Source organism: Planococcus liqunii (assembly GCF_030413595.1).
GTDB lineage: Bacteria > Bacillota > Bacilli > Bacillales_A > Planococcaceae > Planococcus > Planococcus liqunii.
The window spans coordinates 3,398,926-3,860,298 of record NZ_CP129238.1 but is presented as its reverse complement, the minus strand read 5'-3'; the positions used below and the strand labels follow the sequence as shown (position 1 = coordinate 3,860,298).

The 461,373-nt window shown below is 47.7% G+C and carries 454 protein-coding genes, 1 tRNA gene, 4 pseudogenes, 8 riboswitches and 1 other annotated feature (2 of these 468 cut by a window edge); of the genes and pseudogenes, 312 read left to right on the top strand and 147 right to left on the bottom strand.

What is annotated here, in order from left to right; genetic code table 11:
* The 13 genes from dctP to QWY22_RS19010 form a co-directional block, all read left to right on the top strand.
* Positions 1-839, top strand: the 3' portion of a protein-coding gene (gene dctP, locus QWY22_RS19070; protein WP_300982357.1) for a C4-dicarboxylate transporter DctP. 460 nt of this gene lie to the left of the window's left edge; only the last 839 of its 1,299 coding nucleotides appear in the window; its start codon lies off the left edge, out of view; it ends in the stop codon at positions 837-839.
* Between the two features lie 297 nt (positions 840-1,136).
* A complete protein-coding gene (locus QWY22_RS19065) occupies positions 1,137-1,478 on the top strand; it encodes a zinc ribbon domain-containing protein YjdM (protein ID WP_300982356.1) in 342 nt (113 codons plus the stop codon).
* Between the two features lie 163 nt (positions 1,479-1,641).
* Positions 1,642-4,794, top strand: a complete 3,153-nt coding sequence (locus QWY22_RS19060; protein ID WP_300982355.1) for a DEAD/DEAH box helicase — start codon at positions 1,642-1,644, stop codon at positions 4,792-4,794.
* An 11-nt stretch (positions 4,795-4,805) separates the two neighbouring features.
* Complete coding sequence (locus QWY22_RS19055; protein WP_036811047.1) at positions 4,806-5,420, top strand: NUDIX hydrolase; 615 nt, start codon at positions 4,806-4,808, stop codon at positions 5,418-5,420.
* A 240-nt stretch (positions 5,421-5,660) separates the two neighbouring features.
* Positions 5,661-6,110, top strand: coding sequence for a hypothetical protein (locus tag QWY22_RS19050; RefSeq protein ID WP_300982354.1), 450 nt, complete (start codon positions 5,661-5,663; stop codon positions 6,108-6,110).
* 369 nt (positions 6,111-6,479) lie between these two features.
* Positions 6,480-8,354, top strand: a complete 1,875-nt coding sequence (gene asnB, locus QWY22_RS19045) for an asparagine synthase (glutamine-hydrolyzing) (RefSeq protein ID WP_300982353.1) — start codon at positions 6,480-6,482, stop codon at positions 8,352-8,354.
* A gap of 68 nt (positions 8,355-8,422) precedes the next feature.
* Entirely contained in the window at positions 8,423-8,890 is a 468-nt protein-coding gene (locus QWY22_RS19040; RefSeq protein ID WP_300982352.1) for a hypothetical protein, read from the top strand.
* 207 nt (positions 8,891-9,097) lie between these two features.
* Positions 9,098-10,087 carry a C39 family peptidase gene (locus QWY22_RS19035; protein ID WP_300982351.1) on the top strand — a complete coding sequence of 330 codons (990 nt, stop codon included), beginning with the start codon at positions 9,098-9,100 and terminating at the stop codon, positions 10,085-10,087.
* Positions 10,088-10,319: 232 nt separating this feature from the next.
* Positions 10,320-11,393: a branched-chain amino acid aminotransferase gene (locus QWY22_RS19030; RefSeq protein ID WP_300984438.1), complete on the top strand. Its 1,074-nt coding sequence runs from the start codon at positions 10,320-10,322 to the stop codon at positions 11,391-11,393.
* A gap of 119 nt (positions 11,394-11,512) precedes the next feature.
* Positions 11,513-12,397, top strand: a complete 885-nt coding sequence (locus QWY22_RS19025; protein ID WP_300982350.1) for a proline iminopeptidase-family hydrolase — start codon at positions 11,513-11,515, stop codon at positions 12,395-12,397.
* Between the two features lie 228 nt (positions 12,398-12,625).
* A complete protein-coding gene (locus QWY22_RS19020; RefSeq protein ID WP_300982349.1) occupies positions 12,626-13,858 on the top strand; it encodes a multidrug effflux MFS transporter in 1,233 nt (410 codons plus the stop codon).
* A gap of 415 nt (positions 13,859-14,273) precedes the next feature.
* On the top strand, positions 14,274-14,624 hold the full coding sequence (locus QWY22_RS19015; RefSeq protein WP_300982348.1) for a PadR family transcriptional regulator: 351 nt from the start codon (positions 14,274-14,276) through the stop codon (positions 14,622-14,624).
* Positions 14,611-15,612 (top strand): HAAS signaling domain-containing protein, encoded by a 1,002-nt coding sequence (locus QWY22_RS19010; protein ID WP_300982347.1) that lies wholly within the window; start codon positions 14,611-14,613, stop codon positions 15,610-15,612. The genes QWY22_RS19015 and QWY22_RS19010 overlap by 14 nt, the downstream gene beginning before the upstream one ends.
* 51 nt (positions 15,613-15,663) lie before the next feature.
* Here the strand turns inward: QWY22_RS19010 and QWY22_RS19005 are convergent, their stop codons facing one another.
* Positions 15,664-16,734, bottom strand: coding sequence for a winged helix DNA-binding domain-containing protein (locus tag QWY22_RS19005; RefSeq protein ID WP_300982346.1), 1,071 nt, complete (start codon positions 16,732-16,734; stop codon positions 15,664-15,666).
* A 166-nt stretch (positions 16,735-16,900) separates the two neighbouring features.
* On the opposite strand from QWY22_RS19005, the gene QWY22_RS19000 reads away from it, so the two are divergent.
* From QWY22_RS19000 to QWY22_RS18990, 3 genes are all read left to right on the top strand, one after another.
* Positions 16,901-17,767, top strand: coding sequence for an amidase (locus QWY22_RS19000; protein ID WP_300982345.1), 867 nt, complete (start codon positions 16,901-16,903; stop codon positions 17,765-17,767).
* Positions 17,768-18,126: 359 nt separating this feature from the next.
* On the top strand, positions 18,127-19,260 hold the full coding sequence (gene proB, locus QWY22_RS18995) for a glutamate 5-kinase (RefSeq protein ID WP_300982344.1): 1,134 nt from the start codon (positions 18,127-18,129) through the stop codon (positions 19,258-19,260).
* A complete protein-coding gene (locus tag QWY22_RS18990) occupies positions 19,253-20,521 on the top strand; it encodes a glutamate-5-semialdehyde dehydrogenase (RefSeq protein WP_300982343.1) in 1,269 nt (422 codons plus the stop codon). The genes proB and QWY22_RS18990 overlap by 8 nt, the downstream gene beginning before the upstream one ends.
* 51 nt (positions 20,522-20,572) lie before the next feature.
* Here the strand turns inward: QWY22_RS18990 and QWY22_RS18985 are convergent, their stop codons facing one another.
* The 6 genes from QWY22_RS18985 to mtnW form a co-directional block, all read right to left on the bottom strand.
* Entirely contained in the window at positions 20,573-20,986 is a 414-nt protein-coding gene (locus tag QWY22_RS18985; RefSeq protein WP_300982342.1) for a DUF4395 domain-containing protein, read from the bottom strand.
* A gap of 122 nt (positions 20,987-21,108) precedes the next feature.
* Positions 21,109-21,285 (bottom strand): hypothetical protein, encoded by a 177-nt coding sequence (locus QWY22_RS18980; RefSeq protein WP_300982341.1) that lies wholly within the window; start codon positions 21,283-21,285, stop codon positions 21,109-21,111.
* 108 nt (positions 21,286-21,393) lie between these two features.
* Positions 21,394-21,930 carry a 1,2-dihydroxy-3-keto-5-methylthiopentene dioxygenase gene (locus QWY22_RS18975; protein WP_300982340.1) on the bottom strand — a complete coding sequence of 179 codons (537 nt, stop codon included), beginning with the start codon at positions 21,928-21,930 and terminating at the stop codon, positions 21,394-21,396.
* Positions 21,931-21,957: 27 nt separating this feature from the next.
* On the bottom strand, positions 21,958-22,575 hold the full coding sequence (locus tag QWY22_RS18970) for a methylthioribulose 1-phosphate dehydratase (protein ID WP_300982339.1): 618 nt from the start codon (positions 22,573-22,575) through the stop codon (positions 21,958-21,960).
* On the bottom strand, positions 22,572-23,240 hold the full coding sequence (locus QWY22_RS18965; protein WP_300982338.1) for a 2-hydroxy-3-keto-5-methylthiopentenyl-1-phosphate phosphatase: 669 nt from the start codon (positions 23,238-23,240) through the stop codon (positions 22,572-22,574). Before QWY22_RS18965 ends, QWY22_RS18970 begins: the two co-directional genes overlap by 4 nt.
* A 2-nt stretch (positions 23,241-23,242) precedes the next feature.
* Positions 23,243-24,457, bottom strand: a complete 1,215-nt coding sequence (mtnW, locus tag QWY22_RS18960; protein ID WP_300982337.1) for a 2,3-diketo-5-methylthiopentyl-1-phosphate enolase — start codon at positions 24,455-24,457, stop codon at positions 23,243-23,245.
* A gap of 73 nt (positions 24,458-24,530) precedes the next feature.
* Positions 24,531-24,640, bottom strand: a riboswitch (SAM riboswitch).
* A 168-nt stretch (positions 24,641-24,808) separates the two neighbouring features.
* A riboswitch (SAM riboswitch) is annotated at positions 24,809-24,964 on the top strand.
* 74 nt (positions 24,965-25,038) lie between these two features.
* On the opposite strand from mtnW, the gene mtnK reads away from it, so the two are divergent.
* The 5 genes from mtnK (at position 25,039) to QWY22_RS18935 (ending at position 31,128) form a co-directional block, all read left to right on the top strand.
* Positions 25,039-26,229 carry an S-methyl-5-thioribose kinase gene (gene mtnK, locus QWY22_RS18955; protein ID WP_300982336.1) on the top strand — a complete coding sequence of 397 codons (1,191 nt, stop codon included), beginning with the start codon at positions 25,039-25,041 and terminating at the stop codon, positions 26,227-26,229.
* Positions 26,226-27,287 (top strand): S-methyl-5-thioribose-1-phosphate isomerase, encoded by a 1,062-nt coding sequence (gene mtnA / locus QWY22_RS18950; protein ID WP_300982335.1) that lies wholly within the window; start codon positions 26,226-26,228, stop codon positions 27,285-27,287. The genes mtnK and mtnA overlap by 4 nt, the downstream gene beginning before the upstream one ends.
* Positions 27,284-28,366: a sugar ABC transporter substrate-binding protein gene (locus QWY22_RS18945; RefSeq protein ID WP_300982334.1), complete on the top strand. Its 1,083-nt coding sequence runs from the start codon at positions 27,284-27,286 to the stop codon at positions 28,364-28,366. The genes mtnA and QWY22_RS18945 overlap by 4 nt, the downstream gene beginning before the upstream one ends.
* Positions 28,367-28,634: 268 nt before the next feature.
* On the top strand, positions 28,635-30,167 hold the full coding sequence (locus QWY22_RS18940; RefSeq protein ID WP_436836791.1) for a sugar ABC transporter ATP-binding protein: 1,533 nt from the start codon (positions 28,635-28,637) through the stop codon (positions 30,165-30,167).
* Positions 30,091-31,128 carry an ABC transporter permease gene (locus QWY22_RS18935; RefSeq protein WP_300982332.1) on the top strand — a complete coding sequence of 346 codons (1,038 nt, stop codon included), beginning with the start codon at positions 30,091-30,093 and terminating at the stop codon, positions 31,126-31,128. Before QWY22_RS18940 ends, QWY22_RS18935 begins: the two co-directional genes overlap by 77 nt.
* A 38-nt stretch (positions 31,129-31,166) precedes the next feature.
* Here the strand turns inward: QWY22_RS18935 and QWY22_RS18930 are convergent, their stop codons facing one another.
* Positions 31,167-31,703: a dihydrofolate reductase family protein gene (locus QWY22_RS18930; protein WP_074509011.1), complete on the bottom strand. Its 537-nt coding sequence runs from the start codon at positions 31,701-31,703 to the stop codon at positions 31,167-31,169.
* A gap of 244 nt (positions 31,704-31,947) precedes the next feature.
* On the opposite strand from QWY22_RS18930, the gene QWY22_RS18925 reads away from it, so the two are divergent.
* The 3 genes from QWY22_RS18925 to QWY22_RS18915 all read left to right on the top strand — a co-directional run bounded on the left by QWY22_RS18925 (position 31,948) and on the right by QWY22_RS18915 (position 34,029).
* On the top strand, positions 31,948-32,955 hold the full coding sequence (locus QWY22_RS18925; protein ID WP_300982331.1) for an EAL domain-containing protein: 1,008 nt from the start codon (positions 31,948-31,950) through the stop codon (positions 32,953-32,955).
* A gap of 135 nt (positions 32,956-33,090) precedes the next feature.
* Positions 33,091-33,417 carry a potassium channel family protein gene (locus QWY22_RS18920; protein ID WP_300982330.1) on the top strand — a complete coding sequence of 109 codons (327 nt, stop codon included), beginning with the start codon at positions 33,091-33,093 and terminating at the stop codon, positions 33,415-33,417.
* An 18-nt stretch (positions 33,418-33,435) separates the two neighbouring features.
* Entirely contained in the window at positions 33,436-34,029 is a 594-nt protein-coding gene (locus tag QWY22_RS18915; protein ID WP_300982329.1) for a flavin reductase family protein, read from the top strand.
* A gap of 45 nt (positions 34,030-34,074) precedes the next feature.
* On the opposite strand, the gene QWY22_RS18910 is transcribed toward QWY22_RS18915, so the two are convergent.
* The 4 genes from QWY22_RS18910 to QWY22_RS18895 all read right to left on the bottom strand — a co-directional run bounded on the left by QWY22_RS18910 (position 34,075) and on the right by QWY22_RS18895 (position 37,859).
* Complete coding sequence (locus tag QWY22_RS18910; RefSeq protein ID WP_300982328.1) at positions 34,075-35,082, bottom strand: FecCD family ABC transporter permease; 1,008 nt, start codon at positions 35,080-35,082, stop codon at positions 34,075-34,077.
* Positions 35,079-36,077 carry a FecCD family ABC transporter permease gene (locus tag QWY22_RS18905; RefSeq protein WP_300982327.1) on the bottom strand — a complete coding sequence of 333 codons (999 nt, stop codon included), beginning with the start codon at positions 36,075-36,077 and terminating at the stop codon, positions 35,079-35,081. The genes QWY22_RS18910 and QWY22_RS18905 overlap by 4 nt, the downstream gene beginning before the upstream one ends.
* Before the next feature lie 66 nt (positions 36,078-36,143).
* The gene (locus QWY22_RS18900; protein ID WP_300982326.1) at positions 36,144-37,064 is read right to left on the bottom strand and encodes an iron-hydroxamate ABC transporter substrate-binding protein; all 921 of its coding nucleotides are present in this window, start codon (positions 37,062-37,064) and stop codon (positions 36,144-36,146) included.
* A 3-nt stretch (positions 37,065-37,067) separates the two neighbouring features.
* Positions 37,068-37,859, bottom strand: a complete 792-nt coding sequence (locus QWY22_RS18895) for an ABC transporter ATP-binding protein (protein ID WP_036811144.1) — start codon at positions 37,857-37,859, stop codon at positions 37,068-37,070.
* Between the two features lie 203 nt (positions 37,860-38,062).
* Between QWY22_RS18895 and QWY22_RS18890 the strand changes: the two genes are divergently transcribed.
* Together QWY22_RS18890 and QWY22_RS18885 are read left to right on the top strand one after the other, a co-directional pair.
* Complete coding sequence (locus tag QWY22_RS18890; RefSeq protein ID WP_300982325.1) at positions 38,063-39,112, top strand: NAD(P)/FAD-dependent oxidoreductase; 1,050 nt, start codon at positions 38,063-38,065, stop codon at positions 39,110-39,112.
* Positions 39,113-39,192: 80 nt separating this feature from the next.
* Positions 39,193-39,609, top strand: coding sequence for a cupin domain-containing protein (locus QWY22_RS18885; protein WP_036811150.1), 417 nt, complete (start codon positions 39,193-39,195; stop codon positions 39,607-39,609).
* Positions 39,610-39,658: 49 nt separating this feature from the next.
* Here QWY22_RS18885 and QWY22_RS18880 read toward each other — a convergent pair whose 3' ends face one another.
* The 5 genes from QWY22_RS18880 to QWY22_RS18860 form a co-directional block, all read right to left on the bottom strand.
* On the bottom strand, positions 39,659-40,855 hold the full coding sequence (locus tag QWY22_RS18880; RefSeq protein ID WP_300984437.1) for an MFS transporter: 1,197 nt from the start codon (positions 40,853-40,855) through the stop codon (positions 39,659-39,661).
* A 118-nt stretch (positions 40,856-40,973) separates the two neighbouring features.
* Entirely contained in the window at positions 40,974-42,173 is a 1,200-nt protein-coding gene (locus QWY22_RS18875) for an MFS transporter (RefSeq protein ID WP_300982324.1), read from the bottom strand.
* On the bottom strand, positions 42,170-42,571 hold the full coding sequence (locus tag QWY22_RS18870; RefSeq protein WP_300982323.1) for a MarR family winged helix-turn-helix transcriptional regulator: 402 nt from the start codon (positions 42,569-42,571) through the stop codon (positions 42,170-42,172). Before QWY22_RS18870 ends, QWY22_RS18875 begins: the two co-directional genes overlap by 4 nt.
* A gap of 182 nt (positions 42,572-42,753) precedes the next feature.
* Positions 42,754-43,596 carry a glyoxal/methylglyoxal reductase gene (pgoN, locus tag QWY22_RS18865; protein WP_300984436.1) on the bottom strand — a complete coding sequence of 281 codons (843 nt, stop codon included), beginning with the start codon at positions 43,594-43,596 and terminating at the stop codon, positions 42,754-42,756.
* Between the two features lie 66 nt (positions 43,597-43,662).
* Positions 43,663-44,889, bottom strand: coding sequence for an MFS transporter (locus QWY22_RS18860; RefSeq protein WP_300982322.1), 1,227 nt, complete (start codon positions 44,887-44,889; stop codon positions 43,663-43,665).
* A gap of 159 nt (positions 44,890-45,048) precedes the next feature.
* On the opposite strand from QWY22_RS18860, the gene QWY22_RS18855 reads away from it, so the two are divergent.
* The 3 genes from QWY22_RS18855 (at position 45,049) to QWY22_RS18845 (ending at position 46,952) form a co-directional block, all read left to right on the top strand.
* The gene (locus QWY22_RS18855; protein WP_300982321.1) at positions 45,049-45,411 is read left to right on the top strand and encodes a winged helix-turn-helix transcriptional regulator; all 363 of its coding nucleotides are present in this window, start codon (positions 45,049-45,051) and stop codon (positions 45,409-45,411) included.
* A 144-nt stretch (positions 45,412-45,555) separates the two neighbouring features.
* Positions 45,556-46,368, top strand: a complete 813-nt coding sequence (locus QWY22_RS18850) for a PP2C family serine/threonine-protein phosphatase (RefSeq protein ID WP_300982320.1) — start codon at positions 45,556-45,558, stop codon at positions 46,366-46,368.
* Between the two features lie 14 nt (positions 46,369-46,382).
* The gene (locus tag QWY22_RS18845; protein WP_300982319.1) at positions 46,383-46,952 is read left to right on the top strand and encodes a GNAT family N-acetyltransferase; all 570 of its coding nucleotides are present in this window, start codon (positions 46,383-46,385) and stop codon (positions 46,950-46,952) included.
* A 51-nt stretch (positions 46,953-47,003) separates the two neighbouring features.
* On the opposite strand, the gene bcaP is transcribed toward QWY22_RS18845, so the two are convergent.
* Positions 47,004-48,410 carry a branched-chain amino acid transporter BcaP gene (gene bcaP, locus QWY22_RS18840; protein ID WP_300982318.1) on the bottom strand — a complete coding sequence of 469 codons (1,407 nt, stop codon included), beginning with the start codon at positions 48,408-48,410 and terminating at the stop codon, positions 47,004-47,006.
* Positions 48,411-48,960: 550 nt separating this feature from the next.
* Here bcaP and QWY22_RS18835 point away from each other — a divergent pair.
* Positions 48,961-49,194 (top strand): hypothetical protein, encoded by a 234-nt coding sequence (locus QWY22_RS18835; RefSeq protein ID WP_300982317.1) that lies wholly within the window; start codon positions 48,961-48,963, stop codon positions 49,192-49,194.
* A gap of 91 nt (positions 49,195-49,285) precedes the next feature.
* Here QWY22_RS18835 and QWY22_RS18830 read toward each other — a convergent pair whose 3' ends face one another.
* The gene (locus QWY22_RS18830; RefSeq protein WP_300982316.1) at positions 49,286-50,125 is read right to left on the bottom strand and encodes an aldo/keto reductase; all 840 of its coding nucleotides are present in this window, start codon (positions 50,123-50,125) and stop codon (positions 49,286-49,288) included.
* 170 nt (positions 50,126-50,295) lie between these two features.
* Between QWY22_RS18830 and QWY22_RS18825 the strand changes: the two genes are divergently transcribed.
* Positions 50,296-51,156, top strand: coding sequence for an AraC family transcriptional regulator (locus QWY22_RS18825; RefSeq protein WP_300982315.1), 861 nt, complete (start codon positions 50,296-50,298; stop codon positions 51,154-51,156).
* 163 nt (positions 51,157-51,319) lie between these two features.
* Complete coding sequence (gntK, locus tag QWY22_RS18820; protein WP_300982314.1) at positions 51,320-52,864, top strand: gluconokinase; 1,545 nt, start codon at positions 51,320-51,322, stop codon at positions 52,862-52,864.
* A 190-nt stretch (positions 52,865-53,054) separates the two neighbouring features.
* Here gntK and QWY22_RS18815 read toward each other — a convergent pair whose 3' ends face one another.
* A complete protein-coding gene (locus QWY22_RS18815; RefSeq protein ID WP_300982313.1) occupies positions 53,055-53,597 on the bottom strand; it encodes an RDD family protein in 543 nt (180 codons plus the stop codon).
* Positions 53,598-53,742: 145 nt separating this feature from the next.
* Between QWY22_RS18815 and QWY22_RS18810 the strand changes: the two genes are divergently transcribed.
* From QWY22_RS18810 to QWY22_RS18795, 4 genes are all read left to right on the top strand, one after another.
* On the top strand, positions 53,743-55,401 hold the full coding sequence (locus QWY22_RS18810) for an FAD-binding dehydrogenase (protein ID WP_300982312.1): 1,659 nt from the start codon (positions 53,743-53,745) through the stop codon (positions 55,399-55,401).
* On the top strand, positions 55,401-55,718 hold the full coding sequence (locus tag QWY22_RS18805) for a hypothetical protein (RefSeq protein WP_300982311.1): 318 nt from the start codon (positions 55,401-55,403) through the stop codon (positions 55,716-55,718). The genes QWY22_RS18810 and QWY22_RS18805 overlap by 1 nt, the downstream gene beginning before the upstream one ends.
* Positions 55,719-55,746: 28 nt before the next feature.
* Positions 55,747-56,145, top strand: a complete 399-nt coding sequence (locus tag QWY22_RS18800; protein ID WP_300984435.1) for a GNAT family N-acetyltransferase — start codon at positions 55,747-55,749, stop codon at positions 56,143-56,145.
* A 151-nt stretch (positions 56,146-56,296) separates the two neighbouring features.
* A complete protein-coding gene (locus QWY22_RS18795) occupies positions 56,297-57,208 on the top strand; it encodes a DMT family transporter (RefSeq protein WP_300982310.1) in 912 nt (303 codons plus the stop codon).
* A 106-nt stretch (positions 57,209-57,314) separates the two neighbouring features.
* Here the strand turns inward: QWY22_RS18795 and QWY22_RS18790 are convergent, their stop codons facing one another.
* Positions 57,315-58,784: a PH domain-containing protein gene (locus tag QWY22_RS18790; RefSeq protein ID WP_300982309.1), complete on the bottom strand. Its 1,470-nt coding sequence runs from the start codon at positions 58,782-58,784 to the stop codon at positions 57,315-57,317.
* Positions 58,781-59,296, bottom strand: a complete 516-nt coding sequence (locus QWY22_RS18785) for a PH domain-containing protein (protein ID WP_300982308.1) — start codon at positions 59,294-59,296, stop codon at positions 58,781-58,783. The genes QWY22_RS18790 and QWY22_RS18785 overlap by 4 nt, the downstream gene beginning before the upstream one ends.
* An 84-nt stretch (positions 59,297-59,380) precedes the next feature.
* Between QWY22_RS18785 and QWY22_RS18780 the strand changes: the two genes are divergently transcribed.
* From QWY22_RS18780 to QWY22_RS18730, 11 genes and pseudogenes are all read left to right on the top strand, one after another.
* Positions 59,381-59,920: a GNAT family N-acetyltransferase gene (locus QWY22_RS18780; RefSeq protein ID WP_300982307.1), complete on the top strand. Its 540-nt coding sequence runs from the start codon at positions 59,381-59,383 to the stop codon at positions 59,918-59,920.
* 109 nt (positions 59,921-60,029) lie between these two features.
* The gene (locus tag QWY22_RS18775) at positions 60,030-60,659 is read left to right on the top strand and encodes a nitroreductase family protein (RefSeq protein ID WP_036811191.1); all 630 of its coding nucleotides are present in this window, start codon (positions 60,030-60,032) and stop codon (positions 60,657-60,659) included.
* Between the two features lie 118 nt (positions 60,660-60,777).
* The gene (locus QWY22_RS18770) at positions 60,778-61,320 is read left to right on the top strand and encodes a GNAT family N-acetyltransferase (RefSeq protein ID WP_300982306.1); all 543 of its coding nucleotides are present in this window, start codon (positions 60,778-60,780) and stop codon (positions 61,318-61,320) included.
* Between the two features lies 1 nt (position 61,321).
* On the top strand, positions 61,322-62,020 hold the full coding sequence (locus QWY22_RS18765) for a Type 1 glutamine amidotransferase-like domain-containing protein (RefSeq protein ID WP_300982305.1): 699 nt from the start codon (positions 61,322-61,324) through the stop codon (positions 62,018-62,020).
* An 18-nt stretch (positions 62,021-62,038) separates the two neighbouring features.
* The gene (locus tag QWY22_RS18760) at positions 62,039-62,167 is read left to right on the top strand and encodes a hypothetical protein (RefSeq protein WP_300982304.1); all 129 of its coding nucleotides are present in this window, start codon (positions 62,039-62,041) and stop codon (positions 62,165-62,167) included.
* Positions 62,161-62,715, top strand: a pseudogene (locus QWY22_RS18755) (nucleotidyltransferase family protein); the annotation flags it as partial. The gene QWY22_RS18760 and the pseudogene QWY22_RS18755, both read left to right, overlap by 7 nt.
* Positions 62,707-63,318, top strand: coding sequence for a GNAT family N-acetyltransferase (locus tag QWY22_RS18750; protein WP_300984434.1), 612 nt, complete (start codon positions 62,707-62,709; stop codon positions 63,316-63,318). The pseudogene QWY22_RS18755 and the gene QWY22_RS18750, both read left to right, overlap by 9 nt.
* Positions 63,296-63,922 (top strand): class I SAM-dependent methyltransferase, encoded by a 627-nt coding sequence (locus tag QWY22_RS18745; RefSeq protein ID WP_300982303.1) that lies wholly within the window; start codon positions 63,296-63,298, stop codon positions 63,920-63,922. Before QWY22_RS18750 ends, QWY22_RS18745 begins: the two co-directional genes overlap by 23 nt.
* 20 nt (positions 63,923-63,942) lie before the next feature.
* Positions 63,943-64,404, top strand: coding sequence for a nucleoside deaminase (locus QWY22_RS18740; protein WP_300982302.1), 462 nt, complete (start codon positions 63,943-63,945; stop codon positions 64,402-64,404).
* 173 nt (positions 64,405-64,577) lie between these two features.
* Positions 64,578-65,654, top strand: a complete 1,077-nt coding sequence (locus QWY22_RS18735) for an SDR family oxidoreductase (protein ID WP_300982301.1) — start codon at positions 64,578-64,580, stop codon at positions 65,652-65,654.
* A gap of 207 nt (positions 65,655-65,861) precedes the next feature.
* Complete coding sequence (locus QWY22_RS18730) at positions 65,862-66,560, top strand: Na-translocating system protein MpsC family protein (protein WP_300982300.1); 699 nt, start codon at positions 65,862-65,864, stop codon at positions 66,558-66,560.
* An 81-nt stretch (positions 66,561-66,641) separates the two neighbouring features.
* Here QWY22_RS18730 and QWY22_RS18725 read toward each other — a convergent pair whose 3' ends face one another.
* A complete protein-coding gene (locus QWY22_RS18725) occupies positions 66,642-66,836 on the bottom strand; it encodes a hypothetical protein (protein ID WP_300982299.1) in 195 nt (64 codons plus the stop codon).
* 476 nt (positions 66,837-67,312) lie between these two features.
* On the opposite strand from QWY22_RS18725, the gene panB reads away from it, so the two are divergent.
* Positions 67,313-68,146 (top strand): 3-methyl-2-oxobutanoate hydroxymethyltransferase, encoded by an 834-nt coding sequence (gene panB / locus QWY22_RS18720; protein ID WP_300982298.1) that lies wholly within the window; start codon positions 67,313-67,315, stop codon positions 68,144-68,146.
* Positions 68,147-68,301: 155 nt separating this feature from the next.
* Here the strand turns inward: panB and QWY22_RS18715 are convergent, their stop codons facing one another.
* Positions 68,302-69,621, bottom strand: a complete 1,320-nt coding sequence (locus tag QWY22_RS18715) for a murein hydrolase activator EnvC family protein (protein ID WP_300982297.1) — start codon at positions 69,619-69,621, stop codon at positions 68,302-68,304.
* A 263-nt stretch (positions 69,622-69,884) separates the two neighbouring features.
* Entirely contained in the window at positions 69,885-70,343 is a 459-nt protein-coding gene (locus QWY22_RS18710) for a universal stress protein (RefSeq protein WP_300982296.1), read from the bottom strand.
* Positions 70,344-70,536: 193 nt separating this feature from the next.
* On the opposite strand from QWY22_RS18710, the gene QWY22_RS18705 reads away from it, so the two are divergent.
* The 12 genes from QWY22_RS18705 (at position 70,537) to QWY22_RS18650 (ending at position 78,066) form a co-directional block, all read left to right on the top strand.
* On the top strand, positions 70,537-71,238 hold the full coding sequence (locus QWY22_RS18705) for a Crp/Fnr family transcriptional regulator (protein WP_300982295.1): 702 nt from the start codon (positions 70,537-70,539) through the stop codon (positions 71,236-71,238).
* Positions 71,239-71,492: 254 nt separating this feature from the next.
* On the top strand, positions 71,493-71,615 hold the full coding sequence (locus tag QWY22_RS18700; protein WP_300982294.1) for a cytochrome C oxidase subunit II: 123 nt from the start codon (positions 71,493-71,495) through the stop codon (positions 71,613-71,615).
* Positions 71,616-71,658: 43 nt separating this feature from the next.
* A complete protein-coding gene (locus QWY22_RS18695; protein ID WP_300982293.1) occupies positions 71,659-72,126 on the top strand; it encodes a cytochrome c oxidase subunit II in 468 nt (155 codons plus the stop codon).
* A gap of 1 nt (position 72,127) precedes the next feature.
* Positions 72,128-73,780 (top strand): b(o/a)3-type cytochrome-c oxidase subunit 1, encoded by a 1,653-nt coding sequence (locus QWY22_RS18690; RefSeq protein WP_300982292.1) that lies wholly within the window; start codon positions 72,128-72,130, stop codon positions 73,778-73,780.
* Positions 73,781-74,009: 229 nt separating this feature from the next.
* Positions 74,010-74,561, top strand: a complete 552-nt coding sequence (locus tag QWY22_RS18685; protein ID WP_300982291.1) for a methyltransferase family protein — start codon at positions 74,010-74,012, stop codon at positions 74,559-74,561.
* 107 nt (positions 74,562-74,668) lie between these two features.
* Positions 74,669-75,154 (top strand): GNAT family N-acetyltransferase, encoded by a 486-nt coding sequence (locus QWY22_RS18680; protein WP_436836767.1) that lies wholly within the window; start codon positions 74,669-74,671, stop codon positions 75,152-75,154.
* 56 nt (positions 75,155-75,210) lie between these two features.
* On the top strand, positions 75,211-75,666 hold the full coding sequence (locus tag QWY22_RS18675) for a DinB family protein (RefSeq protein ID WP_300984432.1): 456 nt from the start codon (positions 75,211-75,213) through the stop codon (positions 75,664-75,666).
* 5 nt (positions 75,667-75,671) lie between these two features.
* Positions 75,672-76,241, top strand: a complete 570-nt coding sequence (locus QWY22_RS18670) for a GNAT family N-acetyltransferase (protein ID WP_300982290.1) — start codon at positions 75,672-75,674, stop codon at positions 76,239-76,241.
* A 105-nt stretch (positions 76,242-76,346) separates the two neighbouring features.
* Positions 76,347-76,538 carry a DUF3934 domain-containing protein gene (locus QWY22_RS19615; RefSeq protein ID WP_053166660.1) on the top strand — a complete coding sequence of 64 codons (192 nt, stop codon included), beginning with the start codon at positions 76,347-76,349 and terminating at the stop codon, positions 76,536-76,538.
* Positions 76,539-76,677: 139 nt separating this feature from the next.
* Complete coding sequence (locus tag QWY22_RS18660) at positions 76,678-77,097, top strand: organic hydroperoxide resistance protein (protein ID WP_300982289.1); 420 nt, start codon at positions 76,678-76,680, stop codon at positions 77,095-77,097.
* A 22-nt stretch (positions 77,098-77,119) separates the two neighbouring features.
* Positions 77,120-77,557, top strand: coding sequence for a MarR family winged helix-turn-helix transcriptional regulator (locus QWY22_RS18655; RefSeq protein ID WP_300982288.1), 438 nt, complete (start codon positions 77,120-77,122; stop codon positions 77,555-77,557).
* Positions 77,558-77,589: 32 nt separating this feature from the next.
* Positions 77,590-78,066 (top strand): glutathione peroxidase, encoded by a 477-nt coding sequence (locus tag QWY22_RS18650; protein ID WP_300982287.1) that lies wholly within the window; start codon positions 77,590-77,592, stop codon positions 78,064-78,066.
* 51 nt (positions 78,067-78,117) lie between these two features.
* On the opposite strand, the gene QWY22_RS18645 is transcribed toward QWY22_RS18650, so the two are convergent.
* Positions 78,118-78,993, bottom strand: coding sequence for an alpha/beta fold hydrolase (locus QWY22_RS18645; protein ID WP_300982286.1), 876 nt, complete (start codon positions 78,991-78,993; stop codon positions 78,118-78,120).
* A gap of 192 nt (positions 78,994-79,185) precedes the next feature.
* Here QWY22_RS18645 and QWY22_RS18640 point away from each other — a divergent pair, with 192 nt between their 5' ends.
* The 3 genes from QWY22_RS18640 to QWY22_RS18630 are packed head-to-tail and all read left to right on the top strand — an operon-like array spanning position 79,186 to position 82,006.
* A complete protein-coding gene (locus QWY22_RS18640) occupies positions 79,186-79,926 on the top strand; it encodes a class I SAM-dependent methyltransferase (protein WP_300982285.1) in 741 nt (246 codons plus the stop codon).
* A gap of 36 nt (positions 79,927-79,962) precedes the next feature.
* The gene (locus QWY22_RS18635; RefSeq protein ID WP_300982284.1) at positions 79,963-81,114 is read left to right on the top strand and encodes a GNAT family N-acetyltransferase; all 1,152 of its coding nucleotides are present in this window, start codon (positions 79,963-79,965) and stop codon (positions 81,112-81,114) included.
* Entirely contained in the window at positions 81,101-82,006 is a 906-nt protein-coding gene (locus QWY22_RS18630) for a nucleotidyltransferase domain-containing protein (protein WP_300982283.1), read from the top strand. The genes QWY22_RS18635 and QWY22_RS18630 overlap by 14 nt, the downstream gene beginning before the upstream one ends.
* Here QWY22_RS18630 and QWY22_RS18625 read toward each other — a convergent pair.
* Complete coding sequence (locus tag QWY22_RS18625) at positions 81,969-83,273, bottom strand: MFS transporter (RefSeq protein WP_300982282.1); 1,305 nt, start codon at positions 83,271-83,273, stop codon at positions 81,969-81,971. The two genes, QWY22_RS18630 and QWY22_RS18625, sit on opposite strands and share 38 nt — an antisense overlap.
* Positions 83,274-83,657: 384 nt before the next feature.
* Between QWY22_RS18625 and QWY22_RS18620 the strand changes: the two genes are divergently transcribed.
* From QWY22_RS18620 to QWY22_RS18585, 8 genes are all read left to right on the top strand, one after another.
* Positions 83,658-84,482: an undecaprenyl-diphosphate phosphatase gene (locus tag QWY22_RS18620; protein WP_300982281.1), complete on the top strand. Its 825-nt coding sequence runs from the start codon at positions 83,658-83,660 to the stop codon at positions 84,480-84,482.
* A 141-nt stretch (positions 84,483-84,623) separates the two neighbouring features.
* A protein-coding gene (locus QWY22_RS18615) for an IS3 family transposase (protein ID WP_300982280.1) occupies positions 84,624-85,789 on the top strand; the annotation gives its coding sequence in 2 pieces (ribosomal slippage) (positions 84,624-84,900 and positions 84,900-85,789; 1,167 coding nt in all).
* A gap of 300 nt (positions 85,790-86,089) precedes the next feature.
* Positions 86,090-87,361, top strand: a complete 1,272-nt coding sequence (locus tag QWY22_RS18610; protein WP_300982279.1) for an Nramp family divalent metal transporter — start codon at positions 86,090-86,092, stop codon at positions 87,359-87,361.
* Positions 87,362-87,524: 163 nt separating this feature from the next.
* Positions 87,525-87,702, top strand: a riboswitch (cobalamin riboswitch).
* Between the two features lie 156 nt (positions 87,703-87,858).
* A complete protein-coding gene (locus QWY22_RS18605) occupies positions 87,859-88,344 on the top strand; it encodes an acyl-CoA thioesterase (RefSeq protein ID WP_074508965.1) in 486 nt (161 codons plus the stop codon).
* A gap of 1 nt (position 88,345) precedes the next feature.
* Positions 88,346-90,628, top strand: coding sequence for a ribonucleoside-diphosphate reductase subunit alpha (locus QWY22_RS18600; protein WP_074508964.1), 2,283 nt, complete (start codon positions 88,346-88,348; stop codon positions 90,626-90,628).
* A gap of 12 nt (positions 90,629-90,640) precedes the next feature.
* Complete coding sequence (locus QWY22_RS18595; protein WP_300982278.1) at positions 90,641-91,687, top strand: ribonucleotide-diphosphate reductase subunit beta; 1,047 nt, start codon at positions 90,641-90,643, stop codon at positions 91,685-91,687.
* Positions 91,668-92,156 (top strand): flavodoxin domain-containing protein, encoded by a 489-nt coding sequence (locus tag QWY22_RS18590; protein ID WP_300982277.1) that lies wholly within the window; start codon positions 91,668-91,670, stop codon positions 92,154-92,156. The genes QWY22_RS18595 and QWY22_RS18590 overlap by 20 nt, the downstream gene beginning before the upstream one ends.
* Positions 92,157-92,186: 30 nt before the next feature.
* The gene (locus tag QWY22_RS18585; protein WP_300982276.1) at positions 92,187-92,453 is read left to right on the top strand and encodes a hypothetical protein; all 267 of its coding nucleotides are present in this window, start codon (positions 92,187-92,189) and stop codon (positions 92,451-92,453) included.
* 185 nt (positions 92,454-92,638) lie between these two features.
* Here QWY22_RS18585 and QWY22_RS18580 read toward each other — a convergent pair whose 3' ends face one another.
* The 7 genes from QWY22_RS18580 to QWY22_RS18550 form a co-directional block, all read right to left on the bottom strand.
* The gene (locus tag QWY22_RS18580; protein WP_300982275.1) at positions 92,639-93,832 is read right to left on the bottom strand and encodes a thiolase family protein; all 1,194 of its coding nucleotides are present in this window, start codon (positions 93,830-93,832) and stop codon (positions 92,639-92,641) included.
* On the bottom strand, positions 93,829-94,968 hold the full coding sequence (locus tag QWY22_RS18575; RefSeq protein WP_300982274.1) for a muconate cycloisomerase family protein: 1,140 nt from the start codon (positions 94,966-94,968) through the stop codon (positions 93,829-93,831). Before QWY22_RS18575 ends, QWY22_RS18580 begins: the two co-directional genes overlap by 4 nt.
* Positions 94,969-94,992: 24 nt before the next feature.
* Complete coding sequence (locus tag QWY22_RS18570; protein WP_300982273.1) at positions 94,993-95,634, bottom strand: 3-oxoacid CoA-transferase subunit B; 642 nt, start codon at positions 95,632-95,634, stop codon at positions 94,993-94,995.
* The gene (locus QWY22_RS18565) at positions 95,631-96,317 is read right to left on the bottom strand and encodes a CoA transferase subunit A (protein WP_074508958.1); all 687 of its coding nucleotides are present in this window, start codon (positions 96,315-96,317) and stop codon (positions 95,631-95,633) included. Before QWY22_RS18565 ends, QWY22_RS18570 begins: the two co-directional genes overlap by 4 nt.
* A 20-nt stretch (positions 96,318-96,337) precedes the next feature.
* Positions 96,338-97,057 (bottom strand): carboxymuconolactone decarboxylase family protein, encoded by a 720-nt coding sequence (locus QWY22_RS18560; protein WP_300982272.1) that lies wholly within the window; start codon positions 97,055-97,057, stop codon positions 96,338-96,340.
* Positions 97,058-97,125: 68 nt separating this feature from the next.
* Positions 97,126-97,959, bottom strand: a complete 834-nt coding sequence (locus QWY22_RS18555; RefSeq protein WP_300982271.1) for an alpha/beta fold hydrolase — start codon at positions 97,957-97,959, stop codon at positions 97,126-97,128.
* Positions 97,960-98,037: 78 nt separating this feature from the next.
* Positions 98,038-98,805, bottom strand: a complete 768-nt coding sequence (locus QWY22_RS18550) for a dioxygenase family protein (RefSeq protein ID WP_300982270.1) — start codon at positions 98,803-98,805, stop codon at positions 98,038-98,040.
* A 200-nt stretch (positions 98,806-99,005) separates the two neighbouring features.
* On the opposite strand from QWY22_RS18550, the gene QWY22_RS18545 reads away from it, so the two are divergent.
* The 24 genes from QWY22_RS18545 (at position 99,006) to QWY22_RS18430 (ending at position 123,119) form a co-directional block, all read left to right on the top strand.
* Complete coding sequence (locus QWY22_RS18545; protein WP_300982269.1) at positions 99,006-99,812, top strand: IclR family transcriptional regulator; 807 nt, start codon at positions 99,006-99,008, stop codon at positions 99,810-99,812.
* A gap of 234 nt (positions 99,813-100,046) precedes the next feature.
* Positions 100,047-100,652, top strand: a complete 606-nt coding sequence (locus QWY22_RS18540) for an anthranilate synthase component II (RefSeq protein WP_300982268.1) — start codon at positions 100,047-100,049, stop codon at positions 100,650-100,652.
* Positions 100,649-102,382, top strand: a complete 1,734-nt coding sequence (pabB, locus tag QWY22_RS18535; RefSeq protein ID WP_300982267.1) for an aminodeoxychorismate synthase component I — start codon at positions 100,649-100,651, stop codon at positions 102,380-102,382. The genes QWY22_RS18540 and pabB overlap by 4 nt, the downstream gene beginning before the upstream one ends.
* Before the next feature lie 595 nt (positions 102,383-102,977).
* Entirely contained in the window at positions 102,978-103,394 is a 417-nt protein-coding gene (locus QWY22_RS18530; RefSeq protein WP_300982266.1) for a hypothetical protein, read from the top strand.
* A 53-nt stretch (positions 103,395-103,447) separates the two neighbouring features.
* Positions 103,448-103,810: a GNAT family N-acetyltransferase gene (locus tag QWY22_RS18525; RefSeq protein ID WP_300982265.1), complete on the top strand. Its 363-nt coding sequence runs from the start codon at positions 103,448-103,450 to the stop codon at positions 103,808-103,810.
* Positions 103,811-103,952: 142 nt separating this feature from the next.
* Positions 103,953-104,696: an SDR family NAD(P)-dependent oxidoreductase gene (locus tag QWY22_RS18520; protein WP_300982264.1), complete on the top strand. Its 744-nt coding sequence runs from the start codon at positions 103,953-103,955 to the stop codon at positions 104,694-104,696.
* 184 nt (positions 104,697-104,880) lie between these two features.
* Positions 104,881-105,696 (top strand): SDR family NAD(P)-dependent oxidoreductase, encoded by an 816-nt coding sequence (locus QWY22_RS18515; protein ID WP_300982263.1) that lies wholly within the window; start codon positions 104,881-104,883, stop codon positions 105,694-105,696.
* 10 nt (positions 105,697-105,706) lie between these two features.
* Positions 105,707-106,753, top strand: a complete 1,047-nt coding sequence (locus QWY22_RS18510; protein ID WP_300982262.1) for a ketopantoate reductase family protein — start codon at positions 105,707-105,709, stop codon at positions 106,751-106,753.
* A gap of 17 nt (positions 106,754-106,770) precedes the next feature.
* Positions 106,771-107,430 (top strand): GntR family transcriptional regulator, encoded by a 660-nt coding sequence (locus QWY22_RS18505; protein WP_300982261.1) that lies wholly within the window; start codon positions 106,771-106,773, stop codon positions 107,428-107,430.
* 16 nt (positions 107,431-107,446) lie between these two features.
* Entirely contained in the window at positions 107,447-108,463 is a 1,017-nt protein-coding gene (locus QWY22_RS18500) for an ABC transporter ATP-binding protein (protein WP_300982260.1), read from the top strand.
* The gene (locus QWY22_RS18495) at positions 108,417-109,373 is read left to right on the top strand and encodes an ABC transporter ATP-binding protein (RefSeq protein WP_300982259.1); all 957 of its coding nucleotides are present in this window, start codon (positions 108,417-108,419) and stop codon (positions 109,371-109,373) included. The genes QWY22_RS18500 and QWY22_RS18495 overlap by 47 nt, the downstream gene beginning before the upstream one ends.
* Before the next feature lie 31 nt (positions 109,374-109,404).
* A complete protein-coding gene (locus tag QWY22_RS18490; protein WP_053166550.1) occupies positions 109,405-110,418 on the top strand; it encodes an ABC transporter permease in 1,014 nt (337 codons plus the stop codon).
* A gap of 16 nt (positions 110,419-110,434) precedes the next feature.
* Complete coding sequence (nikC, locus tag QWY22_RS18485; protein ID WP_235525020.1) at positions 110,435-111,250, top strand: nickel transporter permease; 816 nt, start codon at positions 110,435-110,437, stop codon at positions 111,248-111,250.
* A 95-nt stretch (positions 111,251-111,345) separates the two neighbouring features.
* On the top strand, positions 111,346-112,974 hold the full coding sequence (locus QWY22_RS18480) for an ABC transporter substrate-binding protein (protein WP_300982258.1): 1,629 nt from the start codon (positions 111,346-111,348) through the stop codon (positions 112,972-112,974).
* Between the two features lie 100 nt (positions 112,975-113,074).
* Positions 113,075-114,025: a M14 family metallopeptidase gene (locus tag QWY22_RS18475; protein ID WP_300982257.1), complete on the top strand. Its 951-nt coding sequence runs from the start codon at positions 113,075-113,077 to the stop codon at positions 114,023-114,025.
* Between the two features lie 3 nt (positions 114,026-114,028).
* The gene (locus QWY22_RS18470; RefSeq protein ID WP_300982256.1) at positions 114,029-115,411 is read left to right on the top strand and encodes an amidase; all 1,383 of its coding nucleotides are present in this window, start codon (positions 114,029-114,031) and stop codon (positions 115,409-115,411) included.
* A gap of 14 nt (positions 115,412-115,425) precedes the next feature.
* Complete coding sequence (locus QWY22_RS18465) at positions 115,426-116,556, top strand: M20 family metallopeptidase (RefSeq protein WP_300982255.1); 1,131 nt, start codon at positions 115,426-115,428, stop codon at positions 116,554-116,556.
* Positions 116,557-116,573: 17 nt separating this feature from the next.
* Entirely contained in the window at positions 116,574-117,308 is a 735-nt protein-coding gene (locus QWY22_RS18460) for a creatininase family protein (protein ID WP_300982254.1), read from the top strand.
* On the top strand, positions 117,305-118,573 hold the full coding sequence (locus tag QWY22_RS18455) for a hypothetical protein (protein WP_300982253.1): 1,269 nt from the start codon (positions 117,305-117,307) through the stop codon (positions 118,571-118,573). Before QWY22_RS18460 ends, QWY22_RS18455 begins: the two co-directional genes overlap by 4 nt.
* Before the next feature lie 43 nt (positions 118,574-118,616).
* The gene (locus tag QWY22_RS18450) at positions 118,617-120,350 is read left to right on the top strand and encodes a M28 family peptidase (RefSeq protein WP_300982252.1); all 1,734 of its coding nucleotides are present in this window, start codon (positions 118,617-118,619) and stop codon (positions 120,348-120,350) included.
* Positions 120,351-120,362: 12 nt separating this feature from the next.
* Positions 120,363-121,100, top strand: coding sequence for an SDR family oxidoreductase (locus tag QWY22_RS18445; RefSeq protein ID WP_300982251.1), 738 nt, complete (start codon positions 120,363-120,365; stop codon positions 121,098-121,100).
* A gap of 134 nt (positions 121,101-121,234) precedes the next feature.
* The gene (locus QWY22_RS18440) at positions 121,235-121,933 is read left to right on the top strand and encodes an aspartate/glutamate racemase family protein (protein ID WP_300982250.1); all 699 of its coding nucleotides are present in this window, start codon (positions 121,235-121,237) and stop codon (positions 121,931-121,933) included.
* A gap of 101 nt (positions 121,934-122,034) precedes the next feature.
* Entirely contained in the window at positions 122,035-122,706 is a 672-nt protein-coding gene (locus tag QWY22_RS18435) for a hypothetical protein (RefSeq protein ID WP_300982249.1), read from the top strand.
* A gap of 209 nt (positions 122,707-122,915) precedes the next feature.
* On the top strand, positions 122,916-123,119 hold the full coding sequence (locus QWY22_RS18430) for a thioredoxin family protein (RefSeq protein WP_051413909.1): 204 nt from the start codon (positions 122,916-122,918) through the stop codon (positions 123,117-123,119).
* 46 nt (positions 123,120-123,165) lie between these two features.
* Here the strand turns inward: QWY22_RS18430 and QWY22_RS18425 are convergent, their stop codons facing one another.
* The 7 genes from QWY22_RS18425 to QWY22_RS18395 form a co-directional block, all read right to left on the bottom strand.
* The gene (locus tag QWY22_RS18425; protein ID WP_300982248.1) at positions 123,166-123,777 is read right to left on the bottom strand and encodes a polysaccharide deacetylase family protein; all 612 of its coding nucleotides are present in this window, start codon (positions 123,775-123,777) and stop codon (positions 123,166-123,168) included.
* Between the two features lie 42 nt (positions 123,778-123,819).
* Positions 123,820-124,590: a phosphonate ABC transporter ATP-binding protein gene (gene phnC, locus QWY22_RS18420; protein WP_300982247.1), complete on the bottom strand. Its 771-nt coding sequence runs from the start codon at positions 124,588-124,590 to the stop codon at positions 123,820-123,822.
* A 14-nt stretch (positions 124,591-124,604) separates the two neighbouring features.
* Positions 124,605-125,360: a phosphonate ABC transporter, permease protein PhnE gene (gene phnE, locus QWY22_RS18415; RefSeq protein ID WP_300982246.1), complete on the bottom strand. Its 756-nt coding sequence runs from the start codon at positions 125,358-125,360 to the stop codon at positions 124,605-124,607.
* Positions 125,361-125,372: 12 nt separating this feature from the next.
* A complete protein-coding gene (gene phnD / locus QWY22_RS18410) occupies positions 125,373-126,278 on the bottom strand; it encodes a phosphate/phosphite/phosphonate ABC transporter substrate-binding protein (RefSeq protein WP_300982245.1) in 906 nt (301 codons plus the stop codon).
* 496 nt (positions 126,279-126,774) lie between these two features.
* The gene (gene selD / locus QWY22_RS18405; protein ID WP_300982244.1) at positions 126,775-127,824 is read right to left on the bottom strand and encodes a selenide, water dikinase SelD; all 1,050 of its coding nucleotides are present in this window, start codon (positions 127,822-127,824) and stop codon (positions 126,775-126,777) included.
* 58 nt (positions 127,825-127,882) lie between these two features.
* The gene (locus QWY22_RS18400; RefSeq protein ID WP_300982243.1) at positions 127,883-128,878 is read right to left on the bottom strand and encodes a glycosyltransferase family 4 protein; all 996 of its coding nucleotides are present in this window, start codon (positions 128,876-128,878) and stop codon (positions 127,883-127,885) included.
* Positions 128,879-129,062: 184 nt separating this feature from the next.
* A tRNA-Sec gene (locus QWY22_RS18395) sits at positions 129,063-129,159 on the bottom strand.
* A 168-nt stretch (positions 129,160-129,327) separates the two neighbouring features.
* On the opposite strand from QWY22_RS18395, the gene selB reads away from it, so the two are divergent.
* The 3 genes and pseudogenes from selB to selA all read left to right on the top strand — a co-directional run bounded on the left by selB (position 129,328) and on the right by selA (position 132,990).
* Entirely contained in the window at positions 129,328-131,241 is a 1,914-nt protein-coding gene (selB, locus tag QWY22_RS18390) for a selenocysteine-specific translation elongation factor (protein WP_300982242.1), read from the top strand.
* A gap of 81 nt (positions 131,242-131,322) precedes the next feature.
* Positions 131,323-131,505 (top strand): annotated as a pseudogene (locus QWY22_RS19610) (Rdx family protein); the annotation flags it as partial.
* Between the two features lie 60 nt (positions 131,506-131,565).
* Positions 131,566-132,990, top strand: coding sequence for an L-seryl-tRNA(Sec) selenium transferase (selA, locus tag QWY22_RS18385; RefSeq protein ID WP_300982241.1), 1,425 nt, complete (start codon positions 131,566-131,568; stop codon positions 132,988-132,990).
* A gap of 217 nt (positions 132,991-133,207) precedes the next feature.
* On the opposite strand, the gene QWY22_RS18380 is transcribed toward selA, so the two are convergent.
* Positions 133,208-133,657 (bottom strand): NUDIX hydrolase, encoded by a 450-nt coding sequence (locus QWY22_RS18380; RefSeq protein WP_300982240.1) that lies wholly within the window; start codon positions 133,655-133,657, stop codon positions 133,208-133,210.
* A gap of 456 nt (positions 133,658-134,113) precedes the next feature.
* On the opposite strand from QWY22_RS18380, the gene QWY22_RS18375 reads away from it, so the two are divergent.
* Positions 134,114-134,770 (top strand): potassium channel family protein, encoded by a 657-nt coding sequence (locus tag QWY22_RS18375; protein WP_300982239.1) that lies wholly within the window; start codon positions 134,114-134,116, stop codon positions 134,768-134,770.
* A 49-nt stretch (positions 134,771-134,819) separates the two neighbouring features.
* On the opposite strand, the gene QWY22_RS18370 is transcribed toward QWY22_RS18375, so the two are convergent.
* Entirely contained in the window at positions 134,820-135,215 is a 396-nt protein-coding gene (locus tag QWY22_RS18370) for an SRPBCC family protein (RefSeq protein WP_300982238.1), read from the bottom strand.
* 164 nt (positions 135,216-135,379) lie between these two features.
* Between QWY22_RS18370 and QWY22_RS18365 the strand changes: the two genes are divergently transcribed.
* The 4 genes from QWY22_RS18365 (at position 135,380) to QWY22_RS18350 (ending at position 139,449) form a co-directional block, all read left to right on the top strand.
* Positions 135,380-136,519, top strand: coding sequence for a glycerate kinase (locus tag QWY22_RS18365; RefSeq protein ID WP_300982237.1), 1,140 nt, complete (start codon positions 135,380-135,382; stop codon positions 136,517-136,519).
* Positions 136,520-136,727: 208 nt separating this feature from the next.
* Positions 136,728-137,387 carry a GntR family transcriptional regulator gene (locus QWY22_RS18360; RefSeq protein WP_300982236.1) on the top strand — a complete coding sequence of 220 codons (660 nt, stop codon included), beginning with the start codon at positions 136,728-136,730 and terminating at the stop codon, positions 137,385-137,387.
* Positions 137,384-138,733: an MmgE/PrpD family protein gene (locus tag QWY22_RS18355; protein ID WP_300982235.1), complete on the top strand. Its 1,350-nt coding sequence runs from the start codon at positions 137,384-137,386 to the stop codon at positions 138,731-138,733. Before QWY22_RS18360 ends, QWY22_RS18355 begins: the two co-directional genes overlap by 4 nt.
* Before the next feature lie 155 nt (positions 138,734-138,888).
* Complete coding sequence (locus QWY22_RS18350) at positions 138,889-139,449, top strand: maltose acetyltransferase domain-containing protein (RefSeq protein ID WP_300982234.1); 561 nt, start codon at positions 138,889-138,891, stop codon at positions 139,447-139,449.
* 53 nt (positions 139,450-139,502) lie between these two features.
* Here QWY22_RS18350 and QWY22_RS18345 read toward each other — a convergent pair whose 3' ends face one another.
* The gene (locus tag QWY22_RS18345) at positions 139,503-140,051 is read right to left on the bottom strand and encodes a GNAT family N-acetyltransferase (RefSeq protein ID WP_300984431.1); all 549 of its coding nucleotides are present in this window, start codon (positions 140,049-140,051) and stop codon (positions 139,503-139,505) included.
* Positions 140,052-140,351: 300 nt separating this feature from the next.
* Positions 140,352-140,458, top strand: a riboswitch (SAM riboswitch).
* A gap of 120 nt (positions 140,459-140,578) precedes the next feature.
* Here QWY22_RS18345 and QWY22_RS18340 point away from each other — a divergent pair.
* Both QWY22_RS18340 and QWY22_RS18335 read left to right on the top strand, forming a co-directional pair.
* Positions 140,579-141,970, top strand: a complete 1,392-nt coding sequence (locus tag QWY22_RS18340) for an LLM class flavin-dependent oxidoreductase (RefSeq protein ID WP_300982233.1) — start codon at positions 140,579-140,581, stop codon at positions 141,968-141,970.
* 115 nt (positions 141,971-142,085) lie between these two features.
* On the top strand, positions 142,086-143,591 hold the full coding sequence (locus tag QWY22_RS18335; RefSeq protein ID WP_300982232.1) for a sodium:solute symporter family transporter: 1,506 nt from the start codon (positions 142,086-142,088) through the stop codon (positions 143,589-143,591).
* A gap of 46 nt (positions 143,592-143,637) precedes the next feature.
* Here QWY22_RS18335 and QWY22_RS18330 read toward each other — a convergent pair whose 3' ends face one another.
* On the bottom strand, positions 143,638-143,997 hold the full coding sequence (locus tag QWY22_RS18330) for a hypothetical protein (RefSeq protein WP_051413912.1): 360 nt from the start codon (positions 143,995-143,997) through the stop codon (positions 143,638-143,640).
* Between the two features lie 172 nt (positions 143,998-144,169).
* On the opposite strand from QWY22_RS18330, the gene QWY22_RS18325 reads away from it, so the two are divergent.
* Together QWY22_RS18325 and QWY22_RS18320 are read left to right on the top strand one after the other, a co-directional pair.
* Positions 144,170-144,406: a hypothetical protein gene (locus QWY22_RS18325; RefSeq protein WP_036811412.1), complete on the top strand. Its 237-nt coding sequence runs from the start codon at positions 144,170-144,172 to the stop codon at positions 144,404-144,406.
* A 140-nt stretch (positions 144,407-144,546) separates the two neighbouring features.
* Positions 144,547-145,908, top strand: a complete 1,362-nt coding sequence (locus QWY22_RS18320) for a copper amine oxidase (RefSeq protein WP_300982231.1) — start codon at positions 144,547-144,549, stop codon at positions 145,906-145,908.
* A gap of 238 nt (positions 145,909-146,146) precedes the next feature.
* Here QWY22_RS18320 and QWY22_RS18315 read toward each other — a convergent pair whose 3' ends face one another.
* Positions 146,147-147,802 (bottom strand): alkaline phosphatase, encoded by a 1,656-nt coding sequence (locus QWY22_RS18315; protein ID WP_300982230.1) that lies wholly within the window; start codon positions 147,800-147,802, stop codon positions 146,147-146,149.
* Positions 147,803-148,055: 253 nt separating this feature from the next.
* Here QWY22_RS18315 and QWY22_RS18310 point away from each other — a divergent pair, with 253 nt between their 5' ends.
* Both QWY22_RS18310 and QWY22_RS18305 read left to right on the top strand, forming a co-directional pair.
* Positions 148,056-148,223: a hypothetical protein gene (locus tag QWY22_RS18310; protein WP_300982229.1), complete on the top strand. Its 168-nt coding sequence runs from the start codon at positions 148,056-148,058 to the stop codon at positions 148,221-148,223.
* A gap of 15 nt (positions 148,224-148,238) precedes the next feature.
* Positions 148,239-148,571: pseudogene (locus QWY22_RS18305) on the top strand (hypothetical protein); the annotation flags it as partial.
* A gap of 126 nt (positions 148,572-148,697) precedes the next feature.
* On the opposite strand, the gene QWY22_RS18300 reads toward QWY22_RS18305, so the two are convergent.
* The 3 genes from QWY22_RS18300 to QWY22_RS18290 form a co-directional block, all read right to left on the bottom strand.
* Positions 148,698-149,867: a MalY/PatB family protein gene (locus tag QWY22_RS18300; RefSeq protein WP_300982228.1), complete on the bottom strand. Its 1,170-nt coding sequence runs from the start codon at positions 149,865-149,867 to the stop codon at positions 148,698-148,700.
* Between the two features lie 271 nt (positions 149,868-150,138).
* Positions 150,139-151,098, bottom strand: a complete 960-nt coding sequence (locus QWY22_RS18295; RefSeq protein ID WP_300982227.1) for a class F sortase — start codon at positions 151,096-151,098, stop codon at positions 150,139-150,141.
* A 54-nt stretch (positions 151,099-151,152) separates the two neighbouring features.
* Positions 151,153-152,484 carry a hypothetical protein gene (locus QWY22_RS18290; RefSeq protein WP_300982226.1) on the bottom strand — a complete coding sequence of 444 codons (1,332 nt, stop codon included), beginning with the start codon at positions 152,482-152,484 and terminating at the stop codon, positions 151,153-151,155.
* 161 nt (positions 152,485-152,645) lie between these two features.
* Between QWY22_RS18290 and QWY22_RS18285 the strand changes: the two genes are divergently transcribed.
* Positions 152,646-153,131, top strand: a complete 486-nt coding sequence (locus tag QWY22_RS18285; protein ID WP_300982225.1) for a hypothetical protein — start codon at positions 152,646-152,648, stop codon at positions 153,129-153,131.
* Between the two features lie 121 nt (positions 153,132-153,252).
* Here the strand turns inward: QWY22_RS18285 and QWY22_RS18280 are convergent, their stop codons facing one another.
* Entirely contained in the window at positions 153,253-154,080 is an 828-nt protein-coding gene (locus tag QWY22_RS18280; RefSeq protein ID WP_300982224.1) for an alpha/beta fold hydrolase, read from the bottom strand.
* Positions 154,081-154,402: 322 nt separating this feature from the next.
* Between QWY22_RS18280 and QWY22_RS18275 the strand changes: the two genes are divergently transcribed.
* From QWY22_RS18275 to QWY22_RS18260, 4 genes are all read left to right on the top strand, one after another.
* On the top strand, positions 154,403-154,975 hold the full coding sequence (locus QWY22_RS18275) for an RNA polymerase sigma factor (RefSeq protein WP_300982223.1): 573 nt from the start codon (positions 154,403-154,405) through the stop codon (positions 154,973-154,975).
* Positions 154,962-155,684 carry an anti-sigma factor gene (locus tag QWY22_RS18270; RefSeq protein ID WP_300982222.1) on the top strand — a complete coding sequence of 241 codons (723 nt, stop codon included), beginning with the start codon at positions 154,962-154,964 and terminating at the stop codon, positions 155,682-155,684. Before QWY22_RS18275 ends, QWY22_RS18270 begins: the two co-directional genes overlap by 14 nt.
* A gap of 163 nt (positions 155,685-155,847) precedes the next feature.
* A complete protein-coding gene (locus QWY22_RS18265; protein ID WP_300982221.1) occupies positions 155,848-157,101 on the top strand; it encodes an MFS transporter in 1,254 nt (417 codons plus the stop codon).
* Positions 157,102-157,505: 404 nt separating this feature from the next.
* Positions 157,506-158,474, top strand: a complete 969-nt coding sequence (locus tag QWY22_RS18260) for an aldo/keto reductase (RefSeq protein ID WP_300982220.1) — start codon at positions 157,506-157,508, stop codon at positions 158,472-158,474.
* 87 nt (positions 158,475-158,561) lie between these two features.
* Here the strand turns inward: QWY22_RS18260 and QWY22_RS18255 are convergent, their stop codons facing one another.
* Both QWY22_RS18255 and fdhF read right to left on the bottom strand, forming a co-directional pair.
* Positions 158,562-159,044 (bottom strand): helical membrane plugin domain-containing protein, encoded by a 483-nt coding sequence (locus tag QWY22_RS18255; protein ID WP_300982219.1) that lies wholly within the window; start codon positions 159,042-159,044, stop codon positions 158,562-158,564.
* 6 nt (positions 159,045-159,050) lie between these two features.
* Positions 159,051-161,987 (bottom strand): formate dehydrogenase subunit alpha, encoded by a 2,937-nt coding sequence (fdhF, locus tag QWY22_RS18250; RefSeq protein ID WP_300982218.1) that lies wholly within the window; start codon positions 161,985-161,987, stop codon positions 159,051-159,053.
* 174 nt (positions 161,988-162,161) lie between these two features.
* Here fdhF and fdhD point away from each other — a divergent pair, with 174 nt between their 5' ends.
* The 7 genes from fdhD (at position 162,162) to QWY22_RS18215 (ending at position 170,250) form a co-directional block, all read left to right on the top strand.
* Positions 162,162-162,968 carry a formate dehydrogenase accessory sulfurtransferase FdhD gene (gene fdhD, locus QWY22_RS18245; protein ID WP_300982217.1) on the top strand — a complete coding sequence of 269 codons (807 nt, stop codon included), beginning with the start codon at positions 162,162-162,164 and terminating at the stop codon, positions 162,966-162,968.
* 167 nt (positions 162,969-163,135) lie between these two features.
* Positions 163,136-164,338, top strand: a complete 1,203-nt coding sequence (locus QWY22_RS18240) for a CaiB/BaiF CoA transferase family protein (RefSeq protein ID WP_300982216.1) — start codon at positions 163,136-163,138, stop codon at positions 164,336-164,338.
* A gap of 12 nt (positions 164,339-164,350) precedes the next feature.
* Positions 164,351-165,199 carry an HpcH/HpaI aldolase/citrate lyase family protein gene (locus QWY22_RS18235; protein WP_300982215.1) on the top strand — a complete coding sequence of 283 codons (849 nt, stop codon included), beginning with the start codon at positions 164,351-164,353 and terminating at the stop codon, positions 165,197-165,199.
* 119 nt (positions 165,200-165,318) lie between these two features.
* Positions 165,319-167,649 carry an RNA polymerase recycling motor HelD gene (helD, locus tag QWY22_RS18230; protein WP_300982214.1) on the top strand — a complete coding sequence of 777 codons (2,331 nt, stop codon included), beginning with the start codon at positions 165,319-165,321 and terminating at the stop codon, positions 167,647-167,649.
* A gap of 298 nt (positions 167,650-167,947) precedes the next feature.
* The gene (locus tag QWY22_RS18225) at positions 167,948-168,505 is read left to right on the top strand and encodes a helix-turn-helix domain-containing protein (protein ID WP_300982213.1); all 558 of its coding nucleotides are present in this window, start codon (positions 167,948-167,950) and stop codon (positions 168,503-168,505) included.
* Between the two features lie 48 nt (positions 168,506-168,553).
* The gene (locus QWY22_RS18220) at positions 168,554-169,264 is read left to right on the top strand and encodes an NAD(P)H-dependent oxidoreductase (protein WP_300982212.1); all 711 of its coding nucleotides are present in this window, start codon (positions 168,554-168,556) and stop codon (positions 169,262-169,264) included.
* A gap of 80 nt (positions 169,265-169,344) precedes the next feature.
* Positions 169,345-170,250, top strand: coding sequence for a DMT family transporter (locus QWY22_RS18215; protein ID WP_300982211.1), 906 nt, complete (start codon positions 169,345-169,347; stop codon positions 170,248-170,250).
* Positions 170,251-170,664: 414 nt separating this feature from the next.
* Here QWY22_RS18215 and QWY22_RS18210 read toward each other — a convergent pair whose 3' ends face one another.
* The 3 genes and pseudogenes from QWY22_RS18210 to QWY22_RS18200 all read right to left on the bottom strand — a co-directional run bounded on the left by QWY22_RS18210 (position 170,665) and on the right by QWY22_RS18200 (position 172,922).
* A complete protein-coding gene (locus QWY22_RS18210; RefSeq protein ID WP_300982210.1) occupies positions 170,665-171,408 on the bottom strand; it encodes an SDR family oxidoreductase in 744 nt (247 codons plus the stop codon).
* Between the two features lie 71 nt (positions 171,409-171,479).
* A pseudogene (locus tag QWY22_RS18205) lies at positions 171,480-171,614 on the bottom strand (NADPH dehydrogenase); the annotation flags it as partial.
* 399 nt (positions 171,615-172,013) lie between these two features.
* Positions 172,014-172,922, bottom strand: a complete 909-nt coding sequence (locus tag QWY22_RS18200; protein ID WP_300982209.1) for a helix-turn-helix transcriptional regulator — start codon at positions 172,920-172,922, stop codon at positions 172,014-172,016.
* Positions 172,923-173,000: 78 nt separating this feature from the next.
* Between QWY22_RS18200 and QWY22_RS18195 the strand changes: the two genes are divergently transcribed.
* Both QWY22_RS18195 and QWY22_RS18190 read left to right on the top strand, forming a co-directional pair.
* Positions 173,001-173,456, top strand: coding sequence for a VOC family protein (locus QWY22_RS18195; protein WP_300982208.1), 456 nt, complete (start codon positions 173,001-173,003; stop codon positions 173,454-173,456).
* Between the two features lie 536 nt (positions 173,457-173,992).
* Complete coding sequence (locus QWY22_RS18190) at positions 173,993-174,757, top strand: sporulation protein (RefSeq protein ID WP_300982207.1); 765 nt, start codon at positions 173,993-173,995, stop codon at positions 174,755-174,757.
* A 295-nt stretch (positions 174,758-175,052) separates the two neighbouring features.
* Here QWY22_RS18190 and QWY22_RS18185 read toward each other — a convergent pair whose 3' ends face one another.
* Positions 175,053-175,472: an Lrp/AsnC family transcriptional regulator gene (locus QWY22_RS18185; RefSeq protein ID WP_300982206.1), complete on the bottom strand. Its 420-nt coding sequence runs from the start codon at positions 175,470-175,472 to the stop codon at positions 175,053-175,055.
* Positions 175,473-175,613: 141 nt separating this feature from the next.
* Between QWY22_RS18185 and QWY22_RS18180 the strand changes: the two genes are divergently transcribed.
* The gene (locus QWY22_RS18180; RefSeq protein ID WP_300982205.1) at positions 175,614-175,808 is read left to right on the top strand and encodes a DUF1272 domain-containing protein; all 195 of its coding nucleotides are present in this window, start codon (positions 175,614-175,616) and stop codon (positions 175,806-175,808) included.
* 452 nt (positions 175,809-176,260) lie between these two features.
* Positions 176,261-176,520 (top strand) — a binding site (T-box leader).
* A 60-nt stretch (positions 176,521-176,580) separates the two neighbouring features.
* Positions 176,581-177,804: an MFS transporter gene (locus QWY22_RS18175; protein ID WP_300982204.1), complete on the top strand. Its 1,224-nt coding sequence runs from the start codon at positions 176,581-176,583 to the stop codon at positions 177,802-177,804.
* A 330-nt stretch (positions 177,805-178,134) separates the two neighbouring features.
* Here the strand turns inward: QWY22_RS18175 and QWY22_RS18170 are convergent, their stop codons facing one another.
* Positions 178,135-178,377 carry a hypothetical protein gene (locus QWY22_RS18170; RefSeq protein WP_300982203.1) on the bottom strand — a complete coding sequence of 81 codons (243 nt, stop codon included), beginning with the start codon at positions 178,375-178,377 and terminating at the stop codon, positions 178,135-178,137.
* 102 nt (positions 178,378-178,479) lie between these two features.
* Entirely contained in the window at positions 178,480-178,722 is a 243-nt protein-coding gene (locus tag QWY22_RS18165) for a hypothetical protein (RefSeq protein ID WP_300982202.1), read from the bottom strand.
* A gap of 1,271 nt (positions 178,723-179,993) precedes the next feature.
* Between QWY22_RS18165 and QWY22_RS18160 the strand changes: the two genes are divergently transcribed.
* From QWY22_RS18160 to yyaC (QWY22_RS18145), 4 genes are all read left to right on the top strand, one after another.
* Positions 179,994-180,929: a LytTR family DNA-binding domain-containing protein gene (locus tag QWY22_RS18160; RefSeq protein ID WP_300982201.1), complete on the top strand. Its 936-nt coding sequence runs from the start codon at positions 179,994-179,996 to the stop codon at positions 180,927-180,929.
* Between the two features lie 137 nt (positions 180,930-181,066).
* A complete protein-coding gene (locus tag QWY22_RS18155) occupies positions 181,067-181,912 on the top strand; it encodes an ABC transporter ATP-binding protein (protein WP_300982200.1) in 846 nt (281 codons plus the stop codon).
* The gene (locus QWY22_RS18150; RefSeq protein WP_300982199.1) at positions 181,909-182,619 is read left to right on the top strand and encodes an ABC transporter permease; all 711 of its coding nucleotides are present in this window, start codon (positions 181,909-181,911) and stop codon (positions 182,617-182,619) included. The genes QWY22_RS18155 and QWY22_RS18150 overlap by 4 nt, the downstream gene beginning before the upstream one ends.
* Positions 182,620-183,245: 626 nt before the next feature.
* A complete protein-coding gene (gene yyaC, locus QWY22_RS18145; RefSeq protein ID WP_300982198.1) occupies positions 183,246-183,809 on the top strand; it encodes a spore protease YyaC in 564 nt (187 codons plus the stop codon).
* A gap of 44 nt (positions 183,810-183,853) precedes the next feature.
* Here yyaC (QWY22_RS18145) and QWY22_RS18140 read toward each other — a convergent pair whose 3' ends face one another.
* Positions 183,854-184,141 carry a hypothetical protein gene (locus tag QWY22_RS18140; protein WP_300982197.1) on the bottom strand — a complete coding sequence of 96 codons (288 nt, stop codon included), beginning with the start codon at positions 184,139-184,141 and terminating at the stop codon, positions 183,854-183,856.
* Positions 184,142-184,211: 70 nt separating this feature from the next.
* Between QWY22_RS18140 and QWY22_RS18135 the strand changes: the two genes are divergently transcribed.
* From QWY22_RS18135 to QWY22_RS18120, 4 genes are all read left to right on the top strand, one after another.
* Positions 184,212-185,816: an ATP-binding protein gene (locus QWY22_RS18135; RefSeq protein ID WP_300982196.1), complete on the top strand. Its 1,605-nt coding sequence runs from the start codon at positions 184,212-184,214 to the stop codon at positions 185,814-185,816.
* 13 nt (positions 185,817-185,829) lie between these two features.
* The gene (locus QWY22_RS18130; protein WP_300982195.1) at positions 185,830-186,504 is read left to right on the top strand and encodes a response regulator; all 675 of its coding nucleotides are present in this window, start codon (positions 185,830-185,832) and stop codon (positions 186,502-186,504) included.
* Positions 186,505-186,545: 41 nt separating this feature from the next.
* Positions 186,546-187,505 (top strand): tripartite tricarboxylate transporter substrate binding protein, encoded by a 960-nt coding sequence (locus tag QWY22_RS18125; protein WP_300982194.1) that lies wholly within the window; start codon positions 186,546-186,548, stop codon positions 187,503-187,505.
* Positions 187,506-187,972: 467 nt separating this feature from the next.
* Positions 187,973-189,280 (top strand): CitMHS family transporter, encoded by a 1,308-nt coding sequence (locus QWY22_RS18120; protein WP_300982193.1) that lies wholly within the window; start codon positions 187,973-187,975, stop codon positions 189,278-189,280.
* Between the two features lie 417 nt (positions 189,281-189,697).
* Here QWY22_RS18120 and QWY22_RS18115 read toward each other — a convergent pair whose 3' ends face one another.
* A complete protein-coding gene (locus tag QWY22_RS18115) occupies positions 189,698-190,108 on the bottom strand; it encodes an Lrp/AsnC family transcriptional regulator (RefSeq protein WP_300984430.1) in 411 nt (136 codons plus the stop codon).
* A gap of 117 nt (positions 190,109-190,225) precedes the next feature.
* On the opposite strand from QWY22_RS18115, the gene QWY22_RS18110 reads away from it, so the two are divergent.
* From QWY22_RS18110 to QWY22_RS18050, 12 genes are all read left to right on the top strand, one after another.
* Entirely contained in the window at positions 190,226-190,987 is a 762-nt protein-coding gene (locus QWY22_RS18110) for an MBL fold metallo-hydrolase (RefSeq protein WP_300982192.1), read from the top strand.
* A gap of 261 nt (positions 190,988-191,248) precedes the next feature.
* Complete coding sequence (locus tag QWY22_RS18105; protein WP_300982191.1) at positions 191,249-191,755, top strand: DinB family protein; 507 nt, start codon at positions 191,249-191,251, stop codon at positions 191,753-191,755.
* Between the two features lie 73 nt (positions 191,756-191,828).
* Entirely contained in the window at positions 191,829-192,203 is a 375-nt protein-coding gene (locus QWY22_RS18100) for a YciI family protein (protein ID WP_300982190.1), read from the top strand.
* A 157-nt stretch (positions 192,204-192,360) separates the two neighbouring features.
* On the top strand, positions 192,361-192,552 hold the full coding sequence (locus tag QWY22_RS18095) for a hypothetical protein (RefSeq protein ID WP_036811521.1): 192 nt from the start codon (positions 192,361-192,363) through the stop codon (positions 192,550-192,552).
* A 176-nt stretch (positions 192,553-192,728) separates the two neighbouring features.
* Positions 192,729-194,330 carry a sensor domain-containing diguanylate cyclase gene (locus tag QWY22_RS18090; protein WP_300982189.1) on the top strand — a complete coding sequence of 534 codons (1,602 nt, stop codon included), beginning with the start codon at positions 192,729-192,731 and terminating at the stop codon, positions 194,328-194,330.
* Positions 194,331-194,579: 249 nt separating this feature from the next.
* The gene (locus QWY22_RS18085) at positions 194,580-195,083 is read left to right on the top strand and encodes a site-2 protease family protein (protein WP_300984429.1); all 504 of its coding nucleotides are present in this window, start codon (positions 194,580-194,582) and stop codon (positions 195,081-195,083) included.
* Positions 195,084-195,144: 61 nt separating this feature from the next.
* Positions 195,145-195,450 carry a hypothetical protein gene (locus QWY22_RS18080; RefSeq protein ID WP_300982188.1) on the top strand — a complete coding sequence of 102 codons (306 nt, stop codon included), beginning with the start codon at positions 195,145-195,147 and terminating at the stop codon, positions 195,448-195,450.
* Positions 195,451-195,560: 110 nt separating this feature from the next.
* Positions 195,561-196,016 carry a DUF7878 domain-containing protein gene (locus tag QWY22_RS18075; protein WP_300982187.1) on the top strand — a complete coding sequence of 152 codons (456 nt, stop codon included), beginning with the start codon at positions 195,561-195,563 and terminating at the stop codon, positions 196,014-196,016.
* Between the two features lie 208 nt (positions 196,017-196,224).
* Positions 196,225-196,617 carry a hypothetical protein gene (locus QWY22_RS18070; protein WP_300982186.1) on the top strand — a complete coding sequence of 131 codons (393 nt, stop codon included), beginning with the start codon at positions 196,225-196,227 and terminating at the stop codon, positions 196,615-196,617.
* Between the two features lie 134 nt (positions 196,618-196,751).
* Positions 196,752-196,997 carry a DUF1871 family protein gene (locus QWY22_RS18065; RefSeq protein ID WP_300982185.1) on the top strand — a complete coding sequence of 82 codons (246 nt, stop codon included), beginning with the start codon at positions 196,752-196,754 and terminating at the stop codon, positions 196,995-196,997.
* Positions 196,998-197,287: 290 nt separating this feature from the next.
* Complete coding sequence (locus tag QWY22_RS18060) at positions 197,288-197,770, top strand: hypothetical protein (protein WP_300982184.1); 483 nt, start codon at positions 197,288-197,290, stop codon at positions 197,768-197,770.
* Positions 197,771-198,037: 267 nt separating this feature from the next.
* Positions 198,038-198,379 (top strand): hypothetical protein, encoded by a 342-nt coding sequence (locus QWY22_RS18050; RefSeq protein ID WP_300982183.1) that lies wholly within the window; start codon positions 198,038-198,040, stop codon positions 198,377-198,379.
* Positions 198,380-198,432: 53 nt separating this feature from the next.
* On the opposite strand, the gene QWY22_RS18045 is transcribed toward QWY22_RS18050, so the two are convergent.
* Positions 198,433-198,789 carry a hypothetical protein gene (locus QWY22_RS18045; protein WP_300982182.1) on the bottom strand — a complete coding sequence of 119 codons (357 nt, stop codon included), beginning with the start codon at positions 198,787-198,789 and terminating at the stop codon, positions 198,433-198,435.
* 158 nt (positions 198,790-198,947) lie between these two features.
* On the bottom strand, positions 198,948-199,163 hold the full coding sequence (locus tag QWY22_RS18040; protein ID WP_300982181.1) for a hypothetical protein: 216 nt from the start codon (positions 199,161-199,163) through the stop codon (positions 198,948-198,950).
* 221 nt (positions 199,164-199,384) lie between these two features.
* Between QWY22_RS18040 and QWY22_RS18035 the strand changes: the two genes are divergently transcribed.
* Positions 199,385-199,930 carry a dihydrofolate reductase family protein gene (locus QWY22_RS18035; RefSeq protein WP_300982180.1) on the top strand — a complete coding sequence of 182 codons (546 nt, stop codon included), beginning with the start codon at positions 199,385-199,387 and terminating at the stop codon, positions 199,928-199,930.
* A 44-nt stretch (positions 199,931-199,974) separates the two neighbouring features.
* Here the strand turns inward: QWY22_RS18035 and QWY22_RS18030 are convergent, their stop codons facing one another.
* Positions 199,975-200,226, bottom strand: coding sequence for a hypothetical protein (locus QWY22_RS18030; RefSeq protein WP_176294206.1), 252 nt, complete (start codon positions 200,224-200,226; stop codon positions 199,975-199,977).
* 344 nt (positions 200,227-200,570) lie between these two features.
* Here QWY22_RS18030 and QWY22_RS18025 point away from each other — a divergent pair, with 344 nt between their 5' ends.
* Together QWY22_RS18025 and QWY22_RS18020 are read left to right on the top strand one after the other, a co-directional pair.
* Positions 200,571-201,605, top strand: coding sequence for a GNAT family N-acetyltransferase (locus QWY22_RS18025; RefSeq protein WP_300982179.1), 1,035 nt, complete (start codon positions 200,571-200,573; stop codon positions 201,603-201,605).
* A 281-nt stretch (positions 201,606-201,886) separates the two neighbouring features.
* Positions 201,887-202,459 (top strand): MEDS domain-containing protein, encoded by a 573-nt coding sequence (locus tag QWY22_RS18020; RefSeq protein ID WP_300982178.1) that lies wholly within the window; start codon positions 201,887-201,889, stop codon positions 202,457-202,459.
* A gap of 110 nt (positions 202,460-202,569) precedes the next feature.
* Here QWY22_RS18020 and QWY22_RS18015 read toward each other — a convergent pair whose 3' ends face one another.
* The gene (locus QWY22_RS18015) at positions 202,570-203,826 is read right to left on the bottom strand and encodes a helix-turn-helix domain-containing protein (protein ID WP_300982177.1); all 1,257 of its coding nucleotides are present in this window, start codon (positions 203,824-203,826) and stop codon (positions 202,570-202,572) included.
* A gap of 208 nt (positions 203,827-204,034) precedes the next feature.
* On the opposite strand from QWY22_RS18015, the gene QWY22_RS18010 reads away from it, so the two are divergent.
* The 7 genes from QWY22_RS18010 to QWY22_RS17980 all read left to right on the top strand — a co-directional run bounded on the left by QWY22_RS18010 (position 204,035) and on the right by QWY22_RS17980 (position 212,154).
* Positions 204,035-204,244, top strand: a complete 210-nt coding sequence (locus tag QWY22_RS18010; protein ID WP_300982176.1) for a mersacidin family lantibiotic — start codon at positions 204,035-204,037, stop codon at positions 204,242-204,244.
* A gap of 33 nt (positions 204,245-204,277) precedes the next feature.
* Positions 204,278-204,493, top strand: coding sequence for a mersacidin family lantibiotic (locus QWY22_RS18005; protein ID WP_300982175.1), 216 nt, complete (start codon positions 204,278-204,280; stop codon positions 204,491-204,493).
* Between the two features lie 117 nt (positions 204,494-204,610).
* Positions 204,611-207,760, top strand: coding sequence for a type 2 lanthipeptide synthetase LanM family protein (locus QWY22_RS18000; RefSeq protein WP_300982174.1), 3,150 nt, complete (start codon positions 204,611-204,613; stop codon positions 207,758-207,760).
* 274 nt (positions 207,761-208,034) lie between these two features.
* Entirely contained in the window at positions 208,035-208,316 is a 282-nt protein-coding gene (locus tag QWY22_RS17995) for a response regulator transcription factor (protein WP_300982173.1), read from the top strand.
* Between the two features lie 15 nt (positions 208,317-208,331).
* Positions 208,332-210,503, top strand: a complete 2,172-nt coding sequence (locus QWY22_RS17990) for a peptidase domain-containing ABC transporter (RefSeq protein WP_300982172.1) — start codon at positions 208,332-208,334, stop codon at positions 210,501-210,503.
* Entirely contained in the window at positions 210,487-211,938 is a 1,452-nt protein-coding gene (locus QWY22_RS17985) for a S8 family serine peptidase (RefSeq protein WP_300982171.1), read from the top strand. The genes QWY22_RS17990 and QWY22_RS17985 overlap by 17 nt, the downstream gene beginning before the upstream one ends.
* A gap of 27 nt (positions 211,939-211,965) precedes the next feature.
* Positions 211,966-212,154, top strand: coding sequence for a hypothetical protein (locus QWY22_RS17980; RefSeq protein ID WP_300982170.1), 189 nt, complete (start codon positions 211,966-211,968; stop codon positions 212,152-212,154).
* 54 nt (positions 212,155-212,208) lie between these two features.
* On the opposite strand, the gene QWY22_RS17975 is transcribed toward QWY22_RS17980, so the two are convergent.
* A complete protein-coding gene (locus QWY22_RS17975; RefSeq protein WP_300982169.1) occupies positions 212,209-212,370 on the bottom strand; it encodes a hypothetical protein in 162 nt (53 codons plus the stop codon).
* 186 nt (positions 212,371-212,556) lie between these two features.
* Between QWY22_RS17975 and QWY22_RS17970 the strand changes: the two genes are divergently transcribed.
* The 3 genes from QWY22_RS17970 to QWY22_RS17960 all read left to right on the top strand — a co-directional run bounded on the left by QWY22_RS17970 (position 212,557) and on the right by QWY22_RS17960 (position 215,182).
* Complete coding sequence (locus QWY22_RS17970) at positions 212,557-212,979, top strand: hypothetical protein (RefSeq protein ID WP_300982168.1); 423 nt, start codon at positions 212,557-212,559, stop codon at positions 212,977-212,979.
* A 107-nt stretch (positions 212,980-213,086) separates the two neighbouring features.
* Entirely contained in the window at positions 213,087-213,971 is an 885-nt protein-coding gene (locus QWY22_RS17965) for an ABC transporter ATP-binding protein (protein ID WP_300982167.1), read from the top strand.
* A gap of 2 nt (positions 213,972-213,973) precedes the next feature.
* Entirely contained in the window at positions 213,974-215,182 is a 1,209-nt protein-coding gene (locus tag QWY22_RS17960) for an ABC transporter permease (RefSeq protein ID WP_300982166.1), read from the top strand.
* A gap of 62 nt (positions 215,183-215,244) precedes the next feature.
* On the opposite strand, the gene QWY22_RS17955 is transcribed toward QWY22_RS17960, so the two are convergent.
* From QWY22_RS17955 to QWY22_RS17935, 5 genes are read right to left on the bottom strand one after another with little or no spacing between them, the layout of a single operon-like run.
* Positions 215,245-216,027, bottom strand: a complete 783-nt coding sequence (locus QWY22_RS17955; protein WP_300982165.1) for an FAD synthetase family protein — start codon at positions 216,025-216,027, stop codon at positions 215,245-215,247.
* Positions 216,028-216,048: 21 nt separating this feature from the next.
* Positions 216,049-217,056 (bottom strand): 4-hydroxy-2-oxovalerate aldolase, encoded by a 1,008-nt coding sequence (gene dmpG / locus QWY22_RS17950; protein WP_300982164.1) that lies wholly within the window; start codon positions 217,054-217,056, stop codon positions 216,049-216,051.
* Positions 217,057-217,068: 12 nt separating this feature from the next.
* On the bottom strand, positions 217,069-217,950 hold the full coding sequence (locus QWY22_RS17945) for an acetaldehyde dehydrogenase (acetylating) (RefSeq protein WP_300982163.1): 882 nt from the start codon (positions 217,948-217,950) through the stop codon (positions 217,069-217,071).
* Positions 217,947-218,738, bottom strand: coding sequence for a 2-keto-4-pentenoate hydratase (locus tag QWY22_RS17940; protein WP_300982162.1), 792 nt, complete (start codon positions 218,736-218,738; stop codon positions 217,947-217,949). The genes QWY22_RS17945 and QWY22_RS17940 overlap by 4 nt, the downstream gene beginning before the upstream one ends.
* Before the next feature lie 12 nt (positions 218,739-218,750).
* Positions 218,751-219,224: a flavin reductase family protein gene (locus QWY22_RS17935; RefSeq protein WP_300982161.1), complete on the bottom strand. Its 474-nt coding sequence runs from the start codon at positions 219,222-219,224 to the stop codon at positions 218,751-218,753.
* A gap of 418 nt (positions 219,225-219,642) precedes the next feature.
* Here QWY22_RS17935 and QWY22_RS17930 point away from each other — a divergent pair, with 418 nt between their 5' ends.
* The 5 genes from QWY22_RS17930 to QWY22_RS17910 all read left to right on the top strand — a co-directional run bounded on the left by QWY22_RS17930 (position 219,643) and on the right by QWY22_RS17910 (position 225,410).
* Positions 219,643-221,463, top strand: a complete 1,821-nt coding sequence (locus QWY22_RS17930; protein ID WP_300982160.1) for a XylR N-terminal domain-containing protein — start codon at positions 219,643-219,645, stop codon at positions 221,461-221,463.
* Between the two features lie 374 nt (positions 221,464-221,837).
* On the top strand, positions 221,838-223,046 hold the full coding sequence (locus QWY22_RS17925; protein ID WP_300982159.1) for an acyl-CoA dehydrogenase family protein: 1,209 nt from the start codon (positions 221,838-221,840) through the stop codon (positions 223,044-223,046).
* 23 nt (positions 223,047-223,069) lie between these two features.
* On the top strand, positions 223,070-224,047 hold the full coding sequence (locus QWY22_RS17920) for a catechol 2,3-dioxygenase (protein WP_074508892.1): 978 nt from the start codon (positions 223,070-223,072) through the stop codon (positions 224,045-224,047).
* A gap of 98 nt (positions 224,048-224,145) precedes the next feature.
* Positions 224,146-224,973 carry an alpha/beta fold hydrolase gene (locus QWY22_RS17915; protein ID WP_074508891.1) on the top strand — a complete coding sequence of 276 codons (828 nt, stop codon included), beginning with the start codon at positions 224,146-224,148 and terminating at the stop codon, positions 224,971-224,973.
* A 140-nt stretch (positions 224,974-225,113) separates the two neighbouring features.
* On the top strand, positions 225,114-225,410 hold the full coding sequence (locus QWY22_RS17910) for an antibiotic biosynthesis monooxygenase family protein (protein WP_300982158.1): 297 nt from the start codon (positions 225,114-225,116) through the stop codon (positions 225,408-225,410).
* A 69-nt stretch (positions 225,411-225,479) separates the two neighbouring features.
* Here the strand turns inward: QWY22_RS17910 and QWY22_RS17905 are convergent, their stop codons facing one another.
* Positions 225,480-225,986 (bottom strand): DUF6241 domain-containing protein, encoded by a 507-nt coding sequence (locus QWY22_RS17905; RefSeq protein ID WP_300982157.1) that lies wholly within the window; start codon positions 225,984-225,986, stop codon positions 225,480-225,482.
* A 348-nt stretch (positions 225,987-226,334) separates the two neighbouring features.
* On the opposite strand from QWY22_RS17905, the gene QWY22_RS17900 reads away from it, so the two are divergent.
* A complete protein-coding gene (locus QWY22_RS17900; protein WP_300982156.1) occupies positions 226,335-227,021 on the top strand; it encodes a FusB/FusC family EF-G-binding protein in 687 nt (228 codons plus the stop codon).
* A gap of 75 nt (positions 227,022-227,096) precedes the next feature.
* On the opposite strand, the gene QWY22_RS17895 is transcribed toward QWY22_RS17900, so the two are convergent.
* Positions 227,097-227,807: a FadR/GntR family transcriptional regulator gene (locus tag QWY22_RS17895; protein WP_051413921.1), complete on the bottom strand. Its 711-nt coding sequence runs from the start codon at positions 227,805-227,807 to the stop codon at positions 227,097-227,099.
* Between the two features lie 201 nt (positions 227,808-228,008).
* Between QWY22_RS17895 and QWY22_RS17890 the strand changes: the two genes are divergently transcribed.
* From QWY22_RS17890 to QWY22_RS17860, 7 genes are all read left to right on the top strand, one after another.
* Complete coding sequence (locus QWY22_RS17890) at positions 228,009-229,157, top strand: M24 family metallopeptidase (protein WP_300982155.1); 1,149 nt, start codon at positions 228,009-228,011, stop codon at positions 229,155-229,157.
* A gap of 13 nt (positions 229,158-229,170) precedes the next feature.
* Positions 229,171-231,294: a hydantoinase/oxoprolinase family protein gene (locus QWY22_RS17885; protein WP_300982154.1), complete on the top strand. Its 2,124-nt coding sequence runs from the start codon at positions 229,171-229,173 to the stop codon at positions 231,292-231,294.
* Positions 231,279-233,012: a hydantoinase B/oxoprolinase family protein gene (locus tag QWY22_RS17880; protein ID WP_036811604.1), complete on the top strand. Its 1,734-nt coding sequence runs from the start codon at positions 231,279-231,281 to the stop codon at positions 233,010-233,012. Before QWY22_RS17885 ends, QWY22_RS17880 begins: the two co-directional genes overlap by 16 nt.
* A gap of 97 nt (positions 233,013-233,109) precedes the next feature.
* The gene (locus QWY22_RS17875) at positions 233,110-234,129 is read left to right on the top strand and encodes a sugar ABC transporter substrate-binding protein (RefSeq protein WP_300982153.1); all 1,020 of its coding nucleotides are present in this window, start codon (positions 233,110-233,112) and stop codon (positions 234,127-234,129) included.
* Between the two features lie 21 nt (positions 234,130-234,150).
* Positions 234,151-235,635 (top strand): sugar ABC transporter ATP-binding protein, encoded by a 1,485-nt coding sequence (locus QWY22_RS17870; protein ID WP_300982152.1) that lies wholly within the window; start codon positions 234,151-234,153, stop codon positions 235,633-235,635.
* A gap of 13 nt (positions 235,636-235,648) precedes the next feature.
* A complete protein-coding gene (locus tag QWY22_RS17865; protein ID WP_051413923.1) occupies positions 235,649-236,641 on the top strand; it encodes an ABC transporter permease in 993 nt (330 codons plus the stop codon).
* 149 nt (positions 236,642-236,790) lie between these two features.
* The gene (locus tag QWY22_RS17860) at positions 236,791-237,594 is read left to right on the top strand and encodes a putative protein N(5)-glutamine methyltransferase (protein ID WP_300982151.1); all 804 of its coding nucleotides are present in this window, start codon (positions 236,791-236,793) and stop codon (positions 237,592-237,594) included.
* Between the two features lie 160 nt (positions 237,595-237,754).
* Here the strand turns inward: QWY22_RS17860 and QWY22_RS17855 are convergent, their stop codons facing one another.
* Positions 237,755-238,882 (bottom strand): 2-methylaconitate cis-trans isomerase PrpF family protein, encoded by a 1,128-nt coding sequence (locus QWY22_RS17855; RefSeq protein ID WP_300982150.1) that lies wholly within the window; start codon positions 238,880-238,882, stop codon positions 237,755-237,757.
* Between the two features lie 131 nt (positions 238,883-239,013).
* On the opposite strand from QWY22_RS17855, the gene QWY22_RS17850 reads away from it, so the two are divergent.
* Positions 239,014-239,877, top strand: a complete 864-nt coding sequence (locus QWY22_RS17850) for a LysR family transcriptional regulator (protein ID WP_300982149.1) — start codon at positions 239,014-239,016, stop codon at positions 239,875-239,877.
* Between the two features lie 188 nt (positions 239,878-240,065).
* Positions 240,066-241,373, top strand: coding sequence for a CitMHS family transporter (locus QWY22_RS17845; RefSeq protein WP_300984428.1), 1,308 nt, complete (start codon positions 240,066-240,068; stop codon positions 241,371-241,373).
* Between the two features lie 39 nt (positions 241,374-241,412).
* On the opposite strand, the gene yyaC (QWY22_RS17840) is transcribed toward QWY22_RS17845, so the two are convergent.
* Complete coding sequence (yyaC, locus tag QWY22_RS17840) at positions 241,413-242,003, bottom strand: spore protease YyaC (RefSeq protein WP_300982148.1); 591 nt, start codon at positions 242,001-242,003, stop codon at positions 241,413-241,415.
* 252 nt (positions 242,004-242,255) lie between these two features.
* Here yyaC (QWY22_RS17840) and tcuA point away from each other — a divergent pair, with 252 nt between their 5' ends.
* Entirely contained in the window at positions 242,256-243,752 is a 1,497-nt protein-coding gene (gene tcuA / locus QWY22_RS17835; RefSeq protein WP_300982147.1) for an FAD-dependent tricarballylate dehydrogenase TcuA, read from the top strand.
* 66 nt (positions 243,753-243,818) lie between these two features.
* Here tcuA and QWY22_RS17830 read toward each other — a convergent pair whose 3' ends face one another.
* Positions 243,819-244,715: a LysR family transcriptional regulator gene (locus QWY22_RS17830; protein WP_300982146.1), complete on the bottom strand. Its 897-nt coding sequence runs from the start codon at positions 244,713-244,715 to the stop codon at positions 243,819-243,821.
* An 85-nt stretch (positions 244,716-244,800) separates the two neighbouring features.
* On the opposite strand from QWY22_RS17830, the gene QWY22_RS19605 reads away from it, so the two are divergent.
* From QWY22_RS19605 to QWY22_RS17790, 8 genes are all read left to right on the top strand, one after another.
* Positions 244,801-245,415, top strand: coding sequence for an HU family DNA-binding protein (locus QWY22_RS19605; protein ID WP_407072336.1), 615 nt, complete (start codon positions 244,801-244,803; stop codon positions 245,413-245,415).
* Positions 245,416-245,729: 314 nt separating this feature from the next.
* Positions 245,730-246,236, top strand: coding sequence for a MarR family winged helix-turn-helix transcriptional regulator (locus QWY22_RS17820; RefSeq protein WP_300982145.1), 507 nt, complete (start codon positions 245,730-245,732; stop codon positions 246,234-246,236).
* Positions 246,172-247,716 carry an ABC transporter substrate-binding protein gene (locus QWY22_RS17815; protein WP_300982144.1) on the top strand — a complete coding sequence of 515 codons (1,545 nt, stop codon included), beginning with the start codon at positions 246,172-246,174 and terminating at the stop codon, positions 247,714-247,716. Before QWY22_RS17820 ends, QWY22_RS17815 begins: the two co-directional genes overlap by 65 nt.
* 83 nt (positions 247,717-247,799) lie before the next feature.
* Positions 247,800-248,717 (top strand): ABC transporter permease, encoded by a 918-nt coding sequence (locus QWY22_RS17810; protein WP_300982143.1) that lies wholly within the window; start codon positions 247,800-247,802, stop codon positions 248,715-248,717.
* 9 nt (positions 248,718-248,726) lie between these two features.
* Positions 248,727-249,635 (top strand): ABC transporter permease, encoded by a 909-nt coding sequence (locus QWY22_RS17805; protein WP_300984427.1) that lies wholly within the window; start codon positions 248,727-248,729, stop codon positions 249,633-249,635.
* Positions 249,636-249,650: 15 nt separating this feature from the next.
* The gene (locus QWY22_RS17800; protein ID WP_300982142.1) at positions 249,651-250,637 is read left to right on the top strand and encodes an ABC transporter ATP-binding protein; all 987 of its coding nucleotides are present in this window, start codon (positions 249,651-249,653) and stop codon (positions 250,635-250,637) included.
* Entirely contained in the window at positions 250,638-251,651 is a 1,014-nt protein-coding gene (locus QWY22_RS17795) for an ABC transporter ATP-binding protein (protein WP_300982141.1), read from the top strand. It begins immediately after the preceding gene.
* A complete protein-coding gene (locus tag QWY22_RS17790; protein WP_300982140.1) occupies positions 251,626-252,804 on the top strand; it encodes a M24 family metallopeptidase in 1,179 nt (392 codons plus the stop codon). Before QWY22_RS17795 ends, QWY22_RS17790 begins: the two co-directional genes overlap by 26 nt.
* Positions 252,805-252,867: 63 nt before the next feature.
* Here the strand turns inward: QWY22_RS17790 and QWY22_RS17785 are convergent, their stop codons facing one another.
* The gene (locus QWY22_RS17785; protein ID WP_300982139.1) at positions 252,868-253,305 is read right to left on the bottom strand and encodes a hypothetical protein; all 438 of its coding nucleotides are present in this window, start codon (positions 253,303-253,305) and stop codon (positions 252,868-252,870) included.
* A 167-nt stretch (positions 253,306-253,472) separates the two neighbouring features.
* On the opposite strand from QWY22_RS17785, the gene QWY22_RS17780 reads away from it, so the two are divergent.
* The 8 genes from QWY22_RS17780 (at position 253,473) to QWY22_RS17745 (ending at position 266,776) form a co-directional block, all read left to right on the top strand.
* On the top strand, positions 253,473-253,877 hold the full coding sequence (locus tag QWY22_RS17780) for a (deoxy)nucleoside triphosphate pyrophosphohydrolase (RefSeq protein ID WP_300982138.1): 405 nt from the start codon (positions 253,473-253,475) through the stop codon (positions 253,875-253,877).
* Positions 253,878-253,901: 24 nt separating this feature from the next.
* Entirely contained in the window at positions 253,902-256,793 is a 2,892-nt protein-coding gene (locus QWY22_RS17775) for a DEAD/DEAH box helicase (RefSeq protein ID WP_300982137.1), read from the top strand.
* Positions 256,794-256,820: 27 nt separating this feature from the next.
* On the top strand, positions 256,821-257,147 hold the full coding sequence (locus tag QWY22_RS17770; protein ID WP_300982136.1) for a nucleoside triphosphate pyrophosphohydrolase: 327 nt from the start codon (positions 256,821-256,823) through the stop codon (positions 257,145-257,147).
* A complete protein-coding gene (locus tag QWY22_RS17765) occupies positions 257,140-259,569 on the top strand; it encodes a DEAD/DEAH box helicase family protein (protein WP_300982135.1) in 2,430 nt (809 codons plus the stop codon). Before QWY22_RS17770 ends, QWY22_RS17765 begins: the two co-directional genes overlap by 8 nt.
* A 213-nt stretch (positions 259,570-259,782) precedes the next feature.
* Positions 259,783-259,884, top strand: a riboswitch (purine riboswitch).
* 220 nt (positions 259,885-260,104) lie between these two features.
* Positions 260,105-261,040, top strand: coding sequence for a nucleoside hydrolase (locus tag QWY22_RS17760; protein WP_300982134.1), 936 nt, complete (start codon positions 260,105-260,107; stop codon positions 261,038-261,040).
* Positions 261,041-261,090: 50 nt separating this feature from the next.
* Complete coding sequence (locus QWY22_RS17755) at positions 261,091-262,356, top strand: nucleoside permease (RefSeq protein ID WP_300982133.1); 1,266 nt, start codon at positions 261,091-261,093, stop codon at positions 262,354-262,356.
* A 263-nt stretch (positions 262,357-262,619) separates the two neighbouring features.
* Complete coding sequence (locus QWY22_RS17750; protein ID WP_300982132.1) at positions 262,620-263,570, top strand: ribose-phosphate diphosphokinase; 951 nt, start codon at positions 262,620-262,622, stop codon at positions 263,568-263,570.
* Between the two features lie 341 nt (positions 263,571-263,911).
* Positions 263,912-266,776 (top strand): ATP-binding response regulator, encoded by a 2,865-nt coding sequence (locus QWY22_RS17745; protein ID WP_300982131.1) that lies wholly within the window; start codon positions 263,912-263,914, stop codon positions 266,774-266,776.
* 67 nt (positions 266,777-266,843) lie between these two features.
* Here QWY22_RS17745 and QWY22_RS17740 read toward each other — a convergent pair whose 3' ends face one another.
* The 7 genes from QWY22_RS17740 to zwf all read right to left on the bottom strand — a co-directional run bounded on the left by QWY22_RS17740 (position 266,844) and on the right by zwf (position 276,301).
* Positions 266,844-267,200, bottom strand: coding sequence for a response regulator transcription factor (locus QWY22_RS17740; RefSeq protein ID WP_300982130.1), 357 nt, complete (start codon positions 267,198-267,200; stop codon positions 266,844-266,846).
* 18 nt (positions 267,201-267,218) lie between these two features.
* Positions 267,219-268,616 carry a glycosyltransferase family 2 protein gene (locus QWY22_RS17735; RefSeq protein WP_300982129.1) on the bottom strand — a complete coding sequence of 466 codons (1,398 nt, stop codon included), beginning with the start codon at positions 268,614-268,616 and terminating at the stop codon, positions 267,219-267,221.
* A complete protein-coding gene (locus QWY22_RS17730; protein WP_300982128.1) occupies positions 268,616-269,668 on the bottom strand; it encodes a HEAT repeat domain-containing protein in 1,053 nt (350 codons plus the stop codon). The genes QWY22_RS17735 and QWY22_RS17730 overlap by 1 nt, the downstream gene beginning before the upstream one ends.
* Positions 269,665-271,269, bottom strand: coding sequence for a GGDEF domain-containing response regulator (locus QWY22_RS17725; protein WP_300982127.1), 1,605 nt, complete (start codon positions 271,267-271,269; stop codon positions 269,665-269,667). Before QWY22_RS17725 ends, QWY22_RS17730 begins: the two co-directional genes overlap by 4 nt.
* 744 nt (positions 271,270-272,013) lie before the next feature.
* Positions 272,014-272,895 carry an amidase gene (locus QWY22_RS17720; RefSeq protein WP_300982126.1) on the bottom strand — a complete coding sequence of 294 codons (882 nt, stop codon included), beginning with the start codon at positions 272,893-272,895 and terminating at the stop codon, positions 272,014-272,016.
* A 44-nt stretch (positions 272,896-272,939) separates the two neighbouring features.
* Positions 272,940-273,030: riboswitch (cyclic di-GMP riboswitch) on the bottom strand.
* Between the two features lie 272 nt (positions 273,031-273,302).
* Complete coding sequence (gene gnd / locus QWY22_RS17715; protein WP_300982125.1) at positions 273,303-274,715, bottom strand: NADP-dependent phosphogluconate dehydrogenase; 1,413 nt, start codon at positions 274,713-274,715, stop codon at positions 273,303-273,305.
* A gap of 68 nt (positions 274,716-274,783) precedes the next feature.
* Entirely contained in the window at positions 274,784-276,301 is a 1,518-nt protein-coding gene (zwf, locus tag QWY22_RS17710; RefSeq protein ID WP_367281286.1) for a glucose-6-phosphate dehydrogenase, read from the bottom strand.
* A gap of 208 nt (positions 276,302-276,509) precedes the next feature.
* Here zwf and QWY22_RS17705 point away from each other — a divergent pair, with 208 nt between their 5' ends.
* A complete protein-coding gene (locus QWY22_RS17705) occupies positions 276,510-277,127 on the top strand; it encodes a cyclase family protein (protein WP_300982124.1) in 618 nt (205 codons plus the stop codon).
* A 213-nt stretch (positions 277,128-277,340) separates the two neighbouring features.
* Here the strand turns inward: QWY22_RS17705 and QWY22_RS17700 are convergent, their stop codons facing one another.
* The 5 genes from QWY22_RS17700 to QWY22_RS17680 form a co-directional block, all read right to left on the bottom strand.
* Complete coding sequence (locus QWY22_RS17700; protein WP_300984425.1) at positions 277,341-277,697, bottom strand: DUF2178 domain-containing protein; 357 nt, start codon at positions 277,695-277,697, stop codon at positions 277,341-277,343.
* Positions 277,681-277,920, bottom strand: a complete 240-nt coding sequence (locus QWY22_RS17695) for a helix-turn-helix transcriptional regulator (RefSeq protein ID WP_300982123.1) — start codon at positions 277,918-277,920, stop codon at positions 277,681-277,683. Before QWY22_RS17695 ends, QWY22_RS17700 begins: the two co-directional genes overlap by 17 nt.
* Positions 277,921-278,111: 191 nt before the next feature.
* Entirely contained in the window at positions 278,112-278,885 is a 774-nt protein-coding gene (locus QWY22_RS17690) for an SDR family NAD(P)-dependent oxidoreductase (RefSeq protein ID WP_300982122.1), read from the bottom strand.
* A gap of 171 nt (positions 278,886-279,056) precedes the next feature.
* Complete coding sequence (locus QWY22_RS17685; protein ID WP_300982121.1) at positions 279,057-279,671, bottom strand: hypothetical protein; 615 nt, start codon at positions 279,669-279,671, stop codon at positions 279,057-279,059.
* A 411-nt stretch (positions 279,672-280,082) separates the two neighbouring features.
* Positions 280,083-280,982, bottom strand: a complete 900-nt coding sequence (locus QWY22_RS17680; RefSeq protein WP_300982120.1) for a PucR family transcriptional regulator — start codon at positions 280,980-280,982, stop codon at positions 280,083-280,085.
* A gap of 246 nt (positions 280,983-281,228) precedes the next feature.
* Between QWY22_RS17680 and QWY22_RS17675 the strand changes: the two genes are divergently transcribed.
* The 7 genes from QWY22_RS17675 to QWY22_RS17645 all read left to right on the top strand — a co-directional run bounded on the left by QWY22_RS17675 (position 281,229) and on the right by QWY22_RS17645 (position 287,854).
* Positions 281,229-282,275 carry an SIS domain-containing protein gene (locus QWY22_RS17675; RefSeq protein WP_300982119.1) on the top strand — a complete coding sequence of 349 codons (1,047 nt, stop codon included), beginning with the start codon at positions 281,229-281,231 and terminating at the stop codon, positions 282,273-282,275.
* Positions 282,276-282,309: 34 nt separating this feature from the next.
* Positions 282,310-283,581 (top strand): ABC transporter substrate-binding protein, encoded by a 1,272-nt coding sequence (locus QWY22_RS17670; RefSeq protein ID WP_300982118.1) that lies wholly within the window; start codon positions 282,310-282,312, stop codon positions 283,579-283,581.
* A 78-nt stretch (positions 283,582-283,659) separates the two neighbouring features.
* On the top strand, positions 283,660-284,541 hold the full coding sequence (locus QWY22_RS17665; protein WP_036812063.1) for a carbohydrate ABC transporter permease: 882 nt from the start codon (positions 283,660-283,662) through the stop codon (positions 284,539-284,541).
* Position 284,542: 1 nt separating this feature from the next.
* Positions 284,543-285,469 (top strand): carbohydrate ABC transporter permease, encoded by a 927-nt coding sequence (locus tag QWY22_RS17660; protein WP_246316555.1) that lies wholly within the window; start codon positions 284,543-284,545, stop codon positions 285,467-285,469.
* 15 nt (positions 285,470-285,484) lie between these two features.
* A complete protein-coding gene (locus QWY22_RS17655) occupies positions 285,485-286,300 on the top strand; it encodes a PfkB family carbohydrate kinase (RefSeq protein ID WP_300982117.1) in 816 nt (271 codons plus the stop codon).
* 81 nt (positions 286,301-286,381) lie between these two features.
* Positions 286,382-287,122, top strand: coding sequence for a GntR family transcriptional regulator (locus tag QWY22_RS17650; RefSeq protein WP_300984424.1), 741 nt, complete (start codon positions 286,382-286,384; stop codon positions 287,120-287,122).
* A gap of 60 nt (positions 287,123-287,182) precedes the next feature.
* Positions 287,183-287,854 (top strand): HAD family hydrolase, encoded by a 672-nt coding sequence (locus tag QWY22_RS17645; RefSeq protein WP_300982116.1) that lies wholly within the window; start codon positions 287,183-287,185, stop codon positions 287,852-287,854.
* A gap of 197 nt (positions 287,855-288,051) precedes the next feature.
* Here the strand turns inward: QWY22_RS17645 and QWY22_RS17640 are convergent, their stop codons facing one another.
* Complete coding sequence (locus QWY22_RS17640; RefSeq protein WP_300982115.1) at positions 288,052-288,636, bottom strand: TetR/AcrR family transcriptional regulator; 585 nt, start codon at positions 288,634-288,636, stop codon at positions 288,052-288,054.
* A gap of 151 nt (positions 288,637-288,787) precedes the next feature.
* On the opposite strand from QWY22_RS17640, the gene QWY22_RS17635 reads away from it, so the two are divergent.
* Both QWY22_RS17635 and QWY22_RS17630 read left to right on the top strand, forming a co-directional pair.
* Positions 288,788-289,522, top strand: coding sequence for a glucose 1-dehydrogenase (locus tag QWY22_RS17635; RefSeq protein ID WP_300982114.1), 735 nt, complete (start codon positions 288,788-288,790; stop codon positions 289,520-289,522).
* Positions 289,523-289,758: 236 nt separating this feature from the next.
* The gene (locus tag QWY22_RS17630; protein WP_300982113.1) at positions 289,759-290,010 is read left to right on the top strand and encodes a YbyB family protein; all 252 of its coding nucleotides are present in this window, start codon (positions 289,759-289,761) and stop codon (positions 290,008-290,010) included.
* A gap of 186 nt (positions 290,011-290,196) precedes the next feature.
* Here QWY22_RS17630 and rpoN read toward each other — a convergent pair whose 3' ends face one another.
* The 4 genes from rpoN to QWY22_RS17610 form a co-directional block, all read right to left on the bottom strand.
* Positions 290,197-291,492 carry an RNA polymerase factor sigma-54 gene (gene rpoN, locus QWY22_RS17625; protein ID WP_300982112.1) on the bottom strand — a complete coding sequence of 432 codons (1,296 nt, stop codon included), beginning with the start codon at positions 291,490-291,492 and terminating at the stop codon, positions 290,197-290,199.
* Between the two features lie 165 nt (positions 291,493-291,657).
* Positions 291,658-293,022, bottom strand: coding sequence for a branched-chain amino acid transport system II carrier protein (gene brnQ / locus QWY22_RS17620; protein WP_300982111.1), 1,365 nt, complete (start codon positions 293,020-293,022; stop codon positions 291,658-291,660).
* Positions 293,023-293,061: 39 nt separating this feature from the next.
* A complete protein-coding gene (locus QWY22_RS17615; RefSeq protein ID WP_300982110.1) occupies positions 293,062-294,045 on the bottom strand; it encodes a proline dehydrogenase family protein in 984 nt (327 codons plus the stop codon).
* Positions 294,046-294,061: 16 nt separating this feature from the next.
* A complete protein-coding gene (locus QWY22_RS17610; RefSeq protein ID WP_300982109.1) occupies positions 294,062-295,045 on the bottom strand; it encodes a proline racemase family protein in 984 nt (327 codons plus the stop codon).
* 186 nt (positions 295,046-295,231) lie between these two features.
* Here QWY22_RS17610 and QWY22_RS17605 point away from each other — a divergent pair, with 186 nt between their 5' ends.
* Both QWY22_RS17605 and QWY22_RS17600 read left to right on the top strand, forming a co-directional pair.
* Entirely contained in the window at positions 295,232-296,599 is a 1,368-nt protein-coding gene (locus QWY22_RS17605; RefSeq protein ID WP_051413930.1) for a sigma-54 interaction domain-containing protein, read from the top strand.
* Between the two features lie 292 nt (positions 296,600-296,891).
* The gene (locus QWY22_RS17600) at positions 296,892-297,650 is read left to right on the top strand and encodes a TerC family protein (RefSeq protein ID WP_300982108.1); all 759 of its coding nucleotides are present in this window, start codon (positions 296,892-296,894) and stop codon (positions 297,648-297,650) included.
* Between the two features lie 78 nt (positions 297,651-297,728).
* On the opposite strand, the gene QWY22_RS17595 is transcribed toward QWY22_RS17600, so the two are convergent.
* Entirely contained in the window at positions 297,729-297,884 is a 156-nt protein-coding gene (locus QWY22_RS17595) for a hypothetical protein (protein WP_300982107.1), read from the bottom strand.
* A 197-nt stretch (positions 297,885-298,081) separates the two neighbouring features.
* Between QWY22_RS17595 and QWY22_RS17590 the strand changes: the two genes are divergently transcribed.
* From QWY22_RS17590 to QWY22_RS17580, 3 genes are all read left to right on the top strand, one after another.
* Positions 298,082-298,408, top strand: a complete 327-nt coding sequence (locus QWY22_RS17590; RefSeq protein WP_300982106.1) for a YnfA family protein — start codon at positions 298,082-298,084, stop codon at positions 298,406-298,408.
* Positions 298,409-298,503: 95 nt separating this feature from the next.
* Positions 298,504-298,944, top strand: coding sequence for a DUF4357 domain-containing protein (locus QWY22_RS17585; protein ID WP_300982105.1), 441 nt, complete (start codon positions 298,504-298,506; stop codon positions 298,942-298,944).
* A gap of 254 nt (positions 298,945-299,198) precedes the next feature.
* The gene (locus tag QWY22_RS17580) at positions 299,199-300,341 is read left to right on the top strand and encodes an amidohydrolase (RefSeq protein ID WP_300984423.1); all 1,143 of its coding nucleotides are present in this window, start codon (positions 299,199-299,201) and stop codon (positions 300,339-300,341) included.
* A 57-nt stretch (positions 300,342-300,398) separates the two neighbouring features.
* On the opposite strand, the gene QWY22_RS17575 is transcribed toward QWY22_RS17580, so the two are convergent.
* On the bottom strand, positions 300,399-302,615 hold the full coding sequence (locus QWY22_RS17575) for an MMPL family transporter (RefSeq protein ID WP_300982104.1): 2,217 nt from the start codon (positions 302,613-302,615) through the stop codon (positions 300,399-300,401).
* A gap of 254 nt (positions 302,616-302,869) precedes the next feature.
* Between QWY22_RS17575 and QWY22_RS17570 the strand changes: the two genes are divergently transcribed.
* Positions 302,870-303,292, top strand: a complete 423-nt coding sequence (locus tag QWY22_RS17570; RefSeq protein WP_300982103.1) for a YybH family protein — start codon at positions 302,870-302,872, stop codon at positions 303,290-303,292.
* Between the two features lie 89 nt (positions 303,293-303,381).
* On the opposite strand, the gene QWY22_RS17565 is transcribed toward QWY22_RS17570, so the two are convergent.
* Positions 303,382-304,227, bottom strand: coding sequence for a metallophosphoesterase family protein (locus tag QWY22_RS17565; RefSeq protein WP_300982102.1), 846 nt, complete (start codon positions 304,225-304,227; stop codon positions 303,382-303,384).
* Between the two features lie 231 nt (positions 304,228-304,458).
* On the opposite strand from QWY22_RS17565, the gene QWY22_RS17560 reads away from it, so the two are divergent.
* On the top strand, positions 304,459-304,815 hold the full coding sequence (locus QWY22_RS17560; protein WP_300982101.1) for a DUF4181 domain-containing protein: 357 nt from the start codon (positions 304,459-304,461) through the stop codon (positions 304,813-304,815).
* A gap of 110 nt (positions 304,816-304,925) precedes the next feature.
* The gene (locus QWY22_RS17555) at positions 304,926-305,603 is read left to right on the top strand and encodes a serine/threonine-protein kinase (protein ID WP_300982100.1); all 678 of its coding nucleotides are present in this window, start codon (positions 304,926-304,928) and stop codon (positions 305,601-305,603) included.
* A gap of 71 nt (positions 305,604-305,674) precedes the next feature.
* On the opposite strand, the gene QWY22_RS17550 is transcribed toward QWY22_RS17555, so the two are convergent.
* The gene (locus QWY22_RS17550) at positions 305,675-308,095 is read right to left on the bottom strand and encodes a putative bifunctional diguanylate cyclase/phosphodiesterase (RefSeq protein WP_300982099.1); all 2,421 of its coding nucleotides are present in this window, start codon (positions 308,093-308,095) and stop codon (positions 305,675-305,677) included.
* 329 nt (positions 308,096-308,424) lie between these two features.
* Here QWY22_RS17550 and QWY22_RS17545 point away from each other — a divergent pair, with 329 nt between their 5' ends.
* Complete coding sequence (locus QWY22_RS17545; RefSeq protein ID WP_300982098.1) at positions 308,425-309,483, top strand: LLM class flavin-dependent oxidoreductase; 1,059 nt, start codon at positions 308,425-308,427, stop codon at positions 309,481-309,483.
* A 68-nt stretch (positions 309,484-309,551) separates the two neighbouring features.
* Here the strand turns inward: QWY22_RS17545 and QWY22_RS17540 are convergent, their stop codons facing one another.
* Positions 309,552-310,835 carry an ATP-binding protein gene (locus QWY22_RS17540; protein WP_300982097.1) on the bottom strand — a complete coding sequence of 428 codons (1,284 nt, stop codon included), beginning with the start codon at positions 310,833-310,835 and terminating at the stop codon, positions 309,552-309,554.
* A 246-nt stretch (positions 310,836-311,081) separates the two neighbouring features.
* Positions 311,082-311,948: an alpha/beta fold hydrolase gene (locus QWY22_RS17535; protein ID WP_300982096.1), complete on the bottom strand. Its 867-nt coding sequence runs from the start codon at positions 311,946-311,948 to the stop codon at positions 311,082-311,084.
* Between the two features lie 138 nt (positions 311,949-312,086).
* Between QWY22_RS17535 and QWY22_RS17530 the strand changes: the two genes are divergently transcribed.
* Positions 312,087-312,809: a class I SAM-dependent methyltransferase gene (locus QWY22_RS17530; RefSeq protein WP_300982095.1), complete on the top strand. Its 723-nt coding sequence runs from the start codon at positions 312,087-312,089 to the stop codon at positions 312,807-312,809.
* Positions 312,810-312,852: 43 nt separating this feature from the next.
* Here the strand turns inward: QWY22_RS17530 and QWY22_RS17525 are convergent, their stop codons facing one another.
* Positions 312,853-313,812 carry a YsnF/AvaK domain-containing protein gene (locus QWY22_RS17525; RefSeq protein ID WP_300982094.1) on the bottom strand — a complete coding sequence of 320 codons (960 nt, stop codon included), beginning with the start codon at positions 313,810-313,812 and terminating at the stop codon, positions 312,853-312,855.
* 349 nt (positions 313,813-314,161) lie between these two features.
* On the opposite strand from QWY22_RS17525, the gene QWY22_RS17520 reads away from it, so the two are divergent.
* The 10 genes from QWY22_RS17520 (at position 314,162) to QWY22_RS17475 (ending at position 322,152) form a co-directional block, all read left to right on the top strand.
* Positions 314,162-314,353, top strand: a complete 192-nt coding sequence (locus QWY22_RS17520) for a hypothetical protein (protein ID WP_036811823.1) — start codon at positions 314,162-314,164, stop codon at positions 314,351-314,353.
* 171 nt (positions 314,354-314,524) lie between these two features.
* Positions 314,525-315,439 carry an SDR family NAD(P)-dependent oxidoreductase gene (locus tag QWY22_RS17515; RefSeq protein ID WP_300982093.1) on the top strand — a complete coding sequence of 305 codons (915 nt, stop codon included), beginning with the start codon at positions 314,525-314,527 and terminating at the stop codon, positions 315,437-315,439.
* A gap of 35 nt (positions 315,440-315,474) precedes the next feature.
* Positions 315,475-316,389, top strand: coding sequence for an SDR family NAD(P)-dependent oxidoreductase (locus tag QWY22_RS17510; RefSeq protein ID WP_300982092.1), 915 nt, complete (start codon positions 315,475-315,477; stop codon positions 316,387-316,389).
* Between the two features lie 23 nt (positions 316,390-316,412).
* A complete protein-coding gene (locus QWY22_RS17505) occupies positions 316,413-317,321 on the top strand; it encodes an SDR family NAD(P)-dependent oxidoreductase (RefSeq protein ID WP_300982091.1) in 909 nt (302 codons plus the stop codon).
* A 174-nt stretch (positions 317,322-317,495) separates the two neighbouring features.
* Entirely contained in the window at positions 317,496-318,602 is a 1,107-nt protein-coding gene (locus QWY22_RS17500; protein ID WP_300982090.1) for a GTP-binding protein, read from the top strand.
* 39 nt (positions 318,603-318,641) lie between these two features.
* The gene (gene rpmG / locus QWY22_RS17495; protein WP_300982089.1) at positions 318,642-318,791 is read left to right on the top strand and encodes a 50S ribosomal protein L33; all 150 of its coding nucleotides are present in this window, start codon (positions 318,642-318,644) and stop codon (positions 318,789-318,791) included.
* Positions 318,792-318,834: 43 nt separating this feature from the next.
* Entirely contained in the window at positions 318,835-319,104 is a 270-nt protein-coding gene (gene rpsN, locus QWY22_RS17490) for a 30S ribosomal protein S14 (RefSeq protein WP_300982088.1), read from the top strand.
* A gap of 269 nt (positions 319,105-319,373) precedes the next feature.
* On the top strand, positions 319,374-320,174 hold the full coding sequence (locus tag QWY22_RS17485; RefSeq protein WP_300984422.1) for an alpha/beta fold hydrolase: 801 nt from the start codon (positions 319,374-319,376) through the stop codon (positions 320,172-320,174).
* 15 nt (positions 320,175-320,189) lie between these two features.
* Positions 320,190-321,131 (top strand): GGDEF domain-containing protein, encoded by a 942-nt coding sequence (locus QWY22_RS17480; RefSeq protein WP_300982087.1) that lies wholly within the window; start codon positions 320,190-320,192, stop codon positions 321,129-321,131.
* 178 nt (positions 321,132-321,309) lie between these two features.
* Positions 321,310-322,152 carry an STAS domain-containing protein gene (locus QWY22_RS17475; protein ID WP_300982086.1) on the top strand — a complete coding sequence of 281 codons (843 nt, stop codon included), beginning with the start codon at positions 321,310-321,312 and terminating at the stop codon, positions 322,150-322,152.
* A gap of 64 nt (positions 322,153-322,216) precedes the next feature.
* On the opposite strand, the gene dapA is transcribed toward QWY22_RS17475, so the two are convergent.
* Positions 322,217-323,098 carry a 4-hydroxy-tetrahydrodipicolinate synthase gene (gene dapA, locus QWY22_RS17470; RefSeq protein ID WP_300982085.1) on the bottom strand — a complete coding sequence of 294 codons (882 nt, stop codon included), beginning with the start codon at positions 323,096-323,098 and terminating at the stop codon, positions 322,217-322,219.
* A gap of 124 nt (positions 323,099-323,222) precedes the next feature.
* A riboswitch (Lysine riboswitch) is annotated at positions 323,223-323,402 on the bottom strand.
* A gap of 108 nt (positions 323,403-323,510) precedes the next feature.
* Here dapA and QWY22_RS17465 point away from each other — a divergent pair.
* The 8 genes from QWY22_RS17465 (at position 323,511) to QWY22_RS17430 (ending at position 331,222) form a co-directional block, all read left to right on the top strand.
* Positions 323,511-324,113: a class I SAM-dependent methyltransferase gene (locus QWY22_RS17465; protein ID WP_300982084.1), complete on the top strand. Its 603-nt coding sequence runs from the start codon at positions 323,511-323,513 to the stop codon at positions 324,111-324,113.
* 69 nt (positions 324,114-324,182) lie between these two features.
* A complete protein-coding gene (gene ypfJ, locus QWY22_RS17460) occupies positions 324,183-325,031 on the top strand; it encodes a KPN_02809 family neutral zinc metallopeptidase (RefSeq protein ID WP_300982083.1) in 849 nt (282 codons plus the stop codon).
* Positions 325,032-325,164: 133 nt separating this feature from the next.
* Positions 325,165-326,331: a TraB/GumN family protein gene (locus tag QWY22_RS17455; protein WP_300982082.1), complete on the top strand. Its 1,167-nt coding sequence runs from the start codon at positions 325,165-325,167 to the stop codon at positions 326,329-326,331.
* A gap of 95 nt (positions 326,332-326,426) precedes the next feature.
* A complete protein-coding gene (locus QWY22_RS17450) occupies positions 326,427-326,699 on the top strand; it encodes a hypothetical protein (protein WP_300982081.1) in 273 nt (90 codons plus the stop codon).
* A 192-nt stretch (positions 326,700-326,891) separates the two neighbouring features.
* Positions 326,892-328,307 carry an MDR family MFS transporter gene (locus QWY22_RS17445; RefSeq protein ID WP_300982080.1) on the top strand — a complete coding sequence of 472 codons (1,416 nt, stop codon included), beginning with the start codon at positions 326,892-326,894 and terminating at the stop codon, positions 328,305-328,307.
* A 190-nt stretch (positions 328,308-328,497) separates the two neighbouring features.
* The gene (locus tag QWY22_RS17440; protein WP_300982079.1) at positions 328,498-329,712 is read left to right on the top strand and encodes a NupC/NupG family nucleoside CNT transporter; all 1,215 of its coding nucleotides are present in this window, start codon (positions 328,498-328,500) and stop codon (positions 329,710-329,712) included.
* Positions 329,713-330,038: 326 nt separating this feature from the next.
* Complete coding sequence (locus QWY22_RS17435) at positions 330,039-330,341, top strand: transposase (RefSeq protein WP_300982078.1); 303 nt, start codon at positions 330,039-330,041, stop codon at positions 330,339-330,341.
* Complete coding sequence (locus QWY22_RS17430) at positions 330,338-331,222, top strand: IS3 family transposase (RefSeq protein WP_300982077.1); 885 nt, start codon at positions 330,338-330,340, stop codon at positions 331,220-331,222. The genes QWY22_RS17435 and QWY22_RS17430 overlap by 4 nt, the downstream gene beginning before the upstream one ends.
* 211 nt (positions 331,223-331,433) lie before the next feature.
* On the opposite strand, the gene QWY22_RS17425 is transcribed toward QWY22_RS17430, so the two are convergent.
* Positions 331,434-332,387: a nuclease-related domain-containing protein gene (locus QWY22_RS17425; RefSeq protein WP_300982076.1), complete on the bottom strand. Its 954-nt coding sequence runs from the start codon at positions 332,385-332,387 to the stop codon at positions 331,434-331,436.
* A gap of 246 nt (positions 332,388-332,633) precedes the next feature.
* On the opposite strand from QWY22_RS17425, the gene QWY22_RS17420 reads away from it, so the two are divergent.
* Together QWY22_RS17420 and QWY22_RS17415 are read left to right on the top strand one after the other, a co-directional pair.
* Entirely contained in the window at positions 332,634-333,932 is a 1,299-nt protein-coding gene (locus tag QWY22_RS17420; RefSeq protein WP_300982075.1) for an NCS2 family permease, read from the top strand.
* A 121-nt stretch (positions 333,933-334,053) separates the two neighbouring features.
* A complete protein-coding gene (locus QWY22_RS17415) occupies positions 334,054-334,239 on the top strand; it encodes a hypothetical protein (RefSeq protein WP_036805430.1) in 186 nt (61 codons plus the stop codon).
* Between the two features lie 50 nt (positions 334,240-334,289).
* On the opposite strand, the gene QWY22_RS17410 is transcribed toward QWY22_RS17415, so the two are convergent.
* The 4 genes from QWY22_RS17410 to QWY22_RS17395 all read right to left on the bottom strand — a co-directional run bounded on the left by QWY22_RS17410 (position 334,290) and on the right by QWY22_RS17395 (position 339,251).
* Positions 334,290-335,198 carry a MerR family transcriptional regulator gene (locus QWY22_RS17410; protein ID WP_300982074.1) on the bottom strand — a complete coding sequence of 303 codons (909 nt, stop codon included), beginning with the start codon at positions 335,196-335,198 and terminating at the stop codon, positions 334,290-334,292.
* A 139-nt stretch (positions 335,199-335,337) separates the two neighbouring features.
* On the bottom strand, positions 335,338-336,537 hold the full coding sequence (locus QWY22_RS17405) for an MFS transporter (protein ID WP_300982073.1): 1,200 nt from the start codon (positions 336,535-336,537) through the stop codon (positions 335,338-335,340).
* A 176-nt stretch (positions 336,538-336,713) separates the two neighbouring features.
* Positions 336,714-337,946, bottom strand: coding sequence for an MFS transporter (locus QWY22_RS17400; protein ID WP_300982072.1), 1,233 nt, complete (start codon positions 337,944-337,946; stop codon positions 336,714-336,716).
* 69 nt (positions 337,947-338,015) lie between these two features.
* Positions 338,016-339,251: an MFS transporter gene (locus QWY22_RS17395; protein ID WP_300982071.1), complete on the bottom strand. Its 1,236-nt coding sequence runs from the start codon at positions 339,249-339,251 to the stop codon at positions 338,016-338,018.
* Positions 339,252-339,657: 406 nt separating this feature from the next.
* Between QWY22_RS17395 and scpC (QWY22_RS17390) the strand changes: the two genes are divergently transcribed.
* The 3 genes from scpC (QWY22_RS17390) (at position 339,658) to scpC (QWY22_RS17380) (ending at position 343,673) form a co-directional block, all read left to right on the top strand.
* Entirely contained in the window at positions 339,658-341,151 is a 1,494-nt protein-coding gene (scpC, locus tag QWY22_RS17390) for a succinyl-CoA:acetate CoA-transferase ScpC (RefSeq protein ID WP_300982070.1), read from the top strand.
* Positions 341,152-341,271: 120 nt separating this feature from the next.
* Positions 341,272-341,916: a LytTR family DNA-binding domain-containing protein gene (locus QWY22_RS17385; RefSeq protein WP_300982069.1), complete on the top strand. Its 645-nt coding sequence runs from the start codon at positions 341,272-341,274 to the stop codon at positions 341,914-341,916.
* A gap of 242 nt (positions 341,917-342,158) precedes the next feature.
* The gene (gene scpC, locus QWY22_RS17380; protein WP_300982068.1) at positions 342,159-343,673 is read left to right on the top strand and encodes a succinyl-CoA:acetate CoA-transferase ScpC; all 1,515 of its coding nucleotides are present in this window, start codon (positions 342,159-342,161) and stop codon (positions 343,671-343,673) included.
* Positions 343,674-343,867: 194 nt separating this feature from the next.
* Here the strand turns inward: scpC (QWY22_RS17380) and QWY22_RS17375 are convergent, their stop codons facing one another.
* Entirely contained in the window at positions 343,868-344,338 is a 471-nt protein-coding gene (locus QWY22_RS17375) for a VOC family protein (protein ID WP_300982067.1), read from the bottom strand.
* Between the two features lie 158 nt (positions 344,339-344,496).
* Here QWY22_RS17375 and rlmN point away from each other — a divergent pair, with 158 nt between their 5' ends.
* Complete coding sequence (gene rlmN / locus QWY22_RS17370) at positions 344,497-345,567, top strand: dual-specificity RNA methyltransferase RlmN (protein WP_036805390.1); 1,071 nt, start codon at positions 344,497-344,499, stop codon at positions 345,565-345,567.
* A gap of 196 nt (positions 345,568-345,763) precedes the next feature.
* Here rlmN and QWY22_RS17365 read toward each other — a convergent pair whose 3' ends face one another.
* From QWY22_RS17365 to QWY22_RS17355, 3 genes are read right to left on the bottom strand one after another with little or no spacing between them, the layout of a single operon-like run.
* A complete protein-coding gene (locus tag QWY22_RS17365; protein ID WP_300982066.1) occupies positions 345,764-346,690 on the bottom strand; it encodes a carbohydrate ABC transporter permease in 927 nt (308 codons plus the stop codon).
* Complete coding sequence (locus QWY22_RS17360; RefSeq protein ID WP_224074640.1) at positions 346,691-347,602, bottom strand: carbohydrate ABC transporter permease; 912 nt, start codon at positions 347,600-347,602, stop codon at positions 346,691-346,693.
* 15 nt (positions 347,603-347,617) lie between these two features.
* Positions 347,618-348,940 carry an ABC transporter substrate-binding protein gene (locus QWY22_RS17355; protein ID WP_300982065.1) on the bottom strand — a complete coding sequence of 441 codons (1,323 nt, stop codon included), beginning with the start codon at positions 348,938-348,940 and terminating at the stop codon, positions 347,618-347,620.
* 338 nt (positions 348,941-349,278) lie between these two features.
* Here QWY22_RS17355 and QWY22_RS17350 point away from each other — a divergent pair, with 338 nt between their 5' ends.
* The 7 genes from QWY22_RS17350 to QWY22_RS17320 all read left to right on the top strand — a co-directional run bounded on the left by QWY22_RS17350 (position 349,279) and on the right by QWY22_RS17320 (position 355,046).
* Positions 349,279-350,409, top strand: a complete 1,131-nt coding sequence (locus QWY22_RS17350) for an ABC transporter ATP-binding protein (protein ID WP_300982064.1) — start codon at positions 349,279-349,281, stop codon at positions 350,407-350,409.
* Between the two features lie 34 nt (positions 350,410-350,443).
* Positions 350,444-350,547, top strand: a riboswitch (TPP riboswitch).
* A 131-nt stretch (positions 350,548-350,678) separates the two neighbouring features.
* On the top strand, positions 350,679-351,362 hold the full coding sequence (gene tenA / locus QWY22_RS17345; RefSeq protein WP_300982063.1) for a thiaminase II: 684 nt from the start codon (positions 350,679-350,681) through the stop codon (positions 351,360-351,362).
* A 1-nt stretch (position 351,363) separates the two neighbouring features.
* A complete protein-coding gene (thiM, locus tag QWY22_RS17340; protein ID WP_300982062.1) occupies positions 351,364-352,155 on the top strand; it encodes a hydroxyethylthiazole kinase in 792 nt (263 codons plus the stop codon).
* Positions 352,152-352,991, top strand: coding sequence for a bifunctional hydroxymethylpyrimidine kinase/phosphomethylpyrimidine kinase (gene thiD, locus QWY22_RS17335; RefSeq protein ID WP_300982061.1), 840 nt, complete (start codon positions 352,152-352,154; stop codon positions 352,989-352,991). The genes thiM and thiD overlap by 4 nt, the downstream gene beginning before the upstream one ends.
* On the top strand, positions 352,957-353,628 hold the full coding sequence (thiE, locus tag QWY22_RS17330) for a thiamine phosphate synthase (protein WP_436836766.1): 672 nt from the start codon (positions 352,957-352,959) through the stop codon (positions 353,626-353,628). The genes thiD and thiE overlap by 35 nt, the downstream gene beginning before the upstream one ends.
* Positions 353,625-354,113: an energy coupling factor transporter S component ThiW gene (gene thiW, locus QWY22_RS17325; RefSeq protein ID WP_300982059.1), complete on the top strand. Its 489-nt coding sequence runs from the start codon at positions 353,625-353,627 to the stop codon at positions 354,111-354,113. The genes thiE and thiW overlap by 4 nt, the downstream gene beginning before the upstream one ends.
* Positions 354,114-354,203: 90 nt before the next feature.
* On the top strand, positions 354,204-355,046 hold the full coding sequence (locus tag QWY22_RS17320; RefSeq protein ID WP_300982058.1) for a YkuS family protein: 843 nt from the start codon (positions 354,204-354,206) through the stop codon (positions 355,044-355,046).
* Between the two features lie 130 nt (positions 355,047-355,176).
* Here QWY22_RS17320 and QWY22_RS17315 read toward each other — a convergent pair whose 3' ends face one another.
* Both QWY22_RS17315 and QWY22_RS17310 read right to left on the bottom strand, forming a co-directional pair.
* Positions 355,177-356,142: a nuclease-related domain-containing protein gene (locus QWY22_RS17315; protein ID WP_300982057.1), complete on the bottom strand. Its 966-nt coding sequence runs from the start codon at positions 356,140-356,142 to the stop codon at positions 355,177-355,179.
* A 260-nt stretch (positions 356,143-356,402) separates the two neighbouring features.
* On the bottom strand, positions 356,403-357,680 hold the full coding sequence (locus tag QWY22_RS17310; protein ID WP_300982056.1) for an MFS transporter: 1,278 nt from the start codon (positions 357,678-357,680) through the stop codon (positions 356,403-356,405).
* 208 nt (positions 357,681-357,888) lie between these two features.
* On the opposite strand from QWY22_RS17310, the gene QWY22_RS17305 reads away from it, so the two are divergent.
* Complete coding sequence (locus QWY22_RS17305; protein WP_300982055.1) at positions 357,889-358,644, top strand: exodeoxyribonuclease III; 756 nt, start codon at positions 357,889-357,891, stop codon at positions 358,642-358,644.
* A 36-nt stretch (positions 358,645-358,680) separates the two neighbouring features.
* On the opposite strand, the gene QWY22_RS17300 is transcribed toward QWY22_RS17305, so the two are convergent.
* Both QWY22_RS17300 and QWY22_RS17295 read right to left on the bottom strand, forming a co-directional pair.
* A complete protein-coding gene (locus tag QWY22_RS17300) occupies positions 358,681-359,391 on the bottom strand; it encodes an alanyl-tRNA editing protein (RefSeq protein ID WP_300982054.1) in 711 nt (236 codons plus the stop codon).
* Positions 359,392-359,529: 138 nt separating this feature from the next.
* Positions 359,530-360,717: a CDP-glycerol glycerophosphotransferase family protein gene (locus QWY22_RS17295; protein ID WP_300982053.1), complete on the bottom strand. Its 1,188-nt coding sequence runs from the start codon at positions 360,715-360,717 to the stop codon at positions 359,530-359,532.
* 175 nt (positions 360,718-360,892) lie between these two features.
* Here QWY22_RS17295 and QWY22_RS17290 point away from each other — a divergent pair, with 175 nt between their 5' ends.
* Positions 360,893-362,506, top strand: a complete 1,614-nt coding sequence (locus QWY22_RS17290) for a catalase (RefSeq protein WP_300982052.1) — start codon at positions 360,893-360,895, stop codon at positions 362,504-362,506.
* A 141-nt stretch (positions 362,507-362,647) separates the two neighbouring features.
* On the opposite strand, the gene QWY22_RS17285 is transcribed toward QWY22_RS17290, so the two are convergent.
* The 10 genes from QWY22_RS17285 to QWY22_RS17240 form a co-directional block, all read right to left on the bottom strand.
* Complete coding sequence (locus QWY22_RS17285; RefSeq protein ID WP_300982051.1) at positions 362,648-363,349, bottom strand: P-II family nitrogen regulator; 702 nt, start codon at positions 363,347-363,349, stop codon at positions 362,648-362,650.
* Positions 363,333-364,076, bottom strand: a complete 744-nt coding sequence (locus QWY22_RS17280) for a DUF1538 domain-containing protein (RefSeq protein WP_300982050.1) — start codon at positions 364,074-364,076, stop codon at positions 363,333-363,335. Before QWY22_RS17280 ends, QWY22_RS17285 begins: the two co-directional genes overlap by 17 nt.
* Positions 364,073-364,768, bottom strand: a complete 696-nt coding sequence (locus QWY22_RS17275; RefSeq protein ID WP_300982049.1) for a DUF1538 domain-containing protein — start codon at positions 364,766-364,768, stop codon at positions 364,073-364,075. The genes QWY22_RS17280 and QWY22_RS17275 overlap by 4 nt, the downstream gene beginning before the upstream one ends.
* A gap of 99 nt (positions 364,769-364,867) precedes the next feature.
* On the bottom strand, positions 364,868-365,233 hold the full coding sequence (locus QWY22_RS17270; protein ID WP_074508794.1) for a Na+/H+ antiporter subunit G: 366 nt from the start codon (positions 365,231-365,233) through the stop codon (positions 364,868-364,870).
* Positions 365,211-365,495, bottom strand: a complete 285-nt coding sequence (locus QWY22_RS17265; protein WP_036805308.1) for a Na(+)/H(+) antiporter subunit F1 — start codon at positions 365,493-365,495, stop codon at positions 365,211-365,213. Before QWY22_RS17265 ends, QWY22_RS17270 begins: the two co-directional genes overlap by 23 nt.
* A complete protein-coding gene (locus tag QWY22_RS17260) occupies positions 365,492-365,977 on the bottom strand; it encodes a Na+/H+ antiporter subunit E (protein ID WP_036805335.1) in 486 nt (161 codons plus the stop codon). Before QWY22_RS17260 ends, QWY22_RS17265 begins: the two co-directional genes overlap by 4 nt.
* A gap of 49 nt (positions 365,978-366,026) precedes the next feature.
* On the bottom strand, positions 366,027-367,514 hold the full coding sequence (locus QWY22_RS17255) for a Na+/H+ antiporter subunit D (protein ID WP_300982048.1): 1,488 nt from the start codon (positions 367,512-367,514) through the stop codon (positions 366,027-366,029).
* Positions 367,507-367,845 (bottom strand): Na(+)/H(+) antiporter subunit C, encoded by a 339-nt coding sequence (locus QWY22_RS17250; RefSeq protein WP_300982047.1) that lies wholly within the window; start codon positions 367,843-367,845, stop codon positions 367,507-367,509. The genes QWY22_RS17255 and QWY22_RS17250 overlap by 8 nt, the downstream gene beginning before the upstream one ends.
* 3 nt (positions 367,846-367,848) lie before the next feature.
* Positions 367,849-368,271, bottom strand: a complete 423-nt coding sequence (locus QWY22_RS17245) for a Na(+)/H(+) antiporter subunit B (RefSeq protein WP_036805300.1) — start codon at positions 368,269-368,271, stop codon at positions 367,849-367,851.
* Positions 368,261-370,660: a Na+/H+ antiporter subunit A gene (locus QWY22_RS17240; RefSeq protein WP_300982046.1), complete on the bottom strand. Its 2,400-nt coding sequence runs from the start codon at positions 370,658-370,660 to the stop codon at positions 368,261-368,263. The genes QWY22_RS17245 and QWY22_RS17240 overlap by 11 nt, the downstream gene beginning before the upstream one ends.
* A 311-nt stretch (positions 370,661-370,971) precedes the next feature.
* Between QWY22_RS17240 and QWY22_RS17235 the strand changes: the two genes are divergently transcribed.
* Together QWY22_RS17235 and QWY22_RS17230 are read left to right on the top strand one after the other, a co-directional pair.
* Positions 370,972-371,661 carry a universal stress protein gene (locus QWY22_RS17235; protein ID WP_300982045.1) on the top strand — a complete coding sequence of 230 codons (690 nt, stop codon included), beginning with the start codon at positions 370,972-370,974 and terminating at the stop codon, positions 371,659-371,661.
* Positions 371,662-371,734: 73 nt separating this feature from the next.
* Positions 371,735-372,376, top strand: a complete 642-nt coding sequence (locus QWY22_RS17230; RefSeq protein WP_300982044.1) for a pentapeptide repeat-containing protein — start codon at positions 371,735-371,737, stop codon at positions 372,374-372,376.
* Between the two features lie 141 nt (positions 372,377-372,517).
* Here the strand turns inward: QWY22_RS17230 and QWY22_RS17225 are convergent, their stop codons facing one another.
* Positions 372,518-374,014, bottom strand: a complete 1,497-nt coding sequence (locus QWY22_RS17225; protein WP_300982043.1) for a peptide MFS transporter — start codon at positions 374,012-374,014, stop codon at positions 372,518-372,520.
* A 405-nt stretch (positions 374,015-374,419) separates the two neighbouring features.
* On the opposite strand from QWY22_RS17225, the gene QWY22_RS17220 reads away from it, so the two are divergent.
* The 16 genes from QWY22_RS17220 (at position 374,420) to QWY22_RS17145 (ending at position 397,528) form a co-directional block, all read left to right on the top strand.
* Entirely contained in the window at positions 374,420-374,776 is a 357-nt protein-coding gene (locus QWY22_RS17220) for a helix-turn-helix domain-containing protein (protein WP_036805279.1), read from the top strand.
* Between the two features lie 439 nt (positions 374,777-375,215).
* Positions 375,216-376,001: an SDR family oxidoreductase gene (locus tag QWY22_RS17215; RefSeq protein ID WP_300982042.1), complete on the top strand. Its 786-nt coding sequence runs from the start codon at positions 375,216-375,218 to the stop codon at positions 375,999-376,001.
* A 13-nt stretch (positions 376,002-376,014) separates the two neighbouring features.
* Positions 376,015-376,512 carry a DUF4334 domain-containing protein gene (locus QWY22_RS17210; protein ID WP_300982041.1) on the top strand — a complete coding sequence of 166 codons (498 nt, stop codon included), beginning with the start codon at positions 376,015-376,017 and terminating at the stop codon, positions 376,510-376,512.
* A gap of 113 nt (positions 376,513-376,625) precedes the next feature.
* A complete protein-coding gene (recQ, locus tag QWY22_RS17205) occupies positions 376,626-378,398 on the top strand; it encodes a DNA helicase RecQ (protein WP_300982040.1) in 1,773 nt (590 codons plus the stop codon).
* A gap of 250 nt (positions 378,399-378,648) precedes the next feature.
* Positions 378,649-383,241 (top strand): glutamate synthase large subunit, encoded by a 4,593-nt coding sequence (gene gltB, locus QWY22_RS17200; protein ID WP_300982039.1) that lies wholly within the window; start codon positions 378,649-378,651, stop codon positions 383,239-383,241.
* Between the two features lie 69 nt (positions 383,242-383,310).
* Positions 383,311-384,798, top strand: a complete 1,488-nt coding sequence (locus tag QWY22_RS17195) for a glutamate synthase subunit beta (RefSeq protein ID WP_300982038.1) — start codon at positions 383,311-383,313, stop codon at positions 384,796-384,798.
* Positions 384,799-385,043: 245 nt separating this feature from the next.
* Positions 385,044-385,478 (top strand): hypothetical protein, encoded by a 435-nt coding sequence (locus QWY22_RS17190; protein ID WP_300982037.1) that lies wholly within the window; start codon positions 385,044-385,046, stop codon positions 385,476-385,478.
* Between the two features lie 87 nt (positions 385,479-385,565).
* A complete protein-coding gene (locus QWY22_RS17185; protein ID WP_300982036.1) occupies positions 385,566-386,471 on the top strand; it encodes an HD-GYP domain-containing protein in 906 nt (301 codons plus the stop codon).
* Positions 386,472-386,603: 132 nt separating this feature from the next.
* Positions 386,604-387,233 (top strand): hypothetical protein, encoded by a 630-nt coding sequence (locus tag QWY22_RS17180; protein ID WP_300982035.1) that lies wholly within the window; start codon positions 386,604-386,606, stop codon positions 387,231-387,233.
* A gap of 112 nt (positions 387,234-387,345) precedes the next feature.
* The gene (locus QWY22_RS17175; RefSeq protein WP_300982034.1) at positions 387,346-388,803 is read left to right on the top strand and encodes a circularly permuted type 2 ATP-grasp protein; all 1,458 of its coding nucleotides are present in this window, start codon (positions 387,346-387,348) and stop codon (positions 388,801-388,803) included.
* Positions 388,803-390,683, top strand: coding sequence for an alpha-E domain-containing protein (locus QWY22_RS17170; protein WP_300982033.1), 1,881 nt, complete (start codon positions 388,803-388,805; stop codon positions 390,681-390,683). Before QWY22_RS17175 ends, QWY22_RS17170 begins: the two co-directional genes overlap by 1 nt.
* 318 nt (positions 390,684-391,001) lie before the next feature.
* Positions 391,002-392,447, top strand: a complete 1,446-nt coding sequence (locus QWY22_RS17165; RefSeq protein ID WP_300982032.1) for a DEAD/DEAH box helicase — start codon at positions 391,002-391,004, stop codon at positions 392,445-392,447.
* A gap of 270 nt (positions 392,448-392,717) precedes the next feature.
* Positions 392,718-393,287 (top strand): 3D domain-containing protein, encoded by a 570-nt coding sequence (locus QWY22_RS17160; protein WP_036805237.1) that lies wholly within the window; start codon positions 392,718-392,720, stop codon positions 393,285-393,287.
* 427 nt (positions 393,288-393,714) lie between these two features.
* The gene (locus QWY22_RS17155; RefSeq protein WP_300982031.1) at positions 393,715-395,241 is read left to right on the top strand and encodes a phytoene desaturase family protein; all 1,527 of its coding nucleotides are present in this window, start codon (positions 393,715-393,717) and stop codon (positions 395,239-395,241) included.
* Complete coding sequence (locus tag QWY22_RS17150) at positions 395,238-396,698, top strand: phytoene desaturase family protein (RefSeq protein ID WP_300982030.1); 1,461 nt, start codon at positions 395,238-395,240, stop codon at positions 396,696-396,698. Before QWY22_RS17155 ends, QWY22_RS17150 begins: the two co-directional genes overlap by 4 nt.
* Complete coding sequence (locus QWY22_RS17145; protein WP_300982029.1) at positions 396,695-397,528, top strand: phytoene/squalene synthase family protein; 834 nt, start codon at positions 396,695-396,697, stop codon at positions 397,526-397,528. Before QWY22_RS17150 ends, QWY22_RS17145 begins: the two co-directional genes overlap by 4 nt.
* Before the next feature lie 88 nt (positions 397,529-397,616).
* Here QWY22_RS17145 and QWY22_RS17140 read toward each other — a convergent pair whose 3' ends face one another.
* Genes QWY22_RS17140 through QWY22_RS17125 form a run of 4 tightly spaced genes read right to left on the bottom strand, consistent with a single transcriptional unit; the run spans position 397,617 to position 401,617 of the window.
* Entirely contained in the window at positions 397,617-399,095 is a 1,479-nt protein-coding gene (locus tag QWY22_RS17140; RefSeq protein WP_300982028.1) for a phytoene desaturase family protein, read from the bottom strand.
* Positions 399,092-400,192, bottom strand: a complete 1,101-nt coding sequence (locus QWY22_RS17135; protein WP_300982027.1) for a glycosyltransferase family 2 protein — start codon at positions 400,190-400,192, stop codon at positions 399,092-399,094. The genes QWY22_RS17140 and QWY22_RS17135 overlap by 4 nt, the downstream gene beginning before the upstream one ends.
* 1 nt (position 400,193) lies before the next feature.
* The gene (locus QWY22_RS17130; protein ID WP_300982026.1) at positions 400,194-400,868 is read right to left on the bottom strand and encodes a lysophospholipid acyltransferase family protein; all 675 of its coding nucleotides are present in this window, start codon (positions 400,866-400,868) and stop codon (positions 400,194-400,196) included.
* The gene (locus QWY22_RS17125; RefSeq protein ID WP_300982025.1) at positions 400,865-401,617 is read right to left on the bottom strand and encodes a carotenoid biosynthesis protein; all 753 of its coding nucleotides are present in this window, start codon (positions 401,615-401,617) and stop codon (positions 400,865-400,867) included. Before QWY22_RS17125 ends, QWY22_RS17130 begins: the two co-directional genes overlap by 4 nt.
* Positions 401,618-402,087: 470 nt before the next feature.
* Between QWY22_RS17125 and QWY22_RS17120 the strand changes: the two genes are divergently transcribed.
* From QWY22_RS17120 to QWY22_RS17105, 4 genes are all read left to right on the top strand, one after another.
* Positions 402,088-402,930: a MurR/RpiR family transcriptional regulator gene (locus QWY22_RS17120; RefSeq protein ID WP_300982024.1), complete on the top strand. Its 843-nt coding sequence runs from the start codon at positions 402,088-402,090 to the stop codon at positions 402,928-402,930.
* A 66-nt stretch (positions 402,931-402,996) separates the two neighbouring features.
* A complete protein-coding gene (locus QWY22_RS17115; RefSeq protein WP_300982023.1) occupies positions 402,997-403,833 on the top strand; it encodes a transporter substrate-binding domain-containing protein in 837 nt (278 codons plus the stop codon).
* 20 nt (positions 403,834-403,853) lie between these two features.
* Positions 403,854-404,519 carry an amino acid ABC transporter permease gene (locus tag QWY22_RS17110; protein ID WP_036805157.1) on the top strand — a complete coding sequence of 222 codons (666 nt, stop codon included), beginning with the start codon at positions 403,854-403,856 and terminating at the stop codon, positions 404,517-404,519.
* Between the two features lie 13 nt (positions 404,520-404,532).
* Positions 404,533-405,255, top strand: coding sequence for an amino acid ABC transporter ATP-binding protein (locus QWY22_RS17105; RefSeq protein WP_036805155.1), 723 nt, complete (start codon positions 404,533-404,535; stop codon positions 405,253-405,255).
* 115 nt (positions 405,256-405,370) lie between these two features.
* On the opposite strand, the gene QWY22_RS17100 is transcribed toward QWY22_RS17105, so the two are convergent.
* Complete coding sequence (locus QWY22_RS17100) at positions 405,371-405,784, bottom strand: hypothetical protein (RefSeq protein ID WP_300982022.1); 414 nt, start codon at positions 405,782-405,784, stop codon at positions 405,371-405,373.
* 176 nt (positions 405,785-405,960) lie between these two features.
* On the opposite strand from QWY22_RS17100, the gene QWY22_RS17095 reads away from it, so the two are divergent.
* A complete protein-coding gene (locus tag QWY22_RS17095) occupies positions 405,961-406,260 on the top strand; it encodes a cupin domain-containing protein (RefSeq protein WP_300982021.1) in 300 nt (99 codons plus the stop codon).
* 132 nt (positions 406,261-406,392) lie between these two features.
* On the opposite strand, the gene QWY22_RS17090 is transcribed toward QWY22_RS17095, so the two are convergent.
* The gene (locus QWY22_RS17090) at positions 406,393-407,109 is read right to left on the bottom strand and encodes a DUF6904 family protein (protein ID WP_300982020.1); all 717 of its coding nucleotides are present in this window, start codon (positions 407,107-407,109) and stop codon (positions 406,393-406,395) included.
* A gap of 11 nt (positions 407,110-407,120) precedes the next feature.
* Positions 407,121-407,828 carry a 23S rRNA pseudouridine(2604) synthase RluF gene (gene rluF / locus QWY22_RS17085; protein ID WP_300982019.1) on the bottom strand — a complete coding sequence of 236 codons (708 nt, stop codon included), beginning with the start codon at positions 407,826-407,828 and terminating at the stop codon, positions 407,121-407,123.
* A 230-nt stretch (positions 407,829-408,058) separates the two neighbouring features.
* Between rluF and adh the strand changes: the two genes are divergently transcribed.
* From adh to QWY22_RS17065, 4 genes are all read left to right on the top strand, one after another.
* Positions 408,059-409,582: an aldehyde dehydrogenase gene (adh, locus tag QWY22_RS17080; RefSeq protein ID WP_300982018.1), complete on the top strand. Its 1,524-nt coding sequence runs from the start codon at positions 408,059-408,061 to the stop codon at positions 409,580-409,582.
* 99 nt (positions 409,583-409,681) lie between these two features.
* Positions 409,682-410,044 carry a DUF779 domain-containing protein gene (locus tag QWY22_RS17075; RefSeq protein ID WP_224074697.1) on the top strand — a complete coding sequence of 121 codons (363 nt, stop codon included), beginning with the start codon at positions 409,682-409,684 and terminating at the stop codon, positions 410,042-410,044.
* Positions 410,045-410,772: 728 nt separating this feature from the next.
* Positions 410,773-410,967, top strand: a complete 195-nt coding sequence (locus QWY22_RS17070) for a hypothetical protein (RefSeq protein ID WP_224074868.1) — start codon at positions 410,773-410,775, stop codon at positions 410,965-410,967.
* A complete protein-coding gene (locus QWY22_RS17065) occupies positions 410,960-411,547 on the top strand; it encodes a Fic/DOC family protein (protein ID WP_300982017.1) in 588 nt (195 codons plus the stop codon). Before QWY22_RS17070 ends, QWY22_RS17065 begins: the two co-directional genes overlap by 8 nt.
* Positions 411,548-411,583: 36 nt before the next feature.
* On the opposite strand, the gene QWY22_RS17060 is transcribed toward QWY22_RS17065, so the two are convergent.
* Entirely contained in the window at positions 411,584-412,396 is an 813-nt protein-coding gene (locus QWY22_RS17060; protein ID WP_300982016.1) for an AAC(3) family N-acetyltransferase, read from the bottom strand.
* A 91-nt stretch (positions 412,397-412,487) separates the two neighbouring features.
* On the opposite strand from QWY22_RS17060, the gene QWY22_RS17055 reads away from it, so the two are divergent.
* Positions 412,488-412,970, top strand: a complete 483-nt coding sequence (locus tag QWY22_RS17055) for an acyl-CoA thioesterase (protein ID WP_300982015.1) — start codon at positions 412,488-412,490, stop codon at positions 412,968-412,970.
* A 195-nt stretch (positions 412,971-413,165) separates the two neighbouring features.
* On the top strand, positions 413,166-413,369 hold the full coding sequence (locus QWY22_RS17050) for a hypothetical protein (RefSeq protein ID WP_300982014.1): 204 nt from the start codon (positions 413,166-413,168) through the stop codon (positions 413,367-413,369).
* Positions 413,370-413,418: 49 nt separating this feature from the next.
* Here the strand turns inward: QWY22_RS17050 and QWY22_RS17045 are convergent, their stop codons facing one another.
* From QWY22_RS17045 to QWY22_RS17035, 3 genes are read right to left on the bottom strand one after another with little or no spacing between them, the layout of a single operon-like run.
* Positions 413,419-414,438 carry an SEC-C metal-binding domain-containing protein gene (locus QWY22_RS17045; protein ID WP_300982013.1) on the bottom strand — a complete coding sequence of 340 codons (1,020 nt, stop codon included), beginning with the start codon at positions 414,436-414,438 and terminating at the stop codon, positions 413,419-413,421.
* Positions 414,439-414,487: 49 nt separating this feature from the next.
* Positions 414,488-415,012 carry a GNAT family N-acetyltransferase gene (locus QWY22_RS17040; protein WP_300982012.1) on the bottom strand — a complete coding sequence of 175 codons (525 nt, stop codon included), beginning with the start codon at positions 415,010-415,012 and terminating at the stop codon, positions 414,488-414,490.
* Positions 415,013-415,023: 11 nt separating this feature from the next.
* A complete protein-coding gene (locus tag QWY22_RS17035) occupies positions 415,024-415,926 on the bottom strand; it encodes an acetamidase/formamidase family protein (protein WP_300982011.1) in 903 nt (300 codons plus the stop codon).
* A 131-nt stretch (positions 415,927-416,057) separates the two neighbouring features.
* On the opposite strand from QWY22_RS17035, the gene lepB reads away from it, so the two are divergent.
* Both lepB and QWY22_RS17025 read left to right on the top strand, forming a co-directional pair.
* Positions 416,058-416,591 carry a signal peptidase I gene (gene lepB / locus QWY22_RS17030; protein ID WP_300982010.1) on the top strand — a complete coding sequence of 178 codons (534 nt, stop codon included), beginning with the start codon at positions 416,058-416,060 and terminating at the stop codon, positions 416,589-416,591.
* A 291-nt stretch (positions 416,592-416,882) separates the two neighbouring features.
* Positions 416,883-419,252, top strand: a complete 2,370-nt coding sequence (locus QWY22_RS17025; RefSeq protein WP_300982009.1) for a purple acid phosphatase family protein — start codon at positions 416,883-416,885, stop codon at positions 419,250-419,252.
* Between the two features lie 114 nt (positions 419,253-419,366).
* Here QWY22_RS17025 and QWY22_RS17020 read toward each other — a convergent pair whose 3' ends face one another.
* A complete protein-coding gene (locus QWY22_RS17020; protein WP_300982008.1) occupies positions 419,367-420,530 on the bottom strand; it encodes a pyridoxal phosphate-dependent aminotransferase in 1,164 nt (387 codons plus the stop codon).
* An 87-nt stretch (positions 420,531-420,617) separates the two neighbouring features.
* Between QWY22_RS17020 and QWY22_RS17015 the strand changes: the two genes are divergently transcribed.
* Positions 420,618-421,418 carry a carbon-nitrogen family hydrolase gene (locus QWY22_RS17015; RefSeq protein ID WP_300982007.1) on the top strand — a complete coding sequence of 267 codons (801 nt, stop codon included), beginning with the start codon at positions 420,618-420,620 and terminating at the stop codon, positions 421,416-421,418.
* Positions 421,419-421,471: 53 nt separating this feature from the next.
* Here the strand turns inward: QWY22_RS17015 and QWY22_RS17010 are convergent, their stop codons facing one another.
* Entirely contained in the window at positions 421,472-422,035 is a 564-nt protein-coding gene (locus QWY22_RS17010) for a GNAT family N-acetyltransferase (protein ID WP_300982006.1), read from the bottom strand.
* Positions 422,036-422,184: 149 nt separating this feature from the next.
* Here QWY22_RS17010 and QWY22_RS17005 point away from each other — a divergent pair, with 149 nt between their 5' ends.
* The 3 genes from QWY22_RS17005 (at position 422,185) to QWY22_RS16995 (ending at position 425,389) form a co-directional block, all read left to right on the top strand.
* The gene (locus tag QWY22_RS17005; protein WP_300982005.1) at positions 422,185-423,123 is read left to right on the top strand and encodes a carbohydrate kinase family protein; all 939 of its coding nucleotides are present in this window, start codon (positions 422,185-422,187) and stop codon (positions 423,121-423,123) included.
* A gap of 30 nt (positions 423,124-423,153) precedes the next feature.
* Positions 423,154-423,603 (top strand): OsmC family protein, encoded by a 450-nt coding sequence (locus tag QWY22_RS17000; RefSeq protein ID WP_300982004.1) that lies wholly within the window; start codon positions 423,154-423,156, stop codon positions 423,601-423,603.
* A gap of 403 nt (positions 423,604-424,006) precedes the next feature.
* Positions 424,007-425,389, top strand: coding sequence for a M20/M25/M40 family metallo-hydrolase (locus tag QWY22_RS16995; RefSeq protein WP_407072335.1), 1,383 nt, complete (start codon positions 424,007-424,009; stop codon positions 425,387-425,389).
* 38 nt (positions 425,390-425,427) lie between these two features.
* Here QWY22_RS16995 and QWY22_RS16990 read toward each other — a convergent pair whose 3' ends face one another.
* A complete protein-coding gene (locus QWY22_RS16990; protein WP_407072334.1) occupies positions 425,428-426,114 on the bottom strand; it encodes an oxidoreductase in 687 nt (228 codons plus the stop codon).
* Between the two features lie 218 nt (positions 426,115-426,332).
* Between QWY22_RS16990 and QWY22_RS16985 the strand changes: the two genes are divergently transcribed.
* The 7 genes from QWY22_RS16985 to QWY22_RS16955 all read left to right on the top strand — a co-directional run bounded on the left by QWY22_RS16985 (position 426,333) and on the right by QWY22_RS16955 (position 432,393).
* On the top strand, positions 426,333-427,013 hold the full coding sequence (locus tag QWY22_RS16985; protein ID WP_300982001.1) for a hypothetical protein: 681 nt from the start codon (positions 426,333-426,335) through the stop codon (positions 427,011-427,013).
* Between the two features lie 91 nt (positions 427,014-427,104).
* Positions 427,105-429,213, top strand: coding sequence for a type IA DNA topoisomerase (locus QWY22_RS16980; protein ID WP_300982000.1), 2,109 nt, complete (start codon positions 427,105-427,107; stop codon positions 429,211-429,213).
* 79 nt (positions 429,214-429,292) lie between these two features.
* On the top strand, positions 429,293-429,499 hold the full coding sequence (locus QWY22_RS16975; protein WP_300981999.1) for a heavy-metal-associated domain-containing protein: 207 nt from the start codon (positions 429,293-429,295) through the stop codon (positions 429,497-429,499).
* Positions 429,500-429,769: 270 nt separating this feature from the next.
* Positions 429,770-429,964, top strand: coding sequence for a hypothetical protein (locus QWY22_RS16970; RefSeq protein WP_300981998.1), 195 nt, complete (start codon positions 429,770-429,772; stop codon positions 429,962-429,964).
* A gap of 236 nt (positions 429,965-430,200) precedes the next feature.
* Positions 430,201-430,887, top strand: coding sequence for a Na-translocating system protein MpsC family protein (locus QWY22_RS16965; RefSeq protein ID WP_300981997.1), 687 nt, complete (start codon positions 430,201-430,203; stop codon positions 430,885-430,887).
* Positions 430,888-431,109: 222 nt separating this feature from the next.
* Positions 431,110-431,610: a DUF2243 domain-containing protein gene (locus QWY22_RS16960; protein ID WP_300981996.1), complete on the top strand. Its 501-nt coding sequence runs from the start codon at positions 431,110-431,112 to the stop codon at positions 431,608-431,610.
* Positions 431,611-432,393 (top strand): cytochrome c oxidase assembly protein, encoded by a 783-nt coding sequence (locus QWY22_RS16955; protein ID WP_300981995.1) that lies wholly within the window; start codon positions 431,611-431,613, stop codon positions 432,391-432,393.
* Positions 432,394-432,432: 39 nt separating this feature from the next.
* Here the strand turns inward: QWY22_RS16955 and QWY22_RS16950 are convergent, their stop codons facing one another.
* Entirely contained in the window at positions 432,433-433,014 is a 582-nt protein-coding gene (locus QWY22_RS16950; protein WP_300981994.1) for a protein-L-isoaspartate(D-aspartate) O-methyltransferase, read from the bottom strand.
* A gap of 151 nt (positions 433,015-433,165) precedes the next feature.
* Between QWY22_RS16950 and msrA the strand changes: the two genes are divergently transcribed.
* From msrA to QWY22_RS16890, 12 genes are all read left to right on the top strand, one after another.
* Positions 433,166-433,843: a peptide-methionine (S)-S-oxide reductase MsrA gene (msrA, locus tag QWY22_RS16945; RefSeq protein WP_300981993.1), complete on the top strand. Its 678-nt coding sequence runs from the start codon at positions 433,166-433,168 to the stop codon at positions 433,841-433,843.
* A 111-nt stretch (positions 433,844-433,954) separates the two neighbouring features.
* Positions 433,955-434,650 carry an MgtC/SapB family protein gene (locus QWY22_RS16940; protein WP_300981992.1) on the top strand — a complete coding sequence of 232 codons (696 nt, stop codon included), beginning with the start codon at positions 433,955-433,957 and terminating at the stop codon, positions 434,648-434,650.
* A gap of 133 nt (positions 434,651-434,783) precedes the next feature.
* Complete coding sequence (locus QWY22_RS16935; protein WP_300981991.1) at positions 434,784-435,173, top strand: GntR family transcriptional regulator; 390 nt, start codon at positions 434,784-434,786, stop codon at positions 435,171-435,173.
* Positions 435,170-436,264 carry a DUF1648 domain-containing protein gene (locus QWY22_RS16930; protein ID WP_300981990.1) on the top strand — a complete coding sequence of 365 codons (1,095 nt, stop codon included), beginning with the start codon at positions 435,170-435,172 and terminating at the stop codon, positions 436,262-436,264. The genes QWY22_RS16935 and QWY22_RS16930 overlap by 4 nt, the downstream gene beginning before the upstream one ends.
* A 19-nt stretch (positions 436,265-436,283) precedes the next feature.
* Positions 436,284-436,478 carry a PLD nuclease N-terminal domain-containing protein gene (locus tag QWY22_RS16925; RefSeq protein ID WP_300981989.1) on the top strand — a complete coding sequence of 65 codons (195 nt, stop codon included), beginning with the start codon at positions 436,284-436,286 and terminating at the stop codon, positions 436,476-436,478.
* On the top strand, positions 436,475-437,356 hold the full coding sequence (locus tag QWY22_RS16920; protein WP_300981988.1) for an ABC transporter ATP-binding protein: 882 nt from the start codon (positions 436,475-436,477) through the stop codon (positions 437,354-437,356). The genes QWY22_RS16925 and QWY22_RS16920 overlap by 4 nt, the downstream gene beginning before the upstream one ends.
* Positions 437,353-438,138 carry an ABC transporter permease gene (locus QWY22_RS16915; RefSeq protein WP_300981987.1) on the top strand — a complete coding sequence of 262 codons (786 nt, stop codon included), beginning with the start codon at positions 437,353-437,355 and terminating at the stop codon, positions 438,136-438,138. Before QWY22_RS16920 ends, QWY22_RS16915 begins: the two co-directional genes overlap by 4 nt.
* A gap of 119 nt (positions 438,139-438,257) precedes the next feature.
* Positions 438,258-438,662 carry a VOC family protein gene (locus QWY22_RS16910; protein WP_300981986.1) on the top strand — a complete coding sequence of 135 codons (405 nt, stop codon included), beginning with the start codon at positions 438,258-438,260 and terminating at the stop codon, positions 438,660-438,662.
* Positions 438,655-439,359 (top strand): CBS domain-containing protein, encoded by a 705-nt coding sequence (locus QWY22_RS16905; RefSeq protein WP_300981985.1) that lies wholly within the window; start codon positions 438,655-438,657, stop codon positions 439,357-439,359. Before QWY22_RS16910 ends, QWY22_RS16905 begins: the two co-directional genes overlap by 8 nt.
* Before the next feature lie 12 nt (positions 439,360-439,371).
* Positions 439,372-440,196, top strand: coding sequence for a metallophosphoesterase (locus QWY22_RS16900; RefSeq protein ID WP_300981984.1), 825 nt, complete (start codon positions 439,372-439,374; stop codon positions 440,194-440,196).
* 10 nt (positions 440,197-440,206) lie between these two features.
* The gene (locus QWY22_RS16895; protein WP_300981983.1) at positions 440,207-440,683 is read left to right on the top strand and encodes an NUDIX hydrolase; all 477 of its coding nucleotides are present in this window, start codon (positions 440,207-440,209) and stop codon (positions 440,681-440,683) included.
* 70 nt (positions 440,684-440,753) lie between these two features.
* The gene (locus tag QWY22_RS16890) at positions 440,754-441,251 is read left to right on the top strand and encodes a GNAT family N-acetyltransferase (protein ID WP_300981982.1); all 498 of its coding nucleotides are present in this window, start codon (positions 440,754-440,756) and stop codon (positions 441,249-441,251) included.
* 63 nt (positions 441,252-441,314) lie between these two features.
* On the opposite strand, the gene QWY22_RS16885 is transcribed toward QWY22_RS16890, so the two are convergent.
* Positions 441,315-441,638 (bottom strand): CHY zinc finger protein, encoded by a 324-nt coding sequence (locus QWY22_RS16885; protein ID WP_300981981.1) that lies wholly within the window; start codon positions 441,636-441,638, stop codon positions 441,315-441,317.
* An 826-nt stretch (positions 441,639-442,464) separates the two neighbouring features.
* Between QWY22_RS16885 and ribE the strand changes: the two genes are divergently transcribed.
* From ribE to QWY22_RS16830, 11 genes are all read left to right on the top strand, one after another.
* Positions 442,465-443,094 carry a riboflavin synthase gene (gene ribE / locus QWY22_RS16880; RefSeq protein ID WP_224074733.1) on the top strand — a complete coding sequence of 210 codons (630 nt, stop codon included), beginning with the start codon at positions 442,465-442,467 and terminating at the stop codon, positions 443,092-443,094.
* Between the two features lie 13 nt (positions 443,095-443,107).
* The gene (locus QWY22_RS16875; RefSeq protein WP_300981980.1) at positions 443,108-444,301 is read left to right on the top strand and encodes a bifunctional 3,4-dihydroxy-2-butanone-4-phosphate synthase/GTP cyclohydrolase II; all 1,194 of its coding nucleotides are present in this window, start codon (positions 443,108-443,110) and stop codon (positions 444,299-444,301) included.
* Positions 444,302-444,315: 14 nt separating this feature from the next.
* Positions 444,316-444,780 carry a 6,7-dimethyl-8-ribityllumazine synthase gene (gene ribH, locus QWY22_RS16870; protein WP_300981979.1) on the top strand — a complete coding sequence of 155 codons (465 nt, stop codon included), beginning with the start codon at positions 444,316-444,318 and terminating at the stop codon, positions 444,778-444,780.
* A gap of 102 nt (positions 444,781-444,882) precedes the next feature.
* Positions 444,883-445,590, top strand: a complete 708-nt coding sequence (locus tag QWY22_RS16865) for a DUF421 domain-containing protein (RefSeq protein WP_300981978.1) — start codon at positions 444,883-444,885, stop codon at positions 445,588-445,590.
* A gap of 11 nt (positions 445,591-445,601) precedes the next feature.
* Positions 445,602-446,132, top strand: coding sequence for a histidine phosphatase family protein (locus QWY22_RS16860; RefSeq protein ID WP_300981977.1), 531 nt, complete (start codon positions 445,602-445,604; stop codon positions 446,130-446,132).
* A 103-nt stretch (positions 446,133-446,235) separates the two neighbouring features.
* The gene (locus QWY22_RS16855) at positions 446,236-448,056 is read left to right on the top strand and encodes an LTA synthase family protein (protein ID WP_300981976.1); all 1,821 of its coding nucleotides are present in this window, start codon (positions 446,236-446,238) and stop codon (positions 448,054-448,056) included.
* 64 nt (positions 448,057-448,120) lie between these two features.
* Entirely contained in the window at positions 448,121-449,134 is a 1,014-nt protein-coding gene (locus QWY22_RS16850) for a GTPase (protein ID WP_300981975.1), read from the top strand.
* A gap of 574 nt (positions 449,135-449,708) precedes the next feature.
* The gene (locus QWY22_RS16845) at positions 449,709-450,389 is read left to right on the top strand and encodes a response regulator transcription factor (RefSeq protein ID WP_300981974.1); all 681 of its coding nucleotides are present in this window, start codon (positions 449,709-449,711) and stop codon (positions 450,387-450,389) included.
* A complete protein-coding gene (locus QWY22_RS16840) occupies positions 450,370-451,797 on the top strand; it encodes an ATP-binding protein (RefSeq protein WP_300981973.1) in 1,428 nt (475 codons plus the stop codon). Before QWY22_RS16845 ends, QWY22_RS16840 begins: the two co-directional genes overlap by 20 nt.
* Positions 451,798-451,939: 142 nt before the next feature.
* Complete coding sequence (locus tag QWY22_RS16835) at positions 451,940-452,803, top strand: peptidylprolyl isomerase (protein ID WP_300981972.1); 864 nt, start codon at positions 451,940-451,942, stop codon at positions 452,801-452,803.
* Between the two features lie 15 nt (positions 452,804-452,818).
* Complete coding sequence (locus QWY22_RS16830) at positions 452,819-454,006, top strand: S1C family serine protease (RefSeq protein ID WP_300981971.1); 1,188 nt, start codon at positions 452,819-452,821, stop codon at positions 454,004-454,006.
* Positions 454,007-454,084: 78 nt separating this feature from the next.
* Here QWY22_RS16830 and QWY22_RS16825 read toward each other — a convergent pair whose 3' ends face one another.
* Both QWY22_RS16825 and QWY22_RS16820 read right to left on the bottom strand, forming a co-directional pair.
* Positions 454,085-454,294, bottom strand: coding sequence for a hypothetical protein (locus QWY22_RS16825; protein ID WP_036804978.1), 210 nt, complete (start codon positions 454,292-454,294; stop codon positions 454,085-454,087).
* Between the two features lie 61 nt (positions 454,295-454,355).
* On the bottom strand, positions 454,356-455,060 hold the full coding sequence (locus QWY22_RS16820; RefSeq protein ID WP_300981970.1) for a type 1 glutamine amidotransferase domain-containing protein: 705 nt from the start codon (positions 455,058-455,060) through the stop codon (positions 454,356-454,358).
* Positions 455,061-455,245: 185 nt separating this feature from the next.
* Here QWY22_RS16820 and QWY22_RS16815 point away from each other — a divergent pair, with 185 nt between their 5' ends.
* The 4 genes from QWY22_RS16815 to QWY22_RS16800 all read left to right on the top strand — a co-directional run bounded on the left by QWY22_RS16815 (position 455,246) and on the right by QWY22_RS16800 (position 457,715).
* Positions 455,246-455,665 carry an organic hydroperoxide resistance protein gene (locus tag QWY22_RS16815; protein ID WP_300981969.1) on the top strand — a complete coding sequence of 140 codons (420 nt, stop codon included), beginning with the start codon at positions 455,246-455,248 and terminating at the stop codon, positions 455,663-455,665.
* Between the two features lie 161 nt (positions 455,666-455,826).
* Entirely contained in the window at positions 455,827-456,117 is a 291-nt protein-coding gene (locus QWY22_RS16810; protein ID WP_300981968.1) for a hypothetical protein, read from the top strand.
* Between the two features lie 24 nt (positions 456,118-456,141).
* A complete protein-coding gene (locus QWY22_RS16805) occupies positions 456,142-456,966 on the top strand; it encodes a manganese catalase (protein ID WP_300981967.1) in 825 nt (274 codons plus the stop codon).
* A gap of 56 nt (positions 456,967-457,022) precedes the next feature.
* Positions 457,023-457,715, top strand: coding sequence for a YqjF family protein (locus QWY22_RS16800; protein WP_300981966.1), 693 nt, complete (start codon positions 457,023-457,025; stop codon positions 457,713-457,715).
* 438 nt (positions 457,716-458,153) lie between these two features.
* On the opposite strand, the gene QWY22_RS16795 is transcribed toward QWY22_RS16800, so the two are convergent.
* From QWY22_RS16795 to QWY22_RS16780, 4 genes are all read right to left on the bottom strand, one after another.
* Positions 458,154-458,549 (bottom strand): DUF2512 family protein, encoded by a 396-nt coding sequence (locus QWY22_RS16795; protein ID WP_300981965.1) that lies wholly within the window; start codon positions 458,547-458,549, stop codon positions 458,154-458,156.
* A gap of 120 nt (positions 458,550-458,669) precedes the next feature.
* Positions 458,670-459,548, bottom strand: a complete 879-nt coding sequence (locus QWY22_RS16790) for an SDR family oxidoreductase (RefSeq protein ID WP_300981964.1) — start codon at positions 459,546-459,548, stop codon at positions 458,670-458,672.
* A 117-nt stretch (positions 459,549-459,665) separates the two neighbouring features.
* Positions 459,666-460,247: a superoxide dismutase family protein gene (locus QWY22_RS16785; protein WP_300981963.1), complete on the bottom strand. Its 582-nt coding sequence runs from the start codon at positions 460,245-460,247 to the stop codon at positions 459,666-459,668.
* Between the two features lie 114 nt (positions 460,248-460,361).
* Positions 460,362-461,373, bottom strand: the final stretch of a protein-coding gene (locus QWY22_RS16780; RefSeq protein ID WP_300981962.1) for a YfhO family protein. 1,577 nt of this gene lie beyond the right edge of the window; only the last 1,012 of its 2,589 coding nucleotides appear in the window; its start codon lies off the right edge, out of view — the gene reads right to left on this strand; the stop codon is at positions 460,362-460,364.

Below are 461,373 nucleotides of genomic sequence, written 5' to 3'. Positions count from 1 at the left end.
TCTTCTCTGTATTATTCGGAGTAGCACTGGCTTCTCTTGGGAAAAAAGGAGAGCCAATCATCGACTTTTTAGACCGGGTTTCCTTGGTATTCTTTAAAATCATCGGCTATGTCATGAAAGCGGCGCCTATCGGAGCGTTTGCAGCAATGGCATATACAATCGGCCATTTCGGTTTAACATCACTAGTGCCGTTGGCCAAATTGATGTTCTCGGTTTACACCACCATGTTCATCTTTATCTTTGTAGTGCTGAACATCATCTGCAAAATGAACGGCTTCAGCCTTTGGAATTACTTGAAATTCATCAAAGACGAAATCCTGATTGTGCTCGGCACAAGTTCTTCCGAATCGGTATTGCCGCGGATGATGGACAAAATGGAGCGCTATGGAGCTTCAAAATCAGTTGTCGGCCTGGTGATTCCGACAGGCTACTCGTTCAATTTGGACGGGACATCGATTTATCTTTCCATGGCTGTTGTGTTCCTGGCGCAAGTATTCGGGGTGGACTTGTCGATTGGCCAGCAAATCACCATCATTTTGGTACTGATGTTGACGTCAAAAGGGGCTGCAGGAGTAACAGGAAGCGGCTTTATCGTCCTCGCTTCGACGCTCGCTGCCCTTCAGGTAATTCCGCTTGAAGGATTGGCCTTGCTGCTGGGCGTCGACCGTTTCATGAGTGAAGGGCGTGCGATTGTCAACTTGATCGGGAACGGAATCGCCACAATCGTTGTCGCGAAAAGCGTAGGCGAGTTTGACGAAACCAAACGCGAAGAAGCCTTCACAGAAATGGTTAAACTGAAAAAACTCGGAAGAGCGCCTATCGCAAATCCGGAGAATTAAATTAAGGATTGAAAGGGGCCGTCCAATAAGCCGAATAATAGACTTATTGGACAGCCCCCTGCTTTAATAAAGGGAGTTGTAATACTATTGCTCCTGTCCCTGTCCCTGTCCCTGCATCGCTACGTTAGCTTCGGGACATGACAAACCGTTGCATCGCTGCGCTAGCTTCCTCGCCAAGGAGTTGTCCCAAGTTACTTTTGGGACAACTCCTTTTTCTATGCGGCAAAATAGACAGGCGTGGTAGGATAGAAGAAACTTCACAATGGATTTAAAGAAAACCGAATGGGGGAAATATAAATGGAAAACTTGCCGAATTGTCCGGTATGCGGATCCGAATATACATACGAAGATGGGAATATGCTGGTGTGCCCGGAATGCGCCAATGAGTGGGTGCTTGGTGCAGAAGCGGAAACGGTAGAAGCCGAAAAAGTCGTGAAAGACGCCAACGGCAATGTGCTGACGGACGGAGACTCCGTGACGGTGATCAAAGATTTAAAAGTAAAGGGCAGCTCATCGGTCTTGAAAATCGGAACGAAAGTGAAAAGCATTCGGCTGGTGGAAGGCGACCACAACATCGACTGTAAAATTGACGGCTTCGGGCCGATGAAACTAAAATCGGAATTTGTGAAAAAAGGATAAATGCGTTTCACATGAAACCTGAAAAAATACATGAAAAGACCAGGGCTTCTGCCTGGTTTTTTTCTGTAAAGAAGACCGTGCTAAAAGGGGAAAACATTGTTTAACTCGAGTGATTTAGCGATAATATGAAGTACCTGATATGGACTGAAGGAAGGCGCAGCTGATGAATGTGGTGCTGAATAACACAAAAATTAAAAATCTGTGCGGCGAGGCTGCCTATAAAAAGGGCAAGTCTTATTTCCTGAGCGGAAAAGTCGAACTGGAACCGCATACTGGGAAAGATTCTATCCAAAAAGCGACGGTGAATGTGGGCAGCGGTTTTCATGTAACGGTGAAACCGGGCTCTGCCGGACAAATCGAAGCTGCTTGCAGCTGTCCGCCTGTCGGTTTTGTAACGACCTACTGCCAGCATATTGCAGCCGTCCTGTTGGCCATCGAAGAAGTTCAGCAAACCCAAAACCCATTGGCAGACCGGATGCGCGGGTTGTTTGGCACTCAGCCACTACAGCCGAGTGGCAAAGGGCTGCATTTTGATAAACGGCAGACCTTGCGGGCAGAGTTTCTTTGCAGACCGGTGAAACTTGGAGAAGCAGGACAGGTTATCGGAATCGAACTTTTTGCCGGCCAGAAATCCTTGGCGAAAATACCGGATCCTTTCGATTTTCTCCGGAACATCGGCAGCCGCCAGCCGTTTGAGTATGCGCCGGGCCGCATTTACAACCCGGAGCGCCATAATTTCAGCCGAGCAACGGATGCTGTGCTGCGTTTGCTGATGAAAAGCCAACTGACAAAACCGGGTGGGCAGGAAACGCTGCTAATTTCAGCGGCTGAATGGGAATTGCTGCTGCCGCTTTTGGAGCAGGCGGAAGAAGTTGTGTTTGAGCAGGGAGAGCGGCTATATGACGGCGTCCGTTATGGTGAATGTTTGCCGCTGTCGTTTGAAGTGGATACAGCTCCTCCCGGTTACCGCCTCTTAATGGAAGGGCTTGAACGGGTCACCGTTTTCAAGTTGTACGGCTGCGCTTTCTCAGAAGGCAAGTGGCTCAAGATGGAAGAGGAAGACTGCAGCCGGCTTTTTGAATTACAGGGACTGGTTGAAGAAACCGGCAAAAACGAGCTGCAAATTCCGACAGCCGGATTGAGCGATTTCATCGAAACGGCCATTCCGGGATTGATGCGGCTTGGCGAGGTGGACATTGCAGAACGGGCATCGAAAGGGCTGAACGAAACGCCCCTGAAAGCAAAGTTGTTTTTGGACCGGGTCAATAACCGGCTGCTGGCAGGCATCGAGTTCCATTACGGCCGCATGTCGATCAATCCATGCGAAGAACTGGAGCAGGGCTATCAGTATTTGCCGGGGGTGAGGCGCCAGCGGGACAAGGAGCAGCGAATCCTGAAGAAAATGCAGGACAGCCAATTTGTGCAGACGCCGGGCGGTTTTTACCTGCAGGATGAAGAAGCCGAGTACGACTTTCTTTACCACACCGTGCCTGTACTGGAAGAGCTGGTCCAGGTCTATGCCACGACTGCCGTAAAACTGCGCGTCCAAAAAGCGGCCGCGGCTCCGAAAATCCGCGTGGAAATCAAAGAGCGCACCGATTGGCTGGCTTTCCGCTTTGACCTGAAAGGAATTCCGGAAAAAGAAATCCAGCAGCTGCTAAAGGCCATTTCCGAGAAGCGGAAATATTACCGCGTTCCGAATGGCACCTTGATGTCCATCGAAACGCCGGAGTTTTGGGCACTCGATCATTTTCTGGAAGACCTCGGGCTATCCGCCGAGGAGCTCGACGAAGAAGAAATCCGGGTGCCGCTGATTCACGGCATGCAATTGGTGGAAGGGCTGGAAGAAGGCGGCCTTGCAGAACCGGGGGAAACTTTCGCAAAACTCATGCTCAGTCTGAACGAACCCGGCCGAATGAATGAAGCTTTGCCGGAATCGCTTGAGCCGGTGCTCCGTGACTATCAGAAAACCGGATTCAATTGGCTCAAGCTCTTGGCCTCGTACCGCTTCGGCGGCATTTTGGCGGACGATATGGGGCTTGGGAAAACGCTGCAGAGCATCGCATTTATCGTATCGGTGCTGCCGGAAATCCGCAAAAAGCGGCAGCCGGTGCTTGTTGTCTGCCCGTCTTCTCTCGTCTACAACTGGTCGAACGAATTGAAAAAGTTCGCGCCTGAACTAAAGGCGAAAATCATTAATGGCAACAAAGCCGTCAGAAGCTCTGCGCTAAAGGAATGGGCGGATGTTGACGTCGTCATCACTTCCTATCCTTCTTTGCGGATGGACAGCGTACTTTACCGCGACAAGCCATTCCATACCGTCTTTTTTGACGAAGCGCAGGCCTTCAAGAATCCCGTCACCCAAACCGCAAAAGCAGCAAAAGCGGTGAAGGCGGATTACCGGTTCGCATTAACGGGAACACCAATAGAGAATTCCCTTGATGAATTATGGTCCATCTTCCAGGTCGTGTTTCCGGACCTGTTGCCGAACCGGCGGTTGTTCAGTGAGTTAAGGCGTGAAAACATCGCCAAACGGGTGCGGCCGTTCATTTTGCGCCGCACGAAAGAAGAGGTCTTGACGGAGCTGCCGGATAAGGTCGAAACAGTTCAATTTTCAGAGCTGCAAGCGGAACAGAAAAAATTGTATGCGGCGTATCTTGCGGAATTGAAGCACGATGCGCTGAAGCATTTGGCAAAAGGCAGTTTCCGCAAAAACCGCATCCGGATTTTGGCCGGGCTGACCCGCCTGCGGCAGATCTGCTGCCACCCGGCATTGTTTGTCGAAGGGTATGCAGGGGGATCGGCTAAGTTCGATCAGCTGATGGAAATCGTGGAAGAATGCCGGCTCTCGGGCCGGCGTGTCCTGATCTTTTCGCAGTTCACGCAAATGCTCGGCATCATCGGGCGCAAACTCAGCCAGCATGGCCTGCCTTATTTTTACCTGGACGGCCAGACGCCTCCGATGGAGCGGGTTGAGCTATGCGATCGCTTCAACGAAGGCGAAGGCAATCTGTTTTTGATTTCCTTGAAAGCAGGCGGAACCGGGTTGAACCTGACAGGAGCCGATACCGTCATTTTGTATGACCTCTGGTGGAATCCGGCTGTTGAGCAGCAGGCGGCGGACCGGGCACATCGAATGGGACAGGAAAACGAAGTGCAGGTCATTCGGATGCTTGCAAAAGGGACCATTGAGGAGAAAATCAGTGAACTCCAACAGAAAAAGAAAAACCTCATTGATGAAGTGATCCAGTCGGGGCAGGAATCATTTGCTGCTTTGACGGAGGAAGACATAAGGGAAATACTGACGATTACATGAGAGGTGATTGGATGGACGCCAGAAAGATAACCGAAAAAATCCAAACCCATAAACCGGAAGTGCTCGGCAGCCGCGATTTTGCGAAGTTTGCCATTCTCTTGCCCTTGATCGAAAAAGGCGGGGAAGTCCATGTGCTGTTTGAAAAACGGGCGGAAACACTCCGGAAACAGCCGGGGGAAGTGTGTTTCCCAGGAGGCAGGATCGACCCGCAGGACCTTTCGCCGAAATCAGCCGCTTTACGCGAAACCGATGAAGAATTGGGAATCAGTGAAGACGAAATTTCGGACTTGTTCCCACTGGATTATATGGTATCGCCGTTCGGCATGATCATTTACGCGTTTGCGGGGTTTATCGACCCGTCGGCCGAGTTCAAGCCGAATCCGGATGAAGTGGGTGAGCTGTTCAGCGTGCCGCTTTCTTTTTTCCTTGAAAATCCGCCGCGGGTTTACCAGATTAATTTCGATGTCCAGCCGGAGGAAAGCTTCCCTTATGATTTGATTGTGGGGGGACGGGATTACAGCTGGCGGACGCGGAATTTGGAGGAATATTTTTATCTCTATGAAGACAAAGTGATCTGGGGGTTGACTGCCCGGATCTTGTCGCATTTTATTGATATCATTAAGTAAAAATGCTTATAAACTAATTGGACGTCCGTAAAGTGCTTTGCACATTTACAGACGCCCTTTTTTGTGTGTTCAGCAGTTTTCAAAAATTTTCCCTGGGATTTATTTTGAAAAAAGCGGATTTAGAGCGGAGTACAGTGCAACAACTCTAAATACCAAACCTTGCAACAATGTAACTTTAATAAAACCTAAACCGATATGAAGCCAACAGTACCGCTGATAGAATGAAGGCAAATAACAGATTTGGGGGATACAGAAATGAAGGGTTTAGAACTAAAAAAAGTATGGGCGGCAATCTTAGGCGCTGTCGTTTTGTCGGTAGGAATTTTCTTTGGGTACGAATACGTTACAGAACCGAAAATTGTAAATGGCGTGGTATCAAAAGACATGGATGAGGAGGGAAATCCAGTTGGGGTAACAACGGTGCTTTCACCGGAGGATACGGTTTATTTCTCCGGGAAGAAAAACCGATTCTGGATTGAAGAAGCAGAGGTCGTCTGGTATAAAGGCGACATCAAAACAGAGAACAGGATGGTTGTTGAGAAAGAAGTTGCCAGCAACAAAGCAGATTATTTTTCATCCGAGTTATCAGTTCCAGAGGAGCTTGAAGAAGGCCGTTACGGGGTTACCATTTATGTAGAGGGCAAAAAAATTATTGAAACAAAAGCCGAGTTTAATATTAAAAATAAATGATTTACGGCTATAGCAGCAGATGCAAAAGAACCTATCCGCATACCCAGGATAGGTTCTTTAACTATGAAATGAATAATAGGCAGAGAGAGCCTGCCAGTAAACTATTTACTTTCTAATTCAACTTAAGCCTCTTATTCACTACAGTAGATATGTATTTTTCCAGTAAGTTACAATATTGTCACATTAAAAGGACTGTTTGTCACATAAATCGAACGACCTAAATCTTTGTACCTATTACGATGTAAAAGCAGGAAACAAAAGGCATCTCATGGGCTCTAAAACTTCTTGGCTGTATTTATCAAACGGATAAAAAGATTTCAAGAGAATCATTATTTATTACAAATTTATTTTATTAAGAGGAGACTATTTATGTGCGGGTTTACAGGATTTATTGGAGAAACAGCTAATACAGAGGCAGTACTGGCGAACATGATGAACCGGATTATACATAGAGGCCCAGACTCATCCGGGGAATTTATTGAAGGCGAAGCGGCACTCGGTTTCCGACGTTTGAGCATCATCGGGTTGGAGACCGGCGGCCAGCCGTTCTACAGCGAGAACAATAATTTGGTCGCCATGGCTAATGGGGAAATCTACAACTTTATCGAACTCCGGAGAGAGTTGAAGTCTAAAGGGCATGTCTTTAACACCGATTCGGACTGTGAAGTGATCTTGCATGGCTACGAAGAATACGGTGAAGCGATTGTTTCAAAACTGCGCGGCATGTTCGCTTTTGTCATTTGGGACCGGAACAACAAGAAACTGGTGGCTGGCCGGGATATGTTCGGCATCAAGCCGCTGTATTACGGGAAAATGAACGACACGTTCTTTTTTGGTTCTGAAATCAAAAGCTTTTTGCCGCATCCGAACTTTCAGAAGGAATTCAATCAAGATGCTTTGCTGCCCTACCTGTCATTCCAGTATTCCGTTTTGGAGGAGACATTCTTTAAAGGAATTTTCAAGCTGCCGGCAGCGCATTATTTGGTCTACGAAAAAGGGGAAGCCAGGCTCCAGAAATATTGGGCACCTGACTTCCAGCCAAAAAATCGCAAGCTGGAACAGCTCGTAAATGAAATTGACGATACCATTCAGGAATCGATCCTGAGTCATCGCATCAGTGATGTGAAAGTCGGATCCTTTTTATCGAGCGGCGTAGATTCCAGTTATGTGGCTTCTGTGTTAAAGCCGGACAAAACCTTTACGGTTGGTTTCAGCGACCAGAACTTCTCGGAAATCGACAACGCAAAAATGCTGTCGGCTGAACTGGAGATCCAAAACAAGCACGCCATCCTGGACCCTGACGCCTGCTTTACACAATTCGAAGCGATCCAGTATCAAATGGATGAACCGCACGCAGATCCATCGATTGTGCCGCTGTACTTCCTCGCTGAATTGGCCAAAAAAGATGTCACCGTCATTTTGTCCGGAGAAGGGGCAGATGAAATGTTCGGCGGCTATGAAGCCTATGATATGACTTCCTTGATGAAAAAATACCGGAAACTTCCGGGCTTTGTCCGAACGCCGGCGGGAAGGCTGGCGTCCAAACTGCCGGACATGCGCGGCAAGCAATTTTTGATGCATGCCGGGCTGCCGGTGGAAGAATGGTTTATCGGACAAGCGAATATCTTCCGGGAAGCAGAAGCCAAATATTTAGTAAAAGAGCCGTACCGTCACGGCCCTTCTGTTCGGGAAATTGTGGCTCCTTATTATGAACAGGTAAAAGACCAAGATGATTTAACGAAAAAGCAGTTCCTGGATATGAATCTGTGGCTGGTTGGCGACATTTTACTGAAAGCCGATAAGATGAGCATGGCGCATTCACTTGAGGTGCGCGTTCCGTTTCTGGACAAAAAAGTGATGGCCATCGCTGAACAAGTTCCGGCAAAATACCGCATCAACAAAACCGAGACCAAACACGCCATGCGCCTTGCAGCACGCAAAGCCCTTCCGGAAGCATCCGCCGCCCGCAAAAAAATCGGCTTTCCCGTCCCGATCCGCAATTGGATCCGTGAAGAACGTTTTTATCGCCAAATCAAAGCGTACTTCACGAATGCCGATGCCGCTTCGTTTTTCAATGTGGAAGAAATCCTGTCTTTATTGAATGAGCATTACGAAGGCAAAGCCAACAACGGCCGTAAAATATGGACGATTTTCACCTTCCTTGTCTGGTACAACCGCTATTTCCACCTCGAAGAGCAAGCTGTTGCTTATGACGAACCGGTTCTGGTCGGGGCAATGAATTAAAAAGAGATTGGCCAGTCATCTTTTCAGATGACTGGTATTTCATTTTAGGTTGAACTTTTCTAAGGGAGTTGAATAGTTATAACAAATACGAGTTACAGGGGGAGTTATATGTGAGCAATTACAATGAAAGCGGCGGATTCACAAATGCTTTTAAGCGAAAATTGATAACTGCTGTTTTTAGCAGTTTATTATTTGCGCTGATTTTTTCCCTGAATGCCGACCTTGAATTTGAAGGGGACGGGTTTGCCAATCTATATTATTTGAACTTGATGTTCGCCGTTACTTATGGCGTGATGACGTCTTTGTTTAGCGATTGGCTCAGCAGAAAGATCTCCAAAAGAACTTTTGCTTATGAAATTGTCTCCCTGTTCTGCCATTGTTTGTTTGGGAGCATATTACTGGTCATGAGTCTGGTTTCTTCAATCTCGTTCTTTCTCATTGACCGCTTATTGGCAAAGGTGAAAATCGGTTGGCCCTCAGTTTTCGCAGCCTTAGCTGCTGTGGTCCTGGTTTTTATATTTATGATAAACAAGTAGCCAAATTAGCTGTAAACGCTCTTAATGACTCACTTTTCATTTGTTTAATGATGTTTTATCAGGAAGTGAAAGCCATCGATTATTCGATGGCTTTTTTCAGTAAAGGTGCAGTCGTTGCCTTATGAGGGGAAACGATCTCCCATATTCAATCCATTCGTTCATTGATATACTAAAATCCAGAAGATAAACGAGAATGTGGGGGCCTTGATGATAAAGATATATGGACTATTTATAGGGACTTTAATTTTGGCTGGTTGTGTTCAGCAGCCAGAGCGGACTAAACCGATAGCGCCTGAAGTCCCGACTGTCGTGGATGAAGAAGTTCAAGAGCTTGAAACAATAGCTTTCAAGGTGAAGCTCACGGAATTTTCAACAGGAAATCCGCTGGCCAATCAAACAGTTGAGCTTCAGTCAGCAAAAGGCGAGCTGTTGGGAACGGGGACGACGAATGCACAAGGGATGGCCAGCTTTGAGGATGTAGCGCTTGGACAGGAAGTGAATGTCCTGCTGGAATCGCCCGTCATGAAAATATCGCGCCCCTTTACTGTCGATAAAGAAAATGATGAACTATTGATTGAGACGTATGCGCAAAATAAAGCTATTTCTGTGCCAATTCTTCTGCAAGAACCGGAGCTTCCCACTGGTTGTGAAATTACGTCATTAACGGCTATGCTGAATTATTACGGAGAGCCGGTGACAAAAGAAGAAATGGCAAAGAAATTTCTTAAAAAAGTTCCGCTGCGGATCGAAGGCGGAAAACTGATAGGGCCAGATCCTCAGGATGCGTTTACAGGGGATCCAACTTCTGCCAAAGGGGTGTATGTCTTTCCTCAAGCAGTCGTGGAGACAGCTGAAAAATATGCAACGTCCGTCAATGAGCAATTTGCGGCTTCTGATTTAAGTGGTTCCAGCAGTCAGGAAATCGAAAAATACATAACAAGTGGTGTACCGGTCCTAATGTGGATCACGAGAGAACTGGAACCACCGGTCACCAATAATGGATGGTGGATTGAAGGGACAATGGAGTATCATAAAACCTTCCAAAATCAACATGCGGTCGTCCTGACGGGTATTGACGAATCTTCAGTAACAATAATGGATCCACTCAAAGGCAAGGTCGTCCATGACAAGAGCGAATTTTTTACTAGCTATGAAAGCTTGGGAAGCTATGCCATGACTTTGTATAAAGAAAGTTAAACGGTTTAAGAAGATACAGAGAAAATGTACGCAAGATAAAAAGAGATGGAAGACTGCAAAAAACACCAGCCAATTGGAACTTAAACACTGTTTATAAAAGGCTGTTGGCAGCAGGTCTTTTCTCTTAATTTTTTCAGTATTTAAAAAAGTGCTTTCGAAAAATTGTATATGAGCGTATAATTATTCACATTACGTGATAAATTGTTCACTTTGGAAGGAGTGCTTCATCTTGTTGACCACCAATGAATTGGAAATCGTACAAAGCACATCAAAGAAAGAGAAACCGTCACAGGACCAAGTGCCTTTCGGAACCCTCTTTACCGATCACATGTTTACGATGGAATACGAAGCGGGCAAAGGCTGGTTTGAACCGAAAATCGTTCCTTATGCGCCAATTACATTAGACCCGGCCGCTATGATTTTCCATTATGGCCAAACGGTTTTTGAAGGCATGAAAGCCTACCGCACCGAAGAGGGGCGCGTCTTATTGTTCCGTCCGGAGAAAAACTTTGAACGCTTGAATTTGTCGAGCGAACGCTTAAGCATACCGCCGATCAATGAAGAAATCGTGCTGGAATATTTGACGAAACTGATTGAACTGGAAAAGGACTGGGTGCCGTCAACAGCCGGCACATCACTTTATATCCGACCGTTCATCATTTCGACAGAAGCGAATTTGGCGGTCGCTCCGTCGAAGACTTATAAATTCATGATTATTATGTCGCCAGTCGGTTCGTATTTCACTGGTGGCTTGAAGCCAGTCACAATCCACGTGGAAGATCAATTCACAAGAGCTGTAAAAGGCGGCACGGGAATGGCGAAGACCGCAGGCAACTATTCATCCGGCTACCAGGCGCAGGCCAATGCGAAAAAGCTCGGCAATGCGGACGTATTGTGGCTGGACGGAGTTGAAAAGAAATACATCGAAGAAGTCGGCAGCATGAACATCTTCTTCAAGATCAATGGCGAAGTGGTCACGCCTGCTCTCAACGGCAGCATCCTGAAAGGGATTACCCGCATGTCGATCATTGAATTACTCGGGACTTGGGGAATTTCAGTTACGGAGAAAAAAATCTCCATCGATGAAATCTACCAGGCATTCCAGGACGGCCTGATTGAGGAAGTGTTCGGCACCGGAACGGCAGCTGTCATTTCACCGGTGGGCGAACTTAACTGGCAAGGCAAGAAAATGATCATCAACAACCATGAAATCGGGGACTTGTCCCAGAAACTATACGATACGATTACGGGCATTCAGACAGGCAAAGTGGAAGATACACTGGGCTGGACAGTAGAAGTGAAATAATTGATAAAATTAAGAGCTGTTCCGCTACATGCGGAGCGGCTCTTTTTCGGAAAATAAAGGAATTCGTTAAGAAGAATGGAATACCTACTAAAACAGTTAAAAAAGAGGGAGGAAAAAGAATGGATAACGTAACGGAAGGGTTCATTCCGGTTAAAGGAGGGAATGTCTGGTACCGGATCACCGGCAATGGCCCCGGCATCCCGCTGCTTCTGTTGCACGGAGGGCCCGGCGGCAAAAGCAATGATAAAGATCCGCTGCGCGGGCTTGGGACAGAGCGCCAGGTCATCCAGTACGACCAATTGGGATGCGGGAACTCAGGCCACCCAGCTGACAAAGAATTATGGACCGTAGAACATTATATAGAAGAGCTCGAGCATGTGGTCGAAGCGCTTGAACTGGAAGAGTTTCATCTTCTCGGCCACTCGTGGGGATCCATGCTTGCAGCTTCCTATCTTTTAAAAAAACCGGCAGGTGTCCGCAGCGTGATTTTTTCAGGGCCGGCATTGAGCGCGCACCGGTGGGTTGCGGATCAGCGCAATTACTTGAAGGAATTGCCCCAGGAGTTGCAGGATACAATTGAACAAAGCGAACAGAACCATACGACAGACTCCGAAGAATACAATCAGGCAATGATGGCTTTCTACAAACGCCATATGTGCCGGCTGGATCCGTGGCCGGACGAAATGAGGAAAGACTTTGGGGCATCAAATGACCAAATTTATCATCATATGTGGGGCGCATCGGAATTTACCGTCACGGGAACATTAAAGGATTTCGATGTAACCGAGCGCCTGCACGAAATTGATATACCGGCTCTTTTCACTTGCGGGCGATACGACGAAGCGACGCCTGAAACCACGGAATATTATGCAAGCCTGGCTCCGGATTCGGAAGTGCATGTGTTTGAAAACAGCTCCCATATGCCAAGCATTGAAGAACCGCAAGCGTATGTCGATGTAATCCGTGAGTGGGTAAACCGGCAGGAGCTGCGGCCTGGAGCTTAACAGCTTCTGCAAAAATCAGCAAAGGTGCTCAGTGTGTCATACTTGCAGGCCGGTAAGACTGCCTCTATACTTAACAAATTATCAAGCGTTTTTCTCTTGTTTTGAGAAAAACGCTTTTTTATATGAAGTATAGTAAGAACCTGAAAAAAGTTAGTTTACCTATCGGACAAAGTTGGTAAAATAGCTTTATGAGGTTTTATAGAAGCAACAGGAAAGGCAGTTGTTTTAATGGAAAATTTAAGTGGGGCAAAACGTGCACGATTTATCATCCTGTTAGGAGCGCTGACATCGCTTATTCCATTCACGATTGACATGTATTTGCCGGCATTCCCGAACATTGCAGAGGTTTTCGATACAAAGGCTTCTTTTGTCCAACTCAGTTTAACGGCCTGCCTCCTTGGGTTGGCAATCGGCCAATTGGTTGCAGGCGCCCTCAGCGATATGCACGGCCGGAGAAAACCGCTGATTCTTTCATTGGTGGTGTACATTGTGGCTTCTGCAGCGTGCATTTTTGCTCCAAATATCTATATATTCATTGCATTGCGCTTTGCACAAGGGTTTGCCGCGGCTGCAGGGCTGGTTATTTCCCGGGCAATAGTCCGAGATGTGAGCGATGGGCCGGAACTGACAAGGCTTTTTGCTTTGCTGATGGTCATAAACAACCTGGTGCCATTGCTCGCTCCTTCGATGGGTGGAGGGATTTTGTTGTTTTCAGATTGGAAAGGCGTCTTTTTTACTTTATCGGTTGTGGGACTTATTCTTCTTTTGATCACAGCGTTCCGTTTGCCCGAAAGTCTGCCGCTTGAAAAAAGGGTGCCAAGCAATTTGGGAGCTACTTTTTCAAGTTTTACTTCGATAGTAAAAGACCGTCAGTTTACCGGTTATGCGCTGGCGCAAGGCCTGCTGATCGGCGGCGTTTTTGCCTATGTATCAGGCACACCGTTTATTTACCAGAATATTTACGGTGTATCGCCGCAGGCCTTCAGCCTTCTTTTTGGGATGAACGGCATCGGCTTGATCATCGGCAGTTATGCAGTCGGCCGGTTTGCGCATATTATCTCTGAGAAAAAGTTTTTGGAAACAGCTTTATACGTGGCAACGATTGCCGGAACGATCCTGCTGGCGGTTGTGCTCGCAGAAGGGCCGCTATGGGCAGTCGTTGTGCCGATTTTCTTCTTTGTGACGTCTATCGGAACCGTGAGCACTTCTTCTTTTTCGCTTGCGATGGAATCGCAAAGCCATGCGGCAGGAAGCGCGTCCGCTTTGCTTGGCCTGCTGCCGTTTGTGTTAGGGGCTTTTGCCGCGCCGCTGGTCGGAGCAGGCGGGGAAGATACAGCCGTTCCAATGGGGCTCACGATTTTCTCGATGTGTTTGCTGGCTTTGCTCGCATATCTGTTTTTCGTCAAACGATATGAAAAACAGAAACAAATGGCCCAAGATGCGGTTAAGCAACGGGCTTAAAATTTAAATACAGCTCTTAAATGATGCACTTTTCTCATCCTGAGAAGATGCTCTTCACCGAAAGGCCTGAACACGGACTATCAAATTTCTATGATCATAGGCTACGGCATTACTTTAGTAGTCCTGCTTTGGTGTACGGTACAGTTCATCAATACAGAACTTGAAAGCGAACGATTCCGAATATACAGTGTAAAAAAATAAGTACTACGACAAAGGGCATGAATCCATATCGATTGGATTCATGCCCTTTGTTGTTGAAAATGGAAATTACCACTTTCAACTGCATTGAATGCAGTAATGTATTATTGAATAATTTTCATATTTATCAGATTTATATTGTTATTGAAAAGCAAATAGTGTATGATACACAGTATAGATAGTGTGCGTCACATAGTATAAGGACGGAGGTGTACAGATGGACGATTCCTTGTTCAACAGCCTGTCCACGGAGCTTCGTAGAGGCACGTTGACCCTGGCAGTACTGAGCCAGCTGCAGAAACCGCAATACGGCTATTCCTTGGTGCAATTGCTGGAACGCAACGGCATTGCGATGGAACAAAGCACGCTGTATCCGTTATTGCGCCGCCTGGAAAAGCAGGAACTTGTCACCAGCAGCTGGGATACGACGGAAAGCCGGCCACGGAAATATTATGTGCTGAGTGAATACGGAAAAGAGATTTTTGGGCAATTAAAAAATGAATGGGAAAAAACGTCGCAGGAACTCTACAATCTGTTAAAAGGAGAGGATCCAGATGAAGTTGATTGACCTGTATATCGGTGAAGTGACGCGCAGGCTGCCTGAAAAGAACCGGCAGGACATCGCGCTCGAACTGCGTTCGGCTATCGAAGACATGCTGCCGGAAGATCCTTCGGAACAGGAGGTGAAGCAAGTACTGGCTGAAATGGGAAATCCGGCTGTTCTGGCAAGCGGTTACCGTGACAAACCGATGCACTTAATAGGCCCGCGTTATTTTGACCTGTATATCAGCCTGTTAAAGCTGATCCTACCCATTGCCATTACAGTGACGCTGGTTGTAGTCATTGTGGTAGCCATTTTTACCAATAGCAGCGAAACGACAATTATGGATGCAACGGTTTCTTTAATTGGTGATGCAATAAGTGCCAGTGTGAATGCGGCCATGCAAGTTTTCTTTTGGTTAACACTTGTCATTGCACTGATTGAGCGGGCAGACCGTTCTTCATCGCAGGCGCCGTTAACGATGAACAGCAAGGAATGGACGCCGGATGATTTAAAAGAAGTGGTCTATATTCCGAAGGAAAAAGCGATTTCCAAATTTGAAATTGCGGGCAGTTTGATCTGGACTGCGATTTGGACCGCAGGCTATTTCAATGCGGACCGGCTGGTGGGCGTTTACCACAATAGAGGGGAAGGCTTGGAATTTATCGCACCGACTTTCAACCAAAATGTCCTGCTGTCATACTGGCCGCTGATCATACTGATGCTTGTCCTGGAAATCGCTTTGGCGGTTTATAAATGGAGGGAAGGCCAGTGGACAAAGCGTGTGGCATTCTTTAATGCGGTCGTCCAAATTGTATCGACAGGGATTATCGCTCTGATTCTCACCAACTCGGAATTGGTCAACCAAGCATTTTTGGATGAAATCGGCACAGTATTCGGCGGAACTTCGGGCTTGAGCTGGATTGCAGGGGCGATTATTTTAACGGTAGCCATTGTTGCGGTTAGTGATGTGTACCAAGGTTTTCGTAAAGCGATGATACGTCCTGCAAAATAAAAACATCTATAAGAAACGGCTGAGCATACTGCTCAGCCGCTTTTTCCTGTTTTATAGGGTAATCGGCATTCCCAGGAAGTTGCCAAGTGCTTCGGCTTCTTTTTGCCAGGAAGCCGGCAAATTGTGTTCTGATGAAAACGGATTGAATTCGAAAGCAATGCTTTTTCGGGCGATTTCTTTTTTCCAAGTACCGGTCACTTGGCCATCTTCAACGATAATCGGAAAGAAAACGCCGTTTTTGCCGGGTACAACCTTGCCGGAATATTCCACAGGCAGCACAGCGCTGCGGTTGGTATAGCCGAGCAAGTATTCATCAAAAGCAGGGAGCAAGTGAAAGGACGAATCGTTCGCAGCCATAAGGGAATCTTTTTCGGAAAACCAGTACTCGATGCCGTTCACTTCTTCTGAATCCAGAAAAGGTTTTGCCAACTCCAAGGCGAGGCGAACGTCTTTCATCGGTAAACCGCACCACCAGGCAAAGTCCCGCAACGCCGCAGGGCCATGGCTCATGAAGTACCGCGTGGCCAGTTCCAGAAGGGCTTCTTCCCGCATCAATTCTTTTGCCTGCGGTGCCCATTCTTCCAGCAGGATATAAGTTTGCTGTTTGGCTTCAACGGGGCCGAGGCAAATCAATCCTTTTTGGGACCAATACCAGAGAATATGATAGCCACGCTGGCCATCCACCCGGATGCCCGAATTCTCCAAGAGATTCATCATATCGGCACGGGATAGCCGGCTGCCTCCACTCAAAGCCTGCTGGAAAATTTTCGCGGACTGCTGCAGGACGGCATCGTCCAGTTCCAGTTGATTCAGGCGGCCTTTGCTTGAGGCCAGCATGCGCGGGGAGGTCAAGCCAAGCAGCCATTTGCTGTCTTCCGGCGCCATAAAATGAAGCGTACCCCGCATCGGCCAGGTGCGGATGATTTTCCCTTCGGCAATGGCCTGTTCCACTTGTGCCTGAGTAGCGGATTCCATCCGTTTTCCGATTGCCCATAAAGCCTGCGGGTAATTTTGGGCTTGCATCGCTCCCATCCATCGGACGACTTGTTCCGGTTTTTTGAACTTTTGTCCTTCAATGTGCTGAGCGGCTAGCCGTTTTTGTGCGATTTCCGAGTGATCCATCCTTCATTCCCCCGCTTTCCTAAAGTAGACACTGGACTTTGCATGGAAAAACTTCAGATTTCTCTTTTGTTGGTTCTATTATAACGGGGATATGTAGAAGGAAAATAGGGAATACGTAATTTAAATGGCAGTAATTAGATGAGTTCAAAATAGAAGTCATGTATTGATGAAGAAATGTTGGATTGGAGCTGTTTTGCTAATGATGATGGTATTTTCAAACGGTTTGTCCGAGAAAGCGGCAACGGAAATCCGGGCAACCTGGTTATGGAATCCGTGGGAGCTTGTCAGTGACGAAGCCGGGACATTGGCTTTTCTTGAAAACAAAAGTGTCAATAAAGTTTATGTACAGGTGGACCGTGATATTCCAGTCAATGTCTACCACGGGTTTATCGAAAAAGCTTCCGCAAAAGGCATAAAGGTGTACGCATTGGAAGGAGCTCCGGGATGGGTAGCCAAAAAAGGGTACGCTAGCCAGGATCAATTGATGGCGTGGCTAAAAACTTATCAAGCAGGTTCAAGCGCCTTGCAGAAGTTTACCGGCATCCATTTAGACGTAGAACCGTATTTATACAGCGGCTGGTCTACGAATCAAAAAGCAACCATACTCGCTTACCAGAACTTGCTGCTGAAAGCGAAAGCCAGCGCAAACAACCTTGCGCTTCCATTGGAGGCGGATATGCCATTCTGGTTCGATGAAGTATCTTATAATAATACGCTGGGCAGAGGATTGCTCGCGGAGTGGGTGATTGCAAATACGAGCAGCGTCACCATCATGGCTTACCGGGACACGGCACCTTTCATCATCGATCTGGTGAAAAACGAAGTGAACTTTGCAGCGAAATACGGCAAAGAAACAATAGTAGGCGTTGAAACAGCACCAACCGACGAAGGCGACGCCATTTCTTTTTTTGAAGAGAGTGAAGCATATATGAACAGCCAGTTGGCTGAAGTCCAAGCCCATTATGCCGGTATACCAGGATACGGCGGCATTGCAATCCATTATGTGGACAGTTGGAAGACGATGGCCCCTTGAGCTGCTAAACGGCAATGAAGCAGGAAAGAAATTAACTCTCTTTTCTGTTTTTTGTATTTTTCTTATAAAATCCGTTATACATTTTTATGCATGGAAAAGAATCTGCTGGACGATTCTTGCATCTTTCAGTTCCCGGTCAAAGAGGTGGCAGATAAGCATTAAGTACTCTTTTCTTCCTTGGTAATAAAGTAACTAAAAAAGAATTTTTTAAATTTCCCTCTCGTAACAATTCTTTCTCTTTGTAAATTATCTATTAATAAATACTGGAATGGGTTGATTAAAAATTCTAAATGTTGCATAATAATTCTATTCATCTTTCGTAAAACAGCTTGGCGATAAAAAACAGGTGGTGACGGTAAGTGAAGAAAAAAAGGATTGTCGTTAAAATCGGAAGCAGTTCTTTGACGAACGTAAACGGAGGATTGTGCCTGGAAAAACTGCAAGAGCATGTAGAAGCGCTCGCGCATTTAAAAGAAGCAGGGCACGAAGTGATTTTAGTTTCTTCAGGAGCAGTAGCAGCAGGTTTCACAGACCTCGGCTACGCCATGCGCCCAGTGAGCATCGTCGGCAAACAGGCTGCGGCATCGGTCGGGCAAGGGCAGCTGCTGCAGGCGTACTCGGAGGAGTTCAAGAAGCATGGTGTGGTGTCAGCGCAATTACTGCTGACCCGCCAAAACTTGCTGGCCAAAGATTTGTACCAGAATGCTGAAGCCACATTGAGCGAATTGCTGAAGCGCAAAGTGCTGCCGATCATCAATGAAAACGATTCAGTTTCTGTCGAGGGACTGACATTCGGCGACAACGATATGCTGTCGGCTTTGGTCAGCGGCCTTGTTCAGGCGCAACTGCTGGTGATTTTAACGGATATCAATGGCATTTACCGGGAAAACCCCCGCAGCAACCCAAATGCCGAAAGGTACGATTTTCTTTCTGAAGTTCCGGATGAACTGATCAAAGCAACTTCAAGTGAAGGATCGGAACTTGGCACCGGCGGCATGAAGTCAAAAGTGGAAGCGGCACAGACTGCGCTGGCATTGGGTGCGCAAGTGTTTATCGGTACCGGAGTAGGAAGCGAAAAACTACTGAAAATTTTGGAAGGCAATGGGGATGGCACATACATCGGCGACGATCCGCAAGCCACTGTGAAAAACTCAAAGCAATGGCTTGCCCTGCATTCCATCCCGCTTGGAAAAATTAAAGTGGATAACGGCGCCGCTCTCGCCATTTCGGAACAGGGAAGAAGCTTGCTTCCGGTCGGCGTGATTGATATTGCCGGCAATTTCACGGCGAATGATGTGGTGGAAGTCGTTGACCCGGCCGGGCAAATTGTCGGGCGCGGGCAAGTGAATTATTCGTCAGAGGAACTATTGGAAATCAAAGGTCTCTGCAGCAAGGAAGCGAACGTCATCACCAAGACAGGCAAACGCCAAGTCGTTATCCATCGCAACCAGTGGTTCAGCCATACCGGAAAGGGGACAATAATACATGAGTGAACTTCTTCAAGTAAATGAAGCGAACGATTTGCTCCAAAAAGCACAACTTGCCAAAACGGCCGCAGCTACCATGGCAAAAACAACGACGGCCGAGAAAAACGAGGCGCTGCAGTTGATTTCTGCCCAATTGCTGGAGGAGCAAGCTTTCATTTTGGCTGAAAACGAAAAGGATGTCGCTGCAGGCAGAGCCGGCGGAATGAGCGAGTCGCTGATCGACCGCTTGAAGCTCGACGCAGGCCGTTTGGACGATATGGCGGAAGCGCTAATTCAGCTAATCGAACTGGATGACCCGGTTGGTGAAGTGCTCGAACAATGGGAACGCCCGAATGGCTTGGCGATGTCAAAAATCCGGGTGCCGCTCGGTGTCATCGGCATGATTTATGAAGCCCGCCCCAATGTCACAGTGGACGCTTCAAGCCTGTGCTTGAAAACCGGCAATGCGGTGGTGCTTCGCGGCAGCTCAACGGCCATCCATTCCAATAAAGCCCTCGTCCAGGTAATTCACCATGCACTCCAAAAAAGCGACTTGCCGGAAGAAGCCGTACAGCTGATTGAAGATACGAGAAGAGAGACGGCGGCACAAATGTTCAAGCTGAACTCGCATCTTGATGTGCTGATTCCGCGAGGCGGCGCCAAACTGATCCAGACCGTTGTGCAGAACGCCAGCGTACCGGTCCTTGAAACAGGAGCCGGAAACTGTCATGTCTATATCGATGAAACGGCTGATGCGGACATGGCGGTCTCAATCGCCTTAAATGCGAAAACTCAGCGTCCGTCTGTCTGCAATTCCTGCGAATCAATTCTTGTTCATCAAGAATGGGCGAAGGATCACTTAGGTAAACTGGTCGAAGCGCTGAAGCAGCACGAGGTACAGATCCACGGCGATGAGGCGGTCCAGCAATACGGCGAAGTGATTCCGGCCGGCGAAGAAGATTGGGGCACTGAATATTTGGGGCTTGAAGTCGCCATCAAAGTGGTGGATTCTGTCGGCGAAGCGATCGCCCACATCAATTTGTACGGCACAAAACATTCGGAAGCGATTGTTTCGGAAACGCTTGAGAGCGTCGACCAGTTCTTCATGGAAGTGGATGCCGCTGCAGTTTACCATAATGCATCGACCCGCTTCACGGACGGCTTTGAATTCGGGTTTGGGGCGGAAATCGGCATCAGTACACAAAAACTTCACGCACGCGGGCCTATGGGCTTGCCGGCGTTGACTTCTACCAAGTACTTGATCCAAGGGAACGGACAAGTGAAATAATAGGAAAAAGGCCGGAGCGCAATAAACGCTCCGGCCTTTTTCTGCAGTTTATTAGCTGACTGCTTTCGTTCTCTTATGTTTCCATATCATATAGCGGTAGCGGATCGTGCAGCCGATGCAATAGCCCATCAGCGCGACGCCGGCCGCTGCCACGACCATCAAGCTGAAAGCGTACGCAATGACCGTGTAGCCAAACGCGAAAGCCAGCAATGACAGCCCCAGGCAGATGGTAGCGATCCACTGGTTGAAAAGCTGCTGGTCGCGGTCTTCCTGGATATAGGCGTTTGCCGGTTTTTTCAAAAATCTCCGGGCCAACAGGATAACGGGATTCTTGCCTGTTGCAAGCGTCCAGATGCCTACTGCAAAAGGCAGGAGCAGAATCGCTTTATGGAAAAGCAGCGCCAGAATGACGCTGGCAACGAGGAACGACTGATTGGTTTGGACAAGCGGTTTTGGAATTGACATGAGAGGCCTCCTTCGATTATTTATAAGCATACCAAGTGAGTTAGTAAGTATAAAGAAGGAGGCTCAATTTTAGTCAACTACTGAAAATCAGGCACCGTTTTAGAACAAAACGGCGCCTGCGCTTATTCTTCTTCATCTTCCTTAGATGAAGATGCCTTGAATGAAGCACCAAGCGATAAGGCTAATGCAATGCCAATCAGGAAAAAGGCGGCGTTTTGCTGGACAATGCCCAGTATGAAGAATGGCATACCGATTGCTATGCCCGTTCCGAAATTCGGTTCAAATGTTTTCTTTGCCATCATCCACTCATCCTTTCTGCTGTGTACTTAATTTACGGAAAGCAAAGGAATAAGTTTCAATTCAAAAAGAAACACCGGCATGGAGCGCCAGCGTCTTTTTTTGCTGATTTAGTTTTGGACGGTTTCTTCTTCCTGGTAGACCGGCACCCATCCTTCAGTTGTGACGAAAATCCGGACTGCCACAACTTTGCGGTCATCTGCCAATGTAAAGTAATGTGTGATGTTTTCAGGCACGGAAATCAGATCGCCAGGAGACAAGTGGACTTCAAAAAAGCGCTCGTCTTTTCCTTGGATGATGAAAACGCCGTGGCCACTGACAATATAGCGCACTTCGTCGTCTGTATGAATGTGCTTGCGCTGGAAGTTTTTTAGCAGTTCATCGAGTTTGGGATTGGAGTCGGACAGCGAGATGATGTCTGCTGCCTGATAGCCGCGGCGTGCAGAAATGTCATCGATTTCCGCTTTGAAAGCAGCCAGGATTTCCTCTTTTTCTTCATCGCTGAGGTCGAATTTCTCGCGCAGGTGCTCCGGCAATTTGTTGATATCCCAATGTTCATAGACGACTTCCTGCTGTTCAAGGAATGCTGCTACTTCGTTTTGTGCTTCAAGTGTTTCGTTTGTGCCTTGGATTTTGATGATTGCCATTATGAATCTTCCTCTCTGATTTAGGTTTTATTGTGATTGTATTTGATATAAAGCCAGCTGGTACTGGAACAGAAATTCACTGGCTTCCAGCAGCTTCTTGGCTTCAAAAGCGTTTTTGCCCCATGCCGTTATGCCGTGGTTCCGGATCAGCACCGCACCACTGTCGCCATGGATGTGCTTCTGGAACTCTTCCGCCAGGTCAGGGATGTGTGCGTGGTTGGGAATGATCGGGATGGTCAGCACCGCATCTTCATCCCATAAGCCGAATGCTTTGATCAGTTCGAGGCCTTGGAATTCGATTTTTCCGCGGTTCCCGTAGATTTCGGAAATGACGTTGTTTGCTACAGTATGGATATGAAGGCTGCAGCCAGCGGCCGTTTTTGTATAGACTTCGCAATGAAGCAGAGTTTCCGCTGACGGCTTCAAATGAGTATCTTCGATGGCCTGGCCGCTGGCATCCACCAGCAGAAAATCTTCCGCTGTGCGTTTCCGCTTGTCTTTGCCGCTGGCGGTCACTAGAAATTCGATTGGAGAGTCCTGTACTTTAATGGCCAGATTGCCGCTCGTTCCCATAAACCAATCGCGGAGCGCCAATTCGTCTTTGACATCTGCGAGTTCCTGCCACCGTTCCTGAAGGGCCGTCATAGCTTCACACCCAAGCGGGCGTTGATGATGGAAGTGACGTCGCGGAAGTTTTCAAACGGTTCATATGCCAAGCCGAGTTCTTCACATTTCTCAATCAGAAAATCGCGGGCAATGACAAGATCCGCCCGTTTCGCCGCTTCAAGATCGGTAATGGAATCACCAATGACAATGCTTTTGGAGCCGCCTTTCAGCAGCTCACGGATGATGGACGGCTTGCAGCAGCCGCAGCCTTGGCTCGTGCAGTCGCCGTCGCAGCCATGTGGGAAATTGATTTGGATCGTTTCACCCGAGAAATCCGCTTCGTTGCAGTAGATGCCGGCAAAAGGGCCGAATGGCTCAAGCAGCGGATGGACAAAGAAGTCGATGCCGCCGCTGACGATATAAAGCGGGATGTCCTGTTCCTTGGCATAAGCTACAAATTCAGCAAAGCCGTCGCGGATTTCCGCCTGGTCCAGCACAAAGCGGATGATGTCGTCTTTTTTCGAAGATGGCAGCAGCGAGAACATGTTCGCCACGCCTTCTTTTATGGACACCTGCTGGGACAGGATATCGTCTTTAATCGGTTCCCAGCCGGGCGGATTGAATTTTTTCATGATGGCGATGATGTTGTCGTTATTGGTGACAGTGCCATCGAAGTCGCAGAATATTACTGGTTTGCTCAACATGCTTACCCCCATATTTCCAATGCTGTTTTTAGTTCCTCATGCTGTTCGGAAGCGTCAGTGAGTGTTGTTTTGTTCAAAACGGCATCGACTGCCTGGCGGAAAGCCCGCCCGCCGCCGGCTGCACCGTTCGGATGGCCATGTACGCCGCCGCCGGCATTGATGATGCTGTCGATGCCGAAATCGTTCATCAATAGCGGCACCAGTCCAGGGTGGATGCCCGCGGAAGGAACCGGGAAAGTCCGCTTTAAAGGACTTTCCTTCACCAATTCCTCGCCGAGTGCCAGCGCCTGCGCTTTTTCCAGTGCAACACTGCCGTATGGTGAGGGGAACAGTGAAAAGTCAGCGCCTGCGTAACGGACCAGTTTGCCGAGGGCAAGGGGAGTCGCCAGACCGTAAAAGCTGGATGAAGTGAATGCGCCGCTGAATGCCGGATGCGCCATGAGCGGCAGCCCGACTTCCGTGTCTTCGGCCAGTTCCTGCAGCACATCGAGCCCGTAAGCATGCACATTGAACAGCAGCGCGTCCGCACCCAATTCGCGTGCTTTTTTCGCTTTGTCCCGTAGAGCGGTAGTGCGTCCCGATAAGTTCATCGCATAAAGCGTCCGGTGTCCGGTTTCTTCAAAAGCTTGCCGCAAGACGTTCTTCCCGGTCGTGATTCGCTGTTCAAAAGGCGTCAGCGGATTATCGAAAAGGATTTCATCGTCTTTCACCAAATCTACACCGCCAAGTGCCTGCTGCTGCAGCTGCGCAGCCAGGAAATCCAGATTGCGGCCGATAACGCCTTTAAAGATGCTCATGACAAGCGGGCGTCCGGTCACTCCGAGCAAAGCCCGGATGCCGTCTATGCCGAATCGCGGTCCCGGGAAATGGGCGAGCAGCTCTTCATCAAAATCGAGGTCGAGCAGCTTTACTTCACCGTCGAGCGATAACTTGCCGAATACAGTCGTTAAAATCGCCGGCAAATCCGCCGAGAAATTGGCGCTTGGATACGAAATCTCCACCACCGCTTTGATTTCATCCGGCTTTAGCGGATGCGGTGAATCTTCGAATTCCGTTACGGAAACGACATTCCCTTTATGCTGCTTCAATTGCTGCTGCTCCAGCAAAGGCAGGTCGGTCCACGAACCGATCGTTAAGCCAAGGGCAATCCCTTCCGCTTTTTTCCCGAACGAACCGGGTTTGCCGTACAACTGATATGTTGCTATTAAATTGCTCACTGCATTCACACTCCTGTTAAAAATCAAAATAAAAAACCTCTTCAAACAAGAAGAGGTTAAGGGGCTTAACAACTTCTTATTTCCCAGCCGCATCGAATGGCTGCAAGAATTAGCACCGTGTCCGTCATTGGACCGGTTGCCGGGCTTCATAGGGCTCGTCCCTCCACCTGCTCTGAATAAGAATGGTATTCAATTGGTTTAGTTTAAAGAAATTAATTCTGATTATTTCATGGCAGAAACTTTCTGTCAATAAATATTTTTAAAATTTTATCTAGTAAAAAAAGTAATTGACACTCAATTCTGAACCGTGATAGGATTCTTTTCAAACAGCATACACATACTTAAACAGTACTCTTATCAAGAGCAGGCAGAGGGATATTGGCCCTATGACGCCCAGCAACCGACCGTAATACCTTCGTGAGAAGGGGCGCTTTTGCGCCGGAATGCAAAATTCCGCAAGGCACGGTGCTAATTCCATCAGAAACTAGCATTTCTGAAAGATAAGAGGCGCGGAATCTGTCGTTCTAAGCCTCTTTCTTTGCGGAAAGAGGCTTTTTATATTGAACCGGAGAGGTAGATGAATGATGACAATTGCAACCAAACAATACGAAGCATTAACAGAAGAAACAGCCATTGCACTGGCTCGCCGCTTATATCCATTCCCTGAAGGCGCGGAACTGGTATGCCGCGAAATCGGCGATGGCAATTTAAATTACGTATTCCAGGTCAAAGATCCGAAAAGCGGAAAGGCTCTGATCATCAAACAAGCACTGCCGTATGCGAAAGTGGTCGGGGAAAGCTGGCCGCTGACCTTGAAGCGTGCAGCGATTGAAGCGAACGCTCTCCAAAAGCACGGCGAATTCGCACCGGGCCTTGTGCCCTCCGTCTATGCAACCGATGAGGAACTGGCGATTACGGTGATGGAAGACCTGTCGCATCTGACGATTGCGCGTGAAGGGTTGATCCAAGGAGAAGCCTACCCGAAACTTTCCGAAGACATTGGCGAATATTTGGCGCGTACGCTGTTCCATACATCCGATTTTGCGCTTCACCCGTTTGAGAAAAAACGTTTGGTGGCCGAGTATTCGAATCCGGAACTGTGCAAAATTACAGAAGACCTGATTTTCACCGACCCGTTCTTCAACAACGACACCAACGACTACGAACCGGAACTGCAGGGAGCGGTAGAAGCGATTTGGAACAATGCTCCATTGAAACTGGAAGCCGCGAAGCTGAAGTTCAGCTTTTTGACGGAAGCGGAAGCGCTGCTGCACGGTGATCTCCATACCGGCAGTATTTTCGCGAGCGAGTCGGAAACCAAAGTCATCGACCCGGAATTCGCGTTTTACGGACCGATCGGTTTTGATGTCGGTTTGTTTCTGGCCAATTTGATTGTCCAGTCAATTACGCGAAGCGGCGAAGAACGGCAAGTCGTTTTAATCCATATTGAAAAGACATGGGACGTTTTCTCTGCCCGTTTCACGCAGCTGTGGGAGCAGGAAGGCATCGAAGCCTTCAAAGAAACGGCCGGCTACAAAGAATTTGTGCTGGAAAAGATTTTTCGCGATACGCTTGGCTTTGCGGGCTGTGAATTGATTCGCCGCACGATTGGCCTTGCGCATGTAAAAGACCTGGACGGCATTGAAGAAGCGGAGCAGCGCATCCGTCTGAAAAAGCAAACTTTGCAAACAGGAGAAGCCTTAATTCTAAAGCGCGCCGAATTGACATCAATCGGCGCGGTAGCCGGACTCCTGGAGGAGCTGCAGCCATGAGTATTCCGTTATCCATTGTCTGGACAGAAGGGCAGCTGGTTATCTTAGACCAGCAGAAACTGCCGCATGAAATCGATTATTTGACGCTTGAAACCATTGAAGATGTTTACGAAGCGATTTTTACGCTGAAAGTGCGCGGTGCGCCGGCCATCGGCATTACCGCTGCCTATGGGCTGGCGGTTGCCGCCCAGCGCCATAGTACGGATACGGCCGAAGCTTTTTTGGAGGCTGTGCAAACAGATGCAGAATATTTGGGCCAGTCGCGGCCGACAGCGGTGAATTTGGTCTGGGCGCTTGAGCGGCTGCTTAAAACCGTTCAAAAAGCCGAAACGGCCGAAGCCGGAAAAGCACTTCTCATCGAAGAAGCCGAGCGCATCCACCAGGAAGACGAGGCATCTTGCCGCCAGATCGGCGAATACGCCTTGTCGCTGTTGGAAGGGCGGGGGCGCGTCATGACCATTTGCAATGCCGGCTCGATTGCCACGGCTAAATACGGAACCGCGCTGGCGCCGTTTCACTTGGGAAGCGAACGCGGCCGAAAGTTTGAAGTATATGCCTGTGAAACCCGGCCGGTCTTCCAAGGTGCGCGGCTGACCGTCTGGGAACTCCAGCAGTCGGGAGTGGACGTCACTCTCATCACCGACAGCATGGCAGCCCATACCATCGGCGCAAAAGACATTCAAGCCATCATCGTCGGGGCAGACCGCATCGCGGCAAACGGTGACACGGCCAATAAAATCGGCACCCTCAATCTCGCGATTCTCGCAGATGCTTACGGGATTCCATTTTATGTGGCAGCCCCTGCCTCAACGTTTGACCTTGCGACCCGAAGCGGGGAAGAAATTCCGATTGAAGAACGGAAAGCGGAAGAAATTACCCATATCGGCCATCAGCCGGTGGCGCCTCTTGGCACAAAAGTCTTCAATCCGGCATTCGATGTGACGCCGGCGCATTTAATTTCCGCCATTATCACAGAAAAAGGGATTATCCAAGGCGATTTTCAGCGGAACATTCCCGAAGTTCTTAATTTATATGCAGGAAAAGGAGACAAATTATGAAAAAACAGTCGCTCTTATTGTTAACGATTTTATTGATCATCAGTGCAGTTCTGGCAGCCTGCCAGCCAAAAGGTGATGGAAGTGCGGAAAAGGCGGCGGACGGCACGAAAGCGGAAGCTTCGGACAATCCGCTGTCCGGCAAAAAAGTGGCGCTTATCATGCAGCAAAACCTCGGAACTTTTTCAGCTCAGTATATTGAAGGGGTCGAAGAACAAGTCGGGAAATTCGGCGGCGAAGTGACCGTTTTCACCTCAGACGGCGACTTGGCAAAAATGGCATCAAATCTGGATGCCGCTATTAACCAGGGCTTTGACGGCATTTTGATTGACCACGGCACAAAAGAAGCGCTGAACCAGGGCGTTGAAAAAGCGGTCGAAAAAGGCATTCCGGTTGTCGCGTTTGACGCCGGAGTTGAGGTGGAAGGCGTTGTTTCTTTGGAACAAGGTGACCAACAGATGGCCGAACTGACATTGGAAAAATTAGCTGAAGACCATAACGGTCAAGCGAATATCGTGAAAATCTGGGTGGCCGGCTTCGCGCCGATGGAACGCCGCCAAATCGCTTACGAGGAATTTTTGAAAACCAATACCGGCATCAAAGAAGTAACGGCTTTTGGTGCGGCCACACAAAATACGGCACTTGATACACAAGCGCAGATGGAAGCGGTATTGAAGCAGTATCCGAACGAAGGCGAAATCACAGCGGTCTGGGCTGCATGGGATGAATTTGCAAAAGGCGCCGTACGAGCCATCGAACAGTCCGGACGCACAGACATCAACGTGTACAGCATCGACATGAGTGATGAAGATTTGCAGATGATCCAAAAAGACGGCAGCCCGTGGGTTGCATCGGCAGCGGTGGATCCGGTTGATATCGGACGCATCCAGGTGCGTTACCTATACCAGCAGATCAACGGCGAAAAACCGGAAGAAAAAGTGGTATTGGAACCAATTTTCGTAGATGCGGAAAAACTGCCGGAAGAAGCGATCACTACCGCTGAGTTGAGCGAGTATATCGAAGGCTGGGGCGCAAGCGAACAAGGGTATACGGATGCGCTCCTTGAGTTAGAGAGTAAATAACAAAGAAAAGGGAGGCAATCCGGCAAAACCTGACGGGCATAAGACGGACCGGCGAAGTGGCACACTTTGCCATGGCCGGTAAGGCAGAAGCGACTCGAAGGGCTAGGTGCTGGAGTCTGGACAACAAGAAAAGCGGAAGCACCTGGTCAGCCCGTTAACTATATAAGCGTGCAGGTGCTAAATAGAAAACCAAGCGGAGCTGTCCTGTACAACGGGGCGGCTCCTTTCCAAGAAAGGGGCAAAGCCGGTGGGGAATTCATTGCTGAAGATGACAGGCATCCGGAAAACCTTTGGCAAAGTGACTGCGTTAGAGCATGCCGAGTTCGGCCTTGAACAAGGGGAAGTGCATGCGCTTCTTGGCGTCAACGGCGCCGGAAAAAGCACATTGATCAAAATCCTGTCTGGGGTTTATGGACAGGATGCAGGAGAAATTGAATTGGACGGCAAAAACATCCTACTGCCGTCGCCAAAAGCGGCGAAACAGCAAGGCATCTACTGTGTGTACCAGGAAGTGGATACGGCGATTGTCCCGGAATTATCGGTAGCTGAAAATATCCTCCTTGATACGTTTACAAAAGGCGGCTTGTTTGTTTCCAAAACAAAGCTGCATGTACAGGCAGAAGCGGCATTAGCTGAATTGCAGTCTGAAGACATTAACGTCAAACAAAAAGCGGCCCACCTGACATTGGCCGAAAAGCAACTGGTGCTGATTGCCCGGGCTCTCGTTCATTCCGCAAAAATCATCATTTTCGACGAGCCAACCGCTCCATTGTCCTTGCGCGAAGCAGACAAGCTGTTTGCCGTCATCCGTAAATTGAGAGCGCAGGGAGTCGGCTGTATCTTCATCTCCCACCGGCTGCCGGAAGTATTCGAGATCAGCGACCGAATCACAGTGATGGCAGAAGGGAAATGGGTCCATACCTTTAAAACAGAGCAGGCAGGACAAGAAGAAATTGTGGAAGCGATGCTTGGCAAAACGCTCAGCGAGGAACTCGTCCACCGCGGCCATGAGATTGGCGGTCCGTTGCTGACTGCAGAAAACCTAAGAGATGGGCAAAAAGTCAACGACGTGTCACTTACAGTAGCGTCCGGTGAAATTGTCGGCGTCGTCGGATTAGTCGGAGCAGGAAAGACAGAATTGGCAAAAGCTTTGTTCGGCGAAACGCTGTTAACATCCGGTACGGTCGAGCTGTCAGGAAAACGGTTGAAGCTCAAGCATCCGGGAGATGCCATCAAAGCGGGAATTGCACTGGTGCCGGAAGAACGGCGGAAAGAAGGGCTGTTTGTCCACGAATCCCTTCAGACAAATGCATCGTTTCCGAATTTGAAAAAATTCTCACCCGGATTTTTTATGAATAAAAAGTCGGAAAAGAGCTTTGCAGAGGAAATCATTCGCCGGCTGCAAATCAAAACGGGCAGCACCAATACACCACTGGTCCATTTAAGCGGCGGCAACCAGCAGAAAGTGGCAATCGGCAAATGGATTTCACTCGATTCGGCCGTCTATCTCTTTGATGAACCGACAAAAGGCGTCGACATCGGCGCCAAAGTGGATATTTTCAAGCTCATTCGGAGCCTGGCGGAAAGCGGCAAAGGCTGTCTTTATTTCTCCAGTGAAATCCATGAAGCCATCGGAATATCGGACAGGATTTTGGTTATGTATAACGGTCAGATCGTGAAGGAATTTTCACGGCAAGAAGCGACCCAGGAAAGGATTTTGTTATATGCAAGCGGTGGAAAAGAAGAGCCTGCCGAAGACCGGCAGCTCAGCAAAAGAGAGAGCCATCCAGTTTCTGTTTAAATACGGGGCAATTGCCTTGCTGGCCTTTATCGTTTTATATTTCAGCACCATTAGCGACGCCTTTTTCACATACGGCAACTTTACGGATATCCTTCGTTCGATTTCCATTGTGACGCTGTTGGCGCTGGGAGTGACATTTACGCTTGTGGTGGACGGTTTTGATCTGTCAGTCGGCTCGACGATGTCGTTGTCGACCGTAGTGACGGCTTCTTTGATGGTTTGGTATGAAATGCCGTTATGGCTAGTGCTGCTGTTGCCGCTTCTTGTCGGTGTCTTGGTCGGGGTGGTCAATAGCTTCCTGATTGTCGTGGTTGGCATTCCGGATCTGCTTGCGACTTTGAGCATGATGTACATCGTAGCCGGCCTGCACCGGACGTATACGGAAGGCTACTCCATCTACAACAATATGCCGCTGACATCCGGCGGCACCGCACCAGGCCAGTTATCGGATGCGTTCCTGTGGATCGGCCAAGGGCAGATGCTCGGCTTGCCGGTGCCGGTATGGATCATGCTAGTGTTGGTGCTTGCGTCCTACATCGTGCTGAACCACACACGCTGGGGACGGATCCTCTACATGACCGGCGGCAACGCCGAAGCGGCCACGTTGTCCGGCGTGAACGTCAAAAAAGTGAAATTCACCGCGTATGTCGTCTCTGGCGTGTTTGCTTCCATGGCAGGGATTTTGTTTACTGCACGCGTCGGATCAGGACAGATTGATGCCGGAGCGCCATTATTGATGGAAGCGGTAGCGGCCGTTTTCGTCGGCTATTCGGTGCTCGGCGCCGGCAAACCGAACGCACTCGGCACATTCTTCGGCGCAGCCGTCATCGGCATCCTGCTGAATGGGCTGACCATCCTCAACCTTCCTTATTACGCGTTTGACATCATCAAAGGCGGCGTCTTGGTAGCGGCTTTGGCCGTTACTTATATTTACGCCAAGAATAAATTCGCGAAAACTTAACTTTCAATGAAAAAAAGGCTCCCGTTAAGGGAGCTTTTTTATGTTTCCGGTGCGTAGCTTGAGATGACGACTCCGGTTTCTGTTACCCAATTGTTGGTCAGCATGAATTTCTTCGAATCCATTCCTTGCTGGAAAAGGCATTTCCCTTCTCCCAGCACCAATGGAAATGTCAGCAAATGCAATTCATCGACTAAATCATGTTCCAGCAATTTCTCGACCAAAGTTCCGCTTCCATAGACCAATAACTTCTGATTGGCTTTCTTCAGCTCCGCAATTTCTTTTCCGGCATTTTCTTTTATAAATGTCGCATTCCATTCGGCTTTTGTTAACGTCGTGGTCGTGACGTATTTCGGCATGGAATTGATCCGGTCGGCAAACCCTTCTTCGTTGTCCCGTTCCGGCCAGCGTGCAGAAAATTCCTCGTAAGTGATGCGCCCAAGCAGCAAGGCATCGCTGGCAGACAGCAAGTCTAATTCAAATTTAGCAATTTCATCGTTCCAATAAGGGGCGGTCCAGGAAGGCATCTCCATAATTCCATCCAGCGTCACATACATCGATACAACAATTTTCCCCATACGAACAGCTCCTTTATTTTCAGCTTGAAGAAATACAGGATAATAAAGAATATATTCTCCATTAACAGGAGAAACCCTTTATTTAAAAGCAGCCCGTTCAGAAAGAAAGAAGATGCGGAAGAGTGCAGTTTTCAATATTTCCCGGGAAATATTGAAAATTTTTAACAGGTGTAAAACTAATTTCCTTTTATATCCTTTCTGGATAAAGTAGAATTTAGTTAACAGGAAAAGGGAGGCCTTCCGTATGCAATGCAATAATTGCTCTGTTTTGGAGCTGGAATTTGAAATTAAAGTAATGGGCAATACCAATATAGAAGCTTTGCCGCAAATCGTTGAACATATGAAACGGCGTGGCATTGCCGTTAAAGCCAAAGAGCAGGGGCTTGTTGTTCCGGAATCCGGCGCAAAAGAGTTCATGGATTTCTGCCATCATTTTATGGAGACGGAACAAGTGCTGTTCCGGATCAACCGCGAACGATGGAAGCCATTCGCCGACATTGAAACGGTGATGGACATGCAATGGATTGATGAAGTAATTCGAAAAGAACTCATCCGATGCCATTACCAGCCGATCGTCGATGCCCATGGAAAAATTTATGCGTATGAAATGCTGGCACGTTTTCAAAACGAAGACGGCTCGGTGATTTATCCGGGGGAGATTTTTCCTGCAGCTAAAAGCCGTGGACGCCTGTATGCCCTGGACCGGGTTTGCCGGATGACGGCTGTCAAATATGCTGTGGCCTTAAAAGAAGCGAAAGCGTTTATCAATTTCATCCCGACGTCGATTTATTCACCGGAATTTTGCCTGCGTTCAACAACCCACCTGGCCAATCAACTGGGCGTGAATCCGGAACAGCTTGTCTTTGAAGTGGTAGAAACCGAAAAAGTGGAAGATTTGGATCATTTGAAAACGATTTTGGCTTATTATAAGGAAAAAGGCTTTGAGTACGCGCTTGACGATGTCGGGGAAGGCTATAGCACCATTGAGATGCTGACCGATTTAAAGCCGAATTACATGAAGCTGGATATGCAATATGTGCAAGGGGTCGCAAATGATGCGGCCAAGCAAAAAGTAGCGCTCCAATTTCTTCGGAAAGCGCTCGACGTCGGTTCTGTGCCTTTGGCTGAAGGAATTGAAGAGCGGACGGATTTCGAATGGCTGAAGCAGCAGGGCTATCAGCTTTTCCAAGGGTATTATTTCGGAAAGCCCTCTCCAACACCGATGGAAGTGGATGTGGCTCTTGCGCTGTAAGGGTTATGGACATCCAAAAGGGAAGCGCGCTTATAAAGCAGCGCTTCTTTTTTGGGCTGAAAAACATATTCTTCTTGAAAACATTTATAATGAAAGACAGAGTACTCCAAGATTAGAGCCAGAGAGGACACATCTATGATTTCATTTATACTCACTTTGCGGCGCATGCTGAAAGCAATGATTCAATTAATCAAAGACAAGGAATTTCAGGTGCTTTTGGTTATCACGCTGACAATTCTGGTGTCGGGAACGATTTTTTACTCAACCGTTGAAGAGTTTTCCGTTATTGATGCGCTATACTTCAGTGCAGCGACCCTGACAACGGTTGGATCTGCTAATTTGGAACCTGCCACTGACTTCGGTAAAGTCTTCACCATTATTTACATGATTTCCGGAATTGGTGTCATGCTGACGATGATTCTTAAATTATCGCGGCAAATCACTTCCAAAGAGAAAAACTAACTTTTAGGAGGAGTTGCCATGCTTTCGATTGACCCGAACCAACAGACAGAACGCGAAAACTACAAATTGCTGGTTGGAACCGTCATTCCGCGCCCGATTGCGTTTGTCACCAGCATGTCCGCAGATGGCCTTGTGAATGCGGCCCCGTTCAGCTACTTCAATATTGTGTCATCCGACCCGCCGCTCTTGTCGATTTCTGTCCAAAGCAGAGCAGGAGTGCTGAAAGACACTGCCCGGAACGCCATTGAAGCCAGAGAGTTTGTGATTCACGTAGTGGATGAATCGAATGTCGCTGAAGTCAATAAAACCGCGGCATCGCTTTCGCCGGAAGAAAGCGAAATCGATTTGACCGGACTGACGCTCATCCCAAGCGAAGTGGTGAAAGTGCCGTCAGTCGAACAGGCGAAAGTGCGATTCGAATGCCAACTGGAGCAGGCAGTGGAACTCGGCGGCACCCGGCTTTTGATCGGCAAAGTTGTCCGTTTCCATATTGACGAATCGATTTACGAAAACGGCCGCATCAATCCGGAAGCCTTAAAGCCGGTCAGCCGCCTGGCAGGCACCAATTACGCCAAACTTGGCGAAATTTTTTCCATGAAACGACCGGATTAAACAAAAAACAGCCATTGAGAACCTAAAAGTTCTCAATGGCTGTTTTTATTTTCTTAGCAACAAGTACATGAAATAAGGCGCGCCGATCAAAGCGGCCATGATGCCGGCCGGGACTCCGCTTGGTTCAAGCAGATTCCGCCCGACGGTATCAGCGAGCAGCAACAGCCAACCGCCGATCAAAACGGCCAGCGGCAGAAACAGCTGATTGCGCGGGCCGACAAGCGTCTTCGCGATATGCGGGGCCATCAAACCGATAAACGCAATGCCGCCGGTCACGGATACCGCAGAAGCGGCAAGTGCGACTGCTGTCAGCAACAGGACGATGCGCTCTTTTTCGAGCGATACCCCGATGCCCACAGCCACCGGTTCGCTGAGATTCAGGATGTTCAGGCGGTTCGCTTTGTATAAAGTGAACGGCAGCAGGACGACGAGCCAAGGCAGCAGCGCCCAAATGAACGGCCAGTCCGTGCCCCAAATATTGCCCGCCAGCCAATTGGCGATAAAATCGACTTTTTCGCGTTCTGCAGAGGAAATCAGGATAATCATAACGCCGGACAACGCCGTCGAAAAGCCAATGCCGACCAATACAAGCCGGACCGGCTGAAGGCCGGCATTTTTATTGTAGGAACAAGCGTAAATCAGCAGCGCGGTCACCAAAGCACCTGCAAAAGCGACAAGCGGCAATAAATAAACGAAAGAGCCGGCTTCAATCGGCATAAACAGGAAAAACACTGCAATGGCGACACCGGCACCTGAATTGATGCCGATAATCCCCGGGTCTGCCAGGTCATTGCGCGTCACGCCCTGAAGGATGGCTCCCGACAAGGCAAGGGCCATTCCGGCGAGCAAAGTAATCACAATGCGCGGCAGCCGGATAGAGAACAAGATGAAATCTTCTTTAAATGTGCCGTTGCCAAAAATAGCGGGCAGCAAGCGGTCATAGGAAAGGGGAGAATAGCCCATTCCCATGCTGAGGATCCCGGTTGCTGCGATCAAAGCAAGAAGAATGCCGAAATAAAGGCGTTGTTTTTTCAGTAAAGTTGGATGGATCATGCGAATGCACGCCCTCCTTTCCGGACAATCAACAAGAAGAACGGCAAGCCGAATAACGCCACAATGGCTGCGACCGGCGTTTCAAACGGTGCATTGATAATCCGTCCAAGCAAGTCTGCGAACAGCATGAAAATAGCGCCGGCAACTGCTGACATCGGAATGATGAAGCGGTAGTCGGTGCCGACAATGGCCCGCACGATATGCGGAATCATCAAGCCGATAAAGGCCAGGTTTCCGGCAAGTGCTACTGCAGCACCCGCAAGAATCGTAATGGCCACAAACAGAACGCCTTTAATGTAAGTGGTCCGCTGGCCAAGTCCGACAGCTGTTTCTTCGCTCAAGCTCAGGATGGTCAGTTGACGTGATAAAAAGAGCGCAATCAAAAGGCCGAGAACGATGAACGGGATCACGATTTGCAGCTGGCCCCAGGACGTGCCGATCAGGCCGCCGGCTGTCCACATCGAGACATCTTTGGAAATCTTGAAGTACAGACCGATGCCTTCTGCCAAAGCGGAAAGAAACGCCGAAACGGCGGCTCCGGCCAATACGATGCGAAAAGGCGAGAATCCGCCCCGCTGCGAGGCGCCAAGCCCGAAAACGATGCCGGCGCCGATTGCCGCACCGATAAAGCAGGCGATGGTAATCCAGAAGTAATTGGCTCCTGGAATAAACGCCAGCGTCACAGCGAGTGCTGCGTTGGCTCCGGACGTTAAACCAAGAAGGGAAGGGTCAGCCAATGGATTGCGTGTCATCCCTTGCATCATCGCGCCGGAAACTGCAAGTGCCGCTCCAACCAAAACAGCGGCAGCTTCCCGAGGCAGGCGGATTTCCCGGATAACGTTGATGTCGTCACTTGTTGCACTTGAAAACAAGGCCAGCCAGACATCTTTTAAACTGATGTCAGCTGCACCGAACACGATGGCTGTTATGAATATAGCTGCAAATAAAGCAAAGCTTATGAGTAATTTCGTCAAAAATGGCATTTTGCCGTACATGAATCATCATCTTTTCTGTAAGAGAATAAAAGAGGGATTCTGGTAAAAGAATCCCTCTTTGCTGTGTTACTTGCCTAAAAAGTTCTCGATAAAGAATTCGAGTTGATATTCCAATGTGAGAGGATCGTTAAAATAAAATTCTTTGGCATTTGCTTCAAACACTTGGCCGTTCTTCACTGCTGGAGTGTTTTTATACAAATCGGTTTCCTGGAATGAATTGTCCTGTTCGCTGTCTTTGCTGAAGATGACATAGTCGCCCATGTACTCAGGCAGCACTTCTTGTGACAAGGCATAGTATCCATCTTTCAATGCCATTTCTTTTACTTTTTCCGGCATCTTCAATTTCATTTCCTGGTAAAGGATTTCGGTTCCGCGCCCCCAATTGTCGCCGAAGACGTAAAGCTGTTTGTCGAAGTTTTCAATGACGGATACGGTTGCGTCTTCGCCGATTTCCGCACGGATATCATCGCCGGCTTGTTGAGCGCGTTTTTGGAAGTCAGTGATCCAGTCTTGAGCTTCTTTTTCTTTGTTCAGCAATTTCCCGATTTCCAGGTGCTGTGTCAGATAGTCCACTTTACCATAAGTGAACGTCACGGTCGGTGCAATTTCCTTTAATTTGTCGATATTTTTGATGGTAGAAAGACCGACGATCAAATCCGGTTCCAATTCGATGATTTTCTCCAAATTGTCTTCTGTCACTTCTTCTACATTCGCTAAATCTTTGTCAAAACGAGGATTGTTTTTTGACCAGGCATCTACGCCCACTAACGGTACATCAAGCGCCATAACGTCCCCTGCATAAGTGGACAGGACGATGACGCGCTGCGGATCAGCAGGGACTTCTACCGGGCCGTTCTCGGATTCGTATGTAATCGTTTCAGACTTGCCTTCTGTGCTTTCAGCTTCTGCTTCGTTCGATTTTTCATTGCCGCAAGCTGCAAGCAGCAAGATCGCTAATAAAAGAAAAGGTACCAAGTATTTTTTCATGGGTCAAACTCCTTTGATTAAGTTATAAGTGATGCACATCGGTTTTTGTGTGCGCGGATCAAGCCCGATTTCGGCGTCAATCCGGAAAACTTTCTTCAATACAGGCTGCGTAATGACTTCTTCGCACGTACCGGCTTTTACGACCTGGCCGTCTTTCATGGCAATGATATGGTCGGCAAAGCGGGCGGCCTGGTTCAAGTCATGGAGCACCATGATAATGGTACGCCCTTGTTCGCGGTTGAGCTTCTCCAGCAATTCCAGGATTTCCAGCTGATGGGCCATGTCCAGGTAAGTGGTCGGCTCATCCAGGAAAATCATTTCCGTATCCTGTGCCAAAGCCATAGCAATCCAGACACGCTGGCGTTGGCCGCCGGACAGTGCATCCACCGGATGGTATTTGAAAAACTGTGTGCCGGTAACATCCAGCGCCCAGTTGATCATGTCGTAATCTTTTTTGGACAGGCGGCCGAAGCCTTTCTGATAAGGAAACCTTCCATAAGAGACGAGCTCTCCGACGGTCAAACCATTGGCGCTTTCCGGCGTCTGGGGCAGAATCGCCATTTTTTTGGCGAGCGCTTTGGTGCTTTCTTTCGCAATATTGCCTCCATCGAGTACAACCGAGCCGGACTGCTGAGAAATGATGCGGGTTATCGCTTTTAGCAGAGTCGACTTGCCGCAGCCGTTCGATCCGATAATGGTAGTGATTTTTTTATCTGGAATTTCAACGCTCAAATCTTTGACGATCAGCCGCTCCCCGTAGCCGACATTCAATTCCTCTGTTAAAAGACGAACCATCCTGCAAAACCTCTCCTTCAACTTCTTGGTGGTGAAAAAACCAAAAGAAGCAAATTTCCTATGTACAAAAAGCTTCCTTTAAGCGTTCAAAACAAATTAATAATAAATTCATTGATAATGATTATCAATTTCAGTACAATCAATACTATAAGTCGTAATTTTTTCAGTGTCAACTGAAAATTGACAAGAGGAGTGGATTATTTATGGGCGAAACAGATATTTTCGACGTCACCATCATCGGCGGAGGGCCAGCCGGACTATACTCAGCTTTTTACAGTGGATTAAGAGAAATGAAAACCAAACTGATTGAGTACCAGCCGCAGCTTGGCGGGAAAATCCATGTCTACCCGGAAAAAATGATTTGGGACGTCGGCGGCCAGATGCCGATCCAAGGCGCCAAGCTCATTGAACAGCTGGTTGCACAAGGGCTGACGTTCAATCCGGAAGTCGTGTTAAATGAAAAAATTGAAGCGATTAACCGGAACGAAGATGGTCTTTTTGAACTGACCGGTTCTTCAGGCGAGCGCCACTTGTCTAAAACGATCATTGTCGCCGTTGGAGGAGGCATCTTAAACCCTCAAAAGCTTGAGATCAAGGGTGCAGAACGTTTTGAAGTATCGAATCTCAACTACACCGTGAAATCACTTGGCCGCTTTAAAGGAAAGACTGTCCTGATTTCGGGCGGAGGCAATTCCGCTGTCGACTGGGCCAATGAACTGGAACCGATTGCGGAAAAAGTCTATGTGACCTACCGGAAGCAGGAGCTTGCCGGACACGAAGCCCAAGTGAAACAGCTGATGAACAGTTCGGCTGAATGCTTATTGAATACCACGATTACGAAATTAATCGCTTCTGACGGCCGCGATGCCATCGAACTCGTTGAACTGACAAATCAGGAAACGGACGGCACTTCGCTGCTGCCGATTGATGAAGTCATCATCAACCACGGCTATGAACGCGATGCCACCTTGCTGGAGCAAAGCGGACTGGATATTGAAATTGCAGACGGCTATTACATCGCCGGCAACGCCAACAGTGAATCTTCCGTTCCAGGTTTGTACGCAGCAGGCGATATCCTGCAGCATCCAGGAAAACTTAATTTGATCGCCGGGACATTCCAGGATGCGGCAAATGCCGTCAACAAAGCGAAGCAGTTTATCCAGCCGGACGCCTATGGAATGGCCATGGTGTCATCGCATAACGAAGTTTTCAAAGAGCGCAACAAAGAACTGGTCAAGCAATTGATCAATTGATCTGAAGGAACCCTTGTTTGAACGGGGACATTCAAAGGTATAGAAGGAATGTCTAGTTAAATTCAAAGGAGGAATTCTGAATGGATTTTAAAGATCACGGAAAAGAACCTTATGTGGTGAACATCGAAGAAGCGACAACGAAAAACGAAAATTTCCGGACGACAATTTGGACCGGTGAAAACTTGCAAGTAACGGTCATGAGCGTCGAACCAGGCGATGACATCGGACTCGAAAAGCATGAAGGCGATCAATTCCTGCGCATCGAAGGCGGCAGCGGGTTCGTCCAGATGGGCGACAGCGAAGACAATTTGACGTTCGAACAGGACGCAAAAGACGACGACGCCATCATGATTCCAGCCGGAAAATACCATAACGTAACCAATAAAGGCGATAAGCCATTGAAAGTCTACTCCATCTACGCGCCGCCTGAACATGAACCCGGCACTGTCCACAAGACAAAAGCCGAAGCGGACGCTGCGGAAGCGGAAGAAGAATAAAAGCATATATGAAAAGGGCATCCCCTGAGGATGCCCTTTTTGTTTGACGTTAAGCCGAAGCAAGCCGGTTGGCCTGGTGTTCTTTTTTGCCGTGCAGAAAATAGTAAAGAACGGAAACTGCAGCGACCACCCCGCCTAAAATGGCATACATGGTGCTGTAGCCGGTCATGGCTATGATAAAGCCAAGAAGATACGGACCAAATCCAAGGCCGGCATCCATGAAAATAAAGAAAGTTGACGTTGCCAGTCCCATTCGGTGCGGCGGCGTCAGTTTGATGGCGACGGCTTGGCTGGTGGACTGCATATTGCCAAATCCCAGGCCGATTAAGAAACCGGAAAGCAAAAATGGTAAAGTCGTTTCTGCGGTGCTTAGCAGCAAAAGCCCCGCCGCGAAAATAAAGAATGCCGGATACATGACGTAATTTGCGCCTTTGGCATCCATAAGCCGGCCGGTGAAGGGCCTTGAGAAAAGAATCGCGATGGAGTAAACGATAAAGAAAAAGCTCGCAGCTGCCACCAGCCCGCGTTCGACGGCATAGAAGCTGATAAACGACAAAACGCCTGCGTAGCAGAAAGCGGCGATGAAGATGACTAACGTAATAGGCACCGCTTTCGGTTCCACGAAATGAGACAGTTTGAAACCTTTAATTTCATCTTTGGCCGGCAGAGCTTCAACGGGCGGCACGGTGACAAGAAAGGAAATGGCCAGGCTGGCTGCACCACAGGCGAGGCACAGCGCAAAGAGCATTTCATAGCTCGAGTGCTGGTTCATGTAAAGGCCAATAAACGGTCCGATGGCTGTCGCCAGCGTGTTGCTAAGGCTGAAATAACCGATTCCTTCGCCTTTTCGTGATGCCGGGATAATCTGCGCGACGATTGTGCCGGCAGCGGTTGCCGCAAACCCGAGCATCATGCCATGCAAAAAGCGGTTGAACATCAGAAACGGAAGCCCGAGCTCCAGAAAATAAAAGAAAGTTGTAAGCGTAAACAGGGCGAGACCAATTACCATCGTCCTTTTGCGTCCAATGCGATCCAGAAATCGTCCGATAATCAGGCGGCCGGCCAATACGCCGATGATGAAAATGCCGGTCACGAGACCGGCTTCGCTAGTGGAAGCTCCATAAGTGTCGCCGGCATAAACCGCGATGGTCACCATCAAAAGGTAAAAAATCAAAACCAGAAAGAAGTTGACAGAAGAGGTAAGGACAAAATCCTTAGTCCATAGCCGGGGATTTGATGAACTCAATTTCAAGCGTCACTCCTTTATCTCTTTTTTTACTAGTTTCCCAGATGAAGGATGGGAAAGCAATTTGTCGGCTACGGGAAACCCAAAAAAGGCATCCATAGAAGGATGCCTTTCAAACCTATGATACCGATGCTGTCTCGTTTGCTGCGTGCTCTTTCTTGCCATGCAGCAAGTAGTACAAGAACGCTGTGGCCAGCGCCGCAATGGCTAAAATCACGTACATATTGCTGTAGCCGGTAATGGGAATGATAAAACCTAAAATATACGGGCCGAATCCGAGGCCGGCGTCCATAAAGATAAAGAATGTTGAAGTGGCAAGCCCCATGCGATGAGGCGGCGTCAGTTTGACGGCCACTGCCTGTGTAGTCGATTGCATATTGCCAAAACCAAGGCCGATCAACGCACCTGACAACAGTAACGTAACGCTATTGTCTGCCGTGCTCAGCAAAAATAGGCCAAGAGCAAAGACAGCAAAAGCCGGATACATGACATAGTTGGCGCCTTTCACGTCCATCAAGCGGCCGGTGAATGGGCGCGAAGCCAAGACGGCTAATGCGTAGACCACGAAGAACATGCTGGCCGTGTCGACCAAGTCGATTTCAATTGCGTAGAAATTGATGAACGACAGCACACTCGCATAACATAAGCTGACCGCTAGTGTAATAAAGGCAATCGGAATCGCTTTCGGTTCAAGGAAATTCGAAACGCTGAAACCTTTTGTTTGTGCGGATGTGGGAGCTGCTTCCAAAGGCGGCACCTGAACAAACAAGGAAACGAGTAAACTGATGGCTCCTAAAGCGAGGCAAAGGCCGAAAATGACTTCAAAGCTGGTGCGCTGGGTCATAAAGAGACCGATAAAAGGGCCGATCGCCGTTGCCATTGTGGCACTCATGCTGAAATAGCCGATGCCTTCCCCCTTTCGGGACATGGGAATGATCTGGGCCACGATGGTACCTGCTGCCGTGCTGGCGATGCCTAAGGTCATGCCGTGCAGCAGGCGGTTGACCATCAAGAAAGGAAGGCCGAGCTGCACGTAATAAAGAAGGGTAGTGACGGTGAACAAAGAGAGGCCGATAAGCAGCGTCCGTTTCCGGCCAATTTTGTCGATGACCCGTCCAATCCCCAAACGGCCGATCAACGTACCGATGATGAAAATCCCGGTAACGAGTCCTGCTTCACTGGTAGTGGCGCTAAATTCCTCAACGGCATATTTGCCGATGGTAACAATTAATAGGTAAAAGATTAAAATAAGAAAAAAATTGATTAAGGATGCTATGATAAAATTCTTTGTCCATAATGGAGGCTTGTTTTGATTCACTTGCCTGACTCCTTACTGATTAGTTGATTGCGTATTGCGTTCATGACTTCGATAGCTTCCAGCTGCTGCTCCTCGGAAATTCCTTCGAGAATATCCTGTTCAAACCGGTCGACCGTCACCCGGACTTCTGCGTATACTTTTTTGCCAAGCTCAGTTAGCTTCATCGGCTTTTCGCGCCGATCTTTTCCAGGGATGTGCTCGATAAAGCTGGATTCCTCCAAGCTTCTAATAATTCGGGTCATCGTCGGTTTTTCGACTCGCTGATACTGGGCAAGCTCGACCAATGTTGCCGATTCATTGTTGGCCAGGTAATACAGAATTGTCCATTCCGCCCGGTACAAGCCATGTTTGCCAAGCTCTATATTGAGATGATGCTCAAAAGGCCGATACAACAGCATAAATTGGTGGAAAAATTGCTGAAATGTTTTAATGGGAAGACCTCCTTTTGAAAATGGTTAGTCTGATTAACTGTTAGTTAAGCTAACTAATGTACAATATCAAATTTCGAGGTATCTGTCTAATCCGTATTCAGGCAAAGAAAAAACAGACAAGCTCTTTTAAAGAGATTGTCTGCTGCTCGTTAAAAATCGAAATTATCCGGGTCGGGCCCTACGCGCTTGTTTTGGTTTAATGTTTCAATGCGGTCCATATCTTCTATCGAAAGTTCGAAATCATAAATAGAAGCATTTTCAATGATCCGCTGTTCATTGGTCGATTTCGGGATGGTCACGACCCCGTTTTGCAGATCCCATCTCAAAATCACTTGGGCAACTGATTTATTGTATTTCTCTGCAATTTCTTTCAGCACGGGCTGATTCAATAATTCACCGGCCATCAATGGCGACCAGGCTTCCAGCTGAATGCCTTGTTCTATGCAAAAAGCCTGAACTTCTTTTTGCGTGAGGTATGGATGGTATTCAACCTGGTTGACCATCGGCTTGATTTCGGCTTCCTGCAGCAGGTCTTTCAAATGATGGACCTGGAAGTTGCTGACGCCGATGGATTTGACGCGTCCGTCTTTGTACAAAGTTTCTAAAGCTTTCCAGGCCTCTTTGTATTTTCCTTCAACCGGCCAGTGGATAAGGTATAAATCCAAGTACTCCAAACCAAGCCGCTGCAAACTTGCTTCATAGGCAGCAATGGTGGGTTCATAGCCTAAATCTGCATTCCAGACTTTTGATGTTATAAATAACTCATCTCTGGAGATGCCGGCTTCTGCCATCCCTTCCCGGATTCCTCGGCCGACGCCTTCTTCATTGCCATAGATGGCAGCCGTATCAATGCTGCGATAACCATTTTTGATGGCGGCTTTGACTGCATTTACGAGCTCAGGTCCTTCAGAAACTCTAAAAACCCCTAATCCGAACCAGGGCATTTCTACACCATTTTGTAATTTAACTGTATCTTGCAAAGTTTTTTCCATCATTGATCATCCTCCTGTGTAATAAAAATATTCCTGTTAGTAAATTCATAACCCAAATCCTATGCCTCAACCTAGCTGGGTATCCTGTACCGGATGCAGCGGCATTTCTTTACTCAGGGACTTGCGTTCGAGCAGACGGCTCCAGCCGGTCAAAATGACAGCGGCAAACACCATCAATCCACCTGCCCAAGCAGTGTGGGTCAGCCCGAAAGACTCTGCAATCAGGCCGCCGAAATAAGCGCCTAATGCAATACCGGCATTAAATGCGGCAATATTGATAGCGGAAGCGACATCGACTGCACTTGGTACAAAACGTTCTGCGAGCATCACTACATATACCTGCAGACCCGGTACGTTCATGAAAGCGAACAAGCCCATCAGAAGAATGGTGATTAGTCCAGCAACTTTGAAAGGAGCGGTAAACGCTAAAACCACTAAGATGACTGCCTGGATCAAAAACATATAAAACAGTGCGTTAATCGGGTTGCGGTTCGATAATTTGCCGCCGATGGTGTTTCCGGCAGCAATGGCAAGGCCATAAACCAGCAGAATCAACGTGACGGTTCCGGATTTGAATCCGGTAACTTCCTGCAGCAAAGGCGATAAATACGTGAAAACCACGAACGTTCCTCCATACCCCAATGCAGTGATGATAAAAACCAGCAGCAATCGGCCGTTTGTAACTAATTTAAGCTGATCGCCAAATGTCGTGCGAGCTCCTTTCGGCAAATCGGATGGAACCAGGATGCTGTTGCCGATCAACGCAATAACCCCGATGATGACAATTGTGAAAAATGCAAAGCGCCATCCGAATAATTGGCCGATAAATGTGCCGAATGGGACACCCGTGACGGTCGCAACCGTTAATCCGGTAAACATGATCGCAATAGCACTTGCTCTTTTATGAGGCGGAACAAGATCTGCGGCAATCGTAGCGCCGATGGCCATAAAAATGCCATGGGCAAGGGCAGAAATGACACGGGCGACCAGCAGCAAGCCAACCGTTCCAGCCAAAGCCGCCATCAAATTCCCGGCGATGAAAACCACCATAATCCAAAGCAATAAAGATTTCCGGGACATATTGGACGTCAGCGAGGTAAGGACCGGTGCTCCGAACATGACGCCCAGTGCATAGATGGATACGGTGAGGCCAGCGGTGGTAACTGAGATATCCAAATCTTCCGCAATCATCGGCAACAGTCCGACGCTGATGAATTCTGTTGTGCCGATGGCAAATGCACTGAGTGCTAAAGCCAAAAGAGCAAAGGAGCTTCTTTTTCTATCTGTAGCCATTTTTTCTCCTCCAAAATAAGAATAATATCGTTGTGTTTCAACCGATAAATGTTAGTATGGGACATACACGAAACAAAGAGAAGTACGCACTTTAAAGTGCTATAGACACCAAAAAGTATCGTAGGAACTTTTTGGTTCCTATGAAAGGAGAAGAAATTAATGAAGCATAAGAAATACAATATTTCCGTAGAAGCGACGCTGGAAGTCATTGGTGGAAAATGGAAATGCGTCATTTTGTGCCACTTGATGCGGGGCAAGAAGCGGACGAGTGAATTGCGCCGCTTAATGCCGGACATTACCCAGAAAATGCTGACGCAGCAATTGCGTGAATTGGAGTCTGATGGCGTCATTAACCGGATTGTCTACAATCAGGTACCGCCAAAAGTGGAGTATGAATTGAGCGAATATGGGGAAAGCCTCGAGAGCATCCTGAATTCGCTTTGCACATGGGGAGACGGCCATATCACAAAAGTCTACGGCAACAAATTCGACATGCTGGAAGAAAGCATTTTAAATGAATAGCAAATTAAAGGAAAAGCGGTTTGCTTCGGCAAGCGGCTTTTTTTTTGCAGAAAAAACTAGGCGTGCATCTGCACGTAGGAAATGTATTCCATTCCTATGCCATTTCCCATATAATGTTAGAAAAATCTAAAGGGGGAAGGGCATTTGGAGAAAACAGCAGAAAGTTTTAGTTGGGTCGGCAGCCGCGACAGTTTTGTCGACCGGCCCCATGTCTTTTCAATGGATCATCTGACGGTCGGGCGCTTCGGCGGCAATTCATCGGCCGGGCAGTACAAGAACGAAGACGGCTGCCTGGTGTGGATAAACTCACAGGCAGATTGGGAATTCGTCCTGCTGCTCGATGCGCACAATACGGCAGAAAGCGCGGAGAAAGTCTTGGAACAAGTGGAAGCCCACAAAGCAGCGCTGGAAACTTTGTTGAATCAGCCGCTTGATCCTGCCTTTTTTCACTCGCTTGAAAAAAAGGTGCTGGCTATGTTTCAAGCTGAAGAATTCCGCAAAGTCTGCCGGAATGTCCAGGGAGAAACGGCTTGTTTGATTGCTGTCCGAAAAGGCAAGTACATTTGGTGGTTTTCGGTCGGGGACTGCCTGTTGTATTTGTTTCATCCGGAATTGGCCGGATTTGGGCAGTATCAGCTGAACCAGCGCCAATTTTACGAATGGATCGGGCAAGTGAACACTTTTGAAGGAGCGGTGCCTTGTTATTCAAGCAGCACCCGGGAATTGCGCCAAGGGGATAATCATTTGTTTCTGACGACCGATGGTTTGGTTGAATGTCCAGGTGAACCGTTTGCGGAACCAAAAGTAATCAGGAGATGCTTTAAGGGCGTTTCAAATGAACAAGGCGTTAGTGCGCTGCTAGCGGAAATTGAGAAAAATGGAGTTCGGGACAGCACAACGATTGTTTCCTGGAAAGTACAAGTCACGGAAAAAGGAAGCCTGGCGAGCAATCAATAAAAGGAGGAAATGAAATGACAGACAGTGAACACATCTACGGCCATTTGCCGGTTATCGAAACAGAGCGTTTACTTCTCAGAAAGCTCACCTTGGCAGATGCCGGAGACATGTTTGAGTATGGATCTGATCCGATGGTTTCCCGTTTCATGCCATGGGAAGTGCATCAGACGCCGGCAGATACAGAGGAACATCTTCGCTTCATCCTGAACGGCTATGAACAGAAAAACAAGCTGACTTGGGCAATCGAATTGAAGAGCGAAAGGAAGATGATCGGCACCATCGATTATGTAAAATGGTTGCCAAAGCACAGCCGGGCGGAAATCGGTTATGCCTTGTCACGCAACTATTGGGGCAATGGGCTTACCCAAGAAGCGGCAAAAGCGCTGATCGCTTTCGGTTTTGAAAAGATGGGGCTGAATAAAGTGGAAGCGCCTATTATTCCGGACAATTTCCAGTCGCAGCGGGTGCTGGAAAAGGTGGGGATGGTGAAAGAAGGAGTCGCGCGCCAGCATTTCCTTATGAAAGGCCGATTTGTTGATTTGGCCATGTATGCCGTGTTAAAGGCGGACTTTATAGCGGAATAAAAAGAGGCCCGCTCAATGAGAGAGGCGGGCTTCTTGCAGGTGTAACCAATTTTAAGGGCGGTCATTTAAATTTGAATGTTTCCGGGAATAGACGAAGTAAATGACCAATCCGATTGCCATCCAAATAACAAATCGAATCATGGTGGCGCTGCCTAACTGGAAAATCAAGAAGCCGCAGAACAAAATGGCCAATGAAGGTATTAGCGGAACGGCCGGGCAGCGGAAAGCTCGCGGCAGGTCCGGTTGTTTTACCCGCAGCACAATAACGGCAACTGATATCAGGATAAATGCCGACAAAGTTCCGATGTTTACAAGTTTCGCAAGTTCATCCAATCGCATCAAACCGCCCAGCAAAGCGGCAACGATGCCAAAAAACCAGGTTGCCAAATAAGGCGTATGGGTTTTCATGCTTACTTTAGAGAAAAATTTAGGCATCAAGCCATCTCTGGACATAGCGAACATAACTCTAGTCTGGCCATAAAGCATAACAAGCATTACAGTCGTCATGCCAAGTATAGCCCCTAGATCAATGATTCCAGCCACCCAATTTTGTCCGGACAATTGAAGAACAAGAGATACAGGATGATCGATAGCCTGTGAGAATTGTGCAAAAGGAACAACTCCGGTCATAATAGCAGATACGATAACGTAAAGAAGCGTACAAATCATAAGCGAGAAGATAATTCCGCGCGGCAGATCCCTTTTCGGATTTCGTGTTTCTTCGGCAGCAGAGGCAACAGCATCAAAGCCGATAAAAGCAAAAAACACTAAGGCGGCGGCTGCAAAGACTCCGTCAAAACCAAACGGTGTAAACGGCTGCCAATTTTCTGGTTTTACGTATACAACAGCTACAGCGATAAAGAGTAAAACTACGGATACTTTGATAATTACCATCACATTATTTACCCGCTTGGATTCTTTGACGCCGATTGAAAGCAATGTAGTAATAAGCATGACGATGATGAAGGCCGGAAGATTAAAGAATGTGGTAGTTCCCTCTACAGCTCCGGGAGCTGCAGTGAGGGCGGCAGGCAAATTAATCCCAAATCCGCCGAGCAGCGATTGGAAATACCCGGACCAGCCTACTGAAACGGCACTCACTGCCAGTAAATACTCAAGTATTAAATCCCACCCGATGATAAAAGCGATAAGCTCTCCAAGCGTCACATATGTGTAAGTATAGACAGAACCTGAAATTGGCACTGTAGATGCAAATTCCGCATAGGACAAAGCGGCAAAAAAACAGGCTAGTCCGGCAATGATAAAAGAAATGGTTAGCGCCGGCCCAGCTGTCAAAGCCCCTGTTCCTGTCAAAACGAATATACCGGTACCAATGATGGCGCCAATTCCCAACATTGTTAAATCAAAAGCTCCTAATTCCTTAGAAAGCCCGCTTCTTTTTTCGGCAGTAATTTTTAATTCCTGAATTGTTGTTTTTCTGAATAAATCATTTGCCATCTTTCTTATTCCCCTTTGAATTTTGTTTTATTTCCGCCGAACATAATCAATACAGACAGCTGGGGTGCTTAGAGAAATAAGATACTCGGAAGGCCATTTGATTAGTAGAATAAGCCGCCTTTATCGCTTTCTTTTTTTTAAGCTGTTTGTATTTTTGATAGCATATAACAGAATGATTTTTTTGTATATAAAATATTTTGATTGTTTAAATCATTTTAAAAAATCAATTTCCGACAGTTGTTGTCTGAATTATGCCTTTTGAACTGACAGCACTTTCCGCTAATTTAGTAGAATTCATTAAAAAATCCCTTAAAAATTGCTGAAGAGCAGTTATATGTTCCTTATTCAGTTCTGCATTTGCCTCCGGCTAAATCTTCAAAGTGAATTCTAAGGAGAAAGCGGAAACTTAAAAATGAATCAATATACCTGATGAAAAGCTGTCCTATAAAGTATAAACCGACAGGATAAGATTACTATAAAAGGGATAAACTACAAGTGAGGGGCGAGTGATACGGAGTGGGTGGAATGGCTGTAGCAGGCAATCGACTATATGAAAGAGCCACTGGCTATCGAGCAAACAGGAAAATGTTTCGGTGTTTCATTTTCAGTGCACGTTGGCGATTTTGGACGATATGGCGGTCGGGGAATATTTGCAGGGAAGGCAACCGGCCAAATGGGCGGCACCATCGATTATGTTAACTGGCTGCCAAAGCGCTTTAAAGCGGACGGTCTTATGGGCGTTATTTTATTTATCGCAATTACTCTACTAATTTCTGTACTGTAGATCAGCTGGAATCTTGCTGTTTACGGGACTTCAGCTGCTTTCCGATTATTTGAATCAGAAAACCGCTGCTTTTGCCGGCAGCGGTTTTCGTTTAGAAATTGAAATTATCCGGATCGGCTCCGCTCCGTTTGTTTTCATTCAACGCGGAAATGCGCTCCATATCCTCTTCCGTGAGTTCGAAATCGAAAATTTGAGAGTTCTGAACGATGCGGAATTCTTTGGCCGATTTAGGAATGGTGACGACGCCGTTTTGCAGGTCCCAGCGAAGGATGACTTGCGCCACGGTTTTTTCAAGCTTCGAAGCAATTTCCACGAGCAGCGGCTCCTCGAGCAGTTTGCCTTGCATGAGCGGGGACCAGGCTTCCAGCTGGATGCTGTGAGATTTGCAGAATTCGTGAAGCTCTTTTTGTGTCAGAAGCGGATGGTATTCGACCTGGTTGACCATCGGTTTAATCTCAGCATCTTTCAGCAGTTCTTCCAAGTGATGGATGTGGAAATTGCTGACGCCGATCGCTTTGACGCGGCCTTCCTTATACAAAGTCTCTAGCGCGCGCCAGCCGTCTTTAAATTTGCCTTCGACCGGCCAATGGATCAAATACAAGTCCAGATAATCCAAACCGGTATTCTTGAGGCTCGTTTGATAAGCGGCAAGCGCTGATTCATAGCCAAGGTCCGAATTCCAGACCTTTGAAGTGATGAACAAATCTTCGCGCGAGAGGCCGGTTGCTTGAAGCCCTTCGCGGATCCCTCGGCCGACTCCTTTTTCATTGCCATACAGGGCAGCGGTATCGAAGCTTCGATAGCCATGGACGATGGCGGTTTTAACCGCATTCGCCACTTCGTCGCCGTCTTCAGCCCCGGATAGCCCCAGACCGAACCAGGGCATTTTCACGCCATTATGCAAAGTGGTGGTGTCTTGCAAGTGTTCCATATCGTTTGACCTCCAATTAAAGTAGTTTTTTGAAAAATCACACATTATGATAAAAGTATGAACGAGGCGGAAGGAATCTGCAACCATTACGCAGGCCTGTCTGAAGTGAGCATTTATTGACAGGAACAAGCTCCTCAGCAGGAATAAAATATAAATAAGGAGTGAGCGATATGGGATGGGTGGAATCGCTGCAGCAGGCAATCGACTATATGGAAGACCATTTAGAGGAGCCGCTGGCTATCGAACAAATCGCAAAGCGGGCAAATGCTTCGGTGTTTCATTTTCAGCGGACATTTGCGATTTTGACCGATATGACGGTCGGGGAATATCTGCGGGGAAGGCGTTTGACCTTGGCGGCCCATGAATTGTCGGCTACGGACAACAAGATCATCGATATCGCCTACAAATATGGCTACGACACTCCGGAAGCGTTCGCCAAGGCTTTTCGGCGGCAGCACGGCATTACGCCAAGCGAAGCCCGAAGAAATCTGGGAGGGCTGAAATCCTATAACCGCCTGGTGATCCAGGTGAAACTGAGAGGAGCAGAACCGATGAAGTACAAAGTCGTGAAAAGAGGCAGCTTTAAAGTGGTGGGCTTCAAGCGGACATTTTCAACTTTGAACGATGAAAACATGCGGGGCATTCCGCAAATGTGGCAGGAAACCAACGCCAGCGGCTTGGATGAAAAGCTGTTTGAACTGAACCGTGGAGAGATTGAAGGAGTGTTGGGTGTCTGCGTTGCAGGAGAAGGCACCCACATGGACTATTGGATTGCAGCTGAGACAGACAGCGCGACAGAAGAATTCGAAGAGATGGAGATTCCGGCATCCAAATGGGGCGTGTTTGAAGTGCATGGCCCGATGCCCGATGCCATGCAGGACGCCTGGAAAAAGATTTTCACCGAATGGTTTCCTTCCAACCCTTACGAACCCGCAGGCACACCGGAGCTGGAGGTGTATCCGCATGAAAATGCGTACCAGCCGGATTCCTATTCGGAAATTTGGATTCCGTTGAAAAACAAAGAAGAGTGAACTGGAAGGAGCGGCTGCCCCATGTGCAGCTGCTTTTTCAATTGCGCCTGAATTGTGTGGATGCCAGGCACTGCGAAGAAAAAGAGGAATCGGCCGTTGGGTGAAGAAAGGTAATGGAACGAATTTAAACTTCATGGAAACATCCAGAGAGGGAGGGAACCGGGTGCCCGAAAAATCCTATTACCTTGGCGTCGACATAGGAACAACTTCAACGAAAGCAGTGCTCTTCGATAGGGGCGGGACAGTAAAAGGAAGCGAAACGGTTTTCTATCCGCTCCATACGCCGAACCAGATTGTGGCCGAACAGGATCCGGAAGAGATTTTCCGTGCAGTCCTTAATTCGGTAAAAGAAGTGATCCGCAAAAGCGGCATTCCTGCGCATGCGTTGAAGCTGGTGGCTTTCAGTGCAGCCATGCACAGTTTGATGGCGGTCGGAAAAGAGGGGAAGCTGTTGACCCAGAGCATCACTTGGGCAGATACCCGCAGTGCCAAGCAGGCAAAAAAGATTAAGGAAGAAAAGGACGGGCATGCCGTCTACCTTCGGACAGGCACACCGATTCATGCCATGTCGCCGCTGTCCAAATTGGTGTGGCTAAAGGAAGAGGAACCGGCTATTTTTGGCCAAGCCGAGAAATTTATCGGCATCAAAGAATTTATTTTCCATAAATTATTCGGAGAATACGTCATCGACCATTCGCTTGCTTCTGCCACCGGATTATTCAATTTGGAGAACGTCGATTGGGATGAAGGCGCTCTTGAAGTTGCCGGAGTGGAAGCCGGCCATTTGTCGCGTCTTGTGCCGACGACATATCAGATGGCAGGAGTAAAGCTGGAATATGCCGCATTCATGGGAATTCGGGAAGATGTGCCATTTGTCGTTGGGGCCAGTGACGGCGTTTTGGCAAACCTGGGCGTAGGGGCAATTGAGCAAGGCGTTATAGCCGTGACGATCGGCACCAGCGGGGCGATCCGCACCGTGTCGCCCAAACCGAAAACCGATCCGAAAGGGCGGACGTTCTGTTATGCTTTGACGGAAAATCACTGGGTCGTCGGCGGGCCGGTCAATAACGGAGGCATCGTCCTGCGCTGGCTGCGGGATGAGTTTGCGTCTTCGGAAGTGGAAACCGCCAAGCGGCTGGGAATCGATTCTTATGACGTATTAACTCAAATCGCTTCCACCGTAAATGCCGGTTCGGACGGGCTGCTGTTTCATCCCTTTTTGACCGGTGAACGGGCGCCGCTGTGGGACGCCAACGCCCGGGGCTCCTTTTTCGGCCTGAGCATCCATCATCAAAAACAGCACATGATCCGTGCCGTGCTGGAAGGCATTGTCTTCAATTTGTATACGGTCCTGCTCGCAGTTGAAGAACTGGCAGGCGAGCCGTTGCGCATCCAGGCGTCTGGCGGATTTGCGCGCTCGGATATGTGGTGTCAGTTGATGGCAGACGTCTTCGATAAACCGGTCACCGTGCCGGAAAACTTCGAGAGTTCTTGCTTGGGGGCGGTCGTGCTCGGCATGTATGCACTGGGTGAAATTGAAGACTTCAGCGTCGTCTCTGACATGATCGGCGAAACTCATACTCATCATCCGGACGCAACGGCAAGCAAAACCTACAGAGAACTGGTGCCGATATATATCCGGTTATCGCGTCTGTTGAAAGAAGAATATGAAAGCATTGCCGAATTTCAACGCAAGCATATGGAATGAAAAAAGAGCGGCCCGGAATGGCGCCAAGACGATTCCTGGCCGCTTTTTATGTTGATATTTGGGGAGATGGGCATAAAGCGGAATAAGTTGGGCGTATTCACCGGAAACTTGGGCGTTAAAAGGCCGGAATTGGGCATAACCACAGGCTAGTTGGGCATAAGCAATAAGAGTCTGGACGCTTCCGCTGTTTTTATTTCCTAGCCGATCGGATGACCGCCGCCCCGGCAATAAGATCGTATAAAGACTGTTTGTGCCGTGTGAACAAAGCCGTCAGGAGATAAGCGAACATCAGGGCATAAATGATTCCTCCAATAACCGAGTAGCGGATCGGCACCGGTGCATCCCCTAAATAGACCAGCCGGTAAACGAGATAATGGGACAGTTCCCAAGGCAGAAATTTCAAGGCCGTCCGAAAAACCGAGCGGAAAGCAGAAAGCGGCTTGCCGTTCTGGTCAACTACCTGGATGCCCATCTTCTTTTTGCCGAAAGACTGTCCGAAAAGCGTTGAATCACTGACAATAAAGTAAAGGGAAACCGGCAAGGTAACCATCAAAAAGCCGGAAAACTGGGCAACTGCTAAAGAGCCGTTGAAGAGTTCTTGTAAGGAAGGGAAGATCAATACGTTAATGACAAGCAACAGAATCAAATAAATAAAAATTAGAATGTAATCAAACAGGAAAGCCTTGAACCGAAGCATAACGGGAGCGGGCTTTTTAGGAGCCTGGCTATTCATACTCTCTGGATTCCCCCCATCTTTAACAGTATTTTGCTTATTCACTTATGTTATCAGAAAATACTAAAAAATAGCTATAATCTCCTAAACGCTTCTGCTACGATGGAAATAGAGAAGAAGACGTGGAAACAAAGGGGATGGCGGAATGAAGTACGATGCAATCGTAATAGGGGCAGGGCTTGCAGGATTAGTGGCCGCGACGGAAATTGCGGACAGCGGAAAGAAAGTGCTGTTGCTCGATCAGGAACCGGAAGCATCGCTCGGCGGGCAGGCGTGGTGGTCATTTGGCGGCTTGTTTTTGGTCGATTCACCGGAACAGCGGCGCCTTGGCATCAAGGATTCCAAAGAGCTGGCCTGGCAGGACTGGCTCGGGGCAGCCGGTTTTGATAGAGAAGAAGATGAAGATTTCTGGGGGAGGAAATGGGCCGAGGCTTATGTCGATTTCGCCTCCGGTGAAAAGCGGGCATGGCTAGCCGATATGGGCGTGAAATTTTTCCCGGTGGTCGGCTGGGCAGAACGCGGCGGCTATCTGGCAGAAGGGCACGGCAACTCGGTTCCCCGCTTTCATATCGTATGGGGAACGGGCCCTGGAATCGTCGAGCCGTTTGAGCGAAAGCTGCGGGAGTACATAAAGGCGGGGGTGGTGGAATACCGCCCCCGCCATCAAGTGGACGGGCTGCTGACAAGCGGCTCTGCTGTAACGGGAGTGTTTGGTTCGTTGCTCGCTCCGAGCGATGCCCAGCGCGGTGAAGCGAGTTCCCGTGGGAAAATCGGAGAATTCTCCCATGAAGCGGCATCGGTCGTTGTCACAAGCGGCGGCATTGGCGGCAACCATGAGCTGATCCGGAAAAACTGGCCGGAAAGGCTGGGAAAAGCGCCGCAAGAAATGCTGTCCGGAGTGCCGGCGCATGTTGACGGCCGGATGCTCGCCATCACGGAAAATACCGGAGGGCGCATCGTTAACCGCGACCGCATGTGGCATTACACGGAAGGCATCAAAAATTGGAATCCGGTCTGGAGCAAACACGGCATCCGAATTTTGCCCGGACCATCGTCAATCTGGCTGGACGCCAGGGGCGACCGATTTCCGGCGCCGAATTTCCCGGGATTTGATACGCTCGGCACATTGGAAGCAATCCAGAAAACGGGCTACAGCTATTCGTGGTTCATTTTGACGCAAAAGATCATCGAGAAAGAATTTGCGCTGTCGGGTTCCGAACAAAACCCGGACCTCACCGGCAAAAGCATTCGGCAGGTGCTGGAGCGGATCCGTCCGGGTGCCACAGCGCCGGTGCAGGCATTTATGGACAAAGGCGAGGACTTTATCATTGCTGATAATGTGGAAGATCTGGTCGGCGGAATGAACCGGCTGACCGGCGAAGCGCTGCTGGACGCCGAACACATCCGCCGCCAGATTACAGCACGCGACCTTCAGCTGACCAATAAATTCGGAAAAGACCTGCAGGTGACTGCACTGCGGGGTGCCCGCAAATACATCGGCGACAAATTGATCCGGGTGGCGAAGCCGCATAAAATTCTGGACCCTGCAAACGGTCCGCTGATTGCCGTGCGGTTGAATATTGTCAGCCGAAAGACGCTCGGCGGTCTGCAGACGGACTTGTCAGCCCGTGTTTTGAACGATGCCGGGCAGCCGATTCCCGGCCTGTATGCGGCGGGGGAAGTAAGCGGGTTTGGCGGCGGAGGCGTCCACGGCTACCGGTCGCTTGAAGGGACATTCCTCGGCGGCTGCCTGTTTTCAGGAAGAGTAGCCGGAAGAGCAGTGGCAGAAAGGAGGCTGGAGTGATGGCAAAGCATGTAAAAGGATTGACTTGGCTTGTCTTATTATTGATGCTTGCCGGTTTGATTTTGATTTTTACGAGTGCCCCTTTCGGTATAGCCAGAGGAAATTCTTGGTTGATGCGGCAGATGGAAGGAAGCGATTCTGAAATTTATTATATGGTCATCGAGACGTACACGGCCAGTTTCATGATGATCGGGGGGATTTTGTTCGGGGCGGGTCTGCTCATAGGCATCCTGACATTTTTTACATCCGTGTTATTCGATGAAGCAGAGGAACCGGCTCAAGCAGAGCTCCGCTTAAAAGAAAGCGAAGATGCTTGATCAAGGAAAGGAAGAGCCCGTCTTGGAAATGAAAAACTCGATCACCATCCGTCCATACGAAGAACGCGATTTCCCGGCAATCCATGAACTGAATAAAGCAGAAGAGTGGAGCAACCTGGTAGAAAAGCAAGAAGACACGAAACAGGCCTGGGGCCATTCCAACGCCGCTTTTATTGCAGAAAAGGATGAAGTGGTGGTGGGCTGCCTGCGCGGCCTGACGGATGGGCATGTCACCTTGTACGTTGCAGAGTTGATTGTGGATGAAAAACTGCGTGGAAACGGTGTAGGCAAAGAACTTCTTGTGTATGCCCACACGCTCTATCCGAAAACCCGTATTGAATTACTGACAAGCAGTACGTCCAGCTCGTATTACGAATTGCAGGGGTATCGTCCTTTTTACGGCTTTAGAAAAAACATTTCTGAATAAACCGTTAGAAGTACCTGCTGCGCGGAAAACATCACAGCGCAGTTGTTTTAAAAAAGTGGACCAGCGAGGGAAGTGCTCTTTTGCCGGTCCGTTTTTATGGAAGAAGAAAGGGGGTATAATGCAAAAAAAAGAGAGACCGGGGGATGCGTACATGAACCATTTCAGATTATACATACTGCTCGTCATGATTATGTTTGCATGGGGAATGAACGTACCGGCCATGAAATACCTGACTTCGCAGATGGGTCCGGTGACAATGACATCGCTGCGGATCTTTTTAGCAGGAGTGACGGTCTTTACCATCCTGGCTGTCTTTAAAATGATCCGCAAACCGGCTAAAGGAGAATGGCCGTTGGTAATGATAGCTGCTGCACTCAACGTGGTGGCTCATCACTACTTGATTTCAATCGGCATTTCATTGACGAGCGGAACAAATTCAGGACTCATTATCGGAACAAGCCCTATCATGACCGCTGTCTTCAGTCTGCTTCTGTTGAAGCTCAGCCCATCGAAATGGCAGTGGCTTGGCTTTGTTCTGGGGTTTGCGGGTGTCACTGCCACGGTGCTGGCCGGAAATGCGGAAACGAGTGCCGGTTCGGCTGGCGATTTATACATATTGCTGGCCATTGTGGCTCAAGTATTAAGCTTCATGGTTATCAGCAAAGCTTCGAAAACTTTGGATCCGCGCCTTTTGACGGCGTATATGTTCGTTTTTGGGTCAATCGGCATTTTCATCATCAGTCTCCTCCAGGAGCCGGGCGAATGGAGGCGTTTTGCCGAGATGGAACCTAAGTTTTGGGCGATTCTTATTGGATCTGGGATTATCGCCACCGCACTCGGCCACATGCTCTACAATCATGCCATTGGCGAAGTGGGGCCTTCCAAAGCAGCTATTTTCATTAATTTGAACACTTTTTTTGCCCTGCTTGGTTCAGCCTGGTTTCTTGGAGAAACCATCACGTATCACCACATGGTTGGTTTTGTCGTCATTGCCTTGGGTGTGCTGTTCGGTTCAGGCACCGCGGAAGAACTATGGCGGATGCGCATTCGATCAGCAAAATGATAAAGGAGTTGTCCCAAAAGTAATTTGGAACAACTCCTTTGCGAGAAGCAAAGGACTGCCCCATAAGTCTATTAGTCGACTTATGAGGCAGTCCCTTTTTTGCGGGTTATTTCACGAAATGTGTACGGTCTTTGAACCAACCATAAAACTTTGCGCCTGTTTCACGTGGAACGTCTTTCAGTTCAGTGGCAAGAAGAGGTTTGCTGCGGTTGTGGAAGTGAAGGCTCGAAACGCCGAACTTCCGCTGCAGCCAACTGTGCGTGACCTGGATTTCCTGTACTTTTACCCGCTTTGTCAATAAGGTATTTGCTGAAAATGCACCTGTCCGAATCTGGATAAACCGTTCCGTTAAACTATAGCGCGTATAGCGGTACTCCAGGAATCGGGCAACGATGAAAATCACTAAAATCGGAGCCGACAGCCAAAGCCATTCTGTTTTAAAAACGGCAAGAGCGACTGTTGCGGCAATCCAGAAATAGTAAGGGCGCAGGAGCCGAAGCCATAAAACGCTTTTTGGCAAGGCTTCCATCGAACCGGCAATCTGATACTGCGGCAGCAGCTCCTCCACAAGGCGATAAGCTTCTTTCACAGGGAGGAACGGGAAAAGGGAATTGATTTCTGCATCATCGTCCCCGACGCTTCCGGCACTAACCAGCTTCACTTCTGCCATTCCGAGAAGGCGTTTCAAAAAAGGCTGTTCAATTTTAATGGCCTGGACTTTGTCTTTTCGGATCGAGAATTGGGTTTCCGTAAAAACGCCTTTGCGGATATAAATCCGTTGCTCATCAGCGGAAATGACGAATTTTCCGTATTTGGAGTACGTGGTGACAAATCCGATGACCGCTGAAAGCAGGAGGGCTGCTGCGAGAACAGGGACAAGCAGCCAAAGCCGGGATGCAAAAAAAGCGAAAACAGACTGGGATGTTTCATCCAGGTTGAAAAAATCATCGAATTGAAAATACAGCGAAAAGAGAATCGGGAAAATAGCGAACATGCTTAAAGACGTAAAGGCGGCCTTCACTAAATCTTTAGTGCCTGCTGTGAAGTGAACCTTGCGTTCAGGAAGCGGTGGCGGGGCAATGGCCTCTTCTTCAGCTACCGAGTTAGGCGGTTCTGCATGCACCCGTTTTGCTTCTTCAACAAGCCCTTTGATCCGGTCGGCTTCCGCATGGGACAATACCGGAAATTTTACAGCGGCATCTTCTCCAGTTGTACCGGTTTCAAGCGTCAGCGACGTCAGTTTTAACATGCGATGCAAAAAGTTGGTGGTCTGCTGGACGTTTTGAATCCGCTTTAGCTCGACATTGCGCTGATTTTTGACGAAAATTCCAAGGTATAACGTAACGGTGGTTTCGGAAATTTCATAGCGGGTGTATACCCAATTCAAAAAAATCTTAATGACGGAAAAAACCAGAAAAGCGATAAACAAGCCTTTCAGCGTCAGGATAAAAGCCGAGTTGCTGCCGGCTTTCAGGATAAATAGATAAAAAATGACGAAAATGCTCCCTTTCACCAAAGAAACGAGTTGAAATAACGGCCAGCTAAAATGGAATTGCTGTTTTTCGGCTTCCATCATGGAGCCACATCCATTTCTTCATCGCTGTCTTTGATTTTTGCCAGAACTCCGATTTGCGCGCGAAGGGCAAGCGCCTGTTCTTTCGGGATGGCCGGAATTTTGTGGGAAGAAGTGACGGTTCCGATTGTCAGGTCATACAAATCGTATTTTCTCAGGAACGGCCCTTGGTTGGTCGTTACGTATTCCACTTTGGCCATAGGGATTAAGGTATGGTGCGTGTTGAATCGCCCGTACTGCAATTGAATATACTCTTCATCGATTTCGTAGCGCCAGGTTTTTTGCAGCCATGCGGGCTCAAACCATACCGAGTAGAAGGAAGAAAGCAAAGAAATTCCGATTGCTCCCCATAAAAGCCAAGTGACCCATTGCCACCAGCCGAAATGATTGCCGGCAAAAAGAAGCACGCAAATTACCAGAAACACGATGGCTTCCATTATGAAGTTGGACAACCGCCAAACACGGACCGCATCAGGGGAAATCCTTCGAGTGGGTTCTTCTATATTTATATACATATCTTTCACCTCCTCTTTTATACGGCAAAGAGCAGGAAAATGTTTCATTTATCTGGAAATAAGTAAAAGAAAGGGAAGTGAAAAATGATGAAGGGTGAAAAAATTTACCTGCGAAAGCTGACAGTGGATGATTTAGAGGATTTAGTGGACATGGAAATACGAAACAAAGAACTGTTTGAGCGGTTTTCCGTCACTCGCCGTCCGGATTTCTATTCAATTGAAGGGCAGGCGCTCCGGCTGCAGATGCAAGAAGCAAGCTGGCAGAACGATGACCAGTACAACTTCGGTGTTTTTTTAAATGAAGGGGATGTGCTGGTGGGTTCGATTAATCTGGTTCAGGTGGTTCGGGGGCCGGTCCAAAGCGCCATTATGGGCTATACCATCGACCAGGACCATAACGGCAAGGGGTATGCGACAGAAGCGGTCCGGCTGCTGGCCGAGTACGGATTCCGCGAACTGGGGCTGCATCGCATTGAAGCGGGAGTCATGCCGCATCACGAGGCATCAATTCGCGTCCTGGAAAAAGCCGGTTTCCATAAAGAAGGCATCGCTAGTAAAAATGTCCAGATCAATGGCGTCTGGCAGGACCACCAAATTCTGGCGATCATCAATCCAGAAGATTAAGGGCAGAGGCTATACTGGGCTGAGCAACTCTTTTGACTCTTTATTTCAGCAGTGGTAAGTTATGCTCAGTGACTTACTAAAAGTAAGCTGAATTTAAGGAGGCAACACCATGACAGTCAATGTAGAATCCCCGGTAGTGAAAGTAATGCAAGAAAGAAAATCAGTGCGGGCATACGATCCGGACTTTAAAATTTCAAAGGAAGAATTGGAAGAAATGCTGGCGCTTGCGTCAACTGCTCCTTCTTCAAGCAACTTGCAGTCTTGGAATTTCATCGTCATCCAGGACCAGGAAGTGAAAAAAGAATTGCGTGCGATTGCCAATAACCAGGCTCAGGTTGAAACATCTTCAGCCATCATCGCCGTTCTTGGCAACATCGATGCGTATAAGAACGTAGAAAAAATCTATACGCAAAATGTGGAAGAAGGCCACATGGATGAGTCCATCAAAGAACGGACCATCGAAAATACGTACAAAGTGTATCCGAATGCTCCAGTGGAAGCGCGGATGAACATCGCCTCATACGACGCCGGTTTGATTTCAATGCAGTTGATGCTGATTGCCAAAGACCGCGGCTATGATACCATTCCAATGGGCGGCTTCGACAAAGCGAAATTTGCGGAGCGCTTTGAGCTGCCGGAACACCTCTTCCCGATCGTATTGATCGCAGTCGGAAAAGCAGCAGCGCCAGCTTTTGGCACATCCCGTTTGCCGCTTGAAGACATTGCACGTTTTATTTAAAGAAACGAAAGGCCCGCTGTGCTTAAAAGCACAGCGGGTCTTTTTTATTTGCCAAAAAACAGGAGAGTCGCAAAGGAATGGCGAAAAAGGGATATACGGAATTGAAGGAGGAGTTGCCATGGAATTTCCGGCGCTTGAAACCGAAAGGCTGGGGCTGGTGCACATCGGCCAGCAATATGCTGATTCTTTTTATCACATCATGTCCCGGGAAGACGTGACCCGCTACTACGGCATGGATCCATTGATCAATGTGCAGGAAGCAGCCGCGGTCATTGAGTCGTTTCAGACGCTCTTTGAAAGCAAACGGGGAATCCGCTGGGGAATCATCTTAAAGGAAAATGGAGAATTCATCGGCACGATCGGTCTGAACAATTTGAATGTGCGGGCCAAAAAATCCGAAATCGGCTATGAACTGCATCCCGATTATTGGCGGAAGGGCTTGATGCAGGAAGCGGTTCAGGCGGTGTTGTTCTATGCATTTGACCACTTGGACTTAGTGCGGATGGGGGCCGTGACGTTTCCGGATAACGGGGCATCGAGCCGGCTTCTGAAAAAGCTTGGGTTCATGGAAGAAGGAAAGCTGCGGAGTTACCTGTACCAGGGAGGCCAATCGCACGATGCCTTGCTGTTTTCCTTATTAAAATCAGATTGGACGAAGTAGGATGAGACAAATTATTGCACTTGGCGGCGGGGGATTTTCAATGGAACCAGACAATCCGCTGCTCGATCGATACATATTGGACCAATCCCAAAAAACTAGTCCGAAAATCTGCTTTGTCCCAACGGCTAGCGGAGATTCCGACACCTATATCGCCAATTTTTATCGCTTTTTTGATGAACAGGATTGCGAGCCGTCCCATTTGTCGCTGTTTAAACCACCCGCTCAAGATCTGGAAGCGTTTGTTTTGGAGAAAGATATTATTTATGTGGGCGGCGGAAATACAAAAAATTTATTGGTGCTCTGGAGAGAGTGGGGATTGGATGCGATTTTGCGGAAAGCCTGGGAGCAGGGAATTGTGCTGGCAGGCATCAGTGCAGGTTCGCTGTGCTGGTTTGAAGACGGAGTGACCGATTCTTACGGGGAACAGTTGGAGCCAATCCAGAGCCTTGGCTTTCTTAAAGGCAGCAACTGTCCGCATTACGACGGAGAAATAGATAGAAGGCCTGTGTACCAACGGCTTATTGCAGCAGAAACTATTAAAGGCGGCATCGCTGCGGATGACGGCGCAGCTCTCCATTACGTAGGCCAAGACCTGCACCGGATTGTCAGTTCGCGGCCGAATGCCCATGCTTACCGTGTGTTCCTCGATGGGCAATTACATGAAGAGGCACTGACGGCAGAATTTTTGGGTCCAAACTAGCATGAGGGAGCGGGGCAGATGATTAAGAACTTACAGACGAGCCATTTGCCGATGCAAAGCCAGCCCTTGAAATTGCCGGATGTATTGCGGACTTTTCTGCTGCAATTTGCTGTCCATAAAAGGAGTAAAAGGAGCGCGTTATGTTAAAAAATAAACAGGATATCGTGTCGGCCATCCAGCAGGATTGCTGGAGGATGGAAATTCTGAAAGCCGTTAAAACACTTGAATTACCGGATTGGTGGGTATGTGCGGGATTTGTGCGCTCCAAAATATGGGACGACCTTCATGGCTACAGCGAACGGACGCCTTTGCCGGACATCGATGTCATTTATTTTGATGAAAACGCTACAGAAGAATCGGAAGAAAAGAAATTTGAACAACAGCTGCGGATACGGATGCCGCATCTCCCGTGGTCGGTCAAAAATCAGGCACGCATGCACCGGATTAATGGCCTTGCCTCTTATCGCTCTTCGGTCGATGCCATTTCAAAATTTCCGGAAACCGCAACGGCTCTGGGTGTGAAACTGGATACAGAAGAAGGGCTCGTGTTAACGGCGCCCTGCGGCGTACAAGATGTTTTGCAAATGACAGTGAAGCCGACACCGCATTTCCAGGCGAACGAGGAATTGGCGGCCATTTACGAAAGCCGTTTGCAGAAAAAAGACTGGAAAGCCAAATGGCCAAAAGTGAAAGTACAGCCTTTAAAGCACCAAGTGCAGGAAAAGGGAGAAAAGCGGGGCAGAAGAATAAAAACAGCAAGACTGGAATTCCGAAAGTACCAGGATGAAGATTTTGATTTTCTCTGCTCCCTTTTAAGCGATCCGGAAGTGGTCCGTTTTATTGGAAACGGACAGACGCGCAGCCGGGAAGGGGCATTGGAGTTTTTGTATTGGATTTATCGTTCATACCGCGAAAACCCCGAACTCGGGCTGCGGCTTTTGGTTCGCTCGGAAGATGATGCACCGATCGGGCATGCGGGACTTGTCAAACAAAACATCGAAGGCAGAGAAGAGCTGGAGATCGGCTATTGGATTGCCAGGGATTACTGGGGGCAAGGCTATGCGACGGAAGCGGCCGCCGCGCTCCGTGATTACGGCATGGAACAGCTTGGCAACAAGCGGGTGATTTCACTGATTCAGCCGGAAAATCTCGGATCCAGAAAAGTGGCCGAACGGACTGGGCTGGCATTGGAAAAAGAAATTCGATTGTCTGGAAAGGACGTCTGCGTATACGCGCTGGAAACAACAACTATAGAAGATACTCAGGAGGAACAGAATGTTAAACAAACAAGGCTTTGATTTATGGGCAAACGATTACGATCAGACTGTGCAAATCAGTGAAGAAAATAACCAGTATCCGTTTGCAGGGTATAAAGAAATCCTCAATACGATTTTTAACGAAGCAATGCAAACAGAATGTTCCCATGTTCTCGACATCGGTTTCGGCACGGGCATACTCGCAAGCAGGCTGTACGGGGAAGGCCACCAGATTGACGGCGTGGATTTTTCCGCTGAGATGATTGCCATTGCCCAAGTAAAAATGCCGAAAGCGAAATTGATTGAAGGGGATATCGCAGAAGGGTTGCCGGCGGAATTGAAAGATGAAACTTACGATTCCATCATCAGCACTTATGCGCTCCATCACTTAACGGATGAAGGAAAAGTGGGCTTTATCCAGGAATTGCTCCCTTCATTGGCGATAGGCGGAAAAATCTACATCGGAGATATCGCTTTTGAAACACGCGGCCAATTGGAGCAGTGCAAAAAAGACAGTGCCGGTTATTGGGACCACGATGAATTTTATTTTGTCTATGAAGAAATCCGTGAAGCATTGAAAGGAATTTGCCGCTGCGAATTCCATCCGGTGTCGCATTGCGGCGGAGTGTTCGTGCTTTCGGTTTAAAAGAAGGAGGGGCTGGAAAGATGGATCAGTTCATGGAACGAGCAGTGGAATTGTCAGTACAGAATGTCCGGGAAGGCGGCCAGCCGTTCGGTGCGGTTTTGGTCAAAGACGGCGCCGTCATAGCGGAAGGCGTCAATGAACTGCATAAAATCCAGGATGTCAGCGGCCATGCAGAAATGCTCGCCATTCGGCGTGCCCAGCAGGAGATGAACGTGGATAACTTGGCTGGAAGCATCATGTATGCGAGCGGAGAGCCGTGCCCGATGTGTTTGAGTGCGATGTATCTGGCTGGAATCGAAACCGCTTATTACTGTGCTTCCCTTGAAGAAGCGGTACAGGCTGGGCTTGGAAAATCCAAGATCATTTATGAAGACCTGCAGAAACCTGCGTCAGAACGCCGTTTGTCAATGGGGCAGATGCCGCTGGCGGAAAACCAGGACAACCCGATTGAACTTTGGGTTCAGCGAACGAATAAGCCATGAAAAGATAGAATTCGGACCGGCTGCACATCCCGAAAGTTAGAGTTGAAAAACTAACTTTCGGGGTGTTTTTTTATGCACTTTACATCTTGCAGCTGCCTAAAAAATGGGGGGATATGGCTTAATGATTGGTTCAGCGGGTAAAAGGGGGTTAAAGATTGAAGGAGGGATATATGATGGATATTAATCAGCCAAACTCCAGCAGCCGGTTTTCGGGAAAGCAAAGCAAACCGTATAAAGGCAAAATCAAGTTAAAGAACTTGAAAGACCAAGTCATAGTCATTACCGGTGCATCGAGCGGCATCGGCTTGGTGACAGCCAGAATGGCTGCGGCAAAAGGGGCGAAAGTCGTAGCGGCTGCCCGCAATGAAGAAGCATTACAGCAACTGGTTGAAGAACTGAAAGAACAGGGGCATGAAGCCGTTTGGGTGAAAGCGGATGTCGGCCGTGAAGAAGATGTGCAGCGAATCGCGGAAACAGCGATCAGCAAATTTGGAACGTTTGATACTTGGGTCAATAATGCGGGGGTTTCGATTTTCGGGAAAGCGATGGAAGTCAGCATCGATGATATGAAGCGGATGTTTGACACGAATTTCTGGAGCCAGGTTTACGGCTCGAGAATTGCCGTCAATCACTTTAAGGAAAGAGGCGTTCCCGGTGCCTTGATCAATGTCGGCAGTGTATTTGGAGACCGGGGAGTGGTAGTGCAGTCGACGTATTCGGCAGCCAAATTTGCGGTGCACGGCTGGACGGAAAACTTGCGCATGGAACTGGAAAAAGAAAAGGCACCAGTGTCCGTCACGCTGATCCACCCGGGAAGAATCGATACGCCTTACAACGAGCATGCCCGCAGCTATTTGGAGAAACAGCCGGCGCATGTCGGAATGATTTATCCTCCTGAAGCTGTAGCAGAAGCAATTCTTTTTACAGCGGAGCATCCAAAACGGGACATGTATGTCGGCTTCCAGGCGAAATGGGGAGCCATTGTTGGCGGTCTGGCGCCGCGCCTGACAGATAAAGCAATGGAGCTCACATTGTTCCGTACGCAGCAATCGGAACGGCCATCCCGGTCGGTGGAAGACAACGCTTTATATGAGGCAGGCTATGGCATGCATGAAAGAGGGACGCATGTGGGCTGGATTCGTTCCGGCAGCTGGTATGTGAAAGCCGCGAAGCACCCGGTCCTTACAGCCGCCGCCATTGCAGGCGTCGGTTCGCTTCTATGGAACGCCGCTGCCAAATCCAAGGACTGATTAAAGAGAACACTGCGACTAAAAAACAATACGAGAAGGAGCACCATCTGCCCGAGTGGATGGTGCTATTTTTATGCATCCGCTTTCCAAGTGGAAGCCGAATCCTGGGAATCAGGAGGGTTTGCAATTTGTTCAGCGGGGAAAACCACTAACAATAAAGGTAACTAAAAGAATTGATGAAATTTAATGAAGGGGGGATGTGGTCTTATGCCTAAGGAAAAAACACTGCAAAGCGAAATCGGAGGCTATCTTTCTACATTGCTGCGCACGCATTTCGGTAAAGGCCCGACATCGACATACGTGACAATTGCCCGGCCATTTATCACCGTCCATCTTCGCGGTTTTTTAGCGCCTACGGAAAGGATTCTCGTGGAACAGCAACAATTTAAACGGGTACTCGAAACACGCGACTTGCTGATGAATGAACTGAAGCAAGAAATCAAACTGAACTTATGGAAAATTGCAGAACTGGATGCCAAAGAAGTCTATGCAGACTGGCATCTGGAACAAAAAACCGGAATGATTATCGTGGTGCTGAACGAAGAAGAGGAGCAGGAAACCTGGCAATGGCCGGAAGATATAAAGGAAGAGGAACTTTATAGACAAGTGAAAATCGGCAGTATAGAAGCGCAAAAAGAACCGGAAGAAACATATATTTATTGGTTGAATGAACGGACAGTCTTAATCCGGCGTTTTGGCATTTTGCTTCAACTTGAAAAAGAACTGATAAAAAACGGTTTTAAAGAACAGCTGAAAATTGCCAAAAGGCCTGTGGAGTATACAATAGTGGCAGAGTCGAATATACAGCAAACCTTAAACCGCAATATCCTCGAAACCTTTGTTGATTGGAACTTTGAAACTGACATTGGTTATATGGTGCTTATCCTGGAAGCGCAAGAAAAATAGCAGGAGGATTTGTTCCGTTAAGTCTGAAAAAGGAGTGCCGAAATCGGCACTCCTTTTTTATGTGATAGCCATCCGGAATCTTTAATCGATCAAAAGGGGAACTTCATGGCAATATGGACACTTTACGTATGAATGAGTGTTTTCAAGATCTTTAATATAATCCTGCGAATCTGTAAATTCAATGGCATCTGAAGGAATACGGTCAACTCCACAATTGTCCAGGGAATAGCGCTGTTCATGAACATGCTTTTTATGGTGGTCAACTACATATTTCATTGAACTCTCCGCCCTTTCTTTGATATAACTACAAAAAAGCCTAAAAGAATCCTGGGACTCTTTTCGGCGTTGTTTACAGCGCTAGTGTCTGCCACATCCAACCAAATGGTGAATTCCTTTATTTTAAACCCGAGCAGCTGCTCGTGATCTTCACTTGCTAAATCAGAAACGCTAATTGTTTTCCGATTGTCTGTACTATACCCGCCTATGTAAAAGGGCTAAACCTTATTGGCCAAAACAGATGGCAAAGGAATTCTGAAGATTGCCACTCCAGTTCGGCTTCTGATATAGTGAGGGTGAGGGCAGTATCCTAAGCGAACTGCACCGGCAAGGCCACACGAAGCAATTGAATAGTTCTGCCTTGATCTGAAAATGACAGGGACGGAGAAACCTACTTGATAAATTTCTGCCCGTCTGTCCAATTCAGGACAGACGGGCTTTTTTAGCCGGTTTTCCTCCCGGAAGGAGAGAAAGAAATGAAGAACACAGCCTCATTCATCAAGATGAAAAAACAAAGTGAAAAGATCGCCATGCTTACTGCCTATGATTATCCCTCCGCCAAATTGGCAGAAGAATCAGGAGTGGATGTCATTCTGGTCGGGGACTCCCTCGGCATGGTCGTGCTGGGGTATGATTCGACAGTAAAAGTGACAGTGGAAGACATGATCCATCACGGAAAAGCGGTGCGGCGGGGAGCGAAAGACACGTTCATCGTGGTCGATATGCCGTTCGGTTCCTATCATGGAAGTTTGGACCGCAGCCTCCAGCAGGCCATGCGGATTTTCCAGGAAACCGGTGCTGATGCCTTAAAACTGGAAGGCGCCGATGAAGTGCTGGAAGTGATTCGTTTGTTGACGCGCACCGGCATTCCGGTAGTGGGCCATCTCGGATTAACGCCGCAGACGGCAGGCGTGCTTGGCGGCTACAAAGTGCAGGGAAAAACTGCGCATGCTGCCCAGAAACTGCTGGAAGATGCCAAGGCGTGCGAAGCTGCCGGCGCTTGTATGCTGGTCCTTGAGTGCATTCCTTATCAATTGGCACGCGAAGTGACCGCGGCCTTGTCGATTCCGGTGATCGGCATTGGGGCAGGGGCGGAAACGGACGGACAAGTATTGGTTTACCACGACACGTTGAAATACGGCTCTCATCATCTGCCGAAGTTTGTGCGTTCATATGCAGAAACGGGTGAAATCATGAAAAATGGGTTGAGCGCTTACGTGGACGAAGTGAAATCCGGCGCTTTTCCGGCAGAAGAACACCGTTTCACAATGAAAGAAGAGGAACTTCAGCAATTGTACGGCGGCAAATAAAAGCTGAAATCGTATTTTGCTTGCTGTGAATCGTATTTCTGAACTAACTGGTCGTATTTTAACCGTTCCGGGTCGTATTTGCTGGAACCTCAACAAATCGATCTCGAAATATCAAAAAGGCTGCCCCAGTGATTGACCGGGGCAGCCTTTTGAATTTATTGAATATAAGGTGCCGGGTTGACTGCGTTTGAACGCGCGCCGTTCCAAGAACCGATATGGATTTCAAAGTGAAGGTGAGGGCCGGTCGAACGGCCTGTGCTTCCAACTTCACCGATTTTCTGGCCTTGTGAAACTGCCTGGCCAACTGATGTTCCGACACGGCTCATATGACCGTAGACAGTGGCATAAGAACGTCCGTTGATGGAATGCGTCAAGATGACAACATTTCCGTATCCGCCCATATAGCCGGCATACGATACGTATCCGCTTGCCGAAGCGCCGATTGGTGTGCCGGTAGGGGCTGCGATATCAAGCCCTAAATGCGATTCAGCTCCTGCGCCAATGTCACGTCCACCGAAGCCCGATGAGTAGCGGCCTGCAGAAGGTTTAATGAATGTAGAACTTCCGGCTTTAGGCATGGAAGCGTGCGAAACAGCTGAAACGGAACTTGAGTTGGCAGCTGCTTTAGCCGCTTGTGCTTTTCTTGCAGCGGCCGCTTCACGCTGGCGCTTCAATTCCGCTTCTCTTGCAATTTTTGCAAGGCGCGCCTGTTCTTTGGCAATCTGGCTTTCCAGTCCTGCACTGATGTTCATTTGTTTCTGATGTTCTTTTTCAAGTGCCGCTTTTTCATTCGCCAAACGGGTCTGTTCCGCGTTCAGTTCCTTTTCAAGCTGAGCCTGTTCTTTTTTCTGGCCGTCAAGCGAGTTTTTCAATCCGACAAGTTCAGCCTTCCGGACTTCCTGCTCTGCCAATTTCTTTTCAACTTGCGCTTTTTGCTCCGCCAGCAGCTTTTTATCTGCGGCTTGTTCGCGCATGATTTCACGATCTGCTTCGATCAAGGTATTAACTGCTGAAAAACGGTCGATAAAATCAATGAAGCTGTTTGCGCCTAGCAAGACATCTATGTAATCCACGGATCCGCCGCTCAATTGGATCGCACGTGCGCGTTCCTGGAGCAAAGCGGTTCTTTCATCAATTTTGCGCTGCAATTCAGCGATCGAGGCCTGCAAAGCGTCAATTTCCGCTTTGGTCTGGTCGATTTGAGCTTGTACATCGTTGATTTTGTTTTGGGTTTCCTGAATTTTGCTGTCCAGCTCGAAAATTTTTCTGGCGATTTCTTCAAGTTTCGAATCGTTTTGAGAAATTTCGTTTGCTTTTTGCTGAATTCCTGAGTTCAATTCGCCTTGCTTCTGCTCGACTTGCTGTTTCTTGTTTTCCAAGTCGCTTAGCTTATCTGCGCTTGCTTCAGGAATTGAAATTGATAAAGCCAATATGGCTGCGATGGCAGCGAGTACCCATTTTGATAATTTGTTCACGTTGCTTTTCCCCTTCCAACTATCTGCGGCGTAAGCCTTTTCTTCCTATAAAATCTTCGAGAAGATGTAATTAAATATTCTGTAAGGACAATGTCCTTAAAAAAACCGACAAAGGTATTGTACCATCATAAAAAACTATTTTTTATTACAGTTTTGTATCAAATAGTTTAAGGGGAGTAATATTGGGTAAAGCGAATAATTAAGCGAAAAAACAGAAAAAAGCCTTTGCTGCATTCAATAGCAAAGGCTTTTGTGAAATAATTTTATGATTGTTCTTCTTTTTCTTCTGTCCGCACAATCAAAACATCGCATTTAGCGGCGCGCACAATGCGTTCGGAGACGCTTCCCATGAAGATGCGTTCAGCGGAGTTGGTGCCGGTGGCTCCACAGATGATCAAATCGATGTTGAATCGGCGAACCAGATCAACAGGGATGAGCGTTTTTGGGGAACCGACTTCAATGACGATATTTACATCAGGCACGCCAGCTGCAACAGCTCTCGCCCGGTAGTCTGTCAGCAATTTTTCTGCATATTTTATAGATTCCTCGACAAATTCACGGCCGTAGGATTCGATGGTTCCAAAAGATTGGTTATCAATGACACTTGTTAAGTATAAGATAGCTTTGTTTCGTGCAGCAATGCCAACGGATTTCTTGAAAGCCAGTTCGGCTTGTTTGGAACCGTCCACCGCCACCAAAATTTGTTTGTATAACATAGTCATAGCAGCTTCCTCCTTCTCTATACTAGTTAATTTCGGTAAGTGGACAAACAGTTCCTTCTTTTCCTGAAATTTTTAAGGGAGATTTGTCCAATTTATGGAGGGAAGAGGAAAATACAACAGCTAACGAAGAGCGGATATGGTACGATATTAATCAATAAAATGCAGAAATCAAAGGCATAATCGAGGTGATTGTATGGTCAAGAAAACACCAGGTGCAGAAATATCTTCGGAGCTGAAAGAATTGCTGTCCATCCGCCATTTGACGAAAGAGTATAAAAAAGGGGCGTATCTGTTTCGGGAGGGCGATTCCGTCAAAGGCGTTTACATCCTCCGCTCCGGAAAAGTGCAGATCGGCAAAGTGACGCCGGAAGGACGGGAATTAACCTTGCGGATTTGCGGGCCGGGCCAATTGGTAGGAGAAGTCACGGTTTTTTCAGAGCATCCGCTTTATATGCTCGATGCCAAGGCGCTAGAAGATGTTAGCTGCATCAAAATCGCCATACAGGACCTGGAAGATGCATTGCTTGAAAATGCGCGGCTGGCTGCCGCTTTTATGAAGTGGATGGGCATTGACCAGCAGAAAACCCAGACAAAATTCCGGGATCTGATGCTTCACGGCAAAAAAGGAGCGCTGTATTCTACACTGATCCGGCTGTGCAATAGCCATGGCGTGGAAAAAGGCGATGCCATCCTGATTGACTTGGTTCTGACCAACCAGGATTTGGCGAATTTCTGCGGCATGACACGGGAAGTGGTGAACCGGATGCTAAGTGACTTGAAAAAAGAAGGGAAACTTTCGGTGGTCGATGGGAAGCTGCTGGTTCGGGATCTCCGCCATTTAAAAGATGAAATCAATTGTGAAAACTGCCCCATTTCGTTGTGCAGGATCGACTGACCAGGCCAAGAAAAAGGCAGTTGGGCGTAAAGCCGGCTAAGAGGGGCATAAAAAAGAAAAGCTGGGCATAATGATCCCGAACTTGGGCATAAAACGAAGAAGTTGACCGAAAAAAAGTCCGGTGCGGCTTCTTTTTTTTGTCTAAAAATTGACAAGAACTATAAAAAATCACACAGGTGTGAGAAAAGTCACACTGCCTTATGTTGGAAAAGATTACTCTGTACTCAAGAGATGAACAATAAGAGGTGAGGGAAATGAGCAAAAAAACCGAGGAACACGAAGTCGACTTAAGAGGGACGCTGATCAGTGTATTTTTTGTCGGGATTGTCATTGTTGCCATGTGGGTGGCTGTGTATTTAATGTATGTCGCAAGATAAGCGGAAGCGCTTAAACCAAGTGGAAAAAAGGGAGTAGATCAAGATGCATCTTCATAAATACGAAAAAATTTGGCTGGCCTTTGGGGTAGCGGCGCTGGTGGTGTTTTTAAGCGTTGTCGGCGTCAGCGCATTTTCACATGACCACACCCCGGCAGGCGGGATGGAAACAATTGATCCCAAGAAAGTGAACGAAACGGCACCCTTTGACAACCCGGGAGTGACGCAGCTTGATGACGATACGTACCAAGTAGCAGTAGTCTCGATGGCGTTTGGCTATAACGCACCGGAGCTGAAAGTGCCGGCCGGAAAAGAAATCATTTTCAAAGTGACCAGTACAGACGTGGTCCACAGTTTTACGATTGACAACACAAAAGTCAATTTGATGGTCGTTCCGGGCCAGATTACAACCAAATCCTACACGTTCGAAAAGCCCGGCAAGTATTTGATTCTTTGCAACGAGTACTGCGGGACGGGCCACCATTTGATGTACAACGAAATAGAGGTGTATTAACATGATTGCTGCAAAAGACCGAAAAATTGCCTTATGGAATATCGGCGTCGCGTACACAGCCTTCTTGATCGGCACGTTATGCGGACTGCTTCAAGTATTTATCCGGAATGACGCTTTGCAGTTGCCTGCATGGCTTGATTATTACCAAATCTTAACCGCTCATGGCGTGCTTCTAGCTCTTATTTATACAGCATTTTTCATTTTCGGATTTTTTGTTACTGGTATGAGCAAAACGCTTGGAACATTCGGCCCGAAAGTCTGGCTGTTTTCCTGGATCGGTTTCTGGGTAACCCTGGCCGGTACGGTACTGGCTACGATTATGATCGTTTCCGGAGAAGCGTCCGTTCTTTATACGTTTTATGCACCGCTGAAAGCAAGCGGCTGGTATTACGTCGGACTGGCGCTTTATGTAATCGGCACATGGATCAGCAGTTTCGCGTTGATTGCCCATTACCTGGTATGGCGCAAAGCGCATAAAGGCGAAATGAGCCCGCTGTTCGCGTTCATGACGATTGCGACGCTTGTGTTGTGGCTGATCGCTTGCCTGGGCGTTGTGGCAACGGTTCTCTTCCAGTACATCCCATGGGCATTCGGCTGGACCGACACCATCAACGTTGAACTGAGCCGCTCCCTGTTCTGGTATTTCGGACACCCGCTCGTGTACTTCTGGCTGTTGCCGGCATACATGGCGTGGTATTTGATCGTACCGAAACTGCTTGGCGTAAAAGTATTCAGTGATTCCTTGGCCCGTTTGTCCTTTGTCTTATTTATTCTGTTCTCGATTCCGGTCGGCTTCCACCATCAATTGACCGAACCCGGCATTTCGAACTTCTGGAAATTCCTGCAGGTTGTGCTGACGTTTATGGTAATCGTCCCGTCGCTTATGACCGCTTTCTCGATGTTCGCCACTTTTGAAACATCAGGGCGTAAAAAAGGCGCGAAAGGCTTGTTCGGCTGGTTTGCCATGCTGCCTTGGAAAGATGTACGCTTTACATCGATTTTCATCGCGATGGCGTTCTTTATTCCCGGCGGCGCCGGCGGCATCATCAATGCCAGTTTCCAATTGAACGAAGTCGTCCACAATACGCTTTGGATCGTCGGGCATTTCCACATCACGGTCGGTACGCCGGTTGCGATGACATTTATGGGCATGACATTCTGGCTGATTCCGTATTTGACCGGCCGCAAGTTCACTAAATCGATGCAGACGCTCGGCTTTGTCCAAATCATCACCTGGTCTATCGGCATGCTCTTGATGTCAACTGCGCAGCACGTACTGGGGCTTCTCGGAGCGCCGCGCCGGACCGCCTATTCTTCTTACAACAACCATCCGGCCGCACTGGAATGGTTTGACGGCATCCTGACCAGCCATGTGACGATGGCAATTGGGGGAAGCATCCTGTTCATATCCGCAATGATGCTGATGTATATCGTGGTCATGACCATGTTCCTATCGCCGAAAGCGGAAAAACCGGAAGACATTGTCGAGTTTCCGCTGGCCGACAGCGACAGAGAAAGCTCGCCGAAGTTTTTGGAGAACTGGAAAATCTGGATCGGCATTGCATTTGCCTTGATTTTAATCGCTTATGCGATTCCGCTTAGCAGCATGATTCAGCACGCACCGCCTGGCTCAGAAGGACTTAAAACTTGGTAGGAGATGATAAACATGTTCACGATGGTCTTATCTTTAATGGTAATCTTCACCGTATTCACAGCCATGCTGGTTGAAGTGTCCACAACAGAAGAGTAGAAACCGACAAGCTTTCTTCCCGCTGCAAACGGGAAGAAAGCTTGTTTTGTTCGGAGTGGTTGGACTGGAAGTTGTATTCTGTTGGAATGTTCTTTATATTTTAAGGAACAGACGAGAAAATGGGGCATGGATGATGACATTGATTGATTGGATTTTTACATTGATTGGAGCAGTTTGGATCGCTGAATTTCTGCTGTTCCGGAACCGCGGAACTGCAAGCGATCCGGTGGAAAGAGGTTCATTTTACCGGATCTTGACGGTTTTGCTGGGAACGATTCTGGCGGCCTTTTTGCTGCAGGAAATGCAGGGCAAAGAGATTGCACAGATTCTCAAGATTGTGGGCACGGTCCTTTTTGCGGCGGGCGTTTTTCTCCGTTTCTGGGGCATCCTGCACTTAAAGGCGCAATTTACGCGCCATGTGACGGTGCGCGAAGGTGATGAAATCGTCAGTACGGGGCCTTACCGGAAACTGCGCCATCCGCTTTATACCGGCCTTTTTTTCATCGCTGTCGGCATGCCGCTTTATTTTACCAGCCCGATTGCGGCGGTTGCAGGCGGAGCATTGATGATATGGGCGCTTTTGAAGCGGATCGACTACGAGGAAAAACTCTTGATCGAGAAATTCGGTGTACAGTATGAAGAGTGGATGAAGGAACGTGCGCGGCTTATTCCGTTTCTTTACTAGAATGCAGGCTGAATATACCCCTTTTTTCGCTTGAACGGCGGAGGAGGGGCTATTTTTTCAAAAAAATTCTTGCTTGTTTAGAAGAATAGGCAAAGGGGCGAAATGAGTTGGCAATAAAGTTGGAGAGAATGCAATTGGAGGATACATACCGGCTTTTTAATATGCAGTACGCGGCTTTTTTGCCATTGCTTGAAAAATACCAGGATTACAATACGAGCCCGGCAAATGAATCAATCGATAAATTTGCTGAACGCCTGATCCGGCCCGACAGCATGTTCTTTAAAATCATCGAAGACGGCCAGCTATGCGGCGCAATACGCGTGCACTGGAAAGAAGAAGGCCGCTTCTGGGTCAGTCCTTTGTTTGTTCATCCCGATTGCCAGGGACGCGGAATCGCCTCAAAAGCAATGGAATTGGCGGAAGAACAGTTTCCGGAAGCTGTGAGCTGGGAGCTTGCGGCGATCCTCGAAGAAGAAGGCAATTGCCGGCTGTACGAAAAAGCCGGCTACGTCCGGACTGGCGAAATGCAGCAATTAAATGATAAGGCGACGCTCGGCTATTTTAAAAAACTGCTGAAGGATGTGGAACGGTGAACTATGCCATCAAGCCGCTTGAAGGGTTTACGGAAAAAATCGGGGAACTGGCTTTTATGCTTGAACACTCACGCAGCATTACACTGAATGACGTAAAAGAACTTCAAACGAGCGAATTGGATTTCATAGAAGAAGCCGGCGGCAATTCAATCGGCGCGCTGCTTGCCCATATCGCGGCCATCGAGAAAGTGCATCAGCTGATTTCATTTGAAGACCGGGACTTTACCGAAGAGGAATGGCAGCAATGGGGAGCGGCGATTGAACTGGGGGACGAGGCGCGTTCAGAATTCCAGGGAAGAACTTTGGCTGATTATTTAACCGGGCTGGAACAGCTCCGGTCCGCAACGCTCGACAAGCTTCGGACAAAAGATGACAGCTGGCTTTACGAAGAGCGCTACTGGCCGAACGGTGTGCCGTACAATAATTACTATCTCTGGTTTCACGTCATGGAGGATGAAATCAATCACCGGGGCCAGATCCGGACTATCAAGCGGCGATTGCGGAAAGGGTGAAGGGTATGGAAAATGAGCTTTCAACACACCGGTTTTACCTAAGGGAGTTCGAAAAAGGGGATTGGCCGGCTGTCCACCGGTACGCTGCACTCGAAGCCGTCAGCCGCTATCAGCCGTGGGGGCCCAATACAGAAGAAGAAAGCCGGAACTATGTCGAGCAATTGCTGGAACAGGCCGCAAAATCCGACAGGGTCCAGTTTGCTTTTGCCTTGGTTTGGAAAGAAAACGGCCAGCTGATCGGTGCTGGGGAACTGTTTCTTCAAGATCGGGCAAACCGTGTCGGAGAAATCGGCTATATCCTTCATCCGGATTACTGGGGGAAAGGAATTGCCACCGAAGTGGCGGAATTGCTGATTAACTTCGGATTCAGCAAACAGGGCCTCCACCGGATTTATGCCACATGTGATCCGGCAAATGCTGGATCTAAAAAAGTACTGCAAAAAGCGGGCATGATATGGGAAGGGACGCTCCGGGAAAATCTGCGCATGAAAGACGGCTGGCGGGATTCGCTGGTTTATGGAGTGCTGGAACAGGAATGGCAAAGCAGGTCGGATTCTTCCTGGCTGAGCGAATAAAACCCACCTCTCTTCCAGCCGGAGAAAAAAGTTCACTCTGACTGCCAGATGTGATAAGCTTTATGTCATCGCGCTATAACAGGGCAACAGTACGGGAGTGATAACATGCCTAAAAAAGATAAAGCAAAAAGCGGAATTGGACAGGGAACCGGCAAAAAAGGCTGGACGCGCTGGCAAACAGGCGCTAAAAAAGCGAAAAATGCCAAACCATATACGAGCAAAAACAAAAAAGCGAACGATCTAAAGAACAAAAACCAGCCGAAGGATGAAGGATCAGGCTGGGTTGACGTGGATTGATGGAAGACAAGCTGCCTGAAGGGGCGGCTTTTTTTGTGCAATAAAATAAAGTAGTAATGCGAGCATATCATTTTACATCGTAGGCGATTCAGTTTAATGTAAATCGTGTACGATACAAATGTATTGGAGGAATTAAACAATGAAAACACTTTATGAAACAACGATCATTAACACTGGCGGCAGACAAGGCGAAGTATATTCTGAAGACAATATCTTCTACATGGACGTAGCAAAACCACAGGCACTGGGCGGCGAAGCGACAACAGCGACCAACCCTGAACAACTATTTGCAGCAGGCTATAGCGCTTGCTTCAACAGTGCATTGGAATTGGTTTTGGAACAGGATAAAGTGAAAGTGGAAAAAAGCGAAGTGAAAGCGACAATTTCTCTTATCGGCGACAAAGAAAATGGCGGCGTTAAATTAGCGGCCAAACTGGAAGTAACAATTACCGGCATTGATGATGAGCTGAAACACAAATACGTGGAAAAAGCGCATAACTACTGCCCGTATTCCAAAGCAGTCAAAGATTCCATTGATGTAGAAATTGTCGTTATCTAAATAGATAATGGATGTGGTTGAAATGAATCAGCTGTCGAAACTGGATCAGCAATTATGTTTTGAAGTTTATAAAGCATCAAGCAATTTCACAAAGATGTATGCACGGGTGCTCGAACCGTTCAATCTGACATTCACACAGTACCTGGTGCTGCTTGTGTTATGGGAAGAAGATCATTTATTGATGAAAGACATCGGAGAAAGGCTTGGACTCGGGACCGGGACGCTGAATCCGATCATCAACCGGATGATGGAACGCGGACGGCTTGTTAAAGAACAGTCGCCTGGCGACAAACGCGCTTTCATCATTTCGCTGACGGAAAAAGCAAAGGGCGAGCATCAGCCGATTGAACAGGCAGTCGCAGAAAAACTCATCGATTGCAATTTTATGGACGTCAACGCCATCACGCTGATGAAAAACTTGAAAGAATTGAACGCTTTTTTCAGCGACATGGATTTGTAGAACGGCAGAGCCAAAAAAAGGAGTGATGTACAATGGGAATCTATGATTTAACCGTAACGGATGCAAACGGAAAAACTTACCCAATGAGCGAATACCAAGGAAAAACGATGCTGATTGTCAACACGGCAACCAAATGCGGACTCAGCGATCAATTCGACAGCCTTGAAAATCTGTACAAAACATATAAAGACCAAGGCCTTGTGGTTCTTGGCTTTCCTTCCGATCAGTTTGCACAGGAACTGGCAAACGCAAAAGAAGCGGAACAGGCATGCCGGATGAGCTACGGCGTGACGTTTCCGATGCATGACATCATTAAAGTCAACGGCAAAGAAGCGCATCCGCTGTTTAAATACTTAACCGACAACACCAAAGGGTTCCTCGGCAGCAGCATCAAATGGAACTTCACAAAATTCCTCGTCGATGGGGAAGGCAACATCATCGGCCGCTATTCGCCAAAGGACAAACCGGAGTCATTCGAAAGCGAAATTCGGAAAGTACTGGCGAAATAACAACACAACAGCCCATCAACGTCCCGGAGCAAGCCATGCTCCGGGGCTTTTTTATGCTTTGGTAGCAGAATGGCATTTTTCATCCAACCAGCTTGAAACTGCATCCGCCGTTTCAACAGGTTTATCCCATTGCAGCATATGGCCGGCATGTTCAATTTTCCGGATGGCTGCATCTTCAATGGCTTCCTGCAGCTGCATAATTCCCAAAGCCCGGGCACCATCCAATTGGGATGGTGAATCCGGATAAACCAGCAACAAGGGGACGTGAATAAAAGGATAAACGTCTGTAAAAGGCTCCCGGAAAAATGCCTGGATGATCGACAGCACAGTGAATTTAGACACCAGCAATTCAAATTCACCTTTTTCATTCTGGCGGAAAATCGTTTTAATGCCGCTTTCTATTCCGCTGTCCCATTCTTTCGTGTACTGCCTGTATTCTTCTATGACAGCTTGCCAATTCTGGAAAGATGCACAGTTGTCCATATAATCTGTCCAGCCGGAAAGGGCATAATCAATTGTCATTTCGGGCTGATTCTGGGGAAACGTAAAGCCGCCATCAAGAAGGACGATTCCGAGCACCCGGTCCGGATAATGCCGGGCAAAATGCAAAGCAAGGTCTGCACCCCAGGAATGCCCCATGACAAAAAACGGTTTCGCTGATAGCTGATCCACAACCTGCTTGAACCGAGCAGCTAAATTTGCAAACGAATACTCTTCTTCCCGGTCAAACGGTGCTGATTCTCCGTGCCCTGGACTGTCCAGTACGAGAAGCTGGTACCGGTCTGCCAACAGCGGAATCAGTTTGCCGAAACTGTAAAAACCGTTGCCTGCCAGCCCGTGAAAACAAACCAGGAGCGGCTTGCTGCCATCACCGTGCTTTTGGTAACTCACTTCTTTCCCTTCAATCTGCAATTTCAAGTTTGCCATATTCTTATCCTCCGTTTACGTAACCGTTTCTTCTTCTTAACTTCGTGCTTTCTGCAGCCATTCCTGCATCAGAAAATAAAAAGGGTTTCGCCTCAAAAAGAAGAAAGGGTAAAGAAGAGTGGAAGTGGGAGAAAGCGGAAAAACATTGAAAAGACTTGATGCGCTCGAGAAAATAAAGGAAGGCGGACTCACATGACGGAACAGGAATTTTACGACAAAGTCGGCAAAACGAACGGCTGGGATTTCAGCTCGGTTCGCTGCATCTCCGAAGGGATGGAATGGGATTTTTACGGAGAAGTGATAAAAAAAGCGAGCCCTTCCCATATCCTCTTGGATATCGGCACGGGCGGGGGCGAAAAAGTGCTGGAGATTGCGGGTTCTTTTTCTTTAATTGTCGGAATCGACAATTCGAAAGAAATGGTCCATACCGCGCGCGCCAATCTGGAAAAGTCTTCGGCAGCGAACGTACGGTTTTTCCAGCTGTCCGCGGAAACACTGGAATTTCCAGAAGGCTTTTTCGACTTGGCATCAAGCCGGCATTGTTCATTTGATGCTTTAGAACTTGCCAAGGTCTTGAAAAAAGGAGGCTATTTTTTGACGCAGCAAGTCAGTGAAGGCGACAAGGTGAATCTGAAGAAGGCATTCGGCCGAGGCCAAGGCTTTGGGGAAAAGGACGGATCCTTGAAAGAAATGTACATAAGAGATTTGAAAGCAGCCGGCTTTTCAAAAGTGGCGGCGTTTGAATACGACGCGGACGAATATTACAAGACGCCGGAAGACTTGATTTTTTTGTTGACCCATACACCGATCATTCCAAATTTCGGCGAGCAGCCGGGTGATTTAGCAGTGATGAATGCATTTATTGAAGAGAACCTGGGGGAACAAGGAATCCGCACCAATTCGAAACGGTTTTTGCTGATTGCGGAACGGTAAATCGAAATTTCCCGGACCAGGGGAAAGGAGCAAGTTATGAAGATAATCAAAAAAGGGCTGCTTCCTTATCGTGCTGTTGAACCGGTGGAAGAAAAAGATACCGGATTGACCGTTATTTTTTATCACGGCTGGGGCACAACCGCTGAAAGCTACTTGGAGTTTGCTGAAGCTTTGGCAGAGGAAGGGTATAGGGTCATTTTGCCTGAACTTATTTACCATGACTCGCGAAATCTACTCGCCAATCCTTTCTATCCGCCAATTTTGCAGGAATTTTTCTGGAAAACTATTTTTACGAGCATGGATGAATTTGACGGATTGCTGGAAGAGCTTAAAATACCTGCGCATCAGTTAATTGTCGCCGGCAGTTCGATGGGCGGTTTTATCGCGGCAGGTATGGGTGCCCGGCAAAAGCAGTTGGCCGGGATTGCGAGCATCAACGGTTCAGGGTCTTTTCTTCTGACGGAACAGCTTTTGAGAACACGGGATCTGCGTCCGATTTTATCGCCTGATGAAAAAATCTTATTGAAACACTACGATCCGGCGAAGTCGGAAAGATTTTCGGGGCCCATGCTGCTGCTTCATGGAAAAGAAGATCCAGTCATTCCGGTCGAAGGGCAGATGGCTTATTATCAGTGCCGAGTTAAAAAGTATGGACCTCAACAGACAAAGATGATTTTGTACGACGGTGTCGGCCATCAGTTTACTGATGAAATGGCCGCTGCTTTTATAGAATGGCTCAAGGGCTTGCAGCAAAGTCCATTAACAGCGAAAGAACTTGTTACCCCTTTTATTTCCCGGGAAATAAAGAGCCTGCTGGGCTATGCTACGTCGCCTGGCCAGGCAGAGGAGGCATATGAGGAATATATGGCGGCCGCCAATCAACGGCTGTACAGATTTGAAATCCGAGAAGATGTTGTCGGATGCATTGGGATTCACTTGGAAGAGGGACAGCTGAAAATCAGACACATTGCCGTAACTCCTGAAGCGAGAGGCCAAGGGATCGGCGGCCGAATGATTGAGTGGATTCAAACAGAACACTCTCCTTGCGTTGTAGTAGCTGAAACGGACCGGGAAGCCGTGGAATTCTACCGGAAAACAGGCTTTACAGCGATCAGCCTTGGAGAGAAGTACCCGGGAGTCGAACGCTTCCGGTGCGAAAGGAAAGAAATACGGTATGAAAAATGTTAATGAACCGCCGAGAATGAATCAGCATGCCAAGTGGCGGCTGGAACTGGCACAGAATTTAAGCGAACAACTGTCGAATTTCAGCGGAGTGCATGCGGTTGCTGTCGGCGGTTCGGTAGCGCGAGGATACGCCGATGCCTATTCGGATTTGGAATTGCTTGTTTACTGGAACCATCAGCCTGATGCCGAAAACAGGCTCGCAGTTTTCAACTGTCTGAATGCAGAGCGCCGGTATCCCCAAATGGATATCGGCTATGACAGCGCCTATCTGATCAACGGCTTTCCCGTCGATGTGTGGCATAGAACCATGGAACAAGAAGAGGCGGCTGCCGATAAGGTGCTGGACCATTTCAGCACTGATCTTGATGCCAGCAATGTGCTGGATACAATGAAGTTCGCCATTCCGTTCTATGGAAGTGACTATTTGCAGCCGATCAAAGAGCGGATCGATGCGTATCCGGACCAATTGACGGTGAAATTTCTGGAGGCCTATTTGCCGCATTTCCATCTCCGGCAGTTATTGTATGCAGCGAGGCGGGACAATCCGACGGCATTCTACAGCATTTTAAACTCCATTCTGGACGGCTTGTTCCTGGTTTTGCTTGCATTGAACCGGTCTTATTTTCCGACTTACAAATGGTTCTACAAACGCCTTGCCGAATTGCCGCTTGTGCCGGAACAAATCGATTTCCGGCTGCGTCAACTATATGTGGAATCACCGCTTTCTGCCGTGAAGCAATTGACAGCGATATTGGAAGAAACGGTAGCCCTCGCAGAGCGCCTATATCCGCAGGTGGATACAGCATTCGTCCGTTATGGACTGGAGCAGCCGATTCCGCAGGCATACAAAAACGCCTTTACTCTTGGAGTAAAGGCGCCGGGTGATTCACGGTAGCTGATTTTTCTTCGTCTGTTTGGAGCTGATGTTGTTTGACGGGAGGATGGGCTGCTAAAGCGGCCAGAATCCCGATTGCCGGAAACAGTAGGATGCCCCACAAAATTTCAGCATAGCCATGGAAATGGTCGAATGCGATGCCGAGCGGCAATGGTCCAAGAGCCGATCCGGTAACAATCATGGCCATCGAAATGCCGCTGATGCTGCCGATATGTTTGCGGCCGAAATAGTTGGGCCAGACCACCGCCATGACGATTCGCTCGAGCCCCATGCTGACGCCCCAAACCACTCCAAACAGGATGGCGGCGGAAAAGCTGGAAGCGGTTTGCAATAAAAGCAACGAAGCGATTTCGCCGGCAAAAACTAGAGCGAGCATGTATTGCACTTTTACTTTCTCAAGAACGATTCCCGCAAGAAATGTCACTGGAAGGCCGATCAATGCGGTTAAGCTCAATACACTGGCAGCCGCTTCACGGGACAGTGATTTCTCTGAGAAAATCGACAGCAAATGGAACGTCAGGCCGGTATTGACGATGCCGGGAATGATGGCACAGACCAGCAGCAGCCAAAACGACCGGGTAGCGGCTGCTTCTTTGACGGTCCAACTGACTTCTTTCATCATGGAAGTGCTGGCGTCTGCTTTGGCGGCACTGCCGTTATCGGGAAGCAAGCCCATGTCTTCAGGGGAGTTTTGGATCAGGAAAAAAGCGAGCGGGGTAAAGCAGACAACGACAATGGCGCCAAGGATCAGCCACGAAGCCCGCCAGCCGAAAGCGTCAATGAGCCAGACATTCATCAGCGGGAAAGCGGCCGAACTGATGAGTCCCCCAATGGCCGCGATGCTGATGGCGCGCCCTCTTTTTTTGATAAACCATTGTGGAATTAAGGAACTTGAAATCAGCCCCATCGAGCCTTGGCCGAGAAGCCGGATAAAAAAGAAACCGATAAACAGCATGACGAGACTGGTGACAAAGCTGTTGAAAAAACAAGCGATTGCCAGGGCAAAAGAGACAATGACGGCCATCTTTCTTGAACCGTTGCGGTCAATGAGCCGCCCGATAAAGAACAGCAGAAAGCCTGCTGCCAAGGTGGCGCTCGAGTAAATAGCTGAAACCGTTGAACGGCTCCAGCCGAATTCGTCTATATAATAATCGATGAAAATCGCATTGGAATATGTTTGTCCGGGGCCAGAGAAAAACTGGGATAAAGCCGCTAAAGCAATAATCACCCAGCCGTAGTGGAAAGAATAACCTGTTTGGTATTTCATCGTGCATCTCCGTTTTTATAAGAATAAAAAAGCTATGTAACTTTTTATCAAATAATTATTTTAAAATCACAATTTAATATCATAGCACGATTTAGATTTAATGAAAGAAGAAAGTATTCGATGAGAAAAAATAAAAGGATTCAGAAAGTTGGTATTTTCATATAACAGTTAACAGACAGCTTTTAAAATCTTTTTAGTCTTTCCTCTTTTTTTAATAGGCTGTGTAAATGGCCGAAAAAAGTGTATGATTAAACTGGTAAAAAATTTAAGGTACTGGGCAAAAAAGTTTGGAAACTTTTTTCATTCAGATTGGTCGTTTCTACTGCTTATTTGGTTTAATTTATAAAGAACAATAATTATTTGAGGTTAAAGGAGAAAAAGAACATGCAGTTATGGGAATTATTTGTAGCAATGGTATTGGGGATTGTTGAAGGCTTGACGGAATTCGCGCCGGTCTCTTCAACAGGCCATATGATCATCGTGGATGACATTTGGCTGAATTCAAAAGAACTTTACACAGAACCGGTCGCGAACACGTTCAAAGTCGTCATTCAGCTGGGGTCCATCCTCGCTGTCGTCATCGTCTTTAAAGACCGATTCAAAGATTTGCTTGGATTGAACAGAAAAGAGACAGCTGGCAAAAAGCAGCGGCTCAGCTTAACAAAAGTAATTGTCGGATTAATCCCGGCCGGAGTTCTCGGCTTGTTGTTCGAAGATTACATAGATGAATATTTGTTTTCTGTGGAAACGGTCATCATCGGCCTGGTGCTTGGCGCGATCCTGATGCTGATTGCCGACTTCGTCACCAAGAAAAAACCGCATATCGACACGGTTGACCAAATGACCTACAAGCAGGCATTCGGAATGGGTCTGTTCCAGTGTCTCGGCCTCTGGCCAGGATTCTCGCGTTCCGGTTCAACAATTGCCGGTGGGGTATTGCTGAGAATGAGCCACCACTCGGCGGCTGACTTCACGTTCATCATGGCGGTGCCGATCATGCTGGGCGCCAGCGGCCTGTCACTGTTGAAAAACTGGGAATACTTCACGATGGATGCCCTTCCGTTCTTTATCGTCGGTTTCATCAGTGCCTTTATCGTGGCGCTCGTCGTCGTCAAGTTCTTCTTGAAATTGATCGATAAAATTAAATTGGTGCCTTTTGCGATTTACCGAATCGTCCTTGCGGCATTGATTTACATCGTTTATCTATAAATGCCGATGCACTAGCCATCTGCTGCTCCGGAACCCCGATTTTCTCCAAGAGAAGTAGACTAACATAATTAAATGGGACAATATAAAACACCTTCGAGATGGTACACTTTTAACAAGTACACAAATCGGAGGTGTTTTTGCATGGGCAAAAACGTATATTCTAGCGAGATTAAATGGGCTGTTGTAAAAGATAAGATGAATGGGGAGTTAACCAACAAGGAGATTATGGAGAAGTATGGGATTAAAAACTATTCCCAAATTAAGACCTGGATGAGATGGTATCGGAATAATGAAATTCATCGTTTTGACCAGCCAATTGGCAAGCAATATAGCTTTGGACACGGACCGGAATTCGCCAGTGAAGTGGAAAAGAAAGATCGCCAAAATGCGCATTTGAAAATGGAGAATGACATCTTAAAAAAGTATTTGGAGATCAAAAAGGAGTTGGAAAACAAGTAGTTCTTCAACTTGTGGAGACCTACCGCAAGAAGTATACCGTCTCGGTGATTCTTTCTGCATTAGGTGTGCCACGTTCCACCTATTACCGGTGGATGGCCGACGGCCCTACCAGTGACATGACACAAGTAGAGAAAGATATTATCGCGATATGTAAGAAAACGAAATACCGCTTTGGCCATCGGAAAATCAAGAAACTACTCCAAAAAGACTACAAGACCACGAGACATCGCAATACCGTTCAGCGCATCATGCAAAAACACAACCTGCAATGCCGGGTGAAGAAGAAACGGAAATGGAAATCACAGGGGGAATCGGTCATTGTGGCACCGAACCGGTTGGAACGGAATTTTACTGCCGCTGCCCCTAACGAGAAATGGGTGACGGATATTACCTATATCCAATACGGAAGTTCGACGCTTTACTTGTCGACAATCATGGACCTATACAACAACGAAATCGTTGCGTACAAGCTCTACGACCATCAGCAGACGCCGCTCGTTATCGATACATTGAAGGAGGCGCTGAAACTGCGGAGCTATCCCGAGGGGATTACCATCCATTCCGATCAAGGCAGCGTCTACACGTCGTCTGCCTATCAGAATTTGATTCAGGAGAAACACGCCGTGAGCAGCATGTCGCGGCGCGGAAACTGTTGGGATAACGCAGTGATTGAATCGTTCCATTCGAATATCAAGTCGGAAGAATTTCAATACGTCAAATTCAATTCGTTGAACAACTTTCAAGTCGTCGAGAAAGTAAACGAATATATGCGCTACTACAACGAAGACCGGATTCTCGAAAAATTAGGCTACCTGGCACCCAAGGAATTTGGGGCGCAAGCAGCCTAATAAAGGTGTTTTATATGTGTCTCAAATCGCTATGTCAGTCTAAAGATCGGGGTTTTTATGTGAAAAATAAAAGAGGAACTAGTTAGCTGTTTTGACTGCTCCATTTAACGGGATACCTTTTTATTGAAAATTCTATCAATTTTAGATTCACTTGTTTTATAATTTATGTAAACAGCAGTTGAAGAAACGAGCAGCAATGAAAAAAGCTTTTAGAAAAATCACTGCACGCATACATCCTGAAGCTCGCCACAAAACGGACCTAGTTTTGGTGCAATAAAAAACGTACAGGGAGGTTATTGCATGTCTACAATTTCTCGCACTGAAAACTCAGTACCTGCTCCGCCAAAGACATTTACAGGGAAAGCCAAATTAGTCGGACCAGGATTTGTAACCGCTGCAACCGGCGTCGGGACCGGCGATTTGATTGCGGCTCTTGTGGCCGGCGCGGCTTTTGGCATGACGCTCGGATGGGCGATTCTGCTCGGGTCGTTGTTCAAGTTTTACTTTACCGAAGGAATGGGGCGATGGCAGCTTGCCACAGGACAGTCGATTTTGGAAGGCTGGCATTCACTCGGAAAATGGGCGACCGGCTATTTCGGCGTCTACTCCATCATTTGGGGATTCAGTTACGGAGCCGCCGCCATGTCGACAAGCGCCATCATGATGGTCACCATGTTCCCGATTATGCCGCTCTGGGCATGGGCGGTGATACACGGATTGGCGGGGCTGGCTTTGGTGATGCTCGGGCATTATCAACTCTTTGAAAAAGTGATGACTTTCATGGTGGGCCTCATGTTTATTACGGTGGTGGGTTCTGCAGTGATCCTTCTGCCGGATATCGGCAACATTGTAAGCGGCTTTGTCCCACGGACCGGCGGAAGTTCGCTGCTGCTGGTTTTAGGCCTGCTCGGCGGTGTGGGAGGAACAATTACGATGGCGTCCTACGGCTACTGGATCCGCGAAAAAAATTGGGAGGGCAAATCCTGGATCCCGATGATGCGCATGGACTCTGCTACGGGCTACATCATTACAGCAATTTTCACCTTATCGCTTTTGGTCGTCGGAGCGGAATTCTTATTCGGCACCGGCATTGAAATCAACGGCGAGGAAGGGCTGGTGTCGCTCTCGAATCTGTACAGCGATGAATTTGGTTCTTTTGCCCGCTGGCTGTTTTTAATCGGCGCCTGGTCAGCCGCTTTTTCTTCGTTATTGGGTGTTTGGAACGGAGTGCCGTATCTGTTTGCGGATTTTGTCCGGATGGTGCGAAAAAAAGGGGCGCATTCCGATAGAAAAGTTTCGAAAAAAGACTTTGCGTACCGTGCGTATCTGCTTTGGCTGACATTCCCGCCCATGCTGCTGCTGTTTTTCGGCCAGCCAGTCCTGCTCGTTATTTTATACGGAGCGCTCGGTGCGCTGTTCATGCCGTTTCTGGCTATCAGCCTAATGCTTTTGCTCAATTCCAAACGGGTGGACCGGGAATTCCGGAACGGATGGATCACAAATACCGTTTTAACTGCATGTGTCGTCGTTTTTGTTTATCTCGGAGCCGTTGAGCTGATGAAATTGCTTTAACGGCCATCAGCAGCTGCACCTTTAGAACGGCGAAGTCCGCAAGCCGATGCTTGCGGGCTTTTGTATTTTTGGACTGCATTCTTGGCTTGTAAAAGAAAAAGATCTGGTTTATAGTTTATAGATACAGTATTTAGTAAATTGTATAAAAAACAACACTATATATAGTAAAACCAATAACAATGGTGCCTGAAAAGGCTTAATAGGGAATCCGCTGAAAACCGGAGCTGTACCCGCAACTGTAAGTGCTGACGAACTATGGCAATCCACTGTCCAACGGACGGGAAGGACATAGTGTAGGAAGACGCACGAGCCAGGAGACCTGCCATCGTTATAAGTTAATGACCTTCTCCGGGAGCTGGGAGGTATAACGAAGGTACTCTGCGCGGTGCAGCGGCTTTTTGCCGGTTTCCGCCTGATTATTTACGTTTATCCGACCCATCCTCTCGCTTGAGAAGATGGGTTTTTTATATGCCCAAATACCGACTGGGGGAATAGCGATGACAGAGCAAATTACAGCAGGCCGTTCGCGGACCATTCAGACCAAATTGGTGCTGCCGCCGGACACGAACCACATGGGGACCATTTTTGGCGGTGCCGTGCTCGCCTATATCGATGAAATCGCCGCCGTTACGGCGATGAAACACAGCGGCAAAGCTGTGGTGACCGCGTCGATCGACACGGTGAACTTTCTGTCGTCCGCACGGGTCGGCAATGTCCTGCTCCTGGAAGGCGTCGTCATATCCACGGGGCGCACATCGATGGAAGTGTACGTGAAAGCGGAATGCCAAAGCATCGAGTCGGGGGAGAAAACCTTGACGACCACCGCCATTTTGACGATGGTCGCCGTCGATGAAGCAGGAAAGCCGACGCCGGTGCCGGGAGTGGTGCCGGAAACAGAACACGAGAAAAAGCTGTTCAAAAGTGCACAGGAGCGCAAGCAGCGCCGCATGAAAATCAACGAATACGCAAAGGAGCTGGTTTAATATGAATACATTTATCTACACAGAAACGGATGCCGTGACAAAAGCAATCCTGCGGGCGAGAGATGTCTACAAACTCGACGCCGCACCGCTGCTCGAAAAAGTAGCAGAACTCGAAACGCAGGCAAAAGGCGAGCAGTCTTTGATTTATGCGCTCAACCGCATTTCCATGGCGGAACCGGATTGGACATTCGTTGCCGCGGAACTTTATTTGAATGATTTGTACAAAGGCGCGGCGAATAGTCGGGGCTACCAGGCAGAATCCAAATACGGCGATTTTTATGAACTGGTGGAAAAACTGAGCAGCATCGGCATCTATTCCGGTGACTTGCTGAAGAGCTATTCAAAAGAGGAAATCGGGGCTCTGGGCAATGAAATCCAGGAAGATCGCGATCTTTTGTTCAATTACATCGGCTTGTTTTTACTGGCAGACCGCTATTTGGCGAAGGATTACGAAGGAAATGTCCACGAATTGCCGCAGGAGCGTTTCCTTGTCATCGCGATGACGCTGATGCAAAACGAACCGAAGGAAAAGCGCATGGACTTGGTGAAGGAAGCTTACTGGGCGATGAGCAATCTGTATATGACCGTGGCAACACCGACGCTGTCGAACGCAGGAAAGAGCTTTGGCCAGCTGTCTTCCTGCTTTATCGATACGGTGGACGATTCGCTTGACGGCATTTACTTGAACAACTGGGACATTGCACGCCTCAGCAAAGACGGCGGCGGCATCGGCGTCTATTACGGCAAAGTGCGCGCTTTGGGATCTGACATCAAAAAATTCAAAGGCAATTCGTCCGGCGTCATTCCGTGGATCCGCCTTGTCAACGACACGGCGGTCAGCGTCGACCAGCTCGGCCAGCGCCAAGGCGCAGTCGCGATTTACCTGGACGTGTTCCATAAAGACATCATGAACGGCTTCCTGGATTTGAAGACGAACAACGGCGACGAGCGCCGGAAAGCACACGACATTTTCACCGGCGTGGCGATTCCAGACCTATTCATGGAAAAGCTGAAGGAAACCGATGAAAACGGCCGCAGCACCGGCGAATGGCATACGTTCTGCCCGCACCAAGTGAAGACCATCATGGGCTGGAAAGACAGTGCGGGAACTGCACTTGGCCTGGAAGACTTTTACGATGAAACGGACGTCAAGCACTTCAAAGAGAAATACGAAGAAGCGGTCAGCAATCCGTTATTGCCGCGGAAAACCTACCGGGCGATGGACATTATGGCGCGCATCATGGTGTCGCAGCTTGAGACCGGCACGCCATATATGTTCTACCGCGACGAAGTCAACCGCCAGAACCCGAACAAGCACTTGCGCGGCAAGGGGCTTACATCGATTTACTGTAGTAATTTGTGTACAGAAATAACCCAAAATATGTCAGCTACAACCATCACAAAAGAATATACGGACGAAGACGGCAACCTTGTGATGATCCGCAAGCCGGGCGATTTTGTCGTCTGCAACTTGTCATCGATCAACTTGCCGCGTGCGGTGAAAGCAGAAGTGCTGGAACGCCTAGTGCCGATTCAGATGCGCATGCTGGATAACGTCATTGATTTGAATACCATTTCCGTCGGTCAGGCCGATGCAACAAATAAGAAATATAGAGCAGTTGGTTTAGGGACTTTCGGATGGCACCATCTTTTGGCGCTTGAAGGCATCCACTGGGAAACCGAGGAAGCCGTGGCGTTTGCTGATAAATTGTACGAAGAAATCGCCTACTATACCATTCTCTCTTCGATGGAACTTGCCAAGGAAAAAGGCGCATACCGCGAATTTGCTGGCTCCGAATGGGAGACCGGCGAGTATTTTGACCGAAAAGGCTATACAAGCGTTCGCTGGAACGAATTGCAAAGCGCCATTACGGAAAACGGCGTCCGCAACGGCTGGATGATGGCGGTGGCACCGAACTCATCGACGGCTAAAATCGGCGGCTCAACGGACGGCATCGACCCGCTCTATGCAGTGGAATTTGCGGAAGAAAAGAAAAACTTCAAATTCAAAGTGACGGCGCCGGATCTTGACCACAACACTTATGATTATTACCGCCGCGCACGCCACGTACTCGACCAAAACTGGAGCATCCGCCAGAACGCGGCCCGCCAGCGCCATATTGACCAGGCCATCAGCTTCAATTTCTATGTGCCGCATACGATCAAAGCGAAAGAATTGCTGGGGCTGCATTTTGAAGCATGGGAACAGGGCTTGAAGACGACGTACTACGTCCGCAGCACATCCCAGGCGGAAATCGAAGAATGCGAAGCATGCCAAAGCTAAGGAGGAACCACTATGTCCATTCACGCACCACTGCAAAAGATCAAGCTGCTCAATCCCGAGCAGCCGAATAAATCCACCGGCATCATCAACGGGGAATCGTCCGGTTTATTAAACTGGAACGATATCGCCTATCCGCAAATGTACGATTTGTACCAAACGCTTTTGTCGAACTTCTGGAAAGCGCAGGAAATCAATATGCAGGACGACATCAAGCAATGGGACCATTTGACGGATGTTGAACGGGACGTATTTCTGCGCATCAACACGCAGCTGGCGTCGCTCGACAGCCTGCAGACGCCGACAATGAGCCAGGCGATGGACTATGTCACCGACTCGAGCTTCAAGGCGATTTTCGCGGTCATTTCCCAACAGGAAGCGGTGCACAACGAGTCGTATTCGTATATCCTAAGTTCACTGGTGTCGATCAGCGAGCAAAATGCGCGCTTCAACCAGGCGAAAAGCGATTCAATCGTAAGAAAGCGCAACGACCTGATCCTGGATGCCTACGAGGCGTTCCGCCAGAACCCAACGCCGCAGACCTTGTTCCGCTTGAGCGTCAATTCGATCAACCTGGAAGGCATTTATTTCTACGCCGGCTTCGCCTTTTTCTATCATTTGGCGCGCCAGCAGAAAATGCTCAAAACGAGTACGATGATCAGCTACATCCAACGCGATGAAATGCAGCATGCGTATTTCATTTCCCAGTTTATCCGCATCATGCTAACGGAAAATCCGGAACTGAATACCGAAGAAAACATCCAATACGTCTATGACGCTGTAGACAAAGCGGTGGAGCTGGAGAAAGAATGGGCGCGTCACATTCTGAAGGACATCCAGGGACTTGATCTGGACGAATTCGAAGGCTATGTCGAATACTTGGCCAACAAACGCCTGCGCCAGCTCGGACTCGACAACCTGTACGCAGAACAAAACAACCCGATGCCGTGGATCCAGGTGTTTGGAGATGACATGATGAATGAAACCAAATCGGACTTTTTCGAGCAGAAATCCCGGACCTATTCGAAAGTGTCGCAGTCGAATGGCTTCGACGAACTATGAACCGCGGATTGCCATCATCTACGCATCTGTCACTGGGAATACGAAAGCGGTGGCGGAGATATTGCAGGAAATCGGCCTTTCCAAGGAGCTGGAAGTGGAGCTTTGGCCAGTAGCGGACTTCCCGCTTGCTGAACTCTCACGTTACGACGCAGTTATGGTCGGCACCTATACATGGGGCAGCGGCGAGATTCCGAAAGAAATGCACGGCTTATTCGAGGCATTCGAGAGGTTGGACCGAACCGGATTGGTGACGGCTGTCTTCGGGACCGGCGACAGCTTTTTCGCCGAATTCTGCGGCGCTGTCGACCGCTTCCGGGATATGCTGTTTGTACAGACGGAACTGGCCGCGACGTTAAAAATTGAGCTGGCGCCTCAAGAGGCAGATATCATACGATGTGAAAAATTGATTGCCAGCTTCACAAAAAGGCTGCCAGCGTTTCCTCGGTATATTGGCGGGTATAATCAGTAGGGGAAAGACCATTACTGAGGAGGAACTTGGATGACGGTAAATAATTGGTGGAAACTCGGTGCAGCTGCCTTTTTATCCTTAAGCATGCTCGCAGCTTGCGGAGGAAACAGCGGCGATTCAGAAAATGAGAATGAATCTGAAGTGAACGAAAACGAGAATGAAGAAAATGAAAACGAGACGAACGAGAACGAAGCCGATGAAAATGAAAATGAGTCAGACGAAAATGAAGCCGATGAAAATGAAAACGAAGCTGACGAAAACGAAAACGACGAGAATGAAGAAGACGAAAATAATTAATTTTTGACGAACAGTAATTTCAAACAGAGCGGCCACGCGCCGCTCTGTTTTTGCATTCCAGGGGATTTATCTGCGATCGAAGAGATTTATCTGCGTTCCGGGGATTTATTTGCGTTCCGACGCATTCACTCCCGCCGCAGCAAAAAAAGGACCCACTGAAAATCAGCGGATCCTGCACTGCACTCTTAAACCCTCAAATTCTCCACAACTGACGCAATCCCCATGCCGCCGGCGATGCACAGCGTGACGACGCCGTACTTCTTGCCGGTGCGCTCGAGTTCATGCACGAGCTTCGTCAACAGGATGGCGCCGGTCGCACCGATTGGGTGGCCCATTGCAATAGCGCCGCCGTTCGGGTTGACCCGGCTGCGGTCAGTACCAAGTTCGTTGATGCAGGCGACTGCCTGGGAAGCGAACGCTTCGTTGAGTTCGATGATGTCGATATCTTCAATCTTCAAGTTTACTTGCTTCAATGCTTTGAACGTCGCGTGCACTGGACCCATGCCCATCACTTCCGGAGAACAGCCGACTGCCGCTTGCGCAATGACGCGCGCTTTCGGCTGAAGTCCGCGTTTCAGCGCTTCGTCTTCCGACATAACGAGCAATGCCGCCGCGCCGTCGTTTCGTCCGCTGGCATTGCCTGCTGTGACGGTGCCGCCTTCTTTAAAGACCGGCTTTAGTGCAGCCAGTTTTTCAAGGGAAGTTTGGCGCGGATGCTCATCCGTTTTAAACTCAATGGAACCTTTGCGTGTTTTTACCGAGTAAGGCGCAATCTGTGAATCAAACAAGCCTTTTTCAATGGCATTTGCTGCCCGTTCCTGGCTCTCCAGCGCAAATTCATCCTGTTCCTCACGCGAAATCTTGTGTTTCTCCGCGACATTTTCCGCCGTGATGCCCATATTCAGCTCGCCGTAGGTTTCCACCGGCTGCGAACCGGGCTGGCTCGCCGTATTTGGGTCTTTCAACAAGACATCGCCGGAACCCGTACCGAAGCGCACCTTGTTGACGTAATAAGGTGCGGTGCTCATCGATTCGGCGCCGCCGGCGATGATGATGTCGCCGAGTCCCATGCCAATCTGCTGCACAGCGGAATTGACGGCCTGCACGCCGGAACCGCATTGACGGTGCAAGGTGTAGCCCGGCACTTCGACAGGAAGCCCGGCGCGCAGCAAAGCAACGCGCGCCAAGTTTGAAACGTCTGCACTTTGCTTTGCCTGTCCCATGATCACTTCTTCGACAGAAGCCGGGTCAAGCCCAGTGCGGCGGAGCAATTCTTCAATGACGTGGGCGCCAAGCAAATCGACGGTTTCATTGCCGATTGTGCCGCCCAGTTTTCCGATGGCGGTTCTGACAGAATCTACAATTACTACATTCTTCAATTCATCATCTCCTGTTTTCCGGAAAATTCCCGTGCGTAATGCTTCACTTTTTCCTTGTCGATTTCCATGCCGAATCCCGGTCCGTCCGGAACAATCACTTCAAAGTTCTCGAACTTGATGTCATTGACCGTGACATTGTCTTTGAACAACAGGGGACCGAAAATTTCGGTGCCGAATTTCATGTCAGAAATTGTTGAATACAACTGAGCGCACGCGGCTGTCCCAAGGCTCGACTCGATCATCGTGCCGCCGTATAGCCCGAGGCCAGACGCTTCAGCGATGCCAACCACTTTTTTTGTCTGAGTCATGCCGCCGTGCTTGCATGGTTTTAGGGCAATGGAGTTGCCGGCGCGATACTTCGCAATCCGGAAAACGTCCTGGATGCTCGTCGCTGCTTCGTCCGCCATGATCGGCACGTTGAATTTGGCAGTGAGGCGGGACATGCCTTCAAAATCCCATGCAGCAAGCGGCTGTTCGACCATCGAAACGCCAGCTGCCTCGAGTGCTGCGATGCAATAATTCGAAGTATCTTCATCCCATGCCTGGTTGACGTCGACTGTCAGGCGCGCCGCATCGCCGAGCACTTCTTTGATGCTGCGGACATGCTCGACGTTCTTGAACGGATCGCCTTTGCCGATTTTCAGCTTGAAGATATTATGGCGCTTTTTCTCCAGCATTTCCTGTGCTTCTTCAATGTCTTTTTCGGTATTGCCGCTAGCGAGCGTCCACGCAATCGGCAGGGATTTGTGGATCTGGCCGCCGAACAATTCGAAAGCGGGGATGTTTTTCGCTTTCGCCGCCAAGTCGATAATGGCATTTTCCACAACGGTTTTGGCGAAGTAATTGCCGCGAACAAGTTTCGCCACATCGTTCATGATGCGGTCAAAATGATTCGGGTCCTGTCCGATGATCAGAGGGGTGATGTACGTGTCGATATTCGCCTTGATGGCTTCCGGCGTTGATTCGCCGTAGGATGCGCCGCCGATTGTCGCGACTTCGGACCAGCCTTCGCGGCCTTCGTCGTCTGTCACACAGCCGACCACAATCGTCTGCACGGTAATGGTGTGCATGGCCAGTTGATGGGGACGGATGGTCGGCAAATCCAATATATAAACTTCAAAAGAACGTATTTTCATGCGAATAAACCCACTTTCTGCATTTTACTCAATAAAAGCTGCTTCCGTTTTTTCACGGACTTCTTCAATCGTTGCTCCCGGCATTAAATCGACCAGTTTTAATTGTCCATCTTCTACATTGAATACTGCCAGTTCTGTAAAAATCATATCCACTTGGCGCGTCGATGTAATGGGGTAGGTGCATTCTTTCAGCAATTTCGAGCTGCCGTCTTTGGAGGTATGGTTCATTGTGACAAAGACTTTTTTAGCGCCGACGAGCAGGTCCATCGCACCGCCGACACCCATGATGTTTTTGCCGGGAACCGCCCAGTTGGCAATGACGCCGGTTTCGTCTACTTGCAGTGCACCGAGTATGGCAACATCGACATGTCCGCCGCGGATCATCGCAAACGAATCCGAGCTGTTGAAGAAAGAGGAACCGATTGCTTCGCCGACCGGCAATTTTCCGGCATTGACCAAGTTCGGATCGATATCCGCTTCCTCGACATCCGTTACACCGAGCAGGCCGTTTTCCGTGTGGAGGTAAATATCATCAGCGGTCATGTATTCCGCCACCAGCGTCGGAATGCCGATTCCAAGGTTGACGGTGCAAGGGCCTTGGAGTTCAAGAGCGACGCGCTTCGCAATCATATGCTGAGTTTCTGCTTTGCTCATCTGGGTTGTCATACGCTCACCACTCCTTCTTTTGTCAGGATTTGCTGGGCTTTCACAATGAAATCCACATAGATGAAAGGCGTCACGATTTCTTCCGGATTCAATTCGCCCGGCTCTACGATTTCATCCACTTCGACAATCACTGTTTTCGCAGCGGTCGCCATCAAGGGGTTGAAGTTTCGTGCCGTCTTGTAATACACAAGATTTCCGAGTGTATCCGCTTTATGGGCGCGGATCAACGCAACGTCTGCACGGATCGCTTTTTCAAGGATGTACTTCACACCGTCGATTTCGCGTTCTTCTTTTCCTTTAGCGAGGTCTGTGCCGACGCCGGTCGTCGTATAATAGCCGCCAATTCCGGCACCGCCTGCCCGCATCGATTCGGCGAGCGTCCCTTGCGGCAGGAGCTCGAGTTCAATTTCGCCCCTTTGGTATTTATCGCCCACATCACGGTTGCTCGTGAAATAAGAGCCGATGCCTTTTTTGATCTTGTTCTGGTTCAACAGGATGCCGAGCCCTTTGCCGGACTCTCCGAGGTTGTTGCTGACAATCGTCAAATCGTTGACGTCTTTTTCCGTCAGTCCATCTATTAGGGTAAGAGGAGCGCCGATCAAGCCAAAGCCGCCGACTAAAACGGTATCCCCTGATTTTACGTAAGATAATGCTTGTTGTATGTCATGCTGTATTTTTGACATGGTGTTCCTCCATTCCGTGCTTATTCCACCGTTTTTAATGAGTCGCTCAATTCAAACCAGGCGGGGATGCCGGCCGTCAGGATGCAAATATAGCCAAGATCCGCCAAATCTGCTTCCGATCCACCGGCTGCGCGCGCTTTTTCCATCCACGGCGCAGCCCCGCTGCCGTCGAGTTCCACGATAAAGTTGCCCGCCATATTCAGATGCTTTAATTTTGAAGAGACTTTGCCGTCTGCCAGAATCAAAGCCGCCAGCTCTTCTTTGTTCCCTTGTTTGATTGCTGAAACCACTTGTTCTAGATAAGCCGTCTCTTCATCTTTCAGCCAGCCAAGCATCGTGCCGAGCAAATCATCAGCCGTTTCAGGAGTGGCTTCCGGAAGAACGACCGGGTTGCCGCTCAATTCGAGTGCATACGGAATCGCTTCAAACGCTCTTTTCAACGCTGCATCGCCTTTGTACAAGTAAGCAGTCAGGAAAAACTCAAGCAGTTCCGCTGCAGAGTAGCCGAAATCGACGGCCCCTTTTGTATGGAACAGCATGCTGCGCGAGTAAAGGCGGGCTGCATTCATGCTGGCAATCAACGCGTCTTTTTCTTTGCGCGACAGCGAACCGTCCTGCATGATTTCGCCGCGGATGCCAGTATATTTATCCAAAACTTCCGGGCTGTAATCGTGCATTTTCTGCACCCATCCCGGAACAACGTCATAAACTTCCTTAAAATATTCCAACGCTTTGCTCATAACTACACTCCTAGAAAAAAATTATTTTAAACTTGCCGGATATGGCGGAGGGGATGTGAAAAAGTAGATTAGATTTTATTCAAGAAAACCTCTATGTCTTTTTGAATATCATCCCGTTGTTCAAAAACCATGGTGTAATGATTGCAGTCTGAAACGACTGTATCGATTTGTTTGATAGCAGCCTGCGTTTCTTTGTAATCGTCGAGATAGAACAGCGGCGGCATGGAGCCGATGTTTCCTTCGGCATACACAAGCAGGGTTGGGCAGTTGATGTCTTTGCCGGTTGCTGCCGGGTCAAATGTATAGAAGCTTTCAAAGTCGGCAACAATCCGGGACTCGTCGGCTTTGTTTTCCCAGTGGCCGCCAGTGGCCCCGACTTCATATTCAGCGGTCTCCTGCAGCACATCTGTCCATTCAATGCCAAGATTTGCATAGATTTTCTTGATTTCTTCTGCATAATGTTCCTTGGAATCGAAATGGCGGCTGATGCGGCCGAGCGACGGCTGGATAATCCCGCGCTGGTGTTCGGTCGTTTTGGCGGCGCCGTCCAGTAAAATCAGTGCCTTCACGGATTTTAAGCGGCTTGCCACAATTGCAGAGATAAATCCGCCCATCGAATAGCCCAGCAAAATCGGATTTTCCAGCTTCAATTCGTCAATCAGACCAAGAATATCTTCCGCGTGTTTGAAGATGGAAGTATCCGGATCGGCTTCCGAACTGTTTCCGCGCCCTCGAAGGTCCACCGCGATAAAGCGGTAATCGCCTTTCAGCTTTTCTGCGTAATAATGCATATTCTTATGGGTGCCAGTCAGTCCGTGGATCGCCACAATCGGACCTTTTCCCCCTGGATAATCCGCTACTTGAATCTCATTTCCATTTACATTCACTTTGTACAATTCCATCAGTTCCACCTCGGTTCAAAGATTGGCCTTAATAAGAAGAAGCTGCCAAGATTTCCTCGACAGCCATAGGATTTTTGCTTATTCGGTTCTCATGACAAAGTTCAAGGATGCTTCTTTATGGTCATCTTTGTCGATCAGCTTCGTCAGCAAAGAAGAGCGGACACCACCGGCTACGTCTGTTTCCAGCCACTGGTCGCCTTCGAAGAATACTTGGGTAATCAATGTTTCATGGCCTTCATGCTCAAATTTGATATGGATATGCGCAGGGCGGTAAGCGTGGTAGCCTGCTGCAAACGTGAACTCGCCAGTCGGTCCTGAAGTCGGGATTTGATAAGGGATCGGGACGATTGAGTGCACTTCAAAATTGCCTTTTTCATCCGTATAGAACTGGCCGCGAAGATTGAAGTCCGGTGCCGTGGAGTCGAAGTTCGAATACAGGCCGTCTGCGTCGTCCTGCCACCACTCCACTTTTGTGTTTTTAAGCGGTCCGTTTACAGAGCTGACATTGCCGGAAAATACGAGTTTGTCGCCCGGTTCGTTTTCGCGCTGCGGGATAACGAATGGCGCTTCTTCGAGCAAAGGCGGATTTTCTACATAATAAGGTCCAAGAAGGGAAGGCTCGGTACCTGGAGAATTTTTATATTTTGCTTCCAAAACATGCGTTTCTACAAATACATCCAAGAACAACGGGATTTCTCCGCTGCGCCCAAGGCGGTCTGCCCATTTTACAAAGTTCGTGTATTCCTCGTGGTTGAATTGCTGCTCGTCCAAGAAGTTTTTCATGTGTTTGACGAAGCCCTCGTAAGCTGATAACACGCGTTCATTTTTTACTACTGTTTCTGTCATCTAAATTCCTCCTCATAAAAATTATGGTCATGCTGAATTTCCTTTGTGAGTCAGTTCATCAAAATGTAAACGCATTCATGTTCTGCTAAAAAAAGAACGGATTGAACAATAGCACTTGCAATGCAAGAATGTTTATTGTACGATAAACGTACAAAGTATCGATTTTCGTACAATATCATCTTACACAGGGGGCAAAGCAAATGTCAACAGAAGAATTAGACAATTTTAAAAAATCGGGTGACTATATCCAGTCACTGGAGCGCGGATTACAGGTCATTCAGGCTTTTTCGCAGCAACACTCGTCCATGACCGTCAGCGATGCTGCCAAAAAAACCGGGCTAAGCAGACCGGCGGCACGGCGCATCCTTTTAACACTTGAAGCGCTCGGTTTTGCCGAATCGAAAAACGGCAGTTATTCCTTAACGGCACGGACTTTATCGTTGGGCTATGCTTACTTATCTTCCAATAACAGCTGGAGCATGGCCCATCCGTTTATGAAGCAATTCGTCGACCAGACGGGGGAATCGTGTTCCATCTCTATATTGGATGGAGCGGATATCCTCTATGTTGCCCGAGTCTCGACAAAACGCATCATGTCGATCAACCTCGGCGTCGGTTCCCGTCTTCCAGCATATGCGACGTCCATGGGGCATGTGCTTCTCGCCAATTTGCCGAAAGCGGAGCTGGAAGCTTACTTGGAAAAGATGAACTTCGAAAAATTTACAGACAAAACCATTACCGACAAAGAAGAGTTTCTTAAAGTATTGGAAGGAGTGCGTGAGAAAAATTGGGGCGGCGTCGATCAGCAGTTCGAAGAAGGTCTGCGTTCCATTGCCGTGCCCATTCGGAATGCCCGCGGCAAAGTCATTGCAGCGATGAATTGTTCCGTACATGCTGGACGCGTCAACAAGGATGTGCTGCGCGAAGAATTCCTGCCGCTGCTCCAAGAAGCTGCCGAACAGATTGGCCAGGCGCTTGCCGCCGCTAATAGCTCATCTTTTGAATAACAAAAAGCCCGGCCATTCCATATGGCTGGGTTTTCTTTGCAGAAGAGGGGAGTTACTTGCTGCAAAGAAAATTCACTTGCGGCAAACGGGACATTACTTGCGACAAATCCATGGGTACTTGCTGCAAATCGGAGTTTACTTGCAGCATCCCTTTTTTCTCTCCGAATTCACACATTGTGAGCACAAAAAAGTATAATGAAACCACCAATAGATTGAATGCAAAGAGGTGCACCCATGATTGTCATCATCGACAACCACGATTCCTTTACTTATAACCTGGTCCATTACCTGGAACAGTTTGACCCGGAAGTGGCCGTTTTTCAAAATAGACAAATTACAGCCGAAGAAGTGAGAAACTTATCGCCGAATTTGATTGTGCTGTCACCGGGTCCAGGGCGGCCGGTCCAGTCGGGGGCGACCAAGGAAATTCTCTGTTCACTTACGGAAGAGTTTCCCATCCTGGGCGTTTGCCTGGGGCATCAGACCATCGTCGAGCATTTCGGAGGGCGCATCATCAAAGGAGCGCAGCCGATGCATGGCAAAGTTTCGCTAATGAACCACGATGGAAAAGGGGTATTTGCAGGGATTGCGTCCCCGGCAAAAGTGACCCGCTACCATTCGCTGATTGCCGATCAAGCGGAGATGCCGCATTGTTTGATCGTTACCGCTGAAACGGAAGACGGCGTCGTGATGGGCGTGCGGCACCGGACGCTGCCGATTACCGGCATTCAGTTTCATCCGGAGTCGATTTTGACGGAAGCGGGATTCCGCATGCTGCAAAACTGCTATGAAGATGCAAAGGCCTGGACGGGCAATCAGAACAGGAAGGTGGCGCAATGACGAACCCTTACCTAATGTTTGAGTTTCAAGGGGCTGACGGCAATATCCAGCCCATCGCATTCCAAAACCCCGCCAAAGTGCTGCAGACCGAGCGTTTGGAAGAAGTGCCGGCCATTATGAAAAGCATCGAAGAGGCAATTCAAGAGGGCTATTACGCGGCCGGTTATGTGTCCTACGAAGCGGCTCCTGCGTTTCAGCCGGAAATGCAGGTCCGTGGAGGCACAGAAATGCCGCTCGTCTGGTTCGGCATTTTTGAGCAGCCGCTTGCACTGGAATCCGCAGCAATAGAAGATTCCTACCAAGTATCAGACTGGAATATGGCGAGTTCAGTGAGCCGCTATAAACAAGGCATTGGAAAAATCAAAGAAGCCATTGAAGAAGGGCATACGTATCAAGTGAATTACACGGAAAGGCTCCATGCAAAGTTCTCAGGAAGCGACCGTTCGTTTTACCATCAGCTGGCCAGAAATCAGCAGGCAGGCTATGGTGCTTATTTGAATCTGGGCAAGTACCGGATTTTGTCAGCATCGCCCGAGCTGTTTTTCCGTGTCGACAACGGCAAATTGACGACGAAGCCGATGAAAGGGACGGCGCCGCGCGGACGCACGACGGCAGAAGACGAAGCAAACGTGGTGCGCCTGATAGCTTCAGAAAAAGAACAGGCCGAGAACTTGATGATCGTTGATTTGCTCCGCAATGACTTGAGCCGCCTGGCGAAACCCGGAACGGTGCATGCCGCAAAACTTTTCGAAGTGGAGACCTATCCGACGGTCCATCAGTTGACATCGACCGTGGAAGCGGAGCTCATAAGCGGTGCGACTGTATACGATTGGTTCAAAGCGCTGTTTCCTTGCGGATCGATCACGGGAGCACCGAAAATCAGCACGATGAAAACAATCGCAGAACTGGAGCAGTCGCCGCGTGAAGTGTATTGCGGCGCAATCGGCTTTATCACGCCGGAAAAAAATGCGGTATTCAATGTGCCGATCCGGACAGTCGTCATCGATGCAGAACGGGAAACGGCACGCTACGGCGTCGGCGGAGGCATTACGTGGGACTCGACTTCAGAAGGCGAATACCAGGAACTGTACACCAAGGCGCAAGTTCTGACAGCAAAGCGTCCGGAATTTGAGCTGCTGGAATCCTTGAAGCTGAAAGATGGAACGTATCCGTTATTGGCTTATCATTTGGAGCGCTTAAGCGATTCGGCCAAATATTTTCATTTCCCGGGAAATAAGGCAGAGGTAGAACAAGCCCTTAAAAGTTTGGCAGAAAAACATCCAGTGGGCCTTTTCAAAGTGCGGCTGCTTTTAGATAAACGTGGAAATGCCATCGCGGAAGCAGTCGAAACCCAGCCAATCGAAGCGCCGGTTGTGTGCAGACTGGCTGATTCTCCGGTAGACAGTGCCAATCCTTTTCTATTCCATAAAACGACTTATAGAAAAGTCTACGACGAGCATAAGAGCAGCGGCGACATTTTTTCGGTATTGTTATGGAATGAAAAAGAGGAACTGACTGAATTTACGATTGGCAATCTGGTCGCTGAAAAAAACGGGAAGTTTTTTACCCCGCCTGTCAGCTGCGGATTATTGCCGGGAACTTTCCGCCAGTACTTGATTGACCGGGGCGAAATTGAAGAAAAAGTGATTTTGAAAAATGAACTGGCGGATGTTGACGCGTTGTGGTTCATCAACAGTGTCAGAGGGTGGCTGAAAGTTTACATCAAGTAAAAATCAGATTCGAATGAGAAATTTGCCTTTGTTAAAATAGGTTTAACAAATTTTAGGGAAGGGTATAAAAAAGTATCCGCAACTTCCAGGTCAAATTTTCAACTTTTTGTTAAAAATTTTTGACAAAAATAGGTCTAAAGATTTTACATTTTGGTGAACGCGTTATAGGATGTAAGTAATCAGAAAACATTAGTGTTTCTGTGCTGACTGAAATTTAAAAACTTTACCTTATTATAAATAACTAAATACTCTGGTTGGATGTTACAGACAATAGAGCTGGAAACAACGCCGAAAAGAATTTCTCCACATTCTTTTCGGCGTTTTTTGTATGTTTGGACCGGAAAAAGGAGCGGAAATGATGAAGTATTTTATTGATCACAACAAAAAAAGTATTCATCAGCAAAAGTTTGCGGGAGATCGTTGCGGCTTTGTGGGAACGCCGATTACGAGCAGGGAATTTACAAATTGCCCAAAGTACGTGGAACGGCTTGTAAAAGAACAGAAGTACAAAAGGTGTGCTCAGTGTGAATCGTTTCAAACGACTTTATCTAGTTGAACTAAAAGAAACGTAAAAATTTATAAGGAGTGGATTACGATGGAACGTTTAGAAGAAGTGGCGGAAAAAGTAGGGATGCTGCTGAAATCGGAAGTCGAGCTGCAGCCGAAAGGGTGTATTGTCAAAAAGAAAAGAACGCTCGAAATTCATGCCAATACTTCTTTTTTCAGCTGTACCTTGGATTTTGATATTTCTTTTGGCCGTTTCAGAGAAGATGGAATGGCACACAACAAAGCGGAAATCTATCTTTTGCCTGAAGAGTTTCCGTGCTTCTTATCCAATTTCAACGCTTATCCAATTCCATTGCCAACGGATTTCAATCAGCGCCTGATTTCGAATCCGAATATTGTTTGTGTGCATTTGGAGTCGAAAGAGCGTCCGGAATACTTTGCCGAGCGGCTGGCAGCAGCACTTGAAGTGCTTGAGGAATTAGATGGCCAGATATACATGAATTAAAAACACCTGCGGACATCAAAACCAACACATTAAAAAGAAGCGAGGACGGGCTTATGTTAGTCAGATATAAGAAATCATGCCAGAAAATTGCGATGGGGTTATTGTCCTTTATGCCGAATGAACGAAACGTGAAAAATCTATGCCAAACCATGAGCCGCTATACAGAAGATCCGGATTGGCAATTGTACTTATTGAAAAATGAAGAAGATTATATCGGACTGGTTGGCGTGGAAGTTGCCGATACGTATTTCACAGTCCACCATATCTCCGTACTTCCTTCTTTCCGGGGCGAAGGGCTAGGACATAAAATGATTGAAAAAATTCAGCTTCTGATGCAGGACCGTGAGATACGGGCAACAGCAGAAACAAAAGATTTCATTGAACACTGTTCAAAAAAAAAGTACGTATTAAACTGATTGCCTGAAATTGCTGAACCAGGAATCCGTTCAAAAGAACAGATTGCCTTTTATATATAAATTTATTGAAATTATTTAAATTTTCAGAAAATAACTGCTATAATTGTATGAGTGAGATTTTCCATACAAGGAGGCAATTCAGATGCAATTGGCAGGGAAAGTGGCAATTGTGACAGGCGGCGCATCCGGAATTGGACTGGCAACTGTAAAAGCATTACTGGACAAAGGAGCACATGTGATCATTGCAGATATTAATACGGAAGGCGGCGAAGCGGCTGCAAAAGAACTTCAAGGCAATGAAGCAGAAGTTGCATTTATTGAATTCGACGCTTCCCGGGAAGAATCCGCAGCAAACCTTGTAGCCGAAACAGTCAAACGGTTTGGACAGCTTAACATCATGGTCAATAATGCAGGAGTCCGGTCAACTGCTGAAACGCACGAGCTTTCCTTTGAAGATTACCGGAAAGTAATTGCGGTCAATCAAGACGGGGTTTTCTTCGGATCAAAACACGCCATTCGTGAAATGCTGAAAACCGGAGGCGGTGCGATTGTCAACACGGCTTCAATATTAGGGACTGTGGGAGAAGCGAATGCTTTTGCGGTTACTGCATCGAAAGGTGCCGTAAATTTGATGACAAAATCGTTGGCGCTCAAATATGCAGACAAGAACATTCGGGTCAATGCGGTAAGCCCTGGCTATATTGAGACAGGAATGTCAAATCGAAATACTTTAAACCCCGAACTTTATGCCAAAGCGGTAGCGAAACATCCGATCGGACGCTTGGGGCAGCCGGAAGAAGTAGCGCATGCGATCATCTTCCTGTGTGAAAATGAGTTTGTGACGGGCAGTACGGTAATGGTCGACGGCGGCTACACTGCCCAATAACCAGTTAATAAAAAATTTAAGGAGCTGTCCACTAAGTCAAATAATAGACTTAGTGGACAACTCCTTTTTTAATACTAAAAGAAGAATCCTGGTAATAAAAATAGAAAACTAAATATTCAAAAAAGTATTGCAATTTAAAAATGATAAGAATATACTAAAAAAAATCGACGGGGGAGGGATTGGATTGGAGCAAAGTGTTAACAGTTTACAGTTAACTTTTGAGGATAAAGTTGCTCTAGTTACTGGTGCAGCTCATGGGATTGGCAAAAGCATCTGCTTGGAACTTGCCGGTCGTGGAGCCCGAGTGATTGCACTGGATATCCTTGAAGAACCTTTAAATGCTGCTAAAAATGAAGTGGAAAAAGGCATAAAGGCATCTGGATCATCCGGAAAAGTGATTACATATCTATGCGATGTCACAAACTCCAATGCAATAGCATCTGTTATCCGCCAGGTCATAAAAAAATTCGGAAAAATAGATATTTTAGTCAATGTGGCTGGAGGTGTAGCAGGTCAAGTGCATCAACCAATTGAAAAAGTAGCGGATGATGATTGGCAAAAAGTCATTGATATTAACCTGAAATCCACTTTTTTCATGGTGCGGGCAGTTGTTCCGCATATGAAGGCAGCAGGATATGGAAGAATCGTCAATATTTCAAGCGGTGCCGGAAGAAGCAGCAGTTTGACCGGCATACAAGCTTATACAAGTGCCAAAGCTGGACAGATTGGCTTTACTAGGCAAATGGCCAGAGAATTGGGGCGATTTGGAATAACCGTCAACAATGTAGCGCCGGGGTTTGTGTTATCGAATCCTGCCACAGAACGGCAGTGGAAAGCGATGTCTGATGAAGAACAAGTAAATCTGATTCAATCCATCTCGGTAAAAAGACTGGGAACACCAGAAGATATTGCGCACCCTGTTCTTTTTTTTGCATCAGATTTTGCCCGTTATGTAAGCGGCCAAGTAATATCAGCAGATGGCGGAATGCAACTTTTTTAGGAGGGGTAAAATGGCAATTACAATAATTGGTGCTGGTGCGATTGGCGGTGTTCTTGGTGCTTACTTGATAAGGGCAGGAGAGACGGTCATTTTTTGTGACATTGCTGAAGATCATGTCAGCAAGATGAATTTACACGGAATCACTATTGAAGGTCCGGATGAAACATTTACGGTTAAGGGAACAGCTTATACTCCAAAACAATTAGTTGAAAGAAACGTACCTCTTGAAACAATATTCCTTTGCGTTAAAGCCCATCATACAGAAAAAGCTCTACTGCCTTTTTTACCTCTTTTAACTCCCGATTCACAAATAATTTCATTGCAAAATGGTCTGTGTGAAAGAAAGATTTCAAAAATGATAGGAGAAGAACGGACAATCGGTTGTTTTGTTAACTTCTCTGCCGATTATCTGGAGCCGGGAAGGATTCTTTACGGAGGGGTGGCCTCTTTGTATTTAGGCGAACTGGATGGCACCATTTCCAGCCGGATCACAGTGTTGAAAGAAAAACTGCAATGTTGGGGCCCTGCTCAAGTGACCGATAATATATGGGGATATTTGTGGGGCAAGATGTCGTATGCAGGCCTATTGTACGCAACCGCTTTAGTAGATGAAACGATGGCGGAAGTGGTCAGAAGGCAAGATTTACGAGGAATGTTGATGGAGTTGTGTTCTGAAATACTGGAAGTGGCAGACAAACTGCATGTTTCTCCTCTTGGTTTTGATGACTGGGAACCGGCACTCGTTTATCCAAGAGAGCAGCGCAATCGAAAGGAATTGGAAGCGCAGCTGGAAAAATTGGCAAAGCGCATGGCGGCCAATAAGAAAACAAAAAGCGGCATTTGGCGTGATTTGGCAGTCCGTAAACGTGAAACGGAAGTTGATGCTCAACTGGGCGATGTACTTGAAATTGGAAAAAACAACGGAGTGGAAATGCCGTTGCTTTCTGCTTTGGTTGATTCAATCAAAGAAATAGAGCAGGGAACCAGAGAAATGAACTGGGACAACCTTTACGAGTTGAAGAAAATTTATGAATCCTTGCCTACTAAAGCAAGTTGAAAATAGGAGTGAAGAAGATGCTGATCCCGGACCAGAGGACCTTATCAGATGATGTTGCAGCAATAATAAGGAAAATGATTTTAAATGGAGATTTCCGTTCAGGAGAACGCATCAATCAGGCGCAATTAGCGGAAAAGCTTAGCATCTCCAGAGGCCCGGTGCGAGAAGCCTTGAAATTGCTTCAGAACGAAGGTTTGATCAAGCATGAAACAAATAAAGGCACTTTTGTTGCAACGTTATCCCAGCAAGATGCATTTGAAATATATACCCTTCGTGCCTTGCTGGAAGGCGAAGCAGCCCAGCTTGCTGTACCTAATTTGAAAGAAAAAGATTTTGCTAAGCTGGAGCGCCTGCTTGAGAAATTCCATCAAATGATGATTGCGAAGGATCTGGAGAAACAGGCACAATGCGACATTTTATTCCACAGTACGATTGTTGGGGCCTCCAGACATAATCGGTTAATCAGCATTCATAAACATCTCGATACACAGGTCGGGGCCATGTTTTTGACCATTGCCAATCAGGTGCCGCTGCGGGTGGAACAAGTTGTCCATAACCATCAAATTTTGCTGGATGCCTTACGGACCAAGGACTGTGAAAAAATTCAACTTGCATTTTCAGACCACTATAAAACAGCATTAAAAGATTTGTCTAAAGTAGCTTCAACCAAAGAGTAAAGGACGGTGGAAACAGATGCTGTTAGAAGTGAACGACTTGTCTTTATCGCTTAAAAGAGCGGGCAAATATTCAAAAATTCTGGACGGAATCTCTTTTCAGGTGGCTCAAGGAGAAACGCTCGGAATTGTAGGTGAATCGGGCTGCGGAAAAAGCATGACGGCGCTATCGCTAATGCAGCTGCTGCCTGATAAAGCAAGACTCGGCGGCAAAGTGGATTTGCAGGGAGAACAAATCACCAGTTTTTCAAAACGCAAATTAGAGAAAATCAGAGGCAATCAAATGTCGATGATTTTTCAGGACCCCTTAACGTCACTTAACCCTCTCCATACCGTTGGAACACAAGTAGAAGAATCCTTGATCCTTCATACGAAAAAAAGCAAACAAGAAAGACGTGATCGTGTCCTTCATTTATTGCGGGCGGTTGGCTTGCCGCGTGCAGGAGAACTGATTGACGAATACCCTCATCAGCTCTCAGGCGGAATGAGGCAGCGCGTCATGATTGCCATTGCCATGGCATGCGAACCGCAGCTGCTGATTTGTGATGAGCCTACTACCGCCTTAGATGTTACCGTCCAGGCGCAAATTTTGGAATTGATGAATGATATCAAACGGCAGACCAAGATGGGCATCATTATGATCACCCATGATATGGGCGTGGTTGCGGAAGTATGCGACCGGGTCATTGTGATGTATGCCGGGAAAATTGTAGAAGAAGCACCGGTCATTGAGCTATTTCAAAATCCTAAACATCCTTATACACAAGGCTTGCTGGATTCGATCCCGAAACTAGGGGAACGCAAAAAGAAATTAGGCTCAATTCCAGGGACGGTTCCAACTCCCGGGAATATGCCGGCAGGCTGCCGATTTGCTGACCGTTGTATTCATGCAATGGATATTTGCAGATCTACGCTCCCTCCAATGATTAACATTCAGGAAAATCACCAGACAGCCTGCTGGCTTTATGATGAAAAGGAGGCGAAAAACGATGGCTCTGCTAGAAGTACAGAACTTGAAACAGCACTTCACAACTAAAAAAGGGTTTCTGGGAGAAAAAACGGTGATCAAAGCAGTAGACGGCGTCAGCCTCTCGATTGAGGAAGGAAAAACCTTAGGAGTTGTAGGAGAATCGGGCTGCGGAAAATCCAGCTTGGGCCGTTCAATCCTTCGCCTGGTAGAGCCTACTGAAGGCAGTGTTAAATTTAATGGCCAGGAAATTGTCGGCATGTCCCCTAGGGGGATGAAGGAATTGAGGAAAGAGATGCAAATTGTTTTTCAAGATCCTTATGCTTCCCTCAATCCTCGCAACACGGTCCGGAAAATATTGGAAGCACCGCTTCTTATTCACGGCACAGGAAATAAAAAAGAACGCCAAGAACGAATTGAGAGTTTGGCCGGAAAAATTGGTTTGCGAAAAGAACAGTTAAACAACTATCCTCATGAATTTTCAGGCGGACAGAGACAGCGTATTGGAATCGCCCGGGCGCTAATGCTCAACCCCAAATTGATCATTGCTGACGAGCCGGTCTCAGCTTTGGACGTTTCTGTTCAATCCCAAGTGCTGAATCTGATGCTGGATCTTCAGCAGGAACGAAATTTGAGTTATATGTTCATTTCCCATGATTTGTCTGTAGTCCAACATGTATCGGACAAAGTGGCTGTAATGTATTTGGGGAAAGTGGTGGAAATCGCAGATGTAGAAAAAGTTTATAAGGATCCATTGCATCCATATACCCGGGCTTTGCTTTCAGCATTGCCGATTCCGGATCCTGTGCGTGTCCGAAACCGGATCATTCTGCAAGGCGATTTGCCAAGTCCAGCTAATCCACCGCCAGGCTGTCCATTCCATACAAGATGCCCGATGGCGACAAAAGAATGTGCAGAAATTGTTCCGCCATTGGAAGAAAAAACAACCGATCATTTTGCAGCCTGTATCCACACATAGAATCAAAACGCAAAAAAGGGGTGACAATCAAATGGATGCCTTAAGATTTATCGCCAAGCGCCTGTTGTTGATGATTCCAATATTGATCGGGATCAGCATACTGACTTTTGCCATTTCAAATACGATTCCCGGAGATCCAGCCCGGTTAATATTAGGGCCAAAAGCCACTCCGGAAGGACTGGAAGCGCTACGGGAGGATATGGGATTGAATGATCCGCTCTATGTCCAATATGGCCGTTATATGGCAGGGATTTTTCAGGGAGATCTTGGAGAAAGCACCTATTCCCAGAGGCCGGTTGCGGATGACTTGATCCGCTATTCACCGGCTACATTCGAACTGACAATTTTCGCAATGGTCATCACGCTGTTGATCGGTATTCCATTCGGCATTATCAGTGCCAGCAGAAAAGATAAAATCGCTGATCAATTCACCAGGATATTCGCCTTGCTGGGGGTGGCCATGCCGGCATTCTGGCTCGGCTTATTATTGCTCTTGTTTTTCTATTTGAGACTTGGAGTTTTCCCGGGGTCGGGCAGGCTGGATAATGGCATGTCGCCTCCGGACTATATCACCGGAATGTACACCGTGGATGCTTTATTGACTGGGAACTGGCCAGTATTTATCTCGGCAGTCATGCATTTGGTGCTGCCCGGCATCACGCTTTCAGCTGTCACGGTCGGAATGATCACCCGGATGACACGCTCGAGTATGCTGACAGTGCTGCAAAGTGACTATATCCGCACCGCCTATGCTAAAGGGGCTCCAGAAAATCGGGTGCTGTATGGCCATGCTTTGCGCAACGGGGTTATGCCGGTTATCACTTTGCTAGGGATGGCTTTTGGCCATGCTTTGGGAGGCAGTGTATTGGTGGAAGCGGTATTCTCTTGGCCGGGACTCGGACAATATGCGGTCAATGCCATCAATTACCTGGATTTTCCGGCAGTTATGGGAGTGACACTGTTAATTGCCATCATGTTCATTTTAGTCAATCTGATTGTCGATACGATGTATTTCTTCATTGATCCGCGTTTGAAACACAATTGAGGAGGTGGCCGGATTGGTGCGTAGAGTTGTAAGCAGCCCGCTGACTGTATTGGGGCTTGTCATTGTTTTAATCATCATAGTGTCAGCCATATTTGCGCCGGCAATCGCCACCCATAGCCCTACTGAAGTCGACTTGCTGAGTAAATTGGAAGCGCCGAGTGGGGAACATTACTTTGGTACGGACGAAGTCGGGCGGGATATTTTCAGCCGGATTGTTTACGGCACAAGGATTTCTTTACGCATTGGGCTATTGGTAGTATTAATCTCTTTCCCGATTGGAACCATTCTCGGAGCGATTGCGGGTTATATCGGAGGGCGGGTGGACCAGATCATCATGCGGATTACGGATATATTCCTGTCGTTTCCCGGCATTATTCTGGCAATGTCCATCGCAGCAGCGCTTGGGCCGTCAATTGAGAACGTCATGCTGGCTCTAGCAGCCACTTGGTGGCCTTGGTATACAAGGATTGTCCGTTCATCGGTTCTCTCCATAAAACATTCGGAGTTTATTGAAGCTTCGCGTGCGCTAGGTGCTAATCCGTTCCGGATTTTGTTCAAGGAAATCATTCCGAATTCTATTGCGCCTGCTACTATACAGGCTTCGCTCGATTTAGGTTTTGTGATTTTGTCTGCAGCCGGTTTGAGTTTCATCGGCCTTGGTGCACAGCCGCCGTCTCCGGAATGGGGGGCAATGTTATCAAACAGCCGAGAAATATTGCGGGAAGCTTGGTGGGCGGCGACTTTCCCAGGCATCGCCATCCTTCTCACCGTTTTGGGTTTCAACCTGCTCGGAGACGGGCTCAACGATGTAATGGATCCGAAGCAGCGTTAATCCGTTTTAGGATGAATTGATCGAAAGGAGGGCTGAGGTTGAGAGCGGACGGTATCTTATGGAATGGCCAGTATAAAAAATAAGGGGGAAATACAATGAATTTTAAAAGCCGATGGTCAAAACTGCTATTGTTCTTCGTCATTGCCATATTAGCTCTTGCCGGATGCCAGAATTACAGCGAAGATGCCGAAAGTACCGATTCGCCTGATGCTACGGACCCGGCAGCATCCAATGAGAACTTTGATGAAAATGTCTTTAATTTTGCGACCAACCAAGATATACCGCTTTTAGACCCTCATGGCCAAGCAGCGAATACAACTTTCCGTGTCATTTACATGATGTATGACCGTCTGGTAACGTATGACGGAACTTCAACAGAACCGCAGCCAATGCTTGCAGAAAGCTGGGACGTTTCAGAAGATGGCATGGAATATACATTCCATTTGGTCAAAGATGCCAAGTTCCACGATGGATCCCCTGTAACAGCTGAAGCTGTACAGTATTCTTTTACGCGGGCAATTGACGTCGGGAAATCGGCAGCAGGTATTTTCAGCAAAGTCATTGATAAAAACAGTTTTGAAATTATCGATGACCATACCATTAAGATCACGTTAAAAGAACCATTTGCGCCGTTCATCAGCACCTTAGGAACTGCTTTTGCCAATATCATCAATCCGGCTTTGGAAGAAAACCACGGAGATGATTTGGGAGAAAGCTTCCTCGCTGAAGCTGAAATGGGCTCTGGCCCTTATATCCTGGATAGTTGGGACCGAGGCGAAACCTTGGTGATGAAAGCGAATCCGGATTACTGGGGAGAAAAGCCGACGATGGAGACGGTCAATATCCGTTTTGTCTCCGAAGCATCCACAGCACGCCTGATGCTTGAAAAAGGTGAAATTGATTTGATCGACAATACGATGGTCTCACCGGAAGTGCTGGGACAAATGGAAGGCACTGATGGAATTGAAGTCGTGAAGGCGACCGGATTCCAAATCGACTACATGCCGATGAATATTGAAAGCGGTCCGCTTGCAGATGTGAAAGTCCGTCAAGCCATTGCCCATAGCATCAACTATGATGCATTGCTTGAAAGCGTCTATTTAGGAAATGCGGAACGAATCGTAGGAGCGGTGCCAAAAGGCATGTTCGGTTTTAGCCCGGATGCAAAACTTTACGAGTATGACTTAGATAAAGCAAAAGCGTTATTAAAGGAAGCTGGACAAGCTGAAGGGCTGACACTCGAAATCGCCATTTCTGAAGATGATGAAGTCCGAAGCAACACGGCGCTTTTGCTGCAGTCGGATCTTGAAAAAGTAGGTGTTACATTAAACATCAAGACATACGCATGGCCGACTTTCCTAGATCTTGTGACAAGCGGCAAACACGATTTCGGTCTAGTTTCATGGACGCCGGACTATCCGGATCCAGATTACAACTTATGGTATTTCGCACATTCATCCAGTAAAGGCCCTGGATTCAACCTAGCTTTCTATGAAAATCCGGAAGTGGATGCTTTGCTGGAAGAAGCCAGAACGAGCACAGATGAAGCTTTGCGTGAAAACAATTACAAAGAGATCCAAAACACCATGGCAGAAGAAGTTCCATATATCTTCGTTGCTCAACCGCAGATTCAAGCTCCAGTAAGAAGCTGGGTAAAAGGTTATGAGCTGAATCCAATGAACACGTGGTATGTGCCATTCCACAAAATCACAAAAGAAGAATAAAACAATAAAGAGGGAGCGGCTGCGATTTTGCAGCTGCATCCCACTTTTTTTAGAGAAAGCGCTTTTACGGTTGAAAATTTCTGAACGGAGGATGGTATGGATGAGCAAAAGCTGGAGAATTGCGAATTTATCTGTTGCTGAAGGACAAAAAGAAAAAGGGTATTTAGAGTTGCCGACCATTGCCGAAAAGCTGCCGGCATTTCTGGTCAATGGCATAGCAGAAGGACCGAAAGTATTGGTATTAGGCGGGATTCATGGCTGTGAATATACATCCATTGATGCAGCGCAAAAAGTTGGCGCTTCCATCACTCCAGCTGAAGTCAAAGGGAAAATAATAGTGTTGCCGATCGCCAATCCGGCTTCGTTTTATGCTCGCAGCATCTATGTGCATCCAGGAGACCAGAAAAACCTGAACCGGGTGTTTCCAGGAAAAAAAGAAGGGACAGATGCCGAACGGTTGGCTTATTGGCTGAATGAGTCTGTGTTTAAAGAAGTGGATTACATCATTGACCTTCATGGAGGAGATATGATTGAAGCTTTAGTGCCATTCACCATTTACCATGTAACCGAAGACGAAGAGGTTTTAAACTCTTCCAAAGAAATCGCTTCTCTTTTTGACATCGAATACGTTATCGGAAGCAAAGGGCAAGTGCCGGGTTCTACATATGGCTGTGCTGCCGAGCAAGGGATTCCGGCCATTATTGCCGAAGCAGGGCAGCAAGGAATCATGAGCGAGGAACATTCGCTTCTTCTGCAAAAAGGTGTGAAAAATATTTTAATTTCTCTCGGACTATTGGAAGGCGAAGCAGAAAAAAGCGACTCCACCTTTCTTTCGGTATTTGATTGGTATCGATCGGACAAGAAAGGGCTTTGGTATCCCGCTGTACAGATAGGGGATGCCGTAGCCAAAGGCCAAGTTCTGGGCAAGCTGGCGAACGAATTCGGGGATACGATCAAAGAAGTTGTCTCCCACACAGAAGGCACCGTGTTATTTCTGGTCAGCTCATTGGCAATTAATGATACAGATCCTTTGCTTGCAGTGGGGGCATAGCACATGGAAAAATTATTGAACCAATCCATTACAGAAATCGCAGAACTCTACCGTAAAAAAGAAGTATCACCTGTTGAAGTGGCCAAGGGCGCATTCGAACAGCAGCGGCGGCTCGAACCGGAACTCAATGCTTTTATTACACTATTGGAAACAGATGCTTATCAACAGGCACAGGAAGCGGAAAAAAAGTTTTTGAAGGGTGACAAAGTTCATCTATTAACTGGAATTCCATACTCCGCAAAAGACCTGTTTTACACGAAAGGCATCTTAACGACATGCGCATCAAATGTCTTGAAAGATTTTAAGCCGGATTTTTCTGCCACAGCCATCGAGAAACTTTCACGTAACGGAAGTGTCTTGATCGGCAAGACAAATATGCTGGAATTCGCATATGGCATCGTCCATCCGGATTTCGGAAAAACGAATAACCCATGGGATACTGCCAAGACTTCTGGGGGTTCGTCGAGTGGATCAGCAGCAGCGGTGGCAAGCGGAATCGGTTATTTCTCGCTCGGCACGGATACCGGAGGATCCATCCGTATCCCTGCTTCCTACTGTGGAACCGTTGGATTGAAACCGACTCGCGGGCTCGTCAGTTCACATGGTGTTTTTCCGCTGTCGTGGTCGCTCGACCATGCCGGACCGATTACAAGAACGGTAAAAGATGCCGCTATTGTACTTGAGGCGATAGCGGGCTATGACCCGAAAGACTCTTATTCGAGAGCTGAAAGCGTTGGCCGATATTCAATAGGAGAGTTTGGAAAGAATTTTGGAGAAAAGCGGGTGGGTATCCTTTCTGAAAAAAGTTTAAGTGGATTAAAGCCGGACGTGAAGCGGGTCTATGACGATACATTAAAGCAAATCCAGTCACTCGGCTGGGAGCTGAAGGAAATTGATATTGCCGATTGGGAGCGGACAGAAGATATTATCATGAATGTCCTTCTGCCGGAAGCAGCGCAAATCCACCAGGACTGGTTTGGCCGGCAAAATGACTACGCACCATTGACCTATCAGCAAATTGCTCTTGGAATGGAACATAAAGCAGTCGATTATTTAAATGGGTTGAGGGACCTTAAAAGGTTTACAGCAAGCGTTTCAAAGTTATTCGAAGAAGTTGATTTGTTGGTGACGCCGACCGTGGCGTTTGAAGCACCTGAAGAAGATCCGGTAATTGGCAGCGAAGAGTTGGATGAAATGCAGTTTACAGGACCATTCAATATTTCGGGGCATCCGGCACTGACATTGAATATGGGATTTGCGGAAAATGGTCTGCCCATCGGAATGCAGCTGATTGCGCCGCATTTTCAGGACAGGGAACTGCTTGAGTCGGCTTACGCACTCGAACAAACAAGGGAAATGAAGTTCCCGCCGATTGTTACCGGATAGGAGGAATTGAATCGATGCCTGATCTATTGGATTACTTGAAAGGCCAACAGCTAGAAATGGAGTCTGCACTTCAGAAATTAGTTGAGGCAGAGTCTCCTTCAAAAAATAAGCCCCTCGCCGATCAATGCGGGATAGTACTTAAAGAATTGTTTGAAGAAATAGTCGGCGGCACTGCAGAAACCATTGTAAAAGAAGAAGTGGGCAATCAATACCGTTTCACTTACGGAAGCGGGGCGGAACAGATTTTGATCATCGGCCATTACGATACCGTATGGGATCAGGGTGCTTTGCCTCTTCGCAAAGAAGAAGGCGTATTGTATGGACCTGGCGTTTTTGACATGAAAGGCGGTTTGGTAATTGTCCTTTGGGCGCTTCGCGCATTAAAGCACGTTGGAGAAGAAGGGAAAAGAAAGGTCGTGTTTCTTGTAACTTCTGATGAAGAAATCGGAAGTGCCCAATCGCGGGGCTTGATAGAAGAAGAAGCCAAAAAGAGTGCCTTAGTGCTAGTGCCGGAATCCAGCATTTCCACTACCGGAGCGGTCAAGACATCTCGTAAAGGAATCGGGATTTTTAAAATAAGCGTCCGGGGGAAACCTGTCCATGCCGGCATTAATCCATGGGCAGGCGCAAGCGCCATCGACGAACTGGTGATGCAGCTTGCGGAACTAAAAAAATTGGATAATCAAGAGGAAAACATCTCGATCAATATTGGCACTGTTTCAGGCGGTGGCCGGACGAATGTAGTAGCTGCTTTTGCAGAAGCTGATATTGACTTGCGTTTCCGGAATACTGCGCAAGGCGAACGGCTGAAATCCGTTATCTTGAACCGGACATCATTCATTGAAGGAACCGAAGTGGAAGTGACAGGGGATATCAATCGCTATCCAATGGAGCAAACAGATGCAGTCATGGAACTTTATCAGCAATTAAAAGAAATAGCAGCCGGCCACGGATATGAGTTGGAGCATGGCAATTCGGGCGGCGCAAGTGATGGGAATTTGACGGCTGCGATTGGAATTCCGACGATTGACGGCCTCGGTCCGGTTGGTGACGGAGCTCACGCGGAGAATGAACATGTAATTCTTGAAAATCTGCCTTACCGGTCAGCCTTGCTTGCGGAATTGATCAAACGCCACATGAATTGAAAGGGAGAGTATCGCTTATGGACATGATGACAATGAATTTAAGGGAATTTGAAGCCACCCAAAAAAAGATGAACACAGTGCTGTTGCCGATTGGCATGATTGAAGCGCATGGTCCGCATTGTGCACTGGGCACAGATGTCCTGATTCCGCGGGAATTTGTCCGGCGCCTGGAAGAAATCGCTGGCGATAAAATTCTGATGGCTCCCGAAGTGGCATATGGACATTCATGGGGACTTGCCCCGTTTGCTGGAACGATTGATGTGTCTGCGCAAGCTTTTTCAAATTATGTTTTCGAAATTTGCCATGGCTTTTACCAAAACGGTTTTGAAAACATCATTCTATTCAATGGCCATGGAGGCAATAATTCGAGTCTGGATGTCGTGACAGAAAAATTGGCGGATATAGGGGTTCGGAGCCTGACCATCAATTGGTTTATCGATTACCGGGAAGACATTAAACGGATTACGCCGGATCCAGGCCATGCCGGGGAAGACGAAACCTCACTGGTTTTGGCAATCGATGAAAACTATGCCTTTACGAAAGGGGTCGGCAGCCACGAAATTTCGCTTCCGAAGCGCTTCAGGTTCAAAGATGGGGGAGCGGTGCTGTATCCAGAGGCTTTTTCAGGCAATGCGGAAGCAGCGACCGTTCAAAAAGGCGAGCAATTATATGAGCTGTTGACTGGGTTGATTTTGAAAGATATCGAAATGTTGTGGGAGCTTGAGCGACAACAAAGGGGGACGATAAAATGACGTTACGTTGGACTTCTGAACCGGTGGGCGAAGCAATTGTCGACATCGTATTAAGTTTGAATGAGCAGACCCAAAAGATGTACAGCCAGGAAGTGGCTACAGCCAGCTACAGCGACATCAAGCCGACGCTTAACAGCTTGCAGGAAATCAGCCGCAAAATAGAAGAAGTGGATCATGAACTTAAAGGGCTGGAAGGGCATCCAGGGAGATACCTTCGCTCGATGGCCAATGCCTATCGCTATTTTTGCCGGAGTTTGCAGGGAGATGATTTGCCGTATTCCGAGTACATTGCGAATATTCAGGAACTTCCTGTAGCACAGATTGGACCGGAAACTATATCGAAACAAAAAGAACTGGTCGAGCAAGGCTTGGCCGATCTTGGATATAAAGGTACATTAAAGGAAAAAGCGGAAAAATGGCTTGAAGAGACATTGATTCCACCTGAAAAAGTGGTGGAGGTGGCTGAGTCAATGAAGGAGAAAAGTAAAGCGGGTACATTGGAGCGGATTATCGGGCTGCCGGAAGAAGACGGAATTGATTCCATTAAGCCGATTACCGGGGTTTTCTGGAGCGGATATTCAAAATACACCGGAAATTACCGCGGCAATTTGACGTTTAACATCGACCGGCCTTGGACAGAACCAGTGCTTGCCCAGATTATGACTCACGAAGGATACCCGGGGCATCAGGCATTTTATTGCCGGTGGGATTATTTGTACAAGCAAGGCAAATTGCCGATTGAAGCTTCGTACTACTTGATCAATTCACCGACGAATGCACTGTTCGAGGGCGGTCCGGAAAGTGCCCTTCATTTTCTGGGATGGGACCGGGATGAAGAGGAGACGGAAGACATCGCGTGGCCTCAAAAGCAGCACTACAAATTGGCGCGCGACTGGATTGATATGCAGCGGATGGCCATGACGAATGCCTGCTGCGCTTTCAATAATGGAGAAATGGATAAAGAAGAAGCCATCCACTATATGATGGACACCGGCCTTATGAGTGCCATTGAAGCGAAAAATTGCCATCGCTTTTTCTCGGATCCGATTCAGAAAACGTATTACCCCTCTTATTATTATGGACGCTGGATGGTCGGAAAAGCTTACGATGCAGTGGCGAAAGAAAAGCGAGCAGACTTTTTCAAGATTTTATACGATACTCCGCATACTACAAATACGTTCATTGATGCAGTCAGCGGTTTAACGGGAACTCAATTCCAGCCGTTTGAACAGGTGAAAACCGGCAAGGAAGACTTTGTCTTATAAAGAACATCTCCATCAATGAATGTTTTAAAAAGGGGGATTCGGAATGGTCATTAAACTGGAGGAACCTCACTTGAAGCTGGTTGAAGCGGTATCGGCAGACCGGCTGATGGCTTTTACAGAACGCTTGTCCGCGGAAGTAAGATTGTCGGGTTCGGAAGAAGAACTCCGCGCCTTTCAATATGCTAAAGAAAAAATGGATGAATTTGGTGTGGAAACAGAATTGAGTTTTCATAAAGGCTTAATCAGCTTGCCGGTAGAAGCCGAATTGACCGTTAAAGGTGAGAATCTCGTATGTATAACACATTCTATGTCCGTGTCGACAGGAGAAGAAGGCATAAACGGAGAACTTCTTTATGTGAAGGAACTGCAAGGCATCCTTTCTTCGGAAGGAAAAATCATTCTGACGGAAGGAATTGCCACGCCGGGCGCTGTGGAAATAGCTGAAAAGAGCGGTGCGCTGGCAGCCATTTTCATCAATGGGCCATGGACTCATGAGATGACCGTCTCCAGGGTCTGGGGCAACCCGACACCTGAGACACGAAAGGAATTTCCGTCAATTCCGGTAATTTCGGTCGCTGAACATGAAGGGAATCGTTTGAAAATTTTACTCGAAGCGGCTTCCGAAGACTTAGAGGCTTGGCTAAAAACAGTAGTTGATACGGGGTGGCGCCCCATTCCTACTTTGGTTGCTGAGATTAAAGGAGAAGTTGAGCCGGAAAAGTTTATCCTGTTTAGCGGACACATTGATTCCTGGCATTACGGAGCCATGGATAACGCTGGTGCCAATGCCACGATGCTTGAAGTGGCCCGGCTGATAAAAGAACAGCAGCTTCCGCTTAGAAGAAGTTTGCGGATTGTGTTCTGGTCAGGGCATTCACATGGCCGCTATTCAGGATCGACGCATTACTGCGACAGCCATTGGGAAGACATTCATGAAAATTGCCTGTTGCACGTTTACATCGATTCGGTCGGCGGAAAAGGTGCTGTAATTCTTGGGGAAAGCAATTGCATGGCAGAAACCAAAGTGTATGGCGGCTCATTTGTTGAAGCGTTGACAGGCGAAAAATTTATCGGTAAACGATTCGGGCGCGGCGGAGACCAGTCATTTTGGGGAGCGGGCGTTCCGGCCTTGTTTATGGGGCTGTCGGAGCAGCCATTAAGCGATGACTTAGCTTCCCGCACATTGGTAAAGCTATTTGGCGGTGTGAAATCAGGAGGGTTTGGCTGGTGGTGGCATACGACGGAAGATACACTCGACAAACTGGATAAAGAAAATTTGCGCCGGGACTGCCAGGTGTATATCTCAGTTATCTACGACGCCTGTTCTCGAAAAGTGATGCCTTTAAACCATGCAGAAGGGGTGCGGGAACTCAAAAGTGCACTGGAAGGCTATGCGGAAATTGCAGGCAACCGCCTGGATTTCCGTAAAGCCTTAGAGAGAGCGCAAACACTTGAAAAGCTGGGAGAAGAAATTAACCAGATTGTGTTAGAAACGGATTGGCCAGATGAGGATGCCAAAAGCATAAATCAGCAAATGCTGGAAATTTCTCATCAGCTCATACCACTCAATTATGTCAGCGGCGATGTTTACGATCAGGATCTGGCAATGAATCAGCCGGTGCTGCCGTTATTAAAAGACGTCATTTTGCTGGCAGAAACGCCACCTGGAAGTGACGCGGAACTTGAGTGGCAGACCATCCTTAAAAGAAGGCTGAACAAAGTGGAATACGGACTTCTGCAAGCTATAAAAACTGCACAATTGTTGGTGAATTATTAAGGAGGATGGACAATGTCTACTGTTGAAGGAAAAGTGATCATCATCACCGGGGCCTCAAGCGGAATCGGGGAAGCGACGGCCAAAAAGTTCGCACGCGAAGGCGGCAAAGTGGTGCTTGCGGCAAGGCGGGAAGACCGGCTGCAAACGCTGAAAGAAGCGATTGAGCAGGAAGGCGGAGAAGCGGTCATCAAAGTGACGGATGTCACGTCTTATCCTGAAGTGGAAGAGCTGGCGGAGTTTGCGATCGATACATACGGCCAAATCGATGTCATGTTCAACAACGCGGGGCTGATGCCTTTGTCATTTATGGACAAATTGAAAATAGACGAATGGGACCGCATGGTTGATGTGAACGTCAAAGGCGTCCTGTACGGCATTGCGGCAGTCCTGCCGCATATGCAGGAACGCAACAGCGGCCACATCATTACAACGTCATCAGTCGCCGGGCACAATGTATTTCCTTCCGGAACGGTCTACTCCGGCACAAAATTTGCGGCACGGATTTTCATGGAAGGTTTGAGCAAAGAACTTGCGCAGACGAATATCAAAACGACCAGCATTTCACCGGGCGTTGTCCAGACGGAACTGGCTTCGTTCATTACCGACCCGGATATCAAGCCGCGTTTCGAAGACCCGAATATGCCGTCGCTGACGAGCGAAGATGTGGCGAACGCCGTTTATTATGCAGCTTCCCAGCCGGACGGCGTGGCAGTCAATGAAATCATCGTCCGCCCGACCAATCAGGGATAAAGCGTGAAAGGAGAGACTTCGGTTTCTCCTTTTTTTATTGCCCTGATAAAGGTGCACAGCGGATGGGTGAGGCGGCGGAAATAACGGGTATAGGAAACGATAAACAGAGTCACATCAGCAAAGGAGAGAAACCTATGAAAAAGCTTGGCATGATCGGCGGCACTGGGCCGGAAGCTACCGTGGATTACTATCAATCCATCATTGCGAAATATCAGGAAAAGACAGGAGATCCGGAAAGTTTGCCCGAATTCCTGATCAATAGCATCAATATGTATAAGATTTTCGATTTACTGGAAAATGAAAAAACGGAAGAACTGGCTGATTATTTGGCACTGTCCGTGCTTGCTCTTGAAAAAGGGGGAGCGGATTTCGCGGTGTTGAGCGCGAATACAGCACATATCGTATTTGATGACGTTCAGCAAAAAGTCGATATCCCGTTGATTAGTATTGTAGAAGAAAGCGTTCGTGCGGCAGAGAAAATGAAGCTTAAAAAGCTAGGTCTCTTAGGCACTAAATTTACGATGGAAAATGATTTTTTCCAGAAGGTGTTTACCGCGAGGCAAAAAGAACTTGTGGTCCCGACTCAGGAAGAGCAGAATTTTATGCATCAAAAAATCGTTGATGAACTGGAAAAAGGCATTGTCAACGAGGAGACAAAAGAAGCTTTTCTGAAAATCGTCGCTAGGATGATCGAACAGGACGGCATTGAAGGAGTCATTCTCGGCTGTACAGAACTTCCGATGCTGATCAAACCGGGTGATTCTGTGATTCCGCAGCTGAACACAACGGAAATTCATGTTGAAGCGATTGTAGCAGCCATGCTGGAAAAGTAAAGTTCATCAAGCTGTTTGCTTGCTGATAGAATGGTGTAACCTTTTATTTCCTGAAGTCGCCTACTCGATGAAAAGGGAAAGAAAAGACCGGAGGCAGAGCCATGAAAAGACTAATACTTTTAGTGATGGCAGGAATGGCTTTAGCCGCTTGCCAATCAAACACGGTCATCGATTGGGTGGATTTTATTCAATTTGATGGCAAGCATTATACGGCAGCCGATACAGCTGTTCTCAGCGAAAAGAACGGAGTTGGGAGGAAGTTGGGAGAAGTAAGTTTTAAAGTGGCGGATAACATCAACAACCCCAGTTACCAAGTTAAAAACGGCGATGCGGCTTTTTGGGAAAAAGGCACAGCCCTATATGAAGTCAAGAAATTGGCGGACTTTCTGGCGGTAAAGGACGAGCAAGAAGTGAATGGCTATCGCCTGTACCTGGCAGAAGAAGAGGAGGAAGATTTTCCTCACCATTTCAAAGACGTGGAGTTGGACCGAGTGAAGGCGATTGAATTTTACACCGGAGAACAAACCCCGGAATTGCTGAACCGCATCACAAAAGGAGAGCTGGAAAAATTCAAAGAATTGCTGACTAAGGATGTTGAACCGAAAGCCCAGAACGCCAACCGGCCGGACCCGGAACTGTATCGGATGATCCTTTACACCGATGAGCCGTTTGCCCATGCATTTTACCTTTACAACGAAAACGGGCAATGGCTGTGGTATCCATGGGACGAGGAATTGCTGCCTGATGCCGTCGGAAAGTTCGTCCAGCCGTAAACTTGAGCATCCTTAGCTCCGGCGAGAGCAGATAGGTTGATGGAAAAAACGCCAGCCCTTACACTGAACAAGTACCATCAAGAGCAATCAAGGGAGGTTTGAAAATGGTTAAATCAATCAAAACAGAAGAATACAACACGTTTGTGAAAAACGCCAACAAACCGGTCGTTCTCGATTTCACTGCCGACTGGTGACCAAGCTGCCGTTTCTTGGGGCCGGTGGTCTCAAACGTAGCTGAACAACTCGATTCAGTCCATTTTTACAAAGTGGATGTGGATGAAGCGCCGGAACTTGCCCGGCAATTCGGTGTCCAAAGCATTCCAACTTTGATCTTGATAAAAGACGGCGAAGAAGCAAACCGTTCAGTCGGATTTATCCCGGATGACGCTGTAAAAGAATTCGCGCAGTCGTAGCATGAAAAAACAGGATTCCTCTAATAGGGAATCCTGTTTTTTATTTTTATTTATTTGGCAGGCCTTTGAACCCGTATCCCTGTTCCCGGATTGCCCGGATCAGGTCCGGCAGGAGATCGGCAGTGTGCTGGAGTTCATGGAGCAGGATGATCGCGCCGTCTTCGAGATTGTCCCGGACGGTGCAGACCACTTGCTGCGGATTGTTCTGCAGCTCCCAGTCCATCGAAGCCACTCGCCACATGACCGGCTTGACGTCTAGCGCTTCCGCTGCCCGCAAGGTATCGGCGTTAAACTGGCCGAACGGCGGGCGGAAATACGTGACTTTCGCACCCGTCACTTGTTCGATTTTTTCGATGCTGTTTTTAATATCTTTGTATTGTTTTTCGAAAGGCAGATTCACCAAATTGGAATGTTTAACGGTATGTGAACCGATTTGGTGCCCTTCTTCCAATACGCGTTTCCACGGCCGTTCGGGATGCAATAGGCGCGTTTGCCAAAAGAAAGCGGCAGGGACGTTTTCCTGTTTCAGCACATCCAGAATCTGTGGCAGTACGCGGCTTGGACCGTCATCAAATGTCAGGATTACAGATTTTTCGCCTGGAACGCTGGTTAAAATATCGGGGTTGGAAGAGCCGTACACGACTCTGGAACTGTCCACTGCTCAAGGGCTTTTGATCATGCCGATCCTCTCCTTATCCGTTCAGATTTCCGAACCGAAGTAATATTCCTGGGACTGCGATTCGTACGTTTCCTGGTATTCCGCTTCTGTAAAGTCTTTCGGCAGTCCGTCGTAAATGACTTTGCCGTCTTTCAACGCGATGATGCGGGTGGCATAGCGCTTTGCCAGATCAATATCGTGCACATTGATGATGGTCAGCAAACCGAGCCGCTCGTGCATTTCTTTCAGCAAAGTGAAAATCCGGTTGGAAGTGCCGGGATCGAGACTGGCGACCGGTTCATCGCCAAGCAGCACACACGGTTTTTGGACCATGGCCCGGGCGATGCCGACACGCTGTTTTTGCCCGCCGCTCAGCTGTTCCACCCGGCGGTCCATCATTTCAGAAAGGCCGACTTCCGCGATGACGCTTTTGGCGAAAGCCAGTTCTTCCGCGGAAAACCAGCCGACCAGGTTTTTGAATGACGGACGGTAGCCGAATGTGCCGGTCAATACGTTCTGCAGCACACTAAGCCGGGGAATCAAATTGAAATGCTGAAAAATCATACCCATTTCCCGTCTAATTTTCCGCAATTGGTTTTCACTGGCATTCGTGATCGTCTTGCCGTTCAAATGGATTTCTCCGGATGTCGGTTTCTGCAGACCGTTGATGCAGCGGATAAAGGTGGATTTTCCGGCGCCGCTTTTGCCGAGCACGCAGATAAAATCGCCTTTTTGAAGCGACAGATTCACATCCGAAAGAGATTCCACCGTGTTGCCTTCGTAAAGGACAGAGAGGTTATTGATTTCAATCATTGAGCCGGCCTCCTTCATATAATCCGCTTCCGGATATAGCTGGCAAAAAAGTCGATGATGATGACCATCACCATGATAATCAGTACGTCCAGTGAAACGGACGAGTACTGGAAGGTTTTAAAGTCGTTGAACAAGCGCTGTCCGATGCCGCCGCCTCCAATAAAGCCGAGGACGAGCGAGGTCCGGATGGCCACTTCGAAGCGGTAGAAAAACTGGGACAGGACATTCGGCCAAATCTGCGGCAAAATGCTGAACAAATTGGCTACCCATGTTCTCGATCCGACTGCTTTCATCGCTTCTTGCGGGCCAGGGTCTGCTGCCTCGATCAACTCAGAGATCAACTTGCCGAATACGCCGACGTTATGGAACATGATGGCAATCACTGCCGGGAATGGCCCAAGGCCGAGCGTCGTCAGTAGGATCAAACCAAATACGATTTCCGGAATCGAGCGGACAAAACTCAGCACAATGCGCGAAGTTTGGAACAAAAACGGCGAGGGCGATGTATTGCGGGCGGCGATAAAGCTGATCGGCAGCGCGATCACAAGGCCCAGCACACTTCCGAGGAAAGCCATCGCCAATGTCTCCAGCGTGTCCTGCACCATGTCCGGCAGCAAAGAAAAGTCCATCGGGAACCACTGCGACAGGAAATCGATCATATTGCGGAAATCCTTGAATTTCGACAAATCGAATTCGGTCAGCCGCATGCTGAAGAACACCAATAGAATCAATATCGCCAATGTCAGTAGATTGCTTTTTTTAAACCACACCCATGATCAACTCTATTCTTTAATGATTCCCTGCTTGATGGCTGCTTGTTTGATGCTTTCGTAATCGGCATTGGTCGCTTCGGTAAAGCCGCTTGCGCCGAATGCATCGAGAATTTCAGGATCTTTGATTGCCAGGAACGTTTCCTGCAAAGTTTTGATAGTTTCTTCGTCCGTACTCTCTAGCACTGCCCATGGATACTGGAACAATTCTTCTGATTTCCAGATGGTTTTGAATTGGTCGCCGTCGATTTTTCCGGATTCAACCAACTGGTCGTAAATGGCGCTGTCAATCGCTCCGGCATCCACTTGTTTGTTCTGGATGGCTAAAGCTGTCGCATCATGCGAACCGGTAAAGCGCACTGAGGCGAATTTATTGTCATTTTCAGATGTATAGACGCCTTGTTCCTGCAATTCAATGGAAGGAATCAAAGAACCGGAAGTGGAGTTGATGTCGCCGAACGCGAAATCCGTTTCGCCTGCGTTTGCCACAAGGTCTTCAATGGAAGTCAATGGGCTGTCTTTATGCGTGATGATATAAGAATGGTAATACGGCACGCCGTCAATCAATTGTGTGATGATCGCTTTGGCATTGCTGTTCGCTTCGGCGATGACATAAGTCAAAGGCCCAAGATAAGCCATGTCGATCTTGTCGTAATTCATCGCTTCAACTACGCCGTTGTAGTCGGGGTAAACTTCAATCGAAACTTCACGGCCTAATTTCTCGCTTAAAAGAGTTTGAAGCTTTTTCATCGCTGTATCCATCTGGCCTTCCGTCTGCACCGGGATAACGCCGATTGTAAAGGCGTCTTTTTCCGCTTCACCGCCGGATGTTGCTTGTTCTTCTTCTGAATTGCTTCCGCATGCTGCCAAAATAACGCTCAGGCACAGCAGAAGGGCTAATAGGTTCCACTTTTTCAATGGAAACACCTCACTTATTCTATTTTTTTAATGCATTATGTAAAACAAGGACTCAAGCAGAGTCCTTGTTTTAGCTTGTAGACAAAAGGATATTTATTCGTTCGGTGGAATGAAGAGGAATCATCCGAATCGAAAACGACTCCTCCACTTCAGGCGGACGCTTTCCGCGGGCTCGCGCCGAACTAACTCGGAACTGCGTCCCGAGTGGATTTCGGCACTTCGCTATCCCGCAGGAGTCGCCGCCTTACGTTCCGGATTCTGGAATTGTGGGTAAAGAGTCGCTGTCATTCAACATGACACACCCAACCGGACTGGCCACGAGACTCCTGTGGGAGCAGTGAAAGAGCAACGCGACTGAGCGACGAGAGCTGAAGACCCCGCAGGAACGCAGTGACGAGGAGGCTGAAGCCGAGCCCGCGGAAAGCGAAGTGGCTGGTCCGGTTGGGTTTATACATCTTTATCTACTTTCGACTTTATCTACAGTCCTTGTTTTAGATTAAATCACGTGAATGCGTCCTGCATTTTCGCTGGTGACTTCGCCGATAATGGAAGATTGGACGTTGCGTTCCTGCAAATCGCGCTGCAATGCTTCCGCTTCGTCAGCCGGCAGGGAAATCAGCAATCCGCCGGATGTAACAGCGTCGCACAAGATCAATTGGTCGAGCTTGCTGATGCTGTCATCGTAATCGATGTCTGGTGCCAGCCAGCTGTGGTTTTTGTAAGTTCCGCCTGGAATGATATGCTTTTCAGCCAGTTCTTTCGCTTTGGAAAGCACGGGAACATCTTTGTTCGAAATGGTCACGCCGACGTTTCCGCCTTTAGCGATTTCCATCGTATGGCCGAGAAGGCCGAAACCGGTGATATCGGTGCAGGCATTGACCGTGTAAGAATCCATGGCTTCCGCCGCGGCTTTGTTCAGCGTCGCCATCACATTCATCACTTCGTTCAAATCGTCTTCTTCCAGAATGCCTTGTTTAATGGCAGTCGTCAGGATGCCAACGCCGATCGGTTTTGTCAGGATCAAGCGGTCCCCTGGACGCGCACCGGCGTTTGAACGGATGCGGTCCGGATGGATGGTTCCAGTGACGGAAAGGCCGAACTTCGGCTCTTGGTCATCAATCGAATGCCCGCCGACAAGCGTGGCCCCCGATTCTTTCACTTTATCGGAAGCGCCGGCCAAAATATCGGCCAGGATGCTTTTATCAAGTGTGTTGATCGGGAAAGCAACAATGTTCATGACGGTCAACGGCTTGCCGCCCATCGCATAAACGTCGCTCAGTGAATTGGCCGCGCCGATTTGCCCGAACATATACGGATCGTCCACGATTGGCGTGAAGAAATCCAGTGTCTGGACAAGTGCGACTTCATCGCTGATTTTATAAACACCTGCATCGTCGGCTGTATCCAGTCCGACAAGCAAATTAGGGTCTTCTACATTTCTCGGTAAATGACGCAGAACCTGCGCCAGGTCCTCAGGACCAATTTTGCAGCCTCAACCACCTTTAGATGATAAAGACGTTAATTTAACCATATCTTTTTCAGTCATATTGATTCCCTCCTTTTATTCGAATAAAATCACTTGCCGCATCGCAGAAAAGCGGTGCTTATTCCACGATGCGCCTGTAAATCTTCAGCAGCGCTTCCGCTTCATGCAAAGCGGAATGCCGGACAGCTGCATAATGCTTCGCTTGCTGGCCGATCCGCTTCCGCACTTCCTTATTATTCATCAATTGCTCGGCATACTCCAGAAATTCAGTCTGGCCATTGTACAAGTACCCGGTTCTGCCATGCTCAACCATTCCGTTATTGCCCTGGACATCGGAAACCAGCACCGGCAGCCCGGAGCCCATCGCTTCGAGAATGGCAGCCGGCTGGCCTTCCGACAGCGACGTATTCAATACCGCGTCCGCTTGCCGGTAGACAGCACCCATTTGTTCATGGGGCAGTTCACCGAGATAGCGGATCCAGCCGGCATGCTTTTCGGCCAGAGCAAACACGATTTCGGCTTCGGTTTCTTCCAGCACCGGCCCCACCAGCCAAAGCCGGAGATGGGGATAGGTTTGTTGAAGCTTTTCCAACGACTGGATGGCGAACGGAATATTTTTTACTTGCCGGATGCCTGCAGGCAGAACGAATAAAAACGTTCCGTCTTCCTTTTGGAAAAGCGGACTGTCTTTTGGAAAACTGCTGGCCCCTTGCGCAATCGGGAAAACCTTTCCTTGAAATTCCGGTGCTTCCTTCAGCAGCAAGTCCTGCGCAGATTGGTCGAATACGTGGATCGCTTTTGCGCCGGCAAGCGCGGATAATACGCCATCGCGCTTTTGGGAATCAAATAAATCCACGTTTAAATCTGTGCCGGTCATCGTAATGATATAAGGGACCGTCAAGTCATCCAGACCCTGCAGGAACTGATGGAAATAATACGCGTGGAACCCATGGATCAGGTCTGCAGAAGGAAGAGAGGCCGCCCGATTTTCTCCGGTAGTCGACACAATCTGCGTTTCAATCCCGAGCTGTTCCAGATTGGCGGCCATTCGGCGAACCGTTACCGTGTTGCCGCGCGGCTGCGGATAGTTTGGTGCGGCCAGTACAATCTTCATAAGTGTTTCAATCCTTTATTCACTCTGCGGGCAGAGGATTTTGACAAAATGCAGGAGCATAACAAGTTCCTCTATCAATTATCATGAAATTAGGGGGATTTGTCACTTTTCGTGCCTGCATGCGCCCGCACTTGTCCATGAAAAAAAGCTGCCCGGAAAAGGCAGCCTTTCGAAAGTTTTATTATGGCGGGATTGTGTGGGAATCGAACCCACCGAGCCTGGCACGCAGGCCCCTCAGGGTTTTGAAGACCCAGGAAGACACCAGTCACTCATCCAACCCCATAATGTTCAAGCCCTCTAAGTTTATAACGAAAAAAAGGGAAGCGCAAGAAAGGCGCTTGATTGAAGGGGGAGAAGGGTTTCCGGAAAACCGGGCCCCATCACTTGAAACCCCCTTTGGCGAAGATTAAAGTAGGGATATGAGTATTTAAAGAAAGTGTGGGAGCGGAATGGACGAGACTTATTTTACAATCGGCATGGCCGGGCATATTGACCACGGCAAAACCACATTGACAAAAGCGCTGACAAACGTCGATACCGACCGGCTGAAAGAAGAAAAAGAGCGCGGTATTTCCATCGAACCCGGCTATGCACCTCTTCAGACCGAAGACGGTGCCCATGTCTCGATTGTTGACGTCCCCGGGCATGAGCGGTTTATTCGCCAAATGATCGCTGGCGTAGCCGGCATTGATTTGGTAATTCTTGTTGTGGCAGCGGATGAAGGGGTCATGCCGCAGACCGAAGAGCATCTTGAAATTCTCCAGTTTCTCGGCATCGAACACTGCATCGTCGCCATTTCGAAAATCGACCGGGTCGATGAAGACATGCTGGAACTGGTGACAGAAGACATTCAGGACCGGCTGACAGGAACGATTTTTGACGGGGCGCCTTATGTCGCAGTCGACAGCTTATCCGGCAAAGGCCTCGATGAACTGAAAGAAACGATTTTCCGTGAATTAAAGAAAGTAAAATTCCGCGATGCCTACGGGTCGTTCCGGCTCCCGATTGACCAGGTGTTTACAGTCCAGGGCCAGGGCACAGTGGTTCGCGGGACCATATATGAAGGCGTTGTCCAGCAAGGCAGCCAGTTGACGCTGCTTCCAAAAGGCTTGAAAGTGAAGGCGCGCCAAATTCAGGTTCATCACGAAGAACAGACGCAGGCGCGCGCGGGGCAGCGGACAGCCATCAATTTGGGCGGCATCGACAAGGCGGACGTCACACGCGGTGATGTGCTTGTCGCTTCCGACCATTTCGTTGTAACCGATACGATTGATGTGGCGCTTCGGGTAATTGACGCCGATTTCACGCCGCTTAAGCAGCGTTCCCCGGTAAAGGTCCATGTCGGCACTTCCGAAGTCATGGGCACGATCGTCTTTTTCGACCGCAACGACCTGGCGCCGGCGCAGGAAGAAGTGCTGTGCCAGCTCCGGCTTGATGAAGAAATTGTCGTGCGGCGGGGAGACCGCTTTATTCTGCGGCGGCCGACACCGGTGGAAACGCTCGGCGGCGGCTGGGTGATTCAGCCAAAAGGCGTGAAGTACCGCTTTGGCAATGAAACCATGGAGATGCTGCAGTCGAGAAAAGAAGGCACGCCGCAAGACTTAGTGGAAGATGCGTTAGACAAGCATGTCATCCTGGAACTTCAGCAGCTGATTCAGCACACTTCACTTGATGAGCATGTGCTTTTGGATACGATTGCTTCCAGAATCGAAGAAGGGCGCTTTTTGGAAGTGGCTCCGAAACGATACAGCCTAACGAAAACGCTGGCGAAAATCACGGACGATATGGCGGCGCGCCTTGCCAATTACCATGAAGAATTTCCGATGCGAGCGGGCATCGGCAAAGCGGAACTGGTCCAGTCGCTCAGTGCCGGTTACCCGAAACCGTTTATTGAATACAGCTTAACGGCATTCAGCGGCGGAGGCGGCATCAAGAAAACCGGCCAGTTCGTGGCGCTGGCTTCTTTTGAACCGCATTTGCCGAAGAAGTGGAAGACGCGCATGGAAAATATTATCGCAGCGCTGGAAAGAGACGGACTGAAAGTGAAAAAGTGGGACGAATATTTTGAAGGCACGCCGCTTCCGAAAAACGACATCCCTGAACTGACGCTTTATTTATTGAATACCCAGCAGGCTTACCGTCTGCTTGACGATACCTTGATCCACCGGACAGCTTTTGAAGAAGCAGTCGGAAAATTGCGGAACGGGACAGAACAGGCATTTGGCCTGAAAGAAGCTAAAGATGCGCTCGATGTCTCCAGAAAATATTTGATTCCATTTTTGGAACTGCTGGATGGCCTAAACCTGACAGAACGCCGGGAAGAACAACGCCATTGGACTGCTGGAGCGAATCAAGAGCAATAAGTATATAGAAGAAACCAAGGAGGAATCAGCATGGGCTACAAAATCTCAATTCAATTTTGCATGCAGTGAAACTACGCCCCCAAAGCCGCAAGGTTTGCGGAACAGTTATTCAGCCATTTTTCTTCAAAGATTGACTCGTTGGAATTGATTCCAAGTTCAGGAGGCGCTTTTGAAGTGACGGCCAGTGGCGTCAAGATTCATTCGAAGCTCGAGACAGGCAAGTATCCGGATATCGATGAAATTATACGAGTAATAGAAAAATAGAGATTGCGGAAAGGCTGCCTGCGGAAACAGGAAGTTCCGCGAGCAAATGGAGGATTTGAAATGAAACAATATTTGCGCCAGCTTCCGCCGGTACATGAACTGCAAAAAGACAAACGCTTTACGGAATTTCTCAACGAGTTTCGGCTGACTGCTGAACAGGCGACAAGGTTCATCCAGCAGGAACTCCGCGATTTGCGCGAAGAGGTATTGAGCGGCCAGTTGGCATTTGCGCCTTCTGCCGAAAACTTCACCAATGTCATTTTCGGAAATGCTTCCCAAAAAGCACGGAAGTGGAATGATGACCGCTTGATGCGGGTCATTAACGCCACTGGAACGGTTCTGCACACCAATCTGGGGCGTTCGCGGCTGAGTGAGCGGGCTGTTGCCCATGTCACCAAGGCGGCACGCAATTATTCGAATTTGGAGTATCAGATTGATGAAGGCAAGCGCGGCTCCCGCCACGACATCATTGAAGATTTGCTGAGGGAAGTGACCGGGGCTGAAGCAGCGATGGTGGTCAACAATAACGCGGCGGCAGTGTTTTTGGTATTGAGTGCGCTTGCGAAAAACAAAGAAGTGGTGGTGTCGCGCGGCCAGCTCGTTGAAATCGGCGGCTCTTTCCGGATTTCGTCGATCATGGAAGAAAGCGGTGCGCGTCTGGTGGAAGTGGGAACGACCAATAAAACACATTTGGCCGACTACGAAACCGCCCTTACGGAAGAAACTGCCATGATGATGAAAGTCCACACCAGCAACTTCCTGATCACCGGCTTTACGGAAACGGTGGAGACCGCTGCACTTGCCGAGTTGAAGCGTCGCTACGCGGGAATCGTGTTTTATGAAGACTTGGGAAGCGGTGCGCTTTACGACTTCAAAAAATACGGCATTGGCGACGAACCGCTCGTGCAGGAAGTCATCGCTTCAGGTGTTGACCTCGTGTCTTTCAGCGGCGACAAGCTGCTTGGCGGACCGCAGGCCGGCATCATTGCCGGGAAAAAAGAACTGATTGACCGGCTGAAAAAACATCAGCTGGCGCGGGTGCTGCGCGTCGACAAACTGACTTTTGCGGCACTCGAGGAAACCTTGAAGACTTATGTCATCGGGGAAGCCGCGGCGATGGAATTGCCGACAGTCCGAGATGTCATTCGGACGCCGGAAGAAATCCGTCTCCAAGCGGAAGCCTTTATTGCCGAGATGGAAGCAAAAACGTCCGCTTACCGCCTGTATTTGAAAGAAAGCACCTCCCAGGTCGGCGGCGGTACGATGCCAGGCGTGGAACTGCCGACATTCATGGCAGCCGTGTCGCATATTCACTTATCGGCTCAGGAGCTGGCTGCGAAACTGCGGAATTGCCGGCCGGCTATCATTGCCCGGATTCAGGACGAACGGGTTTGCCTCGACTTCCGTACCATCGAAGAACCGGAACTGGGCGAAATGGTAAAAGGGTTAATGGCGATTGAGCAGGAAAACAAAGTCGGGTATTGAAAAAAAGGGCTGTCCAATAAGTCGAATAATAGACTTAATGGACAGTCCCTTGCTTCTACTAAGGGTGTGGTAATACGATTGCTCCTGTTTCTGTCCCTGTTTCTGTATCGCTGCGCTAGCTTCGGGACATGACAAACCGTTGCATCGCTGCGCTAGCTTCGTCGCAAAGGAATTGCCCCAAATTACTTTTGGGACAATTCCTTTTTTAATGCTGTTTTTAATTTGAACCGCTGCTTTTCAGCCCTTCCTCCACCGCCCATTGATGGTGTTCATGGAAAAGGCGTTCTTTGGCCTCGCGGACCGACAGCCATTTCAAGTGATGGTCTTCTTCGATCGGCTCCTGTACTTTTTCACCGATTGCGGCAAGGTAGAAAGAGCCGTCGTTTATGACGGGGCCGTTCTGGCTGGACCGGTAAACTTGCTGCGCATGCCCGATATACGGTCCGACAACCAGTTCATGGCCGGTTTCTTCGAGCATTTCCCGTCTCAGGCATTCTTCGGGAGATTCGTTTTCTTCCAGGCCGCCGCCCGGCAGGAAAACCGGTCCGCGCGTCAACTGCACGACGGCAAGCTGGTCTTTTTGTTCATTGAAAATGACCGCATAAACACCTTTTCTGATGGGGTATTCCATGCCTTCTGTTTGTTCTCCAAATTTCATTGTCTTCATTAGAATTCTCCTTTATTACAGACCGAATAGTGGTATTAGCTCATTATAAGGGATTAAAGATCCTTTTCAAAAACAAATATTCATATTAGAAGCGGCAGAATTTGGTGACTTCTGCAACCCGAAAGCGTTGATGGCATAAGACAAAAAATTCCTGTTGGAGGAGAATGAAAGATGAAAAAAGGAGGATGCAGCTGCTTATGGGCAGCCTGGTATTGTTGAAATCTTAGAGTGGTTGCAACTCATGAAGGATTGGTTGTAACTCAGAAAGGATTGGGTATAACTTAGGAAAGATTGGTTGCAACTCACAGCAGCTTTGGTGCAATTCGCCACGCATCGGCCGCAGCTCAGAAGCCTATCCGATAATTTCAAGGGATTTACACGAAATGCTTCAACTCCTGAGTTCGAGAAGCTATACTGTAGCCAAGAGGCAGGATGCTGCAGAAAAGAGGGAATGCAGTGAAAAAACAAGTAGTGGTAATTGGACTGGGCCGATTCGGCACCAGTGTATGCAAAGAGCTTTACCGGCTAGGCCATGAAGTGCTGGCCATTGACACCAACGTCGACCGGGTGGACTATTTGCGGGATTATTCTTCCCATGCCGTTGTGGCCAACGCGACCGACGAAAGCGAATTGAAATCGCTCGGCGTCCGGAATTTTGACCACGCCATCGTGGCGATTGGAGACAACCTGCAGGCGAGTGTGCTGTGTACGCTGATGCTGAAAGAAATCGGCATCGCGAAAGTCTGGGTTAAAGCCCGGGACCTGCAGCACCAGAAGATTTTGGAGAAAGTGGGCGCGGATAAAGTGATTCAGCCTGAAAATGAAATGGGCATCCGTGTTGCGCAGCATATGCATTCCGATAAAATCATTGATTATATCGATTTGTCCAATGAATACAGCATCATTGAATTGGTGGCATCCGCGAAAGTAGCGGATAAAACCTTGAATCAGTTGAACATCCGCGAAAAATACAAATGTATCGTGCTGGCGATCAAGCGTAAAGAAGAAGTGGACATCGCGCCGCTTCCGAACGACCAGATCCAGCTCGGCGACATTCTCATCGTCATGGGTCATAAAAATGACCTAAAACGGCTGGAAGACCGCGGCATCTGACGCAAAAAGCCGCCGCTCCTTCAAAAGAGCGGCGGCTTTTTTTGCATACTTACATATTGGGAAGTTCCCGGCCTTCTGCAAAAGCCTTCAAGTTTTCGAGGCTCAATTCAAAACCGTCCATGTTGACCGTTACCCGGCTGCCGGTGTTTTCCGGGCGCACATCAAAAATAAAGTGAAGCTCGTCTTCATCAGCCGTATAGGAAAAACGGCTGTATGGCACAACTTCCGTAATCGTAAAACTCATGTCGACATGTTCACCTTCTTCGAGCTGATTGTGTTCACTTGGCATCAAAGTAAAGAGCGCTTTGCAGCCGGCTTCCAGCTCCGGAATCCGCCATACCGAACCCGGTGCATACCAGGCAGAAAAATTGTCTTCATTGGTCAGTGCGTGCCAGACCGTTTCAGGATCGGCGTCAATATAAATCGAACGATTTTCGTTGTCCATTCCATCAGCCTCCTCGTTTTCTTTTATCGTATGAAATGAGCGGGGAATAGACAAGTGCAGAAGCTGCATAATGAAAAAAATTGGAGCTGTGGAACCGATAGACGAAGGGCCGCCTTATCCCTATAATTTGGGTAAGCATAAGAAAGCGGTTTGGAGGGACTCAGATGAAAATCATCATTGCACCGGATTCGTTTAAAGGAAGTTTAAGTGCCGTCGAGGCAGCGGCGGCAATCGGCAAAGGAGTCAACAAAGCTTTTTCGGAGGCAGAAACCGTACTGCTTCCAATCGGTGACGGCGGCGAAGGAACGATGGAAACCTTAGTGGCGGCGACCGGCGGAAAATTGAAAACCGTGAGCGTAACCGGGCCGCTCGGCAATAAAATCGAGGCGGCTTATGGCGTATTGGGGGATGGAAAAACCTGCGTCATTGAAATGGCGGCAGCATCCGGACTGCACTTGGTGCCGGATGCCAAACTCGCTCCGCTGAAAACCACGACATTCGGCACCGGCGAATTGATCCGCGAGGCGCTCGATGATGGCTTTTCCTCATTCATCGTCGGGCTTGGCGGTTCGGCAACCAACGATGGAGGCGCCGGCATGCTTCAAGCCTTGGGTTTGCGGATCTGCAATAACGGCGGCGAGGAAATCGGTCCGGGAGGCGGCGAATTGGAGAAAGTCAGCGGGCTGGACTTCACAAATTTTGATGAACGGATCAGCCGGAGCCGTTTCGTCATTGCTTCGGATGTGGAAAACCCGCTGATTGGGCCAAACGGAGCTTCCCATATTTTCGGACCCCAAAAAGGCGCTTCGCCGGAAGACGTGGAATTGTTGGACCGGAGCCTGACGAACTGGGCAGACCGGATTTTAGAAGCAACCGGCATGGAACTGCATAACCGGCCAGGTGCAGGGGCAGCGGGGGGAATCGGCGGCGCTTTTCAAGCTTTTTTCCCGGCTGAATTGAAACGCGGCATCGATGTGGTCCTGGATTATACCGGACTCGACGGTCATTTGCAGGAAGCCGATCTGGTCATAACGGGTGAAGGAAAAGTGGACCGTCAGACGGCATTCGGAAAAACAGCTCTCGGGGTCGCGCAACGGGCGAAACGCAGCAATGTACCGACCATTATTCTCGCGGGCTCGGTCGGAAAAGGCATCGATGTCCTGCACGAACACGGTGTTGTCAGCATTCATAGCATTATCAATTCGCCCATGGCGCTCCAGGAAGCGATGCAAAACGCGGCGGAGTTGCTGGAAGACAGTACCGAACAAATTGTCCGCACTTATTTCCACCGATACACAATGTAAAGAAGGCTTTCCGGATTGATTTTCCGGAGAGCTTTTTTCTTTGCTGCCTTCCCTTCGTGTGGGATTTCCTGGCACCGGCTCAATTTCTTAATAATTTTTTTGGTATACAATTAATGAAATTCAGATAATAACATTGACCTCTTCACCCCTTTTATCTATACTGTTTTTAAAGATGGTATACCATTTAGGTAAGAACAGGAGCGAATCCATGATTCCCATTACTGAAGTAAAGAAGAACTCTGTCTATGAGTATTTATACAACGCCATCCGCACAGGGGATATAAAAGCAGGGCAGACGCTGACGGAAAGAGATCTGGCCGATAAAATCGGCGTCAGCCGGACACCGGTCCGGGAAGCCATCCGGAAGCTGGAAGAACAGGGGCTTGTGACGCATGTGCCGCATAAAGGCGTAAAGGTCGTCACGCTGACGGTCGAAAAAGTAAAGCAGCTGTATGAAGTGAGGGAGCTGCTTGAAGGATTGGCGGCACGGACGCTTTCGCAAATCCAGACGCCTGAAATCATGGAAGAATTGGAAGGCTACGTTGCGCGAGCGGAAAAAGAAGCGGTCGCAAACAACATCAAGGAGTTGTCTGAGATCAATTCGGAATTTCACCTGACGCTGGCGCGGCTCTCCGAGAACTTCTATTTGGAAGCGATCATGACGATGCTGCAGACGCAAATCAGCCTGATGATGGCGACATCGCTGTCGCACTCGGGGCGTCCGCTTGAGAATATCGAAGAACACAAAATGATGATTGGCGCAATCCAATCGGGGGATGGGGATTTTGCAGAAAGCACGGCGAGGTTCCATGTGCGGAAAGCAAAAGAAAATGCGCTTAAAAAAATAGCAGAGGGTGGAAATGGATGATGGAAACAAAAACATTGGTGCAAAACGTAATTAAGACAAAAATGGACGGCATTCCGGAAGAAGTAAAGCTCCACGGCAAACGAAGTTTGTTCAACTGGATGGGGGTCGCCATCGGCGCATCACACCATCCATCGGTCGATATGGTGCTTGGGCTGAAAGAAGACATCAACTCCGCGGAACAAGTGTCGATTTTCGGCCGTACGGAAAAAGTGGATCTGTTGCTCGGCAGTTTGATCAACGGCATGTCTTCGCATATTTTCGATTATGACGATACGCATCTCGACACGATCCACCATCCAAGCGGTCCGGTTGCGCCGGTCGTATTGGCGCTCGCTGAGAAATTCAATTTGACTGGTGAGCAGGTGCTGCATGCATTCATCCTCGGCTGTGAAGCGGAGCTGCGCATAGCAAATGCCGTCTATCCAAGCCATTACCACCTCGGCTACCACATCACGAGTTCGACAGGAGTGTTCGGAGCGGCTGTCGCAGCGGGCATCTTGCTTGAACTCGACGAGGAGCAGATGACATGGGCGCTCGGCATCGCCGGCACGCAGTCGTTTGGCCTCCGTGAAATGTTCGGCACGATGACGAAGCCGTTCCATCCGGGGAAAGCGGCGCAGAACGGCCTGATGGCGGCACTGCTTGCCAAAAAGAATTTCACCAGTTCCACCGAAGTATTGGAAGCAAAGCGTGGATTTGCCAATGTACTGGCACCTGAACACGATTTGTCAAAAGTGAACGTCAATTGGGGCAGCCAGTGGGAATTGCTGAAGAATGCATTCAAACCCTACGCTTGCGGCATAGTTCTGCACCCGTCAATCGATGCGTGCATCGCACTCGGCAAGCAGGTGAAGGCAGAAGACGTGGAGCGCATTGAACTGACGGTGAATCTATATGTCCTGGAATTGACCGGCAAACCGACGCCGCCGACCGGCCTTGCGGGCAAATTCAGCATTTACCATACAGGCGCTGTCGCGTTCTTGGAAGGCGATGCCGCTGAGGCGCAGTACGCAGACAGCAAAGTCACCGACCCGGCAGTTGTTGAATTCCGCTCGAAAATTTCACCGAAAGTCGACGCCAGCGTCAAGGAAGAAGAAGTCTATGCCACGGCATTCCTGAAAGACGGAAGCACAGTCGAGCATGTCGTGAAACACGCGACCGGGTCCATCGAAAATCCGATGACCGATGAAGACTTGGCCCGGAAATTCAATAACCTGACCCACCCAATTATCGGTGCGGAACAGGCGAACAAACTGCGGACAGCAATGTATACGATTGACGAAAAGAGAGATTTAGGTGAATTGATCCAATTGACAAAAGCCTATTCAGAAAAAGTGATCAACTAAAGCAACAGAAAGAGCCTTTATTCGTTAAGGCTCTTTCTGTCGTTTATTGGGAAAAGAAGCTTTTCGAGAGCCATTGCAGCTGCATTTTCCAGTAGCCATTTAACCCGAAAAATAGGATGATAAGAGCAATAAATGCAGAAAGAGGAGGGCATCAGATGAAAAGCGAGAAAGAGAAGATGCTGAAAGGTGAACTTTACGACGCGGCGGATCCGGAACTGCAGAAGGAACGGCTGCATGCGCGGCGCCTGACCCGGTTGTTCAACCAGTCGCTCGAAGCAGACATGAACCGGCGAACCGCCCTGTTGAAAGAACTGTTCGGCTCGACAGGGGAGGTTTTGGTGGTCGAACCGGCATTCCGCTGTGATTACGGCTATAACATCCATGTCGGTGAAAACTTCTATGCCAATTTTGACTGCGTTTTTCTGGACGTCAACGAAATCCGGATCGGTGCAAACTGCATGTTGGGGCCGGGCGTCCACATCTACACGGCGACGCATCCTTTGAATGCCAAAGAACGGATTGCCGGACCGGAAGCCGGGAGACCTGTCCGAATCGGAGACAATGTCTGGATCGGCGGGCGTGCGGTCATCAATCCGGGCATCACCATCGGCGACAACGCAGTCATCGCTTCCGGTGCAGTCGTCAACAAAGACGTTCCAGCCAATGCCTTCGTCGGCGGCAATCCGATCAGAACCATCAAGCAGTTGGAAGAATAAGGAATTCAAGAGAAAAAAACCGGACATCCATTGAGATGCCCGGCTTCTTTCTGTTAATTTTCAGTATGGAGCGCTTCCCACTCGGGACGTAAAATGCCCATGACAATAACGTCGAAGCGTTTGCCGTCGCGGTATACCATCGAACGTTTGCGGCCTTCAACTTGAAAGCCCACTTTTTCATAGGCACGGATGCCGCCTCCATTGTACTCGATCACTTCAAGGCCGACGCGGTCCAGGTTCAGTTCATGGAATGCGTAGCGAAGAATCAGCTTCAGGGCGTCCGTTCCGAAGCCTTTGCTGCGATCTTCTGCATTGGCGATGCCGATTGCCAGCAAACCCGCACGGTTATTCCACTCGATGGAATGGATGACGATAAAGCCGATCAAGCGGTCCTCGTCAATTGTCCGCAAACGGAAATATACTTCATGGGGATTCGGTGCTCCTTCGCTGGCGAGCTGTTCCTGCGTGCGGGGAAGTGCAAACTCGGTATCGATATTTCGCAGGTAATCGGAATCTTCTCCCCACCTGAGCATCAATTCTGTATCTTCTTCACGCGGCTGGGAAAGCTTCAGCTTTTCCCCGGTAAACAGGTTTGGAATAATATTTGTCATGTTTTTCTCCTCAATATTTTTAATCGGTGAACACTTCATTTTTCGAATAGTCCTCTGTTTTCCGCAATAACCCCAACCCCTTAATCCATCTTCATTTCATCATAGAATTTATAGAGAAAGAAGACAATATAAATAAAAAAATTTCAAATAATTTGGAAGCGCTTTAAAGGCCATGAGCTAAAGCTTTAGAGAAATCAGAAGTATAAAAATGTTGGATAAATAATCAAATAATTTAAAATGTTTGGTTGACTTCTTAATTTCCTAGTACTATGATTGGATTTAAATTTAATAATCTTATCCAGAGAAGCCGAGGGACTGGCCCGTTGACGCTTCAGCAACCTCTGACATTTGTCAGAAAGGTGCTAATTCCAGCAAGAATTTTTCTTGGGAGATAAGAGAGCGAAATCGTCCATTAACGCAGCCCTCTTTTCTCGTATGCAGAGAAAAGAGGGCTTTTTTATATGTTCCAATAAAACGAAGCCGCAGCAATTCCAAAACAAAAAATGAGGAGGAATAATATGACGAAGAAACGGATTTACTTGAATGCATTTGAAATGGTATGTGCAGGGGGCCACCAGTCCCCGGGCTTATGGCGGCATGAAGATGACCGCTCCCATACATACAAAGACAGCGAATACTGGATCGAGCTTGTGAAGCTGTTGGAAAAAGGGAAGTTCGATGCCATCTTTTTGGCCGACGTATTAGGTACATACGATGTTTACAATGGTTCACGTGACGCCGCTCTCCGCAACGCGGTCCAGACGCCCGTCAACGATCCCTTGCTCGTTGTTCCATTGATGTCTGCTGCCACCAAACATTTGAGTTTCGGCGTAACGGCTTCGGTTAGCCACGAACATCCCTATACATTTGCGCGGCGCATGTCGACGCTCGACCATTTGACGAAGGGGCGGGTCGGCTGGAACGTCGTCACGTCCTACCTGAAAAGCGCGGCCCTCAACATTGGCCAAGAAGACCAGATGAGCCATGACCAGCGCTATGACTACGCAGCGGAATACTTGGAAGTCTGCTACAAGCTGTGGGAAGGAAGCTGGGAAGACGGGGCAGTGGTCCGCGATAAAGAAGCGCAAGTCTACACCGACCCGTCAAAAGTCCATGACATCCGCCATGAAGGGGAATATTTCAAAGTGCCCGGCGCGCATTTATCGGAGCCTTCGCCGCAGCGCACACCTGTTTTGTTCCAGGCAGGCGCTTCGCCGCGCGGCCGTGAATTTGCTTCCAAGCACGCGGAATCCGTCTTCACAGCCGGCCCGACCGTCCAAGTAGTGAAAAAAGGAATCGACGCCCTGCGCAAACGGATTACGGCAAACGGCCGGGAACCGGAAGACGTCATCGTCTACACGACGTTCACCGCCATTGTCGGCAAGACGGAAGAAGAAGCGCAGGCCAAATACGAAGAACTGAAAAGTTATGTCAGCTACGAAGGCGCACTTGCCTTGCTCGGCGGTTGGACCGGCATCGACTTTTCGGGCTATGATCCCGATGACACTTTGGAATACATTCAAAGCAACGCGATGCAGTCGGCTGTTGAAGTGTTCACCCGGGCGGATCCGGACCGTAAATGGACCATCCGGGAACTCGCCACGTTTGTCGGCATCGGCGGACGGGGGCCGGTAGCCGTCGGAACACCGGAACAGATTGCGGACGAAGTTGAAAACTGGGTGGAACAAACAGGCGCAGACGGCTTGAACCTGGCCTATACGCTGGCACCGGGAAGCTTCGTGGACTTTGTGGAACTGGTGGTTCCCGTACTGCAGGAGCGAGGGCTCGTCCAAAAAGAATATGCAGAAGGAACGTACCGCGAGAAAATCTATGGCCAAGGCGAAAGCAAACTGAAAGCAACGCATCCAGGCGCAGGCTACAAGCAATTGAACGAACCGGTGAAAAACTGAAGGGGGAATGGGATGATGACAGCTTACTGGATCGGCGTCGCGGTTTTCTGGATTGCGGGACTGGCTCTATGGAATAAGATCTATCCGAAACCGAAACGGAAAGGAGAGGAAGGCAATGCGTGAAGACACAACGTGGCTTTTGCCGTTTATCATCGTGATGCTGATCGGCTACTTTGCCTGGACCACTTGGCTTGGCCGAAAAGGGGCAGTCCACAGCGGTTCCATGAAAGGCTTTGCCCTTGCCAAAGGAAAAATCAGCCCGGCCATCGTCGGCTTGAGCTTCGGTACTTCCTATGCCAGTGCGAATTTGTTTCTCGGCGTCCCGGGCTGGGCTTATACATACGGGCTGTCAACGCTTTGGTACACGATCGGCTGCTTTGGCGTCACCTGGCTTGGTCTCTTGCTGTTCACCAAAACTTTCTGGCGCTACGGCCAGAAAAACGGCGGCAGCCTGACGCTTCCCCAGTGGCTCGGGAACCGCTACAAAAGCAAAACCTTGCAAGTGCTCGTAGCGCTCCTGGTGCTGTTCAACATCTACTACATTGTTGGGCAGAATGTCGGACTGGCGACGATGTTTGAAACGGTCATCGGCATTCCGTATATGTGGGGCATTGCCATCGGCGTCGGCATCACGATTGTCTACGTCAGCCTCGGCGGTGCCTTTGCCCAGATTGTCAGTGACGGCATACAAGGCACGGCAATGGCCCTGGTCTCGATTCTGCTGTTCGTGTCGCTCCTCTGGACAATCGGCGGCGGCTGGAATGTCTTCGGCACGCTGCATACGGAACTTCGGGCAATCGATCCGGCGCTGGTGTCGCCGCTTTCGAACGGCGGCCCGTTTTATAGCGGCTTTGCCATCTTGAGCATCCAGTGGCTGCTGTTTTCATTCGTGCTGTTGCCGCATTTGATGAACAAAGTGCTGACAGTCGAAAAAGAAGAAGACTTGCGGACGTTCACGCTAACGGCCGGCGTTTCGCTGTTTGTCCTTTCCGTCTTTTCGGTATTTGCAGGCCTTGCCGCACGCGTCATCCTGCCGGGCCTCGCTTCAGCGGACAGCGCCATTCCGGCGTATATCCTGGAAGCTTTCCCGGTGGTCATCGTCGCTTTGATGGTGATGGGCTTGATTTCCGCCATCCTGTCGACGACCGACAGCCTGTATCTCGGCATCACCAACAGCATCGGCAATGACTTGTTTAAAGTGCTCGCGGTCCCGGTGCTGTACAAAAATAAAAAACTGACGGAACAGGAACTCGACGGCAAAGTGCTGAAAGCGTCGAAAGTCTCCCTGATTTTTATCGGCCTGGTGTCGCTGTACATGTCATTCAGCCGGCCGGAATCCCTGGCGCTGTTGACCAATTTCGGCACGTCGGCCATCATCAGCGGGATCGTGGCGCCGATCGGCCTCGGCTATTTCTGGAAGCATGCCAATAAATCGGGCGCCATCGCCTCTGTATTGAGCGGAGCAGGCTGCTATATGTTCCTGACGGGATCCGGCACGGTCGAACACGTTTTCCAGGCCATGTTCTTCAGCTCCGCTCTCGGTTTCGTCTCGATGATTTCCGTGAGCTTGCTGGCAGAAGCGGCTAAAAAACGCGAAAAAACCGCGCAGCAGGCTGTCTAAAATAAAAACAAGGAACTCCCGGATAAAAGGGAGTTCCTTGTTTCAGTTAAAATGCGTACTGGAATAGCCCGTAATACAAGGGCCCCAGCAGGATGACAGTCGAGACCGCCATGAAAATCGTGCCGGCTGCACCGGTTGCCGCTTCCGGTTCTTCGGCTTCAAACTGGCTTTTTAATTTAAACGCAAAAAGGACATCCCAAAGCAGGGCGCCAAAAAAGACGATTTTCCAGACAAGCGGATCGAGGATCTGGTTGTTGGTCACAAACCCGAACAATCCGATCCACGTTACAATGGAAACGGCCAGATCGAATTTGACCGGAAAAGCTGCCTTGCGGCTATGCAATAGAAAACCGATTGTCGTGGTGCCGAGTAATGCTGCATAAATAAACCAAAGTGTTTGTTCCATAAGTCATTTCCTTCTATTTGAGACTTCTTTCATTATAAGAGAATTGCGTAGGGAAGAAAACCATTTTAGCCATTTCATTTGTGTAACAGCGAACTGCCGCTTTTTCAGCAAAGGAAAATAAAGCGTGACCAATCTTTCAATTCTCCGTTATAATCCAACTAGGGGTGTTGAAATGGCAAACAAAAGCCACGGCCTGAAAAACGGCTGGACATTGATTATCGACAAATCATTTAAACTTTTTTCAAATGCCAATTCCTACGTCATTCTGGACGACGAGAACGACACCGTCATGCACTTCTCCGTCAGTGATTCGGAATTTGAAGTGTTCTCAGCGAACTGGGGGCTCAATTACAAAGTGATCCTGGGCTTTAAAACGATTAAAATATTGAATTTGCCTGAAGAGGACTAAACTGAAATGATGAAGCTTCCGGTCAGCCGGAAAGCTTTTTTTATTTATTTAATTTATTTTTTAAAAAAGTGATCTAAAACTGATCCTTCCCCCGTTTAGTAGTCAGAACAAAATTAAACAGGAAAAAGGAGATGTTTTAAATGAAACTGAACAAATTATTGGTGGCACTTCCATTAACGCTTTCTTTACTCGTACCGACGGCTGCACTGGCGGATGGGCACGGCGCTCATTCTTCAAACGAAGCTTCCATGGAAAGCAGCACAGCAACACCAGCTGCTGAACTTCGCATTGCATTGGACACGGTTTTAACGGAACATGCTTTTTTAGCAGTTGAAGCCATGAGAAAAGGTGTAGACGGAGCGGAAGATTTTGATCAGGCATCCGGCGCGCTGTTGGCAAACGCAGATGATTTGAAAGCGGCAGTGGCTTCTGTTTACGGCGAAGAAGGGGCGGCGCAGTTTGATGAGATCTGGAAGTCGCATATCGGCTACTTTGTTGATTATGTAACAGCAACGGCCAAAGAAGACCAGGCTGGAAAAGACAAAGCATTGGCCGACTTGGAAGAATACAAGAAAACTCAATCCGAATTCTTTGATGCAGCAACAGAAGGCCGATTGCCGGCAGCTGCAGTACAGGAAGGTTTGGATATGCACGTCGACCAGCTAGTCAAAGCGTTTGACGCTTACGTTGCAGGAGACTTTGAAACAGCTTATGGACTGGAGCGCGAATCCATCCATCACATGAGCATGTTCGCAGAAACACTTTCCATTGCAATCACGGACCAATTCCCGGAAAAATTCGATAACACGAACCCTGATACACCGGCTGTTGACCTTCGTGCCCAGTTGAACATGACATTCACGGAACATGCCGGACTGGCAGCGATGGCGATGCAGGACGGCGCTGATGGCGCAGAAAGCTTCGACCAGGCATCTGCGGCTTTGATTGCCAATGCGGATGACTTATCAGCAGCAGTGGCTTCTGTTTACGGCGAAGAAGCCGGCGCACAGTTTTCAGAAATCTGGAAATCGCATATCGGCTATTTCGTGGATTACGTAGTGGCGACAGGTGAAGGCAATGCAGAAGGCCAGGAAAAGGCTAAAGCCGACTTGGACGAGTACATTAAAGAACAAGCAGCTCTATTGGACGCGGCAACTGAAGGACGAGTGCCGGCCGATGCGTTGGAAGAAGGCTTGACTGCACACGTGGACCAATTGCTGGTAGCATTCGATTCTTACGTAGCGGGTGATTACGACACAGCTTACAACTCGATCCGCGAAGCATACGCGCATATGACAATGCCGGCCGCTGGATTATCGGCAGCGATTGTCGATCAGTTCCCGGATCAGTTCGGTGAAGCGGCAATGCCGTCAGAAATGCCAAAAACCGGCATGGGCGGAACAGCTGACGAATCGTCAATGCCATTCATGTGGATCCTTGGCGGGCTGATGCTTGCTGGCCTGGCAACAACCATCGGGCTTCGTGCACGCAAACAAAACTAATTGAAGAATGTGAAAAGCTAGCCGTAAATGGCTAGCTTTTTTGCTGTTGAAATCGCTGCGCTTACAGATATTTTATTGGCTAACTCTGTTTTTAGGCGATTTTCAAAAATACGCTCAGTTAAGGCAAGAATACATTCGGATAACATTAAAATACGCTTTAGAGGAAGCTCTGCATCCCGTAAAATAAAAAAAGCCGCCTCCCGGTGATGAAAATACCGGGAGACGGCGTGCGTGCATATTACTTGGAAAGGTTCAATGCTTTTTTGGATACGAAGAAATCTGTTCCGTTATAGACGGTTACCCCATCAAGTGTCTTTGTGTAAGACTTTTTGTTTTGTGTTACGTGCGCGATGTTTTTATTGATCGGCAATTCGATTTTAATCTTCGCTTTTTCAGCGATGAATACCGGATTGTTCGCATCGGTTACATCAATGCGGGTTGTATAGCCTTTACTTTCGAAAGACTCACGGGCATTGACAAACAGCTTGTCTGAAACTTTTTCAAGGTCAAACTTCATGAATCCTGCCATCACTTTCGCGATGTCCGTGTTATCCACCAGACCATTTGGCTTAGATGGACCGTAAGCGTATAGGAAGACATCTTCCCCTGTGTGCCCGGCGGTCGAATAGCCGATGTTCGCGCGGTTCGCCAGCATTTTGGTCATGTCGCTCTGCAAGGTTTTCGATGCTTTTAATTTGTTGATTTCTTCTGAAGACAAGTTATCAAGACCGTATAGCGCTGCCACTTCTTTCATATTCGAGCGGTCGGATTTAAGCTGCTTTAGAGCGCCTTCAACCGTCATCGTCGCTTTTTTCAATGGATCAATATATGTTGATACCGGAATTTCCGGGTAATTGGAGTTTGTGTTGACATTCCCCATCGTAATCCCGCTGTTTCCATGGTCGCTGACTGCAATTACCATTGTATTGCCATCTTTCTTCGCAAATTCCACTGCTTCTTTTACTGCGTCATCAAAAGCCAATACATCGCTGAGGATCCCGACTGTATCATTTGCATGTGCTGCCCAGTCGACTTTGCTTCCTTCTACGAACATGAAGAAGCCGTCTTTATCTTTGGAAAGCGTATCGATTCCCTTTTTGGTCATTTCCGCAAGGGAAGGTTCGCTGTTTTCTGTTGCCTTTCGGTCGAAATCATAGGCAAGAGCAGAAGAAGCGAATGCACCCCACAATTTGTCAGAGTTTGAAATTAAAAGGTCTTCTCGCGATTCAACAAAATCGTAGCCGTTTTCGTTGATCACATCAATCAGGTTTTCACCATCCACGCGTGCGTTTTTCGTAGATCCTGGAGCAAGGGATTCTTTCCCGCCGCCAAGCACGACGTCAATTCCTTGATATACTTGCTGTTCGGCAATATCTTGGTAGTTGCTGCGGTGAAGGGCGTGAGAAGAGAAGCCTGCCGGTGTTGCATGCTGAATTTCGGAAGTCGAGATAATCCCTGTGGATTTTCCTGATAATTTAGCACCTTCCAGTACGTTGGCAATCGGTTTATATGTATCTTCCGGATCGACTGCGTCGACTCCAGGCGTATTTACGATTTTAGGAAGAAGGCCAACAACCTTATCGTTGGATTTGTTTCCGGTTGCTAAAGCCGTCGCTGCTGGCGCGGAATCGGTAATAGCAGATTCTGCTGAATGGGTGCGCATGCCGCCTACTAGGATTTCATCCATGGCCAGGTCATCGCCTTTGTACCATCTTGCCAGATTCGTGGCGCCCGCGCTTGTTCCATCCATCACCATCATGATGACGTTGGTTGGCTCATTTTTTTTGTCCTTTGCTTCGGTCAAATTAGTGTTTGTTGCAAATCCTAAAGAAGAAATGGCAACAGCAGCGGCGATAGAAACTCCGGCTGCCTTCTTTTTCAAATTGCGATTCATGTTCTTGTCCTCCTCTAAATAATATAAGCCCGGGAAATCTGCTCCCTATCAGTGTAGAGGGTGGATGTTTCAGGGGTATGAATCCATTGAAAAGTTCATGTAAAATCATGTAAATTTCTAGCGGAACTGAAATCGTTCATTCTTTAGTAAAAAATATGGCGTTTTATCAACTTTTCCTCTATTTCAAAGAATCTGGGTCATTTCAGTGATAGAATGGGATGAATTTAACAGACAGAAAGGAGAGAGATTTTCAATGAAGTTAAAACTGCTCCTTCTTTTATTGATTTCTGCTGTGGTCATTTCGGGCTGTGGTACGGAGAAAATGGGCGAACCCACCACATTGCTGAATCAGGACAAGCAAGAAGTGGCGTTCCCGCAAGAAAAGCCTGTTCTTTTCTTCTTTATCACGACTTACACCTGAAGCCACTGCCAACAGCAACTGGTTCAGTTGCACTCAAACTTGGATGTGCTAGATGGCTTGGATGTAAACACGTATATTATCAGCGGCGATACGCCTGAACAGCAATTGGAACTGTATACCGCCTTGAAGAACAAATACGGGGAAAGCCTTCCGTTCGTATCGGATCCGGATTTGGAAATTGTGGATCTGCTCAATATGAAAAATGGAGACGTTCCGTACAGAGGATATGGCATGCTGGATACTGAAGGCAATGTCGTGTTTAATGAAGCGAACGACCGGTGGGGCGAGGAATTGCCCGAAACGATGGAAAAAATCAAGAAAGAATACAACGACTTGCTTAACAACTAACAAGAAGTGTGAAAACCGCAGAATTTCTGCGGTTTTTTATCATGCTTTAAAGTCCCTCGGCACAAACAGGACATGAAAAAGCCGGTCGTTGGGACCGGCTTTTAAGAAACAGTTTCAATTTTTCGCTTATGCTAATGCAGCGGCCATCCGATTGATTCCGTCTGCTAGTACAGCCCGTGGACAAGCTACATTCAGGCGCAAGTACCCGAGGCCGGCTTCCCCGTATTTGCTGCCGGGTTCCAAAGCGACTTTCCCGGTGGCGAGTAATTTCTCCATGATGTCAGCTTCCGATAACCCCAATGCCCGGTAATCAATCCACAGCAAATAAGTGGCCTCTGGCTTCACTGCTCGAAGGGCCGGAATTTTCTGCGCCAATTCCTGGATCGCAAAGTCCATATTATCCGAAATCACCTGCAGCACCTGCTCCAGCCAAGGCTCGCTTTCGTTATAGGCAGCTGTCAATGCGACCGGCGCAAAAGCATTCAGTATGCCGGTTCCGTGGGCCAGGGCATGCTTTTCCAGCTTGGCGCGTTTCTCTTGATCCGTGGCCACGATCATCGCGACTTGGATGCCGGCTAAGTTAAAGGTTTTCGTAGGTGACAGGCAAGTGAAGATCCGTCCGCTTTCTTCGCCGGCAATTTTCGCCAAGGGAATATGGCGGTTGGAGCCAAGGATCAAGTCGCCATGGATTTCATCCGAAATAATCAGGACATCGTGCTTGGTGCACAGCCGGATGATTTCCTGCAGTTCTTCCTGTGTCCATACACGGCCGCCGGGATTGTGCGGATTGCAGAAAATGAAAAGAGCGGCACTCTGCAGCTTCTCCTCAAAATCCTCAAAATCGATGGTATAGTAGCCATCTTGCTCCAGCAATGCGGAATACAAAACTTCCCTGTCCTGATTTTCGGCAAGCTGGAAAAACGGCGGATAAACAGGCGGAGTGACCAGAATTTTGTCGTGTTTTTCCGTGAACGTTTCAATGATCGATGCAATCGCTGGAATGATGCCGTGGTGGAACATCATCCAATCCGGTTCGATTTTCCAGTCATTTCGCTTGGCTTGCCAATTGATTACGGCAGTCCGGCATCCTTCGCACATGATCGAATAGCCAAAAATGGAATGCTCAACCCGGTCATGCAAAGCTTTAAGGACCGGCGGCGGAGCCGGGAAATCCATATCTGCTATCCACATCGGCAAGATGCCGGAAGCGTCCTCTACATTGTAGATGTCTGCTATCGCATCCCATTTGACGGACCGGCTATTTTTCCGGTCGTAGATTTCCTCAAAAGAATTCATCGTTACAACCCCTTTATGCATTCAATTATTTCTAATTCCAAACTGCTGAATAAGCAAGCAGGGACAATAACACCGATGCAAAGATTAGTTTACTAAGGGTAGCATAGCCCGATGCCGGGAATCTTTCAAGGTGGCATTCTGCTCAGAAGCGAATTCATTTTTAGAAGGATTAAACAGAGAGTAGGAGGATATCGTTTAAAAAATAAAAACAAAAAAACAGGACCTTCTGCTTTTTTGAGGCAGTAGGTCCTGCAATTTTAAAAAATTGTACTTATTGAACGGCTTCCGCTTTTTCTGATTCGTTCAAATCGACATCCACGGAAGTGATGAAATAGCGTTTGCCATCGGTATTTTGAATGGCCACTTTTTTGCGGTCAAACAAGGAAACCGTTTCGATTTTCTTGATCTCGCCTGTTTCCGGATTTTCTTCATACACACGGTAGCCGATAATGGCATCATCCCGCACCGCATGCCAGGAAAGACTGGAAGAAGTGGCCGTCACTTGCGACGGTGGAGCAGGGAGCTTTTCGGCAGTAGCGGAGTCCGAAACGAGCTCCGCCGTGACGACTAGCCGCTCTTCGTGCGAACCGATCGAGCGGTTGAAATCCCCGGTGCATGTAATCAGGTTGATCATGCGCGCATCCGATTTTCCGAAAATCTTTTCAATTGGCGCCTCATCGGTTTCATAGCTCTTGATAGCGGTAACGCTGAACACCATCTTTCGCCCATTGGCGTCCGTTAACGCCACTTTTTCGCCTGTTTTCACTTTCTTTAAGTCATAGAAAATGGCGGGGCCGGTCAAGCTGTCGACATGCCCTGCAAATACAGAATGGCCTTTCGCGCCGGGTTTATATCCCGGTTCAAACCAACCGACCTGATCCACATTTTCCGGCACGCCCATTTCGCCGTTTTCCAAAACACCGGTCGGTTCAATGGCCGCTTTCACATCAATTGAAGGAATATCAATGGAAACGGGTTCCATGCCCTTGGTGCTTTCGAGCCGGCTTTGCTGCAAGGCTTTCAATTTTTCCCGTTGTTCAGGAAAGACCGGAAATTCAGCAATTTTATCGACAGCCGGCTCTTCTTTTGTTTCTGCCGCCAAGCCACTCGCGGTTTCTTCCGAGGGGCTGGCTGTTTCATTTAAAAGAGAATCCTCTGCTAAAGGATTCAGCAGGAAAAACAGGGCGCCGCATAAGAAAACGGCGATGCTCATGGTCACAAAAGGCTTCATTTTCAGCTCTCCTTCCAAACGGGAATAGAGAGAGCGAATCGCTCTCTCATCCACTTAAGATTGTTTGCTTTGACGATACGTAACAGTTCCAGCGATAGCTAAGATCAAGCTGCTTAATACAACCCACAGCATCATGGTATTGGACTCTTCAGCAGTGCCGCCAAAGCCGGTTTTCGGCATTTTTTCCGGCGCTGCAGTTTGGAAGTTGTCTGGGAACTGATCAACAACCGCTGCACTCAAGCCTTTTCCGATATCAAACATAATAGCGTAGCCGGCACGGTAAGACTTGTAGGAAGCATCGTAGTCACCGGCTGCATACTGATTGAACGTGTCGGCTACCGATTGTTCGTGAGCTGTTATTCCGGCAACTGTGCCGTCTTTTGGCATACGGTTTTCTGTAGCCGTGCTCAGAAATGTTCCTAATGATTCAGCAAAGTCTCCGGTTAAAGCTGTTGTAGCTTGGTCCACAGCCGATTGGTCTTTTGAAGCCGCGGCTGCCGCTAATTCGCTTTGGATGGAAATGTGTTCATTGTCCCAAATCTGGACGAATTGTGTACCCGCTTCTTCCCCGTAAAGAGATGCAATGGCTGCACGGAATTCTTCAGTGTTCTGGTCTTGTGCCCAATCGGCAAAGTCGAAGTCTTCGGCTCCGTTAAAGCCTTTTGCCATGCTGAGCTGTGCCAAGGCAAAATGTTCAGCGGCGATGCGGTTCACAGTTGAGCGGAAATCACCGGCTGCTGTGTTCGGGTCGGTAAATTTGTCCGGGAATTGCGCTGCAATTGCACCGCTGATGGCACTGCCAGCACCGAAGATTTGCTTAGAGCCGGCCAGGTAAGACGTATAAGCCGCTTCGTATTCACCGGCTGTGTATAGGTCGAATGTGTCCTGGACGAAATCTTCGTGCTCACGGAGTGCAGCTTGGGCTGCTTGTTCCGGCAGTTTGCCTTCGGTTGCAGTAGCAAGGAATGCCGCCATGTCTTCAGTAAATGCCTGAATCTGATCGAGTGATTGCTGCTCCATGTCTTTGTTGCCGTCTTTTACGGCCATCGCGTAGTCATCGGTTCCAAGGTTGTGCTTATTGAAAATGTCCCCGAAAGCCGCTCCGCCTTCTTCGCCGTATACCGATGCAATGACCGGTTCCATGTCTTTCGCATTGGCTTCAAGCGCTGCGGAAGCTGCTTCAGCAGCAGGGTCTCCATCATAAATTTTCATCATCGAATCGACTGCAAGCACATAGTGTTCAGATAGCAAGGAATCGAGTGCCGTGCGAAGCTCCACGCCTGTTGTGTCTGTTTTCGGCATTTCATCCGCGAATGCGGTTGTGCCCATTCCGGGAATCAGCAAAGCTGCCCCTAGTACCAGTGCCAAAATTTTTCTCCATTTCATAAAACCACTCCTCGTTTTTTAATTTCTTACACACCTAACGGAGCGGTTTTGGGTTTAGATCACTTTTTATGAAAATAAAATAACAAAGAGCGAAACGGAAACCATCAAGACACCGTCTACTTCATTTAAATAGAAGCTAAATGGAAATCAGGGGTGCCGATATGAAAAGATTACTAATCGCCGTGCTGTTCCTCTCCATGTTTTCATTGCCGGTACACAGCCAGGCGTTATCCTGTGAAGAACCGCCGCCTCCAGAGATCGCTTACGATGAATACGACGCGGTCATAATCGGCACCGTGGAAGAAATCAATGAAAGCACAAGTGTAAAAATAATGACGGTAAGGGTTGAAAAAAGCTTTAAAGGCGTCGACCGGGAAATCATCACTGTAAAAGAAGATTTGATGTGGGGACAAAGCCAGCTCGATTCGAGTCTATTATTTTTCCTTAATAAAGAAGGAGAGAGCTGGGTGCATCCACTTTGTTCACCGACGACCGCCAATACCGACTTGGCCGATGCAGTGTTTGCCGATAAAGAGGAACTTGTTTTACAAAGTGCTGAAAAAAACCCAACCGGCTGGAAGTTGGCCATTCTTTTGGGAGCCATTCTTGCTGTTTCTGCGGGGGCTCTCCAGAAAATCAGAAGATAAGCCAGTCCATGCAATATTGTTTGTTTGGACATCACAAATGGGAACAAAAGAAACACGCCCAAAGAATGGCTTTGGGCGTGTTTCTGTCCTGTTTTTTCTGAACCAATGAGGATCCACGAAATCAGTCCGTTTTCGGCGCATTGGCACCTTTCAAAAACCGGACCAATTCTTCGTTGAATTTATCGGGCTCGTCGCCATTGATGCCGTGGCCGCTGTCTGCAAAAGGCACCAAGTAAGCATTCGGGATTTGCCGTTCCAATTCTTCTCCCAGTTCATAAGGGCAGATCTGGTCTTTTTGTCCGTGGAAAATGGCAGTCGGCAGCGAAATGCCGGCCAGTTCATCCCGCAAGTCTTCATCGCGCAGGGCAATGGCGGAATGGATGGTTGAATGCGCCGCTGCTTCAAGGCCAAGCTGCTGGAACCACTTTAGAAATTCTTCCGATTTTTCCTGCTCGAAGAACATATCAGCGAATTGGGCCAGAAAAGCAGGGCGGTCTTTTTGGATCTGGGCGATGATGTCATCCACTTCAGCCGGCTGCATGCCGATATTGAAATCGTCCCGCTGCGTGAAGAGCGGAGCTGCCGCACCCATCAGCAGTAATTTGTCCACGCCTTCGGTGCCGTATTTGGTCAAATACCGGATGGCAATCGGCCCGCCCATGGAAAAGCCGGCCAGCACAATCTGTTCAAGCCCGAGATGGTCGACGACCGCTTTCACATCCGCCGCTTGCGTGGTGTAGTCGTAGCCTGACCACGGCTTATCCGATTTTCCGTACCCGCGCAGATCGATTCCGATGTAGCGGAATCCTGCCTGCACCACTTCGCTGATTTGCATTTCAAACGATTTGTTGTTCAATGGCCAGCCATGGATGAATACCACCGGTTGCCCAATTCCTACATCTTCCACGAATACGTTGACGCCGCTTTCCACTTCCACATAATGTCCCAAATCTTTTCCTCCTTTAAGTATGAACAAACTGTCTATTCCTAATAGCTAGGATTCCCCTCTCTCCACTTGTTAAACAATTCGGAAAAAATAAAAATGGCAATTGCATGGGCAGGCTTATCAAACAAAAGGTCTTTAATTGTCCTGAAAGTGAACTAGAATCGATTCCGGAGCGTTTAGTCAGTAGAACCGTGATAAAAGGAATGGATAGACACCGGTTTTCACGTGTTCTCCATAAATTCCGCATTTTCAATCCGCAGGCATTCTCCTGACGTTCTCTTTGTAGTAAGCTTGAGAAATGACAGCGGAAAAAAGGAGAACATTCATGGAGAAAAGTTCCGACTTTATGCTATACACGCGTATACAGCAAAAAGAGAAAGCTGCACTTGAACAATTATATGACCGCTATGAGAAAATCCTGTTCTCATTTCTGTATAAAATGACAGAAGACCGGGATTTGGCGGAAGAAGCGCTGCAGGAAGTGTTCATCAAATTATGGCGGGGCAAAGGGGAGTACGATGAAAGCAAAGGCAAATTCACGTCCTGGCTGTTCACGATGTCCCGCAATTCCGCAATTGACTTGATCCGCAAGCAGAAAAAGCCTTCGGTGCCGCTTGATGAAATTGGCGATTTGGTGAGTTCTGAAACGGCCGTTGAGGAATTGGCCGAATGGCAGGAACAAAAAGACCAGATCCAAGAAGCGGTGTCGGAGCTTTCAAGTGAACAGCAGAAAATGATCCAGCTGTTCTACTTTAAAGGCATGACCCATGAAACGATTTCGACGATGTGCAATATTCCGCTTGGTACGGTCAAAAGCCGGATCAGGCTGGCGTTGAGCAAATTGAAAAAAACACTGCACGGAGTGCAAGAAAGGGGGGCTATCGATGATGAATACTAACTGTGACCACGTAGTGGACTATCTGAACGGAACGCTGACAGCAGAAGAAAAACAAACATTTGAACAGCATCTGGCAACGTGTGCAGACTGCCGTGAACTGGTGGATGCAGTCGGCGAGCTCCCGTATCTTGCAGAACCCGCAGAACCGCCAGTGGGCATGAAATCCCGGATCCTCGCCAATGTTTTTGAAGAAGAACCGCAAAAGCAGGCGGAACCTAAGCGTCCGGTGGAAAAAGAAAAAACGGTGCCGATGGTAAAACCGAAAGCCCGGCGCAGCTCTTGGGCGCCGTTGATTGCTGCAGTATTGCTGCTGTCGCTTCTCGGCAATGCTTATGCATTGTTCAAACTGGCGGACGAACAGCAGCCGGCAACGGAAAGTGCGTTCCAGTCAATCGAACTCCAGCCGGGAGAAGCCTTTGGCGGATCGGCGAAAGCCGCCATCATCCAGGAAGAGGGTTCCCTCGAAGTCGTAGTGCAGGCAGAACAGCTTGAACAGCTCCAAGGCGATGAAGTGTACCAGATTTGGCTCTTGAAAGAAGGGCAGCCGGTGCCGGCGGGTGCATTCACACCGGATGCAGACCAGCAAGGCTCCGCTTATTACTCGATGACAGAAAACACGGAAGGCTGGGACACGATTGCCATCACCCGTGAACCGGAAGCGGGCAATGAAACGCCGGAAGGCGAAATCGTCCTAAGTTCCGAAATTTAAGAGCGAGAACGATACAATTGAATAAGCTGCAAAACAAGGAACTTCATGGCCTGTATAGAATTCATTCTATACAGGCTTTTTTTAGGATCCGGGCATCCTTGGAAATACACTTTGCTTAAAGGGCAGGCAAACGGCCGCTCCAAGCTTGAAAAGAGATGGTGAGATGAACAAGACAATCCTGCATAATGGGGCTTTTCTTTCGGTCAATCCGTGGCGCATGCTGACCTGGCTGCTGATTGCCCAGATCATGGTGGCGTTTGTCGGCCGAAGCCTCGCACCTCTTGGTGTTTTGATCGGCGACGACTTGAGTTTGACGAAAGCGCAGATCGGCATGCTGCCGGCTGCCTTGTTCCTCGGCCAGTCGCTCATTGCGATTCCGGCCGGTTTCCTGGTGGACCGGGTCGGTTCGAAAAGGCTGCTGTTCCTGTTGTCGCTGTGCCTTGGGCTTTCCTTTATCCTGATGGCCGTGACTTCATTCTACTGGCTGATCCTCCTATTGGTCGTGCTCGGCGGAGCGGGCTATGGCGCCATGCATCCGACATCGAACAAAGGCATCCTTTACTGGTTTTCCGAAAAACGGGGGACTGCCATGGGCATCAAGCAGATGGGGGTAACGCTCGGGGCGGCATTAGCTGCGCTGCTGCTTTTGCCGGCCGCTGTGGCTTTTGGGTGGCGCCCGGTGATGATCGGCGCCTGCGTGCTTCTGATTGCCACCGGCATCTTTGCCTATAAATTCTACCTGGACCCGCAAGCCGAGCAGGAAAAAAGCGGAGCTTCCGAGAAACCGGCCCGCCTGTTCGCTTCGATTTTGCAGCTGTTTAAAGAAAAGCCGCTCGTCTTGGTCAGCCTCGGTGCGATGGGCCTGAGTGGAAGCCAGCTGATTTTGAACACCTATATTGTGCTGTTCGCTTATGAATCCCTTGGCATCCCGCTGGTCCTTGCCGGCATGCTACTCGTCATTTCCGAAGTCAGCGGTTCGTTCGGCCGCGTCGCCTGGGGGATGATCAGCGACAGCATCTTTCGCGGCAAGCGGATCATCGTGCTCGTAATTGTGGCCGCCGTTTCCATCGGAGTAGCGCTCGGCATGGCGATGCTGCCGCCGGGGACGCCGTTCTGGGTGCTCGTCCCGATTACCATCCTGTTCGGCTTCTGCATTTCCGGCTTTAACGGCATCTGGATGAATGCCGCAACAGAACTGGTGCCGATCGGGCAAGCCGGAATCGCCAGCGGATTCAGCTTGATGCTCGGTTCGTGGGGCGTGATCATCGGCCCGCCGCTGTTCGGCTACATCGTTGATGCGACCGGTGCATTTACATACGCCTGGCTGTTCATGGCAGGCATACTGGCCGCGGTCATTGTGTTATTGCTTGCGGCGATGCGGATAGTAGCGAAGGACAGCAAAGAAAAAGGCGAGTAAAATAGGATAAATCAAACCGTGATTCAAATTGTTTGAATTTTTTGTTTTCGTGAGTTATAATCGGGTACAGAATACCAATGCAGCGGTTACAGAAACGTGGCGGTGCCGGATACGCGAGCCGCTACACGATATGGCCGCTGCATTCCAAAAGAATTTAAAAGAGCTTATATAGAAAGCGTGCCAGAAAGAATAATTTCTGGCACGCTTTTATTTTTGCACTTTACGCTAGGCGCCAATTTTATTTCCCAGGAAATAGACATGCTCTTTCTATGAAGAAGGCCGTGCCGTAGATTGATTGAAATAATTGACTGAAAAATCCAACTCCGCAATAATGGACCTACACATTTTTTTCAGACACCACGTGAAATCCAAACCAATCCGCCATACATAAAGGAGGAAGAAGAATGGAATACCGCACACTTGGAAAAACAGGCATCAAAGTTTCAAGCCTATGCTTTGGGACGATGTCATTTGGGGGAAATGCCAATGAAGAGACGTCACAGGCGATGTTCAAGCGCTGCCGGGAAGCAGGCATCAACTTTTTTGACTGCGCGAATGTCTACAACAAAGGCGTATCGGAAGAGATTTTGGGCAGGTGCATCGCAGACAGCCGCGACGACCTGGTGCTGACCACAAAAGTGAACGGACCGACAGGAACGGACGTCAACAACCGCGGTTTATCTCGCCGCCACATCATGCTCGAAGTGGAGAAAAGCTTGAAGCGCCTGAATACCGACCGCATCGAATTCTATTTTGTCCATGCCTTCGACCCAGCAACCCCGATCGAGGAGATGCTGCGGGCGATGGACGATCTCCAGCGCCAAGGCAAAATCCTGTATCCTGCCGTCAGCAACTGGGCCGCCTGGCAAATCGCGACGTCTCTTGGCATCTCCTATAAGGAAAGCCTGGCGCGTTTCGAGTGTATCCAACCGATGTACAATCTTGTGAAGCGGCAAGCAGAAGTGGAGATCCTGCCGCTCGCAGAAGCAGAAAATATGGGCGTTATTACGTACAGCCCGCTCGGCGGCGGGCTCCTGACAGGGAAATACACCGGCGGCAAAAAGCCGGAACAGGGCCGCCTAGTCGAACAGAAAAACTACGAAAAACGCTACGCCGATGCCGCTTACTTCGAAACGGCCGACCGCTTCGTGCAGTATGCCAAAGAGCGAGGGCATCATCCGGCTTCACTTGCCGTGTCCTGGGTCATGGCGCATCCAGGCGTCACCGCACCGATTATCGGCGCCCGCAACCTGGAACAGCTGGAGCCGTCTCTCGGCGCACTCGACATCCAAATGACGCCGGAATGGCGCCAGGAAATCTCGGAACTTTCCATCACACCGCCGCCGGCCACGGACCGTTCGGAAGAAGTATAAAAAGAATCCATACAAAAAGCACTCCAACAATTCCGTCAGGAGTGCTTTCCTTATGCATTTACTAAACCCACACCTTACGGAGGGGTTCTACTTTCGCTCCAGCTCTTCCCCCATGCCTTTCAAAAAATGCAGGCCGTAGCGGATCGAGCGGTTGATGTCCGGATCGCGCAGCGCTTTGAACAGACCGAGCATGCTCAGTTTGCGGGGGTCAGACTGGCCGGCTTCCGCGTTCTGGAGGCCGCGCTGCACGCTGGATGACAGTTTTGCAGTTGTCGCCGGATCAATGGCGGTCAACGCGCCCGCTGCATTCATCAAATTGTTGATGAGCGTCGTGACGGGTTCGCGGGAAGCCTGCTGGACGGTAATATCCATCAAATCTTCCCGTGCCTTGACCATCGCATTGACGGCATCCAGGATGCCCGCCTTGTCGAGTTCACCAGTGATTTCGAGCACTTTTTGGAGCGCCTGCTGCTGTTCGGCCACTTGGGTTTCAAGTTCGAAAAGCCGCTGCAGTTTGAGTTCCTCCGGCGTGAGCTGTTTCTTTTTAATTCGCGTAATCGGCGTTGCCAAAGCACATCACCTTTCTTTCGGTTGGTCGGTCAGCGGCACGTGATCCGGCCGCCGCCATTTGCGTTCAACTTCCACACCCCGTGTCGGGTGGCGCTTTTTGGTGCGGTGGTTCGATTTCGGCAGCGGGTTGTGGCCGTCCCTTTGCAGCACTTCCATGCGGACTTTCGTCTGCTTGAAGGCCGGAGTATTGGTCCGCTGGTCGGTCGCAGGGCCGGTCAAGAAGTTGATGGCCCGTTCCTTATTCGTGGAATGCATCGGCAAAAAGAGTTCATTGCCCTGGACCCGCGAAGTCACGACGACCGGCACTTTGACGGCGCCGAATGGAGAAATCAGCCGGACAACCGAACCGTCCAAAATGTCCCGCGCTTTTGCGAGTTCAGGCGACATTTCGACAAAGTTCTCCGGCACTTTTTCGTGGATGCCGGTTGAGCGGTCCGTCAAATTGCCTTCGTGGAAATGTTCGAGCATGCGGCCGTTGTTGATATGCAGATCGAACTCTGCCGCGAACTCGACCGGTTCGACCCAGTCCGACAGGGCAAAACGCGCTTTTTTGTCATTGAAATTAAACCCGTCGACATACAGCAGCGGCGTACTGGAACCGTCATGGCTGCCCCATAAGAAGCTGTTCCAGCCTTCCAGCGACTCATAATCGGCCTGGCTGAAAAGCGGCGTCAAGCTGGCCATTTCGGCGAAGATTTCACCCGGATGGCTGTAGTCCCAGTCGGCGCCGAGGCGTTTCGCGATTTCCTGGACAATCCACCAGTCGGGCTTTGCATCCCCAAGTTCCGGCAGTGCCTGGTAAAGACGCTGCACGCGGCGTTCCGTATTCGTGAACGTGCCATCTTTTTCGAGCGACGGCACCGCCGGCAGGATGACATCGGCGTATTGCGCCGTGCGGGAGAAGAAGATATCCTGCACCACGAAAAAGTCCAGTTTCGACAGGACTTCATCGACGTGGTTCGAGTTGGAATCGACCAGTGCCATGTCTTCGCCGACAACATACATCGCTTTCATGATGCCGTCGTCAACGGCGCGCAGCATTGACACGTTGTCAAAGCCCGGCTTGTCGCTGATTTCGACGCCGTAAGCCTGTTCGAATTTCGCACGCGCCGCATCGTCCGACACATGCTGATAGCCCGGCAGCCAGGCGGGAAGGGAACCCATATCGCAGGCGCCTTGCACGTTGTTGTGCCCGCGGAGCGGATACGCCCCGGCGCCCGGACGGCGGTAATTGCCAGTCGCCAGCAGCAAGTTCGAGATGGCAGCGGACGTGTCCGATCCGCCGGTATTCTGGGTGACGCCCATGCCCCACAAGATGCACGTGCCGTCTGCATCACGGATCGCTTCGGCAATCCGGATGAGCGTTTCCGGCGAAAGCCCGGTTTCCTGTTCGGCGTATTGAAGCGTATATTTCTCCAGCACCTCTTTGAAGTCCTCAAAATGGTGGACATTGTCTTCGATAAAGTCTTGGTCGTGCCAGCCCTGGTCGATCAAGTACTTAGTGACCGCCATGAGCCAGACCTGATCCGTGCCTTGTTTCGGCCGGATAAAGAGGTCGGCGCGTTCAGCCATTTCATTTTTCCGCAAGTCGGCGACAATCAGCTTCTGTCCATGCAGTTTGTGCGCCCGTTTCACGCGCGTGGCAAGGACTGGATGCCCTTCCGCCGGATTTGCGCCGATAATCATGACGAGGCCTGCACTAGCAATATCCTGGATGGTGCCGGCATCGCCGCCCATGCCGACCGTGCGGAACAGACCGTCCGTTGCCGGAGTCTGGCAATAGCGCGAGCAGTTGTCGACATTGTTCGATTCGAACACTTGGCGTGTCAGCTTTTGGATGACGTAATTGTCTTCATTGGTGATTTTTGACGAAGAAATGATGCCGACGCCGTCTTTGCCGTGTTCATGCCGGATTTCCCCGAGGCGTTTTGCCACCAGGTCGAGCGCATCTTCCCAAGTGGCTTCGACAAATTCTTCGCCGCGGCGGATCAGCGGTGTGGTCAGGCGCTCTTCGCTGTTGACAAAATCCCAGCCGAATTTTCCTTTGACGCAAGTGGAAATGGCATTCGCCGGTGCTTCCGATACCGGCTGGACTTTCAGGATTTTCCGGTCTTTCGTCCACACTTCGAACGTGCAGCCGACGCCGCAGAACGTGCACACCGTCTTAGTCTTTTTCGTTCGGGTTTCGCGCATCGCCGCTTCCGCATCTGAAATTGCCAGGATGCCGCTGTAGCCCGGTTCGACGTCTTTCACGAGGTCGATCAGCGGCGTCAGTACTTCATCTTTCAGGCCGGTCATAAAGCCGGCTTCGCCTTGCATCGTATTTTCCATGAGCGCGTTGCACGGGCATACCGTGACGCAGTGGCCGCAGCTGACGCAGGACGAATCGTTGATTTTCGCGCCGCCGTCCCACAAGACGATCGGGCGGTCCCGTTCCCAGTCCATCGACAAGGTTTCATTGACCTGCAGGTTCTGGCACGCTTCGACGCATTGCCCGCAGGCGATGCACTGGTTAGGGTCGTAGCGGTAAAACGGATTGGTGAAATCGACGGCATCTGTTGAACATTTCGGCTCGAACGGGTATTTCTGGTGTTCGATTTCCATCATGTCCACGGTGTTATGTACTTTGCAGTTGCCGTTGTTGTTGTCGCAGACCGTGCAATACAGTAAATGGTTTTCCAGGATCCGGTCCATCGCTTCCGTCTGCGCTTCTTTTGCCCGCGGGGAAGCGAGGCGGATATCCATCCCGGATACCGCTTTGGCCGAACAGGTCCGCATCAGCTGTCCGTCGACTTCCGCGATGCACGTGTCGCAGGTTTCAATCGGATTGACTTCGGGCAAATAACAGATCTGCGGATGCGTGATGCCATACGCATTGACCACTTGGAGAATCGTCTGGCCTTCCTGGAACTCATACAGTGAACCGTTGATTTTGACCGGCATGCCGGCACCTCCTTTTTTACTCGAACATTCCCAATTCCTTAAAATAAAAACGGCGCCGTTCTTTTGCGGCGCTTTATCCTCTGTGGTAATAGTATAATCAATTTAATAGAGTGCTACAATAAATTAACGGAATAATCAATCAATAAATGATATTTCTAAAAGGGATTGGTGATTATGCAAAAGGAGCAGCAAAAAACGCGGACAGTGCTCCGCTATATAGACGGCGAGTTCCGTGAGCGGGAAGACCGGATCGTGACCGAAGAGCCAATCACCATCCGGATCAACGGCCGCGAATTCATCACGATCGTCTGCTCGCCGGAATACATCGAAGACATGGCGGTCGGCTTTCTGGCATCGGAAGGCATCATCCCGAATCACCGCGATATCCGGGATATCCGCGTCGACAATGCACAAGGCATCGTCCATATCGAAGCGAATAAAATGTATCCGTTCTATGAGAACCTGCAGAACAAACGCTTTGTCTCGTCGTGCTGCGGAATGAGCCGGCAAGGCTTTGTATTTGCCCACGACGCCTTGACTGCGAAAACGATGGACAGTGTCCGGGTGACCTTGTCGCCGGAAGATTGTTTTTCCTTGATGGGAAAGCTGGAGGACAGCGCCGACATGTTCCGGCAGACCGGCGGCGTGCACAACGCTGCGCTGTGCAGCACCGACGGCTTTTTCCTATCGCGCATGGACATCGGCCGGCACAATGCGCTCGACAAAATTTACGGCCATTGCCTGCGAAACGACATTGATGTACGCGACAAAGTGATTGCTTTCAGCGGCCGCATTTCGTCGGAGATCCTGTTGAAAGTTGCGAAGATCGGCTGCGAAATCATTCTGTCAAAATCGGCGCCGACCGAACTCGCGCTGTCGCTTGCTGAAGAGCTCGGCATCACGACGGTCGGCTTTATCCGGAAAGGCTCGTTTAATCTCTACACGCATCCGGAACGCATCAAGACAACCACTGAACCATAAAAAATTCGTAATGAATCAAACACCCTGCACCAAAGAATTCATATGGAATTCCGGGCGCAGGGTGTTTTTGGTTTTTGTATCCAAGAGGTTTACAATTTATCCGATTGACTATATGATAAGAGAAAATTCTGAAAACATTTTCAGGAATATTTGGAGGAGCTGAAGCAATGGAAGAAAACAGAAAGCTGCCGCTTGCCGGACTGCGGGTCATTGACGCATCCACTGTGCTTGCGGGACCGATGCTGGCTACATATCTGGGGGATTTCGGAGCGGACGTCATTAAAGTGGAGCATCCTGCAGGAGACCCGCTGCGGAATGCCGGCCGCCAGAAAGACGGCGAGTCGCTTGAGTGGAAGCTCGTGTCGCGCAACAAAAAGCCGATCACGCTGAATTTCAGTACGCCGAAAGGCCAGGAGCTGTTCCATAAACTCGCTGCAACGGCAGACGTCGTCATTACGAATTTCCGTCCGAAGACTTTGGAGAAATGGAACATCACCTATGAATCCTTGTCGAAAGACAATCCTGGGTTGATTGTCGTGAAGGTGTCGGGCTTCGGTGAAGACGGCCCTTACAAGGAACGACCGGGGTTCGGTACGCTCGCGGAAGCGATGTCTGGCTTTGCGCAGGTCAACGGTTTTCCGGATAGAGGTCCGGTGCTGCCAAGTTTCGCGCTCGCCGATTACGCGACCGCGCTAATGGGCGCTTACGCCACGATGGTCGCGATTTACGAACGCGACCATTCGGAGGAGGGACGGGGGCAGTATATCGATTTGCCGATTTACGAAGCGCTCATGGGGATGCTCGGCAACCAGGTCATGGAATACGACCAGCTCGGCATCATTCCGGGACGGAAAGGGAACCGCACAGGCTGGACTGTACCGCGCAATTTATACGAAACGAAAGACGGGAAATGGCTTGCGATATCTGGCACGTCACAGCCGATCGTCGAACGCATATTCAAGGCAATCGGCCGGGAAGACTTGATAACGGATCCGAAATTCGCAACCAATCAGAAGCGCCTCGAGAACGTCGACGAACTGGAGGCGATCATCGCCGGCTGGATGAAAGGGTACACGCAGGACGAAATCCTCGAGCGCTTTGTCCATTTTGAAGCGACGATTGCGCCGGTCTATACAGTGGAAGACATTGTGAATGACCCGCATTTCAACCACCGAGAAAACATCGCGGATGTGCCGGATGTGCATTTCGGCAGCGTCAAGATGCTCAATGTGGCACCGAAACTGTCGCGTACACCGGGAGAAATACGCCATGCCGGAGCGGAACTCGGCTCATACAATGAAACGCTGTACGGCGAACTGGGGCTGACTCCGGAAGAAATCGAAGGACTGAAAAAAGACGGCATCATTTAAGGGGGAAAAAGGATGATTTACCGAAGTCTGATGTTTACACCGGGAACGAACAAAGAGCGGCTGCTGAAATCCGTCAGCAGCGAAGCGGACGCCTTGCTGTGGGATTTGGAGGACGCTGTCCATCCGGATGAAAAAGCGGCTGCCCGCGCAGTTATTAAAGAAGCGCTCGACGAACTGGAGGACAAACCGGCAAAGCCCATTTTCCTGCGCATCAACCAGTACGGCACCGAATGGTACGCGGAAGATGTCAAACTTGCCCGGCATGAAAACGTCAACGGCATCATGCTGCCGAAAGCGGAAAGTGCCCGGCAAGTACAGGAAACGTGGGACGGCATGGGTGCTAACGGCGAACTGATCGTCCTTGTAGAAACAGCAGTCGGCATCGTCCGTCTGGAAGACATCTTCAGCAATCCGAACGTCAGCGGCGTCGCGTTCGGCGCCATCGACTATGCAGCGGACGCGGATTTGACGCTGACGGAAGCGGGGCTTGAAGCGATTTATGCGCGCTCCCGCATCGTCACGTACGCCAAAGCGGGGGGCGTCGAAGGCATTTACGACACCGTATTCGCCGACATCCACAATACGGAAAGCCTGCAAAAGCGCGCCGTTTCAGCGCGTGCCCTCGGTTTTAACGGCCAGATGGCGGTGCATCCGAAACAGATTGAGACGATCCACGAAGTTTACAGCCCATCGCGGGAAGACATCGACTGGGCGGTGAAAGTGCTGCGCCATGCCGAACACGAAGCGAAAGGCGCCGGCGTCTTCATGCTGGACGGCAAAATGGTCGACCGGCCGATTATCGAAAAAGCGAAACAGATCTACAGCGCTGCTGAACGCTACCAGCTCATTATCGGCGGCTGATGCTTCAACGGAAGCGCTATGAAACATTCCAAACGCAACTGCCTCTTAATGAAGAAAACCGAACGTTATCCGATTCTTAATTCGCACAGGGATTAGTCATTTTGTAAGGAGTGGTTCACGTGAATCTGGAATTTCAAAAGGAGCAAAAACGAGTCGACCGCGTGATGCAGGAAGTCACCGGGCAGCTCCGAAGATTGGAAGCAGATACGTCTCGCCAAAAAGACGATGTGGTGAACATCCGCCGCCATTTCTGGGATGAAAACAAAATAAGCCTCGATTCGTTCGACGATTTCCTGGAAACGATCATCGGCTTGCGGCAGGAAGCACAGGCGCTGTCCGTCAGTGAAACCACCCACCGACAGTCCACCAAAAAGCTGGCGGAACTTCGAAGCATGCAAAGAACGCCGTATTTCGGCCGCATCGATTTTCAAGAGGAAGACGAACCGGAAAAAGAAGAAGTCTATATCGGCATCTCGACATTGACCGATTCAACAGGCGATGAATTCCTTGTTTACGACTGGCGCGCACCGGTCTCGAGCGTCTACTACGACCACCAGCCGGGACCCGCATCTTATTCAACGCCAGGCGGGGAAGTGCGAGGGCATTTGGAGAAGAAATGGCAATATTTGATTCGCAGCGGCGTTTTAGAGTCGATGTTCGACACGAGTCTGACCATTGGGGACGAAATCCTGCAGCAGGTGCTTGGCAAAAGCGCCGACAAGAAGATGCACAGCATCGTCGCGACGATTCAGCAGGAACAGAACCGCATCATCCGCCACGACCGGACACGCCTGCTGATCGTACAGGGGGCAGCCGGCAGCGGGAAGACTTCGGCTGCGCTGCAGCGCATCGCGTATCTTCTCTATAAATACCGGGATCAATTGAACGCCGACCAGATCATTCTGTTTTCGCCGAACGCAATGTTTTCGAGCTACGTGTCGAATGTGCTGCCGGAACTCGGCGAAGAGAACATGCACCAAGTGACGTTCCAAGAATACTTGAACCACCGGTTGAGCGCCCAGTTTGAGCTTGAGAATCCGTACGGACAGCTGGAGTACGTGTTGACGAAAAGGGACGATCCGGCATACGCGGCCCGTGTGGCAGCCATCCGCTTCAAGGCATCGGTCCAGTTTTTCGAAGCCATCAAATCGTATCGGCGGACGTTGGAGGAGTCCGGCATGATATTCAAGCGCATCCGTTTCGCTGGACATCCGATTGCAAGCGCCGAAGCCATTGAAGCGCGGTTTTATTCCCGCGACACAACGCTGCGTTTCCACAACCGGCTGGAAGGGTTGAAGGACTGGCTGTTGAAAGAGCTCGATGAATTTGAAAAACAGGAATGGGAAGAGCCGTGGGTGGAAGAGGAAATGGAGCTGCTCAGCAACGATTCCTACCAGAAAGCGCATGCCTATCTGGCAGCGAAAAAAGGTTTTAAAGGAAAAGCGGTGAGCGACTACGAAATGGAGCCGGAAGAACTGGCCCGGCTTGTTGTGCGCCAGAAGCTGAAACCGCTCCGAAAAAAGATCAAGGCTTACCGCTTTGTCGATGTCAAAGCACTGTACCGCCAACTTTTTGCAGGATTTTTGGAAGATAATCAGGCGGAACTGCCTGCGGAATGGGAAGCCATTTGCCGGCAGACACTTGATAAGCTTTCGGAAGAGGAACTGTTTTACGAAGACGCCACGCCGTTTCTGCTGTTGAAAGAACTGATTCTCGGCTTTCAGACGAACACGGCGATCCGCCACATTGTCATCGATGAGGCACAGGATTACTCGCCGTTCCAGTTTGAATTTTTGAAGAGGCTGTTTCCCTCAGCGCGCATGACGGTGCTCGGCGACTTCAACCAGGCGATTTTTGCCCATGCCGGTGAATTCAACGATTTTGATGTGCTGACCAACCTGTACGGAACAGATCAAACCGAAACGATCCGTCTGGCGCAAAGCTACCGCGCCACCAAACCAATCATCGAATTCACCCGCCGGCTTGTGCCGGAAGGCAACGCCATCGTCCCGTTTGAGCGGCAAGGCGAAAAGCCGGTCCTGACGGAAGTAGCGGATCATGCAGAACTGCATCGCTGCATCATGGAGCGGGTCGCAGAACTGCGCGGCAAATTCGGCACGATTGCCATCATCTGCAAATCCGCTTCCGAAGCCGCGCATGCCCATGAAGCCTTGTCCGGCATCGAGGGGCTGAAGCGGATGAAGACCGGCTCCGCCGAATACGAGCAGGGCGTCATCGTCATCCCGTCGTATTTGGCAAAAGGCATCGAGTTCGACGCCGTCATCCTCTACGACGCCTCGGAACAGATGTACGGACAGGAAAGCCTGCGCCGCCTGTTCTACACCGCCTGTACGCGTGCTATGCACGAACTGCAGCTTTTCTCCGTCGGCAAACCGAGTCCGTTTCTAGAGGAAGCACTGCAGGAAGGGCTGGTTCGGGTTGAGGCATGAGTTGCATTATGCACATGGACCGAACAGGATGAAGCAATGATGGACCGTTCGTAAACCTGTCTAGAAATAAAAGAACGTTCGTAAAGTGTTTTGACACATTTACGAACGTTCTTTTTATGAAGTTCGGAGAGGCTTTAGAGCGTTCGGAAAGGTGTACTTTTACGAACGCTTTTTTCTACGAAGACTCAACATACTGATTAGAGAAATGCCATCTAAGGATTAATCAAAATCCTTTGTCTGTTAAAACGTTTAAAAGTATGTTATATTGTTCATTAATAAAGTTAACAGGAGGCATGGAATGGAAAATATTCAAGGGATTATTTCGAAAAACTTGGCCAATCTACGGAAACGAAGGAACCTTACGCTCGATCAGGTTTCTGAAGCAACAGGGGTCAGTAAAGCCATGCTGGCTCAAATTGAGAAAGGGAAATCCAATCCGACGGTAGCGACTTTATGGAAAATCGCAAACGGCCTTCAAGTTTCCTTCACTTCCTTCATGACGGAAAGCGAGCCTCAAGTCAAGCAGATTAGTCTGACTGACATTGAGCCCATTACGGACAATGAAGGCAGATATCGGGTCTATCCTTTTTTCCCTTTTCATCCGGATAAAAAATTCGAGATTTACGTCACTGAACTGGAGCCAGGCTGTTTTCATCAGGCCAAAACCCATTTGGGGGAAGAATACATCGTCATGAAAAACGGGGAACTGATCATGGATCTTCAAGGTCAGCGTTATACATTGGCCTCCGGGGATGCGCTTCAATTTTCCGGTACGGTTCCGCACAGCTATAAAAATGAAACAGCGGAACCAGCCAGCTTTTTTATGCTGATGTTCTATCCTGAAAATGAAATCTGAAAAGACGCAGGCTAAACATTAGTGAATTATCCATGAGGAGATGAAGAGATGAACGTACTGATTGTATATGCACATCCTGAACCGCAATCGTTCAATGGAGCGCTAAAGGACTTGGCAGTTTCAGAATTGACCAAACTGGGTCATCAAGTAGAAGTATCGGATTTGTACGCCATGAATTTCAAGGCGGTTGCCGACGGCGGTGATTTTCAGCAGCGTCAGGACGAACACTCTTTGAAATATGCAGTTGAACAGAAACATGCGGTCAAAACCGAAAGTTTTTCACGCGATATTGAAGATGAACAGGAAAAGCTGGTGTGGGCCGATTTTGTTATTTTCCAGTTTCCCATTTGGTGGTACTCCATGCCGGCCATCTTAAAAGGATGGTTTGACCGGGTGTATGCTTCGGGCTTTATCTACACCAGAGAAAATAGATACGATTCGGGAGGGTTAAAAGGTAGAAAAGCCATGCTTTCGGTGACGACTGGAACGCCCAAAGGGGCTTATATGCCAAACGGGATGGATGGCGATATTCATGAAAAAATTCTCTACCATATCAATCATGGCATGCTCTACTTTTCGGGCATGCAGCCAGTCGAGCCATTCATCTCATGGACACCGTCACATGACGAAGATGAACGGAAAATGTATTTGGAGGCGTACAAACAGCGGCTTCATACTCTAGTTGAACAACCCATCATTTCTTACCACCCAAAAGACCATTACGATGAGAATCATCAATTGAAGAAAGAATATCAATAAAGCAATCGCTCTTCACTTTTGCGATGCAAGTATACTTTATTTTTATAGATTAGAAGAAGGCACAGTGAAGGAGGAGACGCATGAAACCTTTCCAGGCGGATTTACTGATGTTACTGGTGACAATCGGATGGGGATCGTCTTATTTGTTTATGAAAATAGGAATTGATTCGCTTGGAGAATTCAATGTAATCGCGCTTCGATTCGGATTGGCATTTGTGCTGGCGGCGGGCCTCTTTTTTCGGCGGTTCAGGAAAATTGATTGCCTCACCTTAAAGTGTGCGGCCATTCTAGGGGTTATTCTATTCATCGTTTTCGTGTTAATCACGTATGGATTGAACACGACCACCACGTCAAATGCAGGTTTTTTGGTTAGCTTGACTGTGGTATTTGTTCCGCTGATTACGGCTTTCGTATTGCGAAAAAAAGTTGAATTGAAAACGGCCCTGAGTGTGATTCTTGCCATTACAGGAATCGGTTTTCTCACCATTCAACTGCCTTTAGTGTTTAATAGGGGCGACTTATTCTGTATGGGGGCTGCGCTTTTCTATGCCGTGCATATTATAGTGGTAAGTTCGGCAGCCAAGAAGGTGGATCCGTTAAACTTAGGGATTGCCCAGCTGGGCTTCACCGGATTGTATGGGTTGATCTTTTCATTTATTTTCGAAGTGCCTGCTTGGCCCAGTACCACAATTAGCTGGCTTGCGATTCTTGCCTTAAGCATCTTTTGCAGTGCCATCGGCTTCATTTTACAAATCATCGCCCAAAAATACACGTCACCGACACGTACAGGACTGATGTTTTCGTTAGAGCCGGTTTTCGCTGCTTTATTTGGTTATGTATTTGCACAAGAAATATTGCACGGCAAAGGCTATATCGGGGCAGCTCTTATTTTACTCAGTGTTGTCTTATCAAGCAGCCAAAGGAAGAGCAGTCAATCAAAGCAAAGGAGTGATATACGAAACAGTGGACGGAATTTATCGCAATGATATATAACTCGTCAATCACTCATATAAATCAGTTTACATATCATTGAATTATCGGAAAAGTAGAAACTTCGTCTAAAATTTTCACTCTTTTTTCGTTTTTAAAAGTGTATTTTACGAACGCCTTAGTGTGATAGAAGAATAGATCCGATTATATTATTAGATTTACTAAATTAATAACTACAAAATATATAAGTCAACAAACTACATTTGCTAATTTAAGAGGGAAAATGCTCTAAAATCTTTAAATACTGTTCAAAAGATGCTGACTAAGTTTTACATTTCTGCACTTGTCCTTTTTAAAAAAAATAAAAAGCCCTTCCTGCCGTATTTTTAAGAAAGATGCGGCAGGAAGGACGATTTGATTTTTTTGGTTCTTCTTTTTAAAAAAGTACGTTCAATGGAACTTAGTTCTACTCACCATTTTTGCGAGGTAGGAGTTACTAATACATCGTTGATCAGAACATCAGCAGGCTGATCGATAACAAAAGCAATGGTTTTAGCCACGTGCTCCACATCAATTGCCACTTCATTTAAATTCTCAAGAACACTTTCCACATCACGATCGGTTACTGTATCTTGCCAATTGGTGGCAATCACACCGGGAGAGACCATCGAAGCTTTGATGTTGTATTTAACAGACATTTCCTTACGAAGGCTTTCAGTTATTGCTTTAACTGCGTATTTTGTTGAGCTGTAGACACCATGCCCTTCACCTACAGCGTGACCGGCAACTGAACCGACATTAATGATTTGGCCAGATCCTTGTTCCTTCATTTTCGGAAGCACTGCTGCGATTCCATAAAGAACCCCTTTAAGATTCAGGTCGATCATTTTTTCCCATTCTTCTACGTGCGTATTGTCCCACATTGAGAATAACATCAGTCCGGCCGAGTTAATCAAGGTGTCCACACGATTGAATTTCTCAATAGTGAAATCAACTAAAGATTGAACTTCGTCTTTATTGGTCACATCCGTTGAGCGGTACAGTGCCGTTCCACCGCTGTTGTTTATGCGCTCTGCAAGAACTTTCAGCTTTTCTTCGCTTCTTGCTGCTAAAACCACTTTGGCGCCGCGTTCTGAAAGATAAAGAGCCGCTGCCTCGCCAATCCCGCTTGAAGCCCCGGTGATGATAATCACTTTGTCGTCAATGTATGTCATTATAAACTCCCTCCAAAATATGTTTTCATTTTTGTTTCGTGTACTCGGTATAGGTATTAACTAAATACTGCTTACTTGAATCCTGCTGCATATTGTACAGGCACAGAGGTCTCTTTTCTTATTTTTTCTGCAGCTTCCAGGGTCCAATAAGGGTTTTTCAACATGCCTCGGCCGACAGCGACTAAGTCGGCTTCTTCGTTGCCGATTTTGCTTAAGCTGCGCCCTCATTTTATGGGGCGAAGTTTGATGTTGTAAAGATGAGATTCTCTTTTTAACAGTCACAGTTCCCATATTAAACACAAGCTTATCGGGTTATACGTAATAGTATGTAATTACTAAAGTATTATAGAAAGATGCGCTAACTGTCTAGTAGTTTACATATCATAAATTTATCAGAAGTAACAGCTAATTTATTGACGAAATACAAAGAGGAAAATCATTGCCTATAAGCACTGATTTTCCTCTTTATCTGTACAAGTCTTATTTTTGAAAGCAAAATGTATAATCAGTGGAATGAGAGTAACTCTTTGATTGATTATAAAAAAAGTCCTAGCCGTTGCAAAAGTTGTTGTGCTTATTTGTCTAGGAGCAAAATTCTGCAGCTACTATCGATACAGTCGGATGGTTTCCTCTAAAAAAATTAAATAATTTTCTATAAAACTATGTGGTTCCAAAATCTTAACTTTATTGCCGAAACCAGCTACAAACTGGTAAGCAAAATGGCTCTCAGGTAGCTCAATCTTGACAAGATAACTTTCTGCCGTCATTTCCGTAACAGAACTTTTGCCATATCTCTCGATAAACTGATCTCTGACCACAACATCGACTAATAGCTGTACCGGGACCAACTCGGATTGTCCACTATGCTTTTGGTCTTTTATAGATTCGAGATCGGACCTCGGACTGAAAGAACCTTCCTGTTTAATATCGATCATCCTCGTCAACTTGAATGTTCGATAGTCTTTGCGTTCAAGACAATAAGCAAAAAGATACCAATGCATCTCCATTAAACGCAGCCTATAAGGTTCTACGACCCGACAGCTTCTTTTGCCGCCTTGATCGACGTATTCAAATGTTAACAACCAGTTCTTTCCGATTGCTTGATTGATCAGTGTAATGTCTTCTTTGATCTCGCTTCTACCTGACCAATCATAAAAACTCAAATCCAGTTTTGCGGTCGTTTCCAGGCTGGTCATTGATTTGATTTTTTGAATTGTCATTTGAATTTCCGGGTTCGTTATCAATTGGTCGTAGCCACCTAAGGAGACGAGGATATTTTCTAAGTCTTGGCTGTTTACCAAACGTTTATCGAGTTTATATTCATCCATTAACGCATATCCTCCCTCAGCACCGTGTTCTGCATAAATGGGGATATTTGCATAACCCAAGGCTTCTATATCCCGTTGGATTGTTCGCTTTGAAACATCGAATAGACGGCTGAATTCTGAGGCTGAAACAATTTCCTTTTGCAGTAAAATCATGACAATTGAGATAAGCCGTTCAATTTTTTTCATAGTGTCCTCCGATATACGACATACTGTTGTCACCTATGCCCCATTATACTTTGGGTATAACAAAGGAGGAAATAAAAGATGAAAACAGTAGCTTATCTACAATTTGAAGGCAAGGCAGAAGAAGCACTGACGTTTTACGAAAGAGCATTGCAAGCAACAAGTGTGAAAAAAGTGAGATTTAATGCTTTTGACCAAGATCCGAATGCGCCATTCACGGAAGAAGAACAAAACATGATCATGGAATCGCGTATTGAATTCGCAGGAAACACATTGATGCTCTCGGATGTCCCACTGGGTATGCAAGCGGTGACAGGAGGAATTACGCAAGGGAATTCCCTCCTTATTAGTATCATCGATGCTGAACCAGAAGCCAATCAGTCCATTTTCGAAGCACTTTCTGAAGGTGGTACGGTAATCATGCCCTTATCTTCTACTCCGTGGTCCGCCAGTTTTGGTATGTTAATCGACCGGTTTGGTGTGATGTGGAAATTTAATGGTGAAGCGAGTAAGTTTCTAGATGGTTTTGTGAATTAGAACAAAAGCATTAACTAGTATGTATTTTGATTAATTGTTGTATTAAATTGGTCCTTCAACTTTATACTTAAAGTTAAAAAGAACACATAAATATGAAATATATTTAAGTAGTTGGCCATTATCGCACTAAAATTCGATAACAAGTTAATTGAATAGGCATAGAAAGGAAGAGAAGACGCTCAATTAGAGCATTTTCTCTTCCTTTCTGTTGATGGAGGTGTACTTTTACAAACAGTTCAGTTTTCATTCTGGTTTTTTCCTCAAATAACATGAGTATTTCGTAAATAAGCTCTACAAAGTAGCTAGACTGTAAATGTTAAAAAATATAAAAAGAAAATTAATGAAAATTCCTATTAATTTTATATGCCATGAGGTTACCAGAAGCTATATGAGGATTTAGTTAAAATAAACAAAAGGCATTCATATTAAAACTGTGAACTAATTCTCATTCTTTTCTCTTTAGTTTATCTTCATGCGATTACTGAGACTGAGTGGTATAATAAATTGAAAAAACAGACAATTTAGGAGGCAATGCAATGTCTATTTGGGAAACCTTAAGGGCAAGTGCAGGAGATGGAAACGCCAAAGTGGGGACCTCTATCGCAAAAGCCAAAGTCTATCAAGGAAGTTCGATTTCAGGAGAAATCTATGTAATCGGAGGCGAAACCGAACAGGAAATTAAAGGAGCGTATATCTTTGTAATGACAAATGTATTGGTTGAGGAAGGGGGGCGGAAAGCGCTGGAAGAAGTGGAAATCCAGAAGCTGAAAATTAGTGGAGCTTTCACGATAGGGCCACGGGAAGAAAAAACGATTCCTTTTGCATTTGAGTTATCCCGAGAGACCCCAATGACCGTCCATAAAGTGGATGTCTGGCTAAAGACGATGTTGGAGGTAACGGGGAAAAACAATTTGAGAGAAGAGCATGACATTCATGTGTTTGGAACAGAAGCTGCAGAAAAGATTTTGTATGCTGTTCAGGAAATGGACTTTCCGCTGAAGAAAGTGGTCAATGTACAAAGTCGGCGTACGAACAGTGGCGTACTCCAAGAATTTGAATTTTACCCCAACAAAAAATTCAAGCGCCGGTTCAGTGAGCTGGAGTTGGTCCTTATCTCCGATCAAGCAGGAACGACGGCATATATCCAGCTGGATAAAGAAGAAAGGCAGACGAAAGACCTTCTCGCCCGTGAACTGAACGGGAAGGAGACGATATTGACCCTTCATTACCCATCTAGCAATGTGCCCGGTGTTGATGCAATCGCTCGTCAGCTGCATGATCTTCTGTTGGGCAAAACTTAGAGAATTTAAGCGAGAAAGGGCTTCCTCTGTTCTATAGAGTCCCTAAAAGGATTCAAAGGGATCCTTTTCGTACAACGGAGGATTGGAAGTTGCTGTTATTAAAAAGGAGAAAAGAGGTTTTTAGATTAACCTCTTCTCTCCTTTTTGGTTTGTAAATGAGTGCATTTACGAATGGATTAAGAATGGTGGACAACAAAGCGCTTGTTTAGATGGATGTATTCAAGTTAATTTGGATGTGAAATTTTAAGAAGAGCAAAAATAATTATTTGCCATATGATTACTCAAAACTAAGCAGTTAAATATTCTTATAAGGAACCGGAGAAGAAAGGTTCATCATCGTATGGGGTTCTCCGTACTCCATACTCAAATCAATGAACTCTTCCAGCAATTCGTTTGTTTCTGTGACTACCTTAACGAGGTAACTATACTCGCCAGTTAATCGATGGCATTCTATTACTAAAGGATTGTCCTTGCAGAATTCTCTAAATGCTTTGCAGCGATAAGTTTTCATTAAAATAAATGCTTTAACTGACTTGTTTATCTTTCTTGAATTGATTTCAGCCCGATATCCTTCGATTATCCCGTTATCCTCTAGTTTCCGGACTCTTTCTGTTACAGCAGGAACAGACAAAGAGATTCTATTTCCTAGCTCTGTCATCGATATCCGGCCTTCTCGCTGCAGGATATCGATTATTCTTCGATTGATGTTATCCACTTTTTATCACCTGCAAATATTATTTGAAATCCCTAAATTTCCTTATTTATTAAACTATACTCCTCAATAATCCTAAAAAAAGGATGGGTTTTAAATAGAATTTCAAATAGAATGAACTGAGTTCAAAAAGGAGGAAATATTATGGGGTTAGAAATGAAAAACAGCTGTGAAAAGTGTTCTGGACATATTGAAACAGAGGCTTATATTTGTGTTCATGAGTGTACGTTCTGCCAGGAGTGTACGATAAGGATGTTTAACATTTGTCCAAATTGCAATGGGGAGCTTGTAAGAAGACCAAAACCAAACGGTGCTTGTCCGATTCGCTCTATGCCATAAATTTTCATTAAAAATCTGTTTAAATTCTACTTCCAGTAGAACGATTTTAGTTAGTTGCCCCTATACATGGATTCTTATTTTCAAAAAACGGTTTATTCGTGGCCAAGGCAAACTAGAATGTACGGGAAACTACTTATTGATTGCAGCAATAAAAAATGTTTCGGAAGCAAACTCCGTATACAAAGTAGAAGCGTAGAAAGGTACCGAAAAATATTCTTACTGTCTTTCAGTGCATTTGTCCAAAAATTTTTAACCCAAGTTTAAAACGAAGCATTTTGAGAAGGGGAAGATAAGGTTGGTACAAGCGTATTTTCTTTATCTTTTTGTCCGGACTCATGTACTTTTACGAACTGGGTATTTGAGAATTAATTGGCTTTCTTTAAAATTATTGCTTGTCATAGAGTATTTACTAGTTTGATAGAGTTGTGGTAATATTACGGGAATTATAAAAATGAAAAGCGTTGAAGAGAACAGTAGATAGCTTAAGACTTTTTCTAGAGAGCTCCGGTTGCTGGAAAGGAGTAGGAGTCCGTTATTGAAACAAACCTCTGAGCATCACAGCGGAACCTGATTTTGGGGGATGTTGGGACGGGAGCTCCCGTTATCGGGCTAAGGTAATCGCCATTTTTCATGGCTGTACCGAATGAGGTTAATGCGGTGACGTATTGACAAACAGGGGTGGCACCACGATTTTAGTAATCTCGTCCCCAAGACAATTGTCTTGGGGGTGGGATTTTTTTGTTTGGCTAAAATTCAGTGGGGAGAGGTTACGATGAAAAACTGGAAGTATTCTTTATTATTGCTAGGCGGGATTGGCATTTCCAACATAGGCGGATGGGTGTATCTGATTGCCTTGAATTTAATTATCCTCAATGAAACGGGTTCTCCTCTGGCGGTTGCTTTGCTCTACATTTTAGGGCCGATCGCCACTATTTGCTCCAACTCCTGGGCAGGGAGCCTGATCGACCGGGTTAATTCAAGAAAATTGATGATTGGGTTAGACATTTCACGTGCTCTATGTATCGCCTTGATTCCGGTGCTTCCTTCACTGTTCTCTGTGTATGTCATCGTATTTATCATCAATATTGGAAGTGCCATGTTTGAACCTACATCCATGGTGTATATGACCAAGCTCATCCCAGAGAAGGATCGTCAAAGATTCAATGCGTTAAGAAGCTTTATCAATTCTTGCGGAACTTTAATTGGCCCGGCAATAGCGGGTCTCTTATTTTGGATGGGCACACCTGATACGGCTATCTATGTAAATTCCGTTGCTTTAATCTTGTCAGTTTTCATCATCCTGTTCTTGCCGAACGTGGATTCCCAAACAGTCCCATCCGAAACTGAAAAACTTTCTTGGAAGATGATAAAAGCTGACTTTCAAGTAGTCTACCAGTTCAGTCAAACCAATACGTTTATTTTAAAAGTTTATCTATTGTTTGTTGGAATGACGATATTTATGACCGCCCTGGATTCATTGGAAGCGGCTTTTGCGAAAGGAGTTCTTTTAATGTCTGACACCAACTACGGATTCTTGCTGAGTGTATTTGGAACGGGGATTATTTTGGGTTCAGTCATCAACACCGTTTTTTCCAAACAATTAGCGGTCAACCTGCTAATCGGGGGCGGCTCTGTTTTTACGGCAGTCGGTTATATGGCGCTCTACAGTTCGCAAGGTTTTCCCGGTGCTGCAACGGGAACTTTTATGATTGGGTTTGCGATCACGTTTGCCAACACCGGGTATTTGACGTTCTATCAGAACAACGTGCCAGTGAAAATAATGGGCCGGTTTAGCAGCTTATTCAGTATTGTTGAAGCCGTATTTATCATCATTCTAACCGTAATGATCGGTTTGGCAGCTGAATTGACTTCCATACGACCGGTTGGATTAATCGGTTCCTTTACTTTCTTATTGCTGGGGATTATTGCATGTAAGACTGTAACAGCCAAAAGAAGAAAAGTGCATTTCGAAGAAAAATTGCCCTTAAACAATTAGCTTTTGGGATAAGACTAAAAATGAATATCAAGTATGTGCAGATAAGTTACATGCATAAATCGTCTAATCAGCTTTGTTGCTCTTTGCGTTTAAGTGATCAAAATGAAAAAACACGTTCGAAGGTGCACCTTCGAACGTGTTTCCTTTCTTCGTCTTTTCATCCTGGCCTTTTCCACTTTATATTGGAACAGTTCCAGGAAGACGAACAGAAAGTATAAGCAGCTGCTTAGGCTTTAACTATAGCATCAGTCGAAGCGACGATTCAACTATGTTAGACGCTATTCTAGCGAATCAGAATAGGTGGATAAAAAAAGTCCTTTTTCCAGGAAGTCAGTTCGTATGAGGGGCATTAATTCTTTTATAAAGAGCCTCAGCCGCTAAATCAATCGACGTATAATAATCGACCTGCTGAGTTTCACTGGAGGTCACTTCAAAGATGAAGGTATCAACAATGCACCTGACCGTCACCTGATCTTCTTCGCCAATCGAGAAGGAATGGCGAATTGTAGACGTATTAAAAGTCCAGGAAAGCTGCAACAAATTTTTAATGTGGTTAAATGTCATACTAAACACGCTCTTTTCTCCTGTGAAGTAGTAGGCGTTTTCACCTCATTTACGTCGTTATATAGAATCTACCCTGCTGTTAAATATTTAATCAAAAAAACTCCTGAAGATTCAGGAGTTTTTGCTTAAATCGTAGGATGCGATAAACGTGATAATGTAATCAGCTGTTTGATCAATCGACTCGTTATGGATAACCTCTTGCGTCTCTGAATGCGTAATTTCAAAAGTAGTTGTGCCGTATAAACAACGAACGGATAAGCTGGGACCTGCTTCGGATGCAAAAACCTGCTGGATGTTCACCGTGTTATATTCGCACATGGTTGCAAGAAAAACCTTCACGCTACTAAACTTCATATTATAGCTCCTTCCCAATCATGGAAAGTGACTAAGAAAAGTCAGGTAGAGTCCAGTTGTTTTGTTGATACTCAGTGTAACACGCAGCCAAGCCAATCCCTACCCATAAGACTTTTCCTCTATAGAATTAAAGGAACGAGTTAAACGACAGGGTGCGTCTGAAAGAAAGAGCACGTCTTTTATTGAATGTGCCTTATGAGGAACCAAGTTCCATTCACTTCCCTTTAAACTAGCAACGAAAAGGTTAGAAGAAAATTCGATTTTGTATTAAAAACCGAGTTGGTAAATCCTTAACTTCAGTTGTTGGATACATTTTTCTTTTGCCGTTTATATTGAGTATAAAAAACAGCAGCAATGAGTAAAGAAGCTACACATGCACCCATTTCAATTTGGCTAGGAAATAATAATGACAGATTTAAAAATACGATCCCAACCATCACCATCACAACGGACAATAGCAAGCTCATATTAAAGGTATCCCCTCCCTGACTAAATGGTTTAGCGATTACTATAAGGGTCTGTTTTCCATAAAGTTTCATTTACTCTTTAAAATCCACGGCGTTTAAGAATCTTTTCACTGAATTTGAATGCAGCATAAGGGTAAGTAAGTTACATTCAGATCCCTAATTCTAAAGACTTTTTATGAAAACCAAGAAAAACTGATTTCACTAGAAAAAAAGATACATTGAAAAGATTATTCTCAATGGATTCAAAGTAAGAGTTTTGAAACGAAATAGGTTTACATATCACCAATTATCGGTAGAGAGGAAGCTCAAGAGTGAGTTTCCTCTCTTTTTTGTATGAATGTACTTTTACAAACGGCTTTTCTATCTTAATGTATTCTTGCTTTAGTAGGGAGTTATTATTGGGGAGTACGAATGGTTCTTTATTAGTGATAAAGTTAAGAAAAACCTCTTTTATAAAAAATTCGAGAGTGAAAAAATAAGTATACATACTAGCGAATGAAATTAGGTATACATCCTTAGGATCGAATTTGACAGGAATGGATCTGTGAGGGAAAGTGCATGGCGAATAAAAAGACTGGAAGTTCTTACATCCACATGAGAATTGCTTCAACAGCCATGATTTTATTAACTTCTGATAGGTTTTTATGCTAGTGTCGTATAGATATATTCATTAATCAGCCTAATTTCATCAAATCTACAACTGTAAAAATAGCGCAAGAATATTATGGTTTATATTGGTTAATGTAAAGAAAGATTACCTTGAATTTAAAGGTAATCAAAAAAGTGAAAATTCAGGAGGCATGCATGAATATTCAAGCAGTGATTGTAAATGGTCAAACAATAATCCCTTCCGCCGAACTCAAACTGCAAAAGCACAAGGTCACAGGCATTCAAACAAATGTCCAGCGAAAGAAAGTTCTCCTTACCCAATTGGCAGAACGGGCGGATACCTACTTTTCACTTGCGGAACAAGGGGAATACTCTCGGCTTAGAGTAGAAGAACTGCTGAGTTTTATGAAGTCGATCAGTGGACATACAAAACCAGTACCCGTGATGCTCCAGCTGTTTCGCCTGACCGATCAGCGGAAAGTGAAGATTTCAAATTTACCTTCGTCGAAAAAAAGCTACTTGTCGCTACTGCGTATTTATTACGCGCAACAGCAAACAATCGTCCTTGAAGAACCGTATTTCCAACTGGAAGAAGAAGATCAGGTAGTATTTAGGCACTTGCTGAAAGAGCTTTCGACAGAAAAAGAAATTCTTCTTCTCACCGCCAACTTGGAAGATGCACTTCTCAGCTGCGACGAGATTTATCGTTTGGACGATGTCGGGTTGCATCTGTTGGATATTACGGATTCGGACAATGAGCCGCAAGTTCAGGAGGAAATTGAGGGAGGGGAATTCAAAATTCAGAAAATCCCAACAAAAAAGAACGACAAAATCATTTTGTTCAATCCTCCTGAAATTGATTACGTTGAAAGTATCAACAGTTCGGCCGTCGTACATGTCGGCGGCGAAACCTACAGTTGCGCACTCACTTTGACAGAGCTAGAACAACGCCTGCAATATTACGGTTTTTTCCGTTGCCACAGGTCCTACATCGTCAATCTGCAAAAAGTGCGGGAGTTAATCACGTGGACAAAGAACAGCTACAGTCTGCGCCTGACTACCGAACAAGATTCGGTCGTGCCACTATCGCGGACCAAACTGGTGGAATTGAAAAAGCTGTTGAACATATAATTCCCTGGGAAATAATCGTCATTTAGGCGCTTATCAGGGACAGTTCGGCCGAAAAACGGTACATTTCAGCCTGATTTGAAGGCAACCACTCTTTTTTCTTTATATGCTTGTGTTATCAACGAAAAGGAGTGGTACATATGAACACAATCTCCGTCCAAAATATTCAAAAGTCATTTGCTGAAAACCAGGCATTAAAAGATGTCTCATTCGATATTCCAAAAGGAGAGATTTTCGGTTTTCTGGGACCAAGTGGTTCCGGCAAAACGACGTTGCTTAAAATATTGACCGCTCAATTGGATCCAACGAGCGGAAACGCAGTCGTGTTGGATAAGCCGGCCAAAATGATGCAAAAGACAGAACAAAAAAAGCGCTTCGGAATTTTGACCGATAACAGCGGTTTGTATGAGCGGTTAACAATTGAAGAAAACCTGGATATGTTTCGCCGCCTGTATGACTTGCCAAAATCGTCCATCGATGAAGTACTCAACTTTGTTAATTTGAATGCGGACCGTAAAAAGCGGATCAGTGTTCTATCAAAAGGGATGCGTCAACGCGTCACCTTGGCATGTGCAATCATCCATGAACCAGAAATGCTGTTTTTGGATGAACCTACCTCTGCTCTTGATCCGGTAAATACGATGCATATTCATAAAGGTTTGCGCTATTTGAATGAAAAAGGCACAACGATCTTCTTGACGACACATGACATGACCGAAGCGGAAACACTGTGTGAACGGGTAGCGATATTACACAAAGGGGAAATCCGCGCAATTGGGTCACCGGCTGAACTCAAAAAGACACACCGCGATGGCACACTAACGGTGGAACTGACAACTGGACAGACCGAACGCCTCGCGATGAACGAAGATTCAGCAGTCCGGGTTGCCAGCTGGATGAGCCTCGGGCAAATTGATCGTATATACACAAATGAACTGAGTTTGGGCGATATATTCATTAAACTGACGGGAAGTGAATTAGTATGAACGTGTCATTAAAGCGCATCCAAGCAATTTTAATCAAAGATTATAAAGAGTTTTCTAGAAACTACGCGATCTCAGTTATGACTCTATTTCCTTTGTTTTTTGCAGTATTGTACCGGTCGGACGATGCTGAACAAGCGGTGATGTATACATTTATTATGAATTTTTCGTTGGCGATGCTCACCAGTTTTGTGCAGTCGTGTCTGATTGCCGAGGAGAAAGAGCGAAATACACTGCGTTCACTGATGATGACCCCGGCTTCGATGCTGGATGTGCTGATTGGGAAAAGCTCACTCGTATTCATCATTTCCGCAGCAGTGCTGGCGCTTGCGACTTACATCTTTGGCTATGATACGTCAAATATGATCGTGCTAGTGGCTGCACTGGGCATATCGATCCTGCTATACACGGCCATCGGGACCATTTGCGGCTTGTATTCAAAATCATTAATCGAAGCATCACTTGCAACCTTTCCGGTATTGATTATTTTTACTATGGGGCCATTCGCTTTAGCATTTGAAGAAGACTATCCATTTTTGAAAGTGTTAGCCTATTTGCCGAGCAGCCAATTGAGTGAACTGCTGATTGCGATAGAAGTTGGAGCGACTGCCAGTGAAACGGTGATGCCACTTGTGATTATTTCGATTTGGACGGTTGTGCTGACAGTCATTTCCTTTATCCTATATAAAAAACGCTTGATGGATTATTAAGTTATTGAATCTAATATCAATAGATTTGTTCATCGGGTTGAACTTTTCTTTAATACAATCAAATCTTAACCTGGATGATTTTGAATAACTTAATTAGAGAAAATGTAATTAAGTTAACATAGGAGGGATTATCGGTAGAGGAGAAGAGCAGGGTTCTTCTCTTTTTTATCTAAAGAAGTGGGATTTAATACTGAAAAAAAAGAACCGAAAAGGTTCTTTTTTTAGTCCTTATTTTATTATGCTCTTAAATCTGGCTCGTTCATAAATACTCATTCTTAATGAACTATCTATTAAGGTCAATTGATAATTTGCCATTTACAGGTTTACTTTACTTAACTAATAATGCCTAAAGTATTTTATCAGATGCAAATCAACAATCCTATTAGAGAAGATTGCAACTATTTTAGAAAATTATTTGTTGGTAGGGACAGATTGTTTCTGGCTTTAAATTAAGCCATTATTCTATGGCATAAAAATCTTTAAGAAAAAATGAGTGCATACACTTCCTAAAATCATCTGAAAAGAAGATTAGAGATAAGAAAAAGATAATACTCAATACAGATGCATGATAAACTGTGGGTAAATCAGACAAACAACAAGCAACCGTTAATGAATGAGGTGATAAAGTGAAGCTGTTTCGTAGGGGAAGAAACGAAAAACCTGAACAGGATGAAAAAAATAACGAGATGAAAAAACTGACACGGGCTTCGCTTGAACAACTTATGCTCCAGGCAGACAAAGAGATTATTTTCTTATGCGTCGGATCGGATCTGGCCATTGTCGATTCAGTAGGGCCATTAACTGGAACCATGCTAGAAGAAAACAATCTTCCATATCGTGTATACGGCACCCTGAAAGCTCCGGTTCATGCGCTGAATTTGGAAACTACCTTAAAAGAAATTCACCAGGGGCTTGGTGAGCATTTGCTAATTGTATTGGATGCCTGTATCGGCCAAGAAGAAGAAATCGGACAGGTCTTTCTGAAAACCGGCCCCATGTATCCAGGAAAAGCGATAGGAAACCCATTGCCTCCAGTTGGGGATTTTCATTTAATCGCCGTTGTAAATTGCCATGACAGAGACACATATGAACATTATTTAACGGATACCAGTCTTTTTACGATTTATGATATGGCGAAAAGAACGTCAGAACTTATCCTCACAGCTGCTCGGAGCATCCAGGAAAAGTGATTTAACACCGATTAGGCTGTTTTCCGTCTGCTTCTTGTGCAACGTCAAATCCTTGAGGCGTTCAGCCGCTTCGATGAGAAAATCAGGTCCATCAAAACTGCCCAATTTTCTACTAACCGTTCCCGAAGTATCTCCAGCGGCATTACCAATTTCTTTAAGTCCTGTTTATTAATCGCTTGAACAGTGATATCAGCTACAAGAGAGGAAAGCATCTTGCTGATGGTCAATGGATCTATCTGCCGCGCCTCGCCAATCTGTTTTGTCTGCAAAACTGCATTGGGATTGATGCCGGTCATTACCAATGCGGCACTGTTGCTTTTCAGCTTATTCAAAACGTCTACGCTATAATGAGTGTGAGGAATTACTGAGGAAACCCAATTACTATTAGAAAAGAGCCAGAAAATGAGCGGAATAAACAAGATTCCTTTACAAACCAAAATATTAGGGCTGATCAGTGTACTTGTACTTTTTATCGTGATTCTTCTCGCTGGCATATTTGCTTATCTGGAATCCATCGACACAAGAGAGCAAGTGGAACAATTGGCTTTGCAAACGGCAAAGACGATTGCTCTGATGCCCGAACTCCGGGAAGGCATTGAGCAGAATGATATAGATAGCCGTTTCCGGCCAATTGCCGAGCAAGTAAAAGACCAGGTGAATGCGGCGGATATCGTGATTGAGAATCGTGAAGAAATCATTTATTCACATGTGGACTCCACATTGATCAATCGGAAGAGCATGGATCCCACCAGTTACCAAGCCTTAATTTTCGGAGGATCGAATAATTTTGAGTTCGTACGGAAGCAAGGTTCCGTGTTGACTGGAAAAGTTCCAGTTATTGCAGATTACGGCGAATATACGCAAATCATCGGAACGGTTTCCGTTGAATTTTTGGAACGGGACATTTACCAGAGCATTACTGAACGCATTAAAATGATTGGCCTTGCCTCATTGGCTGTAATTCTGCTCGGAATCATTGGCGGGGTTTTATTAGCCAAAAGCATCCGAAAAGATACGCTGGGACTTGAGCCGCATGAAATTGCCTCGCTATATCGTGAAAGGAATGCCATTCTTTTATCCGTTAAAGAAGGAATTATAGCGATCGATGGAAAAGGATTTATCACCTTGATTAATCATTCTGCAAAATCCATGTTGGATCTGGAATCGGAAAACCTTCTGGGCCAGCATATCAAGCATTTTCTCCATCATATAAAAATAGATGATGTACTGCGGACAGAAAAAGCGGTTACCAATGCCGAAGTTCCGATTAATGAAAAAACATTTATTTTTAATATCATTCCAATTATTGAAAACGGGACAGTGGCAGGAGCGGTTTCAAGTTTCCGGGATAAAACGGAATTGAAAAATCTGATGAATACCATCACAGAAGTTCGCGAATATTCAGATGGCCTGCGTGCGCAAACACACGAGTACGCCAATAAATTATTTTTATTATCCGGGTTGTTGCAGCTGGATCGGCATCAGGAAGCTTTTGAATTTATTCAAAAAGAGTCTGTTATACATCAGCAACAAAACCAGGTCCTATTCAATCAAATTCATGATACAAACGTCCAGGCTGTTTTGTTGGGGAAAATCAGCAAGGCATCTGAAAAGAAAATACTTCTTGAAATCGATGCCGACAGTTATGTAGATCCGTTTCCAGTTCATATAGAGGCAGCGGATATTGCCGTCATTATCGGCAATCTGCTCGACAATGCATTTGATGCCGTGGAGCATCAACAAGAGAAAAAAGTAGCTTTTTCAATTACGGGCGTAGGCAGCGAGATTATAATAGAAGTAACAGACAATGGAAAAGGAATTTCAAGCAAGGCATTAACGTCTTTGTTTACGTTGGGGTATTCTTCTAAAGGAGACAAAAGGGGATACGGTTTGTTCAATGTGAAACGTATTGTGGAATCATTGGATGGAACGGTTGAAGTAAACAACGTACGGGAAGGAAGGACTATTTTTACCGTCTATCTTCCTAAAAGCCGGCGGGATCAGTAAGGGGTGAAAATGAATGATTAAGGTTGTTATAGCAGAGGATGATTTTCGGATTGCTCAAGTACAGGAGCAGTTTTTGCAAAAGGTAACAGATGTGAAATTGGTAGGGAAAGCATTAAATGCAAAAGAAACGTTGAAACTTTTGAGTGAGCATGAAGTGGATCTGCTGCTGCTCGACATTTATATGCCGGATGAATTGGGTACGGAGTTATTGCCGAAAATCAGAGAAAACCATCCCTTGGTTGATATTATTATGGTGACGGCAGCAACGGAAAGAACGATGCTTGAGAAGGCGGTCAAATATGGCGTTTTTAACTACCTATTAAAGCCGGTGACTATGAAAAAATTTGTGGAGACGATTGAGGATTACAAAAGAAAGAAAAAATTGCTCAGCGCTGCAGAAGAAGTGGATCAGACAATGATTGATCGATACTTTGGAAGTATCAATCAATCGGCCGCTATACAAAAAGATCTTCCTACAGGTGTTGATCGCCATACATTGGACAAAGTGAAAGATGTAGTGGAAAAGCTTAAAGGAGTTTCGATCGATGAAATGAGCGAAGAATTGGGAGTATCCCGGACAACTGCCAGAAGGTATTTGGAGTATCTCGTGTTGATAGACGTCTGTGTAGCAAAACACGATTATGGCATTGTCGGAAGGCCTCAGAGAAAGTATTACCTTTTAGAATAAGGAACTGGAATTTATTTGTTCAAATTAATGAGGGATAAACATTGAGAAGAAAATGTATAATTATTTCCGCTCTTATTGCCATATTATTGGCTGGATGTTCACAGAAAGAACCGGATATCAGCCTGGACGAAGTTACGCTTGTGGCTGGTTCGATTGGTGGAGGCTGGGACATAACAGCGCAGATGATACAAGACAGTTTACTGAGTGAAAACTTGATTGACGGAGAAATTCATGTAGTTAATCATCCTGGAGCAGGAGGGGAATTAGGCTGGAAATACACGCAACAGCAAAAAGGGCCAGTATTAGCCATCAATTCAAGCTTGCTCATTACAAATCATTTATTAGGACAAAGCCAGTTGACCTATAAAGATTTTACACCACTCGCCATTTTGGCGACAGAATGGGAAGTGGTGGTTGTATCGAAGGATTCAAGCATAAAGAGTGCAAATAGCTTAATAGAGAATCTGAAAGATGCGCCGCAGAATTTTAAAATCGGCATTTCGCCAAGACTTGGGAATGACGATCAACTATCATTCGTGTTGGCGAGCAAACAAGCTGGAGCGGAGCCGGAAGAACTTGACTTTCTTATCTATGAAAATAGTGCCCAAGTAGTGGAAGCGTTGTTGGAAAAGCAGATAGACGTTGCGTCGATGACCTTATCGGAAGCGAAAAAGTATTACGATCTAGACCAAGTAAAAATACTGGTGATTTCATCTGATAAAAGATTAAAAGAACTTCCGGAAATCCCTACATGGACGGAAGAAGGAATTGAAGTTGTTTTTGAACATTGGCGAGGCATTATGGGGCCGCCGAATATGTCAAAAGATGAAATTCAGTTTTGGGATGAGACGTTTGGGCAAATGGTCCAATCAGAACAATGGCAACAAACAACCGAACAGTATATGTGGAAAGATTTTTATATGAATAGCAGTGAAACAACGGAGTTTTTAGAAAAGCAAAGTAAGATGTATGAAGAATTGATGAAGGCCAGCGGCAAATAAGACAGCTTCTCACAAAGTTCTAGGAGTAATAGTTTTAATGAAATAAAGCTTTGCAGCGTCTCTTGCCACTTTTACAGCTAGGGCGATTAGAAACTTACTCCCGGCCATATCTGCAACCAATCTCCATATCGAAATCAACCTATCACGAGGGCTTAGGCTTAAGGCATAAAAATGCCTTAAACCTAAGCCTTTTTGTGCTATTTTTTTAACTGAATCAGCTGGAATTTCAAGCTTTCAGGTATGATCCAAAGGACTTTAATATCTTGTTACCGGCATTGGATAAAAACACGAATAGTCTGTTAATGGTTTTAATGTACGAAAAGAATTCAAAGGATTTAAATGACAAAATTTTGTAAACGTTTACATAAAGAAAACCATCCTCTATATTTATAAACAATATCTAATTGGCGAATTATTTCACGAGTTTAATGACTGACAATTTAGAAAAATTTTAAGGGGGATTAAATATGTTAGCTCTTTTGGGTTATTCAATGATCGCTGTATTTATGTTTTTGATCATCACAAAACGGATGTCTGCATTGGTTGCGCTGGTAACAATACCGACGTTGTTCGCGTTGCTTGGAGGTTTTGGTGCAGGGCTTGGCGACATGATGATGGAAGGGATCAAGCAAGTTGCTCCTACCGGGGTTATGTTGATGTTCGCTATTCTGTACTTCGGTATTATGATTGACGCAGGCTTGTTTGATCCACTTGTTTCAAAAATTTTAGCGATTGTTAAGGGAGATCCGTTGAAGATTGTTTTAGGGACGGCTATCCTGGCAATGCTTGTAGCACTTGATGGCGATGGCACCACTACTTATATGATCACCGTATCAGCCATGCTGCCGCTTTATAAGCGGATTGGCATGAACCCGCTGATATTGACTTGTGTCGCGATGCTTTCATTCGGCGTCATGAACATGATGCCTTGGGGCGGACCGACAGCAAGAGCAGTAGCGGCACTGCAGCTGGATATGGCGGATGTATTTACGCCGCTCATCCCTGTAATGGCAGCCGGGATTTTATGGACTTTGTTTACGGCATTTGTCCTTGGGAGAAAAGAGCGGAAAAGATTGGGCGTTGCTGAGATTCAGTATTCTGTGAAAGAGACGCTTGCGTTAAGTGAAATAAGCGAAACGGCTATTCCGAATGACACGAAACGGCCAAAGTTGATATGGATAAATCTTATTTTAACCATTGCCTTGATAGTATGTTTGGTTGCTTCGGTCTTGCCATTGGCTACACTGTTCATGATTGCTTTTGTCATCGCACTGATGATCAACTACCCAAACCTGGATGATCAGAAGAAAAGAATTTCCAGCCATGCAGGAAATGTCCTTGCAGTTGTGGGATTGGTTTTTGCTTCTGGTATTTTTACAGGGATTTTATCCGGAACAGAAATGGTCGATGCGATGGCTAACAGTTTAGTAGCAGTGATTCCGGAATCGCTAGGCTCGTATTTTGCTGTTATTACAGCTGTCACCAGCATCCCATTCACCTACTTTATGGCAAATGATCCTTATTATTTCGGCGTACTGCCAATTTTAGCTGAAACGGCAGCAGCTTATGGCGTGGATCCGGTTGAAATTGCACGTGCGTCCTTATTGGGCCAGCCGATTCATGCGATGAGCCCCTTGATGGCTTCTGCTTACTTGCTTGTCGGTATGGCAGGGGTGGAGTTCGGAGACCATCAAAAATTCATTTTTAAATGGGCGTTGGGGTCATGCTTTGTAATGATTTTCTTTTCCATTGCTATCGGCGTCATTACTTTATAAGCTCCAATACTAGAGAATGTCTCTGTAGAAAATATCAAGACACTCATCAGCTTCTGCGCATTGAAAACATGCATCGGCCGGTCGATGAACAGAAATCGAAATGGTAGACACTTCAAAAAGTGACTCCATTTCGATTTTTTTCTGTTTTTAAGCTCCGGTATACTATAGTTGTCTGGTTGGCAGGAATATTTTTGTATGAGACAGTTTGTCAAACTAAGTGCAACACTTCATGCATGAGGGCTTCGTTTAATTCACTTTCACTGACGGCACAGGCCTTTTTCTTTTTTTATTGTCTGTGTAAATGTACTTTTACGAACGGTCAATCATCCTTAATTTCGTTAGCCCACAGCTAAAAGACCCCCATGTAAGAATTGCTTTTAAAAAGCGTCATTACACGGAGGTCTTTCCGATTGAGATTTATTTACTGATGATGATCGATAACTTGTAATTCACATGCTCGCTCAATCCAACCAAAAATTCATCCAGTACTGCATTGGAGGGGAATTTGCATTCCAGGAGGTAACAACTGTCGCCGCTGATTTTATAGTTCTGAATAACAAAAGGAGCTTGTGCTTTTATATAGGAAAGATAAGGTTCGTGATGGCTGCTTTTCATGATGACGCTAATCATTGCATGGACAAAGTAGCCCATCTTCAGCTGGTTCACTTTGATGGTGTATCCTTCAATGATGCCCGCGGTTTCCAATTTTTCCACCCGGGCCGAAGTGGCGGGGCTGCTTAAATGGACCCTTTCACTCAACTCTTTCATGGTGATTCGGCTGTTCTTGGAAAGTTCATCCAAAATTCGCAAATCTGTCTGATCCAAGATTTTTTCAATTCCTTTCATTTATAAAGCCAAAGCGGCAAAAGACTTTATTTAATCTATATAAATTTGAATTGGCACTAGTATACAATGGGTGGACATCAAACAAAAGGAGTTGGAATTATGAACATCCGCCACATTCGCAACGCAACCTTGGTTGTAGATTTTGCAGGGAAAAAGTTTTTAGTTGATCCATTTTTATCAGAGAAAGGAACGCTTCCGCCTTTTCCGAATTCAGCAAGACAAGACCAGAACAATCCGCTCGTGGGCCTGCCTGTTTCAATTGATGAAGTCATTGCCGGCGTGGATGCCGTGATTGTTACGCATACCCACTTGGACCATTGGGACGACGCAGCAAAAGACGCGTTGCCAAAAGACATCAAATTGTTCACGCAAAATGAAGAGGACAAAACGGAGATTGAAGGTGCTGGCTTCACGAACATCGAAGTTCTGCAGGAAGATACGGTATTTGAAGGTATCCAATTGATCAAGACAAAAGGCGAGCACGGCAGAGGCGAAATCCTGAAAATGGCCGGCCATGTATGTGGCGTTGTCTTCAAGCATGAAGATGAAAAAACGCTTTATGTAGCCGGAGACACTGTGTGGTATGAAGAAGTGCAAAAAACGGTCGATGCCCACAACCCCGAAATCATCGTCGTAAATGCAGGAGACAATCAATTCCTTCAGGGGGGCTCACTTGTCATGAACGAAGAAGATGTCTACAAAGTTCATAAAGCGGCCCCTAAAGCGACAATCATCGCTGTTCATATGGAAGCGGTCAATCACTGGAACCTCTCAAGAGCAGATTTGAAGAAATTTGCGGAAGAAAAAGGCATGGCTTCAAATGTGGTTATTCCAAACGATGGCGATTCCTATTCATTCTAAGCTTTAAATCGCTTTATCCCTATAGACCTTAACCGGTCTTTTTTTGTTTTGGTTAAATCATTAAATTTGAACTTAGTTTATCTATCATTAAATTATTGAAACCAGCAGTAATTCCGCTTTAGTCCATACACCTGTACGGCTACGCATAGATCAAGATAATGAAATAAGATTTAATGAAGTCTCCTAATTAACTGTGATACAATCAAAAAAGGTAATAGTCGGAATATTTAAATTTTTAAAACGGATATTAGGAGGGCGAAGATGAACGGAAAAGAAGTGCTTTTCATTTTCAAGAACGGGCTTCGCAAATACTCTCCGGAACAGCTGCGCCATATTCCGCGAGAAGGGGTGTGGTCCATTGGGCAAATGTGTGACCACATTATTCTAGTGGCGCATGAGTATCTGGATAATGTGCAAATTTGTGCTGCATCAACTGAAGGGCAGCCTCTGGGAAAAACTCCAGCGGGTGAGCAGTTATTCAAAGACGGTGGATTTCCGCCCATCAAAATCAGGCTTCCAGATGAAATGAATGCCCCTCCCAACAATTCAGACAGTAAGGAGGATCTGGAGACAAGAATGGAAGAGGTGATTGATAGGCTGGACCACTGGGAATTGAAAGCTTCTACAATTAACCTGGATTATAAAGTTAAGCATGGCGGGTTCGGCTGGCTGAATGCGGAGGAGTGGCTTGAGCTGGTTCACATGCATTCCCGCCATCACCTGCGGCAGAAAGAAGAGCTGGAAAGGTACCTGAAAATGGAAACATAGTTTTTCAGTTTGGTCTATTCGCTAAATCCTTAAAACTGCCGGAGGAGAAAGTATCTCAACAGGAGGTTTTTAGATGAAATACTTGTGCTTGGGCTACCTGAATAAGGAGAAGATGGACGCATTGCCAAAAGAAGAAGTTGATAACGTCATGCGGGAATGCCAGCCTCATCTCCAGGAATTATACAAAAGCGGCCATGTACTGGTAGATGCCGGTATTGGACAAGAAGTAAAGAGATTGCAGCGGGTGGACGGGGAGATACAAGTCGATGAGGACCATTTAATCCAGCCAGATAAAATTATTGGAAGTGCATTCATACTGGAAGCCGCAAATTTTGAAGAAGCAATCCGAGTGGCTTCTCTACATCCGACTGTGCAGGTCAGTTTAGCAGAGCAGCTGGGTTGGGAAATTGAGATCCGCGCAATCGACTCCTTCGATATGAAAGGCTAGCTTTTAAGGGAAAGAGCAAAACTGCTTAAACGGCCTTCACGTATTTTTATAACAGGTCGCCACGTCTTAAAATCTGATTATTGAAACTTATCCCAACTGAAACCGTATTATAAGAAAGGCGATCGAAGCGACGATAAAACGGAAGGGGGAGAAGGATATGCATTGGATGATGTGGATTTTTTGGGGCTCATTGGCTGCAGTGTTTGCAGGCGCTTATCTAGTAGATTTTTTGACGCGGGGGAAATACAGCTTTAATAAGAAGGAAAAGACTTTGAACCAGAATTTAGCGGAAGCGGAGGCTCAGCGAGAAGTTGGTCGGCACAACAATCAAGGTGGAGGAATGTTTTAAGATAAGGGGTGAAATCGTTTAACCAACTGAAAGCAAGATACACGAGCTTGGAGCTGGATTCCAGGCTCTATTTTTAATTAGCGGGTATTTTTCTTTTAACTAGATAAATAAAGGAAGATATCTATATAATGGAAGAAGTTGATTTTTCTCAAAAGTGTTTTGAAAGGAAATTTTGTATGAAGCCACTATTCAATGGACGGAAAGTGAACTTGGCCACCTTGCTGACTTCTCTTGTCTCTGCCTCAGTTATTCTTACACTGCTGATTCTTACGGTCTCTTCTTACTATTCCAGTAAGAATTCTTTGGCGACGACTTATTTGTCCTTAAATTACTCCAAAGCCGAGAAGATGAGCCATTCGGTCGATTCGTTGTTCATCTCGATGAGAAAAAGTCTGGAGACTACTGTGGATTTTCTGGAGGAAAATGAAGGAATGAGCGATCAGGAAATCCATGAACAGTTGGATCTCCTGCAAACAAGCAGCGGCTATTTCAATTCCCTTTCCTGGATAGACGAAACAGGCGTGATCCGGGCCATCAGCCCCAACAGCATCGGGTTAAAAGGAGAAAAAATAGCGGCGGGGCCAGCAAGAGACGCGCTGGATGCGGAACAGCCTGAGCTGACTGTCCCTTATATGGGCTTATCAAACCGCTTAATCATTTTGATGAGCCAGCCGATCTACTCCAAAGACGGCGTGTATCGAGGGATGATTGGCGGAACCATCTTTCTTCAGGAGCAAAACGTCCTAAATCATTTGCTTGGCAATGATGCGGTAGAGCAAAACGGTTCCTATTACTATGTGGTCGGCCCAGCCGGTACGCTGCTGTTTCATCCGAAGAGTGAAAAAATCGGAGAAAACGTCATTGGAAATCCGGTGGTTCGTCAATTGACGCAAGGAAAAGACGGCAAGGAATTGATCACCAATACTGAAGGAATCCCAATGCTTGCCGCTTATAGCCATGTATCCGAAGCGGGATGGGGGATTGTGCAGCAGACGCCTTATTCATTTGCTGAAGACCTGTTGATCGATCAATTTCTGCAGGTGCTGAAGAATCTATTGCTGCCTTCTTTGCTGCTGCTCCTGCTTTCCATTTTTATCGCCCGCAGATTGGCCGCTCCTTTTACGCACCTGGGAAATCTGGTGAATGGGTTAGCGGAAGGAAAGGCAGTATCGCAGCCCCTCAAGGACAATCTGATGAAGCCTCATTGGAACCGCGAAGCCGATATCTTAACGAAGAGTGTGGCAATCGCTTTTGAAATACTCGAAAGAAACAACCAGGAACTCACGCATTCAGCCCTGACGGACGCTCTAACCGGCTTGCCGAACCGCCGGAAACTGGAAGAAGTGCTGGAGGGCTGGTCAAGCCAAAATCGGCATTTTTCATTGCTCATACTGGACATCGACCATTTCAAATCGATTAATGACACATTTGGCCATCAAATGGGGGACCAGGCATTAAAAGGCTTGGCTGAAACGCTTCAAACACTGATCCGGAACACGGATTATTGTTTTCGGTATGGCGGAGAAGAATTTATTCTTCTTCTGCCGGATGCCGATCGCTTAGCTGCCTACCAAGTAGCGGAAAAAATACGCAAAGAAGTGGAACAGACTTTATTGGTTCCCGGCCGGATCGTTACAGTTTCGATCGGAATCTCAGAGTTTCCAACCCAGACGGAGTCATTGGAAGAGCTATTCCGTTTGGCGGATACAGCGCTCTATCAGTCAAAAGATGAAGGAAGAAACCGGATAACTGTTTCTTCCTCCGGTAATCCCTCTTAACAATTCAATTGCAATTATGAACCGGAAGATCCGAAGAGAAAAAGCAGAGCTATCAAGCACTGCTTTTTCTCTTTTTCGTTTTTGCTGCAAGGCAAGGATTCGCCTTGAGGATTTTGATTTCGAGAAAGATGAATCTTTTAATTTTTTCTAACGTAGTAAATATAAGGATATTTATCGGCTTCATCAATTTGATAATCTAAGTTCAGCAACTGCAGGCTACGAATAGAGAAACGGGGGATCTTTTTGGGGATGTTATTAGAAGTGGCTATGGTTTTACTGATTATTTCAATGGCTCTCTTTATACACGAAATGGGCCATGCCGTTGCAACAATTTTGCGGAACAAGAAAGCGAAGGCAGAGATTTATATGGGGTCACCGGGCAAAGAGAAAAAACTGAAGCTGAAGCTTGGAAGAATCACCTGTTATTTAACCATAGCGCTTTACGCGTTCTGCCAGCCTATAAATTCAGAAGAACTGCCGCCTCCTACCTATAAACAAAGGCTGACAATGCTGATAGGGGGACCGACCGCTTCATTGTTAGGGTTCGCCGTTCTATACGTTAGTTCTCATTTATTCTCTGGTATACCGGGCAATATCTTAATCAATCTTGCCGGCGCGAGTTTCTTCCTATTCATAAGTCCGTTAATTCCCTTTACCTACCCTTCCTTTTTAGGCGGGGGGCCAAGTGATGGGCTGCAGATTTTGAATCTGGTAAAAGAGAATAGGCAACAGCGAGGACCTGAAAGTAACTAATGTACAGTTAAGCTACATAAAAAAGATAATATTTAATGGATACAAGGAGGCTTATTGCATTATGAAGTATATGTGTCCGGTGTGTGGTTATAAAGGGCTTGACGAGCCTGCATATGGTGATTTGGACAATTTAAAAGAAGGTTCATTCGACATATGCAGTTGTTGCCGATTTCAATTTGGGGTGGATGACGATATGGAATTAGAAAACGGAGACTTTTTATCAATCAAAGATACACACAACATTTATCGACATATTTGGCTAAGTTTTGATGCACCGGTTTTTGCGACTAAAGTGTATCCAGCTAATAATCAAGTTCATGGAAAAGTGAAAAGAGAGTGCTTAGAAAGACAATTGAAGAATGTTTGAATCGCTTTAATTGAATAATTCATATTTGGGTAAAGGGGTGAAAAAAGGGTTTAAAGTACCTGATTGGCAAGTGGAATACTTTTTAAAATGGCATTTAAAGGAGTGCTTGCATGGTGAATCTGACTATTGATTTTAAACTAGATCCAGCATTAAAACTCGAGAAAAAAATACTTCACCAAAGAAGTGGAAAACTATTGATTGATGTAGAAGGAGAGTTGGAAATTAGAATTGATCATTCTTGCTTCTTCAGAGAACCATCGCTTGCGCTGCTTGAAATGGGAGTCAGTTTAAAGGAATGGCGAATGAATGATCCAAAGGGAACAAGCAACTTTTATCACTACACAATGGAACATGATGAAAGAGAAGGGCCAATCTTGGCTTTTATCGAAACAAGTAAAGACAAGTGGATTCTCTTTTCGATTTGGCAGGAATTTAAACCCGAGGATTTTATACCTACTGATGGTTTGCTGAATGCAGTGGATCAATATTTGACAGAGCTGGAAAAACTATTGATTAAAAGATTTAATATCCGGTACTCAGATTTCATTAGGACTCGCAAATTCTAAAGAAATTATATTTAAAAGGACAGACAAGGAATTTTTCTATGCATGGCCTTTGTGGTTATTCGGCTTCATTAATGATCAACTACCGGTAGGTAAAGCAACAAACTAGGAATTGAAATTTTACATATTGCTTAACGTATATAACGACACCTGTTTAAAAGAGGAAGTGGAGATTTTGTATTATTTCATACTGGTATTGGGAATCTTGTTCGTGACCGGCGCGACAGGATATTTCATATATACATATATAAATAAAGAATTTGTCCTATTCGATGTAGTGAAAGCAATTGGAATCTTCTTGTCGGGAACCCTTCTTTTAATGATGACTCTTCCGATTCTGAAATCTATGCTGCTAAAAGAATATGATGTCTTCCAAGGGGAATGCAGAGTTGAAATAGCACCCTTTGGACGTGGAACCGAAGCAATTTTTAATATGGTGGATATAGGAGAGCGATTTACCTTTTCTGATATTCCGGAACTCAATGCCTACGGTAAATCTGTGCCATATTACTGTAAAGTCACTGTTTCAAAAGATCATCTGTATGGGATAGACTATAAAATTTTTGATGCTGAATCACATGACCTATTAATAAAAATTAAATAGATTTGTGAAAAAGGGACTTAGTGCTAAGTTGATGTTGCACTAAATGAAACGAACACATAATCCAGCAGCTGAAAAACAATCTGAACTACTTACAGCTAAGTTACATTGGGAATTAATTTAAGGAGGAGAAGACGGTGAACGAGTATGCAGCTGTTAAAAAAATTATCGATGAGTGGGATCCCATAGGTTTATTAAAGACAGGGTGCCCGGACGACGAATATGCCCCTGAGATATTTGACATTGTAAAACTTTTACCGTCTGTAGAATCTGCCGATGAATTAGCAAGGGGAATCAGGCAAGTTTTTAAAGATTGGTTTGCAGAATATCTGGCCTATGAAGATTGTTATTCCATAGCCATTGAAATATGGAAGCACCGTTAAAAACATTTCAGAAGTTTGTTTAGTTTTTTAAAGGTAAGCTCTTTTTCATATCCTTTCGCAACAGCAAACACCAGGAAATCATTTGTTTTTACTGCTGCTCCGTTTCTTCCTCAGATTTATTTCAACTTTATCAGTGAACCAAAAGCCGGCTCTTATAAAAATAGTAATAAACAATGCCTGATGGTGAAGATCATTTTAATGTCTCCTTAAAATCAAAAAATCAAACCGATAAGAGTCTTCTGTAACTTTTCATCCCCAAATGTGTCCAATAGAAATAAAGGGGACTTAAAATGAATTTTAAACTTCTATACATAATTATACTGATTTTTCTTATCTTATCCGGCTGTTCGCAAGAAAAGGAAATCGCCAGAAATGCTTCCGGGGAAGATGTAAGTACCATCTCGCAAAAGCCTCCGTCTTTGACAGTAACAATCAATGAAAAAGAGTTCTTTACTGCATTAGGTGCTTATAAATGGAGTTATTATGATCAGAAAGCCGGCGGCATGGCTGCTATAGAAGCAGAGTCGCTGCCGCCTTCTGAATTAGCCGACAGCCGAAAAGCCCCTGCAGTAAACTCGGATTCTTCCATTGAACTCAACTTTGAAAAAGAGCCGATTTCCTACAAAGTGAGCATTTGGGACACGGCGGATAAGTTGAAAGGGTCTTTCAAAGAGGTGCAGCTTAACGGGGAAAGCGGGAGGACGGTCTATGAAGTGGTGGCGACTTGGGAACGTGGGACTGGCCATTACGTTTTTCCTTTAAATGTAGAGTAGCTTTTTTACTACATGAAAATGAACACGCGGACTAAGGTCATTTTGATAAGTTATATTTAAAAATAACTGGAGGTGATGATCTTGTTCACCGAAAACCCCCGATGCTCTTCATGTGGTAAGGAAATTGAAGGGGGCTAAGTCATCTTCCTTAAAATGCGCTATCCCAAAAGAAAAGGATTTACTGAAATCAGAGCTTACTTAAAAAACGAAGGGAAATTCATTTGTGAAACTTGCATTTCGAATATTTCAGGAGGGGAGGGACGGTAATTGAATATAGATACGGATAGGCTCGTAACATTCATCATTATGTGGGGGACACCGCTCGTCATGATGAGTTGGGCATACTGGAAAATGAGTGCAGAGGATAAAGCAGATGTGCGAAGTGATTTCAGTTCATGGCGGTTCATCTCCACCATCGGCTTTATCTCAGCCGGCACTTTCTTAATGCACGTGGCATCATTGCTAGGTATAGATATAATCAAAATAAGCGGGATAAGTTTATTGGTTCTTGGCGGCATATTTAACACATTTAATCAGTGGAAAGACAGCAAAAAGAAAAGTATATTGGTTATTGCTTTACTGTCGTTTGTGATTTTCATCAATCTATAGAATACATAGGATGTAAAGGCGAAGAACGGATGCCGCAGCTAAACTAAATCAATCTACGATAGGTTCTCATTACTTGTTTTGTTATATAAATCTTTATACTCAATAACCATCAGAGTATAAACAAAGACCGGAATTAAAAAGTCGCGGTTATTGGCTGGCGTGTTTGCTGTACTATTATCAAATAAAATACTTCCAATCAATGCGGCCATAATGATTGTGTTTAATAAGATAAACGCCACTTTATGTGCGGCAAAATAATCTTTTTTGATTTCGGCCGTTAAAATTGTCAGGACAAAGACAACTGAAACGATGCGAGTGGCAAATAAGAATTCGTATTGAAGAAAAAAAGTGGCTAATAAAAATACGAGAACTGCAAATTTTATTAGAATGGAAAAGTTTATTTTTTTCATAGAACACCTCTAAAGCATACGGATAACATTCCGTTAATCCTGAATGATAAAATGGCCGGCAAGAGCCTTTCAACAATCAAATGACTACCGGTAGTTTAATGGGCTCGGATGCTATTAGACTACCGGTAGTTTTTAATTAGTTCGGCTTAAGATTCTCCTCAGCCTTCGTTTTCACGATAGCGTGGGTTTTTCCTTGGGTATTTAATTCTCCACAGCAAGAACCCTGTCATCAAAATATAGAATCCTGTAGCGAACATGAAAAAGCCTGTGTTTTGAGAATAGGAAAAGGTATCACTGGTGAAGAAAACGATAAAATAAACAATCCATAATCCAGCGATACGCAGAATCTGGTTGGCGGCATTAGATTTAAACATGTCCTCATTCCTTTCACATAAATTAAATGGTCCGATACTATATATACCGTTTTTAACCGCAATGGTTTCATTTTTTGGAAATAACTTAATTGCTAATAGCTTTATTGAAAGCAGGAAAAACCGGCTGCGGCAAGGAATCTAGTTAGCAAGAAATGAAACGAAGCCGCTGCTGTTAGCAGATTGCGTATTCCAAAATGAACAAAGAAAAGGGAGGGAATGGTATGGCAAAGGTCTGTTTTGGGATGGTCATGTCGCTCGACGGATTTGTGAACGACCGTGAGGGGGGGATGAACAAGCTGTATGCTAGTTTTGAGCCGAACGAGGAGATCAACGACATGATGGCAAGGACGGGAGCGGTCATATTCGGGCGCCGCACGTTTGATTTGGGAGATGCGGAATCCTACGCCGCGGACTACGAGTTCCAGGTGCCGATCTTTGTGGTGACGCACCACCCGCCGGAAAAGCATCCCAAAGAAAACGACCAGTTGACGTTCACCTTTGTCACGGACGGCGTTGAAAGCGCAGTCAGGCAAGCAAAGGAAGCGGCGGGGGAAAAAGATGTGCTGATTCTCGGGGCGGATGTTTTCCGGCAGGCGCTCAAAGCCGGATTGGTGGAAGAGCTGCAAATGGCAATAGCGCCCATCATTCTCGGAAAAGGGCTCCGTCTGTTTGAACAGCTGGAAGAGCTTGAAATCGATTTGGAAAAAATCCGAACCATTGAGACCGGCAAGCAAGTGGAGATCTGGTACAAGGTGTTACGACAATAATGCACGAGAAGAAGCTGCAAGACCTGGGCTTCTTTTTTATTGTTTTACTCTTCTACACTGTTCTTCTTTCGCCATCTGGCTCCAAGCAGGCTGAGCAGGGCAATGGAAATAAAGGTAATCGGCAGCACTGTAAATAGCACTTTCCAAAGAGGCGTCTGTTCAGGAAAAGCCATTCCTATGAATGCGCCTAAAAAAGAATAAAAAATAACAATAAACGGGTCGACTTTCTTTGAAATGATTGGTGTTGCCAAGTAAACTTTAAGTTTTTGATAGAATCCCCTTTTCGTTTGCTCCATTTGCCTGCCTCCTTATTGTCAGCGTGCATGTATTTTTATTGCATTGAACTCTGTAAGGCTTTCAAGTCTATTCTTCTCTTTTAATACGTATCATTTTTAATAAAGATTCGGAATAAGGCAAGTTGCACAAACGGAAAGACGGACTTTCTTTTATAACTCAGTAATCCCTTTATCAAGTTTAAGATTTTCTGTATTAGCCAGGATGAAAAAACTAATAGAGCAAACCGAACTTATTTTTAAAAACTTTAAAGCACCCCTCAAATTTCACCTGATTTTCACTTAACTTTTGTACGATATGGAATATAAACAAGTCTCTTAAGCTCGTGATGCAGAAGAGGCCGTTCATGTTCAGAGAAAAGGGGTGCGTCGGGATGCAGGATATCTATTTTGAGGAAAATTACGGCCGGCTGTTTGAAAAAATCGAAAAAGGGATTTTTCAAGTTTTCACCTTTCCACATATGTACGGGACCGTAAAGCATTCGTTTATCATGCGTGAAATCCCGCTGCCGGTTCGTGGCGAAACTTACTACGACCTGGTGACGCCTTACGGATACGGCGGACCTCAAATTCTGCAATGTGAAGAAGGGCGGAAGGCGGAGTTGGTTGAGGCATTTGAAGCCGCTTTTCAGGAATACTGCACCGAGCGCCGGATCGTCAGTGAATTTATCCGGTTCCATCCTGTTCTGAACAATGCAGAAGATTTTCTCGCCTGCTACGATGTGGCGCATGTGCGCGATACGGTCGGCACAAACCTGAAGGACCATGACCAGCCGGTGGAAGTGGAGTTTTCAAAATCCGCACGAAAAAATATTCGCCAAGCCCTAAAAGCGGGCGTGGAATACCGCGTGACCCGAAATCCCGACGACTTAAGCGAATTCAAGAACATCTATTACGCGACGATGGAGCGCAATCATGCCGATACGTATTACTTTTTCGGAGATGAGTATTTCGATCAACTGATTCGCCTGTTAGGTGAAAATGTTCTGCTGGTTGAAGTGCTGTACGAAGGGCGCGTCATCGGCGCTGGCTTGAACTTCGTCTATAAAAACCTGGCGCATACCCATTTGTCGGGAACGTTGGCGGAATTCAATTGTTTCTCCCCGGCTTCGATTTTGAACTATGCCTTGACGCTTTGGGCGAAAGAACACGGCATCGACGTCATCCACGGCGGCGGCGGAAGAACGAACAGCGCGGATGACAATCTGTTTGTCTTCAAAAAGCAATTCGGCAGACAAACTGCCTTTAAATTCTATACCGGACGCAAAATCTGGAACGGCGCCGTTTACCAAGAATTATGTGCCGTGTTCGACTTACACGAAGAAACGGAATTTTTCCCGGCTTATCGCTCAAAGTCGATGGACTTATACGAGCGGGTTTAATGGAAACGGGCTGCGGTGAAGTTTTGGCCAGGCATTTTCCGGATTTATGAGAATGAGTAGAGGAGGGCTTGATTTCAAGCTGCTTCTCTTTTTGGATTCATGCAATTCTGTGAAAAATGTCCTAAACTTATGATTATTAAATAAGAACGCCATGTGTTATAGTAAGAACCCACCGATTTTCTTCTGAATATTTGGTGAAAAAATTGGTTCTTAAAATTTTTCTGTCCCTGGAATTGATGATTTACTGGTTTTCGAACTTTGTTGGAAAGAAGGAACTGCGAATGAGAAGCAAAATGAACCAGTTGATTGAGGATGAACGGAGTGTTCATGTCCTATATGCTTTTGATGGAATGGATAACTACATAAATCAGATCTTGAATTACATAGAGGATGGAGTTGCAGCAAAAGACCATGTCCTCCTTGTCGAAAACGAACGCGTTACACGGCTGCTGCAAAAAGAACTGGCTACCCGCTTTTCAGCGGCCCAACTGGAACTGGTGCACTTTATCAACAGCTTCCAGTTCTACTGGTCGAGCGGCAGCTACCATCCGCCTGCCATCCTGGCTTACTTTACGAAGACCATCCAGCCTTATCTCGAAAAAGAACAGCCTTTCCGCTCTTGGGCTCACGTCGAGTGGGAAAGTGTAAAAGAACCGCTTCACATTATCGAAGATTTTGAAAAAATCGCGGACGATGCGGTCAATGAACATGCTTTCCCGTTAGTCTGTGCTTATGAAAAAAACAAGATGCCGGAACACCTTCAAACGATTTTGATGGAAACCCATCCATATGTGCTGATGGAAGACGGTTTTGTCGTGTCCGACCAGTACCGCCCGGTAGATGCAGCGAAATAACGAGCGGCCATAATTTGAGCCCGTTCAAAAGAACACTGAAAAGCCCCCTGGAAATTAGGTTTCAGCCTAACTTTCAGGGGGCTTTTTAATGCCCTTGTGCAAGAAGCAATTCAGCGAAGAAGAGCGATTTGATAATATTTGGCCGCCATCTTATAGGCGCGGGCTTCATAATAATGTTCGGCCAGTTCAATGCTGATTTCTTTGACGAGCAGCGAGTAATATCCTTCTTGTGCCAACTGGACAGCTTGCTGAAGTTCCTTTTCATAGGCAGGAAAATCAAAACGCGCTTTATAGATTTGGGACCTCAAGTGCAGTAGTTGAATATGGGCATTAGGCAATTTATACAAAGCAGTTAAATGAAAACCTTTCTTCAAATACTCACTGGCCTCTTCCCAGTTCTTTCTTTCAATACTTATTTCACTTAGAACTTTAATGGCATGAATCGTTTCTTCTTCTTGATTTGCATTCATGTCATACTCCACGCTATTTTGCAGACATTCAATAGCCTGATCGAATTTTTTTTGCTTTTGATAAATTCGTCCATAATTATAAGCCAAAATTGGCGCGTAATAGCTTTTATTAAAGTCTTCTGAGAAACGCGAAAGCATATCCAGAGTTTCCAATGCTTCATCGTATTGGGCATTTTGATGGTACTGAATGGCTAATTGGGCTAAAGCATTTCCGATTCCTGCTTTAAAGTCCTGATCTTCAAAGATTTGCAAAGACTTTTTGGTATACGTTCTTGCAAGCTCTAAGTCTTCGTCAATTTTAGCCCGGACCATTCCCAAGTTCAAATAAGCTCTTGCTAACCGCACTGACGTTTCTTCATGTTGTATGGAGTCAACATAAAGGCCTGAGTAATGCAAGGCTTCGGGGTAATTCTTATTGTTATAGAAGTACTTAGAAAGACAATGGAAGTAATAAGAAATTTCGTTTTCATCCGTGGTATAAGCAGATGAAATAATGTTATTTGCCTGTTCGACTAATTGATGGGCTTCTTCCATATCGTGTTTGGTGTAATGCGAAATTAGAACATAGTAGATTTTGATTAAAGTGGAAGTTGAGTGGCTTTCTCTTGCATGAAGTTTTAACAAGGCAAGGTCCTGGGAATCGATTTTTCCCGTCTGGATATAAGTTTCATAAATCCTATAGATGTCCGGTTCAATGTTTTTTATATCCATGTTGAGCAAAAATTCAGGTTCTACTTCCATGACTTTGGCAATTTTCATAATGAACGAATACGAGGGCTTTGCTTTGCCGCTCTCAATTTTGCTTATGTATGTATTAGAACAAATCCCCTTAATTAACTCTGTTTGCGTGAGCCCTTTATGTATTCTGACCTGACGTATTCTTTCTCCTATTTCCATTCCCTCACCCTTTTCGTTTCAATGTAATTCCACCGTTTGTTTCTAGTCAGCCGGTTATGTGGTTAGGAAGTTATTTCATTTACAAGTTTATACAATTTATAAGTATTATACAATATTTTGCAATTTTGCGTAGTGTTAGAAAATTCCCGCACGTAATAATATGAGTATAGCAAGACCATAACAATAAAAAAAAGAGGAGATGGCATCCATGTCAAGAGAAGAAAAAATAAATGCATTGAAAAATCCTGAAATCCGTAATCAAGAAATTGAAAATCCGGTAGGCAAAACAATGAGTGAGCTTTCAAGTGAAGAGTTAGCCGGAATTCAAGGCGCTTCCGATGTGAACGCAGAAACAACGCCATTATGCATTGCCGCATCTATTGGCGCAACTATTATCTTTTCAATGAGAAATTGCTAATCAAATTAAAACTAAAAAATTGGAGGAATTAAAATGACTAAACAACAAATTATCGAAGCGTGGAAAAACCCGGAAATTCGTGATGGTGTTGAAAAAGTGACGCCTCATCCATCTGGAAAAGCTTTTAACGAATTGACTATGGACGAGCTTGCAGAAGTGCAAGGCGCGTCAGATGTAGCACCTGAAACGACACCAGCTTGTGTGGCTGCATTCGCGACTGGCATGCTCTTCTCCATCAAATATTGCTGATTACTTTTAATAGTGGAGGACATTCCTCCACTATTATTTTTAGAAATAATGAATTTGATAATATCTATGATCATTCGTATATATTCTCAAATTTATCATTGAAAAGGAGTGGAAGAGATGGAGAAAGTATTGACCCAGACAAATCATAAGGAATATATCCATGCCCTATTTAGTTACGAAAGAAGCCGCTTTTTAAAAGAAAAAGGAATTGATCCTGCTCCAGTTGTAAGCAAATGGAGAAAACGCCTTTCAATGGCTTCTGATGACATTTTCCAATCAAAATTAACGGTCTCGGGCCTTTCCGAACAACGATTTGCTGAAATGGTTACACCCCTGACCGAAAAAAACTTAGATGAAAAAGAGATTCGAGAACTAACAGCTTTCCTGAAATCAGAGATGAATTTAGATCTTGTGATAGAAGGACTGAATCTTTCTGAAGGAAAAGAAAAAATGAAAGAACAGCTCGACTTAGGCTTATTTATTCATCCATTCTTATCGTATATCTCCAATCGGCTCGAGGTGATGTTGAACAAGCTTTCCGGCCAACAACAGGCGAATATCGCGAAGATTAAAGAAACGCTGATGTTTGCGATTGGCAGCCAGTTGATCACCCAGGCGTCCAGGTCCATTGTATTGGAAATGCATATTTCCAAGTTGAAAGATGAACTTTATGGTTCGACAGCTGAAGAACGATTCCAGTCATTCATTAGAGAGAAGGCGTTAAATTCCTCTGAATTGATCAAGTTTTATGAAGAGTATGCGGTGCTGACGAGAATCCTTATTTTGCGGAGTGAGTTTTTTCTTGAGAATGTAAAGCTGACTTTCGAAAGATATATGAATGATTTCGCCTCGTTGAGCCATACGTTTGGTCTAGAGAACCTGGTGTTGGATTCCATTGAATTTGGTCTAGGCGATACCCACCAGAAAGGCAAGACGGTGGGGAAATTTGTTTTTGAAAACGGAAAAACAATCATCTACAAACCTAAAGGGCTGTCAATCTCATTAAAATATCACGACTTGCTGAATTGGATTGCCGAAAGAGTTGAATTCCCAACCTTATCCCCTTATAAAATTCTGGATTTTGGAACACATGGATGGGAAGAATGCGTCTTGTACAGCAGCTGCCTTACGCAACAAGAAGTGAAGCACTATTACCAACGGTTCGGTGTTCTCTTGGGGCTGATGCACTCGATCAAAGGCGCCGACTTCCACTTGGAAAATATTATAGCAGGCGGCGACACGCCATATATTATTGACCATGAAACTTTATTTCACCAAAGTCCGAAACTGGATTTTCCGGATTCCGTCGAAGTTGACTTGAAGTATGAACAAGCTGATTCTGTAGTGGGAACCGGCTTGCTTCCTATTGCTATGTTTAAGAATGCAGAAGGAAAAGGCATTGATCTGAGTGCCCTTAACGGGAAAGAGCAGGAATTGCCTTTTAAAGTGCTAAAGCTTGAAAATTCCATGACGGATGATATGAAATTTTCGATGCAGTCTGAACGGTTCCGAGGTGCCAATAATCTTCCTACGTTGAATGGAGAAGGAATCGATGCAGGGGACTATTTAGAAGATATTTTAACCGGGTTTGAAAATATCTTTAATTTCTTCATTTACCATAAAGAAGAACTGCTAAGCGCCAAAGGGCCGATTGAAGCGTTTCGGCATGAAAAAATCCGTGTTGTAGCCAGAGCCACTCAGCAGTACTTCAATTTTCTTAATGAATCCAGCCATCCCGATTATATGAGAGATGCGCTGTATTTGGAAAATCTATACGATCGCTTATGGTTCTATCCTTATAAGGACAAGCGCATCATTCATCATGAAATTTTGGATTTAATGGCGGGCGACATTCCTTTTTTCAACTCGCTAGTGGATTCAAGAGATTTATATTCAAGTACCGGAGAAAAAATCGACGATGTCTTCACCCAAAGCGGCTATGAAATAGTGGTTGATCGCATTCAAAGTTACGATCAGGATGAACTTCAAACCCAGCTGGGGTGGATCCGAACTTCGCTTGTCGGTTCAAAAAAAGAAGAGGTGAGCCCACAGGAAGAACAGTGGAACGACAAACCTGTTCCGAATGACGTAAATCGGTTGTTTGTAAAGGAAGCCCAATCGATTGGAGACGAAATTCTGAATAAGCTCCGCTATTCGAATAAAAAAGACAAAGCTTCTCTCCTGTGCCTGACGCCAACGGGTGAAGGGAATTGGTCCGTAGCGCCTGCCTTGCAGGGCCTGTACGATGGCCTTGGCGGTATGTCACTCTTTTTCCAATACTTATGGAAAGAAACAAGGGAAGAGTGTTATAAACTGGCTGCTGAAGCCACATTGAAGTCAGCGGCAGCACCAATGGTGGAAAACCAGGGATTGGTTTCTTCGTTCACCGGATCCGCTTCTCTGCTATATCCAATATTGCATTTCCATAAAAACTTCGGCAGCAACGAATACGATTGGAAAATCGAAGAAATTAAACAAAAGTTGAAGCAAAACGTCCAAAAGGACGAAGCTTTTGATTTCCTTGGCGGAGCTGCAGGCATTTGTCATTTGTTAATGAATGCCTATGAATGGACAAGTGACCGTGAGTATCTGGAAATAGCTGAACTGTACGGAGATCATTTATTGGCAAACCGCCATGCTCCAGCTCCTGATCAAGCAGCTTGGGCATCCGGGGAATCCGGCAATTATTTAGGCGGCTTTTCACACGGCACAAGCGGAATAGCCCAAAGCCTCTTTAGGCTATCCCGCTTGACCGGAAAACAGCCGTACCAAGAAACCGCCGAAAAAGCGCTGCGTTTTGATCAATCGCTTTTTGATGTTGGAAAAGGGGCGTGGAAGGATAACCGCAGTACTGAAGATCAGTATGTCCATCAGTGGTGCCATGGCTCTATGGGAATTGGGTTGAGCAGGATTGTGATGTCTGAATACACAGCCGATCCATCAGCGAAGAGGGAGATAAACCAAGCGATTCAAAATCTTCGGAAGCACGGCTATAAGCGTTCGGACTCTTTATGCCATGGAAACTTTGGAGATACGGAGCTGTTTTTGCAAGCAGCAAGCCACTTCCGAGAATCCGGTTTTTTAGAAGAAGCGAAACGAAGAGGATACAATCACGTGCTGCAAAAAGAAGCACGCGGCTATTATCAAGTAGATGGTCCGCACGGGTTTATCCAGCCCAGCTTATTTACCGGCCTGGCTGGAATCGGCCTGCAGTTATTAAGGCTGTCGAATCCGAAAGAGGTACCCCCAGTCTTATTATTGGGTTAAATAATTGAAAGAGTATAAAGAGCAGTTCAGTCGAGGGGGATCCGTCCATCATCCCTATTGATTGAATTGCTTTTTATATGGAAGAAAGATTCCAAAGGTGCTTAGATTCTCTCTAAAAATTCCATATAAAGGGAATTTGGTTAAAGAGCTTGGTTTTATAGCACTTTTTTTCGCAGTGTACTTACTATTTTTTTACCTATTCTATTCACCTATCCCCTTTCTTTATAGTTAACTTAACAAATAAATTCACTTATTAATGGGGGGACATAATCGGATGGAGATCAAGCAATTAAGTAACAGAGAACGTGAAGTTGCTGTCTTAGTCGCTAAAGGAAAAAAGGATGTGGAGATAGCAAAGCTGCTATTTATCAGCCGCAGAAGAGTAGGGGAATTGATTTTTAACATTAAAGAAAAGTGGGAGATTACTTCCCGGGTTGAAATTGGAATCGGTGTTTATTATTTCGGCTGGCTTCATGCCCAAGAAGAGCGTTCTATGGATCAAAATTCGAGGCCTCCCTTTTATACAATAAGTCATTTTAAAGAAGTTCAAATTTAGAAAGGGGAGGGATATATGGCTAGTAAAGTACCCTTCATTGAACAAATGGAACACAGTGAGTGCGGGCTTGCAAGCCTGGCCATGGTATTTGCGTTCCACGGGAAATACGTTTCGCTGGCTGAATTACGAGAAAATTTCGGGGTGCCTAAAGGCGGAACTTCTTTGTATCAGCTGATGCTTATCGGAAAGCATTACGATTTAGACGTGAAAGGGTTTAAAGCTGCAAAAGAAGCCCTTATGGACATGGCTCTTCCGGCAATCATCCACTGGGAAAACAAACATTACGTTGTGCTGGAATCCATTTCAAAAAAACATGTTGTCGTAGTGGATCCAGCTTTAGGCAGAAGGAAAATCCGCCATGAAGAGTTCGATGAAAAATATACAGGCTTTGCCCTTTGTTTAACGCCAACCGAAGGGTTTGTTAAAAGCAAGGGACCTTCGCATGTTAAATTCTTTTTGTCTTTTGCACTGAAAAAACCGAAATTGATTTTCTTGATTCTGTTTGGCTCTTTGGTTTTGCAGCTTTTCACCCTTGTGGTGCCATGGATGACTACTTGGATCACGGATAATATCATTGTGCCAAAAAATGGCGATGCGATGAGTTCGATCGGGATTGGCTTGTTCGTGCTATTTATCAGTTTTCAAATTCTTTCATGGTTCAGAGGTTTCCTGGTTGCTAAACTTCAGACCAGCATCGACAAATCACTGATGGAAACGTTTATCGGAAAACTGCTGACTTTGCCTTATAACTTCTTTGAAAATCGTTCGGTAGGTGAATTGCTGTTTCGCGCTAATTCCAATGTATACATCAGGCAAATCCTATCCACAAAGGTTATTTCTTTTTTGATAGATGGTATTTTGGTCTTCACGTATTTAGCGATCATGTTTCAATATTCAATCCAAATGACGACAACGGTGCTTTTAATCGGGATTACAGTGTTTGCCTTATTGGTGGCCAGTACAAAAGTTTCGAGGAAATTATCGGATCAGGATGTTTCAGCCCAATCAAAAGTGCAGAGAATCCTATCGGAAAGCATCAATGGAATCAGTGATATTAAAGTGATGGGCCTGGAGAACATGGTGTTTTCTGAATGGAAAGGCCTTTTCCACAGTCAATTGAAAACAGCAGAAAAACGCTCGATCTGGGTAGCGTCCATTAATACGGTCGCTTCTTCTGTCCAGTTCATCCTTCCTGTTTTTCTTCTGTGGTATAGCAGTTCCGCCATTCTTGCAGGAACGATGACCTTAGGTACTGTGCTGGGCTTTAATGCTTTAGCAATGGCTTTCATTACACCCATTATCTCTATTGGCAATGGATACGGCGAGTTAACTTATTTAGGATCCTATCTCCAGCGCCTATATGACGTCATGCAAGCTAAATCAGAAATTGAGGATCAGAAAAACGAAGCATTGAAAATTCAAAACCCTGTCTTAAAAGGAGACATTGAATTTGAAAATGTATTTTTCCGGCATAATCACTTTAGTGAAATGGCCATCAAAGATGTCTCATTTAAAATATCAGCGGGAGAAAAAGTGGCGATTGTCGGATCTTCCGGATCCGGAAAAAGCACGGTTGTTAAATTGCTGTTAGGGCTCTATACCCCTACAACAGGAAAGATTAAATTTGATGGAAAAGAAAGCACCATGATGAATATTGCAGCTTTGCGTAAATCCATGGGCGTTGTATTTCAGGAAGCCCGGCTCTTTAATAAGACAATCGCTGAAAACATTCGAGCGCAAAGAACCCTCGTTGAAAAGGAAAATATAATTGTGGCCGCCCAAAAAGCCAATATTTACAAAGAAATCATGGATTTGCCCTTGAACTTTGACACAACGGTTTCTGAGTTCGGAGCGAACTTTTCCGGTGGCCAAAGGCAGCGCCTATTGATTGCACGGGGATTGGTCGCCAATCCGCCGATTCTGATCCTGGATGAAGCGACCAGCGCATTAGACACCTTATCAGAAAGTGTTATCGATCGTGAGCTCAACTATATGTCATGCACACGGGTTGTCATTGCCCACAGGTTAAGTACAGTTCAAAATGCAGACAAAATCATCGTTATGGATAACGGCCAAATCGTGGAAATCGGCAATCACGAAGAATTAACGAAAGAAAAAGGATATTACTACAATCTGTGTAAAGCTCAAACTTTGATAGGAGAGTTGAAAAATGAACGTTCAGCATAAACTGCCAAAAACACTAGCGGGAATTCTGGCTTTAAGTGTAAGCATGAGTTGTTTAACACCTTCTGCCCAGGCTGCCGGATTCCCTAAATTACCTGTTCAAGCGGTAGAAGATGAATCGAAAATGATTTATCTGTTTCAAGAAGGTACGAATTTACGGATGATTGCTGAAGATATCCAAGGGATTGATCCCGGGGCCTCAATCAATGCGATCCAGGAAATTGAAACCTTGACAGTAAAAGCTTCCGGTCCCGCTCAAAACAATAAGGTTAAGAAGCATGTTCAAAATGAGTTCGGAACGCTGATTACAGAAGTAGGAGAAGACCAGACCGTTAAAGCAGGGGATGTCCGGCCAAGCAGTATGCCGCCTGTTTCAACTTTAATGCCGCTGGCTTCCGCTCCTCAAAACCTGAAGAGCGAAGCAGATTCCACTTATACAAGATGGCTATGGGATATTGATCTCGTCACTCAAAATGGAGCAAGCCGCGATATAGAAAGCGGGAACCACGGCGTGAAAGTTGGGATTGTAGACAGTGGACTGGATTTCAATCATTCGGATTTAAAAGCGAATATTGTTTCGAAGGGCCGATCCTTGGTTGATGGAGTGGCAGATACGCAGGATTATATGGGGCATGGCACGATGGTAGCAGGTTCAATTGCTGCCAACGGCCATATAAAAGGGATTGCCCCGGAAATCGGAATAGTCCCCTATAAAGTGTTCCACACGGGAAATGCCGATTCAAGCGACGTTATTGAAGCGATTGTAGCGGCAGCGAACGATGATATGGACGTGATTAACTTAAGTTTAGGTGTTTACAAATCCTTAAAGAATAAAGACGAAAAAGCTGTTTATGCGGCATACAAACGTGCATTGAAATATGCAGAAAAAGAAAATAGCTTTGTCGTTGCATCTTCGGGTACGGAAAGTGCCGGATTCGATATTTTCAACGCGAAAAAACTGGCAGCTGCCCGGGGGTTCTCGGAAGACGCTCAGCTGCACATGCCTGGGGGGTTAGAGGATGTGTTTACAGTAGCTGCAACCAACAAAGGCAATGCGTTAACTTTTTACTCTAACTACGGAAAGAATGTATCAATTGGCGCACCAGGAGGGGATTACGGCCCTCTTGCCGATCAGGGGCTCTACGATGTACGGCACATGACCCTTACGACTTATCCGACTAATTTGATGCAGTCGATAACAAGCGAGTATGCCGGATTTGAAAAAGGCTATGAATTCATGACCGGTACTTCTTTAGCGGCGCCTAAAGTTTCGGCAACAGCTGCCCTTGTAATTGCTGAATACGAAGAAGTGCACGGAAAAAAACCTAAAGTCCAGGAAGTTAAAAAAATTCTCGAAAAAGGCGCTGTAAAGAGCGATAAAAAGAAATTTGGCGCAGGAATCGTCAATGCCTATAACTCCCTTACCTTGATTAAATAAATAAAGAAATAAAAGGAGGCAGTAATGATGAAGAGTAATTTACTTGGTTTTTTGCGGAAGAAAGAAACTTCACTGAAAACGGATCATCATTTAGTTGAACTATCCAACGAAGAAATGATGGGAGTAGAAGGTGCTTCAAGCGAATATTTAGCTCATTTTTATGAGCAGGACAAAATCAAAGGCTTATTCGACCCGATTTACCAAAAAGTATTGTAAATAAAAGAAGTCATTCAGCAATTTAACTGAATGACTTCCTAATAAAAATATTTCTCAAGAGAAATCTGTTTCTCGGTGAAGCGGGTTAATAATATCCTGGATGTTGCCTGCGTTAGTTTCCTTAGAAAATTCGGTGTGTTGTTCATTTGCTGCAGAATAATCAGTGGCAGCAGCAAGAGAAGCGACGATTGTAAGAGAAACAAGTAATTTTTTCATTAGTATTAATCCCCTTTTGTTAAGTATTTTTTCTTGTATTCATCATAAGATGGAAGCTTAGTTGAAAATAATTAGTAAAATTAGCTCTTTTATTTCGTATAAAAACTTGTATTTAAACGAGTTTTTTTACCCAAAAAATTTAATTTATTCATAATCTGGAATGAAATTGAGAAAGGAGAGGACAAAATGGAAATTGCTTACCCGTTTACGATTTACAAAAACGCGGAAGAGGACTGGCTTGCAGCCGGCAGCCAGCCGCTGATCCACGTGAATACGCTAGCCCAAATCTGCTTCCGCGCTTTTTCTCAAGTGCCTAATTTTCCAAAACCCGCAATTGTCATCCTGGACCATCAAGCAGTGGAAGGCATCAGCCAGCCGGGCCGGTTTGAACTGGATTTTGATCACAATTACTTTAAAAAAACAGGGGAAGTCGGCCCGGATCTGGCAAAAGAAAAAAGATATCGATTGGGCCTCTTGCATGAAAAGAATGCCCAAGAAGTGATTAAAAGCTACGAAAAGGCGGTTCTGCTGCACGGAGAACTGGCCATTGTCTTTGAGAACAGGCAAGTGGATTCAAAAGAAACGGCCATTCAATGGATTACAGACTAAGGAGATGATTTGGATGAACAAGCTATGGCAATACGGATTGTGTGTGCTGGCGGGTGTGCTGGTCATTGTCGTGTATAAAGCATTTTTCTAAAGAGAGGGAGATTAGGATGAACCTGACGATCAACGATTTAAACAAGCATTTCGGACCTTACCACGCGGTAAAGAACTTGTCTTTATCGGTCAACCAAGGCGAAGCCGTGGGGCTGCTGGGAAGAAACGGAGCAGGAAAAACCACGACGATCCGGATGATTCTCGGGTTATTGCAGCAGGAAAGCGGCAGCATCCAATGGGGAGGCCGTCCGTTCTCGCGCAAAGAAGTGAAACTCGGCTATCTGCCAGAGGAACGAGGGCTGTATCCGAAGATGAACATGCTCGACCAATTGGTGTATTTCGGCCAATTGGAAGGCATGAGCAAGCGTGCTGCTAAACAGGAAGCCCTGAAATGGATCGAGCGCCTGGGGATCAGCGAGTACCTCAAAAAAGATACCGGAGATTTATCAAAAGGAAACCAGCAAAAAATCCAATTGATCGCGGCGCTGATGCACGACCCGGACCTGGTCATTTTGGATGAGCCGTTCAGCGGTTTGGATCCGGTCAATGCACAGATGCTCGAAGGCGTGATCGAAGACCTGATCCGGCTGAAGAAAACGCTGATCTTTTCGAGCCACCGGATGGAAAGTGTGGAATCGTTCTGCGACCGCGTGTATTTGATGAAGCACGGCGAAGTGGTGCTGTCGGGCGCGATTTCAGACATCAAAACCCGGTATGGCTTCAAGTATGTGAACATTGAATCCTCGCAGCCTTTGGAAGAGCATCTGGCGGGGCTGCAAACGGATTTCGTGAAAAAAGGAAAAGAATATCAATTGCAGGTCAGTTCCATGGAACAGGGGCTGCACCTCATCGAGAAGCTGAAAAGTTTGGTGGCGATCCGGAAAATCGGCATCGCTGACCCGTCGCTCAACCAAATATTCATTGAAAAGGCAGGGGATTGATGATGAGAAACTTCTATTTGGTCTTCAAGCAATCATTTCGGGAAAGAGTGACATCGAAGTCGTACCTGACGACAACTTTGGCTTTGATCCTGATTTCCATCTTCGCCATTTCGCTTCCGAGCCTGCTCGAGAATTTTGCAGACGCGAAAGAGGAAGTGGCGGTCATCTCCAATACGCCGGAGATCCAGTTGGCAGAACTGGAAGGGCAATTGGCTGACTGGGAATGGAAAGAAGGAACGGACAGCCAGATAAGTTCGCTGAAGGAAGATGCCCAGGAAGGCAAAATTGCCGGCTTGTACATCATCGATAAAGGCGAAAGCAATTATTCCGTCACCTACTTCTCCAAAAACAACGACGTCGTCTTGAATTCGTCGCTGTCGCAGTATCTGCAAGCAAAAAATACGCAGCGGATTGCCGACAGCAACGGCATATCGGCGGCTGATCAGCAGGCCCTGTTCGTTCCGGTCGCCATGGAAAAAGAATCTTTCACTTCAGAGAACGAAGTTTCGATCTTTGTGATTTACTTGATGCTGATGTTCATCTTGATGGCGGTCATGATGTACGGCACCACCATTGCCACCGGCGTCGCCTCGGAAAAAGCGTCGCGCGTCATGGAAGTGATGGTGACAAAAGTGAACCCGCTGGCGATGATCTTCGGGAAAATCTTCGGCATTGCGCTGGCGAGCCTTGTGCAGTTTGCGGCTTTCTTCGGATCGGTCGCGCTGTATTTGAAATCGGGAATCGTGGAACCCGCCCAGAGCCTGGGGAATTTTGAATTGAATCTGTCGGCTCTGACCGCCGAGCACTGCGTGTACTTCTTTATCTTCTTCTTGCTGGGATATCTCTTATATGCTTCCCTGTATGCGGTATTCGGTTCGATGGTGAGCCGTCCCGAAGAACTCAACGGCACCACAATGCCGATTTCCATCCTGTTGATGGTCAGCGCTTTTTCCGGCATCCTGTTTGTGATCGATGACCCGACTTCTGCGCTGTCGAAGTTCATGGCAATCTTCCCGTTTACATCGCCATTCAATATGATCATCCTGATCATGAAAGACGCAGCATCATTTGCGGAAATTAGCCTGTCCATCGGGCTGCTGGTCCTGACCACATTTGCATTCGGCTATTTTGCAGCCAAAGTCTACCCGAAAGGCATCCTGCACTTCGGGGAGAACTTGAAACTGCGTCAGCTGATTATGAGGAAATCATAAGAATAGACACAAGAAAAGGAAGAGGCACGCCGCACGCTGGCGGTGTCTCTTCCTTTTCGTTTCTAATGGTTGCCGATCGACCGGATCCATTCAATCCGGACAGCCTGGCTCCATTGCTTGAAATCATGGGTGAACTTCGCTTCTTTGTCGTTCAGGACCTGCGCTTTGCACGACACGGTTTCATCGGCATGGTGCAGCTTCACTTCGTATTTCCCGGGTGCCGGCAGGGAGTAGAACGGCAGCAGGCCGTTTTTCGGGCACCAGTTGACCGAATAGAATTTCCCGAGCAGTTTTCGCACGATGGAAATATTCCCTTGCGCCAAAGCCTGCCGGATGCGGGTGGAGCTGATTTTCTCGCCGCCGAATTCCAGCAGTTCAACGACCGAAACATCGAAATGCCCTGCGCCTTGCGCAGCCAGCGTCTCGGTATTGCCGCTTCCGCGGGCGCCGTAGTGGAAATCGCTGCCGCAGACGACCTGGACGGCATTCAGCCTGATTAGAAACTGCTCGACAAAACCGACAGGGGGAATGCCGGCGATGTCCCGGTCAAAATGGACCAGAAACAAAGTGTCGATGCCGAGCGCTTCAAGCGCGGCCTGCTTTTCTTCAAGCGGCATCAAATACGGGAACGATTCCGCCCCTTTGCCGAGCACCGTTTTCGGATGCGGGAAAAAGCTCATGACTGCGGATGCGATGCCAGCTTCGTCCGCTAAGCGCTTGGCTTCCTGTATAACCGACAGGTGGCCTTTATGCAAACCGTCAAAAAACCCTATAGCCACCGCCTGCTCCGGAAACCCCTTGTGCCACTGCGCCATATTTTGACTTGTTAAATGGATCGTCTGCATAAAAAACCCTCCTGTTAGGTGTTAGTTTCGGGCTGCGATGCCCTGCGCCACGTCATAGATCAGGTCTTCCTGGCCGCCGACCGCCTTCATACGGCCGAGTTCCACTAGGATGTCGCGTTCATCAACGCCGAAGCGCTTCGCCGCGACTTGCGTATGCAAGAGGAAGCTGGAATACACGCCGGAATAACCCATGACGAGGCTTGACCCGGTGATTTCCTGTGGCCTTGGCATATAAGGCGTCACCACATCGTTGGCGGCGTCCATGATTTTGTAGAGGTCAATGCCCGTTTCGTAGCCGAGGCGCTCGAGGACCGCCACCATCACTTCCGTCTGTGTATTGCCGCTGCCCGCACCGAGTGCGCGCAGGCTGCCGTCGATAAACGTGGCGCCCGCTTCGACCGCCGCGACGGTGTTCGCCATCGCCATCGATAAATTGTTGTGGCCGTGGAAGCCGATGTCGCAGCCGATCGACTGCTTTAGCGCGGAAATGCGTTCGGTGACATCTTGCGGCAGCATATAGCCGGCCGAATCCGTGACGTAGACGACTTCTGCGCCGTAGCTTTCAAACAGCTTCGCCTGTTCGACAATTTTCGCAGTCGGCGCCATATGGCTCATCATCAGAAATCCGACCGTCTTCAAGCCCAGTTCACGGCCGAGTGCGATATGCTGCGCGGCTACGTCCGCTTCCGTGACGTGTGTCGCGACGCGCACCATTTTCGCGCCGGCTTTCACGGCGTTCTGCAAATCGCCTTTGACGCCGATGCCCGGAATCAGCAGGACGGACACTTCCGCCTGTGTACATGCATCCGCAGCGATTTCAATGAGTTCAAGTTCGTCGTGTTTAGACAAGCCATATTGCAAAGACGAGCCGCCGAGCCCGTCGCCGTGCGAAACTTCGAAATAGCGGACACCCGCCGCATCAAGGGCCCGCGCCGTATCCCGCACCTGTTCGGGGGTAAAGGCATGCGACATCGCATGGCTGCCGTCACGCAAGGTGACATCCAATATCTCAAATGATTTTTTCTCCATCAGTCCATCTCCTCACGCGTTTGCCGTCAGTAATTCTTTCGCCATTTCGTTGGCGACCCGCGCCGCCGCAGCGGTCATGATATCCAGGTTGCCGGAATAGGCAGGGAAAAAGTCGCCCGCGCCTTCGACTTCCAAAAACACCGAGACGCGCTGGCCGTCAAACTGCGGCGTGCCCCGCAAGCGGTACCCCGGAACGTATTCCTGCACTTCGGCCACCATCCGGTTGATGGAGTCCACGATTTCCGCTTCGTCATAGTCTGGTGTTTTGATCAACGCATTGACCGTGTCGCGCATAATGACGGGCGGCTCTGCCGGATTCAGGATGATGATCGCCTTGCCTTTTTCGGCGCCGCCGACCCTTTCAATGGCGCGCGCCGTCGTATGGGTGAACTCGTCGATATTGGCGCGCGTTCCGGGGCCGGCGCTTTTGCTGGATACCGTCGCCACGATTTCCGCATACTCGACCGGCGCGACGCGGCTGATGGCGTGGACGATCGGAATGGTCGCCTGGCCGCCGCACGTCACCATATTGACGTTCGGCGAATCGAAATTCGCTGTCAAGTTAACGGGGGGTACGGTAAACGGGCCGATCGCCGCCGGCGTCAGGTCGATGACTCGTTTGCCGGCCGCGGTCAACAGATCGCTATGCGCTTTATGGGCATAGGCGCTGGTGGCGTCAAAGACGATGTCGACCGCGTCCAATTGCTCCATCAAGCCGTCGATGCCGTTTGAAATGACGGTGTAGCCCGCGTCCTTCGCGCGCTTCAATCCTTCTGAATCGGCATCGATGCCGACCATGACGCTCATTTCGAGCGAATCGCAGCGTTCGATTTTGTACATCAAATCCGTTCCGATATTGCCTGAACCGATAATTCCCACTTTTAGTTTATTCATTTTGTCACCTCTGCCGGCTGGAATGAAATACTGACTTCGCCCAAAACGCCGAAGTCGGCTTTGAAACGGTCGCCTGCTGCAAACGGCAGGGCTTTCGACAAGGCGCCGGACAAGACAAACATGCCGGGTTCGATTTGGATGTCGTAGCGGCCCACTTCATTGGCGAGCCAGACAACGGCGTTCAACGGATTGCCGAGGACGGCGCTGCTCGATGCCGCATCCACCGCTTCGTCGTTTTTGTAAACCGTCATCTCAATTGCTGCGATATCCACATCCGAAAGTTTCGTTTTCTTCGAACCGAGCAAGGCGCCGGCGGAAGAGCCGTTGTCTGCCACGGTGTCTTCAAACTTGATGCGCCAGTCCGCGATGCGGCTGTCGATGATTTCGACCGATGGAACGACGTAATCCGTCGCCCGGACCACGTCCTCAATCGTCACGTCCGGGCCTTTCAAGGCTTCCTTGAAGACGAACGCAATTTCAAATTCGACTTTCGGCTGGATAAAGTGCTCCGCGTCGATGGCGCGCGCTTCCTCGTAGACCATCGAATCAAGCACAAAGCCGTAATCCGGCGTATGGACGTTCAGCATGTCCTGCATCGCTTTGCTCGTCAAGCCGATTTTCAGGCCTTCGACTTTCGCGCCTTCACTGAGTTTCTGCTCGATCTGCAAAAGCTGGATCCGGTAGGCATCGTCCGGCGTGATGCCGTCTGCTGTTTCGGTCAGCGGCGCGATGGGCTGTTTCGTATTTTCTGCATCCCGTAATTGCTGGGCGATTTTTTGGAGTTCCATGGTTTCACCTGCCTATATTTTATTGGTTTCGAGTGCTTTCACTTCGTGGTATTGCCCGGAATAAAAGAGGAGAGGGTTCTTTTCTTCAAACTCAATCGCGGTGACTCTCCCGATAAATAAGGTATGGTCGCCTTCGACATGAGTGGAAGCAACCTCGCATGTAATTCTGGCAACGGCTCCGTCAAGCACCGGCAGGCCATCCAGAGCGGCAAATTCCACTTCTCCCTGCGGCCGTCCAGCAAAATGCCTGGAAAGGGGTTCCTGGTCCTCAGCTAAAATATTAACAGCGAAGCGCTGCGATTGCGTGACCTTTTCCAGGAAACGTGCCTTGTGTCCGATTGAAATGACAACCAGTTTCGGGTCCAATGAAACAGACATGAAGCCATTTGCTGTCATACCGTGAATGTCCCCTTCATGAGCTGTCGTAAGTACCGTGACGCCGGTTGCAAATTTCCCCATTGCTTTTCTGAATAACAAATCGTCCATTTTACATTCTCCTCTGCATTATGATATGTTGGGCTGAGTATTGCTTTTGTAACCGCTTACTTATTTTCGTGCGGTCTTTCGTGACAGCGGCCAATGGATATTTGCTTCGATGAAAAACTTACACCTTGAGAATATCAGCACCAATCGACGAAAAATACAACGCCAGCATAGCAATTTTCACCGGATTTCAGCACAAAACAGCTAAATGGTTTTGCAGTATAGTAATTTATTTGAAAATTTAGAGTTGTATAATTAGTGTTTATGTAATTTAATGATAAAGACGAAGGCCGGAAGATGCTAAAGGGGAGCACTTCAATTCCATGGCCATTAATTGGTATTTCAAAAGCATTGTTTATAGGTATCCAGCAGCCGTTGCCGGGCAAGGCCCACATCCTATTCAGACAAAGGGGAAATGAGAATGGAAGCCAAACCGCTGAACTTGAAAGATTTGTTCGACGCCAAAAAAGACACGGTGGTCAATGAATTGTACGACCGGGTTATCACGATTCCGATTGAAGCACGGACCGCCTTGAAAACCGAACTGGTCAAAGTCATCGGCAAAGACCGGACGAAAGGGGTTTTTACCCGCTACGGCTGGCATTGCGGCGTGAACGACGGTGAAAAAGCCAAGCAGTTCGAGTGGGACAGCGTCTGGGACGCGGTCTATGCCGGACCGAAGTTCCATCAGCTGCACGGCTACCTCGATAAAGTGGAGATTTTGGAAATCGGGACGGACAAAGACCAGCTCGAATTCATCGAAGTGCTGTGGATCAACACCTTTGAAGCGGACCAGTACCTGCTCGCGAATGACAAAAGTGCAGAACCCGTATGCCATACTTTATGCGGCTATGCGAGCGGTTACCTGTCGACCGTTCTCGGGCAGCCGGTCCTCGTAAAGGAAATCGAATGCCGCGGCATGGGGCACGCGGAATGCAAATGCATCTGCATGCCGCTCGACAAATGGGGCGAGGAAATTGCCGGGGAGCAGCGCTATTACCAGGGCACGAGCATCATCCAGGAACTTGATGAAGTGACCGACAAGCTGAAAACCGAGCGCGACCATCTTGCCAAAGCGAACGACATCCACCAGCGGCTGATCGAAGAACTGCTGTCGAAGCAGGGCATCCAGAAAATCGTCGACATCCTCTATGAAACGACCGGCTTGACGGCGTTTATCGAAAACGACCACCATCAGGTGCTGGTGAAGGCGGGCCACTTGGAAGAGCCGCTCGATTTGCGCAAGTTCAACGCCAAGCAGACAAAGTTCAGCCCTTATTCCGACAATTTTTCGCTGCTGCGCGCGCCGATTTTCTATGAGCAGGACGTCAAAGGCTATTGCTCGTTTGTCTACCCGGCCGGGGAAGAGCCGAACGAACTCGATTACATGATCATCGAAAAAGCGGGCTTGACGTCGGCGATCCTGTTATTGAACGAAAACATCCGGATCAGCACCGAACAGAACATCAAGCGCAGTTTCCTGAACGACATGCTCGAGAGCCGGCTGACGGAAGAGGAGATGTACAAAGTCTCCTATTACCTGAATTTCAATTCCGCTTCTTCGTACTGGATGCTGGCAATCGGCCGCGACTGCAAAAACGCTGAAAACGAAATCGCCTTTAATGAAGAACTCATCCGCTACATCAATCTGTTCCTGAACGAACGCAACGTCAATACGATCGTGTCGCAGAAACTCGACAAGATCATCGTTCTGATCGAATACCCGTCGTTCGAGAACTTGAATATCACCCAGGACAAGTTCATCAATCATCTGTTTACGTACTGCCTGAAGCGCTTTTCCAGCCATAAGTTCTGCGTCGGCGTCTCGACGGTGATCCAGAACTTCATGGAGCTCAAGGTTTTATACAATGAAACCTTGGCCGCTTTGCGCGCCACGAACGAAGAAACGAACGTGTCCTATTTCAAAGAACTGGGCTTGGAAAGCGTACTGTTCCAGGTGCAGGATGATGTGCTGATTGACCGGTTTGTCGAGCAGCACATCGGCAAGCTGCTGGCCATCGACAAGGAATTCGATTTGATCCGGACGCTTTATGCCTATATCTGCAATGGCAATAGCATCAACGCGACGTCGAAAAAGACCTCGATGTCGATCAGCGGACTGCGCTACCGGCTTGCCAAAATCAGCGAAATCCTGAACCAGGACCTGGCCGACACCGAAGCGCTGTTCTCCATCTACCTGGCGATCAACATCCTGAAATCAAAAGGGACGATAACAATTTAAAATTTAAAAAGCCTTGCTGCATCTACAGCAGCAAGGCTTTTTTGTGCGTTTAAGGAGAGAACGTGAAAGGCGATTGCTTTGCTTTTCAACCGGCAAGCGGAAAAAACGGATTTAAAATAAAAGCTTTCGACTATATTTAAAAAGTATTTATGGACATGAAAAAAGTTCAAAATCTTCTAACGACCTGATTTCCCGGTTTATCAAATTAACTTTAAATCTATTGTAAAAAATCATTTAAACACAAACGTTTTAAATGCCACGGATTTTCCAAAGATTCCGTCTCTATTTTCTGATTTTTCTGCCGGTTATGATGTGATTAATTCATACCGCTGCTATAAGGGGTTTGAAAGCGCTTACCAAGAGGAGGAATTTTCATGACGCTCAATCAACAAACAGCAGTCCGAAAAACGGCAGCCAACCGGGACGAACTCATTGAGAAGGCGAGACAGATCGGGTTGATTGCTGAGAAACACGCTTCAGAAGCCGAACAGAATGCCAAACTTTCCGATGTGGTGATTGAAAAGATCAGAGAAGCGGAATTCCATAAATTGCTGCGGCCGAAAGTCTACGGCGGCCAGGACCTGGATTACTTCACATTCGGTGAAATGATCCGGACGATCGCGTACCACAGCGTACCGGCAGCCTGGTTAAGCTATTTCTTCGTCATCCACGAAACCTGGCCGGCGTTTTTGCCGAAAGAAAGCCGGGACGAATTATTCAATAGCGGCGAACTGATGGCGGACGTGTTCGCTCCTGTCGGAAAAGTGACCGACGACGGCGAAGGCTACCGATTGTCCGGCCAGTGGAACTTCTGCAGCGGTGTGCTTTGGAGCGACTGGATTGCACTCGGTGCAGTGGCGAAGCTGAAAGACGGCGATGCACCGGAGTACAGTATGTACATCGTCCACAAGAACGATGTGGAAATCGTCGACAACTGGGACACTTTGGGGCTCCGGGGAACAGGAAGCAACGGCGTCCTTGTCGACAATGTCTACATTCCGCCGAACCGGGTGTTTAAAATGGCCCGCGTCATGGCCGGCCAAGGGCTCGGAAAAGACAATTATGAACCGGAATACCAGATCGCCAACGTACCGTATATGCAGTTTTTCCTGATGGGCTTCCAGTTTATCCAGATCGGCGGCGTCGAGCGGCTCTTGGATATTTTCCAGAGCAAGACCGAAAACCGCATCCGCATTTTCAACCACGGCCAGAACGAAAAAGAAGCGGCGAGCAGCCAGCGCGTCCTGGCGGAAATGAAAATTCAGCTGAGCTCGCTGAAAGGCTTATCGAACGAGTACCTGGAACGGCTCACGCATTATCAGGAAAACAGCATGACCACTTTGGACGAGGAAGAACGCGAAAAACTGTTTGCCATCCGCGGCTACGTCTCGAAAAACGCGGCAGAAATGGCGCTGCGCGTCTTGTTGACACTCGGCGGCAATTCGATTTTCAAAACCGATCCGACTGAAATGTTCGTCCGCGACATCATGACGGTGGCGGTCCACCCGACGCATCTGTACGAAGATTCCCTCGCTGCTTATGGAAAATCCATTTTCGGCTTTAAAGGAAACCCAACGTGGTAAAAAAATCTGAGGAGGCAACTACAATGACAAAAGAACCGATTTTAGATGTAGCACAACTGGCGCACGTGGAGATTTACAGCACGGACCTTGAAGGATCCATTAAGTTTTTCAGAGAAATTTTAGGGATGGAAGAATCCCACCGCGAAGGCAATTCCGTTTACATGCGCGCTTATGAGGACTTCTACCACAGTACGTTGATCATCACTGCCAATGACGAAGCGGGACTCGGGCATATTGCTTGGCGTGCCACTTCTCCGCAGGCGCTGGAACGCCGTGTGCAGGCGATCGAAGCGACAGGCTATGGCCTTGGCTGGATCGACGGCGATATTGGGCACGGGCGTGCGTACCAGTTCACATTGCCGGATGGCCATAAGATGGAAATTCTGTGGGATGTGGAATATTACCAGGCGCCGGAAGATCAGAAAACACCGTTGTTGAACCGTCCTCAAAAGCGTCCGGCAAGAGGCGTGCCGGTCCGCCGCATTGACCATGTCAACTTATCAGCGAGCGAAACGAACAAAAACGTGGAGTTCCTGGAAGAAGCGCTTGGCTTTAAAGTGCGCGAGCGCATCATGGACGGGGACGATAAAGACGTCGCGGCTTGGCTGAGTGTCACGAACTTGGTGCACGACATCGCCGTCATGGGCGATGCCCTCGGTGAAAAAGGGCGTCTGCACCACATCTGCTACTGGTACGGCTACCCGCAGCACTTAGCAGATGTTGCCGATTTATTAATCGAAGCTGGATTTAAGATTGAATCCGGTCCAGGAAAACATGGTGTCACGCAAGCAAACTTCCTCTATGTAATCGAACCGGGCGGCAACCGAGTTGAGTTATTCGGGGATTCAGGCTACCAGATTTTTGACCCGGCTTGGAAAACGGTCGAGTGGAAAGGTGTGGACCTTGAGCATTCGGTTATCTGGCACGGTTCGAGTCTGCCTGCAGAATTCTTCGAATACGCGACACCGGTCAGAACAAAGGCACCAGTGGAAAATGCATAATAAATAAAATGAATTTCCCGGCATCGACTAATAAGGGGCTGGAGGAAACTGGCAATAGTTTCTTCTGGCCTATTTACTAGAATGAAAGGAGAATGATGATGACAACAACAGCGATTGCGTCAAAATTCATGGAAGTGAACGGCATCAACACGCATTACCACGAGGAAGGGACGGGTGAGGAGACGATTATCCTGATCCACGGCTCCGGTCCGGGGGTTTCCGCGTTTGCCAACTGGCGCTTGATTATTCCGACACTCAGCGAGAAGTACCATGTGTTCGCCCCGGACATCATCGGCTTCGGTGAAACGGATAAGCTCGAAAGCAATGACTATCCCGTGGATTTATGGGTCGAGCACCTCATCGGCTTTATCGAAGCGGTATCGGACGGGCCGGTCTATCTGGTGGGCAATTCGATGGGCGGCGCCCTGTCACTGCATGTCGCTTTACAAAGGCCGGAATTAGTGAAAAAACTCATACTGATGGGCAGTGCAGGTATTCAATTCCCTATTTCAGAAGGATTAGAACGGGTATGGGGCTACGAAGCAAGCCTGGAGTCTATGCGTGAACTGATCAAGCTGTTCTCGTACAACCAGGAAGCGGCGAATAACGAGGAACTTGTCCGTCTGCGCTACGAGGCGAGCATCCGCCCGGACGTCAAGCAGTCGTTCGAAGCGATGTTCCCGGAACCGCGCCAAAACAAACTCGATGAACTGGCGCTGACGGACGACGAACTCCGACAGATCCAGATTCCGGCGCTGCTGTTCCACGGCCTGAACGACCAAGTCATTCCGATTGAGCGTACAAGCTATCGGCTGATCGAACTCCTGCCGCACGCCGAGCTGCACGTCTTCAACGAATGCGGCCACTGGACGCAGATCGAAAAAACCGAACCGTTCGTCGAGCATATTTTGACGTTCATCAAGTGATTGTGGCACAAGAAAGGGAAGACGCCGGTTCTAGGCGTCTTCCCTTTCTGTTTGGAAAAGAAGGAATCGGGAATTTTAAGGGGAATCAATAAAAGAAGTCATAGTTTTTATAATGGCCGAATTGGCGAAGGAGGGTTCACATGGTTTTGGAAGCTGCAGTGCTTTATGTAAAACCGGGCATGGAGAAAGAGTACGAAGGGGCTTTTCGGCAAGCATCTGCAATTATTTCTTCGATGAACGGCTACTTGTCCCACGAATTGCAGCGGTGCATGGAAGTGAAAGGGAAGTATTTGCTGCTAGTGGAATGGAAAAGGTTAGAGGACCATACCGTAGGGTTCAGGCAATCTCCTGAATATCTGGAATGGAAGCGATTATTGCACCACTTTTATGAACCGTTTCCGGTTGTGGAGCATTTTGAGAAAATCGATCTTACATAAAATTTCATTATTGCTTGAAGAGAAGATGCCGTTATAAGCATCTTCTTTTTTCATAGCGGGCGGTTTGGCTTAGAAGTTTGAACGGGTGTATGCCTGTTCTTCTTCTTTGGTCATGAGCCGGGTCGCTTTGCCGACCGTTCCGCCGTGCCAGCTCCAGATGGAGTTATGGACTTCCACGGCATTCGAAAAGTCACCTTGCTGCCAGTCTTCAAGCGTACTCTGGTAAAAGGTTTTTTTCTCGAAATTACTCGCTTCGACAATCGCCAGCAGCTCTGCAATATTTGCCTGCGTGATCAGCCGCACCTGCCCCCATTTATCAGCCGCGTACACTTTGCTGTGGCTCATCTCGTGAAGATGGTCCTGCAGCTTCTTTTCGTCCATCTCAGTAGAAAAGGGGGTGTCGACAATCTCCAAAGTCTGTTCGGTGGGCTGTACTTCCGGAGCCTGGACACCGGCAGAAACTGTAGGCGGTTCTTCGCCTTTAGCCGCTTCGCGCTGAATAAACCAATACCCGCCGACCGCAAGCAAGGCAATAACGCCAAAGCTGATAATAGTTGTTGCCAAAATCTGTTTCACATTAAAACTCCTTTTGGATTCCATTTTCGAGCTAGTGCTTCGTTACTATTATCGGCTACCAGATCTTGGATGGCAATATCGGTTTTCGGGCTTTTTCAGTTGGAAACCTGCAGCCGATTCGAGTATGATAAACGCATGAGGGAGAAATCCCTGTTTCGAAGGGAAGTGGATAACAGATGATAATGCAGTCTCAATTATCAGCGTCACGCAAAACTCATGCAAAGCCGGGTATTCCGAATGGCGATCCTTTGTGTGGGGCAAGCAACAACTAAATCGCCCATCAATGTGTCATTCCCTGTACACGGCTTCCTTATAGACATCCAATTCAACCCATAAGGAGTGGCTCTAATGATACATGTAAAAGAAACAACCGATAAAACCGGAAACACTGGCGCACGCCCGGAAGCATTTATCCGGAACGACCAGTTTAACTTTATTAAAGACCAGACACGGATCCTCGTGACCGGGCAGGCGACGGGCAACGACGCCGAAGTGCTGAGCGTCCTCCGCCACCTGGCGCACGAGAAAGTGTTCAAGCTGTTCCCGTCGCTGACGGCCGAACAGAAAACGGTGCTGAACCCGCTCGCAAGCGTCAAGGAAAAGGCCGACGCCGAAGCGTTTCTGGCGCAGCTCGAGCCGTACATCATCCCGTTCAAAGCGGTCACCGATGCGGCCTTGAAGAAACTGTTCCCGAAAGCGAAAAAGCTGAAGGGGCCGAAGTTCGAGAACATCGATTTCAAGAAACTGTCGTACCTCGCCTGGACAGAGAGTTCGAGCCTGATGTACCTCGTCTACGAAAAAGACGGGCGCCTGGAAGGCATCCACGGTTCACTCACCCGCAGCCATAAAAAAGGCATCTGCGCGATCTGCAACCGCCACAGCGAAGTCGGCATGTTCACCGCCAAGACGAAAAGCTCTGGACAGGATAACTACATCAAGCGCGGCAACTACATCTGCCAGGAGCCGGATGTCTGCAACAGCAACTTGAATTCTTTGGAACGGCTTGGGGAATTTACAGGCATGATCCAAAAATAAATGAAGAAAAGGGCTTTCCAGGAGACTGGAGAGCCCTTTTTCTATGAAAGATCAATTTGTAAACAGTGATAATCATCATTTTTTATGGTAGTACTTGAAATGTTTCATATGCTCCGTCATTTTTTCTCTTGCCTCTTCTTCATCCCCGTTTTTTACTGCTTCCAAGAGTTCCGGTAAGCCATCTATTATCGAACGCTTTTCAACTTCGCTAATAAAAATATCCAATTTGAAATAGGCATACACCAAAGACTCTACTAAAGTCTTAGCTAATGGATTCCGCGTGCATTCAGCCAGCTTAATATGGAATCTGGCATCTGCCTCAAAAATTTCGGGGACGCTCTTTGTCAGGATTTCCGGGCCTGGCAAAAGCAGTTCCAATTCCCTGATGTCTTCTTCGGTTCTGTTTTTTGCAGCTAAAGCGGCGCACGGAATTTCAATCATTTCTCGGATTGCATAGAGTTCCCACTTAGTTAATGTATTAAAAGTTAAGGATAGTAATATAATGTCTTGCACACTTTTTAATGCCTTATCGGGATGGAAGTTAGCGATGACATAACTTTTCGATTTTGGAGATTCGCGTTGGATTAACTGGGATTCCATCAGCAAATCCAGTGCTTCTCGAATGGTTGGTCTGCTAACTGCGAAGAAATCCGCTAGTTCCTCTTGTTTCGGCAGGCGGTCTCCAGGTTTCAAGTCCTGATTGTAGATTTGCTTTTGAATGGCAGTTGCAATCTGCAAAGGCACTGACTGCAATTCAAAATCTTTTAGTTTAGTGAAGAGTTCCATAAAATGCCTCCTTAACATTTTTCTCAAATAGAATTTATAAGTATAAAAAGTTTCGTGTAAGTTTTTTTTACATGAAACTTTATTGACTTTAATATTCTTCTATCATACATTGTAGTCAAATCGATGTACAGAATTTTCTGTCAAATAAAAATGCAAGATTAGTTGCATCGATATCATAAAAGTAGCGGAGGAGAGATTGCAATGACGAACAAGTTAGCCGAAACTTACAATGAAAAAAATGCAGTGAAATACCGATGGAACCAATTGGATTCGATGATGGAAACTGAAAAGCTGGATGTAGTCGTGGTCTACGGGAAAGGGATCATCACCCAGTATGGATTCCTTTACTATTTTGGAGGCTACTATCCAATCTTGAGGCCCGGTTTTATTATTTACGCGAAAGGGCAGGAGCCAATTTCTTATTACACCACAAGGGCAGACAGCTATTTAGCGAAAAAGATGGGCTTTGTAAATGATGCACGCTTCCTTGGAACAGGAGACGTTATTCATTCCGAAGCTGATTTGTATCAGCATATTGGTGAACTGATCAATTCATATGAGCCGAATAAAGTAGGGGTAGTAGGGCTTGAATCCATGATGAGCGGGAGCCAAAGCTCCATGTTTAAAAATCTATTGGATGCCGAAGTGCTGGATATAACCTCTAATATCGAAAAAATCAAAAGCATCAAATCACCTGATGAACAAGAAGGGATCCGCCAATCCTATTCTTTAGCACTGGAAAGTTTTGAAGAATTTAAGAATGCGATCAGACCTGGCAGAACGTCAGCCGAAATTGCTGCAGATATTGAAAAAATCGCGCGCGGAAAAGGTGCCATCGATACGTTGATATTTGTGGAAGAAGGGCCGTATTTCTTGAGAAAAGCCACGTCTGACAAAATCACCAATAATTCAGTAGTAACTGCATACGTCGAGTTAATTGACGAGAACGGCTACTGGGTCGAAAAAGGCGGGTTATTCACGGTAGGGGATATTTCAAACGAAGAATTAGAACTTGCGCAGTCTTGTGTAAACGCTATCAAAGAAATCCAGCAGACTTTGAAACCGGGCATTCCGATTAATAGCGTGTCAAAAATCATTCATAAACACACCGCCAAACTGGATGTGAACATGGGCATCTGGCACGGCCATGGAATTGGTGTGGACCATGATTTACCGATTTTAACGGATACCGATACAAGTTTGTTTGAAGAGGACATGGTGATCAGCGTTCACCCGAACTATTCTGACAAGCAGGAGAAATACGGCGTCAGCATTGCAGATGTTTTTATCATCACGAAAGACGGAGCAGAATCACTCAGCCAAGGCGCTTACGATATCATCAAACTTTAAGGGGGACACGATTATGTCGAAATTTACAATGGGCATTGATGTTGGAGGCACTTTCACGGACTTTCTGTTTCTGAATTCCGAAAATGATCAGCAGTTGATTGAAAAGGTATTAACGACACCCCATGATCCTTCGGAAGGCGTGCTGACGGGCATCGGCAATATCGCTGCGAAATTCGATCTGACAGCAGAGCAGCTCCTTCAGCAGACCGGGTTGATCGTTCATGGAACGACTGTAACGACCAATGCGGTGCTGACTGACAAAGGAGCGAAAACCGGCTTGATCACTACGGAAGGTTTCAGGGATGTCCTCCAGATGCGCCGAGGCGTCCGCAGCAAAGAGCATCTGTACGACAACAAATACGCAGCACCGAAGCCGCTGGTCCCCCGGGACTTAATTTACGGCGCGAAAGAACGAACCCATCTCGATGGATCGGTATTGACTGAAGTCACCAAAGAAGATTTGGAAAATGCCGTAGCGCTTTTCAAGCGGGAAGGAATTTCATCTGTCGCCATTTGTTTCATGCACTCTTATGCCAATCCCCAAAACGAGCTTTTGGCGAAAAAATACGTAGAGGAAATGATGCCGGACGCGTTTGTATCGATTTCCACGGATGTAGCGTCCGTTGTTCGGCTTTATAACCGGGTAAGTACGGTTGCGATGAATTCATATGTCGGACCGATATTGAAAAATTACATCGGTCACCTTGTCGACAAACTGCGCGGCCTTCATTTTGAAGGCGAACTGCTGATTATGCAGTCCAACGGCGGCGTAACCAATCCGTTGAACGTGGTCGAAGTTCCGGCAACAACCGTTTTATCCGGTCCGGCAGGAGGTCCGGTGGCGGGCAGTGTATTTGCTAAAACGAGCGGATTCAATGACGCCATTGTCGTTGATATGGGAGGAACTTCCTTTGAAGCTTCCATCATCGACAAAGGGGAAATCAGCATCAAAAAAGAGGGAGAAGTAAAACGCAACCTGATTTCCCTGCCGATGGCGGATATCCACACCATCGGCTCCGGCGGTGGGAGCATCGCCTGGATCGATGACGGCGGCTTGCTGAAAGTCGGCCCGCAGAGCGCCACCGCAGTTCCGGGTCCGGCATGCTACGACCGCGGCGGTGAGTTGCCGACGTGTTCCGATGCCGACTTGGTATTAGGTTATCTGAACCCTGATTATTTCCTGGGCGGCGGCATTTCGCTGAATTTGGAAAAAGCGCGCCAAGCCGTCTCCGAGCATGTTGCCAAACCGCTTGGGCTGAGCATTGAAGAAGCGGCACTCGGGATTTACGAGATCTCCAATTTGAATATGGCAAACGGCATCAAGGAAGCGACGGTTCTGCAAGGCCATGATCCCCGTTCATTCCCGCTGGTCGTAGCGGGAGGCGCAGGTCCGGTCCATGCCGCGATGATTGCAAAAGAACTGGACATCAAGGAAATCGTCGTCCCTAAATTCTCTTCCGTGCTGTGTGCGGTCGGGATGCTTGCATCCAACTTGAGGCATGACTATGTGAAGACCTACAACAAAAACTGGAAGACTGCCAATATGGCGGAAATCATGGAGGTATTGAGTGAAGACCGGGGGCTTGGATTAAAGGCCTTGTTGAACGAAGGCGTCGAAGAGGAAGAAAGCGCCTTGGTCTACGGGCTGGATATGCGGTATCTTGGCCAGCATTATGAAGTGACCATTGAAATAGCAGAAGAAGATATGGCCAAAGAAAACAAAGCGGAAGTCGCCGGCAAGTTCCATGCAGAACATGAGAGACTGTTTGGATTCAGCTTATTGAACAGCGACCTTGAAGTCATGAACATCCGTTTGACGTGCAAAGGCAAACAATCGGAGTTCAAAGCCCAGACAATCGAAGAGGCTGCAGAACATGACAAGCTCCAAGCCAAAAACAAACGCCAGGTATTCGATCCGGTGACGAAACAATTGCTTGAAACCGATGTATACGACGGCGAAGCGATGAAAGCGGGGTCAAAACTTCAAGGACCGGCAATCATCGAGTTGACGACGACGACAATCGTCGTGCCGACGGGCTTCAATGTCCATTTGAACAAGCACGGCAATTTCATCATCAAAGATTCAGCGCTTACACTTCAAACACAGGAGGAGGAAAAAGTATGGATCAAATCCTAGTTTCGATACTGTCAAACCGTTTGAAAGCAATCGGCCGCCAAATGGGAGTTGTCATTGAACGAAGCGCACATTCGCCTTTGCTAGTGGAAGGACGCGACTTTTCATTAGGGATCTATGATTTCCAGGGCAATTTGATCGAGCAGACCGAATACATCCCGATTCTTGGGTATGCAGCGAGTCCGGGCGTGAAGGAAGTCGTTAAATACTTTGGCGAAGACGTGTACGAAGGGGATGTCTTCCTTCATAACGATCCATTTACCGGAGGGAACCAGAACTCCGATTGGAAAGTGCTGAAGCCCGTGTTCCATAACGGGGAATGTGTAGCCTGGACGGTCATCACAGCCCACCAGGCGGATGTAGGGGGCGCTGTTCCAGGTTCCTACAATCCCAATGCCACCGATTTGTGGCAGGAAGGATTGCGGATTCCTCCTTTGAAAATCTATGAAAAAGGGAAGCTGCGCTACGACGTGTGGGACCTGATCATCGGCAATGTCCGGCTGCCGATTGTCGGAGATGATATTCATGCAATGGTAGGCGGTTGTACCGTCGGTGAAAGAGAATTGAAAGTATTGTTTGAACAATATTCAAAAGAAGTGATTTATGAGGCTGTCGAAGAAATTTTCAATTCCACAGAAAAAATGGCAAAAAAAATCATCAAAGGCATGCCGAACGGCAATTACAAAGCGTCCTGGAAAGTCAGAGATGACGGCCATGACCATGACGCGGAAATGGTGATCAAAGTCGACATCCAAGTGGAGGATGAGCACATCACGTTCGATTTTGAAGGGACTTCCCCTCAAACGAAAGGGTATGTCAATGCGCCGTATCCAGTAACGCTTTCTTCCGTGATGATCACGTTCTTCATGTTAAGCGAACAGGAAATCGCTCACAACGAAGCTGTCCAGAGATGCATTACACTGAAAGTCCCTCAAGGAACCATGCTGAATCCCAACTATCCTGCTGCGACAGGGTTCGGGAACCACTTGAGCGACCAGGTCTGCTCCGTAATCATGCTGGCATTAGAGGAGGCGCTTCCTGAACGGATCACTGCCGGCTGGAATACGTTGATGTGTTCCATTGTCAACGGCTGGGATTCCAGAAGAGAAATGCCCTATGTGGACATTCTGCTGAACGGCACCAAAGGCGGAAGCGGCGGCACTTACGGAACAGACGGGTACGATCATATCGGCTTGATCGCTTCCGGCGGAGCGCTCGCGGCCCAAGATCCGGAGATGTTTGAAATGGTCAATCCGGTTTTCCTGACCAAATACGAGTATAGCCAGGATTCTGCCGGTGCTGGCCAATGGCGCGGCGGTTTGGGTGTCGAAACAACGTTCACTTTCCTGGATGATGGCGGCCAAGCCAGTGTCTTTGGCGACGGCGGGACAGAAGATACAAGAGCGCCCGGCATCTTAGGCGGGAAGCAGGGAAGCATCAATGCCATCGAACTGCAGTATCCGAACGACAGAAAATACGCGGCGCATGTCAAAGATCTTATTTCCGATATCCCGAAAAATACCGTTTACAAGCAATTGGCAGGCGGAGGCGGCGGGTATGGGAATCCGGCAGACCGCGCGGTTGAAAAAGTCGCATTCGACGTGAAATGCGGTTATGTGTCGGAACAAGTGGCTCGGGACGAATACAAAGTTGCATTTAAAGATGCGGTGCGAGGCGTAGTGGACACGGAACAAACGGAAAAATTGAGACAGACAGTCTGAAAAGTTGAATAGAAATGAGCTGGCGAATTTACGGAATACAGTGGTTTGCCGGCTCATTTTTATCGAACTAAATTGAAACACGGGGAGTGGCCAGCTTATGAAGAATAAAAACCATTTATTCATTGTCTCCTGTATGATCATGATGCTCATTCTGTCAGCTTGTGGATCCGAAAACGCAGCCTCAGGAAATGATGCGCTGAAAATAGGCGTCTCCATCCCGGCGGGTGCAAACAATACAGTAAAAAATTGGTTTGAAGCGATTAAAATAAGCGGGGAAAAACAAGGGTTTGAAGTGATAGGCATCGACAGCCAAAGCGATCCCAGCAAGCAAGTAGGCACCATCGATAACCTGCTGACACAAAATGTGGATGCACTCATCGTATGGCCGCTGGACGCCAATACCGTCCAACCGGCGCTTGACCGCGCTATCGCCAAAAACATTCCGGTCCTGGGTGTGGATTTCAATGTAGCGAAAGGCGGAAAAGGCTATAACCTGACAAGCCAAGTGATTTTTGATCGGGGAGCGTCTGCCACGGAAGCAGCCAAGCTTTTTGCTGAAACCTTTAAAGGCCAGGATGTGGAAGTGGCAGGAATCGGCATGGCCATTCCAGTGCCAGGAAACATCTTCGTCATGTCCAAGTTTAAAGAAGAGACGGCAAATTACGATCACCTGAAATGGGTGGAGCAGCAGGACAACCCGACTGATAACATCGCCGGTGCAGCTCCAATCATGGCCAATATCCTCACCAAAAATCCGGACGTGCGGGCGGTTTTCACTTACAATGACGAAACCGCAATCGGAGCAGCTCAGGCCATCAAAAATGCCAATAAAACCTTATATGAAGAAGATCCGGAAAAAGGAATCATGATTATCGGCGTGAACGCTGAAAAAAGCGGCATTGAAGCGATCGAACAAGGAAAAGTCCATGCCACATTCAATTTAAATCCCATTAAAGCAGGAGTTGAATCGGTCGATTTCTTGAACCAGCATTTTAACGAAGGGGCAAAATTGGAAGAACTGCCGAAAGAGATTGTGATTCCGGTTCCTATGGTCGATAAAGACACGGAAGACTTTGTTTCATGGGAAGAAGAGCTGAATTCGATTTCAGCTGACTAAGGGGCAATGGGAGTGTGAGCCATGAAAAAAAGTGAGGATGCAATCGAATTCACAAACATCTCCAAACGCTATCCGGGAGTCAAGGCACTTTCAGACATCAGCTTTTCTATCAAGTGGGGGACCATTCTTGGGCTGGCTGGAGAAAACGGCTCAGGAAAGTCCACCCTCCTAAAACTCCTGACAGGCATTGAAAAAGCAAGCGAAGGCGAAGTTCAAGTCGAGAAGGAGGCGATCACTTCCATCAAAACCGCGCGCCGCAAAAAAATTGCCATGGTGACGCAAGAGCCATCTTTGGTGGATGAGTTGTCGATTGCTGAAAACGTCATCGTGAACGAAAGCGGCAAGTGGTTTGTGAACTGGAAAGAAAAAGAGAAAAAAACGTCCTTCTATCTAAACAAGTTGGGACTCGACTTGGATGTAAAACAGAAAGCCGGGAAATTGTCGCCGGATCAGCAGCAATTGGTATCCATCGCGAAAGCCTTGGCAACAGAGCCCACGATTCTGCTTTTGGATGAAGCGACCAGTTCCTTGACGGACGATCAAACCGAGTTGGTGTTCGAACTGTTGCAGGATTTCAAGAAAAACAACAATATCGTCATCTTCATCTCCCATAAACTCAAGGAATACTTGAAAATCTGCGATGAAATCATTGTACTGCGGGATTCCCATTATATAACCCGGCTTGTGCCGCCGCACTGGACAGAAGAAACCATCATTTCATCGATGGTCGGGAGGGAATTGTCGGATCTTTACCCGCTGAAAAAACAGGTGCAGCACGCGAACATCATGCTGCGCATCAAAGAGCTGGAAATAAAAAAATCAGCCAACAAAACTTTGGACATCGATATCAGAAAAGGGGAGATATTCGTCTTTTCGGGATTGGTGGGATGCGGAAGAAGCGAAATCCTCCGCGCCCTGATCGGGGAAATGGAGTCTGACGGACACATCGATCTTGCCGGAAAAGCGTATCCCTGCCAAAGCCCGGTCGAAGCATTGAAACGGGGCATCACGCTTATTCCGGCGGAAAGAAAATCAGAAGGCATCATCGGCCATTTGTCCGTCTATGAAAACGCGGTACTGGGCGTCCGGTCCCGGAAATCGCTGTTCGGTCTGGTGAACCGGAAAAAAGAAGAAAAAGTTGTCGAGAAAATCATTAAGGACCTGGGTGTGAAGACTGCCTCCGTGCATACCCATATTGAACATCTGTCCGGAGGCAACCAGCAAAAAGTGATTTTAGGCAGAGCGTTGTCGATTTCGCCGCAGGTTCTGCTGCTGGATGAGCCGACGCGCGGCATTGATGTCGGCGCGAAGTCGGAAATTTATCACCTGCTGCGTAAACTGTCAGATGAAGGCCTTACCGTCATTATCTCTTCCTCTGATTTGCAGGAGGTGGTAGGAGTGGCAGACCGGGTCGGCGTCATGTTCAGGGGCGAACTGAAAACCATCTTATCCAACCATGAAGTTACCGAGGAAAATATCATGTACTACGCCACAGGTAACGATTAGAACGGAGGTAACTATGGAGACTGAAACCACCTTAAAAACCGCCGAAGAAATCAGCCCAAAAAAGGTCAACTACAAACAGGTATTATTGAAATTTGCAGGAATAGGGCCGCTGCTGATTTTGCTATGCATTATCGTGAGCATCATCAATCCCGCCTTCCTGACCGTTCAGAACTGGATCAACCTATTAACTGCCAGTTCCGGAATCTGGATCATGGCCATGGCGATGACGCTTGTCCTGCTAACAGCCGGATTCGATTTGTCAGTCGGTTCTACAATGGCTTTAAGCGGCGTCATGCTCGTTACTTTACTGTCTGCTGGAATGTCCCAACTGCTGAGCATCATCCTTACCATAGCCGCGATTACGGCCATTGGTTTTCTGATTAACGGGTTACTGATCGGAAAAGTGGGATTGAATTTCTTTGTGGTTACCTTGGGGACTTTATCGCTGTTTCGCGGAATTGTCTTTGTCTGGACGAATGGGGAAACGAAGTACGTTTCGGAGTATCCGCTGATCATGGCACTTGGCAACGGAAAACTGGGTGTGATTCCGTATCCAATCATCATCATGCTGATTGTTTTCCTCGCTTCGTTTTTGTTCTTGAAATACACCAGTTTCGGCCGTTCCATCTATATTGTCGGAGGCAATCCCCATACAGCGAAGCTGTCCGGCATCAATGTCACTTTGGTCATTACCGTGGTCTACGCCATCAGCGCCATGTTCGCAGCGTTGGCGGGCATCATTGAAACCGGGAGACTGGCCTCAGCTGCCCCGACCATCGGCACCAGTACGGAATTGCTGGTCGCAGCGGCAGTGCTGCTCGGTGGAACGAGTTTTAAAGGCGGCGTCGGGGGCGTTGCAGGAACTGCATTGGGCGTCTTGTTCATCGCAGTGCTGCAAAACGGACTCAGCCTGGCAAACGTCTCGTCGTATTGGCAAAACGTGATCACCGGCATCATCCTGATACTGGCAATCTTCCTGAACCATGTGAAATCCAAAAACCTTTAATACTTTTTATAGGAACCGATAAAAGGAGCTTCTTTCTTTAAGAAGCTTCTTTTTTGTTTAAACCGGGAGACTAGTTGAAGAAGGACATCTGGATTCTTTCTCGAATAAAAAAGAAAAATAACAGCAATCCAGAAAGAGGCGAGCTGACAATGGGGAACACCGATTTCCAGTTGGATTCCGAAATCGAGGCGGGCATTGTGGACAGACTGCGAAGTGAAGGCTGCGTCTTCGCAGAGGAAGAAACGCGGCTTCTTGCCGGTGAAGCCCGAAGCCTGGAAGAAATCAGGGGATGGGTGGAACTGCGGGCAAGCGGGATGCCGCTTGAATACGTGCTTGGTTTCACCCATTTTTGCGGCTTGCGGATCGAACTGGAAAGAGGCGTGTTTATCCCGCGTCCACGTACGGAGTTTCTGGTCCGGCAAGCGAAAACCTTCATCCGTCCGAACCATAATACGGTGTTGGATTTATGCTGCGGCTCAGGGGCAGTCGGTGCCGCCATAGCTGGCTGTGCGGAAAGCATTTCGTTGCATGCCGTTGACATTGATCCCGTCGCCGTGCACTGCGCTTCCCGAAATTTATCGAAGATTGGCGGCCGGGTCTGCCAAGGTGATTTATACAAGGCATTGCCTGTTTCTTTGAAAGGGCAGGTGAACATCATAGTGGCAAATGCGCCTTACGTCCCTACGGAGTCGATTCAATTCCTTCCGAGGGAAGCGCGTTTGTATGAACCGGAACACGCGCTTGACGGTGGTGCGGATGGACTGGGTCTTCACCGCAGGATTGCGGAAAAAGCGGCCGACTGGCTTGTTTTCGGTGGTCATCTATTGATGGAGTCCAGTGAGGCGCAGGGAACAAAAACCCTGGCCATATTCGTTGAAGCCGGACTCCATGCCAAAGTCGTCAGGGACGAAAACCTGGATGCAACCGTTGTGATCGGGGAAAAGCCCCGCTGAGAATACGTTCAAACTACATGAGCCCGGAGATGTCTTCTCCGGCTCATTTTTTTTCCTTTAAAACGCCAGGCCTTCAGGCGCTTTAATGATGCGGACAGTTTCCACCATTTCTGCCGCACACAAAACCTCCCGCCATTAAGAAGGCGGGAGGTTGAAATTCTCAAGCCAGCGATTTGCTGTACACATAGTTGTGCTTTGTATAGACAAAGCCTTCCAGAATCATCCGGGCGGTGCGGACCACTTTGATATTGCCGATATGTCCCGCAATCATGTCCACTTTCGTCTCGATGATGCCGGACGGGTGGCCCAAACGCAGGACGGTGTTCTCAACTTCGATGACGTCGTTTAAAACCGTGTCTTTTAAAAACGCGCCGGCTGTTGTGCAGATGGCACCGGTGATGGCAAGGGCCTGATGCGGCTTTTGCATCGACATCATCCGGATGCGGCAATCCATTGCGTCTGCTTGCCGTTCCACGCTGTTGACGTCAAAATACGTTTCGGGAGGGGCAATAATCGTCATTTTCGGCACGGCGGGCGATTTCACGGTCGCTTCTTCCTTCGTTGAAAACAGGCACATTTCAGCGGCGGCTGAACGGATTTCTTCCAATTCTGCCAGTTTCTCTGCCGTGAATTCATGCGGTAATTCCGACCCGGTCAACCCGACATCTTCCGCTTTGACAAAAACGAGGGGATTGGCGACATCGATGATGGATACATCAATCGGGCCGTTCCGTGTGTCGATCCGATCAACCGGGTTGCCGGTCGGGAACAGCTTGCCGGTGACGGCGCCTTGTGCATCGGTAAAGGATAGATAGATCGGAGAACCGGTCCCGGGAACACCTGGAATTTCGCATTGCCCTTCCGTCTTCACTTGCCCATTTTCCACTTCGACTTCCGCGATGATCACTTTCTGCGTGTTCGTATTAAAGATCCGGACCTGGGTCACCGGTGCCACTGCTGCGACGAGCCCTTGTTCAATGGCATACGGGCCGACTGCAGAAGAGATGTTCCCGCAATTCCCCTTGAAATCCACCAGCTGATTTTCAATGCTGACCTGCGCAAACGTATACTCCACGTCGATTCCGTCCATTTCCGACTTTTTGATGATGGCGGCTTTGCTGGTCAGGGAGTTGCCTCCGCCCAGTCCGTCGATTTGGCGCTGATCGGGGCTTCCCATGATGTCGAGCAGGAAGCTGTCCCACAGCACACGATCCTCCGGCATTTCCTTGTAATTGATGAATACTCCTTTGCTGGTTCCGCCGCGCATGACGGCAATCGGTACTTTCATCGGATGAACCACCTTTCTGAAAATTCTATTGCTTCTAAAAATAGACTATGGTAATTTGAGTCATAAGTGAAATAGATATTTTGTTCAAAGCCTTATCGAAAATACTTATAACACAAAATGGAGGGATGAAAATGGATGAAAAAGACTGGGAAGCCATGCAAGTACTATATGAAGAAAAAAATATCAGCCGGGCGTCGGAACGCTTGTACATTTCGCAGCCGGCTTTGACGTACCGCCTGAAAAACCTGGAAAAAGAAGTCGGAACCAAGCTTTTCTTCAAAACAAAAAAAGGCGTTGAGCTGACCTCGGAAGGAATTTACCTGGCCCAGTACGCGGAAGAAATGACCACAAAGCTCCAGAACACAAAAGACTATCTTCAAAACATGCAGCAGGAAATCCGGGGGACGATCCGCCTCGGCGTTTCGAGCAATTTTGCGCAGTACAAACTGCCGCCGTTATTGAAGGAGTTTCTGACGGCCCATCCAAATGTCCAGTTCAGCGTCAACACGGGGTGGAGTGCAGATGTCATGGGGCTGCTCAATTCCTCCGGCGTCCACTTGGGCATACTGCGCGGTGATTACAGCTGGACGGGGGCGAAGACCTTGCTGCAGACCGAGCAGTTGTTTCTGATTTCAAAAAAAGAAGTTGACCTGGAGAAAGTGCCGGAACTGCCGTTCATCAATTACAAGACGGACAGTTCATTGAAAGACATCATCAGCAAATGGTGGCATAACCGCTACGTCGAGCCGCCGATGATCACCATGGAAACCGACAGGCAGGAAACCTGCAAGGAAATGGTGAAAAACGATCTGGGCATCGCCATTTTGCCGGAAATCTGCCTGCGCCCTTCAGACGAACTGTACAAATACCCCTTGTTCTACGAGAACGGCGAACCGGTGACGCGGGATACGTGGCTCATGTACAACCAGGAATTCCTGAAATTGTCGACCGTACAAAAGTTCATCAACTTTCTCAATGACCACCCTTCCTTTTAAAGGTGTACGGAATAAATGAACGAAGAATCGGATTATAAGTTTTTTTGTTCATTTCTAATAAGATTTATCTATTTTACTTATTGGATTAGATGAAATATTCTTATAACTAATTCAAATTGTTAAGTAACCGGGAATCGTATTAGATTTCTAGTAATTGTAAGCGAATACATTCAAAGGGGGTAATTGTTATTCTTACATTTTTAGGGGTGTCGATGGTTGTTGTCTTTACGTATCTGATCATGGCGAAAAAGATGTCGCCGGTAGCGGCGTTGGTAGTGGTTCCGATTGTTTTTGCACTGATCGGCGGATTCTGGTCAGGGCTCGGGGATATGATGATGGAAGGCTTGAAGCAGGTTGCGCCTTCCGCAGCGCTCCTACTGTTCGCGATTTTGTTCTTCGGCATTTTGATCGATGCCGGCTTGTTTGACCCATTGATCAACAAAGTCATGAAAATCGTCAAAGGGGACCCGGTGAAAATTGCACTGGGAACAGCCGTCATTGCGATGATTGCAGCGCTTGACGGCGACGGGACGACGACGCACATGATCACCGTTTCGGCGATGCTTGCGCTTTATCTGCGTTTAGGCATGAATCCGCTGGTGCTCGCAACGATTTCCATTTTGTCCGTCAGTATCGTCAGCGGCATGACGCCGTGGGGCGGTCCGGCAACACGCGCCATCGCTTCGCTTGGCTTGGATGCCAACGAATTCTTCATCCCAATCGTACCAACGATGCTGGCAGGGATGCTCAGCGTATTGGGTGTCGCGTATCTGATGGGCAAAAAAGAACGGGCCCGGCTTGGCATCATCTCCGTAGAGAAGATCCCGTCAGGCTCGGAAAGTATGCTGCAAGTCGCCGCTACGCATGCGGTGGAAAACGATTTGAAACGGCCGAAGCTGATCTGGGTCAACCTGATTCTGGCCGTGACCGTCATGACGGTTTTGGTGGTCGGCTTACTGCCGGCGCCGATCAGCTTCATCATCGGTTTTGTGCTGGCGGCAGCGATCAACTATCCGAATCTGGCTCTTCAAAAAGAACGGATTTTGGCGCATTCGGGCAACGCCATTACCGTGGTCGTACTGGTTTTTGCCGCCGGGATTTTCTCGGGGATCTTTTCCGGGACGCAAATGGTCGATGCCATCTCCAATTCGTTGATTTCCATCATTCCTACTTCCGTCGGTTCGTTCTACCCGCTCGTGGTGGCGATCACCAGCATGCCGTTCACGTTTGCGCTTTCGAACGACGCCTATTATTTCGGCGTCCTGCCGATCCTGGCAGAAGCGGGGGCCGCTTACGGCGTCAGCCCGCTGGACATAGCACGGGCATCTGTGCTCGGCCAGCCGATCCACTTCCTGAGCCCGCTTGTCGCTTCCACATTGTTGGTTGCCGGCATGGTGCAAAAGGACATCGGCGAACTGCAGAAGTTTGCATTCAAATGGGCCTTTATCTGCTGCATCGCCATCATCACGGTGGCGTTTATCACAGGAGCGATTTAACTCAAAAAGGGATTCCGCCGATAATGGCGGAATCCCTTTTTATTGTTCTTGGTCGCTGTCCACAATGATTTCTGTAATCAGTTTGGCCAGTTTCATGACCGTATGGAGGCGCGTGTCGTTCAAAAACTGGGAGCTCGGGAGCGGATCGAGGTAATTGACGATGCCCTGGAAGTGGTAGTCGCCCACTTCCGGCAGCATTTTTTCAAGCGCTTTTCCCGGAACCAGCGGGCCTTCGTTGAACAGCACATTCCCTACCTGCTCTTTCGTGCCAAGGCTCGCGTCAATGCTGATGACGAGCGGATTGCGATTTTGCCGGTAGATGTCTTTTAAGGCGGCTTTCAAATTAAAGGCGTGGACCGGTTCTTCCAAGGTGCCGTAAACGGGACGGGATATGCCGTTCTCCTGCATCATGCTGCCGATCAGCGGGCCGAGCGAATCGCCGATGTAGCGGTCCGAGCCGATACATAGGAAAACCACTTCGCGCTGCTGCTCTTTCGCTTCCGCAAAGATGGACTTCAGCTTCGCAATGAGCAAGCCCATTTCCTCGTTTCCGGTTGCTTCGTTGAAATGCAGAGGCGCCTTCACCGGTACTTGCAGATGTGAGTTTTTATATTTCCGAAAAGTATGCATGAATCCATACCACCTTCGACTGTATTTGCCGTTGAACTATGCCTTCATTATAGCGTTACCGCCGCCCGGTTTGGTAGAAAACCGCCTTTATTTTCAGCCGTTGGAGGAATTATGAATGATGATAAATAAATGTTGTTTAAAATTAAAATAAAGATAAAATCCTTTTATGATTCTCTATAGATTTTTTCGATTTTATTTTCTGACAATTACATCCTATCATGAAAGCAGGAAGAATTTTAAGGAGGAATCACGATGACAGGGAAAACATACGATGTAGTGGTGGTAGGAGCAGGGAATGCGGCGCTTTGTGCGGCGATTTCCGCGCATGAATCCGGAGCGAATGTGCTGGTGCTGGAAAAAGGGCCGAAAGCAAAAAGAGGCGGCAACTCGTTCTTCACGGACGGCGCCATCCGCTTCGCCTATAACGGGCTGGAGTCCATCAAGGAAATTGTCAATATCTCGGAAGAGGAAGCGGAAAAGATCGAGATGCCGAACTACAGCGAGGAAGACTATTACAACGACCTCATGCGCGTGACCGGCAACCGGAGCGAACCGGGCCTTGCGCGCCAGCTGGTGTCGAAATCGTTTGAAACGATCGCCTGGATGAAAGGCAACGACATCACGTTTGAACTGATCTACGACAACCAGTCGTTTGAAAAAGACGGCAAGCGGCATTTCTGGGGCGGGCTGCCGGTCAAGACGGCGGACAAAGGCGTCGGCCTGATCAAGCAATTGAACGAACGCGCCGCGAAGCTCGGCATCGAAGTCCGGTACGAAGCGGCGGCAACCGGCCTGAAAAAAGAAGCGGGCCGCATCACCGGCATCACGGTTAACCGAAAAGGCGAGGAGCTGACGGTCGAAACGAACGCGGTCGTGCTCGCATGCGGCGGCTTTGAAGCGAACAAGAAAATGCGGATGGAGCATTTGGGCGAAGAATGGGAAGCGGCCATTGTCAGAGGGACGGAATTCAATACGGGCGACGGGCTGTCCATGGCAGTGGCAGCGGGCGCCGCGACATTCGGCCAGTGGTCCGGCTGCCACTCGATCGGCACGGACTACAACGCGCCGAAAGTCGGCGACTTCACGAAACCGGGCGACATCTTCAAAAAGCACTCGTATCCTTTAGGCATCATGCTGAACAAGGACGGCAAGCGCTTTGTCGACGAAGGGGCAGACTTGCGGAATTACACATACGCCAAATACGGGCGCGAAATCCTGAAGCAGCCGGACCAGATGGCGGTCCAGATCTACGACGCACAGGTCCGGCATCTGCTGCGGAAAGAATACAATCTGGAAGAGACGACGGAATACAAAGCGGACACGCTGGAAGAACTGATTGCGCAATTGCCGGTTGACTGGGAGCAGTTCTTGGAGACGATCCAGCAATACAACGCGGCTGTCCAGGAAGGCGAGTACAGCCCGAACGAGAAAGACGGCAAAGGCACAGAGGGCATCACGCCTCCGAAATCGAACTGGGCACTGAAAATCGAACAAGGCCCGTTCTATGCATATCCCGTCACGTGCGGCGTCACGTTCTCGTTCGGCGGACTGCACGTCAATCCGGAAGGCGAAGTGTTGGATGAAGGCGGACAGGCGATCGACGGGCTGTTTGCAGCAGGCGAAATGATCGGCGGCATTTTCTACGACAACTATCCCGGCGGATCCGGTTTGATGTCCGGTGCCGTCTTCGGAAAAATCGCCGGCAAGGCAGCGGCAACGCGTTCAATGCAAGCGAAGGTAAATGCATAAGAAAAGGCAACAATAACCCCCTGGCTGATCCACAGCCAGGGGGTTTGCCGTTCCTAAGAAATCCTTTTAGGTTGTTGCCTCATCCGTTGAATCCGTTTCACCCGCGGCGGAAGAGCCGGTCAGAAAGTCGATAAAGTGCTGGACCGCCGGATACAGCGCGTCCGTTTCTTTGTAGATGAGCCAGGTGGGCCGGTCGAACGGCTGCCCGTTTTGGTCCCGCAAAATCACTTTATGGAGCTCCGGCATGTCCGTGACGGCAAGCTCCGGCACGATGGCGTAGCCGAGGCCTCTCGAGACAAGCTTCGTGCACGTTTCGATGTTGTCGATCTCCATGTTGATGGACGGCGGCTGCGAGTAATTGCTGTACCACCAACTGTCCATCATCTGCTGGAGCTTCGGGTCGGTATTGAAGACGATGCGCGGCTCTTTCGGGAGGTTCGGCAAGTCGATGGGGTCTTTTGAAATGATGCACAGGTTCTCCCGGTTCAACAGCACTTTGTTGCTCTGCCAGTAGATGTCGCCGCGCACGATCCCGAGGACGATATTATCCTGCTCCATTTCCTTCAGCACTTCGTAGCTCCAGCCGGTGAACACCTTGAACTGGACGTTGCTGTATTTCTCGGAAAACTCCTTTAAGACATCGGGCAGGACGAAGCGGGCGTAGTTGCTCGATACGCCGAGGCGGATCATGCCGGCGAATTCGTCGCTTGTGTTGAGCAGGTAGTCTTTCGTCTGCTGGAGCTTCATCAGCATTTCCTTGGCGTACTGCACGACGTATTCCCCTTGCGGCGTGAACTTGATGCCTTTCTTATGGCGCCAGATGAGGCGCACGCCGACTTCCTCCTCCAGCTGGTTCAGCCGGTACGTAATCGCCGGCTGCGAAGTGAAGAGTTTGTTCGCCGCTTTCGTGATGTTCTTTTCCTCGTAGATGGTCGTAATGATCAGCCAGTCTTTTTCATCCATAGCAAGCAACTCCTTAACCGAATTATACTACATCCGGAAAGCCCTTATTTCCACAATTCCCACTTTTATAACTGTATAATAAAGGATAAGAGAAAAAGGCCGCAAAAAGCACGCGCCTTACCAAACAGGGGGAAAGACGATGAACAAAAAAGAACTGATCCAGGCCATATCACATAAAAGCAGCATCACGAAAGACCAAGCGGCGAAAGTCGTCAATGAAATCACCGGCAGCATCACCCAGGTCTTGATAAAAGGTGAAGAAGTGAAAATCAACGACTTCGGCACGTTCGGGGTCACCGACAAAAAAGAACGGAAAGGCCGCAACCCGCAGACCGGGGAAGAAATCACCATCCCGGCTTCCAAAACCCCGCAATTCAAAGCAGCAAAAGTGCTGAAGGACATCCTGAATGAAAAGAGCTTTATCGAGAAGTTCGTCGAAACCGGCAAGCTCAACGAAGAAGAAGCACGGGTCTTGACCTATGTCTTTGAAGAAAGCAGAAAAGCGAAAGAGGCAGGCGGAAACGCGAAGGATGCCACGATTGTGGAAGTAAAAAAAGCAGCCGAAGACCTGGACATGGATTTCAAGGAAACCGAAATGATTGCCAGCCGGCTGATCGGGAAAAAGATTTTGAATACGAAGGTCTTTACGAGCCGGATTGAGGAAGTGTTTTTGAGAGGGAATTACCGGAAGTATTTATAAAAGCCAATAGCCTAAAACCTGCATGGATGGATTTGATGCAGGTTTTTTTATTTCTGCTAATAAATATTTCGTTTTGCTAAATATAATGATTTTCGCAGTGGAATGACTCCGAAGTTAGAAAAATAAAAGTACAGAGAAATCCAATTATAGTAAAAAAGATATTTTTAAATAACAAAAAACTAAAGAAAAGAACAAAGTGTCTTGTTTTATATCATTTTTATACCAATATTTTCTCGGAAAAGAAGTTGACAAAAGCAACAAGTTAAAATAGTATTTATATTCAGATAATAAAGAAAAAAAGGATGTTAGAAAAAATGATGCGAGAAGTTCAGGCAATAAAAAAGTTTAACCGATTTTACGTAAAAGAAATGGGTATTTTCAATTTGTATGCGGACAAGAGTTCCTACTCTGCTACAGAAGCGATGTTTTTATTTGAAATTAGCAACAACAAAGAATGTACTGTATCCCATTTGGCAAAAGAGTTCTTGTTTGATAAAGGCTATGTCAGCCGAATCATCAAGAATTTCGAGAAAAAAGGAGTGGTAAGGAAGGTCGCTTCAGAAGAGGATGGCCGGGTTTACTTTCTCCGAATCACAGATAAAGGTGGTGATGACCTCAATTTTCTCCAAGCCCGGGCGAATGAACGAGTGGAAGAAACAATTAGGGATCTAGAGCAGAAGGATGTTGAAGAACTCATCAAAGCAATGGAACGAATCGAGGAATTGCTGGCCAATAAAATTGCAAAGGGTGAAGGAAATGAGAAAAAGTCCGGTTCTATTACTAGCATTGATACTGATGTTATTGCTCGCAGCATGTACTGAAGGGACAAGTGGAGAAACCAGCACAAGCGGCGGAAGCTCAGATACCAAAAAAGACAGCCTGGTGATCGGTTTTGAGGCGGATGCGGGTACATTGATCGCAAACTCGGATGTGAACTATGTAACGGATACACAAATCCGGAACATCTACGATCCTTTAATTGAACGAGATGGAGAAACAGGGGAATACACACCGGTGTTGGCCGAGGAGTGGGAGAATATTGACGAACTGACTTGGCGTTTGAAGTTGAAAGAAGGCGTGAAATTTCACAACGGAGCAGATTTTAACGCAGAGTCCGTCAAGTTCAGCATAGATTACATATTGGATGAAGCAAACCAATCGTTTTACCGCTCCAGATGGGTGGACGTAGCGGAAGTGAAAGTCATTTCACCATACGAAGTGGAGATTGTCACAGCGAAACCGTTCCCGAGCCTGATCCAGCGAATCATCGAAGATCTGCTGATTATGGAACCGGGATACGTGGAGGAAGTCGGGGCTGATGTGGCAGCGAAAGAACCAGTCGGCACCGGCGCTTACAAATTTGTCGAATGGTCTCGTGACAACTACTTGAAACTGGAAGCGTTTGAAGATTACTGGCAAGGTACTCCAAAGATCAAAAACCTGGAATTCCGTTACATCCCTGAATTCAGTTCCAGAATGTCCGCATTCCTGAGCGGGGAAATCGATTTGTTCAAGAACATCCCGGTTGACTCGGTAGCGGAAATTGAAGGAGCAGAAGACGCAAAAATCGCAGAAGTGGCTTCTTCCCGCATCAACTACCTGGCACTAAACACGTTCCATGAAGGACCGCTGCAAGATGTGAAAGTGCGTCAAGCATTGAATTACGCAGTGGATGTGGACGAGTTGCTCGAATCTGTATTGAACGGCTACGGCACGAAAATGACAGGCCCGTTAGCCGAGATCAATACCGGTTATGTGGAAACAAAAGATTACGGATACGATCCGGATAAAGCCATCGCGCTGTTGGAAGAAGCGGGCTACAAACCGGAAGAACTAACGTTGACGTTGGATACACCAAATGGCCGTTACCCGATGGACTCACATGTGGCTCAAGCGATCGCTTCCCAGTTGCAGAAAATCGGCGTCACAGTTGAAGTGCAAGTCAACGAATGGGGCAATCACTTAGAAAAGATCCAGAACCGTGAAATGGGCGATATGTTCATCCTCGGCTGGGGGCCGGCATTCGATCCGCAGTCAACGATTGAAAACCTGTTTACGAAAGAAGCACCGTACAGTGGGTTCTACGATGAAGCCATTGAAAAGAAAATCTATGAAACAACCGTTTTATTTGATGAAAAGGAAAGATTCGATGGCTTTGAAGAACTGCAGAATGACCTGGTAGAACAGGCAGCATGGGTGCCATTGTGGCAGCAGGCAGATTTGTACGCAGTTCGTGGAAACTTGAATTTCTCTCCACGGGTCGATGAAAAAATGCAGGCATACGAAATGTCCTGGGAATAGCAGCAAATTGAATAAGGGAGAGCCTAGCTTCTCCTTTATTTTTTTAGACCAATCAAGGGAGTTAGGAGAAGGGGAGTCCTTTCATGCTGGATTTTATCATTAAGAGATTTTTGCAAGTCATCGTTGTCGTCTTTTTGGCGCTTACCGTCGTCTTTTTCTTGATTCGTTTGTCAGGAGACCCGACCACACTGTTCCTGCCGCCGGATGCCCCGAAAGAACAAATCGAGGAATACCGGGAACTCCTGGGTTATAACCGACCGCTCATCGTCCAGTACGGGGATTTCATGATCAGTGCCGTACGAGGTGACTTCGGCCAATCACTGAGAAGCCAGGAAGATGCGCTGAGCATTGTGCTGAGCCGGGTACCGGCCACGTTCCAGCTGGCGATTTCCGCACTGGTGCTGTCACTGCTGATTGCGATTCCCTTGGGCGTATTGTCGGCATATAAGCGCAATACAATATTCGACCGGATTGCCGTCGGGTTGACGGTCGTCGGCCAAGCGGTCCCAAGCTTCTGGCTCGGCTTGATCCTTATTTACATTTTTGCAGCCCAGTTCAAAATCCTGCCTTCAGGCGGGGGCGGCTCGCTCGTCCATATGCTGCTCCCGACATTGACGCTTGCCGCATACAGCGTCGCACGCTTCACCCGTTTCACAAGATCATCCATGCTCGACATTCTCCGGAATGACTATATCCGGACTGCGAAAGCTTCAGGAGTGCCGCCTTCACGTTTGATCATGAAATATGCATTGAAAAATTCATTGATTCCCATCATTACGTTAGTGGCGCTGGATTTAGGGGTCCTGCTTGGGGGAGCGGTCATCACGGAAGTCGTGTTCTCCTGGCCGGGCATTGGCAGGCTGTTGATGCAATCGCTGATGAACCGTGATTTCCCGATTGTTCTCGCCGGCGTCTTCATCATCGCATTGATCTATGCCGTCATTAACTTTATCGCTGATATTCTCTATGCATATGTAAATCCTCAAATACGAGTGAAGTAGGTGAAAGAAATGGCTCCAAGCCTTCAAGGAAGCGAAGAAGTCCCGAATGAAGTTTCGCTGGATTTCAAGAAAAACTCAAAAACCAAAGCATTCTTTTCCCAGCTTGCCAGAAGCTGGACAGGCATGCTCGGATTTGGCATCATCATCATTTTGATCCTCTTGAGCCTGTTCGGCCAATGGATTACGCCGTACGATCCGCTGCATGCAGAACTGGGCAACAAATTGCTGCCGCCGATGACAGAAGGGCATGTCCTCGGAACGGATCAGCTGGGGCGTGACATCTTGTCGCGGATCATTATGGGGGCGCGTGTATCGGTGTTGATCGGAGTCGCAACCGTGGTCATCGCCGGACTGTTCGGCACAATTGTCGGTGTCATTGCCGGTTATTTCAGGGGCTGGATCGACATCATCCTGATGCGGATCGTTGACGTTCAGCTGAGCTTCCCGTTTATCCTGATGGTCCTGGTCATTAATGCGGTCATCGGGACGGGCCTCCGGAACATCATTATTTCCCTGGCAATAGGCGGGTGGGTGATTTTTGCGCGGGTCATCCGAAGTGAAGTGCTGGCCCTCCGCGAAAAAGAATTCATCACGGCGTGCGTTGCTACCGGCGTCTCCCGTTTCGAGATTTTGGTGAAGCACATCGTTCCAAATTTGTACACGCCGATCATCGTGCTGGCGTCGCTTCAGATTGGGACGTACATCATTGCCGAAGCATCCGTCAGCTTCCTCGGATTCGGTGTTCAGCCGCCGACTCCGGCATGGGGCAATATGCTGAACGAAGGGAAAGACTATATCTTCAGCTCGTGGTGGCTCATCACGTTCCCTGGATTAGCGATCGTCTTCACGGCGCTCGGAGTCAACCTCTTTGGCGACTGGCTGCGTGACACACTGGATCCCGGATTAAAAGGAGAATAATTGGAGGAGAAGTAGATGGCTGATGCAATTCTTGAAATCAAAGACTTGAAAATACAATTCAAAAGCGGCAAAGGCACGGTCGAACCGATCCGCGGCGTGAACTTCACCATCGAAAAAGGTGAGACGCTCGGAGTAGTCGGTGAGTCCGGCAGCGGCAAAAGCCTGACATCCCTGGCCGTTATGGGACTGCTTCCCGACAAGATCAGCAAAATTACGTCCGGGGAAATCCTGTTCGGTGGCAAGGACCTGACAGCGCTGACCGAAAAGCAGTACCGGAAGCTGCGCGGCAATGAAATCTCCATGATTTTTCAGGAGCCGATGACGTCGCTCAATCCAGTATTTACAATCGGCGAACAGCTGAGTGAACCGCTCCGGCAGCACAAGAAAATGTCGAAGAAAGCGATCAACCAAGCGATTATTGCGGTGCTGAAGCAAGTCGGCATCCCGCGGGCGGAAGAGATCGTCAACGAATATCCGCATCAGTTGTCAGGCGGCATGCGTCAGCGCGTTATGATTTCCCTGGCACTTCTCGGCGAACCCCGGCTGATGATCGCGGATGAGCCGACGACTGCGCTTGATGTGACCATCCAGGCGCAAATCCTGGAACTCATGAAGAACATCAAAACGCAGAACGATATGAGCCTGCTGCTGATTACACATGACCTCGGGGTCGTGGCTGAAATGTGCGACCGGGTCGTCGTCATGTACGCCGGGGAAATCGTCGAGATGGCCGAAGTGAACGAGCTGTTCGACCGCCCGCTGCATCCATATACACAAGGGCTGATCGATTCGATGCCGTCGAACAACGAACGCAAGAGCCGGCTCTACTCCATCAGCGGACAAGTGCCGAAGCCCGAAGAGATCAAGGAAGGCTGTGTTTTTGCGAACCGCTGCCAATACGCATTTGCGAAATGTTTTCAAAAGACACCGCCGGTTTTCCAGGACGGCGATCACCTCAGCAAATGCTGGCTCCAGGATACGACCGAAGGGGAGGTGGGGTAGATGAAAGGCGAAGTGCTGCTGCAAGTCAATAATTTAAAGAAGTACTACGAAATCCCGCAAGGCATGTTCAAGAAAAAAGTCGTCGTCCGCGCTGTCGATGACGTCAGCTTCACCATCAACAAAGGCGAGACTTTCGCTTTGGTAGGCGAGTCGGGCTGTGGCAAATCGACAACGGGGCGCACGATTCTCCGCTTGACGGAACCGACGGCAGGCGAAGTGTTCTATGAAGGCCAGAACATCTTGGATTTGTCTTACCGGGATATGCGCAGTCTGCGGAGCCAACTGCAGATGATTTTTCAGGATCCGTATGCCTCGCTGAATCCGAAAAAGACCATCCGGCAGATCTTGATGGAGCCACTCCGCATCCATCGCAATTTCACAGAAGAGGAGCGGCTCGAGAAAATCCTGCGTATTCTCCATATCGTCGGACTGCCCAAATCCTATCTTGACCGCTACCCGCATGAATTCTCGGGCGGACAGCGCCAGCGCATCGGAATCGCGCGGGCAGTCATCCTGCAGCCGGACTTCATCATCGCCGATGAACCCGTATCGGCGCTTGACGTCTCGGTGCAGTCGCAAGTCATCAATCTACTGCTCGACCTGCAAAAAGAGTTTGACCTGACCTACCTGTTCATCTCGCACGATTTGAGCGTCATCGAGCACATGACCGACAAAGTGGCGGTCATGTACCTCGGGAAAATTGTCGAAGTGGCGGATACAGAAGAATTGTTCAAAGCACCAAAGCACCCGTATACCCAGGCTTTGATGTCTGCCGTCCCGGTGTCCCACCCGCGGGAAGTCAAAGAACGCATCATCCTGACGGGTGATGTGCCAAGTCCGGCCAACCCGCCGTCCGGCTGCACGTTCCATACCCGCTGCCCGTTCGCGATGGACATCTGCAAAAAGGAATTCCCGAAAGCGGTAGACTTTGGCAATGGCCACACGGCGAATTGCCATCTCTATATAAAATCAGAGGAGGAACCTAATCATGTTGCTTACCATACCCATGCATGAATTCAAGGAACGCCAGAACAAATTTTTCGAGAAAATGGATGAGAAAAATGTAGACGCCGCGGTGTTGTTCGCCGTCACCGACATCTTCTACCTGACCGGATTCCACTTCCACCCGACAGAGCGGCCAATCGGCTTGTTTGTCGACCCGGACAAGAAAGTACATATCTTCCTGCCGCAGCTCGAGCACGAGCACGCCGAGGAGTACAGCGTCGTCGACCACGTCCATTCCTACCCGGAATATCCGGGCATCAAGCACCCGATGGAATATTTCAAGCAACTCTTGAAAGAATACGGCGTTGAAGGGAAGACAGTCGGCTACGACGCCATCGGCTACGGGTCGTCGCAGGGCTACCGCGGACCATCGGTCGACAAACTGATCGACGTCAAAGAATTTGTCAGCCTGGCCGGCGTCATCGAGGAATTCCGCTTCGTGAAATCGGACAGTGAAATTGAACTCATTAAAGAATCTTGCCGCTGGGGCAACCTGGCGCACCGCCTGCTCCAGAAATACACGAAAGAAGGATTAAGCGAAATCGAAATCACCAGCAAAGCGTCTATGGAAGCGACAATGGCGATGATCGAAACGCTCGGGCCGGATTACAAGCCACATGGTCAAACCGCCTACGCCATCTTCCGCGGCCAGATCGGACCGGAATCAGCCTTCCCGCACGCCGTGACCCAAAACGCTATCCTGCAAAAAGGGGACACCTTGGTAACCGGAGCCGCCGCCGATGTTTTCGGCTATAAGAGCGAACTCGAACGCACGATGTTCGTCGGGGAATACACAAAAGACCAGGAGAAATACTTCAATTATATGTACGAAGCACAAGACGTCGCCTTCGATGCGATCAAGGCAGGCACGAGCTACGCATCCGTCGAACAGCAAGTCCAGAATTACTTCAAGGAACAAGGCATCACCGAACTCACTCGCCACCATACGGGGCATAACATCGGTCTCCTCGGCCACGAAGCGCCGTTCTTCGACCTCGGAGACGACACGGAAATCAAAGCCGGCATGGTCGTCACGGTCGAACCGGGCATCTACGTACCAGGCCTCGGCGGCTTCCGCCATTCCGACACGGTGCTCGTGACGGAAGACGGCATTGAGATGCTGACGTATTATCCACGAGATTTGGCGTCGCTTATTTGTTGATATAGAAAAAGCGCATCGGGAGAAATTCCTGATGCGCTTTTTGTATTCTTATTATAGAAGAAATTAAGCTTTTCTATTAAGTAACTCCTGTAATTGTTGTACAGAAAACTCACGTATGGGATACCTTTTGTTGGGGTTTTGCTGATTGACGATGTAATGAGTAGAATTTGAAAATTTGATATTGAATTTCCAGTGTGGGCGGCCGGAACTCGGCTGAACATATACGTTTGTCGGCATCATTTCACGGATAAAACGATCAAGGTCGGCGACCAATAACTTATCGAAAAATCGCACGACTAAAAAGCCTTTGTATTGCTTTTCTTGATAGCGATCGATATTGACCTTACTCAAATCAAACCAATTGTGCTGGTTTTGAGCAGAAGGCGACAATACAAACAGTTGACCTCTAAGGAAAATCGCCGTATTGGAATACTGCCTCAAGTTTAAATCCTGTGTGAGCACATGCTTATTCACACTCATGGAATTTTGCTTATCTGTCATTTCAAGTACCCCTTTCTCGTAAGGGTAGATATCCCCTCGTAAAACGCGTAGATTATAACTAGATGGAAGATATTAGTTTAGATCCAATTATAATCGAACTTCAATTAAATGTAACTAAAGGAATATAATGATTAGAGATGAATACGTAGAAAAGTGAGGAGACATCCATGAAGAAAAACATCCATGTAGTAGGAGCAGTCATCACAGACAACGACAAAATTCTTTGCGCACAGCGAGGAACAGAAAAAGCCTTGCCGGGACTATGGGAATTCCCGGGTGGCAAGATCGAACAAAACGAATCACCTCAACAAGCGCTACAGCGTGAAATTCAAGAAGAAATGCATTGCGAAATTGAGATCGGCGAACAAGTAGAACACACCGTCCACGAATACGATTTCGGCATTGTGCATTTAACAACGTTTTACTGCACGCTTCTAAAAGGTGAACCGGTCTTAACAGAGCATATTGCGATCAAGTGGTTAAAATCGGACGAATTAAATCAATTGGAATGGGCGCCAGCCGACATTCCAGCGATTGAAAAAATTGCACGGACCTTTGTGAATCAAAACTAAGAAGAAAACGAATGGTGGTTGACGATGAATTTACTGCAGAATTTACAAGAATCCTTATACAAAGGGTTTATCGATCAAACCCAACACAGTGGAGAGCGATTTAAGCCGACTCTACTTGTGAACAATACAAATGAAAATGTATTAAATGCGCTGCTTGAAGAGCTCGATCACTGCCAGTCGTTTCTTTTCTCCGTTGCTTTTTTAACGGAAAGTGGTTTGGCTACATTGAAATCGCATTTTCTAGACTTAGAACGAAAAGGGATCAAAGGACGTATTTTGACATCAACATTTCTTAACTTCAATCAGCCTAAAGTGTTTAAAGAGCTGTTGAAAATCACAAATGTCGAAGTGCGACTAGCCAATAAAAAAGGGTTTCACTCCAAAGGGTATATCTTTAATCATGAAACGCATCATTCTTTAATTGTAGGCAGCTCCAATCTAACGGCCAATGCATTAAAGGTGAATTACGAGTGGAACGTCAAATTAACTTCCTTAGAAAATGGAGAAATCGTTAACCATTTTAACGATCAATTTGAAGAAGTGTGGGATACTGCTATTCCTTTAACAGAAGAATGGATTGAACATTATGCGTCTTCCTACGTCCCACCTGCAAATAATCGCGAAGTTAGTTTGGTTACCGATTTTCCGGGTGTATATGAAACAAATGCTATTGAAGAAGCTTTGAAAATTAAGCCAAATAAAATGCAGCAAGCAGCCCTTCAAAAAATTCAATTAGTGCGAGAAGCAGGTCATGATAAAGGCTTGGTCATTTCAGCAACAGGGACCGGAAAAACGTACTTGTCGGCATTTGATGTTCGGAGCTTCGCACCAAAACGAATGTTGTTTATCGTTCACCGCGAACAGATACTACAAAAAGCGAAGTCTGATTTTCTTCAAATTTTAGGCGGGGCAGAAGAAGACTTTGGTATCCTATCAGGATCTTCGAGACAAACGGATGCACGTTATTTATTCGCAACCATTCAAACCATTTCAAAAGAAGAGACACTTCGACAATTCGATCCAGAAGCATTTGACTATATTTTAATCGACGAAGTACATAAAGCAGGAGCGAAATCGTACCAGAAAGTCATTGATTACTTCCAACCCCAATTTCTTATGGGCATGACCGCGACACCAGAGCGCACCGACGACTTCAATATTTACGAGTTGTTTGATTACAACATTGCTTATGAAATTCGTCTACAAGAAGCGCTTGAAGAAGACATGCTGTGTCCGTTTCATTATTTCGGTGTAACTGATATTGAGTACGAAGAAGGCGTCATCGACGAAATGACGGCTTTTTCAAAACTTGTCACCGAAGAACGCGTGGAACACATCCTCGAAAAAATTCATTACTACGGGCATTCGGGTGATGGTGTTAGAGGCTTGATGTTCTGTAGCAGAAAAGACGAAGCGGAGAAATTATCGATAGAGTTGAATAAAAGAGGGCTTCGAACAATAGCGTTAACGGGTGATCATTCGCAAGAGGAGCGAATTCGCCAAGTCGATCGTTTAGAAAACGGTTTGCTCGATTATATTTTAACCGTCGATATTTTTAATGAAGGAATTGATATTCCGAGTGTGAACCAAGTAGTGATGCTGCGGCAAACCCAATCGAGCATTATCTTTATCCAGCAGTTGGGCCGAGGACTCCGTAAGCATGGGTCCAAAGAGTTTGTGACGATTATCGATTTTATCGGAAATTACAAAAACAACTACCTCATTCCTGTCGCTTTATCCGGTGACCGTTCTCAAAACAAAGACAATATCCGGCGGCATATGAAAGACACCAGTTATATCAAAGGCGTTTCGACCGTCAACTTTGAAGAAATCGCCAAGAACCGCGTCTTTAATGCCATTAAGCGTAGTAACTTAACGGATATGAAATTACTACGTGATGCCTATAACGAACTTAAGAATCGAATTGGCGAAATTCCAAAGCTGCAAGATTTCATCATCCACAATTCGCTAGATCCACTCGTTATCGTACAGAAATACGTGAACTACTACCGCTTCCTCTTAAAGTTAAAAGAGATCGAACCGGTTCTTTCCCCTTATGAAGATCAAGTGATCACGATGCTGTCGCAAGAAATCTTAAACGGTAAACGGAAACATGAAGTGCTGTTACTCCATTTGCTGTTGAATGAAGGAAGTATTTCTAGAGAGAGCTATTTCGAAAAGTTAGAACTTCAAGGATGTACCACCAATAAAGAGACCTTTAAATCAGTGGAGCGAATTTTGAATCTATCATTTTACACTGAGGCTATGCAGAAAAAATATGGAAATAAGCCCCTTGTCTTATTCGAAGCAGAGGACGCTTTGTCTTTTAATAGGGAGATTAGAGAACACTTAAACGTTAATCCAAGGTTCAGAGAAATGCTTCAGGATATTGTGAGCAGTGCAGTCCTTCTAAGTGAACAATATTCCTGCGAAAAGCCTTTAACGTTGTATAAAAAATACACGCGAAAAGACGCATGCCGCTTATTAAATTGGTCCAATGATGAAAGCTCGACCATCTACGGCTACAAAACAAAACATGGCACATGTCCAATCTTTGTTACTTATCATAAACACGATGAAGTCGAATCGAGTGTCGCCTATACCGAAGGCTTTATCAATCCAGAGGTATTTAAATGGTCCACAAGAAGTAACCGAACTTTAGCTTCTGAAGAGGTTATTAAGATCATTAACGCTAAAGAACAAGGCATTGATCTGCATTTATTTGTGAAAAAAGACGACGATGAAGGCGGTGACTTCTATTACGTAGGGGAAGTTGTTCCGGATAAGAATATGATTGAGCAGAGTACAATGGAAGATAAGAATGGGAAAGAGATTCCTGTGGTCCATATGAATATGCTGTTGGAGAAGGGCTTGGAGAATAAGTTGTATCATTACATTACGAGCGAAGAGGATTAAGAATTATATGACGAGAGGAAGAAATGTATGCCGATTTATAACAAGCTAGTACGTGATCGTATACCTGAAGTAATTGAAAAGACGGGAAAAGAATTATCGTCTCGTATTCTTGAGGAAAAGGAATATGAAATTGAGTTAAAAAAGAAATTAAGCGAAGAACTCGCAGAATACAAAGAAGCAAAAACCAATGAAGAAGCAGTAGAGGAATTAGCGGATATACTTGAACTTCTCTACGCAGCTACAAAAATCCATGGTTCTTCTTTTGAAGGCCTTGAAAAAATTCGTAGGGCAAAAGCAGAAAAACGTGGAGGCTTCGAAAAGCGCATCTTCTTAATTGAGGTTGAAGATGACTAAGCTGGAATTGGTGACTTCTCATTTGCTATCGCATTTAGAGCGGTTATCACAAGAAGCAGTCGAGATTCATTGGATTACGGCTTTTGCGATGAAATCTGGAGTGAAAAAGATCATCCCTTTCTTGCAGCAAGCAACCGAAAGAGGGGTGACGGTTAAACTACTAGTAGGCGATTATCTTTTTGTGACACAGGCAGAGGCTCTTGAACTGCTGCTAGAAGAAGTGCCTTCTGCAGAAATCCGGATCTGGAAAAGCGGCGGAACTTCCTTTCATCCAAAATCTTATTTGTTCAGGGGAACTGAGACTTCACATCTCGTTGTAGGTTCCTCAAATTTATCGGCATCTGCTTTAACCTCGGGTGTAGAGTGGAACTTGATTGCACCGACAACTGTTGATGCGGAAGTTTTTGATGAAGCGGTTACGCAGTTTCATAAGTATTTCTATGCCGATCAGACAGTGCCTTTGAATGCGGAGACACTGGCTGAGTATCGGTCCTTACATAAAGAAGCGAATATTAAGCGCCCGATTAGTCCGGTATGGTCGGAAGCGGAAGAAATCGAGATGACGGTAGGACCAGCTTTCCCGCAACTGCTGAAAGTGGCAGAGACTCCCGTGCCTTACAGTATAGATATTTCTCCAAGACCTGCCCAGCAGGAGGCATTGAATGCTTTGGAAAACGCAGTGGCTGAAGATTACAGTCGGGCCATGGTGGTGTTAGCGACTGGGCTGGGAAAGACATACCTGGCTGCTTTTTTAGCTGAGAAATTTAAACGGGTTTTATTTGTCGCGCACCGAGAAGAAATTCTTGCCCAGGCAGAGCAGTCATTCAAGCACGTTCATCCGGAGCGGTCGAGCGCTTTTTACAATGCTTCCGAAAAAAGGACGGATGCAGATTTTATTTTTGCATCTATCTATACATTGGGAAGCCAATACCATTTGGACCGCTTTGAAAAGGATGCTTTTGATTTGATTGTCGTGGATGAATTTCATCATGCAGCAGCTCCGACTTACGAACGCCTGCTGAATCATTTCGAACCGAAGTTTTTGCTGGGGATTACAGCCACACCCGACAGGATGGATAACAAGGATGTATATGCCTTATGCGATGGGAACGTTGCGATTTCGATTCATTTTCTTGATGCAATTGAACGCAATTGGCTGGCTCCGTTCAATTATTACGGGGTTTATGACGATACGGATTATTCGGCGATTCCTTGGCGGGGAACCCGGTACGATGAACAGGAATTGCTTCAAGTCCAGCTCCGTGAAGATTTTGCGCAGAAAATATTTGATGAATGGAACCGGTATAAGCAGACCAGAACAATTGTCTTTTGTTCTTCAGTGAAACAAGCCGTTTATATGAGTAACTTTTTTCGGCATCAGGGAACTAGCTCGATTGCGCTTCACGGTGAGTCTCATCCGGAAGAGCGCAAAACGGCCCGCACTAAATTGGATTCCGGAGAACTTGAAATTATTTTCACGGTGGATCTATTCAATGAAGGCGTCGATATTCCAAAAGTGGATACACTTCTTTTCATCCGGCCGACCGAATCCCTGTCGGTTTATACGCAGCAAATCGGCCGGGGCTTGCGGATAGCAGAAGGAAAATCGCATTGTGTCATCATCGATTTCATCGGAAATTACCGCAATGCTGATTTGAAACTGGCGGTCTTTGATAAAGAAGAAAGGGCAGTGGGGAATAAAGCCATTCAACCGCTTGTGCCGGTTCAGTGTGAATTCAACCTGGATCTGCAAGTGATCGATCTGCTGGAGGAAATGCGAAGAAAAAGAGCGCCTCGAAAAGAAGCACTTGTTGCGGCTTACCGGGAATTGAAAAAAGAACTAGGAAGCCGTCCGACGTATCTGGAATTTCATTTGCATGCCAATGCCGATTCAAAAACCGTAAAACAGGAATTCGGCAGCTATTTTGGAATGCTGGCCTATGCAGGTGAACTGACAGAAGAAGAAAAAGACGCATGGCTGAACTACAAGAACTGGCTTTTGGAAGTTGAAAAGACCGGCATGGTCAAAAGCTATAAGATGGTCGTGCTGAGTTATATGCTTTCAAAAGAGGAAAACAGATGGTTGGAGCCAATAACTCCGGAAGAAGCAGCTCCGTTTTTTCACCGGTACTTAACTGAAAAGGACTATCGCATGAATATTGACTTTAGCGACGCTCAAGGGAAAAAGCTTCGGAAGTATGATCAGAAGAAGATAGCGGATTTGGTATCGCTAATGCCCATGACTAAATGGAGTGGGAGTGCAAAAGACGGCATTGTGGCTTTTGAGGATGGGACATTCCTTTTCAAATTGCAGCCTTCCGATGAAGAAAACGAGTGCTTGTACAAATGGACTGGCGAGATAGCTGAATATCGGCTGCATGCTTATTTTGAAAGAAAATCGGCCTCTATATCAGTAAATTAGAACAATATACAATACAGGAACTCATAACATTTAGATAAAGGGATGGACCCAAATTCCTCGGAATTTGGGTCCATCCCTTTATTGCGGAAATTTATAAATATTTTACAGGAAATGCAATGAAAACGCTTCAAAATACGAACAATGTTAATGAAGAATATTATAATTGTTTGCTTTTTGATTGACCATGGCTAAAATTCTTGTTAGTATTAAGTCGAATTTAATAGCGAATAATGTCGTATAAGATTGGGGATATGGCCCGATAGTTTCTACCAAGCCACCGTAAAGGGTTTGACTACGAGGTATGTGTTCAGCGGAAGAAGCAATCGATTCTTCCCTTATTTACACGTTCCCTAGTCAATGTCCCGGTTGCTGCCGGGGCATTTTTTTATTTTTGGAAGTAAAAATTTTCTTTATGATGCCAGGGGATTTTGGGAACTATTGGCGTGGAACCAGCAATGGCATTACTCGCGTGATCCAACTGGAAAGCAGTTGGGTGAAGGACAAAAAAACAGTCACCACGGAGGGAACGGGAAAAATGAAAGAGAAAATTTACTTTAACCATGATGGCGGAGTCGATGACCTGGTTTCGTTATTTTTATTATTAAAAATGGATACGGTGGAGCTGACGGGCGTTTCCGTCATTCCGGCAGACTGTTATTTGGAACCGGCGATGTTCGCAAGCCGGAAAATTATCGACCGCTTTGGACAGGGCGGCCTGGATGTAGCGGAGTCAAATTCACGCCCTAAAAATCCATTCCCGAAAGATTGGCGCATGCATGCGTTTTACGTGGACGCACTGCCGATTTTAAATGAATCCGGAAAAGTGGAAACACCCGTGGCGGAAAAACTGGCGCATCTCCATTTGGCCGAAACGGTTTTAGCGACGGAAGGAAAAACGACCTTGTTGTTTACGGGACCTCTTACGGATCTTGCCCGTGCACTGGACGCAGCACCTGAAATCGAAGAGAAGATTGAACGGCTTGTCTGGATGGGCGGCACGTTCCGTGAAGCGGGGAACGTACACGAACCGGAACATGACGGAACTGCGGAATGGAACGTATTCTGGGATCCGGAAGCGGCAGCCCGTGTTTGGGACAGCAGCATAAAAATCGAGTTGGTGGCGCTTGAAAGCACCAACCAGGTTCCGCTGACATTGGACGTGCGTGAGCGCTGGGCGAAAGAACGCCAACACCTTGGATTGGATTTTCTGGGGCAGTGCTATGCCATGGTGCCGCCGCTTGTCCACTTCTCGACGAACTCGACCTATTATTTGTGGGATGTGCTGACCACTGCGTTTGTCGGCAAGCCGGATCTGGTGAAAGTGCAGACCATCAACAGCATCGTCCACACAGATGGGCCAAGCCAGGGCCGTACAGTGGAAACCGCTGAAGGACGGCCGGTCGATGTCGTTTACGACGTGGACCGCGATGCGTTTTTTGATTACATGACCGAACTGGCCAAAAAAGCTTAACGGATGGAAACATACAGCATGAACACGACTAAATGTGAAAGAGGAAAACAATGACTATAAAATCTCGGCTCAAAATTATGATCTTTCTCCAGTTTTTCATCTGGGGAAGCTGGCTCGTGACCCTTGGCTCGTATATGATCAACACCTTAGGTTTTTCCGGCGGACAAGTCGGGACCATTTACGGCGCATCCGGACTGGCATCACTTTTCATGCCGAGCCTGATCGGCATTATCGCTGACCGGTGGATGAAAGCGAATAGGCTGTATGGCATTTGTCATTTGATCGGCGCGATTTTCTTGCTTATAGCCGCACAAGTTTCGGACCCGACGGTTATGTTTTGGGTGATGTTCTTTAACGCGGTGGTTTTCGTACCGACGATTTCCTTGTCGTATACCATTTCTTATATTGGGTTGGAAAAAGCAGGGCTTAATACAACGAAAGAATTCCCGGCTGTCCGTGTATATGGAACCGTCAGTTTCATTTTTGCCATGTGGCTCATCAGTCTTGGCGGATTTGAGCTGAGCAATATGCAGTTGTACATTGCTGCAGGGGCTGGCATTTTTCTGGCACTCTTTTCATTGGTTCTGCCGGATTGCCCGACATCAAATGATAAGGTGAACAAGTCGTGGACAAGCCGTTTGGGACTCGACGCTTTTGTCCTGTTCAAGCAAAAGAAAATGGCCGTCTTTTTCTTGTTTGCCATGCTGATCGGTGCGGCACTACAGATCAACTTGGCGTTTGCCAACCCGTTTCTTCATGATTTTGGGCTGAATCCTGCTTATGAAGATAGTCTGGCTGTGAAATATCCATCGATTTTATTATCCATTGGACAATTTTCAGAAGTCATCTTCATCCTGGCCATCCCGTTTTTCCTGCAGAAATTCGGAATTAAAACGGTCATGTTGCTGAGTATGGCGGCCTGGACCCTCCGTTTTGTACTATTAGGTTTCGGAGACCCGACTGGCTTTGGATTCCTCTTATTGCTGGCATCGATGATCGTATACGGGGTAGCGTTTGACTTCTTTAACATTTCCGGATCGATGTTTGTAGATAAAGAAGTGGACCGCCGGATTCGCGGCAGTGCCCAGGGCTTATTCATGACCATGGTGAACGGACTTGGGGCTTATTTGGGCGCTGTGATCAGCGGACAGGTAGTGGATTATTTTACGGTGGACGGCATAAAAGACTGGCAAAGCATCTGGTTGGTTTTCGGAGCCTATACCCTTATTCTTGGCGTCTTGTTTGCCATCAGTTTCAAGTATAAAAACAATCCCGATTCAGTGGAGCGTGCAGATGAAGCTGCACAATCTGTGTGAATGAACATTGTGTTAAGAAACAAGCTATGATAAAAGCAGCCAATTTCTCCTTCTGGGAGGAAGGGCCGCTTTTTTATTTTTTAGAGAACCATCTATTCCAATTCATCAAAACTGAAAATCCCTTTTAACTGTTGGCTATTATGCCATCAAAAAGGTATTATAAAATCAGCTGCTGCAAGTTATATGCATGTTCATGAACCTTCAAAATAAAAGGTCAGCTATCAGCTTTTACGAAAAGAGTTTATGCGGAGGGGGACCACACATTGCCATATCAATTAAGAAAAAACTTTAAGCTCTTCACCTTAAATTCAAACCCGGAGTTGGCTCAGGAAATCGCCGAGCTGCTTGGCTGTGAAATGGGCAAGAGTTCCATCACGCGCTTCAGCGACGGGGAAGTCCAGATCAATATCGAGGAAAGCGTCCGAGGGGCGGAAGTCTTTTTGGTCCAGTCGACATCGCAGCCGGGAAATGAGCACATCATGGAACTATTGATCATGATTGATGCGCTGAAGCGGGCATCCGCGGAAAGCATCGCGGTGGTCATTCCGTATTACGGCTATGCGCGGCAGGACCGGAAAGCGAGTTCGCGTGAGCCGATCACGGCAAAACTGGTGGCCAACATGCTGGAGAAAGCAGGAGCTACCCGTGTGATCACGATGGACCTTCACGCACCGCAGCTTCAGGGATTCTTTGATATTCCAGTGGACCAATTGCTCGGCGGAACGGTTTTGGCGGAGCATTTGCACAACAAGAATCTGGAAAACGCAATAGTCGTCGCTCCGGACAACGGAGGCTTGGGCAGAGCCCGCAAACTGGCCAACCATCTCGACGTGCCGATCGGCTTTATCGACAAGCGCCGGATGCGGCCGGGACAGCCCGAAACGGTGAATATTGTCGGAAATATCCAGGACAAGAACGTCATCATCATTGTGGATATCATTGATACGGCCTCTACCGTCGCTGTGGCGGCCAATGTCCTTGTTGAAAACGGTGCAAAAGCCGTTTATGCGTGCTGCACGCACGGCGTATTGTCCGGCCCCGCCATTCAGCGGATTGAAGACTCGGCCATCACGGAACTGGTCGTCACCAACACCATCCAGATTCCTCAGGAGAAACGCATTTCCAAAATGACGATCCTGTCGGTTGCGCCGCTATTGGCGGAAGCGATTGAGCACGTCCACAACGAAAAGCCGGTCAGCCCGCTGTTCGAATAACTTCACCGGTTAGTGGCTTTTCATGATCAAGATAAAAAAACAGCACGCTGATGCATCGGGTCGTTAAGGCCTTGATGGCCAATCCGCGTGCTGTTTTATTGTTTACATTCATAAAGTGGAATGACCCCTTCTATCAGACGCTGCTGCTTTTCCGCATTAAAAGCTTTTTCCAAGTTAAAACGGGATCAAAAAGAGCAGCCATTTTGACGGGAGTCTGTTCGTCAGCGCATTGTCATATATTGTGAAAATAAAAAAGCGTATTTTTGGAAATTGCATTACAATGTAGATAGGATAGACCCCAAAACAGGAATGGAAGCAAACAGAATCCAGGAGGCACATGCATGCGCAATTTATCGGAAAAAGGCATCAGGCATAAATATTTGAGGTTGACCTTTTCTTCCTTGCTCATTTGTTCGTTATTGATTGCCGGAATTTATTTTTATATGAACAAGCAGCAGGAGGAACAATTGGTCGAGTACACCGAACTGCTGGAGAAGCAGGAGAAGCTGAAGGAACTTTCAGGTTCGCTGAACCAGTTGTTTTTCCGCATCCGCGGCTTTTATTCGTTCCAGAATGAGCGGGAATTGGGGCTTGCCTATGCGGAGCTCAATAAGTTGAAGGATACGGTCGAAGGGATGAACCGGTTGTCGCTGACCGCGGAGGAGCGGGAGCCGATTGCGGATTTGAGCGCATTTCTTGAGACCTATGAAAGCGAAGTCCTGCCGAATTCGATCGCAGCTGTGCGGGCGGAGGACTATGCTCGGCTGCGTCAGCTTTCGCGCGACGGCACCAACGCTGCGGTGAACGAGTTCGTCGCTTTTGCGGATGAGTACGAGACGACTTCTGAAGCGGGCTTGCGGCAATTGAACGAGGATATCTTAAACGATGCGGAGAATTTCGCCTTTGTGCTGACGCTATTGTTCGTCCTGTTGTTCGTGGTGATTGCACTGATTATTCTGCGCGCACTGAATGATATCGTGAAGCCTTTAGAGGGCATGCGGGAATCGATCGAAGGCTTTGTCGGCGGCGGGGAAGTCGCGTACAAGCCGCTTGCCCGTTCGGATGAACTGGGCGTTTTATCGATGACGTTCCATAATATGATTCAGACCATCCGGGAAAATCAGGAAGAGCTGACGACGCAGAACCAGGCGCTGCTGCTGAACAAGGGCGAATTGCAGGCGAAGCAAGCCGAACTGGAAGAATCGCTGGAGGAAACCGAAAAGGCGAAGGAACGGCTCATCCGGTACAACGATCTGAATCACATTCTGTCCTTCACCTTGGACAAGCAGAAATTGGCCGACGCGACGCTCCGGTATTTCAAGGATGCCTATGAAATCGACAGCGGGGTGCTGTGGCTGCCAAAGACTGGGGAATTTGCCTTGGAAGGATTTACAGAGGATATGTTCCTGCAGTTCCGGGACGAGCGGACCCCGTATCTGACCGAGCGGCTGAAGGGCCGTGAATCGTTTGTGATGCAGCGGGAAGCGCATCATGAGAAAGGCATTGCGATGGGGAAAGTGTATATCAGCGATCTGTACGCTTCCGTGAAGAACGAAGCGCAGGAAAACATCGCGCTCATTGGCTTGTCCCGTGTGGGCCGGACGTTCTCGAAAGAAGAAGAGCTGGACATCAGCGGACTGCTGAACCGGATCCATCTGGCAATCGACCGCATTCAATTGTACGACGCCGCCATCCACGAGCGGACGCTTAACGAACGCATCATCAACAACATCAACGAAGGGATTCAGTTTATCTCAAAGAACGGCAATATGGTGCAGCGCAACCAGACGATGTACACCATGCTGGATTGCGGCGATGTGCCGCTTGATGCGAATATTGAACAGGAAATCTGGATCCATGCGATGGCGGAACAGACGACAGCTCCGGAAGCAATGCTGGCATTCCTGCGCAAATGCATCGACGGGAAAAATTTCACCTCGAATGCTTTCCAATACACCGTCAATGAACCGTATGAACGCGTGATTGATGTCTACAGCACGTCTGTTGTAGTGGACAAGGAGAAGACGGGAACGATTTTTGTGCACCGCGATGTGACACGGGAGCGCGAAGTGGACAAGATGAAATCCGAACTTGTCAGCACCGTCAGCCACGAACTGCGGACGCCGCTGTCGAGTGTGCTCGGATTCACTGAACTGCTGTTGAACAAGCAGCTGAAGCCGGAAAAACAGGAACGCTATTTGAAGACGATCTACAAAGAAGCGCGGCGCCTGACCAATCTGATCAATGACTTTTTGGATCTGCAGCGCATGGAGTCCGGCAACCAGGTCTATCGCATGGACAAGCTGTCGATGAGCGAAATGATCATCGAGACGGCGGAGAAATTCCGAACACAGATGACGCATCCAATCGTCCTGATCGATGACGCTTCCGATGTCATCGTCGAAGGAGACCGTGAGCGCCTGGCGCAGGTGCTGATGAATCTCATTGGCAACGCCATCAAGTTCTCGCCGCAGGGGGGCAACGTGGCGATTTCCTTGAGAAATGATTCGAAAAACCTGCACGTGTCGATTCAGGACCAAGGCATCGGCATTCCGGCTGAAGACATCTCGAAACTATTCTCTAAATTCCAGCGGATCGACAATAGTTCGCGCCGGAAAATCGGCGGAACCGGCCTCGGCCTTGCCATCTGCCAGGAAATTATCCAGAAGCACGACGGAACGATCTGGATCGAGTCAGAGGAAGGGCAGGGCACGGCAATCCATTTTGAACTGCCGCTGCTGTCGGAGACGGTGGAATACACCAATCACGAAGGGACAGAAGGCAATCCGCCGGTGATGATCGTTGAAGACGATATGAGCCTTGCGCTGCTGCTGTCGGAGGAACTGAAGCAGAACGGCTTTAAAGTGATCTACCACACGAGTCCGCAAGAAGCGTTCAAAGAGGCGAAACGCTCCCCGCTTGTCGGGGCGGTCGTCGACATCATGCTCGGCGAGGAATTGAGCGGCTGGGACTTGGTCGACATGATGAAGAAAGATGCAGAAACGAAGGATATCCCGATTGTGATCTCATCTGCTTTGGATCCGGTGGCAGATGTCCAGAAAATCACGAAAATCAGCCATTACTTGACGAAACCCTATGCACCGGTCGATTTATCGAAAGTGATGAAAAAACTGCTCGATGGCCAGCATGAAAGCGGCGTTATTTTCTACCCTGAAAAAGAGCCTGTTTTAGACGGCGACAATTAAATGGCAGCCAGCTCGAAAAGGCTGCAACGAAAAACGAACAGGTCCGCTAGGGGCCTGTTCGTTTTTGTTAGGAAACCAATATTTTCTCTACCAGTCCGAGGAGTTCCATCGGGCTGAACGGCTTGGACATGAAATAATCCGCGCCTTTTTGCATTGCCTGTTCCCGGTCTGCATCCTGGGCCTTAGCCGTCAGCATCAGCACGCGGGTATTGTTTTGGTCTTTCCGGACCTGTTCGAGCACTTCCATGCCGGTCAGGTAAGGCATCATATAATCGAGGATGACCAAGTCATAATCGTTCTCCCGGATTTTCTCCAGCGCTTCTTTGCCGTCTTCGGCTTCCTCGATTTCAAAATCATCTTCGAGCGTATCGGAAATCAGGATGCGCAAGATGTCTTCATCATCTGCCACCAGTATTTTCTTCATGTACATCGCCTCCTAAAACTAAGATGAGATTCCTTTGCGTTTCATGTCGCCCCAATGGGCCTTTTTGCGGAACGCAGCGAAGATTCCCTGGACTCTCCACACGACCATGAGCGGCCGGTACCAGAACGCTTCGGTCAGCGCCCAGAAATAGAGGCGCGCCAGATGGGAGGCTTTCGGGTATTTATGCAGCGTCAATTCCTCCAGCAGGACAGCCAGTGCGGAAACGAATGAACCGTAGAAGACCGTCACTAAAAAGAGGATGCCGGCTGTAGTCGTATCGACGAGCGAGAAGAAAATACCCCCGAATATGATGAAATACCCGACAAACTCGAACACTGCCCCGAGAAGTTCCACGAGCAGGAAATAAGGCATCGACAACAGGCCGACCGAGCCGTACTTCGGGTTCATCATCATTTTGCGGTGGGACCACAGGGTTTCGAACAAACCGCGCTGCCAGCGTATCCGCTGCGAACGGAGCACCTCGAGCGATTCCGGCGCTTCGGTCCAGCACACGGGGTCGGGAATGTATTCGATGCGCTGCTTGGACTTTTCTTCCCGGAGCAGGCGGTGCAGCCGGACGACCAATTCCATGTCTTCGCCTACGGTGTTCTTGTTGTATCCGCCCGCTTGGATGACGCGCTCTTTGTTGAAGACGCCGAATGCGCCGGAGACGATCAGCAGGATGTTCATGTGGCTCAATGCGATCCGGCCGATCAGGAAGGCACGGAAATACTCCACGATCTGCATGAGGACGACCGGACTCTTCGGCAGGTTGATCACTTCCACTTTGCTGCGGGAAATGGTGGAGCCATTGGCGATCCGGACAGATCCGCCGGTCACGATGATTTGGCCATCGGACTCGATAATGGGCTTCATCGTTTTGAGGAGTCCGTCATTTTCCAGGATCGAGTCCCCGTCAATCGCGCAGAAATAAGGGTAGGAAGACAAGTTGACGCCCGCATTCAGGGCATCCGCTTTTCCGCCATTCGCTTTTTTGATCAAGCGGATAAAAGGGAAGATGGTGGACTGGTAGATTGCCAGGACTTCGGCGGTTTCGATATGCGTGCGCACAGCGAATTGGATCTCTTTCATCTGGAATTCAGAAATCATCCGGTTGGACGTCTCGTCTTTCGATCCATCGTCAATGACGATGATTTCTTTTTCCGGGTATTCCAGCGCCAAAAGAGATCGGACCGTGCTGACAACACCGACTTCTTCGTTATAGGCAGGCACCAGGATCGACACCGGGTACGTATTCTGGTTCCGGAGAAAGTCCTCGGTGGATTCCCTGCGGTCAAGTTTATCCTCCCGCTTCACTTTCCGGAATGCCAGCATAAAGAAGCCCAAATAACTCAAACTTGAAAAAAGCATATACGCGATAATGGCATAGGCGGTAATTTGGAAAAAACTTTGCATCAGGTTTCACTTCCTAACTGGGACGATTTCCACTGGTCTGCCATATCACGGGCATAGCGGTCGGGATGATTGGCGGACAGATGGGCAAGCAGAATATCTCCGTCCGAAAACTGGACCAGCGCTTCGGCTGCAGAATAGCGCACCCACCAAACGGAATCGCCGAGCAAATCGCTGAGCACTTCTTTGAAGCGGGACAATTGCAGCCTTCCGGCGATCCGGGAGGCATACATCCGCTCCGGCCAGGAAGCCGACTGGAAAAAAGGCAGCAATAAGCCGGGGTCGCTCAAGTATTGCAAATTCAGGACGGCTTTCAAAGCCTGGATGCGCAATTCCCCTTCCTGGGTCCCCAATTCTTCCTCGATGCGGGGAAGGAAGGCGATCAGGCCGGCCATGCCGATATAGGAAATCGCGGCATGCTTCCGCGCTTTGTTCTGGGGTTCATTCCGCAGCGCGGCATCCAGCTCTTGGAGCCTTGTCGGTTCTTCGAGCCGCTTGAACACATCGATGTACAGGCGGACAGGCGCATCGGGATACTGCGCCAATACGGAAAGGGTATCCGGTTCGTTCAAAGAAGCAAGGGTCCGGATGAGTTGCTGCTTTTCCTGGTCCAGCTGAGAGCTCTTGCGGAGTTTTTCCTTCAGCAAGGGCTTGAGGGACTCGATATGGAAGTCTTCGATAAAGTACAGCGTATTCATCCGCAAGGCCCAATGGTTGCGCTTGAGCTGTTTGGCATAATGGGCAGCCAGGAACTCTTCCGACAGCTTTGCAACAAGCGGCGAATGGACACCGCCTTTTGTCACGGACACGTAGCCGTTCAGCAATCGTTCAAGGACGACGGTCTGGTGCGGGTTGCTGCGAATTTCCTGGACGAACCGGTCATCGGCAGGATCCATCATATAAGAGCTGAACGAATCGGTTAATGCCAGGTATTGCTCGGCAATGGCCTGTTCTTTCGCGGCCAGTTTTTGTTTGCGCCAAGCCAGGACAAGCAGCAGGATGAGCTGGGCAAGGAGCAGGGAGAGACTCAGGATCAAGGCGAAATATAGGCTCATTTGAACATCCTCATCGTCAGCCGCTCGACGCGTGCCACAACTTCCTGGGCATAGAACGGCTTGACGATATAATCATCCGCCCCGTTTTTCAGTGCCAGGACAATATCCGATTCATTGTTGCGGGAAGTGAGCATGGATATGACGATGTTTTCATGCGGGTACTGGCTGCGCACATGATTCAGGACCTCAAGGCCGTCCATTTTCGGCATGACGCCATCAAGTAAGATCATGTAGTTTTCCTCGGGCTTATACCATGGGGATTCCACAAAACTGGCCCCGTCGACATATTCCTCGATGCGAAGATCGAAATCTTCCGGCTTCCAGCCCGAAAACTGCTTGGAAACCAGCCGGCGCACAAGGGAGTCGTCATCGACAATGATGAGGTTAAGGTGGCGCCTGATGTCATCCGCTGTCCGTCCGGAGATGATGGTCTGGCTGCGGCCATTTTGTTTCGCCTGATGCAAGGCACTGTCAGCCATGTTCACTGGTGCATCCTGTTTATTCCGGTATTCGCTGATGCCGGCAGAAAACCTGACCTGAAACGGTTCAGATGACGCAAATGAAAAATCGGTTTCCGCAAAAGCGGAGCGGATTTGGTCAATCAGCGCGGCGGCTTTTTTGGCGGTTGTATCCGGCAGGATCAAGGCGAATTGATCCCCGCTGTACCGGAACAAATAATCCGACTCCCGCTTCATTTTTAAGAGGAGCCTGCTGAATGTGCGCAGAACTTCATCTCCGGCCAAGTGGCCGTATGTGCCATTCACTTTGCTAAAATGGTCCAAATCGAGCAGGGCGAGCGTGAAAACCGTTTTGGTCTTGTCTGCCAAGGCGGTCGTTTGCTGCAATACCTGGTTGAAATACGTTCGGTTGCCGGCACCAGTCAGGTCATCGTAAAGCGATCCTTGCGAAAGTGCTTTTTGGGTGCGCAGGCGGTTGCTGGCGTAAGCGGCGAAAAAGGGCATATTCAAGGGCTTGGCAAGAAAATCGGTGGCGCCGATCTCCATCGCCCGGATCTGGTTCTCCATCCGGTCGTCCGCACTGATTACGGCAATCGGAAGAAAGCGGCTTTTGGCCGCTTCGTGAATCTGGGCCACCAGGTCGAACCCGTCGGTATCCGGCAAAGTCCGGTCCAAAATGACCATCTGCGGCTGCAGGGCATAGAAAAGTTCCATCCCTTTTTGGCCATCGAGCGCTATGACGACAGGAATGCCTTGTGCTTCCAGCGCTTCTTTCACGGAAGCTGCAAATTCTGCGTCTGCATCAATGACCAGTACAAACGATTCCTTGGCAGGCGTTTCTTCACTAGCGTTTGCTGCTTTTTCCGGAACGGATTCTTCGGATGTGAAAAAGCCTGTCAATGTGTCCATAAGGGAATTCAGTGTCTGGACAGGCAGCAGCGCCGTGCTGTCTTCTGCAAAAGAATTCAGCTGATGTCCGCAAAACTCGGACAGTTCCATAAGCCCGATGGTGCCAGCTGTGCCTTTCATTGTATGCAAAAACCGGTAAACTTCCCGTTCTTGAACATGTGGTTGTGCGAGCCATTTGGAAAAATCCTGTTCCATTCTATTGGCAAGCAATGCTTTGTAATTGGCTTTAGCCATCTTGGTCACCTTCTTAAAAAAATATCTAGATGGTTGATATTATACTATAAAGGGATACGGGATGCCCTTTTAAAAAGTAATAATCTGTAAAGTTGTATATAAATAGAAATTTTTTCTATTAAACCTCTTGTTTAATTTCAGTGTAGTTTGTTTTTTAGGCGGCGACTGTGCAAAAGCAGCGGCAATGAAGGGAGGGCAATAAAAAAGACGCTTTGATGGCATGCATCAAAGCGTCTCCAGGCTGTCGAGAAACATTCCATTCTCTAAGTCATTTCGCTCCAAGTGGACGCTTTCCGCTTCATTCCATTCACTCTTTAAATAAAGAATTTTTTTTATCAGATAGAGTGAATGAGTATGCGTGCTTTTTATTCACAGTTCACTGTCGATATGAAGCAAACCAGCGGAGAAAACCCTACTGCTCCTGCGCAAGCTCGTCGCAAAGACATGGCTTCGCAAGCTTCAGCCATTGTCTTGCCTGCGGGGCAGCGTAAGCGACGAGACAGCCGAGACCTCGCAAGAAATGATTGGGCTTTGCCCAATCATTTGCGACGAAGCTAGCGAAGCGATGCAACGCTCAACAGGAGCACAAGGTTTTCGCAGCGGCTGAGGAGGCTTGGCGCTCGCCCGCGGCAAGCGCAGCTGGTTTGTGGAATATCGGAGACATTCTAAGGGAAATTTTTTCTATATCTTTCTCAACAAGCAGAAGACGCTTTGATGGCATGCATCAAAGCGTCTCGAATTTTTTTAGGGGCGAAGCGTCATCCAGCTGCCGACGTGGTGGATGGCGTTGCCTTTGTAGGCGGGATTGCCGGTGTAATGGGCAGCGACTGCTGCAAGCTGCTGGTTCATGAAGGCTTCGCCTTCTTCTGCAAACGTGATGATGCTGCCTTCATCGGTCTCGCCGGTTTCAACGCCGACGACGACGCCTTTGCCGAGGCGCTGGGCCATGGCCATTTCGTTTTTGACGATATCGATCAGCATCGGTGCGGAATCACGGTATGCCATGAGCGTCACGCCAGCAGTATTGGCGATGACCCATTCTGCGAGCAGGCCGTTGCCGTAAGTGTTTTTGTAAGTGATTTCGTCAAACCAGAACGGCATGTCGGCCTCGAGCGGAAGCCCCAGTTTCGCAGTAGTTGCAGAAGCTCTTTTCAGAAGAGCCTGATATGATTTCACAGTGGCTGCCCGGTTGGAATTCCAGCCGCTGTAGAGATACGGTTCTACATCCAAGTGAACGCCTGCAAATCGGTTTGTTTGCGGCGCCTGGTTTTGATAATCGGTCACCCAGGACAAGAAACGGTCCTGGTTGATATAGCCTTTTGGTGCCGCCCAGGAAGGGGCTCCGTCAAGTGCATGAACGGCGATTCCCATCGCTTTCGCTTTGCCGATGAAACTGCCATAAGCCGCTTTTGAAACGTCCGGGTCGATCTGGACGTAGACTTTGTTCACTTGTTTGCTTTCCAGGAATGCCAGGGTGCCTGCTTCGTCATTCACGAACATCCAGGGATTCCAAAGCCATGTCGCACGGACGGGCTGGGGAACTTCACTTGCTTGGGCGTAGCCCGGAATTGCGGCAGCCATTAATGAAAATAAGGCCACGAACGTGATTGCTGCTTTTTTCAACATTCTATTTTCCTCCATTCTGCGAGCCGAGGCCCACAGAATGGGTGCCTGGCAACCTGACGACCGTGCACTGCAGAACAGTGTGTAGGTTCATGGCTTTGCGTCCTTCCCTTTCGGATAAGTTTGCCTTTTTCAGATGATTTTCCTTATTGTACCTCGTAGTGTGACTTTAGTCTAAATACTTTAGAACTATTAACAAGGATTTTTTTGCATATACTTTTTAGGGATGCTTCATTTCGTAAACGCCAATTAGTGGCTGAAAATACCTAACAAATCTTTAAAGAAATCACTGGATATCCGTTTCTGCCGGCTATTGGCGGTGAACACAAATAAAAACATGAGCCCGGTAAGAAAACCGGACTCATGTCAGTAAACGATTTTATTGGATTGTTGATTTATTGGCTTATATGTTAATTAGTTGACCAATCTGTATGGAAAACGCCTTCTTTATCAATGCGCTTGTAGGTATGGGCGCCAAAGTAATCCCGCTGTGCCTGGATCATGTTGGCCGGCAATACCGCAGAGCGGTAGCTGTCAAAGTAAGCCAAGGCGCTTGAGAAAGCCGGCGCCGGAATGCCCTGCTGGATGGCCAGGGTCAGCACGTTGCGGAGGGATTGCTGGTATTCTTCAATAATCCCTTGGAAGTACGGATCCACCAATAAGTTAGGCAGTTCCGGATTGCGGTCGAACGCCTCTTTGATCTTTTGCAGGAACTGGGCACGGATGATGCATCCGCCGCGGAAAATCATCGCGACATCGCCGTAGGGAATATTCCAGCCGTATTCTTCGGAAGCGGCGCGCATTTGGGCAAAGCCTTGGGCATACGAGCAGATCTTGCTCATATAAAGCGCTTTTCGGATGGCTTCGATCAATTCCCCGGAATCTCCTGCCGGCTTTTCCGCTTCAGGCCCTTTTAGGATTTTGCTTGCCGCGACACGTTCCTCCTTGATGGCGGAGATGAACCGGGCAAATACCGATTCCGTTACGATTGGAAGAGAGACCCCCAAATCCAATGCGTTTTGGCTTGTCCATTTCCCGGTGCCTTTCTGTTCGGCTGCGTCCAGTACCTGATCGACAAGCGGATTGCCGGTGTCGTCATCTTGCTTAGCCAAAATGTCCGCCGTGATTTCGATGAGGTAGCTGTCAAGTTCGCCTTTGTTCCATTCCGCAAAGATGCCATGCATTTCATCGGCGCTCAGGCCGAATGCCTGTTTCATGATGAAATACGCTTCAGAAATCAGCTGCATATCGCCGTATTCGATGCCGTTATGGACCATCTTCACGTAATGGCCGGCACCAAGAGGACCCATATACGTGCTGCAAGGCGTCCCGTCAACTTTCGCGGCAATGGCATCGAGGATCGGCTGTACCTGAAGGTATGCTTCTTTCGATCCGCCCGGCATGATGGAAGGGCCGTTGCGGGCGCCTTCCTCGCCGCCGGAAATGCCAGCGCCGATAAAATGCAGGCCGGCTTCTTCGATGGCCGCCGTCCGCCGGTTTGTGTCTTTGAAGAACGAATTTCCGCCGTCCATCAGGATATCTCCTTTTTGAAGGTGGGGGATGAGCGATTCAATCACCGAATCGGTCGTGTCTCCCGCCTGGACCATCAGTAGAATTTTGCGGGGCGTTTCCAGGGACGAAACGAATTCTTCGATGCTGTAAGCGCCTTGGATGTTTTTTCCTTGGGCCTCATTGACGGACAGCCCGTCGACCCGTTCTGTCCAGTAGTCATAGACAGCGACCGAATAGCCTTTGCTTTCCATATTTAATGCGAGGTTCGTGCCCATTACGCCTAAACCGATGACGCCGATTTGCTGTTTCATATTATCCTGCCCCATTCCTTTATGATTTTTCGAACACCGATTACCGGTATTGGACTAAATGATTCGTTTTACCACCATTTGTGCTGGTCTTCCTGCAGCAGCTCATCTGCAGCTTCGGGACCTGTTGAACCTGCACGATAAGTATGCAAAGGCAGCAAATCCTCCTGATAAGCCTCCAGCAACGGCTCGATCCATTCCCATGAAAGCTCGACTTCTTTCCAGTGTGCAAAAAATGTTGAATCGCCGAGGATGGCGTCAAACAGCAGCAGTTCATAGGCTTCCGGCTGGTTTTCCGAGTTGGTCGAGAAGTCGATCCATACCGGTTTGAACTGGCTGCCGGAAGGCTCTTTTAAATTGACGCGCAGCGAAATGCTTTCGTTCGGGCTGATTTCAAGCACCAATAGATTAGGGGAAGTTCCCTGCAGTTTAGTGGAATCGACCATCTTATGCTTGAATTCGACGACAATTTGAGTGGACTTTTTGTCCATCCGTTTCCCGGTGCGTATGTAAAAAGGAATTGCTTCCCAGGCCGGGTGATCGATCGCCAGACGCGCCGCGAAATACGTGTCATTCTTTGAGGAAGCGTCAACGCCTTGCTCCTCTTTATAGCCGATGACCGGGACATCGTGGATTTCACCGGCTTCGTACTGGCCGCGGACCACATGCTGATGGGCTTCTTCTTTTGGAATCAGCCGGAGAGATTTGATGATTTCCGTTTTCTTGGCCCGGGTCTTATTTTCCGCCAGGTTCTCCGGCAGGTAAAGGGCCGCCGTCATGACGAGCTGAAGGAGATGGTTCTGGACCATATCCCGGATCGCACCGGCTTTATCATAATAATCCGCCCGGGTTTCCACCCCGACAACTTCGCTTGCCGTAATCTGGACATTGGAAATCAGTTTTTGGTCCAGCAAGGAGTCCAATACCGGATTCGCCAAAATTAAGGTATTCAGGCTTTGGACCATCGGTTTCCCCAGATAGTGGTCGATTCGGTAAATTTCTTCTTCACTGAATGTTTTCCGTAATTTATCGTTTAATCGTCTGGCGGTCTTTATATTGCTCCCGAAGGGCTTTTCAATAATCAGGCGTTTCCAGCCCTCGTTTTGGTCCAGGCCGCTTGCGTGGAGGTTGGTCGTGATCACGTCCACTAAACTTGGCGCCACAGACAAATAGAACAGCCGATTTTGTGGAATCTCCAGCTCGTTTTCCCGGCGCTCAACCAGTTCAAGCAGCTTCTCGTAAGATTCTGCAATAGTCGCGTCAAAAGTGAAATAGCGGAATTTTGATAAAAAATCCGGCAGGTTTGAAGCTTGGACGCTTCTTCTTGAGTAGGCGCGAAGCGCTTTTTCCACTTTCGACTGAAAGGCCTCGTCTGAAATGTATTTTCTCCCCAAACCGATGATGGAGACTTTGGCAGGCAATTTGCCGTCAAGATATAAATTATAGAGGGCGGGAAATAATTTCCGCTGCGCCAGGTCGCCTGTCGCGCCAAATAACACAAGGGTCATGTCTTCCATGGACCAATCGTTTTGAAGTTCGATAGAATCATTTTCCGGATTGGATCCTGTGATGGGACTTTGATTGTTCATACTGTAAATCCTCCTAAATTTATCCCGAATGGATGTAGCAACAGCTTATAGTATAATGATTTATGCGCTCCAATGGTAGGGAGGGGCTTGGAAAAACCGAATGTATTTCGTGCCCCAGGAAAATTTTTTTTAAATACTTCAGTGGACAGTTGATTTGAGAACATGCGAAAGTGTTTATGCAGCTATCTATAAGGAAAGGGTTGATTTGATGAAAATGTACGATATTACAGGCTCAATTTATGAAGGAATGACCGTCTACAAAGACAAACCGGAGAAACAGCCGAAACTCAATCGGCAGACAAACGGCTATGTCACCGAAACACGTTTGGAACTCGATGTCCATACCGGCACCCATATCGATGCACCGCTTCACATGGTGGAAGGTGGGGAAACATTTGAGTCGGTTCCGATGGATAAATTGGTGGGGCCATGCAAAGTGCTGGATCTGACCGGAGTGGAAGATAGGATTTCAAAAGAGGACCTGGAAGGGTTCGGCCTCCAAAAGGATGACTTCGTTTTGTTCAAGACAAGAAATTCGTTCGAGGAAACGTTTGATTTTGATTTTGTTTTCTTGACGAAAGACGGTGCGGATTATCTGTCTGAAATCGGAATTCGGGGCGTCGGCACCGATGCTCTTGGAATCGAAAGAAGCCAGGAAGGGCATCCGACGCATAAAACTTTGTTCGAAAACGACATTATCATCATTGAAGGACTGCGCCTGAAGGACGTTGAGCAAGGCGAATACTTTATGGTTGCGGCTCCCCTGAAATTAATCGGAACGGATGCTTCACCCGCCCGGGTGTTGCTGTTTGAAGGACTGAATTAAACGTTTCTGTGGATAACCGAAAAAAGTTAACTGAAACGGGTTATCCACATGTGCATAAGGCGGATGGCCAGGAACAGCCGGCCGACGAGCGGTAAGAGGGAAGCTTCTTGGCTAATCGATTTGCCTTGTCTCTACATGAAACACCGATAACATGATAATGAAGAAAAGGCACCGCTCCATGCGGCGCCTTTTTCGTTTTTTAACATTTTCTGATCAGCTGAGAAAATCTTTTTTGTACCGGACTGCTAAATAGATGCCTGCAGCAAGAATCGCAAACGAATACTTGTATAAAAAGAATATTTGCCACATGTATTCTTTCGGGAAAATCATATCGCACAAAATGACGACACATAAAAGGATAAATGCACTGTTCAACGAGATCCGCTCTGTTCGTTCATCCTCGCTCCCGATCTTCTTGTAAAAAATGTAGGCCAGGGTACAGGCGATCATCAGCAGGACAAACCCGCTGCCGATAAGCATATTCCAATTCCCTGTGGATTGTTCGGCCCAAGACTTCAACGGTTGAAAAATGGCGTTAGAGATCGCTTCAAAATTATTCGTCAACTTGATCACTTCCTTTCACATAAGTAAAAATATCGTTTACATCAACTTCGAAAAAATCGGCGATCCGAAATGCCAATAGGAGAGTCGGAACATAGTTTCCTTTTTCCATGACGAAGATGGTTTGTTTGGAAACTCCGACTTTTTCTGCTAATTCCTGCTGAGACATTCTGGCAAGTACTCGATATTCATACACTTTATTTGAAATCGAATCACCAAAATTCTTCTTCATACCCATCACCTCTTAATAAGAATATAAATTAATTTGTTATAAAAGTAAAGTAAACTTATACTATTTTAAAGTAAAACATGTTTTTCGGTTGTTTGTTGCTTGAAATAATAAAAATGCTTACGGCTGTTCCCGCAAGCATTTTACTTTGTCCCATTTTAATTGGGAATCTTCTATTCCTGTAAATTCGAGTATCATCCTTGAAACTTCCCGACAGAAAACCCGCCATCAATCGGCAAGGTGACGCCGTTGATCTGGGCGGCTAGGTCAGAACAAAGGAAAACGGCGGCATTGCCTACATCAGTTGGCGTGGCCAGCTTGCCGGAAGGGAGTGTGGCCGTGATGGCTTTTGCCTGTTCCGGTGCGGCGGCGAACCAGTTTTCGACATCAGGCGTTGCGGTAAGGCCCGGGCAGATGGCGTTCACGCGGATGCCGTGCTTGCTGTATTCGAGCGCCGCGGTTTTTGTCATGCCGTTGATGCCGAATTTCGATGCGACGTAGTCAACCATGTTCTGCACGCCTTCAAGCCCGGCACCGGAGGAGGTGTTGACGATGGCACCGCCGCCAATTTTCAGCATGGCCCGCACTTCATGCTTCATCGAGTAATACGTGCCGTACAAATTCGTTTGGATGACCCGGTCAAAGTCGGCGCTGTCGGATTCCGCAATGGGAGCAACTTTTGCCGTGATTCCGGCATTGTTGTGAGCGAAATCCAGCTGGCCGAATTCAGCCGCTGTTGCATCCACCAGCGCCTTCACATCGTCTTCGTTTGATACGTCGCAGCGGAAGAAGGCTGCGGTGCCGCCCGCTTCCTGGATGAGGCGCACCGTTTCCTTGCCGCTGTCCTCGTTCTTGTCCGAGACCATCACTTTTGCGCCTTCACGGGCAAATGCCAGCGCACTGCCGCGTCCGATTCCGGATCCCGCACCGGTCACCAAACCCGCTTTGCCTTCCATCAGTCTGTCCAAGCTAATTCCTCCTTTTTTATAGGCTCCTTTGCTTTTTATTATAATCAGATGCCCTGCCAATGAAAGCCCTTTGCTTCATTTTTAGGAGAGCTGTAATGGACGGTTATTGAATGAAAAAAGCACACCGTTTCATCCAGCCAGTTCGGCCTTGGATGAAACGGTGTGCTTTTTTTATTTCGGCTGCAAATCCTTCCTGTTCAGCCACATCACGAGCATCGGACCGAGAATCGGGATCCATGCCAGGCCTTTTGCCTTCGCGTCAGGAAAGTAGCGGTGTGTGGCGTAGACGGACAAGCCCCACAGCACCAACCAGTCGACGGTCATGACGGACACGAGGCCGGAAGCGAAGTAGGCGTCCCGATAGGCTGCGAGCGAGAACCCTTGCAGCAGCGTCAACAGGTTGCCGGCCCACATGACCATGAGGACGATGAGCCAGAAGCGGGACGATAGGAAGCGCACCAGCCAGTTCGGTGTGCGGACGCAGGTCCGTTTTTTCGCCGGCCGGTCGCCGAATGCAAAATAAGGCAGCAGCGAGAACGCACCGGTCCCGAGCGACAACAGGGCGAACGGCCACGCGGGCCATCTTTGCCGGTCGTGCAGGAGAAGAATGGTTAGAAAGACGAGCGGAAACAGGCCGAGCGAATTGAAGACCGCAAACACGAGCGGATCGATGCCGCCCCAGTCGCCGCTCAGGATTTTGGAAAATACGGGATCGGGGTCCTCGCCGGGCGGAGCCAGGAACACGGCATAGCCGATTAACAGAAGCCAGATAATCAGGAAAATCATGTCATCACTCCTTTTTTTCATCATACAGGAAGCGGAGGAGTGAAGGAATTTATTCACTTTTAATACATTAGGGTGTGGATAAAGAAGAAGATTTCTTAAGAAGACTTGTCCACATGTGGATAAAGCAGGCGGCGGTACAGGTAATCGGCAAGTCCACGAGTCTTGGAGGCGTTGTCGATTTCCCGCAAGCACAAGGCCCGGCAAGCACCAGAAATTCCTTGTCTCAAATCTCCAGGTTAAAGCCCTTCACGGATACTGCGTCTTTATCGTATACCTTCTTAGTATTCGTCAAGTTCAGTCCTGCCATTCCAATCCCTCCGGATTCTTTCCGTAATTTGGTGATAAAACACCCGATACTGCAACGCCGACGGTTTGGTGATGGCAACAAAGAACAAAAATGACGGCAATTTTTTATGCCTTGTGTTCTTGTGCCAGCATGCTGGCACAGTAGGCGGCGAGTGCACCGTTGAAATCTTTAAGCGAGATGCCGGTGATTTCCTGGAACTTGTTCAAGCGATATTGCAGCGTATTGCGGTGGATGTAGAGCTTTTTTGAGGCGACGGAAGCATTAAAGCCATTTTCGAAAAATGCGCGTACCGTCTGCAAAATTTCCTGGTCGTAACCAAGCGGTGTAAGCACTTCTTTGGTGAGGACTTCTTTCATATGGCCGGGCATCTGGTCGGTCAAGTGCAGCGGAAAAAGGGTTTCCATTGTATAAATGCGTCCTGCACTGCCGTTTGCCGAAGCTTTTCGGAACCATTCTTTTTCCGTTGCAAAATGAGCAGGGAAGCGAGAGTCTGCCCGCTGGAATTTGCCGATATACATTCTCGCCTTGATATAGAAATCACTTTCCAAAGCACTCATATAAGAAGAAAAACTTTCCGGTTCGTGGGCAATACATATTTTCCGTTCAATCAATAAAGCTTCATGCGGAGACGAAAACACCAGCTGGACGGATGTACCGAAAAATGCGCAGCTTGCTTCTTGGAGCTCCTTTTGTTCTATCGTTTGTTCACCGAAGAACAGCTGGATGATGCGGATCTCCGTTTCGGCAGGCACCGGCGGTTCTCCGCCGTGTTCCAAGTAAGCCAGCCATTTCCTGGAGGCGGAAGGCGTGTCCGCTTCCGGTTTTATTTCTGTAAACAGTGCCGTTAATAAATTGTAGTCACGTTTGCTGACGTCTTTTTTGTGGATTTTGAACCAACACTCTTTTTCGGCGTGATGAAAAACAAAAAATCCTTTTGCCGGCTTTGCGGGATGTTCCGTAATTAGTTGGAATGAAGGAAACAGGGAGAACAGTTCTTTTTCCATAAAAGGCACCTCGTTTTTATCGGATTTATATGCATTTTTTCTTTTATTCGCCAAAAACAGACAAGTAATATAGCCGTGAAACCGCAGTACACCAACGAAAACAGCTTGTATATTGTTCTTCTGAAAAACGCTGTTAAAAATAAAATAAATTAAATTATCAAATTATATTGACTATTGAAAATACTATAGCATATAATACTCAATAATATAACGTCATATGACGTTATAAATTTTGGAGGTGTTGAAATGAAACAGAATCAAGGCACATTAATCGAAGAAGTAGTAGGCGGAACCATTGAAGAATCAAAAGGAGTGGCAATGAAGCCGGAGCACGCGGCGCAGATTGCAACTGTCATCGAAGCGGTCAAGGCCCGCGATATCAAGAATGTCTACTTCGTAGCATGCGGCGGTTCAATGGCTTCACTGTCTTTCGGAGAATATTTCATCAGCAAGGAAACGGAAGTTCCAAGCTTCGTTTACACGGCAAATGAATTTATCCACCGCAATCCGAAAGGCGTCGGCGAAAACACGCTGGTGATTCTGCGTTCACATTCAGGAACGACTCCAGAAACGGTGGCAGCAGCAAGCTTCGCCCGTGAAAAAGGCGCATTGACGGTGTCCATTTCCATGGAAGCGGAGTCTCCGTTATGCCAGGCTGCTGAACACATCGTGCACTACAACTACAAAGACGGTTCGGATGCCATCGACGGCGAAGTCGGTATTTTCTATACTTTGATTTTTGAAGTGCTGAACGTCTTGGCACCGAACGAAAAATACAAACGCGTGGTTGCTCAATTGCCGAAAGTCGGCGAACTGATCGAGAAAAACGTCGAGCAATTTGCAGATGCAGCGAACGAATTCGGCAAAAAGAACAAACGCGAAAAAATCATCTACACCATGGCAAGCGGCGCTTACATCCACCACGCATACTCGTTCACGAGCTGCCTGCTGATGGAAATGCTGTGGATCCACTCAAATGCCATCCATTCAGGCGAGTTCTTCCACGGGCCATTTGAAATCACGGATTACGATGTGCCGTTCCTGGTTGTGAAAGGCGACGGAGCGAGCCGCCCGCTTGATGAACGCGCATTGGACTTCGTACAGAAATTCAGTGACAAAGTGGAAGTGGTCGACATTGAAACTTTGAATTACGACGGCATCGACGAAGATTTGAAGGAATATTTCGGTCCGGCACTGACAGGTTCGGTTCTTCGCCTGTACGCAGACGCCTTGGCTGAACACACGGGCCATCCGTTATCCGTCAGAAGATATATGTGGAAAATGGATTACTAAAAACAAGCGGGGTTCATAAGAAAGGGGATACGAAATGAAGAAAACACTGTTCTTTTCGATTTTGTTGCTTCTGCTTTCGACGATGTTGGGTGCATGCAGTTCAGGCGAGAAACAAAACGCCAGTGCAGATGGAAAAACGGAGATCGACTTTTTCCACAGATGGCCGAATGAACCGAGAAAATCCTTCTATGATGAAAAGATCAAGGAATACATGGAGCAGAATCCGGATGTCCACATTAATGTGGACTATGTCCTGAACGACGCTTACAAAGAAAAAATCCGCGTCTTGGTTTCCAGCGACAAATTGCCGGATATCTTCACGGCCTGGTCCGATTCATTCGCTGAGAACCTGGTTTCCTCCGAGCGCATCATGCCATTGAATGATGTCATCAAAGAAGACGAGGAATGGTCATCAAAAATCATCGATTCCCAGTTTGGCGGATTCACTTTTGACGACACGACTTACGGCGTTCCGTTCACAGTGGACGGCAAGGCGTTCTTCTATAATAAGGCGATTTTTGAAGAGCACAATATCGCCGTGCCGAAAACTTACGACGAGCTGATTGCAGCATTGGATCAGCTGCAGGACGCGGGCTACAAAGAGCCGCTGGTGGAAGGCTTGACGAACACCTGGGCAATTTCACATTACCTCGGTACGATTTTCGAACGTGTCGTGGATCCCGCTGTTTTGGAAAAAGACTATAATGCCGAAACCGCCGAGTTCACGGATCAAGGCTATGTGCAGGGACTTGAAATTTTTGAGGAACTGACAGGCTATATGGGTGAAGTCTCCACGGCAATCGACCACGAGGCAGCGCGCAATATGTTTGCTGCCGGTGAAGTGCCGGTCTTGTACATGCAATTCGCGGAAATCAAAATGGTCGAGGAAGCGGGAGATGTGGAATTCGGATTCTTCGACTTCCCGGAAGTTGAAGGGGCAAAAGGCGATCCGACAGCACTGACTGGCGCACCGGAAGGCTGGATGGTCAGCAAAAACGCACCGGAAGAAACGATCGATTTCCTGAAATTCCTGACTTCAGAAGAAACGGCTGCCGACTTCACGAAAACAGACGGCCAGCTGAACGCCATTGAAGGTGCGGTCACGGAAGAAAACGTCAATCCGGCAAGCCTGGAAGCATATGAATTGATCACCAATGCCACTTCGACAGCGCCGTGGTTCGACAATGCGGTCAACATCAACGTAGCGGATGTCTTTATGCGCGGCGGACAAAGCTTGGCCACAGGACAGACAACCCCTGAGGACATCTTGAAAGAAGCGCAGCAAGAAGCACAAAATCAGAAATAGCAACAGTGCAGAACTGGATAAGTCCTAATGTTCACTTGAATATTAGGACTTATTAAAATGAAAGAAGGTGCAGGTATGATCGCCAGAAGAAACCGGATTGTCCCAATCTTATTCATATTGCCCAGCCTCTTGTTTTTAGGCATCTTCATCTATATGCCACTTATTCAAAACTTCTATAACAGTTTCTTTGACTTTAGTGTATTTTCTCCGACCAAAGAGTTTGTTGGTTTTTCTGCTTTTGAACAGTTGTTTGGGGATAAGATCGTCATGACGGCATTGATCAACAACATCAAGTACGCAATCATCTCGGTGGTTTTCCAAGTGGCATTTGCGCTTGTTCTGGCGACAATCCTTGAAGACAAGCTGTTCCGCCGGATTGCACCAATGCTGCGGGTTGTCTATTTCATACCGGTGATGATTTCAATTTCAGTCATCGCGCTGCTTTTCAACTTTATCTACAATCCTCAAATGGGGCTTTTGAACAGCTTTTTGGAGCTGATTGGCTTGGGGAATCTGGCTGTTCCTTGGCTTGGAAATGCGACGACATCAATTTATGCGGTCATTGCGATGTCGCAATGGCAGAGCATCGGCTTTATCACGATGCTGTTTATCGTAGCAATCCAAAAAATCCCGAAAGAATTATATGAAGCAGCTGACATCGATGGTGCCGGAAAGATCCGGCAATTTTTCAGCATCACGGTTCCGCAGGTAAAAGAAACGCTTTTCGTCAATATGCTGATTACCATCACCGGATCGATGCTCGTTTTCAACGAACCGTATATCCTGACCAACGGCGGTCCGGGCACGAGCTCGATGACCATGTCGGTTTATATGTATCAGCAAGGGTTCTTTAAAGACAATATGGGGTATGCATCGGCTGTTGCCACACTGATTTTTGTGGTCACTGCGATTTTTGCCCTGATCCAAATCAAGGTTTCCGGAACCGGAAAGGATGAGTAGGATGACAAAAACAAATGAAAATATCAAAGTCGATATGCTTGCGCCCGAAAAACCGGTTAACAAGGAGCGGCCGGCTAAAAAAGCCAAAACCTCAATGAAAACCAGCCTTCAGGGCAAAGTGACAAAAAACATGGTTCTCCTCGGCCTATTGCTGTTTGCTTTTGTCATCCTTTATCCGCTTTTCTGGATGGTTGTTTCTTCATTAAAAAGCTATGATGAGATTTATAACAATGTGTGGGGCTTGCCTTCCGTCTGGCATTTCGAGAACTATGCAACGGCCTGGTCGATGGGAATCTCCGGGTACTTCTTCAACAGCCTTTTCGTGACATTGTCGACAATTGTGCTGGTCGTCATGATCGGCTCGATGGCAGCGTTTACACTGTCGCGCTATAAATCACGCTGGATTGACGTCGCGCTGATCTTCACCATCGGGGGCATCATGATGAATCCCCAGGTCGCATTGATACCGTTGTTTGAACTGCTGACATGGCTCGATTTGATCAATACGCATTGGGCGCTGATTTTGACCTATGTGGCGTACCGGCTGCCGCTGACAATCATCCTGATCCGTGCGTTCTTCTTAAGTATTCCGAAGGAACTGGAAGAGTCGGCGATCATTGATGGCTGCAGCGAGTTTGGCATCTACGCGCGCATCTACCTGCCGCTGTCGATTCCGATCATTGTGACAACAATCGTTTTGACGGCATACTTTGCCTGGAATGAATTCATGTTTGCGACGGTCTTTATTGATTCGGACGTATTGAAGACCATTCCGTCAGGGTTGATGAATTTCAGGGATGCGCTCAGAACCGATTGGGGCGTATTGCTCGCAGGAATGGTGATTGCGACGATTCCGATGGTGATTCTGCTGGTATTCCTGCAGCGGTATTTGGTGAGAGGGTTATCGGAAGGATCTGTGAAAGGATAAGAGGAGGAATTTGGGATGAAACTGGTTGCTGTAGGAGATAATGTGGTCGATTGTTATTTGGACCAGAAAAAATACTATCCGGGAGGCAATTGCGTCAACGTGGCTGTCAATGCCCGGAAAAACGGAGCGGAGGATTCAGCGTATATTGGAATATTCGCAACCGACGATAAAGCGGCGCATATTAAACATGCGCTGAAGGAAGAAGGGATCAATTTCGAACTTTCCCGCACCGCGGAAGGAATCAGCGGCCAGCCGGGTGTCGCGCTGACGGACGAAGGCGACCGGGTTTTTGTGAGCGGGGCGAAAAATACGGTCCAGCACCGGTTGAAACTTCAGCTGATTGACGCGGATCTTGACTATATCAAAGGCTTCGATGTATGCCATGTGAGCTGCTATTCTTCAATGGAAAGTGAATTGGCAAAGCTTGCGGAAGTGATTGACATCTCTTATGATTTCTCCAATCATCTGGAAATGGATTATATCGAAAAAATCGCTCCTTATATCCAATATGCCTTTTTTTCTGCAGCAGACTTGCCGGAAGAAGAATTGAACTGGTTCATTGAAAGACTGAAGGGCTTGAACTTTAAAGCGGCAGCGCTGACAAGAGGCAGTGAACCGGCTTTGTTTATCGATCAAAATAAAATTTTTGAACAGAAACTGACAAAAATTCCGGTTCTGGATACGATGGGAGCCGGCGATAGTTTAATCGGCGGGTTTTTAGTGAATTATATAAACGGAGCAAGCATGGAAGAGGCGATTGAAAAAGCGACGAAATCCGCGGAAGCGACATGCGGAGTTTACGGTGGGTTTGGCTATCCAAAAGAATTCTAAAAATTTGTTTTAGAACTGCTCCTCATGTACAGTGAAAATAATGGGAAAAACCAAAATTTAGGTATAGGGGGAGTCTGCGTGATGAATCGAGACAGCATAAACTTGGACAGTCCAATATTGTTATACGAACAGATAAAGGCTGGCATCAAGGAATTGATCAAAACCAATAACTTGAAAGCCGGAGACAAGATTCCGAATGAATCTGAACTGTGCGAACTCTTCGATGTCAGCCGCATCACCATCCGCAGAGCGATCAAGGAACTCGGGGAAGAAGGCATTATCGAGGTGATTCGCGGCAAAGGGACATTCGTCCGGGCGTCCAAAAAAGACCTCCATCTGTTGAATTTGAAAGGATTTACAGAAGGCTTGTCGACAGAAGAAAACAATATCGAAAAAGAAATTCTGCAAAAGCAGATCATCAGCAGCGACTCGGAACTTTCGAAAATTTTTTCGCCTGAACAAACCGAATTTGTAGAGCTGGTGCGTCTTGTGAAAGATGCAGAAGGCCCTTTCAGTGTCGATTATGCTTATTTGCCGCTAAACGTATACCCGGGCATTGATGAACTTTTAGATGACAGTGTCTCCACGTTCAAGCTAATTCGGGAAAAATTCAAAGTACCTTTTACAAAAGTGAAAAAAGAGATTGAATATGTCCACCCAACAACTGAGCTGTGCGAGCATCTGGGGATCAATAAAACTTCAACGGTTATTCTGGTTAAGAAGATTATTTTTGGGCCGAATCAAATGCCTGTCCATTATTCTAAGTATTATATGGTCGGCGATCGGGTGAAATTCTATATAGAAGCGGATTATACAGAATAGCAAAGTGCCTCTATCCGGTGCTTTTTCAATCACTTATTTAAGTTGAAAGGGAGTTGCACCATGATCAAAGGAATCATTTTCGATTTTGACGGACTCATACTTGATACGGAAACCCATCATTACCGGGTGCTTCAGGAAATATTTGCGGAATACGGCAGCGAACTGCCGATTGAGCGCTGGCAGCGGGAAATCGGCACACAGACCGGCTTTTCGCCGTTCCATTACCTCGAAGAGCTGATTGAAGAGGAAATCGAGCACAATCATTTGCAGGCGCAGCTGAAAGAAAAGTTCCACGTGAAACTTGCTGAGGAAAAAGCAAGGGACGGCGTGGAGGACTATTTAAAGGCGGCAAAAGAGCTGAGATTGAAAGTAGGACTTGCCTCGAGCTCCGATTATGAATGGGTGTCGAACCACCTGAAGAACCTGGGCTTGTTCGATTACTTCGACTGCATCCGGACTTCCGACGATGTGGAAATCGTGAAGCCAGACCCTGCTTTGTACGTAAAAGCGGCGGAGTGCCTGGGGCTCAAACCAGAAGAATGCGTGGCATTCGAGGATTCGGCCAACGGCTCGCTTGCGGCAAAACGCGCCGGCATGGGCTGCGTCATCGTGCCGAACGAAGTGACACACACGATGGATTTCTGCGAAGTCGAGCACCGGCTGGAATCGATGGCCGATATGCCGCTTGGGGAATTGATCGACCGGTTGAATGGATTAAAGGTGTCGAAATAGAAAACCCGGGGCCGAATGCTCCGGGTTTTCTTTAATAAACTGTGGATAGAAAAGAGGAAATATATTTATTTTTATCCACATGTGGATAACCATCGAAGAATGACGAAACGGCAAAGTTATCCCCGTTTTGGGAGAGATTCATCCACATATCCAGTGCCCGCCGGGGGAATCGGCGGGTTTTTTGTTGTTATTGTTCATTACTCGTCGATTACTACAGCGCCGCCATACATTTTGCCGTGCAATGCAGCCAGTTTGTTAGCCATCGCCAGCGGTTCTTCTTTGAAGTCTTGATTGATCCAGTAGAGAAAAAAACCGAGGCTTCCGTATGTCATGAAATAGTTCAGTGCCGGCAATTCCACATCACTTGCTTCTTCCAGCCGCAGCGATTGTTCGGACACCTGGAAAAGGCTTTCGCAGAACTGGTTCTGTGAGCCCGGCAGCACTTCGCCTTTGATGACAAGTGAAGAAATCCGCTGGTTCTGGTAGAGGAATTCAAAAATTGGGAGGTGCCGCTCTGCATCGGACGAGGAAAAACGCTCCAAGTGCTGAAAGCTTTTGCGGAAGTAAGCCTGAAGCTCTTCCAGGTAGTCGTCCACAATAGCAGCGAGCAGCTCCTGCAGGTCTTTGTAATGCGAGTAGAACGTTACCCGGTTGCACCCGGCCTGCTGGGTGACTTCGGTAATTGACAGCCGGTTCAGGTCTTTTTCCTTCAATAATGTGAGCAATGCCGTTTTCAGCTTTTTTTGGGTGCGCATCGTACGCCGGTCTTCGCTGTTTGTCATGTGGGAACCTCCTGTATCGTCCGGAAAAGAACGCATTCGTGAATTTATTATGACATCAAACCATTTAGATGGACAATCAATAAATTTATCTGTAAATTTACATATGTAGTTTATTTTAGTTTAACACATTCGATTTTTAGGAGGAAAACACATGGCTCGGTTAGAAGGAAAAGTTGCCATCATTACGGGAGCGGCACAGGGAATGGGTGCGGCCCATGCACAGAAATTCATTCAAGAAGGCGCAAAAGTCGTGTTGACGGATTTGAACGAAGAAAAAGGAAAGGCGCTTGCTGCGGAACTGGGAGAAAATGCATTGTTCATCAAGCAGAACGTCACAAGCGAAGCAGACTGGGCAAGCGTTGTCGAAGAAGCTGAAGGAGCGTTTGGACCGGTTAACGTATTGGTCAACAACGCCGGCATCACAATGGCGAAATCGATTCTGCAGACGACGGAAGAAGAATACCGCCGCATCGTCGACATCAACCAGGTTTCCGTCTTCCTTGGCATGAAAGCGATTATCCCATCCATGCAAAAAGCAGGCGGCGGTTCGATCGTCAACATTTCCTCGATGAACGGCTTGGTGGCCGGTGCGATCGGCTACACCGATACAAAATTTGCGGTGCGCGGCATGACCAAAGCGGCGGCGATTGAATGCGCGCATTACGGCATCCGCGTCAACTCGGTGCATCCGGGCGTCATCGCGACACCGATGATCATGCAGGAAGACACGAAAGCGGCTGTTGAAGCATTCGCCCAGCATATCCCGTTAAAACGCGTCGCCCAGTCGGAGGAAGTTTCGAACATGGTGCTGTTCCTGGCATCGGACGACTCCAGCTATTCCACAGGTTCGGAATTTGTCGTAGACGGCGGCATGACAGCACAGTGAAGGAACAATAGCCTCCAGGTCCAAGATGGGTCCGGAGGCTTTTTTCTGTAGGCAATGCCTTATTGGCGGAAACTTCTTTGATCTGCCTTTTTTAAGTGGTCTATAAGGGACATCTTGCCTTTGAAGACATGTTTCTGCCCGAAGAGGGAATAAGAAGAATGAATGACGGATCAAACCAGGTATTTTCTCTTCTCCAAGAAAGCGGCGGATTAAGGGATAGAAAGGAGCTGATAGCAGTGGGTAAAATCACCAAGCTAGTTGGAGCAGCGGGAGCTGTTGCAGGAACGGCCTATCTTTCAAAAAGTGAAAACCGGAAAAAGGTAAAAGCGCAGCTGAACAAAGCGGCGGAAAAACTAAATTCCAAGTATGTCCGGAATTTAGGAAAGCCTTCAGAAATCGACGATGCCGAAATGGTGGATGAAGGCGCAATGACAAGTGTCCGGTATTACAACAAACTGCAGCAAAAGTCTTTGGATTCAAAGCATTAGTATAAAAGCGAATAGCAGAACCCTTTCCAGATAATTGAGGAAAGGGTTTTTTGTCGGTTACTCTATTGAAACGCTTAAGATGTTCCACAGATTTGGAATTTGTGGTGGACGGTGGCGTGGCGGCTCATTAATCTATGAAAAATGAAAGCCTTCAAATCCATCTTGGATTTGAAGGCTTTTTCGTCTTTATAATTCTTTTCGCCCATTGGCCGAAGGAATGTTCAATTCATCCCGGTATTTGCTGATGGTGCGCCTTGAAATGGGAATACCTTCACTGGCAGCCAAATAGTCAGCTATTTTCTGGTCGGAATAGGGCTTGTGCTTATCTTCATGCGAAATGAATTTTTTCATTAGCAATTTCACTGCGGTCTGGGATACGCCATTGCCTTCGGAGTCCATCAGTTTGGAAGAAAATAAACGCTTCAACTCAATAGAACCAAAAGCAGTTTGAACTACTTTGTTTGAAACGGCGCGGCTTATTGTGGATTCGTGCATGCCGATTTCGTCTGCTACGTCTTTAAGCGTAAGCGGGTTCAAATAGTCGAAACCAAGTTTGAAAAAGTTCTCCTGACGGTCTATTAGGACATCCGTAATTTTGATGAGAGTATCTCGCCGCTGCTCGATGCTCGTAAGAAGCCATTGAACTTTCTGTAGTTGGCTGCTGATATAGCCGGAGGCTTCGTCTTTGGGCCGATGGGCGGGCAAATAGCATTTATTTATATGGATACTGGGCAAATGGTTGTCATTTAACTGAAAGCTAAGCTTGTTATTCACAACTTCTATAACGATGTCGGGTTTTAAATAGTGCGGAACAAAATCGCAAGTGAATGAGCAGGGTTTTGGCTGAAGTGTGCGGATCAGCAAATGAATTTCTTTGATTTCCTCTAAAGAAATTTTCAGCAGGGAAGAAAGCTCTTTCCATTTCCGTGCGGCCAGCAAGTCTAAGTGGTGCTCCACCATTTTTTTTGCGGCTGTTTTTTCAGGATGCAAATACTGGATTTGCAGCAGCAGGCATTCTCTTAAATTCCGGGCGCCGATTCCTGCAGGGCCGGCTTTTTGGAGGAGGTGAATACCTGTTTCAATCTGGTCTTCGCTGAACGGTCCAGCCGGTCCAGGAAAATCCAGATAGCCATTGTCGTCCAGGTTGTAAATCAGAAATTTCAGCAGTTTTTGTACGGCTTCATCAGAGTAAATAAGTTTGGCATTGCTATATAAGGAGTCTCTTGTATTGTCTGCGCTGCTGGCAATTGCTTCAAGCGGCATTTGCGGGCTTCGTTGAATAGGGAAGGAGCGTGGAATCTCTGCAGGGCCAAGTTCTCTATTCTCCTTTTCCTTCAGTTCAATGAGCGGATTTTCCATTTCCTGTTCCCGGATGTAATGTTCGAGCTCGGCAGTTGAATATTGCAGCAGTTCAATCGCCTGCCTTAGCTCAGGAGTCATAGAGAAATTCAGTTTTTGTTGCTGATGAAGTGCGTTTTTCATAATGGACCTCCTTTAAAACAACTACACACAGATATAAAGAAATAATAAGCGCTATTGTAACATGTTTTTTTAGGAATTTTCAAAAAAGATCAGCGGTATTCGTCAACACCGCTCAAAACACTAAAAGAGCCAGCCGCGTTTAATGGCGGCTGGCTTTATTCGTTTCTAGTTTAAATTTACTTGCTCGCCCGGATTATTTGTAATCAGTTCGGTGCCTTCCTGGCGGCTCTTCGCAACAAGGAACCCGACGAAAAAGCCGACGATGCCAGTGGCAATCCACCCTGCCCCATTTTCGAAGAGGGGGATAAAGCCGAATGCCCGGTTGATGGCATCGGGCGCAATTCCAGCTTCCTTCAAAGCATCCAATACAGCAACGATGCCGACGCCAATCATCGTGCCGATATAGACAGAACGATGTCCTTTAAATAGATTGTTGGTGAAAATCAGGACAATCAAGGCAATGGCCAGCGGGTAAAGCAGCAACAGAACCGGTGAAGCCATTGTCAAAATTGTGGTTAAGCCGAAGTTGGTGATGATGAGCCCCATCAGTGCAAACACAATCAGCCACTTTTTATACGAGATGGATGGCATCAGCCGTTCGAAATATTCGGCCACTGCTGACAAACACGCGACATTAGTCGTGATGCCAGTCAGGAAAATGACTGTCCCGATAAGGAAGATGCCGATCTGGCCGAACAGTACAACTGCACTTTGCGCCAGAACTTCGCCGCCGTTTTCTTTGTAGCCGATCTGGTCAATGCTGGTAGCGCCGAGCCACGCCATTGATACTTGCAGCAGCACAAGGCCGGCGACAGTAATAAGGCCTGCTTGGATGAAGACTTTCGAAATCGTTTTGGGTGACTGAATGCCGATGGCACCGATTGATTTGATGAAAATTCCGCCGAACACAAAAGCGGCGAGTACGTCCATTGTATAATAGCCCTGTGTAAAGCCTTCCAGGAATGCACTGCTGGTGGAAATGTATTCGCCCATTGGCTTGCCGAAGCCGCCCATTGGCGTAATCAGTGATTTAGCAATCAGGATGATCAGCAATATACCAAAAATCGGGGTAATGATTTTCCCGAGCCGGTCGATGAATTTTGTTGTGTTCCATGACAAGATCACCGTTAAAACAATAAACAGCACTGAAAAAACAAACAGGAACAGTGCATTGTTTGCGTTTTCAGCCATCAGCGGAAAAACAGCGATTTCATAAACGACAGAAGTTGTCCGTGGAATCACATAAATCGGACCAAGTGTTAAAAACAGCAGGATTGAAAAAACGATGGCAAAAACCGGATGCACGCGTGATGCCAATTTCTCCACGGTCCCGCCGCCGCGTGTCAAAGCGATAATGGCAAGCAGCACCAGGCCGACGCCTGTCACTAAAAAACCTGCCATGGCAATCCATGTATTGGTGCCTGCCTGCTGGCCAACCATTGGCGCGAAAATGACATTTCCTGCACCTAGGAACATGGCGAAAAGCATAAATCCGATAGCGAAAATTTGGCTGAATTTAATTGATTCCATCTTAACCTTCCCCCTTGAATGTGTAATATGGAGCGTATATTAGCCTTTTGCTGATCCTTTGCTTAAACGGCCAAGTAAGAACATGCCCATTCCCATGCCGATCATTGTATTTGTTTTTTTGTTGAAGGTTTGACGGACGACCAGATTTAAATTCTGTGGGCGTTCGGCCAAGCGGCGCATAAAATAGCCATACCAGTCGTTGCCGAACGGAACGTACGTACAGAAATTATAACCTTTTTTGGCCAGCTCCAATTGAAGCTCTTTGCGGAACCCATACAGCATCTGGAATTCAAACTGGCTGTTCGGGATATTATGTTCGTTTACAAACTGCAGTACATGATTGATGACATGGTGGTCATGTGTTGCAATTGATGTGAACTTTCCGTGAAGCAGGTGGTATTCGATTAATTGGATGTAATTGGTGTCAATTTCCGCTTTTTCCTGATAGGCGAGTTCGGCTGGTTCTTTATAGGCGCCTTTGACGATGCGGAGACGATAATTCTTGTATTTTTCAAGGTCTTCTTCCGCGCGGAAGAAATAGGCTTGGATGACGGTGCCGATATTGTCGTAATCCTGGTGCAATTCTTCGAGAATATCGAATGAAGGCTGCAGATGTGAATGGTCTTCCATATCGAAATTGACAAAAATAGTGTAATCATGTGCCTTGGCGACAATATCTCGCAAATTTTCCAAGCAGAACTTGTAATCGATATCGAGGCCAAGTTGGGTCGGCTTTAAAGAAATATGGGCATCCAGCTGGTGCTGGTGAATAGCGTCAATCACTTCTAGAATCTGTTGTTTCGCCTGGAGAGCTTCTTCTTTTTCGAAAACAAACTCCCCAAGATTGTCTATCGTAGCAGAAATGCCTTCCGCATTTAATTTGCGGATGCTTTCCACCATTTCTTCAATCGTAGTGCCGGCAACGACAGATTGCGCTCCAAGTTTTAAGCCCCAGCGCTTTGCCGCTCCATTTAATGCTTTATTCTGTGACAACATCATAAAAAAATCTTTTGTTGCGTTCATTTTTATTCGCCTCCGTCTATTTTAATAGAAAACCTTCTGCAAATGGGTCGGTTACGTCCAATGAAAATTGGTGCATTCCTGTAACCCAAGCAGAACCGGTGATTTTCGGGATAATTGCTTTGTAGTCGCCAACTTGGGCATCTGCTATTATGGCTCCTTTAAATTTCGAGCCGATAATGCTTTCCTGAATGATTTCTTCGTTTTTTGCAAGGGGCAATGTAGCGAGTTTCGCGCAAGTGCCTGTGCCGCAGGGGGAACGGTCCAACTGGCCGTCGCCAAAGACTACGGTGTTTTTATAATGGTGATCGCCGTGTTTCAAACTGAATTCGACCAGGTCGACAGTGGAGATGTCCGGAATTTCGGGATGGGCGATGGTTAATTGTTCATTTGCTGCTTTGCGGATTGCAATGCCAAGGCGCGTAATTTGATCCTGCTCATCGATTGACAGTTCCAGTCCGAACTGTGCGGCATCCACTATGGAAAAGAAACTGCCGCCGAATGCAATGTCCATTTGAACTGGGCCAACCTCAGCCACATCAACTGATACGTTCTTTAGGAACAAGAAAGACGGGACATTGACGAACGATACTTCTTTCACACGCTCGTTTTCGTAACTGACAAAGCAAGTGACGGTGCCTGAAGCCGTGTCGAGAAGCAAGCGGTCTTTCTTTTCGATGAGGCCATGGTCGATTGCAACCGTTACAGAAGCAATCGTCCCGTGCCCGCACATATTCAAGTAACCGCCGGAATCCATGAATAGAACCCCAAGGTCACATTCCGGATTGCAAGGCTTTGTCAAAATGGCGCCGAACATATTGAGATGCCCTCGCGGTTCATGCATCAATAGTTTTCGAATGGAATCAAGGTGGGTTTGCATGTACTGCTTTTTTTGCATCATAGTGTCACCCTGGATTTCAGGGATCCCATCAATAACGATGCGGGCAGCTTCTCCCATCGTATGGGCATCTATTGTTTGGATTAGTTGCTCAGAAACAATCATTTGGGTGCCTCCTCCGAATAATGAATTCGCTTACATAGTTATTAATATGCAAGAAGCATGCCAACTTTCAAAAACCCATTGGAATAAACATTAAAAGAATTTTCTGTCTCTCAAATATGTACAGAGTGTTTACAAGAGTGTAAAGTGTTAATTAACAGAAGGTCTACAAGAGAGCAGGTGGCAATCATGAAAAGCGAGGCAGAAAAGAATGGCCAATATTATTTAGAGGCTTTACTTGAAACAACATCGGAAGCAATTTCCATCGTGAATGAAGAGGGAGAAGTACAATATTGGAACGATAAAGCGGAAAGCCTGTATGGCATTTCGAAAGAAAAAATTGTTGGGGAAAAGATAAACAAATTCTTTGAGAAAGAGGACTTGAAATTACTTGAGATTTTAAAAACCCGTGAGCCGGTGTTCAATGTATATCATCAGCCGCGTCCAGACAAACATGTCCGAATCAGCTCATCGCCGATATTCAATGCGTCAGGCGCACTGGTAGGAGCGGTAGCCATTGACCAAGACATTTCTAATATTGTGCAGCTCAATGAAAAACTGTCCCTGACGACAACGGAACTTCAAAAAGTTAAGCAGCAATATAATCTAAAAGCACAGAATGGACCGCTTTCAAACATCAAAGGACAAAGTCCGGCTTTGCAGACCATTAAGAATCTGACGCTAAAAGTGGCGAAGACCAATGCTACAGTTTTAATTCAAGGAGAAAGCGGGGTCGGAAAAGAGCTGTTTGCCCAAGGCATCCATGAAGCCAGTGCCCGGAGCAATGAAGCATTCATTCCAATCAATTGCGGAGCGATCCCGGAAGCGCTGTTCGAGAGCGAATTTTTCGGTTATGAGAAAGGTTCGTTTACCGGAGCAGATAAGAACGGCAAGGCAGGGAAAGTGGAGAAGGCGAACGGCGGGACGCTATTTCTGGATGAGGTGGGCATGCTGCCGCTAGATATGCAGGTTAAACTGCTGCGTGTCCTTCAGGAACGTGAAGTATCCCGAATCGGCGGCCATTCGCCGATTAAAGTGGATATCCGGATTGTTGCTGCAACTAACAGCGATTTAGAAGAAATGGTCAGAAAGGGACAGTTCCGGGAAGATTTATATTATCGTTTGAACGTCGTTACGCTGAAAATTCCGCCGCTGCGCGAAAGAGTAGAAGACATTCCGGTGCTGATGGAAAACTTTCTCCATGAATTTACCTTTAATCACCATAAAGAGCCACCTGTCATTTCAGAAAAGGCCCTTGAGCTTTGCGTGAACTATGATTGGCCGGGGAATATCCGTGAGTTGCGGAATGTGGTAGAACGGATGGTCATCCTTATTGATGGCCCGTCCATCAAACCCGAAGATCTCCACTATATCATGCCTCGAATTTCAGAAGAGACAAAGCAAGGTGGATTGGCACAAGAGAAAAATCAATTAGAAAAAGAACATATTGCACAAGCACTTCTTGAAACTTACGGAAACAAAAGTGCAGCTGCAAAACTGCTTGGAATTTCACGCGTCAGCTTGTACAAGAAAATCAGCCAGTACGGAATTAACTGAATGTAAGAGTAAATCCTGATCTTAAAGAAGAAAGCCCAGAACGAAGCTGCGCCATAATTTTGACAAATTCTAAAGTTCACAGACTACTTGCACAGGTTATAATAGGAGTAACAACTCAATAGACTTTTGACTTTATGTCGAAGGGGAGTAGCTGTAGGGAAACCTATTTCACAGTCGTCATTACATGGTTCGTAGCCATCGGTTGTGATAGCAATCAATTTTGCTTAGCGAGACCTTTGCCTTTTATTAGGCAAGGGTCTTTTTTGTTGGCAAAATTAAAGGAGGATGAAAGATGGAAGCAATTTTATTGGAGTATTTATGGGTGCTGTTGGTCCTGGTTGCATTGGAAGGTTTGCTTGCTGCCGATAATGCGGTGGTCATGGCGGTCATGGTCAAGCACTTGCCGAAAGAGCAGCAAAAAAGGGCGTTGTTTTACGGATTGATGGGGGCATTTGTATTCCGCTTTGCTGCGCTGTTCATGATTACGCTATTGGTGGATGTGTGGCAGATCCAGGCGCTCGGAGCCGCGTATCTATTGTTTATCGCATTCAAGCACATTTACGATCAGCGGAAAGGGAAAGAGCATTCCCTTGAGCCGGAATCGACAAAAGGGTCCGGCTTCTGGATGACGGTGTTGAAAGTTGAACTGGCGGATATCGCCTTTGCGATTGATTCAATGCTGGCAGCCGTTGCACTGGCAATAACGTTGCCGCATCTGGGCGATTTTGAAATCGGCGGGATCAACGGCGGCCAGTTTGCCGTCATGCTTGCCGGCGGATTGGTCGGAATTGTCATCATGCGTTTTGCTGCCCATAAATTCGTCAAGCTCCTGGCAAACTACCCGCAACTGGAAACCACTGCTTTTGTCATTGTCGGCTGGGTGGGTGTCAAGTTGACCGTCCTTACCCTGGGGCACGAAAAGCTCGGGATTCTGCCATATGACTTTGCCCACTCCACAGAATGGAAACTTATTTTCTGGGGCGTGTTGCTTGGAATCGTGGCAGTCGGCGCGTTGATCAGTGTGAAGAAAAAGAAAGAAAAGGCAGCGTAACGGCGCAGTACATGAAAAACGAAAGCCCGCGGCTCCATTTTGGATCCGCGGGCTTTTGCGTGAAGCAGGCCGCTTCGTTTACTGCCTGCTGTTTTTCATCAGTTTGATGAGTGCATCCAGCCGGACAGCGATGTAAATCAAAACCATGGCTCCGACACCGGTCCAGATGGAATCGTGGAATAAACCCAGCAGGACTCCGATTGCAATATACATTAACAAATTTCTGTTTATCAAAAAGGCACCTCTCCCATAACTGTTATGAGCGTATAGATCGAAAGAAATTATTGGGTTTTAATACAAATACTTACAATTTAATCATAGCATAATTGTCTTCATTAAAAGGTCAGCTGAAAAAATCATTCGAATTCTTTGGCATTAATTGCTACGATTGACCAAAGGGAGTTTGCCAACAGACAGGGGGAGCAAGAACCGTGGTTTATACTGTTTTCTTATTCATCCTCGCGGGACTGGCGGAAATCGGCGGCGGTTATTTGATATGGCTGTGGCTCCGGGAAGGGAGGCCTTTGTTTTGGGGGATATTCGGCGGAATCGCACTCGCCATGTACGGAGTGTTTGCGACGTTTCAGTCGTTCTCGTCATTCGGGCGGGTCTATGCAGCTTACGGCGGTGTGTTCATCATCCTTTCCGTTTTATGGGGATGGGGAGTCGACCGGAAAACGCCTGATTTGTACGACTGGGTCGGCGCAGGCATTTGCCTGGTCGGGGTATCGGTCATGCTTTGGGCTCCGCGCGGATGACACATACATAATGAGCTTGAAAGAGTTGTCTCCTTTTACGGGTCAGTCCTCTATATACAATTAAAGACGATTGATTGTATAAGGAGAGGAACACAATGGCCAAAGAAGTTTACTTGAGAAAAATCATTCACAACACCCACGGGGAATTGTACCAATTTCTCCAACTGGACCCGGCAAGCGGCGAAGAACAGGCGGTCTCCCCGTTTGAAATGGGAATGTTCAAGGAACTGGCACAGCAACCGGAACTGCTGTATATCCAGTCGAAGCGAGGGGCGAATGCCGTTGGCTACTGCAAAGGACAGGGCTTTGTCGTCAAACAGGGATCGAAATTCGCTGCCACGACTTCGCCGAAATGCCCGAAGAAATACATCAGATCCAGGGAGAAACTGGTACTCGAGAAGCGGCTCATTCCGTTTCAGCATCAGCTATTGGTGATGGAAGACATCGAATTCGACTCCCTGCAGGCCGCAATGGGGGCAGTAATCGGCGGTTGGGTAAGGGGTGCGCATGGCTGGAAGGAAAAGCCGGGCACTTAACTGCTGAGCGGATCAGATCCGGTCTGGCATGGCCGTGAAAAAGTGATAAAAATGAATGAAAAGAGGGCTTCCCGGAATTTATTCGGGAGAGCCCTCTTTTTCTGTGCAATTTCACAACGGCCATTGTAAGGTTAATGGTAGAAAGACCGAAAAATACATACGGACAAAAGGAGAGGAAGCAAGTGACTCAGGAAATAAAGACGAATTCTGCAAAACAGCGGCTGCTCGAACAGCTCGAAAGCCGCAAAGGCGAGATGATCGAGATCCGCCGCCATCTGCACCAGCATCCGGAGCTGTCATTCCAGGAAGAAAAGACGGCCGCGTTCATCGCGGATTTCTACAAAGGAAAAGACGTCGATGTACAGACACATACCGGCAATGGCTACGGCGTCATTGTCACCATCCTGGGCGGCAAGCCTGGCAAAACGATCGGGCTCCGGGCGGATTTCGATGCGCTGCCGATTTTTGAGGAAGCGGACGTGCCGTTCAAGTCGCAGAACGAAGGCGTCATGCATGCCTGCGGCCACGACGGCCATACCGCGTACCTGCTTGTTCTCGCCGACTGCCTGATCGGGATGAAAGAGGAACTATCGGGGACCATCAAAATCATCCACCAGCACGCCGAAGAAACACCTCCAGGCGGAGCGAAAAGCATTGTCGAATCCGGCATACTGGATGACCTCGACTATGTCTTCGGCACGCATCTGTTTCCGAGCCATCCGGCCGGCACGGTCGGCTACCGCAGCGGCTATGCCATGGCAGGGCGCACGTATTTCAAACTGCGCATCCAAGGCAAAGGCGGCCACGGCTCGACGCCGCATCAGGCGAACGACCCGATCGTCGCGGGTGCCCATTTTATCACGGCCATTCAGACTGTTGTCAGCCGCCGCTTGAACCCGTTCGAAATGGGTGTTGTCACGGTCGGCTCGTTTGACGCGAAAGGTTCGTTCAATATCATCAAAGACAGCATTGAAATAGAAGGCGATGTACGCTACATGAATGACCGGACGCAGGACATTATTGCCCGGGAAATAGAGCGCATCACGAAAGGCATCGAGCTGGAGTTCGGCGTGGAATGCAGCCTGACCTATACACCGGATTACCCGCCGCTTTGCAACGACGCGGAAGTCACGGCGAACGTCGTGTCTATCCTGCAAAACGCCGAGGATTCAGCGATCCAAGAAGTGGCGGAGTTTCCGGTCTTCTCCGGATCCGAAGACTTTTCGTATTACCTAGAAAAAACGCCGGGCATTTTCTTTTATATCGGCTGTAGGCCGAAAGGGAGAGACGAGATCTACCACAATCACCACCCGAAATTCGACATTGATGAAGACGCACTGCTGGTGGCCGCCAAAGCGGTTGCCCATATTGTCTGCAGCTACAGCGAAATTAAATAACGGAACAAAAAAACAGCCGCCCTTTAAAAGGCGGCTGTTTTCGATTGGTCTTAAATTTTACTGCTGCACAGCTTTTGTATTCGAAACGGCTTTGCCTTTCAGGCGTTCCGGCGCTTCCATCTCGTTCATGATGGTTTCGCCTTCCACATCGATGTTCGGCACAATCCGGTCAAGCCATTTCGGCATGTACCAGGCGGCTTTGCCCATCAGCAGCATAACAGCCGGCACAATCATCATACGGACGATGAATGCATCAAACAGAACACCGAATGCCAGCGCAAGGCCCATAACTTTCACCATCGGATCCGGCGCCATCATAAAGCCGGTAAAGACCGCAATCATGATGAGTCCGGCAGCGGTTACGACACCGCCGCTGTCGCGGAGTCCGGCAAGCACGGCTTTTCGGGCGTCGCCGGAATGAGTGAATTCTTCGCGCATCCGGCTGACCAGGAACATTTCATAGTCCATCGCCAGGCCGAACAGGATGCCGACCACGATAATCGGAAGGAAGTTCAGGACAGGGCCCGAAGTCGAGAAGCCGAAAAGTTCATAGAAATTGCCGTCTTGAATGACCCATGTGACAAATCCTAAAGTCGCACCAAGAGACAGGACGAATCCGAGCACCGCTTTCAGCGGCACAAGGATCGAGCGGAATACGACAACCAAGAGGACGAACGCCAGCCCGATAATCAGCGCCGCAAATACCGGCAGTGCGTCGGCCAGTTTATCGGAAGTGTCGATATTGACGGCCGTCAAACCGGTGACGAATAAATCCATGCCTTCGTAGTCGGCACCGCGGAGTTCATTGACAAGCTCTTTTGTTTCCGCATCATTCGGGCCGGTCACCGGATTCAAAGTGATGACGGCCATGTCGCCCGTTTCTTTCGGGATGACGTTTGAGATATAAGCCACGTGTTCCATCGCCGTAATGTCCGCTTGCAGCGTTTCCAGCTGGCTCAGAACTTCGCCGCCTTCTTCCGCTTTTGCGACAACGACAAGGGAAGCATGATAGCCTTCGCCGTATGCTTCTTTCAGAAGATCGTAGGCCTGGCGTTCATCGGTGTCTTCACCGTAGAAGCCGTCATCCGGCAATCCGAGTTCCATATGGAAAAACGGAATGGAAATGACTCCGAGAATGACCATGCCGGCAAGAGCGACCACCAACGGGAATTTCCCGACGAGGCGGGCCCACCCATTCATGAGCTTGCCGGAAAGTTTGACGCGGTCGGTAAATCGTTCACCGACCGTTTTCTTGCGCCCGGCCGGCGGGGCCATTTTATCGCCCAGCAGGTAAATGACAGCCGGTACGACGGTCACTGCAATGACGATGGCCAGAAATACGCCGACTGCAGCCGTATAGCCCATCATCGACAGGAACGGAATTTGCGGTACGGACAAACCGAGCAGCGCAATGACAACGGTCAAGCCGGCGAACACGACGGCGCTTCCGGCAGTGCCGTTGGCAATCGCAACGGCTTGTTTGATGGAATAGCCTTTTTCATATTCCTGGCGGAAACGCGACAGGATAAACAAGGCATAGTCGATGCCGACCGCCAGCCCGAGCATCGCGGCAAGCGACAGGCAGACGGTTGAAATGGAGGTGAAGTTCGTCGCGAATACAACGCCGAGCAGTCCGATTCCGAGGCCGACTCCGGCTGTGACAATCGGCATGCCTGCGACAAGCAGGGAACCGAAGGTGAAAAATAGGATCAGGAAGGCAGCAAGTACGCCCAGCACTTCCGTTGCCATTTCCATTTTAAAGGGATGCACTTCCACGTCACCCGACAATTCCGTCTGGATGCCGGCGTTTTCCGTGATTTGGGCCGCTTCTTTAACATGGGTGATCGATTCCTCGGACACATCCGCTGCGACTGTGTCGTACATGACCATTGTGTAAGCGATGGTCTGGTCTTTGTTGTAGTTCATCAGTATGTCGGGTGTATAGACCGCTTCGACTGCTTTGTCCTCCTGGACGCGTTGGACAACTTCGTTCAGTTTCTCCGCAATGTCCGGGTCCATCAAGGTTTTTCCGTCAGGCGCCTTGTGGACGAGAAGGATCTGGCCGCCGGCATTGCCGACTTCCGGGAATTCCTCTTTCATCATCTCGATTGTATCTTGCGAAGACGTGCCGGGAATCGACAGATCTTCATCAAATTCAAAGCCGTAGCCGAGCACAAGTCCGCCCATTACCAATAGCAGGATGAGTGCTGATGCAATCACCGCTTTCGCATGGTTCATGGACCATTGCCCTAATTTATATAGATATTTAGCCATAATAAACCCCTTCCAATTTTCCAAGCACTACCTATATTAATATAAAACGGAAGCGGAGTGCACGTCCCCGTGGTCCCCGGATTCAATTTATTCAGATGGAGCAGACACAGAATATTCAATTTTGGCCGCCAAAGGAAACGTCCTGCCAAAGCAGCGGCCCGCGCATCAAAAAGGCAACCGGGTTTACCGGCAGGAAATCGGATTGCCGGAGGCGAATGCTGTTAAAAACGATGTGCCAAGAAAGGGGATTTTATATGTTTGCGACTGTACAAGACCTGTTAACCAACTACACGGAAGCCTTGTACGCAGGGGATGCCGAAAAATTTTTGTCCGGATATGCAGCGGATGTCCATATATTCGATTGCTTTGAGCAATGGGAATACGGAGGAATCGAAGCATGGAGGGCTTTCGTAACGGAATGGTTCAGCGGAATGGAGCAGGAAGGAGCGAAACTGCGCGCCGAGGTGAAGAGCCAGACGGCCGAGGAATACGAAGACTCCGCCCATGTGCATGGCATTATCAGCTTTGCGGCACTTGATCAATTTGGCCAGCCATTGCGCAAAACAAAGAACCGCTTCACTTTTGTGCTCAGAAAAGTGGACGGCTCCTGGCGCATCGTCCATGAACATTCCTCCGTACCGGTCCATATGGAAGACGGCCGCGCCATTTTCGGTTAACAACCGAAGGCGGCACTCCGCAGTGGAATTTCACAGCATGCAAATAAAGACATTCCAAATTATGTAGGAATGTCTTTTTGCTTGAGAGCTTACGCTTCTTTTGTGGCGGCCGGCTCCAGAGCAATCCGGTGCTGAAGGTCGTTCAAGGTCCCGAGCGGATGCGGATTGAGCTGGAAATGGCTGATGGCGTTGCCGATCACTTGTGCCTGTTTGTTGAGTTCCGGGTCGTACAAGTCGATGGAGTGGATGGAAATCTCGGAGTCCGACACTTCGATGACGCGCACTGCCTGTTCATCGAGTACGGCGGCAATCTGCATAAAGCTCCACTGATCCCGTTCCACAATCGAATTGAAATGGTTATGGCCGTTGACATACAGGCCGCGTCCTTGTTTTTGGCTCAACACGGTCCACACCGGAATGTCGGGGTGGATGCAGAGCTTGCCTTGAGCAGAATTGGTCGTCGTGCCGTGGACGGGATGGTGGGCGAAGACGATCAGCGGCAGATCTCCGCTTCCTTCAACAACGTCATCGAACCAGTCAAGCTGCTCGGGGTCGATGGTGCCTCCCCAGTCCTTGGTGTCCTGTTCTTTGGCAGTGTCGAGAAAAGCGAGAGTAGCTGCATCAGTCGTGATGGCCTGGTAGCGCTGCTGCTTCGTGACCATCAGCACGTCGCGTCGCTTCATGCCGTAGACGTCGTGATTTCCAAGTACCTGGACAAAGGGTTTCTGGTGCTGGTCAATCAAAGCGTAGACTTCCTCCAGCTCCTCTTTCAGCCCGTAATTCGTCAAGTCGCCAATGGATACATACAAGTCTGCTTGAATGGAAAAAAAGCGTTCCAGAAACGTTTCGTAAAATGCGTTGCGCTCTTCTTCTGTCAACAGGTAGCCTTCTTCGAGTGCCGGATAATGCAAATCGCCGATAACTGCAATTTTCAAAGTCTCCATCTCCTCTCATTCGCTTACGTCATCCAGTATTGCAGACGATTGCTAAGCTGACTTAAAGAAGGTGTTAAACTTTGTAAATTTTCGGTTTTCTGGCAAGACGGGAAGTACCCGTGAAAAAATTTCAATCCGAAGTGAGAGGGGGCTGACTGCAAAATTGCTTTTATTTTGGAACATTCGCCCGTAAAGAACGTATAAAGACCAGACAGGGATGGGGGAATGATGATGGATTATTTTTGGGTACTCGTCATTTTGTTTATTGTGATTTTCGGGTGGGAATTCGTTCTGAGGAAATGGCTTGGCGTAGATAAAGGAAGCTTGGCTGAAACGCCCGCTAAGAAAATCAACCAGTGGGTCAGCGGCATCATGATAGTGCTGGTTTTGTGTATCGTTCCGTTTATGCTGCTTGAGGAAGATTCACGCTTTATCTGGTTTTTGATTGTTGTTTTTATCGCATCCAACTTGTTCCAGGCTTTTTTGGAGTGGAAATACTTGAAGAGCAGGAGACAATACTTGGTTACCTTGCTGCACCTCCCTGTAACAATTTCCATCTTGATATTCATCGCTTTTTGGTATTTCTAAACCTGTTGCTGACATCATTCAATCCTTTTGCTGTTAGCGGGAACCGGCTTTTATTATACTAAGCAGGGCAGGATGCAGGTTTTGGCAAGTCACATTTGAGGAGAGATGGCATGGAACAATTTTGGCAAACGGCTTCAGCGTCATTAAATAACCTTACTGTAACGTCGCACCCGGACAATGAGCCGGTCACAATACATGGAGCGGCGTCGGATATGCGCTGCATCGGCGTCGGAACCGATGCGGCGGTATTCCAGTCGCTCACGGAGCCCGGATATGCGTTCAAGGTCTACGCAGACGGCAAGCAGGACAAACTCGAAGCGGAGGCGGAAGTGTACAAGCGGCTGGGGGAGTCCCCATTTTTCTCCCGGTGCTACGCTGCCACGGACCGGCTATTGGTTTTGAAATACGAAGAAGGGCCGACGCTGTTTGACTGTCTGCTGCAGGGGATTCCGGTTCCGGGCCAGGTCATTGCTGATGTGGAAGCGGCCCGGGAGTTTGTCCGCGCGCAAGGGATGAATCCGCGCGATATCCACTTGAAGAATATTCTTCTGCAGAACGGGCGCGCAAAACTTCTCGACGTCTCGGAATACATCAAGCCGGGCAATGATTTCCGGTGGGAGCACCTGAAAAAAGCGTACACCGAATATTACGGGCTGATCAAAGGCACTCCGATGCCGTTCTGGCTGCTTGATACGATCCGGAAATGGTACCATCACTGGAACAATTATTCTTCGTCGATCGACGAATTTATGGAGATTGTCTCGAAACAGCTGAATTTCCGGAAGTGACAAGTTTAACGTATTTCATAAAAAACCCGCTATCCCGTTTTAACATTCAAAACGGGATAGCGGGTTTTTGGTTACCGCAGGTTGATGGAGTCCATTTTATTATTGATCAGGCGGTCGAAAGTCTCCGCAGCAAGCGGCTTGCTGAAGAAATAGCCCTGGATTTCGTCGCATTTCAACTTTCTTAAAGAAGCGAGCTGATCGGACGTTTCCACGCCTTCTGCGATGACCGACAATTCGAGGCTATGGGCCATCGAAACAATCGCTTCGACCAATGCTTTGTCTTTTGGATTGTCCACCATATCCTGGATAAACGGCCGGGCGATTTTTAAGCTGTTAATCGGGAATTTCTTCAAATAGACCAAGGACGAATAGCCCGTGCCGAAATCATCGAGCGCAATCCGAACGCCCATATTCCGCAGGGCCTGCATGCGGGCAATCGTTTTTTCAGCGTCATAGACGGCAACGCTTTCCGTGATTTCCAGTTCGAGCGATGAAGCGGAAAAACCGCTCGACTCAAGCGCCTCGTCGACGGTGTCCATCAAATCGTCGTGCATAAATTGAAGAGGCGACAAGTTGACGGCAAGCTTCAAATGGGTATGGCCTGCGTCATGCCATTTTTTCGCCTGCCTGCATGCATTGTGCAGCACCCAGTTGCCAATCGGGATTATCAGGCGGGTGTCTTCTGCCAGCGGGATGAATTCGGCTGGGGAAATGATGGACCCATCGCGTGCCCGCCATCGGATCAAAGTTTCCATTCCGACGATTTTCCCGGTAGCCGCTTCTACTTGCGGCTGGTAATGCAAGATGAATTCCTCGTTGTCGAGCGCTTCCCGCAAATCGTTTTCCAGTTGGATTTTGTGGAACATGGTCGACTGCATTTCATCGGAGAAAAACTGGTAATTGTTCTTGCCGTTTTCTTTCGCGTGGTACATGGCGATATCTGCGTGTTTCATCAATTCCTCGGTCGTTTCTCCGTCCTGCGGATAAACGGCAATGCCGATGCTCATGGACACATGCAATTCCTGTCCGTTGACAACTACAGGCTTCTCGAGGACGGACTGAATTCTTTTGACGAGCGGCACAATGTCTTCAGTGGCTTTGATGTCGTTCAGGATAATCGTGAATTCGTCGCCGCCTTGCCGCGATACGGTATCGATTTGGCGCAGGTTTTCAGCCATCTTTTTGGAAAAACCCTGCAGCAGCAAGTCGCCGAACTCGTGGCCGAACGTATCATTGATGTTTTTAAAGCGGTCCAAGTCGACAAAGACAACAGCGAGCTGATGCGAATGGCTTTTGGCTGAAGCAATCGCGGCATTCAATTTGTCCAAAAACAGCCTCCGATTCGGCAATCCGCTCAGCGCATCATGGTAAGCCATATGCTCCATTTTCTGCACCGCCACCGCCAATTGTTCGTTCTTTGTGCTAAGTTCGGTCGTCCGCTGTTCGATTTTTTCTTCCAGGATGGCAGTCAAATCATGATACTGGGCCAATAATTTCTGGTTCTCGAGCATGGTAAAAACTTGCCTGAAAATAATCAGAGCAACAGAAGTGCCCGCTCCGACAATCAGCCCGTTCATAGGGCCGTCTTTTTCAAACACCATGACGATGAACAGCAGCACCAGGCTGAAGTAAGGCAATAACAGCCGCAGTGAAATGCCGTCGCCGTCAGCTGGCAAGGTGTCCGCTGCCAAGCCAGGCTTTTCCGACTCTCTTCTTTGTTCCTGAAGGGCGTATATGCCGGCGAGGGCCGTCAGCAAAAGTCCCACTGTCCACAGCGGATCGAAAAGAGTCCCCGAAACGTAGCTGTCGGACTTGGTGGAATAATAAAGATACGCCGTGTCGGCGAAAATCTGGACGCCTGCGCTGGCACAAATCAGCGCCAAAACTGGGCGGGGGAAGAGAATGTCTGCACGCATATAAAAACTGATCGCGCAGAAAAAGAGCAGCAAATCTCCGGCCGGATAGCCGATGGATGTAGCAAGCAGAGCGGGAGAAAGCGCGCCTTCGGAAAATACGTACTGAATGATATAATGCCAGCTGAGTGCAGTGAAGACAGCCATGATGATGCACATATCGAACAGGAATTTAATCTGATCGGTGTTTTTTTTCTTCTGCCACAGCTGCTGGAGAAAAGCGGCGATGAAAAAAAGAATCTGGAGGAAATAGAAAAGGTCTGCCCATCCTGGGTAAGGCACTTCGCTTTTCGGAATCACCGAATAATAGATCCGGATGCCTTCTGCAATGGCGTAGCTGAGGCAGCCCAGCGCAAAAAGAAGCCAGAAATACTTTCTTGGGCCTTGCTTCTTTCGGTAAACGGTATAAAGCGTCAGCGTGGCAACCAATGAAGCGGAAAACGGAATGGCGTAAGTTCCGATGGTCTGGACAGTTTCGGTAAAACCTCCGTAAAAAAGCCATATGTAATAGACGGTAATGTGGAAGATCAAATAAGAAATATACAATTTGGAGGGTTCAGGCTTTATAATGGTCTTCACCTCATTCAGAGTAAGGGCGTTCTTCGGATGGAAGAGTCAGCAATCATCTTATTGTAAGTTGACTGATAATTAAAATATATAATATAAAAGTACTTTTTTGATAAAAAGAAATTCTCTTTCATTCATTATAGATTTTAAAAGAAAATAAAGAAACACTTTTATTACAGATTATAACAATTTTTTGTAAACTTATTCCCACCTTCTAGAACGGTAGGGATTTAAGGAACAGCTTGAAAAAAGGAGAGCATTTTACTTACTTTCATGCGGAGGGAAAGATATACTGAATTCAAGATATTCTTTAATGCATATATCAGGGAAGGATGGAAGATATGGAGAAATACCGCATCAATCAGCAGAATGGCCTGGAATTCGGGCTGTATACATTAGGGGACCATATTCCGGATCCGCAAACAGGTGAACGGATTTCAGCCGGCGAACGCATCCGCCAGATTATCGAGCTGGCCAAGCTGTCGGAAGAGGCTGGGCTCGACTTTTTCAGCGTTGGCGAAAGCCACCAGGACTATTTTGCGACGCAGGCACATACCGCAGTGCTCGCGGCGATTGCCCAGGCGACCCAAAAGATCAAGATTTCGAGTTCATCGACCATCATCAGCACATCTGATCCGGTGCGCGTTTATGAAGACTTCGCCACGATCGATCTGATTTCAGAAGGGCGGGCGGAAATAGTTGCCGGCCGCGCGTCGCGCATCGGACTGTTTGAATTGCTCGGCTACGACGTCCGAGATTATGAAGAGCTTTATGAAGAGAAATTTGCCTTGCTGCTCCAGATCAATAAGCAGGAAGTGGTCAATTGGAGCGGCGAATTCCGGGCGCCGCTCCGCAACGCCCGCATCATCCCGCGTCCACAGAACGGCTCATTGCCGATTTGGCGTGCGGTCGGGGGGCATCCGGCAAGCGCCATTAAAGCAGGGCATGCCGGGGTTCCGATGATGCTTGCGACACTTGGCGGACCGGCGGAAAGCTTTAAGTACACGGTGGACGCTTACCGGGAAGCCGCGGGCGAAAGCGGCTTCAATCCAGCTGAGCTGCCGGTGGCGACAGCCGGATTTTTCCATGCTGCTGAAACGACGCAGCAGGCATTTGATGAGATGCATCCGCATATCGACAAAGGCATGATGCTGACAAACGGCCGGGGCTATCCAAAGCCGCATTTCTACCAGGGGGCGCATCCGCATGATGTGATGAACATCGGCAGCCCGCAGCAAATAATCGAAAAAATCCTGTATCAGCATGAAGTGTTCGACCACCAGCGTTATATCGCCCAAATGGACTTCGGCGGTGTGCCGTTCGACCGCTTGCTGCGGAATATTGAATTGATCGGCAATGAAATTTTGCCGGCAGTGAAAAAATACACAGCAAAAAGCTGAAAATGAGAAAACGGACAGCCTTAAAGAGGGTGTCCGTTTTTTTAATTGGCCGGATTGTCCTGCAGGCTTTAGGAAATGGCTTCGATTTCTGTCGGCAGGTATTTCACCAGCTTCATGTCACGGCCCTCCGTTGAGACGATTTCCAGCTTTTTATAAAGGAGATCGATGGTCTCATGAAGTGCGGCAAGCGAGTTTTCGGAAATATTGAACCGGCCGAACATTTGGCTATATGATCCGTTCGGTTTGACTTCATCGCCCACTTTTCGATTGATGACCGCGTTCAGTATGCCAGGCATTTTCAGGATTTCCTCAAGCCCTTTGATTTCGGCAATGGTGCCATGATTCAGCAAGATCGGCAAATTACACGAAGGATATGGCATATAGCTGTTGTCGTATTTCGAGATGTCGTATTTGGCAATGTCTTCGCTTACGGCATAGTCGAGCATCATTTCGAGGAGGTTGACGCCCGTTTGCTTTTCAACGATTGTATAGTGCTGGGAACCGCTGATCCGAAAGCCCATTTCGTAAATATAAAACTCCTCATCTTCATATAAAGCCTGAATCAGCAGAACGCCGTTATTGATATTCATGGCGCGGATCATCTCCCGCACTTGCGGATCCACTTTTTCCAGGTAAAGTTCTTTATGGCGGGATGGAAAAGCGACGGCGATCGGCAGAGGCGGATGTTCCTTTGCCTGTTTGTGCACATGGCGGTCTGTTACAGCGGACAAGTAAACTTCTCCATTTTGGACTGTATAATACATCATGGTTCCGTAAGGCGTGTCGATAAACGGTTCGATGATCGCTGTTTGGGATTTGGAATAATTGAGTGCTTTTTGATAGCCGGCCTTCAGTTCTTCGGGGCTATAGCACACGGTAATGCCCTGGCTCGCATAGCTGTCAACCGGTTTGACGATGACCGGGTACTGCAGGGCAGCAAGATCTGCATCATTGAAGTCTGTGCCGATTTCATATTCACCGATGACGGGCACATTGAATTGGCGGCAAAACGCCTTGAACTGGTCTTTGTTCGAGCAGATTTCCAGCTGTTCTTTCGTTGCGTAATAGCGCATTCCCAATTTCTCGCATAATGCCAAAGCGTTCCACGTATTCAGGTCGTCAAAACCATTGAACACGCCGTCAATCCCTTCCGACTGTGCGATTTCCGCTAAGCGGTCCATATCCGAGGTGCTGACATCATAGGATTGGTCAGCATACGCTTTCGCAGGGGAACCGGGGGCCTTGTCCGTCACGATGGTATAGAACCCCATTCTTTTTGCGGTTTCTACGACATCAATCATATGGGAGATTCCGCTAAGGATTAAGATTTTTTTTGCGGCCGTCTTTTTCATTTTTTTACCTCCAATGGATGTTGGGATAAAGATTTTTTAAATGCGTGGGCATGGATATGCCAGAAAGAACTAGCGAACTGAGTTTTGTTAGTCACAAAGAAACAGTTAATTTCACAAACTTAATACAAAAATACCAATACGAATAGCATAAGTCAATGTAATTATCTGAATTTTACGATATCTAAATTAGTGGCATGTAATATACAATAACGTAAAAAAGCTGGTCCATTTATTGGACCGGCTTTTTTAAGGAGCACTTTTGAAAAATCTTAAAAGCTCCGCCCCAGTTTCCTCCGGCGCTTCTTCCGCCAGGTAATGGCCGCAATCGATGCCTCGCCCCTGGGCGTCCTCGGCCCAGCCGCGCCACACGTCCAGCACATCATACCAGTTCGGCAAAGAGCCTTTTTCTCCCCATAGCACGAGAGTGGGACAGGCGATTTTTCGGTTTCCCCGGTCCTGGTCGTCAATTTCGCAGTCAATCGCAGCGGCCGCGCGATAATCTTCGCACATCGCATGGATGGTGCGGGGGAGATGGATTGCCCGCCAGTATTCCGTGAGCGCTTCCGGGTGGAACAAATGCCGGGTGCCCTGAAAATAGAAATTGTCCGGATTCTGGCCGATGACGCGTTCCGGAAAGTCAAAAGGCTGCGCCAGGAAAAACCAATGCCAGTAGCCCATGGCAAAATCCTTGTTGGCGCGCCGGAACGTTTCGCCGGTCGGGATGATGTCCAGCACGGCCAGTTTTTCAACGACGTCCGGAAAATCGAGTGCCAGCCGGTAAGCGCAGCGCGCCCCGCGGTCGTGGCCCGCGACCGAGAAACGGTCGAATCCGAGCTCTCTCATGACCGCAACCTGGTCTTTCGCCATTTCCCGTTTCGAATAAGTGGAATGGTCCTCGGCCGATTCCGGTTTGGAGCTGTCGCCGTAGCCTCGGAGGTCCGGCAATACGACGGTGAAATCCTTGGCCAGCCGCGGCGCAATCAAATGCCACATCGCATGCGTCTGCGGATGGCCGTGAAGCAGCAAGAGCGGAGGCCCTTCGCCGCCAAAGCGGAGGTTGATTTGTGCGCCTCCCGTGTCTATCGTGGTCTGGCGGAAATTTTCAAACAGCATGGAACCCACTCCTTTTTGGTTTTACTTAGTTGTTTCCCTTAAAAACCACTTTCAATCCGTCGGCACGAATCGTATTGACAAGTATGGGAAATGGCCTTATAGTTCAATCAATTTAAAAACGGAAGGCGGAGAAGTGAGATGAAACTGTACAAGGAATTGGCAGAATGGTGGCCGCTGATGTCTCCCCATACAGAATACGAAGAAGAAGCGGGACTGTATCTGGAAATAATCCGGCGCTACCATCCCGGGGTCCGGACAGCGGTGGAATTCGGCAGCGGAGGAGGCAGCAATGCCTACTACTTCAAACAGCATTTTTCCATGGTGTTGACCGATTTATCACCGGACATGCTCGAAGTCAGCCGGAAACTGAATCCCGACTGCGAGCATATCAAGGGGGATATGCGCAGATTGGACCTCGGTTTGCAGTTCGACCTCGTTTTTATCCACGACGCCATCATGTATTTGACGGTGGCCGCCGATTTATTGGCCGTCATGCACAACGCAAAAAAGCATTTGAACGACAACGGGATGCTGCTGATTGTGACGGATCAGTTCAAAGAAACGTTCCGGCCTCAAACCGACCACGGCGGCAGCGATCTGGGGAGAAAAGGTATGCGCTACCTGGAATGGACTTATGACAGCGACCCGGATGACCATGTAACGGAAACCGAATACGTCTATGTGATGCGGGATGAGGACGGGAGCGTAGTCCGGGAATACGACCGGACCGAATCCGGTTTGTTCTCGATGGCAGAATGGGAAGAGCTGCTTGCGGAGGCCGGGTTCAAAGCGCATTTCGAGCGGGTGGAGTACACGTCCATTGAAGGGGCTTATTTTGCCATTGCGGCGATTCAAGAGTAAGGGCAACAAAAAAAGCAGCCGCTAGGGCTGCTTTTGAAATGAATTATAAACGGTCGCGATCCGTACGGTTTGTAGCATCGGTACGGTTTCTGTTAAGTTGCCCGTCTTCATCGATATCCGCTTCTTCACGGCGGACAGTTTCATTCACTGTTTCTGTATCCTGTACTTTGCGTTTGCCGACGATGATTTCTTCAGAAACGACGTCTTTTTTCGTTACTTCCACACGTTCTTCAGAAAGCGGTACATGAATGGTGTCGTTTTCTTCATAAGCACCTGTACCTAATCCGCCTTCAGTTGCAGATACTTCCTCATTTACCGGACGGCGCTCGATATACACTTCTTCGCGTTCCACTGGAACTTCGATCGACTGCTCGCTTTCAACAACGTGTTTGCCGACATTTACTTCACCGGTTTGCACACGGTCTTTGTTCACGTTCAACCGCTCTTCGTGAAGGCGAAGCGTTTCTTCGTCGGTATCGCCTGTTCGGCCGAATGTACTGTCTGTAGAATCAAAATTCGTGCCAGTTGTTCTGGTCGAATCGAAATCTGCATCCGTTGTTCTGCCTGAACTGAACGGTGTATCCGTTGCTGTTCCGGCAATTGCTGAATCGCGTCCTGCACGGTCGCTGTAGCTGTTATAAGAATCACCGTATTCTTTGTCTACGTATAATAAGATTTTGCCGTTTTCCACTTGGTGGTAATACGCATCACGGTCTGCAGGGTCTAATCCCATATTGTCAAACGCGCTGCGCGTGTTGTCGTCTCCGGATAAGAAGTTCACGAATTTCCCCATGAATCCTTCATCCTGCTGCTGGCCTGTAGAGCCTTGTGTATCCAGGTTGACATCTGTCTGTCTCCGGATCATATTCAATTGGTCGTTGTCGCGGGCGATGACATAAATGTCGTCTTCGCTGTACCCTTGAGTTTTCAATTCGTTCACTTGGCTTAATACTTCTGCCTGTACATCGTATACACCTATAAGTTTGTTACCTCTTTTTTCCATTTCGAATTCCTCCTTGTAGTTGATGAATCCCTTTTAAAAAGCAAGGTAATGTTTATGTACCCCGTGTTTTAATGGCTAAACATCTTCTCAAAATAGACAACTTTAAAACAGGGCGTCAGGTTTGTGGATGGATAATTGAAGGAAGTATAATGATAAGGCTGCTATATGGAAGAAAAAATTATTTCCTGATTTATTTTTCATGTTTTTATGGAGAAATGAGCAATAAAAAAGATAATTGGTTTAATTAAAGAAAAAATAAGGAATAGAAAAATAATTTGATAGAAAAGTCTGAAAATTTATAGGTTATCTATTATAATAAACTACACCAATCGAAAGGGAGGCTATAAAAATGGAAGTGATCAAAGGGTCAAGCATGATGATTAAAACGGCGCGCACTCTTATTGAAGACGGATGGTCTTTCGTTCAGGATGAGTTTGATGTCATCATAAGCGCAGAAAATAAGCTTACCGGAGAAGCCGTCTCTTTCCCGTCCATCGGCAATTTGAAAAGATGGCTTTACGAAAAAGCATTGAGCTATTAACAGCAAATAGTAAGCAAAGAAATAACCGCAATAAAGCCGGCCGGCACATAATTGGCCGGCTTTATTTTTTGTTCAAAATCGTTTCGCTCAGGGCGCCAGGCACGTTTCTCATAGTGGAAAAGGGGTATGGCTAAACCATCTAAAACTTAGCTGGTGAAAGGAGGAATGAAAATGGCGAAGCACGCTTCGTATAAAGGGCTGACTGTGGTCATTACCGGGGCATCGAGCGGTTTTGGAAAAGGGGTGGCACAGAAACTATCGGAAGAAGGGGCCAATGTCGTGCTGGCAGCCCGCCGGACCGCACTGATTGAAGAACTGGCTAGGCAATGCGGTCCGAATGCAGTGGCCGTCACCACCGATATAAGCGACGAAGGCGATATGCAGCGCCTGATGGATACGGCTTTGTCCCGCTTCGGAAAAATCGATGTCTGGTTCAATAACGCCGGCCTCGGCATCCTTGGTTCTTTTACGGATACGCCGTTGAAAGATCTGAACCGGCTGGTCGACATCAATATGATTGGCACGATGTACGGCACTCACTTGGCGCTCCGCCAATTTAAAAAACAGGGGCACGGGACGCTTATCAACATGTCGTCCTTTGTCAGCAAAGTTCCACTGCCTTTCGGGGCGGCGTACACCGCCACGAAATTCGGCATCACCGGGATGACAGGCGGCATATACGAAGAAATGAAATTGGAAGGGCATAACGGCATCCATGTCTGTGCGGTGCATCCTTGGGTGACGGATACCCCGTGGGTGGAGCATCTCGCCAATTACAGCGGCCATGAAATTGTGCTTGGTCCCGTGGACGCACCGGAAAAAGTCATCGATGTCATCATCGGCCTGATCGACCGGCCGAAAGCGGATGTGGATGTCGGGTTTAAATCGAAAGCGGCGGTGGCTTCTTTCGAACTCATGCCGCAAGTGGTCGAATACTTGAATGGCCGGTCGCTGCTCGGAATGCTGCGGTCTGCACCGGAAGCGGGAAATTCTGCGGGCAGCCTTCACCAGCCGAAAGACGAAGGCACCGAAGTTTCCGGAAAAATGCGCGATCGCTTGAAAAAGAAACTTGCAGGAGACAAGTGAAAAGGGAAAATCTAAAAGAACGGGGAGGAAACAGCATGCCAAATGAACGCTTACGCGAAAACTTGACGGTGGTAGTCACCGGTGCCTCCAGCGGCATTGGAAAAGGGGTAGCCAAGCAGCTGGCGAGTGAAGGGGCAAACGTCGTGCTTGCTGCGCGCAGAACCAATGAAATTGAGAAGCTGGCAGAGGAATGCGGAGCCCATGCGATTGCCGTAACCGCTGATATCACAAAAGAAGAAGACATCGCCCGGCTTCTTGATGCAGCGGTATCTGCGCATGGAAAAGTTGATGTCTGGATTAACAATGCCGGAACCGGAACGTATGGCCCGTTTACGGATACGCCGCTGAAAGACCTGAACCGCACGGTGGAAGTCAATTTCCTCGGGACGCTTTACGGCAGCCATTATGCCCTGAACCAATTCAAAAAACAAAAATACGGCACGCTGATCAATGTGGCGTCTTTTGCCAGCAAAGTGCCCCTTGCGTTCGGCGCAGCTTATACAGCAAGCAAATACGGTGTATCCGGCCTCACCAACGGCCTGCACCAGGAAATGAGTCTGGAAGACTATAAGGACATTCATGTTTGCTCCGTTGACCCGTGGGTGACGGATACACCGTGGACAGCGCATGCCGGCAATTACAGCGGCCATGAAATTGTCATCGGGCCGGCGGACGATCCGCAGCAAGTGGTGGATGCCATCCTTGGCCAGATTGACAATCCAGAGCAGAATCTGGAAGTCGGTGCCAAAGTGAAAGGAACCACAGCGTTAAGCAATGTATTGCCGAAAACGACACGTTCGCTGAACAGCCGGCAGTTTAAGGAAATGCTCGAAGCTGCTCCGCCATCGCCTGCGACTTCAGGCAGCCTGTTTGAACCGCGTCCGGAAGGGACGGGAGTATCGGGCGATTTGCGCGAACGATTTGAAAAGAAAATGGCTGATGAAAAATAATTGAAGGACAGGAGAGATTCATGATGGCCAAAAAAATGTCCCGCGAAGGGATGACCATTGTCATTACGGGAGCGTCGAGCGGATTTGGGAAAGGCGTCGCCCGGCAGCTTGCTGCCGAAGGGGCAAATGTCGTGCTGGCTGCACGCCGTACGGCTTTGATCGAGGCGCTGGCAGAAGAACTGGGGCCGCGTGCCATTGCGGTGACGACCGATGTCAGCAAGGAAGGGGATGTCGCTAATTTGTTTGAAGAGGCGCTCTCGGCGTTCGGCAAAATCGACGTTTGGATTAACAATGCCGGCATCGGGGCCATCGGGCCGTTCACCGATATTCCAACCAACGATTTAAAGCGCGTTATTGAAGTGAATGTCAAAGGAGTCATCAACGGCAGCCATTTTGCACTGCGTCATTTCAAGGAATCGAAAAAAGGCATCCTCATTAATCTTGGTTCAGTTACCAGCGAAATCGCATTTCCGTATTATGCCGGCTACAGCTCGTCAAAACATGCCGTAGCCGGGCTGGGTGCCGCGCTAAATGAAGAAATGCGGCTCGAAGGATATGAGGATATCCATGTCTGTACAGTCATGCCGTGGGCGACCGATACGCCTTGGTTTATCCACACCGGCAATTATACCGGCCACGCCGCTGAAATGAAGCCGATGGACGACCCGCAAATCGTCATTGACGCCATCGTCGGGCTGATCGACAAGCCGCAGGAATCCGTGGCAGTGGGCGCCAAATCGAAAGCCTCGGTCCTGTCGAGCCATTTGATGCCGGGAACGACGGAATCGGCCAATGCCAAGTTCGTCCAAAAAGTCATTCAAGACGCGCCGCCGATGGAGCCGAATCCCGGTTCGCTGTATGAACCGATGGAAGCCGGAAGCGAAGTGGAAGGCGGATTGCGTGAACGGATGAAACAGGAGAAACGTTCGTAGAAGGCAAGCAGAAGTTTGCCGGTGAATAGCTGCAAGTTGAATCAGCCGCTTTAAACGCGGCTGATTTTTTTATTTACGCATAAAAAGCTTGATTTGTGAAAGATCGGTCTGTAGTATATAAAACGTAATAATTACGATTTATAAACGAAGCGAGACGAAAGGATGAATTCGGCGATGGAAGACAAAATACCGGTGACGGTTTTGAGCGGCTATTTAGGTTCCGGAAAAACGACATTATTGAACCACATCTTGCAGAACAGCGAAAATCTGAAAGTGGCGGTCATTGTGAATGACATGAGCGAAGTGAACATTGACGCTTCTTTGGTCAAACAGAAGAACTTTTTAAGGACTGAAGAAAAATTGGTGGAACTGCAAAACGGCTGCATTTGCTGCACGCTTCGGGAAGATCTGATTTTAGAAGTGGAAAAACTCGCTAAGAGCGGAGGGATTGACTATATCGTCATCGAGTCTTCCGGAATCAGTGAACCCGTTCCGGTAGCCCAGACATTTACCTACATAGATGAAACTTTGAATGTGGACTTGCTGAAGTTCTGCCGGCTGGACACGATGGTTACGGTGGTGGACGGCAATGCCTTCTGGCAGGATTTTGCATCCGGGGAAACGCTGGTGGACCGGAAACAGCAGGCGGATGCAGCCGACGAACGGGAAATTGCCGATTTGCTGATTGACCAAATTGAGTTTGCCGATGTGCTTGTTTTGAACAAAACCGATTTGCTGCCGGAAAAAAAGCGTCTGGAATTGAAAAGAGCCCTTCACGCCCTGAATCCGGAAGCCCGGATCCTTGAAGCGGCCTATTCGCAAGTCGCATTAGGCGAAGTCCTGAACACCGGCCGCTTTGATTTTGAAAAGTCGAGCCAAAGTGCCGGCTGGATCAAGGAGTTGAATGACGAACACATTCCCGAAAGCGAGGAATTTGGCATTTCTTCTTTTGTTTACCGCAGCCAAAAGCCGTTCCATCCGGAGCGCCTGGAAAAGTGGATGCTCGGCTGGCCGGTGGAAGTGATTCGGGCGAAAGGTTTCTTATGGCTGGCTACCCGCAACGAGACGGCCATCCTGTTATCTCAAGCCGGACCTTCTTTAAGTATCGAAAGGGCCGGGACGTGGGAAGCGGAAGATGGCATCAAAATGACGGAACTTGTATTGATCGGAATCGGCATCAATCCAAGCGTACTTGCCGGACAGCTGGACGGCTGCTTGCTGACCGCTGAAGAGCTCGCATCGGATTGGAAATTATTAAAGGATCAGCTGCCTGCATGTTAATGCTTGAAGTGAAAAGCAATTTACCAAGGAGGAGAAAAAATGAGAGTAAATATCATTTTAGCATGCACGGAAACTGGAGACCGGAATTACACGAGCACAAAAAACAAGCGGAAAAATCCCGAGCGGATTGAGTTAAAGAAATACAGTCCCCGGCTTAGAAAAATGACGCTGCACCGGGAAACGAAATAAAACTTACATTAATCGCAGTGAATATTTTTAAGAGGAGCAAAAGATGGCTAAAAAATCGAAGATAGCAAAAGACCACAAACAAAGAAGAATGGCCGCGCAATTTGCAGAGCGACGGAAAGAGTTGAAGGATAATGGCGATTACGCTGCACTGGCAAAACTGCCGAAAGATTCAAACCCGATCCGCTTAAAAAACCGCTGTTCACAGACCGGGCGGCCGAGAGCTTACCTGCGGAAATTCGGAATGTCGCGCATCGCTTTCAGAAACCTCGCACATAAAGGGCAGATTCCTGGAGTGAAAAAAGCGAGCTGGTAACGGACTGAAAGCGGACACTGGAGTGCTGAAGTCAGGTGATTTTTCAAAATAGGCAATTCAACATAAGGAAGGCAGTTGGATCCAATTCGCAACTGCCTTTTTTGACATGTCCCCTTGTATAAGTTACCGCATCTTTTTGTTCATTTTCGGTGTCAGCATATAGTAAGATTGGTATAAAACCGTGCATTTCTTCTTTTAGTGGTATGATGGGACTTACTGTTTAAAAGCAGAATGGCTTGTTTTGGAATTTACAAAGGGGTGTTTTTATGGTGGATACAGACATTTTAAAACGCAATAACGTCCGGTTGTTCGGGCAAGGGCAGCAAATGCTGGTCTTTGGGCACGGCTTCGGCTGTGACCAATATGTTTGGAGTGACATTGCACCGGCTTTCGAAGAAAAGTACCGGGTGGTGCTATTCGATTACGTGGGAGCAGGGAAAAGCGATAAATCGGCTTACACTACGGAACGATACGGAAGCTTGCACGGATACAAGCAGGATTTGTTCGATTTATGCGATGCGCTGAATTTGGAAAACATTGTGTTTGTCGGCCACTCAGTCAGCAGCATGATCGGCATGCTTGCTTCCATTGAACGTCCGGGCTTGATCGATAAGATGATCATGATTGCGCCTTCTCCTTATTATTTAAACGAACCGGATTATCACGGCGGCTTTGAAAAATCCGATATTGATGAGCTGCTCGATATGATGGAAATCAATTATAAAGAATGGGCAAAATACTTGGCGCCAGTCGTCATGCAAAACGAAGACCGCCCGCATCTGGCAGCAGATTTTGAAGAAATCCTGTGTTCCAACGATCCCGTGATTGCACGCCAGTTTGCGGAAGTGACTTTTACGTCAGACGTCCGCTCCGAACTTTCGAAAGTCTCGGTTCCTACACTGATTCTTCAGACGCGCTTTGATGCCATCGCGCCGCCGGAAGTGGGACAGTATGTCCACGAGAATATTAAAGGAAGCCGGTTAAGGTTGATGAATGCGGCAGGGCATAATCCGCATATCAGCGATTCGGAAGAAACGGTAAGGATGATAAAGGAATACTTGGAAAACTAGGAAGGGGATCCGGGGATGGATGAGCAACTGAACTTGGCGCCATTTTGCTATTTGGTGATTGATGAAAATTACAAGATTATCGAGATGAACGCGGCCATGCGGGAATTGGCCGGTGCAGAAAAGCACGTACCCGGCAATGTCCATAACCTGCTGACCGTCGCCTCCCGTGTCTATTTCCAAACGTACTTTATGCCTTCCATTGCGTTGCACGGAAGAGTCGATGAAATGTTTTTGACTTTAAAAGGCGCGGCCGGACCGGTTCCGGTGCTGATGAACACGGTCAAACGGAATGGCCTTTACGAATGTGCCTTGATCCCGATGACGATCCGCGGCGAATATGAAAAGGAATTGCTGCTGGCCAAGCGCAATGCAGAAAAAATCAACCAGGAAGCGGTGGAAGCCTATGCCAAGCTGCAGAACTTGCTGGCCGAAGTCGAGCAGAAGCAGCGGGAGCTGGAAGAATTGAACGCCAACCTGCAGCAGATGACGACTACCGACCCGTTGACCGGCCTGAAAAACCGGCGTTATCTGGAAGAGGCATTGTCGGAATTGGCAGGCCAGGCAGAAGCCGGCCTGCCTTTGGCGCTTCTCATCATTGATATCGATTTTTTTAAACGCGTCAATGATACATACGGCCACCAGATGGGAGATGCCGTGTTGCAGGAATTATCCTGGAAGCTGCTGAACGAAGCAACCGGACACGGCATTGCTGCCCGTATGGGCGGAGAGGAATTTGTCATTCTTTTGGCGGATTCGGCCAAACCGAAAGCCGAGGCGTTTGCTGAAGAGCTTCGCCGGAAAATTGAACATGGCGAGTGGGTTCATATACCGGTTACAGTCAGTATCGGTGTGGCCATTTTTGAAACCGGCGACAATGCAGACTCTTTGTTTGCCCGCGCGGATGAAGCGTTGTATGCTTCGAAAAATGCAGGCAGGAACCGGGTTACGGTAGCATAAGAGTAAACCGGCCATTTTGCAAAACCAGGCCTTTTCAGTGTTTTTTCACTGGAAAGGCTTTTTTCTGTAGGAAGGGCTGAAAACCCATGGAAATATATTTGCAGAAAGGTATCCGTGGCGTTTCGAGGCAGTTATAATTAATTAACAAATCTTACGAATAGTGCTTATGGAGGTCAGGATGGATAAAGAGATCAGGTTGCTTGGGGAGCGCGTGGAACAAGACCAGCGTTTAATAGCCGAACTTATACAAGAAGAAACTTTAAAAAATGCCAGCAACGAAGAACGGGGGCAATACAAAGAATTTTTGGAAGCCGTCTCTCAGTTTCGGATGGGCTTTATCAAGCTGTTGGGAAAATCGATTCAAAATTATACCGATCCCGAAACGGTCTTTAAGGAAATTTCCACATGGGGGGAAGCTACGGGGAATCATTTTTTGAAAGAAGGCATGTCGCTTGATAGTGCCTTGGCAGAGACGCATTTGTACCGCAAGCATATCGGCAAGGTCATTAAAACAGAAGCCCTGCATAGAAAGATGCCATTGGAAATCCTGTTTGAGGTGATGGAGTTTTTCCATTCCCTGCTGGACCATGCTGCCCATTCTTACAGTTCAACGTATATCAACAGCTATCAGAAGAATTTGGCAGTTGCCCGGCAAGAATTCCTGGAGTTGTCATCACCGGTTGTCCCGGTGAATGACCAAATTGCCATTTTGCCGATTGTTGGAGCCATTGAAGTGGACCGCGCACAGCACATTCTCGAAAAAACCCTGCTTGCTGTTGGCCGCCTGCAGGTTTCCGTGCTCATCATCGACTTGTCGGGTGTCGTTAAAGTCGATTCAATGGTTGCCGAGCAAATCATCAAGCTAACGCAATCCTTGAACCTGATCGGCGTCAAAGCCGTCTTGACCGGCATCCGCCCGGAAATCGCCCAAACCATGGTCCAGCTCGGAATCGACGTCAATCAGCTGGCGCTGGGTGGAAGCTTGAAACAGGCATTTAAAAAACTGACTGAAATGAAGTAAGAGAAAAACCGCTGAAGCGTTGGCTTCAGCGGTTTTCTGCTTATTCTTCATTTATTGAATCCAATTAGGAATTGACTCTGCCAGACGACAATACCTGACGCAATGTCAGAGTTTCAGATTCGTTCAATGGAATCATCGGCAAGCGGACGTTGCCGACTTCTACGCCTGACAAATTCAAGGCAGTTTTTACCGGCACCGGGTTTGGTGCAGCAAACAGGGCATTCATGACCGGCAGAAGCCTGCGGTGTGCTGCTGCAGCCGCTGTATTGTTGCCGTTTCGGAAGTTCGTGATCATGTCTTTCATTTCGTTTCCGATGATATGCGCCGCGACTGAGACGATGCCGTTGCCTCCAATCGAAAGAATCGGCAAGGTCAAGCTGTCGTCTCCGCTGTAAAGCGTGAAGGAATCGTCGGTGCGTTCAATGATTTCAGCCGCGGCGTCCAAGTTGCCGCTCGCTTCTTTGATGGAGACGATGTTGTCAATTTGCGACAAGCGGACAACGGTATCTACGGACAAGTTGACGACGCTGCGCCCCGGGATGTTGTATAGCATGATCGGCAGGCGTGTTGATGCGGCAATGGCCCGGAAATGCTGGAACATGCCTTCCTGTGAAGGTTTATTGTAATACGGCGTTACCAGCATAATGGCGTCGACGCCGACGTCTTCCGCTTGTTTGGTCAGGGAGATGGATGCGCGCGTGTTGTTTGATCCGGTTCCGGCAATGATGGGAATGCGCCCTTTGGCTGTTTCCACGACGAATTTGAACAGCTGCACTTTTTCTTCCGTCGAAAGAGTCGGCGATTCACCGGTTGTGCCGGCCACCACCAGCCCATCTGATCCGTTGGCGATCAAATGCTCCACTAAGTTTTTAGTTGCTGGAAAGTCGATTTCCCCGTTTGCATCAAATGGCGTCACCATTGCTGTAATAATTTGGCCGAAATTCATAATACCACCCTTTTCTCATTTTTTTTAGAATCAGAGGTGATGGACCAGCCGCATGTAAAATAAAAAAGCAGCAACGAAGGCATCGTTGCTGCGTATAGAAACAATGTTCATCCATCGTTTCTGTGCGTCAGATAGCCCTCCATATAGTTTCCTATATGACAGTCCTACATTTGTTTAATGCAGAACCAGCGGAATCGACCATGAGTGCCTCACCGCTTCGGCAAATCCCCCTTTCCAGGAACGTCACAGGATCTCATTACTCCTCGGTTCGTGTACTGATGGTTTTTGCGCCTCTATCCTCACTCCGTGTTTACAGGAGCAAGAAAATATTGAATTAGCTAAACTTTATCAAATTCCCTTTCCAAATGCAAGGGAAGGGCGTACTATTTTTACTGAAATGGAGGGAAGCACTGTGAATGAGCAGCAACGCGATGAACGATTGAACATCCGCACCGCGAAGAGCCAAGCAGGCTTTCCGGGTTCGCTGCACCACAACCGCTACGAGCCCACGCCGTATGCGCTGCTGGACATTCTGTTCGGCGAATACAGACTGGCGCCTGAAGACCGGCTCGTAGATTTTGGCTGCGGCAAAGGCCGGCTGAATTTCTATGTACATCACCGCTTTGATGTGGAGTCGGCCGGCGTCGAGATGGATGAAGCCTTTTACGAAGAAGCATTGGAAAACCGTGCACATTATGAGAAGAAGTACAGACAGGCCAAAGGGAAGATTGATTTTTGCTGCTGCCTGGCACAGGATTATGGCGTTGCGCCGGGAGACAACCGGTTTTATTTCTTTAATCCGTTTTCGATCCAGATTTTTATGTCTACTGTCAACAATATTTTAAATTCGGTGGAAGAGGCGCCGCGCCAGGTCGAGTTGATCCTGTTTTTTCCGTCGGAGGATTACGTAGACTATTTGGAACACCGGACGCTGTTTGAACAGACGGCGGAAATCCCGCTTCCGGGCATGGAGCGCGACCTCCGCGAACGCTTCCTGATTTACCGGCTTCCGTGAAGTGGATTAGAACTTGCGCTAATTGGGGTATAAGCTTAAGAAAAGTGTATTTGCGAGGAGCGAATTTTTATGAAGTGGAGAGGCAGGCAAGGCAGCAGAAACGTCGAAGACCGGAGAGGGTCTGGAGGCGGCGGAGGGAAACTGGTAGCAGGCGGCGGCATCGGCGGTTTGCTTATTGTCCTTTTGTTTGCGTTTCTTGGAGGCGACCCGGGCATTCTGCTGGATGGCGCCGGTTCTGGCACGCAGTCGAATGAACCTTACGTAGAAACCGAGCAGGAGCAGGAACTGGCCGATTTTGTATCGGTGGTGCTGGCGGATACGGAATATGTCTGGGCAGAAGTTTTTGCGAAGCAGGGCATGGAGTATGCCGAACCGACATTGGTCCTTTTTAATGGCAGCGTGGAATCTGCTTGTGGAACCGCAGGGGCGGCAGTCGGTCCGTTCTATTGTCCAGGTGACCAAAAGCTCTACATCGACTTAAGTTTCTACGATGAATTACAGCAGCAGTTCCAGGCGCCGGGCGATTTTGCAATGGCCTATGTCATTGCCCATGAAGTCGGGCACCACGTACAGAATTTACTGGGTGTTATGGAACAAGTCCAGCCGCTGCGGAACCAGCTGAGCGAAGAGGAATACAATAAACTGCAGGTTAAGCTTGAATTGCAGGCTGATTACTACGCCGGTGTCTGGGCGCACCATGCACAGGGCATGGACCTTCTGGAAGAAGGGGACCTGGAAGAAGCCTTGACGGCAGCAAGTGCTGTCGGGGATGACACCATCCAGAAACGCTCGCGCGGTTATGCGGTTCCGGAGAGTTTTACACACGGTACTTCCGAACAGCGCAAGCGCTGGTTCTATAAAGGGTTTGACAGCGGAACCATCCAAGGCGGCGATACGTTCAATGCTCCGGAACTGTGACGCTTTCCTGCGAAAAAAATCGGGAAACGAAGAGCCCTGCATTGATATTTTTGGTGTTGTGATTCATTATTGAAATAGACAGTCTTTTCGCGTTACAGCGGGAAGAAATCAGTTCTATGAAGGAAGAAATTTTATGCATGAAGAAAATATTACACGCATCCAGCTTGACGGCCGTGAACTGATCCTCATCGGGACAGCGCACGTATCGCGCCAAAGTGCAGAACAAGTCAAGCAGGTCATCGAAACGGAACGTCCGGATTCGGTTTGCATAGAACTTGATGCACAGCGCTATCAGTCAGTCATGGAAAACAGCAAATGGAAAGAGACCGATATTTTCAAAGTCATCAAGGAAAAGAAATCGAGCCTGTTGTTGATGAATCTGGCCATTTCTTCGTTCCAGAACCGCTTAGCGGACCAGTTCGGTATCAAGCCGGGCCAGGAAATGATTCAGGGAATCGCATCAGCCAAAGAAACAGGGGCAGAACTGGTGCTTGCTGACCGCAACATCCAAGTGACGTTCTCGCGGATTTGGAGCAATATCGGGTTTATGGGGAAAGCGCAGCTATTGACGTCGGTGTTCTTCAGCATTTTCAGCAAAGAGACGATTTCCGAGGAAGACCTGGAAAAAATGAAATCACAAGATACGCTGAATGCAGTACTGAACGATTTTACGCAATCGTTTCCGAGGCTGAAAAAACCGCTGATCGACGAACGCGACCAATACTTGGCGCAGAAAATCAAAGATGCGCCGGGCGATAAAGTGGTGGCTGTTCTTGGCGCCGCCCATGTGCCGGGGATTACGAAAGAGATCCATAACGACCATGATTTAAAAGCGCTGTCCGAAGTGCCGCCGAAATCGAAATGGCCGACCATTATCGGATGGGCGCTGCCAATTCTTTTAATCGCGCTGCTGGCCATCACGTTTTACAACAACCCGGCAGCGGGCATTGACGGCACCATCAGTTGGGTGCTGTGGACCGCTTCACTTGGCGCAATCGGCGCCGCATTGGCATTTGGCCATCCGTTGGCGATTTTGACCGCCTTTGTCGGAGGGCCGGTCGGCGCACTGCATCCACTGCTTGCTGCCGGTTGGTTCTCGGGCCTGATGCAGGCTTACGTGAGACGCCCGAATGTCGGCGATTTTGAAACATTGTCGAGAGATGTCTTTACGCTGAAAGGCTTCTGGGATAATAAAGTCACACGGGTCCTTTTGGTGGTCGTTCTCACCAACCTGGGAACAGCAGCCGGCAATATTATAGGCAGCGCCGATGTGATCCGGTTGTTCCTGAAAAATCTATAATTCCCTAAAACCAGACGCAAAGTTCGCGTCTGGTTTTTTTATTTTGGGCAGCGTTGAAAAAATGGAAAAGGGGTATAGAAGAGCAGCAAGACATTATGGTTGAGGAGGAACTGCTGATGGGCCTCTTTGTCATGGGTATTCTGCTCTGGTCACTGGTCATCGCTTCAGTCATCCTGTTTATCTACGGTTTGTGGAAAAGTTCATGGAAAGCGCTTGTGTGGAGCGGTGCCGCCATATTGGTTCCGATGATGCTGATTTTCCTTGGAGGCCAGGGCATCTGGTTCCGGCTCAGCATTTTGGTTCCCATCGCCATCTTCGCTGCAGCGTATTACATGAAACAGAAAACGACGCATTTGCCGCTGTCTTAAAACGGGGCCGGAGAAATCCGGCTTTTTTGTGTCAGCCAGAAAAGAGCAATGGATCGCTTATTGTATTATACAAAATCTATACAAAGAGTAGGGGAAGCGTGCAGGTGAATGAATGCGCGTTTTTTTGATGTGGCAGCGGGTAATCAGCAATATAGACAGATTTTCACTTTCAATATGCGGAGGTGGAGGGCAATGAAAAATGAGCAGCAGTCAGCCACGGACATAAATTTCCGTAAAGGACCGTTTTTGGCCGTATTGATGGCGGGTGTCTTTGTGGCGATCCTGAATCAAACCTTGCTTGCCACCGCCTTGCCGCATATTATGGACGATTTGGACATTAACGCCAATGTGGCGCAATGGCTGACGACGGTTTTCATGCTGGTGAACGGGGTCATGATCCCGATTACGGCATTTTTGATCGGCAAATTTTCGACGCGCCGCTTATTTTTGGCGGCTATCGGCTTGTTTGCTGCCGGCACCATCATTTGTGCGCTGGCTCCGGGTTTTCCGTTGCTGATGGTCGGCCGCATTGTGCAGGCTTCGGGTGCCGGCATCATGATGCCATTGACGCAAACCATCTTGTTTATGGTGTTCCCGGTTGAAAAGCGGGGGCAGGCCATGGGTTTGTTCGGGCTGGTGATTTCGTTTGCCCCGGCGCTTGGCCCGACCTTGTCGGGCTGGATTGTGGAGCAGTATCCATGGCGTGCGCTTTTTTACATCGTGATTCCCATTGCCATCGTTGATTTTGTGTTGGCGTATTTCCTGCTGCGCAATGTGACCAAGCAGACTTTTCCGAAATTGGATTTGCCGTCTGTCATCTGTTCCACGTTCGGCTTTGGCGGCATTCTTTACGGCTTTTCCAGTGCCGGCAATTCAGGATGGGGGAGCTGGCCCGTCATCTTATCGATTGTGGTTGGCATTGTTTCGCTGGTAGTGTTTATCCGCCGCCAATCCCGCTTGAAGGAGCCATTGCTGGAATTCGGCGTGTTTTCTTATGGTATTTTCACCTTGTCGACGATACTAAGCGTTATTGTCTTTATTTCCATGATCGGCAGCGCGACCATTTTGCCGATTTACATGCAGAATATGCACGGCTTTACCGCCTTTGAATCCGGCTTGATGCTGCTGCCAGGGGCTATCATCATGGGAGCGATGAACCCGGTTGCCGGCAAGATTTTCGATGCAGCAGGCGGCAAATGGCTGGCGGTTGTTGGGCTGTTGATCGTAACGGTTTCCACGTTCCAGTTCGCAGTGCTGACAACAACGACTTCCTTCGCGTATTTGGCTGTTATGCACGCCATCCGGATGTTTGGCGTTTCTCTGGTGATGATGCCGGTCACCACTGCTGGGCTCAATCAGTTGCCCGAACGCCTCATCCCGCATGGCACCGCGATGAGCAATACGATGCGCCAAGTATCCGGTTCGATCGGCACTGCGCTGCTCGTCACCATCATGACCGGTACGGCATTGGACCCGCAGCAATACGGCGCAGAGGGGCTTGTGCGGGGCGTCAATATTTCATTTGTGGTAGTTGGTGTATTGAGCGGCATTGGGGTATTCCTGGCATTTTTCCTGAAAAAAGCAGAATTGCCTAAGAGCAGGGAATAAGGCTATTTTTGCAATTGCCTGTTTGAATTTTCATTGCATTATAACAACTTTTAAGATAAAAATTTGTCACAGGATAGCCATTTACTTCTTTTCATGAATTTGGTAAGATGTCTGACGACAGTGAACTAATTAACTGACGAACTGGCTGAAATGAAAGCGTTTCACGCTAAAAAACTAATGAGGTGAAGTTGTGAATTTATTATGGGGCATCTTTGGCGTATTCGTCGTTTTGGGAATCGCCTTTCTTTTATCTAGCGGCAAGAAATCGATTAAACCGAGAACCATCATTGGCGGTTTAGCGATTCAGTTTGCCTTTGCATTTACAGTTCTTGAATGGGAAGCCGGGAAGAAGGGGCTTCTTTGGTTCTCAGGCAAAGTGCAAAGTGTCATCGACTCTGCAGGAGCCGGAATCAGTTTTGTATTCGGCCCTGCGGCGGATACGGCAAACTTTGGATTTGTATTCGCGTTCCAAGTCTTAACGATTATTATCTTCTTCTCTTCTTTGATTTCGGTGCTTTATTATTTAGGCATTATGCAAGTCGTCATCAAAATATTGGGCGGCGGTTTATCCAAGCTCCTTGGAACAAGCAAAGCAGAATCGATTTCGGCTGCAGCGAATATTTTTGTCGGTCAGACGGAAGCACCGCTTGTTATCCGTCCGTTTATCGCCAATATGACGAAATCGGAATTATTTGCCGTCATGACTGGGGGACTGGCTTCTGTAGCGGGTTCAACTTTAGCCGGTTACGCGCTTCTTGGTGTTCCTCTTGAATACTTGCTGGCAGCAAGCTTTATGGCTGCGCCAGCGGGGTTAGTCATGGCGAAGATCATGATGCCGGAAACAGAAGACGTTAAAGACCGTGAAGACATCGTCATGGAGAAAGACAATACGTCAGTCAACGTCGTCGACGCTGCTGCACGCGGTGCGGGCGATGGCCTTCAACTGGCTTTGAATGTTGGAGCAATGCTTCTTGCGTTTATCGCTTTGATCGCCCTGTTAAATACGATGCTTGGCGGAGTCGGCGGCTGGTTCGGATTGGAAGGCTTGACGATTCAAGGCATTCTTGGATTTATCTTCGCGCCGCTTGCCTGGGCGATTGGTGTGCCTTGGGCCGAAGCGGTGCAAGCCGGCAGTTTCATCGGACAGAAATTGGTGCTCAACGAATTTGTTGCATACACTTCATTTGCCCCTGAAATTGCAAACTTGTCGCCAAAAACGGTTATCGTTGTCAGCTTTGCCCTTTGTGGTTTCGCTAACTTGAGTTCATTGGCAATCCTTCTTGGTGGATTGGGTGCTATGGCACCTAGCCGCCGTCCAGATATCGCGCGCTTGGGTATCCGGGCAGTCGCTGCCGGGATGCTTGCTTCCCTTCTGAGTGCGGCCATTGCCGGTATGTTCATGTAATAATAAATTCACAAGAAAAAACCTCTTTATCTTCGGATGAAGAGGTTTTTGTTTATCGGACGCTTTTCGCTTGCGGAAAGCGTCCTTCTTTTAGGAAGCGGCCGTCTGCTGCGGCCGCTTTTTCCGTTTATGGGTTGGTTTTGAGTTGAGAAACGTCGAAAATGCGTTGTTAAGGGCAGGGATGGATGCATTTCGCAGGCGAAATGCGATAAAGGGCTTGGTTATGCGCGTTCAGAAAGATTTATGCGCGCTTAGAGTGAGACAATGAACCAAAAGTAGACAAATAGTTTATTGTTCCTTCAAACTTGAACCAAGGAGTGATGACTGTGAACACACGAAAAAGCTATACCTATGAAACCAAGAAGCAGGCGGTAGAACAGTACTTTGAAGGACGATCCGTTAACGAATTAGCCCCCCTCCTGGAGATTCAGAACCCTGCCAATATCCGGCACTGGGCGCGGCTGGTGAAGGAAGCCAAGTCTTTTGAGGTGCTTCGTGAAAAACGCAGAGGGCCACGGGAGTCGGGCAAAGACGCGAAAACAGAATTGGAAATTACCAAAGCTGAATTGGAACGCACGAAGCTTGAAGTGATGTACTTAAAAAAGCTTATTGCGCTCCGAAAGGAGTGAAACCGATCGACCTCGACTTTGTGTTCGTTGAAGAGCACAAGAACCGGTTCCCGATTACAGAGCTCATTGGCATAGTCCAGAACCTGAGCCGCGCGGGCTATTACAAACGGCTGAAAAAAGACCCTGCGCAGTCGCAAACGGAACGGGACCAAGCGCTTTTAAAACAGATGCTTTCGCTCTACGTCACCCATGGTGGGAATTTGGGTCACGAACGGTTTAAGCTGGAGCTCGAGAATGTATACACTCATATCGTCAGTCTCAAACGCATCCGCCGGATGCGGGAAATGTATCGCATGCCGCTCAAGACAGCACGCCGAAAGCCACGTCCTGCCGGAAGCGGCCATGCGGTTATCGATAATCTCCTGAACCGGAACTTCAAGGCCATGCGACCGGGTCTCAAGTTTTCCGTTGATATCAGTTACCTGGAAGTGAAAAAGCCATTCCGGGACTTTATCTACTTATGTGCAATTCTGGATCTATACAATAACGAAATCGTTGCTTACACCATCAGCGACACCCTGGATGTGGATTTTGTCCTGGAGGCCGTTCGTCAGTTGGAAGCACGCGGGTTCGAGAAAGAAGCCCTTCTCCACAGTGATCAGGGCATCCAGTTCACCAGCCATAGCTATCAAGGACTCCTGAAAAAAATGGAACTGACCCAGTCAATGTCCCGTCGGGGCAACTGTTGGGACAATGCGCCGATTGAAAGCTTTTTTGGCAAGCTCAAAACCGAAATGCCCGGTTTCACTGTGCCTGAAACGGCAGCCCAAATGCGCGCAGCAGTAGCCGCCTACATCACGTATTATAACGAGACACGACCGCAACTGAAACTCGGTGCGTCACCGGTTACATACCGCAATTTACAAGCACGGGCCGCTTAAACCGCGCACTTAATCAATAGCCACTTTGAGAAGCGTTTTTAGGCTCGAAGAAATTCGGACGGAAGCGAAATCGGCTCTCCGTCTATAATCGCATATGAGAAAAAACGCCGATAAACTCGTGTCTACTTGACAGGTAGGGAGTCAGAGAATTTTATGCTCGTTCAGGAAAATTTATGCGCGTTCAACAATTTTCGACAGGAGAACGGCGTCTTCATGATTTGAGCTGATAAACTCGCGCTTTTAATTCGCCGGTTGTTTCCAAATTTAACTCTTTTAACAAACGGGTAGCCACCGACCTAGATTTTATCCCGCAAAATCTCCTGAACTCCTGATTTGTCAGTTCGCTGCTGACCAGCGTAAAATACTCCCGCAGCGCCAGTACGTGAGCGGAACTGTCGCGTTCTCCGCATCGTGGGCATTGCCAGCTTCGCCTTACGCGCTGCATGGCATACGACTGGCAGCCTTGGCAATAGACGCCAGGTTTCAACTCGCTTGGATCGATGAAGTATCTTTTGCACAATGGAGTTTGTCTAAAAGGGGTTTGATTGGATAGAAGCGTCTTTTTGATTTTCAGTAATTTTACATCCGGCTCTTTAGGGGGAGAAGCTGTCCAGATTTTCAAGAGGGTTTCGGGCAGCTGGTACGTTTTGCAGATCGGTGCATCGGCTGGTTTGGCAATGAACTCGCACTTTTTTGCGGTGAACACGATCAAGCCGCGGATCGGCAAGGTGATTTTCCGTGCCTTGAACCAGGCCGCCAGAAAGCGGATATGTTTGTTAAGTTGGACGCGGGGGTCTTCCAACACCGTTTTTACGTCATCTTCATCGAACCGGTAAAACTCGCCGGTGTTATCATCAAAATGGATTTTGCCGCTGATGTTCTTCGATTCGATAATAATGGCGCAGCGCTCGGTCAATAGGAGCCCATCCATTTGAACGGGCCAATCACCCAGCTTCAGATTCACATCCCATAAAATGTGAAACGCTTCATCCAGGTGAAACTCCTTGAATCTCAATGCCAAATGGGTTTCGCCTCTTTGTCCTGAAGCGGCCCGGTGCCATTCACTTTGTATGAATTTCAGTTGAGAGTGGCCATCAGGCAGCCGGCTGGCCAGCCGCTCCAACCCTTCCGTTTTCGCCAGCATCCTCAATTCTAATTTGTTCAAAGCTTCACCTCTTTTTTAATGAATTAAATGAAGTATAGCATCATTCACCCAGCTTGAAACCCTCTAAATAAATGGCGCAAAACCCTATTGATTTGCTGCTTTTTGCGGCAAGAAAATGAACAAGCCCCATTCAAGCTAAATACCTTGACAGCAACCTTTTTTTGGATTAAACTCCTATATTGGCTCACCTGTAATTTATGGGAAGAGCGGGTAGGGAGAGGGCTAATTTAATAGAAGGTTTTGTGAATGTTTAATTGGATGGACCGCTTTTTTGGTCTTCAAACAAATGGAACTTCGGTGAAACGGGAAATGTCTGCGGGCGTCATCGGCTTTTTTACCGTCGTGTACATCATTGCGGTCAATTCGCTGATTCTGTCGGAATCCGGCATGCCGCTTGAAGCGGCGATTATAGCCACCATTGCAGCATCCGTATTCGGCTGTCTGGTCATGGGTTTTTGGGGCAATGCACCGATTCTGTTGGTTCCGGGCATGGGCATCAACGCCTTGTTTTCGTATACGATGGTCCAGTCGATGGGCTTGTCGTGGCCGGAAGCATTGGCTGTCGTGTTCATCTCGGGCCTCATCTTCGTCGTTGTCGCATTTACGCGTCTCGCGAAACTGTTGAATGCAGCTGTGCCGTATTCACTGAAAGAAGCGATTATCGTAGGGCTTGGCTTGTTCCTGATGCTGATCGGCCTGGAAAAAGGCGGCATTGTCGAGCGTGGAACTAGTTCAATTCTGGCACTCGGCTCACTTGGTGAACCGCATGTTCTGGCGACGGTTCTGACGTTCATCGTAGCGATTGTGCTATTTATCCGCAACGTGCCTGGGAATTTCCTGATTACAATCGTGGCAGGCACCGTGATCGCGTCGTTTTTCGGTTTGATTGATATGAGTGCGATGAGCGGCTCTTCAATCGATGCTTCCGAAGCGTTTGCTGTGTTTGGTGCGCTGTCGTTTGACGGGATTTTGTCGATGGGCTTTTGGATTGCCGTCTTCTCTTTGACGATGGTCATCGTTTTCGAGAATATCGGGACCGTTCAGGGACAGGTTTCGTTTGTGGAACGCCCTGAAAAGTTCGGTCGTGCGTTCCAGGCAACTTCCGTTTCAGCAATGGCATCGGGCATCTTTGGCACAAGCCCGACAATAGCGAGCGCTGAAAGTGCTGCAGCTATGGCGGCAGGCGGACGTACCGGTTTGACAGCTGTCACGACCGGATTATTGTTTATGGCTTCTGTTTTTTTCATCCCCGTTATCAAACTGATTCCGGATAGCGCCATTGCGCCGATCCTGATCATTGTCGGCGGCTTGATGGTGCAGAATATCCGCAATCTGGATATGAAAGACATGAGCGAAAGCTTCCCGGCGCTGCTGATTGTGGCATTGATTCCCTTTACGTACAGCATTGCAGACGGCATCGCCATCGGCTTTATCCTGTACCCGATCTTGAAAGTGGCGATCGGAAAATGGCGGGAAGTGTCGATGACGCTTTACATCATCGCCGGCTTGTTCCTCATGAATTTTGTGTTTCACGTCATCGGTTAATTGAAAAAAACGCATCTGTCCTGAGGCAGATGCGTTTTTCTGTTAAGCGCAGCAGAGTTCCTCCGAACCGCCCTGTGGTGGTATAATAAAACAAAGAGATCGAAAGGAGTTGGAAATCCCCATGAAATATACCAAATCAAAAATGGAACAGCTCGTAAGCGATCATCCGGAGTTGAAAAAGCGTATGAAAACGTTAATGAAAGACATGGAACTGGAAAAGAACTTTGCCTTGAAAGCTCTCTACCATTCTGAAGTGACCGATAACGGCCCGTATCAAAAAGATTATCAGGATTTGGATCTGCAATAATGTGCAGATCTTTTTTTTATGGCTGAAATCAAAAAAGAAAAAAACCTCCTTTAAGTTTTGCTTAAAGGAAGTTCTTTTTGTTCGTCAAGCCATTGCTGCCAGGATTCATAAGTTTCGCCCAGGTACCAGACCTTTTGGGAATGCAGCTTTTGCGCTACTCCTTTGCCGCCTACAAGAAAGCGCATGCGCGGATTCTCTTTGGACAACTCTTCGATGTAATGCTCGACGGTCGGCAAGAGTTTAGCATCCAATATCGACATGCAGACGATTTCGGTCTGCTGCTGTCTCGCGGCTTCCGGCAGTCCATCAATCGGCGTATCCTGCCCGAAATACATGACAGGGAAGCCGTTTTCCCGCAGGAACAACGTGAACAGCAAAAGCCCCAGCTGATGGTTTTCGCCGCTTGGGCACAGCGCCATCACTTTTGGCATCTCCGTTGAAGTCGGGAAAATGCGGAAGAAATGGGAAAAGCGCTGCTGGACAATGTGGCTGATCATATGCTCATGAGCCGCAGTAAGCGAGCCGTTTTCCCATTCTTCGCCGATGTGGACCATCAGTGGTGCAATAATGGAGAAAAAGACCGTACGGTAATGAAATAAGGAAAAGTTCAAATCAAGCAGGTAATTAAAGCGTTCCGTATCCATTTCGGAAGCGGCCAAATAAAGTTCTTGAATGGACTTGCTGAACGGTTCTTCGTCTGTCGAAGTCGTTGTCATCACCGCTTTTTCAGTGGGTTTTCTTTTTGAGGCATGAAGCTGTTTGACGGCTTCACTGATTTTAAAGCCTCTTTCCTGCACTTGTATTTTAAGCCATTTCAAATCTTCCAGGTTCTGTTCCGAATAAAGGCGGTGTCCGGATTCAGTGCGCGCTGGCGTGATGGCATTGTATCGGGTTTCCCAGGAACGGATGGTTACCTTTGGCATATCTAAAAGCTTAGCAGCTGCTTTAATATTATACATAGCTAGACCTCCGTTTCTTTAACATGTCTGTATAATTATTATACAACCTTTAGAGGCATTCAGTAAAGCTTTAGGGATATGAGGGGTGAAAGAATGTATAAAAAAACTGGAACCCGCGAAAGGATCCAGTTTTGTCGGCTTACAGAGCCGGATTGATTTTCGCTGCGCGTGAACGGTGCCATGTGACCGTAATCATCATGGTGACCATCAGCATGACGAATCCCAGGATAAACGGATAAGAGATGTTGAAATCATAAAGCACTCCGGCAAGAAGCGGCCCGATGACATTGCCGATGCTCATATAAGCATTGTTCATGCCCATCGCAAATCCGACTTCGCCATCCGCCATTTTGGAGATGAGTGTATTAAGCACTGGACGCAAAATAGATGTTGCCATAAAGATGATTAGGGATACGGTAAAGAACATCGCGTAGCTTCCGGCAAACAACGACAAAAGGAAACCGGCTGCTGCGACACCGATAAAGGCAATCAGCACGGGCACTTCGCCGAAGCGGCGGACGATGCGGTCCACGATGAACAGCTGCACGATCACACCGACGATTCCCGTAGCGGTAATCATAAAGGCGATGTCTTTAGCGGTCGACTGGAACTGGTTGTCGAGATACAATCCGACGACCGATTCATACGCCAGCAAACCGAAGCTCATGACCAGGGTAATCACCAACGGGATGAAATACGGCATGGTCACCGAGCGCCCGATTTTCTTCATCATGGATTCTTCATCCGTCAAGGTAGCAGCCAACGCCGGATCCGCTTCAACAGCATCGTTTTCTTTCAGCCAAATCATCGAGAAGAGGACGGCCACTAACGAAACGAGCGCCGATACCAAAAATGGCAATTTTAAGTCGTACTCAGCCAGGAATCCGCCGATTCCTGGCCCTACAACGATGCCAAGCGACATGGCGGCAGAAACCAGGCTGTTTCCTTTAGCCCGCTGGTCGAACGTTGTAATATCGGCGATATAGGCAAAGATGGCCGGAACGAGCATCGCAGCTCCGACTCCGCCGATTACGCGCGACAGGTACAGAATCCAGATGGAATCCGACATATAAAACACAAACATGGAAAGCGTCAAACCGGCCAGCCCGTAAATGATCATTTTCCGGCGGCCATACTGATCCGCCCATTTTCCGGCAACCGGCGAGAATACAAACTGCGCCGCCGCGAATATGGCAATCATGAGGCCGGCAGCCAAGCCGCCTTGATTAATCGATTGGAGATAAGAGGGAAGGATCGGGATAATAATGCCGAAGCTTCCGATGGCAATAAACATATTGATCATCAATATAATAATCTTTTTTCTTTGGTCCGCAGACATGGGCAGCAGCCTCTTTTCTTCTATATATAGTCCCGAGTTTTTTTCTCAGCCTACCTATAGTAATTTGAGCAGGCAGTTTTTGTCAATGCAACTGAACTGAGTTTCGGAAATTTATTTCGGGAAGTGAAATTCATCTCCCGCCGACGTGTATTTTTAGCAATAAAAAACTGAATCTCTTAAACAAGAGACTCAGCTTCAGATTCTTCTATGCGCATAAGCGCCAATGCTTTTGCTGCACGTGAACTGCGCCAGGCAACCGCAATGGACAAGGTGACCATCAACAGGCCGAGGCCAAGGATAAACGGATAGTTGATGTTGAAATCGAACAGCAGGCCGGCAGACAAAGGCCCCAGAACATTGCCGAGGCTCATGTAGGACGTATTCATGCCCATCGCAAAGCCGACTTCGCCTTCTGCCATTTTCGAAATCAGGATATTGAGCACCGGCCGCAAAATGGCCATTGCCAGGAAAATGACGAGCGACACGCCAAAGAACGAAGCGTAGCTTCCTGCAACAAGCGACAAAAGGAAACCGGCAGTCGCAAGGCCGAGGAAAGCGATCAGCACCGGCACTTCACCGAAGCGGCGCACCAATCGGTCTACGGCAAACACTTGGATAATGACGCTGACAAGACCGGTTGCGGTAATCATCATGGCAATGTCTTTGGAAGTTGAACCGTACTCCGTCGTTAAATACATGCCGATCACCGACTCGTAAGCGACCAGCCCAAAGCTCATGACAAACGTGATGATCAATGGAATGAAATACGGCATTTTCACGGAACGGCCGATTTGCTCCAGCATCGATTCGTCTTTTGCGAATTCTTCCGCCTGCTTCGTGCTGTCGGCAGTCGGTGCAATTTCTTTCAGCATGGCCAAGGAAAAGATGACGGCAGTGAAAGTGACGATTGCCGAAACAAGGAACGGCAATTTCAAGTCGAAATCAGCTAAAAAGCCGCCGATTCCAGGTCCGATAACCAAACCGAGTGACATGGACGCTGTGACCAATCCCGTGCCTTTCGCGCGCTGCGCGGCTGTCGTGATGCCCGCTACATACGTAAAGATGCCCGGGACAAGAAAAGCGTCGCCAATGCCCCCAACGATGCGAGAAGCATATAGAAGCCAAATGGAATCCGTCGCATAGAACATCAACATGGAAACCGTCAAAAGCGACAAACCGATGATGATGACTTTGCGCGGTCCATAGTTGTCCGCCCATTTGCCGCCGAGCGGCGAGAACAGAAGCTGGGCTCCGGCGAAGATGGCAATCATCAAACCGGCAGCGGTACCGCCTTGGTTGATGGATACGAGATATGCGGGGAGAATCGGGACGATGATTCCGAAGCTGGCGATGGCGATAAACATATTCACCATCAGGATCGTGATTTTTTTGCGTTGTTGAGAAGACATTACAGGAAAAGCCTCTTTTCTATCGAATAAATTGGTTTCATCAAAAGCAAAGCGTCGGAGATATAATGGTTAAACAGCAGATTCAGCTTTAAATGAAAGTGCTTCTTCAGGCATCGGGGCCGTTTTTTTGCCGCGCGACAAATGCCAGGCGGCTGTAATTGAAATCGTGGCTGCCAGCATGATGAGCCCGAGGATGAACGGGAAAACCAGGTTGATGTCGTACAACAGCCCCGCTGAAATCGGGCCGACGACGTTGCCGATTCCCATAAAGGACGTACTGAGCCCCATCGCAAAACCGACTTCGCCTTTTGCCAGTTTGGAAATAAGGATATTCAACACCGGGCGGAGGATGGACATCGCCATGAAAATGATCAATGTCACGGCAAAGAACATGGCGTACGTGTCAGCTACAAGCGCGAGCAGGAAACCGGCAGAAGCGACTCCAAGAAAGGCAATGAGGACAGGCACTTCCCCAAAGCGGCGGATCAGCCGCTCGACTGCAAACAGCTGGGTCAAAACACTGACGCCTTGGATGGCGATGCACATAAGGGCGATGTCCTGGACGCTGGCATTGAATTCATCATTGAGCACCAAGCCGAAAATCGATTCGTAAGCAATCAAACCAAAGCTCATTACGAACGTGATAATCAATGGAATGAAATACGGCATTTTGGTGGAACGGGCAATTTTTTTGGACATCGATTCTTCATCCGCTAAATCCCGTACATTGGCTTGACCCGTCCGCAAAGGGTCGCTTTCTTTTAAAAATGCGACGGAGAACAGAACTGCGCTAAGAGTGATAAACGCAGACAGGAGAAACGGCGCTTTTACATCGAAATCCGACATAAACAGCATGATTGCAGGGCCGGCTACAAGGCCCATCGACATGGAAGCCGTTACGAGGCCGGTGCCTTTCGCACGCTGTTCCGGCGTCGTGATGTCCGCTGTATAAGCGAAAACCGCCGGAATCAGGAACGCATCGCCGATTCCGCCGATGACCCGCGCCGCATATAAAATCCATAAGATGTCGGTGGCATAAAATATAAAACCGCCGGCAGTGATCAGCATCAGACCGATGATGATCATTTTGCGGCGGCCAAATTGATCGGTCCATTTGCCGCCAAGCGGGGCAAACAGAAGTTGTGCACCGGCGAAGATCGCAATGATCATTCCTGAAGCCATCCCGCCTTGATTGATCGATTCCAGATAAGCCGGAATCACCGGGCCGGTAATTCCAAAACTTGTTATCGCAATAAACATTGTAATCATTAATATGCTGATTTTTTTACGTTGTGGTGAAGACATTAAGTGGTGCCTCGATTCAATTAAAATTATTGTACAAACTCTACTTGTTTTGACAACTTTCCTATATTATGATGAAAAATTCTTAAAGTCAATGGGTTTTTCTTATAAAAATATCACGATTTCAAAACAATTTATTATTTTGTTATATAAATATTCTCATTATTCATAAAGGCTGTTACAAAGCCTTTTTGGTTCGTTTTTGCGTTGGGAAATTATCTGAATATCACTTCTGAATAGCAAATGAAACGCTTACAAACGAAAGAATCTTAATTGGTTTTGTTACAGCGGTGTGAATAGAAAGCATAATATAGTAGAAACAGGGAGCAAGGGTTTATTAAGCCTCTATGAAGGTAAGGTATAATTAAGACAGGAACAGAAGATAATTGAGCCACGAAAGGTGACTGTGATGGGACATACTCTAGAACGCATTAAAGCCATACAATTGCAGGAACGGATTATTGACGCAGAACTGGCGGCTTCTTGGATTCAGGACGGAATGACGCTGGGTCTCAGCGGATTTACGCGCGCAGGGGACGCCAAAGCGGTGCCGCTTGCATTGATCAAGCGGGCAGAAACGGAAAGCTTTAAAGTGAATGTGTTTACCGGGGCTTCTTTGGGTTCGGACATCGATCGTTTGTTTGCGGAAGCGGGTATCGTGGGCAAACGCCTGCCGTTTCAGGCTGACCCGGTGATGCGCCGGAAAATCAACGAAGGCGAAATGCTGTTTGTCGACCATCACTTGTCCCAGACGGCGGAATGGATCAAAGCCGGGGTCATCGAACCGATCGACTTCGCGATTATTGAAGCGCTGGGCGTAACGGAAGACGGATTGATCATCCCGACCACGTCCGTCGGAAACTCGGCTCTTTTTGTGCAATATGCGAAAAATGTCATTGTGGAAATCAATACGGCGCAGCCGGCATTGTTTGAAGGGATACACGATATTTACGATACCGGCAAACAGGGGGATCGTTTGCCGATTCCACTGACTCGCGTGGATGACCGCATCGGTGTGCCGGGAATTCCGGTCGATTTGGAGAAGGTGCGGGGCATCGTTTTTACACATCAGCCGGATTCCCCTTCGACGATTGCGGCTGCGGACGAGGAAACCGAACAGATGGCGGAGCACTTGCTGAATTTCCTCCGTTCCGAAGTCCGGGCAGGAAGATTGACAGAACGCTTGGCTCCGCTGCAGTCGGGCATCGGAACCGTGGCCAATGCGGTTCTTCACGGCTTGCTTGATTCGGAGTTTGACGACTTGGAAGTTTACTCGGAAGTGCTTCAGGATGCGGTGTTTGAGCTGATTGATGCAGGGAAAGTCCGTTTCGCTTCGAGTTCTTCCATCACTTTGTCTGAGGAAAAAATGAAGCAGGTCTACGGAAATTTCGAAAAATACCGCGACAAGCTGATTTTGCGGCCGCAGGAGATTTCCAATCATCCGGAAATTATCCGCCGCCTCGGGCTGATTTCCATCAACACGGCACTTGAATTCGATATTTACGGCAACGTCAATTCGACCCATGTATCGGGGACAAAAATGATGAACGGCATCGGCGGGTCCGGAGATTTTGCCCGCAATGCACGCCTTTCCATCTTTGTTACCAAATCAATTGCCAAAGGCGGCAGAATTTCGAGCGTCGTTCCGTTTGCGACCCATATCGACCATACGGAACACGACGTCGATATCGTAGTGACGGAACAGGGCTATGCGGACTTGCGCGGATTGGCTCCGCGGGAACGTGCAGCGCGGATCATCGAGAACTGTGTGCATCCGATGTACAAAGAAAAAATGCAGGATTATTATATGGAAGCTTTGGCACGCGGCGGACAGACGCCTCATGTGCTGGAACAGGCTTTCTCGTGGCACGCGAAACTGGCGCAAACCGGTACGATGCTCTAATGATATATGGCGGAAAATCGAACAGCTGCCCCTAAAAAGGGCGGCTGTTTTAATTTGGGCTGTGAGCAGGCACGGGGCTGCGCTATAATTTAAGCATTGATAAAAGACAGGAGGCCGATTATGGAGAGGCTTACACTTGATTCGCTGTTGGATGTTATTGGAGAATTGTTTTCCGATGAAATCTCAATTGCGGTATCAAATACAAAGGAATATATCTATTACAGGCCAAGCAAACGGATCGATTTGAAGATTCAAATTGGGGATCCGGTAAAAGAAGGAACCATCGCCTATAAAGCGCTGGACACAAAACAGAAAGCTTCGGAGTTTATTGACAAGGAAATCTTTGGCGTACCTTACCACGGCATGGCAGTTCCGTTCGAGCAGGACGGACAGCTCGAAGGGGTGGTGATGGCGATTTACCCGGCTTTTACAGACGGCAAATCCGTGGTTACCGTTAAAAGCGCCGATGGCTGGAAGCCGATTCCGTTCAGCGGTGTGAAATACTTGGAAGTAAAAGACCGCAAAACCTATGTCTATGCAGATGATTTTTGGGGGACGAATAAAAACTCGCTGCAGGAATTTGAATACATGCTGCCGAGGGACTTGTTCATCCGCTGCCACCGCTCGTTTATCGTGAATGTCCATCATATAGAAGAGATTTATCCGGATACGCATTCGACTTTTGTGCTGGCGATGAATAACGGCGCGCGCATCCCGGTCAGCCAATCCTATTCAAGTTATTTCCGGAAATTGCTCGGATTTTAGAAAGTGCTGCTTCAGGCTCCGAATTATCTGGTTTAGCCATTTTTATCACTCTTCTACCCTGTGAAACACATTTTAGACACATTTTAAGATAAAGTTATCTAATAATTAGAAAATAACAGAAGCTGAAAAAGGAAGTCCTTTGATAAAACAAAACGGATTAAAACTGAGCGTTCGCTCATGAAAACGCTTTATCTGGTGTCAAATGTGGATTAGCTTACTAACTTCGAAAGAGAGTGATGAAGATGGAGAAAAAACTTGGACGGGTAAGAGCTGCTGAATTGGTGAACCGTGTGGTAACGCCTGAAGAAGCGGCTTCGTGGATTCAAGACGGCATGACGTTGGGCCTTAGCGGATTTACACGTGCGGGAGACGTAAAAGCGGTTCCTTTTGCTTTAATAAAACGGGCAGAAACGGAAAGCTTTAAAGTGAACGTATTTACAGGAGCTTCATTAGGCTCGGATATCGACAAATTGTTTGCAGAAGCAGGCATTGTCAATAAACGCTTGCCGTTCCAGGCAGAACCGGCAATGCGCAAAAAAATCAACGAAGGCGAAATGCTGTTTGTCGACCATCATTTGTCCCATACAGCCGAATGGATTCGCACCAATGTTACGGAAACAATTGACTTTGCAATCGTGGAAGCGCTTTCGATAACTGAAGATGGCATGATCATTCCAACCACGTCGGTCGGAAACTCCGCAATCTTTGCGAAACATGCGAAAAACATCATCGTGGAAATCAATACGGCCCAGCCGGACTTGTTTGAAGGGATCCATGATATTTACGATACCGGAAAACAAGGCGAGCGCATGCCGATTCCGTTGACCAAAGTGGATGACCGCATTGGCACGGCCGGCATCCCTGTCGAGCTGGATAAAATCCGCGGCATCGTATTTACCGAGCAGAAAGATTCGGCTTCTACAATCGTCCAGCCGGACGAGGAAACAAAAATGATGGCAGATCATTTGCTTGAGTTCCTGCGTTCCGAAATCCGCGCAGAACGATTGACAGAAAAATTGGCGCCGCTTCAATCCGGCATCGGTTCCGTAGCAAATGCGGTACTGCATGGCATGATCGATTCGGAGTTTAAAAACCTGGAAGTGTACTCGGAAGTATTGCAGGACGCTGTATTCGATTTGATGGACGCCGGCAAAGTGGATTTCGCTTCATGCTGTTCAATTACGCTTTCGGAAGAGAAAATGAAGCAGGTTTACGGCAATTTTGAAAAATACCGCGATAAAATTGTCCTGCGTCCGCAGGAAATCTCGAACCATCCGGAAATCATCCGCCGCCTCGGGCTGATTTCCATCAACACAGCACTCGAGTTCGACATTTATGGAAACGTGAATTCGACGCATGTATGCGGTACGAAAATGATGAACGGCATCGGCGGTTCCGGAGATTTTGCCCGCAACGCACGCCTTGCTATTTTTGTAACGAAATCGATTGCCAAAGAAGGCAAAGTTTCAAGCATTGTGCCGTTCGTCTCTCACGTAGACCACACGGAACATGATGTAGACATTGTCGTGACCGAGCAAGGGTATGCAGACCTTCGCGGGCTGGCGCCTCGTGAACGTGTCAGCCTCATCATTGAAAACTGTGTCCATCCTTCTTATCGCGATGCACTTCGCGAGTATTACGCAGAAGCATTGACGCGCGGCGGCCAAACTCCGCATGTGCTGGAAAAAGCCTTTGCATGGCACACAAACTTGGCGCAGCATGGAACCATGTTGCCGAAAAAAGAACAATTGGTGTAAACCGATAAAAACCAGCCTTTCCGGATTAACGGAAAGGCTGGTTTTTAGGGATTATGTGAGAAGCTGTGCTTTTCTTTGTCCAGGCTCCAGCGCCCAGCCCCTCGAGTCGCTTCTGCCTTTTCGGAAATGGCAAGGAACGCCATTTCCGAAAGGCTTCCAGCGCTTGTCGGGCTACATGGGCGCTTCCGCTTTTCCTATTGCCCGCCGTACATGTCGGATGTGTTGCGGGTATAGAGTTCGACAATGTTGCCGAACGGGTCTTCGGTATAAACCAGGTAATGCGGTTTGGTTTTTGACATTTTCCAGATTTTGCTGCGCTGCTTGCCCCCGTGCTGGACAATCCGTTCGATGGTCTCAATCAGGTTGTCGACAATCAGGCAGATATGGAAAAATCCCTTATGGGGAAATGCACTTTCTCCTTTAAATAGGGGTTCCTGGAACTCAAATAGTTCAATGCCGATTCCGCCAAGCGACATCAAATGCACATTGCGCATTTTCTGGACTTCGGCCCCTTGCAGATCCTGGGTCATGTTATCCGGTTCTGCTTCTGCTGCGTCAAAGTCAAAAGGACCTGCGAGCACGTAAAAGCCGAACACTTTGCCATACCAGTCGATCGCTTGGTCCAAGTCGGGGACTGCAAGCCCGACATGTGTGATTTCGCCCATTTCATCGCCTCCTTTATATATCAGTTTTACCCTTAAGCGGGCGATTTAATCCGTTATTAAAAACAGATTTTTCTGTATAAACAAAAATAGTTGTTGTCAAAGGTAATTTTTAGTATTATAATAAGCAATTGTGAAATTCTGAAATGAGGGTACTAATAATGAAAAATTCCATCTATGGATTGACGATTGATCAATTAAAAGAATGGTTTTTAGAAAATGGACAAAAGAAATTCCGTGCTGAACAAGTATGGGATTGGCTATATATTAAACGCGTCACTGAATTCTCCCAGATGAACAACCTTAGCAAAGAGGTCATTGCGCTTTTGGAAGAGAACTTTGCGATCCGTACATTAACAGAGGCGGTCAAGCAGGAATCTGCTGACGGCACAATCAAATTCCTGTTCCGTCTGCAGGACGGCAACTTGATTGAAACCGTTTTGATGCGCTTTAAATACGGCAACTCGGTTTGTGTAACGACCCAGGTCGGCTGCAACATCGGCTGCAGTTTCTGTGCCAGCGGACTTTTGAAAAAGAGCCGCGATTTAAACGCGGGCGAAATTGTTGAGCAGATTATGCAAGTACAGGCTCACTTTGATGCACAGCAAAAAGACGAGCGCGTCAGCCACATCGTGGTCATGGGAATCGGCGAACCGTTCGATAACTACACAAACTTGATGGGCTTCTTGAATGTCGTCAACTCGCAAAAAGGATTGGCTATCGGAGCCCGCCACATTACCGTTTCAACAAGCGGTATCGTGCCGAAAATCTACGATTATGCGGACGAAGGATTGCAGGTTAACCTGGCTATTTCCATTCACGCGCCGAACAACGAATTGCGTTCACGCATCATGAAAATCAACAAAGCCTACCCAATCGAAAAATTGATGGCGGCTATCGATTACTATTTGGAAAAATCCAACCGCCGCATCACGTTCGAATACATCTTGCTGCGCGACGTCAACGACCATGTCGAAGAAGCGCACCAATTGGCGAAATTGCTTGAAGACAAGCGCCACTTGTCATACGTCAACTTGATTCCGTACAACTCGGTCAGCGAGCATGACCAGTACCAGCAAAGCACGCCGGAAGCGATCAGCGCTTTCTTTGACGCTTTGAAAAAGAAAGGCATCAACTGCGGCGTGCGCCAGGAACAAGGCGCGGACATCGACGCGGCTTGCGGGCAACTCCGAAGCAAACAAATCAAAAAAGAAAAAACAGCTGCTCTTTAAGAGAAAGCTGGTTGAAAAAAGGGCATCCTCCTATGGGATGCCCTTTTTTATGTGCCGAATTTTGGGGAACGCAAATAAACTGTTTTAAGCGCAAATAAACCCAAGCTTTCAGTGTTTTGCGGACAAATAGCGATTTATGAAAAATAAAACCCTCATCGGCAGTCGTTGCCGATGAGGGTTTTCGTCCAAGCGATCTTTATTTTCCTCCGGACTGGAGGTTGATGCCCTGGATAAAGTATTTCTGGAAAAAGAAGAAAATCAGAATGACTGGCAGCAATACAAGAAGCGAGCCGGCCATCAAGTAATTCCATTGGGTGCTGAGCTGTCCTTTAAACACCTGCAAGCCGATTTGAAGCGTGTACAGGTTCTCGTCGTTCAAGTACAGGAGCGGCCCTAAGAAGTCGTTCCAAGCGCCGTTAAACGAGAAGATGGCAACGGTAGCGATTGCCGGCTTGGTAAGCGGCAAGCCGATTTTCCACCAAATGTAGAAATGGTTGGCACCTTCCATTTTCGCAGCTTCGATCAATTCGGTCGGAATCGTCATATAGAACTGGCGCAGCAGGAAGATATTGAATGCACTGCCGAAAAACGCCGGCACGATCAGCGGGTAATACGTATTGACCCAGCCGAGGTTTGCAAACAACACATACTGCGGAATCAGCGTAACAAATCCGGGAATCATCATGGTCGCCAGGACAATGGCGAACAGGATGTTTTTGCCGCGAAACGGAATTTTCGCAAATCCATAGGCAATGAACGAGTTGGATAAGACATTGCCGATGACGACCAGAATCGTGATGGTCAGCGTATTGATGGTATAGCGGGTAAAAGGCGCCGCTTCCCACGTCTTGATGTAGTTTGAAAACAGCCAATCCTCCGGCCAGAACGACGGCGGGAAACTCATCACTTCCGCCATCGTTTTAAGGGAAGTGGCGAACATCCACCAGAGAGGAGAGAGAATCAGCAAACTGCCGATCGCGAGCAAAACGAAGTTGAAAACTACCAGGATGTTTTTACGGTTGCCCCGGTGCTCAAAGAAACTTGGATTTTCATTCGCCGTCTCAATGGTTTTCAGGTCGTCTGCCTTGTCTAAGTAATCAAGATTATCCGTCGGTTTGTCCATTTACTTCTCCTCCCCTTCGTAGTGCACCCAACGGGGAGCGAGTTTCAGGTTGAAAATTGTCAAGATGAATACGATGACAAAGAGAATCCATGACATCGCCATAGCATAGCCCATATTGAAGTTGGTGAAGGCCTGTTTCCACATGTACAAGTTATAGAACAGCAAGGAGTTCGCCGGTCCGCCTTCTCCGTTATTGGACATGACGTACGCTTCCTGGAAAATCTGGAAGCCGCCGATCAGGCTGGTCACGACATCAAAGAAAATGACCGGTGTGATCATCGGAATCGTAATATGAAAAAACTTTTTCCATGTATTGGCGCCGTCGATTTCAGCCGCTTCATAAAGCGATTTGGAAACGCCCTGCATGCTCGCAAGGTATAACAGCATCGAGCCGCCGACGCTCCAGAGCTTCATGAAGATGATGGAAGGCTTCGTCCAGTCCGGGTCAAACAGCCAGTTGGGGCCGTCGATGCCGAACCAGCTAAGGACCAGGTTGACCATCCCCGTTCCCGGGTCAAGCAGCTGCATCCACAACATGTAAACACCAACGCCCGACAGAACAGCCGGCAAATAATACAGCGTCCGGAATATGCGCATGCCGGGAATGTCCTGATTCAAGAGCGCGGATAGGAAAATAGCGCCGATTGTAGTCAGCGGTACAGAAAAGATAACGAAGTACAAGGTATTCCAAAGGGAGGTCCAAAAAAGACTGTCCTCAGTGAAAAGCCCTTGATAATTTTCTGCTCCGACAAAGTCCATCTGCGATGTAATATTATAGTTTGTAAAACTTGCCACAAATGAAAATACCAAAGGCCCCGCAGTGAAAGCGAGAAAGCCGATGATCCATGGCAACACGAAAATATAGCCATAAATGCTTTCTTTGCGCCGCATGGTCAATCTTTTTTTCCCCAAAGTGACACCTCCTTGTTACTTGTTTTTCTCGATCAAGTTCTCGACATCGGTCTGCGATTTTGTCAGCGCTTCTTTCGCTGTCATCGAACCGAGCAGGAATTCATCGATATTCGGGTTGATCAGGCTGCTGAAGTCCGGAGCGAATACCGGAATCGGAGTCAATAAAGTATGCTCCATGTTTTCAACGGCCTTTTCATATACCATGGTGCCGTCTTCCGTGAATTCATCTGATTTTGCTGCCGCTTCTGCCGCTTCGACGTTGGCAATATTGTCGAAGTTTTTCACTGCCCAGTATTCCTGTGCTTCCACGTCCGTCAAGTATTTGATGAATTCCCATGCTGCTTCGGAGTTTTTCGATCCTTCCGGGATTTCAGCGACAAAGCCGCCCCCCCAGCTGGTGTTGCCGTTGCCTTCTTCGTATTCCGGAAGTTCCACTACGCCGAAATTCAAATCAGGTGCATAGTCGCGGATCTGTGTATAGAAGGTTGGTGCCTGTGCAATCATCGCCAGGTCGCCGCTGAAGAACGGGTGTCCTTGCTGGCTGTCAATCTGGGCCTGGTAAGAGTTGATGACGTCTTCGCCGTATTTGTCTTTCCAGGATTTAAGCCAGTTCAGCACTTCTTCGTTTTTAGGCGTATCAATTTCAAAGTTATCTTGTTCGTCGAAGTAGTTTTGGCCGTTGGCATTCAATAGCCATACGTCATAGCCGATTCCCCAAAGTGGGTAAAAGCCGATCTGGTCATAGTTGCTGCCTGCTTTTTTGTCGAGTTTTGCTGCATATTCTTCCAGCTCTGCCCAGGTAGTCGGCGGTTTTTCAGGATCCAGCCCTGCTTCTTTAAAGGCGTCTTTGTTATAGAAAAGTACACGTGTATCGGTATTGAAAGGAATGCCATATGAATCGCCTTCATAAAGGGTTGCGTCCCACAGTTCCGGATAGAAGCGCTTCGAAATATCATCTTCTTCCAAAAACTTCGACAAATTCATCGCCTGTTTTTTCTGGCCGCGGAGAGCAGTGGCGTTGATGTCGTTGATGACGACATCAGGCGGATCGCCTGCAGCAATGGCTGCCAATTCCTTTGTCCAGATATCGCCGAATGGCAGATAAGTGTGTTTTACTTCAATCTCATCCTGCGATTCGTTGAAATCGGTGATGATTTGTTCAATTATCGGACGACGGATTTCGGATCCCCAGAATGTCCAAAAATCTACGACAGTTTTGCCGTCTTCGTTTACCGCTGCTTCGTCGCCGCTGCTGTTATTCGTCTGAAAGCCCGAACAACCGCTGAGAATCAAAGCTAGGCCAGCAATCAAAATGATGAAAACCTTTAATTTGTTCATCTTGTTCCACTCCTTTTGGTGTAGTTTGAAAATAAGTACAGATAATATCTTCGACAGTCGAAGTAAAAAGGCGATTTCAGCCTGATTTTCAGCGAAAAAATGCCTCTTTTTCTGTTAGAAAAAGAACCATAAAATCTTCCAGCTTCTCATGTCTAGTAGAAGTATATAACAACTTCTTCTTCTTTTCAAAGAGTAATCTAAATATACAGATAATAGGACTAAGTACCGAGTTTAAAGGGTTTTGGAATTGGGTATAGACAATTATTTTCCAATATTGTGATTTGTAATATACAGAAAACTGTTTATAATTAAGGTAAAAAAGAATGGGGAGTGGCATAATGGCAGAGATTCTGATCAACAATTTAGGGAAGACATACGATAATGGTGCGACTGCCGTAACTGATTTTAATCTTCACATCAAAAACGAGGAATTTATTGTCTTTGTCGGCCCCTCAGGCTGTGGGAAATCCACGACTTTGCGTATGATTGCCGGCTTGGAAGAAATAACAGAAGGCGAGTTTTTCATCGACGGCAAACGGATGAATGACGTGCAGCCGAAAGAGCGCGACATCGCGATGGTGTTCCAGAACTATGCACTTTATCCGCACATGACCGTCTATGAAAATATGGCGTTCGGATTAAAGCTGCGCAAATTCAAAAAAGAAGAAATCAAAAGACGGGTAAATGAAGCCGCCGCCATTCTCGGTTTGGAAGAATACCTGGACCGGAAACCGAAAGCGCTTTCCGGCGGGCAGCGCCAGCGTGTGGCTTTGGGACGTGCGATTGTGCGCGACGCCAAAGTGTTCCTGATGGATGAGCCGTTGTCCAACCTGGATGCCAAGCTGCGCGTTCAAATGCGTGCTGAAATTGCCAAGCTTCACAACCGCTTGAAAACCACTACCATCTACGTGACGCACGATCAGACCGAAGCGATGACAATGGCAACGCGCATTGTCATCATGAAGAGCGGCTTGATCCAGCAGGTCGGCAGCCCGAAAGAAGTATATGATTTTCCGGCCAACCGTTTTGTCGGCGGCTTTATCGGCTCGCCTGCTATGAACTTCTTTGACGGAAAATTAGAAGGCGGTGCATTTGTCATGGGCGACCGCGTTATCGATATTCCTGCAGAGACGCTGAACGTACTGAAGAATCAAGGCTATGACGGTTCGCCGATTTCGCTTGGCATCCGGCCTGAACATATCCACGTGAACAATGAAGATTTAACGGGAATCCCGCACAGCGATATTGACGCGGTCATTACGGTATCTGAACTGACCGGCGCTGAAACGATCATTTATGCCGTTTACGGCGAACAGGAATTCATCGCCCGCGTCGATGCCGACAACCGCATCGAGCCGGGGCAGACCGCGCGCCTTGCCTTTGATATGTCGCGCGTCCATTTCTTTGATCCGGTCAGCGGAGAGCGCATCAAACCTGAAAAATCAGAAAAGGCTGTTGTAGTTTCGTGAATTTGTGTTAAAGTGATTTTGACAACTGAATAATGAACACCACTAGGGGAGCCGGATATCGGCTGAGACGGGCATAAGCCCGGACCCTTTGAACCTGATCTGGATCATACCAGCGGAGGGAAGTGGCGAACGCATGCCTTCCTTCATTCGACTGCATACGCCGCTTTCCTTTACTGGAGAGCGGCGTTTTTTATTTGGCAAAACGGCAGATGTGCCTGCGGAAGAAAATCAGTCAGGCACTGAAGCCGAAAAACAAAGGAGATGGGGAAATGGCATTTTGTAAAGAAGTTCGTATTGAGTGCAGCGAGTTGTGGCAGGCAAGTTTTGATCATCCGTTTGTAAAAGGAATCGCGGACGGCACGCTGCCGCTGGATGTATTTCGGCATTACGTCATGCAGGACGCGTATTATTTAAGCCACTTTGCAAAAATCCAGGCCATCGGGGCAGTCAAAGCAACCGATTTGGAAACGACAAAGCGCTTTGCATTTCATTCCGAGCACACGTGTGCCGCTGAATTGGCTTTGCACGAGTCGTTCATGGATCTGCTCGGCGTTACGGATAAGGATTGGGAAGCTTTTGAACCGTCGCCGAGTGCGTATGCCTACGTTTCCCATATGTACCGGTCGGCGGAAGGCAATTTGGCCGATGTGCTCGCTTCCATTTTGCCTTGCTACTGGCTTTACCACGAAATTGGCGAACGGCTGAAAAACGCCAAACCCGACCATCCGATTTACGACCGGTGGATCGGTACTTATGGCTCGGCGGAGTTCGGCGAGTTGGTCAAAGAACAGTTGGACCGGATGGATAGACTGGCATCCGGCCTGCCGGAAAAACGCCGGACAGAACTGAAAGACCGGTTCCGGCGCAGCAGCTACTACGAATGGAATTTTTGGGAGCAGGCATGGCGGAAAGAATCCTGGACAGTAAACACGTATAGTCAGGCGGGTGTCTAAGATGCTGGAAAAAGTGCGGACAGAAAACCCGATCATCCATTGCATCACCAATCACGTCGTCTCGAATTTCCAGGCAAACGGGCTGCTGGCGCTCGGTGCCTCGCCCATCATGGGGGAAGCCCCGGAAGAAGCGGCTGAACTGGCTGCTTTGGCAGATGCGGTGTCGCTTAATATCGGAACCTTGAACAGCCAAAGCTTAACCAGCATGCTGATTGCCGGGAAAAAAGCCAATGCGTTGGGGACGCCGGTGGTGCTCGATCCGGTTGGAGCGGGTGCGACGGAATTCCGGAAAAACGCGGTCAATAAAATCCTGGAAGAAGTGAACGTTGCGGTTATCCGCTGCAACGCCGGCGAACTGGCAGCCATTGCCGGCGCCGACTGGCAGGCAAAAGGCGTCGATGCCGGTGAAGGGGATGCAGATATTGGAGAGATGGCCCGAACAACAGCCAAGCGCCTTGGGCTGATTATTGCCGTATCCGGTGCAACGGATCTTGTCACGGACGGTGAACGGGTAGCCGAAATTCAATACGGCCATGAAATTATGGCTTCTATTACCGGAACCGGCTGCCTGCTCAGCGGTGTGGTGGCAGCGTTCCTGGCAGTGCACCCCAAAGCGCATTTTGAAGCGGCAGCCGCTGCCATGCACTATTACGCCATCGCTGGAGAACTCGCGAGCCGGCAAGCAGAACTTCCAGGTGCGTTTCAACGCGCGTTTTTAGACCGTTTGGCAGCTACCGGCGAAGGGGAACTGGATAAATTTATGCAGGAAAAGGAAGGGGTGCTGAAGCGATGATGCCACAAACATTGACCATTGCCGGATCCGATTCAGGAGGAGGGGCAGGCATCCAGGCGGACATTAAGACGTTTCAGGAACTGGGGGTTTATTCTACGTCGGTTATTACAGCCGTGACTGCGCAGAACACGCTTGGCGTTACGGGCATTTATCCGGTGCCGGTATATGGAGTGAGGGAACAGCTGCGGGCCGTCGGAGAGGATTTTCAGATTGCGGCATTGAAGACAGGCATGCTGTTTGATGCGGCAGCCATCAAAGAGACCGCTTCTGCCATCCGGCAATATGGCTGGAAGAACCTTGTGGTGGACCCGGTCATGATTGCCAAAGGCGGTGCAAGCCTCTTGCAGCAGGAAGCGTTGGAGGCACTGAAAGAGCATTTGCTGCCGCTTGCCTTAGTCGTGACGCCAAATCTTCCGGAAGCGGAAGCAATCAGCGGTGTTTCCATCTATGACGAAACGTCAAGGAAGCGGGCAGCCGAAAAGATCTTGTCGTTTGGCGCAGCGTCGGTTGTCATCAAAGGCGGCCATGCCGAAAACCTGGAAGTGGCAGAAGACTATTACCTCGCACGGAACGGAGAAGAACGGCTTTTTCGTTCACCGCGCATCAACACCAGCCAGACCCATGGAACCGGCTGCACGTTTGCAGCGGCGCTGACGGCGGAACTGGCTAAGGGTCAGCCGGTGGAAAGCGCCATTTGCACGGCGAAGCAGTTTATCCAGGCAGCGCTCAGCGAGGAATTGCATATTGGCGCCGGACACGGTCCGACCAATCATGCAGCCTACCAGGCATATGTGCGCAGAAATGGAGGCGTTGAACATGTCCAAGTTATTCAGTAAGCCTGCTATATACTTTATAATGGGCAGCCAGAATACACCGGGGCGGGATGCGCTGGAAATTCTGGAAGCAGCTTTGGCAGGAGGCATCAACTGTTTCCAATTAAGGGAAAAAGGAGCAGATGCTTTGACTGGAGAGTTGCTGCTGGATTTTGCGGCGGAATGCCAACGGCTGTGCCGCGCATACAACGTGCCGTTTATCGTCAATGACGATGTGGAGCTTGCACGTACACTTGATGCTGACGGCATCCATATTGGACAGGAAGACATGGAAGCAAACGCAGCAAGGCGCTTAGTAGGCCCCGACAAGATTTTGGGCGTCTCCGTGCATTCCTTGGAAGAAGCGGGAAAAGCCCTACTTAGCGGGGCAGACTATGTCGGCATGGGTCCGGTTTTTGGCACACAGTCCAAAGCGGATGCAAAAAGTCCGGCGGGTACTTCCGGGATTCTAGCTGTGAAAAACCGCTATCCCGGACTCCCGGTGATCGGCATCGGGGGCATCACGCCTGATAATGCCGGACAGGTGTGGGCGGCAGGAGCGGACGGAGTGGCTGTAATTTCCGCCATTGTGCAGGCGGAAAGCATTACGCTCCAAATCAGGCGATTTAGCGAATCGATAAAGGCAGGTGCTGAAAAATGACCACCAGAAAAATGGTGCTGATTGCCATGTTCGTAGCGATCAGTGTCGCCGGTTCAGCATTTGTCTCCTTTCCGGCAGGCATCGCGCGCGCCTATCCGATCCAGCATGCGATGAATGTCATCGCAGCGGTTCTCCTGGGGCCGGGGCCGGCACTGCTCATTGCCTTTTTGACGGCAGTCGTCCGGGTGCTGACAGGAACCGGCTCGCTCCTCGCTTTTCCGGGAGGGATGATCGGGGCGCTCATTGCCGGCGTGATGTATGCCAAGTTCGGCAAAGTCTGGTTTGCGGCTGCGGGGGAAATAGTGGGGACAGGAATCATCGCTTCGCTCGTTGCCGTTCCTTATGCACGGATTTTAATGGGCACAGACCTTGCCGCTCTGTTTTTCCTGCCGCCTTTTTTCATCTCCAGCCTGTCCGGGGCTGTGCTCGGAGCGGTGGTCGTGAAGAAGCTTTTGCGCAACCATTCTAAATTACAGTTAAATTAAAAATATTTCATTCTCCGCAATGTGTTTAGTTGTAAGGAATTAGGGGGAAATACAGGGATAAACACATTTCAAAAAGGAGTGGACAAGATTATGGTGAAAATTGCAGTAGAAGAACCGTTTACATCTGTAAAAGAAGCATTGCAAAAAAGAGGCTACGAAGCTGAGATGTTGGAAGACAAAACAGAAGCGATGGATTATGACTGTGTAGTCGTCAGAGACAAAGAGGACTTAACGGATTTTCACATGAATGTTCCTCTTGTTGAAGCTAAAGGCCGCACGTTGGAAGAAATCGTCGATGAAGTGGAAGAACGCCTTGTCCGCATCGGCAAAATCCCGGCTCCCCCTTCAAGCGGCGGAATCACCGGCAGTTCATTCCTTAAAGGTGCAGCGACTGGAGCCATTGTCGGCGCAGCAGCTGGTCTCCTATTGACTCCGAAGAGCGGCAAAGAAATGCAGGCGGTTGTAAAAGAAAAAACTTCCGATACGAAAGAAAAGCTTGGCGGCGTTACGGAAAAAGCCAAAGGCACTGTCGGCCAAGTGAAAGAAAAGACAAGCGGCGTTACCGAGAAAGCAAAAGACACGCTTGGGCAAGCTAAAGAGAAAACAAGCGGTGTAACAAGCACTGTCAAAGAAAAAGTCAAAGGTCCAGTGGACAATTTGAAGGCAAAACGCCAGGAAATGCAGGAAACAAAAGAACTCAAAAAGCAGGAAAAAGTCGTTAAACAAGAAGCAAAAGCTGAAGAAAAAGCGCAAAAAGAACACGAAAAAGCTGAAAAACAGGCTGAAAAAGAAATCAAAAAAGCTGATAAAGAAGCTTCTAAAGACAAGGGCTCGATTGAAGTAGTAGAGCTTGGCGATGCAGATGTAACAACAAATGCATCAGGCGGAGCTACAATCGTTTCCACGGAAGCGAATAAAAACAATAAAAAATAAGCGTTGAAAAACCCGGCAGCCGCTGAAATGGCTGCCGGGTTTTTTGTGTTTTCATTTACGAGCGTCTGCAGGTGTGTTACGAGCAACTTTGAGTCATATATGAGCAACTACGGGGCATATACGAGCAACTTCACTCCCTATACGAGCAACTCGCCTCCAAAACGTATTCTGCACCCTTAAAATTCCCCGTTTTCTTCAAATCCATGTCACGCAAAAGCCGTTTAGCCAAATGGCGGTCCTCAATCTGCAGCACTTCCCGGCACATCCGGTTCGTGATCGGCCCGCCGGTCAGCCGGTGCCAGTCTTGAATGGCCTGGACATGGGCTTGTTTATCGGAATCCCCGCAGAATGGACAAAGCCAGGTGCCATAAGTCCGCTTCATGCCGATCCGCCCGCATGCCACGCACCATACGCCGCGGATCATCGCCTGTAGCGGGTAGGCCGGATTGCTGCAGATCGGCTTGGGTACATAATCCGAATGAGCTGTAAAAATTTTATTCGCCAGCTTGGCCATTTCACCAAGATCTATGACTGCTGATTCACTGCGGAGTTTGTTGAGGAACATCGGCAACTGGTGGGAAAACAGAATGGTGTGGGTGTCAGGGACGTTTTCGGGTATTTGTTTCGGATAGGAAAGGACCAGCACAGAGCGCAGCGGCATATAGATGCCGGAAGCTCGGAGCCATTCATCCAACAGCCATTCGTTGGTGTCGATCTGCTCGATGGGGCTTTTGCGGCCAATGACGCTGCCGTCATCTTTGGTCTGGATAAGCTGCAGGGGAGATTGCTGGAAGCGGAGGCGGCCGCTCATGTTTTTGACTTCGAAGATATAAAGGCACCACGGCGTAATCATCAGCGAATCCAATTGGAAAGCCTGAAAAGACCTCAATGACACATTATGAAGGAAAATATGGGGATAAGGCAACCGGCTGGAGGCCACATAATCATCGAAACGCTGTTCGCCGCCAATCCCGGCGGAATCGTTGTAGTAATCTTCTTTTGCATCCTTGTATAAAGCATGCGTTTTCGGCAGCCGCCGGAGCAGCACCTCGAGCCGCTCCCGTTCGAGCGAAATTCCTCTTGTCTTTAAAATCAAGGCCATCCCTCCATTTTTTAAATAAAACCTTAACATGCAAGAAAGAAGGTGGCTATACTTCTTGCCATAATAAATATTTGGAACCGGAAAAAGGCGCAAAAATGAGAATTGGCAAGTCCCATTAGGAGCTCGGGCGGCTTTATGCCCAACTCCATCAAGTTTATGCCCGTCTTTCACCGGGTTACGCCCAACTCCAATCCACTTACGCCCAACTCATAAAAAACCCGACCCGGCAAGCGCCGGATCGGGTTTTTCAACAATTAATCAGGAGCCACTTCATCGACCGGTGCATGCGGAACCGGTTCCGGCACGCGCGACAGAATCACGAGGCCTATGACGAACAAGACGACGAGGCTGAAGACGCCCATGCTGGAGTTCCCGGTGATCTGGGAAGTGACAGCTACCAGAAGCGGTCCCAGGATGGCGGCAAATTTGCCGAAGATATTGTAGAACCCGAAAAATTCATTGGAGTTCTCTTTCGGTACGAGTTTCCCGAAGTACGAGCGGCTAAGTGCCTGGATGCCGCCTTGGCTGGTGGCGACAAGCATGGCCAGAATCCAGAAATCGGTGATCGTTTCCAGGAAGAAGGCATAGATGCAGACGACAATATACACGCAAATTCCGACGTACAGCATCTTCTTGCCGGTAAAGCGCTCCGACAGTCGGCCGTACAAAATGGCAAACGGCGCGGCCACTACTTGGGTTACAAATAGGACAATCAGCAGACTGGTCGACGACAGCCCAAGATCCGTCCCGTAAGCGGTCGACATCGAAATGATCGTGCCGACGCCGTCGATATAGAAGAAATAAGCCAGCAAAAACAGGAACAGCGCACGGTACTGGCGGATTTCCCGGATGGTTTTGCTGAGGCGTTTGAAGCTTTGCGCCACCGGATTCGGTTCTTTCTCGATGAAATAACGCTGGCGTACATTGCGGAACAGGGGCAGCGAGAACGCCACCCACCAGATGGCCGTCAGCAGAAATGCGATGCGGCTTGCGTTGATCGTTGAAATCGGAATTACGCCGTTGCTTGCCATTAAGATAACGGCAATTGACAGGATAAATGGAATCGTCGATCCGATGTAGCCAAGGCCGTAGCCGAACGCGGAGACATTGTTCATCCGTTTTTCCGTCGTCACATCGACGATAAAAGCGTCGTAAAATACATTGGCGCCCGTAGCCCCAAGAGCGGCAAATGTGTAGCAGACCAGAAGCATCAGCCAGTTGTCGCTTGGGATGAACGCCAGCATCGCCGTAGAAATGGTGCCGAGCAGGAAGAACACCGTGAAGAATTTTCGCTTCATGCCTTCGTAATCGGCGAGGGTACCTAAAATAGGGCCGATCAGCGCTAAAATGAACGTGAAGATGGCAATTGTATAGCCGAGATAAGCGGTGGAATCCGACAGGCTGACGCCTGCTTCAGTAGCCGCATTTTTATAGAACAATGGGAAGACAGCGGTGGTGATAATTATGGAATAAGCGGAACTTCCCCAGTCGTAAAACGCCCAGCTTTTCTCTTCCTTGGTGAATTTTTTCATGTCTCATTCCCCTTAAGTACCAGATAAATCCATTGTACAAGATGATAAGCGAAAATGATGCAACATTCTTTGAATTCACTGAAATTTTACAAAATGTTATTACGGATGGCAATTAACTGTAACGCCTCTCTCGTGGAAAACACTTTGTTTGAGAGAGGCCGGATCTTCCGATAAACTGAAAGTATCTGAATGAAAGAAGGTAAGTGTTTTGAAGCTGATTTCGTGGAATGTCAACGGCTTGCGGGCCGTGGTGAAAAAAGGGTTTATGGATTTTTTTGAGGCTGTAGATGCGGATGTGTTCTGCCTGCAGGAAATAAAGCTGCAGGAAGGCCAGATTGAAATGAATCTTCCAGGATACCATACATACTGGAATTACGCGGAGAAAAAAGGCTATTCGGGTACAGCGATTTTTACAAAACAAGAGCCGCTTGCTGTCTATTATGGCCTTGGGATTGAAGAGCACGATACAGAAGGGCGCATCATCACGCTCGAATACGACACGCATTTCGTGGTGACCGTCTACACGCCGAATTCCCAGCATGGCTTGCTGCGGCTCGATTACCGCCTGGAATGGGAAGACGCCATTCTTTCCTATATAAAAGAACTGGACCGGCAAAAGCCGGTGATCATGTGCGGCGACTTGAATGTGGCCCATCAGGAAATCGACTTGAAAAATCCGCGGGCAAACCTGAAAAATTCTGGCTTCACTCCAGAAGAAAGAGGAAAAATGACGGATTTCCTGAATAGCGGATTTGTCGACACGTTCCGCTATTTTTATCCGGAACAGGCGGGCAGTTATTCCTGGTGGTCGTACCGCTCGAATTGCCGCGAAAAGAACGTTGGGTGGCGAATTGATTATTTCATCGCTTCTGAAGGCTTGGCTCCCATTCTTGAAGGCGCGAAAATTCATAAAGACGTTTGGGGATCGGACCATTGTCCCGTCGAACTGAACATTGCTTTATAAAACCATCCCTCACACAACGTGAGGGATGGTTTTCGTTTAGACGGTCCGGACTTCCAAACGGGTGACGCCTTTGCCTTTATTTTTGATTTTATCAAGGACAAACTGGCCGACCGCCCCGGTTTCACTGACGTGGGTGCCTCCGCAGGCTTGTTCGTCGATGTCGCCGATTTTGACGAGCCGGATGTCTCGGACCGCTTCCGGGATCAAGTTGACGATGGTCTTGATCATGCCCGAAATATTTTCCGCTTCTTCCCGTGGCAAAGTGCGGATGGTAACGGGATGATTGCGCGCCAGTTCCTCATTGGCTTTTGCAATAAGTGCATTAATTTCTTCAGGCGTTAGCTCAGTGATGCCAGTCAGGTCGATCCGCGCTTTGTCCGGATAGATCTGGTTGCCGGTGCATAGCGACTCGTGCTCCTGGTGGAACACGGCAGAAATGACGTGGAGGAGTGTATGGTGCTTCATCAACTGGTATCTCCGTTCCCAGTCCACTTGAGCAGTCACCGGTCCAACTTTCAGTTTTTCAGGGGCACTGACGGTGTGGATGATTTCGCCGTTTTCTTTTTTCACGTTCGTTACCGCCACTTCTTGCCCGTTCTGGTACAGCAGGCCGGTATCGGTTTCCTGTCCGCCGCCGGCCGGGTAGAAAACTGTCTGGTCAAGGGTGACTCTATCCCCGTCTATCGCCGTTATGTCCGCTTTACAGGCCTTTAAATAACTGTCTTCCAAAAATAATTCTTTTGCCATGCCGCCCACCCTTTGTTTAAGAATCAAAATAAATATAGCCACTCCAGCATATCAGATTATCTATTGATTGAAAATTCAATTTAATAAAGAGGAAAAAATACATGGAGCTGACGTTGGAAAGGCAGCTCCATGTAGTTCTTATACGCCCAAAACTCTTTTCGCCAGGCGCTGGCAATTCTGATGGTCAAAATAATCGATGTAGTCAGTTGCTTTCGGGAACCAGTCGTTCGTCGTAATGCCTTCTTCAACAATTTTTTTCAGGTAGGCATAAACTTCCTCAATGGTATCGGCTTTGTAGCCGTACAAATCCGTTTCCAGGCTCAAATAAGTGCCGCGCTGCGCTAAGTATTCTTCACGGTCAAACATATTGAAAATGATCGGTTTATTCAAATACAAAAAGTCCCACGATACGCTCGTGATGTCGGTCAGCAGCATGTCATTCTCGACAATCGCCTGCGAAATGGACGGATTCGTCGACGACAGGAATTCGATGCCGCTTGCCGGGTCTGCCAAGCCGACAAAATGCTTTTTAAACTTTTTCATGAATGGGTGCAGCGTAATCTGCATTTTCAAGCCGTTCTGCTGAATCAGCTCGCGGATGCCGGGATGGCTGATCAACCCAAAGGTGTTTTTGAAATAAGCGCTTTGCATAAATTCTTCTTCGCTTAAATCAAACAGCCATTCCCGCCAAGTCATCATCATTAAGATGTTTTTCATTTCTTTAGCGGGTTTGATGTCAGCGTAGCGGTCAAAGCGGGGCAGTCCCGTGACAATCAATTTGCGTTCGGGAATTTTCCATTCGTTCAGCTTTAAATCTTTCTCGTATACAGACGCACAGTTAAAGTAATTGGTCCGTTTCAAAAGCGGCACATCTTCTTTTTGGATCAAGATTTTTTTGAAGCCTTCAATGCCGTGGCTGACATGCGTAATAATCGTCTTCCGGTTAAGAAATAAAAACTTATCGACCGAAGGGGCGATGTCATACATCAACGAATGTCCGTGGAACGTATAATCCGCTTTAAAAAACAGCAGGTAGTTCCGGAAACTTCCAAGCGGCACGGCGTTGGGTATTTGTCCGTCCGTTGCATAACTGGTCTTCGGGTCATACATCCAGTATGCCGTTACCTGGTCTGCATGATGATTGTACAAATATGTATGGAAAATCGCCGCATTGTCTTCGTATTTTTCGCCAAGGTTTCCGCCGACCAAGGCAATTTTTTTCTGTTCTTTCTTTCTTGAAAAGACCGATACCAGAAAAGCGGCCGTTACTTTAATAAATACTTTCAAAGGGTCTAATTTCCCTTTTTCTTTCAGTGTTACACTCATTTCAAGCCCTGCTTTCTCTATAAAATCCTTCTTCAAGTTTTTCACATTTTAAGGGTTTTGTCTATCCAGAAGAAAAATGCTGGAATCCGTTCGTTTTTTGCCATGTGCAAATGTTTAATTTCTTCTGGAAATGGGAAGTTTATAGGTTGATAGACTATTGTGGAGGAGGATTTTCATGACTGAAAAAAATGAAGACTTCAAGAACAAAATGGGCACAGGCGAAAGCGAAGAAACCTTAACGACCCGCCAAGGGCATCCAGTCAAAGACAACCAGAATATACGGACGGTCGGAAATCGTGGGCCAGCCACTTTGGAAAACTACCATTTTATCGAAAAGATTTCGCATTTTGACCGTGAAGAAATTCCTGAACGAATTGTTCACGCGCGCGGTGCGGGTGCGTTTGGATATTTTGAAACATACGGCAAAGTCGGCGATGAGCCGGTAGAAAAATTCACACGTGCAAAAGTATTCTCGGGCGCCGGCAAACAGACGCCGCTAATGGTTCGCTTTTCAACCGTAGCAGGGTCACGGCATTCTTCTGAAACGGCTCGCGATCCGCGTGGGTTTGCAGTGAAAATGTACACGGAAGACGGCAACTGGGATTTGGTTGGCAACAACTTAAAAATCTTCTTTATCCGCGATGCCATGAAGTTCCCGGATATGATCCACGCATTTAAAAACGATCCGGTTTCAAACGTGCCGAATCCTGAGCGCATGTTTGACTTTGTAGCCCGCACTCCGGAAGCAACGCATATGATTACGTTCCTGTTCTCGCCATGGGGTATCCCGGCAACCTACCGCCACATGCAGGGATCCGGCGTAAACACTTACAAATGGGTCAATGACAAAGGCGAAGCTGTTCTCGTCAAGTATCACTGGGAGCCAAAACAGGGCATCCGCAATTTGACGCAGGCGGAAGCCAATGAAATTCAGGCAGAAAATACCGGACATGCCACGCAGGACTTGTTTGAATCGATTGAACGCGGCGATTACCCGGAGTGGGAATTGTTCGTTCAGATCATGAGCGATGATGAGCATGCGGAACTTGATTTCGATCCATTGGATGACACTAAATTATGGCCGCAGGATAAATTCCCGTTCCTTCCTGTTGGGAAAATGGTCTTGAACCGCAACCCGGAAAACTACCATGCTGAAATCGAGCAGGCTGCATTCGGTACTGGGGTACTTGTAGACGGCCTTGATTTCTCGGATGACAAAATGCTGCAAGGGCGTACGTTCTCGTATTCCGATACGCAGCGTTACCGGGTAGGGGCGAACTACCTGCAACTGCCGGTCAACGCACCGAAAAAACGTGTCGCAACGAACCAGTACGGCGGCATGATGGACCGTCCGGCAGAACATGTGCCGAATCCGCACATCAACTACGAGCCATCTGTTCTTGGCGGCGTGAAAGAAGCGGAAAAAGTGGCACCGCCTCATGAACCGGCTTATAACGACAAAGTGGTCAGCCAGCCGATTGACCGTACGAACAACTACGGCCAGGCCGGGGAAACCTACCGCAGCTTTGAAGATTGGGAACGTGAAGAACTGATCAACAACCTGGGCGATGCATTATCGGTATGCGACCCACGAATCCAGGAAGAAATGATCCACCACTTCACACAGGCGGATGAAGATTACGGCCGCCGTGTTCGTGAAAACATGGAACAGAAGATCAAAGCAAACGAAGAAATGAAAGCCGGCGAACCTAAAGTTTACGGCAAGCCCGCTGCCAACAAAGTAGCACAAGGCGCAGCCGCTAAAGGGCACGAAGCAGAACCGTATTAAGAAAGAGTAAAACCCGGCAAGCTGTGATCACGGCTTGCCGGGTTTTTAAACCTTCAGAGGATTGAAAAAGCTGTTGTTTTTAACAAAAAATTTCCCGGGAAATGAAAGAACGCTGAAACCTTTTATGGTTCCAGCGTTTTTTCATTTATGATACCGGTCAAGGGAAGAATGGTTGACGCCGAATACTTTTTCGATATCAATCAAAAACGCGATGCCTCTGCCTGGAGCATAAAGGTCGATAGCATTTTGGATGCTTTCAACGATTGCCTCGGTATAGCTCTCGGGTACGAGGGTGAGGACCACGTCTTTTTCCGGTTCTATCGTAAAATTGAGGAACTTGCGCTGTTCATTGACGCCGGTCCCTCTGCCAGTGAGAATGGTTCCGCCTTCTGCGCCGGCTTTGGCAGCAGCAGCCACCACTTTTTCCGAGTCTCCGCTGTTCACAATGGTTACAATTAGTTGAAAGTGTTCAGGAGACGACTGCATCGCTTGTCCACCTTTCTTGGCTCTAACATGGTTTACACGGTTTGAGAGATGCCGGACACCCAGCAATTTGTTCAAGTGCAAAGTGAAGCCGAGGCCATAACCCGGAATGCCGAGCTTCCCTACACGGGAAACAGCTTCGGCGACGGCGTCTTCCAGGCTGCCATCGATGGCGATGAATACGACGTCTTTTTCATGGGTAGCCGGCAGGCCTAAAAAAGTCGGCTTCTCGTTGCGGCCAATCCCTTCACCGTACAGAATAGTGGCTCCGTCCGCGCCGGCTTCCTTGGCGGCGGCAATGACAGGACGTGAATGGCCCCGTTTAACTATGGCAATCATCAGTCTATGATTCAGATTCATCGTTTTCAGCCCCACCTTTTCTTGTGAAAATCAGCCCTAATATCAGCACTGCCAGAATTGGCGTAAGGGCGACGAGAGCGATCAGGCCGAATCCATCCACTAAAGGATCCCGCCCTTCGGTAACCGAAGCCACACCAACTGCCATAGCCGAAATGAAAGTGACCGTCATCGGGCCCGTGGAAACGCCTCCGGAGTCGAACGCGATGGCAGTAAAGATAGGCTGTGAAAAAAATACGAGCACAAAAGCGAGCAAGTATCCCGGAATAATGAAATACCAAAGCGGGATTCCGAAAAGGATGCGGACCATTGAGAGGGCTACGGAAATGCCCACTCCGGTTGAAACGGTATACAGCATCAATTTGGCGGAAATATAGCCGCCGGTTACGCGGTCGACTTCATCGATCATGATGCTTACGGCTGGTTCCGCAAACGTGGCGACAAACCCGAGAACAAAGCCGATCGGGATGATGATCCATGGATAAGGCATTTCACCAAGCGATTCACCCATCATCTGGCCGATTGGGAAGAATCCCACATGGACGCCTTGCAAAAAGAAAGAAAGCCCAAAAAATGTCAGAATAAATCCAAGTAGTATTTGGAATACCCGTTGCCTGGGCAATTTAAGCATGAAAACCTGGAAGAGAGCAAAGAAGATGAAGAGGGGAACGAGTGCCATGCCGACTTCCGTGAGGATATCCAAAAAGCCGTCGAACACATGAAGATTCATTGGAAAAGCACCCCCAGAAGCATGATTGCCAGAATAGGGCCGATGGAAGCGAGGCCGATTAACCCGAAGCCTTCGCTGGAAGAGGCGGATGGAGTGCGCAGGACGGAAGCAACGCCGACGCCGAGAGCCAGTATGAACGGCACTGCCATCGGCCCAGTCGTTACTCCGCCGGCATCGAATGAAATGGAGACAAAAGTTTCAGGGACGAACATGGACAATGCGAAGACCAATACATAGCCGCCAATCAGCATGTAATGGATAGGAATGCTGAAAATCGTGCGGACCATAGCGGCAGCCACAAAAATTGCCAAACCGAGCGCTACTGCCATTACCAAAATGCCTGAACTGATTTCACCTGCAGATACCTGATCGATTTGTTTTGCCAAAACCCGCACATCCGGTTCTGCAATGGTGACCGCCAGCCCGAGAAGAAAGCCGGTGCCGATAATCAGCCAGGATTTTTTGGTTTTGGGAAGCTTTTTGCCGATCAGTTCGCCTACCGGCAATAGCCCGGCGGTCACTCCGAGAAGAAACAGGAAAAATCCGATGCTGACAAAGACGACGCCGACTAGAAATTGGAGCAGGGCTTCAAGGGGAAGGCGCATCAAGGCGACCTGCAAAATAATGACGACAATGGTTACGGGCAAGATAGCAGCGGCAACTTCTTTGAACGTGTCTTTGACGTTTTCCATCTGCAACTCCTCCACTGCTTTTTTCCTGTTATTCCCTTAGCATTTTTAACATAAACGTGACATAGCAAAAAACAGGCCGGAAAAGATTCCGGCCTGTTTTTATTCCTCTGTATCTTTTTTATGGATGACGTCTTTTAAGGCATCTTCGGTGGAAATATCAGCAAGCTTGACGTTCGAGCGGTAAGCAGCCCGCGTAATCAAATGCCCGGAAACCGGCGCTGTCAAGAATACGAAAGTGATTCCAAGGAAGAGACGGACGCTGATGAAGTTCTCTGTTGCCCAAAAATAGATGAACGTGCCGCTGAGTGACAGTAGAACCGCAAGCGTCGAACTTTTCGTTGCTGCATGGGAACGCGTATAGACATCAGGCAGGCGGAGTATGCCAAAAGCGCTGATCACGGCCATAATAGAGCCAAGGAGAATCAGGATAACGCCAGCCCATTCAATAATTTCTCTTATGCTCAACGATATCCCCCCTCTCAACGAAGCGGGCAAAGGCGATGGTGCTGATGAAGGCGAGAATGCCGACGATCAGGATAACTTCCAAGTAAGCGTGGGTGTTCAATGCCACTGAAAATACCGCCACTCCTGAAATGAGGTTTACACCAATCATATCCAGTGCCACCACACGGTCCGGCATCGACGGCCCCCAGATAATGCGGTAAAGCGCCAGAAGAATGGCCAGGCAGAATAAGGATAAGGCAATCGTTAAAATCGTATCAATCATCCTCGTGTCACCTCCATGATGGCTTTCTCGAATGTCTTGATGGAACGCAGTACTGTGTCTCTCGATTCTTCGACATCCATGGCATGAATGTAAAAGACTTTCCCGTCCGGGGAGACTTCCATGACAACAGACCCGGGAGTCAGTGTCAATAAGAGCGCAAGCGTCGTTAATTCATAAGCGCCTTCCATGCTGTGTTCGTAAGTGAAAATCCCCGGTTTAATATTGAGTTTAGGGCTCAGTATCTGTTTTATGATCAGCAAACTGGATTGGGCCAGTTCTGAAATGAAAATAAATAACAAACGAATGGTGGAGTAAACTCTCAGCAAGTAAAATTTGGCGCCGAAAAAGCGGTGCATCATGAACAGGATGCCGATGCCGATCAAGTAGCCGCCAATAAAAGTCGACAAGTAAAAGGCATCTTCATCCATCAGCAAGGTCCAAAGGAGGGCAATCATGATATTGATCAGAAGTTGTGCGGGCATCAGCAAACAGTCCTTTCTCTACGGCGGATTAGTAGAAGAATATCAACCATCATGGACGGTCACCTTCCAGCACCGCATCCACGTAAATTTCCGGATTCAGCAAAGTTTCTGCAGCGTCTGTAACATAAGCAGACAACCCTTCCGTTCCAAGCCCGATTCCAAACGTCAGAAGAACAAGCACCACGCAAGGAACAAGGAAGCGGCTGTTTAAAGGCACCTGGTCTTCTTTGCCCACAATGGTTTCTCCCCAAAAACTGTTTTTGAAAATGCGGAGCAGTGAATATAGTACAAACAAACTGGATAGGAGCGATAAGGCCAATAAGATATAGGCGCCGCTTTCAATCGCACCTTCCGAAACGAGGACTTTTCCAATAAATCCGCTGAGCGGCGGAACGCCGGCAAGCGACAGCATGGTGATAAAGAAAGACCAGCCAAGCAGCGGATAGTTTTTCATCAATCCGCTCATCTGATGAAGCTGGGCAGTGCCGGTGAGTGCAATGACGGTGCCGACAAGCAAGAAGAGAAGCGCTTTTACAACCATGTCATGGATTAAATAATAGATTGCACCTTCTATTGCGTTCGGCGTGGAAACCGCAAGGCCGACCAGGATAAAACCGACAGCGATGACCACATTGTAAGCAGCGATTTTTCGGATATCGTTATAAGCGATGGCCCCGATGCTTCCGCCGATTAGCGTTAAGCCGGCCATAACTCCGATGATGGCATGAGTGATTTCAGGCTGCTGATTAAAGATCAGTGAAAATACCCGGAACAGTGCGTATATGCCGACTTTTGTCAGCAAAGCGCCGAAAAGGGCGGAAGTCACAACAGGGGGTGTGCTGTAAGAACCCGGAAGCCAGAAGTAAAGAAGCAGTCCGGCCTTGAGGCTGAAGACGATCATGAACACGATGCTGATGGTCGTAAGGAGCGGCCCTTGTCCCGCTTCAGCTACGCGAACCGACAAGTGGGCCATATTCAATGTTCCGACGCTTCCGTATAGGTACGCCAATGCAACCAAAAAGAACCAGGAAGAAACGATGTTAATGACGACGTATTTGATGGCTTCACGAAGCTGCCTTTTTGCACCGCCAAGTGTCAGCAGCACATAAGACGACAAGAGCATGACTTCAAAGCAGACAAACAAGTTGAACAAGTCGCCGGTCAAAAAAGACCCGTTTACGCCGGCGATCAAAAACAGTACAGAAGGATAGTAATACATCGTCTGCAGCAATTTGTTGGTAGAAAACAAGGCATACATCAGGCAGACAAAAGTGACGATGCTGGCCGTCAGCACCAGCAGCAGCGAAAACGAATCGGCGACGAATGAAATGCCGAAAGGCGGTGCCCATCCTCCAAAATCGAGCCGCTGAATTCCGTCGCTTTGCACTTTTTCCAGCAGGTAATAAGAAATGCCGGCCGTGGCAGCCATTGTAAAGATGCTGAACCACGCCTGTGTCCGGCCGTAGGAACGCAAAAAGATCAGCAAAATCCCCACCATAACGGGAATTAAAACAGGAAGCAATATGATGTTATTCATCGTTCACACCTCTCATTTCATCTAGGTCATCTGTGCCGAGTTCTTGATAAGCACGGTAGGCCAAAACAAGAATGAAAGCTGTAACAGCGAAACTGATGACAATAGCCGTCAAAATCAGTGCCTGCGGCAATGCGTCAACATAACTTTCCGCTTCTTCGCCAAGCAATGGAACAGTGCCTTCTTTTAAGCCGCCCATCGCAAGAATCAGCAAGTGCACCGCATGCGATAAAATGGCGGTTCCGAGAATGACGCGGATCAAGCTTTTGGATAAGAGTAGGTAGATGGCCACGGCGGTAAGAATGCCGACCAATAATATGATTATCGTTTCCATCCGCTATTCATCCTCACTTATACTAGTAATAATATTTACGACTACTCCGATTACCGTCAGAGCCACTCCGGATTCAAAAATGGTTACGGTAGCCAGTTCGGTCTTTCCGAAAATCGGCAGATCGAAATAACCGAAAGACTGGCTCATGAAAGGCTGGCCGAAAAACATGGGCAGCGCACTGCTTGAAAAGGCGAGCAGGACGCCAAGGGCCGATATCTTTTTGAAATCAAACGGAATGGCTTTGTTGACGGTCTCTGAGTCGAAAGTCAAAAACATCAGCACAAAAGCTGTAGCCAGAACCAGGCCGCCGATAAACCCGCCGCCTGGCTGGTTATGTCCGGACAGGAAAAGGTAGACGCCGAAAGTTAAAATGATCAGCACGCCTGCTTGGGAAACGGTTTTTAATATCACGTCATTAATCTTCATTTTTTCGTGTCTCCTTTCCGCCTTTAATCCGAATGAGTGTATAGACTCCGAGGCCGGCAATGAAAAGGACGAGCGTTTCAAGCATCGTATCAAAGCCGCGGAAATCTCCTAAAATGGCATTTACGATATTTTTCCCGCCAGCCAGTTCGTAGGCATCTTCATAATAACTTGAAATGGAATCGTACAAATTGCCTGCGCGGACCGACAGAGCGATTAAGGTGACGGTCAATCCTCCCGCAACTGCAATAATGGCGTTGCGGATTTTAAGATTCTTAGAAGCTTTTTCCGGTTTCCATTCGGGTAGGAAATAGAAGCATAAAAGGAACAATGCTGTTGTCACGGTTTCAATGACAAGCTGGGTCAATGCCAAGTCCGGCGCCCGGAACAGTACGAAGAAAATCGCAATGGAATAGCCGAGCACGCCGTTCAGCAGCACTGAAGTCAGGCGCGATTTGACGAATAATATAGCGATTGCTGCGATAGCCATCACAACAGCCAAAATCACTTCATAGCTTGGAATCGGCGTATCGGTTGTGAAGTCAATGGACAACGCACCGGTCAACAGGAGCGTCCCGCCGGCTGCTAAGATGAAAAAGCCGAAAATATAAGCGAAGTAATGAGGCAAATAACCCGTCATATACTTGGATGTCAGCCAGTTTGAATTTTCTTCAAGCGCCTCCAGGAATTTATTGTAAAGGGCGTTGAACGTCCAGCCTTCCGGAATAATTGCGTAAACTTTCTTCCAGATGCGCAAGTATTTATATAGTAGAAAGCCGACGACAATGATGCCGATGGTCATCCAGAGCTCCGTATTGAAGCCGTGCCAAGCAGAAATATGAGGCGCGGCACCAGTGATGCCAGGCAGTACACCGTTTAGCGCAGGGCGCAGCAAATGATCGCCCAAAAGGTTTGGCACAAAGAATACACCGACAATCAGGATGGACAAAATAGCAGGCGAAACGAGCATGCCAAACGGCGGCTCCACCGGTTTTTTATCCAATTTCTTCGGCTCGTGTTTGCCGAAGAAGGTTTTGAACACGATGATCATGCAGTAGACAAATGTCAGGACGCTTGCTGTCCAGGCAATAACCGGTATCAGCCAACCCCAGGTTTCTGCAGAAAATGCGGGAAGGCTCGCGGCATTGACGGAAGCAGTGAAAAACATTTCCTTGCTCAGAAATCCGTTGAACAAGGGAAGCCCTGCCATGGAAAAACTGCCGATGACGGCAAAAGTGAACGTAATCGGCAGGAATGCCATCAGTCCGCCGAGGCGCCGGATGTCGCGTGTTCCGACTTGGTGGTCGACAATGCCGACAACCATGAACAAAGCACCTTTAAACGTGGAATGGTTCACTAAATGGAAAAGGGCAGCAAATGTTGCCAGGCCATAAACAGCACCTGCCTCGCCGTCTCCGAAGTGAAGGGCGGCAGAGCCCATCCCGAACAGACTCATGATCAAACCGAGCTGGCTGACGGTTGAATAAGCGAGCAGCGCTTTTAGGTCGGTTTGCCGGACTGCGCAGAATGACCCCCAGAATAAGGTCACGAGGCCGACAAGCGTCACCGTCCAGAACCAGGCAGACGTGCCGCCGAAAATCGGAGTGAAGCGGGCAACAAGATAGATCCCGGCTTTAACCATAGTGGCAGAGTGCAAATACGCGCTGACCGGCGTAGGAGCTTCCATGGCGTCAGGCAGCCAGATATGGAAAGGGAATTGGGCGGATTTCGTGAATGCTCCAAGGAGCACCAGGAACATCGCCGGGTAAAACAGTGCGTGGTCCGAATATTGTCCAATCGTTGACACAATTTCACGGACGCTGAATGTGCCGGTCATCGTATGCAGCATTAAAAATCCAGCAAGCATTCCAAATCCGCCAAACACGGTAATCAATAACGATTTTTGTGCTCCGTAGCGCGAGTTTTTCCGGTGGAACCAGAAAGCGATCAATAAGAAAGAGGAAATGCTTGTTAATTCCCAGAATACGTACAGTACAAGCAAGTTGTCTGACAGTACGACTCCAAGCATGGCCCCCATGAACAGGAGCAAATAAGCATAGAAATGCGGCAGTGAATCAGTTGGGGATAAATAATAGATGGAATAGAGAATAACAAGGGTTCCCATACCGGTAATCAGCAAAGCAAGAATCAGGCTGAGCCCATCCAAGTAAATAGAAAAGTTAATGCCGAGGGAAGGAATCCAATTTAGCGCGGCAGCAATTGTATCTCCAGACGATATGCCGGGAATCTGCCAGGCAAAAATTCCAAACAAGATAAATGGGACCGCTAATACAAGCCAGCCAATATTCAAAGGGCCGAGACGCCTATGTATTAAAGGGATGAGAGCTGCGGCAAGAAAAGGGAACAAAATGGCGAAAATCAATAAGTGCATAGCAAAACCTCCTGAATCAGAATAGAAAAAAGAAAAACGGGAATAGAAATGGAAAAGAAAAGAATTTGGAAAATTCCTTCTCTGGTTATGATTCCGTAACAATCTTAATTATAAGCACACGCATTAAATTATACAGGAAAAAGGGCTTGCTTTCACTTGTGAAGTCCGCTATGGTCTAAACTAAGCAATCAAACGGAGGGCCGCGCGAAATGGAAAATCATCATCTCTTGATTTTTATAGAAATTCGCAGTATAATTTCATAGTTTTGAAATAGCGGCTTATGAATAACAATCCCTGGAGGGGTAAATACAATGAAAAAAATTAGAGGACGGATGGATGAAAGCATATTGGTTTGTGTATTTTACGGACCGAACGGTGAGCGCCTGATCAACCGGGGCAACAAACTCGCGAACATGCTGGATTGCCCTCTGTATATCTTAACGGTGGATGCTCTCCCGTTCGATGAATTTGATGCGGAAAAATCTGCTTATGTCGAGCGCTGGAAAGAGCTGGCTGAAGAATATGGTGCAGAAGACTTCATGATCCGCGATAATGAGAAACGCCCCTCTGCAAAAGTCATTGCGGAAGTGGCCCATAACTTAAATATTACACAAATTATTGTCGGCCAAACAGCAAGAAGCCGTTGGGAAGAAATTACAAAAGGTTCGTTCATGAACACGCTTCTGCGGGAAATTCCATTTGTCGATTTCCACGTGGTTTCAGTTGATCGCAGCATCAAGGGCGACGACCACGAGGAGTTTGAAAAAGGGGTCCGCTGTTATCTGGTGCGCGACGGAGAAACTTACAAAATCAGCTTCTCCCAGACAAAAGACTGCCAGTACGAAGGCATTTTCTTTAAAGACATCGGAACCGATTTCAACAACGGGATTTTCAAATTCATGCACAACAACAAATTATATCAGGCAGAAGTGACAGATGACCGGCTTACAGAGCCGCGGGTCATCGAATCTTGCCTGAACAAAGAATTGGTAAGTAAATAATTGGATGCTCCACTGGCGGCTGCTTCTAACAATGAAGCAGCCGTTACCTATTATATAGAAGGAGAAATGAGAAATGAAAAAAGCGAAGCGTTCAGCTCCTCTCATTCCGGACCACCTCGACACAGCATCGTTCCTTGAGGCTCTGGATGATCAATACATAAGCAATTGCAAAATTACACAAGAAACCATCGACTACAGCGGGGAAGAAGCGCTCCATGTCGATCGGGTGGTTTTTGAAAATGTGAACTTTTTAGAAGTCGTCTGGCCGCGGAGCGAATTTGTGGATGTGCTGTTTGTGAATTGTGATTTATCAAATGCCGATTTCAGCCGTTCTGTCTTCCACCGGACCGAGTTCCACAATTCAAAACTGGTCGGCACCAATTTTGCTGAAGCGGGCATCCGCCATACCTTGTTCAAGGACTGTGTGCTGAATTACGCGACGTTCGGCTTCTCCTTGTGCAACACCGCCCGTTTCGAAACGTCATCGCTGCGCTATGCGGATTTTTACGAAGCCGAGCTGAAAGGGACGGAATTTCACAAATGCGACATGAATGATGTAAATTTCGTAGAGACCAGCCTGGATGCAGTTGACTTGAGCAGCAATTCATTTGAGAACATTCAAGTGACAACGGAAAAACTTGCCGGATGTGTAGTCTCCACTGAACAGGCGCTGGCATTTGCCCGGCAGATGGGGCTCGTCATTAAGGAAAGTTAAGAATGTAGATGAAAAAGGCCCGGAAGCAATGTTGCTTCCGGGCCTTTCCATTTCACGATGTTGTCCGGCGGTTGGCTTTGAACAGCCACATGGAGCAAAAGTAAAAGGACTGCCGAGAGTTTTCGGCAGTCCTTTTATTTATTAGCGTACGCCTTTCATAAAGCGCTGGATAGTTGGTGCGAAAAGGAACAGGACGATACTTAAGACGATGGAAGCTCCACCGATGAGTCCGAAGTACATCATTTCGTTTTCGACTGTGTAGAATTTCACGAGCTGTGCGTTGATTGCCTGTGCAGCTGCGTTTGACAGGAACCAAAGGCTCATTGTTTGTGCAGAGAAGGCAGCAGGCGCCAGTTTTGTTGTTGCGGATAAACCGACAGGTGATAAGCAAAGCTCACCCAATACAACGATCAAGTAACTTAGGACAAGCCATAAAGGGTTTACTAACGCGTCTGTTCCGCCAAAGTAAGCTGGCAGAAGGATGACCAGGAAGGAAATCCCGGCAAACAATAGACCCAGTGAGAACTTTTGCGGGATAGATGGCTGGCGGCTGCCTAAGCGTACCCAAAGCCAAGCAAATACTGGCGCTAACGTGATGATGAATAAAGGATTAAGTGACTGGAACCAGGCAGGAGAAATGGTGATTCCTGCAAATTCCAAATCGGTCCGTGTATCTGCATAAGCTGCAAGGATGGTCGACCCTTGCTCCTGGATTGCCCAGAACATGACCGATGCGATAAACAATGGAATGTAAGCCAAGATGCGTGAGCGTTCCACTTCGGTTGTTTTCTTGCTGCGGTACATCACAACAAAGTAAGCGGTTGGAATGACCAAGCCGAAGATTCCGACAATTGCGATGAAACTATCGAACGTCAGGAAACCATATTGGAGTCCGAAGTAAACCGCTGCAGCAATGATAACTGCACTGATTGAAAAGATTTTGATGGTGCGCGATTTTTCAGCTGGAGACAACGGGTTGTGGACGATTGTCCCTGCAAGCCCAAGATTTTTCTTTTTCGTTGCGACAAACAGCACTAGCCCTAAGAACATACCAACAGCGGCAATACTGAAGCCAAGGTGGAAGTTGATGTCCATTCCGACAGTACCGACGATTAACGGAGCAATAAATGCACCCAAGTTGATGCCCATGTAGAAAATACTGAAACCGGCATCGCGGCGGTTGTCGTTTTCTGCGTAAATTTCACCGACCACACTAGAAACGTTTGGTTTTAATAGTCCGGTACCCAGAACGATCAATACCATGGAAACGAAGAATAATGGCAGGCTTCCTGGAATAGCAAGAGCAATGTGACCAGCCATAATCAAAATACCACCGTAGAATACAGCTTTTGAAGTACCGAAGACTCTATCAGCTAGCCATCCGCCAATGATCCCTGACATGTATACGAGTGAACCGTAGATGGACATGATGGAAAGGGCGATGGTTTGGTCCAGCCCGAGTCCGCCTTGGGACAATTCGTAGTACATATAGTAAACGAGGATAGCTCTCATCCCATAATACGAGAAGCGCTCCCAAAACTCTGTAAAGAATAATGTAAACAGCCCTTTAGGGTGTCCGAAAAACCCTTTTTGCGGAACACTGTTCACGATGTCTTGTCGACTGAATTTGTCAGACATCTAATGACCCCCTTTTAATGTATGTTACTATAATACTTTTTTTATTATTGAAAATCAAAATAAATTTAACAATTAGTAAAATAGGCTCTGAAAGTGAAAAAACATTTTCAGTTTGTGAAAGAAAGAAGAACAAAAACTTTATTGGAATATCTTTTTAAATTGAATAATTTAAATAGTCGATCATTTTTAGTGAGATGAGTATTTCCAAGGGTTTGCGACGACGGAAGAAAAAATGGAACGGAAAATTAACAGCACTTATTTAGGCTAAGATCGAATTATGTCGAAAATGTTACTGAAATTTTCAAAAATCTTTGAAAATGTTATAGAAATATATTGAACTATGTTTCAACATACAGTATATTTGAAATAGTTAGAAATTAACTCATAGAAGGAGCAGGAACATACATGAAGGATCTAGGGAAAAAAATTAAAGACTTGCGAGAAGAAAGATCACTATCCCCGGAACAATTAGCTGAAGAAGTCGGATTTGCGAAAAGTACAGTTTGGGCATATGAAAGCGGGAAAAAGCAGATTTCTGTTAGCCATCTTTCAATGCTTGCTGATTTTTTCGACGTTTCAGTTGATCGTCTATTGGATCGGACTGAGAAAGTCATTGACCTGGATTTGCAAGACGACTCTACTATAAGTGATTATAATTTAGTGCTTGATAATAAGCCGTTAAATAAAAATGAAATAGCTGAAGCAGCGTCATATATCCAGGTAAAACGCCGTATGGGAAGTTATGGGGCAGTTAATTCTTAAACGTTATTTTAAAAAAACTTCAAGTGAAAGCCCATTCTTATTATGAATGGGCTTTTTTTCTGTTAATTACGTAAATTTTGAAGGCCTTAATATTTACTTGGATTTGTTTCTTTGTAGGTAGGTTAGGTAAAAAGGCTGAAAGGGAATTGAGCAGCGAGGAAATTTAATGGAACTTCTGAGCAAACAGGCAATGCTCGAACAATGCCTTCTATAGAATGCAGGGACCCTGGGCCCATTTGCAGTTTAGTACAGAGAGAGAAGAAGTCGCTTTTACCGTTTTTTTATTTGCAGGGTTAAAGCTATTTTATAGTAGAAACTTAAAATTACTGCCTTATATGAGTGCCGATTGTCCTGAAGAGCAGGAGGCGGTGAAGGTGTTTATCTCTTTAGCGTCGGGGAACACAGAAAGTAGACATTCAAGAACCAGGAGGCTGAATTGATGGAGAAGACAATATTTATTACAGGAGCTGGCAGTGGATTAGGGAAAGGCACTGCACTCGGGTTGGCTGAAAACGGGCACCGGGTGATTGCGCCGGTGGAGACTGCACCGCAAGTAACTTCCTTAAGGGAGGAGGCAAAGGCGAAAGGTGTGGACTTGGAAGTGTTTAAAATGGATATCAAAAATCCGCAGGACCTTGCCCAGATGCTGGAATATGACTTTGATATCTTTGTCGCCAATGCGGCCATCAACGAAGGCGGTCCGCTTGCAGAAGTGCCGATGATGAATTTCCGTGAACTGTTTGAAGTGAACGTTTTCAGTACGCTTGAAACAGCGCAGATTGCGGCGCGCAAATTTGTCGAAAAAGGAAAAGGGAAAATCGTTTTCATATCCTCTATGGCAGGGATTACCACAACTCCTTACGTTGGGCCTTATACGGCTACAAAGCATGCGATTGAAGGAATTGCAGCCACCATGCAAAAAGAACTGGAAGGGTTTGGCGTCCAGGTAGCGACCATCAATCCGGGGGCTTTCGAAACAGGCTTTAACGACCGGAGCGCAGAAGCGAAATGGAAATGGTATGACGAAGGAATCCATTTCACCAAAAAAGAAGACATGGAGGAAGCGGATCGAGCACTTGAAAATCAATTTGACCCGGCGGACATGATTGCGAAGATGATTGAAACAATTCCGCTCGATTCCCATAAATACCGGACGGTTTATCCGCTGGAAACGGAAAAACAGATGAAAGAAGAAGAGGCGAAACTCTGGGATATGGAAATTTAAAGGAGTGACCGAGATGGATGCTGCAGCAGAATTCTGGGCCGTCAGAAAGCAAGGGAAAACGGATACGCACACAGCTTGCCAGATTTTTGATAAATTGGAGCCAGTGGCCCTTGAAGAATTGCTTGGCACATGGGAAGGGCATGAATTCCGGACCGGCCATCCGTTTGATGGCGTCTTGAAGAAACTGAACTGGTACGGTAAAGCATTTCACGATGCCGAAAACGTGGATCCTTTATTGTTTAAAGGGCTGAACGGCAACGTCTTTGCTGTAGATCCCGTGCCAATTATGGATATGCGGAAACTGGTGAAAGCGAAAGGCGGCAAAGCAAGGATGCGCCGGGTAGAGCATCGCGGAAAATTCAGCGCCTCTATGGTTTATGACCATTTGCCGATCATCGACCATTTCCGGAAAGTAGACAAAGGCGTGCTATTGGGCATGATGGATCACAAAGGCGATAAAGAACCTTATTTTTTCATACTGGAAAAAGTGGAAACTGTTCCGGAAGCTTAGGCTTTTAGAACAGTTTTTTTGTTTTGGCGGTGTCAGCGAATTCGGAAAGCGAAAATTTGGCCAGAAATATGATAAGCTACTCATTACGAGACGAGTTTTGGGAGTGTTTAATTTTGTTGGAAGAAGCAAGAAAATTATTGCAGTCGTATTTCGGTTATGAGTCGTTCCGGACCGGCCAGGAACAAGCCATTACGCAAGTTTTCGAGGGCCATAATTCGATCTGTGTCATGCCGACGGGCGGCGGGAAATCGATGTGCTATCAGATTCCTGCATTGGTGATGGAAGGGACGACGATTGTCATCTCCCCATTGATTTCCTTGATGAAGGACCAAGTGGATGCATTATTGGCTGCAGGAATTCCTGCAGCTTATATCAACAGTTCCCTCGGCTTCGATGAAGTGCGGGAAACTTTATACGACGTTCAGCGCGGAGCCGTGAAGCTCTTATATATTGCGCCGGAACGCCTGGATTCAGAAATGTTTTTAAACGAACTGCAGGGCGTGCATGTCCCATTGATCGCAGTGGATGAAGCCCACTGTATTTCACAATGGGGCCATGATTTCCGACCAAGCTACCGATTGATCAGCCGGATGGCGGGGTTATTCCCGAACAATCCGACAGTGCTGGCTTTAACTGCAACAGCGACACCGCAAGTGCGCGAAGACATTTGCCGTATTTTGGACATTGAAGAACAGCACACGGTCATGACCGGTTTTGAACGGGCAAATTTAACTTTTTCCGTGGTCCAAGGACAGGACCGGGAGCGGTTTGTAAAAGAATACGTAAAGAAAAACGATAAAGAGGCAGGCATCATTTACGCCGCGACCCGCAAAACCGTGGATTCGGTTTACGATATGCTGGTTAAAAAAGGCGTAAAAGCGGCCAGATACCATGCCGGAATGCCCGATGCAGAACGGAAAGCCGGACAGGAACAATTTTTAAACGACGAAGTGAATGTGATGGTGGCGACCAATGCTTTCGGAATGGGCATCAACAAATCCAATATCCGCTACGTCATCCATTACCAGCTGCCCAAAAACATGGAAAGCTATTATCAGGAAGCGGGGCGTGCGGGCCGTGACGGTTTGCCGAGTGAGTGCATTGTTTTGTATGCATCCCAGGATGTTCAAACTCAGCGCTTTTTGATCGATCAGGCCCAAGACCCGAGCCGGATTCCCGGCGAGCTGGTAAAACTGCAGGCGATGGTCGATTATTGCCATACCGAAAACTGCCTGCAGCAATTCATCATCCATTACTTCGGTGACCTTCAGGCTGAACCATGCGGCCATTGCGGCAGCTGCAACGATGAGCGGGAAAGCCAGGACGTTACGAAAGATGTGCAGATGGTGCTGTCTTGCGTCGTGCGGATGGGACAGAAATTCGGGAAGATGATGACAGCGCAGGTGTTGACAGGCTCGCGCAATAAAAAGATTCTGGATTTCGGTTTTGATAAACTGTCGACTTACGGCATTTTAAAACATCAGTCAGCTAAAGAAGTGTCCAACTTGATCGAATTCATGATTTCGCAGGAACTGCTCGCCGTGGAACAAGGGGCGTATCCGACCATTTACGTGCCGGACGGCGGCAGGGATGTCCTGCTCGGCAAACGGAAAGTGATGCGAAAAGGAGCAGTAGTGACCAAGCGCATTGCGGAAAACGATCCTCTCTTTGAAGAGCTGCGTAAAATCCGGAAGGAGCTTGCCGATCAAGGCGGGGTTCCGCCGTTTGTCATCTTCTCGGATAAAACTTTGCAAGATATGTGTGCTCGGCGGCCTCAGACTGCGGAAGATTTCCTGGAAGTGAACGGCGTAGGTTCGAATAAGCTTGAAAAATACGGAGAAGCGTTTCTTGAAGCCATTCGTTCTTTCGGAGAAACCGTAAAATAACAGTGGAAAACTGGAAAAAGCCCTACATGGAGTAGGGCTTTTTTATTTATATTTATGTATATATATTCACTTCTATATAAAAGGAGGAGAATTGGAATAGTATTGACATGTAAGCGTTTCCAACAATTTCTGAGTAGTTTTCAAATAAAAAATGGAGTTTTTTACGAAAAAAAACTGTATATATATGCGTGGGTTGTGTTAAAATATTCTGACATTACAGTAGTTATGTGTAATAGAGGGAGGCGTTTTTATGAAAATGAAAGAATACCCGCGACAGCAAGGTTTATACCAACCGGACCAGGAGCATGAAGCGTGCGGAATTGGAATGATTGCCAACATAAATGGAGAGAAGTCACATGCAATTGTTCAAAACGCCGTAAATATACTTTGTAACCTGGAACATCGGGGGGGCCAATCTTCCGATACGAGTACGGGTGACGGAGCAGGCATCCTGACTCAAATCCCGCACCGCTTTTTTCTAAAACAATGCGACAAGGAAGGTATCACTTTACCGGATGAAGGAAAATATGGAATTGGCATGCTGTTTATGCCGAAAGATTACGATTTGCGTATGGAAATCAAGGAAATCATTCGCCGGATTGTAAAAGAAGAAGGACAAAACTGTTTAGGTTGGCGTCCGGTTCCAGTCAATGATTCATTCGTCGGTAAAGTGGCATCTAAAACAAAACCGGTCATCCGCCAAGTATTTATCGGCGCTTCAGAAGAGCTGACAGACCGAATGGATTTGGAACGCCGACTGTACATCATCCGCAAACGGATTGAACAGGAAATGGGCTTGGAAGAAAAATATAAAGATGTGTATTTCAGCAGCCTGTCATCCAGCACGATTGTTTACAAAGGCATGCTGATTCCGGAGCAGCTGGATTCGTTTTACATCGATCTTAATCATCCGGAATTCAAATCGGCGCTTGCGCTTGTCCACTCCCGTTTCAGTACCAATACCTTTCCGAGCTGGCAGCGGTCCCATCCAAACCGCTACTCGATCCATAATGGAGAATTCAATACATTAAGAGGGAACGTCAACTGGATGCGCGCCCGCCAGGAACTTTGCGCTTCACCCTATTTCAATGAAAAAGATTTGAAAAAAGTCTTGCCGGTTATCGATGAAACTGGCAGCGATTCCTCCATGTTCGACAACTGCTTTGAATTTTTGCATTTATCTGGAAGATCACTTGCCCATACGGCAATGATGATGGTGCCAGAGCCTTGGGTAAACGACCCGACAATCAAGCAGGAAAAAAAGGATTTTTACGAATACCACAGCACATTGATGGAGCCTTGGGACGGACCGGCAGCGCTCGTCTTCACAGACGGCAAGCAAATCGCAGCGTGCCTGGACCGCAACGGCTTGCGTCCTGCCCGTTACTATGTGACGAAAAGCGGCATGATTGTACTTGGTTCAGAAGTAGGGGCGCTCGATATCTTTGCAGACGACATCATTTACAAAGAACGTTTGCACCCAGGGAAAATGCTGTTGATTGATTTGGAAGCTGGAAAAATCATCCCGGACGAAGAAATCAAGCTGGAGATCGCCGCAGAGCAGCCGTACCGCGATTGGATTCAAAACAATATGATGGACCTGGAAGACCTTCCGGAACCGGAAATGGCAGCCAACCAAAAAGCTGACCTTTCATCGGTGTTGCTGGAACAGCAGCTGGCTTTCGGCTATACGACGGAAGAATTGCAAAAAATCGTCAAGCCGCTCGCGACAGACGGAAAAGATCCTGTCGGTTCAATGGGTTATGATTCACCGTTGGCCGTTTTATCGAAAAAACCGCAGCTTTTGTACAATTATTTCAAACAGCTATTTGCCCAAGTCACCAATCCGCCAATCGATGCCATTCGGGAACACATCATCACAGCAGCCCGCACGACCATCGGGGCAGAAGGCAATCTGGTGCAGCCTGGGCCGGAAAGCAGCCGCCATATCCGTTTGGAAACGCCGATTTTGACGAATCTGCAATTGGAGAAATTGCGCCAGCAGAACATTGAAGGATTTAAAGCGGTGACGCTTCCGATCCTGTTCCCGAAAGCGGGAGGCCCGCAAGCGATGGAACAGGAACTGGAAGCCCTGTTCTCAAAAGCGGACGAAGCCTTTGAAGCAGGAGCCACGTTGCTAATTTTATCTGACCAGGGCGTTAATAAAGAATATGCAGCCATCCCGGCTTTATTGGCTGTGTCCGGCCTTCACCACCATTTGATCCGCCAAGGCACCCGGATCAAAATGAGCCTGCTCATTGAAACCGCGGAAGCCCGTGAAGTCCATCACTTTGCCATGCTGCTCGGCTATGGTGCGGAAGGCATTAACCCTTATCTGGCGTTCCGCTCGATCAGCGAATTGATTGCGATAGACGATATTACCGGCATCCCGTTTGAGGAAGCCGAGGCAAACTATGTCAATGCCGTGACGGACGGGATTATTAAAGTGCTGTCGAAAATGGGGATTTCCACGATCCAAAGTTACCGCGGAGCCCAGATTTTTGAAGCTGTCGGCATTCACATGGATGTCATCGACCGCTACTTCACGCGGACTTCTTCGCGCCTCGGCGGCATCGGCCTGGATATCATTGCAAAAGAAGTATTGATGCGGCACGAACAGGCTTATCCGGAGCGGGCAGCCGGGGATACTTTCCTGCAGCCGGGCGATGAATACCAGTACCGGGCAAACGGGGAAACCCATCAATATAACCCGTCGACGATCCATACTTTGCAGCATGCCTGCCGGACCAATAATTACGAAGCGTTTAAAAAATATACCAATCTCCTCACGAAGGAAACGTCCAACGTCCAGTCGCTGCGCGGCTTGATGGCGTTCAAACAACGGAATCCTGTTCCGCTTGAAGAAGTGGAATCGATTGAAGAAATTTGTGCCCGTTTTAAAACGGGTGCTATGAGCTTTGGCTCGATCAGCCAGGAAGCGCATGAAGCCTTGGCGATTGCCATGAACCGGATTGGCGGCCGAAGCAATTCAGGAGAAGGCGGCGAACAAGTAGCACGCTTTATCCCTGATGCAAACGGCGACAACCGCCGGAGTGCAATCAAGCAGGTGGCATCCGGCCGCTTCGGCGTAACGAGCCATTACTTGGTCAATGCCGATGAAATCCAGATCAAAGTTGCCCAAGGGGCGAAACCGGGAGAAGGCGGCCATTTGCCGGGCAAAAAAGTCTACCCGTGGGTTGCAGAAGTGCGCGGATCCACACCTGGCGTGGAACTGATTTCCCCGCCGCCGCATCACGATATCTATTCGATTGAAGATTTAGCGGAACTGATTTTCAACTTAAAAAACGCCAATCCGACGGCCCGCATCAGCGTAAAACTTGTCTCCGCTGTCGGCGTCGGAACGATTGCAGCAGGCGTAGCAAAAGGGCGTGCCGACCTTGTCCTGATCAGCGGCTATGACGGCGGGACGGGCGCAGCACCGAAGACCAGCCTGAAGCATACCGGGCTTCCTTGGGAAATTGGACTCGCAGAAACTCATCAAACCTTGATGCTGAACGGATTGCGTGACCGCATTGTTGTCGAGACTGACGGCAAAATGATGACCGGCCATGATGTGGTGGTTGCCGCACTTCTGGGAGCAGAAGAATACGGCTTTTCGACCGCGCCGCTGGTTGTTTTGGGATGCGTCATGATGCGCGTCTGCCATTTGGATACATGCCCGGTCGGCATTGCGACGCAAAATCCGGAACTCCGCAAAAAATATATGGGTGACCCGGAACACGTGGCCAACTTCATGCGCTTTATCGCGACAGAAGCACGTGAATTGATGGCGGAACTCGGCTTCCGTACAATCAATGAGATGATTGGCCGGACCGATGTGCTTGAAGCGAATGAAGCCATTGACCACTGGAAAGCGGAAGGCATTGATTTATCGGCGCTGCTGTATCAGCCGGATCTGCCTGAAAAAGTGGGCCGTTATGCAACGGTCAAGCAAAACCACGAGCTGGAAAAGACATTGGATTGCCAGGAATTGTTGCCTCGCTGTGAAAAAGCGATTGAAACCGGAGAACGGGTTGAAGTCACTACGGCGATCCGCAATATCCACCGGGCAACAGGGACCATTGTCGGAAGTGCCATTTCCAAAAAGTACGGCGCAGAAGGATTGCCGGAAGATACGATCAACTTGAATTTTAAAGGTTCAGCCGGACAAGCGTTTGGTGCGTTTACGCCAAAAGGGATGACCATGAAATTGATCGGCGATGCCAACGACTTCGTCGGCAAAGGCTTATCCGGGGGGAAAATCATCACTTATCCGGCAAGCGATTCAACCTTCCTGCCGGAAAACAATATTATCATCGGCAATGTCGCGTTCTACGGAGCTTCGGCAGGTGAAGCCTACATTTACGGGTTGGCAGGCGAGCGTTTCGCTGTCCGCAACAGCGGAGCGAACATTGTCGTTGAAGGAGTCGGCGACCACGGCTGCGAATACATGACCGGCGGCCGTGTCGCGATTCTCGGGAAAACGGGCAAAAACTTTGCTGCTGGAATGTCCGGCGGAATCGCTTACGTACTGGATGAGGACGGAACATTTGGAAACTGCTGCAATGCGGAAATGGTTCATCTGCAGCCCATGGCAGACCCGGCTGAAATTGAAGAACTGCGTGACATGGTTGCCAAGCACGTCGGCTATACAAATAGCAAGAACGGCAAGCGCCTTTTGGCGAATTGGGAGATTTACTCAGCTAAATTCGTGCGGGTCATTCCGAAAGCTTACTTGAAGATCAATGAGCGCATCAATAACCTGCAAAACAGCGGCATGTCCAAATTCGATGCCGAAATGGCCGCTTTTGAAGAAAGCAAAATGGCCGGAGCAGGAAAGTAAACAGCAAACTTCAATCAGTGAAACAGTGCACTGACCATTGAAACGGGATAAGCGAATAGGAGGGATACGATGGGGAAAGCAACTGGATTTATGGAATACAGCCGACAGACATTGAAAGAACGCAATCCGGCGGAGCGGACGAAAGACTGGTCCGATTACACGATTCCGCTATCGGATGAAGAAGTAAGAAAGCAAGGTGCACGCTGCATGGATTGCGGCGTGCCGACTTGCCAATCCGGAATGGAAATAGCAGGTGCCACGACCGGATGCCCGGTATACCACCTCATTCCGGAATGGAACGATCTGGTTTACCGCGGCCAATGGAAAGAAGCGCTGCACCGTGAACATGTTATGAATAATTTTCCGGAGTTTACGGGAATGGCGTGCCCGGCTCCTTGCGAAGGTGCATGCGTGCTTGGCATAAACGAACCGCCAGTCGCCATCCGGACAGTGGAGCGTTCCATTATCGAACGCGGCTTCGCGGAAGGCTGGGTCGTACCGGAACCTCCGAAAACACGGACCGGCAAAAAAGTGGCCGTTATCGGATCGGGTCCGGCCGGACTTGCAGCTGCTGCTCAGCTGAATAAAGCGGGACATCTGGTCACGGTATTTGAACGCAGTGATCGGGTGGGTGGACTGTTGACTTATGGCATTCCGGAAATGAAACTGTCTTATGATGTGGTCATGCGCCGTGTCCGCATCCTGGAACAGGAAGGAATCACGTTCATTACCAATACCGAAGTCGGCAAAGATTACCCGGTATCGGCACTGCGTTCCGATTTTGACGCGGTCATCATGTGTGCGGGCGCTACCATTCACCGCAACCTTCAAGTAGAAGGACGGGAACTGAAAGGCGTCCACTACGCAATGGATTTTCTGCACAGCAATACAAAGAGCCTGCTCGATTCCAATTTGAAAGACGGCAACTACATCTCAGCAGAAGGAAAAGATGTCATCGTCATTGGCGGCGGCGATACCGGAACCGATTGCTTAGCGACTTCTGTCCGGCATAATTGCAAAAGCCTTGTCCAATTCGATGTATACGATAAAAAAGGAGCTATTCGCGACGAAGCAGGCAATCCGTGGCCTCAGTATCCGCGCATACACCGTGTGGAATACGGGCAAAAAGAAGCGGCCGCTGCATTCGGCGATGATCCAAGAGCGTACGCCGTCATGACAAAGAAGTTTGTCGGCGACGCAGAAGGTTATGTAAAAGAAGTGCATACTGTTAACGTGAAACTGCGAATTGGCGAAGACGGCACCCGCATCCGCGAGGAAATTCCAGGAACGGAAAAAGTATGGAAAGCGGACTTGGTGCTGCTTGCCATCGGATTCAGCGGTCCGGATCAAGGGTTGATCCAAAAGCTGAATGTGGAAACTGAAGCCAATTCTACAGTAAAAGCTGATTATGGCAAATACACCACCAATGTAGAAGGCGTGTTTGCTGCTGGAGATATGCGCCGCGGACAAAGCCTGATTGTTTGGGCCATTAACGAAGGACGCGAAGCTGCCAGGGAATGCGATCGCTTCCTGATGGGAACAACCGTATTGCCATAAAAAATTGAGAACCAGGTCCCATGCCTGGTTCTTTTTGTGCTAAAAATTATAATTAAAAGTAAATAAATTCTAAATGTGCAGAAAAATACCGAAAATCATTGTTCTTTATGCCTAGTTCATATATACTAAGGTGGGTGAACTGACAGATTTTTGATGGTTTATGCACTGAAGGCAATAGGGGAGCCCTCGGTAAATTTCAAAACCTGTCCCGTTCGTCACAATAAAGAATGAGTGGAGGAAAAAAGATGTTTAAAAAGAGTTTGGTTGCTGTGATGTTGTTTGTTCTTTTAGCAGTAATGGCTGGTACGCCAGTATTTGCCGCAGGTGAAGCGACAATGAGCCCGGAAATAGCGCAAGGCTTAACTGAAATTGAAAATGTAAATGCTGAGATTTACGCTGAAATTGCTAAAGCGCAACTAGAAGCACAAAATATGTATGATCAGTACCGTGATGAGTATTATGCTGCCAAGGATGCTGGAACGAAAGCAGCTTTAACAGCAAAATACGATGAAGAAGTAACTGCATTGATCCACGAATTGGATATGAAAACGAGAGAAATGACGCGTATCGGCGTTGAAAATGCCACAGCAGCTGGAATCACTGTTGAAATTGAATGGGTGCCTGTACAATTCCCTGACCGTGTAGCATTGATTGATCCAATGAAAGTAATTGGTTGGTAAAGGGTTGTCTAAATAGATTCGTATAAAGTACTATGAGTGTATGGGTTTCCTATGCATTCATAGTTTTTTTTGAAAGGCAGTGAGTTAATGAAAGGCTTGAACATACTGAAAAACAAGTACTTGGAAACCGTAAAGAACGGTTCGACATCTCTAAGCCTTTTAGGCCGTGGAGATGGTATTGAATTGATGAAGCAAACTGTTTCTAAAGGAGAGCTAATAATTCTCTTCCCGGCTGAAAATTCAAGTGTTCAAGAATTCTTTTATATACTGGAAGGGATATTCGAAGTAGTTGTGGATGATGAAGTGATTGAAATAGGACCGGATGATTTTTTTGCTGTCAATGATTTAGAGGAAGCAATAAATTTTAATGCGAAAACAGACGTAACTTTTCTATCGGTTTCTTCAGCACCAATCTTCCATTCCCTTAGCAATGAAATAAATGAATTGCGCAAAATAGGGGAATTAGTCGAAAAAAAAGATCGATATACTTTTAATCATAGCTCTCGGGTATCAAAATATGCTGTAAAAACTGCCGTAAAAATGAATTTGGAGAGAGCTCGCGTTGAGAACTTATTTATTGCATCCATCCTTCACGATATTGGAAAAATCAATATCCCGGAAGCAGTGCTGAAAAAGCCGGATAAACTGACAGATGAAGAATTTGATTTGGTGAAAAAGCATCCGAGTGACGGTGCAGCAATGCTGCGTAAGACTGCGTATGCAGATTTGGCGGATGTTGTAGAACAGCATCATGAACGGGTAAATGGCCGAGGGTATCCATTCGGTTTAAAAGGCGATGAAATTTTGGTGGAAGCGAAAATTATCGGTGTCTGCGATACGTTCGATGCCATGACGGAAGACCGGGCTTACCGCAAAGCTTTTACGGCGCAGTACGCGGTAGATGAAATTAAACGGCTCGCTGGCATCCAGTACGATCCCGAAGTTGTAGAGGCATTTGAACAGGTAATGATCGAAGAAGGCAAAATCACATAAACTGACTCGGACTGTAAAGACACCTTCTATGACAAAAGGTGTCTTTTATTTTTCTTGAAAGGTTTAAAACTGTCTAAAGTAGTAAATACTAAGAAGACAGTATATTTTTAAAATTAAAAGGAGTGGATAACTATGGCCAGACGTTCAGGCGGTGTATTCAGCAAATTGGTGCTATTGGGGGTAGGTGCGGTAATCGGCGCGGCAATGACTCAGAAAAAAGTGGAGTCGGATGGAACTACTACCACTCAAGCCGGAAACCTTAAAGAAAACGTGAAAAAAGGATTGGAGCGTTTTAACGAGCAATCAGGCGGTATGGTAGATAAAGTGAAGCCAAGCGTCAACAAAGCTGTAGAGTCAGTTAAAAGTGCAATTGAGGGCCAGCAGAAGATGATGGATAAAGAGAAGGATATGTTGGATAAAGCCAATAAGACGCTTCAAGATGAAGTGGGCGATTCTTCAGACAAGACTTCTTCCACATCAACTACAGGCACTTCAGGATTATCGAGCTCTGATCTTTCCGGCAGCGGTACATCAGGAACAGCTGGCGGTTCAGCAGGTTCTGTAGGATCTACAACTTCTGGATCTACAACGACGGGTGCTGGTTCAACTGGCGCTACAAGCGGCAGTTCTGCGATTGATTCTACTCCGTCAGGCGGCATTTACGGCGGCAGCACGGAATATACAGAATCGCTGAAGAAAGATTTAGCCGAAAAAGATTCCAGTGACTCGAAATCTTCTAAAAATTCAACATTTGATAAATAAAAAAGGTTAAAATAAAAACATGGAAAAGCTATCGCTCCTTTACGAAAGAGCAATAGCTTTTTTGTAACTCTATAATTAACAGAAAATTCTATTTAAAAGAGGGAGGGTTACCATGTTTGAGTCATATAATGTAAAACCTTTTTTTGATGAGATGTTTACTGCTGAGGGCTTGCCGAAACCCCATTACCGGAAGTTCTATGAACTGCTCAATGGATTTTCGAAAGACGAATTAAAGGAAAAACATGAAACGGCCCAGCTGTCATTTTTGCGCCAAGGCATTACATTCACCGTCTACAATAATAACGTTGGCACCGAAAGGACAATGCCTTTTGATTTTGTGCCGATTATCATTTCACCGGATGAGTGGAAAATCATCGAAAAAGGAATGGTTCAACGGACAGAAGCCCTCAACCGTTTTTTGGATGATGTCTACCACGAACAAAAAATTCTCGATGACGGCGTGGTTCCTCGCAGGCTGATTGAAGAAAACCCTTATTATTACGCAAAACAAGTGCAAGGAATCGATATTCCGTTGAAAAACCACATTTTTCTGGCCGGCATCGATTTGATCCGGGATGAAAATGGCAAGTATCATGTGCTCGAAGACAATTTGCGCAACCCTTCCGGAATGTCCTATGTGTATCAAAACCGCTACGTGATGCGGCAAGTGTATCCTGAATTTTTTACGAACCATTCGGTCCATGCGCTCGAACATCAATTGTCTCATCTACATAAAGCCATTTTGGACCATGCGCCCAAATCGACGGGAGACAAGCCGTTTGCCGTGCTGTTGACGCCGGGCATGTACAATTCCGCATACTACGATCATGTATTCCTGGCTCAGCAAATGGGCATTGATTTAGTCGAAGGACGGGACCTTGTCGTGCGAAAAAATATTGTGTACATGAAGTCTATCCGCGGGCTTAAGCGGGTAGATATTATTTATCGCCGCATCGACGACGACTTTTTGGATCCTGAAGCTTTCCGGGAAGACTCGGCGCTTGGCGTGCCGGGGCTCGTTGAAGCTTATCGCAATGGCAACGTCGCAATACTGAACGGCATTGGAAACGGAGTCGCAGACGACAAGGCAATTTACGCGTACGTGCCTGATATGATCCGCTACTATCTGAAAGAAGAACCCATTATCGACAATGTGAAAACATATCTGCTTGATAACCCCGAAGAGCGGGAATGGGTGCTTGAGCACCTGGAAGAGCTGGTGGTGAAAAATGTCGGAGCATCCGGGGGCTATGACATGCTCGTCGGCCCGCATGCATCGAAAGAACTTATTGAACTATTCAGGGAGAAAATCATCGAAACGCCGCATCAGTATATTGCACAGCCGACGATTAAATTGTCGAGGGCCCCGGCATATCAAGGAGAAGATTTTTATCCATGCCATGTGGATTTGCGGGTATTTGTCATGCGGGGAGCAGAAACGCGCGTCCTCCCGGGCGGCTTGTCCCGTGTGGCATTGAAAAAAGGCTCGCTTGTGGTCAATTCCTCCCAAGGCGGCGGCGGCAAAGATACGTGGGTTTATAAAGAAAAAGAAGAGAGGGGGGCTCTTTAATGCTGAGTCGAGTAGCCAATTCCTTGTATTGGATGTCGCGGAACGCAGAACGGGCGGAAAACAATGCCCGTATCTTGGATGTGCAGCTGTTGCAGATGATTGAAGCTTCCGATGAAGAACTGATCCGGGAAAGCGACTGGAGGCTGACTTATGAAATCTGCGCTTCAACACAGGAGCTGGAAGGGCTTCATTCCCTCTCTCCTTACAATGAAGCCAAGCTGGTGCATTACTTGGCGATAGCTGATGAAAACCTAAATTCGGTGGCGAATTGTGTCCGTTATATCCGGGAAAATGCACGGGTGAGCCGGGACCATATCACAGATGAGTACTGGCAAATATGGAACAGCTGCTATTTGGCGCTGCAGAATATCGATCCGCAGCAATGCATGACCAGTGAAATCCGCAGCTTTTTAGAACTGGTAAAAATGACTTCGCTTACTTCCCAAGGGATTATTGAATCTGCCATGCAGCGGGGCGTAGGATATCAGATTATTAAAATTGGCAAGTGGCTGGAACGGGCAGAGAAAACAGCGCGCATTTTAAATGTGGTGTGCGAGCGGACGTATGAGCAGCAATTGCAGGAAGAAACGGAAGATTATTATTACTGGCTGGCTGCCTTGCGCATGACAAAAGGCTACGAGGCGTATTTAAAAGCCCATCTGCCCAAAATGGATCCGCGCCAGGTGCTCAGTTTCCTGATTTCTGATAAAGCGTTCCCTCGTTCGATCCGTTATTGCCTGGATCATGTGAGAGAAGCGGTAGAAGAATTGGAAGGCGGGAAAGTCTCCCACTATTCCTGGGAGCTTTTAGCAAAGCTTGACGAGGTAAGAACCGAATTTAATGAAATTGACATTGACCACTTGACTGCAGACGAAATGATGGATTTTTTAAATCATTTCCAGGACGGCTGCAATGAAATCAGCGAGTTGTTTTCAAAAACCTATTATTTGATTGATCCGGCATCTGAACAGGCCGGCAGCCAAACCCAAACCCAATCTCAGTCCATGAGTACGAAGGGAATTACGACGATGAAATATAAAGTAGAGCATACAAATATATTCAAGTACGAAACCATTGTAGACCAAAGCATGAACTCCATCCGCCTGAAACCGAAAACGGATGAAACGCAGCGCCTCTTGTCTTACCGGGCCGATATCACGCCGGCGACGCTGACAAAAGAGCATATCGATATTTGGGGCAACGACGTGGAAACATTCTTTATCGCCGAACATCATCAGCATCTGGAAGTAAAGACAACTTCGATTGTCAGCATCCAAAAAAGCCCATTTGTCCACCGCATCGAGTATTCACCGGAAATGAATGCGATATTCCATTCCAATCTCTTCAGTGAGCAGTATTTGCCTTATTTAAGCAATACCGCATACACGTACCTGTCGCCGGAACAGGTGGAGCAAGTGAAGCGCGATATCGGTGAAATGGACAATCCGGTTCAGTTTGCCATTGATGTGATGGGCTACCTCCATGACCGTTTTACCTATGACGGAGAATCCACCACTGTTTCGACAAAAGCGGAAGAGTCATTTGACTTGATGAAAGGCGTCTGCCAGGACATCACGCATGTGATGCTGGGAATTTTGCGCGGCAATCAAATTCCGGCCCGTTATGTCAGCGGCTATTTGTACGTTGGCGAGAACTCCGCTTTGGTAGGAGATGCCGCGAGCCATGCCTGGGTCGAAGTGATGGTCCCGGGAATCGGCTGGGTCGGATTGGATCCGACCAATAATGTAGAAGCGCTTGAGCACCATATCCGGGTAGGCGTGGGGCGCGACTATAATGATGTCAGCCCGGTGCAGGGCGTCTATAGAGGCGGCAGCCAGGAGCTCGACGTCAAAGTATCCGTCAGTTTGCTGGACCAATAACTCAAAATCAGCGGAGAAGCTTCCGCTGATTTTTTTGTTTTAGCAGTTAATTTTTGGTTTCCTTTTATTGTCGGGCTGATCAGGCGCTTCCGCTTTTCTGATCCAGCTGCAATGGCCAGATTCTCGGGTCATAAGCCACTCTAGCTGTGCGGCAAAAAACGCCGCTTTGCCAGAGCGTCTTATGCCGGTCGAATCTAAACGGCCATTTCCGCTTTTCTGAAATAAAACTTAATAATTGTTTAATGGAAGCAAGCGGGCATTTCGTGCCATAATAGAGCAACCTATAGATTTTTGAGCGGAGAAGGAGCAAACAAACACATGAACGAAAAACGATTTGAAGAATATAACATCAGTGAACCGATACTGCGGGCCCTTGAAGGATTGGGATATACGAAGCCGACAGAAGTGCAGGAAAAAGTCATTCCGTCTGCACTTTCAAAGACTGACGTTGCGGTAAAGTCGCAGACAGGCAGCGGGAAAACCGCAGCTTTCGGTATTCCCATCTGTGAATTGGTCGACTGGGAAGAGAACAAACCGCAGGCGCTTATTTTAACGCCGACGCGGGAACTGGCCGATCAGGTAAAAGAAGACATTACCAATATCGGACGCTTCAAGCGCATCAAAGCGGCAGCAGTCTATGGTAAACAGCCTTTTGCTTACCAGCAGGCAGAATTGAAACAGAAATGCCACGTGGTCGTTGGGACCCCTGGGCGTGTAATGGACCATATCGAACGGGGTACGCTGAACTTGAGCCGGATTGAATACTTGGTGCTGGATGAAGCGGACGAAATGCTCAATATGGGCTTTATTGAACAAGTGGAGGCCATTATCAACAAGCTTCCTGCTGAGCGGACGACCATGCTGTTTTCGGCGACGCTGCCGGAGAACGTGGAGAATCTTCAGCGCAAATACATGAACAATCCTGAACATATTGAAATTGCTTCCACTGAAACCTTGACGGACCGGATTGAGCATTCGCTTTACCGGGTGGAAGAAAAAAAGAAATTCGCATTGCTGCGGGATATGACGATTGTAGAAAACCCGGACAGCTGCATTATTTTCTGCCGCACGAAAGACAATGTCGACTTTGTGGTGGAGCAGCTTGAAAAACACGATTACACTTGCGATAAATTGCATGGCGGCATGATGCAGGAAGACCGTTTCGCCGTCATGAACGAGTTTAAGCGCGGCGAGTTCCGCTATTTGGTGGCGACAGATGTAGCGGCCCGTGGAATCGACATCGACAGCATCACTCACGTGGTCAATTTCGATGTACCGCTCGAAAAGGAAAGCTACGTGCACCGTGCCGGCAGAACCGGACGCGCCGGCAAAAAAGGGAAAGCCATCACATTTGCCACACCTTACGAAGACAAATTCCTGGCAGAAATCGAAGCTTATATCGGTTTTGAAATTCCGGAGCGGAGTGCACCGTCAGCCGAAGAGATCGGCTCAGCAAAACCGGCCTTCCAGGAAAAGATGGAAAGCCGTCCGGCGCTGAAAAAGAACAAGAACGAGCAAGTGAACAAAGATATCTTAAAGCTGTATTTCAACGGCGGCAAAAAGAAGAAATTGCGGGCATTCGACTTTGTCGGCACGCTCACCAGCATTCCGGGTGTGACGGCAGAAGACATCGGAATCATTAAAATTCAGGACACCGTAACGTATATCGATATCCTGAACGGCAAAGGGCCAATGGTGCTGAAAGCGATGAAAGACAAAACCATAAAAGGGAAAACCTTAAAAGTCCATAAGGCAAATAAATAATCAGGAAAAACGGATGCTTGTTGAAAGCATCCGTTTTTCTATGTTTTTTAGCAGAAAGTAAGTCATAAAAAGGAAATATCCTACATATTATATAACTAATATCCCTATTAAGTGAATACATTGAATTAGCTTTTATTTCATTTTTGAGTACTTATGTCACGAAAAAGAGTCAAATTGTAATGAAACCTGTCCTTTATTGTTACATGCCTGTAATATTCCCGTGCTATTTTTGTTTAAGCTAATAAAACACAAACAAAGGGAGAGAACAGCTTGAAAAAACTATTGATCATTCTAAGTTTTGCACTAGCTTTATTCCTTAGCACATCACTTGAGAGTTCGGCAGCAGCAAGTACATACACAGTTAAAAGTGGAGATACCCTATATAAAATTTCTAAAATGCACAAAGTATCCGTCAGCAATTTAAAATCATGGAATAAATTGAAATCCGATGTCATCAAACCGAAACAAAAATTAAAAGTTACAGGCTCAGCTGCTAAACCAGCAAAAGCAAAAGCGAAAACCCCATCACGTTCGACTTCCGGATCAGTGGTTAAGGAATTCACCGTTTCTGCATCCGCTTATACTGCATCATGCAAAGGGTGTTCCGGGATTACAAGAACCGGCATTAACCTGAAGAAAAACCCGGGCTTGAAAGTGATTGCGGTGGATCCGAGAGTCATCAAACTAGGCACCAAAGTCCATGTTGAAGGCTACGGCTATGCAGTCGCCGGCGACACTGGCGGAGCGATCAAAGGCAATAAAATTGATGTTTTCATCCCAACAAAAAGCGCTGCGCTTAAATGGGGAAGAAAAAACGTCAAAATTAAAATCCTGAAATAAATACTTGAAACCCGGCAAGCGAAGAAATCTGCTTGCCGGGTTTTTTGTGCCGTTTTACTGTGCCGCTTTCAGCTAATGATGGAGGGGGATATGTATATCGGCCATATTAAAGGAGTATGCCAAGCGTTTAAAGAAGAAGGGAAGAGGGAAATTTTTCATGTGTAGTCTAATTTAAATAGCGAATAGCCAACCTTTTTCCATTTAGATCGCTTCTGCCCCATCTTCCGCTTCATATGGATTTTTTACGCTGCAATAGCGTCTGCAGGAACTCCCGCTTAACCTGATTATCACGTCATAGGAAAATGAATAAGTTGCAATTCTAAATTCTTTAAAATCCTTATCACTGGTTTATATGAGAATGGTTATATATAATATGTATAAGAAATGTCTAACTTTTTTAGAAGTTAGGCTGAACGGAGGTTAAGTCATGGAAAAAAGAATGATTGTTATTGGCGCAGGTCCTGGCGGCTTAGCCGCTGCAATGTTATTGGCAAGCCAAGGATATCAAGTGGATGTCTACGAAAAACACGATCGAGTAGGAGGGCGCAATGCAGAATTGCGGCTCGGGGAATTTGTCTTCGATACCGGTCCGACTTTCCTGAGCATGATTCATTTAGTCGAGGAACTGTTTGAAATTGCGGGGCGGAATTTAAACGATTATATGGACGCTGTAAAACTGGACCCGATGTACGAATTGATTTTTGAGGATCAAAATCTGGTGATGACCCACAATTTCGATGAGATGAAAAAACAGATTGATGAAAACTTTGAAGGAAGCGGAGAAGGATACGTCCGTTTTATGAAAGAGACCGGGAAAAAGCTGGAAGCATTGACGCCTTTGTTGCAATCTCGCATGGACCGCTTGATCCACATGATGCAGCCAAAAGTGATCAAAGCGCTGCCGGAACTTGAAGTCAATAAAACGCTTTATGAAGTGTTATCGCGCTATTTCAAAGATGAGCGCCTGAAAATGGCATTTGCCTTCCAATCAAAGTACTTGGGCATGTCGCCTTGGGAATGTCCAGGGGCCTTTACAATTCTCTCTTATATGGAGCACGCATACGGCATTTACCATCCTATAGGAGGGGTGAACCAATTGTCGCAGGCTATGGCCAAAGTCGTCAAAGAACTTGGCGGCCGTATCCATACCGGCAATGGAGTGAAAAAACTGGTGATTGAAAACCGGGCCGTCAAAGGCGTTGAACTGGAAAACGGGGAAACGGAACTGGCGGATGAAGTAATTATCAACGGGGACTTCGCCCATGTGATGACCCATTTAGTGGAACCGGGCATTTTGAAAAAATACACTCCTGAGAAATTGGAGAAAAAGAAATACTCTTGTTCCACATTCATGATGTATCTTGGCCTTGATAAGAAATATGATTTGTCGCACCATACAATTGTTTTTTCAAAGGATTATAAGAAAAACGTCGAAGAAATCACCAATTCCCGCATTTTATCAGCGGATCCGTCCATCTATATCCAAAACGCCAGCGTCACTGACCCGACCTTGGCGCCTGAAGGCCAGTCCGCTTTGTATGTCCTCGCACCTGTACCGAACAATTTCAGTGAAGTCGGCTGGGAACAGGAACAGGAAGTATTCCGCGACCTTGTCCTGGATATTATAGAAGAAAAAACCGAGTTTAAAGGGCTGCGAAACCACATCGTGGAAGAAAAACTGTTGACGCCATTTGGATGGGAACACGATTATTCTGTCTACAAAGGAGCGACCTTCAACCTGGGGCACCAATTGTCGCAAATGATGATTTTCCGACCGCACAATAAATTCGAGGAACTGGACAATTGCTGGCTTGTGGGAGGTGGAACGCATCCGGGAAGCGGGCTGCCAACCATTCTGGAGTCGGCGCGAATTACGGCAAATGGTATTTTTGAGCAGTATGGGAAAAAAGCGGTTCCGATTTCTCCGCTTCCGGCATGGGAGGGATCTCAATGAAGCTGGCAATTATAGGCGGCGGAGTTGGAGGGCTGATGAGTGCACTTTTCCTTACCCGCCAAGGCCATGAGGTCACCATTTTTGAAAAAGAGCCGAAACTGGGCGGCCGTCTGACCTTTGTTGAACGGGAGGGATTCCGCATTGATGAAGGCCCGACCATTGTCCTTTTGCCGAAAATGTTTCAGAAACTGCTCGAAGAAGCCGGCATAGCGAAAAGCCGCTACGAATTGCTGCTGTGTGACCCGCTTTATACGATTCGTTTTCCGGATGGCAAGGTCTATACGAAATATCCCGATTTCGACCGCCAAATGAAAGAAGTGGAACAGGTCTTTCCGGGAGAAGAGGAAGGGTTCCGTCGTTTTATGGCAGAAGGCAAAGAACGTTTTGAAATCGGGGCGCCTGCCTTCCTGGAACATTCCTTTGTAAACAAGGCTGATTTCTGGACGCCAGGCAATGTAAAAAAACTGCTGAAACTGAAACCGCAGCAGTCTGTAAAAAAATTGATGTCCAATTATTTTAGAGATGAAAGGCTGCAGCTGGCCTATACGCTGCAGGCATTGTACATCGGGGGAGACCCGTTCAATGCCCCGGCCATCTATTCACTTGTGCCGTTCAGTGAACATGAACACGGTGTCCACTATTTGAAAGGCGGCTACGGCAGCTTGATTCCGCTTCTTGAACAAGAACTTCGGAGCCGGCCGAATGCTGCCATTCACACTTCGACGCCGATAAAAAGAATCCGGATCGAAGGGGACGCGGCAAAAGGAGTTGAAACGGAAGCAGGATTTCAGCCGTTCGACGGCGTAATTTATAATGGAGACTTTCCATCAATCGACGGCGTGCTGCCAGCTGCGAAAAAGAAAGAATTTACACCTTCTTCAGGATGTGTCCTGCTTTATTTCGGGCTCGACAAAGTGTACGAAGACGTCAATGTCCATCAGTTTTTCATCGGCGACAGCTATTCAAACCATATGAAAAACGTTTTCAGAGAAAAGAAATTGCCGGAAGACCCGGCGTTCTATACGTTTCACCCTTCTAAAATTGACCCTTCGCTTGCTCCGGAAGGAAAAGGTGTCTTGTATGTCCTGATTCCGGTGCCTTCGGGTTCAGATGTTGACTGGGCGTCAGAGAAGGAATGGATCGATTCAGTGATAGACAGAGCGGAGCAATTGGCTTTTCCGGGATTAAGAGAAGCGACGGAATGGATGGAAGTTCGTACGCCTTCTGAAGCGGAAGCATTCGGGCTATTCAAAGGCGGAAGCTTCGGCATTGGTCCGACGCTGTTCCAGTCGGGCGTTTTCCGTCCTCAGGTCAAGCCTTATAAAACCCGCGGGTTGTTCGCTGTCGGAGCTTCGGTCCATCCGGGCGGTGGCATTCCGATTGTCATGCAGGGAGCCAAATTGCTGGCAGAAGAAGTTGAACGGGAGTTCATGAGTGAAGGGAGCGGTTCATTATGATCGAGATAAGGGAAGCTTACAATCGCTGTGAAGAAATTATTGCTGCCAATTCCAAAAGCTTTTATAAGGCGTTTTCACTGCTGCCAAAAGAGAAAAGGAAAGCGGTATGGGCGGTGTATGCATTTTGCCGGACAGTTGATGACATAGTGGATGAAGGAACCAATCCGGTCCTGGAACTCGAAGGGTTTAAACGTTCTTTCCAGCAATTCCTTGCTGGCTTTTATGATCGGGACAATGCCATGTGGGTGGCGCTCGCTGACGTTTTTGAAAACTTCCAAATGGATGAAGAAGCTTTCCATAGCCTAATTAAAGGGCAAGAGATGGATCTGGTGGTCAGCCGGTACGAAACCCTCGATGATTTGATGGACTATTGTTATCATGTAGCGAGCTGCGTAGGACTCATGCTGCTTCCAATTCTGGCGCCTGGCAAAACGGCTGTTCTGCAGGAAGGCGCCGTATCTCTTGGCTATGCGATGCAAATCACGAATATTCTTCGGGATATTGGACAGGATTTGAAAATCGGCCGCATTTATCTGCCAAAGGAAATCATGCAAAAGCATGGACTGACAGAAACGGATTTGCAAGAAGGCAATGTGAACGCTGCTTTTGTTTCCGTGTGGGAAGAGCTCGCTGGAGAAGCAGAGCGGCATTACCGGCATTCATTTGAAACTGTCCACGAGTATCCGCTTCAGTCGCGAATGGCGGTTAAAGGAGCCGGGCTGGTTTACCGGGAAATCCTGTCGGCCATCCGGGACAAGGAATACATGGTGTTTCGGGAAAAGCATTATGTTTCCGAGCAATCAAAACAGGCGATACTTGCCTGTTTATAAGAATAACTCGAGTGCTTTTCCTGAGCGCAGAAATTGGATAAGTACAAGCTAAAAAAGGATTCAACGCCGTTTGGCGCTGAATCCTTTTTTAGCTTGTGTACTTTTTGATGATGCGCTTGGCGAGATTTTGTCCGCCCATGGTGACAATCGGCGAGCCGCCGCCGGGGTGGGTGCTTCCGCCGATGAAGTAAAGGTTTTCAATGTCGGAACTGGCGTTTGCCGGGCGCAGGAACGCATCGGCTTTGCGATGGGAAGATGGCCCGTACAAAGCCCCCCGGTACGCGCTGAAAGTTTCTTTCAAAAATAAAGGAGTAAATATCCGTTCTTCTGCCAGATGGCTCCGGATGTCGATGCCATAAGTTTCAAGAAAGTCGTAAATCCGCTCTTTATACGCCTCGGGATCAATTTGCAGCTCTCCGTCGGCACTAAGTGCAGGGGCGTTGACCAGGATGAACAAGTTGCTTCCTTCAGGCGAAACGGTTGAATCCGTATAAGAAGAGTTGCTGATATAGACGGTCGGTTCCTGGCTATAGCTTTGCGTGGCGAACAAGTCATCAAATTCCTGCCGGTAATTGCCTGAAAAAAAGATGTTGTGGTGCTTCAATCCTGCAAGATGGGTATTCAGCCCGGCAGTAATGACAAATGCCGATATCGATGGCTCAAAACGGCTGATTTTGGCGTCTGTGAAAGACGGCCGGTGCTTTTCTTCCACGAGCTTCGGGTAAGCGGACAACAAGTCGCCGTTCAAGATGACTAAATCGGCTTCGAACATTTGTCCGCCGGCCAGCTCGACACCGGCCGCTTTGCCGTTTTGGACAAGAATCTTTTCGACTTCGGCTTCTGTCTGCAGCAAAGCCCCGTATTTTTGGGCCAGGGCTGCAAAAGCATCAGCAATGCGGACGTTGCCGCCTTTGGTGTAATAAACGCCTTGGCCAAGTTCAAGATGGGCAATCATGGAAAAAGTAGCCGGAGCTTTAAAAGGCGACGAACCGATATAAGTGGCGTAGCGGTCAAGCGCCTGGACAATGCGGCGGTCTGAAAAGTAGCGGCTAAAAAAGTGGTGAAGCGTTTCAGTGGGCCTGGCGCGAAGAAGTGCCAAGCCGAGCGACGGCGACAAATAATCTTTCCATGACTGGAAGGTGGCTGGGAAAAAATAGCGCTCGGACATGCCATACAGCCGCTCTGCTTCTTTCAGGAAAGCGGGGTAGTTGGCAGCGTCCTTGGAAGAAAGCTTTTTGATTTCATTTGCCATTTCTTCCGGGTCGGAGGAAAAATCAAGCTGTGTTCCATCGGGAAAATGATTTCGTGTATGGCCCCTCAGTGGAAGGAACTCAAAATAATCTTCTGAACGTTCACCTGTTTGTTCGATGATGCCTTTAAATACTTCCGGCATAGTAATGGTATTCGGGCCGAAATCGAAAGAAAAGGAGCCAAGCTTCACCGGCATCAATTTGCCGCCGAGGTGCTGGTTTTTTTCGAAAAGACGGACCTGGAAACCGGCATGCGCCAAAGTGACCGCTGCCGATAACCCGCCGAGTCCGCCTCCAATAATGATCACTTTTTTCATGAATATTCCCTGCCTTTCCACGTATACGGTTTTTTTCGCCAACTTTTCCACATGGATTGAAGCAGCACGGCAATCATCGCTGCCGCTTGGAGAGGGATTAAAAGAGCCAGATACAGGCGCTGCCGGGTACTCACCATGACATATGCTTGCTGCAGAACAGCCAGAACGTATGGAACAGTGAACAGCAGCTTGTTTGTGCTTATCCCGTACAGGGCTAGAAACAGCGGCAAGATGTAGAAAAAGCTGTAGAACAACGCCAATGCGACAGCAAAGATCGGCGAGCGGCCGATGCCGGTATAGCTGTTTTTCAGGAATCCTTCCCATACGTCATGGTTGGTGTCGTACATGCGGCATTGTACGGATTTGGTGATGTTGGCAAGCAGCATTTTATGTCCCGAAGCTTTGAAGCGCCGGGCAATATGGACGTCTTCGACGAGAGAATTCCGCACTGCGGCATGGCCGCCGACTGCGTCATAGCTCTTCCGCTCGAACATCATCCACATGCCGTTGGCTGCAGTAGCTGCCGGAAAGTTCGCATAGTTAGCTAAGGCAAGCGGCAAATGGAACAGCACGACAAAATGCTGCATGGGCACTAACAGTTTGCTTAGAAAAGGCGGAACGTCAAAAGCCGGGAAACCCGACAGCAGTTTTGCTTTGCGCCGGGTCATCAGTGCCAGCGCCTGGCTGATTGCTTCAGGGGAAAAGCGAATATCCGCATCGATGAATAGCAGGTACTCTCCTTTGGCATGCTGCTGCAATTGATGGCAGGCATGGACTTTCCCCACCCAATCAGAGGGCAGCTCTTTTCCGCCAATAACAGTAAAACGGGAATCGCCAGCAGTCAATTGTTCCAGCAAGATGCCTGTGCGGTCAGTAGACTGGTCATTCAATATGATGAATTCCAGATTCGGGTACACCGCGGCTTTTAACGCCGACGTCAGTGTTTCGACATTGCGTTCTTCATTGCGCATCGGAATCAGTACGGATACTAACGGCAAATTTGGCAGTGTGAAGGTTTTCGGAAGTGAAGGAAGAAAAAAACTATTGAAAACAGTCCAGAGAAGAAAAGCGGAAAGGGCGGCAATCAGAAAGAACATGCTATTCCCTCCTTCCTGTAAATTTCCGGAACGCAGCAGTATTTTCAGAAACTGCCTCGCTTTTCAACTGATCGAGCTGTTCTGTAATGGCTCGTTCAATGGAGCCGGTTTTCTCTTTTCTTGCTGACCCTGGAATTTCTGCGTAGTAGAAAGGGGTGCCTTGCTGTACCCATACTTCGGGTTTACGCTCGTGCCGGAACGAATAATAAAAAGAGACGGGAATGGCTGGAACATCCGGACAGTGCTCCATCAAATAAGCGATGCCGGTGCTGAAGCCGAGCGGCCGGATTTCCTGATGGAATTCTTCGCCTTGCGGAAAAAGGATGACGGTTTTGCCGCTTAGCAGCAATTGCTCCGCATATTGCAGAGAAGCCAAAATATCTTTTGGCTTGCTGCGGTTGATGGAAAAAGCCCCAAGGTAACGGAAAAATCCATAGCGTTTCAGCCCTTTTTCATCCATCATCATATGGACATCGTGGCGCCAAACACTGCGGTTCAGGAAAAAGAACAACAGGCCATCCCACCAGGAACTGTGATTCGCGATAAAAAGAACTGGCTCGGACGGGGGCTGAACAATACCTTTGCCGAACACATTGGCAAAAGATCGGCGAATCAGTGGGTTCAAATACAGCTCAAAGGCATTCTCAAACAGCGGCATTTTTTTCGCTTTGATCATATTGGCCTCCTTTTCTGTGCCAGTGCAACGAACAATGCGGAAAGCAGTGTTGTAAGGACAGCTGCCAGCCATAAGCCGCCGAGCACTGCGAGCAGCACGAACATCGCGGTAATCAGTATGTACAGAAGAACCATCCGCTTTTCAAGCAGGCCGTAACTTTTCGTGCCGGGCTGTCTTTTCATCAGCCTGTCGATTAGCAGGTGAAGAATAGATGCGAGGATAAACCAGCCGGTAAAATTTGTCCAAGGGATATCATAATAAAACCCGCTGTCTTCCCAGATCCAATAGCCTTTCAATAAATAAGCGACTGGGTCGATGATCAAATCCATAATGACAGCGCCTAACCCGCCGGCAACGGCATATTTCCATCCTCCTTGAGGAAAAATGGACAAAGCCAGGACATGGGTGGTTGCCATGACCATCAGCCAGGCAAAACCGATTGCAATCGGCACGCCGAAAAGGTTAGGGGCGAAACGTTCCGTATAATCATAGGAACCGAACAGGAAATCCACACTAGCTCCTGCCCCTTCCACAATAAAGGTCACTACAAAAATGACGATGCCAAGAATGCTGCCGGCAGTTTTGCCGAACTTCCGGAAGAAATAAAGGAAGCCGAGCGTGCCGGCGAGCATTAGGAAGAATGCGTTTGCCCATTCAAGCCATGGCGGCAGCAAGTCAAAACTGAGCAAGATGATGCCGATGCAATACCAAACAATGAAAAGCCGGAAAATACGTGTATCCCAAACCATACGTCTCCACTCCAATACTATTCTTATATGAATATTATATTTTTATTCTACTCATAGTTCCTTTTAAAATCTATCCATACCCTTTGTTACCCTTTATTCGTTCCAAAAGACGGATATTCCTATTATTTTTCCGAAATAATGGAGAACTGTGTTTAAAGCAAATGAAGCGAGGGAATATTTTCTAAAAATTAACGATGAAGTATATCCTGCATTTCTTGAATTCGATTTTCCCCTCTTTTATTTAAAGATTTAATTTTCTTTTGGCGACGTATTTTTCATAGGACAATTTAAACCAAAAAAGATCTTCGGCGTAATACATAAAAGAACAAACCAATAGAAAACCATTAGATGTAAAATTATCCATAAGAAAAAAGATTCAAAGAATATTCAGAGAAGTGTTGCAGGTTTTCCTGCAAAAGGTTACACTTTTTATAAGTATTTGAGTAACTTCTTGTTTTGGAGGGGATGTAATGCAGGATTTACTGCGTAGCGTGTCGGAATCTTATGAACATTTTAGTTCCGGCCAAAAGAAAGTCGGTGATTTGTTTTTTCGTGAGCCTATTTTTCTGGCATTCTCCTCCGCACTCGAAGTTGGAAGAAGAGTGAACGTCAGTGAATCCACAGTGATTCGCTGGACACAGAAACTGGGGTATAAAGGGTATGCGGAATTCCAACAAGTTGTTCAGCGAAAACTCGCAGAAGACCGGCTTGAACAGACCGAACAGGAAGCCCGTCCGCTAAATGCTGACCAGTCATTTCTGGAAAATCTGTTTGATGCGGAAATCGCAAGCATCGTCAAGCTCAAGCAGGCGATGAAGGAAGATGTGCTGCTTCAGGCAGTCGATTTGATCAGTTCGGCTAATCGGATTTATGTAACAAGCGATTTTTTCGATTATGGATTGGCGCATTGGTTCTCAGGGTGGCTGGATATGACGGTCGGATCCACGGAAATGATTTTTCCATCAGACCGGCATTACTACAGCCAGTTGGCTAAACTTGAGCCGGGAGATATTTTGATAGCCTTTGTGTTTCCCCGCTATACAAAAATGGTTGTGGAAACCGTGCAATCTGCCAAAGAACGGGGAGCAGGCGTTGTGTTATTGACCGATTCTTCCAAATCGCCCGCTGTCAATTTTGCGGACATCTCACTGACTGTCGATGTAAGCACCAATTTGAATATTGATTCTTACACAGCAGTCCATGCCTTGCTGACCTCTGTGATGCGCTTTGTTTATGTCAAAGAACATGCCAAGGTAAAAGAAAACCTGGCAAGGCTTGAAGCTGTATACAACGATAAGAATATCTTTTATTAAAGCAGGTAAGTCCCGAAACGCTTCGGCGCTTTGGTCATTTATAAACAACGAAAAGGGGAGAATAAGATGAAAAAGAAATTATCATTTTTAAGTGTAATTTTTTCAGCAGGATTGTTATTGGCAGCTTGCGGAGGATCAGAAGACTCATCCGGTTCGGAAGGATCAAGCACTGAAGGCGGAGGAAATGAGCTCGGCCTATTGGAAGAAGGCAAGTTCACTACAGCAGCCAGCGGACTTTATAAACCATTCAATTATGAAGAAGGCGGAAAGCAGACTGGTTTTGATATCGAAATCGGTGCTGCATTAGCAGAAGAAATGGGATTGGAGCATAACCCGGTAACAAATCCATTTGAAACGATCATTCAAGGTTTGATTGGCAAGAAATATGACGCCGTTATCGGATCTATGGCTATTACGGATGAACGTGCAAAGACGGTTGCATTCTCAGACCCTTACTACTTGTCAGGCGGCAAGATCTGGGTGGCTGAAGGCAATACCGAAATCAAGGAGCCGGCAGACCTTGAAGGCAAAAAAATCGGGATTGTTGCCCAAACGACATATGAACCAGCTGCTAAAGAATTTACGGACGACATCGAGTACTACAACAGTGATGTTGTCGCTTTGCAGGAATTGGAGCCAGGGCGCGTAGATGCAGTCATAACGGCTGACGTTGTCGGATTTGAAGCTCAAAAAGCCGGATTGAAAATCAAAGATATCGGCGAAAACTTATGGATTGAAGAAGCAGCAATTGCTGTGCGTCCGGAAGACAAAGCGCTATTAGAAGAAATCAACAAAGCATTGGATGCAATCATCGAGAATGGAACATACGCGGAAATCTCTGAAAAATGGTTCGGCACGAACCTTCTCGAAGTGGAAACAGAAGGAATTGAAGTTCTGCGCTAAACTGAGAGAGGGGAATAGGCATGGAGACCATTCAGACGATATTTGATATTTTTAAAACGACTTATCCGGGCTTTTTGGAAGCCGTCATCATTACGCTCGAACTAACAGCGATTTCGATTGTTCTCGGTACCGTGCTGGGCTTGGTCTTTGCACTGATGAAAATATCGAAATCCAAGATCCTGCAAGGCATCGCCAATCTGTACATCACGATTATTCGGGGAACTCCGTTATTGGTTCAAATCATGTTCTTGTATTTCGGGATCACCCAGATCATCGTTTTGGATAACTTCTGGGCAGGCGCGATTGCGCTCGGGGTGCATAACGGGGCATATATTGCCGAGATATTCCGTGGTGCCATCCAGGGCATTGATTATGGACAGACAGAAGCAAGCCGGGCTCTTGGTATGACAAACAACCAGGCGATGCGGAGAATTGTTTTTCCGCAGGCGCTGCGCCGCTCTATTCCGCCGCTTGGCAATCAGTTTATCATCACCCTGAAAGATTCTTCTCTTGTTTGGATGATCGGGGTAGCGGAGCTGTTTTCCGTGGCCAACCGTTCAGCAGCGAGTTCATTTAAGCAATTTGAAACATTTATAGTAGTCGGTTTCTATTACTTAGTTCTGGTTATGATTTTCACGTATATTGTCAGATGGTATGAAAACAGACTGGATGTAGACAAAGCGTAAAGGAGGACACATCATGATTATTGGAGAAAACATCCATAAGTCCTTCGGGGATTTGGAAGTGCTAAAAGGCATCGATCTGCATGTGAAGCCGCAGGAAGTGGTTGTTCTTGTCGGTGTCAGTGGATCGGGCAAAAGTACGCTCCTGCGCTGTTTCAACTTTTTAGAAGAAATGAACAGCGGGAAAATTACGATTGACGGCAAAGTCATCAATCCGAAAAAAGACAAGCTGGCGGATGTTCGCGCCGATGTGGGAATGGTGTTCCAGCATTTTAATCTTTTCCCGCATAAAACGGCTTTGGAGAACGTGATTGAAGCACCTGTCACAGTAAAGAAGATGGACAAGGAAAAAGCAAAACAGCTCGGCATGGAACTGCTTGAAAAAGTAGGGCTGGCAGAAAAAGCAAATGTTTATCCGAGCAAGCTTTCAGGCGGTCAAAAACAGCGTGTGGCAATTGCCCGGGCGTTGGCGATGCAGCCGAAAGTTCTGCTGTTTGACGAACCGACATCGGCACTCGACCCGGAATTGGTCGGGGAGGTGCTGCAGGTTATGAAGCAGCTGGCGGAAGAGGGCATGACGATGGTTGTCGTCACGCATGAAATGAAGTTCGCCAAAGAAGTGGCCGACCGCATTATTATGCTCGACAAAGGCGTCATCATCGAATCGGCCGATCCCAAAACCTTTTTCGAAAACCCGAAAAATGAGCGGACGCGCCAATTTATCCAATTAGTCCAGTAACATCAGCAAACGATTTAGGCCAAAGGAATCCGGTGCCAGGACCGGATTCCTTTTGTCATGAAAAAACCCAGCTCAAGAATGAACTGAGCTGGGTTTTTAATGCGCCGTTCAACCTTTAATCCACTTCAATTACAGAAGCTGAAATAAGCGGCATGTCTTCTTCTGCTACGCCGTCGTAGATTCCGTGGACAGTCACCGCATCACCTGCTTCGACTGGTGTTTCGGCCATATTGCGGACAAACACCTTCTCTTTGCCGTCCGTTAGGATAAATGCGGGAAATGCACCGTCGTCGGTCAATTCTTCCACGTTTCCGGCTAAAATGACAGCTGCCCCTTCAGCTACGTCACCGCCTGCCAATGCGCTGAATGTAGTAGGTTCTGCTTCATCGACATCTTCTGGAGCGGTTGGATCCAATTCACCCTCCGGAGCCGTGACTTCGGTCTGGCCTTCTTCCGTAAGCTCTGCGTTTTCACCGCCGCAAGCCGCCAAGCTTAAAATGAGCAAAAATGGAATAAATCGTTTCACCATATCTATTCAACTCCCGATCTTATTGATAAGTTTTCTTATAAGAAACATACCCTTTGGCAAGTCACTGTTAAACGGAAACTGGGGAAACCGCCAAGAAGCACTTAAAGCATAAAGCAAACGGTTGGATCTAGAGGTCTACGGGTATAGTTAAAGGACAAAAGAAAGGGGATGGGGAAATGGAGTTGATTGCTACTCCTTATCACTTGAATGATAAAACGAAAAAGATTCAGCCGGTACTTAATGTAGAAAAAACGAAGATCATTAATATCCAGCTGCAAACAGGAGAGACCATCCCGGAGCACGCAGTGGATGCAGATGTCACCATTATTGCAAAAAGTGGAAAAGTGAATTTTACTGTCGAGGGAGAAACTGTGGAAGTGTCTCCGCAGCAGGTTCTATATATGGCCCCGCTTGAAAAGCACAGCCTGGCAGCGTTAGAGGCAAGTGATTTAATGGTTATTCAAACCAAACGCTGAAAAAAGGAATGCCTTAAAATGATGAAGGCCAACTCCGTTACGGCGGAGGAATAGAAACAATCGAATTTTAGTTAAAAGCAAGAGGCTGGCGCATAAGTCGAATAATAGACTTATCGGCCAGCCTTTTTGATTTTACCACTCAATTTCATCCGGGTATTCTGCCTGAAGCCTGACTTCGTGAATAGGCACTTTATTGGGGTTCGCAGCTTCCAGCACCTGATTGCGGAATGCCAGATAGTCGTTGTCTTGCATGGCAATTTTCAGGGCTACAGCAGCCAGGCTCTTTTCACGCTGTTTTTTCGGCATGCCGATAAATTTTAAATTTAAGAAGTCAATGTATTGAATGGCGTATTCTTCCACTGGAGCCGCTTGCTGGAACGCTTTTAAGATTGCCTGATATTCTTCTTCGGGAACTTGGCCGTGCAGGCAGTCGAGCACCAATGACTGAAAACGGCCAATGACGTGCAGATGGCTGTTCCAGTCCGGGAATTTTGCGTCTTCGCGGTGGAGCCGGACAAAATCTTTCAATGCAATGGCAGCATACAGGATTTCCGGCCACAGCACTTCAGTGGAAAAATAAATATTTTTATCCGGAGCAATAAAGCTGTGCTGTTTTTTGGTATGGTCATGCAAGCCGTTGAAAACAGATTCCACATTGCGGTCTCCTTGTGCAGCATGGCGGATTTCGTAGGAAATTCCGAGAATCCGCATGCGCGAGCCGGCATAATCGTAGTATTTATTCTCATCGCCGATCACATGGTAAATCGCCTGGTTCAATTCGTCGAGATCAAAGTAATCACCGCTTATTTTAACGCCTGTATGGTTCGGAGTATTTGTCATTGTAAGCATTCCGGATTCTCCTATCGTTTCGGTTTATAGTCCAACGCTTTAAACAAATCCTTGCGTTCTTTATCGGTCAAGTCCCGCCACTCGCCAACCGGCAAATCGCCAAGATGAATGTTCATGATCCGGATCCGCTGAAGTGCCCGCACTTCATAGCCCAGCGCGCTGCACATCCGGCGGATTTGCCGGTTCAAGCCTTGCTGCAAAACAATACGGAAAGAGTATTTGGACAATTTCTCTGTTTTTGCAGGCAAAGTTTTCGTGTCGAGAATTTCCACGCCTTCTGCCATTTTCTTCAGGAAAGACTCGGTTACCGGCATATCCACACGAACGATATACTCTTTTTCATGTTCGTTTTCTGCCCGCAGGATTTCATTTACAACATCGCCGTCGTTGGTCAATAAAATAAGGCCTTCTGAATCTTTGTCGAGACGGCCGATATGGAAGATCCGCAACGGGTGATTGACGAAGTCAACGATATTCCCTTTAATGTGGCGTTCTGTTGTACTGGTGATGCCGACAGGTTTGTTAAGGGCGATATAAACGTATTCCTGATCCGGTTGTTCGATGACTTTGCCATCGACACGCACTTCATCGCCAGGCTGGACTTTGCTGCCAAGTTCAGCGGGCTGGCCGTTAATTGCAACGCGCCCATCTTCAATGAATTTATCCGCTCCGCGTCTTGAAGTAATCCCTGTTTCACTTAAAAACTTATTTATTCTCATAAAAAAATCCCTTCGAATGCATATTTCTTTTCACTGTCTTTATTATACCCTTATAGGCCTTTAAACAAAACGGCAGAACAGAAGGGAAGGCAGTTTCCAAATAAAAGGTTGCAATTTTCCGATAAATTTGACAATATAGAAGGGAAGCCGTCTCGATGCTTTGCATCTTTTGTTCTACAGGATGTAAGCGCATACAAAGAGGCAATCCAATTATAAGGGGAGGCAACATAATGGTATTGTATTCAGCTCCAAACACAGAAGGCGCAAAAAGCAGATTTAAGGAAAGATATGAAAATTATATAAATGGCGAATGGCGTGCACCTGCCAAAGGCCAGTACTTTGATAATGTGTCGCCGGTAAACGGCAAGAAATTCACGGAAATCGCCCGTTCGACAGCGGAAGACGTAGAAGCGGCGCTGGATGCAGCACATGCAGCCAAAACGGCATGGGGCACCACTTCCACTACAGAACGTTCGAATATCCTGCTTAAAATTGCAGACCGTATGGAACAGAACCTGGAAATGTTGGCTGTAGCGGAAACTTGGGACAACGGAAAAGCGGTCCGGGAAACTTTGAATGCGGATTTGCCATTGGCAATTGACCATTTCCGTTATTTTGCCGGCGTGGTCCGTGCACAGGAAGGTTCAATCAGCCAAATCGATGAAGATACAGTAGCCTACCATTTCCATGAACCGCTTGGAGTTGTGGGACAGATTATTCCTTGGAACTTCCCGCTTTTAATGGCTACTTGGAAACTTGCACCAGCTCTGGCCGCAGGCAACTGTGTTGTGCTAAAACCGGCTGAGCAGACTCCAGCGAGCATTTTGGTGTGGGCTGAACTGGTTGGCGACCTGCTGCCGCCGGGTGTGTTGAATATCGTAAACGGATTCGGCCTCGAAGCCGGAAAACCGCTTGCTTCCAGCCCGCGCATCAGCAAAATTGCCTTTACCGGCGAAACGACAACAGGCCGGATGATTATGCAATACGCTTCTCAGAACCTGATTCCGGTAACTTTAGAGCTTGGCGGCAAATCGCCGAACATTTTCTTCAAGGACATCATGGACGAGGATGACGCCTTCCTTGATAAAGCGATCGAAGGCTTTGTCATGTTCGCCTTAAACCAAGGCGAAGTATGCACATGCCCTTCACGTGTGCTGATCCAGGAAGACATTTACGAAGCCTTCATGGAGCGCGCCTTGAAACGCGTAGCCGCTATCAAGATCGGCAACCCGCTTGACCCTGAAACGATGATGGGTGCCCAAGCTTCCCAGGAACAGATGGAGAAAATCATGTCGTACCTGGATATCGGCAAGCAGGAAGGCGCTGAAGTGTTGATCGGCGGCGACCGCAATATTTTAGAAGGCGACTTGGCAGAAGGCTACTATATTAAGCCGACTGTTTTCAAAGGCGACAACAAAATGCGCATCTTCCAAGAGGAAATTTTCGGACCGGTGGTATCCGTGACGACGTTCAAAACGAAAGAAGAAGCGCTTGAACTTGCCAACGATACTTTGTACGGGCTGGGCGCAGGAATCTGGACACGCGACACCAATACCGCTTATCGCTTCGGGCGCGGCATCCAGGCTGGCCGTGTATGGACAAACTGCTACCACCAGTATCCAGCACATGCGGCATTCGGCGGATACAAAATGTCGGGAATTGGCCGAGAAAACCACAAAATGATGCTTGACCACTACCAGCAGACGAAAAACATGCTGGTCAGCTACAGCGACAACAAACAAGGATTCTTTTGATCCACTCCTGATGGCGTAACTGCCTTATTAGGATTGCTAAAAATCCTTAGGACATTTCAGCAAAACCAATTTTCTCTTTACCAGAAAGAAGGGGTACAAATGGTCGAACGCGTAACCGCAACGGACGAGGCGCTCGAACTGATTGAACTGCTGAAACAAAAGCACGGACCGGTGATGTTCCATCAATCAGGCGGCTGCTGCGATGGCAGCTCTCCTATGTGCTATCCGGAAGGCGATTTGTTTTTGGGTGACCAGGATGTGCTGCTCGGGGAAATCGGCGGCAGTAAATTCTATATGCACAAAAACCAATTTGACTACTGGAGCCATACCCAGCTCATCATTGACGTCGTTGAAGGGCGGGGCGGCATGTTTTCTCTTGAAGGGGTGGAAGGCAAGCGGTTTTTAACAAGATCGCGTGCATTCACATCGGAAGAAACAAAAGAATTGCAGCAGCAAAAATAAGGAGAACCGGATGCAAAAGCATCCGGTTTCAGACTGTAGACAAAGTGTAACTTTAATGAATAGTAAAGGATAAACCAACCGGACCGGCCACTTCGCTTTCCGTGGGCTCAGCCTCAGTCTCCTCGTCGCTGAAAAACATGTGCTCCTGCATCGCTGCGCTAGCTTCGTCGCAAAGGATTGGCCTCACTGCCTTCGGCCAATGCCTTTCCTGCCGGGGCCTTCAGCTTTCGCTGGTCCCACAGGAGTCTCCGTGGCCGGACCGGTTGAGGCACCTCTCTTTGATTTGATCGTGAATGTGAATCAGATTGAAGCTTAAACAGACAGCTCAAGAGGCAAAGCGACACCTCTGGATAGCCTTCATGTTCAGAATCCGGAGTGGAAGCCGGCGACTCCAGCGGGACAGCGAAGTGCCGAAATCCACTCGGGACGTAAGTTCCGAGTTAGTTCGGCGCGAGCCCGCGGAACGCGTCCGGCTGAAAAGGAGGATTCGGGTTGCCCTATTGTATGTTCATTCATTTCTCACACGTAAAAATTCTTTCGTCTACAAGCTCGAACCGGATGCAAAAGCATCCGGTTTTTCTTGTTTTTTGCACACTATTCTTCTTATTTTCTACATGCATTTTTTCTTGTTTTTTAAAGAGATTTTAAGCCCGAAAACCGCTCTAATCCGGGGTTCACAATGGAAATCCGGGCCGAAAAATGCTATAATGGGAGAATGAAAGGTGGTCATGATTTTGACGAAATTAGTGAACCGGGTTTCCCGTGAACAAGCCAACCATGCGATTTCCTATGCGTCACATTCGCTTACCACTGAAGGTTTTAACGTGACAAATGAGGATCAGAACTTTGTTCGGTCGGTCTTGACTGGTGAACAGACGGAAGCACAATTCCACCGGGCCATTAAGACAAAATTCAATGTCTAAGTACCGGCACTCTTCCATGTATTGTTATCCCGATTCGGACGTGTTGATCAATAAGTTTAACTTGTTGGATGAGGAAAAGCTGAAAGAGCTGGAAACGGTGTATGCGCTTTTCCGCCTTTCTGAACTGAAGATCAATAAGCCCGCTGATCCGCTTGATCGGGAAGCATTTTTGGATATTCACCGCAGCATTCTGCAGGATGTCTATCCATTTGCCGGTGAACTTCGGCAAGAGATGATCTCAAAAGGATCTTCTTCGTTCGCCCATCCAAAGTTTATTGAACCGGAGTTGTACAAGATCTTTGAAGAATTGGCGAAAGAGAATTATTTGAAGGATTTGCCCCGAGAGAAATTCATCCCGCGGCTCGCTTATTTTTTGGCGGAATTGAATGCCCTGCATCCTTTCCGTGAAGGAAATGGGCGCACGGTGCGTGAATTTGCCCGGCAATTGTCTTTGAACGCCGGCTACCAGTTGGAGTGGGAAAGGATTCCAGAGCCTGCTGAAATCATCAATGCTTTTGTGGACTCATTTAATGCTAATAATGAAAGACTAGAAAAATTATTGGATGAAATCCTTTCTTAACAAAAGCCGGTCCCTGAGGGCCGGCTTTTGTTCATGCTATTTTTCAATCGGAGCCGGATGTTTTTGCAGCCATTCGATGCCGAATTCGACCAGGGGCCGCATTTCCACGAGTTTTACTTCTGCCTGCCCAAGCGTCCCGGTCGCAATTTCCCCCCGGTAGTCTTTTACCAGTTCCGGGAACCGGTCTGAATCCATGTCAACGCAATCAAAGGTCTGCCAGACGCGCTGGCCATTGACTTTCACTGCAGCGCCTTGCGGGGAGCTGGACCGTGTTTCCTGGACAAATTCTGCATAATGCAGCGCAGTGCACGAATCAAAGCCGGTGCCGATCAACAGGATTTTTACATCGCTTTCCATCATCTTGGCAAGGGGAGATGTTTTACCGAAGGAATCGTCAATCGGTTGTTCACTCATCCAGTACGCAGCCTGTTTGCCGTTAGCGATAAACGAATGCGCAGGGTGAGGGCTGCGAATGGTTTCGGGATGGCGGTGGAAACATTCCGCGATTTTGCCCATTCCACGGAGTTCGCTTAAATGCGGATCGTAAGCTGGAGCGTAGTCACGGAACGGCTGATGCCAGTTTTCCGGTATCGGTGGATTCATCCAGTAAACCGGATCGGAATTGTCTGCGGACTGGGAAGGCATGACAAGGGTTCCTTCGCCGGTAATGGTTTCCAATAAGGCTTCTACTACCGCTTGGGCGCCGCCGGCTATCCAGCCCATCGATTTTAACGAAGAATGAACAATCAGAGCATCGCCGGCTTTAATGCCCAATTGATGAAGCTGTTGTTTTAATGTATCTTTCGATTGGAATTCAGGTGTATTTAAAATATGCAGAAATTCAGTCATTTGTATTCCCCCTTATGGTTAATATACCATAGCCAGAAAGCTTGCCGATTTCGTTTTTGCAAGTTAGCATGAAGAAGAAGGAGTGTTATAAATGGAAGGTAGAATGATGAAAGAATCCCGGACGATCCAGACGAAATTGGTGCTGCCGCCGGATACAAACCATATGAATTCGATTTTTGGCGGAAAGGTCCTTGCCTATATTGATGAAATCGCCGGCATTACAGCGATGAAGCATTCGCGCCGCCAAGTTGTCGTTACGGCTTCGATTGACTCTGTCGACTTTTTGTCATCAGCGCATGTGGGCGATGTACTGGAACTTGAAGCCAATGTAACATCGACGGGGCGCACTTCAATGGAAGTGTACGTCCGCGTCAAATCCCAGAATTTGCAGACCGGTGAAGAAAAGCTGACAACCGAGTCATTTTTGACGATGGTCGCGATGGGCGACGATGGAAAACCGACACCGGTGCCGTCAGTCATTCCGGAATCTGAAGGGGAAAAGCTGTTTTTCAATACGGCGCCTGCCCGGAGAGAACACCGGAAAATGCGTGTGAAAACACCGCGGACGAATTAAAAAAAGCAATTTTGAAGCTGTGGATAAGAAATGGTAAAAAAGTTATCCACATGTGAATAAATGCCTTTATCGCCATTAGTCCACAGAAAAAAAGGATAACTTTTTGATTTTGTGCATAAACCGTTATTAAAATGGCTATTTTCAGAAAATGGCTGTTGATAAGCTGTTTTCTGAACCGCTTGAGGAGTTGAGGGAATGGAGACCTTTTCAAAAGGAGTGGCTTTGTTTTTCTTTGCAGCGGGCATCATTTTATTGATTTTAACCCTTTTGAATTACGGCATCGGTTTTGCAGCAGCCGATTGGCTGAATCTCTCTTTTTGGCGGCTTTACCTGTTTCTGGCCGTGACCGGGATACTGGTTTATATATTGATCCGGTTCCGGAGAAAAGAAGGGAAATAATTTCAAAAAGACCATAAAAAAGCAGCCGCAAAGGCTGCTTTTTTATGCTTTAATTTTTTGCTAGCAGTTCTTCGAAATAAGAACCGAATTCTTTAGAGCGTTTCAAGATGGTGCTTGAAGAAACATTGAATTTTTCGCTTAAATCTTTTGGCGCAAGCATTGGCCCTTTAATCAGTTCGTGATCCTGCAGGAATCTCCAGTAACCGGCAACAAGTGCTTCCGGTTTTTGGACAGTCGGCTGCTGGCTCACCAGGTAACTGTTCAAGATGCTCGTGACGTTGTCGACAGTTTCTGCGTCAAAGTCTGCTTGGTCAATATGCTTGCGAAGTTCAGCCATCACGGATTCGTGCTCAGGCGAAAGCTCAATGCTTTCATCCACTGTGCCGGTTGAATACTTAACGATGCTTTCAACCACTTCGAGGTAATGCTCGTGTACATATTGAGTGCCATCTGTTGCATTGGCAGATGCCATTTTGGCTTTTAGCTGCTCAAAGAATGGATTGAATTCCCCCACAACCGTCAGATAACCATTCAAGAACAAGGCGCCGTCTTCACCGATGCGTGCATCCGGAAGCAAAATAGCCAGTAATCCTTGGCCGTCCTGCATATCGGTCGGCGGCTGGTCTGTCATTTTATAAACGTCTCCAGTGAAAGCATCTTTAAATTGAGCAGCTGCTTCGTCACCTTTGACGTATTGTCCAAGGAATACCCGGACATTTTTCCAGTTTTCAAGAACTTCTTGAGTAGTTGGGCGTTGAGCAAGGTCAATGTGCTTCACTAAAAACTCCTGCCAAAGCTCCGGTTTTTGCATAAACAAGAAGTTTTCGATGACGAATGCTTGCGCATCATTTTCTGCCATCGATTCCATTAAACGGGGCTGCCAAGCCTGCTGAAGCTCGCGGAAAGCCGGAAGTTGAGCCTGGTTTGGATTTTCTGAAAAGAATTGCTGGCGAACTTTAAAAAGTTCATCGTTTACTAGATCGTTAATGGACACGGATTGTTCTTTTCCGTGGCATTTTTTGTATTTCTTGCCGCTGCCGCATGGGCACGGATCATTTCTTCCTACCATTCTAATCACCTACATTTTTTCTTGAGTGTAACACAGAATGGCGTTTCGCTCAAAAGTCGGACGATTCTGACGCTAATTTTCCATATAAATACATATTATGGCGTTTGCCGTCGCGCTGCAAAAACTCCCGGAAAACGCCTTCTTTTTGAAAGCCCAGCTTTTCATACATAGCAATTGCCGGCTGGTTGTAATCGAACACAGTAAGCTGGAGCCGGTGAAGATTCAATTCATTCCAGGCATAATACATCATCAGCTGCATGGCGTCGATGCCGTAGCCATGTCCCTGGAATTCAGGTCCGAGGGCAATGGACAGCCATCCGACACGGTGCGTCCACTCGATATCCTCAATGGCACAGACGCCCATAAAGGTGTCAAGGCCAAGCGGACGGATGGCAAAACGGAAGTCCCGGTCCGAATGTTCGTTGAACCAGTCAGCGGCCTGTTTCTCGGACAACTCACGGATGGGGCTGGAATTGTAGTTGCGGGCGAAGCCTGCTTGGCCATTCCACTCCCGGTAATCCTGCAAATCTTCAGTTCGCATGGCGGTTAAGCGAACTTTTTGTCCTTTAAACATAATGGGCCTCCTCAGTTGAATAGTTGAATGCTGAGAGAATCAAGTACATGCTGCGGCACAAAAAAGCGCACCGTAACGAGTGGATCGACAACTTGGCTAATTTGGGCTTCGCCTGCAGCGCTCATCAGCATCGTCATTTCGCTCACGGTCATATCGGTATGCGGCAGCAGCAAGTCAATGGTTTCTTCAACAGCGATTTTGACCGCTTCATCAAGCGTCATGGCCGAAACAAGGATGGCGAAGCCGTCCGCGTTCTGCAGAATCGGAAATTTGGAATGGATTCCTTTGATGACATCAAAAGTGACAGTGGCGCGTCCCGGCACTTCAATTCCCGACACACTGACTTCTCCGTCGCCCATGGCAGCGTGGAAATCGCCTAAGGCAAACAGCGCACCTTCTGCAAAAACCGGAAAGTAGAGCGTCGCGCCTTTGGTGATCAGTTTGGTATCCATATTGCCCCCGTGCGGGCCCGGAGTGCCGCAGGACACCGGTTTGCCTTCAGGAGCAACGCCGATTACGCCGATCATCGGATTCAGCGGCAAATGCAGTTTGTCGCTGAATATGGCTTTGCCGTCCTGGATCGGAATGATTTTTGACTCCATCGCTTCCATGCGGTGGCCCATCACTCCGAGTTCCGGCCCCGTTACCATGACACCCTGATTTCCGATTTCCAGGTCATCAATTGTCACTTTCAGCAGATCTCCAATGTCTGCTCCTTCAATGAAAATCGGTCCGGTTGCCGGATTGATTTCGTTCCAGTCGATTGCCGCCACTTCCTGATCTGCTGATTGGATTTGATTCTTAAAGCAATCGTAAGTTTCAATAACGATCGTTTCTCCCGGTTTGGCGTTCATAACAGGGGGATTCAGCGATGAAAAACTGTAAATGACATCTTTTGTCGGCAAGGTTTTCATAGTTTTCTGCTCCTTTTTTTATAATATTTACACAATTGTAGCAAGACAAAAGGTGAATAGCAAAAGGCAAAGTGCATGCGGACGGATGCTATAGTATGATAAAAAGAGAAAAAGGTAAGAGAGGGATGGCTATGAACGAAGATGCGATAAACGATCTGATTGCCTGGATGAAAATCATCATTTTGACGGCTGCCATTGTTCTGCTGTCCCGCCAATTTTTGTTTGAACCGGTAGCGGTGCATGGACAATCGATGATGCCCACATTTGAAGAAGACGACAAAGTCATCTTGAGCAAAATCAGCAGCATCGATAATTTTGACATGATTGTATTTGTGGCTCCGGATCAGAAAAATTACATCAAACGGGTAATCGGGATTCCGGGAGACCGGGTGGAGATGAAAGACGACCAGTTGTACTTAAACGGCAAACCGGTAAATGAACCTTATCTTGAAGAAAACCGGCAATGGGCGGAAACGAATGGTTATCCGAAGCTGACAACTGATTTTGGGGAATTTACCGTCCCGGGGGAATGCTATTTCGTGTTAGGCGACAATCGCTTAAACAGTGTAGATTCCCGCATGATCGGTTTTATTCTGGAAGAAGCAGTAATTGGGGAAGTGAAGTTCCGGATTTCTCCAATAGACCATATTGGAACCGTCAAATAAGAATCAGTTGTGCTGCAAAAGCTCGGAAATTTCCGGGCTTTTTTATTTTTACGTAAATAATAATGGGTTTATTTTCATATATCCCGGTTAAATGAAATAATTAACGGCTTTCGTCACATTTATAGGGCTTATTGGTAGTCCAAGAATCCTAGTCAACACTTTCAATTCATCAAATTTCATGTATAATAATATGAAAAGTCAGAAAACTATTTGGAATTTCTTCATTTTATACACCGAAACTATGCATTTTTAATTGCAAAGCAGACGAAACGACAGCTGGGAGCGATGAACATGGCAAGAACACCTGGAACTTCGAAAGCAGCAAAAACCATTTGTTTGGCAGCCTTTGGGCTTTTAATCGCATTTCCTTCTTTTACGCCGCATGCAGAAGCGGTGCTGAATGGAGCGTCTGAAAAAGAGGCGTTCAGTACGTGGAGCAGCGAGGCCTTTCTGGAAAGAGCCGGACTTGGGATATACGGCCCCGTTGAGAAAGTGGCAGACAAGCAGCGGCAGTCTTATCAGGATAAATTATATGCGTCCTTAAACGTCTGGGATGAAGAATTCCTGGCCTTATATGAGAAAAAAGATGTTTACCCTGCAGTCTCCATCGCCTTTGCGCCCGGAGCTGATGAAACAAGCTTTAACTTTTCCTGGTATTCTCCAAAAACAAATACGCCGGGCGTAATCGAGTTCGCAAAGGCTGAAAGCGGTGTGCCGGCCGAATTTCCGGAAGGTGCCGCTTCGGTCCAGGCAACCTTGGACAAGGCATCGTTCGGTTTTACAGCGCATGAAGCGGAGATTACCGGCATTGAAGCGGACTCGGAGTATATCTACCGCCTGGGAGACGGCAAGGGCAATTGGAGCGGACCTTACAGCTTTAAAACGCGCAATACGGATTCGTACAACTTTCTGCTGATGGGCGATCCGCAAATCGGCGCTTCCGGCAATCCGCATGAGGATAGACAGGGCTGGGAAAACACATTGAACAAAGCGCTTGAGAAATTTCCCGATACGAGTTTTATCCAGTCGGCAGGCGACCAAGTGGACTATCGAAGTTCGGAAAAAGAGTTTGCCGCTTATTTTGCGCCGGACGCTCTGCGCCGATATCCGACCGCTACTACGGTCGGCAATCACGACTACAACGAATATTACGAATTTCATTTCAATGTGCCTAACCAAAACCCCAAATTGGGAAATTACGATAATTCAGGCGGCGACTATTATTTCACTTACGGCGACACGCTGGTCATGAATTTGAACTCCAACAATGAAAATGCGAAAGAACACATTCAATTTATGGAAGAAACGATAGCCGCCACTGCCGGGCAGGAGTTTAAATGGAAGTTTGTCGTATTCCATCATTCCATTTACAGTGCGGCTGCCCATTCCGATTCGGAAAACATCATTAAGCTGAGAGAGAGCCTGGTGCCGGCTATCGATGAACTGGACATTGATGCGGTACTGATGGGCCATGACCATTCCTATGTGCGCACATACCAGATGAAAGCATTGCAGCCGCTGAAAAACCAGATGGTGCAGGACGGCGCCGCAGTGAACCCGGAAGGCACGGTTTATTTTACCGCCAACTCCTCAAGCGGCAGCAAATACTACGGCATTGAGCCGGAAACGGAGCCTTATTCAGCGGTGCGGGAACAGTTGGAAGAAACCACTTTCACAAACATAGATGTAACTCCGACAAGCCTCGAGTTCACGACGTATCGTACAGATACATTGGAAGCGGTGGATTCTTATAAAATCATCAAAGATCCTTCAATCGCCGTTGAGATTCCGGCACTGGAGAAAATAGCGATGGCTTCAACGGGAACGGTATTGCCAACCCGAGCCACTTCGTTTTACCCGGAAGTGGATCTTGATGTGAAAGGGACGAACGTCGAGGGCACGCAATACGATATTCTGCCGGATCAAGTCAATTACCGGAGCAGTCCAGAAGGCCAGCTGACTTTCGGGAAAGATGGGAAAGTGGCGCTGGCCGATACTGCAGAGCCGGGGGAAGTCAAGGTTTGGGCGGAAGTGGTAATCGGAGGCAAGACATTTAAATCTGAAGAACTCACGCTTTCCGTCGTGGACCACGAAGAGCAGAAAGTCGTCGAGAAAAACAGCGAGTGGTCCTACCTGGATGACGGTTCCGATCAAAGTACGGAATGGAGCGAGCCGGAATTTGACGACAGCAGCTGGGAAACCGGAGATGCGCCGCTGGGTTACCCGGAAGGGGATGAGCATGAAGGATTCGGTGAAATTCAGACGGTCGTTGAATTCGGCCCGGAAGAATACGATAAGTATGCCACCACTTATTTCCGGACCGAGTTTGAACTAGCCGATCTGTCTGCAGTTAAAGACCAGGGATACATTGAATTTACGGTCGACGACAGTGTTATCCTGTATTTGAACGGAGAAGAAATCGGCCGGTTTAATCTGCCGGAAGGCGACATCTCCTATGACGATTATTTATATGATGTAGCAGATAAAAAACTGGCGGAACCGGGAAAAGTGGAAAGAATCCAGTTGGATCAAAGCCTTTTGGATAACCTGGTTGAAGGCAAAAACGTCTTATCCGCGGAAGTTCACCAAGACGATGCCCAAAGCTCCGATTTGTACTGGGATATGGAAATGGTTATCGCAGTCGACCCGGAAAATGACTAAAGCGAGTTTGCTGCAATCTTCAATGAAGGAATAAATGAAAAAGCTCAGCCGAAAACATCGGCTGAGCTTTTTAGGTTGGTGAGAAACCATGAACGTTGCTGAATAGAGCATGGTTTAGAATAAATTCAGTTTTTCAATCCGTGAAATCGCTTCTGCAATCCGTGCTTCGTCCACAAGCAAGCCAACTCGGATATAACCTTCACCGCTTTCGCCAAAGCCGCTTCCGGCAGCTGTTGAAATATTGGCGTGCTCGAGCAGGTAATCCGCGAATCCGACACTGGTAAAGCCTTTTGGAACCGGCAGCCAGGCGAAGAAAGAACCTTTCGGGGCTTCAATCTGCCAGCCGATGCGCGAACATTCTTCTTTTAGAACGGCGCGGCGTTTTTCGTACATGGCGACTAGTTCAGTAACGCATCGCTGATCGCCGGTCAGTGCTTCCGCCGCGGCCAGCTGAAGGGCAGGGGAAAGGCCGGCAAACAAATGGTCCTGGATAAGATTCAACCCTTCTATCATTTTTGGATTGCCTACCGCAAAACCGATGCGCCATCCCGCCATATTGTAGGTTTTCGACAAGGTATACATTTCAACCCCTACATCTTTCGCTCCGTCGGCTTGCAGGAAGCTTGGCGGTTTGAGGCCGTCAAAACCGACAGCCCCATAGGCAAAGTCATGGACAATCGCCAACTCATTTTCTTTGGCGAATGCCACCGTATCCTCGAAAAAGCGGGCAGTAGCGACGGCCCCTGTTGGATTGTTCGGATAGTTCAAGTACATCAGTTTGGCTTGCTCTTTTACCGCATAGGGAATTTCTGCATAGTCCGGCAAAAAGCCGTTTTCTGCTTTCAACGGAAAAGTTTCAAATCGGGCTTCCGCTAAAGGGGTGCCCGACAAGTAATCCGGATAGCCGGGATCAGGCAGCAGCATTAACTCGCCTGAGTTCAGAAAAACAAGCGGCAGTTCAACCAGGCCGATTTTGGTGCCGGCAAGAACGGCCACTTCTGTGTCGGGGTCGATGTTTACATCATATTCGCGTTTATAGAAATCTGCAGCGGCTTGGCGCATTTCCGGGATCCCGCGGAAAGGCGAGTATTTGTGGTTTTTGGGATCGGCCACTGCTTCTTGCATCACTTGAATGATATGTTCCGGCGTCGGCTGATCAGGATTGCCTTGGCCTAAGTTGATAATGTCCCGGCCTTCTGCCAATGCCTGGCTCGTTTTTGCAGCCAGTTTTGAAAAAAACTGCGTCGGCAGCTGTTGCAGTCGATTTGAAAATTCCATTAGTGAGTCCCTCATTTTCTAAATAATTGCACATCTACTCCAAATCTTATAGAGTTTAGGTAAACTTGTCTACAGGAGGGGAAAGATATGAAGATTGCTTGTGTTCAAATGGATATTGCATTCGGGGAGCCGGAAACGAATTTCCGCGAGGTTGCAGCGTATATGGAAGAAGCTGTACGGAACGGCGCCGAGACCATTGTTTTGCCGGAAATGTGGAACACCGGCTATGCATTGACCGAACTGAAGACTTTGGCGGATAGTTCCCGCCGCACAATTGGATTTTTGCAGGATTTCGCAAAAACCCATCAGGTGAACATTGTCGGTGGTTCTGTATCCATCATAAAAGAAGATGGTTTTTACAATACGATGTATGTGGTGAACAAAGACGGAGAACTTGTCTCCGAGTATGACAAAGCCCACCGCTTCGGCTTGATGGATGAACATATCCATCTCGAGGAAGGATCCGGGCTTGGTACGTTCAAATTGGAAGGCGTGGTTTGCGGCGGAGTAATTTGCTACGATATCCGTTTTCCTGAATGGATCCGGGCTCAGGCATTAAACGGTGCAAAGGTCATTTTTGTTCCAGCGGAATGGCCGGCAGCCCGCATCGACCATTGGAAAGTCCTGCTCCAGGCCCGGGCGATTGAAAACCAGTGCTTTATTGTAGCCGTTAATCGGGTAGGCAGTGATCCGAAAAATGCATTCGGCGGCAGTTCGATGGTCATCGCTCCTTGGGGAGAGGTCCGGTTGGATATGGCCATGCAAGAAGGCATCGGCTACGCGGACATAGATTTGAGCGAAGTGGAAGAAGTGCGCAAGCGCATCCCTGTGTTCACGGACCGCCGCGAAGCGTTATACAGCAGTTTTCAAAAACCCGCAGAACAATAAAAAGTGCCGCCCCTGGGTCAAATCAGGAGCGGCATTTTTTTACTGAAAAACCGTCAGTCTACTTTTTTAACCATATGATGGAACGGTTCGCCAATAATGTTCCAAGGTTCGGCAATCTTGAAGCCAAGCCGTTCGTACAGACGAATAGCATTTGTTTTGCCAACATCGACGTTAAGGGAGAGTTTGCCTCCTCCTGCTTGATGGACCAATTGGTCGGCGTAAGACAAGAGCTTGGTGCCGATTTTTTGTCCCTGGCAAGCAGGATTTACCGAAACCGTATCAATATACCATTCGTCAAGATGAGCTTCCGGCTCAATGGTGCGTTCGTGGCCTTCAGCTTTCAACAGGTCAATCAGATGTTGGTCCAATTCGCGGGCCGCACTTCCGTGGTAAAGCACGAGAGCGCCTGCAACGGTTCCGCCCAGTTCAGCCACCCAAGTAAACCGATGGCTGTGCCGGGTGTTTTTGCCGCGGATCATCGCTTCGATTTTTTGTTTGATAGCGTCTGGTTCCGTCTCGGCCGTCATATGGGCTGCAATGTCGCCGATTGCATTAATGATCAGCGGCGCTACCGCTTCTGCATCATTTGGTGTAGCTTGCCGTATCGTGAAGTCCATCGTTTCCACTCCTTTTACTTGCTTAATTATAACAATGCCTGAAATAATAGAGAAAGCAAATAGCAGCACGATTTTACCAAAGTTAAAAATTCATCATCCGCTGCTAAAAACCTTACGCTGGCGAGCGTTAAAACCAGGAGGCAATTTCTATGGGTAACGCGAAGCACATCCTGACTTACGGAGATGCTTTTGTCGATTATATTGCAGTAAACACAGAGAATAATCAGTTCAACAGGCATTTGGGAGGCGCGACCGTCAATGTGGCAGCAGGCGCGAGCCGGCTGGGCCTGCCGTCGAAGTTCATCACCATTACAGGAGATGATGACACTTCGGCATTTGTCCGGCAAGAACTTGAAAACGAAGGCGTTGATTTAAGCTATTCCATTATTGTCCCGAAAAAACGGGTGAGCGGCGTTTATGTCCACTTTACTCCGGACTATGACCGGATTTTTGCCAAATATGAAAATGAGACGCCGGACCTTCAAGTGACCACGCAGGATTTGGTGGAGGATGCGTTCAATGACGCCAGTGTTTTTCATATGTGCACAGGCACGATGTTCCATCCCGAAGCATTGAAGACTACGCTCGAAGCAGTCCGTCTGGCAAAAAGGGGAGGAGCTCTTTGTTCTTTTGACGTCAATATCCGGCCGCTCCGATGGGACAGCGAAGAGCAATGCCGGACTACTGTTTTTCAGTTTCTGGCAGATGTCGATATCTTGAAACTAACCACCGACGAACTGGCTTTTTTGATGGAAACCGATTCGGTTGAAAAAGGCATCGGCCGTTTGTCGGAGTTCAATATCCCGCTCGTATTTTTAACGGACGGAAAAAACGGAACACATGCTTTGTTTGAAGGAGAGAATTTTCATGTGCCGGTCGTTCCGGTCCAGCCGGTGGATACTACCGGTGCGGGAGATGCATTTGTTGCCGGAACGCTTCGCTACATTCATCTGAACGGTTTGCCTAAAACCCGGGCCGAAGTAGTGGACTGTGCTTTATTTGCCAATAAATTGGGGGCGCTCTGCACTACCAAGCACGGCGCTCTTACGGCGATGCCAAAGCTCGAAGATTTGGAACGATTGTCTTGAAGAGTATAGAGAGCAAAGGAGAGAAAGTGAATGGCTAAACACAGTTTTCATTTAACGGCAGACTGGCCGGGGCTCCGCAACGACGTGGGAGAAATAGAAGCCGGCAACTTAAAAACCAAAATTTCGATTCCCCCGGAAATGGACGGGCCTGGCATCGGGACAAATCCGGACGAAATGCTGCTGGGGGCTGCCGCAACCTGCTACATCATTACACTTGCCGCTATGCTGGAACGCAGCAAGATTGAAAAAGCAGCACTGACGATGGAATCTGAAGGCATTGTCGATGTAACGAACGGTGTCATCACGTATCAAAAAATCATCCATCGGCCAAAACTGGTGCTCCACAAAGAAGCCACGGAAAAAGATTTTTCCCTGGCCCGCAAGCTGGCTGAAAAAGCGGAATCCTCCTGCATGATCAGCCGGGCGATCAAAGGCAATGTGGAAATTGAATTGCAGGCAGATATTTCTGCTGCGAAATAATAGAAAGAAGTTCAACATCCGTTTCTGAAAGCAGAAACGGATGTTTTTTATCTGGCATTATTTTTTAACAAATAGTGCTAAAGGTTTAATAGATTGAATATTTAGAAACTTAAGTACTATTTTTGAAGTTTTTGAAGGATTTTACAAAGATGAAAATGAATAACCCTTAGGGACGCGAAACGTTATAGGAGGTGTAGGCTGCTAGGTTCTTTGTCGCTGGCAAGAATCGAAGTGGACAATCCATGGCAAAGAATGCAGGAAGGAGCAGAAGAATCGGAAAAGGTGGCTGATATTTTACGATTAAAGCGTTCAAGATCAAATTAGCCGACAAATAAAATTTCTAAAGGAGTGTCAGAAACTGATGAAGAAATTATTGGACCGCAATGAAAGCACACCCGTTAAAATGAAAAAATCCATACTTGCTTATGCGCTTGCCGGAGCTTTGGTATTCAGCGCTTCGCCATTTGCGCTTCCTGTGGCGGAAGCAGGAACGGCCACGGCTGCCAATAACGCAGCGCAAGACCAGAAAATCGTAAAACGCGTAGAAGCGGAACGGGCGATTGAGCATGTGCGCTACTTATCGGAAGAAATCGGTTCACGGCCAGGCGGGCTTGAAGGGGAAAAAGAAGCGGCGGATTATGTGGCCAGAAACTTGAAAAGCTACGGCTATGACGTGGAGTATCAATATTTCCCGGTAGCGGACCAGTATATTGCGGATGTGGCATTTGAAGACGGGACGTCTTGGGAAATGGGGGCGGCGCCGAACGGAAAAGTAAGTAAGGAAGCAGTATCCAGTGAAGCGATTTATGTGGCAGGCGGCTTAAAGGCAGCGGATTTCCCTGCAGACACCAAAGGGAAAATCGTGCTGTTGACGAGAGAAGCTACGACAGCCGCTTACCGCACACAAGTCGATAATGCTATTCAGGCAGGCGCTGCGGGCGTTATCCTGCAAAGTGTAGTGGGAAGCCGCGGCAACTACGGTTCGACCTTCAACCCAAGCTTGACCAAATCTTACGATGTACCGGTATACGGAGCAGCGTATGTACAGGGCGAATGGCTGAAAGAACGGATTGAAAAAGGTGCGGCTGCGCTTGATTTGACAGCTGTCCGCTACACCGATCTTCAGTCGGTCAATGTCATCGGCACGAAAAAAGCAAAAACCAAGACAGCGGATACAAAAGAAGTGCTTTTGACTGCACATATGGATAGTGTCGTCGGCGCTCCCGGAGCGAATGACAATGCGTCAGGCGTCGGGCTGATGCTGGAATTGGCACGCGTTTATAAAGGCTACAATACCGATAAAGATTTGAAATTCATCGCGTTCGGTTCGGAAGAAAGAGGCTTGCTTGGAGCCAGATATTATGTGGACCAATTATCGCAACCGGAAAGAGATGAAATAGAAGCTGTATTCAATCCGGATATGGTGGCTACGAAGTACGAGCCGGCAAAAAACCTGTATGCCATGACGGTTGACGGCAGCAAAAACATTGTAACAGATTCTACAGTAGCGGCGGGCGCACGCCTTGGAAATTCGGATATCCTGCCAGGGCAGTTCGGCTCAAGCGACCACGTGCCATTCCATAATGCCGGCATTCCAGCAGCGTTGTTCATCTGGATGGGAATCGACAGCTGGGATCCGCTCGTTTACCATATCGAGAAAGTTTACCACACACCGGAAGATACAATTGAAGACAATATTTCCGGCGAACGCATGCAGTCTGCACTTGAAATTATCGGTGCCGGTTTGTTTGATGTAATCCGGAAAGACGTATCGGGAAAAAAATAAGTTCCACTGAAAGCGAAAAATGACACCGGACCCCGGTGTCATTTTTTTTGTTCTGCAGTTTTGGAGCGGCTCAATTCAAAAATCCGGTTGGAAGGGTAAGTGAAATGGCCGCTATAATTTGTCTGGCCCATTTGATACATGGCAACAGCAACACGCCTGGCACTGACGGGTTTGTATTTTTTCAGCTTGCCGAATAGCAGCGGCCTTAACAAAGGAGACAGTATAGCGGCAAATTTTTCGCCAAACCGGAACTCTTGGCGGTCACCTAAAAGCAGTGAAGGCTGGAAAATGTGGAGTGCCCGCAGGTGCATATTCTTCAGCTCGCTTTCCACTTCGCCTTTTGTCCGGCTGTAGAATACTTTGGATTTCGGGTCTGCCCCAAGCGCCGAAATGATCAGGAAATTTTCGGCGTTTCGCTTCTTGGCCAGCTGCGCCATTTTCACCGGGTATTCATAATCCACTTTCCGGAATGCTTCTTGCGAGCCTGCTTTTTTGATTGTCGTGCCCAGGCAGCAATACACGTCGTTCACATGAAAGTATTCTTCATAATTTTCAAGGCGGTTAAAGTCCACCAAGACCTGCTCAAGCTTCGGATGCTGGATTTCCAGACGTTTTCGGACCAAGACTTTTACTTCTTCGTAATTCGGGCTTTCAAGCAGTACATGCAATAATTCGTTGCCGACCAGTCCGCTGGCTCCGGCAAGCAAAGCCGTTTTGCTATTCATCGTCATCGTATGCCCTCATCCTTTTCTATAGAAAATCGGTGTAGTTGTCACTGGCATCCCATTGGACGCACAGGCAATGTTTTCACGTAAGGACTTTATTGGCAAAGCAAGAAAAAACTTTTTTTTATTATACTACTTAGAATCTCTTTCTGCTGAAGATTTTAAAATTTAGAGGAAAGGGGAATATTACTTATAACGCTGAGAACGGGGGAACAACTATGACGGAAATTCTGTTTGTCTTATTGTATTCTGTCATTATGTGGCTCGTTATTGAAATTGCCGTGGTCCTTTTTGCAGCAACCGGCCTCCAGAAACCGATCGCCCGGTATCAGGTGATTTCCATGCTGACCGCTACCGGATTCACAACAGATGAGTCTTCGCTGATCATCGACCACCCGATTCGAAGAAGAATCAGTGCAGCCGTCATTTTGTTTGGGTATTTTTCACTTGCTGTCATGATTTCATCCATTGCCTCTGTATTGTCGAACGATTTGCGGACAAATCTTTTGGCCGTTGTAATTGTTGTGTTTTTCGCAATTTGGCTGTTTCTGAAAAACAAAGTCATTTCGGTATATTTAACCAATAAATTCGAACATGAAATGGATGAAGAATATGATTTGGAAGACTGGCCGCTTAAAACAGCCTTATCGTTAAAGGAAAACGATATGGTGGCGGAAGTCGAAATCAGAGAAGACTCCAAGTATACCAACCAGGCTTGTGAAAAAATGATTTTGAGAAGTGATGATATTCATTTGCTGTTCATTAAAAGAGGGAACATCATCCTCCGAAAATCATTGCTCGAGGAAAAACTGCAGCTTAGCGATCGGATTTTGATTTTTGGAGACAAAGAAGCGATCAAAAAGAAGTTTGCTGGAATGCTGGTCGATGAACGAGCGTAAAAGAACGAGCGTTTGTTCGCAATTAAATCATTATGTTTTTCACCTTGAACGAGTACAATGGAAGAAAGGGAAGAACGAAAGGACGAAACGTATGAAACCAGTAATCGTGGCTGAAAAGCCGAGTCAGGCAAAAGCCTATGCTGAAGCGTTCAAAACGACCAAGCGTGAAGGTTATATGGAAGTGGCTCCGGATCCGATTTTTCCGGAAGGTGCATATATTACCTGGGGCATCGGCCATCTTGTGGAATTAAAAGAGCCGAAAGCCTATGACCCGAAATGGGGAAAATGGAAACTGGACGCTTTGCCGATTTTGCCGGAGCAGTACCAATTCCAAGTGGCGCGCGGGAAAGCGCAGCAATTCGGCATTATCAAAAAGCTCATTCAAGGGACCGATACCGTCATCAATGCCTGCGACGTGGACCGGGAAGGTTCGAATATATTTTACAGCATCTATTATCAGACCGGAGCCAAAGGGAAACGGATTCAGCGCCTGTGGATCAATTCGCTTGAAGTGGATGAAGTGCGCAAAGGTTTTCAGGAGCTGCGCGACAACCGCCAGGATTTGCTGCTGTATCAGGAAGCCCGAGCACGCCAAATCAGCGACTGGCTGGTCGGCATGAACGGTTCCCGGCTGTATTCTCTGCTGCTGCAGGAAAAAGGCATCCGGGAAGTATTCGCCATCGGGCGGGTACAGACGCCGACGGTTTTTCTGATTTATCAGCGGGAAAAAGAAATCGAAGCCTTTGTGCCGGAGCCGTTTTATGAAATCGAAGGCGTTTTCCAGGCGGAAAAAGGCAAATATAAAGGAAAAGCGAAAATCAAGGCCAAAGAGCGCAAGGAAGCGGAAGAATTACTGGCGAAACACGACATCACCAAAAAAGCAGACGGCGTCGTAGCTCAGCTGAAAACGACTGAAAAGCGGGTGCCGCCGCCCATGCTCCATTCCTTGTCCACATTGCAGGCAGCAGCCAACCGGAAATGGAAATACAGTCCGGCAAAAGTGCTGTCCGTCATGCAGGGCTTGTATGAGAAAAAACTGGTCAGCTATCCGAGAACGGATGCCCAGCACATTACACCGGGTGAATTCAGCTATTTGGCTGGCCAGGTAGAGAAGTACCAGAAATTGATCGGCACCGAATTTCCCATCGCTTCAAAAGCACCGAAGAAACGCTTTGTCGACAGCGCGAAAGTCCAGGAACACTATGCCATCATCCCGACAAAATCGATTCCGACAGCCCGGAAACTTGAAGGGCTCGCCCGGGATGAACGCAATTTATACGAAGAAGTGCTGCGCACGACGCTTGCCATGTTCCACCGGGATTACCGCTATGCTGAAACCAAAGTGACGACGGATGTGAAGGGGCTGGCATTTTTTACAACGGGCAAGACCGATCTGGAGCAGGGCTGGAAAGAATTGTTTCCGACTGCCAAAGAAACGAAGCAGGAACCTTCACTTCCTGAATTGCGGGAACAGGAGCCGGTGAAAGCGGATGTAGCCATTAAAGAAGGAATGACGACTCCTCCAAAGCCTTATACGGAAGGCCAGCTGATTGCGATGATGAAAACATGCGGAAAGTTTGTCGAAGATGTGGAAGACACGGAAATCCTGAAGGAAATCGAAGGCCTGGGGACGGAAGCGACACGAAGCGGCATTATCGAAACCATTAAACGGCATGAGTACATTACGGTAAACAAAAACATCGTTTCGATCACCGATAAAGGGCGGATTCTGTGCCAGTCCATTGAAGGGAATTTATTGTCCAGCCCTTCGATGACGGCGAAATGGGAAACCTATTTGAAGAAAATAGGGAAAGGGGAAGGGTCTCCGGAAGTATTTCTTTCAACCATCGGCAAATTCATCCATAAACTATTGGAGGAAGTGCCGGCGCAAATGCAAAAAAATGGTTTGCCTGACCAAATGCCGACGCTTGATGCCAAAGATGAAATTGCTGTTTGTCCGAGATGCAAAAAAGGCAAAATCGTTTCACGCAAAGGATTCTACAGCTGCACCGAATTTGACAACGGCTGCAAACAGTCGTTTCCGGCTACTTTCCTAAAAAAACGGTTGACTGCCAAACAAATCGAGTATTTGTGCACGAGAGGGAAAACGCCGGTTATTAAAGGGTTTGTTTCTAAAAATGGCAAGAAGTTCAGTGCCAAACTGGTTCTTGAAGAAGGAAAACTGAAGATGGAATTTTAACATCCGCAAAGAAAGTTCTTTTATCTGCCCGGTTAACGGGTATAGACAAAAGAAACCGAATTTGAAAGGATGAGTAAGCATGGCAGTTATGACAATTCATGTAAAAGAGGCCACTTCAGCAACTTCCATCCAGGAGATTGAAGGCCTGTTGTTAAAAATGGATGAAATTGAACGGGCGCTTGTTGATGTGGAAGAAGGCGGCATCAAGATTACCTATGATGAAAACCAAGTGGACGAAGATCAAATTATTAAAAGAATCCAGTTGCAAGGCTTTCATATCGAATAGCAAATAGGAAGGGAATTCCTTTACGGTGCTGAAGAAGTAATGTAAAATGAGTATACTTGGAAAACAATAGCGTTTCCGATTTGTGACGTAAATTTGCTTATAGTGGAATATTTGGCATTTCAAACAGTTAAAACAACTTAAAAATCATTGCCTACTTTCATATTTTGGCGTCATGTTTCAGACAATAGAGCTGCAAACAAAGCCGAAAAGAATCCTCGCGATTCTTTTCGGCTTTTTTTCGTTTTTTTGCTAGAAGAGGAGCTGGTTTTCATGCAATACTTCATCGATCATAAGCGTAAACGGATCCATCAGAGACAATATGCAGGAGATCGATGCGGCTTTATGAAGACGCCGGTCGAAAAAAGAGAATTCACCGATTCGCTTGCTTATATCGGACGTCTTGAAGAAGAAAGTGAGTACTTGAAATGCCCGCATTGCCGTACCGTACAGATAGCGATTGACTAACGAGTGCAAGGCAGCAAATACGAATGGTTCAAAAAGAGAAAGAGGAGTTTTTCTCAAGGGATGCAAAGAAGAGGAAAGCTAAAGTGAATGAAGAAGAACAGTTGAAAAAATAGGACTTTGCACAGGAAAACCTGCGCAGCAGGTGGTTTTTTGTGCTGGCAATGGATTCTATTCGCCCCACTCCCATCCCCCAATAAAAAAGAGTATTTCTTCCCGGAACGAAGGAGCAGATAGTCATGGCAAGAGAAAAAATGATAGAAAAAGAGGTCGGCAGCTATATATCCACTTTGCTGCGGGAGTACTTCGGAAAAGGGCCTTCGTCGGTTTACGTAACCGTCGCTGACCCTTACATAGTGATTCACCTTCGCGGATTTTTAGCGCCGACGGAAAAAATCCTCTTAAAACAAAACGAAACAAGGCGCATCCTGGAAACCCGCGACATACTGATGAACGATTTACGAGCCGAAATCACCTTGGAACTATTTAAAATTGGAAATTTTCAGGTGACTGAAATCTATGCGGATTGGAACCTTGAAGAGCAGACTGGATTGATTATGGGGATTTTTGAACGGCCAGCGGGAATTGCGCTGAAGGACTGCCTGAAAGAAGTCAAAAATCAAAAATTCTTAAAAGCAGTGGAAGAAGTGTTTGAAAAAGTACAGAAAGTCCCGGATTCCTTTGAAATCTATTCATTAAACGACCGGACGGTTCTTATTGAAAGGTCAGGGATATTCATCCATATTGAAATAGAACTGATCCGGGCCGGTTTTTTTGAAGAATTGAAGCTGGTTAAACGGCCGCTGGAGCGGAAAATGCTGGAACAGCTGGAGCTGGGGCAAAACATTCGTGAAGTGTTTCTCGATTGGAATTTTGATGAAGACAAAGGGTATATTATATTGATTCTGCAGCCGGAAAAGTCATAGAAAAATTAGGCCGGAAATTCTTTGCTTACCATCAAAGAGTTTTCGGCCTCTTTTATTTGAACCTCTTATCTCTTACCTTACGTTTTAAGGATTAGTGCTCAATGTTAAGGAGTCAAAAGGGTTTTGACTTTAGGGAATAGGGGTATCTTGAGTCAACACAACAAGCCTTAACGAGGATTTTTTTGTCATGGAATTACGGATGCATAAAGGAGGCCGCTGCCTATGTTTACGAATACTGAAAATGCAAGAGCTTATGCCAATGGGAAGAACCGGAGAGTGTTGTCGGGACGTAATTTATGGTCAGGCGTGCTATTTGGTGTAGGGACAGCGGCTTTTGTGGATGAAGCGGTGTTTCATCAATTATTGCACTGGCACCATTTCTACGATTTGTCGACAAGTGATGTCGGTTTGGTATCGGACGGCTTGTTTCATGCATTCAGCTGGTTCGCCACCATTGCCTCGCTTTTCCTTTTCGCTGACTTGAGAAGAAGAAACGCCTTCTGGCCACAGCGATGGATCGGCGGCATGCTTATTGGCGCCGGAGCGTTTCAGCTTTACGATGGGACGATCCAGCACAAATTGCTGAAACTGCATCAAATCCGCTATAACGTTGACATTTTGCCGTATGACCTGGCATGGAATGCCATTGCGGTCCTATTGCTGCTTGTGGGCGCTGTATTGCTTTGGAAAACCCGGCAGCCGGCAGAAAAAAAGGGCAGTTAAATGGAGAGGGGAATACAACCGGAAATATCTGCTGCAGCTTTCGGAGTTGCTCTTCTATTGTTGACAGTTATTGTCGTTTATCTTCATGCAGCCATCCAATCCCGGAACAAGTTTAAAAGATGGCCGGCGTACAGGTCTGTCTTTTGGATTTCGGGAGTTTTCTTTATCGCTGTAAGCTTGATAGGGCCATTGGCTAATCAGGCCCACCACAACTTTATTGCGCACATGTCAACCCATCTGCTGATTGGCATGCTGTCGCCGCTGCTTTTAGTGCTGGCGTCGCCAATGACGCTTCTGTTTAGGTCGCTTTCCGTTGCTTCTGCAAGGAAAGTGACGCGATTCCTGAAAAGCAGACCTGTGTATTTATTGAGCCATCCCTTTACAGCTGCCACCTTAAATATCGGCGGCTTATTCCTGTTGTACAGGACGGACTTGTTCTTTTTGATGCATGAACACATTCTGTTGTATGGCCTCGTCCATTTTCATTTGTTGGCAGCCGGCTATTTATTTACCGCTTCCATTATTTATATCGATCCCGTTGCACATAAAGCCAGTTTTCAGCTGCGTGCGATCGTCTTGGTAGCGGCCCTTGCTGCACACGGGATTTTGTCGAAATTGATTTACGCGAGTCCGCCGCAAACAGTGCCTAAAAGCGAGGCGGAAACGGGCGGGATGCTGATGTATTACGGCGGGGATGCCATCGATGCTGTGCTGATCACCATCTTTTGCTATCAATGGTTTGTCTTTGCCCGTCCGCGCTTAACAGTGCAGAAGAACGGATAAAAAAGCTGTGCATCTCTGCCCACAGAGACGCACAGCTCTTTATTCGTATTTTCCTTTCAGCGGAACAAACCTCACGTAATTTAAAACAGTGGAAGTCACCTTGCCATTTACATCTTTTTCGAGCAAGGTCAGCTCCTGCATGGCGGGCGTTCCAACAGGAATCAGCAATTTCCCGTTTACATCCAATTGATCCAGCAGTTCAGCCGGTACCGTTGAAGCCGCAGCAGTCACCATGATGCGGTCATACGGGGCAAACTCCTGCCATCCCATACTGCCGTCATCGAGCTGGAAGCGGATATTCTGGAATCCGGCTTCTCCCAAGCGTTCTTTGGCCCGGTCGTGAAGCTCCTTGATGCGTTCAACTGTATAAACTTCTTTCGAAAACTCAGCCAGCAGCGCGGTTTGAAAACCGGAGCCTGTGCCGATTTCCAGTACTTTTGAATCCGGCTGAAGATCCAGGGCAAGCGTCATCTCGAGGACAAGAGAAGGCTGGGAAATGGTTTGGTCAAAACCGATGGGAAGGGCTTCATCCAGACCCGCTAATTCTTTATGCGAATCCATGAAAAAGCGTCGGTCCAATTCCCGGAAGTAAGCAACGATTTCTCTTTTGCGGCTTTTCATAGCCAGCACCCACTTTCGCTCATGACTGTATTCTTGCCTCCATTTTAATAAAAGCTGTGCGGTTTGCCCACTATTTCAACCGGCCAAAGCGTTCAAGCTTTTCATGTTTTCTTTAGTGTGTTTTACTGATAGTGAATTGGAGGGAACTGAGATGGAGCAGCAACGTACCATTGTGGAGTTGGAAAAAGGAATGAAGAATTGGCAGCAGAATATGGAAACGGCGACTTTTGGAATGGGCTGTTTCTGGGGTCCGGAAGCACGTTTTGGAAGCTTGCCGGGTATTCTTCGGACAAGGGTCGGCTTTTCGGGAGGCACCACGCCCAATCCTACTTACCGCAAAATGGGTGACCATACCGAGACGGTCCAGATTGATTTTAATCCCGTCCTTATCAGTTACGAAGAAGTGCTCAAACAGTTCTGGAAAAACCATTACCCGAACCGGGATGAATACAAAGGGAGGCAGTATATTTCCTTGCTGCGCTACCACAATAAGGCGCAAGCGGAAACGATCAACCGGGTGAAAAAAGAAATGGAAGCGGAACTTGGAGAAGAAATTGAGACAGAAATCGATGCTTATACCGAATTTACACTTGCAGAAGAACGCCATCAAAAATATTACTTGAAGCGCTATCCGAAAGCATTGGCCCAGCTGGAAGCCGTTTATCCAGAGCCGGAACTGCTCCTCGATTCGACATATGCCGCCCGCTTGAACGGTTTTGTCAAAGGCTTTGGCACAAGAGAAGGACTGAGGCAGGAAATCCTCGGCTGGCCGATTGAAGATGCCAGCCGAAATATACTGGCGGGAACGTTTATGGCGCTTAAATGGTAGAACCTCATATGTCGTGAGGTTCTTTTTTTATAACATCTATTTTTGAGAATGATAAAAATATATTTGGGTAAACTTTAGTATAAGAGAGGGAAGAGGTCAGGAGGAAAAGTGATGGATTTTCTGCCGGGCGATTATTTAAGCATTATCATCCGGCTGCTGGCAGCGGCTTTCCTGAGCGGATTGATTGGAATTGAACGGGAAGCTCAGCAGCAGCCGGCAGGGCTCCGGACACACTTGCTCGTTGGGACTGGATCGTGTTTGATGATGATTCTGTCGGTCACTGGTTTTGATGCGTTTTTAGAACGGGACAGCGATGCCATCCGGTTTGATCCCGCCCGCATTCCATCCTATGTCATAAGCGGCATTGGCTTTTTGGGGGCAGGCACCATCATTGTGCATCGCGGTTCGGTCAAAGGGTTGACGACCGCAGCTTCTGTCTGGGTAGCATCAGGCTTGGGCCTTGTCGTCGGGATCGGCATGTATTTTGTCGCCATATTAACGACCGTAATTGTGTTAATCGCCCTGTCGATTCTAGGGAAATTGGAAGCGAAGTTTCTTCCATCGCATAGCCAAAAAGAAATTTCACTTGTTGCAGAAGACCGGAAAGAAAGCTTTGCATCCATCGAGCAGCTTTTTGAAGAAAGCGATGTGGAGATTCTCGATTTTCACATTGAACATCTCGAATCCCATACGGATAAAAGAGTTTCGGCTTATATTTTTGTGGTAAAAGAAGGCAATATAAAAAATGAAATCGAGCTGGTGAAAAAGCTTCAGCAGCACGAGTCCATCTACAAAGTAACCATATAGCCAATCCCATAAGAAGAATCCAGGCATGCAGCTGCCTGGATTTTTTTATTGCAGGGAGTTGACAGAAAAATCGATCTGTTATACCTTGTATATAACAACTGTTCTACAGTGAATAGAACAAGGAGTGAGAAATATGTTTATTGAAATTGAACCGCACTCTGCTGTCCCTATCTATTTGCAGCTGGCGAATCAAATCATGGAAGGCGTGGCGAGCGGTGGGCTTCCGCCGGGTTCACCGCTTCCTTCAGGCCGATCTTTTGCTGCAGACCTTGGTATGAACATGCACACTGTCAACAAAGCTTATCATTATTTGGAAGAGAAAAAGATGATTGAAATCATTCCGAAAAAAGGAGTGTTCATTCATCCCGAAGGCATTCGCAGAGCGACAGAAGAAGAAAAGAACCGCATTGAACAGGAATTGCGGCCAATACTGGCAGAAGCCTTATGCCTGCAGCTGGAAAAAGAGGAATTGCAACAAATGATTGAACAAACCATCCGCAAAATTCAGGGGGGATCCAAATGACTGTATTGCTAATGGCGGTTATCATGCTGCTCGTAATCGGGGCTCAGGCTTTCGTTCCTTTTTTCGTAAGGAAAACAGAAGTGTTTGGAATTTACGTGCCATTGGAATATTCACAGCAAGAGCTTCTCCAGAATTTGAAGAAGAACTACACGATTCAGGTTCTGATTGTGGGAGGCGCCATTGTCGGACTTTATGCCATTGGGTTCGGCGCCACAGAAACTTCTGAAGAAACAGCAGCTTTATGGGGTGTTGGGCTTCAGCTTGCTTTGATTGTATTCAGTATGGTGCTGTATCTCAGGAATCATGTGAAAGTGAAAAAGGAAAAACAAAAACAGGGATGGACCAAAGGAAAAAAAGAAAAAGTCGTCGTTGACTTGCAGTTCCGCAACGACTTGGAAATGGTTTCGAATGCAGCCTTCCTTCTTCCGATGATCATCACATTTGGATTAATCTTGTACACGCTGAGCCATTACGGCAGCTTGCCTGCGCAAATTCCGGTTCACTGGGGCCCGGATGGTCCGGACCGGTATACGGAGAAAACGGTTTTTACGAGCATTTCGCTAATGCTGGTGCTGCTTGTCATGCAAATCCTGTTTTTTGCTTTGAATTGGGCGCGGAAAACGAGCGGGGCAAAAATCAGGGCCAGCCAGAAGCTGCAATCGCGCGAACGGGAACTCGCTTCCCGTAAGTACGGCAGCTGGCTTCTTCTCATCTCGGCGATTGCATCAACGCTGTTGATGGGGAGCCTTCAATTGTCCATCATCCATGCCGGACTTGGCACTGCACTGGGGTATATGGCGCTAATTGTAGGTTTCTTAATAGTGGTGCTGGGCGGGACAGCCTTTTATGCATTTAAGGTGGTGAAAAGCTCTTCTTTTGCAGAAGAAGAGCAGGCAGATCCTGGCGTAATTGATGCAGATTCTGACGAACACTGGAAAGCCGGAATTTTTTATGTCAATAAAGAAGATCCATCGGTAATGGCGGAAAAACGGTTCGGCATCGGTTGGACCATTAATTTTGGCAATCCGAAAAGCTGGCTGTACCTTCTGCTTCCGGTTGCGGTTCTGCTGCTGATTGCTTTTTTGCTGTAAACAAAAAGGAGGAAAGAAAATGGATCAAACCACCTTAGTGCTGTTGCTGCTGCCGATTATTGCCATTCAGCTTGGCTTAATGATTTTCACGTTGATGGACTTGGCAAAGAACTCGAATCCGAATGGGCCTAAATGGCTGTGGGGTATACTGATTGTCTTTGTCAATATTCTGGGACCGATTCTGTACTTGGTGATTGGGAGGCGGAATTATTGAACATTCTGGAAGTGGACAAGCTGACGAAACGTTATGGTTCGGAAATCGCGGTAAACAATCTTTCCTTTTCATTGGAAGAGCGGACTTCAACGGCATTGATCGGGCCGAACGGCGCAGGGAAAACAACGACCTTGTCGATGCTTGCCGGATTATTGAAGCAGACAAGCGGCAGTGTCAACTGGCAAAACCATTCCGGCGTCGGCTTTTTGCCGCAGCACCCACAGCTTTTTCCGTGGCTGACGGCTCTCGAATTTTTAGAGATGGCGGCCAGGCTCAGCGGGATTGCTGCCAGAGAAGCCAGAAGCCGTTCGGTTGAAACACTTGAGTTTGTGGGGCTTGGAGCTGCCATAAACAAGAAAACCGGCACGTTTTCAGGGGGGATGAAGCAGCGGCTCGGATTGGCCCAGGCAATCGTCCACCGCCCGAAACTGCTGTTGCTGGATGAACCGGTATCTGCTCTGGATCCGACGGGGCGCCGGGAAATTATGAATTTGCTGAAATCCTTGCAGCATGAGACGACCATTTTGTATTCCACCCATATTTTGAACGATGCGGAAGAAATGACCGACCAAGTACTATTCCTTCGCCGCGGCCAGCTGGTGGAGCAGGGGTCGCTTGAAGAAGTGAGAGAACGCTATGCTGAACCAACTATCCGCATTCGTTTTCAGGATGTCCGTTCTGCTGCCCATTTTGCGGAACACCATAACTGGAAAGCCCGTGTGGAAGGGGCAGCGGTTCTGTTGCCAGTTGGTGAGACAGGCCCCCGAATGGAAGAAGTAATGCTTGCGCTTTCCAAAGACGCATCCGGCGTCTCCGGTATCGAACGGCAACAAGCTACACTTGAAGAAATCTTCCTGAAGGTGGCGGGTGCAGAATGACTCAAATCAATGTGTTGCTGAAAAAGGAATGGCGGGAGAATTTCCGGAATTACAAGATTTTTTGGATTCCTATCGTATTTATTCTGTTTGGAATCATTGAACCTGTGACCAATTACTTTTTGCCGCAGATTTTGGATTCTGTCGGAAATTTGCCGGAAGGGGCTGTTATTGAGATCCCGCCTCCTGCACCGGAAGAAATCCTGGTTGCAGTGATGGGCCAATACCAGTTGATCGGCATGCTGGTTTTGGTGCTGGCGTATATGGGTTCAGTGGCAGGAGAGCGGAAAAACGGCACCGCCACCTTGCTGTATGTCCGCCCGCTGTCCTATCGGGCTTACTTTTTAAGCAAGTGGATGCTGGCAAGCACAGTCGGAATTCTCAGCGTCTGGTCCGGCTTACTGGCGGCCTACTATTATACATTCTTATTATTTGAAAGAGTCGACTTCACGAAATTCCTGAAATTCGGGGCAACGTACAGCCTCTGGATTTTGCTGATCGTAAGCCTTGTGCTGTTGATGAGCGCTGCGCTGCCAAACGCAGGGCTGGCGGCTGCTGGGTCGCTATTGGCTATCTTTATCTTTCAGCTGATCGACGGGTTGTTTGGAACGTACTGGACTGTTTCTCCGATGAAAATCCCGGTATATGCTGCCCAGTGGCTATTGGATGGGCCGAAGCCGGAAGATTTCTGGTGGACCATCGGCATCGGCGTTATATTGCTTATTGCCATGATACTGGCCGGAATCTGGTCGTCAAAGGCCAATGCTTCCAAAACAAAAGTATAGATGCCTCTTTGCCGCAGCTGCTGAAGCTGCGGTTTTTCAGTGTGTCCGATTCCGGCAGCTTCTGAGCCGTGAATTTTTCAGTTCCGTTCTGTTAAACTGAAAAAAAGGAGTTGATGCATATGCTGCACCATATAGAAATCAACGTCTCCAATTTAAACAGATCGAGGGAATTTTACAGTGTTTTGCTTCCTGAGCTCGGATATGCAGAATACCAGAAGTGGCCACTCGGTTTCAGTTATAGAAGCGGTTCTGCGTACCTGGTTTTTGTCCAGACGGAGGAGCCGTTCCGTGACATTCCTTATCACCGTAAAATGACAGGATTAAACCATTTGGCATTCCATGCCGAATCGCCCGCAGAAGTGGACCGCCTGACTTTAAAGATGAAACAAAAAGGCGTTCCTGTTTTATATGAAGACCGCCATCCTTTTGCGGGAGGACCGGATTATTATGCCGTTTTTATGGAAGACCCAGACCGGCTGAAAATTGAAATTACCGCTGATAAAGGAGTGGAGGTTCTTGGCTAAGGAAAACTCTGCCCGCTTTATTGTGGCATTCAATAAAATTGAAAAAAAGCTGAAAGAAATCATTGGAGGGGCAAGCTATATCACTTTTTTCAAAGCGGTTGATTTAGCAAAAAAAGAAAATGCCACGGTGAGAAAATACGAAGAAGACCTGCGGGAATTCGCCGATCTTCGGAATGCCATTGTCCATCACCGGACTTCCACTGAGTATGTAATTGCGGAACCGCACCTTGAAGTTGTAGAATTGATAGAACGCATTGAGCATTTGCTGTCGCAGCCGGTAACGGCAGGTGCCATGTTTGCAAGGGCAGTGCATACGTTCCAAGCGGAAGACAGCCTGGCGAAAGTATTGCGCGTTGTAAGGGGACGGAACTTCCTGCAATTCCCCATTTACTTGAACGGGGAATTTATCGGCCTGATTACTTCGGCCGGCATAGCCCGCTGGCTTGTCCAAACGGTGGATGAACGAATCATTTCCCGGGAAATAACCACGATGGGCGATATCTTGAAATACGAACGTGCTGGTGAAAACCATCGTTTTATCGCCTCGAATACATCTGTTTACGAAGCGGAAGAAATATTCAAGCGTTCAGTGATGGAAGGCAGCCGGCTGGAAGCGCTGCTCATTACGCGGAATGGCAAAAAAGAAGAGAAGTTGACAGGTATTATCACGCCTATTGATTTGATCAAGATCGAATAGAGGTAACAATAGATGAAAAAGTTAGTTGTATTTTTAGTCCTCGTATTTTTTGTTTGGGGCTTTGTATGGATGAATAATAAATGGATTGTGACAACGGAATATTCGGTGGCCTCAAAAGAATTGCCCGCAGCATTTGACGGAAAGAAAATCGTCCAAATTTCTGATCTGCACAATGCAGAGTTTGGAAAGAAACAGTCTTCATTGATTGAAAAAGTGGAAGCGGAAAAACCGGATGCCATTTTTGTGACAGGGGACTTGATTGACAGCGACCGTTACGATTTGGAAGTAAGTTTGGATTTGGTGGATGCCTTGGTGGAAATGACAGAAGTTTATTTTGTCATCGGCAACCACGAAGTATCCGTAAACAAACTTGAAGAAATAACGGCCGCACTTAAAGAAAGAGGCGTTATCGTTTTGATGAACGATTCCTTACAATGGGAACTGGACGGGGAATCCCTTCAAATAGCGGGAATCAATGATCCGTTGATGGATGTGAATCTGACCGAAGAAGAATTTACGCTTGGAGCGCTGGATGAAGCGGATTTGAAAGATGAATTTACGCTGCTGTTGGCTCACCGGCCAGAGATGTTCAATACATACGTAGATGAAGGCGTCGACGTTGTGTTTTCCGGCCATGCCCATGGAGGGCAAATCCGCATGCCTGGGCTTGGCGGATTGATTGCTCCTGGACAGGGCTGGTTTCCGGCCATGACCGAAGGGGTGTTTGAAAAAGGCGGAACCCAGCTTGTGCTCAGCAGGGGGCTCGGAAACAGCGGGTTCCCGTTGAGGATTTTTAATCGGCCGGAGATTGTGTCGGTTACATTGGAGAAAGAATAAGGGGTGCAAGATGGATACGACATTCAAAATGGAGAACCAGGTGTTCAATTACCGGGTGGCAGCAGTATGGATTGAAAACGGCCATGTTTTGCTGCACAAGCAGACGCACGAATCCCATTGGGCGTTGCCGGGAGGCCGGGCGCAAATGCTGGAAGACTCGAAAACGTGTCTGGTGCGTGAGATCAAAGAGGAACTGGATGCAGAAGCTGTAACCGAGCGTCTGCTGTGGGTAACGGAAAACTTTTTCACGTACAGTGAAAAAGCTTACCACGAACTGGGTTTTTACTATGCGGTGAAAAGCAAGGGCGGCGAGCAGCATTACCGCTCCGAACCATTTTTTGGTCCGGAAGGCGATCGCCTGACTTATCAATGGGTAGCGCTTGAGGAAGTTGGGAAAGTGAATCTCTACCCGGAATTTTTGCGGGAAGCCTTGAACAATCTGCCATCCGGGACCGAACACTTGATCATGGCGGACAACAAGAATTAAAAGAAGGCTCAGGTTTGTTGCTGCCGCCCAGGAATCGGCGCGGCGGCCATTTTGCAAGGAGGCGTTTGAAGTGATTAAAAAGAAAGAAGTCACGCTTCACCCTTATACCTCGAAAGTGACTGTCGAATACAATCTGCCGTCAGACCAATTGGAATTTACCGGCTTGCCGCAGGACATCATTGAACGCGATGCCCGAAACCCGGATAAGCACCTGATTGTCATCAAAGCACGCGATGAAGTGGCCGGCTTTTTTGAACTGGACGAATCAGATGACCGAAAATTGTATTCCAATAACCCGAACGCACTGTTGCTTCGAGGTTATTCCGTAAACCCGAAATTCCAGGGGCGCGGCATTGCCACAGGCTCGATTTATGCATTGCCGGGCTTTATCCAAAAAGAATTTCCGAAGTTCAATGAAGTCGTGCTTGGTGTGAATGCGCGAAACCTGCCGGCTCAGCGAGTCTATCAGAAAGCCGGATTTGAAGATACCGGACGGCGCCTGATGCGCTCCAAAGGCGAACAGATTGTTATGTGTTTAAGAGTGGATGCGCAAAAAGAGAACAGTTGATGTTCTCTTTTTTTTTGGAGTAAATGATCAGTTGCAGAAGTGCATTCGGCTCGTGCTGCAAAATCATTCGAAATACAGATGCTTATGCAAACTGCATCCCGGATTAAAACGTGCCTGGCAGGCCGGACATGATGACGCGCAGTCCAAGTATTCTTGAATGGCCAGTTCGTGGCCGCATGCACCGCAGAGAACAGCTTTATCATCGAATTTTTCTTTTGGCCATACTTTGGGTTGGCTGCATCCGGCTGCTTGGTGGCACTCAAAGCAAGGATAATAAATGCCGCAGCAGAAAAATTTGATGGCGATGCGGTCAATTTCGGAATGGTAATGGGCGCAGCGTGTTTCCTCGTCCACATCGACTCCTTTTACTGGCAAAGAATGTGACATGTATTAACCCCCTATGACATTTTGATAGAAATTTACTGATTATTCGTCTATTTATGTTACTATTAAACGGACGAATAATCGAATCAATTCTTCGGGGCAAGGTGAAATTCCTTACCGGCGGTGAGCAGGAAACTGTAAGTCCGTGACCCGATCTGTGATTAGGAGCAGCTGAGTGAACGAGGACCTGCATATTTCAGTGTCCAGTTCCGGCAATCAGACCCTCGGTGTCATAAGCCAATCCATCTTTGCGGCAGAAAGTGCCGCGCAGATGGTTCGCCTTAGGCCTGTTGTGTATTGCACGATTGCCTGCACATTTCAGTGTTCAGTTCCGGCGCATAGCCCTTCGAGGTCGCTTCGGTCTTGCTGGCCACGGCAAAAAACGCCGTGACCAGCAAGCCCTACAGCGCTTGTCGGGGCTGACTATGCGCCTGCACATCTCATAGACGGTGGAGCTGGTGTAAATCCGGCACCGACAGTTAAAGTCTGGATGGGAGAAGAATTGAAGCTTTTTTTGTTATGCACTTTTTTAAAAAATTGGTGAAGTCTATGCTGTTGCGGAAAAAGATCCTCCTTTTAAAGCCGGCTTTTGGAACAGATCCAATAAAAATGTGCATTGGTTTATATTTACTTAATATTCCTCAGACTTACCCTTTCCTTACCACCCGTTTGCCCCTTGGTGGAAAGAACTCATATTTTGCATTGCCTTTTCGGCAAATTTGCCGAAGAATGCGTAATCTCTGATTAAACGCATTCGAAGCTCGACACAACTGAATAAAGTTTTAGGACGAAGAAAGTCTTAAAACATGGCAAAGGAGTGTGATTGCAAGTGTTTACTGGAATAGTGGAAGAAGTGGGCCGTGTGGCTTCTCTCCGCGCTAAGCCACAGGCCATGGAACTGACAATTGCCTGTTCACTCGTTTTGGAAGACGTGAAGCGGGGAGACAGCATTTCAATCAATGGCGTCTGCCTGACGGTTTCGACTTTTACACACAATACATTTACAGTCGATGTCATTCCTGAAACGGTCAAAACTTCCACCATGTCGGAACTGAAAAGCGGTTCCCGTGTGAATCTGGAACGGGCGATGCCTGCCAACGGGCGTTTTGGCGGCCATTTTGTCAGCGGACATATCGACGGCACCGGTGTCATCCGTTCGGTTAAAAAAGAGTCGAATGCCCTCACTAAAGTAATTGAAGTGGAGCCGGAACTCATGAAGTACATGATGCTTAAGGGATCTGTCGCAGTGGACGGAACATCGCTTACGATTTTCGATCTTGGAAATAAGACCATAACCATTTCATTGATTCCCACCACACAGGAAGATTCTCTATTAGGAGAAAAAGGGATTGGTGCACGCGTGAATATCGAATGTGATTTACTAGCAAAATACACAGAACGGATTCAATCAGCGCAGCCGAAAATGACTCGGAGCTGGCTGGCTGAAAACGGATTTTGATGGAGGCGGTAAAATGTTCTATACGGTAGAAGAAGCGGTTCGGGATTTAAAAGACGGAAAAGCTGTCATCGTCATTGATGATGAAAACCGGGAAAATGAAGGGGATTTTATCGCTTTGGCAGAACATGCTACGCCGGAAATTATTAATTTGATGGCAACCGAAGGCCGCGGATTGATTTGCGTGCCGGTGGAAGAAACAATTGCCAAACGGCTGAAAATCGGATTAATGACAGACAACAATACGGATGAATACGGAACAGCGTTTACCATTAGCGTCGACCATAGAGACACGACCACAGGCATCAGTGCTTTTGAACGTTCGCATACAATCTTGAATATGCTCGATCCCGACTCCAAAGCTGCGGATTTCAAACGCCCCGGCCATGTTTTCCCGCTCATTGCCAAAAAAGGCGGCGTATTGCGCCGTGCAGGGCATACGGAAGCGGCAGTGGATTTAGCGAAACTGGCCGGATCCGCGCCAGCTGGCGTCATCTGCGAAATCATGAATTCGGACGGCACAATGGCCCGTGTAGATGATCTCCAGAAAGTGGCGGAACGCCTCGGGTTGGGCATATTGACCATCCAGGATCTGATCGCCTACAAACGCAAAAACGAAAAATTGATCAAGCGGGAAGTGGAAGTTGCGCTTCCAACAGCATACGGGGAATTCCGGACCATCGGCTATACCGAAGTGCTGACTGGACAGGATCATGTGGCTTTTGTCAAAGGGGACATCGATCCGGAGCGGCCGGTTCTGGTACGCGTCCATTCCGAATGTTTAACAGGGGACGTTTTTGGTTCCCATAAATGCGATTGCGGGCCGCAGCTTCATGCTGCGCTGGAGCAAATCGGTTCCTCGGAATCAGGTGTCCTGCTATACATGCGCCAGGAAGGGCGTGGCATCGGCCTGATCAATAAGCTGAAAGCCTATGAATTGCAGGCGCAAGGCTATGATACGGTGGAAGCCAATCAGAAACTCGGATTCGCAGACGATTTGCGCGATTACGGAATCGGCGCCCAAATTTTGCGGGATCTCGGAATCGTAAAAATGAAACTATTGACGAATAACCCCAGAAAAATTGCCGGCATTGGTGGTTATGGACTTGAAGTGGTCGAACGCCTGCCGATTGAAATGCAGACGACTAAAGATAACGAAGACTATATGAAAACCAAAAAATCGAAACTCGGCCATTTGCTGAATTTCTAAAGGAGACCCGGATTATGACAGTACATTTTGAAGGATATTTAAACGGCGAAGGACTGCGCATCGGCATTGTTGTCGGACGCTTTAACGAATTTATCACCAGCAAGTTGCTGAGTGGTGCAGAAGACGCCTTGAAGCGCCATGGCGTCAAGGATACGGATGTATCCATTGCATGGGTGCCCGGAGCTTTTGAAATTCCGCTGGTTGCCAAGAAAATGGCGTTAAGCGGCAATTATGATGCGGTTATTACCCTTGGAACTGTAATCAGAGGCGCGACGCCGCATTTCGATTATGTTTGCAGCGAAGTGGCAAAAGGGGTTTCCAGAGCAAGTGACCAGGCTAATATTCCGGTTATTTTCGGAGTGTTGACGACGGATTCAATTGAACAGGCGATCGAGCGCGCAGGAACAAAAGCAGGCAACAAAGGCTGGGAATCTGCAGCCGGCGCTATTGAAATGGCCAACTTAATGAAAAAATTATGATGCAAAACCTCGAAGCTATTGGCTTCGGGGTTTTTTAGTGGCTTAAAAAACAGGGAAAGGGGAATGGGACCATAGAGGATAATTGAATTGGAGGAGAAGGTTATGACGTATGTGGACATTGGAGTCAAACTGATTTTCGGGCTTGTGGCATTGCTGGTGGTGACCAGGCTGCTCGGGAAAAAGGAAATGTCCCAGCTGACGCCGTTCGACTTTATTTATTCCATAGTTCTTGGCGGTATTTTGGAAGAAAGCATTTATGACGATAAAGTCTCGGGGCTGCATGTGTGGTTTGCAGCGGCAGTTTGGGGAATCATGCTTTATGGAATTGAAAAGCTCTCGAAAAAATACGACAAAATCAGGGTATTGCTTAAAGGAGATTCTTCAATTCTGATTCAGGACGGGGAATTTATGATAGATGAATTGAATAAAAACCATCTGGAGATGGAACAGCTCCGAACGATGCTGCGTGAACACGGTGTATTTTCACTGCGCGAAGTTCGCGACTTGTATCTGGAGCCGGGAGGTTCGATCAGCTTGCGCAAGTATGCAGAAAAGGATAGCGTGACCCCGGAAATGCTCAATATTAAACCGAAAGACGACTCTTTGTCGTTCCTTTTTGTAGATGAAGGAGAAATCAATGAAGGAATCTTAAAGTATGCAGGAAAATCGAAAGAATGGCTTTATCAGCAATTGCAGAACGAAGGATATAGTGATATCGAGGAAGTTTTGTATGCTGAATGGTCTAAAACAGACGGATTTTTCATAAAGTCTTATAATGGAGCTAAGAACGGTCCTGCAAAAGGAAATTAGGAGAATGGCAAATGAAAAAAACGATTTACTTAGTACGGCATTGCAGCGCTACTGGGCAAGAACCGGGCGCTTTGTTGACGCCTGAAGGGGAACAACAGGCACGGCAACTTGCCAATTTCTTTCAAGATAAAGAAATCAGGCACATTATTTCCAGTCCATTTACACGGGCCATTGAATCCATTGAACCGACAGCCGACCTTCTGGGCCTGGGAATAGAAGTGGAAGACCGGCTTGCAGAGCGGGTATTAAGCACAGATAACTTGCCTGACTGGATGGAGCGGCTGAAAGAGTCTTTTCAGGATTTGGACATGAAGCTTTCAGGCGGTGAATCCGGAATGGAGGCAACGGAAAGAGGAATGGCCGCACTGGCTTCCGCTGCTGACCGGACCATTCTGGTGACGCATGGCAACCTGCTGGGATTGATGCTGAAAAAAATTGACGAATCTTACGGATACGAAGAGTGGAAGAATTTTACGAATCCCGATATCTATCAAGTGGAAATTGAAGGGGCTGTCTTTCAAGCTAACAGAATATGGGAATAACAGAAAAATTAAAAGATAGAAGGAGCCGCTTCGACATCAGTGGACAAACGAACTTCTAGCTCTGTTGCACCGGGTCATTTGTCAGCTAAAGGGGGTGGACCATATGAACAAATCAAAGGCAGTTCCTTATTTATTGATCTTTTTTCTTTTGTTATTAAAAGTGAGTGCCTTTCGCATCCTGATTTTTGATACCAAATCGGTTTGGCATATTGCATTTGTCGAATTCCCCGTGTGGGCTCTTCTGTTGGCACTTGTGCTGCTGATTTTCAAAAAACGGATATGGCTGGCGGCTTGGATTTACAGCTTTTTGGTTTCGGGAATTTTCTTTGCCGTGACTTTATACAGCCGTTATTATACGACCATTCCATCTTATTACGATTTGCAGCAGGCGACCCAATCCAGTACGGTGGGCACGACGATTTTGCTGCTGATTCATCCAACGGATTTCCTGTTTTTCCTGGATGTCGTGCTGCTTGCCATAATTGCGAGAAAATGGAAAGAGGCGCCGCGAGCTCCAAAGCTGAAATATGCTGCACTCGGCTTGGCCATTGTCAGCGCAGTCACCACTGTTTATGCAATTCAACAGCCAATCATCGACGTCTCGTATTTTGCAAAAGAAAATGGGTATGCCCAGTCCCAACTGGTGCAGATGTATCAGCAAGCAAATGAAACTGCGCATGCCTCGTCAACGAGCTTGTCTGCTAAAGAACTGGAAGCGCTCAAAGGCAATGAATATGTGCCAGTAAACAACCACGATACGTTCGGGTTGGCAAAAGGCCGCCATTTGTTCATGATTCAAGTAGAGTCCATGCAGAATTTTGTCATAGGCCGATCGCTGAATGGGCAGGAAATCACTCCGAACATCAATGCTTTGTTGCAAGAAAGCGCTTATTTCTCCAACGTGTTTCAGCAGATTGGAGCAGGTACGACTTCGGATGCCGAGTGGATCACCAATACCGGGCTGTATACAGAAGGCATGGTGCCGATCGTCAACAAGTTGAACGGAAGCCAAGTTCCTTCGCTTGCGCAAACCCTGAAAGGGCATGGCTATGGTTCGGCAACTTACCATGCGGATGATATCGAGTTTTGGAACCGCGATGTGCTGTATCCGGTTCTCGGATTTGATGAAATTTTTTCAAATGAACAAATTCCGGAAATAAAGCAGGTCGGGTACGGGCCAGCGGACGAAGTGCTGATGGACTACGCCTTGGATGAATTGCCGCGCCAACTCGATGCCTACGAGCGCATATACTCGAATATTGTCATGATGACAAGCCATACACCATTCGTCCTGCCGGAAGACATGCAGTATCTGAATTTGCCGATGGAATACGAAGGTACGCACGTCGGCCATTACTTGCAGTCAATCCGTTATGCGGATGAGCAGGTAGGCACCTTTATCAAGAAGCTAAAAGAACAAGGCTTGTTCGATGAATCCTTGATTGTCATATTCGGTGACCATTCCGGCATTCACGGTTCACCGCTTTCTTATGAAGATGATGTGCTTCTTAAAGATTTCCTCGGCCATTCTTATTCCATGAAAGAGCGCTACACCATTCCGCTCCTGTTTACGGGCGGCGGACTTTTTGACGCAGTCGAAATGGACCGCTTGGGCGGACAGGTGGACATCATGCCGACGGCGCTTGCGCTTCTTGGAATTGAACATGAAAAACCGCTGATGGGGCATAACTTATTCCAATACGAAAAAAACCTGCTGGGCATGCGCTATTATTTGCCGGGGGGCTCATTCATCCAATCGGAGCAGCTGTACAAAGCACCCGGCGCCAAGCTTCCGGATATGCTGTTGGATATAAAAACAATGGAGAAACGGAAGAAAAACAGCGAAACGAAAAAACATACCCGAGATGTACAGAAAGTTTTGGAGTACGGAGATGCTTTGTTGAAGCCGTATATCCAGGACTGAAAAATACACAGAACTGGTTGAATTCGTTATAATAGTCAGTAAAGATCAAAAGGGGGACCGCCGAATGGTAAAAGAGTTTGAACAAGAAGTCAGCCAAATGATGGATGCCATGTTTGAAAATGAAATGAAAAAAGTGAACGACATGCTTGAACAGGATTTGCTTATCTCGCTGATCGGAGAAGTGAATGCCGGTAAATCCTCAACCGTGAACAAAATCATCGGGGAAGATATTGCCAGCACGAACCCGATGCCGGGAGAAACAATCAGTGTCGATCCTTACAATATTCGCGGACTGGAAAACATCAAATTTATGGACACTCCCGGTTTGAACGATCCGAACGATGAAAACCCGAAAAAGACGCTTGAGTTTGTCCAGAATTCAGACGTTGTGCTGTTCTTCCTAAATGCTGCCGGAACCGTTTTCTCGGAAAGCGAGAAAGAGAAATTCACGGCAATTGAAAAGCACAACAAAGACATTTTGATTGTATTGAATAAAATTGATGCGGCAGAAAATATTCCGTCGATCGTCCAGTTTGTTAAAGACCATACAAAAAACAAATACAAAGTCATTCCTATATCTTCGAAGACCGGCGAAAACCTGGAGAATCTGAAGAAGGAAATTCTTTTTTTGCTCGAAAAGAAGGGGAAAGACCTGCTCTTCGCTAAAAGCATGAAAGAAAAATCATCCGCAGCCAATCGCTGGATCATCGGCTCAGGCGTTTCAGCAGGCGTTATCGGGGCGTCTCCGATTCCGGGGTCTGATGTAATTCCGCTGACTTCCCTTCAGGTGGGAATGATTATTAAGCTTTCAAAACTGTACGATAAGCCGCTCAGCAAAAAAGCGGCTAAAGACATGATTGTGGTGACGGCAACTCAGACTATCGGCCATACCCTTTACCGCCAGGCTTTGAAATTCATCCCTGGCGCAGGTTCGGTGATTGGTGGGACGGTTGCTACGGCCATGACATTGGCACTCGGCTACGGCGTGAAATACGCTTATGAAAACAACATGGCCATTGACTACGACATGATCGGCGATTTGTTTGAAAAATACCGGACGCGCGAGAAAAAAGCGTAAAGAATAATGGAAGACCGCTCTTATAAAGAGCGGTCAGGCTGTGGAGAAAAATTCCATTCTCTAAGCCATTTCGCTCCAAGTGGACGCTTTCCGCGGGCACGGCTTCAGCCGCTTCCTTCGCTGCGCTCAGTCCAGTGTCTTCAGCTCGTGCTGCTCCCGCAGGAGTCGCCACTTTCCGCTTCATTCCGTTCACTCTATTAATAAAGAATTGTTTTTATCAGAAAGAGTGGATGAGTATGCATGCTTTTTATTCACAGTTCACTGTCGATATGGAGCAAACCAGCGGAGACGCCTGCGGGAAAGCGAGACAGCCGAGACCCCGCAAGACGCGTAGCGGCTGAGGAGGCTTGGCGCTCGCCCGCGGCAAGCGCAGCTGGTTTGCGGAATATCGGAGATATTCTAAGGGGAATTTTTTCTATATCTTTTTCAACATGCTAACCGCTCTTATAAAGAGCGGTTTTTGTTTTGGCGCGATCGTTCTTTGCATTGGCGGGAGCATCTAAGCTTTTTGCTATCGCTTGCGTCTGGGGAAATTGTGATTTATTTTTATAGAAACAAGAGACGGAGGGGAAGCATGAAAATATTGGTGGTGGAAGACAATCCAAGTGTAAGTTCCATGCTCGAATTATTTTTTTCAAAAGAAGGCATCACCGGCGATTTTGCAGCCGATGGGCTGGAAGGATATAAGAAGTACCAGCAAAGCGATTATGATTTACTGATCCTTGATTGGATGCTGCCCGGCATGGACGGCATCGCGCTTTGCAGGAAAATACGCGAAGAAGGCAGTTCTGTGCCGATTATTATGCTGACGGCAAAAGACAGCGAATCCGATCAAGTCATCGGTTTTGAGATGGGCGCAGATGATTACGTCACCAAACCGTTCAGTCCGCTGACCTTGATGGCACGCATCAAAGCCGTCATGCGAAGAGCCCGAAAAGCGGATCCGGTGTCGGATATGATTCAAACCAGGCATTTTATCGTAAACAAAGAAACCCGGGAGATCCAAAAAGACGGTGAAGCGGTTCAAAGCCTGACGCCAAAGGAATTTGACCTGCTCGTCTTTTTCCTTCAGCATCCAAAGCAGGTGTTCAGCCGGGAACAATTGCTTGAACAAGTTTGGGGCTATCAATTCTACGGGGACGAACGGACCGTTGACGTCCATATCAAGCGGCTGCGCAAGAAAATAGCCGGCGGGGATGCGCTGTTCCATACCGTTTGGGGAGTAGGGTATAAGTTTGAAGAACACACGGATTAAGTATTTCTATCAACTGATTGCCAGCCATTTGAGCATTCTGCTGATCGCTTTTTTGATTTTGAGTTTGTTGTTTGTCAGGTATGTGGAAGACTTTGCCTATGAAGAAAAAGCGCAAGAGCTGGAAAGCTACGGGCAAAAGATTCTGGAAGAATTGGAAAGCCCGCGGCCAGGGGCAGGGTTGCAATCGTATATGTCGATTTTGGATGCCCAAAACATCAATTTCATTGTTTTTGACCAGCAAAGCCGGATTCTTTATCCTTCTACCGGCAACTTTCCGCCAGTTGTGCTGACGCAGGAAGAGTGGAACGTTATCGAACAAGGCGATACGCTGGTCGTCAACCGGGATGTCGAGCGTTTTGAATACACCGTTACGTTTGTCGCACTGCCTTATGTGGAAAATGGCCGCTTGATTGGCGGGGTGCTGCTGGCATCCCCAATCAGCGGCACAAGCGAAATGATTTCGGAACTCAATAAATCGCTGCTGACGACAATTCTGATTGCTTTAGCTGTGGCGCTGCTGTTAAGCCTGCTGCTGTCAAAGCTGCATGTCAGCCGGCTTCAGCGCATGCAAAAAGCCGCAGCGATGATCAGCGAAGGGAATTATGCAGTCAATTTGCCGGAATCCCAGTTTGACGAATTTGGTGATTTGGCAAAGGATTTCAATAAAATGGCCAATAAATTGCAGCAGTCGAATGAGGAAATTGATCGTCTGGAAAATAGGCGCCGCCAATTCATGGCAGATGTTTCCCATGAAATGCGGACACCGCTGACCACGATTGCGGGTGTTATCGAAGGCCTGCGCAATCATATGATCGCGGAAGACCAGCGGGAAAAAGGCATCCGTTTGGTGAGCGACGAAACAAAGCGGCTGATGCGCCTTGTGAATGAAAATCTGGATTACGAGAAAATCCGTTCTAACCAGGTAACCTTGACGAAAGAAGAAATAGAAGCCGATGAACTTCTGGAAATCATCCAGGAACAGCTGCAGATGCAGGCGGTTGAAAAAGGCAATGTCATTGAAATTGAAACCGAACCGGGGCAGGTGATCTACGGAGATATGGACCGGCTCATTCAAGTGCTTACCAATATCGTGAAAAACAGCATCCAGTTTACCGAGAATGGCCGGATTGTATTGAAAGCTTTCCAAGAACCGCAATTCATGGTCATTGAAGTGCAGGATACGGGGAGCGGAATCGATGTGGAAGAAATCGATTTGATCTGGCGTCGCTTTTACAAAGCGGATCTGTCACGGGGAAGCGGCCAATTTGGCCTTGGCCTGTCCATCGTCAAACAATTGATCGCTTTGCACGACGGCGACGTCCGTGTGGAAAGCGAAAAAGACAAAGGCACAAAATTCACCATCCACTTGCCGCATAAAGGGAAGTTGGAGGAGGCGACGGAAGAATAAAAGAGTGGTGGAACCTGAAAGCATTTTGCTTTCAGGTTTTTTCTTTTGTTCAAAGTTTACATCTCTATTAACGGTTTGGTCATAGTTTATTCATATTTGCTTGTTAAGATTTGATTAACGAGATGAAGGAAGAGGGTTGAATATGAAAAAAGCGGTATATATAGCAATCGGAGCAGTGATTGCCTCAGCGGTATTTTTGGTGGCGAGTTTTGCACCGAGCGATGCGGTGGCAACGGTAAATGGAAAAGAAATTGAGCGGGATGCCCTGTACGGAGAAATGGTGAAAACTACAGGAGCTGAGACGCTCGATTCGATGATTGCAAATGAAATCGTTAAACAGGAACTGGAGAAGGCGGATATTAAAGTGAGCCAAGAAGAGCTTGATGCCGAAATGGCTGTATACGAAGAAGCATACGGCAGTTCCGAAGCTTTGGAAAAAGCGGTGAAAGCGACCGGCATGACAATGGAAGATTTAACGGCGGATATCGAAACGCAAGTGAAAATCGAAAAGCTGCTGGGACCGAAAGTTGACATCACCGATGAGGAAACCAAAAGCTATTTTGAAGAAAACAAAGAAAGCCTGGCACAGCCGGTACAAGTCGAGGCGAGCCACATTTTACTGGAAACAAAGGAAAAAGCAGAAGAAGTAGCGGCGAAGCTGGCAAACGGCGAAGATTTTGCTGAACTGGCAAAAGAGTACTCAACCGATACGGCGACTGCAGAAAGCGGGGGCGACCTTGGGGCATTTGGAACAGGCGAAATGGCTCCAGAGTTCGAGAAAGCAGCTTTTGCGATGAAAACCGATGAAATCAGTGAACCGGTGGAAACGGAATACGGCTTCCACATCATCAAAGTGACGGACAAAACCGAAGCACAGGAAGCGACACTGGAAAACAGCAAAGAACAGATCAAGGAAACTTTGTTTGATGAGGCTTTAAATACCGAATATGCTGCTTGGCTGTCGGAAAAGCAAGCATCATACGAAATCGAAAATAAATTAAACTAAGGAGAGCGATTAACTATGGGATATTACAATTCAAATGAACCAAAGAAAAAACGGACCGGTTATTTTGCTTCAAGCTTTTCAGGTTTGATTGCGGGAGCATTGCTGGTCGGAGTGGCCGTTCCGCAATTTACGGATGTGGGCGCAGCAGCAGAAAACCAGCCGAGAACTGTTGAGACTGCCAGCGGCATACAAAATGTTTCAGACATCGTCACAACAGATGTCACAGAAATTGTGGATGCCACTTCAGCGGCAGTAGTCGGGGTGACCAACCTGAAAACTGCCCAGCAAAACCCGTTCATGCCGGCTGCTGGAGCAGAAGCGCAGGAAGCGGGTACGGGGTCTGGTGTCATTTATAAAAAAGATGGCGGATCCGCCTATATCGTGACCAATAACCATGTAGTGGAAGGTGCAGAAAGAGTGAAAGTTACCTTGGCTGATGAAACAGAGCTGGACGCAGAAGTTCTCGGAACTGATGTCTGGACAGACTTGGCCGTATTGAAAGTCGACAGCGGCAGCATTTCCACAATCGCTGAATTTGGCGATTCTTCTGTGCTGAAAGCCGGAGAGCCGGTAATTGCCATCGGCAACCCGCTTGGGCTTCAATTTTCCGGATCGGTCACAACGGGCGTCGTATCAGGAACTGAGCGACTCGTTCCGATTGATATCAACGGAGACGGCACGGAAGACTGGCAAGCCGAAGTTCTTCAAACAGATGCAGCAATTAACCCGGGCAACAGCGGCGGTGCGCTGATTAACAGCCAAGGGCAAGTGATCGGCATCAACTCGATGAAAATTGCCCAGGATGCAGTAGAAGGCATCGGGCTGGCTATTCCGATCAATTCAGCCATTCCGATCATTCAAGACTTGGAAGCGAAAGGCGAAGTGGAGCGGCCGTCAATCGGAGTGAGCATCATGGACTTGTCTTCGGTGCCTCAGCAATACCGCAATAGCCAATTGGGATTGCCTGAAGATGTAACGGAAGGTGTCGTAGTGAGTGAAGTGGCGCCGGGTTCCGGCGCGGAAAAAGCCGGCATACAGCCATATGATGTGATCGTCGAATTAGACGGGAAAGCGGTAAACTCTGTCTTGGAACTTCGCCAGCACTTGTATACACAAGCTGAGGTTGGAGATACCTTGAAAGTGAAAGTGTACCGTGGCGGAGAACTGGTGGATGCTAAAATCGAACTGACTGAAAGTTTATAAAAGAAAAAGCTTTTCGCTCACAAGCGAAAAGCCTTTTTCGGTTTTTCAGTAAAAAGAAAACTGACTGCCGTTTGGCAATCAGTTGAACAGTCCCCACATGCCATTGCTGATTCCGATAATGACAACGATGAGCACAAGAATCGCAAAAATGACGATGCCGATCTGAAGCGGCTTGTAGCCGGTCGTTCTCGGCTCCTGCAGCCCTTCCTTATTGTTAGGGGGGTGCTTTAACGATTCTTTGCTGGCTTTCATGTATTCCTTTTCTTTCGGTTCTTTATTGTCGCTCATGTTTACGCCTCCCTGTTAATACTAGTCTTCTTTACCTACTGCATACCCTAAACCTGAGGGCTTAATCAAAAAACTTCTCTTCCTGCTTTTGCTCGATGCTTGTCAGTTTTTTCGCCAGTTCTTTCCCGAACAACGGAGAAGAATGGGGATCGCGCCCGGTCAAAATCTGTTCACTGCCCCAGACCACATATTCTTTCTCATCTGCTTCGGCTTTATAGTTTGCGATGCGGCTTAATTCGTCTTCCAGGCTGAAAGGCAGTAAGCCTACTACTTCTTTTGGCTCCATATTATTAGGGTAGCCTGTTACGTCCAATCCTTCCAAAAGGCCGCGACCGTTCGGCAGTTTCGTATAGACGAGAGGAGCAGGGCCGTGGCAGACTGCCGCGACGATGCCGCCTTGCCCATACACGATATTGATCAGGGTATGGAGTTCTTCGTTATGCGCCAGATCGAACATCGCACCGTGCCCGCCGACGATAAAAATAGCGTCGTAGTCACTCGCTTTAACATCGACGATCGGCGTTGTTTTATCGGCAATACCGGAGTCGTATAATTTTTTATACTTGCCTTCCGGATCATACTCTTCACTCAGGCTTATCGGATCTACAACGGGTTTTCCGCCTTTCGGTGAAGCGAGCCCGACTATATGTCCTTCTGCTTCGAGTGCAAGGACAGGGGCGAACAATTCTTCTGCCCACCATCCCGTCACGTAATTGTTTTCTTCGTCTACATAACCGCTGGATAAAACCGCCATTACTTTTGCCATCGTATCTTCCTCCTCAGAGTATCTCACTTGTCTATTTGTTCATTTACCCTCTCACCGCTTCCTGAAACGTAAGAAAAAGGAAGGAGAAGATTAATCAAATCGGTTGACTAGTATACTGAAAACTAGTACGTTTTAATTGTTCGCTAATTTATTTGAAAATTTAAATAAGAAAAGGAGTTGGAAAGATGTCAGCATTATTCACAACATCCGTATTAGCAACCGGAGGACGAGAAGGAAGAGTCGTGTCTGAAGACAATATCATCGATTTTGAATTGGTTTCACCGAAAGAACTGGGTGGACCAGGGGGCCATGGCACAAATCCAGAGCAGCTTTTTGCAGCAGGCTATGCCGCTTGCTTTGACGGTGCACTCGGATTGGTCATCCGAAAAGAAAAGGCGGATGTTTCAAGTACATCCGTAAAAGCGGATGTCCATTTCCTGAAAGATGAATCAGACGGCGGCTATAAAATCGGCGTCACTTTGAACGTCTCAGTTCAAGGAGTAGATGAAGAAAAGGCACGAGAACTGGTTGAAAAAGCACACCAGGTCTGCCCGTATTCCAAAGCAACCAGAGGCAATATTGACGTAGAATTGAAAGTAACTTAATCCATATCTAAAAAGAAGAGGCTCATGCCTCTTCTTTTTTATGCCTAAAAGCTTTATGACTTTTGTATGAATAAGCGGAACACTAGACAAAAAATGGTTTTAAGTGAAAAGTGCAGGGTATTCAGATAATACGCCGTCAAAACACGAAGGGAGGAAGGAAAATGGATAAGGAACAACGAGAACATGAAGCAGCGATGAAGAAAAAAGAAGATGAAAGCAGAGAGTCAGGCAACAACAGAAACGGTTCCGGTACTGGCGACAAGGCATCCGACAATGCCGGAGAACAATCAGCAACTGATTCTTCATTACAAAACGATGGCGAAAGTTCAAGCGGCAAAACATTTAACACCGGCGGAAATGATTCCGACTACGATGGCGGGCATCCCAAAGATGCGTCGCCTGCCAGTGATAGCCGCATCGACTCCAACTCAACGAACTCCAAAGAAAACTAAAAAATCATTCAGGAGGTAATGTCTATGTTTTTCCACAGAAGTGAACTTCAATATCATGTCAAACCGGAGAGTCCAGATCCGGTATTTGCTAAGCAGGTCCAGGAATTGATCGGCGGACAATTTGGCGAAATGTCGGTAGCGATGCAATACTTATTCCAAGGGTGGAGCACAAGAGGAAATGAAAAATACAGAGACTTATTGATGGATACAGGAACACAGGAACTTGGACATATCGAAATGCTGGCAACACTCGTTGCCCGTTTATTAGAAGGTGCACCTGTCTATGAACAGGAAAAAGCGGCAGCGGATCCGATTGTCGGCGCAATTATGGGCGGTATGAATCCGCAGCACGCAATTGTTCATGGTTTGGGAGCATCTCCTAAAGACAGCAACGGCGTTCCGTGGAACGCAGGTTATATTGTAGCCAGCGGGAACTTATTGGCTGACTTCCGTGCAAACGTCAACGCGGAGTCGCAAGGACGTTTGCAAGTTGCCCGTTTGTACAGCATGACCGATGACAGAGGCGTCAAAGATTTATTCTCTTTCTTAATTGCACGCGACACGATGCACCAAAACCAATGGCTTGCGGCAATTAAAGATTTGGAAGCCAAAGAAGGCCCAATCGTACCATCAACTGTCCCACCTGAATGGGAAGCGCAGGAATTCTCACATATTCTATACGTAAACCCGGAAACAAGTACGGCCGATCAATTGCCGTGGGTAAGCCAGCCGGCTCCGGATGGCCATCCGATTACGGTGCAAAAACCGGAACCTTTGAGCGAACGCCCGGTACTAAAACCAGCTCCTCCTGAAGCCCATAACACGCTTCCGGAAGAAGACCTGAAATAAGAAAACCAAGCCTCTTCAATGAAGAGGCTTATTTCTTTTGTGAAAGAGGTGGATTTATGGCAAATCGCCCTTGGGTCATGAAACAAGAATGGCATGAAGTTGTTTTCCTGCACTGGCCTGTCCAGGCTGAATGGTTGAGGAAGCATGTGCCCGGAGAACTTGAACTGGATTTGTATGATGGATTCGCCTGGATTGGCGTTGTCTTATTCAAGGCCAAAGGGACGAGTTTAAGAGGCATTTCTCCGATTCCGGTAGTCCCGCCGTATCTCGAGTTGAATGTAAGAACTTATGTAAAGTACAAAGGCCGGTCAGGGGTTTACTTTTTTTCGTTGGATGCAGACAGTGCATTAGCGGTAGAAGCCGCAAGCACAGGCGATTTTCTGCCTTACCGCCACGCCCGGATGTCAATGAATAAAAGGCAAGGGACCTGTCTTTTTGAAAGCCGGAGAACACACCGGCATGCATTTCCGGAAGCGCTTAGCTTAAGTTACAAAATTGCCTCAGCACCCATCAAAAAGAATTTTTTCGATTCATGGCTGACGGAACGTTATTGTTTATGGACAAAGCCGAAGAACAGATTGCTGCGCGTCGACATCGACCATCCCCCGTGGGAGCTCCAGTATATCCAAGGGGAAATCTTTAAAAATACGATGGCCAGTTTTCTGCCGAAAAACTTTCACCTCGAGCGGCCCATCGCTCATTACGGAGGGACCCAAAAAGTTCTTTTCTTCCCGCCTGCAATTGAATAGTGCATAGATAAAAGACGCTGAAGCTTGAAGAGAAAGATACAGAAAAACACCGATATTCCGCAAAACAACTCCGCTTTCCTGCGGGCTTGCGCCGAACTAACTCGGCCTAGCAGCCGAGTGGATTTCGGCACAGCGCTGTCCCGCGGGAGTCTCCGCTGTTTTGCTCCATATCAAGAGAACACCAGAAACCACTATGCGCTTTATTTTGTTCTCTCTATTCATATGTGGATCCTGGTAAAGAAGTAGGAAAACGGAATGAAGCGGAAGGCGGCGACTTCTGCGGGAAAGCGAAGCCGTCGAGACCCTGGAGTCGCGAAGCGACGAAGCGGCTCGGCGCGAGCCCGCGAAAAGCGTCCGCCTGAAACGGAATAAGCAAAAATTTCAAGGTTTCTGGACAGCCTAAAAAACGCTGAAGCGGCTGCTTCAGCGTCTTTAAATTTACGATTGCCGTGGGGCATCGCGTTTTATTGTTTTAGAAGTTTCCTTCTGTTCCCAAAGGCGTTTGGTAAGGTAGATATGGAAAAACCACTCACCCACTGCCAGGACAATAGCGGAAAAGATGGCCGCCGTTACAAGCGAGAAGTCAGGATTTTCAATCAATGCCAACCCCAAGAGCCACACGATCAGAAAAGAAAGGACGAGATCGCCGCCAGTTGCAACTTTATTGGAGGTACGCGGGTAAAGAACCAAGTCCCCGATAAATCCAACGAGTGTAATGACGAGGCTAAGGAGGAAAATATCAAATACTCCAACTCCGTAAGTAAGCCCTAAAATGACAAATAGGACGGCGAATACCATGGCGAACTTCATAAGCAATGCTTCGATATATCTCAACTCTTTCACCTCCCTGATTAAGAGATTCATATCACTCTTATACCCGAATATGGCCTATGAAACCGTTTTTTTATAAGAAATGAAAAAAGCCAAGGCTCTAATAGCCTTGGCTGGGTATTGTCAGGAAGAAATAAAGTCGCCGCCGTTTACATGGATGGCTTGCCCTGTGACATAAGTGGAGTCTTTGGAAGCAAAATATACATAAGCCGGTGCCACTTCAGCAGGCTGGCCGCGGCGTTCCATTGGCGTGTCGCCGCCATGTTTCCCGACTTTTTCAGCGTCGAATGTAGCCGGGATCAACGGTGTCCAAATTGGGCCGGGAGCCACTGAGTTGACCCGGATGCCTTTTTCAGCAAGGCTTTGGGAAAGCGATCGGGTAAACGTCGTGATGGCTCCTTTGGTCGAGGAATAATCGATCAGCGATGATGAGCCGCGGTATGCTGTAACGGAAGAAGTGTTGATGATCGAATCTCCTTTTTGCATATGGGGAATTGCTGCTTGCGATAAATAGAACATGGAGAATATGTTCGTGGTAAACGTCTCCATTAATTGATCCGGCGTGATGGCCAAAAAGTCATCTTGTGGAAATTGTTTTCCGGCATTGTTCACCAATATGTTCAATTGGCCAAACTCGGAAACGACGTCGACAATCAGCTGGTTGCAATTTTCCACATCGCTGACATCAGTCGCTGACTTAAATGCTTTCACGCCATAAGATTCGATGGCTTTAACCGTTTCATCAGCGTCTTCGTGTTCATCCAAGTAAGCAATCGCGACATTGGCGCCTTCTTTAGCGAATGCTACTGCTACTGCGCGCCCAATTCCGCTGTCGCCGCCTGTAATCAATGCAACTTTTCCATCGAGCTTCCCAGAGCCTTTATAATCCTGATCGTCATAAATTGGTTCAGGAGCCATGTCGGATTCGTGTCCGGGTTGTTCCGGTTGTTCCTGGGGCTCCACTTCTTCATCAATTTTTTCATATTTGTCTTCATTTGCCATGCATTCGTCCTCCTTAAAATAGTGTCTAGATTTTTTATTCCCTGTAAGGGAGCCGCTAAACGCAGAACAAGAAGAGAAAACAGCATGAAAAAAAGAGCGGGTCTATTCCCGCTCTTTTTATTGTTGAGGATTTGCCGTAATAACGCCGCAAGCCACTGATTCCGAGTTATCGCTGCCTTGGACAAAGAGGGAGGCTCCGCCTTCTTTCAGCAGGGAGTTTTCTTGCCCTGTTTTCATAGTGACGCCTTCCACCATAAATTCTTCGTTTACCTTGCCGTCATCGCCTACTTCAATATCTGGGATGTCGCCGCCGAATGGCTCTCCAGTCGTTTCAAAATCAGGAGCTTCACATTTTCCAGCATCCCGGAATTCAACGGAATGGCCGCCGGATTCAAGGTTTTCAAGTTGAAGGACTACATTGACGCCTTTGTCTTCTGCGCTCAGTTCAGCAGTGCCAGTAGCATTGCCGTCGCTGTCCATCATTTCAACCGTTGCAAACATCAAATCTTCGCTTGAGCCTTCATCGGAATTGTCTTCAGCTTCCTCGCCGTTTGGCGGGTCTTCATTGCCTTCGTCTACATTTTCATCCTCGACTTCGGTAGCTCCATCGGTTTCGGTAGGTGGGTCTTCATTATTTCCACAGGCTGCAAGAATCAGAATCAGTAGAATTGAAAGGATCAGCATCGGCCATCGCTTCATCTCGTCATTTCCTCCCTTGAATTCGTGTTATTCTTCATTACACATTTTGGTGAGGAAATAAACTCAATTCAGATAAATGGAACCTTTTGTAGGAGAAAACCGATGGAATCTAAATTAGATGCGAGTTTTCCGGCTGCTCCAGAAAACATACAGGCCACCGATTAGGAGAGAAAACAGACTGATGCCTAAGGTCAGATAGAAAAAGGGCGGCCGATAAGTAAAGGTGATGTCATTGGCTCCTTCTGTAAGAGGGACAGCCCCAAAGCCATAGTTTGCTTTTAACACTTCTGCTTCCTGGCCATTCACTGCCGCTTTCCAGCCACGCTCAAATGGGATATTCACTGCCAGGTACTTTTCATCAGTAGAATTGTCATACGAAACCTTTACGCGGCTCCCATCAATAGAGAGTGCCTGTAAGCCGGTATCTTTTTGGCTTTGCTCCTGCAGCACGGTGTAAGGCTCTTCAAAGATCCGAAGGTTTGTAAGTTGGTAAGCGCCTTTTGGCATACGGATTTTGACGGTGTCTTCTGCCGGAATCCGTACGGTGATATCATCGACATAAGTCCGGTAAATCGAGGTATTTGCTTTCCGGCTGGTTTCGTAGCCATTTACAGTTAGTGGAAAGCCTTTATCCGGCGAGATATGTTCCAAGCGGAAGGAAACATATAAATCTCCTTCCATAAAAGATGAACCGCTGCGGACTAAGTCGATTCCACCCATATCTGCGGAAACTTCCAATTGGCTGTCGCGGTAAGTGGCTCCAGCTTCCAGGACATCAAAAGCTTCAGTTTGATTCTTCACATCCGGCAGAGTTTGTGAAGCTGCCTCGCCCTCGAGGACAATTCCAGTCAACATGGCATGTTCCCGAACAATGGCGGGCTGGCTTTCGAGCTGCTGTTCAGAGTAAGCAACCGAAGCCGCACGGGCAAACGGCAGCGGATTGCCGTTTTCATAGACGATGTAATTTTCGGAAGACATCATTTCGGTAAAACCGTACGGAATATTCGGGTCGCCTTTTTCTTTGATGGCATACTTGCCCTGCAATAAGCTGTGGAGATTAGCCCGGTTGCCGAGCGTAGCGTAGCGGCTGACGCTTTCGCGGCCCATATCGATTTGCAGATCATAC

Excerpts from the sequence above, each read along its gene's own strand:
- QWY22_RS19065 (WP_300982356.1), top strand. The coding sequence starts at position 1,137 with ATGGAAAACTTGCCGAATTGTCCGGTATGCGGATCCGAATATACATAC.
- QWY22_RS19060 (WP_300982355.1), top strand. The coding sequence starts at position 1,642 with ATGAATGTGGTGCTGAATAACACAAAAATTAAAAATCTGTGCGGCGAG.
- QWY22_RS19055 (WP_036811047.1), top strand. The coding sequence starts at position 4,806 with ATGGACGCCAGAAAGATAACCGAAAAAATCCAAACCCATAAACCGGAA.
- asnB (WP_300982353.1), top strand. The coding sequence starts at position 6,480 with ATGTGCGGGTTTACAGGATTTATTGGAGAAACAGCTAATACAGAGGCA.
- QWY22_RS19035 (WP_300982351.1), top strand. The coding sequence starts at position 9,098 with ATGATAAAGATATATGGACTATTTATAGGGACTTTAATTTTGGCTGGT.
- QWY22_RS19025 (WP_300982350.1), top strand. The coding sequence starts at position 11,513 with ATGGATAACGTAACGGAAGGGTTCATTCCGGTTAAAGGAGGGAATGTC.
- QWY22_RS19020 (WP_300982349.1), top strand. The coding sequence starts at position 12,626 with ATGGAAAATTTAAGTGGGGCAAAACGTGCACGATTTATCATCCTGTTA.
- QWY22_RS19015 (WP_300982348.1), top strand. The coding sequence starts at position 14,274 with ATGGACGATTCCTTGTTCAACAGCCTGTCCACGGAGCTTCGTAGAGGC.
- QWY22_RS19010 (WP_300982347.1), top strand. The coding sequence starts at position 14,611 with ATGAAGTTGATTGACCTGTATATCGGTGAAGTGACGCGCAGGCTGCCT.
- QWY22_RS19005 (WP_300982346.1), bottom strand. The coding sequence starts at position 16,734 with ATGGATCACTCGGAAATCGCACAAAAACGGCTAGCCGCTCAGCACATT.
- QWY22_RS19000 (WP_300982345.1), top strand. The coding sequence starts at position 16,901 with ATGAAGAAATGTTGGATTGGAGCTGTTTTGCTAATGATGATGGTATTT.
- QWY22_RS18990 (WP_300982343.1), top strand. The coding sequence starts at position 19,253 with ATGAGTGAACTTCTTCAAGTAAATGAAGCGAACGATTTGCTCCAAAAA.
- QWY22_RS18985 (WP_300982342.1), bottom strand. The coding sequence starts at position 20,986 with ATGTCAATTCCAAAACCGCTTGTCCAAACCAATCAGTCGTTCCTCGTT.
- QWY22_RS18980 (WP_300982341.1), bottom strand. The coding sequence starts at position 21,285 with ATGGCAAAGAAAACATTTGAACCGAATTTCGGAACGGGCATAGCAATC.
- QWY22_RS18975 (WP_300982340.1), bottom strand. The coding sequence starts at position 21,930 with ATGGCAATCATCAAAATCCAAGGCACAAACGAAACACTTGAAGCACAA.
- QWY22_RS18970 (WP_300982339.1), bottom strand. The coding sequence starts at position 22,575 with ATGACGGCCCTTCAGGAACGGTGGCAGGAACTCGCAGATGTCAAAGAC.
- QWY22_RS18965 (WP_300982338.1), bottom strand. The coding sequence starts at position 23,240 with ATGTTGAGCAAACCAGTAATATTCTGCGACTTCGATGGCACTGTCACC.
- mtnK (WP_300982336.1), top strand. The coding sequence starts at position 25,039 with ATGATGACAATTGCAACCAAACAATACGAAGCATTAACAGAAGAAACA.
- mtnA (WP_300982335.1), top strand. The coding sequence starts at position 26,226 with ATGAGTATTCCGTTATCCATTGTCTGGACAGAAGGGCAGCTGGTTATC.
- QWY22_RS18945 (WP_300982334.1), top strand. The coding sequence starts at position 27,284 with ATGAAAAAACAGTCGCTCTTATTGTTAACGATTTTATTGATCATCAGT.
- QWY22_RS18940 (WP_436836791.1), top strand. The coding sequence starts at position 28,635 with ATGACAGGCATCCGGAAAACCTTTGGCAAAGTGACTGCGTTAGAGCAT.
- QWY22_RS18935 (WP_300982332.1), top strand. The coding sequence starts at position 30,091 with ATGCAAGCGGTGGAAAAGAAGAGCCTGCCGAAGACCGGCAGCTCAGCA.
- QWY22_RS18930 (WP_074509011.1), bottom strand. The coding sequence starts at position 31,703 with ATGGGGAAAATTGTTGTATCGATGTATGTGACGCTGGATGGAATTATG.
- QWY22_RS18925 (WP_300982331.1), top strand. The coding sequence starts at position 31,948 with ATGCAATGCAATAATTGCTCTGTTTTGGAGCTGGAATTTGAAATTAAA.
- QWY22_RS18920 (WP_300982330.1), top strand. The coding sequence starts at position 33,091 with ATGATTTCATTTATACTCACTTTGCGGCGCATGCTGAAAGCAATGATT.
- QWY22_RS18915 (WP_300982329.1), top strand. The coding sequence starts at position 33,436 with ATGCTTTCGATTGACCCGAACCAACAGACAGAACGCGAAAACTACAAA.
- QWY22_RS18910 (WP_300982328.1), bottom strand. The coding sequence starts at position 35,082 with ATGATCCATCCAACTTTACTGAAAAAACAACGCCTTTATTTCGGCATT.
- QWY22_RS18905 (WP_300982327.1), bottom strand. The coding sequence starts at position 36,077 with ATGTACGGCAAAATGCCATTTTTGACGAAATTACTCATAAGCTTTGCT.
- QWY22_RS18900 (WP_300982326.1), bottom strand. The coding sequence starts at position 37,064 with ATGAAAAAATACTTGGTACCTTTTCTTTTATTAGCGATCTTGCTGCTT.
- QWY22_RS18895 (WP_036811144.1), bottom strand. The coding sequence starts at position 37,859 with ATGGTTCGTCTTTTAACAGAGGAATTGAATGTCGGCTACGGGGAGCGG.
- QWY22_RS18890 (WP_300982325.1), top strand. The coding sequence starts at position 38,063 with ATGGGCGAAACAGATATTTTCGACGTCACCATCATCGGCGGAGGGCCA.
- QWY22_RS18885 (WP_036811150.1), top strand. The coding sequence starts at position 39,193 with ATGGATTTTAAAGATCACGGAAAAGAACCTTATGTGGTGAACATCGAA.
- QWY22_RS18870 (WP_300982323.1), bottom strand. The coding sequence starts at position 42,571 with ATGCTGTTGTATCGGCCTTTTGAGCATCATCTCAATATAGAGCTTGGC.
- pgoN (WP_300984436.1), bottom strand. The coding sequence starts at position 43,596 with ATGGAAAAAACTTTGCAAGATACAGTTAAATTACAAAATGGTGTAGAA.
- QWY22_RS18860 (WP_300982322.1), bottom strand. The coding sequence starts at position 44,889 with ATGGCTACAGATAGAAAAAGAAGCTCCTTTGCTCTTTTGGCTTTAGCA.
- QWY22_RS18855 (WP_300982321.1), top strand. The coding sequence starts at position 45,049 with ATGAAGCATAAGAAATACAATATTTCCGTAGAAGCGACGCTGGAAGTC.
- QWY22_RS18845 (WP_300982319.1), top strand. The coding sequence starts at position 46,383 with ATGACAGACAGTGAACACATCTACGGCCATTTGCCGGTTATCGAAACA.
- bcaP (WP_300982318.1), bottom strand. The coding sequence starts at position 48,410 with ATGGCAAATGATTTATTCAGAAAAACAACAATTCAGGAATTAAAAATT.
- QWY22_RS18835 (WP_300982317.1), top strand. The coding sequence starts at position 48,961 with ATGAAAGAGCCACTGGCTATCGAGCAAACAGGAAAATGTTTCGGTGTT.
- QWY22_RS18830 (WP_300982316.1), bottom strand. The coding sequence starts at position 50,125 with ATGGAACACTTGCAAGACACCACCACTTTGCATAATGGCGTGAAAATG.
- QWY22_RS18825 (WP_300982315.1), top strand. The coding sequence starts at position 50,296 with ATGGGATGGGTGGAATCGCTGCAGCAGGCAATCGACTATATGGAAGAC.
- QWY22_RS18815 (WP_300982313.1), bottom strand. The coding sequence starts at position 53,597 with ATGAATAGCCAGGCTCCTAAAAAGCCCGCTCCCGTTATGCTTCGGTTC.
- QWY22_RS18810 (WP_300982312.1), top strand. The coding sequence starts at position 53,743 with ATGAAGTACGATGCAATCGTAATAGGGGCAGGGCTTGCAGGATTAGTG.
- QWY22_RS18805 (WP_300982311.1), top strand. The coding sequence starts at position 55,401 with ATGGCAAAGCATGTAAAAGGATTGACTTGGCTTGTCTTATTATTGATG.
- QWY22_RS18800 (WP_300984435.1), top strand. The coding sequence starts at position 55,747 with ATGAAAAACTCGATCACCATCCGTCCATACGAAGAACGCGATTTCCCG.
- QWY22_RS18795 (WP_300982310.1), top strand. The coding sequence starts at position 56,297 with ATGAACCATTTCAGATTATACATACTGCTCGTCATGATTATGTTTGCA.
- QWY22_RS18790 (WP_300982309.1), bottom strand. The coding sequence starts at position 58,784 with ATGATGGAAGCCGAAAAACAGCAATTCCATTTTAGCTGGCCGTTATTT.
- QWY22_RS18785 (WP_300982308.1), bottom strand. The coding sequence starts at position 59,296 with ATGTATATAAATATAGAAGAACCCACTCGAAGGATTTCCCCTGATGCG.
- QWY22_RS18780 (WP_300982307.1), top strand. The coding sequence starts at position 59,381 with ATGATGAAGGGTGAAAAAATTTACCTGCGAAAGCTGACAGTGGATGAT.
- QWY22_RS18775 (WP_036811191.1), top strand. The coding sequence starts at position 60,030 with ATGACAGTCAATGTAGAATCCCCGGTAGTGAAAGTAATGCAAGAAAGA.
- QWY22_RS18770 (WP_300982306.1), top strand. The coding sequence starts at position 60,778 with ATGGAATTTCCGGCGCTTGAAACCGAAAGGCTGGGGCTGGTGCACATC.
- QWY22_RS18765 (WP_300982305.1), top strand. The coding sequence starts at position 61,322 with ATGAGACAAATTATTGCACTTGGCGGCGGGGGATTTTCAATGGAACCA.
- QWY22_RS18760 (WP_300982304.1), top strand. The coding sequence starts at position 62,039 with ATGATTAAGAACTTACAGACGAGCCATTTGCCGATGCAAAGCCAGCCC.
- QWY22_RS18745 (WP_300982303.1), top strand. The coding sequence starts at position 63,296 with ATGTTAAACAAACAAGGCTTTGATTTATGGGCAAACGATTACGATCAG.
- QWY22_RS18740 (WP_300982302.1), top strand. The coding sequence starts at position 63,943 with ATGGATCAGTTCATGGAACGAGCAGTGGAATTGTCAGTACAGAATGTC.
- QWY22_RS18735 (WP_300982301.1), top strand. The coding sequence starts at position 64,578 with ATGGATATTAATCAGCCAAACTCCAGCAGCCGGTTTTCGGGAAAGCAA.
- QWY22_RS18730 (WP_300982300.1), top strand. The coding sequence starts at position 65,862 with ATGCCTAAGGAAAAAACACTGCAAAGCGAAATCGGAGGCTATCTTTCT.
- QWY22_RS18725 (WP_300982299.1), bottom strand. The coding sequence starts at position 66,836 with ATGAAATATGTAGTTGACCACCATAAAAAGCATGTTCATGAACAGCGC.
- panB (WP_300982298.1), top strand. The coding sequence starts at position 67,313 with ATGAAGAACACAGCCTCATTCATCAAGATGAAAAAACAAAGTGAAAAG.
- QWY22_RS18710 (WP_300982296.1), bottom strand. The coding sequence starts at position 70,343 with ATGACTATGTTATACAAACAAATTTTGGTGGCGGTGGACGGTTCCAAA.
- QWY22_RS18705 (WP_300982295.1), top strand. The coding sequence starts at position 70,537 with ATGGTCAAGAAAACACCAGGTGCAGAAATATCTTCGGAGCTGAAAGAA.
- QWY22_RS18700 (WP_300982294.1), top strand. The coding sequence starts at position 71,493 with ATGAGCAAAAAAACCGAGGAACACGAAGTCGACTTAAGAGGGACGCTG.
- QWY22_RS18695 (WP_300982293.1), top strand. The coding sequence starts at position 71,659 with ATGCATCTTCATAAATACGAAAAAATTTGGCTGGCCTTTGGGGTAGCG.
- QWY22_RS18690 (WP_300982292.1), top strand. The coding sequence starts at position 72,128 with ATGATTGCTGCAAAAGACCGAAAAATTGCCTTATGGAATATCGGCGTC.
- QWY22_RS18685 (WP_300982291.1), top strand. The coding sequence starts at position 74,010 with ATGACATTGATTGATTGGATTTTTACATTGATTGGAGCAGTTTGGATC.
- QWY22_RS18675 (WP_300984432.1), top strand. The coding sequence starts at position 75,211 with ATGCTTGAACACTCACGCAGCATTACACTGAATGACGTAAAAGAACTT.
- QWY22_RS18670 (WP_300982290.1), top strand. The coding sequence starts at position 75,672 with ATGGAAAATGAGCTTTCAACACACCGGTTTTACCTAAGGGAGTTCGAA.
- QWY22_RS19615 (WP_053166660.1), top strand. The coding sequence starts at position 76,347 with ATGCCTAAAAAAGATAAAGCAAAAAGCGGAATTGGACAGGGAACCGGC.
- QWY22_RS18660 (WP_300982289.1), top strand. The coding sequence starts at position 76,678 with ATGAAAACACTTTATGAAACAACGATCATTAACACTGGCGGCAGACAA.
- QWY22_RS18655 (WP_300982288.1), top strand. The coding sequence starts at position 77,120 with ATGAATCAGCTGTCGAAACTGGATCAGCAATTATGTTTTGAAGTTTAT.
- QWY22_RS18650 (WP_300982287.1), top strand. The coding sequence starts at position 77,590 with ATGGGAATCTATGATTTAACCGTAACGGATGCAAACGGAAAAACTTAC.
- QWY22_RS18645 (WP_300982286.1), bottom strand. The coding sequence starts at position 78,993 with ATGGCAAACTTGAAATTGCAGATTGAAGGGAAAGAAGTGAGTTACCAA.
- QWY22_RS18640 (WP_300982285.1), top strand. The coding sequence starts at position 79,186 with ATGACGGAACAGGAATTTTACGACAAAGTCGGCAAAACGAACGGCTGG.
- QWY22_RS18635 (WP_300982284.1), top strand. The coding sequence starts at position 79,963 with ATGAAGATAATCAAAAAAGGGCTGCTTCCTTATCGTGCTGTTGAACCG.
- QWY22_RS18630 (WP_300982283.1), top strand. The coding sequence starts at position 81,101 with ATGAAAAATGTTAATGAACCGCCGAGAATGAATCAGCATGCCAAGTGG.
- QWY22_RS18625 (WP_300982282.1), bottom strand. The coding sequence starts at position 83,273 with ATGAAATACCAAACAGGTTATTCTTTCCACTACGGCTGGGTGATTATT.
- QWY22_RS18620 (WP_300982281.1), top strand. The coding sequence starts at position 83,658 with ATGCAGTTATGGGAATTATTTGTAGCAATGGTATTGGGGATTGTTGAA.
- QWY22_RS18610 (WP_300982279.1), top strand. The coding sequence starts at position 86,090 with ATGTCTACAATTTCTCGCACTGAAAACTCAGTACCTGCTCCGCCAAAG.
- QWY22_RS18605 (WP_074508965.1), top strand. The coding sequence starts at position 87,859 with ATGACAGAGCAAATTACAGCAGGCCGTTCGCGGACCATTCAGACCAAA.
- QWY22_RS18600 (WP_074508964.1), top strand. The coding sequence starts at position 88,346 with ATGAATACATTTATCTACACAGAAACGGATGCCGTGACAAAAGCAATC.
- QWY22_RS18595 (WP_300982278.1), top strand. The coding sequence starts at position 90,641 with ATGTCCATTCACGCACCACTGCAAAAGATCAAGCTGCTCAATCCCGAG.
- QWY22_RS18590 (WP_300982277.1), top strand. The coding sequence starts at position 91,668 with ATGGCTTCGACGAACTATGAACCGCGGATTGCCATCATCTACGCATCT.
- QWY22_RS18585 (WP_300982276.1), top strand. The coding sequence starts at position 92,187 with ATGACGGTAAATAATTGGTGGAAACTCGGTGCAGCTGCCTTTTTATCC.
- QWY22_RS18575 (WP_300982274.1), bottom strand. The coding sequence starts at position 94,968 with ATGAAAATACGTTCTTTTGAAGTTTATATATTGGATTTGCCGACCATC.
- QWY22_RS18570 (WP_300982273.1), bottom strand. The coding sequence starts at position 95,634 with ATGACAACCCAGATGAGCAAAGCAGAAACTCAGCATATGATTGCGAAG.
- QWY22_RS18565 (WP_074508958.1), bottom strand. The coding sequence starts at position 96,317 with ATGTCAAAAATACAGCATGACATACAACAAGCATTATCTTACGTAAAA.
- QWY22_RS18560 (WP_300982272.1), bottom strand. The coding sequence starts at position 97,057 with ATGAGCAAAGCGTTGGAATATTTTAAGGAAGTTTATGACGTTGTTCCG.
- QWY22_RS18555 (WP_300982271.1), bottom strand. The coding sequence starts at position 97,959 with ATGGAATTGTACAAAGTGAATGTAAATGGAAATGAGATTCAAGTAGCG.
- QWY22_RS18550 (WP_300982270.1), bottom strand. The coding sequence starts at position 98,805 with ATGACAGAAACAGTAGTAAAAAATGAACGCGTGTTATCAGCTTACGAG.
- QWY22_RS18545 (WP_300982269.1), top strand. The coding sequence starts at position 99,006 with ATGTCAACAGAAGAATTAGACAATTTTAAAAAATCGGGTGACTATATC.
- QWY22_RS18540 (WP_300982268.1), top strand. The coding sequence starts at position 100,047 with ATGATTGTCATCATCGACAACCACGATTCCTTTACTTATAACCTGGTC.
- pabB (WP_300982267.1), top strand. The coding sequence starts at position 100,649 with ATGACGAACCCTTACCTAATGTTTGAGTTTCAAGGGGCTGACGGCAAT.
- QWY22_RS18530 (WP_300982266.1), top strand. The coding sequence starts at position 102,978 with ATGGAACGTTTAGAAGAAGTGGCGGAAAAAGTAGGGATGCTGCTGAAA.
- QWY22_RS18525 (WP_300982265.1), top strand. The coding sequence starts at position 103,448 with ATGTTAGTCAGATATAAGAAATCATGCCAGAAAATTGCGATGGGGTTA.
- QWY22_RS18520 (WP_300982264.1), top strand. The coding sequence starts at position 103,953 with ATGCAATTGGCAGGGAAAGTGGCAATTGTGACAGGCGGCGCATCCGGA.
- QWY22_RS18510 (WP_300982262.1), top strand. The coding sequence starts at position 105,707 with ATGGCAATTACAATAATTGGTGCTGGTGCGATTGGCGGTGTTCTTGGT.
- QWY22_RS18505 (WP_300982261.1), top strand. The coding sequence starts at position 106,771 with ATGCTGATCCCGGACCAGAGGACCTTATCAGATGATGTTGCAGCAATA.
- QWY22_RS18500 (WP_300982260.1), top strand. The coding sequence starts at position 107,447 with ATGCTGTTAGAAGTGAACGACTTGTCTTTATCGCTTAAAAGAGCGGGC.
- QWY22_RS18495 (WP_300982259.1), top strand. The coding sequence starts at position 108,417 with ATGGCTCTGCTAGAAGTACAGAACTTGAAACAGCACTTCACAACTAAA.
- QWY22_RS18490 (WP_053166550.1), top strand. The coding sequence starts at position 109,405 with ATGGATGCCTTAAGATTTATCGCCAAGCGCCTGTTGTTGATGATTCCA.
- QWY22_RS18480 (WP_300982258.1), top strand. The coding sequence starts at position 111,346 with ATGAATTTTAAAAGCCGATGGTCAAAACTGCTATTGTTCTTCGTCATT.
- QWY22_RS18475 (WP_300982257.1), top strand. The coding sequence starts at position 113,075 with ATGAGCAAAAGCTGGAGAATTGCGAATTTATCTGTTGCTGAAGGACAA.
- QWY22_RS18470 (WP_300982256.1), top strand. The coding sequence starts at position 114,029 with ATGGAAAAATTATTGAACCAATCCATTACAGAAATCGCAGAACTCTAC.
- QWY22_RS18465 (WP_300982255.1), top strand. The coding sequence starts at position 115,426 with ATGCCTGATCTATTGGATTACTTGAAAGGCCAACAGCTAGAAATGGAG.
- QWY22_RS18460 (WP_300982254.1), top strand. The coding sequence starts at position 116,574 with ATGGACATGATGACAATGAATTTAAGGGAATTTGAAGCCACCCAAAAA.
- QWY22_RS18455 (WP_300982253.1), top strand. The coding sequence starts at position 117,305 with ATGACGTTACGTTGGACTTCTGAACCGGTGGGCGAAGCAATTGTCGAC.
- QWY22_RS18450 (WP_300982252.1), top strand. The coding sequence starts at position 118,617 with ATGGTCATTAAACTGGAGGAACCTCACTTGAAGCTGGTTGAAGCGGTA.
- QWY22_RS18445 (WP_300982251.1), top strand. The coding sequence starts at position 120,363 with ATGTCTACTGTTGAAGGAAAAGTGATCATCATCACCGGGGCCTCAAGC.
- QWY22_RS18440 (WP_300982250.1), top strand. The coding sequence starts at position 121,235 with ATGAAAAAGCTTGGCATGATCGGCGGCACTGGGCCGGAAGCTACCGTG.
- QWY22_RS18435 (WP_300982249.1), top strand. The coding sequence starts at position 122,035 with ATGAAAAGACTAATACTTTTAGTGATGGCAGGAATGGCTTTAGCCGCT.
- phnC (WP_300982247.1), bottom strand. The coding sequence starts at position 124,590 with ATGATTGAAATCAATAACCTCTCTGTCCTTTACGAAGGCAACACGGTG.
- QWY22_RS18400 (WP_300982243.1), bottom strand. The coding sequence starts at position 128,878 with ATGAAGATTGTACTGGCCGCACCAAACTATCCGCAGCCGCGCGGCAAC.
- selB (WP_300982242.1), top strand. The coding sequence starts at position 129,328 with ATGGACGAGACTTATTTTACAATCGGCATGGCCGGGCATATTGACCAC.
- selA (WP_300982241.1), top strand. The coding sequence starts at position 131,566 with ATGAAACAATATTTGCGCCAGCTTCCGCCGGTACATGAACTGCAAAAA.
- QWY22_RS18380 (WP_300982240.1), bottom strand. The coding sequence starts at position 133,657 with ATGAAGACAATGAAATTTGGAGAACAAACAGAAGGCATGGAATACCCC.
- QWY22_RS18370 (WP_300982238.1), bottom strand. The coding sequence starts at position 135,215 with ATGGACAACGAAAATCGTTCGATTTATATTGACGCCGATCCTGAAACG.
- QWY22_RS18365 (WP_300982237.1), top strand. The coding sequence starts at position 135,380 with ATGAAAATCATCATTGCACCGGATTCGTTTAAAGGAAGTTTAAGTGCC.
- QWY22_RS18360 (WP_300982236.1), top strand. The coding sequence starts at position 136,728 with ATGATTCCCATTACTGAAGTAAAGAAGAACTCTGTCTATGAGTATTTA.
- QWY22_RS18355 (WP_300982235.1), top strand. The coding sequence starts at position 137,384 with ATGATGGAAACAAAAACATTGGTGCAAAACGTAATTAAGACAAAAATG.
- QWY22_RS18350 (WP_300982234.1), top strand. The coding sequence starts at position 138,889 with ATGAAAAGCGAGAAAGAGAAGATGCTGAAAGGTGAACTTTACGACGCG.
- QWY22_RS18340 (WP_300982233.1), top strand. The coding sequence starts at position 140,579 with ATGACGAAGAAACGGATTTACTTGAATGCATTTGAAATGGTATGTGCA.
- QWY22_RS18335 (WP_300982232.1), top strand. The coding sequence starts at position 142,086 with ATGCGTGAAGACACAACGTGGCTTTTGCCGTTTATCATCGTGATGCTG.
- QWY22_RS18330 (WP_051413912.1), bottom strand. The coding sequence starts at position 143,997 with ATGGAACAAACACTTTGGTTTATTTATGCAGCATTACTCGGCACCACG.
- QWY22_RS18325 (WP_036811412.1), top strand. The coding sequence starts at position 144,170 with ATGGCAAACAAAAGCCACGGCCTGAAAAACGGCTGGACATTGATTATC.
- QWY22_RS18320 (WP_300982231.1), top strand. The coding sequence starts at position 144,547 with ATGAAACTGAACAAATTATTGGTGGCACTTCCATTAACGCTTTCTTTA.
- QWY22_RS18315 (WP_300982230.1), bottom strand. The coding sequence starts at position 147,802 with ATGAATCGCAATTTGAAAAAGAAGGCAGCCGGAGTTTCTATCGCCGCT.
- QWY22_RS18310 (WP_300982229.1), top strand. The coding sequence starts at position 148,056 with ATGAAGTTAAAACTGCTCCTTCTTTTATTGATTTCTGCTGTGGTCATT.
- QWY22_RS18300 (WP_300982228.1), bottom strand. The coding sequence starts at position 149,867 with ATGAATTCTTTTGAGGAAATCTACGACCGGAAAAATAGCCGGTCCGTC.
- QWY22_RS18295 (WP_300982227.1), bottom strand. The coding sequence starts at position 151,098 with ATGAAGCCTTTTGTGACCATGAGCATCGCCGTTTTCTTATGCGGCGCC.
- QWY22_RS18290 (WP_300982226.1), bottom strand. The coding sequence starts at position 152,484 with ATGAAATGGAGAAAAATTTTGGCACTGGTACTAGGGGCAGCTTTGCTG.
- QWY22_RS18285 (WP_300982225.1), top strand. The coding sequence starts at position 152,646 with ATGAAAAGATTACTAATCGCCGTGCTGTTCCTCTCCATGTTTTCATTG.
- QWY22_RS18275 (WP_300982223.1), top strand. The coding sequence starts at position 154,403 with ATGGAGAAAAGTTCCGACTTTATGCTATACACGCGTATACAGCAAAAA.
- QWY22_RS18270 (WP_300982222.1), top strand. The coding sequence starts at position 154,962 with ATGATGAATACTAACTGTGACCACGTAGTGGACTATCTGAACGGAACG.
- QWY22_RS18265 (WP_300982221.1), top strand. The coding sequence starts at position 155,848 with ATGAACAAGACAATCCTGCATAATGGGGCTTTTCTTTCGGTCAATCCG.
- QWY22_RS18260 (WP_300982220.1), top strand. The coding sequence starts at position 157,506 with ATGGAATACCGCACACTTGGAAAAACAGGCATCAAAGTTTCAAGCCTA.
- fdhF (WP_300982218.1), bottom strand. The coding sequence starts at position 161,987 with ATGCCGGTCAAAATCAACGGTTCACTGTATGAGTTCCAGGAAGGCCAG.
- fdhD (WP_300982217.1), top strand. The coding sequence starts at position 162,162 with ATGCAAAAGGAGCAGCAAAAAACGCGGACAGTGCTCCGCTATATAGAC.
- QWY22_RS18240 (WP_300982216.1), top strand. The coding sequence starts at position 163,136 with ATGGAAGAAAACAGAAAGCTGCCGCTTGCCGGACTGCGGGTCATTGAC.
- QWY22_RS18235 (WP_300982215.1), top strand. The coding sequence starts at position 164,351 with ATGATTTACCGAAGTCTGATGTTTACACCGGGAACGAACAAAGAGCGG.
- QWY22_RS18225 (WP_300982213.1), top strand. The coding sequence starts at position 167,948 with ATGGAAAATATTCAAGGGATTATTTCGAAAAACTTGGCCAATCTACGG.
- QWY22_RS18220 (WP_300982212.1), top strand. The coding sequence starts at position 168,554 with ATGAACGTACTGATTGTATATGCACATCCTGAACCGCAATCGTTCAAT.
- QWY22_RS18215 (WP_300982211.1), top strand. The coding sequence starts at position 169,345 with ATGAAACCTTTCCAGGCGGATTTACTGATGTTACTGGTGACAATCGGA.
- QWY22_RS18210 (WP_300982210.1), bottom strand. The coding sequence starts at position 171,408 with ATGACATACATTGACGACAAAGTGATTATCATCACCGGGGCTTCAAGC.
- QWY22_RS18200 (WP_300982209.1), bottom strand. The coding sequence starts at position 172,922 with ATGAAAAAAATTGAACGGCTTATCTCAATTGTCATGATTTTACTGCAA.
- QWY22_RS18195 (WP_300982208.1), top strand. The coding sequence starts at position 173,001 with ATGAAAACAGTAGCTTATCTACAATTTGAAGGCAAGGCAGAAGAAGCA.
- QWY22_RS18190 (WP_300982207.1), top strand. The coding sequence starts at position 173,993 with ATGTCTATTTGGGAAACCTTAAGGGCAAGTGCAGGAGATGGAAACGCC.
- QWY22_RS18180 (WP_300982205.1), top strand. The coding sequence starts at position 175,614 with ATGGGGTTAGAAATGAAAAACAGCTGTGAAAAGTGTTCTGGACATATT.
- QWY22_RS18175 (WP_300982204.1), top strand. The coding sequence starts at position 176,581 with ATGAAAAACTGGAAGTATTCTTTATTATTGCTAGGCGGGATTGGCATT.
- QWY22_RS18165 (WP_300982202.1), bottom strand. The coding sequence starts at position 178,722 with ATGAAGTTTAGTAGCGTGAAGGTTTTTCTTGCAACCATGTGCGAATAT.
- QWY22_RS18160 (WP_300982201.1), top strand. The coding sequence starts at position 179,994 with ATGAATATTCAAGCAGTGATTGTAAATGGTCAAACAATAATCCCTTCC.
- QWY22_RS18155 (WP_300982200.1), top strand. The coding sequence starts at position 181,067 with ATGAACACAATCTCCGTCCAAAATATTCAAAAGTCATTTGCTGAAAAC.
- QWY22_RS18150 (WP_300982199.1), top strand. The coding sequence starts at position 181,909 with ATGAACGTGTCATTAAAGCGCATCCAAGCAATTTTAATCAAAGATTAT.
- QWY22_RS18135 (WP_300982196.1), top strand. The coding sequence starts at position 184,212 with ATGAGCGGAATAAACAAGATTCCTTTACAAACCAAAATATTAGGGCTG.
- QWY22_RS18130 (WP_300982195.1), top strand. The coding sequence starts at position 185,830 with ATGATTAAGGTTGTTATAGCAGAGGATGATTTTCGGATTGCTCAAGTA.
- QWY22_RS18120 (WP_300982193.1), top strand. The coding sequence starts at position 187,973 with ATGTTAGCTCTTTTGGGTTATTCAATGATCGCTGTATTTATGTTTTTG.
- QWY22_RS18110 (WP_300982192.1), top strand. The coding sequence starts at position 190,226 with ATGAACATCCGCCACATTCGCAACGCAACCTTGGTTGTAGATTTTGCA.
- QWY22_RS18105 (WP_300982191.1), top strand. The coding sequence starts at position 191,249 with ATGAACGGAAAAGAAGTGCTTTTCATTTTCAAGAACGGGCTTCGCAAA.
- QWY22_RS18100 (WP_300982190.1), top strand. The coding sequence starts at position 191,829 with ATGAAATACTTGTGCTTGGGCTACCTGAATAAGGAGAAGATGGACGCA.
- QWY22_RS18095 (WP_036811521.1), top strand. The coding sequence starts at position 192,361 with ATGCATTGGATGATGTGGATTTTTTGGGGCTCATTGGCTGCAGTGTTT.
- QWY22_RS18090 (WP_300982189.1), top strand. The coding sequence starts at position 192,729 with ATGAAGCCACTATTCAATGGACGGAAAGTGAACTTGGCCACCTTGCTG.
- QWY22_RS18085 (WP_300984429.1), top strand. The coding sequence starts at position 194,580 with ATGTTATTAGAAGTGGCTATGGTTTTACTGATTATTTCAATGGCTCTC.
- QWY22_RS18080 (WP_300982188.1), top strand. The coding sequence starts at position 195,145 with ATGAAGTATATGTGTCCGGTGTGTGGTTATAAAGGGCTTGACGAGCCT.
- QWY22_RS18075 (WP_300982187.1), top strand. The coding sequence starts at position 195,561 with ATGGTGAATCTGACTATTGATTTTAAACTAGATCCAGCATTAAAACTC.
- QWY22_RS18060 (WP_300982184.1), top strand. The coding sequence starts at position 197,288 with ATGAATTTTAAACTTCTATACATAATTATACTGATTTTTCTTATCTTA.
- QWY22_RS18045 (WP_300982182.1), bottom strand. The coding sequence starts at position 198,789 with ATGAAAAAAATAAACTTTTCCATTCTAATAAAATTTGCAGTTCTCGTA.
- QWY22_RS18040 (WP_300982181.1), bottom strand. The coding sequence starts at position 199,163 with ATGTTTAAATCTAATGCCGCCAACCAGATTCTGCGTATCGCTGGATTA.
- QWY22_RS18035 (WP_300982180.1), top strand. The coding sequence starts at position 199,385 with ATGGCAAAGGTCTGTTTTGGGATGGTCATGTCGCTCGACGGATTTGTG.
- QWY22_RS18030 (WP_176294206.1), bottom strand. The coding sequence starts at position 200,226 with ATGGAGCAAACGAAAAGGGGATTCTATCAAAAACTTAAAGTTTACTTG.
- QWY22_RS18025 (WP_300982179.1), top strand. The coding sequence starts at position 200,571 with ATGTTCAGAGAAAAGGGGTGCGTCGGGATGCAGGATATCTATTTTGAG.
- QWY22_RS18020 (WP_300982178.1), top strand. The coding sequence starts at position 201,887 with ATGAGAAGCAAAATGAACCAGTTGATTGAGGATGAACGGAGTGTTCAT.
- QWY22_RS18015 (WP_300982177.1), bottom strand. The coding sequence starts at position 203,826 with ATGGAAATAGGAGAAAGAATACGTCAGGTCAGAATACATAAAGGGCTC.
- QWY22_RS18010 (WP_300982176.1), top strand. The coding sequence starts at position 204,035 with ATGTCAAGAGAAGAAAAAATAAATGCATTGAAAAATCCTGAAATCCGT.
- QWY22_RS18005 (WP_300982175.1), top strand. The coding sequence starts at position 204,278 with ATGACTAAACAACAAATTATCGAAGCGTGGAAAAACCCGGAAATTCGT.
- QWY22_RS18000 (WP_300982174.1), top strand. The coding sequence starts at position 204,611 with ATGGAGAAAGTATTGACCCAGACAAATCATAAGGAATATATCCATGCC.
- QWY22_RS17995 (WP_300982173.1), top strand. The coding sequence starts at position 208,035 with ATGGAGATCAAGCAATTAAGTAACAGAGAACGTGAAGTTGCTGTCTTA.
- QWY22_RS17990 (WP_300982172.1), top strand. The coding sequence starts at position 208,332 with ATGGCTAGTAAAGTACCCTTCATTGAACAAATGGAACACAGTGAGTGC.
- QWY22_RS17985 (WP_300982171.1), top strand. The coding sequence starts at position 210,487 with ATGAACGTTCAGCATAAACTGCCAAAAACACTAGCGGGAATTCTGGCT.
- QWY22_RS17980 (WP_300982170.1), top strand. The coding sequence starts at position 211,966 with ATGAAGAGTAATTTACTTGGTTTTTTGCGGAAGAAAGAAACTTCACTG.
- QWY22_RS17975 (WP_300982169.1), bottom strand. The coding sequence starts at position 212,370 with ATGAAAAAATTACTTGTTTCTCTTACAATCGTCGCTTCTCTTGCTGCT.
- QWY22_RS17970 (WP_300982168.1), top strand. The coding sequence starts at position 212,557 with ATGGAAATTGCTTACCCGTTTACGATTTACAAAAACGCGGAAGAGGAC.
- QWY22_RS17965 (WP_300982167.1), top strand. The coding sequence starts at position 213,087 with ATGAACCTGACGATCAACGATTTAAACAAGCATTTCGGACCTTACCAC.
- QWY22_RS17960 (WP_300982166.1), top strand. The coding sequence starts at position 213,974 with ATGAGAAACTTCTATTTGGTCTTCAAGCAATCATTTCGGGAAAGAGTG.
- QWY22_RS17955 (WP_300982165.1), bottom strand. The coding sequence starts at position 216,027 with ATGCAGACGATCCATTTAACAAGTCAAAATATGGCGCAGTGGCACAAG.
- dmpG (WP_300982164.1), bottom strand. The coding sequence starts at position 217,056 with ATGGAGAAAAAATCATTTGAGATATTGGATGTCACCTTGCGTGACGGC.
- QWY22_RS17945 (WP_300982163.1), bottom strand. The coding sequence starts at position 217,950 with ATGAATAAACTAAAAGTGGGAATTATCGGTTCAGGCAATATCGGAACG.
- QWY22_RS17940 (WP_300982162.1), bottom strand. The coding sequence starts at position 218,738 with ATGGAACTCCAAAAAATCGCCCAGCAATTACGGGATGCAGAAAATACG.
- QWY22_RS17935 (WP_300982161.1), bottom strand. The coding sequence starts at position 219,224 with ATGGACGATTTGTTATTCAGAAAAGCAATGGGGAAATTTGCAACCGGC.
- QWY22_RS17930 (WP_300982160.1), top strand. The coding sequence starts at position 219,643 with ATGGAAGCCAAACCGCTGAACTTGAAAGATTTGTTCGACGCCAAAAAA.
- QWY22_RS17925 (WP_300982159.1), top strand. The coding sequence starts at position 221,838 with ATGACGCTCAATCAACAAACAGCAGTCCGAAAAACGGCAGCCAACCGG.
- QWY22_RS17920 (WP_074508892.1), top strand. The coding sequence starts at position 223,070 with ATGACAAAAGAACCGATTTTAGATGTAGCACAACTGGCGCACGTGGAG.
- QWY22_RS17915 (WP_074508891.1), top strand. The coding sequence starts at position 224,146 with ATGACAACAACAGCGATTGCGTCAAAATTCATGGAAGTGAACGGCATC.
- QWY22_RS17910 (WP_300982158.1), top strand. The coding sequence starts at position 225,114 with ATGGTTTTGGAAGCTGCAGTGCTTTATGTAAAACCGGGCATGGAGAAA.
- QWY22_RS17900 (WP_300982156.1), top strand. The coding sequence starts at position 226,335 with ATGATACATGTAAAAGAAACAACCGATAAAACCGGAAACACTGGCGCA.
- QWY22_RS17895 (WP_051413921.1), bottom strand. The coding sequence starts at position 227,807 with ATGGAACTCTTCACTAAACTAAAAGATTTTGAATTGCAGTCAGTGCCT.
- QWY22_RS17890 (WP_300982155.1), top strand. The coding sequence starts at position 228,009 with ATGACGAACAAGTTAGCCGAAACTTACAATGAAAAAAATGCAGTGAAA.
- QWY22_RS17885 (WP_300982154.1), top strand. The coding sequence starts at position 229,171 with ATGTCGAAATTTACAATGGGCATTGATGTTGGAGGCACTTTCACGGAC.
- QWY22_RS17880 (WP_036811604.1), top strand. The coding sequence starts at position 231,279 with ATGGATCAAATCCTAGTTTCGATACTGTCAAACCGTTTGAAAGCAATC.
- QWY22_RS17875 (WP_300982153.1), top strand. The coding sequence starts at position 233,110 with ATGAAGAATAAAAACCATTTATTCATTGTCTCCTGTATGATCATGATG.
- QWY22_RS17870 (WP_300982152.1), top strand. The coding sequence starts at position 234,151 with ATGAAAAAAAGTGAGGATGCAATCGAATTCACAAACATCTCCAAACGC.
- QWY22_RS17865 (WP_051413923.1), top strand. The coding sequence starts at position 235,649 with ATGGAGACTGAAACCACCTTAAAAACCGCCGAAGAAATCAGCCCAAAA.
- QWY22_RS17860 (WP_300982151.1), top strand. The coding sequence starts at position 236,791 with ATGGGGAACACCGATTTCCAGTTGGATTCCGAAATCGAGGCGGGCATT.
- QWY22_RS17855 (WP_300982150.1), bottom strand. The coding sequence starts at position 238,882 with ATGAAAGTACCGATTGCCGTCATGCGCGGCGGAACCAGCAAAGGAGTA.
- QWY22_RS17850 (WP_300982149.1), top strand. The coding sequence starts at position 239,014 with ATGGATGAAAAAGACTGGGAAGCCATGCAAGTACTATATGAAGAAAAA.
- yyaC (WP_300982148.1), bottom strand. The coding sequence starts at position 242,003 with ATGCATACTTTTCGGAAATATAAAAACTCACATCTGCAAGTACCGGTG.
- tcuA (WP_300982147.1), top strand. The coding sequence starts at position 242,256 with ATGACAGGGAAAACATACGATGTAGTGGTGGTAGGAGCAGGGAATGCG.
- QWY22_RS17830 (WP_300982146.1), bottom strand. The coding sequence starts at position 244,715 with ATGGATGAAAAAGACTGGCTGATCATTACGACCATCTACGAGGAAAAG.
- QWY22_RS17820 (WP_300982145.1), top strand. The coding sequence starts at position 245,730 with ATGATGCGAGAAGTTCAGGCAATAAAAAAGTTTAACCGATTTTACGTA.
- QWY22_RS17815 (WP_300982144.1), top strand. The coding sequence starts at position 246,172 with ATGAGAAAAAGTCCGGTTCTATTACTAGCATTGATACTGATGTTATTG.
- QWY22_RS17810 (WP_300982143.1), top strand. The coding sequence starts at position 247,800 with ATGCTGGATTTTATCATTAAGAGATTTTTGCAAGTCATCGTTGTCGTC.
- QWY22_RS17805 (WP_300984427.1), top strand. The coding sequence starts at position 248,727 with ATGGCTCCAAGCCTTCAAGGAAGCGAAGAAGTCCCGAATGAAGTTTCG.
- QWY22_RS17800 (WP_300982142.1), top strand. The coding sequence starts at position 249,651 with ATGGCTGATGCAATTCTTGAAATCAAAGACTTGAAAATACAATTCAAA.
- QWY22_RS17795 (WP_300982141.1), top strand. The coding sequence starts at position 250,638 with ATGAAAGGCGAAGTGCTGCTGCAAGTCAATAATTTAAAGAAGTACTAC.
- QWY22_RS17790 (WP_300982140.1), top strand. The coding sequence starts at position 251,626 with ATGTTGCTTACCATACCCATGCATGAATTCAAGGAACGCCAGAACAAA.
- QWY22_RS17785 (WP_300982139.1), bottom strand. The coding sequence starts at position 253,305 with ATGACAGATAAGCAAAATTCCATGAGTGTGAATAAGCATGTGCTCACA.
- QWY22_RS17780 (WP_300982138.1), top strand. The coding sequence starts at position 253,473 with ATGAAGAAAAACATCCATGTAGTAGGAGCAGTCATCACAGACAACGAC.
- QWY22_RS17775 (WP_300982137.1), top strand. The coding sequence starts at position 253,902 with ATGAATTTACTGCAGAATTTACAAGAATCCTTATACAAAGGGTTTATC.
- QWY22_RS17770 (WP_300982136.1), top strand. The coding sequence starts at position 256,821 with ATGCCGATTTATAACAAGCTAGTACGTGATCGTATACCTGAAGTAATT.
- QWY22_RS17765 (WP_300982135.1), top strand. The coding sequence starts at position 257,140 with ATGACTAAGCTGGAATTGGTGACTTCTCATTTGCTATCGCATTTAGAG.
- QWY22_RS17760 (WP_300982134.1), top strand. The coding sequence starts at position 260,105 with ATGAAAGAGAAAATTTACTTTAACCATGATGGCGGAGTCGATGACCTG.
- QWY22_RS17755 (WP_300982133.1), top strand. The coding sequence starts at position 261,091 with ATGACTATAAAATCTCGGCTCAAAATTATGATCTTTCTCCAGTTTTTC.
- QWY22_RS17745 (WP_300982131.1), top strand. The coding sequence starts at position 263,912 with ATGCGCAATTTATCGGAAAAAGGCATCAGGCATAAATATTTGAGGTTG.
- QWY22_RS17740 (WP_300982130.1), bottom strand. The coding sequence starts at position 267,200 with ATGAAGAAAATACTGGTGGCAGATGATGAAGACATCTTGCGCATCCTG.
- QWY22_RS17735 (WP_300982129.1), bottom strand. The coding sequence starts at position 268,616 with ATGCAAAGTTTTTTCCAAATTACCGCCTATGCCATTATCGCGTATATG.
- QWY22_RS17730 (WP_300982128.1), bottom strand. The coding sequence starts at position 269,668 with ATGAGCCTATATTTCGCCTTGATCCTGAGTCTCTCCCTGCTCCTTGCC.
- QWY22_RS17725 (WP_300982127.1), bottom strand. The coding sequence starts at position 271,269 with ATGGCTAAAGCCAATTACAAAGCATTGCTTGCCAATAGAATGGAACAG.
- QWY22_RS17720 (WP_300982126.1), bottom strand. The coding sequence starts at position 272,895 with ATGTTGAAAAAAGCAGCAATCACGTTCGTGGCCTTATTTTCATTAATG.
- gnd (WP_300982125.1), bottom strand. The coding sequence starts at position 274,715 with ATGAAACAGCAAATCGGCGTCATCGGTTTAGGCGTAATGGGCACGAAC.
- zwf (WP_367281286.1), bottom strand. The coding sequence starts at position 276,301 with ATGAACAATCAAAGTCCCATCACAGGATCCAATCCGGAAAATGATTCT.
- QWY22_RS17705 (WP_300982124.1), top strand. The coding sequence starts at position 276,510 with ATGAAAATGTACGATATTACAGGCTCAATTTATGAAGGAATGACCGTC.
- QWY22_RS17695 (WP_300982123.1), bottom strand. The coding sequence starts at position 277,920 with ATGAAGAAGAATTTTGGTGATTCGATTTCAAATAAAGTGTATGAATAT.
- QWY22_RS17685 (WP_300982121.1), bottom strand. The coding sequence starts at position 279,671 with ATGATTTTCCTGATTATCTGGCTTCTGTTAATCGGCTATGCCGTGTTC.
- QWY22_RS17680 (WP_300982120.1), bottom strand. The coding sequence starts at position 280,982 with ATGGAAAAAGAACTGTTCTCCCTGTTTCCTTCATTCCAACTAATTACG.
- QWY22_RS17675 (WP_300982119.1), top strand. The coding sequence starts at position 281,229 with ATGAAACAGAATCAAGGCACATTAATCGAAGAAGTAGTAGGCGGAACC.
- QWY22_RS17670 (WP_300982118.1), top strand. The coding sequence starts at position 282,310 with ATGAAGAAAACACTGTTCTTTTCGATTTTGTTGCTTCTGCTTTCGACG.
- QWY22_RS17660 (WP_246316555.1), top strand. The coding sequence starts at position 284,543 with ATGACAAAAACAAATGAAAATATCAAAGTCGATATGCTTGCGCCCGAA.
- QWY22_RS17655 (WP_300982117.1), top strand. The coding sequence starts at position 285,485 with ATGAAACTGGTTGCTGTAGGAGATAATGTGGTCGATTGTTATTTGGAC.
- QWY22_RS17650 (WP_300984424.1), top strand. The coding sequence starts at position 286,382 with ATGAATCGAGACAGCATAAACTTGGACAGTCCAATATTGTTATACGAA.
- QWY22_RS17645 (WP_300982116.1), top strand. The coding sequence starts at position 287,183 with ATGATCAAAGGAATCATTTTCGATTTTGACGGACTCATACTTGATACG.
- QWY22_RS17640 (WP_300982115.1), bottom strand. The coding sequence starts at position 288,636 with ATGACAAACAGCGAAGACCGGCGTACGATGCGCACCCAAAAAAAGCTG.
- QWY22_RS17635 (WP_300982114.1), top strand. The coding sequence starts at position 288,788 with ATGGCTCGGTTAGAAGGAAAAGTTGCCATCATTACGGGAGCGGCACAG.
- rpoN (WP_300982112.1), bottom strand. The coding sequence starts at position 291,492 with ATGAAAAACGCACTTCATCAGCAACAAAAACTGAATTTCTCTATGACT.
- brnQ (WP_300982111.1), bottom strand. The coding sequence starts at position 293,022 with ATGGAATCAATTAAATTCAGCCAAATTTTCGCTATCGGATTTATGCTT.
- QWY22_RS17615 (WP_300982110.1), bottom strand. The coding sequence starts at position 294,045 with ATGAACGCAACAAAAGATTTTTTTATGATGTTGTCACAGAATAAAGCA.
- QWY22_RS17610 (WP_300982109.1), bottom strand. The coding sequence starts at position 295,045 with ATGATTGTTTCTGAGCAACTAATCCAAACAATAGATGCCCATACGATG.
- QWY22_RS17605 (WP_051413930.1), top strand. The coding sequence starts at position 295,232 with ATGAAAAGCGAGGCAGAAAAGAATGGCCAATATTATTTAGAGGCTTTA.
- QWY22_RS17600 (WP_300982108.1), top strand. The coding sequence starts at position 296,892 with ATGGAAGCAATTTTATTGGAGTATTTATGGGTGCTGTTGGTCCTGGTT.
- QWY22_RS17585 (WP_300982105.1), top strand. The coding sequence starts at position 298,504 with ATGGCCAAAGAAGTTTACTTGAGAAAAATCATTCACAACACCCACGGG.
- QWY22_RS17580 (WP_300984423.1), top strand. The coding sequence starts at position 299,199 with ATGATCGAGATCCGCCGCCATCTGCACCAGCATCCGGAGCTGTCATTC.
- QWY22_RS17575 (WP_300982104.1), bottom strand. The coding sequence starts at position 302,615 with ATGGCTAAATATCTATATAAATTAGGGCAATGGTCCATGAACCATGCG.
- QWY22_RS17570 (WP_300982103.1), top strand. The coding sequence starts at position 302,870 with ATGTTTGCGACTGTACAAGACCTGTTAACCAACTACACGGAAGCCTTG.
- QWY22_RS17560 (WP_300982101.1), top strand. The coding sequence starts at position 304,459 with ATGGATTATTTTTGGGTACTCGTCATTTTGTTTATTGTGATTTTCGGG.
- QWY22_RS17555 (WP_300982100.1), top strand. The coding sequence starts at position 304,926 with ATGGAACAATTTTGGCAAACGGCTTCAGCGTCATTAAATAACCTTACT.
- QWY22_RS17545 (WP_300982098.1), top strand. The coding sequence starts at position 308,425 with ATGGAGAAATACCGCATCAATCAGCAGAATGGCCTGGAATTCGGGCTG.
- QWY22_RS17540 (WP_300982097.1), bottom strand. The coding sequence starts at position 310,835 with ATGAAAAAGACGGCCGCAAAAAAAATCTTAATCCTTAGCGGAATCTCC.
- QWY22_RS17535 (WP_300982096.1), bottom strand. The coding sequence starts at position 311,948 with ATGCTGTTTGAAAATTTCCGCCAGACCACGATAGACACGGGAGGCGCA.
- QWY22_RS17530 (WP_300982095.1), top strand. The coding sequence starts at position 312,087 with ATGAAACTGTACAAGGAATTGGCAGAATGGTGGCCGCTGATGTCTCCC.
- QWY22_RS17525 (WP_300982094.1), bottom strand. The coding sequence starts at position 313,812 with ATGGAAAAAAGAGGTAACAAACTTATAGGTGTATACGATGTACAGGCA.
- QWY22_RS17520 (WP_036811823.1), top strand. The coding sequence starts at position 314,162 with ATGGAAGTGATCAAAGGGTCAAGCATGATGATTAAAACGGCGCGCACT.
- QWY22_RS17515 (WP_300982093.1), top strand. The coding sequence starts at position 314,525 with ATGGCGAAGCACGCTTCGTATAAAGGGCTGACTGTGGTCATTACCGGG.
- QWY22_RS17510 (WP_300982092.1), top strand. The coding sequence starts at position 315,475 with ATGCCAAATGAACGCTTACGCGAAAACTTGACGGTGGTAGTCACCGGT.
- QWY22_RS17505 (WP_300982091.1), top strand. The coding sequence starts at position 316,413 with ATGGCCAAAAAAATGTCCCGCGAAGGGATGACCATTGTCATTACGGGA.
- QWY22_RS17500 (WP_300982090.1), top strand. The coding sequence starts at position 317,496 with ATGGAAGACAAAATACCGGTGACGGTTTTGAGCGGCTATTTAGGTTCC.
- rpmG (WP_300982089.1), top strand. The coding sequence starts at position 318,642 with ATGAGAGTAAATATCATTTTAGCATGCACGGAAACTGGAGACCGGAAT.
- rpsN (WP_300982088.1), top strand. The coding sequence starts at position 318,835 with ATGGCTAAAAAATCGAAGATAGCAAAAGACCACAAACAAAGAAGAATG.
- QWY22_RS17480 (WP_300982087.1), top strand. The coding sequence starts at position 320,190 with ATGGATGAGCAACTGAACTTGGCGCCATTTTGCTATTTGGTGATTGAT.
- QWY22_RS17475 (WP_300982086.1), top strand. The coding sequence starts at position 321,310 with ATGGATAAAGAGATCAGGTTGCTTGGGGAGCGCGTGGAACAAGACCAG.
- dapA (WP_300982085.1), bottom strand. The coding sequence starts at position 323,098 with ATGAATTTCGGCCAAATTATTACAGCAATGGTGACGCCATTTGATGCA.
- ypfJ (WP_300982083.1), top strand. The coding sequence starts at position 324,183 with ATGAAGTGGAGAGGCAGGCAAGGCAGCAGAAACGTCGAAGACCGGAGA.
- QWY22_RS17455 (WP_300982082.1), top strand. The coding sequence starts at position 325,165 with ATGCATGAAGAAAATATTACACGCATCCAGCTTGACGGCCGTGAACTG.
- QWY22_RS17450 (WP_300982081.1), top strand. The coding sequence starts at position 326,427 with ATGGTTGAGGAGGAACTGCTGATGGGCCTCTTTGTCATGGGTATTCTG.
- QWY22_RS17445 (WP_300982080.1), top strand. The coding sequence starts at position 326,892 with ATGAAAAATGAGCAGCAGTCAGCCACGGACATAAATTTCCGTAAAGGA.
- QWY22_RS17420 (WP_300982075.1), top strand. The coding sequence starts at position 332,634 with ATGTTTAATTGGATGGACCGCTTTTTTGGTCTTCAAACAAATGGAACT.
- QWY22_RS17415 (WP_036805430.1), top strand. The coding sequence starts at position 334,054 with ATGAAATATACCAAATCAAAAATGGAACAGCTCGTAAGCGATCATCCG.
- QWY22_RS17410 (WP_300982074.1), bottom strand. The coding sequence starts at position 335,198 with ATGTATAATATTAAAGCAGCTGCTAAGCTTTTAGATATGCCAAAGGTA.
- QWY22_RS17405 (WP_300982073.1), bottom strand. The coding sequence starts at position 336,537 with ATGTCTGCGGACCAAAGAAAAAAGATTATTATATTGATGATCAATATG.
- QWY22_RS17400 (WP_300982072.1), bottom strand. The coding sequence starts at position 337,946 with ATGTCTTCTCAACAACGCAAAAAAATCACGATCCTGATGGTGAATATG.
- QWY22_RS17395 (WP_300982071.1), bottom strand. The coding sequence starts at position 339,251 with ATGTCTTCACCACAACGTAAAAAAATCAGCATATTAATGATTACAATG.
- scpC (WP_300982070.1), top strand. The coding sequence starts at position 339,658 with ATGGGACATACTCTAGAACGCATTAAAGCCATACAATTGCAGGAACGG.
- QWY22_RS17385 (WP_300982069.1), top strand. The coding sequence starts at position 341,272 with ATGGAGAGGCTTACACTTGATTCGCTGTTGGATGTTATTGGAGAATTG.
- scpC (WP_300982068.1), top strand. The coding sequence starts at position 342,159 with ATGGAGAAAAAACTTGGACGGGTAAGAGCTGCTGAATTGGTGAACCGT.
- QWY22_RS17375 (WP_300982067.1), bottom strand. The coding sequence starts at position 344,338 with ATGGGCGAAATCACACATGTCGGGCTTGCAGTCCCCGACTTGGACCAA.
- rlmN (WP_036805390.1), top strand. The coding sequence starts at position 344,497 with ATGAAAAATTCCATCTATGGATTGACGATTGATCAATTAAAAGAATGG.
- QWY22_RS17365 (WP_300982066.1), bottom strand. The coding sequence starts at position 346,690 with ATGGACAAACCGACGGATAATCTTGATTACTTAGACAAGGCAGACGAC.
- QWY22_RS17355 (WP_300982065.1), bottom strand. The coding sequence starts at position 348,940 with ATGAACAAATTAAAGGTTTTCATCATTTTGATTGCTGGCCTAGCTTTG.
- QWY22_RS17350 (WP_300982064.1), top strand. The coding sequence starts at position 349,279 with ATGGCAGAGATTCTGATCAACAATTTAGGGAAGACATACGATAATGGT.
- tenA (WP_300982063.1), top strand. The coding sequence starts at position 350,679 with ATGGCATTTTGTAAAGAAGTTCGTATTGAGTGCAGCGAGTTGTGGCAG.
- thiM (WP_300982062.1), top strand. The coding sequence starts at position 351,364 with ATGCTGGAAAAAGTGCGGACAGAAAACCCGATCATCCATTGCATCACC.
- thiD (WP_300982061.1), top strand. The coding sequence starts at position 352,152 with ATGATGCCACAAACATTGACCATTGCCGGATCCGATTCAGGAGGAGGG.
- thiE (WP_436836766.1), top strand. The coding sequence starts at position 352,957 with ATGGAGGCGTTGAACATGTCCAAGTTATTCAGTAAGCCTGCTATATAC.
- thiW (WP_300982059.1), top strand. The coding sequence starts at position 353,625 with ATGACCACCAGAAAAATGGTGCTGATTGCCATGTTCGTAGCGATCAGT.
- QWY22_RS17320 (WP_300982058.1), top strand. The coding sequence starts at position 354,204 with ATGGTGAAAATTGCAGTAGAAGAACCGTTTACATCTGTAAAAGAAGCA.
- QWY22_RS17310 (WP_300982056.1), bottom strand. The coding sequence starts at position 357,680 with ATGAAAAAATTCACCAAGGAAGAGAAAAGCTGGGCGTTTTACGACTGG.
- QWY22_RS17300 (WP_300982054.1), bottom strand. The coding sequence starts at position 359,391 with ATGGCAAAAGAATTATTTTTGGAAGACAGTTATTTAAAGGCCTGTAAA.
- QWY22_RS17295 (WP_300982053.1), bottom strand. The coding sequence starts at position 360,717 with ATGAGTGTAACACTGAAAGAAAAAGGGAAATTAGACCCTTTGAAAGTA.
- QWY22_RS17290 (WP_300982052.1), top strand. The coding sequence starts at position 360,893 with ATGACTGAAAAAAATGAAGACTTCAAGAACAAAATGGGCACAGGCGAA.
- QWY22_RS17285 (WP_300982051.1), bottom strand. The coding sequence starts at position 363,349 with ATGAATCTGAATCATAGACTGATGATTGCCATAGTTAAACGGGGCCAT.
- QWY22_RS17280 (WP_300982050.1), bottom strand. The coding sequence starts at position 364,076 with ATGAATCTTCATGTGTTCGACGGCTTTTTGGATATCCTCACGGAAGTC.
- QWY22_RS17275 (WP_300982049.1), bottom strand. The coding sequence starts at position 364,768 with ATGGAAAACGTCAAAGACACGTTCAAAGAAGTTGCCGCTGCTATCTTG.
- QWY22_RS17265 (WP_036805308.1), bottom strand. The coding sequence starts at position 365,495 with ATGATTGATACGATTTTAACGATTGCCTTATCCTTATTCTGCCTGGCC.
- QWY22_RS17260 (WP_036805335.1), bottom strand. The coding sequence starts at position 365,977 with ATGCCCGCACAACTTCTGATCAATATCATGATTGCCCTCCTTTGGACC.
- QWY22_RS17255 (WP_300982048.1), bottom strand. The coding sequence starts at position 367,514 with ATGAATAACATCATATTGCTTCCTGTTTTAATTCCCGTTATGGTGGGG.
- QWY22_RS17250 (WP_300982047.1), bottom strand. The coding sequence starts at position 367,845 with ATGGAAACGATAATCATATTATTGGTCGGCATTCTTACCGCCGTGGCC.
- QWY22_RS17245 (WP_036805300.1), bottom strand. The coding sequence starts at position 368,271 with ATGAAGATTAATGACGTGATATTAAAAACCGTTTCCCAAGCAGGCGTG.
- QWY22_RS17240 (WP_300982046.1), bottom strand. The coding sequence starts at position 370,660 with ATGCACTTATTGATTTTCGCCATTTTGTTCCCTTTTCTTGCCGCAGCT.
- QWY22_RS17235 (WP_300982045.1), top strand. The coding sequence starts at position 370,972 with ATGAAAAAAATTAGAGGACGGATGGATGAAAGCATATTGGTTTGTGTA.
- QWY22_RS17230 (WP_300982044.1), top strand. The coding sequence starts at position 371,735 with ATGAAAAAAGCGAAGCGTTCAGCTCCTCTCATTCCGGACCACCTCGAC.
- QWY22_RS17225 (WP_300982043.1), bottom strand. The coding sequence starts at position 374,014 with ATGTCTGACAAATTCAGTCGACAAGACATCGTGAACAGTGTTCCGCAA.
- QWY22_RS17220 (WP_036805279.1), top strand. The coding sequence starts at position 374,420 with ATGAAGGATCTAGGGAAAAAAATTAAAGACTTGCGAGAAGAAAGATCA.
- QWY22_RS17215 (WP_300982042.1), top strand. The coding sequence starts at position 375,216 with ATGGAGAAGACAATATTTATTACAGGAGCTGGCAGTGGATTAGGGAAA.
- QWY22_RS17210 (WP_300982041.1), top strand. The coding sequence starts at position 376,015 with ATGGATGCTGCAGCAGAATTCTGGGCCGTCAGAAAGCAAGGGAAAACG.
- gltB (WP_300982039.1), top strand. The coding sequence starts at position 378,649 with ATGAAAATGAAAGAATACCCGCGACAGCAAGGTTTATACCAACCGGAC.
- QWY22_RS17195 (WP_300982038.1), top strand. The coding sequence starts at position 383,311 with ATGGGGAAAGCAACTGGATTTATGGAATACAGCCGACAGACATTGAAA.
- QWY22_RS17190 (WP_300982037.1), top strand. The coding sequence starts at position 385,044 with ATGTTTAAAAAGAGTTTGGTTGCTGTGATGTTGTTTGTTCTTTTAGCA.
- QWY22_RS17185 (WP_300982036.1), top strand. The coding sequence starts at position 385,566 with ATGAAAGGCTTGAACATACTGAAAAACAAGTACTTGGAAACCGTAAAG.
- QWY22_RS17180 (WP_300982035.1), top strand. The coding sequence starts at position 386,604 with ATGGCCAGACGTTCAGGCGGTGTATTCAGCAAATTGGTGCTATTGGGG.
- QWY22_RS17175 (WP_300982034.1), top strand. The coding sequence starts at position 387,346 with ATGTTTGAGTCATATAATGTAAAACCTTTTTTTGATGAGATGTTTACT.
- QWY22_RS17170 (WP_300982033.1), top strand. The coding sequence starts at position 388,803 with ATGCTGAGTCGAGTAGCCAATTCCTTGTATTGGATGTCGCGGAACGCA.
- QWY22_RS17165 (WP_300982032.1), top strand. The coding sequence starts at position 391,002 with ATGAACGAAAAACGATTTGAAGAATATAACATCAGTGAACCGATACTG.
- QWY22_RS17155 (WP_300982031.1), top strand. The coding sequence starts at position 393,715 with ATGGAAAAAAGAATGATTGTTATTGGCGCAGGTCCTGGCGGCTTAGCC.
- QWY22_RS17150 (WP_300982030.1), top strand. The coding sequence starts at position 395,238 with ATGAAGCTGGCAATTATAGGCGGCGGAGTTGGAGGGCTGATGAGTGCA.
- QWY22_RS17145 (WP_300982029.1), top strand. The coding sequence starts at position 396,695 with ATGATCGAGATAAGGGAAGCTTACAATCGCTGTGAAGAAATTATTGCT.
- QWY22_RS17140 (WP_300982028.1), bottom strand. The coding sequence starts at position 399,095 with ATGAAAAAAGTGATCATTATTGGAGGCGGACTCGGCGGGTTATCGGCA.
- QWY22_RS17135 (WP_300982027.1), bottom strand. The coding sequence starts at position 400,192 with ATGTTCTTTCTGATTGCCGCCCTTTCCGCTTTTCTTCTCTGGACTGTT.
- QWY22_RS17130 (WP_300982026.1), bottom strand. The coding sequence starts at position 400,868 with ATGATCAAAGCGAAAAAAATGCCGCTGTTTGAGAATGCCTTTGAGCTG.
- QWY22_RS17125 (WP_300982025.1), bottom strand. The coding sequence starts at position 401,617 with ATGGTTTGGGATACACGTATTTTCCGGCTTTTCATTGTTTGGTATTGC.
- QWY22_RS17120 (WP_300982024.1), top strand. The coding sequence starts at position 402,088 with ATGCAGGATTTACTGCGTAGCGTGTCGGAATCTTATGAACATTTTAGT.
- QWY22_RS17115 (WP_300982023.1), top strand. The coding sequence starts at position 402,997 with ATGAAAAAGAAATTATCATTTTTAAGTGTAATTTTTTCAGCAGGATTG.
- QWY22_RS17110 (WP_036805157.1), top strand. The coding sequence starts at position 403,854 with ATGGAGACCATTCAGACGATATTTGATATTTTTAAAACGACTTATCCG.
- QWY22_RS17105 (WP_036805155.1), top strand. The coding sequence starts at position 404,533 with ATGATTATTGGAGAAAACATCCATAAGTCCTTCGGGGATTTGGAAGTG.
- QWY22_RS17100 (WP_300982022.1), bottom strand. The coding sequence starts at position 405,784 with ATGGTGAAACGATTTATTCCATTTTTGCTCATTTTAAGCTTGGCGGCT.
- QWY22_RS17095 (WP_300982021.1), top strand. The coding sequence starts at position 405,961 with ATGGAGTTGATTGCTACTCCTTATCACTTGAATGATAAAACGAAAAAG.
- QWY22_RS17090 (WP_300982020.1), bottom strand. The coding sequence starts at position 407,109 with ATGCTTACAATGACAAATACTCCGAACCATACAGGCGTTAAAATAAGC.
- rluF (WP_300982019.1), bottom strand. The coding sequence starts at position 407,828 with ATGAGAATAAATAAGTTTTTAAGTGAAACAGGGATTACTTCAAGACGC.
- adh (WP_300982018.1), top strand. The coding sequence starts at position 408,059 with ATGGTATTGTATTCAGCTCCAAACACAGAAGGCGCAAAAAGCAGATTT.
- QWY22_RS17075 (WP_224074697.1), top strand. The coding sequence starts at position 409,682 with ATGGTCGAACGCGTAACCGCAACGGACGAGGCGCTCGAACTGATTGAA.
- QWY22_RS17070 (WP_224074868.1), top strand. The coding sequence starts at position 410,773 with ATGATTTTGACGAAATTAGTGAACCGGGTTTCCCGTGAACAAGCCAAC.
- QWY22_RS17065 (WP_300982017.1), top strand. The coding sequence starts at position 410,960 with ATGTCTAAGTACCGGCACTCTTCCATGTATTGTTATCCCGATTCGGAC.
- QWY22_RS17060 (WP_300982016.1), bottom strand. The coding sequence starts at position 412,396 with ATGACTGAATTTCTGCATATTTTAAATACACCTGAATTCCAATCGAAA.
- QWY22_RS17055 (WP_300982015.1), top strand. The coding sequence starts at position 412,488 with ATGGAAGGTAGAATGATGAAAGAATCCCGGACGATCCAGACGAAATTG.
- QWY22_RS17050 (WP_300982014.1), top strand. The coding sequence starts at position 413,166 with ATGGAGACCTTTTCAAAAGGAGTGGCTTTGTTTTTCTTTGCAGCGGGC.
- QWY22_RS17045 (WP_300982013.1), bottom strand. The coding sequence starts at position 414,438 with ATGGTAGGAAGAAATGATCCGTGCCCATGCGGCAGCGGCAAGAAATAC.
- QWY22_RS17040 (WP_300982012.1), bottom strand. The coding sequence starts at position 415,012 with ATGTTTAAAGGACAAAAAGTTCGCTTAACCGCCATGCGAACTGAAGAT.
- QWY22_RS17035 (WP_300982011.1), bottom strand. The coding sequence starts at position 415,926 with ATGAAAACCTTGCCGACAAAAGATGTCATTTACAGTTTTTCATCGCTG.
- lepB (WP_300982010.1), top strand. The coding sequence starts at position 416,058 with ATGAACGAAGATGCGATAAACGATCTGATTGCCTGGATGAAAATCATC.
- QWY22_RS17025 (WP_300982009.1), top strand. The coding sequence starts at position 416,883 with ATGGCAAGAACACCTGGAACTTCGAAAGCAGCAAAAACCATTTGTTTG.
- QWY22_RS17020 (WP_300982008.1), bottom strand. The coding sequence starts at position 420,530 with ATGGAATTTTCAAATCGACTGCAACAGCTGCCGACGCAGTTTTTTTCA.
- QWY22_RS17015 (WP_300982007.1), top strand. The coding sequence starts at position 420,618 with ATGAAGATTGCTTGTGTTCAAATGGATATTGCATTCGGGGAGCCGGAA.
- QWY22_RS17010 (WP_300982006.1), bottom strand. The coding sequence starts at position 422,035 with ATGGACTTCACGATACGGCAAGCTACACCAAATGATGCAGAAGCGGTA.
- QWY22_RS17005 (WP_300982005.1), top strand. The coding sequence starts at position 422,185 with ATGGGTAACGCGAAGCACATCCTGACTTACGGAGATGCTTTTGTCGAT.
- QWY22_RS17000 (WP_300982004.1), top strand. The coding sequence starts at position 423,154 with ATGGCTAAACACAGTTTTCATTTAACGGCAGACTGGCCGGGGCTCCGC.
- QWY22_RS16995 (WP_407072335.1), top strand. The coding sequence starts at position 424,007 with ATGAAAAAATCCATACTTGCTTATGCGCTTGCCGGAGCTTTGGTATTC.
- QWY22_RS16990 (WP_407072334.1), bottom strand. The coding sequence starts at position 426,114 with ATGAATAGCAAAACGGCTTTGCTTGCCGGAGCCAGCGGACTGGTCGGC.
- QWY22_RS16985 (WP_300982001.1), top strand. The coding sequence starts at position 426,333 with ATGACGGAAATTCTGTTTGTCTTATTGTATTCTGTCATTATGTGGCTC.
- QWY22_RS16980 (WP_300982000.1), top strand. The coding sequence starts at position 427,105 with ATGAAACCAGTAATCGTGGCTGAAAAGCCGAGTCAGGCAAAAGCCTAT.
- QWY22_RS16975 (WP_300981999.1), top strand. The coding sequence starts at position 429,293 with ATGGCAGTTATGACAATTCATGTAAAAGAGGCCACTTCAGCAACTTCC.
- QWY22_RS16970 (WP_300981998.1), top strand. The coding sequence starts at position 429,770 with ATGCAATACTTCATCGATCATAAGCGTAAACGGATCCATCAGAGACAA.
- QWY22_RS16965 (WP_300981997.1), top strand. The coding sequence starts at position 430,201 with ATGGCAAGAGAAAAAATGATAGAAAAAGAGGTCGGCAGCTATATATCC.
- QWY22_RS16960 (WP_300981996.1), top strand. The coding sequence starts at position 431,110 with ATGTTTACGAATACTGAAAATGCAAGAGCTTATGCCAATGGGAAGAAC.
- QWY22_RS16955 (WP_300981995.1), top strand. The coding sequence starts at position 431,611 with ATGGAGAGGGGAATACAACCGGAAATATCTGCTGCAGCTTTCGGAGTT.
- QWY22_RS16950 (WP_300981994.1), bottom strand. The coding sequence starts at position 433,014 with ATGAAAAGCCGCAAAAGAGAAATCGTTGCTTACTTCCGGGAATTGGAC.
- msrA (WP_300981993.1), top strand. The coding sequence starts at position 433,166 with ATGGAGCAGCAACGTACCATTGTGGAGTTGGAAAAAGGAATGAAGAAT.
- QWY22_RS16940 (WP_300981992.1), top strand. The coding sequence starts at position 433,955 with ATGGATTTTCTGCCGGGCGATTATTTAAGCATTATCATCCGGCTGCTG.
- QWY22_RS16935 (WP_300981991.1), top strand. The coding sequence starts at position 434,784 with ATGTTTATTGAAATTGAACCGCACTCTGCTGTCCCTATCTATTTGCAG.
- QWY22_RS16930 (WP_300981990.1), top strand. The coding sequence starts at position 435,170 with ATGACTGTATTGCTAATGGCGGTTATCATGCTGCTCGTAATCGGGGCT.
- QWY22_RS16925 (WP_300981989.1), top strand. The coding sequence starts at position 436,284 with ATGGATCAAACCACCTTAGTGCTGTTGCTGCTGCCGATTATTGCCATT.
- QWY22_RS16915 (WP_300981987.1), top strand. The coding sequence starts at position 437,353 with ATGACTCAAATCAATGTGTTGCTGAAAAAGGAATGGCGGGAGAATTTC.
- QWY22_RS16910 (WP_300981986.1), top strand. The coding sequence starts at position 438,258 with ATGCTGCACCATATAGAAATCAACGTCTCCAATTTAAACAGATCGAGG.
- QWY22_RS16900 (WP_300981984.1), top strand. The coding sequence starts at position 439,372 with ATGAAAAAGTTAGTTGTATTTTTAGTCCTCGTATTTTTTGTTTGGGGC.
- QWY22_RS16895 (WP_300981983.1), top strand. The coding sequence starts at position 440,207 with ATGGATACGACATTCAAAATGGAGAACCAGGTGTTCAATTACCGGGTG.
- QWY22_RS16885 (WP_300981981.1), bottom strand. The coding sequence starts at position 441,638 with ATGTCACATTCTTTGCCAGTAAAAGGAGTCGATGTGGACGAGGAAACA.
- QWY22_RS16875 (WP_300981980.1), top strand. The coding sequence starts at position 443,108 with ATGTTCTATACGGTAGAAGAAGCGGTTCGGGATTTAAAAGACGGAAAA.
- ribH (WP_300981979.1), top strand. The coding sequence starts at position 444,316 with ATGACAGTACATTTTGAAGGATATTTAAACGGCGAAGGACTGCGCATC.
- QWY22_RS16865 (WP_300981978.1), top strand. The coding sequence starts at position 444,883 with ATGACGTATGTGGACATTGGAGTCAAACTGATTTTCGGGCTTGTGGCA.
- QWY22_RS16860 (WP_300981977.1), top strand. The coding sequence starts at position 445,602 with ATGAAAAAAACGATTTACTTAGTACGGCATTGCAGCGCTACTGGGCAA.
- QWY22_RS16855 (WP_300981976.1), top strand. The coding sequence starts at position 446,236 with ATGAACAAATCAAAGGCAGTTCCTTATTTATTGATCTTTTTTCTTTTG.
- QWY22_RS16850 (WP_300981975.1), top strand. The coding sequence starts at position 448,121 with ATGGTAAAAGAGTTTGAACAAGAAGTCAGCCAAATGATGGATGCCATG.
- QWY22_RS16845 (WP_300981974.1), top strand. The coding sequence starts at position 449,709 with ATGAAAATATTGGTGGTGGAAGACAATCCAAGTGTAAGTTCCATGCTC.
- QWY22_RS16835 (WP_300981972.1), top strand. The coding sequence starts at position 451,940 with ATGAAAAAAGCGGTATATATAGCAATCGGAGCAGTGATTGCCTCAGCG.
- QWY22_RS16830 (WP_300981971.1), top strand. The coding sequence starts at position 452,819 with ATGGGATATTACAATTCAAATGAACCAAAGAAAAAACGGACCGGTTAT.
- QWY22_RS16825 (WP_036804978.1), bottom strand. The coding sequence starts at position 454,294 with ATGAGCGACAATAAAGAACCGAAAGAAAAGGAATACATGAAAGCCAGC.
- QWY22_RS16820 (WP_300981970.1), bottom strand. The coding sequence starts at position 455,060 with ATGGCAAAAGTAATGGCGGTTTTATCCAGCGGTTATGTAGACGAAGAA.
- QWY22_RS16815 (WP_300981969.1), top strand. The coding sequence starts at position 455,246 with ATGTCAGCATTATTCACAACATCCGTATTAGCAACCGGAGGACGAGAA.
- QWY22_RS16810 (WP_300981968.1), top strand. The coding sequence starts at position 455,827 with ATGGATAAGGAACAACGAGAACATGAAGCAGCGATGAAGAAAAAAGAA.
- QWY22_RS16805 (WP_300981967.1), top strand. The coding sequence starts at position 456,142 with ATGTTTTTCCACAGAAGTGAACTTCAATATCATGTCAAACCGGAGAGT.
- QWY22_RS16800 (WP_300981966.1), top strand. The coding sequence starts at position 457,023 with ATGGCAAATCGCCCTTGGGTCATGAAACAAGAATGGCATGAAGTTGTT.
- QWY22_RS16790 (WP_300981964.1), bottom strand. The coding sequence starts at position 459,548 with ATGGCAAATGAAGACAAATATGAAAAAATTGATGAAGAAGTGGAGCCC.
- QWY22_RS16785 (WP_300981963.1), bottom strand. The coding sequence starts at position 460,247 with ATGAAGCGATGGCCGATGCTGATCCTTTCAATTCTACTGATTCTGATT.